At 63.5% G+C, this 372,508-nt stretch carries 408 protein-coding genes, 3 tRNA genes, 1 other RNA gene and 2 pseudogenes (1 of these 414 only partly in view); 211 read left to right on the top strand and 203 right to left on the bottom strand.

Going from position 1 to position 372,508, the window contains the following annotated elements; genetic code table 11:
• The first annotated feature begins 223 nt into the window (after nt 1–223).
• From KRZ98_RS11745 to KRZ98_RS11735, 3 genes are read left to right on the top strand one after another with little or no spacing between them, the layout of a single operon-like run.
• Entirely contained in the window at nt 224–1,321 is a 1,098-nt protein-coding gene (locus KRZ98_RS11745; RefSeq protein ID WP_254798248.1) for an endonuclease/exonuclease/phosphatase family protein, read from the top strand.
• The gene (locus tag KRZ98_RS11740) at nt 1,321–2,493 is read left to right on the top strand and encodes a TonB-dependent receptor (RefSeq protein WP_217673671.1); all 1,173 of its coding nucleotides are present in this window, start codon (nt 1,321–1,323) and stop codon (nt 2,491–2,493) included. Before KRZ98_RS11745 ends, KRZ98_RS11740 begins: the two co-directional genes overlap by 1 nt.
• 15 nt (nt 2,494–2,508) lie before the next feature.
• Nucleotides 2,509–4,002 carry a hypothetical protein gene (locus tag KRZ98_RS11735; RefSeq protein WP_217673670.1) on the top strand — a complete coding sequence of 498 codons (1,494 nt, stop codon included), beginning with the start codon at nt 2,509–2,511 and terminating at the stop codon, nt 4,000–4,002.
• Here KRZ98_RS11735 and KRZ98_RS11730 read toward each other — a convergent pair.
• Nucleotides 4,003–4,239 (bottom strand): annotated as a pseudogene (locus KRZ98_RS11730) (Ca2+-dependent phosphoinositide-specific phospholipase C); the annotation flags it as partial.
• A gap of 42 nt (nt 4,240–4,281) precedes the next feature.
• On the opposite strand from KRZ98_RS11730, the gene KRZ98_RS24550 reads away from it, so the two are divergent.
• A complete protein-coding gene (locus KRZ98_RS24550) occupies nt 4,282–4,419 on the top strand; it encodes an outer membrane beta-barrel protein (RefSeq protein WP_217673721.1) in 138 nt (45 codons plus the stop codon).
• A gap of 115 nt (nt 4,420–4,534) precedes the next feature.
• On the opposite strand, the gene KRZ98_RS11720 is transcribed toward KRZ98_RS24550, so the two are convergent.
• A complete protein-coding gene (locus KRZ98_RS11720) occupies nt 4,535–5,944 on the bottom strand; it encodes a short-chain fatty acyl-CoA regulator family protein (RefSeq protein ID WP_217673669.1) in 1,410 nt (469 codons plus the stop codon).
• Between the two features lie 141 nt (nt 5,945–6,085).
• Here KRZ98_RS11720 and KRZ98_RS11715 point away from each other — a divergent pair, with 141 nt between their 5' ends.
• Nucleotides 6,086–6,280 (top strand): hypothetical protein, encoded by a 195-nt coding sequence (locus tag KRZ98_RS11715; RefSeq protein ID WP_217673668.1) that lies wholly within the window; start codon nt 6,086–6,088, stop codon nt 6,278–6,280.
• A gap of 204 nt (nt 6,281–6,484) precedes the next feature.
• Here KRZ98_RS11715 and KRZ98_RS11710 read toward each other — a convergent pair whose 3' ends face one another.
• The 4 genes from KRZ98_RS11710 to KRZ98_RS11695 all read right to left on the bottom strand — a co-directional run bounded on the left by KRZ98_RS11710 (nt 6,485) and on the right by KRZ98_RS11695 (nt 11,969).
• Nucleotides 6,485–7,483 carry an inorganic phosphate transporter gene (locus KRZ98_RS11710; RefSeq protein WP_217673667.1) on the bottom strand — a complete coding sequence of 333 codons (999 nt, stop codon included), beginning with the start codon at nt 7,481–7,483 and terminating at the stop codon, nt 6,485–6,487.
• A gap of 21 nt (nt 7,484–7,504) precedes the next feature.
• A complete protein-coding gene (locus tag KRZ98_RS11705) occupies nt 7,505–8,620 on the bottom strand; it encodes a DUF47 family protein (protein ID WP_217673666.1) in 1,116 nt (371 codons plus the stop codon).
• Between the two features lie 99 nt (nt 8,621–8,719).
• Nucleotides 8,720–10,831 (bottom strand): TonB-dependent receptor, encoded by a 2,112-nt coding sequence (locus KRZ98_RS11700; protein WP_217673665.1) that lies wholly within the window; start codon nt 10,829–10,831, stop codon nt 8,720–8,722.
• A gap of 235 nt (nt 10,832–11,066) precedes the next feature.
• Complete coding sequence (locus KRZ98_RS11695; RefSeq protein WP_217673720.1) at nt 11,067–11,969, bottom strand: LysR family transcriptional regulator; 903 nt, start codon at nt 11,967–11,969, stop codon at nt 11,067–11,069.
• A gap of 110 nt (nt 11,970–12,079) precedes the next feature.
• On the opposite strand from KRZ98_RS11695, the gene KRZ98_RS11690 reads away from it, so the two are divergent.
• Nucleotides 12,080–12,153, top strand: a tRNA-Gly gene (locus KRZ98_RS11690).
• 119 nt (nt 12,154–12,272) lie between these two features.
• Here the strand turns inward: KRZ98_RS11690 and KRZ98_RS11685 are convergent.
• From KRZ98_RS11685 to KRZ98_RS11675, 3 genes are all read right to left on the bottom strand, one after another.
• A complete protein-coding gene (locus KRZ98_RS11685) occupies nt 12,273–13,955 on the bottom strand; it encodes a flotillin family protein (RefSeq protein ID WP_217673664.1) in 1,683 nt (560 codons plus the stop codon).
• A 25-nt stretch (nt 13,956–13,980) separates the two neighbouring features.
• Complete coding sequence (locus tag KRZ98_RS11680; protein WP_217673663.1) at nt 13,981–14,583, bottom strand: OB-fold-containig protein; 603 nt, start codon at nt 14,581–14,583, stop codon at nt 13,981–13,983.
• 98 nt (nt 14,584–14,681) lie between these two features.
• Entirely contained in the window at nt 14,682–15,671 is a 990-nt protein-coding gene (locus KRZ98_RS11675) for a LacI family DNA-binding transcriptional regulator (protein ID WP_217673662.1), read from the bottom strand.
• A 96-nt stretch (nt 15,672–15,767) separates the two neighbouring features.
• Between KRZ98_RS11675 and KRZ98_RS11670 the strand changes: the two genes are divergently transcribed.
• The 7 genes from KRZ98_RS11670 (at nt 15,768) to KRZ98_RS11640 (ending at nt 22,254) form a co-directional block, all read left to right on the top strand.
• Entirely contained in the window at nt 15,768–15,959 is a 192-nt protein-coding gene (locus tag KRZ98_RS11670; protein WP_217673661.1) for a DUF4169 family protein, read from the top strand.
• A gap of 144 nt (nt 15,960–16,103) precedes the next feature.
• Nucleotides 16,104–17,042: a hypothetical protein gene (locus KRZ98_RS11665; RefSeq protein ID WP_254798247.1), complete on the top strand. Its 939-nt coding sequence runs from the start codon at nt 16,104–16,106 to the stop codon at nt 17,040–17,042.
• Nucleotides 17,043–17,184: 142 nt separating this feature from the next.
• Nucleotides 17,185–18,402, top strand: coding sequence for an argininosuccinate synthase (locus tag KRZ98_RS11660; protein ID WP_217673660.1), 1,218 nt, complete (start codon nt 17,185–17,187; stop codon nt 18,400–18,402).
• Nucleotides 18,403–18,481: 79 nt separating this feature from the next.
• Nucleotides 18,482–19,135 carry a methyl-accepting chemotaxis protein gene (locus tag KRZ98_RS24400; protein WP_302849101.1) on the top strand — a complete coding sequence of 218 codons (654 nt, stop codon included), beginning with the start codon at nt 18,482–18,484 and terminating at the stop codon, nt 19,133–19,135.
• A gap of 250 nt (nt 19,136–19,385) precedes the next feature.
• Nucleotides 19,386–20,042 (top strand): EF-hand domain-containing protein, encoded by a 657-nt coding sequence (locus KRZ98_RS11650; RefSeq protein ID WP_217673717.1) that lies wholly within the window; start codon nt 19,386–19,388, stop codon nt 20,040–20,042.
• A gap of 134 nt (nt 20,043–20,176) precedes the next feature.
• On the top strand, nt 20,177–20,896 hold the full coding sequence (locus KRZ98_RS11645; RefSeq protein WP_217673659.1) for a response regulator: 720 nt from the start codon (nt 20,177–20,179) through the stop codon (nt 20,894–20,896).
• Nucleotides 20,893–22,254: an ATP-binding protein gene (locus KRZ98_RS11640; protein ID WP_254798246.1), complete on the top strand. Its 1,362-nt coding sequence runs from the start codon at nt 20,893–20,895 to the stop codon at nt 22,252–22,254. Before KRZ98_RS11645 ends, KRZ98_RS11640 begins: the two co-directional genes overlap by 4 nt.
• A 36-nt stretch (nt 22,255–22,290) precedes the next feature.
• Here KRZ98_RS11640 and KRZ98_RS11635 read toward each other — a convergent pair whose 3' ends face one another.
• The 5 genes from KRZ98_RS11635 to pyrE all read right to left on the bottom strand — a co-directional run bounded on the left by KRZ98_RS11635 (nt 22,291) and on the right by pyrE (nt 26,204).
• Nucleotides 22,291–23,373: an AI-2E family transporter gene (locus tag KRZ98_RS11635; protein WP_217673658.1), complete on the bottom strand. Its 1,083-nt coding sequence runs from the start codon at nt 23,371–23,373 to the stop codon at nt 22,291–22,293.
• Nucleotides 23,374–23,396: 23 nt separating this feature from the next.
• Nucleotides 23,397–24,284: a signal peptidase I gene (gene lepB, locus KRZ98_RS11630; RefSeq protein ID WP_217673715.1), complete on the bottom strand. Its 888-nt coding sequence runs from the start codon at nt 24,282–24,284 to the stop codon at nt 23,397–23,399.
• Between the two features lie 35 nt (nt 24,285–24,319).
• On the bottom strand, nt 24,320–24,721 hold the full coding sequence (gene acpS, locus KRZ98_RS11625; protein ID WP_217673657.1) for a holo-ACP synthase: 402 nt from the start codon (nt 24,719–24,721) through the stop codon (nt 24,320–24,322).
• Between the two features lie 160 nt (nt 24,722–24,881).
• The gene (locus KRZ98_RS11620; RefSeq protein ID WP_217673656.1) at nt 24,882–25,619 is read right to left on the bottom strand and encodes a pyridoxine 5'-phosphate synthase; all 738 of its coding nucleotides are present in this window, start codon (nt 25,617–25,619) and stop codon (nt 24,882–24,884) included.
• A 3-nt stretch (nt 25,620–25,622) separates the two neighbouring features.
• Nucleotides 25,623–26,204, bottom strand: coding sequence for an orotate phosphoribosyltransferase (gene pyrE, locus KRZ98_RS11615; protein WP_217673655.1), 582 nt, complete (start codon nt 26,202–26,204; stop codon nt 25,623–25,625).
• A 283-nt stretch (nt 26,205–26,487) separates the two neighbouring features.
• Here pyrE and coxB point away from each other — a divergent pair, with 283 nt between their 5' ends.
• From coxB to KRZ98_RS11565, 10 genes are all read left to right on the top strand, one after another.
• Entirely contained in the window at nt 26,488–27,495 is a 1,008-nt protein-coding gene (gene coxB / locus KRZ98_RS11610; RefSeq protein ID WP_217673654.1) for a cytochrome c oxidase subunit II, read from the top strand.
• An 18-nt stretch (nt 27,496–27,513) separates the two neighbouring features.
• Nucleotides 27,514–29,208 (top strand): cytochrome c oxidase subunit I, encoded by a 1,695-nt coding sequence (gene ctaD / locus KRZ98_RS11605; protein WP_217673653.1) that lies wholly within the window; start codon nt 27,514–27,516, stop codon nt 29,206–29,208.
• 89 nt (nt 29,209–29,297) lie between these two features.
• Nucleotides 29,298–30,206 (top strand): heme o synthase, encoded by a 909-nt coding sequence (locus KRZ98_RS11600; protein WP_254798245.1) that lies wholly within the window; start codon nt 29,298–29,300, stop codon nt 30,204–30,206.
• Entirely contained in the window at nt 30,203–30,340 is a 138-nt protein-coding gene (locus tag KRZ98_RS11595) for a hypothetical protein (protein WP_182913925.1), read from the top strand. The genes KRZ98_RS11600 and KRZ98_RS11595 overlap by 4 nt, the downstream gene beginning before the upstream one ends.
• On the top strand, nt 30,340–30,915 hold the full coding sequence (locus KRZ98_RS11590) for a cytochrome c oxidase assembly protein (RefSeq protein WP_217673652.1): 576 nt from the start codon (nt 30,340–30,342) through the stop codon (nt 30,913–30,915). Before KRZ98_RS11595 ends, KRZ98_RS11590 begins: the two co-directional genes overlap by 1 nt.
• A gap of 44 nt (nt 30,916–30,959) precedes the next feature.
• Nucleotides 30,960–31,790, top strand: coding sequence for a cytochrome c oxidase subunit 3 (locus KRZ98_RS11585; RefSeq protein ID WP_119746104.1), 831 nt, complete (start codon nt 30,960–30,962; stop codon nt 31,788–31,790).
• An 87-nt stretch (nt 31,791–31,877) separates the two neighbouring features.
• Entirely contained in the window at nt 31,878–32,276 is a 399-nt protein-coding gene (locus KRZ98_RS11580; protein WP_217673713.1) for a DUF983 domain-containing protein, read from the top strand.
• A complete protein-coding gene (locus tag KRZ98_RS11575; RefSeq protein ID WP_217673651.1) occupies nt 32,273–32,908 on the top strand; it encodes an SURF1 family protein in 636 nt (211 codons plus the stop codon). Before KRZ98_RS11580 ends, KRZ98_RS11575 begins: the two co-directional genes overlap by 4 nt.
• Before the next feature lie 44 nt (nt 32,909–32,952).
• The gene (gene thrC, locus KRZ98_RS11570) at nt 32,953–34,353 is read left to right on the top strand and encodes a threonine synthase (protein WP_217673650.1); all 1,401 of its coding nucleotides are present in this window, start codon (nt 32,953–32,955) and stop codon (nt 34,351–34,353) included.
• A gap of 111 nt (nt 34,354–34,464) precedes the next feature.
• Nucleotides 34,465–35,334 carry a class I SAM-dependent methyltransferase gene (locus KRZ98_RS11565; RefSeq protein ID WP_217673649.1) on the top strand — a complete coding sequence of 290 codons (870 nt, stop codon included), beginning with the start codon at nt 34,465–34,467 and terminating at the stop codon, nt 35,332–35,334.
• A 2-nt stretch (nt 35,335–35,336) separates the two neighbouring features.
• On the opposite strand, the gene KRZ98_RS11560 is transcribed toward KRZ98_RS11565, so the two are convergent.
• Both KRZ98_RS11560 and KRZ98_RS11555 read right to left on the bottom strand, forming a co-directional pair.
• Entirely contained in the window at nt 35,337–36,062 is a 726-nt protein-coding gene (locus KRZ98_RS11560) for a glutaminyl-peptide cyclotransferase (protein WP_368389808.1), read from the bottom strand.
• A 95-nt stretch (nt 36,063–36,157) separates the two neighbouring features.
• The gene (locus KRZ98_RS11555; RefSeq protein ID WP_217673647.1) at nt 36,158–36,898 is read right to left on the bottom strand and encodes a folate-binding protein YgfZ; all 741 of its coding nucleotides are present in this window, start codon (nt 36,896–36,898) and stop codon (nt 36,158–36,160) included.
• Between the two features lie 149 nt (nt 36,899–37,047).
• Between KRZ98_RS11555 and KRZ98_RS11550 the strand changes: the two genes are divergently transcribed.
• Nucleotides 37,048–38,379 (top strand): dihydroorotase, encoded by a 1,332-nt coding sequence (locus KRZ98_RS11550; RefSeq protein ID WP_217673646.1) that lies wholly within the window; start codon nt 37,048–37,050, stop codon nt 38,377–38,379.
• A gap of 88 nt (nt 38,380–38,467) precedes the next feature.
• Here KRZ98_RS11550 and rarD read toward each other — a convergent pair whose 3' ends face one another.
• Nucleotides 38,468–39,334 (bottom strand): EamA family transporter RarD, encoded by an 867-nt coding sequence (gene rarD / locus KRZ98_RS11545; RefSeq protein WP_368389811.1) that lies wholly within the window; start codon nt 39,332–39,334, stop codon nt 38,468–38,470.
• Nucleotides 39,335–39,366: 32 nt separating this feature from the next.
• Nucleotides 39,367–39,588 carry a hypothetical protein gene (locus KRZ98_RS11540; protein WP_119746088.1) on the bottom strand — a complete coding sequence of 74 codons (222 nt, stop codon included), beginning with the start codon at nt 39,586–39,588 and terminating at the stop codon, nt 39,367–39,369.
• Nucleotides 39,589–39,747: 159 nt separating this feature from the next.
• Between KRZ98_RS11540 and KRZ98_RS11535 the strand changes: the two genes are divergently transcribed.
• From KRZ98_RS11535 to KRZ98_RS11505, 7 genes are all read left to right on the top strand, one after another.
• On the top strand, nt 39,748–40,491 hold the full coding sequence (locus KRZ98_RS11535) for a hypothetical protein (RefSeq protein WP_217673645.1): 744 nt from the start codon (nt 39,748–39,750) through the stop codon (nt 40,489–40,491).
• Nucleotides 40,492–40,615: 124 nt separating this feature from the next.
• Nucleotides 40,616–41,002: a fluoride efflux transporter CrcB gene (crcB, locus tag KRZ98_RS11530; protein ID WP_217673644.1), complete on the top strand. Its 387-nt coding sequence runs from the start codon at nt 40,616–40,618 to the stop codon at nt 41,000–41,002.
• Nucleotides 40,999–42,426, top strand: coding sequence for an RluA family pseudouridine synthase (locus tag KRZ98_RS11525; RefSeq protein WP_217673643.1), 1,428 nt, complete (start codon nt 40,999–41,001; stop codon nt 42,424–42,426). Before crcB ends, KRZ98_RS11525 begins: the two co-directional genes overlap by 4 nt.
• 11 nt (nt 42,427–42,437) lie before the next feature.
• Nucleotides 42,438–43,097: an HAD-IA family hydrolase gene (locus tag KRZ98_RS11520; RefSeq protein ID WP_217673642.1), complete on the top strand. Its 660-nt coding sequence runs from the start codon at nt 42,438–42,440 to the stop codon at nt 43,095–43,097.
• The gene (locus KRZ98_RS11515) at nt 43,094–43,348 is read left to right on the top strand and encodes a hypothetical protein (protein ID WP_217673641.1); all 255 of its coding nucleotides are present in this window, start codon (nt 43,094–43,096) and stop codon (nt 43,346–43,348) included. The genes KRZ98_RS11520 and KRZ98_RS11515 overlap by 4 nt, the downstream gene beginning before the upstream one ends.
• On the top strand, nt 43,345–44,040 hold the full coding sequence (locus tag KRZ98_RS11510; protein WP_217673640.1) for an ATP12 family chaperone protein: 696 nt from the start codon (nt 43,345–43,347) through the stop codon (nt 44,038–44,040). Before KRZ98_RS11515 ends, KRZ98_RS11510 begins: the two co-directional genes overlap by 4 nt.
• Before the next feature lie 104 nt (nt 44,041–44,144).
• On the top strand, nt 44,145–44,849 hold the full coding sequence (locus KRZ98_RS11505; RefSeq protein ID WP_217673711.1) for a hypothetical protein: 705 nt from the start codon (nt 44,145–44,147) through the stop codon (nt 44,847–44,849).
• Nucleotides 44,850–44,984: 135 nt separating this feature from the next.
• Here the strand turns inward: KRZ98_RS11505 and KRZ98_RS11500 are convergent, their stop codons facing one another.
• Genes KRZ98_RS11500 through KRZ98_RS11490 form a run of 3 tightly spaced genes read right to left on the bottom strand, consistent with a single transcriptional unit; the run spans nt 44,985 to nt 47,505 of the window.
• Complete coding sequence (locus tag KRZ98_RS11500; protein ID WP_217673639.1) at nt 44,985–45,662, bottom strand: murein L,D-transpeptidase catalytic domain family protein; 678 nt, start codon at nt 45,660–45,662, stop codon at nt 44,985–44,987.
• A gap of 52 nt (nt 45,663–45,714) precedes the next feature.
• On the bottom strand, nt 45,715–46,026 hold the full coding sequence (locus KRZ98_RS11495; protein WP_217673638.1) for a hypothetical protein: 312 nt from the start codon (nt 46,024–46,026) through the stop codon (nt 45,715–45,717).
• A gap of 6 nt (nt 46,027–46,032) precedes the next feature.
• The gene (locus KRZ98_RS11490; protein WP_254798244.1) at nt 46,033–47,505 is read right to left on the bottom strand and encodes a L,D-transpeptidase family protein; all 1,473 of its coding nucleotides are present in this window, start codon (nt 47,503–47,505) and stop codon (nt 46,033–46,035) included.
• Nucleotides 47,506–47,561: 56 nt separating this feature from the next.
• Between KRZ98_RS11490 and KRZ98_RS11485 the strand changes: the two genes are divergently transcribed.
• On the top strand, nt 47,562–48,461 hold the full coding sequence (locus tag KRZ98_RS11485; protein ID WP_217673637.1) for a histone deacetylase: 900 nt from the start codon (nt 47,562–47,564) through the stop codon (nt 48,459–48,461).
• On the opposite strand, the gene KRZ98_RS11480 is transcribed toward KRZ98_RS11485, so the two are convergent.
• The 6 genes from KRZ98_RS11480 to hisB form a co-directional block, all read right to left on the bottom strand.
• Nucleotides 48,458–49,024 carry a hypothetical protein gene (locus KRZ98_RS11480; RefSeq protein WP_217673636.1) on the bottom strand — a complete coding sequence of 189 codons (567 nt, stop codon included), beginning with the start codon at nt 49,022–49,024 and terminating at the stop codon, nt 48,458–48,460. The genes KRZ98_RS11485 and KRZ98_RS11480 overlap by 4 nt on opposite strands.
• 71 nt (nt 49,025–49,095) lie before the next feature.
• Nucleotides 49,096–49,416, bottom strand: a complete 321-nt coding sequence (locus KRZ98_RS11475; RefSeq protein ID WP_217673635.1) for a phosphoribosyl-ATP diphosphatase — start codon at nt 49,414–49,416, stop codon at nt 49,096–49,098.
• A gap of 8 nt (nt 49,417–49,424) precedes the next feature.
• Nucleotides 49,425–50,204, bottom strand: a complete 780-nt coding sequence (gene hisF / locus KRZ98_RS11470; RefSeq protein ID WP_217673634.1) for an imidazole glycerol phosphate synthase subunit HisF — start codon at nt 50,202–50,204, stop codon at nt 49,425–49,427.
• A gap of 4 nt (nt 50,205–50,208) precedes the next feature.
• Nucleotides 50,209–50,946, bottom strand: a complete 738-nt coding sequence (gene hisA / locus KRZ98_RS11465) for a 1-(5-phosphoribosyl)-5-[(5-phosphoribosylamino)methylideneamino]imidazole-4-carboxamide isomerase (RefSeq protein WP_217673633.1) — start codon at nt 50,944–50,946, stop codon at nt 50,209–50,211.
• Complete coding sequence (gene hisH / locus KRZ98_RS11460) at nt 50,943–51,563, bottom strand: imidazole glycerol phosphate synthase subunit HisH (protein ID WP_217673632.1); 621 nt, start codon at nt 51,561–51,563, stop codon at nt 50,943–50,945. The genes hisA and hisH overlap by 4 nt, the downstream gene beginning before the upstream one ends.
• Nucleotides 51,560–52,147 (bottom strand): imidazoleglycerol-phosphate dehydratase HisB, encoded by a 588-nt coding sequence (gene hisB, locus KRZ98_RS11455; RefSeq protein ID WP_217673709.1) that lies wholly within the window; start codon nt 52,145–52,147, stop codon nt 51,560–51,562. The genes hisH and hisB overlap by 4 nt, the downstream gene beginning before the upstream one ends.
• A gap of 98 nt (nt 52,148–52,245) precedes the next feature.
• Here hisB and KRZ98_RS11450 point away from each other — a divergent pair, with 98 nt between their 5' ends.
• Entirely contained in the window at nt 52,246–52,722 is a 477-nt protein-coding gene (locus tag KRZ98_RS11450) for an SspB family protein (RefSeq protein ID WP_119745137.1), read from the top strand.
• A gap of 219 nt (nt 52,723–52,941) precedes the next feature.
• Nucleotides 52,942–53,508: a hypothetical protein gene (locus tag KRZ98_RS11445; protein ID WP_217673631.1), complete on the top strand. Its 567-nt coding sequence runs from the start codon at nt 52,942–52,944 to the stop codon at nt 53,506–53,508.
• 53 nt (nt 53,509–53,561) lie between these two features.
• Here KRZ98_RS11445 and KRZ98_RS24070 read toward each other — a convergent pair whose 3' ends face one another.
• Together KRZ98_RS24070 and KRZ98_RS11435 are read right to left on the bottom strand one after the other, a co-directional pair.
• Entirely contained in the window at nt 53,562–53,801 is a 240-nt protein-coding gene (locus KRZ98_RS24070) for a type II toxin-antitoxin system RelE/ParE family toxin (protein WP_368389810.1), read from the bottom strand.
• A 56-nt stretch (nt 53,802–53,857) separates the two neighbouring features.
• On the bottom strand, nt 53,858–54,118 hold the full coding sequence (locus KRZ98_RS11435) for a CopG family ribbon-helix-helix protein (RefSeq protein WP_217673630.1): 261 nt from the start codon (nt 54,116–54,118) through the stop codon (nt 53,858–53,860).
• Between the two features lie 260 nt (nt 54,119–54,378).
• Here KRZ98_RS11435 and fumC point away from each other — a divergent pair, with 260 nt between their 5' ends.
• Together fumC and KRZ98_RS11425 are read left to right on the top strand one after the other, a co-directional pair.
• The gene (fumC, locus tag KRZ98_RS11430; RefSeq protein WP_217673629.1) at nt 54,379–55,764 is read left to right on the top strand and encodes a class II fumarate hydratase; all 1,386 of its coding nucleotides are present in this window, start codon (nt 54,379–54,381) and stop codon (nt 55,762–55,764) included.
• Between the two features lie 49 nt (nt 55,765–55,813).
• Nucleotides 55,814–56,158, top strand: coding sequence for a hypothetical protein (locus KRZ98_RS11425; protein WP_217673628.1), 345 nt, complete (start codon nt 55,814–55,816; stop codon nt 56,156–56,158).
• Here the strand turns inward: KRZ98_RS11425 and KRZ98_RS11420 are convergent.
• Nucleotides 56,155–56,724, bottom strand: a complete 570-nt coding sequence (locus tag KRZ98_RS11420) for a DUF2585 domain-containing protein (RefSeq protein WP_254798243.1) — start codon at nt 56,722–56,724, stop codon at nt 56,155–56,157. The genes KRZ98_RS11425 and KRZ98_RS11420 overlap by 4 nt on opposite strands.
• A gap of 51 nt (nt 56,725–56,775) precedes the next feature.
• On the opposite strand from KRZ98_RS11420, the gene gmk reads away from it, so the two are divergent.
• On the top strand, nt 56,776–57,441 hold the full coding sequence (gene gmk, locus KRZ98_RS11415; protein WP_217673627.1) for a guanylate kinase: 666 nt from the start codon (nt 56,776–56,778) through the stop codon (nt 57,439–57,441).
• A 6-nt stretch (nt 57,442–57,447) separates the two neighbouring features.
• Here the strand turns inward: gmk and KRZ98_RS11410 are convergent, their stop codons facing one another.
• Together KRZ98_RS11410 and lgt are read right to left on the bottom strand one after the other, a co-directional pair.
• Nucleotides 57,448–58,512, bottom strand: a complete 1,065-nt coding sequence (locus KRZ98_RS11410; RefSeq protein ID WP_217673626.1) for an SAM-dependent methyltransferase — start codon at nt 58,510–58,512, stop codon at nt 57,448–57,450.
• Nucleotides 58,502–59,368, bottom strand: a complete 867-nt coding sequence (gene lgt, locus KRZ98_RS11405; RefSeq protein WP_217673625.1) for a prolipoprotein diacylglyceryl transferase — start codon at nt 59,366–59,368, stop codon at nt 58,502–58,504. The genes KRZ98_RS11410 and lgt overlap by 11 nt, the downstream gene beginning before the upstream one ends.
• A 214-nt stretch (nt 59,369–59,582) precedes the next feature.
• Here lgt and KRZ98_RS11400 point away from each other — a divergent pair, with 214 nt between their 5' ends.
• Genes KRZ98_RS11400 through KRZ98_RS11385 form a run of 4 tightly spaced genes read left to right on the top strand, consistent with a single transcriptional unit; the run spans nt 59,583 to nt 63,345 of the window.
• The gene (locus KRZ98_RS11400; protein ID WP_217673624.1) at nt 59,583–60,704 is read left to right on the top strand and encodes a Ppx/GppA phosphatase family protein; all 1,122 of its coding nucleotides are present in this window, start codon (nt 59,583–59,585) and stop codon (nt 60,702–60,704) included.
• Nucleotides 60,705–60,714: 10 nt separating this feature from the next.
• Nucleotides 60,715–61,419, top strand: coding sequence for an RlmE family RNA methyltransferase (locus KRZ98_RS11395; protein ID WP_217673623.1), 705 nt, complete (start codon nt 60,715–60,717; stop codon nt 61,417–61,419).
• Between the two features lie 41 nt (nt 61,420–61,460).
• Nucleotides 61,461–62,969, top strand: coding sequence for a YifB family Mg chelatase-like AAA ATPase (locus KRZ98_RS11390; protein ID WP_217673622.1), 1,509 nt, complete (start codon nt 61,461–61,463; stop codon nt 62,967–62,969).
• A gap of 7 nt (nt 62,970–62,976) precedes the next feature.
• Nucleotides 62,977–63,345 (top strand): YkvA family protein, encoded by a 369-nt coding sequence (locus KRZ98_RS11385; RefSeq protein ID WP_217673621.1) that lies wholly within the window; start codon nt 62,977–62,979, stop codon nt 63,343–63,345.
• A 205-nt stretch (nt 63,346–63,550) separates the two neighbouring features.
• On the opposite strand, the gene KRZ98_RS11380 is transcribed toward KRZ98_RS11385, so the two are convergent.
• The 3 genes from KRZ98_RS11380 to KRZ98_RS11370 all read right to left on the bottom strand — a co-directional run bounded on the left by KRZ98_RS11380 (nt 63,551) and on the right by KRZ98_RS11370 (nt 67,547).
• A complete protein-coding gene (locus KRZ98_RS11380) occupies nt 63,551–63,931 on the bottom strand; it encodes a polymer-forming cytoskeletal protein (RefSeq protein WP_217673620.1) in 381 nt (126 codons plus the stop codon).
• Nucleotides 63,912–65,048 (bottom strand): M23 family metallopeptidase, encoded by a 1,137-nt coding sequence (locus KRZ98_RS11375; protein WP_254798242.1) that lies wholly within the window; start codon nt 65,046–65,048, stop codon nt 63,912–63,914. The genes KRZ98_RS11380 and KRZ98_RS11375 overlap by 20 nt, the downstream gene beginning before the upstream one ends.
• A 210-nt stretch (nt 65,049–65,258) precedes the next feature.
• Complete coding sequence (locus KRZ98_RS11370; protein WP_217673618.1) at nt 65,259–67,547, bottom strand: EAL domain-containing protein; 2,289 nt, start codon at nt 67,545–67,547, stop codon at nt 65,259–65,261.
• Nucleotides 67,548–67,914: 367 nt separating this feature from the next.
• Between KRZ98_RS11370 and rpsL the strand changes: the two genes are divergently transcribed.
• The 29 genes from rpsL to KRZ98_RS11225 all read left to right on the top strand — a co-directional run bounded on the left by rpsL (nt 67,915) and on the right by KRZ98_RS11225 (nt 86,550).
• The gene (gene rpsL, locus KRZ98_RS11365; RefSeq protein WP_026002556.1) at nt 67,915–68,286 is read left to right on the top strand and encodes a 30S ribosomal protein S12; all 372 of its coding nucleotides are present in this window, start codon (nt 67,915–67,917) and stop codon (nt 68,284–68,286) included.
• 14 nt (nt 68,287–68,300) lie between these two features.
• Nucleotides 68,301–68,771 (top strand): 30S ribosomal protein S7, encoded by a 471-nt coding sequence (gene rpsG, locus KRZ98_RS11360; RefSeq protein ID WP_066606496.1) that lies wholly within the window; start codon nt 68,301–68,303, stop codon nt 68,769–68,771.
• Nucleotides 68,772–68,931: 160 nt separating this feature from the next.
• A complete protein-coding gene (fusA, locus tag KRZ98_RS11355; protein WP_217673617.1) occupies nt 68,932–71,004 on the top strand; it encodes an elongation factor G in 2,073 nt (690 codons plus the stop codon).
• A gap of 131 nt (nt 71,005–71,135) precedes the next feature.
• Nucleotides 71,136–72,326, top strand: coding sequence for an elongation factor Tu (gene tuf, locus KRZ98_RS11350; RefSeq protein ID WP_217673616.1), 1,191 nt, complete (start codon nt 71,136–71,138; stop codon nt 72,324–72,326).
• 139 nt (nt 72,327–72,465) lie between these two features.
• Entirely contained in the window at nt 72,466–72,774 is a 309-nt protein-coding gene (rpsJ, locus tag KRZ98_RS11345) for a 30S ribosomal protein S10 (protein WP_006960299.1), read from the top strand.
• A 292-nt stretch (nt 72,775–73,066) separates the two neighbouring features.
• Nucleotides 73,067–73,819 carry a 50S ribosomal protein L3 gene (gene rplC / locus KRZ98_RS11340; RefSeq protein WP_217673615.1) on the top strand — a complete coding sequence of 251 codons (753 nt, stop codon included), beginning with the start codon at nt 73,067–73,069 and terminating at the stop codon, nt 73,817–73,819.
• Between the two features lie 3 nt (nt 73,820–73,822).
• The gene (gene rplD / locus KRZ98_RS11335; RefSeq protein ID WP_119745096.1) at nt 73,823–74,446 is read left to right on the top strand and encodes a 50S ribosomal protein L4; all 624 of its coding nucleotides are present in this window, start codon (nt 73,823–73,825) and stop codon (nt 74,444–74,446) included.
• Complete coding sequence (locus tag KRZ98_RS11330) at nt 74,439–74,753, top strand: 50S ribosomal protein L23 (protein ID WP_006960305.1); 315 nt, start codon at nt 74,439–74,441, stop codon at nt 74,751–74,753. The genes rplD and KRZ98_RS11330 overlap by 8 nt, the downstream gene beginning before the upstream one ends.
• A gap of 10 nt (nt 74,754–74,763) precedes the next feature.
• Nucleotides 74,764–75,600 carry a 50S ribosomal protein L2 gene (rplB, locus tag KRZ98_RS11325; RefSeq protein WP_119745094.1) on the top strand — a complete coding sequence of 279 codons (837 nt, stop codon included), beginning with the start codon at nt 74,764–74,766 and terminating at the stop codon, nt 75,598–75,600.
• 5 nt (nt 75,601–75,605) lie between these two features.
• On the top strand, nt 75,606–75,881 hold the full coding sequence (gene rpsS / locus KRZ98_RS11320; RefSeq protein WP_017184033.1) for a 30S ribosomal protein S19: 276 nt from the start codon (nt 75,606–75,608) through the stop codon (nt 75,879–75,881).
• Nucleotides 75,881–76,267: a 50S ribosomal protein L22 gene (rplV, locus tag KRZ98_RS11315; protein ID WP_006960310.1), complete on the top strand. Its 387-nt coding sequence runs from the start codon at nt 75,881–75,883 to the stop codon at nt 76,265–76,267. The genes rpsS and rplV overlap by 1 nt, the downstream gene beginning before the upstream one ends.
• Before the next feature lie 4 nt (nt 76,268–76,271).
• The gene (rpsC, locus tag KRZ98_RS11310) at nt 76,272–76,967 is read left to right on the top strand and encodes a 30S ribosomal protein S3 (RefSeq protein ID WP_006960312.1); all 696 of its coding nucleotides are present in this window, start codon (nt 76,272–76,274) and stop codon (nt 76,965–76,967) included.
• A gap of 21 nt (nt 76,968–76,988) precedes the next feature.
• Nucleotides 76,989–77,420, top strand: a complete 432-nt coding sequence (gene rplP / locus KRZ98_RS11305; RefSeq protein WP_006960313.1) for a 50S ribosomal protein L16 — start codon at nt 76,989–76,991, stop codon at nt 77,418–77,420.
• A gap of 4 nt (nt 77,421–77,424) precedes the next feature.
• Nucleotides 77,425–77,628, top strand: a complete 204-nt coding sequence (gene rpmC / locus KRZ98_RS11300) for a 50S ribosomal protein L29 (RefSeq protein ID WP_006960315.1) — start codon at nt 77,425–77,427, stop codon at nt 77,626–77,628.
• Between the two features lie 12 nt (nt 77,629–77,640).
• Entirely contained in the window at nt 77,641–77,904 is a 264-nt protein-coding gene (gene rpsQ, locus KRZ98_RS11295) for a 30S ribosomal protein S17 (RefSeq protein ID WP_006960320.1), read from the top strand.
• A gap of 164 nt (nt 77,905–78,068) precedes the next feature.
• Nucleotides 78,069–78,437, top strand: coding sequence for a 50S ribosomal protein L14 (gene rplN, locus KRZ98_RS11290; RefSeq protein ID WP_006960322.1), 369 nt, complete (start codon nt 78,069–78,071; stop codon nt 78,435–78,437).
• Nucleotides 78,437–78,748, top strand: a complete 312-nt coding sequence (rplX, locus tag KRZ98_RS11285; protein WP_119745092.1) for a 50S ribosomal protein L24 — start codon at nt 78,437–78,439, stop codon at nt 78,746–78,748. Before rplN ends, rplX begins: the two co-directional genes overlap by 1 nt.
• Entirely contained in the window at nt 78,748–79,323 is a 576-nt protein-coding gene (gene rplE, locus KRZ98_RS11280; protein WP_119745091.1) for a 50S ribosomal protein L5, read from the top strand. The genes rplX and rplE overlap by 1 nt, the downstream gene beginning before the upstream one ends.
• Nucleotides 79,324–79,387: 64 nt before the next feature.
• Complete coding sequence (gene rpsN, locus KRZ98_RS11275; RefSeq protein ID WP_119745090.1) at nt 79,388–79,693, top strand: 30S ribosomal protein S14; 306 nt, start codon at nt 79,388–79,390, stop codon at nt 79,691–79,693.
• A gap of 12 nt (nt 79,694–79,705) precedes the next feature.
• Nucleotides 79,706–80,101 carry a 30S ribosomal protein S8 gene (rpsH, locus tag KRZ98_RS11270; RefSeq protein WP_006960330.1) on the top strand — a complete coding sequence of 132 codons (396 nt, stop codon included), beginning with the start codon at nt 79,706–79,708 and terminating at the stop codon, nt 80,099–80,101.
• Complete coding sequence (rplF, locus tag KRZ98_RS11265) at nt 80,101–80,634, top strand: 50S ribosomal protein L6 (protein ID WP_119745089.1); 534 nt, start codon at nt 80,101–80,103, stop codon at nt 80,632–80,634. Before rpsH ends, rplF begins: the two co-directional genes overlap by 1 nt.
• Nucleotide 80,635: 1 nt before the next feature.
• Nucleotides 80,636–80,989, top strand: a complete 354-nt coding sequence (gene rplR, locus KRZ98_RS11260) for a 50S ribosomal protein L18 (protein ID WP_119745088.1) — start codon at nt 80,636–80,638, stop codon at nt 80,987–80,989.
• 2 nt (nt 80,990–80,991) lie between these two features.
• The gene (gene rpsE, locus KRZ98_RS11255) at nt 80,992–81,720 is read left to right on the top strand and encodes a 30S ribosomal protein S5 (protein WP_217673614.1); all 729 of its coding nucleotides are present in this window, start codon (nt 80,992–80,994) and stop codon (nt 81,718–81,720) included.
• 5 nt (nt 81,721–81,725) lie between these two features.
• A complete protein-coding gene (rpmD, locus tag KRZ98_RS11250; protein ID WP_119745086.1) occupies nt 81,726–81,905 on the top strand; it encodes a 50S ribosomal protein L30 in 180 nt (59 codons plus the stop codon).
• A 135-nt stretch (nt 81,906–82,040) separates the two neighbouring features.
• Entirely contained in the window at nt 82,041–82,574 is a 534-nt protein-coding gene (gene rplO, locus KRZ98_RS11245) for a 50S ribosomal protein L15 (protein WP_119745085.1), read from the top strand.
• Nucleotides 82,575–82,769: 195 nt separating this feature from the next.
• The gene (gene secY, locus KRZ98_RS11240) at nt 82,770–84,134 is read left to right on the top strand and encodes a preprotein translocase subunit SecY (RefSeq protein ID WP_017184043.1); all 1,365 of its coding nucleotides are present in this window, start codon (nt 82,770–82,772) and stop codon (nt 84,132–84,134) included.
• Nucleotides 84,135–84,180: 46 nt separating this feature from the next.
• Nucleotides 84,181–84,837, top strand: coding sequence for an adenylate kinase (locus tag KRZ98_RS11235; protein WP_217673613.1), 657 nt, complete (start codon nt 84,181–84,183; stop codon nt 84,835–84,837).
• A gap of 37 nt (nt 84,838–84,874) precedes the next feature.
• Nucleotides 84,875–85,408, top strand: coding sequence for an ATPase (locus tag KRZ98_RS11230; protein ID WP_217673707.1), 534 nt, complete (start codon nt 84,875–84,877; stop codon nt 85,406–85,408).
• A gap of 110 nt (nt 85,409–85,518) precedes the next feature.
• On the top strand, nt 85,519–86,550 hold the full coding sequence (locus tag KRZ98_RS11225) for an acyltransferase (protein ID WP_217673612.1): 1,032 nt from the start codon (nt 85,519–85,521) through the stop codon (nt 86,548–86,550).
• Nucleotides 86,551–86,592: 42 nt separating this feature from the next.
• Here the strand turns inward: KRZ98_RS11225 and KRZ98_RS11220 are convergent, their stop codons facing one another.
• Nucleotides 86,593–87,363, bottom strand: coding sequence for a CsgG/HfaB family protein (locus KRZ98_RS11220; RefSeq protein ID WP_217673611.1), 771 nt, complete (start codon nt 87,361–87,363; stop codon nt 86,593–86,595).
• A 182-nt stretch (nt 87,364–87,545) separates the two neighbouring features.
• Here KRZ98_RS11220 and lepA point away from each other — a divergent pair, with 182 nt between their 5' ends.
• The 6 genes from lepA (at nt 87,546) to KRZ98_RS11190 (ending at nt 91,112) form a co-directional block, all read left to right on the top strand.
• The gene (lepA, locus tag KRZ98_RS11215) at nt 87,546–89,354 is read left to right on the top strand and encodes a translation elongation factor 4 (RefSeq protein ID WP_217673610.1); all 1,809 of its coding nucleotides are present in this window, start codon (nt 87,546–87,548) and stop codon (nt 89,352–89,354) included.
• Between the two features lie 50 nt (nt 89,355–89,404).
• Nucleotides 89,405–89,587 (top strand): stability determinant, encoded by a 183-nt coding sequence (locus KRZ98_RS11210; protein WP_217673609.1) that lies wholly within the window; start codon nt 89,405–89,407, stop codon nt 89,585–89,587.
• Complete coding sequence (locus tag KRZ98_RS11205) at nt 89,587–89,859, top strand: type II toxin-antitoxin system RelE/ParE family toxin (RefSeq protein ID WP_217673706.1); 273 nt, start codon at nt 89,587–89,589, stop codon at nt 89,857–89,859. Before KRZ98_RS11210 ends, KRZ98_RS11205 begins: the two co-directional genes overlap by 1 nt.
• Nucleotides 89,856–90,332 carry a hypothetical protein gene (locus tag KRZ98_RS11200; protein WP_368389807.1) on the top strand — a complete coding sequence of 159 codons (477 nt, stop codon included), beginning with the start codon at nt 89,856–89,858 and terminating at the stop codon, nt 90,330–90,332. Before KRZ98_RS11205 ends, KRZ98_RS11200 begins: the two co-directional genes overlap by 4 nt.
• Nucleotides 90,333–90,508: 176 nt before the next feature.
• Nucleotides 90,509–90,793 carry a hypothetical protein gene (locus KRZ98_RS11195; RefSeq protein ID WP_217673608.1) on the top strand — a complete coding sequence of 95 codons (285 nt, stop codon included), beginning with the start codon at nt 90,509–90,511 and terminating at the stop codon, nt 90,791–90,793.
• Nucleotides 90,783–91,112 carry a hypothetical protein gene (locus tag KRZ98_RS11190; RefSeq protein ID WP_217673607.1) on the top strand — a complete coding sequence of 110 codons (330 nt, stop codon included), beginning with the start codon at nt 90,783–90,785 and terminating at the stop codon, nt 91,110–91,112. The genes KRZ98_RS11195 and KRZ98_RS11190 overlap by 11 nt, the downstream gene beginning before the upstream one ends.
• 834 nt (nt 91,113–91,946) lie before the next feature.
• Here KRZ98_RS11190 and KRZ98_RS11185 read toward each other — a convergent pair.
• The 3 genes from KRZ98_RS11185 to KRZ98_RS11175 all read right to left on the bottom strand — a co-directional run bounded on the left by KRZ98_RS11185 (nt 91,947) and on the right by KRZ98_RS11175 (nt 94,071).
• Nucleotides 91,947–92,345, bottom strand: a complete 399-nt coding sequence (locus KRZ98_RS11185) for a VOC family protein (protein ID WP_217673606.1) — start codon at nt 92,343–92,345, stop codon at nt 91,947–91,949.
• A 270-nt stretch (nt 92,346–92,615) separates the two neighbouring features.
• Nucleotides 92,616–93,341 carry a hypothetical protein gene (locus tag KRZ98_RS11180; protein WP_217673605.1) on the bottom strand — a complete coding sequence of 242 codons (726 nt, stop codon included), beginning with the start codon at nt 93,339–93,341 and terminating at the stop codon, nt 92,616–92,618.
• Between the two features lie 175 nt (nt 93,342–93,516).
• Nucleotides 93,517–94,071: a nuclease gene (locus KRZ98_RS11175; protein WP_217673604.1), complete on the bottom strand. Its 555-nt coding sequence runs from the start codon at nt 94,069–94,071 to the stop codon at nt 93,517–93,519.
• Nucleotides 94,072–94,215: 144 nt separating this feature from the next.
• On the opposite strand from KRZ98_RS11175, the gene KRZ98_RS11170 reads away from it, so the two are divergent.
• The 5 genes from KRZ98_RS11170 (at nt 94,216) to KRZ98_RS11150 (ending at nt 97,520) form a co-directional block, all read left to right on the top strand.
• On the top strand, nt 94,216–94,602 hold the full coding sequence (locus KRZ98_RS11170) for a PH domain-containing protein (RefSeq protein ID WP_217673603.1): 387 nt from the start codon (nt 94,216–94,218) through the stop codon (nt 94,600–94,602).
• Nucleotides 94,603–94,764: 162 nt separating this feature from the next.
• On the top strand, nt 94,765–95,448 hold the full coding sequence (locus KRZ98_RS11165; RefSeq protein WP_217673602.1) for a hypothetical protein: 684 nt from the start codon (nt 94,765–94,767) through the stop codon (nt 95,446–95,448).
• Nucleotides 95,449–95,488: 40 nt separating this feature from the next.
• Nucleotides 95,489–96,625 carry a cupin domain-containing protein gene (locus KRZ98_RS11160; RefSeq protein WP_217673601.1) on the top strand — a complete coding sequence of 379 codons (1,137 nt, stop codon included), beginning with the start codon at nt 95,489–95,491 and terminating at the stop codon, nt 96,623–96,625.
• Between the two features lie 3 nt (nt 96,626–96,628).
• Entirely contained in the window at nt 96,629–97,171 is a 543-nt protein-coding gene (locus KRZ98_RS11155; RefSeq protein WP_217673600.1) for an rRNA large subunit pseudouridine synthase E, read from the top strand.
• 76 nt (nt 97,172–97,247) lie between these two features.
• Nucleotides 97,248–97,520 carry a hypothetical protein gene (locus KRZ98_RS11150; protein WP_217673599.1) on the top strand — a complete coding sequence of 91 codons (273 nt, stop codon included), beginning with the start codon at nt 97,248–97,250 and terminating at the stop codon, nt 97,518–97,520.
• Nucleotides 97,521–97,585: 65 nt separating this feature from the next.
• Here KRZ98_RS11150 and KRZ98_RS11145 read toward each other — a convergent pair whose 3' ends face one another.
• The 6 genes from KRZ98_RS11145 to KRZ98_RS11120 form a co-directional block, all read right to left on the bottom strand.
• Nucleotides 97,586–97,915, bottom strand: coding sequence for a hypothetical protein (locus KRZ98_RS11145; protein ID WP_217673598.1), 330 nt, complete (start codon nt 97,913–97,915; stop codon nt 97,586–97,588).
• Between the two features lie 311 nt (nt 97,916–98,226).
• On the bottom strand, nt 98,227–99,597 hold the full coding sequence (locus tag KRZ98_RS11140) for a class II 3-deoxy-7-phosphoheptulonate synthase (RefSeq protein WP_217673597.1): 1,371 nt from the start codon (nt 99,595–99,597) through the stop codon (nt 98,227–98,229).
• A 128-nt stretch (nt 99,598–99,725) separates the two neighbouring features.
• Entirely contained in the window at nt 99,726–100,082 is a 357-nt protein-coding gene (locus KRZ98_RS11135; protein ID WP_217673596.1) for a Rap1a/Tai family immunity protein, read from the bottom strand.
• A 107-nt stretch (nt 100,083–100,189) separates the two neighbouring features.
• Nucleotides 100,190–101,413: a YceI family protein gene (locus KRZ98_RS11130; protein ID WP_217673595.1), complete on the bottom strand. Its 1,224-nt coding sequence runs from the start codon at nt 101,411–101,413 to the stop codon at nt 100,190–100,192.
• Between the two features lie 85 nt (nt 101,414–101,498).
• Nucleotides 101,499–102,842: an alkaline phosphatase family protein gene (locus tag KRZ98_RS11125; protein ID WP_217673594.1), complete on the bottom strand. Its 1,344-nt coding sequence runs from the start codon at nt 102,840–102,842 to the stop codon at nt 101,499–101,501.
• 101 nt (nt 102,843–102,943) lie between these two features.
• Entirely contained in the window at nt 102,944–105,250 is a 2,307-nt protein-coding gene (locus KRZ98_RS11120) for a TonB-dependent receptor (protein WP_217673593.1), read from the bottom strand.
• A 240-nt stretch (nt 105,251–105,490) separates the two neighbouring features.
• Between KRZ98_RS11120 and KRZ98_RS11115 the strand changes: the two genes are divergently transcribed.
• Nucleotides 105,491–105,928, top strand: a complete 438-nt coding sequence (locus KRZ98_RS11115; RefSeq protein ID WP_119749153.1) for a thioesterase family protein — start codon at nt 105,491–105,493, stop codon at nt 105,926–105,928.
• A 220-nt stretch (nt 105,929–106,148) separates the two neighbouring features.
• Here KRZ98_RS11115 and KRZ98_RS11110 read toward each other — a convergent pair whose 3' ends face one another.
• The gene (locus KRZ98_RS11110) at nt 106,149–106,532 is read right to left on the bottom strand and encodes a DUF983 domain-containing protein (RefSeq protein WP_217673592.1); all 384 of its coding nucleotides are present in this window, start codon (nt 106,530–106,532) and stop codon (nt 106,149–106,151) included.
• A 94-nt stretch (nt 106,533–106,626) separates the two neighbouring features.
• Here KRZ98_RS11110 and pabB point away from each other — a divergent pair, with 94 nt between their 5' ends.
• From pabB to KRZ98_RS11085, 7 genes are all read left to right on the top strand, one after another.
• A complete protein-coding gene (pabB, locus tag KRZ98_RS24065; protein ID WP_254798241.1) occupies nt 106,627–107,802 on the top strand; it encodes an aminodeoxychorismate synthase component I in 1,176 nt (391 codons plus the stop codon).
• A 33-nt stretch (nt 107,803–107,835) separates the two neighbouring features.
• On the top strand, nt 107,836–108,459 hold the full coding sequence (locus tag KRZ98_RS24060) for an aminotransferase class IV (protein WP_254798240.1): 624 nt from the start codon (nt 107,836–107,838) through the stop codon (nt 108,457–108,459).
• A gap of 126 nt (nt 108,460–108,585) precedes the next feature.
• Nucleotides 108,586–109,788, top strand: coding sequence for a pyridoxal phosphate-dependent aminotransferase (locus tag KRZ98_RS11100; protein WP_217673591.1), 1,203 nt, complete (start codon nt 108,586–108,588; stop codon nt 109,786–109,788).
• A gap of 325 nt (nt 109,789–110,113) precedes the next feature.
• A complete protein-coding gene (locus tag KRZ98_RS11095) occupies nt 110,114–110,266 on the top strand; it encodes a hypothetical protein (protein ID WP_217673590.1) in 153 nt (50 codons plus the stop codon).
• Nucleotides 110,253–110,924: a peptide-methionine (S)-S-oxide reductase MsrA gene (msrA, locus tag KRZ98_RS11090; RefSeq protein WP_217673589.1), complete on the top strand. Its 672-nt coding sequence runs from the start codon at nt 110,253–110,255 to the stop codon at nt 110,922–110,924. The genes KRZ98_RS11095 and msrA overlap by 14 nt, the downstream gene beginning before the upstream one ends.
• A 212-nt stretch (nt 110,925–111,136) precedes the next feature.
• On the top strand, nt 111,137–111,763 hold the full coding sequence (locus KRZ98_RS24055; protein WP_368389806.1) for a DUF3857 domain-containing protein: 627 nt from the start codon (nt 111,137–111,139) through the stop codon (nt 111,761–111,763).
• A 44-nt stretch (nt 111,764–111,807) separates the two neighbouring features.
• On the top strand, nt 111,808–113,829 hold the full coding sequence (locus KRZ98_RS11085; RefSeq protein WP_254798239.1) for a transglutaminase: 2,022 nt from the start codon (nt 111,808–111,810) through the stop codon (nt 113,827–113,829).
• Nucleotides 113,830–113,921: 92 nt separating this feature from the next.
• Here KRZ98_RS11085 and infC read toward each other — a convergent pair whose 3' ends face one another.
• Entirely contained in the window at nt 113,922–114,455 is a 534-nt protein-coding gene (gene infC, locus KRZ98_RS11080) for a translation initiation factor IF-3 (RefSeq protein ID WP_006955743.1), read from the bottom strand.
• A 129-nt stretch (nt 114,456–114,584) separates the two neighbouring features.
• Nucleotides 114,585–116,573, bottom strand: a complete 1,989-nt coding sequence (gene thrS, locus KRZ98_RS11075; RefSeq protein WP_217673588.1) for a threonine--tRNA ligase — start codon at nt 116,571–116,573, stop codon at nt 114,585–114,587.
• Between the two features lie 166 nt (nt 116,574–116,739).
• Between thrS and KRZ98_RS11070 the strand changes: the two genes are divergently transcribed.
• Genes KRZ98_RS11070 through KRZ98_RS11060 form a run of 3 tightly spaced genes read left to right on the top strand, consistent with a single transcriptional unit; the run spans nt 116,740 to nt 119,403 of the window.
• The gene (locus tag KRZ98_RS11070) at nt 116,740–117,177 is read left to right on the top strand and encodes a biopolymer transporter ExbD (RefSeq protein ID WP_254798238.1); all 438 of its coding nucleotides are present in this window, start codon (nt 116,740–116,742) and stop codon (nt 117,175–117,177) included.
• 58 nt (nt 117,178–117,235) lie between these two features.
• Entirely contained in the window at nt 117,236–118,321 is a 1,086-nt protein-coding gene (locus KRZ98_RS11065; protein ID WP_217673587.1) for a YjgN family protein, read from the top strand.
• A gap of 5 nt (nt 118,322–118,326) precedes the next feature.
• Complete coding sequence (locus KRZ98_RS11060) at nt 118,327–119,403, top strand: M48 family metallopeptidase (RefSeq protein ID WP_217673586.1); 1,077 nt, start codon at nt 118,327–118,329, stop codon at nt 119,401–119,403.
• Between the two features lie 3 nt (nt 119,404–119,406).
• Here KRZ98_RS11060 and KRZ98_RS11055 read toward each other — a convergent pair whose 3' ends face one another.
• The 10 genes from KRZ98_RS11055 to KRZ98_RS11010 form a co-directional block, all read right to left on the bottom strand.
• Complete coding sequence (locus tag KRZ98_RS11055; RefSeq protein WP_217673585.1) at nt 119,407–119,772, bottom strand: DsrE family protein; 366 nt, start codon at nt 119,770–119,772, stop codon at nt 119,407–119,409.
• A complete protein-coding gene (locus KRZ98_RS11050; RefSeq protein WP_217673584.1) occupies nt 119,760–120,527 on the bottom strand; it encodes a HesA/MoeB/ThiF family protein in 768 nt (255 codons plus the stop codon). The genes KRZ98_RS11055 and KRZ98_RS11050 overlap by 13 nt, the downstream gene beginning before the upstream one ends.
• Nucleotides 120,524–121,003 (bottom strand): hypothetical protein, encoded by a 480-nt coding sequence (locus KRZ98_RS11045; RefSeq protein ID WP_217673583.1) that lies wholly within the window; start codon nt 121,001–121,003, stop codon nt 120,524–120,526. The genes KRZ98_RS11050 and KRZ98_RS11045 overlap by 4 nt, the downstream gene beginning before the upstream one ends.
• Nucleotides 121,004–121,009: 6 nt before the next feature.
• Entirely contained in the window at nt 121,010–121,465 is a 456-nt protein-coding gene (gene dut / locus KRZ98_RS11040; protein WP_217673582.1) for a dUTP diphosphatase, read from the bottom strand.
• A complete protein-coding gene (locus KRZ98_RS11035) occupies nt 121,440–122,744 on the bottom strand; it encodes a phosphopantothenate--cysteine ligase family flavoprotein (protein ID WP_217673581.1) in 1,305 nt (434 codons plus the stop codon). Before KRZ98_RS11035 ends, dut begins: the two co-directional genes overlap by 26 nt.
• Nucleotides 122,741–123,088: a HepT-like ribonuclease domain-containing protein gene (locus tag KRZ98_RS11030; protein WP_217673580.1), complete on the bottom strand. Its 348-nt coding sequence runs from the start codon at nt 123,086–123,088 to the stop codon at nt 122,741–122,743. The genes KRZ98_RS11035 and KRZ98_RS11030 overlap by 4 nt, the downstream gene beginning before the upstream one ends.
• A 2-nt stretch (nt 123,089–123,090) precedes the next feature.
• Entirely contained in the window at nt 123,091–123,387 is a 297-nt protein-coding gene (locus KRZ98_RS11025) for a nucleotidyltransferase family protein (RefSeq protein WP_217673579.1), read from the bottom strand.
• Nucleotides 123,388–123,452: 65 nt separating this feature from the next.
• Nucleotides 123,453–123,827: a hypothetical protein gene (locus tag KRZ98_RS11020; RefSeq protein WP_217673578.1), complete on the bottom strand. Its 375-nt coding sequence runs from the start codon at nt 123,825–123,827 to the stop codon at nt 123,453–123,455.
• Nucleotides 123,828–123,883: 56 nt separating this feature from the next.
• Nucleotides 123,884–125,416, bottom strand: coding sequence for a 2-polyprenylphenol 6-hydroxylase (ubiB, locus tag KRZ98_RS11015; RefSeq protein WP_217673577.1), 1,533 nt, complete (start codon nt 125,414–125,416; stop codon nt 123,884–123,886).
• Between the two features lie 126 nt (nt 125,417–125,542).
• Entirely contained in the window at nt 125,543–126,274 is a 732-nt protein-coding gene (locus KRZ98_RS11010) for a class I SAM-dependent methyltransferase (protein WP_217673576.1), read from the bottom strand.
• An 82-nt stretch (nt 126,275–126,356) separates the two neighbouring features.
• On the opposite strand from KRZ98_RS11010, the gene mutM reads away from it, so the two are divergent.
• From mutM to KRZ98_RS10990, 4 genes are all read left to right on the top strand, one after another.
• Entirely contained in the window at nt 126,357–127,169 is an 813-nt protein-coding gene (gene mutM, locus KRZ98_RS11005; RefSeq protein WP_217673575.1) for a bifunctional DNA-formamidopyrimidine glycosylase/DNA-(apurinic or apyrimidinic site) lyase, read from the top strand.
• Nucleotides 127,170–127,287: 118 nt separating this feature from the next.
• Nucleotides 127,288–127,551, top strand: a complete 264-nt coding sequence (rpsT, locus tag KRZ98_RS11000) for a 30S ribosomal protein S20 (protein WP_006955720.1) — start codon at nt 127,288–127,290, stop codon at nt 127,549–127,551.
• Nucleotides 127,552–127,983: 432 nt separating this feature from the next.
• On the top strand, nt 127,984–129,384 hold the full coding sequence (gene dnaA / locus KRZ98_RS10995) for a chromosomal replication initiator protein DnaA (RefSeq protein ID WP_217673574.1): 1,401 nt from the start codon (nt 127,984–127,986) through the stop codon (nt 129,382–129,384).
• A gap of 45 nt (nt 129,385–129,429) precedes the next feature.
• Nucleotides 129,430–130,011, top strand: a complete 582-nt coding sequence (locus KRZ98_RS10990; RefSeq protein ID WP_217673573.1) for a peptidylprolyl isomerase — start codon at nt 129,430–129,432, stop codon at nt 130,009–130,011.
• 5 nt (nt 130,012–130,016) lie between these two features.
• On the opposite strand, the gene KRZ98_RS10985 is transcribed toward KRZ98_RS10990, so the two are convergent.
• The 6 genes from KRZ98_RS10985 to secB all read right to left on the bottom strand — a co-directional run bounded on the left by KRZ98_RS10985 (nt 130,017) and on the right by secB (nt 135,840).
• Nucleotides 130,017–130,172, bottom strand: a complete 156-nt coding sequence (locus tag KRZ98_RS10985; RefSeq protein ID WP_217673572.1) for a hypothetical protein — start codon at nt 130,170–130,172, stop codon at nt 130,017–130,019.
• Nucleotides 130,169–131,404 carry a dicarboxylate/amino acid:cation symporter gene (locus KRZ98_RS10980; RefSeq protein WP_217673571.1) on the bottom strand — a complete coding sequence of 412 codons (1,236 nt, stop codon included), beginning with the start codon at nt 131,402–131,404 and terminating at the stop codon, nt 130,169–130,171. Before KRZ98_RS10980 ends, KRZ98_RS10985 begins: the two co-directional genes overlap by 4 nt.
• 367 nt (nt 131,405–131,771) lie before the next feature.
• Entirely contained in the window at nt 131,772–132,434 is a 663-nt protein-coding gene (locus tag KRZ98_RS10975; protein WP_217673570.1) for a DUF4136 domain-containing protein, read from the bottom strand.
• A 154-nt stretch (nt 132,435–132,588) separates the two neighbouring features.
• Nucleotides 132,589–133,593, bottom strand: coding sequence for a tryptophan--tRNA ligase (gene trpS / locus KRZ98_RS10970; protein ID WP_217673569.1), 1,005 nt, complete (start codon nt 133,591–133,593; stop codon nt 132,589–132,591).
• Nucleotides 133,594–133,600: 7 nt separating this feature from the next.
• Nucleotides 133,601–135,187, bottom strand: a complete 1,587-nt coding sequence (gene murJ, locus KRZ98_RS10965; RefSeq protein WP_217673568.1) for a murein biosynthesis integral membrane protein MurJ — start codon at nt 135,185–135,187, stop codon at nt 133,601–133,603.
• Between the two features lie 146 nt (nt 135,188–135,333).
• Nucleotides 135,334–135,840, bottom strand: coding sequence for a protein-export chaperone SecB (gene secB / locus KRZ98_RS10960; protein ID WP_217673567.1), 507 nt, complete (start codon nt 135,838–135,840; stop codon nt 135,334–135,336).
• A 183-nt stretch (nt 135,841–136,023) separates the two neighbouring features.
• Here secB and KRZ98_RS10955 point away from each other — a divergent pair, with 183 nt between their 5' ends.
• The 4 genes from KRZ98_RS10955 (at nt 136,024) to KRZ98_RS10940 (ending at nt 140,260) form a co-directional block, all read left to right on the top strand.
• Nucleotides 136,024–136,677: a Tim44/TimA family putative adaptor protein gene (locus tag KRZ98_RS10955; RefSeq protein WP_119747716.1), complete on the top strand. Its 654-nt coding sequence runs from the start codon at nt 136,024–136,026 to the stop codon at nt 136,675–136,677.
• A gap of 7 nt (nt 136,678–136,684) precedes the next feature.
• Nucleotides 136,685–137,938 (top strand): murein transglycosylase A, encoded by a 1,254-nt coding sequence (locus KRZ98_RS10950; RefSeq protein WP_217673566.1) that lies wholly within the window; start codon nt 136,685–136,687, stop codon nt 137,936–137,938.
• 11 nt (nt 137,939–137,949) lie between these two features.
• Nucleotides 137,950–138,483 (top strand): Smr/MutS family protein, encoded by a 534-nt coding sequence (locus KRZ98_RS10945; RefSeq protein ID WP_217673565.1) that lies wholly within the window; start codon nt 137,950–137,952, stop codon nt 138,481–138,483.
• 91 nt (nt 138,484–138,574) lie between these two features.
• Nucleotides 138,575–140,260 carry a bifunctional diguanylate cyclase/phosphodiesterase gene (locus KRZ98_RS10940; protein ID WP_217673564.1) on the top strand — a complete coding sequence of 562 codons (1,686 nt, stop codon included), beginning with the start codon at nt 138,575–138,577 and terminating at the stop codon, nt 140,258–140,260.
• A gap of 127 nt (nt 140,261–140,387) precedes the next feature.
• Here the strand turns inward: KRZ98_RS10940 and dapE are convergent, their stop codons facing one another.
• Nucleotides 140,388–141,539, bottom strand: coding sequence for a succinyl-diaminopimelate desuccinylase (gene dapE / locus KRZ98_RS10935; RefSeq protein ID WP_217673563.1), 1,152 nt, complete (start codon nt 141,537–141,539; stop codon nt 140,388–140,390).
• A 53-nt stretch (nt 141,540–141,592) separates the two neighbouring features.
• On the opposite strand from dapE, the gene KRZ98_RS10930 reads away from it, so the two are divergent.
• Nucleotides 141,593–142,036: a cupin domain-containing protein gene (locus tag KRZ98_RS10930; protein WP_217673562.1), complete on the top strand. Its 444-nt coding sequence runs from the start codon at nt 141,593–141,595 to the stop codon at nt 142,034–142,036.
• A 26-nt stretch (nt 142,037–142,062) separates the two neighbouring features.
• A complete protein-coding gene (locus tag KRZ98_RS10925; protein ID WP_217673703.1) occupies nt 142,063–143,070 on the top strand; it encodes an LD-carboxypeptidase in 1,008 nt (335 codons plus the stop codon).
• 130 nt (nt 143,071–143,200) lie between these two features.
• Here KRZ98_RS10925 and KRZ98_RS10920 read toward each other — a convergent pair whose 3' ends face one another.
• Complete coding sequence (locus KRZ98_RS10920; protein WP_217673561.1) at nt 143,201–144,289, bottom strand: helix-turn-helix transcriptional regulator; 1,089 nt, start codon at nt 144,287–144,289, stop codon at nt 143,201–143,203.
• Between the two features lie 87 nt (nt 144,290–144,376).
• On the opposite strand from KRZ98_RS10920, the gene cysD reads away from it, so the two are divergent.
• The 3 genes from cysD to KRZ98_RS10905 are packed head-to-tail and all read left to right on the top strand — an operon-like array spanning nt 144,377 to nt 147,956.
• Nucleotides 144,377–145,288 carry a sulfate adenylyltransferase subunit CysD gene (cysD, locus tag KRZ98_RS10915; protein ID WP_217673560.1) on the top strand — a complete coding sequence of 304 codons (912 nt, stop codon included), beginning with the start codon at nt 144,377–144,379 and terminating at the stop codon, nt 145,286–145,288.
• A complete protein-coding gene (gene cysN, locus KRZ98_RS10910) occupies nt 145,288–147,204 on the top strand; it encodes a sulfate adenylyltransferase subunit CysN (RefSeq protein ID WP_217673558.1) in 1,917 nt (638 codons plus the stop codon). Before cysD ends, cysN begins: the two co-directional genes overlap by 1 nt.
• The gene (locus tag KRZ98_RS10905) at nt 147,201–147,956 is read left to right on the top strand and encodes a 3'(2'),5'-bisphosphate nucleotidase CysQ (protein ID WP_217673557.1); all 756 of its coding nucleotides are present in this window, start codon (nt 147,201–147,203) and stop codon (nt 147,954–147,956) included. The genes cysN and KRZ98_RS10905 overlap by 4 nt, the downstream gene beginning before the upstream one ends.
• A 191-nt stretch (nt 147,957–148,147) precedes the next feature.
• Here the strand turns inward: KRZ98_RS10905 and KRZ98_RS10900 are convergent, their stop codons facing one another.
• Nucleotides 148,148–149,359, bottom strand: a complete 1,212-nt coding sequence (locus KRZ98_RS10900; RefSeq protein ID WP_217673556.1) for a dipeptidase — start codon at nt 149,357–149,359, stop codon at nt 148,148–148,150.
• A gap of 47 nt (nt 149,360–149,406) precedes the next feature.
• Nucleotides 149,407–150,504: a TrkA family potassium uptake protein gene (locus tag KRZ98_RS10895; RefSeq protein ID WP_217673555.1), complete on the bottom strand. Its 1,098-nt coding sequence runs from the start codon at nt 150,502–150,504 to the stop codon at nt 149,407–149,409.
• Nucleotides 150,505–150,607: 103 nt separating this feature from the next.
• Here KRZ98_RS10895 and aat point away from each other — a divergent pair, with 103 nt between their 5' ends.
• The gene (gene aat / locus KRZ98_RS24050) at nt 150,608–151,357 is read left to right on the top strand and encodes a leucyl/phenylalanyl-tRNA--protein transferase (protein ID WP_217673554.1); all 750 of its coding nucleotides are present in this window, start codon (nt 150,608–150,610) and stop codon (nt 151,355–151,357) included.
• Between the two features lie 35 nt (nt 151,358–151,392).
• Here the strand turns inward: aat and KRZ98_RS24545 are convergent.
• The 4 genes and pseudogenes from KRZ98_RS24545 to KRZ98_RS10870 all read right to left on the bottom strand — a co-directional run.
• Nucleotides 151,393–151,563, bottom strand: a pseudogene (locus KRZ98_RS24545) (DUF2155 domain-containing protein); the annotation flags it as partial.
• A gap of 233 nt (nt 151,564–151,796) precedes the next feature.
• Nucleotides 151,797–152,195, bottom strand: coding sequence for an NADH:ubiquinone oxidoreductase subunit NDUFA12 (locus KRZ98_RS10880; protein WP_119747744.1), 399 nt, complete (start codon nt 152,193–152,195; stop codon nt 151,797–151,799).
• A 51-nt stretch (nt 152,196–152,246) separates the two neighbouring features.
• Nucleotides 152,247–152,777 carry a DUF192 domain-containing protein gene (locus tag KRZ98_RS10875; protein WP_217673553.1) on the bottom strand — a complete coding sequence of 177 codons (531 nt, stop codon included), beginning with the start codon at nt 152,775–152,777 and terminating at the stop codon, nt 152,247–152,249.
• A gap of 47 nt (nt 152,778–152,824) precedes the next feature.
• The gene (locus KRZ98_RS10870) at nt 152,825–153,349 is read right to left on the bottom strand and encodes a regulatory protein RecX (RefSeq protein WP_217673552.1); all 525 of its coding nucleotides are present in this window, start codon (nt 153,347–153,349) and stop codon (nt 152,825–152,827) included.
• 149 nt (nt 153,350–153,498) lie between these two features.
• Between KRZ98_RS10870 and KRZ98_RS10865 the strand changes: the two genes are divergently transcribed.
• Entirely contained in the window at nt 153,499–155,259 is a 1,761-nt protein-coding gene (locus KRZ98_RS10865; RefSeq protein ID WP_217673551.1) for a fatty acyl-AMP ligase, read from the top strand.
• Between the two features lie 128 nt (nt 155,260–155,387).
• On the top strand, nt 155,388–157,685 hold the full coding sequence (locus KRZ98_RS10860; protein ID WP_217673702.1) for a bifunctional diguanylate cyclase/phosphodiesterase: 2,298 nt from the start codon (nt 155,388–155,390) through the stop codon (nt 157,683–157,685).
• Nucleotides 157,686–157,806: 121 nt separating this feature from the next.
• On the opposite strand, the gene KRZ98_RS10855 is transcribed toward KRZ98_RS10860, so the two are convergent.
• The 5 genes from KRZ98_RS10855 to aroQ form a co-directional block, all read right to left on the bottom strand.
• Nucleotides 157,807–158,556: a ParA family protein gene (locus KRZ98_RS10855; protein WP_119747754.1), complete on the bottom strand. Its 750-nt coding sequence runs from the start codon at nt 158,554–158,556 to the stop codon at nt 157,807–157,809.
• A gap of 70 nt (nt 158,557–158,626) precedes the next feature.
• Complete coding sequence (gene arsC / locus KRZ98_RS10850) at nt 158,627–158,971, bottom strand: arsenate reductase (glutaredoxin) (RefSeq protein ID WP_217673550.1); 345 nt, start codon at nt 158,969–158,971, stop codon at nt 158,627–158,629.
• Nucleotides 158,968–160,320, bottom strand: coding sequence for an acetyl-CoA carboxylase biotin carboxylase subunit (gene accC / locus KRZ98_RS10845; RefSeq protein WP_217673549.1), 1,353 nt, complete (start codon nt 160,318–160,320; stop codon nt 158,968–158,970). Before accC ends, arsC begins: the two co-directional genes overlap by 4 nt.
• A 13-nt stretch (nt 160,321–160,333) precedes the next feature.
• Nucleotides 160,334–160,810, bottom strand: coding sequence for an acetyl-CoA carboxylase biotin carboxyl carrier protein (gene accB, locus KRZ98_RS10840; RefSeq protein ID WP_217673548.1), 477 nt, complete (start codon nt 160,808–160,810; stop codon nt 160,334–160,336).
• A 107-nt stretch (nt 160,811–160,917) separates the two neighbouring features.
• Nucleotides 160,918–161,358 carry a type II 3-dehydroquinate dehydratase gene (aroQ, locus tag KRZ98_RS10835; RefSeq protein WP_217673547.1) on the bottom strand — a complete coding sequence of 147 codons (441 nt, stop codon included), beginning with the start codon at nt 161,356–161,358 and terminating at the stop codon, nt 160,918–160,920.
• Between the two features lie 123 nt (nt 161,359–161,481).
• On the opposite strand from aroQ, the gene thiS reads away from it, so the two are divergent.
• The 7 genes from thiS to KRZ98_RS10800 all read left to right on the top strand — a co-directional run bounded on the left by thiS (nt 161,482) and on the right by KRZ98_RS10800 (nt 168,665).
• Entirely contained in the window at nt 161,482–162,483 is a 1,002-nt protein-coding gene (thiS, locus tag KRZ98_RS10830; protein ID WP_217673546.1) for a sulfur carrier protein ThiS, read from the top strand.
• Between the two features lie 177 nt (nt 162,484–162,660).
• On the top strand, nt 162,661–163,371 hold the full coding sequence (locus tag KRZ98_RS10825; RefSeq protein ID WP_217673545.1) for a CoA transferase subunit A: 711 nt from the start codon (nt 162,661–162,663) through the stop codon (nt 163,369–163,371).
• Entirely contained in the window at nt 163,371–164,030 is a 660-nt protein-coding gene (locus KRZ98_RS10820) for a CoA transferase subunit B (RefSeq protein ID WP_302849099.1), read from the top strand. Before KRZ98_RS10825 ends, KRZ98_RS10820 begins: the two co-directional genes overlap by 1 nt.
• Before the next feature lie 7 nt (nt 164,031–164,037).
• On the top strand, nt 164,038–164,478 hold the full coding sequence (locus KRZ98_RS10815; protein WP_217673544.1) for an HIT family protein: 441 nt from the start codon (nt 164,038–164,040) through the stop codon (nt 164,476–164,478).
• A 54-nt stretch (nt 164,479–164,532) separates the two neighbouring features.
• On the top strand, nt 164,533–165,828 hold the full coding sequence (locus KRZ98_RS10810) for a glycosyltransferase family 1 protein (RefSeq protein ID WP_217673543.1): 1,296 nt from the start codon (nt 164,533–164,535) through the stop codon (nt 165,826–165,828).
• A 37-nt stretch (nt 165,829–165,865) separates the two neighbouring features.
• Nucleotides 165,866–167,392, top strand: coding sequence for a beta-3-deoxy-D-manno-oct-2-ulosonic acid transferase (locus KRZ98_RS10805; protein WP_217673542.1), 1,527 nt, complete (start codon nt 165,866–165,868; stop codon nt 167,390–167,392).
• Nucleotides 167,385–168,665, top strand: a complete 1,281-nt coding sequence (locus tag KRZ98_RS10800) for a capsule biosynthesis protein (RefSeq protein ID WP_217673541.1) — start codon at nt 167,385–167,387, stop codon at nt 168,663–168,665. Before KRZ98_RS10805 ends, KRZ98_RS10800 begins: the two co-directional genes overlap by 8 nt.
• 2 nt (nt 168,666–168,667) lie before the next feature.
• On the opposite strand, the gene modA is transcribed toward KRZ98_RS10800, so the two are convergent.
• Nucleotides 168,668–169,435, bottom strand: a complete 768-nt coding sequence (modA, locus tag KRZ98_RS10795; RefSeq protein WP_217673540.1) for a molybdate ABC transporter substrate-binding protein — start codon at nt 169,433–169,435, stop codon at nt 168,668–168,670.
• A 107-nt stretch (nt 169,436–169,542) separates the two neighbouring features.
• Between modA and KRZ98_RS10790 the strand changes: the two genes are divergently transcribed.
• Nucleotides 169,543–171,159, top strand: a complete 1,617-nt coding sequence (locus KRZ98_RS10790) for a molybdopterin-dependent oxidoreductase (protein ID WP_217673539.1) — start codon at nt 169,543–169,545, stop codon at nt 171,157–171,159.
• Nucleotides 171,160–171,263: 104 nt separating this feature from the next.
• On the opposite strand, the gene KRZ98_RS10785 is transcribed toward KRZ98_RS10790, so the two are convergent.
• Together KRZ98_RS10785 and KRZ98_RS10780 are read right to left on the bottom strand one after the other, a co-directional pair.
• Entirely contained in the window at nt 171,264–172,439 is a 1,176-nt protein-coding gene (locus tag KRZ98_RS10785; protein WP_217673538.1) for a glycosyltransferase, read from the bottom strand.
• Nucleotides 172,440–172,497: 58 nt separating this feature from the next.
• The gene (locus KRZ98_RS10780; protein WP_217673537.1) at nt 172,498–173,061 is read right to left on the bottom strand and encodes a helix-turn-helix domain-containing protein; all 564 of its coding nucleotides are present in this window, start codon (nt 173,059–173,061) and stop codon (nt 172,498–172,500) included.
• Between the two features lie 103 nt (nt 173,062–173,164).
• Between KRZ98_RS10780 and KRZ98_RS10775 the strand changes: the two genes are divergently transcribed.
• Nucleotides 173,165–173,623: a DUF6456 domain-containing protein gene (locus tag KRZ98_RS10775; RefSeq protein ID WP_217673536.1), complete on the top strand. Its 459-nt coding sequence runs from the start codon at nt 173,165–173,167 to the stop codon at nt 173,621–173,623.
• A 4-nt stretch (nt 173,624–173,627) separates the two neighbouring features.
• On the opposite strand, the gene KRZ98_RS10770 is transcribed toward KRZ98_RS10775, so the two are convergent.
• Genes KRZ98_RS10770 through KRZ98_RS10755 form a run of 4 tightly spaced genes read right to left on the bottom strand, consistent with a single transcriptional unit; the run spans nt 173,628 to nt 176,227 of the window.
• Nucleotides 173,628–174,158 (bottom strand): NUDIX hydrolase, encoded by a 531-nt coding sequence (locus KRZ98_RS10770; protein ID WP_217673535.1) that lies wholly within the window; start codon nt 174,156–174,158, stop codon nt 173,628–173,630.
• Nucleotides 174,155–174,832 (bottom strand): TPM domain-containing protein, encoded by a 678-nt coding sequence (locus KRZ98_RS10765; protein ID WP_217673534.1) that lies wholly within the window; start codon nt 174,830–174,832, stop codon nt 174,155–174,157. The genes KRZ98_RS10770 and KRZ98_RS10765 overlap by 4 nt, the downstream gene beginning before the upstream one ends.
• Nucleotides 174,832–175,620 carry a TPM domain-containing protein gene (locus tag KRZ98_RS10760; RefSeq protein WP_217673533.1) on the bottom strand — a complete coding sequence of 263 codons (789 nt, stop codon included), beginning with the start codon at nt 175,618–175,620 and terminating at the stop codon, nt 174,832–174,834. Before KRZ98_RS10760 ends, KRZ98_RS10765 begins: the two co-directional genes overlap by 1 nt.
• Nucleotides 175,621–175,624: 4 nt before the next feature.
• Complete coding sequence (locus KRZ98_RS10755) at nt 175,625–176,227, bottom strand: LemA family protein (protein ID WP_119747792.1); 603 nt, start codon at nt 176,225–176,227, stop codon at nt 175,625–175,627.
• Nucleotides 176,228–176,328: 101 nt separating this feature from the next.
• On the opposite strand from KRZ98_RS10755, the gene mscL reads away from it, so the two are divergent.
• The 13 genes from mscL to KRZ98_RS10690 all read left to right on the top strand — a co-directional run bounded on the left by mscL (nt 176,329) and on the right by KRZ98_RS10690 (nt 186,817).
• The gene (gene mscL, locus KRZ98_RS10750; RefSeq protein ID WP_217673532.1) at nt 176,329–176,766 is read left to right on the top strand and encodes a large conductance mechanosensitive channel protein MscL; all 438 of its coding nucleotides are present in this window, start codon (nt 176,329–176,331) and stop codon (nt 176,764–176,766) included.
• Nucleotides 176,767–176,910: 144 nt separating this feature from the next.
• Entirely contained in the window at nt 176,911–177,180 is a 270-nt protein-coding gene (locus KRZ98_RS10745) for a hypothetical protein (RefSeq protein ID WP_217673531.1), read from the top strand.
• Between the two features lie 130 nt (nt 177,181–177,310).
• Nucleotides 177,311–179,713 (top strand): chemotaxis protein CheA, encoded by a 2,403-nt coding sequence (locus tag KRZ98_RS10740; protein ID WP_217673530.1) that lies wholly within the window; start codon nt 177,311–177,313, stop codon nt 179,711–179,713.
• Between the two features lie 4 nt (nt 179,714–179,717).
• Nucleotides 179,718–180,155, top strand: a complete 438-nt coding sequence (locus KRZ98_RS10735) for a chemotaxis protein CheW (RefSeq protein ID WP_217673529.1) — start codon at nt 179,718–179,720, stop codon at nt 180,153–180,155.
• 115 nt (nt 180,156–180,270) lie between these two features.
• A complete protein-coding gene (locus KRZ98_RS10730) occupies nt 180,271–180,636 on the top strand; it encodes a response regulator (RefSeq protein WP_006958812.1) in 366 nt (121 codons plus the stop codon).
• Nucleotides 180,637–180,708: 72 nt separating this feature from the next.
• Nucleotides 180,709–181,791 (top strand): chemotaxis protein CheB, encoded by a 1,083-nt coding sequence (locus tag KRZ98_RS10725; protein ID WP_217673700.1) that lies wholly within the window; start codon nt 180,709–180,711, stop codon nt 181,789–181,791.
• A complete protein-coding gene (locus tag KRZ98_RS10720) occupies nt 181,791–182,669 on the top strand; it encodes a protein-glutamate O-methyltransferase CheR (protein WP_217673528.1) in 879 nt (292 codons plus the stop codon). Before KRZ98_RS10725 ends, KRZ98_RS10720 begins: the two co-directional genes overlap by 1 nt.
• 99 nt (nt 182,670–182,768) lie before the next feature.
• Nucleotides 182,769–183,467 carry an N-acetylmuramoyl-L-alanine amidase gene (locus KRZ98_RS10715; protein ID WP_217673699.1) on the top strand — a complete coding sequence of 233 codons (699 nt, stop codon included), beginning with the start codon at nt 182,769–182,771 and terminating at the stop codon, nt 183,465–183,467.
• A gap of 41 nt (nt 183,468–183,508) precedes the next feature.
• Nucleotides 183,509–183,899: RNase P RNA component class A (gene rnpB, locus KRZ98_RS10710), an RNA gene on the top strand.
• 179 nt (nt 183,900–184,078) lie between these two features.
• Nucleotides 184,079–184,627 carry a J domain-containing protein gene (locus KRZ98_RS10705; protein ID WP_119747805.1) on the top strand — a complete coding sequence of 183 codons (549 nt, stop codon included), beginning with the start codon at nt 184,079–184,081 and terminating at the stop codon, nt 184,625–184,627.
• Nucleotides 184,600–184,938, top strand: a complete 339-nt coding sequence (locus KRZ98_RS10700; protein ID WP_217673527.1) for a (2Fe-2S) ferredoxin domain-containing protein — start codon at nt 184,600–184,602, stop codon at nt 184,936–184,938. The genes KRZ98_RS10705 and KRZ98_RS10700 overlap by 28 nt, the downstream gene beginning before the upstream one ends.
• A 65-nt stretch (nt 184,939–185,003) precedes the next feature.
• Entirely contained in the window at nt 185,004–185,285 is a 282-nt protein-coding gene (locus KRZ98_RS10695) for a hypothetical protein (RefSeq protein WP_217673526.1), read from the top strand.
• Nucleotides 185,285–186,817 carry a methyl-accepting chemotaxis protein gene (locus KRZ98_RS10690; protein WP_217673698.1) on the top strand — a complete coding sequence of 511 codons (1,533 nt, stop codon included), beginning with the start codon at nt 185,285–185,287 and terminating at the stop codon, nt 186,815–186,817. The genes KRZ98_RS10695 and KRZ98_RS10690 overlap by 1 nt, the downstream gene beginning before the upstream one ends.
• 5 nt (nt 186,818–186,822) lie before the next feature.
• On the opposite strand, the gene KRZ98_RS10685 is transcribed toward KRZ98_RS10690, so the two are convergent.
• Nucleotides 186,823–187,251, bottom strand: coding sequence for a hemerythrin domain-containing protein (locus KRZ98_RS10685; protein WP_254798234.1), 429 nt, complete (start codon nt 187,249–187,251; stop codon nt 186,823–186,825).
• Nucleotides 187,252–187,392: 141 nt separating this feature from the next.
• Nucleotides 187,393–188,007 carry a superoxide dismutase gene (locus KRZ98_RS10680; protein ID WP_217673524.1) on the bottom strand — a complete coding sequence of 205 codons (615 nt, stop codon included), beginning with the start codon at nt 188,005–188,007 and terminating at the stop codon, nt 187,393–187,395.
• Between the two features lie 212 nt (nt 188,008–188,219).
• Here KRZ98_RS10680 and KRZ98_RS10675 point away from each other — a divergent pair, with 212 nt between their 5' ends.
• Nucleotides 188,220–188,783: a urate hydroxylase PuuD gene (locus KRZ98_RS10675; protein ID WP_217673523.1), complete on the top strand. Its 564-nt coding sequence runs from the start codon at nt 188,220–188,222 to the stop codon at nt 188,781–188,783.
• A gap of 40 nt (nt 188,784–188,823) precedes the next feature.
• Here the strand turns inward: KRZ98_RS10675 and ispZ are convergent, their stop codons facing one another.
• From ispZ to KRZ98_RS10645, 6 genes are all read right to left on the bottom strand, one after another.
• Nucleotides 188,824–189,450, bottom strand: coding sequence for a septation protein IspZ (gene ispZ / locus KRZ98_RS10670; protein ID WP_217673522.1), 627 nt, complete (start codon nt 189,448–189,450; stop codon nt 188,824–188,826).
• A 104-nt stretch (nt 189,451–189,554) separates the two neighbouring features.
• A complete protein-coding gene (ftsY, locus tag KRZ98_RS10665; RefSeq protein ID WP_217673521.1) occupies nt 189,555–190,493 on the bottom strand; it encodes a signal recognition particle-docking protein FtsY in 939 nt (312 codons plus the stop codon).
• Nucleotides 190,483–191,733 carry a tRNA (N(6)-L-threonylcarbamoyladenosine(37)-C(2))-methylthiotransferase MtaB gene (gene mtaB, locus KRZ98_RS10660; protein WP_217673520.1) on the bottom strand — a complete coding sequence of 417 codons (1,251 nt, stop codon included), beginning with the start codon at nt 191,731–191,733 and terminating at the stop codon, nt 190,483–190,485. Before mtaB ends, ftsY begins: the two co-directional genes overlap by 11 nt.
• Complete coding sequence (gene dapF / locus KRZ98_RS10655; protein ID WP_217673519.1) at nt 191,733–192,533, bottom strand: diaminopimelate epimerase; 801 nt, start codon at nt 192,531–192,533, stop codon at nt 191,733–191,735. Before dapF ends, mtaB begins: the two co-directional genes overlap by 1 nt.
• A gap of 57 nt (nt 192,534–192,590) precedes the next feature.
• Nucleotides 192,591–193,217, bottom strand: coding sequence for an energy transducer TonB (locus tag KRZ98_RS10650; protein WP_217673518.1), 627 nt, complete (start codon nt 193,215–193,217; stop codon nt 192,591–192,593).
• 12 nt (nt 193,218–193,229) lie between these two features.
• Complete coding sequence (locus KRZ98_RS10645; RefSeq protein ID WP_217673517.1) at nt 193,230–194,624, bottom strand: amino acid permease; 1,395 nt, start codon at nt 194,622–194,624, stop codon at nt 193,230–193,232.
• Between the two features lie 147 nt (nt 194,625–194,771).
• Between KRZ98_RS10645 and KRZ98_RS10640 the strand changes: the two genes are divergently transcribed.
• The 11 genes from KRZ98_RS10640 (at nt 194,772) to KRZ98_RS10590 (ending at nt 203,931) form a co-directional block, all read left to right on the top strand.
• Entirely contained in the window at nt 194,772–195,503 is a 732-nt protein-coding gene (locus KRZ98_RS10640; protein ID WP_217673516.1) for a hypothetical protein, read from the top strand.
• A 209-nt stretch (nt 195,504–195,712) separates the two neighbouring features.
• Nucleotides 195,713–197,197 (top strand): signal recognition particle protein, encoded by a 1,485-nt coding sequence (gene ffh, locus KRZ98_RS10635; RefSeq protein WP_217673696.1) that lies wholly within the window; start codon nt 195,713–195,715, stop codon nt 197,195–197,197.
• A 41-nt stretch (nt 197,198–197,238) separates the two neighbouring features.
• Entirely contained in the window at nt 197,239–197,694 is a 456-nt protein-coding gene (gene rpsP, locus KRZ98_RS10630) for a 30S ribosomal protein S16 (RefSeq protein ID WP_217673515.1), read from the top strand.
• 5 nt (nt 197,695–197,699) lie between these two features.
• Complete coding sequence (rimM, locus tag KRZ98_RS10625) at nt 197,700–198,194, top strand: ribosome maturation factor RimM (protein ID WP_217673514.1); 495 nt, start codon at nt 197,700–197,702, stop codon at nt 198,192–198,194.
• A gap of 31 nt (nt 198,195–198,225) precedes the next feature.
• Nucleotides 198,226–198,498, top strand: coding sequence for an antitoxin (locus tag KRZ98_RS10620; RefSeq protein WP_217673513.1), 273 nt, complete (start codon nt 198,226–198,228; stop codon nt 198,496–198,498).
• Nucleotides 198,499–198,507: 9 nt separating this feature from the next.
• Entirely contained in the window at nt 198,508–198,894 is a 387-nt protein-coding gene (locus KRZ98_RS10615; protein WP_217673511.1) for a type II toxin-antitoxin system VapC family toxin, read from the top strand.
• A gap of 57 nt (nt 198,895–198,951) precedes the next feature.
• Nucleotides 198,952–199,224 carry a hypothetical protein gene (locus tag KRZ98_RS10610; protein WP_217673510.1) on the top strand — a complete coding sequence of 91 codons (273 nt, stop codon included), beginning with the start codon at nt 198,952–198,954 and terminating at the stop codon, nt 199,222–199,224.
• The gene (gene trmD, locus KRZ98_RS10605; RefSeq protein WP_217673509.1) at nt 199,221–199,958 is read left to right on the top strand and encodes a tRNA (guanosine(37)-N1)-methyltransferase TrmD; all 738 of its coding nucleotides are present in this window, start codon (nt 199,221–199,223) and stop codon (nt 199,956–199,958) included. The genes KRZ98_RS10610 and trmD overlap by 4 nt, the downstream gene beginning before the upstream one ends.
• Before the next feature lie 6 nt (nt 199,959–199,964).
• Complete coding sequence (rplS, locus tag KRZ98_RS10600) at nt 199,965–200,333, top strand: 50S ribosomal protein L19 (RefSeq protein ID WP_217673508.1); 369 nt, start codon at nt 199,965–199,967, stop codon at nt 200,331–200,333.
• A 333-nt stretch (nt 200,334–200,666) separates the two neighbouring features.
• Nucleotides 200,667–203,339: a TonB-dependent siderophore receptor gene (locus KRZ98_RS10595; protein WP_217673507.1), complete on the top strand. Its 2,673-nt coding sequence runs from the start codon at nt 200,667–200,669 to the stop codon at nt 203,337–203,339.
• 67 nt (nt 203,340–203,406) lie between these two features.
• Entirely contained in the window at nt 203,407–203,931 is a 525-nt protein-coding gene (locus KRZ98_RS10590; RefSeq protein ID WP_217673506.1) for a GNAT family N-acetyltransferase, read from the top strand.
• A 12-nt stretch (nt 203,932–203,943) separates the two neighbouring features.
• Here KRZ98_RS10590 and KRZ98_RS10585 read toward each other — a convergent pair whose 3' ends face one another.
• The 3 genes from KRZ98_RS10585 to KRZ98_RS10575 form a co-directional block, all read right to left on the bottom strand.
• Nucleotides 203,944–204,402, bottom strand: a complete 459-nt coding sequence (locus KRZ98_RS10585) for a DUF4402 domain-containing protein (protein ID WP_254798233.1) — start codon at nt 204,400–204,402, stop codon at nt 203,944–203,946.
• Between the two features lie 81 nt (nt 204,403–204,483).
• Entirely contained in the window at nt 204,484–205,764 is a 1,281-nt protein-coding gene (locus KRZ98_RS10580; RefSeq protein WP_217673504.1) for an MFS transporter, read from the bottom strand.
• Nucleotides 205,765–205,787: 23 nt separating this feature from the next.
• The gene (locus tag KRZ98_RS10575) at nt 205,788–206,585 is read right to left on the bottom strand and encodes an RNA methyltransferase (protein WP_217673503.1); all 798 of its coding nucleotides are present in this window, start codon (nt 206,583–206,585) and stop codon (nt 205,788–205,790) included.
• Nucleotides 206,586–206,712: 127 nt separating this feature from the next.
• On the opposite strand from KRZ98_RS10575, the gene KRZ98_RS10570 reads away from it, so the two are divergent.
• Entirely contained in the window at nt 206,713–207,792 is a 1,080-nt protein-coding gene (locus tag KRZ98_RS10570) for an AI-2E family transporter (RefSeq protein WP_217673502.1), read from the top strand.
• 116 nt (nt 207,793–207,908) lie between these two features.
• On the opposite strand, the gene KRZ98_RS10565 is transcribed toward KRZ98_RS10570, so the two are convergent.
• The 4 genes from KRZ98_RS10565 to KRZ98_RS10550 are packed head-to-tail and all read right to left on the bottom strand — an operon-like array spanning nt 207,909 to nt 209,986.
• Complete coding sequence (locus KRZ98_RS10565; protein ID WP_217673501.1) at nt 207,909–208,181, bottom strand: HPr family phosphocarrier protein; 273 nt, start codon at nt 208,179–208,181, stop codon at nt 207,909–207,911.
• Nucleotides 208,178–208,582 (bottom strand): PTS sugar transporter subunit IIA, encoded by a 405-nt coding sequence (locus KRZ98_RS10560; protein ID WP_119747856.1) that lies wholly within the window; start codon nt 208,580–208,582, stop codon nt 208,178–208,180. Before KRZ98_RS10560 ends, KRZ98_RS10565 begins: the two co-directional genes overlap by 4 nt.
• A 22-nt stretch (nt 208,583–208,604) precedes the next feature.
• The gene (rapZ, locus tag KRZ98_RS10555) at nt 208,605–209,543 is read right to left on the bottom strand and encodes an RNase adapter RapZ (protein ID WP_217673500.1); all 939 of its coding nucleotides are present in this window, start codon (nt 209,541–209,543) and stop codon (nt 208,605–208,607) included.
• A complete protein-coding gene (locus KRZ98_RS10550; protein ID WP_217673499.1) occupies nt 209,540–209,986 on the bottom strand; it encodes an HPr kinase/phosphorylase in 447 nt (148 codons plus the stop codon). Before KRZ98_RS10550 ends, rapZ begins: the two co-directional genes overlap by 4 nt.
• Before the next feature lie 294 nt (nt 209,987–210,280).
• On the opposite strand from KRZ98_RS10550, the gene KRZ98_RS10545 reads away from it, so the two are divergent.
• Nucleotides 210,281–210,619 (top strand): hypothetical protein, encoded by a 339-nt coding sequence (locus tag KRZ98_RS10545; RefSeq protein WP_217673498.1) that lies wholly within the window; start codon nt 210,281–210,283, stop codon nt 210,617–210,619.
• A gap of 251 nt (nt 210,620–210,870) precedes the next feature.
• On the opposite strand, the gene rplL is transcribed toward KRZ98_RS10545, so the two are convergent.
• The 3 genes from rplL to KRZ98_RS10530 form a co-directional block, all read right to left on the bottom strand.
• Complete coding sequence (gene rplL / locus KRZ98_RS10540) at nt 210,871–211,242, bottom strand: 50S ribosomal protein L7/L12 (RefSeq protein WP_006956160.1); 372 nt, start codon at nt 211,240–211,242, stop codon at nt 210,871–210,873.
• Between the two features lie 72 nt (nt 211,243–211,314).
• Nucleotides 211,315–211,830, bottom strand: coding sequence for a 50S ribosomal protein L10 (gene rplJ, locus KRZ98_RS10535; protein ID WP_006956162.1), 516 nt, complete (start codon nt 211,828–211,830; stop codon nt 211,315–211,317).
• Nucleotides 211,831–212,235: 405 nt separating this feature from the next.
• Nucleotides 212,236–214,341 (bottom strand): bifunctional (p)ppGpp synthetase/guanosine-3',5'-bis(diphosphate) 3'-pyrophosphohydrolase, encoded by a 2,106-nt coding sequence (locus KRZ98_RS10530; protein ID WP_217673497.1) that lies wholly within the window; start codon nt 214,339–214,341, stop codon nt 212,236–212,238.
• 111 nt (nt 214,342–214,452) lie between these two features.
• Here KRZ98_RS10530 and KRZ98_RS10525 point away from each other — a divergent pair, with 111 nt between their 5' ends.
• From KRZ98_RS10525 to KRZ98_RS10515, 3 genes are all read left to right on the top strand, one after another.
• Entirely contained in the window at nt 214,453–214,935 is a 483-nt protein-coding gene (locus tag KRZ98_RS10525; RefSeq protein ID WP_217673695.1) for a helix-turn-helix domain-containing protein, read from the top strand.
• A 70-nt stretch (nt 214,936–215,005) separates the two neighbouring features.
• Nucleotides 215,006–216,112 carry a sensor histidine kinase gene (locus KRZ98_RS10520; protein WP_217673496.1) on the top strand — a complete coding sequence of 369 codons (1,107 nt, stop codon included), beginning with the start codon at nt 215,006–215,008 and terminating at the stop codon, nt 216,110–216,112.
• On the top strand, nt 216,109–216,912 hold the full coding sequence (locus KRZ98_RS10515; RefSeq protein ID WP_006956171.1) for a LytTR family DNA-binding domain-containing protein: 804 nt from the start codon (nt 216,109–216,111) through the stop codon (nt 216,910–216,912). The genes KRZ98_RS10520 and KRZ98_RS10515 overlap by 4 nt, the downstream gene beginning before the upstream one ends.
• 155 nt (nt 216,913–217,067) lie before the next feature.
• Here KRZ98_RS10515 and KRZ98_RS10510 read toward each other — a convergent pair whose 3' ends face one another.
• Nucleotides 217,068–217,484, bottom strand: a complete 417-nt coding sequence (locus KRZ98_RS10510; RefSeq protein WP_217673495.1) for a GtrA family protein — start codon at nt 217,482–217,484, stop codon at nt 217,068–217,070.
• Nucleotides 217,485–217,526: 42 nt separating this feature from the next.
• Between KRZ98_RS10510 and KRZ98_RS10505 the strand changes: the two genes are divergently transcribed.
• Nucleotides 217,527–219,425: a hypothetical protein gene (locus KRZ98_RS10505; protein ID WP_217673494.1), complete on the top strand. Its 1,899-nt coding sequence runs from the start codon at nt 217,527–217,529 to the stop codon at nt 219,423–219,425.
• Here the strand turns inward: KRZ98_RS10505 and KRZ98_RS10500 are convergent.
• Nucleotides 219,387–219,845 (bottom strand): nucleoside deaminase, encoded by a 459-nt coding sequence (locus KRZ98_RS10500; protein WP_217673694.1) that lies wholly within the window; start codon nt 219,843–219,845, stop codon nt 219,387–219,389. The genes KRZ98_RS10505 and KRZ98_RS10500 overlap by 39 nt on opposite strands.
• Nucleotides 219,846–219,987: 142 nt before the next feature.
• A complete protein-coding gene (locus KRZ98_RS10495) occupies nt 219,988–220,209 on the bottom strand; it encodes a hypothetical protein (RefSeq protein WP_217673493.1) in 222 nt (73 codons plus the stop codon).
• Nucleotides 220,210–220,352: 143 nt separating this feature from the next.
• Between KRZ98_RS10495 and rpmB the strand changes: the two genes are divergently transcribed.
• Nucleotides 220,353–220,646 (top strand): 50S ribosomal protein L28, encoded by a 294-nt coding sequence (gene rpmB / locus KRZ98_RS10490; protein WP_119747881.1) that lies wholly within the window; start codon nt 220,353–220,355, stop codon nt 220,644–220,646.
• Nucleotides 220,647–220,763: 117 nt separating this feature from the next.
• Here the strand turns inward: rpmB and KRZ98_RS10485 are convergent, their stop codons facing one another.
• Nucleotides 220,764–221,747: an esterase-like activity of phytase family protein gene (locus KRZ98_RS10485; RefSeq protein WP_217673492.1), complete on the bottom strand. Its 984-nt coding sequence runs from the start codon at nt 221,745–221,747 to the stop codon at nt 220,764–220,766.
• 322 nt (nt 221,748–222,069) lie between these two features.
• On the opposite strand from KRZ98_RS10485, the gene KRZ98_RS10480 reads away from it, so the two are divergent.
• Nucleotides 222,070–222,501: a glycine zipper 2TM domain-containing protein gene (locus tag KRZ98_RS10480; protein ID WP_217673491.1), complete on the top strand. Its 432-nt coding sequence runs from the start codon at nt 222,070–222,072 to the stop codon at nt 222,499–222,501.
• A 61-nt stretch (nt 222,502–222,562) separates the two neighbouring features.
• Here the strand turns inward: KRZ98_RS10480 and KRZ98_RS10475 are convergent, their stop codons facing one another.
• Nucleotides 222,563–222,805, bottom strand: coding sequence for a hypothetical protein (locus KRZ98_RS10475; protein WP_217673490.1), 243 nt, complete (start codon nt 222,803–222,805; stop codon nt 222,563–222,565).
• A 78-nt stretch (nt 222,806–222,883) separates the two neighbouring features.
• The gene (locus tag KRZ98_RS24540; protein ID WP_037491279.1) at nt 222,884–223,099 is read right to left on the bottom strand and encodes a hypothetical protein; all 216 of its coding nucleotides are present in this window, start codon (nt 223,097–223,099) and stop codon (nt 222,884–222,886) included.
• Nucleotides 223,100–223,315: 216 nt separating this feature from the next.
• Between KRZ98_RS24540 and KRZ98_RS10465 the strand changes: the two genes are divergently transcribed.
• The 4 genes from KRZ98_RS10465 to metH all read left to right on the top strand — a co-directional run bounded on the left by KRZ98_RS10465 (nt 223,316) and on the right by metH (nt 228,955).
• A complete protein-coding gene (locus KRZ98_RS10465) occupies nt 223,316–224,287 on the top strand; it encodes a metalloregulator ArsR/SmtB family transcription factor (RefSeq protein ID WP_217673489.1) in 972 nt (323 codons plus the stop codon).
• Nucleotides 224,284–225,195, top strand: coding sequence for a methylenetetrahydrofolate reductase (gene metF, locus KRZ98_RS10460; RefSeq protein WP_217673488.1), 912 nt, complete (start codon nt 224,284–224,286; stop codon nt 225,193–225,195). Before KRZ98_RS10465 ends, metF begins: the two co-directional genes overlap by 4 nt.
• Entirely contained in the window at nt 225,192–226,238 is a 1,047-nt protein-coding gene (locus KRZ98_RS10455) for a homocysteine S-methyltransferase family protein (RefSeq protein ID WP_217673487.1), read from the top strand. The genes metF and KRZ98_RS10455 overlap by 4 nt, the downstream gene beginning before the upstream one ends.
• Before the next feature lie 116 nt (nt 226,239–226,354).
• Nucleotides 226,355–228,955 carry a methionine synthase gene (metH, locus tag KRZ98_RS10450; RefSeq protein WP_217673486.1) on the top strand — a complete coding sequence of 867 codons (2,601 nt, stop codon included), beginning with the start codon at nt 226,355–226,357 and terminating at the stop codon, nt 228,953–228,955.
• A 64-nt stretch (nt 228,956–229,019) separates the two neighbouring features.
• On the opposite strand, the gene KRZ98_RS10445 is transcribed toward metH, so the two are convergent.
• The 4 genes from KRZ98_RS10445 to KRZ98_RS10430 all read right to left on the bottom strand — a co-directional run bounded on the left by KRZ98_RS10445 (nt 229,020) and on the right by KRZ98_RS10430 (nt 233,555).
• Nucleotides 229,020–229,586 (bottom strand): RloB domain-containing protein, encoded by a 567-nt coding sequence (locus tag KRZ98_RS10445; RefSeq protein ID WP_217673485.1) that lies wholly within the window; start codon nt 229,584–229,586, stop codon nt 229,020–229,022.
• Entirely contained in the window at nt 229,583–230,812 is a 1,230-nt protein-coding gene (locus KRZ98_RS10440; protein WP_217673484.1) for an ATP/GTP-binding protein, read from the bottom strand. The genes KRZ98_RS10445 and KRZ98_RS10440 overlap by 4 nt, the downstream gene beginning before the upstream one ends.
• A gap of 282 nt (nt 230,813–231,094) precedes the next feature.
• Nucleotides 231,095–232,261 (bottom strand): pyridoxal phosphate-dependent aminotransferase, encoded by a 1,167-nt coding sequence (locus KRZ98_RS10435; protein ID WP_217673693.1) that lies wholly within the window; start codon nt 232,259–232,261, stop codon nt 231,095–231,097.
• Between the two features lie 136 nt (nt 232,262–232,397).
• Nucleotides 232,398–233,555, bottom strand: a complete 1,158-nt coding sequence (locus tag KRZ98_RS10430; protein ID WP_217673483.1) for a pyridoxal phosphate-dependent aminotransferase — start codon at nt 233,553–233,555, stop codon at nt 232,398–232,400.
• A 141-nt stretch (nt 233,556–233,696) separates the two neighbouring features.
• On the opposite strand from KRZ98_RS10430, the gene ptsP reads away from it, so the two are divergent.
• From ptsP to KRZ98_RS10385, 9 genes are all read left to right on the top strand, one after another.
• Nucleotides 233,697–235,970: a phosphoenolpyruvate--protein phosphotransferase gene (gene ptsP, locus KRZ98_RS10425; RefSeq protein WP_217673482.1), complete on the top strand. Its 2,274-nt coding sequence runs from the start codon at nt 233,697–233,699 to the stop codon at nt 235,968–235,970.
• A gap of 84 nt (nt 235,971–236,054) precedes the next feature.
• Nucleotides 236,055–237,023, top strand: coding sequence for a helix-turn-helix domain-containing protein (locus KRZ98_RS10420; RefSeq protein ID WP_217673481.1), 969 nt, complete (start codon nt 236,055–236,057; stop codon nt 237,021–237,023).
• A gap of 66 nt (nt 237,024–237,089) precedes the next feature.
• Nucleotides 237,090–238,025 (top strand): hypothetical protein, encoded by a 936-nt coding sequence (locus KRZ98_RS10415; RefSeq protein WP_217673480.1) that lies wholly within the window; start codon nt 237,090–237,092, stop codon nt 238,023–238,025.
• A complete protein-coding gene (gene tilS, locus KRZ98_RS10410) occupies nt 238,016–238,996 on the top strand; it encodes a tRNA lysidine(34) synthetase TilS (RefSeq protein ID WP_217673479.1) in 981 nt (326 codons plus the stop codon). Before KRZ98_RS10415 ends, tilS begins: the two co-directional genes overlap by 10 nt.
• Nucleotides 238,997–239,090: 94 nt before the next feature.
• Nucleotides 239,091–239,282 carry a hypothetical protein gene (locus KRZ98_RS10405; RefSeq protein ID WP_217673478.1) on the top strand — a complete coding sequence of 64 codons (192 nt, stop codon included), beginning with the start codon at nt 239,091–239,093 and terminating at the stop codon, nt 239,280–239,282.
• 77 nt (nt 239,283–239,359) lie between these two features.
• Complete coding sequence (gene ftsH, locus KRZ98_RS10400) at nt 239,360–241,309, top strand: ATP-dependent zinc metalloprotease FtsH (RefSeq protein WP_119747404.1); 1,950 nt, start codon at nt 239,360–239,362, stop codon at nt 241,307–241,309.
• A 180-nt stretch (nt 241,310–241,489) separates the two neighbouring features.
• Nucleotides 241,490–242,947, top strand: a complete 1,458-nt coding sequence (gene guaB, locus KRZ98_RS10395; RefSeq protein ID WP_217673477.1) for an IMP dehydrogenase — start codon at nt 241,490–241,492, stop codon at nt 242,945–242,947.
• A 105-nt stretch (nt 242,948–243,052) separates the two neighbouring features.
• Nucleotides 243,053–244,228, top strand: coding sequence for an RsmB/NOP family class I SAM-dependent RNA methyltransferase (locus KRZ98_RS10390; protein ID WP_217673476.1), 1,176 nt, complete (start codon nt 243,053–243,055; stop codon nt 244,226–244,228).
• Between the two features lie 91 nt (nt 244,229–244,319).
• Nucleotides 244,320–244,841, top strand: coding sequence for a hypothetical protein (locus KRZ98_RS10385; RefSeq protein WP_217673475.1), 522 nt, complete (start codon nt 244,320–244,322; stop codon nt 244,839–244,841).
• 357 nt (nt 244,842–245,198) lie between these two features.
• On the opposite strand, the gene rsmA is transcribed toward KRZ98_RS10385, so the two are convergent.
• The 4 genes from rsmA to lptD all read right to left on the bottom strand — a co-directional run bounded on the left by rsmA (nt 245,199) and on the right by lptD (nt 250,767).
• Entirely contained in the window at nt 245,199–246,038 is an 840-nt protein-coding gene (gene rsmA, locus KRZ98_RS10380) for a 16S rRNA (adenine(1518)-N(6)/adenine(1519)-N(6))-dimethyltransferase RsmA (protein ID WP_217673474.1), read from the bottom strand.
• Nucleotides 246,028–247,068, bottom strand: a complete 1,041-nt coding sequence (gene pdxA / locus KRZ98_RS10375) for a 4-hydroxythreonine-4-phosphate dehydrogenase PdxA (protein ID WP_217673692.1) — start codon at nt 247,066–247,068, stop codon at nt 246,028–246,030. The genes rsmA and pdxA overlap by 11 nt, the downstream gene beginning before the upstream one ends.
• Nucleotides 247,046–248,431, bottom strand: coding sequence for a peptidylprolyl isomerase (locus KRZ98_RS10370; RefSeq protein ID WP_217673473.1), 1,386 nt, complete (start codon nt 248,429–248,431; stop codon nt 247,046–247,048). The genes pdxA and KRZ98_RS10370 overlap by 23 nt, the downstream gene beginning before the upstream one ends.
• Nucleotides 248,432–248,517: 86 nt before the next feature.
• Nucleotides 248,518–250,767, bottom strand: a complete 2,250-nt coding sequence (lptD, locus tag KRZ98_RS10365; protein WP_217673472.1) for an LPS-assembly protein LptD — start codon at nt 250,765–250,767, stop codon at nt 248,518–248,520.
• Between the two features lie 196 nt (nt 250,768–250,963).
• On the opposite strand from lptD, the gene KRZ98_RS10360 reads away from it, so the two are divergent.
• From KRZ98_RS10360 to ndk, 3 genes are all read left to right on the top strand, one after another.
• Entirely contained in the window at nt 250,964–252,409 is a 1,446-nt protein-coding gene (locus tag KRZ98_RS10360) for a leucyl aminopeptidase (RefSeq protein ID WP_217673691.1), read from the top strand.
• 109 nt (nt 252,410–252,518) lie between these two features.
• Complete coding sequence (locus tag KRZ98_RS10355) at nt 252,519–252,956, top strand: DNA polymerase III subunit chi (protein WP_217673471.1); 438 nt, start codon at nt 252,519–252,521, stop codon at nt 252,954–252,956.
• Between the two features lie 89 nt (nt 252,957–253,045).
• On the top strand, nt 253,046–253,468 hold the full coding sequence (gene ndk, locus KRZ98_RS10350) for a nucleoside-diphosphate kinase (RefSeq protein WP_006953431.1): 423 nt from the start codon (nt 253,046–253,048) through the stop codon (nt 253,466–253,468).
• Between the two features lie 63 nt (nt 253,469–253,531).
• On the opposite strand, the gene KRZ98_RS10345 is transcribed toward ndk, so the two are convergent.
• Together KRZ98_RS10345 and KRZ98_RS10340 are read right to left on the bottom strand one after the other, a co-directional pair.
• Nucleotides 253,532–254,206 (bottom strand): glutathione S-transferase family protein, encoded by a 675-nt coding sequence (locus KRZ98_RS10345; RefSeq protein WP_217673470.1) that lies wholly within the window; start codon nt 254,204–254,206, stop codon nt 253,532–253,534.
• A gap of 67 nt (nt 254,207–254,273) precedes the next feature.
• A tRNA-Cys gene (locus KRZ98_RS10340) sits at nt 254,274–254,347 on the bottom strand.
• A gap of 199 nt (nt 254,348–254,546) precedes the next feature.
• Between KRZ98_RS10340 and KRZ98_RS10335 the strand changes: the two genes are divergently transcribed.
• The 6 genes from KRZ98_RS10335 to KRZ98_RS10310 all read left to right on the top strand — a co-directional run bounded on the left by KRZ98_RS10335 (nt 254,547) and on the right by KRZ98_RS10310 (nt 263,004).
• Nucleotides 254,547–255,179, top strand: a complete 633-nt coding sequence (locus tag KRZ98_RS10335; RefSeq protein ID WP_217673469.1) for a protein-L-isoaspartate O-methyltransferase — start codon at nt 254,547–254,549, stop codon at nt 255,177–255,179.
• Between the two features lie 91 nt (nt 255,180–255,270).
• On the top strand, nt 255,271–256,665 hold the full coding sequence (locus KRZ98_RS10330; RefSeq protein ID WP_217673690.1) for a TolC family outer membrane protein: 1,395 nt from the start codon (nt 255,271–255,273) through the stop codon (nt 256,663–256,665).
• Between the two features lie 37 nt (nt 256,666–256,702).
• On the top strand, nt 256,703–257,209 hold the full coding sequence (locus KRZ98_RS10325; protein ID WP_217673468.1) for a DUF2497 domain-containing protein: 507 nt from the start codon (nt 256,703–256,705) through the stop codon (nt 257,207–257,209).
• A gap of 108 nt (nt 257,210–257,317) precedes the next feature.
• Nucleotides 257,318–258,457: an adenosine deaminase gene (gene add, locus KRZ98_RS10320; RefSeq protein WP_254798231.1), complete on the top strand. Its 1,140-nt coding sequence runs from the start codon at nt 257,318–257,320 to the stop codon at nt 258,455–258,457.
• Between the two features lie 45 nt (nt 258,458–258,502).
• Complete coding sequence (locus KRZ98_RS10315; RefSeq protein WP_217673467.1) at nt 258,503–261,490, top strand: valine--tRNA ligase; 2,988 nt, start codon at nt 258,503–258,505, stop codon at nt 261,488–261,490.
• Between the two features lie 62 nt (nt 261,491–261,552).
• Nucleotides 261,553–263,004, top strand: coding sequence for an MATE family efflux transporter (locus KRZ98_RS10310; RefSeq protein ID WP_217673466.1), 1,452 nt, complete (start codon nt 261,553–261,555; stop codon nt 263,002–263,004).
• A 71-nt stretch (nt 263,005–263,075) separates the two neighbouring features.
• On the opposite strand, the gene KRZ98_RS10305 is transcribed toward KRZ98_RS10310, so the two are convergent.
• Nucleotides 263,076–264,731 carry an ATP-binding protein gene (locus tag KRZ98_RS10305; protein WP_217673465.1) on the bottom strand — a complete coding sequence of 552 codons (1,656 nt, stop codon included), beginning with the start codon at nt 264,729–264,731 and terminating at the stop codon, nt 263,076–263,078.
• 195 nt (nt 264,732–264,926) lie between these two features.
• On the opposite strand from KRZ98_RS10305, the gene KRZ98_RS10300 reads away from it, so the two are divergent.
• A complete protein-coding gene (locus KRZ98_RS10300) occupies nt 264,927–266,018 on the top strand; it encodes an acyltransferase (protein WP_217673464.1) in 1,092 nt (363 codons plus the stop codon).
• Here the strand turns inward: KRZ98_RS10300 and KRZ98_RS10295 are convergent.
• The 11 genes from KRZ98_RS10295 to KRZ98_RS10245 all read right to left on the bottom strand — a co-directional run bounded on the left by KRZ98_RS10295 (nt 265,996) and on the right by KRZ98_RS10245 (nt 276,504).
• Nucleotides 265,996–267,000 (bottom strand): LLM class flavin-dependent oxidoreductase, encoded by a 1,005-nt coding sequence (locus KRZ98_RS10295; protein ID WP_217673463.1) that lies wholly within the window; start codon nt 266,998–267,000, stop codon nt 265,996–265,998. The two genes, KRZ98_RS10300 and KRZ98_RS10295, sit on opposite strands and share 23 nt — an antisense overlap.
• A gap of 46 nt (nt 267,001–267,046) precedes the next feature.
• Nucleotides 267,047–267,487, bottom strand: a complete 441-nt coding sequence (locus KRZ98_RS10290) for an Hpt domain-containing protein (protein WP_217673462.1) — start codon at nt 267,485–267,487, stop codon at nt 267,047–267,049.
• 90 nt (nt 267,488–267,577) lie between these two features.
• Nucleotides 267,578–267,793: a sulfurtransferase TusA family protein gene (locus tag KRZ98_RS10285; RefSeq protein ID WP_217673461.1), complete on the bottom strand. Its 216-nt coding sequence runs from the start codon at nt 267,791–267,793 to the stop codon at nt 267,578–267,580.
• A 5-nt stretch (nt 267,794–267,798) separates the two neighbouring features.
• A complete protein-coding gene (gene der, locus KRZ98_RS10280; protein ID WP_217673460.1) occupies nt 267,799–269,163 on the bottom strand; it encodes a ribosome biogenesis GTPase Der in 1,365 nt (454 codons plus the stop codon).
• A 129-nt stretch (nt 269,164–269,292) separates the two neighbouring features.
• Nucleotides 269,293–270,642, bottom strand: a complete 1,350-nt coding sequence (locus KRZ98_RS10275; protein ID WP_217673688.1) for a PQQ-binding-like beta-propeller repeat protein — start codon at nt 270,640–270,642, stop codon at nt 269,293–269,295.
• Between the two features lie 14 nt (nt 270,643–270,656).
• Nucleotides 270,657–271,355, bottom strand: a complete 699-nt coding sequence (locus KRZ98_RS10270; protein WP_217673687.1) for a tetratricopeptide repeat protein — start codon at nt 271,353–271,355, stop codon at nt 270,657–270,659.
• 76 nt (nt 271,356–271,431) lie between these two features.
• Nucleotides 271,432–272,304: a 3-methyl-2-oxobutanoate hydroxymethyltransferase gene (gene panB / locus KRZ98_RS10265; protein ID WP_217673459.1), complete on the bottom strand. Its 873-nt coding sequence runs from the start codon at nt 272,302–272,304 to the stop codon at nt 271,432–271,434.
• A 98-nt stretch (nt 272,305–272,402) separates the two neighbouring features.
• Nucleotides 272,403–274,862, bottom strand: coding sequence for a TonB-dependent receptor (locus tag KRZ98_RS10260; RefSeq protein WP_217673458.1), 2,460 nt, complete (start codon nt 274,860–274,862; stop codon nt 272,403–272,405).
• A gap of 162 nt (nt 274,863–275,024) precedes the next feature.
• Nucleotides 275,025–275,213 (bottom strand): YezD family protein, encoded by a 189-nt coding sequence (locus tag KRZ98_RS10255; RefSeq protein ID WP_217673457.1) that lies wholly within the window; start codon nt 275,211–275,213, stop codon nt 275,025–275,027.
• Between the two features lie 102 nt (nt 275,214–275,315).
• Nucleotides 275,316–275,984: an alpha/beta hydrolase gene (locus KRZ98_RS10250; RefSeq protein ID WP_217673456.1), complete on the bottom strand. Its 669-nt coding sequence runs from the start codon at nt 275,982–275,984 to the stop codon at nt 275,316–275,318.
• A 154-nt stretch (nt 275,985–276,138) separates the two neighbouring features.
• On the bottom strand, nt 276,139–276,504 hold the full coding sequence (locus KRZ98_RS10245; protein WP_217673455.1) for a PRC-barrel domain-containing protein: 366 nt from the start codon (nt 276,502–276,504) through the stop codon (nt 276,139–276,141).
• An 88-nt stretch (nt 276,505–276,592) separates the two neighbouring features.
• On the opposite strand from KRZ98_RS10245, the gene KRZ98_RS10240 reads away from it, so the two are divergent.
• Entirely contained in the window at nt 276,593–277,024 is a 432-nt protein-coding gene (locus tag KRZ98_RS10240; protein ID WP_217673454.1) for an OsmC family protein, read from the top strand.
• On the opposite strand, the gene KRZ98_RS10235 is transcribed toward KRZ98_RS10240, so the two are convergent.
• The 4 genes from KRZ98_RS10235 to KRZ98_RS10220 all read right to left on the bottom strand — a co-directional run bounded on the left by KRZ98_RS10235 (nt 276,996) and on the right by KRZ98_RS10220 (nt 281,979).
• The gene (locus KRZ98_RS10235; protein ID WP_368389809.1) at nt 276,996–277,874 is read right to left on the bottom strand and encodes a DMT family transporter; all 879 of its coding nucleotides are present in this window, start codon (nt 277,872–277,874) and stop codon (nt 276,996–276,998) included. The two genes, KRZ98_RS10240 and KRZ98_RS10235, sit on opposite strands and share 29 nt — an antisense overlap.
• 97 nt (nt 277,875–277,971) lie before the next feature.
• Nucleotides 277,972–278,790, bottom strand: coding sequence for a class I SAM-dependent methyltransferase (locus KRZ98_RS10230; protein WP_217673452.1), 819 nt, complete (start codon nt 278,788–278,790; stop codon nt 277,972–277,974).
• 97 nt (nt 278,791–278,887) lie between these two features.
• Nucleotides 278,888–280,417 carry a CpaF family protein gene (locus tag KRZ98_RS10225; RefSeq protein ID WP_217673451.1) on the bottom strand — a complete coding sequence of 510 codons (1,530 nt, stop codon included), beginning with the start codon at nt 280,415–280,417 and terminating at the stop codon, nt 278,888–278,890.
• Nucleotides 280,414–281,979: an integral membrane-like protein gene (locus KRZ98_RS10220; RefSeq protein ID WP_217673450.1), complete on the bottom strand. Its 1,566-nt coding sequence runs from the start codon at nt 281,977–281,979 to the stop codon at nt 280,414–280,416. The genes KRZ98_RS10225 and KRZ98_RS10220 overlap by 4 nt, the downstream gene beginning before the upstream one ends.
• 117 nt (nt 281,980–282,096) lie before the next feature.
• Here KRZ98_RS10220 and KRZ98_RS10215 point away from each other — a divergent pair, with 117 nt between their 5' ends.
• Together KRZ98_RS10215 and KRZ98_RS10210 are read left to right on the top strand one after the other, a co-directional pair.
• Nucleotides 282,097–283,107: a glycosyltransferase family 2 protein gene (locus KRZ98_RS10215; protein WP_217673686.1), complete on the top strand. Its 1,011-nt coding sequence runs from the start codon at nt 282,097–282,099 to the stop codon at nt 283,105–283,107.
• On the top strand, nt 283,080–283,805 hold the full coding sequence (locus KRZ98_RS10210; protein ID WP_217673449.1) for a bifunctional 2-polyprenyl-6-hydroxyphenol methylase/3-demethylubiquinol 3-O-methyltransferase UbiG: 726 nt from the start codon (nt 283,080–283,082) through the stop codon (nt 283,803–283,805). The genes KRZ98_RS10215 and KRZ98_RS10210 overlap by 28 nt, the downstream gene beginning before the upstream one ends.
• Here KRZ98_RS10210 and KRZ98_RS10205 read toward each other — a convergent pair.
• Nucleotides 283,797–285,290, bottom strand: a complete 1,494-nt coding sequence (locus tag KRZ98_RS10205; RefSeq protein WP_217673448.1) for a hypothetical protein — start codon at nt 285,288–285,290, stop codon at nt 283,797–283,799. The two genes, KRZ98_RS10210 and KRZ98_RS10205, sit on opposite strands and share 9 nt — an antisense overlap.
• Before the next feature lie 118 nt (nt 285,291–285,408).
• Between KRZ98_RS10205 and KRZ98_RS10200 the strand changes: the two genes are divergently transcribed.
• Nucleotides 285,409–285,762, top strand: a complete 354-nt coding sequence (locus tag KRZ98_RS10200; RefSeq protein ID WP_217673447.1) for a YciI family protein — start codon at nt 285,409–285,411, stop codon at nt 285,760–285,762.
• A 78-nt stretch (nt 285,763–285,840) separates the two neighbouring features.
• Here the strand turns inward: KRZ98_RS10200 and KRZ98_RS10195 are convergent, their stop codons facing one another.
• From KRZ98_RS10195 to KRZ98_RS10170, 6 genes are all read right to left on the bottom strand, one after another.
• On the bottom strand, nt 285,841–286,095 hold the full coding sequence (locus tag KRZ98_RS10195) for an ATP synthase F1 subunit epsilon (RefSeq protein WP_217673446.1): 255 nt from the start codon (nt 286,093–286,095) through the stop codon (nt 285,841–285,843).
• Between the two features lie 113 nt (nt 286,096–286,208).
• Nucleotides 286,209–287,654, bottom strand: a complete 1,446-nt coding sequence (gene atpD, locus KRZ98_RS10190) for a F0F1 ATP synthase subunit beta (protein ID WP_217673445.1) — start codon at nt 287,652–287,654, stop codon at nt 286,209–286,211.
• 24 nt (nt 287,655–287,678) lie between these two features.
• Nucleotides 287,679–288,563 (bottom strand): F0F1 ATP synthase subunit gamma, encoded by an 885-nt coding sequence (locus tag KRZ98_RS10185; RefSeq protein WP_119747281.1) that lies wholly within the window; start codon nt 288,561–288,563, stop codon nt 287,679–287,681.
• 73 nt (nt 288,564–288,636) lie between these two features.
• Nucleotides 288,637–290,166: a F0F1 ATP synthase subunit alpha gene (gene atpA, locus KRZ98_RS10180; RefSeq protein WP_217673444.1), complete on the bottom strand. Its 1,530-nt coding sequence runs from the start codon at nt 290,164–290,166 to the stop codon at nt 288,637–288,639.
• Between the two features lie 2 nt (nt 290,167–290,168).
• Nucleotides 290,169–290,723, bottom strand: coding sequence for a F0F1 ATP synthase subunit delta (locus KRZ98_RS10175; protein WP_217673685.1), 555 nt, complete (start codon nt 290,721–290,723; stop codon nt 290,169–290,171).
• 182 nt (nt 290,724–290,905) lie between these two features.
• A complete protein-coding gene (locus tag KRZ98_RS10170) occupies nt 290,906–292,453 on the bottom strand; it encodes a S1C family serine protease (protein WP_217673443.1) in 1,548 nt (515 codons plus the stop codon).
• Between the two features lie 115 nt (nt 292,454–292,568).
• Here KRZ98_RS10170 and ada point away from each other — a divergent pair, with 115 nt between their 5' ends.
• The 5 genes from ada to KRZ98_RS10145 all read left to right on the top strand — a co-directional run bounded on the left by ada (nt 292,569) and on the right by KRZ98_RS10145 (nt 297,668).
• Nucleotides 292,569–293,654: a bifunctional DNA-binding transcriptional regulator/O6-methylguanine-DNA methyltransferase Ada gene (gene ada, locus KRZ98_RS10165; RefSeq protein WP_217673442.1), complete on the top strand. Its 1,086-nt coding sequence runs from the start codon at nt 292,569–292,571 to the stop codon at nt 293,652–293,654.
• Nucleotides 293,655–293,780: 126 nt separating this feature from the next.
• A complete protein-coding gene (locus tag KRZ98_RS10160) occupies nt 293,781–294,314 on the top strand; it encodes a YfiR family protein (protein ID WP_254798227.1) in 534 nt (177 codons plus the stop codon).
• A 4-nt stretch (nt 294,315–294,318) separates the two neighbouring features.
• Complete coding sequence (locus KRZ98_RS10155) at nt 294,319–295,542, top strand: diguanylate cyclase (protein WP_217673441.1); 1,224 nt, start codon at nt 294,319–294,321, stop codon at nt 295,540–295,542.
• 12 nt (nt 295,543–295,554) lie between these two features.
• Nucleotides 295,555–296,049: an OmpA family protein gene (locus KRZ98_RS10150; protein ID WP_217673440.1), complete on the top strand. Its 495-nt coding sequence runs from the start codon at nt 295,555–295,557 to the stop codon at nt 296,047–296,049.
• 92 nt (nt 296,050–296,141) lie between these two features.
• The gene (locus tag KRZ98_RS10145; RefSeq protein ID WP_217673439.1) at nt 296,142–297,668 is read left to right on the top strand and encodes a DUF1570 domain-containing protein; all 1,527 of its coding nucleotides are present in this window, start codon (nt 296,142–296,144) and stop codon (nt 297,666–297,668) included.
• Here the strand turns inward: KRZ98_RS10145 and KRZ98_RS10140 are convergent.
• From KRZ98_RS10140 to KRZ98_RS10130, 3 genes are read right to left on the bottom strand one after another with little or no spacing between them, the layout of a single operon-like run.
• Nucleotides 297,580–297,801 (bottom strand): DUF1289 domain-containing protein, encoded by a 222-nt coding sequence (locus KRZ98_RS10140; protein WP_217673438.1) that lies wholly within the window; start codon nt 297,799–297,801, stop codon nt 297,580–297,582. The genes KRZ98_RS10145 and KRZ98_RS10140 overlap by 89 nt on opposite strands.
• Nucleotides 297,801–299,969 (bottom strand): primosomal protein N', encoded by a 2,169-nt coding sequence (locus KRZ98_RS10135; protein ID WP_217673437.1) that lies wholly within the window; start codon nt 299,967–299,969, stop codon nt 297,801–297,803. Before KRZ98_RS10135 ends, KRZ98_RS10140 begins: the two co-directional genes overlap by 1 nt.
• A 45-nt stretch (nt 299,970–300,014) precedes the next feature.
• Nucleotides 300,015–300,677, bottom strand: a complete 663-nt coding sequence (locus KRZ98_RS10130; RefSeq protein ID WP_217673436.1) for a DUF2490 domain-containing protein — start codon at nt 300,675–300,677, stop codon at nt 300,015–300,017.
• A 132-nt stretch (nt 300,678–300,809) separates the two neighbouring features.
• Here KRZ98_RS10130 and fsa point away from each other — a divergent pair, with 132 nt between their 5' ends.
• Nucleotides 300,810–301,463 carry a fructose-6-phosphate aldolase gene (fsa, locus tag KRZ98_RS10125; protein WP_217673435.1) on the top strand — a complete coding sequence of 218 codons (654 nt, stop codon included), beginning with the start codon at nt 300,810–300,812 and terminating at the stop codon, nt 301,461–301,463.
• Nucleotides 301,464–301,930: 467 nt separating this feature from the next.
• Here fsa and KRZ98_RS10120 read toward each other — a convergent pair whose 3' ends face one another.
• Nucleotides 301,931–302,632 carry a hypothetical protein gene (locus KRZ98_RS10120; protein ID WP_217673434.1) on the bottom strand — a complete coding sequence of 234 codons (702 nt, stop codon included), beginning with the start codon at nt 302,630–302,632 and terminating at the stop codon, nt 301,931–301,933.
• 198 nt (nt 302,633–302,830) lie between these two features.
• Between KRZ98_RS10120 and KRZ98_RS10115 the strand changes: the two genes are divergently transcribed.
• A complete protein-coding gene (locus tag KRZ98_RS10115) occupies nt 302,831–303,016 on the top strand; it encodes a hypothetical protein (RefSeq protein ID WP_217673433.1) in 186 nt (61 codons plus the stop codon).
• Here the strand turns inward: KRZ98_RS10115 and KRZ98_RS10110 are convergent, their stop codons facing one another.
• Nucleotides 303,017–303,667 carry an SOS response-associated peptidase gene (locus tag KRZ98_RS10110; protein ID WP_217673432.1) on the bottom strand — a complete coding sequence of 217 codons (651 nt, stop codon included), beginning with the start codon at nt 303,665–303,667 and terminating at the stop codon, nt 303,017–303,019. It lies immediately after the preceding gene.
• Nucleotides 303,668–303,796: 129 nt separating this feature from the next.
• Between KRZ98_RS10110 and KRZ98_RS10105 the strand changes: the two genes are divergently transcribed.
• The gene (locus KRZ98_RS10105) at nt 303,797–303,991 is read left to right on the top strand and encodes a hypothetical protein (RefSeq protein WP_217673431.1); all 195 of its coding nucleotides are present in this window, start codon (nt 303,797–303,799) and stop codon (nt 303,989–303,991) included.
• Between the two features lie 375 nt (nt 303,992–304,366).
• Here KRZ98_RS10105 and KRZ98_RS10100 read toward each other — a convergent pair whose 3' ends face one another.
• The 42 genes from KRZ98_RS10100 to KRZ98_RS09895 form a co-directional block, all read right to left on the bottom strand.
• Nucleotides 304,367–305,065 carry a right-handed parallel beta-helix repeat-containing protein gene (locus KRZ98_RS10100; RefSeq protein ID WP_217673430.1) on the bottom strand — a complete coding sequence of 233 codons (699 nt, stop codon included), beginning with the start codon at nt 305,063–305,065 and terminating at the stop codon, nt 304,367–304,369.
• The gene (locus tag KRZ98_RS10095; RefSeq protein WP_217673429.1) at nt 305,062–307,107 is read right to left on the bottom strand and encodes a hypothetical protein; all 2,046 of its coding nucleotides are present in this window, start codon (nt 307,105–307,107) and stop codon (nt 305,062–305,064) included. Before KRZ98_RS10095 ends, KRZ98_RS10100 begins: the two co-directional genes overlap by 4 nt.
• Nucleotides 307,107–307,430, bottom strand: a complete 324-nt coding sequence (locus KRZ98_RS10090; protein ID WP_217673428.1) for a hypothetical protein — start codon at nt 307,428–307,430, stop codon at nt 307,107–307,109. The genes KRZ98_RS10095 and KRZ98_RS10090 overlap by 1 nt, the downstream gene beginning before the upstream one ends.
• A gap of 31 nt (nt 307,431–307,461) precedes the next feature.
• Nucleotides 307,462–307,710, bottom strand: coding sequence for a hypothetical protein (locus KRZ98_RS10085; RefSeq protein ID WP_217673427.1), 249 nt, complete (start codon nt 307,708–307,710; stop codon nt 307,462–307,464).
• A complete protein-coding gene (locus KRZ98_RS10080) occupies nt 307,710–307,895 on the bottom strand; it encodes a hypothetical protein (RefSeq protein ID WP_217673426.1) in 186 nt (61 codons plus the stop codon). The genes KRZ98_RS10085 and KRZ98_RS10080 overlap by 1 nt, the downstream gene beginning before the upstream one ends.
• Nucleotides 307,892–308,575, bottom strand: coding sequence for an N-acetylmuramidase family protein (locus KRZ98_RS10075; RefSeq protein WP_217673425.1), 684 nt, complete (start codon nt 308,573–308,575; stop codon nt 307,892–307,894). Before KRZ98_RS10075 ends, KRZ98_RS10080 begins: the two co-directional genes overlap by 4 nt.
• Before the next feature lie 62 nt (nt 308,576–308,637).
• The gene (locus KRZ98_RS10070; protein ID WP_217673424.1) at nt 308,638–309,045 is read right to left on the bottom strand and encodes a hypothetical protein; all 408 of its coding nucleotides are present in this window, start codon (nt 309,043–309,045) and stop codon (nt 308,638–308,640) included.
• A 142-nt stretch (nt 309,046–309,187) separates the two neighbouring features.
• A complete protein-coding gene (locus tag KRZ98_RS10065) occupies nt 309,188–309,958 on the bottom strand; it encodes a hypothetical protein (RefSeq protein ID WP_217673423.1) in 771 nt (256 codons plus the stop codon).
• 11 nt (nt 309,959–309,969) lie between these two features.
• Complete coding sequence (locus KRZ98_RS10060) at nt 309,970–312,402, bottom strand: SGNH/GDSL hydrolase family protein (protein WP_217673422.1); 2,433 nt, start codon at nt 312,400–312,402, stop codon at nt 309,970–309,972.
• 24 nt (nt 312,403–312,426) lie between these two features.
• Nucleotides 312,427–312,927 carry a hypothetical protein gene (locus KRZ98_RS10055; protein WP_217673421.1) on the bottom strand — a complete coding sequence of 167 codons (501 nt, stop codon included), beginning with the start codon at nt 312,925–312,927 and terminating at the stop codon, nt 312,427–312,429.
• Complete coding sequence (locus tag KRZ98_RS10050) at nt 312,927–315,278, bottom strand: phage tail protein (protein WP_217673420.1); 2,352 nt, start codon at nt 315,276–315,278, stop codon at nt 312,927–312,929. Before KRZ98_RS10050 ends, KRZ98_RS10055 begins: the two co-directional genes overlap by 1 nt.
• Nucleotides 315,271–315,681 (bottom strand): hypothetical protein, encoded by a 411-nt coding sequence (locus tag KRZ98_RS10045; protein ID WP_217673419.1) that lies wholly within the window; start codon nt 315,679–315,681, stop codon nt 315,271–315,273. Before KRZ98_RS10045 ends, KRZ98_RS10050 begins: the two co-directional genes overlap by 8 nt.
• Before the next feature lies 1 nt (nt 315,682).
• A complete protein-coding gene (locus KRZ98_RS10040) occupies nt 315,683–316,306 on the bottom strand; it encodes a hypothetical protein (protein ID WP_217673418.1) in 624 nt (207 codons plus the stop codon).
• Nucleotides 316,307–316,316: 10 nt separating this feature from the next.
• Nucleotides 316,317–316,790 (bottom strand): hypothetical protein, encoded by a 474-nt coding sequence (locus tag KRZ98_RS10035; RefSeq protein WP_217673417.1) that lies wholly within the window; start codon nt 316,788–316,790, stop codon nt 316,317–316,319.
• Nucleotides 316,790–317,386, bottom strand: coding sequence for a hypothetical protein (locus KRZ98_RS10030; RefSeq protein WP_217673416.1), 597 nt, complete (start codon nt 317,384–317,386; stop codon nt 316,790–316,792). Before KRZ98_RS10030 ends, KRZ98_RS10035 begins: the two co-directional genes overlap by 1 nt.
• Nucleotides 317,383–319,812 (bottom strand): hypothetical protein, encoded by a 2,430-nt coding sequence (locus tag KRZ98_RS10025; protein ID WP_217673415.1) that lies wholly within the window; start codon nt 319,810–319,812, stop codon nt 317,383–317,385. The genes KRZ98_RS10030 and KRZ98_RS10025 overlap by 4 nt, the downstream gene beginning before the upstream one ends.
• Entirely contained in the window at nt 319,799–319,954 is a 156-nt protein-coding gene (locus KRZ98_RS10020) for a hypothetical protein (protein ID WP_217673414.1), read from the bottom strand. Before KRZ98_RS10020 ends, KRZ98_RS10025 begins: the two co-directional genes overlap by 14 nt.
• 65 nt (nt 319,955–320,019) lie before the next feature.
• Nucleotides 320,020–320,574, bottom strand: coding sequence for a hypothetical protein (locus KRZ98_RS10015; protein WP_217673413.1), 555 nt, complete (start codon nt 320,572–320,574; stop codon nt 320,020–320,022).
• A complete protein-coding gene (locus KRZ98_RS10010; protein ID WP_217673412.1) occupies nt 320,574–320,915 on the bottom strand; it encodes a hypothetical protein in 342 nt (113 codons plus the stop codon). The genes KRZ98_RS10015 and KRZ98_RS10010 overlap by 1 nt, the downstream gene beginning before the upstream one ends.
• Before the next feature lie 11 nt (nt 320,916–320,926).
• The gene (locus KRZ98_RS10005; RefSeq protein WP_217673411.1) at nt 320,927–321,865 is read right to left on the bottom strand and encodes a phage tail tube protein; all 939 of its coding nucleotides are present in this window, start codon (nt 321,863–321,865) and stop codon (nt 320,927–320,929) included.
• A 14-nt stretch (nt 321,866–321,879) separates the two neighbouring features.
• Nucleotides 321,880–322,317 carry a hypothetical protein gene (locus KRZ98_RS10000; protein WP_217673410.1) on the bottom strand — a complete coding sequence of 146 codons (438 nt, stop codon included), beginning with the start codon at nt 322,315–322,317 and terminating at the stop codon, nt 321,880–321,882.
• Nucleotide 322,318: 1 nt separating this feature from the next.
• Nucleotides 322,319–322,999 carry a DUF6441 family protein gene (locus KRZ98_RS09995; RefSeq protein WP_217673409.1) on the bottom strand — a complete coding sequence of 227 codons (681 nt, stop codon included), beginning with the start codon at nt 322,997–322,999 and terminating at the stop codon, nt 322,319–322,321.
• The gene (locus tag KRZ98_RS09990) at nt 322,996–323,367 is read right to left on the bottom strand and encodes a hypothetical protein (RefSeq protein ID WP_217673408.1); all 372 of its coding nucleotides are present in this window, start codon (nt 323,365–323,367) and stop codon (nt 322,996–322,998) included. The genes KRZ98_RS09995 and KRZ98_RS09990 overlap by 4 nt, the downstream gene beginning before the upstream one ends.
• Nucleotides 323,368–323,385: 18 nt before the next feature.
• A complete protein-coding gene (locus KRZ98_RS09985; RefSeq protein ID WP_217673407.1) occupies nt 323,386–323,712 on the bottom strand; it encodes a DUF2190 family protein in 327 nt (108 codons plus the stop codon).
• Between the two features lie 36 nt (nt 323,713–323,748).
• Nucleotides 323,749–324,198, bottom strand: coding sequence for a hypothetical protein (locus tag KRZ98_RS09980; RefSeq protein ID WP_217673406.1), 450 nt, complete (start codon nt 324,196–324,198; stop codon nt 323,749–323,751).
• A gap of 72 nt (nt 324,199–324,270) precedes the next feature.
• Nucleotides 324,271–326,214 (bottom strand): prohead protease/major capsid protein fusion protein, encoded by a 1,944-nt coding sequence (locus KRZ98_RS09975; protein ID WP_217673405.1) that lies wholly within the window; start codon nt 326,212–326,214, stop codon nt 324,271–324,273.
• A complete protein-coding gene (locus KRZ98_RS09970; protein ID WP_217673404.1) occupies nt 326,132–327,634 on the bottom strand; it encodes a phage portal protein in 1,503 nt (500 codons plus the stop codon). Before KRZ98_RS09970 ends, KRZ98_RS09975 begins: the two co-directional genes overlap by 83 nt.
• Nucleotides 327,631–327,843, bottom strand: a complete 213-nt coding sequence (locus tag KRZ98_RS09965; RefSeq protein ID WP_217673403.1) for a hypothetical protein — start codon at nt 327,841–327,843, stop codon at nt 327,631–327,633. The genes KRZ98_RS09970 and KRZ98_RS09965 overlap by 4 nt, the downstream gene beginning before the upstream one ends.
• The gene (locus KRZ98_RS09960) at nt 327,844–329,967 is read right to left on the bottom strand and encodes a terminase gpA endonuclease subunit (protein ID WP_302849098.1); all 2,124 of its coding nucleotides are present in this window, start codon (nt 329,965–329,967) and stop codon (nt 327,844–327,846) included. It abuts the gene before it with no gap.
• Nucleotides 329,906–330,499 (bottom strand): hypothetical protein, encoded by a 594-nt coding sequence (locus KRZ98_RS09955; protein WP_217673401.1) that lies wholly within the window; start codon nt 330,497–330,499, stop codon nt 329,906–329,908. Before KRZ98_RS09955 ends, KRZ98_RS09960 begins: the two co-directional genes overlap by 62 nt.
• Nucleotides 330,500–330,838: 339 nt before the next feature.
• The gene (locus tag KRZ98_RS09950) at nt 330,839–331,282 is read right to left on the bottom strand and encodes a hypothetical protein (RefSeq protein WP_217673400.1); all 444 of its coding nucleotides are present in this window, start codon (nt 331,280–331,282) and stop codon (nt 330,839–330,841) included.
• A gap of 256 nt (nt 331,283–331,538) precedes the next feature.
• Nucleotides 331,539–334,778: a DNA primase gene (gene dnaG, locus KRZ98_RS09945; RefSeq protein ID WP_217673399.1), complete on the bottom strand. Its 3,240-nt coding sequence runs from the start codon at nt 334,776–334,778 to the stop codon at nt 331,539–331,541.
• A gap of 54 nt (nt 334,779–334,832) precedes the next feature.
• Nucleotides 334,833–335,486, bottom strand: a complete 654-nt coding sequence (locus KRZ98_RS09940) for a hypothetical protein (RefSeq protein ID WP_217673398.1) — start codon at nt 335,484–335,486, stop codon at nt 334,833–334,835.
• Nucleotides 335,483–335,788, bottom strand: coding sequence for a hypothetical protein (locus tag KRZ98_RS09935; RefSeq protein ID WP_217673397.1), 306 nt, complete (start codon nt 335,786–335,788; stop codon nt 335,483–335,485). Before KRZ98_RS09935 ends, KRZ98_RS09940 begins: the two co-directional genes overlap by 4 nt.
• 4 nt (nt 335,789–335,792) lie before the next feature.
• Nucleotides 335,793–336,926: a DNA polymerase III subunit beta gene (gene dnaN, locus KRZ98_RS09930; protein ID WP_217673396.1), complete on the bottom strand. Its 1,134-nt coding sequence runs from the start codon at nt 336,924–336,926 to the stop codon at nt 335,793–335,795.
• Nucleotides 336,923–337,426, bottom strand: a complete 504-nt coding sequence (locus KRZ98_RS09925; protein WP_217673395.1) for a hypothetical protein — start codon at nt 337,424–337,426, stop codon at nt 336,923–336,925. The genes dnaN and KRZ98_RS09925 overlap by 4 nt, the downstream gene beginning before the upstream one ends.
• A complete protein-coding gene (locus KRZ98_RS09920; RefSeq protein WP_217673394.1) occupies nt 337,419–338,240 on the bottom strand; it encodes a DUF6551 family protein in 822 nt (273 codons plus the stop codon). The genes KRZ98_RS09925 and KRZ98_RS09920 overlap by 8 nt, the downstream gene beginning before the upstream one ends.
• Complete coding sequence (locus KRZ98_RS09915; RefSeq protein ID WP_217673393.1) at nt 338,237–340,156, bottom strand: ParB/RepB/Spo0J family partition protein; 1,920 nt, start codon at nt 340,154–340,156, stop codon at nt 338,237–338,239. The genes KRZ98_RS09920 and KRZ98_RS09915 overlap by 4 nt, the downstream gene beginning before the upstream one ends.
• Nucleotides 340,157–340,190: 34 nt before the next feature.
• Nucleotides 340,191–340,442, bottom strand: a complete 252-nt coding sequence (locus KRZ98_RS09910; protein WP_095687070.1) for a hypothetical protein — start codon at nt 340,440–340,442, stop codon at nt 340,191–340,193.
• On the bottom strand, nt 340,439–340,969 hold the full coding sequence (locus KRZ98_RS09905) for a winged helix-turn-helix domain-containing protein (RefSeq protein WP_217673392.1): 531 nt from the start codon (nt 340,967–340,969) through the stop codon (nt 340,439–340,441). The genes KRZ98_RS09910 and KRZ98_RS09905 overlap by 4 nt, the downstream gene beginning before the upstream one ends.
• A gap of 5 nt (nt 340,970–340,974) precedes the next feature.
• On the bottom strand, nt 340,975–341,466 hold the full coding sequence (locus KRZ98_RS09900; protein ID WP_217673391.1) for a hypothetical protein: 492 nt from the start codon (nt 341,464–341,466) through the stop codon (nt 340,975–340,977).
• A gap of 1 nt (nt 341,467) precedes the next feature.
• Entirely contained in the window at nt 341,468–341,755 is a 288-nt protein-coding gene (locus KRZ98_RS09895; protein WP_217673390.1) for a carph-isopro domain-containing protein, read from the bottom strand.
• Here KRZ98_RS09895 and KRZ98_RS09890 point away from each other — a divergent pair.
• The 10 genes from KRZ98_RS09890 (at nt 341,737) to KRZ98_RS09845 (ending at nt 347,389) form a co-directional block, all read left to right on the top strand.
• Nucleotides 341,737–342,531 carry a LexA family transcriptional regulator gene (locus tag KRZ98_RS09890; RefSeq protein WP_217673389.1) on the top strand — a complete coding sequence of 265 codons (795 nt, stop codon included), beginning with the start codon at nt 341,737–341,739 and terminating at the stop codon, nt 342,529–342,531. The two genes, KRZ98_RS09895 and KRZ98_RS09890, sit on opposite strands and share 19 nt — an antisense overlap.
• A gap of 66 nt (nt 342,532–342,597) precedes the next feature.
• Nucleotides 342,598–343,074: a hypothetical protein gene (locus tag KRZ98_RS09885; protein WP_217673388.1), complete on the top strand. Its 477-nt coding sequence runs from the start codon at nt 342,598–342,600 to the stop codon at nt 343,072–343,074.
• Nucleotides 343,075–343,076: 2 nt separating this feature from the next.
• Nucleotides 343,077–343,229, top strand: coding sequence for a hypothetical protein (locus KRZ98_RS09880; protein ID WP_217673387.1), 153 nt, complete (start codon nt 343,077–343,079; stop codon nt 343,227–343,229).
• Nucleotides 343,226–343,705: a hypothetical protein gene (locus KRZ98_RS09875; RefSeq protein ID WP_217673386.1), complete on the top strand. Its 480-nt coding sequence runs from the start codon at nt 343,226–343,228 to the stop codon at nt 343,703–343,705. Before KRZ98_RS09880 ends, KRZ98_RS09875 begins: the two co-directional genes overlap by 4 nt.
• Complete coding sequence (locus KRZ98_RS09870; protein ID WP_217673385.1) at nt 343,702–344,820, top strand: phage Gp37/Gp68 family protein; 1,119 nt, start codon at nt 343,702–343,704, stop codon at nt 344,818–344,820. Before KRZ98_RS09875 ends, KRZ98_RS09870 begins: the two co-directional genes overlap by 4 nt.
• Nucleotides 344,817–345,185 carry a hypothetical protein gene (locus tag KRZ98_RS09865; protein WP_217673384.1) on the top strand — a complete coding sequence of 123 codons (369 nt, stop codon included), beginning with the start codon at nt 344,817–344,819 and terminating at the stop codon, nt 345,183–345,185. Before KRZ98_RS09870 ends, KRZ98_RS09865 begins: the two co-directional genes overlap by 4 nt.
• Complete coding sequence (locus KRZ98_RS09860; RefSeq protein WP_217673383.1) at nt 345,182–345,544, top strand: hypothetical protein; 363 nt, start codon at nt 345,182–345,184, stop codon at nt 345,542–345,544. The genes KRZ98_RS09865 and KRZ98_RS09860 overlap by 4 nt, the downstream gene beginning before the upstream one ends.
• Nucleotides 345,545–345,555: 11 nt before the next feature.
• Entirely contained in the window at nt 345,556–346,131 is a 576-nt protein-coding gene (locus KRZ98_RS09855) for a DUF1643 domain-containing protein (protein ID WP_217673382.1), read from the top strand.
• Entirely contained in the window at nt 346,128–346,313 is a 186-nt protein-coding gene (locus KRZ98_RS09850; protein ID WP_217673381.1) for a hypothetical protein, read from the top strand. The genes KRZ98_RS09855 and KRZ98_RS09850 overlap by 4 nt, the downstream gene beginning before the upstream one ends.
• On the top strand, nt 346,310–347,389 hold the full coding sequence (locus tag KRZ98_RS09845) for a tyrosine-type recombinase/integrase (protein WP_217673380.1): 1,080 nt from the start codon (nt 346,310–346,312) through the stop codon (nt 347,387–347,389). Before KRZ98_RS09850 ends, KRZ98_RS09845 begins: the two co-directional genes overlap by 4 nt.
• A 66-nt stretch (nt 347,390–347,455) precedes the next feature.
• Here the strand turns inward: KRZ98_RS09845 and KRZ98_RS09840 are convergent.
• Nucleotides 347,456–347,532, bottom strand: a tRNA-Arg gene (locus tag KRZ98_RS09840).
• A gap of 68 nt (nt 347,533–347,600) precedes the next feature.
• Between KRZ98_RS09840 and KRZ98_RS09835 the strand changes: the two genes are divergently transcribed.
• Together KRZ98_RS09835 and KRZ98_RS09830 are read left to right on the top strand one after the other, a co-directional pair.
• Nucleotides 347,601–348,320, top strand: a complete 720-nt coding sequence (locus tag KRZ98_RS09835; RefSeq protein ID WP_217673379.1) for a queuosine precursor transporter — start codon at nt 347,601–347,603, stop codon at nt 348,318–348,320.
• A gap of 64 nt (nt 348,321–348,384) precedes the next feature.
• Nucleotides 348,385–349,308: a GGDEF domain-containing protein gene (locus tag KRZ98_RS09830; protein ID WP_217673378.1), complete on the top strand. Its 924-nt coding sequence runs from the start codon at nt 348,385–348,387 to the stop codon at nt 349,306–349,308.
• On the opposite strand, the gene truA is transcribed toward KRZ98_RS09830, so the two are convergent.
• Together truA and fmt are read right to left on the bottom strand one after the other, a co-directional pair.
• Nucleotides 349,305–350,048, bottom strand: a complete 744-nt coding sequence (gene truA, locus KRZ98_RS09825) for a tRNA pseudouridine(38-40) synthase TruA (RefSeq protein WP_217673377.1) — start codon at nt 350,046–350,048, stop codon at nt 349,305–349,307. The two genes, KRZ98_RS09830 and truA, sit on opposite strands and share 4 nt — an antisense overlap.
• Nucleotides 350,049–350,100: 52 nt before the next feature.
• Nucleotides 350,101–351,009 (bottom strand): methionyl-tRNA formyltransferase, encoded by a 909-nt coding sequence (gene fmt, locus KRZ98_RS09820; RefSeq protein ID WP_217673376.1) that lies wholly within the window; start codon nt 351,007–351,009, stop codon nt 350,101–350,103.
• Nucleotides 351,010–351,062: 53 nt separating this feature from the next.
• Here fmt and recR point away from each other — a divergent pair, with 53 nt between their 5' ends.
• The 3 genes from recR to def all read left to right on the top strand — a co-directional run bounded on the left by recR (nt 351,063) and on the right by def (nt 352,785).
• On the top strand, nt 351,063–351,659 hold the full coding sequence (gene recR, locus KRZ98_RS09815) for a recombination mediator RecR (RefSeq protein WP_217673375.1): 597 nt from the start codon (nt 351,063–351,065) through the stop codon (nt 351,657–351,659).
• Between the two features lie 84 nt (nt 351,660–351,743).
• The gene (locus KRZ98_RS09810) at nt 351,744–352,202 is read left to right on the top strand and encodes a VOC family protein (protein ID WP_217673374.1); all 459 of its coding nucleotides are present in this window, start codon (nt 351,744–351,746) and stop codon (nt 352,200–352,202) included.
• 52 nt (nt 352,203–352,254) lie between these two features.
• Complete coding sequence (gene def, locus KRZ98_RS09805) at nt 352,255–352,785, top strand: peptide deformylase (protein ID WP_217673373.1); 531 nt, start codon at nt 352,255–352,257, stop codon at nt 352,783–352,785.
• Nucleotides 352,786–352,889: 104 nt separating this feature from the next.
• On the opposite strand, the gene phoB is transcribed toward def, so the two are convergent.
• From phoB to KRZ98_RS09770, 7 genes are all read right to left on the bottom strand, one after another.
• On the bottom strand, nt 352,890–353,591 hold the full coding sequence (phoB, locus tag KRZ98_RS09800) for a phosphate regulon transcriptional regulator PhoB (protein WP_026149749.1): 702 nt from the start codon (nt 353,589–353,591) through the stop codon (nt 352,890–352,892).
• A gap of 5 nt (nt 353,592–353,596) precedes the next feature.
• Nucleotides 353,597–354,289: a phosphate signaling complex protein PhoU gene (gene phoU, locus KRZ98_RS09795; RefSeq protein WP_217673372.1), complete on the bottom strand. Its 693-nt coding sequence runs from the start codon at nt 354,287–354,289 to the stop codon at nt 353,597–353,599.
• A 17-nt stretch (nt 354,290–354,306) separates the two neighbouring features.
• Nucleotides 354,307–355,095, bottom strand: a complete 789-nt coding sequence (pstB, locus tag KRZ98_RS09790; RefSeq protein WP_217673371.1) for a phosphate ABC transporter ATP-binding protein PstB — start codon at nt 355,093–355,095, stop codon at nt 354,307–354,309.
• Between the two features lie 8 nt (nt 355,096–355,103).
• Entirely contained in the window at nt 355,104–356,348 is a 1,245-nt protein-coding gene (gene pstA / locus KRZ98_RS09785; protein ID WP_217673370.1) for a phosphate ABC transporter permease PstA, read from the bottom strand.
• Nucleotides 356,345–357,739, bottom strand: coding sequence for a phosphate ABC transporter permease subunit PstC (gene pstC / locus KRZ98_RS09780; protein ID WP_217673369.1), 1,395 nt, complete (start codon nt 357,737–357,739; stop codon nt 356,345–356,347). The genes pstA and pstC overlap by 4 nt, the downstream gene beginning before the upstream one ends.
• Nucleotides 357,740–357,747: 8 nt before the next feature.
• Complete coding sequence (locus KRZ98_RS09775; RefSeq protein ID WP_217673683.1) at nt 357,748–358,815, bottom strand: substrate-binding domain-containing protein; 1,068 nt, start codon at nt 358,813–358,815, stop codon at nt 357,748–357,750.
• Nucleotides 358,816–358,900: 85 nt separating this feature from the next.
• Entirely contained in the window at nt 358,901–360,175 is a 1,275-nt protein-coding gene (locus KRZ98_RS09770) for a cell wall metabolism sensor histidine kinase WalK (RefSeq protein WP_217673368.1), read from the bottom strand.
• Nucleotides 360,176–360,273: 98 nt separating this feature from the next.
• Here KRZ98_RS09770 and KRZ98_RS09765 point away from each other — a divergent pair, with 98 nt between their 5' ends.
• The 4 genes from KRZ98_RS09765 to KRZ98_RS09750 all read left to right on the top strand — a co-directional run bounded on the left by KRZ98_RS09765 (nt 360,274) and on the right by KRZ98_RS09750 (nt 363,066).
• Entirely contained in the window at nt 360,274–360,714 is a 441-nt protein-coding gene (locus KRZ98_RS09765; RefSeq protein WP_217673367.1) for a hypothetical protein, read from the top strand.
• A gap of 218 nt (nt 360,715–360,932) precedes the next feature.
• Nucleotides 360,933–361,220 (top strand): HPr-rel-A system PqqD family peptide chaperone, encoded by a 288-nt coding sequence (locus KRZ98_RS09760; protein WP_217673366.1) that lies wholly within the window; start codon nt 360,933–360,935, stop codon nt 361,218–361,220.
• Complete coding sequence (locus KRZ98_RS09755; RefSeq protein WP_217673365.1) at nt 361,217–362,080, top strand: HprK-related kinase A; 864 nt, start codon at nt 361,217–361,219, stop codon at nt 362,078–362,080. The genes KRZ98_RS09760 and KRZ98_RS09755 overlap by 4 nt, the downstream gene beginning before the upstream one ends.
• Nucleotides 362,077–363,066 carry a nucleotidyltransferase family protein gene (locus KRZ98_RS09750; RefSeq protein ID WP_217673364.1) on the top strand — a complete coding sequence of 330 codons (990 nt, stop codon included), beginning with the start codon at nt 362,077–362,079 and terminating at the stop codon, nt 363,064–363,066. Before KRZ98_RS09755 ends, KRZ98_RS09750 begins: the two co-directional genes overlap by 4 nt.
• Before the next feature lie 5 nt (nt 363,067–363,071).
• On the opposite strand, the gene KRZ98_RS09745 is transcribed toward KRZ98_RS09750, so the two are convergent.
• Entirely contained in the window at nt 363,072–364,433 is a 1,362-nt protein-coding gene (locus KRZ98_RS09745; RefSeq protein ID WP_217673363.1) for an amidohydrolase, read from the bottom strand.
• Nucleotides 364,434–364,692: 259 nt separating this feature from the next.
• Between KRZ98_RS09745 and KRZ98_RS09740 the strand changes: the two genes are divergently transcribed.
• The 3 genes from KRZ98_RS09740 to KRZ98_RS09735 are packed head-to-tail and all read left to right on the top strand — an operon-like array spanning nt 364,693 to nt 365,386.
• On the top strand, nt 364,693–364,962 hold the full coding sequence (locus tag KRZ98_RS09740) for a hypothetical protein (protein ID WP_254798226.1): 270 nt from the start codon (nt 364,693–364,695) through the stop codon (nt 364,960–364,962).
• 12 nt (nt 364,963–364,974) lie between these two features.
• Complete coding sequence (locus KRZ98_RS24395) at nt 364,975–365,103, top strand: hypothetical protein (RefSeq protein ID WP_275402215.1); 129 nt, start codon at nt 364,975–364,977, stop codon at nt 365,101–365,103.
• A 4-nt stretch (nt 365,104–365,107) separates the two neighbouring features.
• Nucleotides 365,108–365,386 carry a hypothetical protein gene (locus KRZ98_RS09735; protein ID WP_217673362.1) on the top strand — a complete coding sequence of 93 codons (279 nt, stop codon included), beginning with the start codon at nt 365,108–365,110 and terminating at the stop codon, nt 365,384–365,386.
• 249 nt (nt 365,387–365,635) lie between these two features.
• Here the strand turns inward: KRZ98_RS09735 and KRZ98_RS09730 are convergent, their stop codons facing one another.
• Nucleotides 365,636–366,427, bottom strand: coding sequence for a 3-hydroxybutyrate dehydrogenase (locus KRZ98_RS09730; RefSeq protein ID WP_217673361.1), 792 nt, complete (start codon nt 366,425–366,427; stop codon nt 365,636–365,638).
• Nucleotides 366,424–367,599, bottom strand: a complete 1,176-nt coding sequence (locus KRZ98_RS09725; RefSeq protein WP_217673360.1) for a DUF3734 domain-containing protein — start codon at nt 367,597–367,599, stop codon at nt 366,424–366,426. Before KRZ98_RS09725 ends, KRZ98_RS09730 begins: the two co-directional genes overlap by 4 nt.
• A gap of 146 nt (nt 367,600–367,745) precedes the next feature.
• On the opposite strand from KRZ98_RS09725, the gene KRZ98_RS09720 reads away from it, so the two are divergent.
• A complete protein-coding gene (locus KRZ98_RS09720) occupies nt 367,746–368,624 on the top strand; it encodes a neutral zinc metallopeptidase (RefSeq protein WP_217673359.1) in 879 nt (292 codons plus the stop codon).
• Between the two features lie 3 nt (nt 368,625–368,627).
• Here the strand turns inward: KRZ98_RS09720 and KRZ98_RS09715 are convergent, their stop codons facing one another.
• Both KRZ98_RS09715 and KRZ98_RS09710 read right to left on the bottom strand, forming a co-directional pair.
• A complete protein-coding gene (locus KRZ98_RS09715; RefSeq protein ID WP_217673358.1) occupies nt 368,628–368,963 on the bottom strand; it encodes a hypothetical protein in 336 nt (111 codons plus the stop codon).
• A 73-nt stretch (nt 368,964–369,036) separates the two neighbouring features.
• A complete protein-coding gene (locus KRZ98_RS09710) occupies nt 369,037–369,243 on the bottom strand; it encodes a hypothetical protein (protein ID WP_217673357.1) in 207 nt (68 codons plus the stop codon).
• A gap of 97 nt (nt 369,244–369,340) precedes the next feature.
• Here KRZ98_RS09710 and KRZ98_RS09705 point away from each other — a divergent pair, with 97 nt between their 5' ends.
• The 3 genes in view from KRZ98_RS09705 to KRZ98_RS09695 are tightly spaced (each overlapping or abutting the next) and all read left to right on the top strand, a layout consistent with a single transcriptional unit that may run on beyond the window.
• Entirely contained in the window at nt 369,341–372,031 is a 2,691-nt protein-coding gene (locus KRZ98_RS09705; RefSeq protein ID WP_217673356.1) for a bifunctional [glutamine synthetase] adenylyltransferase/[glutamine synthetase]-adenylyl-L-tyrosine phosphorylase, read from the top strand.
• Entirely contained in the window at nt 372,031–372,492 is a 462-nt protein-coding gene (bcp, locus tag KRZ98_RS09700; RefSeq protein ID WP_217673682.1) for a thioredoxin-dependent thiol peroxidase, read from the top strand. The genes KRZ98_RS09705 and bcp overlap by 1 nt, the downstream gene beginning before the upstream one ends.
• On the top strand, nt 372,489–372,508 hold the 5' portion of the coding sequence (locus tag KRZ98_RS09695) for a ferritin-like domain-containing protein (protein ID WP_217673355.1). The gene runs 781 nt beyond the window's last position; the window shows 20 of its 801 coding nt (coding positions 1–20); the start codon lies at nt 372,489–372,491; the stop codon falls past the right edge of the window. The genes bcp and KRZ98_RS09695 overlap by 4 nt, the downstream gene beginning before the upstream one ends.

The raw sequence follows: 372,508 nt of genomic DNA, 5'->3' as shown, positions 1-372,508 counted from the left end.
GCCGGCTCAGCCGCTGCCGACACGCGCACGATGGACGCGCATTTCGCTGATCTCTTCACCCTCTATGAAGGGACCAGACGGAGCCTTCCGCTCGCTGCATGACAATTACTGGTCGGATCAGTGACGCGGTCCGCCTTCGAACTTTCATCATATTGCAGTGCGGAAGAAACGCGGACGACTCATTGGCAGGCTATGACCACGCCAGCCATTGGGGGGCATCATCATGTACAAGACTATGCGGGCCATGCTGTTTGCAGGGCTGGTCAGTTTCGTCGCGACCGGATCGACCAGCAGCAGCCTACCATATCGTCTCGATATGGCGCAGCTATTGCCGGACGGTGGCAATACGACACTTTCCATGATGACCTATAATATCAAGGGTTTGCCCTGGCCGATAGCTTTTGATCGGGATGCCGCGCTGGCGCGGATCGGCGGGCGTCTGCGCGCCATGCGGCAACGGGGGCAGCAGCCCCATATCCTGTTGTTGCAGGAAGCGTTCACGCCGCAAGCGGCAGAGATTGCGCGCACATCCGGCTATCGGCACATGACGTTCGGACCGGATCGGCTGATGCGCTCGCCGATCGCGCCTGCGACGGAGGATCGGGCCTTTCTTGCCGATGCCCGGTGGGATCGTGGCGAGGCGATGGGGAAACAGACCGACAGCGGCCTCATCATCCTGTCCGATTATCCCATCATGCGCGTTCAGCGCCTCGCCTTCCCCGATTTCGCCTGCGCCGGGTTCGATTGCCTCGCCAACAAAGGCGTGGTGATCGCCGACATACAGGTGCCTGGCGAAGAGAAGCCCGTCGCCATCGTCAATATCCACCTCAACGCGCGCAAGGCGTCCGGCGTTTCCGTGGCGCGATCGCTGGCGGCCTATGCGCGGCAGGTCGATCTGACCGCCCGCTTCATCGCCGGTGCCGTCCCGCGCGACCGCACATTGATGATTGGCGGCGACATGAATATTGGCGGCAACAGCGATCGTACGCGCATCTTCTTCGACAGCTTTTCCCGCTATGGCCTGTCCTTCGTGGCCGCGTCGCAGGGCGGCGCGCAGATCGCCCTGCAACAGGCTGCGATCCCCGTTCCGCAGGCGCGCGATGACCTGATCCACGCCACTCAGCGCCGCAAGGACTGGATCTTCGCGCGCGCCGGTCTGGGTACCGCGCTTGTCGTTAAGGGTGCGCATGTGCCGTTCGGGTCTGAGCCTGACGGTCAGCCGCTCTCTGATCATTTCGGCTATGTCATCGCCTATGACAGCCAGCGCCCGCAACTGGCGCTGGCCGATGCCAGCCCTGCGCAGAAAAGCGAGTATCGCTGATGCGCGGCCTGTATCTGCTCGGCCTGATCGCGCTGGCGCTCCAGGGCGGCACCGCATCGGCACAGGACATATTCGTCGACCAAAGCATCAGCTTCACGCTGAAGCCTGCGATCCGGCGATCGCCCCTGCTGGAGGCGCGCAGGACCAGCCCGGATTATGGCTGGATCGGCGCGATCCGCCCGCTGCCCGGTGATGAGCCAGACCATGTCGTGGCCCTGCGCCTCCAGCGCCAGAGCCGCCGGCTCATCGGGGCGCAGGCGGATATTCTACCCGCTATGGGTGCATCACGCTACGACCACCGCCCGCGCAGCCGCACGCGGATGTTATCGGTCGAGGATCATTTCACTCTTTCCGATCAGGTCGCGATGACGCTGGGCTTTGCCGGGCTGAAAGTCAGCAATCGCAATGCCAATGTGACGATCGGCAGTGATGATGATCGGCTGCGCGCGCGCGACTGGTTCCTGCCCAAAGCCGTCGTCCACTACCGTCCCACATCTGCAATCACGCTGTCGATGGACTATGAAGAGTCCATGCGCGCCTATGGCGATACCGGCTTTACCGGCCCGCTTGGCCTTTCGCGCCCCGATTTCGAGGCTTTGCGTCGCTCCCTCCGCCCCGAAAAAAGCCGGGTCGCGTCGATCGGCGGCCAATGGTCGGGCGGGGACATGATCGTGACGACCAGCCTCTATCGCGCCGACATCCGCAACGGCCTGTCCTTTGCCGACCGCGCCTATCTGCCCACCAATATCGGGTCCGCCCGGCTGTTGGGCGTGAAGATGATGGCCCGGCACCAGCTGACCCCGCATCTCGACTGGTCCGTTCGCTATCAGCAGGCAGCGGTGGACACCATGACCGGGCGATCCGTGCAAGAACGGGAAATGGCCCTTGCAGCCGCATGGACCAGCGGGGCGTGGCGTGTCGCGGCACAGGGATCTCGCACCGGCCGCGCGGCGCTGGCCGCTCTTGGCACCCAGCAATCGCCTCTGCGCGCCGAAGGCAGCATCGAATATACGCCCGTGCAACAGGGTCGCCAACGATTGCGCCTTGCCGCCCGCTTCATCAATCCCAGCCGCCTGGTCAGCATCGGCCTCTCCGGTCCGACGGCCATGGGTAGCCTCCACTCCGTCGATCAGACCCGCGCCGTCATGTTCAGCGCCGACATGGGCTGGTAAGCAACCAGCCCTGTGATGACCAAGGCTGTCCGCGCTTCCCCGCTGTGCATTTTCCTGCTGTTGCTTGCCGTTCTGCTGGGCATTGCGGCGCTCCGGCCGATCGACCACGATGAAGGGCAATATGTCGCCGCGGTAGCATTGATGCGATCGGGCCTGCCCTATCGCGATTTCGCCTATCTCCAGACGCCATTGCAACCCCTGCTCTTCGCGCCGCTGGCCCGGCTGTGCGAGGGCTGGCTGTTCCTTGCCCTGCGCGCCGTCAATGCCCTATGTGCAGCGGGGGCGGCGGCGCTGTTATATCGGGCCGTTTGCAGCGTGGGAGGGACTCCGCGCAGCGCCGGGATTGTAGCCATGGCGCTCGTCACCAGCCATGCTTTCCTGTTTGCGGCCACGGTCGCGCGGAACGATGCCCTGCCTTTGCTCCTGCACATGGCCGGTCTCGCGCTGCTCATCGACGCGCTCGGCACGGCACGCCGCCCGCCATTCTTCATGCTCGCCGGGCTTCTACTGGGCGCGGCGGCTTCGGCCAAGATCAGCTATGGCCTGCCCGCCGCCTCCATCGGCCTGTTCGCGCTGGTCAATATTCGACGGCTCGGCCCGATGAGCGTCCTCGCACTGGCGGCGGGCGGGATCGCGGGTGGATTGCCGACCCTGATCCTGTGGGCCATCGCGCCGGATGCGGCCTGGTTCGGCATCATCGACTATAGCCTGAAGGCGCCGCTGGAATGGCAGATGCTGAACCAGCGCGCCTATATGGTGGAAGCCCCGCTCAGCGCCTTGCGGCTGCTGCGTTTTCTGGCGCAGGGATCGGCGCTGCTTGCGCTTGTCGCGATGGGAGTGGCCATCCTGCGTCGATCCGTCAAATCCTCGATAACGACAGGTCTGCTCGACTATGTGATCGTTGCTGGGTTGATTGCGGCATGGCTGCCCCGACCCATTTATGCGCAATATCTGGTACCGCTGCTGCCTGCCTTGTTCCTGCGTTTCGGATTGATGCTGGATGCGCCCTTCTGGCACCGCCCCGCAGCGATCAAGGTCTTGGCGCTGTGCATGATGGCAGGGGCGGCGGACACGCTGATCCGTATCACACCGAACATCGCCAGCGGCCACAGCCCGATCCTGTCGGCGACGCGCGATGCTCATGCGATCGGGCAAAGCGTGCGCGCCTCCGCCATTGCAGATCCAATCGTCAGTCTCGCACCGGAGCGGGTGGTGGACAGCGGCATTCCACTCGATCCACGCTTTGCCGCCGGTCCCTTCCTGTTCCGGACGCGCGACCTTCTCACCCGGGCGGAACAGCACGCATTCCATGTGCTGAATGGCGCAAGCGTTGCAGAGGGACTGACCCGGTACCCGCCCGCCGCGATCGTAACGGGGCTGGAAAGCGCGCCTTCTCCAGCCAGTCCGCAGGGTCTCGACTCATCCCTAATTGCCTGGGCCGTCGCCCATGGCTATCGCCCTACATCACCGCCTTTGGGTGAGGGAACGCTGTATCTCAGGCAGGAATGATTATCGGGGGCAGCGGCGCACAACGCTGTTGCGGCGCCAAGCTCCTGAAAAAGGGGCAAGGTGGTAGCCATTGCCGTAGATATTCGGCGCGGTGAGATAGTCGGTCGATATAATCTGTGCGCCGCTCGCAAGCGCCGCGTCGCGACGGTCGTTTGTGCCTTGTCGCGCATCGACGGTGTCGATGTCCGCGCGGGTGCTGACCAGATACCCCTTGCGTACGGCATCGCGGATTTCCGATATGTCCGGTGTCAACGCGAAGCCGGCAATCGCGATGGCTAGCTGATCGGCGGCGGCGTCGAGCGCCAGCTCACAAGCAATGTCTCGACGCGCCTGGAATATCGCCATTTCGACCTCAGCGAGGGCGACGGCAACTTTGATCGTCACCGTGTTCTGGCGGGTCTATCCTACAGGTTCTGATGTTTCGCAGTGGGCGGAGGATATCTCCGCCCCTTTCCGACCAGCGGGGAAAACGTCCGCTATTTCCAATTTCGCACCAAAAGCTGACGGTCCCAAATCGGCCCCAAATCCCCCCTCACACCCGCCTAAACGGAAACGGCGCGCTCGTCCGCTCATACCCATGCAAATCCAGCGCCCGCGTCACCGGGGGCAGCGCGCGGTCGGGGCAGGCGCGGCGTTCGCATAGGTGGCAGGTGGGGCCGACTTCGACCGCGTCGTCCTTGTCCGGGTCGATGCCGTCGGCATGGACGATCCGCCCGGCATGTTTCGCCTCGCACCCCAGCGCGATTACCGCGCGGCCGCGTGCGCCCGGTGGCTGGGGCAGCGCCATGGCCAACGTGACGAAGCGGCGCTCGTCCAGCGTCTCGATCAACTGCACATTCACCTGATCGACCGCGCCTGCGCCATGCGCGTCCCAGCGCGGGCAGGTGCTGCCATAGCGGGCGAAGGGCCAGGCTTCGCCATCGAAGCGCTTGGATATGATGCCCGCCCGGTCCATCCTGACCATGAAGAAGGGGATGCCGCGCGCGCCGGTGCGGTTGAGGCTGGTCAGGCGGTGGGCCAGCTGTTCGCTCGACACGCCGAACCGGTCGCGCAGCACGGGCAGGTCGTGGCGGCATTGCTCCGCCGCCTGGCGGATGCGGTCATAGGGCATGATCAGCGCGGCGGCGGCATAGTTGGTGAGCGCAATGGTGGCGAGGCGGCGGCTATCCTCGTCCGGCGGAGCGGCGCGGGCGACCTGCGCGGCTATCGCGTCGGCCAGTTTCTGCGCGCACAGATGATAGGCGATGGCGAACAGCCGCCCGGACGCGGCCAGCCGCTCGCTCAGCATCAGCCGCCGCCGGTGCATGTCATAATGGCGCAACGTGCCCGCCAGCACATCGGCGCGGACGACTTGGACGGCCATGCCGTGCCGGTCCTTCAACCGCGCGCGCAGGTCCGCCTGCAACAGGGCAGGATCATCATTCAACTGCGCCGCGATGGCTTCGGCCCCGGCGTCAATCTCGGCAAAATGATTGCCCGCCCGCGCGATCGTCTCGCGCAGCCAGTCGATCGGTGCGACCAGCGGGGCGGGGCCGCGTTCGCCCGCCGCTGCTTCACCGGGCAGGCGGCGCAGATCGCTCAGCGCACGATAGAATCGGGCGATGGCTTCGCTGACGCCGGGATAATTTTCCGACACTTCCAGCACTTCGTCGCGGGCAATGCCGATGTCGCGAACCAGCGCGTCGGACAATATTTCGCTCAGTTCGCCCGATCCGCCGTCGGCCGCGCGCGCGGTAAAGTCGCGAATGTCGATGTCATAAATATTGGCTAGCCGCAGCAGCATCTGCGCGCTCAGGGGGCGCTGGTTGCGCTCCAGATGGTTGAGATAGCTGGGCGAAACGCCCAGTTCCTCGGCCATGCGGGTCTGGTTCAGTCCCAGTTCGCGGCGCAAAACGCGCAGCTTGGGGCCAAGGTAAAGTTTGCGGTCGATTGCGTCTGCCATACAGTCATGATGTCATAGAATGACAATATGACCAAATCTTATCGTGACACGTGGCCACTCATCGCCCTTCCGCATCGCGCCAATATGTCTAACTCACTGTCCATCGCCGCACGGACGGCTTGCAGACATAAGGACAGGATCATGACGACGGACACGATGGAAAATAGGACTGAAACCGGCGGCCACCCCCAGCCCGCCCGTTCGCGCGCGGTTTTCTCGCCGGAAGATTTCGGCCTGATCCGCACCGCGATCGTCCACTATCTGCGCGAGATTCAGGACCAGCCGGAATCGGTCAAATACGCCAATCTCTACCACCGGCTCGGCCGGGTTGCGTAAAGGCCATCCTCCCCCAAAAGGGGAGGACTATCGCCTATGGAGCCGTCCCCTCTTTCACCGTCACCCTGAACTTTTTTCAGGGTCCATTTCTCCAGATCAAGCAATTGTTTGTGACGAGAAATGGATGCTGAAATAAATTCAGCATGACGTTGGAGGGATCGCGGCACGTCCTGTGCGACTGCCCTCCCCAAAATGGGAGGATGATCAGAAGAACTTCGTGACCCAATAAAAGCCCGCACCGATCAGCGCGGCGGCGGGCAGGGTCACGACCCACGCGACGATGATGCGTGACGCGATGTTCCAGCGCACCGCCGACAGCCGCCGCGACGCACCCACGCCGACGATCGCGCCGGTGATGGTGTGGGTGGTGGACACCGGAATCCCCAGATGGGTCGCCATGAACAGGGTGATCGCGCCCCCGGTTTCCGCGCAGAAACCCTGCGCCGGGCTGAGCCGCGTGATCTTCGACCCCATGGTGTGGACGATCTTCCATCCGCCAAACAGCGTGCCAAAGCCCATCGCCGCCTGACAGCTGATCACAACCCAGAAGGGCACATGAAATTCGCCCTGCAACATACCCTGCGAATAGAGCAGCACGGCGATGATCCCCATCGTCTTTTGCGCGTCATTGCCGCCATGACCCAGCGAATAGAGCGAGGCGGAGACGAGCTGGAGCTTGCGGAACACCCCGTCCGCGCCATGGGGCGTGAAGCGGCGGAATATCCAGCTGATGATCAGCACCAGCAACAATGCCAGCAGCAGGCCGATGGCCGGCGACAGGACGATCGCCGCGCTGGTCTTGAACACGCCGGTCCAGATCACTGCAGGCAGCCCCGCCTTGGCCGTTCCCGCGCCCAGCAGCCCGCCGATCAGCGCATGGCTGGAGGAGGAGGGGATGCCCAGCGCCCAGGTGATGAGGTTCCAGGAAATCGCCCCCATCAGCGCGCCGAAAATCACCTGCGGATCGATGATCGCGGCATCGACAATCCCCTTGCCCACCGTGGTCGCGACATGCAGCCCAAAGAAGAGGAAGGCGATGAAGTTGAAGAAGGCGGCCCAGGCGACCGCATATTGAGGCTTGAGAACGCGGGTCGACACGATGGTCGCGATCGAGTTGGCGGCGTCATGCAGGCCATTGAGAAAGTCAAAGGCAAGCGCGACGCCGATCAGCGCGACCAGCAGCGGGAAGGCAATGGGGTCCATGGACTCTATCCGGCGGGATCGTCAGGCGTGGTCGATGACCAGGCCGGAAATCTGGTTGGCGACATCCTCGAACCGGTCGGTGACCTTTTCCAGGTGGGAATAAATTTCCCGCCCGACGACGAAATCCATCGGATTGCCCTCGCGCGCGGCGGCATAGAGCGTCTTGAGGCCCGCTTCGTGCAATATGTCGGCATGGCCTTCCAGCGTCACCAGACGTTCGGTCAGGTCGTGCAGCCGCGTGGCGTTCAGGTTGAGCGAACGCAGCAACGGCATCGCTTCGGCCGCCAGCCGCGCACATTCGACGATCAGCGCGCTCATATCCTGCATCTGCGGCGGAAATGTCTTGACCTCATAGAGGGCGATCGCCTTGGCTGTCTGGTTCATCTGGTCGATCGCGTCGTCCATCACGCCGATCAGCCCGGTGATGGCGCTGCGGTCGAACGGGGTGACGAAGATGCGCCGGACGTCCTGCAACACGTCGCGGATGATGTCGTCCGCTTCATGTTCCCGGTCGGAAATTTCCTTGATATGGACCATCATGTCCGGCCCGCCCTTGAGCAGCCGGGCCAGTGCATCGGCGCCGGCGACCAAGGTTGCCGCATGATTTTCGAATTGCTCGAAAAAGCGGCCCTGCTTGGGCATCAACGCATGAAACCAGGCGAGCATTCCAGTCCTTTCGCTTTGCTTGTCCTTGAACCAAAGCAGCATCCGCACGAACCGGCCCGGATCGCGGGGCGGTTTGCGAAAGGCGGCGATGATTGCCTGAAGATCGGGTTCGGCGACCGCGCGTGCGGCTTCTGCCACGGGGAACCAGCGCAGTTCGCGCTGCCCCTGTTCGGGCCATTGCGACAATTGGCCTGTGACGGCAAGGGGGAACACCTCGACGCTTGCCTCCCGCGCGGCACCGTTGCGCTTGCGCTTGTCATAGCTGTAGCGGCCAAGCGAGGCGGGGCAGGCGATGCCATGAATACCCGCTTCCTCAAAGGCTTCCAGTTCAGCCGCGCGATGGCCGGCCAGCCCCTTGATCCGGTTGCCCTTGGGAATGACCCATCGCCGCGTGTCACGCGACGTGATCAGCAATATCTGCATCGATCCGTCGGCATGGGTCGCATAAGGGAGGGCAGCAATCTGGCGCATTAGTCGCGCCTTGTAACGAAATTGTCACAATGCGCAATCGACCCCGTCGCACCAGAGTTTGTCTCGAAATGCGCTAAAGGCGCATTTCTGGACGAAGCGTCAGATGGACAGGCGTGCGGTGATGCGGATGTCGCGCCCGGCCAGCGGGGCGTAATCCTTCAGGAAACTGGCGTGGCGGCGGGCCTCCACGTCGAAGATATTATTGGCCGACAGCATGATGGTGGTGCGGTCATTGCCCTTGATCGGCTTCCACGCCAGCGATGCGTTGACCAGGGTGAAGCCGCCCGTTTCCGTCTCTGTCGCGGCGATCCGGTCCTGCGCGAAGCTATGTTCCACCTCGCCGCGCAGGCTGAGGCGATCGCCCTGCGCTTCCAGCCCGCCCAGCAGGCGCATCGGCGGGATGCGCGGGGCCGGGCCGGAATCGGTCACGGTCGCGCGGACATAATCGGCAACGCCATCGAAATTGATGGCGTAGCTGCCGACTTGCGCCAACTTGACCGTGGCTTCGGCTTCAAAGCCCAGATAGCGGGCCTTGGCCTGATTATATTGGAAGCAGGGGAATTCCAGATCCTCCCCGCCATTCACCGCCATGCAGGCGTCATCGGCGACCTGCACGTCATAAATATAGCCGTCGAACCAGTTATGATAGGCGGACAGGGCGAGGGTATAGCCCGGCCCCTGACCGCGCAGCGTGGCTTCGACGCCCCAGCTTTTTTCCTTGCTGAAATCGGGGTTGCCCAGCTCGAACGCCTGCGTGCCCGCATGATTGCCGCGCGCGAACAATTCCTCGGCCGATGGCGCGCGTTCGGTACGGGACAGGTTCAGCCCCGCGCGCCAGCCCGGCACGATCTCCCGGCTTGCGCCGATCGAGCCGGAGATGGAGTCGAACCGGCGATCATAGGCCGGGTTGAACAAAGTCGCGTCCGCATCCGCGCTGACATCGGTATGTTCATAGCGCCCGCCCACCTCGACGCGGGTTTGGCCCAGGTCGATCGACTGGAGGGTGAAGAGGCCCAATTGGGTGGTTTCGTTGCGGGGCAGGAATTTTTCTTCCCCCTCGACATGGAATTTGCGGGTGAAGAATTGCCCGCCGATCGCGCCGTCCCATCCGCCGCGATTGGCCTGGATCAGTTCCAGCCGTGATTCCATCGACTGGTTGTAGAATGTGGTGCCGACCTCGCCCGTATCCTCGATTTCCTGATGCTGATAATCGGCAAAACCCGCACGGAAGCGGATGGATTCCAGAAAGCCGCCATTGACCGGCACTTCGGCGCGCATGTCGGCCCGATCCTGCTTCATATGCAGCCGCACCTTCTCCGCCTCGCCGCCCGGCTCCACCGCATAGCGCACCGGCACGCCATAGAGATTGTCGCTATGGGTGACCGAAAAGCCCAGATTACCGCCATCGGTGATCAAAGCCGCGCCGCCCGACACTTCCCATGTTTCCGCCGCACTGTTGGGCAACTTACCACGCAGCGTGGCCAGGCTGGCAATGTCAGCGTCTCCGCTGGCCGCCGCCTGCGCGCGCAGGGCCGGGGTCAATATATAGCTGCCCGTGTCCAGATCGCCCGACTTGGAATAGCTGCCGTCAAAGTGAAACACGAGCTTGTCGCCCAGCGGCACTTCGACCTCGCCCGATCCGGTACGCTCGTTCGCGGCGCTGCCATAGGTGGTGATGGCGTCGATATGGACCGGTTCGTCCGGCACCCGGCGCGGGATGCGGCTGTCGATGACATTGACGACGCCGCCAATGGCCGACGATCCGTAGAGCAAGGCGGCGGGACCACGTAGCACCTCGATCCGGTCGGCGGTCAGCGGGTTGATGGCGACGGCATGGTCGACCGATGTGTTGGACACGTCGAAACTGCCGATCCCGTCGGTCAGGATGCGCACCCGCTCTCCTTGAAAACCGCGCAGGATCGGGCGCGAGGCATTGGGACCGAAGGACGTCGCCGACACGCCCGGCTGCCGCGCCAGCGTCTCGCCGATGGTCGACCGCATGTTGCGGGTCAGTTCCTCGCCGGTGACGACCGACGTGCCGGACAGGATGTCGCCCTGCCGCCGGGGGATGATGGCGGTGACGATGATGTCGGCGCGATTGTCATGATAGGCCTGATCGGCTGCTGCGTCGGGGGTCTGCGCAAGGGCCGGGAGGGCGAGGCACAGCGCAGGCAGGGCGCAGCCGGCGCGCAGGAGCGGGGAAAGGAGCATGAAGCGGCATCATCCTTGGAACGGGGAAGGTCGATGTGACCCTGTATCCAGAATGAGATATCATATCAAGTTCGGTTCATCGTCTTTTTGCTGCGGTGCGTCAGGCAGGAGGCGGGGCTTTGCCACCATCCCGCATCCGTTCGCCCTGAGCCTGTCGAAGGGCTGTTCTTCTTCGCAAAGAAGGACGGGGCTTCGACAAGCTCAGCCTGAACGGAGAAGGGATAAGCGTGGAGGCCTAAAGAAACAGAAATTCCGCCAGCGCCTCGACCGCCGGGGTTTCCGCCGCGCGCGGTCCCAGCGCCTGGCGCACCTCGATCGCGGGCAATTGCGTGTCGAGCGGCAGGCGGCCGATCCCGTCCATCCGCCCCAGATCGCGCGCCAGTGCGCCAAAGGCGGCAAAAATGCCCTTGCCCGCGCGCAGCGCCGTCATTACCGCGAACATATCGTCGCTTTCCAGCACCGGCGCGCCAAGCTGCACCCGCCCGCGCGCCAGCGCATCCTCGACGATATGGCGCATCGGATTATGCCGCTCCAGCGCCAGCATCGGCGTAACCGCCAGATCGTCGCGCGACACGCTGTCGGCCTGCGCCAGCGGATGGGCGGCACCGACATAGAGGCTGAGCGGCTCCGACCAGCCATAGCGGGAGGCGAAACCGGCCGGCTCCTCCAGCGCATAGAAATAGGCGATGTCCGCGCGCCCCTCGCGCAGCGCGGCGGCTGCGTCGGTTACCGACTGGACCTGCAAGTCCAGCGTAATCGCAATATCCTCATTCGCAGCCTCGAACGCCGACAGCGCTTCCTGAAAATGGCCGAAGATCGGGGCGGGTGCCGCGAGCATGATCGTCTGGCGCGGCGGAGCGGGCGGCACTTGGGCGGGCGCAGCCGTCTCGTCCCAATCCTCCGGCGCGTCCTGCGACAATAAAGTCATCGCCTGCGCCGTCTTGCGCCCGGCAGGGGTCAGGCGGACGGTGCCGCTCATATCCTCGAACAGGCGATAGCCCAGCCGCATCTCCAGCGACCCGATGTCGCGGGCGATATCGTCAGCCGTAACGCCCAGCATGTCGGCGCAGCGGGCAACGCTGCCCGCCGCCACCATCTGCGCGAAAATGTCCAGTTGGCGCAGGGAAGGGCTTTGCATCCCCGCCTGATAGAGGAAATGCTGCGCCGGGTTAAGGGCGATCTTGGCGCAATTGCGCATTGCGATATTGACGAAGACCCCAGGATGATGGCAGGGCGCTTCCCGGCCGGGCGGGTATAGCTCAATGGTAGAGCACTAGCCTTCCAAGCTTGTGATGCGGGTTCGATCCCCGCTACCCGCTCCAGCCCTTCTATCACCTTAAATCATGGCTTCATGTCGCGATCCGTGCCAGCCCAGACTTAGCGGGATCGGGGATGACGCTGGTGGCGGACGGGGACATGGCCGAGCATGATTTCACCCTGACTATTCGCTCTTGTCTGGCGCACGCGTCGTCGGTTGAGGCGGCGCACCGGCCAACATGCCGTTCAGGCTGCCACCAGTCATACCCAGTTCAGCCATAAGTGCGTCGATCAGCGGGCCGCCCACGCGGTAGCGCATGGCTGCCGCCACGGCCGCATCGGCAAGGTTGCCATCGCCGACGGCCGCATCCGCGCCGCCATTGTCGCCATGAAGGCCACGCGCATCGACGATGGAAATCTTGTCGATCTGCTCCATCGGTTTCGATGCGGCGGCGATGATCGCAGGCAGTGCCTCAAGCATCGCCTTGCGCACCAGTAGAGCGGTCTGGGTGTCATTGAGGATGTTGGTTGCTTCGTTCAGGGCTGTCTGTCCTGCAGCATCGACTTTGAATGCCGCAGCGCGGCCTTCCGCACGGACCTTTTCTGCGTCAGCTTCTGCGGTTGCCTCCGTTCGCATCGCTGCAGCCCGTGCTTCGGCAGCTTCCTTGTCAGCGCTGGCTGCAACCGTAATCTGGACGGCTTCCTCTTGCGCGCGCTGGGTTGCAGCAATGACTGCGACATTTTTGGTACGATTGGCAATTTCCATCGCCTTCGCCGTCAGCACGCTTTCCTCGGCACGGGCGGCCAGCGCACGGGCTTCGTTGGCCGCAGCCGTTGCAGTCGATTCCTCTTCGGATTTCTGCGCGGTCTGAACGGCCGTCGTGATCCGCGCGAGTTCGATATTGCGATCCCGTTCGATGGCCGCTGTTTGCACCGCGCCATCACGGGAAATAGTGGCGGTCTGGATGACCTTGTCTGCTTCTGTCTGCGCGACGGTTTTAGCCTGCTCGGCGTTGATACGCGCAATTTCTGCCAACCGTGTTTGTTCAGCTTCCGCTGTCGCAATGGCAGTCGCCTGCTCGGCCCGGCGAGCGGCCAATGTCTGTTCCTGCGTCAGGCGGGCTTGCTCGGCCTCCTGTGCGATTTCCAGCGACTGGTTGTTGGCATCCAGATTGCGCTGTTCGATTTCGACGCGATTAGTCGCGACAATGTCGTTGCGGATTTTCTTCCGTTCCTCGATCGTGCGGGTCAACACCGTCAGACCTTCGGCATCGAACGCATTATTTTCGTTGAAATGCTCAAAGGCTGTCTGGTCGAAATGCGTAATGCTGACCGATTCCAGCTGAAACCCGTTCATGTCCAGATCGGTCATCAGCGCTTCCTGCACCTTCTGGATGAAATCCGCGCGATTGGCATGGAGATGTTCCATCGTCATGGTCGCCGCTACCGAGCGCAGCGCTGAAACGAGCTTGCCATCCAGCAGGGACTTCACGGCTTCGGGGCTGTTGACCGCTTCGCCCAACGTCTGCGCCGCCGCCGCGATGGATTGGGCGTCCGGCTTCACCTTGATATGGAACAGGCCGACGACATCGACGCGCAATTTGTCCAGCGTGATCAGCGCATCCTTGTTGAGGCGCGATACTTCCAGCTTCACGGTCGTCAAGCGCACCTGCATCAGTTCGTGCAGGACCGGGATCACCATGATCCCCCCGTTCAGAACAACCTTTTCCCCGCCAAAGCCGGTTCGGATAAGCGCGACATCCTTGGTCGCCCGCCGGTAAAGGCGGGTAAGGATGATCCCGATAACGACCAGCGCGAGAAGAATGACACCCGCATAAATCAGGATATTGAGTAGGGATGCAGGCAACTATTCCTCCTATGAGAAGCGGGCATTAAAGCGGCCGGAGGTTCGTATCGATATCCGGCTGAATGAAGAAGGTCGGGCCAGCCCTGCGAACGAGCAAAGCGCTTTCACCCTGGGCGATGATGTCATTGTCGTGATGGGGCTCCACCATGACGTAATGGGCTTGGCCATGCTGATCGACCACCTTCGCGCGCGCAGGGTGTCCGCGTCGTGATGCGCCTTCGAGCACCGTGGCACGGCGCATTATCAAATCATCCGAACTGATGACCGTGCTTTCATATTCGGGCATCAGTCTGGCCAGCCCGGACGAAATATAGGCGTTCGAAATTCCACCAATAATCAGACTAAGGCCGCCAGCGATCGACCAGTGCAGGGGCGTTCCGGTGACCGCCGTAGCCGTCTGCTGAATAGCAAAGCCGATCAGCGTGAAACAGCCAAGGAAGGCGGTAAGCCAAATCAGGACCGGCAATCCGGTCTTAAGGCCCAACCAACTGAGAAGGCCGTCGCCTCCAGCATCGATATCAAGATGGCCAATGCCAAGGCCGATTGCCTCGATGGTGCCGATGCCCAGCATGACGATTAAAGCTATCGAAAAAATCGCATATTCAGGGGATGAGAGTAGCGTCAGCATGGCTGATCGATAGCATCAACGATTTACAGAATATAGCATAACCGGCTTGAGATTGTCGCTTTGCAATGCTGGTTATTGACGACTGTTTATATGCCGGTTCAGCCCGGCCCTGGCCCGCAGCTGCCCCGTTCCACCAGCGTGAACAGGAATTCCGGCGCGTCGAGCGGGCCGTTGGCGAGCGCGTCAATGACCGATCGGCCCATTTCCTCCAGCGGCTGGCGCACTGTGGTGAGCGGTGGCCAGCTGGTCAGGCTGGCGGGGGTGTCGTCGAAGCCGACTACCGACAGATCCTCCGGCACGCGCAGGCCGATGCGGTGGGCCAGGGTCAGGACGCCCAGCGCCATGTCGTCATTGGTCGCAAAGATGGCGGTTGGCGGCTGGAGCAGCGCCAGCAGCGCTTCGCCCGCCGCGATGCCCGATGTGAAATCGAACCCGCCCGGCACGAACAGCGCATCGTCGATAGGCAGGCCTGCGGCGGTCAGGCCGTCGCGAAATCCCTCGACCCGGCGCAGTGCCGAGCGGTGCGAGCGCGGTGGGGCGATGACGCCGATCCGGCGGTGGCCATGCGCGATCAGATGGTCGGCGACCATCCGTCCGGCGGCCCGTTCGGGGGTGTGGATGTTGAAACTGGCCGCCACCACTGACCCGGCGATCCGCGCGCAGGGCAGGCGCAGTTCCGCGAGGCGCGCCAGCAGTCCTTCGTCATCCGACAAGGGTGGCACCAGCAGCACGCCGTCGGGCCGCAGCGCCGCGACCAGCCGGTCCAGCACGTCGAACCGCTCATCGCCGCCGGGCGAGATTGGTTCCACCACCAGATGATAGCCCAGTTCCCGGCAGCGCGCCGCCGCGCCCGTCTGGATGCCGCTGATATAGCCGGGCGCGGGATTGCTATAGAGATAGGCGATCATGAAGGACCGCCCCCCGGCCAGCCGCCGCGCCGACTGGTTGGGGCGATAGCCCAGCTGATCGATCGCCGCCTGCACCCGCGTGCGCAGGTCGGGGCTGACATTGGGGGCGCTGTTGACGACGCGCGACACTGTCTTGATCGATACCTGGGCAAGGGCGGCGACGTCATGGATGCTGGTCATTAGAGTGTCATGGAAGCGAGAGGCCGCGCTTGGCAAGCCATGATCGCCGCCCCTATGATGCGATATGCGGCGCAATGGGGAAGGAACAGCCGGGACATGAGCAATGTCATCAATCTGCGCCAGGCGCGCAAGGCGAAATCGCGGGACGACAAGGCGCGCGCGGCGGACGGCAATCGTGCGAAATTCGGCCGGACGAAGGCGGAGCGGATTGCGGACGAAAAGGATCAGGCACGGCAGGACGCTTTGCTGGACGGCGCCTATCGTGAAGGACGCGGGTTAGACGACTAAAAGTATTATTTTGTAAATCTACCGTTCATGTGAAGATGAACCGTTGTTCAGGCCAATCATTCTGCCGCTGATCCGCCACCATCCGTCCTGAAAGCGAGAGTCGGTTTGCGGTCAATCGAAGATGTCGTGGGTTCATCTTTCGCTATGACTGAACACACTCGCTCAATTCGCCCCGCCAGGGCCGCGATCGCCGCTGTTCTGGCCCTCAGTGCAACCCCTTTGCTGGCGCAGGAACTCGCGCCGCCGCCGGTCGCCCCAACGGTAGCGGCACCCGCCGCACCGCCGGAGGCTGTGACAGCGCCAATCACTGCGACCCCCGCGACGCCCACTTTCGCGACCAGCGCGCCGGTGGTGCAAGCCACGCCCTCGGTCGAGGAACGTCGCGCCGCAGCGATTGCATCCGCCGAAGCCGAGGCCGCCGCCAAGCTTGCGCCAGCGCCGCGCCGCGCCGCATCGCGCCCCGTGGAACGGGCCGCTGCGCCAGTTGTGCCGGTCGCCGTCGCACAATCGGCTCCCGCAGTGACGCCACCTGCTGCAACCCCCGCACCGGTCGCCCCTGTGATCGTGCCGGAACCGGTTGCCGCAACGCCAGCCGCGCCGGTAGTGAAACAGCAGGCCGCGCGCACCGACAATGCGCTGCTCTTCGCCATGGGCGGCGCAGCGTTGCTGCTCGCAGGCCTGGGTGGTGCCGCGCTGATGCGTCGTCGTCGCCCGATCGAAACGGTCGAGGAGGAGCAATTGGTCGCGCCGGTCGCCGAACCAATGCCGGTCAACCCCGCTCCGGCACCCGTCGCGCCGCGCGCCATCTATACGCCCGCCGCACCGGTGACGGACGAACAGCGCACGATCGCCGCCATGGTCGCCGCGCCGCCCAGCCCGGAAAACCCTTTCCTCACTCACGCCAAGAGGGTGCGCCGGGCCAAGTTCCTGCTGACCGAGCGTCAGGCGGTCGCCGCGCCGCCAGCGCCCCAGCAGGCTCAGCCGGTCTCCGCGCCCACCCCGGCGATCGACCGCAGCCAGACCGTCTATCGCTTTGGCAATGATGGCGTGCGGACCGGGGTTCTGAAACCGCGCACCCACTAATCAATCCTGACGACAGGATGAGAGGGACCGGAAGCACAGCGCTTCCGGTCCCTTTTCGCCTGTCCGGTTGCACTTTTGCACACTGGCTGATACGCGCCGCGCGCATCATCCGCGCCATCACTGCACAGAAGAGTCGCTAGCCATGTCAGACAAGATCAACCGCATCGTCCTTGCCTTTTCCGGTGGCCTCGACACCAGCGTGATCCTGAAATGGCTGCAGCAGACTTACCAGTGCGAAGTCGTCACCTTCACCGCCGATCTGGGGCAGGGCGAGGAACTGGAACCCGCACGGGCCAAGGCGCGGCTGATGGGTGTCAAGGAAGAACATATCTTCATCGACGACCTGCGCGAGGAATTCGTGCGCGACTATGTGTTCCCGATGATGCGCAGCAATGCGCTCTATGAAGGCCTCTATCTGCTCGGCACGTCGATCGCCCGGCCGCTGATCGCCAAGCGCCAGATCGAGATCGCCAAGATGGTGGGCGCTGACGCGGTCAGCCACGGCGCGACCGGCAAGGGTAATGATCAGGTCCGTTTCGAGCTGGGCTATTATGCCCTGTCGCCCGACATCAAGGTGATAGCGCCGTGGCGCGAATGGGATCTGACCAGCCGCACACGGCTGATCGAATTTGCCGAACAGAATCAGATTCCGATCGCCAAGGACAAGCGTGGCGAAAGCCCCTTTTCGACCGACGCGAACATGCTGCACACCTCGTCCGAAGGCAAAGTGCTGGAAGATCCGTGGGATGAAGTCCCCGACTATGTCTATTCGCGCACGGTCAACCCGGAGGACGCGCCCGACGCGCCCGAATATATTACGATCGATTTCGAGCGTGGCGATGGCGTGGCGATCAATGGCGTGGGCATGTCGCCTGCGACCCTGCTGGAAACGCTCAACGAATATGGCCGCAAGCATGGTATCGGCCGTCTCGACCTGGTGGAAAACCGCTTCGTCGGCATGAAATCGCGCGGCATGTATGAAACGCCGGGCGGCACCATCTATCACCTCGCCCATCGCGGTATCGAGCAGGTGACGCTGGATCGCGGTGCTGCGCATCTGAAGGACGAACTGGCCCCGCGCTATGCCGAACTCATCTATAACGGCTTCTGGTTCTCGCCAGAGCGCGAGATGTTGCAGGCGGCGATCGACCATAGCCAGGAAAAGGTCACCGGCACCGTCCGGCTGAAGCTCTACAAGGGCGGCGTCTATGTCGTGGGTCGCAAGTCGCCTTATTCGCTCTACAGCGAAAAGGTCGTGACGTTCGAGGATGATGCGGGCGCATACGACCAGCGCGACGCGGCGGGCTTCATCAAGCTCAACGCGCTGCGCCTGCGGCTGCTGGGTCGGCGGGATCGCTGACCAGCCGCGCTCGGCCTGCCGCATGGTTAGGTAAGCGTTAACCGATTATCGCCGATGCCTCCATTTCGGAGGCATCGGCATGTACGGCATAGAGTTGGAGACATCGTCAATCTGTCGCGCGATCGAACGCTCGACGGCGATCGTCAGCTTCGACATGAACTGCCGCGTCATTGGCGCCAACGATAATTTCCTAGCGCTGTTCGGCTATGCTTTCGCGGACATCGAATTGCGCCCGCACAGCCTGTTCTGCGAACCGGGCTTGGCTGGCACGGCGGACTATGCGGCTTTCTGGGACCGGTTGCGCGCGGGGCAGTTCGACACCGGCGTCTATCGACGGCAGGACCGGCATGGCCGCCTGATCTGGATCAGGGGCAGCTATAATCCGATCTTCGACGATGATGGCGTACAGATCGGCATCATCAAATTCGCCACCGACATCAGTGCCGAACAGGAAGCCATTGCGGCGCGCGAGGATGCCGAACAGCGCCTCAGTCGGCAGGAGCGTGACCGCCGTGCCAGCATCGAAAGGGTGCTGGGCGAAGTCAGCGGAATAGTCGATGCGATTGACGGCATTGCCCGCCAGACCAACCTGCTGGCGCTCAATGCATCGATCGAGGCGGCGCGCGCAGGGGAAGCCGGGCGCGGCTTTTCCGTCGTCGCAGCGGAGGTGAAGAAGCTCGCGCTCGACACGCAAAACGCCACGCGGGACGCGTGCGCCGTGATTTCCGGCTGAGTTTCTATGGGGGAATGTGCCTTCGCACATTCATTCCGCACCGGCCCACACCCCCACCCGACCTCCCATTCAGGATACACTCTGTGGGAGGCCGGGTGGGGTGTGGGCTGGTGCGGCAACGCCAATGCGCCGTTACAAATTGCGACAGTTTGTCTGTTGCGCTGACATAGTTGCGGGACAAGTCTTGCCCATAAGCGATGTCAAGGACGGCGACATGCCGTTCATGACAGTCATTTGGAAGGTACAGGACATGCTCGGTAAATTTTTTGGCACCGTCGCGCTGGGTTCGCTGTTCGTCGGCGGCCTTGCTGCCTCGCATCTCGCTTTTGCCCAGCCGGGCGGTGAAGGGCCGGGCCGGGGTGGTCGCGGCGGCATGATGGCCATGGCGGACACCAACAAGGATGGCGCGATCAGCAAGGCGGAACTGACCGCAGGGCTGGAAGCGCGCTTTGCCAGGATGGACGTCGACAAGGACGGCAAGCTGACCCAGGCCGATCGCGACGCGAAGCGCGCCCAGCGGCTCGACATGCGCTTTGCCGCGCTGGACACAGACAAGAATGGCCAGGTCAGCAAGGCGGAATTTACCGCCGCGCATGAAGCCCGCGCCGACAAGCGCGCCGAGCGCCGTGCCGAAGCCGGCAAGCCCGGTGGCCCTGAAGGGCGCAAATGGGCCGGTCGTGGCCATCATCGCGGTCCCGGCCAAGGTGGTATGATGGGTGCGCGCGGTGACGCCAACAAGGACGGCACCGTCACCAAGGCCGAGTTCATGGCCGGGCCGATCGCGATGTTCGACAAGGCCGACACCAACAAGGATGGCAAGGTGACCGCCGATGAAATGAAGGCAGGCCGCGAAGCGATGCGCGGCGCGTGGAAGGACCGCAAGGCACCCCCGCCGCCCGCAGGCTAAATACCCCCTTCGCGGTCAGGCCCGGCATTCCCACTGATGTCCCTGAACCGGACCGCGAGAACTGGAAGGGCGAAGGCGTGCCCCCTTGCGCCTTCGCCCTTCCAACCTTGGTTCAGCCATGACAGACAGGCAGCATGAGCGAAAAACCCCATCTCCTGCTCGTCGATGACGAGCGTTCGATCCGCGAGCCGCTGGCGCAATATCTGTCCCGCAACGGCTTTCGCGTCACTGCCGTCGACAGTGCGGCGGAAGCGCGGATACGCCTGAACGCCAATGCCATCGACCTGGTGATCCTGGACATCATGATGCCCGGCGAGGACGGCCTGTCGCTCTGCCGCCATATCCGTGAAACCAGCGAAATCCCTGTCATCTTGCTCACTGCCCGCACCGAGGAGACCGACCGCATCGTCGGGCTGGAGATGGGCGCTGACGATTATGTCCTCAAACCCTTTTCGCCCCGCGAACTGGTCGCCCGGATCAAGGTGATCTTCCGCCGCGTCGCCACCGGCGGCCAGCGCGTTACCGCGCCCGATGGCGCCAATTACAGCTTTGCCGGATGGCTGCTCAAGACGCAGGAGCGCACGCTGGTGGATAGCGAGGGCGTGTCGCTGCCGCTATCGACCGCCGAATATAATCTGATGCTGGCCTTCGCCACCCGCCCCAACAGCGTGCTGAGCCGCGACCAGTTGCTCGACATCACCCAGGGACGCGAAGCCAATGCGTTCGACCGGGCGATCGACAACCAGATCAGCCGCCTGCGCAAGAAGATCGAGCCGGACCCCAAAAACCCGACCTTGATCAAGACCGTCTGGGGCGGCGGCTACACATTGTCGGCGGAAGTCCGCAAATTATGACAGGACGGCTGGGAATAGGGCGGCTGCGCCTATGGCCGCAAAGTCTGGTCGGGCAGATCATCCTGCTCGTCGCGCTGGCGCTGTTCGTGGCGCAGGCGATCAATTTCGCGCTGCTCTATCGCGAACGGAGCCAGGTGGAACTGACGGGTCAGACCGCTCCCGCCGTCTATCGCGTCATCGATGCGCTCGACAACCGGCCCGACCGCCCGGTCCCGCCACGGATGCGCGCCCGCTTCGTGCAGGGCACCCCGACGCTGAAAGGACAGGCGCGCCCCGATATCGAAAGGCGCGCGATGGCGATGTTCGACGATATTGGCCTCAACATATTGAGCGTCCGCGTGGTGCAGGATGACAGCATCATGCCCATGCGCCGCTGGGAGCGCATCCGCATCCGCGCCAATGGCGAGCGCCCGCACGACCATCGTGTCGGTAGGCTGACGCTGGCGGCGGAATATGAAACGGGCAAATGGGTGGTGGTGCAGGCCCGCACCGGCGACCGGCCGCAGCGCTTTGGCGGCTGGCTGATCGGTCAGACGCTCATCCTCTACGTCATCGTCCTGCTGCCCCTGCTCTGGGTCGGAAGTCGCCTCGCGCGACCGCTCAAGCAGCTCACCGGCTCCGCCCAGCAATTTGCCCGCACCGGCTCTGCCGACGCGGTTGATGAGCGCGGCCCCGGCGACGTGCGCGACCTCACCATGGCCTTCAACGCCATGCGGTCGCGCATCATCGCCATGCTGGATGAGAAAGACCGGATGCTGGGCGCGATCGGCCATGACCTGCGCACACCGCTCGCGTCCCTCCGGGTCCGGGCCGAATCGGTCGAGGATGATGGTGAACGGGCGCGCATGTCCGAAACCATCGATGAAATGAACCGGATGCTGGAGGATATCCTATCGCTCGCCCGCGCCGGACGCAGCACCGAAGCGGCGCAGAAGGTTGATCTCGCTTCTCTGGCCGACGCGGTGGTGGAGGATTTCATCGAACTGGGATCACCGGTCGACATGACCGACTGCGACCGCGCGGTCGCCTTCGTCCGTCCCCAGCAAATCCGCCGCGCGCTGCGCAACCTCATCGAAAACGCTATCGTCTATGGCGATCGCGCCCATGTGTCGGTCAACCGCGAAGGCCATATGATCCGCATCGTGGTTGCCGATGAAGGGCCGGGCATTGCCGAGGAGCGGATGGACGAAATGCTCGAACCCTTCACCCGGCTGGAAGGCTCGCGCAACCGGGAGACCGGCGGGGCCGGGCTGGGGCTGGCGCTGGTGCGCGCGATCATGGCCGAACATCAGGGCGCATTGCGGCTGGCCAATCGACCGGGCGGCGGACTGGAAGCGAGTTTGGTGCTGCCGGGCTGAGTGGACGGGGTAATTCATGCCGACTGCGGCAGAATCTTAAACCCCCAGCCGCTCCGCCACCCGCGCCGCGCGCTTTTCCTCCAGCCGCTTGGACCGCTCCTCCAGATAGACTTTGATCATCGCGACGATCGGGTCGGCCAGGAACAGTCCCATGATGCCGAACAGTGCGCCGAACAGGATTTGCGCCGCCAGCACCAGCGCGGGGGCCAGATCCGTGGCCTTCTTCGCCACCATCGGCACGATCAGATAGCCATCGACAATCTGCACCGCCAGATAGACGCCAAAGGCATAGAGGCCGGTGTCGGTGCCGCCCGAAAAGCCGACCAGGATGATCAGCACGCCCGAAATGATCGACCCGATATTGGGCAGAAAGGCGAACAGGCCGGTCAATATTCCGAGCAACCCCGCCATCGGCACGCCCCCAGCCCAGAGCAGCAGCCAGGTGCCGACCCCTTCGACGGCCATGCCGATCAGCCGCCCGGCCATCAGCCGCCGCAGCGTCCATCCCATCTTGTCGGCGATGGCGTAGAAATGGCTGCGCTTTTCCATCGGCAGCATCCAGGCGACGCCGCGTTCATAGAGTTTGGGATCGACCGCGATGAAGATCGCCAGCACCAGCATCATCACCCCGCTGGTGACCGCGCCGACAGCCGTGCCGACCGCTGCGGTCACCCGTCCCATCGAACTCATTGCCTGACTGGCGAGGCTTTTCAGATCCTCCGGCGTGGTGGACACGCCCATCTGCTGCATCCAGCCGCCCACCCGCGCAACCTGCGTTTCCACGATCGTCCGCATCGCTTGCGCCTGTTCCATCAGGCTCGATCCGGTAAGGTAGAAGGTCCACACCATGAAGGCGACGGCGCTCAGCAGCACGATCGTCAGTCGCCAGCCCCGCGCGATCGGCAGCACGCGCTTTAACAGCCGCGCCCCGCCATCCATCATCGTCGCCAGCACCAGCGCGCCCAGCACCAGCAGGATCGGCTGCGCCAGTAACGCGATCAGCCCGATGACGATGGCCAGCGCAAACCACACGCCTGCGCGCTGCAACTCCTGGGCCACCAGCGGGCTGCGCACTTCGCTGGGACCGGGTTCCTCGACATGATGCTGCGTGTCGCTCAAACCCGATACCCCTTATGTCATGACTATTTCGGGTCGGTAACGCTCGCTGACCGCAGGCTGTTCCCGGCCCGCCCGCTGCGCAGCGACCGAACCCAGCTCAGCGGATTCCATGTCGTGTCGCCATCCAGGCTGAAGGTGATGAATTCGGCCCGCCCGCCAATCGCCTCCCATGGCACTGGTCCGCCCAGCCCATTTTCCTCCAGCGGCGCGCGGCTGTCGGCGCTATTGTCGCGATTGTCGCCCATCAGGAACACATGATTGGCAGGCACCCTGACCGGCCCATACCAGTCGAGCGCGCTCGGCCCCATGTCGATCGTCAGGTACGTCTTGCCATTGGGCAGGATTTCCTGCCGCACCGGCAATTCGCAATAGTCCTTGCCGTCCACGCCGCTGACCCGTGCGCCGGGGAATTGCATCGGCGAACAGGGCGCGTTGGCATCAACGGCCAGACGCAGCGGCTTCAATGCCTTCTGCTTTACCGCCACGCCATTCAGCACCACCTGACCGCCGCGCACTTCGATAATGTCGCCGGGCAGGCCGATCACCCGCTTGATATAATCCTCGCGCCGGTTCTGCGGCGACACGATGACGATATCGCCGCGTTCGGGCAGCCGCCCGAACAGCCGCCCTTTCAGAAAGGGCAGGGGATGGAAGCTGGGCGAGACATAGGACCAGCCATAGGGGAATTTGCTGACCACCAGCCGGTCACCGGTCAGCAGCACCGGCATCATCGATTCGGAGGGGATATAGAAAGGCTTGGCGACGAAACTGTGGAAGGCCAGCACCGCCAGGATCAGCAGCGACAGGCTTTTGACTTCCTGCCACCAGTTGACCCACGGCGCAGGCGCTTTGGTTTCTGGTGCGGGGGTTTCCGGTGCAGGCGTCTCGTCGCTCAGGTCGGCTGCGGTCATTTGGGTCTGCTCGCTGGGGTCGGGGGGCAGGGCGCTCACAGCGGCACCGCCTCTATGATGACGAAGGCCTGCGCCCATGGATGATCGTCGGTGAGCGTCAGATGAATGACCGGCTTGTGGCCTGCAGGCACCATCGTTTCCAGCCGCGCCAGCGCCCCGCCGGTGAGCGCCAGCGTCGGCGCGCCCGACGGCGCATTGACGACGCCGATATCCTTCATGAACACGCCGCGTTTGAACCCGGTCCCGACCGCCTTGGAAAAAGCCTCCTTGGCGGCGAACCGCTTGGCCAGCGTCCCCGCCTTGGTGAAGGGGCGGCGATTGGCCTTGGCCTGCTCGACATCTGTGAACACACGGCTCTCAAACCGCGCGCCAAAGCGATCGAGCGAATTCTGGATACGCTCGATATTGCACAGGTCGGAGCCGAGTCCGATGATCACCTTGAAAGCCCCTCCCCTTCAGGTTCAAACGAGTCACGTGCCTCGTTTGAAGGGTTGGGGTGGGAGCGTGCCGCAGACGCGGTGCCAAGACGATGGCCCCCACCCCCGTCCCCTCCCCTGAAGGGGAGGGGTGAAGAATCGTCGCGATCGATATCTTGACTCACCGCGCCAGATCCATTTGCCGCCGCATCTCTCTGATACTGCCCTCCAGCCCGCCGAAGATCGCCTCGCCGATCAGGAAATGGCCGATATTGAGTTCGGCGACCTGCGGGATGGCGGCGATCGGCGCGACATTGTCGAAGGTCAGACCGTGCCCGGCATGAGGCTCGATCCCGTTCTTGGCTGCCAGCGCGGCGGCATCGGCCAGCTTGCGCAGTTCCGCCGCGCGCGCTTCGCCGTGCATGTGGGCATAGGCGCCGGTGTGAAATTCCACCACCGGCGCGCCCAGCCGGATCGCCGCGTCGATCTGGCGCGCGTCCGCCTCGATGAAGAGGCTCACCCGGATGCCCGCGTCACCCAGCGCCTTCACGATGGGCTGAAGCGATTCAAACTGTCCCGCCGCGTCCAGCCCACCCTCGGTCGTGCGCTCCTCGCGCTTTTCCGGCACGATGCAGGCGGCGTGCGGCTTGTAGCGCAGCGCAATGTCCAGCATCTCCGCCGTCGCCGCCATCTCCAGATTGAGCGGCACGTTCAGCGCCGCCATCAGGGTCGCGACATCCTCGTCGCGAATATGCCGCCGGTCCTCGCGCAGATGCGCGGTGATCCCGTCCGCCCCCGCTTTTACCGCCAGCAACGCCGCCTTCACCGGATCGGGATGATCCCCGCCGCGCGCATTGCGGATGGTCGCCACATGGTCGATATTGACGCCCAGGCGCAGCGGTGCGGGGGAGTGGGGCATCGGCTATATCTTCCGGCTGCCCGGCTTGATCGCCGGGATCGCCGCCAGCTCAGGCGGCACCGCATCGGCTTCATAGACCGGGAAATTGATCGACACGAGCGGATAGAAGGGGACGCCCAGCTCCACCTCGCCCGCCGACCGATCCACCAGGGCGGCTTCGGCGATGACGATGCCGCCTTCTGCCGTCACCGCCTCGATCGCCTGGCGCGACGACAGGCCCGTGGTCACGACATCCTCGACCATGAGCACTTTCTGTCCGGGCGATATGGCAAAGCCCCGGCGCAGCTCGAACGCCCCTTCGGGCCGTTCCAGAAACACAGCATCCTTGCCCAGCGCGCGGCCGACTTCATGCCCGACGATCAGCCCGCCCATGGCTGGCGAAACCACCAGGTCGATCTCCTGCCGCAATTCGCGCGGCAGTTTCTGCACCATCGCGCGGGCGAGTGTCCCGGCGCGCTCGGCATTCATCAGCACGCGGGCGCATTGCAGATAATTGGCGCTGCGGCGACCCGACGACAATATGAAATGTCCTTCCAGCAATGCCCCTGCTGCCCGGAATTCCGCCAAAACCTCTTCGTCGCTCATGCCGTTCATCTATCCTGTCGCGGGCCATGCGGGCGCTCTGCCCCCCATCATATCCCTGTAAACATGACGCACGCGACGCGCCATGATCGCGCCCCTGTGCGCGCCGCTGCGAAATAGGGGGCCAAAGGGGACGTTGCAACAGCGAAGAAAATCTGGTCATGGAAGCTTGAGGCATGAAAAAACCATGCCTATAAGCCGCGGCAGAACCGACCGGGCGGGGGCGATGCGCAGACGCGCGTCTTCGTTGCAGCGGCGCCAAGGGGTTACGGGGTAAGAATACGCTATGAACAAGGTGAAATCGCTCGTTCTCGCCGGATTGCTGGCCTTCGCGCCATCGATCGCGATGAACGGTCAGGCGCTGGCGCAGGATAATGTCGCCGCCGCCGCGCCAGCTGCGGACAATGCCGCTGCTCCGGCTGATTCGGCCGCCAACGCTGCCGCACCGGCTGCCGAGGCCGCGCCTGTGGCCAAGGTCGCCGCGCCGCCGCGCATGAAGCCGACCGAAGGCATTGGTATGCCAAAGCCGGGCGAAGTCACGCTGCAGGAGCAGTTCACCTCCACCGGCCACACCGCCCGCTGGCTGCATGACAAGATGCTGCTGCCGCTGATCTTCGCGATTTCCATCCTCGTCCTTGCCCTGATGCTCTATGCCATGTGGCGCTTCCGGGCGAGCGCGAACCCGATCCCGTCCAAGACGTCGCACAACACTTTCATCGAAGTGGTGTGGACGGTGCTGCCGGTGCTGATCCTGCTGGTCGTCGCGGTGCCATCGATCGGCCTGCTGGCCGACCAGTATAAGCCCGCGCCCAAGGATGCGCTGACCGTCAAGGTCACCGGCTACCAATGGTATTGGGGCTATGAATATCCCGACGCGGGCATCCCCGAATTCGTGTCGAACATGCTGACCGAGGAACAGGCCAAGGCCAGCGGCGAACCGCATCAGCTGGCCGCCGACAACCGTCTGATCCTGCCCGCCGGTCGCCCGATCAAGCTGATCATCACCGCCGCCGACGTCATCCACAGCTTCGCGGTGCCTTCGCTCTGGGTTAAGATGGACGCCGTTCCCGGTCGCCTGAATGAAAAGAGCTTCACCATCGAAAAGCCGGGCGTCTATTACGGCCAGTGTTCGGAACTGTGCGGCGCGCGCCACGGCTTCATGCCGATCGCGATCGAGGCACTGCCGCCTGCGCAGTTCGACCAGTGGGTACTCTCGCAGGGCGGCAAGCCCGCTGGCGCGGCACCCGCCGTTGCCGCCGCCGCCGCCGCGCCCGCCGCTGACGCCAAGCTTTGATGTAAGGGCAGAACCGCCATGACCACCATTACCGCAGATCATCATGGCGACCATGCCCATGATCATCACGACGCCGATCACAAGCCAGCCTTCTTCCAGCGCTGGTTCATGTCCACCAACCATAAGGACATCGGCACCCTCTACCTGATCTTCGCGATTTTCGCGGGCGTCGTGGGCGGGGCGATTTCCGGCCTGATGCGCGTCGAACTGGCGCAGCCGGGCATCCAGTATCTTCAGGGCTGGGCCAATATCCAGCATTCGCTGCTGGGCGCTGAGCCTGCCAGCCTCGACCAGGCCTATCACCTCTGGAATGCGCTGATCACCGCGCACGGCCTGATCATGGTGTTCTTCATGGTGATGCCCGCCATCATCGGCGGCTTTGGCAACTGGTTCGTGCCGATCATGATCGGCGCGCCGGACATGGCCTTCCCGCGCATGAACAATATCAGCTTCTGGCTGCTCATCCCCGCCTTCGCGCTGCTGCTCGGCTCGGCCTTCGTGCCCGGCGGCACCGGCTATGGCGCTGGCACCGGCTGGACCGTCTATGCTCCGCTCTCGACCAGCGGCTCTGCTGGCCCGGCGGTCGACATGGCGATCCTGTCGCTGCACATTGCGGGCGCAGGCTCGATCCTGGGTGCGGTCAACTTCATCACCACCATCCTCAACATGCGCGCGCCGGGCATGACCCTGCACAAGATGCCGCTGTTCGTCTGGTCGGTGCTGGTCACTGCATTCCTGCTGCTGCTCGCCCTCCCGGTCCTGGCCGCTGCCATCACCATGCTGCTGACCGACCGCAACTTCGGCACCACCTTCTATGATGCAGCCGGTGGCGGCGATCCTGAACTCTACCAGCATCTCTTCTGGTTCTTCGGTCACCCCGAAGTCTATATCATGATCCTGCCCGGCTTCGGCATCGTCAGCCAGATCATCTCGACCTTCTCGAAAAAGCCCGTGTTCGGCTATCTCGGCATGGCCTATGCCATGGTCGCGATCGGCGTCGTCGGCTTCGTCGTCTGGGCGCATCATATGTTCACCACCGGCATGTCCGTTAACGTGAAGATGTATTTCACCGCCGCCACCATGGTCATCGCGGTGCCGACCGGCATCAAGATCTTCTCGTGGATCGCGACCATCTGGGGTGGCTCGATCAGCTACAAGACCCCGATGGTCTGGGCGCTGGGCTTCATCTTCCTGTTCACCGTGGGCGGCGTCACCGGCGTCGTGCTGGCCAATGGCGGCGTCGACGACGTGCTGCACGACACTTATTATGTCGTGGCGCACTTCCACTACGTCCTCTCGCTGGGTGCGGTGTTCTCGCTGTTCGCGGGCTTCTATTACTGGTTCCCGAAAATGTCGGGGCGCATGTATAATGAATTTCTCGGCCAGCTGCATTTCTGGGTGTTCTTCGTCGGCGTGAACCTGCTGTTCTTCCCGATGCATTTCCTGGGCCTGTCGGGTATGCCGCGTCGTTACCCCGACTATCCTGCCGCCTTTGAAAAGTGGAACCAGGTTGCGACCCACGGCTATGAAATCATGGCTGTCGGCATGCTGATCTTCTTCATCAACGTGTTCTGGTCGCTGGCGGCTGGCAAGAAGGCCGCTGGCAATCCCTGGGGCGAAGGCGCGACCACGCTGGAATGGACCCTGTCCAGCCCGCCGCCCTTTCACCAGTTCGAAACCCTGCCCGTGATCGACGATGCCGCGCATCACTGATTGTCGGACATACTGACATGATCGAGGGGGCGGGTGCCAAGCCCGCCCCCTCATGCTATATGCCCCCAATGCGTGGGGCTGGAACCGATATGACGACCGCTATGCTGACCACCGCTCCGATCACGGCCCACTGGCGCGACTTCCTCGCGCTGACCAAGCCGCGCGTCATGACTTTGGTGGTGTTTACCGGCCTGTGCGGTCTGCTGGCGGCACCCGGCCATATCCATCCGGTGCTGGCCTTCACCGCCATCCTGTGTATTGCGCTGGGCGCAGGCGCAGCCGCTACGCTCAACCAATGGTATGAGGCGGATATCGACGCGAAGATGAAGCGCACCGCCAATCGCCCTCTGCCCGCCGGGCGCATGGACCGCACATCGGCGCTACATTTTGGCGTTGGCCTGTCCTTCTTCTCGGTCATATTGATGGGCATGGCGACCAACTGGCTGGCGGCGATCGTGCTTGCCGTGTCGATCCTCTTCTACGTGTTCGTATATACCATCTGGCTCAAGCCCCGCACGGCGCAGAATATCGTCATTGGCGGCGCGGCCGGTGCCTTTCCACCCGTGATCGGCTGGGCGGCAGTGACCGGGGATGTAACGGCCCTGCCGGTTGCGCTGTTCATGCTGATTTTCTTCTGGACGCCACCCCATTTCTGGGCGCTCGCCCTGTTCGTCAAAACCGATTATGCGGCGGCGGGCATACCGATGCTGCCGGTCGTCTCAGGTGAAGTCGCGACCCGTCGCCAGATCTGGTTCTACACCGCGATCATGGCGGTTGCGGCAATGGCCCCGGTGCTGCTGCGCCTCACTGGCCTGCTCTACGGCACCGTGGCGCTGCTGGGCACATTGCTGTTCGCCGTCTTTGCCTTCCAGGTCTATCGCCGTCGCGAAAGTGATCCCGCGCGGATGGGACCGGAACGGCGTCTGTTCAAATATTCGATCCTCTATCTTTTCCTCCTCTTTGGAGCAGTGGTCGTCGACCGCTGGCTACTCGCATGACCCCAGACGAAGAAAAGCTGATCCGCGCCCGGCAAAAGTCGCGCGCGCTGGTGACGGGCCTCATTCTGGCGGCGCTGGTGATCCTGTTCTACGCCATCACCCTGGCCAAGATCGGCGGGAGCAGCGCGATCTGATGGCGACGCTGCCGCCTTCCCCATTCGACCGCGACCGGCGCAATCGCCGGACGATGATCGCCATGGCGGGCGTCGGCCTGTCGATGCTGGCGCTCGGCTTTGCGTCGGTCCCGCTCTACCGCATCTTTTGCGAACAGACCGGCTTTGGCGGCACGACGATGCGCGCGGACGCCAATGTGCAGGTGCGCGAAGCGGCGGGCCACACCATGTCGATCCGCTTCGATTCCAATGTCCAGCCGGGGATGCCCTGGCAATTCTACCCCGAACATCGCACCGATACGGTGACCGTGGGCAGCAAGGACATGGCGATCTTCATCGCGAAGAATATGTCGGACAAGCCGGTCACCGGCACCGCCAGCTTCAACGTGACCCCGTCGCAGGCCGGGGCCTATTTCACCAAGATTCAATGTTTCTGCTTCACCCAGCAGACCTTGCAACCGGGGCAGGAGGTGCGGATGCCCGTCCTCTATTTCGTCGATCCCAAGATCCTCAATGACCCGGATAACAAGGATACGCAGCAAATTACCCTCAGCTATACCTTCTACCCTGTTGAGCAGGACAAGAAGCCAAGCTAAGGCACGAGTTAAGAACACGGACAAGCGAACAGGGAAGAGCAGTCATGGCAGGCGCCAAGAATCACGATTATCATATTCTCCCGCCCAGCATCTGGCCCTTGTTTGGCGCCATGTCGGCGCTGGTCATGGCCTTTGGCGGGATCATGTGGATGCACCCCGACGCGCTGCCCGCTGGCGGCGGCTGGGTGTTCCTGCTCGGCCTGGCCGGCGTATTGTTCACCTTCTACAGCTGGTGGGCCAATGTCGTGGCGGAAGCCCATGCGGGCGATCACACCCCCGTGGTCCAGCTGCACCTGCGCTACGGCATGATCCTGTTCATCGCATCGGAAGTGATGTTCTTCGTCGGCTGGTTCTGGGCCTTTTTCGACTTCTCGCTGTTCCCCAGCGCGCTGCCCCCGATCGACGGCCTGTTCCCGTCGAAGGGCGTGGAAGTCATGAACGCCTTTGAGCTGCCACTGCTCAACACGCTGATCCTGCTCTGCTCCGGCACCACCGTCACCTGGGCGCACCATGCGCTGATCCACGGTGACCGGGACGGCCTGATCAAGGGTCTGTGGTGCACCATCATCCTGGGCGCGATCTTCTCCTGCGTGCAGGCTTATGAATATGCCCATGCCCCGTTCGATTTCGGCGGCAACCCCTATAGCTCGGCCTTCTACATGGCGACCGGCTTCCACGGTTTCCACGTTCTGGTCGGCACGATCTTCCTGATCGTCAATCTGGTCCGCGCCTATAAGGGCCACTTCACCCCGCGCCAGCATTTCGGCTTTGAAGCCGCTGCCTGGTACTGGCATTTCGTCGACGTGGTGTGGCTGTTCCTCTTCGTCGCCATCTATGTCTGGGGTGGCTGGGGCGCGCCGATCCACGGCGGCTGATCACTCCGCGATCGCTGACAATATGAATAACGGCCGGGCTTGTCCCCGGCCGTTTTCTTTTGGGCCGCCGCCCGCTATGCCAGCCCGATGATAACGCCAGTCGAACCCGTCCGCCCCGCAGCGCCGCTTCTGCTCGATGCCGCGCGGGGTGCTTGCCCCAAATGCGGCGCGGCGACCATGTTCGACGGCCCGGTCCGATTCGCACCCAGTTGCCGTGCTTGCGGTCTTGACTATGTCCAGTTCAATGTCGGCGACGGTCCCGCCGCCTTCCTGACGCTGATTGTCGGCACGCTGATGGTCGTGCTGGCGCTGGCGCTGGAACTCAATCTCCACCCGCCGCTCTGGGTGCATATCCTGCTCTGGACCCCGCTCACCACCATCGCCGTGGTCGCCAGCCTGCGCGTCGCCAAGGGCGCGCTGCTGACACTGGAATATCGCAACCGCGCCCGCGAAGGCCGCATCGCCAGCAAAGGCCCCGACGCATGAGCAAGCTGCGCATCCCTATCATCCCGACCATCATCGTTATGGCCGCGGTGCTGGTCATGATCGGCCTTGGCATCTGGCAGTTCCAGCGCCGTGCAGAAAAGGCGCAGGCGCTGCAGCTGGCCGCCAGCAACCCGGCCCGTCCCCCGGTCGCCTTCCCGCAATTGTCGCCGGTGTCGCCCGAAATCCTCTTCCGCCCGTCCTCGGTCCAATGTCTGCGCGTTATCGGCTGGCAGGTCGAGGCAGGCCGCGCCGCCGATGGCTCGACCGGCTATCGCCACATCGCCCAATGCGCCACCGGAGCGGAGGGACCGGGCGCTCTGGTAGCCCTTGGCGTGACGGAACGCCCCGATGCCAAGGTCGCCTGGACCGGCGGGCAGGTGGCAGGCTGGATCAGCGAGGAACCCGACCACCGCGCGCTGCTGACCCGCATCGGCGGCAAGGCCATGCCGCTCCGCCCCATGCTGATCGCGCGCACGGCACCTGCGGGCCTCAAACCCTCGGCCCCGCCCAGCGCCGCCGACGTCCCCAACAACCATCTGGCCTATGCGGTGCAGTGGTTCTTCTTCGCCGCCGTCGCGTCTATCATCTATATTCTCGCCCTGCGCCGCCGCAACGCGCCCAAATCGCCCTAAAAGCTTGCCGATAGGCGCGCGCATCGCTACCGCGCTTCCCCATCATGCAATATGTCAGCACCAGGGGTAGCGCACCGGCGCTCGGTTTTGAGGATGTCACGCTGGCGGGCCTTGCGTCCGATGGCGGGCTATATGTGCCGGAAAGCTGGCCGTCCTTCTCTCCCGACGACATTCGCGCCCTGTCGGGTCTCTCCTATGTCGAAACCGCCGTCCGGGTCATGGCGCCGTTCGTTGCCGGATCGCTCGATGAGGCGGAACTGCGCGAATTATGCCAGGCCGCCTATGGTCGGTTCAGCCATCAGGCGGTTGTGCCGCTGGTTCAGCTCGACCATCGCAACTGGCTGCTCGAACTCTTCCATGGCCCAACGCTGGCCTTCAAGGACGTCGCGCTTCAATTGCTCGGCCAATTGTTCGAGCGTTTCCTGTCGCGGCGCGACGATCATCTGACCATCGTAGGCGCGACGTCGGGCGACACCGGTTCTGCCGCGATCGACGCGGTGGCGGGGCGTGAGAAGATCGACATCTTCATGCTCCATCCCGAAGGCCGCGTGTCCGACGTGCAGCGGCGGCAGATGACCACCGTGCGCGCGCCCAACGTCCATAATATCGCGATCGAGGGTAGCTTCGACGACGCGCAGGCGATGGTGAAGCGGATGTTCAACGACGCCGATTTCAAGCGTCGCTTTAACCTGTCTGCCGTGAACAGCATCAACTGGGCGCGGCTGATGGCGCAGGTCGTCTATTATTTCTACGCCGCCGTGCGCCTGGGCGCGCCCGAACGCCCGGTCGCCTTCTCGGTCCCGACCGGCAATTTCGGCGATGTGTTCGCCGGCTATGTCGCTGCGAAAATGGGCCTGCCGGTCGCGAAACTGATCGTCGCCACCAACGTCAACGATATCCTCCATCGCGCGCTGTCGCAGGGCGACTATAGCCAGGGCCAGGTCGTGGCGACCGCGACCCCCAGCATGGACATTCAGGTCAGCTCCAATTTTGAGCGGCTGCTGTTCGACGCGGGCGGGCGCGACGGGCTGGCGCTGGCCGCGCAGATGGGCGGCTTTGAAGCGACCCGCGCGATGCGCCTGACCAATGCGCAGCAGGAGGGTGCGGCAGCGTTGTTCACGTCCGCCCGGATCGACGCCGACGGTATGACCATGGCGATGCGCTGGGCCTATGACGCGGCGGGGCAGATTATCGACCCGCACAGCGCCATCGGTCTGGCCGCGGCGCAGGCGACCGATCTCGATCCGTCGATCCCCGTCGTCACGCTCGCGACCGCCCACGCCGCCAAGTTCCGCGACGCGGTCGAGCGCGCCACCGGTACTCGCCCGCCGCTCCCCGCCCGCGTCGGCGACCTGTTCGCGCGGGAGGAACATTATGTGAAGCTGCCCGGCACGTTCGAGGCGGTGACCGCCTATGTCGCCGAACGCGCGACCCCGCGCGCCTAGATATTGTCCGTTCGCCCTGAGCCTGTCGAAGGGCTCGGCCGAACGTAGTGAGGCCTTCGCTGTCGCTCAGGCGGGGGCCTCGACTTCGCTCAGCCCGAACGGAGAGTTGCTATGATCCTTCAAACCCTCATCGGCGAACCATGGGCCGACTATGGCCTGATCGATTCGGGCCATGGCCGCAAGCTGGAGCGCTATGGCCGCTTCCGCTTCATCCGCCCCGAACCGCAGGCGATGTGGGCACCCGCGACCGAAAACTGGAAGGCGGACGGCGAATTCGTGCCCGGCTCGGACGAGGAGGGCGGGGGCCGCTGGTTCTACGAAAAGCCGGTGCCTGCCGAGGGCTGGCCGCTGAAGTGGAAGGAAGTGACCTTCCAGTCGAACTGCACCCCCTTCCGCCATCTGGGCTTCTTCCCGGACATGGCCCCGGTGTGGGACTGGATGCGGGACCGCACCGCCGACAAGCCCGACGCCGAAGTCATGAACCTGTTTGGCTATACCGGCGTCGGCACGCTCGCCATGTCGGCCAGCGGCGCGCGCATGGTCCATGTAGACGCCTCGAAAAAGTCAGTCGCGCAGGCCCGCGCCAATGCCGATCTGTCAGGCATGGCGGATCGCCCCGTGCGCTGGATCGTCGAGGACGCCGCCAAATTCGTCGCGCGCGAAGTCCGGCGCAACCGCCGCTATGATGGCATATTGCTCGACCCGCCCAAATATGGCCGCGGCCCCGACGGCGAAGTCTGGCGGCTGGAGGAAGATCTCCCCGCGCTCATCGCCAATTGTCGCCAGCTGCTCGACGCCGACAGCCGCTTCCTGTTCCTGACCGTCTATGCCGTCCGCATGTCGGCGCTGGCGATCGGTGAATTGCTGCGACAGGCCTTTGCCGACCTGCCCGGCGAGGTGGAAGTGGGCGAACTGGCCGTGCGCGAAGAAGCGCGCGGGCTGCTGCTCCCCACCGCCATCTGGGCACGCTGGAAGCGGTAAGCCTACTTCCCGACCTTGATCTCAAACAGCTTCGGCCAATATTTGCCGGTGATGAAAACCCGGTCCTTCGCCGCGTCATAGGCAATGCCGTTCGCCACCGCCTCACTGTCGCGCACGCCCGCTACCTTCACCAGCGGCGCGACATCGATCCAGTCGATCACCGCACCGGTCGCGGGATCGATCCGCGCAATCTTGGTTTCATACCAGATATTCGCCCAAATCTCGCCGCGCACATATTCCAGCTCATTGAGCCGCTCGACCGCGCGCCCGTTCCACGTCACGGTGATGCGGCGCTGCTCGGCCAGGCTTTTGGGATCAAGGAAGCGCAATTGCGCGCTGCCGTCGCTCTGGATGATATGCCGCCCGTCCTGCGTCAGCCCCCAGCCTTCGCCCGTATAGCGAAAATCCCCGACCGGCGCGAAATCGGCCAGTTTCCAGACGAAACCCTGACCATGGCGCCAGGTCAGGCTGATCAGCCGGTCGCCCCAATTGACGATACCCTCGCCAAAATAGCGCGGCTCCAGCACACGCCGCCGGATCACCTTGCCATCCTTCAGCCGCACCTTGCGAATATCAGACCGCCCCTCCAGCCCGGTGCTTTCATAGAGCGCGCCGTCATGAAAAAAGAGCCCCTCGGTAAAGGCGGCGGGGTCATGCGGGTAGGTTTTAACCAGCGTCCAAGGCGTGTCGGCGAGGGCCGGGGTGGCGAAGAGGGCAAGGAGCAGCACCACTGCCCTCCGTTCGTTTCGAGCGAAGTCGAGAAACCATAGCGCGACGTTTCTCGACTTCGCTCGAAACGAACGGATGAGGGGAGATAGCCCGCTCATTCCGCCGCGGCCTGATCCGCAACCGCCGTCGCCAGCCAGTCGGGCAGGGTAACGGGATCGAGCGTTTCCACCCGCCGCAACTCGATCGACAATCCCATGTCCGGCAAAGCCGCCCGCTGCCTTTTCTCGTCGGCTTGGCGGAGCGGCACCGCGACGAGCCGCCGGTTCACCTTGGCGCGATAATGCATCCGCGCGGTATTTTCCTGCCCGACATAGCAGCCCTTGTCATAATCGACCCCGTTCAGCTCCCCGGCATTGGTTTCCAGCCACAGCGTCTGGTCCTGCCCCAGCTCAGCCGCGCCCTCGAACACGCCTTGGCTTAGCCGGTGCGCGCGAAACGCCGCCGCTGCGTCGCCATCCCCCGGCGCATCAATCCAGCGATGTCCCAGCGCAGGCAATCGCGGATCGCGCGGCCTGTCCGCTGCCTCCAGCGCCCAATGCACCGCCAGCGACTCATCGCGAGCAATCACGACCTTCCGCCGCAACCGATAGAGCGTCAGCCGCTTTGCCAGCGCATCCGCCTGCGCCGCCTCACAGTCGATCAGCACGTCATCGCCATCGGCCCACAACATCACGTCGAACAGCGCCTTGCCCTGCGCCGTCAGCAGCGCGGTCCAGCGCGGCGCGCCTGGCACCAGCGTCAAAACGTCGCGCGTCAGCAAGCCTTGCAGGAAGGGGCGCGCCTCCTCCCCTGAAATTCTCAGGATCGCGCGGTCGGTGAGGGTGGTGTCGGTCATCGGCTTTAGGTAGGACAGATGCACCCAATTACCAACCCGTTCGGGCTGAGCGAAGTCGAAGCCCTTGCCTGAACATCGTGAAGGCCTCACTGCGTTCGGCATGGCCCTTCGACTTCGCTCAGGGCGAACGGTTTTTCACGGAGCGCACCATGTCCGAAACTTTCGACCTGATCCTGAAGAACGGCACCATCCACACGCCGGGCGGCGCGGAGCGGGCCGATGTCGGCGTGCGCGGCGGCAGGATCGTCGCGATCGGCATGGGCCTTGGCGACGCGGGCGAGTTGATCGACTGCACCGGCCTTGATGTCCTGCCCGGCTGCATCGACAGTCAGGTTCATTTCCGCGAGCCGGGGCTGGAGCATAAGGAAGATCTCGAATCGGGCAGCCGCGCCGCGGTGCTGGGCGGCATCACTGCCGTGTTTGAAATGCCCAACACCAATCCCAACACCGACACGGCCGAGCGGGTGCATGACAAGCTGAAGCGCGCCCACCACCGCATGTGGTGCGACCATGCCTTCTATGTCGGCGCGACGGCGGACAATGCCGAACATCTGCGCGATCTGGAACGCATCCCCGGCACCGCAGGGGTCAAGATTTTCATGGGAGCCTCCACCGGCAGCCTGCTGGTCGATGATGACAATGCGCTGGCCCGCGTGCTGGCCAGCGGCACCCGCCGCGTCGCCATCCATGCCGAGGATGAGACGCGGATGAACGCTCGTAAGGGCCATGCGCTGGCGGGCGACCCGTCCTCGCACCCGGTCTGGCGCGACGATGAGAGCGCGATGATCGCGACCAAGCGCATCATCGGGCTGGCCCGCGCCGCGCGCCGTCGCATCCACATATTGCACATCACCACGCCCGCCGAACTCGCCTATATCGGCCAGAACAAGGATATCGCGACCTGCGAGGTGACGCCTCAGCATCTGACGCTTGCCGGGGAGGAGGCCTATCCGCGCCTTGGCACTTACGCCCAGATGAACCCGCCGATCCGCAGCGGCGCGCACCGCGACGGGCTGTGGCACTGGCTCAACCAGGGCGTGCCTGATGTCCTGGGCAGCGATCACGCCCCCCACACGATCGAGGAAAAGGCCAAACCCTATCCCACCAGTCCCAGCGGGATGCCCGGCGTCCAGACGCTCGTGCCGTTGCTGCTCAATCATGTGGCGGAGGGGCGGCTGACGCTGCGCCGCTTCATCGAACTGACATCCTCCGGCCCGCAACGTGTGTTCGGGCTGGTCGGCAAGGGCCGGATCGCGCTTGGCTATGACGCCGACTTCACCGTGGTGGACCTGAAAAAGCGCTGGACCGTGGGCAGCGACTGGCTTGCCTCCCGCTGCAACTGGTCCCCGTTCGAGGGGATGGAGCTGACCGGCAAGGCGATCGGCACCATCATCCGCGGCCATCGCGTGATGTGGGAAGATGCGCTGGCCAACGAAGCTGTGGGCGAAGCGGTGCGCTTCGAGGCGACCGAGTTTTCCTGACACCCACCTCCGTTCGTTTCGAGCGTGTCGAGAAACGCGAACACTGCGCCAACGTTTCTCGACTTCGCTCGAAACGAACGGGGATAAATTAAACCGTCGCCGCCCGGTTCCGCCGGGCCATGCGCACGCCGTCGGTCGCAAACAGGATCAGCGCGATCCAGATTAGGCCAAAGCTCAGCATCTGGCCCTGGCTCAATGTCTCGCCGAACAGCACGACGCCGCAGAAAAATTGCAGCATCGGGGCCAGATATTGCAAGATTCCCAGTGTCGCCATGGGCAGCCGTTGCGCCGCCATGGCGAACAGCACCAGCGGCACCGTCGTCAATGCGCCGGAAATCACCAGCAGCGCGGTCGTCCCGGCATCCTGTCCGAAACTCACCCCGCCATGGCCCGCTTCCCAGATCAGGTAAGCAATGGCTGGCAGCGTCAGCAGCAGCGTTTCGACGCCAAGGCCCGTCATCGGCGCGACTGGCGTGATTTTGCGCAACAGGCCATAGAAAGCAAAGCTGATCGCCAGTGTCAGGCTGATCCACAACGTCGTCAGCGCCGCCGCCGCCAGGATCGCAACACCCACTGCCGCCACGCCGATCGCCAGCATTTGCGACCGCCGCAGTTTCTCCTTCAACACCAGCACGCCCAGCGCGACATTGACCAGCGGGTTGAGGAAATAGCCCAGGCTCGTTGCGACGACATGCCCGTCATTGACCGCCCAGACATAGGTCAGCCAGTTGATCGCGATCATCAGCGCCGAAGCGGCCAGCGGCACGATCAGCCGCCGTTCGCGCAATGCCGATATGAGCGGGGCCAGCCCCCGCCGCGCCACCAGCAGTATGAGGATCAGCAGCAGCGACCACAGCACCCGCTGGGTGACGATCTCGATCGGATCGACATGATGGACCAGCCGAAAGAAGATTGGCAGCAGCCCCCAGGCGGTATAGGCGACGATCGCAGCGATCAGGCCATTGCGCGTATAATTATGCGTCGGGTTCAGAAAATCCCCCCGCCCAGGAACAGCCGCAAAGCGCCAAAGGCCGCGACGATCAGGCAGAAATTGCGCCCGCCATTGCGCGAAGAGATCATGCCGATCACCGCGCCGAACAGCGCCATGGGCACCAGCAGCCAGTTCAGTGCGCCCAGCAACGGAATGAAGGCTGGGATCATCAGGACCAGGGTGACAAGGCCGATAAAGCCGGATAATATATTTAGCATCCAGCTTTAATGGCCGTTCCGCCGGGTGGCCACAAGGCAAACAGGCAGGCCAGTAAGCAGAAACTGGCCCGATGATGCGGAATTTTCCCGCGATTCACCAAAACTCCTAACGAAAAATTAACCCGCACTCTTCATGCATTGTTTACGAAGGAGTGCAGCATGGCGTTTTTCAGGTCCGTTTCCATCATCACGCTGACGCTGGCGCTCGCCGCCTGTGGCAAGGGGAACAAGGATGCCAGCCTCGCCGCGCTCGATGCGCAACTCACCAACAATGCGGTAGATCCGGCGCCGAAAGGCGCGCTGGCCGACCCGATCATCGTCGATCCCCAGCTGGTCGGCCAGTCCAACCGCAACGCCGTGCGCCCAGCCGATCGCCCCGCCAATGGTGCGGTGCCGTTGCTTGGTGGCGACGCGGGTAAGGCGCAGGCCGCCGCGCTGCAACAGGCAGGCGGCAAGCTGCTCACCGCGCCCGCACCCAGCGCGGGCGAGGCCATGGCATCGACCGTCACCCTGGGCGCAGTTGCCCGCGAACAGGCGTCGCGCAACGGCGGCAACGCCAATTGCAGCAAGCAGCTCGCTTACGGCATGGAATGGGCGCAGCGCCTGCCCGATCCCTTCACCCTCTATCCCGGTGCGCAGCTGACCGAAGCGGCGGGCGCGGAACGCAATGGATGCACCCTGCGCGCCGCCAGTTTCGTGACACCCGCGCCGCGGCAGGGTGTGATGGACTATTATTACACCCTCGCCCGCCGCGCCGGTTATGACGGCGAACATAAGATATTGGGCGGCGATCATGTGCTGGGCGGCACGCGCAAGGCCGATGGCAGCGCCTATTTCATCCTCTTCACCGACGCAGCCGGCGGCAAGACCAGCGTCGACATCATCGCCGACAACGGCAAATAAGCCCCAAATCCTCCCTGCGCCGCAGGCGTGGGGAAGGGGACCGCGCCCGCAGGGCGTGCTGGAGGGGCAATGGCGCGCAGATGCGACCTTTCCCCTTTGACGCAATCGCTGTAGGGGCAGCGGCATGACCAATATTTTCCTTGTTATGGGCGGTGGCGCGGTGGGCGCTGCGCTGCGCTACCAGCTGGGCCGTTTCCTGGGCGCGATGACGCCGGGCGCGACCTGGCCGTGGGGCACGTTCGCGGCCAATCTGATCGGCGGTTTCGCCATGGGCCTGCTGGCTGGCTGGCTGGCGCGCGGCAGCCTGACTTCGGGCGAACCGATGCGGCTGCTGCTGGGTGTCGGCGTGCTGGGCGGCTTCACCACCTTCTCCGCCTTCAGCCTGGAAACATTGCTGATGATCGAGCGCGGTCAGTTCATTGTCGCGCTCGCTTATGCGCTGGCGTCGGTGATCGGCGCCGTCGTGGCGCTGGCGCTGGGCCTGTCGCTGATGCGGAGTGTCGTGGCATGAAGGGTCGTCCTCCCGGCAAGAGCGACGCCCCGCGCGGTCGCAAACCCGCTGCGCCCGGCAAAGCCGCCGCTGGCAAAGCAGCGCCCGGCAAAGCCTTCGGCAAGCCCGCTGCCGGTAAACTAGCCCCCGGCAAACCGTCCGGCGCGCCCGGCCGCGCCCGTGGCGGCGCAAAGGCCGCGACCGCGCGCAAGGGGGAGGGCGGCAAGCCCGCCTTCAAGCCGCCCTTCAAGTCCGGCCCGAAAAAGCCCGCCGCCAAGCTCGCAGTCGCCAAGGCCGCACCCGTGGTGCAGGCCGCCGCGCCCAAGCCATCGGCAGCCAAGGGCGTCTCGCTCGACGTGCGCCAATATCGGGTCCAGCCCGACGATGACGGCATCCGCCTCGACCGCTGGTTCCAGCGGCATCTGCCCGATGTCGGCTTCAACATCGTGTCGCGCTGGTCGCGGACCGGCCAGTTGCGCATCGACGGCGCACGCGCCGCGCCGGGCGATCGCATCGCCGAGGGGCAGATGATCCGCGTCCCCCCCGCCGAAGCCAAGGCCGCGCCCTCCGAACGCCCCGCCAAGCGCGCGATGGTCATCGACCTGACCCCGGACGAGATCGCCTATGTGCAGGAGATGGTGATCCACCGCGACGCGCAGGCGATCGTCATCAACAAGCCGCCCGGCCTTGCCACGCAGGGCGGGACCAAGACGGACGAGCATGTCGACAAATTGCTCGATGGCCTCATCTTCAACGCCGAATCGCGGCCCAAGCTGGTTCACCGGCTGGACAAGGATACGTCGGGCGCGCTGCTGCTGGCCCGCTCCAGCCGCGCCGCCGCCCATTTTGCCAAGGCTTTCTCCAGCCGCACCGCGCGCAAAGTCTATTGGGCGCTGGTCATCGGCGTGCCTGCCATCGCAGACGGCATGATCGAACTGCCGCTGGCCAAGCAACCCGGCACCGGCGGCGAAAAAATGCATGTCGATGAAGCCGAAGGCTTGCCCGCGCGCACCCGCTATCGCGTCATCGAACGGGCGGGCAACCGCGCCGCCTGGGTCGAGCTGCAACCCTATACCGGCCGCACCCACCAGCTGCGCGTCCATCTCGCCGCGATCGGCCACCCGATCGTCGGCGACGGCAAATATGGCGGCAAGGACAGTTTCCTGACCGGCACGATCAGCCGCAAGATGCACCTCCACGCCCGCCGCATCCGGGTCGATCACCCCGATGGTGGCCGGGTGGACGTGATGGCGGATCTGCCCGCCCATTTCGCCTCCAGCCTCGCCGATCTCGGCTTTGACCTGAGCCTCGGCGACATGCCGCTGGACGATGAGATCGACCGCAGCCCCACGCGCGAGGATGAAAAAAAGTTCGCGCGCCAGCACGCCAAGCAGGTGCGCAAGGACCGCAAGGGCGAGCGGCGCTCACGCGGCGGGGGCGAATAGGGACAGCGTCGATGCCCAACCCCCTGGTCGTGTTCGATTGCGACGGCACGCTGGTCGATAGCCAGCATAATATCTGCGCCGCCATGGCCCGCGCGTTCGAGGACGCGAAGCTTGCCGCGCCGGATCGCCTCGCCATCCTCTCGGTTGTCGGCCTCTCGCTGCCTCACGCCATGGCCCGGCTGCTGCCCGATGCGGAGGCGGATTTCCATGATCATCTCTCGGAGCGCTATAAGCTTGCGTTTCAGGCGATGCGGCGCGAAAATGCCGTGTCCGAACCGCTCTATCCCGGAATTGCCGATCTGGTGCATGATCTGGATCGGGCGGGCTGGCTGCTGGGCGTCGCCACCGGCAAGTCGGATCGCGGCCTGGCGCTGTGCCTTACCCATCATGGCCTGATCGACCGCTTCGTCACGCTCCAGACCGCCGATCGCCACCCGTCCAAGCCGCACCCCTCCATGCTGCTGACCGCGATGGCCGAAGCCGGGGCCGCGCCCGACACTACCGTCATGATCGGCGACACCAGCTTCGACATCGACATGGGCATGGCCGCAGGCGTCCGCAGCATCGGTGTCGCCTGGGGCTATCATGCGCCGGACGAGCTGATCGCGGCGGGCGCGCAAGCCGTGGCCATGGACAGCGCGCAATTGCGCGGCCATATCGGCGCGCCATGACCGACTTTCCGCCTCCACCCCCCGTTGATCCCGAAAAGATCGCCCGCCAGCGCCATTTCGCCATCGGCCTGTTCCGCCTGTCGGGTGCGTTCATCGTCATGTTCGGCTTCCTCGCCATCATGCAGCGCTTCACCTGGGTGCAGGGGGACAAGGCCAAGGCGTTCGGCGCGATCATGGTCGTCGTCGGCCTGTTCCAGTTCATGATCGTGCCCCGCCTGATGCTGGCCCTGTTCAAGCGCACCAAGCCATGAAGCGCTTTTACAAGGACGTCGCCGTCGTTCCCGCTGACGAGGGCTTTGCCATCCAGCTCGACACCCGCCCGGTTCGCACCCCCGCCCGCGCGCTGCTGGCGCTGCCCACGCCCGCACTGGCCGACGCGGTGGCTGCCGAATGGCGCGCGCAGGGGGAGAGCGTCGATCCCGCCACCATGCCGCTCACCGGCCTTGCCAATGCCGCGATCGACCATATCGTCCCCAACCATGCCAGCTTTGCCGCCGGCATCGCCCGCTATGGCGAGAGCGACTTGCTTTGCTACCGCGCCGAAGCGCCGCAAACTCTGGTGGAGCGGCAGGCGGCAGCATGGGATCCGCTGCTCGACTGGGCGCGGGCGCGCTATGACATCGCCTTCGTCGTGACCCAGGGCATCTGGCCGGTCGACCAGCCTGCACAGACGCTCACCCGGCTCGGCGCGGCGGTCGCGGCCTTCGATCCCTTCCTGCTCGCTGGCCTCTCCACGCTGGTGAACCTCAGCGGATCGCTGATCTGCGGCCTCGCCATTGTCGATGGCGGCCATGATCTGGGCGCCATCTGGCAGGCCGCAGAAATCGACGAGGCGTGGCAGATCGAACAATGGGGCGAGGATGCGCAGGCCGCCGCCCGCAACGCCCGGCGCGCCGCCGATTTTGCCATAGCTGGAGCGTTTTGCGCGATGAGCCGCCCCTGACCATCTGGGAACCGGCCTGCGCCTTCGTTCATTGTCTTTGGGAACTGCTGACCGCAACGACCAAGGAGACCCTGACATTGGCCAAGACCGCCCTGATCGCTTTGATGAGCCTGTCCGCACCGCTGGCACTTGCCACCCCCGCGCTGGCGCAGGACACCCCCGCAGCCCAGGCCGCTCCCGCCGCCGCGCAGATGACCCCGGCGCAGATCGCTGCCTTCAACAGCGCAGTGACCCAGTTTACCGCCGGACAAGCCGCCCAGCAGGCCGGCGACAATGCCGGGGCCGTCGCCAAATATGACGCCGCGCTCCCCGCCATCCGCACCGCGGTAGAGGTGGACCCGTCGAAGATCGACAATGTCAATTTCCTCGCTAACGCGCTCTATGCCGATGCCGCTGCCTATGGCGCGCTGGGCCAGATGGACAAGGTGATCGCACTGTACGGCGAATCGGTGCCGCACTGGCGCAAGGTGGTGGAAGCCAAGCCCACTGATGCCGCCAGCCGCAACATATTGGCGGGCATCCTGATCCAGATGGGCAACCAGAAACTCGCCGCGCAGGATAAGGTCGGCTCCGCCCCGCTCTATACCGAAGCGCTGGGTCTGGCCCGCAAGTCGGCATCCGAAAATGCGGCGGACAAGGTGACGAAGAACATCCTCCTCTCCGCCCTTATTGGCGCAAGCCAGACCAGCACCGATACGGCGCTCCAGGCCGAAGCAGTGGCTCTGAGCAAGACGATGCTGGCCGACGGCTCGGTCGACGCGACCAACAAGCCTGCGGCTGAAGCGCTGACTGGTGCTAAGGCGGGGTAATATGTTTGTCGGGAGCGGGTGGCGCATCGCCCCTGTCTCCCGTCATGCCAGCGAAAGCTGGCATCCCGCTTTTCTTCGCAATCCTGCGCCGGAAGAAAAGAGATCCCAGCTTTCGCTGGGATGACGCTGGAAAAGCTAACTCGCAACCCCGATCTTGTCCGCATAGAGCAACCGCCCGCTGCCCAGCAGCCCCAGCAATTGCGGCAGCATGTGCGGCGCGACCGCGAAGCAGCCTTCGCTGCGCCCGCATTTGCCCCAGGTGGCGATATGGTCCTCGCCCACATAGTCCGCGCCATGGACAACGATGGCGCGCGGTTCGGCATTGTTGTTCTGCGGGTCCAGCCCAATGAGCCGCATCGCCCGGCCATGCTGGCCGATATATTGCTCGCCGGTCTTGAACGCGCCCGAACTGCTGGCCAGCGAATTGGGTTCGTTGGAAAAACTGTGGAGCCAGCCGCTATGCGCCGGGTCCGACCCCCGGCCATGGGCGACCAGATAGCTGCTGCTCTGCCCCCCGATCAGATCGACGATGTGGAAGCGCAAATCCTTGGACGGCGCATTGAAATCGGCGATCGCCACCCGGTCGCGCAGGGTGAAGGCGTCGCCATGCCGGTCAAGCGCGGCCTTGGCGCGTTCCAGCAGCGACGCATAGGGCTTGGCCGCCACCGGCTGCACAACCGGCGTCGCTGGCACAGGCGCGGAGGCAGGCAAAGGCGATGCCACCACTGGCACGGCCGCCCGGCCGATGCTGTCGGATAGAAACGAAAAGGCGAGTCCGCTTGCAGCGAACTTCGTGAAATTGCGGCGATCCATGAAGCCAATATAGCAAAGTCGCAGCCCCGCTCCAAGAGCGGGGCGATGCGCCTTATGGGGCGGAACCGCTCGCTTCGTCCACGGGCTGGCTCTCTTCGCCTTCCTGGGGCAGGCGTGCGGTCATGCCGGTGGCGTCGGCATCATCCTGAATTTGCTGCTGTTCCGACACGGACGGAGGCGGCGCGGCCGGAGTCGCGACGGCATTGTTGGACGGCGGCGGCAGCACCGCGTCCGGCTCCTCGATGATGACATTTTCGACCGGCGGCTCGACCAGATTATTGGTCGCGGTCGGCTCTTCTTCCTTCTTGCCGCAGGCGGACAGGGCAAGGGCACCGGCAAGGGCGAACAGGGCAATTTTGCGCATGGGTGGTCAGTCCTTCGATGCGATCGTGGGGGAGGGGAGGGCGGTGGGATCGGCCCGGCGGCTCGACGCCTCGATCTTGTCGGCCAGCAACTTGTCCCAGCCATAGGGGTCGGCGCGGAAACTCATCGTTCCGTTGCTGCTGGCAAAGGCGGTCCAGTAGAGCAGATAGACCGCCACTTCCTGCGGCAGGGACACGCGCTGGGTCTTGCCCGCGTCGATCAGCGTCTGGATCTGCCCGTTCAGTTCCGGGTCGCTCGCCACCATCAGCTCGGCCAGCGACACCGGCTTTTCCAGCCGGATACAGCCATGGCTGGCCAGCCGGTCATAGCTCGCAAATTTGCCGCGCGACGGGGTGTCGTGCAGATAGACGGCGAACGGATTGGCGAAGTCGAACTTCAACCGCCCCAGCGCGCTGTTCGGGCCGGCGGGCTGGACGATCCGTTCGCCGCCTTCGGGCGTCTTGATGATCTTGTAGCCCTGCCTTGCCAGCGCCGCGCGACCCTTCGGGAACAGCTCCCGATTGGCGATCGACATCGGCACGTTCCATGGCGGATTGACCACGATCGAATGGATGTTCGACGTCAGCATCGGCGTCGCATTTTGCGGGCTGCCGGTAACCGCGCGCATCGACGTGACCGGCTGGTCGCCCTGGAACACGGTCAGCACGGCGGCGGCGATGTTCACCTGCACCCGGTTGACCGGCAGGCGGCGCGGCATCCAGCGCCACCGCTCCATATTGGCCATGATCGCGGCGATCCGGTCATCCACGCTGACATTGAGCGCCGCCAGCGTTCGTGCATCGAGCAGACCCGTGGGATTAAGCCCATAGCGCCGCTGCGCCCGTTGCAGCACGTCGGTCAGATTTTCGGTCGGCGTGACGCTCTTGTCCTCCAGCGCGATGCGCGCGCGCACCACCATCGGCGCGGATGTCGCGGTCAGCACTGGCCAGCCGCCTTTGTCGCGGATCGCCTCATAGGTGGCCAGCCCCTTGCGCAGCCCGTCATAGCCCGCATAGGGCGGCGTCAGCGCGTTTGCCCATTGCGCCAGCCGATCCTCGGCCACCGCCTTGGCCAGCCCTGGGCGCGGATCGAACCGTTCGGGGCGCAACGCCCATATCTCCAGGAAATCGGCGGTATCGACCCGCCCGGTGGACAGCGCCTTGGCCCGGTCCAGCACCGCATTGACCAGCGCTTCGCCGGTCAGGCTGGCGGTCGCCTTGCTGCGCGCCATCAGCCCCTGTTCCGCGCCACCACGCAGCCAGCCATTCGCCCACGCCTCCTGCGCCGCCGAAAGCGGCGGGATGGGCGCTGGCAATGGTGCGGGCGGCACCGGTTGCACCATGGCCGGGGGCAGCGTCGGCGCGGTGGCCGGGGGTTGCGTTACCGGCGTCTGGGCGTAAGCGGGCAGGGTGCTGGCATTAAGGACACTGGCGCTCAGCAGGGCCAGCATCGAAAAACGGATCATGTCGGGACGGTTCATGCTGGACCAGATAGCGCAAAGCGGCCACCGTTCAAATCACGATAGCGGAAAAGATCATGCTGCACGTCGTTCACCATCCTGCCTATGTCTCTCCCGCAACACCCGGCAGCCGCTTTCGTTTCGACAAATATGGTCTGGTGATGGAGGCGCTGCGCGAAATAGCGCCGCCCATGACGCTCCACACCCCCGATCCGATGCCGCGCGCCTGGATAGAGGCGGTGCATGATCCCGACTATGTGGAGGAGGTGCTGACCCTTACCGTCCCGCCGCCCAAGGAACGGCGCATCGGCTTTCCGGTGACGGAGCGGGTGATGCGTCGCTCCCTGCTGTCGCCCGGCGGCACATGGGCGGCGGCGCAGCTGGCGCGCATCCATGGCTTTGCCGCCAATGCCGCAGGCGGCAGCCACCATGCGCTGGCCGATAGCGGGGCGGGCTATTGCGTGTTCAACGACCTGGCCATCGCCGCCAACCGGCTGATCGCGGAGGGGGAGGCGGACCGTATCCTGATCCTCGACCTCGACGTGCATCAGGGCGATGGCACGGCGTCGCTGCTGGCGGGCCGGTCGGACATCTTCACCTTGTCGATCCACGCGGAAAAAAATTTCCCGGTGCGAAAAGCGCGATCGACCCTCGACATCGGCCTGCCCGACGGGGTGGAGGACGCCGCCTATCTCGCCATCCTCTACGACACGCTGCCGCCCGTGCTGGACGATTTTGCGCCCGACCTCATCCTTTATCAGGCCGGGGTCGATCCCCATGGCGACGACCGGTTGGGGCGGCTGGCCCTGACCGACGCGGGCCTCGATGCGCGCGACCGCTATGTCATGCGCCAGGCGAGGGTGCGGGCCATCCCCGTCGCCAGCACGATGGGCGGCGGCTATGGCGAGGACCGCATGGCCGTCGCCCACCGCCACGCCGCCTGCATGATCCGCATGGCGCAGGAAGCGGCGGCTTAATGCACCGTCCCGACCGCGGGTTTCGCCCCGTCCATCAGCTTGGCCGCGATCAGCCCTGCCACCGCCAGCGCGACGAAATCGCTGAACCCCAGATAGAGAATATAGCCCCAGGGCGCATGGTTGAACACGGATTGCCCGACATGCATCCACAATACCCCCGCCAGCGCGAAGATCAGGCTGACCCGCGCCCGCTCTGCAAATCCGGTGGTGACGAACCGCAGCGCCAGCGCGATCAGCACGCCCACCACCAGCGCCAGGATCAGCCCGCCGATCAGGCTGGCGCTGTCCATCACCGGAAAGCCGCTGCTATTGTAGAAAATCTGCGCGACCGGACCCTTGCCATATAGGATGGTGCCTTCGGCCGTCGCCGGATCGGGGATGGTATAGACGCCGGTGCCGGTCGTGTTGAGCGCCTGCGCCAGCGCCGCCTGCAAATTGGCGCTCGCCTGCCCCTCGGCGCGGCTCATCGCCAGCGCGCTCAGCGGCGTGCCCCAGAAGATGAAGCCTGTGATAAACATCGCAAAGCCGCCCAGCAGGCCGCCGATTACCGTCCGTATCATCATGCTCTCCACTCCCTGTCCCGCCCATGAGGCTAGGCCAGAACGCAGCGGGCGCAATATCTATCCGATGATAATCAGTCCGCGGGGCGCGATGCCTTCTCGGCAATGCCCGACACGCCCTCGCGCCGCTCCAGCTCGTCGCAAACATCGTCGATCGAAATGTCGAGGTCGGCGAGCAGCAGCAGCAGGTGGAACAGCAGGTCCGCGCTTTCGCCAACCACGCCCGCCCGGTCGTCCGCCATCGCGGCGATCACCGTCTCGACGGCTTCCTCGCCCACTTTCTGCGCAATCTTAGCCCGTCCCCGCGCCGTCAGCTTGGCGACATAGGAGGTGGACGGATCAGTCGAGCGCCGCTGGCGGATCGTCTGTTCCAGATGGTGCAGGGTTTCGCGCATGTCCGTCCTCACGCCTCGGCCAGATTGGTGCCACGCACCGGCACGCCCGCCGCCGCCAGCGCGCGATGCGCCTCAGCGATCGTATGCTGCCCGAAATGGAAGATCGACGCCGCCAGCACCGCGCTGGCATGGCCGATCGTCACGCCCTCGACCAGATGGTCCAGCGTCCCCACGCCGCCGCTGGCGATGACCGGGATCGATACCGCGTCCGCAATCGCCCGCGTCAGCGCCAGATCATAGCCCGCCTTGGTTCCGTCGCCATCCATCGACGTCACCAGCAATTCGCCCGCGCCCAGTTCCGCCAGCCGCAGCGCATGGTCCAGCGCGTCGATCCCGGTGGGTTTGCGCCCGCCATGGGTGAAGATTTCCCAACGCCCCTCGCCGACCCGCCGCGCATCAACGGAACCCACGATGCACTGGCTGCCAAAGCGATCAGCAATATCGGCGACTAGTTCGGGCCGCGCCACCGCCGCGCTGTTCACCGCCACCTTGTCCGCGCCTGCCAGCAGCAGCGCGCGCGCATCCTCCGGCGTCCGCACCCCGCCACCCACCGTCACCGGCATGAAGCAGACCTCGGCCGTACGCCGCACCACGTCCAGGATCGTGCCGCGCGCCTCATGCGTCGCGGTAATGTCCAGAAAACACAGCTCGTCCGCGCCCGCCGCATCATACAGCTTAGCCTGCTCGACCGGATCGCCCGCATCGCGCAGATCGACGAAATTCACGCCCTTGACCACGCGCCCATTGGCCACGTCCAGACAGGGAATGACGCGGGTACGGACGGTCATGGCGTCACGCCGCCGCCTGCGCCACGGCCAGCGCGACTTTCAGGTCCAGCCGCCCGTCATAGAGCGCCCGCCCGGTAATCACGCCCTCAATCCCATCGTCGGCGTGCAGGCTCAGCACGCGAATGTCGGCAATCCCCGCCACGCCGCCGCTGGCGATCACCGGAATGTCGGTCGCCCGCGCCAGATCGACCGTCGCCTCGACATTGCAACCTTTCAGCATCCCGTCGCGGCCCACATCGGTGAAGAGCAGGCTGGCGACGCCCGCATCCTCGAACCGCCGCGCCAGGTCGATCACCGGCATGTCGGATTTCTCCGCCCAGCCGTCGGTCGCGACAAAGCCGTCGCGCGCATCGACCGCCACGACGATCCCGCCGGGAAAATCGCGCGCCGCCAGCTTGACGAAGGCCGGGTCTTTCAGCGCCGCCGTGCCGATGACGATGCGCGATACGCCCAGGTCGAACCAGCGTTCCACCGACTCCCGGTTGCGGATGCCGCCGCCCAGCTGGACATGGCCCGGAAAGGTCTCGACAATCCGCTCGACCGCCGCGGCATTGACCGCATGGCCGGCAAAACTGCCGTCCAGATCGACGACATGCAGATGCTGCGCGCCCGCCTGCGCGAACAAGGCCGCCTGCGCCGCCGGATCGTCGCCATAGACGGTCGCGCGGTCCATATCCCCCTCGGCCAGGCGCACGACCTGCCCGTTTTTCAGATCGATGGCGGGAAAGACGATGAGGCTCAAGGGCGCCACTCCAGAAAGCGCGACAGGAAGGAAAGGCCATAGCTCTGGCTCTTTTCCGGGTGAAACTGGCAACCGATGATCGTGTCGCGCGCCACCGCCGCGACCAGCGGGCCGCCATGGTCGGTCACGGCCGCGACATGCGCCGGATCGGTCGCCTCGAAATGATAGCTGTGCAGGAAATAGGCCTCGCCCGGCTCCAGCAGAGGCGGCGCGCCATTCAGCACGACATCGTTCCACCCCATATGCGGCACCTTGATGCTGGCGTCGCCCGGCTGCATCAACCGCACCGTGCCGGGAACCCAGCCCAGCCCCTCATGCCGCCCGAATTCCTCGCCAGCCTCGGCCAGCAACTGCATCCCCACGCATACGCCGAGAAACGGCACGCCGCGCCTATGGACGGCCTCGCCCATCGCCTCGACCATGCCGGGGATTGCGACCAGCGCATCGCGGCACGCCCGGAACGCGCCTACGCCCGGCAACACGATCCGGTCGGCCCGTGCCACCACATCGGCGTCAGCGGTGATGACGACATCGTCCGCCCCCGCCTTGCGCAGGGCATTATAGACCGAATGCAGATTCCCCGCGCCATAGTCGATCAGCGCGATCGGCGAATTCACAACATCCCCTTGGTCGACGGGATCGCGTCGGCCTTGCGCGGGTCGATCTCCACCGCCTGCCGCAACGCGCGGGCCAGCCCCTTGAACGCGCTTTCGACGATATGGTGATTATTGCTGCCATAGAGAAATTCGATGTGCAGCGTGATGCCGGCGGCCTGCGCGAAGCTGTGGAAGAAATGCTCCACCATCTCCGCGTCCCATTCGCCGATCTTCTCGACCGTGAAGGGCAATTTGCACACCAGCCAGGGCCGCCCGGAAATGTCGAGCGCCACCCGCGTCAGCGTCTCGTCCATCGGCGAATAGACCGATCCGTAGCGCGAAATGCCCCGCTTGTCGCCCAGCGCCTTGGCCACTGCCTCGCCGATGGCGATTGCGGTATCCTCGGTCGTGTGATGCTGGTCGATATGCAGGTCGCCCACGGTCTTGACTGTCATGTCGATCAGCGAGTGCCGCGACAATTGCTCGATCATATGGTCGAGGAAGCCGATGCCCGTCGACACCGTATAAAGACCCGTGCCGTCAAGGTTGACGGTTACGTCGATCTGGGTTTCCGCCGTGTTGCGGTGAATCTCGGCCGTGCGCATGGTGGCCCTATAGCGCGTGGCGCGCGTCATGCAATCTGGACCTGCAATCTGAGGCGCGGGGGTTGACCCCCTGTTTCGCGCCGTTAGGACATTGGCCCATGAGCGATGACCTGCCCGACAGCCTGATTCCCTATGACGAAATCGTGCAGGAAGCCCTGCGCGCCGTCGTCGGCCGCGTGCTGGGAGAGGTGCAGGCCAGCGGCGGCCTGCCCGGCAGCCACCATTTCTACATCACCTTCAAGACCCAAGCCCCCGGCGTCGATATCCCCAAGCGACTGATCGAGCGCTTCCCGGACGAAATGACTATCGTCCTCCAGAATAAATATTGGGACCTGAAAGTCAGCGACCATCATTTCGAAGTCAGCCTGACCTTCAACCAGGTCGCCGCCCACCTCAACATCCCCTTCGCCGCCATCACCGCCTTCGTGGACCCCGCCGTCAACTTCGCGCTGCAATTCCAGGTCGCGGGCGACGCCCTGCCCGAACCCCATGATGAGGCCGAAAATGACGGCCCGCAGGTCGTGGCAGAAGATGGCTCCAACGTGGTAACGGTGGACTTCGGCAAGAAGAAGTAGGCGCGAGCGGCGGTTAGGCCGCGCCTATTCGCACGACCGTCCCCCCCCTTTCGTCATCCCGGACTTGATCCGGGATCCAGAGCGGCGCTTACGACCCTGGATCCTGACGTTTTGTCAGGATGATGGCTTGTCATTTGGCGGGTGACGACCTCCCGGCCGTTCGCAATGCCGTGAACATTCTCAGTTGCAGACACTCGTTAAGCGAGGCAGCATCCCAACATGAAAAGGATTGGGTCGGTCGCAGTGCTATTTCTCTTGCTGATAGGCTGTGGAGATCAAAAGGCTTTGCAGGGGGGCAAGAACGAAACAGCGGAGATCATCTCGGCGGTTCTCGCCAAACAGCCCGACCTTGTCGCACAGCGGAAAGCGTTTCTTATGGAGCATCCGCAGGAAAGAAGTTCCCTAGAGGGAATGATTGACAGCCGCCTATGTGTTGCACCGGAAACGGCTGGGTTGGATGATGAGTTTGACAAAGCGCTTGTTGGCAGGCGTGGTGCCACACCAGAAGGACTTAGCGTATTTAGCCATCGCTGGGTCGCGTCAGATCGACGTTTCGCGATCAACGATATAGTCAAACTTCCTAAACATTTGCGTTGGAAGAGTGCATTCTCGTTCTGTCCTAACGGCACACTTTATCTTGGTAACCCAGCAATCAGGGCGGGCCGCGCCCATATACTCATCGAGAATAAATGCTCAGGCCATTGCAGTTGGGGCGGACGAGCTATTTTGCAGCGCAACAAGGGTCGGTGGCGTGTCGAGGAAGAAATAGTCTGGTGGCAAGCGTAAGCTATCCATCGTCGAAAACCGACAGTCGCCTTCCCACCCAACTCAGCCAGAAACTATCCCGGCCAAACATCATCCTGCCAGTCACGCGACGTATGGATGACGCGCAAAATCGTCACCACCCCATCATCCTCGCTCAGCATATAGGCAATGACATAGGGCAGGCGCGCGACGGATTTCTCGTAAGTGCCTGCGACGCGCCCCATATGGCCAGTCGCAAATGCGCTCAGGCCGTCGCCGACCTCTCGAATCCGCTTGGCAACTATGCGCGCGGCGGCGGGATTGTCCCTCGCAATGTGGACGGCCTGCTATTCAAGATCGGCCAGCGCGTCATTCGACCAGAATACACGCTTCATGCGGGATCAGGACTGGCCGCCGCGATCGCAGCGTCAATCCGCGCCATCGCCTCGTCATGCGGGGTGACCCGACCGGCCTTCATGTCGGCCAGACCGCGCTGGATGCCCTCGATGATCTGCAATTCCCGGTTCACATAGGCTTCGACAGCTTCCGCTGCGAGATAGGAGCGGGTGCGGCGCGTATCCTGCGCCAACCGGCCGAGCTTTTCCTTGAGCGCGGGGGTCACCCGGATCGTCATCGTCGTGCTGGCGCTCATGGACCGTCATTTCGTAACCTGTACACCTTGTAACACAGGCGCACACCTCGCCGCCATCCTGCAATTCCCACTGTCCTACATCGCTGCCCAGCGCTAACTCTCCATATGCGACATGGGCGAACTTAACGAAGTTTCACACTCTATCCCCTCCAACCAACCCGCCCCTGTCACCGCTCTACCTGTAACCCCTTGGATTTCCTTCCCCTCACCTTAAATCAGCATCAGATTTGCGAATGACTCTTAACTGAAAGGCGTCTCCAATGCCCGCAACCCGCACCGAAAGTGACAGTATCGGCGCCATAGAGGTGCCAGCAGACGCCTATTGGGGCGCGCAGACGCAGCGGAGCATCGAGAATTTCCCGTTCGACCCGGTCGAGCGGATGCCGATCGGCATCGTCCATGCGCTGGCCATCGTGAAGCAGGCCGCCGCGCGGGTGAACCGCGATCACGGGCTGGACGCAACCCAGGCCGACGCGATCGAAACCGCAGCCGCCGCCGTGGCTGCGGGAAGCCATGACGACCAGTTCCCCCTCGTCATCTGGCAGACGGGCAGCGGCACCCAGACCAATATGAACGTCAATGAAGTGATCGCCAGCATCGCCAATGAAGCGCTCACCGGCACGCGCGGCGGCAAGCATCCGGTGCATCCCAATGACGGTGTGAATTTGGGCCAATCGTCCAACGACAGCTTCCCCACCGCGCTCCATATCGCGGCGGCTCTGGCGGTTACCAAAGCCCTGTTTCCCGCGCTCGACCGGCTCCATGCCGCGCTCGATGCCAAGGCGAAGGCGTGGAACCATATCGTCAAGATTGGCCGCACCCATTTGCAGGATGCGACCCCGCTGACGCTGGGGCAGGAATTTTCCGGCTATGCCCATCAGGTCTATCGCAGCCGCAAGCGGATCGAGCCTGCCGTCGTGCACGGCATGATGGCGATGGCGCAGGGTGGCACGGCGGTCGGCACGGGTCTCAATGCGCCCAAAGGCTTCGACGTCGCGATCGCGGCGGAAATCGCCACCATCACTGGCCTGCCGTTCCGCACCGCCGACAACAAGTTCGAGGCGCTGGCGTCCAACGATCCGCTGGTCCATCTCTCCTCCACCCTCGCCACGCTGGCCGTCGCGCTCACCAAGATCGCCAATGACATCCGCCTGCTCGGCTCCGGCCCGCGCTCCGGCCTCGGTGAGCTGGACCTGCCCGCCAACGAACCGGGCAGCTCGATCATGCCGGGCAAGGTCAACCCGACCCAGTGCGAAATGCTGACCATGGTCGCGGCGCAGGTCATCGGCAATCATCAGGCGGTGACCGTCGGCGGGATGCAGGGCCATCTGGAACTTAATGTGTTCAAGCCGATGATCGGCGCGGCGGTGCTGCGCTCGATCCATCTGCTGAGCGTCGGCATGGACAGTTTTGCCGGACGCTGTGTCGAGGGGCTGGAGGCCAATGAGCCGCGTATTACCGAACTTGTCGATCGCTCGCTGATGCTGGTCACCGCACTGGCCCCGGCGATCGGCTATGACAATGCCGCCGCCATCGCCAAGCACGCACACAAGACCGGCCAGACGCTGAAAGCCGCGGGCCTCGAACTGGGGCTGGTGGATGCGGCGACCTTCGACGCGCTGGTGCGGCCGGAAAATATGACATGATCCACATCAGCATGGCGGAACCGCGCGCCGTTCGATACATTAACCCAGTATGAAAAAGCCCTTCGCCCCCAAAGCCCCGCTCGTCACCGTCACCGCGCCCAAAAAGGCCAGCCTGTTGCGCAAGGCAGCGCGCGTTGGTGCGACCGTCGTGGCCGCCCGCGTCGCGGCGGACACGGGCAAGAAGGGCGTCGTCGGCCTGATCGCAGGCATGGGCGTCAAGCGCCTGATCATGCGTTTCCCCGCTGGCGCGCTCTTCGTGACGGGCGCCTATATGGCGGGCAAAATGTATGAGGCCAAGCGCGAGGTCGACCGCAAGCGCGCGATCAAGGCCTTGCCTGATTTGAGCAAGGAACCTGTCCCGATCGACGCCGCGCGCAAGGCCCGCAAACTCTAAAGCGCGGCCTGCCAGTCGCGAATGGCGTCCACAGGAAAGGTCAGCATCAGCACATTGAGCGTCAGATTGTCCCTGATGACCGCCAGCGCCAGCAACTCGAACCCGACGGCGACCGCCACTGACAGCCAGACCGGCGCGCGCGACGCGAACAGGAAGCCCAGCGCCATCATGCCAATATCGCTCATCGAATTAAGGACCGAGTCGCCACTATAGCCCAGCGCGATCGTCGCGGTTCGATAGCGATCAATGATGATCGGTGAATTCTCCGATATCTCCCAAGCCGATTCCACCGCCACAGCCAGCGCCAGCCGCACCCCGACCGGACGGCGTCGCAGCAGCCACAGGGTAGCGGGGTAAAAGAGCAGCCCATGGATGACATGGCTCAGACTATACCAGTCCGCGACATGCTGGCTGTTGCCGCTGTCGAGCGCCCCATGCCACAGCTCGACCCGGCCACAGGTGCAGATGGGCGGTCGGTCTATCAGCAGCAGGACGATGCAGGTCAGCAGCGCGATCAGCCCCGCGGCGATCAGACCCCGGCGATGGACCATCTGCCTGTGCCGCATCCCCACATTTCCCCCTCTTGCAAAAGCCCGCTTCAAGCGGCACTAGCGGCCATGGCCGACACTATCCCGATCGAGACGCCCGACTTCAAGCGACGCGGCGTCCTCTTCGTTCTCTCCTCGCCGTCTGGCGCAGGAAAGTCCACCATCGCGCGCAAGCTGCTCGCGGCCGAGCCGGATATGTCCATGTCAGTGTCGGCGACCACCCGACCGATGCGGCCGGGCGAAGTCGACGGCAAGGATTATCATTTCGTCGATCTGCCGGAATTTCGCCGCATGACCGCCGACCAGGAATTTCTGGAATGGGCTCATGTATTCGGCCAGCGCTACGGCACCCCGCGCGCACCGGTGGAAGCGATGCTCAAGAGCGGGCAGGACGTCTTGTTCGATATCGACTGGCAGGGCGCGCAGCAATTGCACCAGATTGCCGGGGGCGATGTGGTGCGGGTGTTCATCCTGCCGCCGTCGATGGAAGAACTGGAACGCCGCCTGCGTGGTCGCGCGACCGATAGCGACGAAGTCATTGATGGCCGCATGGCCCGGGCCGCTGGCGAGATCGCGCATTGGGACGGCTATGATTATGTGCTGTGCAATGTCGATGCCGACGATTGTTTCAGCCGGGTGCAGACCATCCTTCACGCCGAACGGATGAAACGCAGCCGCCAGACTGGTCTTATCGGTTTCATCCGCAAACTGGGTCGCTATCACCAGGAAGATTGAGGGCGATCAGTCGCCAAAGCCTGCCGGATCGGCCCAGTCGGGATGGACCCAGGCCATCGCCTTGAACAGGCTGCCCATGGCGTGGGCATCGGTCAGCCGGGCGCGGGTAGCCTCCACTTCGGCGGCGCGGGCCGGGCTGGTGCGGGCCAGCTGATCGGCGCGGGCGTCGATGCCCAGTTCGCGCAGATACGCCCCCTGATCGACCGGCCCCGACACACGCAGCCCCGCCTGTCGCGCCATATTGCCGATCATGGTGAAATCGACATGAGTAGTCAGATCGACTTCGCCCGGATCGGCAAAGGGGTCTGCAAAGGTATGGGCCTTGACCGCTTGCAGCGTGTCGCCCAGCAGCGGCCCGGCATAGCCATAGTCGATTATGATCGCCGCGCCGCCCTGTTTGGCGATCCGCTGCGCCAGTGCATAGGCGATGCCCGCACCCACGATCGGCGTCTCGATGATCGCCCCGTCCTGCGCTTGCGTGGCGATGGGCGGCAGGCCCGATTCGATGCGGCGATAGCCGGGAACGGCCATGAAGCGCCCTTCCTGTTCCCGCCGGATGACGACCCGTTCACGCCATTCCTCGCCAACGCGGATGCACTGGCGCACCGGCAGCGCGTCGAAAAATTCATTGGCGACGATCAGCAACGGTCCTTCATCGGGCAGGCTGTCGATATTGTCATGATGGGTGACATGAGGGAGCAGCGCACGCTGCCGTTCGCGCAGCGTGGGGCTGGTCTCGACAAAATGCACGCGCGGCGCGAGCGCGGCGCTTTCCATCGCGCGCAGCGCGTCAGCCGCCAGCGTCCCGCGTCCCGGCCCCAGTTCCGCATAAAGCGGCCCCCGCCTCCGGCCCGACCGCATCCAAATGTCCGCCAGGCACAGCCCCACCAGTTCGCCGAACATCTGGCTGATTTCCGGCGCGGTGGTAAAGTCGCCACCCGCGCCCAGCGGGTCGCGGGTGGCGTAATAATGCTGGTTTGCCTCAGCCATATAATGGGCAACCGAGATCGGCCCACCCGCCGCGATCTGGCGCGAGAGCCGTTCGGCGAGGCTCAGCGGTTCAGCTGACACTCGCGCTTCCGGCGATCGGTTCCACCCGCACGCGACGCCCCTTCGACGTTGCGATCAGGTAGAGGCCGCCCAGGATCATCGGCACGCACAGCCATTGGCCCATATGCAGGCCGGTGCGGGCGGCGAACTCCATCAGTTGCGCGTCCGCCTCTCGCACATATTCTACGCCGAAGCGAAACACGCCATAGCCCAGCAGGAAGAGACCCACGAGCATACCCGGCTGATAACGGGCGCGGGTGCGCCAGAAGGCGAAGGCCAGGATGGCGAACAGAAAGATCCCTTCCAGCGCGGCTTCATAGAGTTGGCTGGGATGCCGCGCGAACGGGCCACCGGTCGGGAAGATGATGCCCCACGGCACATCGGTTTCCTTGCCCCACAATTCGCCATTCACGAAATTGGCGAGGCGACCGAAGAACAGGCCGAAGGGGACGGTGCAGGCGACATAATCATGGATGCGCAGCCAGCTGAGCTTCTCCTTGCGCGCCATATAGAGGATGCCGAGCGACACGCCCGCTGCGCCGCCATGGAAGGACATGCCGCCATTCCACAGCTTGAAGATATCTAGCGGACTGTTCAATATTTCGGGCTGGTAGAAGATGACATAGGCCAGCCGCCCGCCGATGATGATGCCGAGCGTCGCATAGAAGATCATGTCGTCGGCATGGCGGCGACCCATCGGTGATCCGGGTTGGGCGATCAGCTTGAGCAGATACCAGTAGCCGATCAATATGCCGGCCAGATAGGCGAGGCTGTACCATTTCAGCGTGAAGAAGCCGAGGTCGAGCGCCACCGGGCCGACGCCCAGATCGTCAAAACGGATCGCACCCGAAGCGGCAGCGGCAAGGTCCAGGATCAAATCGGCTTCCTCTTGGCAATAGGAGTGTGGCCATAGAACAGGCGGGCGAGAAGATGAAGGGGAGGGGCCAGGAAAAAGGTCGCTCCGCAGCGCGGCTCCCGATTTGGATCGTCGGTCGGGGCGCGCGCCTTGCGCATTGGCGCTTATCTGCTTAAGCAGGTTCCCAAGTTCCGGTCCCGCTTTGGGGCTGGCGATATGTGAAGCGAGTTACGGCATGGTGCAGCAGAGCCGCCCATCGCCGCAGAGTTCCGGCCCGGCCGGCCGTTATGCGGGCAAGCGCGCCCCTTCCGGTCCGGGCGATGGGAGCAAGGCTGCGGCCATTCCTCCCCCGTCGACGCAGCGGGGCATTGCGCCTTATGGCGCGCGCGAACGGCGATCCTATGCCGCGATCGACCTTGGCACCAATAATTGTCGCCTGCTGATCGCCAAGCCGTCGGCTGACGGCTTCATAGTGGTCGATGCCTTTTCGCGGATCGTACGGCTGGGCGAGGGGCTGGCATCGACCGGCCGGATCAGTGATGCGGCGATCGACCGGGCGATCGCGGCTCTGTCCGTCTGCGCCGACAAGCTGCGCCGCCGCCATGTCACGCTGGCGCGGTCGGTCGCGACCGAAGCCTGTCGTCGCGCCACCAACGGCGCGGAATTCATCCAGCGCGTCTATCGCGAAACCGGCATCGCGCTCGACATTATCAGTGCGGAGGAAGAAGCGCGGCTGGCGGTGCTGGGTTGTCACGCTTTGCTGGAACCGGGCAACGGACCGGCTTTGATCTTCGATATTGGTGGTGGATCGACCGAACTGGTACTGGTCGATTCAAAGGGGTCATCGGGCGCTCCGCGCATCGTCGACTGGGTGAGCGCGCCCTGGGGCGTCGTGTCGCTGACCGAGAGCGAGGCATTCGAGCATGACGATGCCGATGCGCGACTGGCCGCCTATGACCGGATGCGCGCACGGGTCAGCGAAGCCTTCTCGCCACTCGCCCGCCGCCTGCCGCAGGGCGCGCAGGATATACGACTGCTGGGTACGTCGGGCACGGTGACGACGCTCGCCAGCCTGCACCTCAACCTGCCACGGTATGACCGGCAGGCGATTGACGGGCTGATCGTGCCATGCGCATCCATGCGGTCCATTTCGGAGCGGCTGTCGGCCATGGCGCTGGGCGAACGGCAGAAACTGCCCTGCATCGGCACGGAACGGGCTGACTTGGTGGTGGCGGGCTGCGCGATACTGGAATCGATCCTCGACATCTGGCCGGCGGAGCGACTGGGTGTTGCGGACCGCGGCATTCGCGAGGGCATATTGCGTGGTCTGATGGACCGCGACGGGAGAATGATGTGAGAGGCGCCATATGAGAGGATCTGGTGCTGGCAGGGTGCGGGTCAAGAGCGCGAAGGGCCGCACGGCGCAGTCGGTACGCTGGCTCGAACGCCATCTGAACGACCCCTATGTCCATAAGGCCAAGGCCGAAGGCTGGCGCAGCCGCGCCGCATTCAAGCTGATCGAGCTGGACGAGAAATTCCATTTCGTGAAGGGGTCGCGCGCGGTTGTCGATCTGGGTGTCGCGCCGGGTGGCTGGTCGCAGGTGGTGCGCAAGCTGGCACCCAAAGCGGCAGTGGTCGGCATCGATCTGTTGCCGGTCGATCCGATCGGCGGCGTTACCCTGTTCGAAATGGACTTCATGGATGACAAGGCACCGCAGCTGCTGCGCGATGCGCTGGGCGACGCGCCGGATCTGGTGATTTCCGACATGGCGGCCAACACGGTCGGCCATGCCCAGACCGACCATCTGCGTACCATGGGTCTGGTCGAAGCGGCGGCCTGGTTCGCCGTCGAAAATCTGCGCAAGGGCGGCACCTTCGTTGCCAAGGTTTTTGCGGGCGGGACCGACGGCGAATTACTGGTCCTGCTCAAAAAGAATTTCACGACGATCAAACATGCCAAACCTCCCGCCAGCCGCAAGGGCAGCGTGGAATGGTATGTTGTGGCGCAGGGGTTCAAGGGGCGACCCGATGAACCGACGCGGGACCGGACGGGCGCGCCGATCGACAAATAAAGCCGGATGGCTGACGCATAGCGGGAAGAAGCGGGGGTCACTTGGTCGCAACGGTATCGACGGTCGCTTATTTGGGTCTGGAGGCGCGAGGCGTCGAGGTGCAGTGCCAACTGGTCCCCGGCCTGCCCAATTTCATCGTCGTCGGCCTGCCGGACAAGGCGGTGGCCGAAAGCCGTGAGCGGGTGCGCAACGCGATCGCCGCCATCGGCCTGTCGCTGCCGCCCAAGCGTATCACGGTCAATTTATCGCCTGCTGATCTGCCCAAGGAAGGGTCGCATTATGACCTGCCGATCGCGCTCGCGTTGTTGGGCGCGATGGGGGTGATCGATGCCGAGACGCTGTCGGGCTATGTCGTCGTCGGCGAACTGGGGCTGGACGGGCGCACAGCGCCGTCGCCCGGCGTGTTGCTGGCCGCGCTTCACGCGAGCGAGCAGGATATGGGGCTGGTCTGCCCGGTCGCGCAGGGGGCCGAAGCCGCCTGGGCGGGGCAGGTGGAGGTGGTCGCCGCGCCCGATCTGCTCAGCCTCCTCAACCACTTCAAAGGGACGTCGGCTCTCTCGCCGCCGCAACCGGGCGCGGTTGAAGCGCCCGTGCGCACCGCCGACCTGAAACAGGTCAAGGGGCAGGAGACCGCCAAGCGCGCGATCGAGATTGCGGCGGCGGGCGGGCATAATCTGCTGATGGTCGGGCCGCCGGGTGCTGGCAAGTCACTGATGGCGAGTTGTGTTCCGGGCATATTGCCCGAACTGACGCCCGGCGAAGCGCTGGAAACATCGATGGTGGCGAGCGTCGCCGGGACGCTGGAGGGTGGATGCATCAGCCGCGCCCGGCCCTTCCGCAACCCCCATCACAGCGCGTCGATGGCGGCTTTGGTCGGCGGCGGGTTGCGGGTGCGGCCGGGCGAGGTCAGCATGGCGCATCTGGGCGTGCTTTTTCTAGACGAACTGCCGGAGTTTCAGCGTGCCGTGCTGGATTCGCTGCGCCAGCCGCTGGAGACGGGCGAGGTGACGGTCGCCCGCGCCAATGCTCATGTCACCTTCCCGGCGCGGGTGCAGTTGATTGCCGCGATGAATCCCTGCCGCTGCGGGCATCTGGGCGATCCGGCGCTGGCTTGCTCACGCGCGCCGCGCTGTGCGGCGGACTATCAGGCGAAGGTGTCCGGGCCGCTGCTCGACCGGATTGACCTGCATGTCGAGGTGCAGGCGGTGACCGCCGCCGATCTGGTGCTGCCACCGCCCGCCGAAGGATCATCCGAGGTTGCCGCTCGCGTCGCGGCGGCCCGCGCGGTCCAGACGGCGCGCTATGCCGACAGCAAAGTGCGCACCAATGCTGAAGTCGATGGCGAAGCGCTGGAGGACGTCGCCGGACCCGACGAGGCGGGCCGACAATTGCTGGCGCAGGCCGCCGCCGCAATGAAGCTGTCAGCGCGCGGCTATACCCGCGTGCTGCGGGTCGCCCGGACGATTGCCGATCTGGCCGGGGCGGAGAAGGTCGGGCGCGTCCATATCGCCGAAGCGCTCAGCTATCGCCGTCGCGCGCCAGTGAATTGAGGCCAGGATGCTGGCCGCGCTCAAAGCCTGGGCAAAGCGGCTGAAACGCGAGGTCGTGGCGCTTTGGATCGCGGCGCGCAGTGCCGACACACCATGGTTCGCGCGTCTGATCGCGCTGCTGGTGGCCGCTTATGCGCTCAGTCCGATCGATCTGATTCCCGATTTCATACCGGTGCTGGGTCTGCTCGATGATCTGCTGATCGTGCCGCTGGGCATTATGCTGGCGGTGCGGTCCATCCCGCCTTTGCTGATGGCGCGCTATCGGGCAGAGGCGGCGGAGAGCGCGGAGCGGCCATCCAGCCGTGCCGGGGTCATTATCGTGCTGGTGCTGTGGGCGGTCGGACTGGGTGCCTGCCTTTATTGGCTGACAGGCTGACCGGTCAGGGAATCGGCTGAATGCTGATCAGCGTGAACAGACCGATGGCGATGCCGCCGATCGCGAAACCGATCAGGAAACGGCGTATGTCTGGCCAATAATCGGGCGTGTCCATGCTGTCGTCTCCCCATATCGGTGACGGGGGACGGGTATCGTGGCTGCGCGGCCGCATCCAGTGACAAATGTGGTTAGGAGAGGCGGCCGGTCAGGCCGCGCCGTCACCAGCGATCAGCTTGAGTTCCGGGGCCGCGCCATGGTCCTTATGCGCGAAATGCCCTTCGATGCGGCTGCCCGGTTCGATCGTGATCCGTTCATAGCGCACGTCGCCGGTAATCCGCGCGGTGCTTTCGACCACCAGTTCCTGCGCGGTGATCGACCCGTCGACCAGTCCCGCAAGGCGCGCGCTCTGCGCGGTGACATGGCCGACGATCCGGCTGTCTGGTCCCTGCACGAGCGCGGCGCAGCTGATGTCGCCCTCAACCGCGCCATCGACATGCAGGTCGACCGATGCGGTCAGGTTGCCGCTGATCGTTACGTCGCTGCCGATCAGCGAGAAGGGGGTATTTTTAGCCCCGGTTGCCGACATCGGCGAAACGCGCTTTGGCGATTTGCTGGACTTGGAGAACATCTTGGCGGGCCTCCAGAAAACGGCGCGGGTTGATGGCCTGGCCGTTCAGCCGGACCTCGAAATGCAGATGGGTGCCGGTCGAACGGCCGGTCGATCCCATGCGACCGATGGTATCGCCCCGCGCGACCGTCTGGCCGACGCGGCTGGCAAAACCGGAGAGGTGTGCGTAGCGGGTCATCAGACCATTGCCATGTTCCACCTCGACGACATTGCCATAGCCCTGGCGCTGGCCGACAAAGCTGATCTTGCCACCGGCGGCGGCGTTGATCGGCTGCCCAAAGCGGCCGGGAAAGTCGATTCCGGCATGGAAGGCGGCATGGCCGTTAAAGGGATCGCGGCGATAGCCATAGGAACTGGTTTGCATCGGCGCCGTGGTCGGCTGGCCTGAGGGAATCGCGAGCAGGCTGCGTTCCAGCAATTCCATCCGGTTGAGCGCGCTTGCCAGCTCTTCAAGCTCACCGGTCATCGCGCCCTTGTCGCCCTTCCACGGGACGAAGGGACCACCCTGGGCGCGGGCGGCGCTGCGGGTCAGGCTGTCGGGGTTCAGGCCAAAGCTGCGGATCGCGGCAGCGGCCTTGTCGGCGCGCCGTTCGACCGCGCCAGTCAGCATCATCGCGAACTGGCGCTGCCGCTGGGCGAGGCGGACGAGCGGCGCGGCTTCGGGGGCCATGCTGATCTTGGCGGTCAGCTTGCCCTTCTCGCCATTCTTGGCCGGGCCGACCAGATCGGCCCCCGCCGCGTTGCCATCCTCTGCACCGAAATGCGTCTTGTACAGGTCGTCCATGAAATCCTGGCGCGCTTCCAGATCATGCGCCAGATCCTCGACCGATTTGCGATAGTCAGCGACTTTGTTCGCTGTGCTGGCGACGGCCTTGCCCTGCTGCGCAAGAAACGCGCGTTCCTGTGCGACCGAGGCATTGTTGGCCAGCATCGAGATGGTTGCGCCGCCCCAGCCAATCAGCGCGGTAGAGACGATGGCGATAGCGGTCAGTTGCGCCCGGCGGGAGACGCGCAGGAACTTCACCTGCCCCCCGGAGCGGAGGAAAATCTCCCGCTCAGGGCAAAGCGCGCTCAACCGCGCGCGGAGAGCGGATGCCCCCGTCTTGGCTTTTTGCGACAATTGCGACCCCACACTCTTATTCGAGTCGAGCCGTTAGCAAAGCATTGCCGAACAGGCGAATCCGTCGTTGCGGAGTCGTGACGAGTCGAAGCGTCAGCGCGGTGAAATGAACGGTTGCGTCATTTGTTCCAGCCAGATGGTAGTTTTTAACCGCACTGTTTCAATCTATTTTCGGGCAGGGCGGGCAAGTCCCTGTTTCGCCAGCAGCTCCGTTATGGCGGTGGATGGCATGGCCGCGCCGAAATGATAGCCTTGACCATAATGGCATCCGCCCGCGCGCAGATAGTCGACCTGGTGGCTGTTCTCCACCCCCTCCGCCACCGTGCGAATGCCAAGGCTATAGGCCAGGTTCAGCACCGTGCGCACGATCGCGGCGTCGTCCGGGTCGGTCTCCAGATCGCGCACGAAGCGCTGGTCGATCTTGATGATGTCGATCGGAAATTGCTTGAGGTGGGACAGGGAAGCGTAGCCAGTCCCGAAATCATCAAGGGCAATAGAGACTCCAGCCTCGCTCAGCCGGTTCAGCACCTGTCCGACATGGTCAGCATTGCGGCCCAGAAAGACCGATTCGGTAACTTCCAGCTCGACTATCGCCGGGGGCAGGCCGGCTTGCGCCAGTCGCTCCAGCAAATGATCGACGAAATTGTCATTATTCAGGTCCGCGCCTGACACGTTGAGGGCCACATGGCCGATCGACAGCCCGGCGTCGCGCCAGCGGACGCAGTCGGCAATGACACCCTCTATCATCCGGCCGGTGATGGCAGGCCCCAGTTCGGGATGTTCGAAGGCTGCGGCAATGTCGGCTGGCATGATGACCTTGCCATTATCGGTCGGGCAGCGGAACAAAGCCTCGAACCCAACAATCGCGCCGGTATCGAGCGCAATCTTGGGTTGATACCAGGGACAGGGGCGTTCCTGCGCCAGAATATGGCGGGCCCGATCAAGCATGGCAGCTTCCCGATCCCAGCTTTCCAGCAGGTCAGGCCCAAATATTATGGCACGGCCCCGGCCATTATTCTTGGCATGATAGAGGGCGATGTCGGCATGTTTGACGAGGGCCGTTACATCCTCGCCATGGTCGGGGAACAGCGTAACGCCGATGCTGACGCGGCATTCGATAGGGCGACCACGATAGTCGAGCGGGGCGTGCAGATGATCGGCAATGCGTGCCAGGATGGGCTGCAGCGCATCAGCGTCGGGCAGGCGGGTCAGCAGCACGGCAAATTCATCGCCGCCCATCCGCGCAACCAGATCGCCCGGTCGCAGGGCGTGACGTAACCGTCCGGCAACCGCGCACAACAGCGCGTCGCCTGCATCATGCCCGGCAGTATCGTTGACCCGCTTGAATTCGTCCAGGTCAATGAGCAGCACGGCCAGTTGTGCCCGGTCTTTCGATGCAGTTGTTGCTTGCGTGACGGCAGCCATGAAATGCGCGCGATTGGCAAGGCCCGTCAGCGCGTCCGTCATGGCCAGGCGTTCCAGATGCCGTTCGGTCTCCTTGCGTTCGGTAATGTCGACCACGCTGGTCATGAAGCAAGGTTCACTGTCGATCACGATCGGGCGGGCGGACAGGAGGGCATGGCGCAGGGCTCCGTCGGCGCGGCGCAGGCGACATTCGAAATTGTCGACCGCCTCGCCGCGCTGGAGCATCGCGAACAGTTCGTCGCGTACCGGCAGATCGACATATGTTTGTTCGACATTGTCGAGCCGGACGTCCTGCCCCACCGCATAGGCATTAATCGCTGCACGGTTGAGCCGCAGGACGCTGCCATCATAGCGGGTGACCAGCAATGGGAGCGGCACCGCCATGAACATATGTTCCAGCGTGTCGCGGCTGTTCGCCAATGCCGTCTGCGCTGCCTGCGCGAACTGCCCGGCGGTCCATTCCTGCCGCTGAAGCCGGTTGTTCCGGGCGATCGCGATCCACATGCCGCAATGGAGCATCAGCATGGCCAGGATCATGCCGGGCATGGTGGAGGAAAGCGGGGCGGGGGAAAGATAGCCGATCAGCAGGACGATGCAGCAGCCCAGCCCGCCGCCCACATTGCCGCGAAAACTGGTGGGAACGACCAGATAGAATACCAGCGGCAGCATGACGAGGACGAAGATGGCGATGTCACTGCGCGAACTGACGAGGAAGGCCACGCCGATGGCGGTCACCACCTGCCAGGCGAAGCAGATGCGCTCGACCGACGGAAAGCTGGTCATCCGGCGGCAGAGCGACAGGCAGATGATGGACCAGACAATCACCGTCAGCCGTGCCGGCACCGCCACCCAGAAATGCGACGTCCCGGCAAAGCGCCAGTCGCTCAACAGGAAGAGCGTGTTGAGAATCGCGGAGAGGATGAACAGGATGCGGGCATGGCGTCGCGATTCGGGCAGGCGTTCGGCCTGGAACGCCGCTTCTCGTTCGGCTAGGCGAAATTCGCCACTGATGGTCGAAAGCCCGTTCACGCCCTGTCCAGTTGACGCACCCCGTCGGTGCCAGGCGCAAAATAGGGCAGGCAGGGTTAGTAATTCCCTAACCAGCCTCCATCGGCCCCGCCCGGTCAGCGGCATGGCCAGCCTGTCGGCGATTGGCTTGACCCTTTGCCCCGGCATCGCTATAGGCCCGCCTGCCCAGCGGTCTGCCGCGTAGAGACTCGTCTCCTCGCATCATCCCACGCGGGCAATACAGAGCTGAACATTACCGGATGCTCTTGCGGCTCCAGGGGGGTATTGCACCCGCCGGGGCCTTTGCTGTTTGGAAGTCACATGCTTCCCTGCTGCAAGGAACGCGAGCGGCACTGCGGTAAAGTAACTGAAAAAGGTGAAGGGCTTCATGCCAACAATCAACCAGCTGGTCCGCAAGGGCCGCGAACCGCAGAAGGCCAAGTCGAAGGTCCCTGCCATGGATGCGAACCCGCAAAAGCGAGGCGTTTGCACCCGCGTCTATACCACGACCCCGAAAAAGCCGAACTCGGCGCTCCGCAAGGTGGCCAAGGTTCGCTTGGTCAACCAGCGCGAAGTCATCACCTATATTCCTGGTGAAGGCCACAACCTGCAGGAACATAGCGTCGTGCTGATCCGTGGCGGTCGTGTGCGAGATCTTCCGGGCGTGCGTTACCACGTTCTTCGCGGCGTTCTGGATACCCAGGGCGTCAAGGATCGCAAGCAGAGCCGTTCGAAATACGGCGCCAAGCGTCCTAAGTAAGGGGAGAACAAACTATGTCACGTCGTCGTCGCCCCGAAAAGCGCATCATCCTGCCCGATCCCAAATATGGCGATCAGGTTCTGTCGAAGTTCATGAACTCCATCATGCAGGACGGCAAGAAAGCCGTTGCTGAATCGATCGTTTATGGCGCCCTGGAAACCGTCGAGGCTCGCGCCAAGAAGGATCCGATCGGCATGTTCCATGACGCGCTCAACAACATCAAGCCGGGCATCGAAGTCCGCAGCCGCCGCGTTGGCGGTGCGACCTATCAGGTTCCCGTCGAAGTGCGTCCTGAGCGTTCGCAGGCTTTGGCCATCCGCTGGCTGATCACCGCTGCGCGCAACCGCAGCGAGACCACCATGGCCGCCCGCCTGTCGGGTGAGTTGATGGATGCAGCCAACAACCGTGGTAATGCGGTCAAGAAGCGCGAAGACACGCACCGCATGGCGGAAGCGAACCGCGCCTTCTCGCACTATCGCTGGTAAAAAGATTGGCGGGGCGGCGGTCGATCGACAGTTGCCCCGTTTATCGCTCTTAAAAATCCATCCGTTCGTCGTGGGCCTACCCATGGCGGACGGATTGGTTTAGGGGCCACGCAAGAACACGAATCCCCAACCGCCGGTGCGCCGGCAACGGAGAAGCATCATGGCCCGCAGCCATCCGCTCAAACTGTATCGCAATATCGGCATCATGGCCCATATCGACGCCGGCAAGACGACGACGACCGAGCGTATTCTTTATTATACCGGCAAGTCCTACAAGATCGGCGAAGTCCATGACGGCGCCGCCACGATGGACTGGATGGAGCAGGAGCAGGAGCGCGGGATCACGATCACCTCGGCTGCGACGACCTGTTTCTGGAACGGCCACCGCATCAACATTATCGACACCCCCGGCCACGTCGACTTCACGATTGAAGTCGAGCGTTCGCTGCGCGTGCTCGACGGTGCGGTTGCCTGCTTCGACGGCGTTGCCGGTGTTGAGCCGCAGTCCGAAACCGTGTGGCGTCAGGCGGACAAATATAAAGTCCCGCGCATGTGCTTCATCAACAAGCTCGATCGCACCGGTGCCGACTTCTATTATTGCGTGCAGTCGATCATCGATCGTCTGGGTGCGCGTCCCGCCGTGCTGTATCTCCCGATCGGCACGGAAAGCGATTTCAAGGGTCTGGTCGACCTGGTCGAAAACCGCGCGATCATCTGGAAGGACGAGTCGCTTGGTGCCGAATTCTTCTTCGAAGAAATCCCCGCCGACATGGCAGACAAGGCTGCGAAATATCGCAGCGACCTGATCGAACTGGCCGTCGAGCAGGACGATGCCGCGATGGAAGCCTATCTTGACGGCACCGAGCCTGACACGGCGACGCTCAAGGCGCTGATCCGCAAGGGCGCGCTCAACCAGTCGTTCGTCCCGGTGGTTTGCGGTTCGGCGTTCAAGAACAAGGGCGTTCAGCCCCTGCTCGACGCCGTCGTCGACTATATGCCCAGCCCGCTCGACATTGAGGACGTGCAGGGCGTCAAGATGGACAGCAACGAGCCGGACAGCCGTCCCGCGACCGACGACGCGCCGTTCAGCGCGCTGGCGTTCAAGGTGATGAACGATCCGTTCGTGGGCTCGCTCACCTTCATCCGCATCTATTCGGGTACGCTCGTCAAGGGAACCTACCTGAACTCGGTGAAGGACAAGAAGGAAAAGGTCGGGCGTATGCTCGAAATGCACGCCAACGAACGTAAGGACGTTGACGAGGCATTTGCCGGCGACATCATCGCGCTGGCCGGCATGAAGGAAACCACCACCGGCGACACGCTGTGCGCCGAGCGTCAGCCGATCGTGCTGGAGCGGATGGAATTCCCTGAGCCGGTTATCGAATTGTCGGTGGAACCCAAGACCAAGGCGGACCAGGAAAAGATGGGCATCGCGCTCAATCGCCTGTCGGCCGAAGATCCCAGCTTCCGCGTGTCGACCGATCACGAATCGGGCCAGACCATCATCAAGGGCATGGGCGAGCTTCACCTGGAAATCCTTGTCGATCGTATGCGTCGCGAGTTCAAGGTCGAGGCCAATGTCGGTGCGCCGCAGGTGGCCTATCGCGAATATCTCGCGAAGAAGGTCGACATCGACTATACCCACAAGAAGCAGTCGGGTGGTTCGGGTCAGTTCGGCCGCATCAAGGCGACCGTCATTCCTGGCGAGCGTGGTTCGGGCTATCAGTTCTTTGACGAGATCAAGGGCGGCAATATTCCCAAGGAATATATCCCCTCGGTCGAAAAGGGCTTCCGTGAGACGGCGCTGACCGGTCAGCTGATCGGCTTCCCGATCATCGACTTCGAAGTCCATCTGTATGACGGCGCCTATCATGACGTCGACTCGTCGGCTCTGGCGTTCGAAATCTGTGCCCGCGGCGCGATGCGCGAGGCGGCCCAGAAGTCGGGCATCAAGCTGCTCGAACCGATCATGAAGGTCGAAGTCGTGACCCCGGAAGACTATCTGGGTGACGTCATCGGCGACATGAACAGCCGTCGTGGCCAGATCCAGGGCACTGACAGCCGCGGCAACGCACAGACCGTCGATGCCATGGTCCCGCTGGCCAACATGTTCGGTTATGTGAATACGCTGCGTTCCTTCACCCAGGGTCGGGCCAGCTATTCCATGTCGTTCTCGCACTATGATGAAGTGCCGCAGAATGTCGCTGACGAGGTGAAGGCCAAGATGGCCTGAAAATCCTGATCCGCCCCGTGCGAACGGGGCGGTTAGGGCTTTCATTATGCGAATTTGCTGCTATGGACGCGCCTTCGCAAGGCGCGGCCGAGCGGTCAAACCCATCGGATTTGATTAGAAGGTAGGATAAAATGGCGAAAGCTAAGTTTGAGCGGACGAAGCCGCATTGCAACATCGGCACCATCGGTCACGTCGACCATGGCAAGACCTCGCTGACCGCAGCGATCACGAAGGTGCTGGCCGAAACCGGCGGCGCGACCTTCACGTCGTATGACAATATCGACAAGGCGCCTGAAGAGCGTGAGCGCGGCATCACCATTTCGACTGCCCACGTCGAATATGAAACCGAGCAGCGCCACTATGCGCACGTCGATTGCCCAGGTCACGCTGACTATGTGAAGAACATGATCACCGGTGCCGCCCAGATGGACGGCGCGATCCTGGTCGTGTCCGCCACCGACGGCCCGATGCCGCAGACCCGCGAGCACATCCTGCTCGCCCGTCAGGTCGGCGTGCCGCAGATGGTCGTGTTCATGAACAAGGTTGACCTGGTCGACGATCCAGAAATTCTGGAACTGGTCGAGCTGGAAATCCGCGAGCTGCTGTCGTCCTATGACTTTGACGGCGACAACATCCCCATCATTCCGGGTTCGGCTGTTTGCGCCCTTAACGGCACCAACAACGAAATCGGCCATGACGCCGTTCTGAAGCTGATGCAGTCGGTCGACAGCTGGATCCCGCAGCCCGACCGTCCGGTCGACAAGCCCTTCCTGATGCCGATCGAAGACGTGTTCTCGATCTCGGGTCGTGGTACGGTTGTGACCGGCCGCGTCGAAACCGGCATCGTCAAGGTTGGTGAAGAAGTCGAGATCGTCGGCCTCAAGGACACCCGCAAGACCGTCGTCACCGGCGTTGAAATGTTCCGCAAGCTGCTCGATCAGGGTGAAGCTGGCGACAATATCGGCGCGCTGGTTCGTGGCGTTGGCCGTGAAGACGTCGAGCGTGGCCAGGTTCTCTGCAAGCCCGGCTCGATCAAGCCGCACACCGAGTTCGAATCGGAAGTTTATGTTCTGTCGAAGGAAGAGGGTGGCCGTCACACGCCGTTCTTCGCCAACTACCGTCCGCAGTTCTACTTCCGCACCACCGACGTGACCGGCGAAGTCGTGCTGCCTGAAGGTACCGAGATGGTCATGCCCGGCGACAACGTGAAGCTCGGCGTCAAGCTCATCGCACCGATCGCGATGGAGCAGGGCCTGCGCTTCTCGATCCGCGAAGGCGGCCGCACCGTCGGTTCGGGGGTTGTTTCGGCAGTCACCAAGTAATATAGGCAGCGAGCCGCGCGGGTCACCTGATTCGCGCGGCTCGGATTTTAACCGCCTCGGACCGATCCTCGCCGGCTTTGCGCTAGAGGGTCTAAACGGGGCGGTTTGTTTTTTGGCTCTTTCGCATCGGTAGTAGGACATGGACAGCAACATCCGCATTCGCCTCAAGGCGTTCGATCATCGCGTGCTCGATCAGGCGACCGGCGACATCGCCGACACCGCCCGCCGCACCGGCGCCCTCATTCGCGGCCCCATTCCTTTGCCGACGCGCATCGAAAAGTTCACGGTCAACCGTGGCCCTCACGTCGACAAGAAGTCGCGCGAACAGTTCGAAGTCCGCACTTACAAGCGTATGCTTGACATTGTGCAGCCGACGCCGCAGACGGTCGACGCGCTGATGAAGCTGGACCTGGCTGCCGGCGTGAACGTCGAGATCAAGCTGGCCTAAAGCCAGCAAGTCCCTGCTGACCGAAAGGTGAGCAGGGTATCGGGCATTCCGCCCCCTCTTTCTTTTGGGGAAGGGTGGAAGCTCAAACGACACAAGGGATACCGCGCGGCTCATGCCGTGGCCCTGGTCCCCCGTCGCTGTTCCCGAATAGGGGGTGGCATCCAACCCAGACGGGGTGATCTACAAGCAAAGGGTTGGCCGCGAAGGAGAAATCCTGAGCGGTTTTTTCGTTGGATACGCCCGCTGGAGTCGTTTTTGAGACTTGGGCGGGCCTCTATTGGGAGTATGGATCATGCGCACTGGCGTGATCGCGAAGAAAGTCGGGATGACCCGCCTGTTCCAAGAGGACGGGCGTCACGTTCCGGTTACGGTTCTGGCCCTTGAAGGCAACCAGGTCGTGGCTCGGAAGGATGTGGACAGCGACGGCTATGTAGCCGTGCAGCTGGGTGCCGGCACCGCGAAAGTTAAGAATGTCGCCAAGCCGCAGCGCGGTCACTTCGCCAAGGCGGAAGTGGAGCCTAAGGCACGTCTGGTCGAATTCCGTGTCGCCGAGGATGCGCTCCTCGATGTCGGCGCAGAAATCGCCGCTGACCATTTCATCGCCGGCCAGCTGGTCGACGTGGCGGGTCACACCCAGGGTAAGGGCTTTGCCGGCGCTATGAAGCGTTGGGGCTTCGGCGGTATGCGCGCCACCCACGGCGTGTCGATCAGCCATCGTGCCCATGGTTCGACGGGTAACCGCCAGGATCCGGGGCGCGTCTTCAAGAACAAGAAGATGGCCGGTCACATGGGCGATCGTGAACGCACCCAGCAGAATCTGGAAATCGTGCGCACCGACGTCGAGCGTGGCCTGATTTTCGTCAAGGGCAGCGTTCCAGGCGCCAAGGGCACCTGGCTCACCGTCAAGGACGCGGTCAAGGTTGCTCGTCCGGCGGATGCACCCTATCCCGCTAGCCTGAAAAAGGCTGACAACAGCAATGACGCTGCGAACACCCCGGCTGAAGAAGCCGTGGCGACCGACGTCACCGAAGGCCAGGAGGGCTAAACCATGAAGGTCAAGGTACAGACCCTCGACGCAGCAGAAGCTGGCGATCTGGAGCTGAACGATGCCGTTTTCGGTATTGAGCCCCGCGCCGACATCCTTCATCGCGTCGTCACCTGGCAGCTCGAAAAGCGTCGCGGCACCGCTCGCGGCACCCGTGAGCGTAGCGATGTTGCCCGCACCGGCAAGAAGTTTGGCCGCCAGAAGGGCGGCGGCACCGCCCGTCACGGCGATCGCCGCGCGCCGGTGTTCATCGGCGGTGGTAAGGCCCACGGTGCCCGCGTCCGTGACTTCAACCCTTCGCTGAACAAGAAGGTTCGCGCGCTGGGCCTGAAGATGGCGCTGTCGTCGAAGGTCAAGGCCGGAACGCTGACGATCATCGACAGCCTGGATGTTGCCGAAGGCAAGACCAAGGCGCTGGTCGCCAGCCTTGCCAAGCTGAACCTCACCAAGGTGCTGTTCATCGACGGTGACGCTGTGAACATCAGCTTTGCCAAGGCATCGGCCAACATCATCGGCGTGGACTTGCTTCCTGCCGTCGGCGCCAATGTCTACGACATATTGAAAGCCGACTCGCTGGTGCTTACGCGCGCTGCGGTCGAAAAGCTGGAGGCCCGTTTCAATGGCTAAAAAGCAAGCCGGAACCGTCGACAACCGTCATTATGACGTCGTCGTCGCGCCGCACATCACCGAGAAGTCGACGCTCCTGAGCGAAAACAACGCCGTGGTTTTCAAGGTCGCCAACACCGCGACCAAGCCGGAAATCAAGGCCGCTGTCGAAGCACTGTTCGGCGTGACCGTCAAAGCGGTCAACACGCTGGTGCAGAAGGGCAAGACCAAGCGCTGGAAGGGCAAGCCCTACAAGCGTTCGGACGTCAAGAAGGCGATCGTGACGCTGGCCGAAGGCCAGTCCATCGACGTCACCACCGGTATCTGAGGCGCGGACCATGGCACTCAAGCACTATAACCCGACCAGCCCCGCCCAGCGCGGCCTGATCCTGGTCGACAAGTCGAGCCTGCACAAAGGGAAGCCCGTCAAGGCGCTGACCGAAGGCAAGCGCAAGACCGGTGGCCGCAACAACAAGGGTCATGTGACCTCGCGCGGTATCGGCGGCGGTCACAAGCAGCGCTATCGTATCATCGATTTCAAGCGCCGCTTGTGGGATGTCGAAGGTACGGTCGAGCGTCTGGAATATGACCCCAACCGCACCGCCTTCATCGCGCTGGTCAACTATCCCGACGGCACCCAGGCCTATATCCTGGCGCCGCAGCGTCTGGCGCCCGGTGATAAGGTCATCGCGGCGAAAAAGACCGACGTGAAGCCGGGCAACGCGATGGAACTGGGTCAGATGCCGGTTGGCACGATCATCCACAACATCGAAATGAAGCCAGGCAAGGGCGGTCAGCTCTGCCGTTCGGCAGGCACCTACGCCCAGCTCGTCGGTCGTGACCGCGGCATGGTCATGGTTCGCCTGTCGTCGGGTGAACAGCGCTACATTCGTTCCGACTGCATGGGTACCATCGGTGCCGTCAGCAACCCGGACAATGGCAATACCAACCTCGCCAAGGCAGGCCGCAACCGTTGGAAGGGCATTCGTCCTCTGACCCGCGGTGTTGCCAAGAACCCGGTCGATCACCCGCATGGTGGTGGTGAAGGCCGGACCTCTGGCGGCCGTCATCCGGTCACGCCCTGGGGCAAGCCGACCAAGGGTGCCCGCACCCGCCACAACAAGGCGACGGATAAGATGATTATCCGTAGCCGCCACGCGAAGAAGAAGAGGTAAGCGAGATGGCTCGTTCCGTCTGGAAAGGTCCGTTCGTGGACCTCAGCCTTCTGAAGAAGGCGGAAGCCGCGCAGGACGCGGGTGGCCGTGCGCCGATCAAGACCTGGTCGCGTCGTTCCACCATCCTGCCGCAGTTCGTTGGTCTGACGTTCAACGTCTATAACGGCCGCAAGCATGTTCCGGTCTCCGTGAATGAGGAAATGGTGGGTCACAAGCTGGGCGAATTCGCCCCGACCCGCTTCTTCCCCGGCCACGCCGCCGACAAGAAGGGCAAGCGCTAATGAGCAAGGAAAAAGCTCCGCGTCGCGTCGCCGACAATGAAGCGCTGGCCGTTGGCACGCAGATCCGTGGTTCGGCCCAGAAGCTGAACCTGGTCGCCACTCTCATCCGCGGCCGCAAGGTCGAGGACGCGCTGAACATCCTCGCCTTCTCCAAGAAGGCGATGGCGGTCGACGTGCGCAAGGTGCTGGCTTCGGCCATCGCCAACGCCGAAAACAATCACAATCTGGACGTCGACGCACTGGTCGTCGCGGAAGCATCGGTAGGCAAGGCGTTCACGCTCAAGCGCTTCCATGCCCGTGGCCGCGGCAAGTCGACCCGGATCCTCAAGCCTTACAGCCGCGTGCGTATCGTCGTGCGTGAAGCTGGCGAAGAAGCGGAGGCGTAAGCACATGGGTCACAAGAGCAATCCGATCGGTCTGCGTCTCCAGATCAACCGTACCTGGGACAGCCGCTGGTTCGCCGAAGGTGCCGACTATGGTCGTCTCCTGCTGGAAGATCTCAAGATCCGCCAGTTCATCTTCAAGAATATGCCGCAGGCCGCGATCTCAAAGGTCGTGATCGAGCGTCCCGCCAAGCTGTGCCGCGTGTCGATCTATGCCGCCCGTCCGGGTGTCATCATCGGCAAGAAGGGTGCGGACATTGAGAAGCTTCGCAAGAAGCTGGGTGCGCTGACCTCGTCCGACGTGTCGCTGAACATCGTCGAAATCCGCAAGCCGGAAGTCGACAGCCGTCTCGTCGCGCAGGGCATTGCCGACCAGCTGGAGCGTCGCGTGGCATTCCGCCGGGCGATGAAGCGTGCGGTTCAGTCGGCGCTGCGTCTGGGCGCCGAAGGCATCAAGATCACCTGTGGCGGTCGTCTGGGCGGCGCGGAAATCGCGCGCGTAGAATGGTATCGCGAAGGCCGCGTTCCGCTGCACACGCTGCGTGCGAACGTCGACTATGCCGAAGCCACCGCGCATACCGCCTATGGCGTGTGCGGGATCAAGGTGTGGATCTTCAAGGGCGAGATTCTCGGCCATGATCCGTTCGCGACCGACCGGCTCATGCTGGAGGCTCAGACCTCCGGCGTGCGTCCGGCGCGCTGATTTTGAATAGGGTATAGCGTCATGCTGCAACCGAAGAAAATGAAGTTCCGCAAGACCTTCAAGGGCCGGATCAAGGGCGATGCGAAGGGCGGCACTGCGCTGAACTTCGGCGCCTATGGCCTCAAGGCCATGGAGCCGGAACGGATCACCGCGCGCCAGATCGAAGCGGCCCGCCGTGCGATCACCCGCCATATCCGCCGCCAAGGCCGTCTGTGGATCCGCGTGTTCCCCGACGTTCCGGTGACGAAGAAGCCGGCCGAAGTCCGTCAGGGCAAGGGCAAGGGTTCGGTCGAATATTGGGCGGCCCGCGTCGCCCCCGGCCGCATTCTGTTCGAGCTGGACGGCGTTCCCGGCCCGCTCGCAGCCGAGGCTTTCTCGCGTGCCGCGATGAAGCTGCCGATCAAGACGAAGGTTGTCGCTCGCCTCGGCGACACCTCGCATCTGGAGGGCTAAGGTCATGGCGAAAGTTGCTGATCTCAAGACCAAGACGGACGACGAGCTGTCGACCGAACTGAACAACCTGAAGCGTGAGCAGTTCAACCTGCGTTTCCAGGCGGCCACCAACCAGCTGGAAAAGCCCAGCCGGGTCAAGGAAGTCCGCCGGTCGATCGCGCAGATCAAGACCCTGCAGACGGAGCGTAACAGCTCCGCTGCCAAGTAAAGGAACCACACGATGCCCAAGCGCGTGCTGACGGGAACTGTGGTTTCCGACAAGACCGACAAGACGGTGGTCGTTCGCGTGGAGCGCAAGGTAAAGCACGCGCTCTACGGCAAGATCATTCGTCGTTCGAAGAAATATCATGCCCATGACGAGGGCAATGTCTACAAGGAAGGCGAGACGGTCCGCATTGAGGAAACCGCCCCGATTTCCAAGCTCAAGACCTGGAAGGTCATCGAGCGCGTGGACACCCACAAGTCGCCGGAAACGGCGGCCTGAGGGATAGGTCACCGACTCTTTGAGTCTAATTGCGACGCGGGGCTGGCCTTTTCATTCAGAAGGGGTTACAGGCCCGCGCTTCGCGTATGACTCCAAGGGTCCAGACACGAAATTCGGAACCGCCGGAATTTTTCCGGTAGGCCAAATAAGAAGGAACCGGATCCATGATCCAGATGCAATCCAATCTTGACGTCGCGGACAACAGCGGCGCCAAGCGCGTCCAGTGCATCAAGGTGCTGGGCGGGTCGAAGCGGCGCTTCGCCGGCGTTGGCGACATCATCGTCGTCTCCGTCAAGGAAGCGGCTCCGCGCGGCAAGGTCAAGAAGGGCGACGTTCACCGCGCCGTCATCGTGCGTACCGCCAAGGACATTCGTCGGGCCGATGGTTCGGTGATCCGTTTCGACGGTAATGCCGCTGTGCTGATCAACAAGAACGAGGAGCCGATTGGCACCCGTATCTTTGGCCCCGTGGTTCGTGAACTGCGTGCCAAGAAGCACATGAAGATCATCAGCCTAGCCCCTGAGGTGCTGTAATGAGCGCTGCTAAGATCAAGAAGGGCGACAAGATTGTCGTCCTGGCTGGCAAGGACAAGGGCCGTACCGGCGCTGTCCTGCAGGTGATGCCCAAGGACGACAAGGTTCTTGTCGAAGGCATCAACGTGCATGTGAAGCATCGCAAGCCCGACCAGTCGAACCCGCAGGGCGGCATCGAGCGCAAGCCTGCGCCGCTCCACATCTCGAACGTGGCGGTCGCCGACAAGGACGGCAAGCCGACCCGCGTTCGTTTCGAGGAGCGCGACGGCAAGAAGGTTCGCGTCGCCGTCAAGTCCGGTGAGGTGCTGTAATGGCCGACATGTATATCCCGCGCTCCAAAGCGCTCTATGACGCCGAGATCATCAAGGCGATGACCGACAAGTTCGGTTACAAGAACGTCATGGAAATCCCCCGGATCGAAAAGATCACGCTCAACATGGGCGTGGGCGAAGCGACCCAGGACAAGAAGAAGGTCACCCAGGCCGCCGAGGAAATGGAACTGATCGCTGGTCAGAAGCCGGTCATCACCAAGGCGAAGAAGTCGATCGCGCAGTTCAAGCTGCGTGAGGGGATGCCGATCGGTGCCAAGGTCACGCTGCGCCGCGAGCGCATGTATGAATTTCTGGATCGCCTGATCAACATCGCGCTCCCCCGCGTGCGCGACTTCCGTGGTCTGAACCCCAAGAGCTTTGATGGCCGTGGCAACTATGCCTTCGGCATCAAGGAACAGATCATCTTCCCGGAGATCAGCTATGACCGCGTCGACAAGGTGCGCGGCATGGACATCATCGTGACCACCACCGCGAAGACGGACGACGAGGCGCGCGAGCTGCTGCGCCTGTTCGGTTTCCCCTTCCCGCAGGAAGAAGAGAAGCAGGCGGCTTAAAGTCCTTAGGGATTTTGGCCCGGCTTCTCTCCCAACGCATTAGCTAAGGAAGAGAACTTAAGTCATGGCGAAACTGAGTTCGATCAACAAGAATGAACGTCGCAAGAAGCTGGTGAAGAAATATGCCGGCCGTTATGCGAAGCTCAAGACGATCGCAAATGATACCAATGCTGACGACGGTGATCGTTTGATCGCCCGTCTGAAGATGGCGGAAATTCCCCGCAACGGTAACCCCACTCGCGTGCGTAATCGCTGCGAGCTGACCGGTCGCCCGCGCGCTTATTACCGCAAATTCCGGCTCTGCCGTATTCAGCTGCGTGATCTGGCCAACAAGGGCCTGATCCCCGGCGTCACCAAGTCGAGCTGGTAAGGATATCATCTCATGGCATTGACCGATCCCCTGGGTGATATGCTCACCCGCATCCGCAACGGGCAGCAGGCGAAGAAGGACAGCGTTATGTCCCCCGCGTCCAAGCTGCGCGCCCGCGTTCTCGACGTGCTTCAGCGCGAAGGCTATATCCGTGGTTATTCCGAGGAAGCGCTTGGCGCCCACCCCGGCCTGCGCATCGAGCTGAAATATTTTGAAGGCCAGCCGGCCATCAAGCATGTCGCTCGCGTGTCAAAGCCTGGCCGCCGCGTCTATTCCGGTTCCAAGGAACTGCCGGTAGTCCGCAACGGCTTGGGCATCACCATTGTCTCGACGCCCAAGGGTGTTCTGTCCGACGCGGAAGCGCGCGAACAGAATGTCGGCGGCGAAGTGCTGGCGGAGGTGTTCTAATGAGCCGCATCGGTAAAAAACCGGTCGCGATCCCCAATGGGGTGACCGCGACCATCGAGGGCGGGCAGCTCTCGGTGAAGGGCCCCAAGGGCACCCTCGCCATGCCGCTGCGCGACGAGATCAGCTACACGTTGGAAAATGACGGCATTTCGGTGCAGCCAGCCAACAAGACCAAAGCGGCGCGCGCCTTTTGGGGTATGCAGCGCACGCTGGTTCAGAACCTCATCACCGGTGTGACCGAAGGCTTCACCAAGAAGCTGCTGATCACCGGCGTCGGCTACCGCGCCAACTCGCAGGGCAAGAACCTGAAGTTGCAGCTGGGCTACAGCCACGACGTCGATTACGCGATCCCCGAAGGGATTGAGATCAAGACCCCGGATAACACCACGGTCGAGATCATCGGTATCGACAAGCAGAAGGTCGGACAGGTTGCGGCCGAGATCCGTCGCTGGCGTAAGCCCGAACCCTATAAGGGCAAGGGCATCAAGTACGACGGCGAATTCATCTTCCGCAAGGAAGGGAAGAAGAAGTAAGATGGCAAAGCTTTCCCTCTTCGAGCGGCGTCGTCGCCGCGTTCGCACCGCCCTCAAGGCCGTGTCGGGCAATCGCCCGCGTCTGAGCGTTCATCGTTCGGGTCGTCACATCTACGCCCAGGTCATTGATGACGCCGCCGGCACCACCGTCGCCGCCGCCTCGACCCTGGACAAGGATGTGCGTGGCAAGACCGGCGCGACCGCTGATGCGGCTGCCGATGTCGGCAAGCGCGTGGCGGAAGCCGCGACCAAGGCCGGCGTTACCCGCGTCGTGTTCGACCGCGGCGGTTTCCTTTTCCATGGCCGCGTCAAGGCGCTGGCCGATGCGGCCCGTGAAGCCGGGCTGGAGTTCTGAGCATGGCAGACGAAAACACCATTGAAGTCGCTGCGCCCGTCGACGGTGCAGACGCTGCACCGACCGAAGGTCGCGGTCCTGGCCGCGGTGCCCGTGGCAACCGTGGCGGCGGCGATCGCAACCGTGGCGGCGGCGATCGCGGCGGCCGTGGCCGTCGTGACGATCGTCGTGGCGGCAACCGCGACGAAGATCAGGGTGAAGAACTGATCGAGAAGCTGGTTCACATCAACCGCGTCAGCAAGACCGTCAAGGGCGGTAAGCGCTTCGGTTTCGCGGCTCTGGTCGTCGTTGGCGACGGCAAGGGTCGTGCGGGCTTTGGCCATGGCAAGGCGCGCGAAGTGCCTGAAGCGATCAGCAAGGCGACTGCCGCTGCCAAGAAGGCAATGGTTCGCGTCCCTCTGAAGGAAGGCCGTACGCTGCATCATGATGGCCTGGGCCATTTCGGTGCTGGCAAGGTGACGGTCCGTTCGGCACCTGCCGGTACGGGCATCATCGCCGGTGGTCCGATGCGCGCCGTGTTCGAAAGCCTGGGCGTTGCGGACGTCGTGACCAAGTCCAACGGCACGTCGAACCCCTATAACATGATCCGGGCGACCTTTGCGGCGCTGGGCGAGCAGACCAGCCCCAAGTCGGTGGCGCAGCGTCGCGGCAAGAAGGTCGCCGACCTGCTTCGTCGCGGTGGTGCCTCGGTCGAGTTGGCCGCTGCCGACGCCGAAGCGATTGCGGAGTAAGCGATATGGCCAAGATCAAGATCAAGCAGATCGGTTCACCGATCCGCCGTCCCGCCGACCAGAAGAAGATTCTGATCGGCCTGGGCCTGGGCAAGATGAACCGCGTGGTGGAACTGGAAGACACGGCGGAAGTCCGCGGTGCCATCCGTAAGCTGCCGCACATGGTGCAGGTGGTCGAGGGCTAAGGCCCTTTGATCCGACGAAATGAAGCGGGAGAGGGGAAAACCCCTCTTTCGTTTTTCTAGGGTTGGGCTATCGGCCCGGCCTCTTTAGTTCCCCGCTTGGGGATGGCGCGAACATAGCGAAAGCGAGTGCAAGACATGAAACTCAATGACATCCGTGACAATGATGGCGCCCGCAAGGGCCGTATGCGCGTTGGACGCGGCATCGGTTCGGGCAAGGGCAAGACCGCCGGTCGCGGCCAGAAGGGCGCCAAGGCGCGTTCGGGCGTCGCCATCAACGGGTTCGAGGGTGGCCAGATGCCGCTCCACATGCGGATCCCGAAGCGCGGCTTCAACAACATCTTCGCCAGCGATTTTGCGATCGTGAACCTGGGCGCGGTGCAGAAGGCGATCGACGCCGGCAAGCTGGACGCCAACGCGACCATCGACCATGCAGCGCTCAAGGCCGCCTCGCTTGCCCGTGGTGGCAAGGATGGCGTCCGTCTGCTCGCCAAGGGTGAACTGACTGCCAAGGTCAGCTTCCTGGTCTCCGGTGCGTCGAAGGGCGCGCTGGAAGCGGTCGAAAAGGCCGGTGGCAAGGTTGAAGTGATCGAAGTCGTTGCGGCCGCCGACAAGGCGAAGGCCAAGAAGGGCACGGCACTTGCCGCTGCCAAGGCTGCCCGGAAGGCCTAATCCGCCGTCCCAGACTTGCATGTATAGCCCCGCTGCCCGATATGGGTTGGCGGGGCTATGCGTATCTGGGGGGAGGCTTTTGTCGCTTGCGCGGCAACTCCCCGTTCGACACGGCTAACCCGTCCCGCTAAGGGATGAGCGATTCCGCTCCGGGGCCATGGCGCTCCGGCACGCATGATTTGAAGGGCAGCCACCATGGCATCGAGAGCCGACCAGCTCGCATCCAATCTCAGCCTCGCGAAATTCAGCCAGGCGACCGACCTCAAGAAGCGCCTGTGGTTTACGCTGGGCGCGCTGATCGTGTTCCGTTTCCTCAGCTTCGTGCCGCTGCCCGGTGTCGATCCGACGGCCCTGTCGCAGCTCTACAGCCAGACGCAGGGCGGCATCCTCGACATCTTCAACACCTTCTCCGGTGGCAGCCTGTCGCGCATGAGCCTGATTGCGCTCGGCGTCATGCCCTATATCACCGCCTCGATCGTGGTGCAGTTGGGCGCGTCGCTGTCGCCCAAGCTGGCAGCGATCAAGAAGGAAGGCGAGAGCGGGCGCAAGAAGCTCAACCAATATACCCGCTATGGCACGGTAGGTCTGACCGCGGTTCAGGGCTATTTCATTGCCGTCGGGCTTGAAGGCTTTGGCGCGCAATCGGGCGTGGCTGCTGTCATCGAACCGGGCATGTTGTTCCGCCTGACCGCCGTGGTCTCGCTGATCGGCGGCACCATGTTCCTGATGTGGCTGGGTGAACAGATCACCTCACGCGGCATCGGCAATGGCGTGTCGCTCATCATCATGGCGGGCATCGTCGCCCAGCTGCCGGTGACGCTCAGCAACCTTTTCAAGTCGGGCAGTGAAGGCACGATCTCCGGCCTGCTGATCTTCCTGATCATGGTGATGGCCGTCGGCCTGGTCCTTTTGATCTGCTTCATGGAGCGCGCCCAGCGCCGGGTGCTTATCCAATATCCCAAGCGCCAGACTCGCCAGGGCCTGATGCAGGCGGACCGCAGCCATTTGCCGCTCAAGGTCAACACCGCTGGCGTCATCCCGCCAATCTTCGCCAGTTCGCTGCTGCTGATGCCGCTCACCATCTCGCAATTCGCGGGTCAGACCGTGGCGGGTGAGAGCAGGCTGGGCGATTTCGTGCTGACGCTGAACCAGTATCTGTCGCACGGCAGCCCGGTCTATATGGCGTTGTACGGCCTTGGCATTGTGTTCTTCTGCTTCTTCTACACCGCCGTGGTGTTCAACCCGGAAGAAACGGCTGACAATCTCAAGCGCAATGGCGGCTTCATTCCCGGCATCCGTCCGGGCAAGAATACCGAAAATTACCTGGATTATGTGCTGACGCGCATCACGGTGATTGGCGCGGCTTATCTGGCCTTCATCTGCCTGGTGCCGGAGTTCGCCATCGCACGGGCGGGAATTCCATTCTACCTTGGTGGGACTAGCTTGTTGATCGTCGTCAATGTTACGGTCGATACGGTGACCCAGATTCAAAGCCATCTGCTCGCCCATCAATATGGGGATCTGATCAAGAAGGCGAAGCTGAAAGGCCGTATGCGCTGATCGGCGCATAATGGCCAAGGGCGCACAACAGGGGAGAATGCGCGCGATGAACATCATATTGCTTGGCCCTCCGGGTGCTGGCAAGGGGACGCAGGCCAGCCGTCTGGTCGAAAGCCGGGGCATGGTCCAGCTGTCCACCGGCGACATGCTGCGCGCCGCGGTGAAGGCGGGTACGCCCGTCGGTTTGCAGGCTAAGGCTTTGATGGAATCTGGCGCTCTGGTGCCTGACGAAGTCGTATCCGGCATCATTGGCGAGGCGCTCGATGCGCTCGCTCCCGACACCGGGGTCATCTTCGACGGCTATCCGCGGACCGAGGCGCAGGCCCATTCGCTTGACGCCATATTGGAGCAGCGCAGCCGTTCGCTCGACCATGTCGTCGAACTGGAAGTGAATGAAGACGCGCTGGTTGAACGCATCACTGGCCGCTTCACCTGCGCCAGCTGCGGCGAAGGCTATCACGACACGTTCAAGACGCCCAAGGTCGAAGGCGTCTGCGACAAGTGTGGCGGCGGCGAATTCAAGCGTCGTCCCGACGACAATGAGGAAACGGTGCGCACCCGCATGGCCGAATATCGCGCCAAGACCGCACCGATCCTGCCGATCTACGAAGCCCGCGGCATCGTGTCGCGCGTTGACGGCATGGCGGACATGGACGATGTCAGCGTCGCGATCGCCGCCATCTTGGACGGCGGCGTCGCCTGAGCTAGACTGCCCCCGCACGCAATAGGGGGAGAGCATGATGCGCATAATCGGACTATTGGCATGGGCTGGTGCGGCGATGGCCGCGCCAGCCCATTCTGCTGTAACGGCGACCAGCGATATCGGCTTTGCGACGCAAAGCAGCGTCGAGATCGCGGCGGAGGCTGGCGCGGTCTATGCCTTGTTGGCGGCGCCCGGTCGCTGGTGGAATGATAGTCACACCTATAGCGGCGATTCGGCCAATATGACTCTCGACCCGCGTGCTGGCGGCTGTTTTTGCGAAACACTCCCCGATCCATCCGGTAAAGCCGGCAGTATCGAACATGGCCGCGTCATCTACGCGGTCCGCGGCAAACAGTTGCGCCTCTCAGCCGCGCTGGGGCCGCTCCAGAGCGAAGGCGTCGTTGGCACGCTCGACTTTACGATCCAGCCAAAGGGCAAGGGGGTTCAAGTCATCATGACCTATATGGTTGGGGGCTATTTGCGCAGTGGTCCAGCCGCGATGGCGCCGATCGTCGATCAGGTGCTGAACGAACAGTTGCAGGGCCTGAAACGGGCTGCCGAGGCGCATTGATGGCCTGACTGATGCGATCTGGCAAACTATCGGCAACAAAAGAGGGTTAAGGCACGATAGTTAACCACGATGTTAACTGATTTATTGCTGTCGTGTTGCTATAGCGCAGCATGGCCGGATCGCTTCCCTCCCGCACTCGCCTGACCGAGCTGGACGCCTTGCGCGGCATCGGGGCGCTGTGCGTGCTGATCTTCCATTATTCCACCCGCTTCCACGAGCTGTTTCCGCAGGCCAGCCATGTCCCTTTCAGCTTCCCCGGCGGCAATTATCGCGTGCTGCTGTTCTTCACCATTTCGGGCTTTGCCATTTTCTTCACGCTCGACCGCATCGGATCGGTCGCGGACTTCATCGTCAACCGCTTTGCACGCCTCTATCCCGCTTATATCGTCGCGATGCTGCTGACGCTGGGTATCGAATATCTGGCCCATGCAACCCAGTTGCTGGTTGGCCCTGTCGCCATCCTTGCCAACTTTACCATGTTGCAGGGCTTTGCCTTCATGCCCGAAGTCGACGGCGCCTATTGGACGCTGACGGTGGAGATCGGCTTCTATGTCTGCATGATCGCGCTGTGGCGCTTTGCGGGCCTCAAGCGGCTTGAACCGGTGCTGGCGGCATGGCTGGCGGTGCGCTGGCTCTATTTCGCTTGGCCCGACATGCCTGAACGCATCATCATGCTGCTGGTGCTGCGCTATCTGCCCTTCTTTGTCATCGGGATGCTGTCCTATCGCGTCTGGGCCGGGCGGCGCAGTTGGCGACAGCAGGCACCCTATATGCTGCTGGCGCTGGCATCGGTGGCGACGATCGAGACGTGGGACGTGACCATCGTCGCCTGCGTCCTGATCGCGGCCTTCGCGGCGCTGATTGCGGGACGGTTGCATTTCCTCAGCCTGCGCCCGCTCGTCTGGATGGGCGGGATCAGCTATTCCTTCTACCTCGTCCACCAGCATGTCGGCTTCATTGTCATGCTGGAGGTTGCCAAGGCGGGCTATAGCCCCTGGATCGGCTTCTTCGCCGCCTTCGCCGTGGCGCTGCTGCTGGGGACAGCGATCAACCGCGCGGTCGAACGACCTGCGGGGGAAGCAATATTGCGCTGGTGGAAACGCCGACGCGAACGGGCAGCGGTCGCCATCGTCCCGGCATGAAAAAGGGCGCAGCCAGATAGTCCGGCCGCGCCCCTACAGATCTTATTTGGCGACGGGCGCTGCCGCTGCCGCATTTTCAGGCAGGCCGCCCATCTGCGTCACCATCTTGGTATAGGCGTCCAGATAAGCGAGCACGATCACCTGACCGATGTCGGTATTCTGGTAACCGCCGCCGCCAACTGCAGCCAGACCGCCCATCCAGCCCAGGCCGCCACCGCCGCCAAAGCTCAGGTCTGACTTGCGGAAATAGCCTTCCGCCATCACTTCCTCTTCGGTCGTGCGGGCGTTGACCACCGACAGCATGACATTAGCTTCGCTTTTCTTCACCGAGATGCCGCCGAGCAGCGCGCCGCCGATCCGGCCGCCCAGCATCCCGCCCAGCATCCCGCCAAAGGCATTGCCGCCGCTATTCTTGTTGGTGGTCACAATGTCAGGCTGGATGAAATAGTCCGCAGCCTTGACCTGACCCTTGCCCAGATTGCTGCCCGACTGCAATTCGCCCGAATCCGCCATGGCGCGTTCGAGATTGCGGCTGGCCATTGATCGGCCGCGATTGACGATGCCGAAACAGCCCGATTGCTGGACGAACAGCTTGATGATCGCTTCGGGGCTGCCCAGATTGAGTTCGCGCCACCACTGATTGTCCGGCTCGACGATCGCGACGGTGCCCAGGCGCTTGGTGCAGCGGGGGATTTCCATCTGCTTTTTAGTCTGGGCCTGACGACCGGACGATCCCTTGTCGGCGGCCATGGCTTGCGGCGCGGCCAGCGCCAGACAGAGCGCCGCTGCTGTCACCCTCTTAAATACACGCATTTTCAAGAACCCCGTTTGTTGCTTGATCTGAATTTGTGCGCGCCCGATATTTTGCCTGAGCATATCATAGCAGTGTTACGCTTCCAAGCGGAGCGGGGCCGAGTGACGGCCATTGTCATCTTATCGGACGGGGCTTTCGCGATCCTGCTGACAGGGCCGATGACACCTGCTATCGGCGCGCAATGACTGAGCTTAGCCACATCCGTAACTTTTCGATCATCGCCCATATCGACCATGGCAAGTCCACGCTGGCGGACCGGCTGATCCAGCGGACCGGCGGCCTGTCCGACCGCGAGATGAGCGCCCAAGTCCTTGATAATATGGACATTGAGAAGGAACGCGGGATCACCATCAAGGCGCAGACGGTGCGCCTGGACTATGTCGCGAAAGACGGCCAGACTTATGAGCTGAACCTGATGGACACGCCGGGGCATGTCGACTTCGCCTATGAAGTCAGCCGCTCCCTGGCCGCGTGCGAAGGCGCGCTGCTGGTCGTGGACGCGGCGCAGGGGGTGGAAGCGCAGACGCTGGCCAATGTTTACCAGTCGATCGAGCATGATCATGAGATCGTGCCGGTGCTCAACAAGATCGATCTGCCCGCTGCGGAACCGGAAAAGGTGCGCAAGGAAATCGAGGATGTCATCGGCCTCGACGCATCCGAAGCGGTGCTGGCCAGCGCCAAATCGGGCATCGGCATCGACGAGATACTCGAAGCCATCGTCAAGAAAATCCCGCCGCCCAAGGGCGACCGCAACGCCCCGCTGGAGGCGATGCTGGTGGACAGCTGGTATGACCCCTATCTGGGCGTCGTCATTCTGGTCCGCGTCGTCAATGGCGTGATCAAGAAGGGGCAGGCGATCAAGTTCATGATCGGCGGCACCGAACATCTGATCGACCGTGTCGGCTGTATGCGGCCCAAGATCGAACAGCTGCCCGAACTGGCGGCGGGCGAGATCGGCTTCATCACCGCGCAGATCAAGGAAATCGCGCAGACCCGCGTGGGCGACACCATCACCACGGTGAAGAATGGCGCGACGGCGCCGCTGCCGGGCTTCAAGGAAGTGCAGCCAGTGGTGTTTTGCGGCCTGTTCCCGGTCGACGCCAATGATTTCGACAAGTTGCGCGATTCCATCAGCAAGCTGCGCCTGAACGATGCCAGCTTCAGTTTCGAGATGGAGAGCAGCGCGGCGCTGGGCTTCGGCTTCCGCTGCGGGTTCCTCGGCCTCCTCCATCTGGAGATTATTCAGGAGCGGCTGACGCGCGAATATGACCTGGACCTCATCACCACCGCGCCGTCGGTGGTGTACAAGATCCAGCTGACCTATGGCGCGGGCGAGATCGAGCTGCACAATCCCGCCGACATGCCCGACCCGACCAAGATCGACGAGATTGAGGAGCCGTGGATCGAGGCGATCATCTATTGCCCCGACGAATATCTCGGCTCCATCCTGAAACTCTGCCAGGACCGGCGCGGCATCCAGAAGAACCTGACCTATGTCGGCGGTCGCGCGCAGGTGACCTATGAACTGCCGCTCAACGAAGTGGTGTTCGATTTCTACGACCGGTTGAAGAGCATCAGCCGGGGCTATGCCAGCTTCGACTATCACCAGATCGGTTATCGCGAGGGTGACCTGGTCAAGATGAGCATCATGGTCAATTCAGAGCCGGTCGATGCGCTGAGCATGATCGTCCATCGCGGCACCGCGGAATCGCGCGGGCGCGGCATGTGCGAGCGCCTCAAAGACCTGATCCCCCGCCATCTGTTCAAAATCCCGATCCAGGCGGCAATCGGCGGCAAGGTGATCGCCCGCGAAACCATCGCGGCGATGCGCAAGGACGTGACCGCCAAATGCTATGGCGGCGATATCAGCCGCAAGAAGAAGCTGCTCGACAAGCAGAAGGAAGGCAAGAAGCGGATGCGGGAATATGGATCAGTCCAGATTCCGCAGGAGGCGTTTATTGCGGCGTTGCGGATGGGCGACGAGAACTGATCGATCCGCAGGGCGCTTGCACGAGCCGGGATTTCGCCTATTCTGGCCGGGTGAACGAGCATACGCCTTTAACGTCCGAGTTTGAGACGCCGGAACAGGCCATCGCCTGGGAAGCGTGGCTGAACGCGAAGGTTGCAGCGTCGCTGGCCGACACGCGCGCCCCCGTGGCGCATGACGAGGCGATGGCGCGGGCGCGGGGGATCATCCGGTCAAAGGCGCGCGACCGCGCGTGATGCGTCTGTTATGGCGCGCCAGCGCGCTCGACGACCTGGAGGCCGCGATCAGCTATATTGCGGAACGCAACCCGGCGGCAGCGATCCGGCTACAGGACGCGATCGAAGCCTGTGCCGAACGCCTCGCCGAGCATCCTTTTCCATATCGGACCGGGCGGGTGGCTGGCACGCGCGAAGCGGTGGTGCATCCCAATTATATCCTGATGTACCGGGTGACGAGTGACGCGGTGGAAATCGTCAACCTTGTCCATGCGCGGCGGGAATATCCGTGATCGATCCCCACGCCGCCCTGACCGGCCAACTGGACCGGATCGAGCGGGCGGCGGCGTTTCTGGCCAATGGCATGTCGCTGGGCCAGTGCCCCGATGCGGCCATGCAGCGGCGTGGCGCGATGCCCGCCCGGCTGATCGGCAATGGCCTGCGCGAACTGGACCTGTTCCTGACCGACATGATTGTCGAGGCGCAGCGGATCGACCGGCTGGGGGCGGAAGCTGGCGCTGACCCCGGCGTGCATCCGGGGCGGCGGATATTCAGCGCGGCGGAAGCCTGGCGGCGGGCTGGCAAGCAATTGGGGCTGGCGGGCATTGAGCGCGGGCGGCTGCGCATGATGCGCGCGGCGCAGAACCGGCATTGCTATGGCGGCCTGCGCGACGGTGACGGCGGCGCAGCGATGCAGGCCGCCTGCGCCGACTATGCGCGGCTGGCGGGAGATGTGCTGGCTGCGGTGCGGGGGAAGATGGGGTAGGGGCGAGGGTGCGCCACTTTTCGCCGTCCGGCACCTCGCTTCCGACTCCAGGAAGCAGTCATTCGTTCAGGTTTCCGCTGCCCATCTGGTGACAAAAAGCTGCCGGTCGGTCGTCGACCACTTGCCGCCGTCAGAAGCCGCCGCTAGCCTCTTCATAAGCGGACGGAGATGGCTGGGTGCATTTGATTGATTTGCTGAAAAACACGCAGCAATGGAGTGACGACGACGGCACGATTTATGCTGCCAAGCCTTGGGGGTGTTTTGCAGACGCTATCGTTATCAACCCCGCGCCAGACGCGACCGATGACATCGAACGATCAGGGATAGTTTACAGCTATTTTCTCGAAACGTTTATCGCGCGTGATCTCTTGGAAGATTTCGCAGGGTTAGCAGAGGGCGACGAAGCTGTGGAGCGCGTTAGATGCGAACGCCTTATCAGGTATGCCATCGATGACGCATAACGATCGCGACAATGAGACATGGCTGCTCGATGCAACCGACGAACTCATGAGCGCAAAGGCGGAGATCGGCTTCGCGGCTATGACCTCGATCCAGCGCGTCATCTATTGCTTGTGGATTGCCGATTACGGAATGCGAAATGCAGGCGATTTAAGCACGGCGATTGATCTGTTTGCATCGTTTATGAGTGACGGTCACGTCGCTGCTGAGGAAGCTGGCCTGCCTCTTTCGGCACACATGTTTTCGCTTCCTATCGCGGATTTGGAAGCGAGATACCTTGGCCTGTTCGACAGCATCGCTAACGAGATCAGGGCCGTGTAGGTTTAGCAGAAGGCGATCATATGTCTGCTCTGGCCGATTATTGGCCAAAAGCCGCCCTTCCGCTTACCACCCATCCCGGCGATTTGGCTGGGTCAAAGGCGTAGCGAGCCGCGTCGGTGCTGCCGGTCCGGTCTATATCCGAATGAAATCGAACGCGAGAACGGCGCTGGAGGGTGGTTAGGCGACCGACCGCTTTCGGCGATTATCAGGGGTTAGCGGACTTCAGTTCCGCGAGGCGCAATTGTGTCGCGCGGATCATAGGCTTACCTGTCGCTCCGTTGGGAATAACATCTCCCGATAGGAAAACTCTTTGGCTCACAAAACCGAGATTATCCGCAGGCGCTGAATGCACAATGCGGTCGTAGGCTCGATCTACCGCGTCGTTAGCCGCCGCAAAGCCCACGCCGGGGCAGCTATGACCCGACACAGATGCTCCACACTCGATACATTCACTGCCAGAATAGGCGGAAAGAATGGCCGTGCCTTCAACCTTGTCACCGACAGAAACGGACCAGCATTGCTCGGCAGCTATATCGACCGGCTTAGGGGCACAGGATGCCAGCACAACAGCGCTTATCAAAATGGAGGGCGATGACCGCATTCGGGCATCGTCACAGAACGCCTTATTGTCTGCAAGTGGTCGACGGATGACCGGCAGCTATTTTCGCCCACGATCGTGTCGCCTGCCCTAAAGAGGACCGGCGGCTATCCCCTCTTACCCGCCGGTAAGGCGACATTCCGAAATCGGCCCAAAACGGAACGGGAAAAGAGCAACCAGTTGCCCACCAAAGCATTGGCGGGCAGCTGACTCAGTCTAAACGATGCAAAGCCCCGTTACTTGGGGAAGTGGATGCCGCATAGCTTGTTTCCATCTGGATCGCGGAAGTACGCGAGTACGATCGTACCCATAGACGCTGTTTCGCGAGGACCGGGCGCTACCTCGATCGACGTGCCACCATTGGCGACTGCAACATCATGAAACTCCTCCACCTGCTCTGGCGAATCGCAAGAAAAAGCGATGGTGCTGCCGTTCGCGACAGTCGCCGGTTCGTCATTGATCGGCTGGGTGACAATGAAATTGGCTCCATTCCCACTGTTGTAGATCAGGCGCGTGTGGCCACTGTCGGCGACGTTGATCGTCGCTTCCCCAATTCCGAGGGTGCCAAGCACCGTGTCATAGAAGCGCTTCGCCCGGTCGATGTCGTTCGACCCCACCATCGTGTGAAAAAGCATACATCTTCTCCTACTTGGGCCACGCCATGATTGAACACTGCCCGTGCTGGCCTTAGCAGGATCGAACGCGCGGTCACGCCTGGATCGTTGGGCTGGCGTTGGCATGCTTGAATCAATGGAGAAAGAAGTCGCACCTTGGTCGATGGGCGACAGCTAGCTATTTCTGCCAACGATCGTGTCGCCTGCCCAAGAGAGGACCGGCGGCAATCCCCTTTTACTGATCGGTAGCAGACATTCCGAAATCGGCCAATTCCCGCCCCACATCCAATCTCAAAACGTCCGCGCCTGTGGCCCATCGCGACGGTCGTGCGCGTCCGTGTCCGGGCTTGGCAGAGCGATGCCTTGCGTCGCGGCGCGCCAGCGGTCGAAGGCTTCGCGCTCGTCACCCTCTATGGTGATGCGGCCGCGCGGGTTGCGGCGGTTGGCTTCTTCCTTGGCTTCCTCTTCGGCGCGCATCTTTACGACCTCCTTCAGTGCCGCCTTGACCCTCAGATCAACCGGACCGCCGGTGCGCATTTCCTCGCGCTTCCATTCCAGCTTGAGCGCTTCGATATCGACCGGGCGGGATGCGCCGCGGATCGCGCCTTCGGGGTAGCGGTCATGGGCGCGGTTGCGCAGCAGGAACATGAGCAGCCGGTCGTTAAAGACGCGGCGGGTGCCGACCAGCTTGCCATAGCTATAGACCGGCACTTCGATGCCGTTGATCGCGCGTTCGAGCGCGATATCCTCCAGCCGCTGCACCCCCTGATCCAGCGCGGCGAGCCAGGCGGCGGCGAAGCTGGCGGCCCCCTTTTGCCGTCGCAGCTGATAGGCGCCATCGGTCGACATGCCGACGCGCTGGGCGGCGTGCTTGACCGATCCGGTTTCCGCCAGCGCGGCGATGAAGGCGCGCTGACGCTCCGGCGTCCAGCCATCATGGCGATAGCGGCGGGGGATGGGGGTGAAGTCCAGATGGACAGGCTGCGCCATGGTGCGCGGAAGGGATCGGCTGGTCATGGCGGGTCATATAACCTATATGGTTATATGTAGGACAGTATTTTCTGGCGTATCCGCACCGGCCCTCACCCCCACCCGACCTCCCATTCAGGATACACTCTGTGGGCGGTCGGGTGGGGGTGAGGGCCGGTGCGGCAACCGAAATGCGCTCTTCCGCGCATTTCGAGACAGATGCTCAGCCTTCCTCGCCCGCGCACCAGTCGATCGGCTTGGGCGACCAGGGCCGGGCATGGCCCTTGAGGATCATCAATTGGCCGATCGACACGCCGTCGCGCACCAGCAGTCTGGCCGACGGGTCGGGATCTATCGGATCAGGCTGGGCGTCGAACGTGCCGCCGTTGATCATCGCGGCCAGCGCGGTGCGGCCCTGCTGCGCCAGTTCCGCTTCGGCCGGGCATCGGGCATCGGCCAGGCTGGGGACGGCGATGTCGGCCAGATGATAGCGTTGGCTCTTATAGGCATAGCTGTCCGCCGAGAGGATGCACGCCTCGCCGGTCAGGTCGTCGCAACTTTCGAACGGTTCGGAAATGGTGATCGAGCCAGCGACTTTGGCATCATCGGGGGTGTGCCATATATCCTTGAGCAGCAATATGGCACCGACCGCGATCAGCAGCGTGAGCAGGATGATGCCCGCCGGCAGGATGTGGTTGCGGCCGTCCTGCGTATCATGCAGCCAGGCACCCGAAGCATTGGGTGCGCGATCGCCCAGGTCGTAGAGATTATGTGCCATGATCGGTTTTCCACTATTCTGTTCATAGGTACCCATGTTTCGCAAATATTTCGTTAACCACATTGGCGCAGGTCGGGGGATCGGCGGCTTGACGATGGCGCGGGGGCATGGTCAAACCGGCGCGTTCCCGACGCAGGAGGCGGCATGAGCGAGGGCTGGTTATATGATGAGCATCCCGCGATGTTCCGGGCGCATCCCGTGCTGTTCACGCTGTTGCTGGTGTCGGTGGTCGGCATCCTGGCGATCGCGGTGTGGTGGGTGATGCACAAGGGCGAGCGGCTGGCGCTGAGCGAGCGTGAGGTGCTGATGGAGCGGGGGCTGCTGGCCAAGCAGCGGACGGAGGTCGCGCTGTCGAGCATTCGCAGCGTGCGGATCACGCAAAGCCTGGGCCAGCGCATCTTCGACGTCGGTCATGTCGAGCTGTTCAGCGCGGGCGATGTCGCCGAAATCGCGATCAAGAATATGCCGCGACCCGGCCGCATCCGCGCCATTGCCGCCGCGCGCAACCTGGATCTGTTGCCGCAGAGATAGGTTGCTGCACGCTACCCCTTGACTTTGACGCATATATTTCAACGATAGCAGATTGAGGGACCGGCAGAGTTCCCAGCCGCAGAGGACGCCAGAAACAGCAACGCCGGGCCGCATGATGTGGCGCGGCGCGGACAAGGGGTCGTCTGCATGGGCTTGCGAGTGATGCCGTCATTGACGGAACTGACGGCCGAGCAGCGCGCGGACATAAGGCAGGCCTGCGGCTTTGCCTGTGTGCGGTGCGGGGTGACCATCTATCGCTATCTGGGCCTGCCCGACAGCAATGGCGCGACTTTGCTGTGCCCGACCTGCCACGGGCTGGTGGAGGAAGGGCGGCTGACCGCGACGCAGGTGCAGAGTTTCCACGCCAATCCCGTCGTGCGCCAGCGCCATTTCGCGCGCGACCGGCTGCCCTTTTCCGCCGAGCTGCCGCAGCTGATCGTCGGCGGATCGCGGTTGCTGCGCGACACGCCGATCCCGATCACGCTGGACGGCGAGCCGATCCTGATCTTTGCCCCCCCTCGCCGCACCAATGGCGCGACGCGGATCAGCGTGCGGCTGGGCGCGCCCGATGGCGAGCCGGTGCAGGTGATCGACGGCAATGAATGGCTGCCCACCAATGGCAGCTGGCACTTCCTGCTGCGCGGCGACCGCTATTCGATGATGGCATCGCGGGGCGATGGCCTGGCCGTGCTGCGCATCGTCGCGCGCAACCGGATCGCGGTGGAACATCTGCGCACGACGATCCGGGGACGACGGCTGGAAGTGACGCCCGACTGGCTGGAGATTGACGGCAAACGCTATGTCGACCGCATCAGCAGCGGGACGCTGATCGGGCTGGAGATGTAGGGGTTTTGACAGCGGGGGCGGATAGGGGCAAGGGCTGGTGATGCAGCTTTCCCATTTCGATCCCGCCCTGTTCCTGCGCGACTATTGGCAGAAGAAGCCGCTGCTCATCCGCAACCCTTGGGGGGAGTGGCGCAATCCGCTGGAGCCGGATGAGCTGGCGGGGCTGGCGTGTGAGGAGGGCGTGGAATCGCGGCTCATCACGCTGGGCGATGATCGGCTGGCGATGGAGAGCGGGCCGTTGCCCGAAACCCGCTTTGGCCAGCTGGGCGGGCGGCCCTGGACATTGCTGGTGCAGGCGGTGGACCATCATGTGCCGCAGGTCGCGGCGTTGATCGACCCGTTTCGCTTCGTCCCCAACTGGCGGATCGACGATGTCATGGTCAGCTACGCCACCGATGGCGGCGGGGTGGGCGCGCATTTCGACCAATATGACGTGTTTCTGGTGCAGGGGCTGGGCCGCCGCCGCTGGCAGGTGGGCGGCCTGTGCGATTCCAGAACGCCGCTTTTGCCGCATGACGATCTGCGGCTGATCGCCGATTTCGTACCGGAACAGGAATGGATATTGGAGCCGGGCGACATTCTTTATGTGCCGCCGCGCGTCGCGCATCATGGCGTGGCGGTGGGGGATGATTGCATGACCTATTCGGTCGGCTTCCGCGCGCCGTCGCGCGCCGAGCTGGTCGAACATTGGTCCGAGACGCTGGTGGACGCGATGCCGGACGAGGATCGCTATGCCGACCCCGATCTGGCGCGGCAGGCCAATCCGGGCGAAATCGCGCCTGCCGCGATCGACCGGCTGCACGGGCTGGTGACGGCCGCGCTGGCCGATCGCGACGCCTTTGCCCGCTGGTTCGGCCAGTATAGCAGCAGCCCCAAATATCCCGATACCGACTGGCGACCCGAAGAGCCGATGGAAGCGGGCGATGTCGCGGCGATGCTGGCGCAGGGCGCGGCGCTGTGCCGCAATCCCGCGAGCCGCTTTTCCTTCGTGCGGCAGGGGGCGGGTCTGCTGCTGTTCGTCGATGGCGAATGTTTCGATTGTGCGGGCGACGTGGCGGCGCTGGCCGAAACGCTCTGCGCGCAGGATCATGTGAGCGTTGATCCGTCCGATGCCGGGCTGACGTTGCTCACTGCGCTGGTCAACCAGGGCAGCCTGGCATTTGAGGAAGAATTTTAGGCCATGACGCTGATATTGTTCAACAAGCCCTTCAACGTCCTGTGCCAGTTCACCCCCGAAGCCAATGGCCCGGAGCGGCAGACGCTCAAGGATTTTGTCGATGTGCCGGGCGTCTATCCCGCCGGGCGGCTGGACACGGACAGCGAAGGGCTGTTGCTGCTGACCGATGATGGCCGCTTGCAGGCGCGGATCGCCGACCCGCGCTTCAAAATGCCCAAAACCTATCTGGCGCAAGTGGAGGGCGAACCGGACGAGGCAGCGCTCGACGCGCTGCGGCGCGGGGTGACCTTGAAAGACGGGCGGACCTTGCCCGCCGAGGTCGAACGGATCGACGACCCGGCGCTCTGGCCCCGCGATCCCCCGGTGCGCTTCCGCAAGACCGTGGCCGACTGCTGGATCAGCCTGACGATAAGGGAGGGCAAGAACCGGCAGGTGCGGCGCATGACGGCAGCGGTCGGGCATCCGACGCTCAGGCTGGTGCGCTGGGCGATTGGCGAATGGACGCTGGAAGGGGTGCAGGCGGGGGAATGGTGCGAGGTTGGGTGAGGGGGCCGCAAACGACCAGAAGTTGCCCTGAGACGCGCCAATTGCGTTGGCTAGAAGCGGACGCTAACCAGATATCATGACCGCTCAGCGTTTCACGATCATGTGCGAATTTGATGGCGGAACATTTCTGTCGCAGGTTCATGCTACCGACGAAGAGCAAGCGCTCATTGCGTGGAGTGAGGTGCTTCGGCGCGAGAAGCCGATGGGGGGAGATTCCCTTTTAATCGCCTACGAGGCAGCCGCACGAAAGGATGACCTTACGGCTGTCGAAAGTCTCTCCGGGGTATGGTGTTGGAGTGGAATGGTCGAAAGCCGCTTGATCCTGACGCACATGGTGCGCTCAGCATAACTCGGCTGGTGTCGACCAGAAACGGTCACTCATTGAAACAGGCTTAATCTCCAGTAGCAGACAAGTCAGGCCTGATTATGTTTGCTGTTCACGGCGTTTTGTATCCGATTGAACACCCTGCCAGTCGCAAGGAAATTGATTAGCGCGAACTGCCCGACCATGAACCGAACGACGGATAAGAAATGCGTGCCATCTCCATGCTTCAAGCGAATGACGCGGCCGATCTTGTGGAGGCGGATCAGTTCGACATCCTCAACATCGTGGAATGCAATGTGATAAGAATTGCCGCCTGATTTAATGGCAATGGCCTTGTTGTCGATTTCCAGAACGCCCTTTGCCACTTTCGTAGCTAGGCCAAGTTCAGCGCCGTGGTAATAGAATATCCGATAGCTCATATATTGCCTATATCGGTGATGCCGACCTTGCGATGCTAGCCCATAAGCGGACCGTCGCAAATGCACCCAATTCAGCCAGAAACGATCGTCCGTGAAAAATAGTGGATTTCTGTAGCGCGCATCCCCCCTCCCGCAGGCGGGAGGGAGTTAGGGGGTGGGCTTGCGCGAGGTTGCGTTGGCCCACCCCGCTGCGACTAAGGCGCTGCGCGCCCAAGTCTCGCTGCCCAGCGGCGGGTGAACAGTCCCCCGGACTGTTCAGGTCATGCCGGGGGCATGACCGACCCGACGCTCGCTTGCGGGAGGGGCGTAAATCACGCCGCGGCGCGGCGTTCTTTCAGTTCTTCGTTCAGCATTTCGGCCAGCAGGAAGGCCATTTCCAGGCTTTGCGCCGCGTTCAGGCGCGGGTCGCAATGGGTGTGGTAGCGGTCGGCGAGGCCTTCGTCGGTGATGGCGATGGCGCCGCCGGTGCATTCGGTGACGTTCTGGCCGGTCATTTCGGCGTGGATGCCGCCGCCAAAGCTGCCTTCGGCGCGGTGGACGGCGAAGAAGCCGCGCACTTCGGCCAGGATGCGCTCGAACGGCCGCGTCTTGTAGCCATTGGCCGCCTTGACGACATTGCCGTGCATCGGGTCGCAGGACCAGACCACCGGATGGCCTTCGCGCATGACGGCGCGGACCAGCTTGGGCAGGCCCGCCTCGATCTTGTCATGGCCATAGCGGGTGATGAGCGTGATGCGCCCGGCTTCGCGCGACGGGTTGAGCAGGTCGAGCAGGCGGATGAGCGCGTCCGGCTCCAGGCTGGGGCCGCACTTCATGCCGATCGGATTGCCGATGCCGCGCAGATATTCGACATGGGCCGACCCTTCGAAACGGGTGCGGTCGCCGATCCACAGCATATGGGCGGACGTGTCATACCAGTCGCCGGTCAGGCTGTCCTGCCGGGTCAGCGCCTGTTCGAACGGCAGCAGCAGCGCTTCATGGCTGGTGTAGAAGCTGGTCCCGCCAAGCTGCGGCACGGTTTCCGCCGACAGGCCGCAGGCGCGCATGAAGTCGAGCGCCTGGCCGATCTGGTCGGCCATCTGTTCGAACTTTGCCGCCCACGGACTACGCCCCATGAAATCGAGCATCCAGCCATGGACGCGATCCAGGCTGGCATAGCCGCCGGTCGAGAAGGCGCGCAGCAGGTTGAGCGTCGCCGCCGACTGGTTATAGGCCTGCACCATGCGCTGCGGGTCCGGCTCGCGCCCTTCCGCGGTGAAGGCGATGTCGTTGACATTGTCGCCGCGATAGCTGGGCAGCTCGACCCCGCCGATGACTTCGGTATCGGCCGAGCGGGGCTTGGCGAACTGGCCCGCCATGCGGCCGACCTTCACCACCGGCAGCTTCGAGGCGAAGGTCAGCACGACCGCCATCTGGAGCAGCACGCGGAAGGTGTCGCGGATATTGTTCGGGTGGAACTCGGCAAAGCTTTCGGCGCAATCGCCGCCCTGCAACAGGAAGGCTTCGCCGGCCGCGACCCTGGCCAGGTCCGTTTTCAGGTTGCGCGCCTCGCCTGCAAAGACGAGCGGCGGAAACTGGCCGAGCTGGGCCTCCACGGCGGCCAGCGCCTGCGTGTCCCTGTAAGCGGGCATCTGAATGCCCTTGTGCGCGCGCCAGCTATCCGGCGTCCATTTCGCCGCCACGACGAGTCTCCTAAAATGAACCAAAAAAACAGGGGCCGCACCTACGCCGCCGCGCCGTTCAAGGCAAGTTTATAGCAGTCTTGCGTGGCCCATGCGCAATGATCCTTTCGATCAGACTGATCGAGCGGCTATTTCTGGCATGGATAGCGGTCGTTAAGCGCCACGCTGACCAGCACGGAGGCGGGGCCGCGCCGCTGGTCGGGCCAGCGTTCGAGATAGGCGACGACGGTGCGGCGGGCGTCGTCCGCGCTCATCTTGTCCGGCCAGCAGATCGGGCGACCCCGGCCGATGAAGCTGTCCTTGCGAATGCCATCGACCACGCCGACGATATAGGCGGTGCAGGCCAGCGCATATTCGGGCGCCTTGTTGCGGCATTTGGCGAGGAGCGATGTGCCGCTTTCGAACATGAAGGCGCTACCGCTGGTGGGCGCTGCGGAGACGGGAGTTGCCGCCGCTGCGACGAGGGCGATCAATAACAGGCGCATGAAGGGCGGACACTTTCTGTCAGTCAAAGCGGCTGGGCTTGGTGCGATAGTGCCGCCAGCGTCCGCGCCTGTCCAACCCGGACGACTGATGCCCGGAACGCTCCGCCTCAATCCTTCTGTCTGGCCGTGAAGGCGAAGGTCAGCGCCACCTGCGGGGCCAGCCCGCCGCTGCTCTCGCCATTGCCGACGCCAAAGGCGGCGCGGGCGATGGTGGCAGCGCCGCTGACCTTGCGGGTCGCGCCGTCGCCCGACAGGGTGAAGCGGATCGTCTGGGGCTTCGCGACGCCTTTGAGGCTGAGCGTGCCGGTGGCGCGATAGGCGTTCGCGCCCGTTTTTTCCGCGCCCTTCGCGGTGAAGGTTGCGGTAGGGTGGCTGGCGACGGCGAAAAATTCGTCGCCGGGCAGCATCCCGTCCTGATAAGCATCGCCGACGCTGGCGCTGGCCATGTCGATCGTCACCTTGATGTCGGCGCTTTCGGGATGGTCCGGGTCCATGACGATCGCGGCGGTCCATTTGGCAAAGCTGCCGCTGATCGTCTGGCCATCATTGCCGACGGAAAAGCCGATTTTGCCGCCAGGTTGCACGGTCCAGGCAGGCGGCGGTCCGACGGGTTCTTCCGGGGCGGCGTCGGTGGCGTTGGCGGCGGCGTTGTCTGGTGCAGGCTCCACGACATTTGCGGGTTCGGCGATATTTTCCGGCGTTTCGGGGGCCTCGACCGCGGCGGCGGCCTTTGGCGCGGGGGCGGGCAGGATCGCCTTGCCGACGACCAGACCCAGCAGGATCAGCGCGGGCAGGGCGATCAGCAGCGCGGTCGAACGGCCCGGTATCATCCGCCAGATCAGCCCGTCGCGCATCAGAAAATGGTGGCGCAGCGCGCCTGCGACATGGAGCAGGAACAGCGCGATGCCGAGCCAGGCGATCAGGCCATGGCTGCCCTCTGCCAGTTCATGCGCGCTGGCGGGCAGCGGCAGATGGGGCAGGGGCAGGACGCCGAACAGCAGGGTCGGCACCTTGACCTTGGCGGTCGATACCAGCGCCCAGCCGGTCAGGGGCGCGCCCAGCATGAAGGCGTAGAGTCCGACATGCACGCCCGACGCCAGCGCGCCCTGCCAGCCGCCCTCCAGTTTGGCCGGGCGCGGTTTCCAGTAGCGCACGACGATCCGCAGCAGGGTCAGCGCAAGAATCGTGATGCCGACCGACTTGTGCCACTGATAGAGGGCAAAGCCCCGCGCACCCAGATCTTCCAGCGCCCAGCCGACGCTGATCTGGAAGGCGAGCAGGGCGGCGATCGCCCAGTGCAGGATGATGGCGACAAGGCTGTAGCGTTGCATGAAAACCCCGGCAGGATGGACTGGCGCGGAAGCTATGCCGCGCGCGGGGCGAAGTCCATCGCCCTGCCGGGAAACGCAGCGTTGCCTATGGCTGGAGGGGAAGCGCTTCGGCGTCCGCGTCGGGCAGGGATGCGCCCATGACCTTGGCCAGCGTCGGCGCGATGGCGCGCATGTCGATCAGGCCCAGATCCTTGTCCCGCGCAACGCCTTTTCCCATGACCATGAAGGTCGCGCGCAGATTGGCGGGACCGGGGAAATAGCCGTGCATCCCCTTGACCGGGCTGCGGGCCACCACCGGCGCGGTGGGCCCGCGATAGATGTCGGTGACATAGCCGGGGGTGAGGTTGATGTAATAGGTCGCCTGCGGATTGCCGCCCATCGCGGCGATCTGCGCCTTGTCAGCGATCCTGACGATGCCGTTGGCCGGATTGGCGGCGAGCGTGTCGAGTAGCGCCTTCACCCGCACCGCCAGCGCCGCGTCGTCAGGCCGGGCGAGCATGATCGCGGTCGATCCGCCCGATATCCAGGGCATGGCCAGCCAGGAGGCGACCTTGCCGTCCTTGTCGAGCGTGATCAGGCCCGCGTCGATGAAGGGGCGGTAGAGGTTGATTGCTGTTTGGGTCGCTTCAAAACCATGGTCGCTGACCAGCGCGATGACGGCGTCGGGATGGGCCTGCATTTCCGCGGCCACCAGATCACCGACGATCGCGTCGATCTTTTCCAGCACCGCCCTGGCGGCTGGGGTGTCCGGTCCCATGGCATGTTGCTCATGGTCGAGCGCGGTGAGGTAAACGGTCAGGAATTGCGGCTTGTGCGCGGCGATCAGCGCGGTGGCGAAACGGCCGCGCAGCTGGTCGCCGGGCAGGCTTTCGTCAATGCCCATGGCGTAGGGCGCGCCGACTTTCGCCTCCAGTTCGGCTTTCAGGCCCGGCGTCGCCAGCGCATCGATTAGCTTGGCGTCGTCGGCATGACCCGTGCGCCAAATTTGCGGCAGGTTCCAGGTCACGCCCTTCGCCGCGACGCTGACCGGCCAGTGGATATTGCCGGTGGACAGGCCCGCCCTGGTCGCGGCCTCCCACAGGGTCGGCACCTTGATGTCCTGCGCATACCAGTACCAGCCGCCCTGATTGATGCCGGTGGGATCGAAGCTGTTATTGGCGACGATGCCGTGCCTGGCCGGGGTTACGCCAGTCATCAGCGTCGTGTGGCTGGGATAGGTCAGTGTCGGCAACACGCCGGTGACGCCCGATGCGTGCGCGCCCTGCGTCACGAAGCGGCGCAGATTGGGGAGGGAAAGGCCGCGCTTGTCCGCATCCAGCACGTCGCCGGGCCGGAGCCCGTCGATCGAGATGAGGAGGACGGGGTTCGCCAGCGCCGTTGCCGGGATGCAAGCGGCGAGGACGGTGGCGAGGAGCGCGGTCTTTTTCATGATGATTGTCCCAACTGCCGTTCGCTTCGAGCGTGTCGAGAAGCGGATGACGCTGTGCGCGCCGTTTCTCGACTTCGCTCGAAACGAACGGAGCTTGTTGTTTAGAACCCGGCCTTCAGCGTGGCGAAGAACTGTTGCGGGGCGCCGACCAGCAGGGTCTGGGCGTCGCCGCTATTGCCAAAGCCGCCCGACCCGATCGTGCCGACATAGCGTTTGTCGAGCAGGTTGGTGGCGTTGAACTGGACTTCGAGCTTGTCGGTGAAGCGATAGCCGAGCGAGGCGTCGACGATCAGGCGACCGGGGACCGAAGCGTCGTTGGTGTAGCTGTAGTAGCGGCGCGACATATAGTTGAGGCCGACGCGGAAGAAGCGCTGGCCATCGTCATAGTTGAACTCGCCGCGCGCCATATGCTTGGGGCTGTCCACCACGGTCTTGTCCTTGATCGCCGCAACCAGCACGCCGTTGCCGTCCACGACATCGTCGCGATAGGTCGCGTCGGTGTAGCTGTAGCTGGCATAGAGGCCAAAGCCGCCGCCCAGCTTCAGGTCGCCCGCGGCCTCGACGCCGATGGCGCGGACGCCGCCGACATTCTGGAGCGCCGACGGGTTGCCCTGGATCGCCGATCCGACCTGCACCGCGAGCAGGCGGTTGCGGAAGTTGACCAGATAAGCGCCCAGCGTGCCGTTGAAGATGGTCGTGTTGTAACGCAGGCCCAGTTCATAGGTGTCGGAGGCTTCGGGCTTCAGATCATCCTTGATCGCGTCGAAACCAGCCTGGTTGGTCGAGAAGGGGCCGGTCGTGGTGGCGCTGGCAAAGGCGCGGGTCGACTGGCTGAAACCGCCAAAGACTTCTGCTTCTGGGGTGACCTTCACGACGAAACCGGCGGTGGGCTGGAACCAGTCCTGCGCCTTGATCTTGCCCTGCGGGAAGCTGGCCTGCACGACGGCCTCTGCCTTGTTGGTGACCGAAAAGCCCTTCCACCCCAGGTTGATCGTCACCATGCCAAGGTCGATCTTGTCCTGCACATGATATTGGAACGTGTCGGTGGTGAAGTCGAACTCCCACTGCGTCGCGAAGGGGTTCTTCGGATAGTCGCGGAACGACAGGCCGGGTTCCGTGCGGCTGGCAAAGGCGTAGAAGCGGCGGGCCTGGTTGAACTTGTTATTTTCATACCATGCGCCGACGTTCAGGGTCTGGCGGCCGATCGTGAAATCGACGCTGCCGAAGCCGCCGATCCGGTCCATTTCATATTCGGTGGTGCGCACCGACATGGGGACGCCATTGGGGCTGGGGACATAGGGGGTCGCCCACAGGCCCATGCCGCTGTTGTTGTGGTAATAGCCCTTGAGGTTCAGCTTGGCTTGTCCGCCCAGCGGGGTCGTGAAGCCGATCGCGCCCAGCCAGTCCTTGCGGAGGCCCGATGCGTCATAATAGGCGTCGTCGGCGCTGGTGACATTGCCGGGGTAGGTCTGGCCGGTGGCGACGCTCGCGCCGCTATAGTCGAAACGGCCATCGGGGAAGGGCGATCCGCCGCTGTTGCTGATCCGGTCCACGTCGTTCAGGCGGGCGGCATAGTCGATCGCACGGGCATAGTCGGGATAGGTGTTGTCCCAGTCCCAGCCGAGCCGATTGATCATGCCCATCGACATGTCCTGATAATCCTGCTCACGGCGGTCCGAATAGCTCAGCCAGCCGTCAATCTGGGCCTCGCCTACCGGCACGATCACCTTGGCATTGCCCATATGCTGGTCCTGCGTGCCCTGGCCCTTATATTTGTCGGTCGATCCATAGCCGTAGGAGACATAGCCGCGCACGCCATCCCTGGTGCCCAGATTGAGGCGGGCGAAGGCGCGGATCGTTTCGTTGCTGCCATAGGTCAGGCCACCCAGCGTGCCCAGTTCGCCGGTCGGGTCGGCCGAGAAGGTCTCGACCGTGCCGCCCAGATTGCCGGTCGCCTGCGTGCCGAGCGAACCGGCACCCTGCGACACGCGCACGCTGCCGATATTTTCGCTGCTGATGGCGCGGGTGATGTGCAGGCCATTATGGTTGCCATAGCTCATGTCGCCCAGCGGGATGCCATCGAAGGTGAAGCCCAGCTGGTTCTGGTTGAAGCTGCGGATGGTAACGCGCTGCGACCATTCATAATTGCCGAACGGGTCGGCCGACTGGAAATTGACGCTGGGCAGCTTTTCGATGGCTTTGAGCGGATTGGTGCCGGGCGTAAGCACGACAATCTCACGCGCCTGAACTTCCTGCACCTGGCGGGTTTCGCCGCGACCAAAGACGATGATCGTCGCATCGTCCGGCGCTGCCTCTGCGGCGGGCGTGACGGGCGCAGCAGTCTGGGCGAAGGCGGGCGTAGCGGCCAGCATGGTGGAGGCGAGCAGCAGGGCAGTGGCAGGACGCATGAAATTTCCCCTTGGATGACCGTGATCGGCTTGGTCCGGGGCCGTAGGCGCGGGATGTTGCACCGCAATGAGAGGAGCTTGACGGATTGGCGTCGTCTGCGTGACACTCTTGTGATGCGCGCGGATCTTGCGCTAGATTGTGTCATAAAGGTCGCAGTCGCGCCATTTTCGCGGGCGCGATTGCATCACTCGTCAGCATGGCTATGGCATTGCCATCCCTATCTTATTGGAAAGCAGGACATGGCCAAACCCGAATCCTGGCGTTTCAGTCCCGAAGCCTATCGCTTCGTTACCAGCATCGACACCCGCTTTCAGGATCTCGATACGATGGGCCACATCAATAATGTGGCGATTTCCGGTATCTTCGAGACCGCGCGTATCCGCTTTCACCATCATATGGGCCGCCATCCGCAGGAACAGGGCGTGCGCTGGCTGGTGGCGAATGTGAACCTCAACTTCATCGAGGAATCGCACTTCCCCTATCCGTTCGACGTCCATTGCGCGATCGGCCATATCGGCCGGACCAGCTGGACGATCAGCTCGGCGGGGTTCCAGAAAGGCGTCTGCGTCGCCACCTGCGACACCACCGTCGTCACCCATGGCGCCGAAGGCCGCCGCGAGATTGACGAGACGCTGCGCGAGGCGATGGAACTGAATTTCATCCGCCAGCCGGGGTGATTGGGGACATAGTGAAAGGTCATTTCACTTCGTCATGCTGAATTTATTTAGCTGCGCTGGCCTTCGGCTCAGCATCCATTTCTCGTTACGAACCACCGCTTGATCCGGCGAAATGGACCCTGAAACAAGTTGAGGGTGACGAGTGAGGTGAGTCAGCTCCCTAGGCGACTTACCCGCCTTAAAGGGCGGGCTTGTCAGGTCATGATCCTCAACTTCAGCATTACCCAAACCCGTGCATCCGCCGCGACCATTGGAAGGCGATGACTGCGCCCTTGACCGGCTGGATCATCGCGACCGCCAGCAGCAGCGCCAGGCTCGGCCAGATCGCGGCCTGCCAACCCAGCGGAATGTCGAGTGCGCTGTTCACCTCGATCATAAGCGGCACTAATATATGGCCCAGCAACAGGATGACGATATAGGAGGGGAAGTCGTCGGCCTGATGCGCGTCCCAGCGCTGGCCGCAATGGGCGCAGGCGGTCGTCGGCTTGAGGAAGCGGGCGAACATCCGTCCCTCGCCACAGGCCGGGCAGCGCCCGCGCAGCGCCAGGCCGATGGCGGCGCCAAGCGGACGATCGGGGGCGGCTTTGGGGGTCTGGTCGGGCATAGGCGTTTAGGTAGGGGCTGCGCCACGGCCAGGCAACACAGCATATTCCCTTACTGGCCCTTTCGCCCGCGCAAAAGCCTGTTAATAAGCCGCCATGCGTCTCCCCGGTCCGTCCGAAGTCTTTGCCCTGTTCGACGATGCGCGCTTGCGTGGCGCTGCCCCGGCGCGGCTCTATCGCGATCCGGTTGGCATCATCGCGGCGCATAGCATGGACGAGGTCCAGCCCGCGCTCGACCGGCTGGCCGACGCGCGCGAGAGCGGGCTGCATGTCGCAGGCTATATGGCCTATGAGGCCGGCCTTGCGCTGGAGGAGCGGCTCGCGCCGATCGCCCGCCGTCGTCAGGCGGACAGCAAAGCCGGGCCGCTGCTGTGGTTCGGCCTGTTTGAAGGGGTGCGGCTGATCGCGCCGGGGACGCTGCCCGACCTGCTGCCCGATCCGGCCGGTGCCAGCGTGACGCCACCCCGCCCGCTGATCGACGAGGCCGAGTATCGCGCGGCGTTCGACGCGGTGCAGGACTATATCCGCGCGGGCGACATTTATCAGGCGAACCTGACCTTCCCCTGCGAAACGAGCGTCATCGGTGATCCGATGGCGCTCTATGCCGCGATCCGCCCCCGCGCGGCGGCGGGCTATGGCGGAGTCATCCGCACTGGCGGGCAGGCGTTGCTGTCCTTTTCGCCCGAACTCTTCTTCACGTTGGTGCGCGGCCAGCTGACCGCGCGGCCGATGAAGGGCACCGCAACCCGCCATGCCGACCCGCAACAGGACGCGGCGCTGGCCCAATGGCTGCAAAGCGACGCCAAGCAGCGCGCGGAAAATCTGATGATCGTCGACCTGTTGCGCAACGACCTGTCGCGCGTGTCGCGCGCGGGCAGCGTGACCGTGCCGGACCTGTTCAAGGTGGAGACCTATCCGACCGTCCACCAGCTGGTGTCGACCGTGCGCGCGCGCATCCTGCCCGGCCTGTCGCCGGTCGATGTGCTGCGCGTGCTGTTCCCGTGCGGTTCGATCACCGGCGCCCCAAAAGTGCGGGCGATGGAGATACTCGACGCGCTCGAACCCCATGCGCGCGGCGTCTATACAGGCTCCATGGGCTGGATCGACCCGGATGGCGACGCCGCGTTCAACGTCGCGATCCGCACGCTGACCATCGATGAAGGCGCGGGCGTCGGACGGTTGGGGCTTGGCTCTGGTCTGGTGGTGGATTCGGACGCCGCTTCGGAATGGGCGGAATGTCTGGCCAAGGGGCGGTTTCTTGCTGGCGCTTGACATATTTGCCGCCAACGGCTTGGAATAAGGGCAATGTCACTGGCCGATGGACGCTATGATCTGCTCGAAACCATGGCCTTCGATCCGCTCGAAGGCATCAGGTTGCTGGAGCTGCACCTCACAAGGTTGAAGGCGAGCGCCGATGCGCTTGGCTTTGCCTTCGATCGCCACGGCGTGCGCAACGAATTGCAGGCCGCGACCTTCCGCCTGCGCGACCATAGCCGGGTGCGGCTGATGGTGTCGCGCGGTGGGGCGGTGGCGATCGAGGTGCGCGATGCGGTTGCCTGGCCCGCCGCGATCGTCCCGGTCAAGGTGGTGCCGCGCCATGCGCCTGCCGACGACCTGCGGCTGCTGCACAAAACGACCGACCGGTCGCTCTATCGCGATGCGCTGGCGCGTGGCGGCACCTATGAAGTCGCGCTGATCGACGCGCAGGGCTATCTGACCGAAGGCTGCTATTCCTCGATCTTTGTCGAGCGCGGCGACAAATTGCTCACCCCGCCACTGTCGCGCGGCCTGTTGCCGGGCATTTTGCGCCAAAGCCTGATCGACATGGGGGAGGCGGTCGAGGCCGATCTGCGCCCGCATGATCTGGACAATGGTTTCTTCATCGGCAACGCCGCGCGCGGCATGGTCGCGGCGACTCTGGCCCATTAGCCACATCATTCTGCCGTAAATCCATTAAGCCTGAACTGGCCGGTTGCCCCTGCGTCTGTTGCGCACTAAGGACCGCCGCGTCCGCTTTGCTTGCGGATACGGGGATTCTTTCGAAAGATAATTACCATGAGCCAGACTTCCGCCGCCCTTGGTCGTATCCAGCCTTCCGCCACGCTCGCCATGAGCGCGCGGGTGAATGCGCTCAAGGCGCAGGGCGTGGACGTGATTGGCCTGTCGGCGGGCGAGCCGGACTTCGACACGCCCGATTTCGTCAAGGAAGCGGGCATTGCCGCCATTCGCAACAATCTGACCCGCTATACCGACGTGGACGGCACTGCCGACGTCAAGGAAGCGGTGATGTTCAAATTCCAGCGCGACAATGGCCTGGCCTACAAGCGCAGCCAGATCACGGTGAACTCCGGCGGCAAGCACACCCTGTTCAACGCGCTGGTCGCGACCGTGGACGCGGGCGATGAGGTCATCATCCCCGCGCCTTACTGGGTCAGCTATCCCGACATCGTGAACTTTGCCGGCGGCACCCCGGTGTTCATCGAGGGGCCGGCGAGCCAGGGCTACAAGATCACCGCCGCCCAGCTCGACGCCGCGATCACCCCGCGCACCAAATGGGTGATGCTGAACTCGCCGTCCAACCCCAGTGGCGCGGCCTATTCGGCGGCGGAACTGAAGGAACTGGCGCACGTGCTGCTGCGCCATCCCCATGTCCTCATCATGACCGACGATATGTATGAGCATGTCTGGTATGCGACCACCCCCTTCGCCACCATCGCGCAGGTCTGCCCGGAACTCTATGACCGCACCTTGACGGTCAATGGCTGCTCCAAGGCTTTCTCCATGACCGGCTGGCGCATCGGTTTTGCCGGCGGTCCCGAATGGATCATCAAGGCGATGGGCAAGCTGCAATCGCAGTCGACCAGCAACCCCTGCTCGATCAGCCAAGCCGCCGCCGTCGCCGCGCTCACCGGGCCGCAGGATTTTCTGGAGGATCGCAACGCCGCCTTCAAGAAGCGCCGCGACATGGTCGTCGCGATGCTGAACGACGCGCCGGGCCTCGATTGCCCGACGCCCGAAGGCGCTTTCTATGTCTATCCCGACGCCAGCGGCGTGATCGGCAAGGTGACGCCCAAGGGGGTGACGATCGACAGCGACGAAACGCTGATCGGCTATTTCCTGGACGAGGCCAAGGTCGCCGCAGTCCACGGCGCCGCCTTCGGCCTCTCGCCTGCCTTCCGCATCAGCTATGCGACGTCGGAAGAGGTGCTGAAAAAGGCCTGCACCCGCATCCAGGAAGCCTGCGCCGCGCTGAAATAACAGTCCTCCCCAAGCTTGCTTGAGGAGGGGGACCGCTGGCGAAGCCAGTGGTGGAGGGGTGGGGCGTCCAGACGCCAACGCCCCCATTCCCACACAAACAGAAACGGTCCTTTTCCACCCGCGCCGTCTTGCAGGCAGCGCGGAACGCTCTATATGCACGTTGCATAGTGAAACTGATTTAAGGCGACGCCCCGTTCGTCGTTCTGTTCCTTGGCTTGGTCGAAAGCCGCACCCGTGCGGCGCGATGTTCAGCAAGGGGCAAGACAGCAGGGTGTAACCGATCGGCCTGAACCGCCGAAACCAAAGAATAAGAAAGGCACAGGCCATGTTGACGTTTTTGAAATCCGAATTGTTCCTGCGCTTTCTGGGCGGGTTTGCGATCGGTGCCGTCGGCATGGTACTGCTCCAGCCCGATGAACAGCCGATCCTCAGCTCCCCCGCGATCGCCGCGACCAGCACCAATCATGCGGCGCTCTGACGGCATCAGCCTCGCCATTTTCGCGGCGCTCGCCGTCGCGTCCCCGGCGCGCGCCGAGCGCCCGGTCCTGGCCCCTGTCGCCACCATTGACGCCGCGCCCACCCGCAAGCTGGAAACCGCCGTGTTCGCGGGCGGCTGCTATTGGGGCGTGGAGGGCGTCTTTTCCCATGTGAAGGGCGTCCATCTGGTCAAGTCCGGCTTTGCCGGTGGCCCGGCCAACCGCCGCGTCGATTATGAGATGGTCAGCGGCGGCGGCACCGGCTTTGCCGAAGCCGTCCGCGTCACCTATGATCCCAAACAGGTCAGCTACGCCACGCTGCTGCGCATCTTCTTCTCGGTCATCGCCGATCCCACAACGCTCAACTATCAGGGGCCAGACCATGGCACCCAATATCGCAGCGCGCTCTTCCCGCTGAACGCCGAGCAGGGCAAGGCAGCGACCGCCTATCTGGCGCAGCTCAGCAAGGCGGGCCTGTGGCGCGACCCGGTGGTGACCAAGGTGGAGCGCTTCACCGGTTTTCAGGACGCTGACGCCTATCATCAGGACTTCATGACGAAGAACCCGCGCCATCCCTACATATTGCGCTGGGACGCCCCCAAGCTGGCGGCGTTCAAGGCGATGTTTCCGGCGCTGTATCGGGATCGGCCATCGGCTTGAATCACAACCTGGCTGTTGCGCCTTCCGCGCCAGTTCGACAGCCCCTCGACATTTGACTCAACCGCTATAGGGTTTGAGCATTAGTCGGCTGTACGTCGGGGGAAAGATTGCGTTCGTATATTTCAGCGGGTTTGACCGCATGTGCCATTATCGCGCCTTCCAGCGCCCATGCCGGTGACACGCCCTTATATCAGCCCGCTGCGGCGTGGGTCGTGCCGGCAAAAGTGCCTATTTCGTCCGGCGCAACGCCGCTGGCCAAGCTGGACATCCAGCACCGCATCGAAAATGGCCTGCTGTCCACCTATGTCGATCAGGCGACGCGGATCACATCGGCTGAGATTTTGTCGCAGGCCGCGACCCTCGTTGTCCCATGGGCACCTGACAAGGGTGACCTGATTGTCCACGAACTGTCGATCCTGCGCGATGGTACGACGATTGACCTGCTCGCCAAAGGACAGAAGTTCACGATATTGCGGCGCGAACAGACGCTGGAACAGCGGGAGTTGACGGGAATATTGTCAGCTACGCTGGCCGTCGAAGGATTGCAGGTCGGCGATCTTCTTCAAATGCGTCTGACCATTACCGCGAAGGATAGTGCGCTGGCCGGGCGCGTCCAAGACGTGGTGCCATTGCTGGCATTGCCCGCGCGCGTGGATTACGCCCATGTGCGCTTTTCGTGGCCGACCAAGGAGCAGATGCGATGGCATTTGCTGGCGGAAGGAGCCAAGCCGCAACCCGTGCGGAAGGGTAATTATACCGAAATCGCCATGGCACTGCCGCTGCCAAGCAAGCAGAAATGCCGCAAGATGCTCCGTCGCGCTATCAGCACCCGCCCTTGATGGAATTAACGAATTTCGCTGATTGGGCTGACGTTTCCAAGGTCATGGCGCCACTTTATGCGACGCAGGGCATGATCGATCCCGGTAGCGCACTCGCGCTGGAAGTAGCCGCGATCGAGAAGGCGTCGAACACGCCGCTGGGCCGTGCGCAGCTTGCCCTTGAACTGGTGCAGGACAAAATCCGCTATCTGGCAGTTGGCATGGATGGCGGCAATTACCTGCCGCAAAAACCCGCGAAAACGTGGGAAGTGCGCTATGGTGATTGCAAGGCCAAGTCGCTGCTGCTGCTGGCATTGTTACATGCCATGAAAATCGACGCCGAACCGGTTTTGGCAAATGTCGGTATGGGTGATTTTGTCGTGGATCGGTTACCCAGCGCGGCGGCATTCAACCATATTCTGGTGCGAACCACAATTGATGGCGAGACATTCTGGATGGATGGAACCGGCAGCGGATCGCGCATGGCAGACATTCGGGATACGCCACCATTCTACCATGTCTTGCCGGTCAGGGCCGATGGTGCAGCATTGGTTAGGATCGAGACCCATGCAAATGCGCGACCGATGCTGGACCTGTCGGTCGATGCTGATGAAAGCACCAGCGTCGATTTGCCCAGCCCCTTCCAGGCGACTGCCATCTTGCATGGGCCAGCGGCGGCGCAGATCATTCTGGCCAAGAACCAGTTGGGAGAAAAAGAACAGCGAGAAGCGGTCCAAAGCCTTTTTCAGACTTGGTTGGGCCAAGGACAATATGCTGATGCCGCCATCATCCCGGACAGCAAGACAGGTGATGTGACGATCAGGGTGCGGGGCGTCACGACGACGCCTTGGGTCACCGAAGATCGGCGTCGCAAGCGGTTTGTAACGCGGGCGGTCAATGCGGTCAGCTTTGCGCCAGATCGCAGCAAGCCGAATTGGTCCGCCATTCCGGTGGCGGTCCGCCCGCCGTCTGGTATGCGCGATCGACTGCGCCTGAAGCTTCCAGTCAACGGGCAGGGATTTTCGATCGACGGGACGCCCGACATGAAGGAGCGTATCGCCGGATTTGACATTGCGCGCACTACGAAGCTGGAAGGTGGCATCGTCACGCTGGACGAGCGTATAGATTCACTGGGTGGGGAAGTTCCCGCCGCCCGTATTCCCGCAGAGCGCGATGCCGTCGCGACGGCGCAGGCACGCGCGCCACGCCTTGTAGCGCCCGCTGATACTCGTCGGCGGTGGGACATCGCTGTAGCTGATATGCGTAGTTCGAGCCAGATCGGTGCGATCAGGGCGATCTTCGACAAGGTCATTACCGACGATCCCGATGAGGTGAGCGGTTATGTGAGCCGCGCGGCCTTCCTGGAAGGCGTTGGGGACCGACGGGCCGCCTTTGCCGACAGAACGCGCGCGGTAGAGATCGCACCTTCGGTTGAAACCTATATGGCGCGGTCGAACGCGGCCTATCAACTGGGTGACATCAAGGCGGCACTAGCTGATGGAGAATCGGCGCGCGCCCTTGATCCGTCGTCGGCATGGGCCACTGGTCGGGTTGCTTTCATGAAGGCAGAGCAGGGCAATCTGGCTGAAGGCGTGTCTTTGTTGGACGAGCGTATCGCACTAGGTGGCGAGATGCGCCCGGCTTATCTCAACAGCAAAGCTGAATTGCTGGCCGAATATGGCAAGGTGGAGGACGCCTTGGCCATTTTTGATGAACTAATTATCCAAAAGCCCGGCTCGCCGTCGCTCATGAACCAGCGTTGCTGGGCCAAAGGCACACGATCGGTCATGCTGGACAGTGCGGTCAAGGACTGTACGACCGCCATTGAATTGAGCAACGATACGAGCGCTGCGCTCGATAGTCGTGCAATGGTCTGGTATCGGCTGGAGCGATATGATCAGGCGTTGGCAGATCTTGATGCCGTACTCGCCGCTAATCCAGGACAAAGCGACAGTCGTTTCCTGCGCGCGGTCGTTTTGAAGGCATTGCACCGGGATGCTGATGCCGCCGTCGATAGTGCCATCGCCCGTCGGCTAGATCCGAGTGTCGACCGGCGCTATGCGAGATTTGGGATCAAGCTGCTCTGATCCTGTAGAAAAGTACGCCACGTCGCGACGCAAAAAGGGGCGGAGTCTGGTAAAAGACTCCGCCCCTTTTGGTACATGAGCAGAACAAAATTTTACTTCGGGGCCAGCACCATCAGCATCTGGCGGCCTTCCATGCGGGGATAGGCTTCGACCTTGGCGACTTCGGCGACATTTTCCGCGACGCGCTGGAGCAGGGCCATGCCGAGTTGCTGGTGGCTGAGTTCGCGGCCACGGAAGCGCAGGGTGATCTTCACCTTGTCGCCGTCGCCGATGAAATCATGCACCTTCTTCATCTTCGTATCATAGTCATGATCGTCGATGTTCGGACGCATCTTGATCTCTTTGAGTTCCTGCGTCTTTTGCGTCTTGCGGGCGATATTCGCCTTTTTCTGGGCTTCGTACTTATATTTGCCGATGTCCAGAAACTTGCAGACCGGCGGGTCAGCCGTGGGCGATACTTCGACCAGGTCCAGGCCGACATCGGCCGCCTGTTCGATCGCTTCCTGCGTAAACATCACACCCAGATTCTCGCCTTCCCCGTCAATCACGCGGACTTTGGGGACCGTGATGAATTCATTGTAGCGAGGGCCGGATTTCGGCGGCGGCGCCAGCGGGCGGCGCATCATTGGGGGACGTATAGCAGTATCTCCTATGGTCGTTGCAAAAACGAGTGGCTCTTAGCGGCTTTTTGGCAAAGCGCAAAGGGGTCCGTGATCCTCAGTCAAGGAATCACGAACCCTGTGGCATTGCAGCCGCTACAGCATATCGGGCGCGCGGGCTTCATTTGCAAGGCGGGAAATCGCTTCGTCGAGCGAAAGGAAGCTCTGCCCGTCGCTGCCCAGCACGCGCAGCGCGACCTTGCCTTCCTCCGCCTCCCGCCGGCCCACGACCAGCAGGTTGGGGACTTTGGCGAGACTATGTTCGCGCACCTTGTAATTGATCTTCTCGTTGCGCAGGTCCGCTTCGGCGCGGATGCCCGCGGCGCGCAGCTTCGCCAGCACCTCGCCCGCATAGTCGTCCGCGTCCGACACGATGGTCGCGACCACCGCCTGCACCGGGGCCAGCCAGGCCGGAAAGCGCCCGGCATAATGTTCGATCAGGATGCCGATGAAGCGTTCATAGCTGCCGAAAATGGCGCGGTGGAGCATGACGGGGCGATGCCGTTCGCCATCTTCGCCGACATAGCTGGCGTCGAGTCGTTCGGGCAGGACGCGGTCCGACTGGATCGTGCCGACCTGCCATGTCCGGCCGATCGCGTCAGTGAGATGCCATTCCAGCTTGGGCGCGTAGAAAGCGCCTTCGCCCGGCAGTTCTTCCCAGCCAAATTCCGGCGTGTTGAGACCCGCGGCGGCAACGGCGGCGCGCAGTTCATTCTCCGCCTTGTCCCACATCTCCTCGCTGCCGAAGCGCTTTTCGGGGCGCAGGGCCAGCTTGATCGAGTAGGTAAAACCGAAATCCTTGTAGATTCGGTCGGCCAGCGCGCAGAAGGCGCGGACTTCCTCGACAATCTGATCCTCGCGGCAGAAGATATGCGCGTCGTCCTGCGTGAATTGCCGCACCCGCATCAGGCCGTGCAGCGCGCCATGCGGCTCGTTGCGGTGGCAGCAGCCATTTTCGTAGAAGCGCAGCGGCAGGTCGCGATAGCTTTTGATCCCCTGACGGAAGATCAGCACATGCGCCGGGCAGTTCATGGGCTTCAATGCCATCCAGTCGGCATCGTCCGACACCAGCGGGCCTTCATCGTCGACGTTAGGCACTTCGTCGGGGATGACGAACATGTTTTCGCGATATTTGCCCCAATGGCCCGACGTTTCCCACTGGCGCGCGTCCATCACCTGCGGCGTCTTGACCTCGCGATAGCCCGCATCGTCGATGGCGCGGCGCATATAGGCCTCCAGCTGACGCCAGATCAGATAGCCCTTGGGATGCCAGAACACGCTGCCATGCGCTTCCTGTTGCAGGTGGAACAGGTCCATCTCTGCGCCCAGCTTGCGATGGTCGCGCTTGGCCGCTTCTTCCAGGCGCGTCAGATGTTCGGCCAGTTGCTTCTTGTTGAGCCAGCCGGTGCCGTAGATGCGGGACAGCATCGCATTGTTCTGATCGCCGCGCCAATAAGCGCCCGACACCCGCGTCAGCTTGAAGGCCGACGGATCGAGCCGCCCGGTCGAGGCCAAATGCGGGCCACGGCACATGTCATACCAGCCGTCACCGCTATGATAGACGGTCAGTTCCTCGCCCTGGGGCAGTTCGGCGGCCCACTGCGCCTTGAACGTTTCGCCCGCCGCCTGCCATTGCGCAATCAGCGTGTCGCGGGCGATGACTTCGCGGCGCAGCGGCTTGTCGGCGGCGATGATCTCCCGCATCTTCGCCTCGATCGCGGGCAGATCCTCGTCGGTGAAGGGGCCGCGTTCGGGGTTGGGCGCGAAATCATAATAGAAGCCGTCGTCGGTGGACGGGCCGAAGGTGATCTGCGTGCCGGGGAACAGGGTCTGCACCGCTTCGGCAAGGATATGCGCGAAATCATGCCGCGCCAGTTCCAGCGCGTCGGCCTCATCCTTCGCCGTCACCAGCGCCAGCGTCGCGTCCTGCTCCAGCGGGCGGTTGATATCGCGCAACTCGCCATCGACCCGCGCCGCAATCGCCGCCTTGGCCAGCCCCGGCCCGATCGCCGCTGCAATATCCGCCGGGGTAGTGCCGGGCGCGACTTCGCGCACGTTACCGTCGGGCAGAGTGATTTTGAGCATGGCGGACACAGGATTTCCTTGAAAGGCTAAGCGGAGAGCGGCCGCAAATGCCGCGCCTTCCCCATAAATGGGCCGCCCTGCCTGTCAATAGAAGGGGACTTGCCGACAAACAGGAAAAGGCGCATCAGATATGTTCTAACATAACATTTTATCGCAGGAGGGTTTCATGGTTTCACGCCTGTCATCACCCGTTATCCCGTCGGGCGACATGCCGATGGGAGAGATGAACACGACGCCGCTGATCGACGTCATGCTGGTGCTGCTCATCATGTTCATCATCACCATCCCGATCCAGACGCACAGTGTTGGCATCGACCTGCCCCAGACCCCGGTGACGCCGCAGCAGCCGATGCCCGATCCGGTCAAGAACAAGGTCGGCGTCGATGCCGATGGCGTGATCCGCTGGAACGGTGCGGCGGTCGACCGGCTGACGCTGCGCCAATATCTCGCCGCGTCGCTGCGGATGCCGGTCGAACCGGAATTGCAGTTCCAGCCTGATGCCGCCGCCCGCTATCTGGCGGTCGATGAAGTGCTGGCCGACATCAGGCGATCGGGCGTGACCAAATTGGGGTTTGTGGGTAACGAACGCTATCGCGACTTCTGACTTGACCCTCCGCTTTCGTCCATGTCTTGTGGCCTCCGGGGTATATTTGGGGGCATAGATGACGGACGATGTGGACGCGCAAGCCAGTTTCGCGTTCGAAGGCAGTTGGCGCAGTTATGCGCCGATTGCTTTTACCAACCTGTTCCTGACGATCGTGACGCTGGGCGTCTATCGCTTCTGGGCGACGGCGCGGACCCGGCGCTATTTGTGGGCGAATACGCGCTTCATTGACGATTGGTTGGAGTGGACAGGGACGGGCAAGGAACTGTTCTTTGGCTTCCTGATGGTGGTGTTGCTGATCGGCCTGCCCTTTCTGTTCCTTCAGTTCGGCGCGCAGGCGTTGCTGCTGCAAGGACACACGGCTTTGGCCGGCATCCTCACGATGGTCGCGGGCTTCACGATCTTCTACTTTACCGGCGTCGCCCGCTTCCGCGCGCTGCGGTACCGTCTGAGCCGGACCTGGTGGCACGGCATCAGAGGCGGCAGCGACGATCGGGGTTTTGGCTATGGCCTGCAATATATGTGGCGCACGCTGGTCGCCTATCTGCCGTTCGGCTTGCTGATCCCCTGGTCGATGATGTCCTTGTGGAATCGCCGCATGAACCGGATGAGCTTCGGGTCGGAGCCTTTCGTTGCCCACGGCCGCGCCCGGCCGCTCATGAAGCGCTTTTTGCTCTTCTATCTGGCACCGATCCTGTTCGTGCTGCTGGCCGTGGCGACGGCCGGAACCTTTGGCGGATATCTGGGCGGTGTCTGGGTGACGTCCAACTTCCCGCCGATCCTGCGCATCATTGCCTTTCTGGTCATCTCCGTTGGTGTTTATGTTTTGCTTGGTTTGATCGCGCTGGCGTATTACGCCGCCTTCCTGCGCGAGGCGATCGACAATCTCACGCTGGGCGGCCTGCAATTCTCGTTCGAGGCGAGCACCGACGATTGGCTTGCGCTATTCTTCGTGGACGTCGCGCTGGTGGTGGGCACGTTGGGGATCGGGGCGATCTTTCTGGAATATCGCCATTGGAAATTCTTCATCACCCACATGGGCGCGGCTGGCGAAGTCTATACCGATCAGCTGACGCAGTCGCAGACCAGGACCGATCGTCATGGCGAAGGCCTGCTTGATGCCTTCGACGTAGGAGCGTTCTGATCGCCATGTCCGATTTTCGGCTGTGGCACTATGATGGCGTGACGGCCATCCGGCGCGACGTGCTGCTCCAACCCGACGTGACAGGCTTTTACTTGCAGGAGGCGGATAGCGGCTGGACCGGCACGTTGGTCGATTGGGCCGACCTGACCGTCATCGGTGCGGAGAAAGGACGGTCGGCCTACGGCCATCGCGCCTTGCCTGGCTGGCGCATGGGTTTTGCCGGTCAGGCACCGGCTGAGATTGCCGCGCATCTGCCCAGAGTCGAACGCTATGGTCGATGGATCGACCGTTTCGGATTCTGGCCGGCGGCTGGCGTCTTTACGGTCATTGCAGCGCTCGTGGTCTGGGGTGCGGCGGAGGCACCCGCTGTTATCGCGCCGCTGATCCCGCAAAGCTGGGAAAACCGGATGGGCGACGCGATGGTTGGCGATTTTGGCGGGCGCTTTTGCCACACACAGGCGGGTGACGCGGCGTTGCGGGCGCTGGTGGCGCGGGTCGATCCCCAGGGGGAAGCGCGCGACATCGCCATCGCCAACATTCCGCTGGTCAATGCGGTCACCCTGCCGGGCGGGCGGATCATCCTGTTTGACGGACTGGTGCAACAGGCCGGGTCGCCCGACGAGGTGGCTGGCATCCTTGGCCATGAACTGGGCCATGTCCGGCATCGTGACACGGTGGCGGGACTCGTGCGGCAATTGGGGCTGAGTGTCGTGCTGGGCGGCTTTGGTGGGAGCAGTGGGGGCTATCTCAACAGCGTGCTGGCGCTCAGCTATGGCCGCAATGCCGAGGCTGCGGCGGACGGGGTTGCGATCGACCAGATGCGGCGGGCGGCCATTTCCCCGGCGCGCACGGCGGATTTCTTCATGCGCATGGGCGGGAAGCGTGAAACGACACGCGAGGGGCAGGCCATGACCTGGCTATCCTCGCACCCACTGTCGAGCGAACGGCGCAAGCGTTTTGCCGCAGCCGTCGAGCCGGGCGCGCGCTATCGCCCGGCGCTCGATGCGGCGCAGTGGCGCGCGCTGCGGGCGTCCTGCGCAGCCGATCCCGATGTCGCCAAGGCCTGGGGCCGTGACTTCTGATCGTTAGCCGAACAGCAGCCGCGCATCATCGCCGGTCGCCTGCATGAACGCCACAGGTCCGCCGACATCAACGCCCGGCGGCAGCGCATCCGCCGACATAGCGCACAGCGCCAGCCCGCTCTGACAGGCGTTGATGGTGACGCCCAGCGCCTGTGCTTCGGTCAGCAGGGTGGCGAGGTCAGGCAAGCCCGCCGCACGGTGCGCCGCGTCCTCTGGCGCGGTGACCGGAGGGCGGAGCAGGGCGACGGCATCGAGTTGCAGGAACAGCGCCGCTGCGCCACCCAGCGCCGCCTGCGCACTAGCCAGCACCAGCGCGCCACGCAGCCTTTCAGCGTCAGCGGCGGTGACGATAATCCTTAAGGGACGCATAGTTGCACGGCGCAGGCCGGGCAGGCGGCGTCTTTGGGGACGTCGAGCGTGCGGAACCGCATGGACAGAAGATCGGCGATCAGCAGCCGCCCGGCCATGTCCGCGCCGAAAGGCACGAGGGCGCGGATCACCTCCAGCGCGGCCAGACTGCCCATCGCGCCGGTGAGTGCGCCGATAACGCCGGTTTCGGCGCAATTGCGTTCCGGCGCATCTTCGGGCGCACCCACCAGGCAGCGATAACAGGGCTTGTCCGCTTCCCAGCCGCGATAGGTGGCGATCTGTCCCTCAAACGGGCCGACCGCCGCCGAGACGAGCGGAATGCGCAACCGTTGCGCCGCGCCGGCGACCGCCAGCCGGGTCGTGAAACTGTCGCTGCCGTCCAGCACTACGTCCGCATCGCGCAGCATCAGCGCGGCATTGTCCGCGTCGATCCGCGCGTTGATCGGGATCAGCTTGACGTCCGGGTTCAGCCGCGCGACCGCCGCCATCGCGACTTCCGCCTTGGGCCCGCCGACGTCCGCCGTGCCGAACAAGACCTGCCGTTGCAGGTTGGACAGCGCGACCGCGTCATCGTCGATCACCCGGATGGTGCCGACGCCAGCGGCAGCGAGATAGAGGATCGCCGGGCTGCCAATGCCGCCCGCGCCGATCACCGCGACATCGGCGGACAAGAGCCGCGCCTGTCCCGCGCCGCCAATTTCCTTCAGCACGATATGGCGGGCATAGCGCTCCAACTGATCGTCGCTCAGCGTCATGGCGCGTCGGACCAGAGGAAGCGGACCTGCGAGCGCATCCAGACCGGGCCAGTCGGGCGATTGTCATCGGCGGTCTGGCGCGCCGTGCCAATGGTGCGCCCGTCCACCATGACGGGCTTCACCACGGCCTGACCATTATTGCGGAAAGAATTGCCCAGCGTGCCGAGGATGCGACGACTGACGAACTTCTCCACGTCCGGGCAATTGGCGTTGACTGGCGCGATCTTCAGCGGCTTGCCGTCCTCCGTCAACAGGAACAGGACGTCGATCTCCAGCAGGTTTGATCCTTCATAGGGTACTGCGCCACGACATTTACCGCGCCGATACAGCTTCGCGACATCTTCCGACCAGCGCGGCGAAATCTTGCGCCCCAGCCAGCCTTCGATGACCGGAACGCCGGACAGATCCTGCGGCATGGGCGGCAGGGCGTCGGCCACCGGGGTCGCAGCCAGCATCAGCGAAAGCAGCATCGTCATCGCGTGTCACACTCCTGTCGAACCAAAGCCGCCCTGTCCCCGCGCGGTGTCGTCCAGCATATCGACCTCTGTGAAGCTGGCAAGCTGCACCGGCGCGACGACCAGCTGGGCGATACGGTCGCCGCGCTGGATCGGGAAGGGGGCGTCGCCCAGGTTGATGAGGATGATCTTCAATTCGCCGCGATAATCGGCGTCGATCGTGCCGGGGGTGTTTGGCAGGCTGATGCCATGTTTGAGCGCAAGGCCGGAGCGGGGGCGCACCTGCACCTCATAGCCTTCGGGAATCGCCATCGCAAAGCCGGTGGCGACGGCATGACGCCCGCCCGGTGGCAGGACCAGTTCCTCTGCCGACACGACATCCATGCCCGCCGCATGGGCGGTGGCATAGGCAGGGATGGGCAGGCCTGCGCCATGGGGCAGGCGCTTCAATTGAATATCAATCGGGGCGAGCGGAGAGGGCATCAGCGACCTTTGCGATAAGTTTGTCTGCGACTTGGCCCTTGGGTAGGACAGGCCAGGTTTCGATGCCGGACGCGGTGACGATCTGCACGGCATTGGCGTCGCCGCCCATCACATCGCCCGATACATCATTGGCGACGATCCAGTCCGCCCCCTTGCGCGCCAGCTTGGCCTGCGCGTGACCGGCGATATTCTGGGTTTCGGCGGCAAAGCCGATCAGCAGGGCGGGGCGCCGGGCGTGATGGCCGAGCGTGGCGAGAATGTCCGGATTTTCGACCAGCGTGAGCGGGGCGGGTTGGCCGGAACCGTCTTTCTTGAGCTTTTGGTCGGCGGCATCGGCGGTGCGCCAGTCGGCCACGGCGGCGACCATGATCGCGGCGTCGGCGGGCAGCGCGCTTTCGACCGCGCCCAGCATGTCGCGCGCGGTCTGCACGTCGATGCGGGTGACGCCTTCGGGCGTTGGCAGATGCACGGGGCCAGCCACCAAAGTCACGCGCGCACCGGCCCGCGCGGCGGCGGCGGCGATGGCGAAACCCTGCTTGCCCGACGACCGATTGGCGATGTAGCGCACCGGGTCGATCGGCTCATGGGTGGGGCCGGCGGTGATGAGGATATGCTTGCCGCGCAAGCTAACCCCGTTCGGTTCGAGCTTGTCGAGAACTGTGTGGCATGTTCTCGACAAGCTCGAACCGAACGGGGGTAGAGAGAAATCCGGCTGGCCCGCCAGCGGGTCGCTCCCCTTGGGCAAGGCGAGCAACCGCTCCACTTCCGCTACGATGGCCTCCGGTTCCGGCAATCGCCCGGTGCCATATTCGCCGCACGCCATCTCGCCATCGTCGGGCGTCATGATATGGACGCCATCAGCATGGAGCCGCTCCAGATTGCGCTGGGTCGCCCTGTGATGCCACATCCGCACATTCATCGCAGGCACCGCCAGCACCGGCTTGTCGGTCGCCAGCAGCAATGTGGTGGCCAGATCGTCGGCAATGCCGTTCGCCATCTTGGCCAATATGTTGGCCGTCGCGGGGGCAACCACGACCAGGTCGGCCTGACGGCTCAGTTGAATATGGCCGATTTCCTGCTCGTCCTTCAGGTTGAACATGTCGGTAAAGACCGGATTTTCGGTCAGGACACCAAGGCTGAGCGGCGTCACAAATTGCTGCGCGGACTGCGTCAGCACCGCCCGCACGGTCATACCGCGCTTGCGCAGCAGGCGGACGAGTTCGAGCGCCTTATACGCCGCGATACCGCCGGAGATGATAAGGAGGATGCGGGGGGTCATTGAGTAAGATTATCCAGTTCGGCACGGCACAACGCATGGAGCGCATCCAGCTTGGTCGTTGCCGTGTCCCATATGCGCCAAGGTATGATCGCGGGATAGTCGTGGCTGATGACATTACGCATCTGGTAGATGGCAGCCCATGGAAGGGCCGGGTGCCGCGCCTTGATATCAGCCGACAATTTGTGGGCTGCCTCGCCGATGTGCAGCAGGCGAAAGGATGTCAGGTCGATTTCGTCCTGATCGCGCAAAAATGCCTCTTCCGTCACTGTCGTCAGCCGACGGCGGACATGGTCGATCAGTTCGACGATCAACTCCAGTCGATCAATGTCGCGATTGACCGCCACGCTCAGAAGATAGCAACCATGTCCGATTCCGCCGCTGCGCGGATTCGGGGTCTCATGGCCACACGTTCGACAAGATCGACCGGACTCTGCATGAAGTCTGCGATCCGTAGCTGCACGCCGATAAATTCGAGCAGGCCCATGCGACTGTTGCTGTCAATCTCGCACATCAGATCAACGTCCGAATCTGCGCGCGCATCGCCCCGCGCTACCGATCCGAACAGCGCCAGTGACGTGATCCCCGCAGCACGCAGTTCCGCCTCATGCGGCTTGATCCGGGCAATTGCTTCTTCGCGGGTCATGGCCTCAAGATAGGATAAAGGGCGGGATCACGCCAGCCCGGCCGTTATTGAACGATCGCACCGGATCAAGAACCAATTTCGAGGATCAATTTTCGTGAAAGCATCATAACCAGAACACCACTGACTATAGCTGTGATATCGAGATAGGGGCCAATCGGGGCCAAGCCAAAGCCGTTCATTTCCCAACGCATGATTTGAGCTATGACCCCGCCAATTGCAGTGCCAACGGTGATCCAGAACAAGAGCAAAAATATGCGGCGAAGCGCCATAGCGATGCTGGCGACAAGTATGAGGGTTATTGCTGCGGCACTCGACCACGGCAGAATGAATGGGGCGAACAGGGAATAGAAGAATATCCGGAGCAAGGCGAAAACGGCTGGGCCTACGCCGATCGTCCGAAAATCGGCAAGTATCGTACCGCCGATGAACAACAGGCCCATTATAGGAAAGCTGGCCAAAGCGGCCAGAAACGAAGGCAGAAAAACGGACCGTGCGGTCACCCCAATAATGCCATCACGCCAGCCCCCGCCGCCGCGGCCAACACCGCCACAACCACATAACGCCAGCCCCCGCCGACACGGATCAGCTTGACCTCACTCAGCGGCGGCGGCGGTGGCGCACCGCCCTTCTCCGGGAAGGCGTCCTCGATCCGGCGGACCAGCCCCGGCAGGCGTTGCAGTGTGCGCCAATTTTCAATCAGCGTGTCGGCCGCCTTGGCTTCCGGTCCCAGTTCGTCGCGCAGCCAGCCCTTCACATAGGGGCCGCTGGTTTCCCACAGGTTGATGTCGGGGTCGAGCGAGGTCGCCACGCCCTCCACCATCACCATCGTCTTTTGCAGCAGCAGCAGATGCGGCTGGGTCTGCATGTCGAAATCGCGGGTGATGGCGAACAGCCCATCCAGCATCCCGCCGACCGACAATTCGCGCACCGGCTTGCCGCGCATCGGTTCGCCCACGGCGCGGAGCGCGGTCGCGAATTCGGCGACATTATGGTGGGCGGGCACATATTGCGCCTCGAAGTGAATCTCCGCCACGCGCTTATAGTTGCCAGTGATCAGGCCGTACAGAATCTCCGCCAGCCACATGCGCGCGCGCCGGTCGATCCGCCCCATGATGCCGAAATCGATCGCGACGATATCGCCATCGGGGCAGACGAACAAATTGCCCTGATGCATATCGGCATGAAAGAAACCCTCGGCGATCGCCTGGCGCAGGAAGGCGTTGACTAGGCGCGCGGCAAGCGCTGGCAGATCATGCCCCGCCGCGATCAGCGCTTCGCGGTCGCTGATCTTGATGCCGTCGATCCAGGCCATCGTCATGACCTTGCCGGTCGTGCGGTCCCAATCGATGGCGGGGACGCGATAGCCCGGTTCCGCGACCATCGCTTCGGCCAGTTCGGAGGCGGAGGCCGCCTCGCGCCGCAAATCCAGCTCGCGCGCGGTCCAGCGCTTCATGTTGGCGATGACCAGGCGCGGGCGCAGCCGGGCGATTTCGCCGCCCAGTTGCTCGACATGGGCGGCGGCCCATTCATAGGTCGCGATGTCGCGATTGAACTGCTCGGTCACGCCGGGGCGGATCACCTTGACCGCGACATCGCGCCCGTCGGTGGTGAGTGCGCGATGGACCTGCGCGATCGACGCCGCGCCAACCGGCACTTCGTCAAACCGGACGTAGATCTGCTCCAGCGGCTTGCCGAAACTGGCCTCTATCTCCGCGCGGATCGTGGCGAAGGGGACAGGCGGCAGGGCATCCTGCAAGCGCAGCAGGTCGAGCGCGGCGGCGTCGCCCACCAGATCGGGCCGGGTCGCCAGCGTCTGGCCCAGCTTGATCGCGGCCGGGCCGATCGACTGGAAGGCATCGGCATAGCGGGGCTGCTTGGGAACCCGCGCGCCGAATCGCGCCAGCCGCACGAGCCGCCGCACCGGCGCAGGCGTCATCGGATCACGCTCGATCCCGCGCAACGCACCATGGCGCGCCAGCGTGCGGCCCCATTTGAGGAGCCGCCAGATATGGGTGATGTGCGCGGTCATATTATTTCCTCCCCTCCTCTTTAGGGGAGGGGCCGGGGGTGGGGGCGTGCCGGATGGCGCAGCGTGTGGGGATGGCCCCCACCCCAACCCCTCCCCTGAAGGGGAGGGGCTTTGTCGGCGCGGCCATCAAATCTTCCAGCCCGAATGGATCGCCACCAGCCCGCCCAATATCGGTTCGACCTTCGTGTTCACGAATCCGGCGTCGCGGATCATGCCCTCGAATTTGGGCATGGGCGGGAAGCGGCGGATCGATTCGATCAGATAGCGGTAGCTGTCGGCATCATTGGCGAACAGCTTCCCCAGTTGCGGGACGAGTCTGTGCGAATAGACATCATAGACATCCGAAAAGCCCGGCCAGGTCGTGGTCGAAAATTCCAGGCAGAAGAAGCGCCCGCCAAACTTCAGCACCCGTTGCGCTTCCGCCAATGCCTTGTCGATATGGGTGACGTTGCGGATGCCAAAGGCGATCGTATAGGCGTCGAAGCTGCGGTCGGAAAAGCTCAGCTCTTCGGCATTTTGTTCGGACCAGAGCAGGCCTTCCAGCCCCTTCTTCTTCGCCCGCTCCATGCCCACGCCCAGCATTTCGGGGTTGATGTCCGACACGGTGACATGCGCACCATATTTGTGCATCCGGAAGGCGATGTCGCCGGTGCCGCCCGCCATGTCCAGAATCGCTTCGCCGGACCGCGGTTTTACGCGGGCAACGAACTGGTCCTTCCATAGCCTGTGCGCGCCCATCGACATGGCGTCGTTCATCAGGTCATATTTGGCCGCGACGTTGGAAAAGACCTCACGGACCATGCCCTGTTTTTCGGCGGCATCGACGTCCCGATAGCCAAAGGATGCTGTTTCGCTCATGGGATGATCCTCTAGACAGAGATTGCGCGTCGTTCCAGCCAAGAAGCTGGGAATTGGCAACGGCTTTGCCTAGATGGTCCTTATGCCAGAACTTCCCGAAGTCGAAACCACCGTGGCGGGGCTGCGATCCGTGCTGGAGGGCGCGGTGCTTGCCCGTGTCGAGCCGCGCCGCGCGGACCTGCGCTTTCCGATCCCTGTGGACCTGCGCCAGCGGCTGACGGGGGCGACCGTGACCGCGCTGACCCGGCGCGCCAAATATGGGCTGATCGCCACCGACCGGGGCGACATGATGATATTTCATTTAGGGATGTCGGGGCGCTGGCGGGTGGACCCGACCGAAATCGGCACCCACGACCATCTGATTCTGGAAACCGGGGCAGGGCGGTTGCTGGCGCTCAACGATCCGCGCCGCTTCGGTTCGGTCGATCTGGTGCGCAGCGATGCGTGGGAAGCCTATAGCCCCTTCACCCGAATGGGACCGGAGCCGCTCGGCCCGGATTTCGACGCGGCGGCATTGGCGCGCGCGCTGGCGGGCAAGGCGACGTCGATCAAGGCGGCGCTGCTCGATCAGCGAATCGTCGCGGGGCTGGGCAATATCTATGTGTGCGAAGCGCTCAACATGGCGGGCATCGCCCCCACCCGCGCGGCGGGCAAGATCAGCCGCCCGCGCCTGACTTTGCTGGTCGATGCGATTCGGGAAGTGCTGGCCGCCGCCATCGTTGCGGGCGGATCGACGCTGCGCGATTATGCGAGGCCGGACGGGGAACTGGGCTATTTTTCCAAACAATGGCGTGTCTATGGCCGCGAAGGCGAGATATGCCCGTGCGGCGGCACGGTGCAGCGCCGGGTGGATGGCGGCCGATCGACCTTTTTCTGCCCGAAATGCCAGAATTAGGATACTGCCCACCGGTTGACGACCGGAATGAACCGCTGTAAGGCGCGCACCTTCACGAGGCGGGTTGGCGAGTCCGACTGGTCTCTTTTCATATATTGACGAGAACCGAGGACTCTAAATGGCCAATACGCCGCAAGCCAAGAAGCGCATCCGCCGCAATGAACGTCGCGCTGCCATCAATGGCGCCCGCATCAGCCGGATTCGCACCCTGGTGAAGAAGGTGGAAGCCGCGCTTGCCACCGGTGACAAGGAAGCGGCCGCTACCGCGCTGCAGACCGTGCAGCCTGAGCTGGCGCGCGGTGTTGCCCGTGGCGTGCTGCACAAGAATACCGCTGCGCGCAAGTTTGGCCGCCTGACCAAGGCTGTCAGCGCGCTCGCCTGAACCCTTCCGGGTCAGTATCGGCACAGACAAGGCCCGCCCCGATCGCCGGGGCGGGCTTTTTGTCGTCCCGTCGGCACCAGTCACAGGCCAGTCATATTGCAGACACGCGCATTTCCCGCGATTCGACGCATTGCAGCATGACAAGGCGGTTATAAATTACTGGAAAACAATGATAATTTCATTGTCCTTCATTTTCCGTGGGTTTGCCGAGTCAACGGCTTTATTTCATTTTTTTGAATGCCCGCGCCCTTGATCCAACCCTGCACCCCTGTCTATTTTTGAAATCCGGCCGCCATCGAATCACCTTTGGGCGGTCGTCATGTGACTGGTTGACGCATCATACTCGGTAAAGCGGGGGCTTTTCCGATCGGGTGTCGTGCGTATTTTTTCCTGCCCATAACCGGGGGGCAGCGGGTAGGGTCGGCGAAGTCTATGAAGGATCATGCGTTAGTGACAGCTTGGCAGGACGGAGAGGGGAGCCAGGCTGATTCCAGCCTAGAGGCCGCCTGGGCCGCTATCCGCGCCGGGCTGCGCCGCGACATTGGCGCGCGCATGTTCGACCAGTGGCTTAAGCCCGTACGGCTGGGCGACTACTGCCCCGAATCGCAGACGCTTGACCTGCTCGTCGCCACCGATTTCAGCGCCAATTTCGTGTCCGGCCAATTTGGCGACCGGCTGCGCATGGCGTGGCGCGCGGCCAATGTCGGCGTGCGCGAAGTGCGTCTGCATCGCGCGGCCGATGCGACCGGACCACGCCTGCTCGAAGTCGTCCATGTCGAACCGGTCGCCGCGCCCGCGCCGCAACCGGTCGCCTCCAATTTCCAGCCGCGCCATGGCTTTGCCGATTTTGTCACCGGTGACAGCAACCGGCTGGCCTGCTCGGCAGCGCTGGCGATGGCGGGGGAGGCGGAACCCCGGTTCAGCCCGCTGTTCATTCATGGTGGCACTGGCCAGGGCAAGACCCACCTGCTCCATGCCATTGCCCGCGCCTTTTCCGACCATTCGCCTGCAGCGCCGGTTCTCTACATGTCGGCCGAACGCTTCATGATGGAATTTGTGAACGCGATGCGCGCCAATGAGACGATGGCGTTCAAGGCGCGGTTGCGCGCCGCCCGGCTGCTGCTGATCGACGACATCCAGTTCATCGCGGGCAAGGGATCGACGCAGGAGGAATTTCTCCACACGATCAACGACCTGATCGATTCGGGCGCGCGCATCGTCGTGACCGCCGATCGTCCGCCCCAGCGGCTCGAATCGATCGACGCGCGCATCCTGTCGCGCCTTGCGGGCGGGCTGGTCGCCGACATATTGCCGGCCGATCTCGATCTGCGTCTCGCCATATTGGAAGCCAAGCGCGCGGTGGCGGGCGATCCGCCGGTGCCCGACGCGGTCATCGATTTCCTCGCCCGCTCGATTCGCTCCAACGTCCGTGAGCTTGAAGGGGCGTTCAACAAGCTGGTCGCCTATGGCCAGCTGACCGGCCGCGCGATCGACCTGGATTTTGCGCAGGGGATGCTGGCCGACGCGGTGCGCGCCAATGCCCGGCGCATCACCGTGGATGAAATCCAGAAGGTGTGCGCCGCCCATTACAAGATCGACGCGTCGGAAATGCGATCCAAGCGCCGCGCCCGCGCCGTCGCCCGCCCGCGTCAGGTCGCCATGTATCTGGCCAAGAAGATGACACCGCGCTCCCTGCCCGAAATCGGCCGCATCTTTGGCGGACGCGATCATAGCACGGTTATCCACGCCGTCCGCACGATCGAGGGGCTGCGCGAGAGCAACCCGGAGATCGACGCCGACGTGCGCGCGCTGCTGCGCCAGCTGGAGGGGTGATCAAACCCTCTGGCGTCCGGGATTGGAGCAGTTAGGCTGGCGACCATGATTCGCGCCCTCTTCCTTCTGTTCGCCCTCCTCCTGCCTTTGCCAGCCATGGCGCAGGGCGATGTGCGCGTCGCGATCGACACCAGCGCCGGGCGAATCATCGTGGCGGTCCATGCCGACAAGGCACCGGTGACCGCCGCCAATTTCCTCGCTTATGTCGACGGCAAGCGGCTGGACGGCACCAGCTTCTATCGCGGCGTCGGCGGGGCAGACTATGGCTTTGTCCAGGGCGGGGCGCAAAATGATCCCGAACGGCTGTTGCCGCCGATCAAGCATGAACCCACGACGCAGACCGGCCTGACCCATGACGACGGTGCGCTGTCGATGGCCCGCTATGCGCCGGGCAGCGCGACCGCCGACTTCTTCATCGTGCTGGGCAAGATGCCCGCCATGGACGCGCACCCGGATGCGGCGGGCGACAATCAGGGCTTTGCCGTGTTCGCCCATGTGGTCGAGGGGCTGGACGTGGTGAAAGCCATCCTGACCGCGCCCAAATCCGCAACGGCGGGCGAGGGGGTGATGAAGGGCCAGATGCTCGAAGCCCCGGTGAAGATCCTCACGGCGCGGCGAGTGCCGTAAGGCGTTCAGTCGACGAACGCCACATATAGCAGGAGTGCGCCGAAGCCGAGAAAAGGGATGAGGATCACCATCCAGTAGCAGCCCCATCCGCCAGTCCTACGCGCCAGTCCGGCAAGGCCTTCCCATAGAGCCGCTATGTCGGTGCCATCGATACCGCTCATGGCACGTCAGCCTGCATAGTTTGATCCACGATCCGCGCCACCGCCATATCCGCCGTCACATTGCCGACGGTGCGGAAAATATCGGGCACCGTTTCCACCGCCAGCAGCAGCGGCAGCGCCTCGACCGGCACGCCCATCGCCAGGCAAATGGGGCCGGTGGTGGTGAAGAAGGTGATCTGGCTGGGCAGGCCGACCGCCGCCAAGCTGACGATCGCCGCGACCAACACGCCCATTACCAACTGCGCCGGCCCCAGCGCCACGCCGTTCATCGCCGCCACATAGAGGGCGACGCCCAGATTGGCGGGCGGGCTGGTGATGCGGAACAGCGAGATGGCGAGCGGCAGGACGATCGAGCGGCTGGTCTCGCGCACCGCCAGCGGCCCGTCACTCGCCTGGATCATTGCGGGTAGCGAGGCTATCGAGCTTTGGGTCGAAAAGGCGATGGCCTGCGCGGGCAGGACGGCGCGGGCGAATCGACCCGGCGCGATCCGGCCCAGCAGCACCGCCAGCGGATAGACCAGCAGCGTGACGATAACGCAGATCAGCACGATGAAGCCAATATAATGGAGCAGCGCGCCTGCGGTTGCGAGGCCGGACCGTGCGCCCGCGACCAGCGCCAGCGCGAACACGCCGATCGGGGCCAGCCATAACACCCAGCCGACCACGACCAGCAGCGCATCGGCCAGCGCCTCGAACAGGCCGGTCAGTTGCGCACGGCGGGCGTCGGCAATGCGGGTGACGGCAAAGCCGAAGATCAATGCGAACAGCACCACCGCGACCACTTGTCCATCAGCAGCCGAGCGGATCGGATTGGTCGGGATGAAGCCCAGCAACCATTGCGCCGACGGGCGCACGTCCGGCACCTCCGATATGCCCTCCGCCCCGGTCAGCGCCCCGACCGCGCCGGGCGGCACGGGCCAGAGATGCAGCATTAGTGGCCCGACCAGCGCGGCGACCGTGGCCGACGCGGTGAGCAATATTGCGAACAACGCGATCGCCCGCCCGGCCATGCCACTGGTCCGCGCGGTCGTGGCAGCCTGTGCAATGCCCGTCACCAGCAGCGCGAAGATCAGCGGGATGAGCGGCATTTGCAGGCCATTGAGCCAGGCCGACCCCAGCGGCTGCGCTAGCGCGACCATGTCGCTCTCCCAAGCCCCACCCCATTCGGTCAGCGCAATGCCGCAACTCAAGCCCAGCAGCAGCGCGATCAGGATTCGGACGGTTAAGGACATAGGCTTAGCTTCCCCCAACGCAACGATGCGCGGAGACAGGCTAACGGCTGTTGCGGCCAAGAGGACAGGAAAAAATGCGCACCCGCGCCTTGTCCCCACGGGGAGAAGGATACGGAGCCTTACCGAGCATAGTGAGGTTAGGCGCAGTTGGATGAGGGGGTTCGGCGCTGGCGTGGCGCGTTTCTTCGATGGCAGCACACCCTCTCCCAGCTGCGACTAGGCAGCAAGCTGCCAAGTCTGCGCATCCCTCTCCCTCAAGGGAGAGGGGGCACGCTCCCCCCCCCCCCGAAAAGAAGGCCCGGCGATCACGCGAGATCGCCGGGCCAATCGGGTCAGGCTGGGAGCCGCCCCGTAACTTGTGCCTGCCTCAGCCCTTTTTTTCGGGCGGCAAAGTGATCTTCACATCCTCGCCATTCTGGCCGGGGAAGTTGGTGAACATCGCGTCGATCAGATTGGGGACCAGATAGGTCAGCTTATTCGACAGCGACCGCGCGCTTGCCTTGCCCTCGAACAGGCGGCGATTGTCGGCGGCGCGATCGATCTTCATGCTGAGGTCGCTGGTATAGACGGTGTAGCTCGACACATCGTTGAAGCCGCCACCGCCGAACAGCCAGGGATCATAAAAGCCATAGCCCCAAGGACGGCCCCAGCGGCCGCGCATTCCCCAGCCGCCGCCATACAGGAACGGGTCGGCACCCCAGCCGCCGCCAAAGCCGGTCGAGCGTATCTTCTCCCGGCCATTATCGACGTCATAGGCGACACGGACGATCAGGTCAGCGCTGGCCGGATCGCTGGCTGCGACATAGCCGGTCTGGCTCAGCCGCTGGCCAACCAATGCGGCATAATGGGAAAATTCAAGGCCGCCGGCCAGTTGCGGATTATCCGCGACGATCGTGAAGCTCTGGCCCGCAGGCGCGGGGAGCTGCTGGAAGCGCGCCACATCAGCCTTGAACGGGGTGGCGCAGCCAGAAAGCGCCGCCAGCGCCAGAGCGGGGGCCGCGAACATGCCGAACTTCTTGAAACGGGTCATTTTTCTGCGTCCTGTACCAGGCATGGAGCCTCATGAACTATGTGCGCCGTGCGATAGCAAAACGCAACTGAACATCATTTGAACGCACGAAGTAACCGAACGGGCGCAAAGCATGTTCTGTCAGGTCAGGGACGTTGCCGACCGGTCAAACCCGTCAGCGCATCAGCCCCATCGCATCATAGGCCGCACGCAGCGTCGGTTCTGCTGCCGTCGCCGCCTTGGCCGCGCCCTTGTCCAGGATCGCGTCGAGCGCCGCGTCCTCGGTGCGCAGCTCCAGAAAGCGCTGGCGAATCGGGCGCAGCGTTTCGACCAGCACTTCGCCCAGCACCGGTTTGAACGCGCCAAAGCCCTTGCCGGCAAATTCAGCGCAGACCGCGTCGGTGGTACGGCCGGTCATCGTCGCCAATATGCCGACCAAATTGCCTGCTTCGGGACGGCCCGCGAGCCCTTCGGCGGTCTCCGGTAGCATGTCCTGATCGCTCTTGGCCTTTTTCACCTTGGCCATGATCGCATCGTCATCGTCGGTCAGGTTGATGCGGCTGAGGTCCGATGGATCGGACTTGGACATTTTCGCCGTCCCGTCGCGCAGCGACATGATGCGCGCGCTTTCCTTGGGGATGATCGGCGCGGGCAGGGTGAAAACGTCTGCGCTGAAATCGGTGTTGAATTTGGTCGCGATGTCGCGGCACAGTTCCAGATGCTGCTTCTGGTCCTCGCCCACCGGCACATGGGTCGCCTGATAGAGGAGTATGTCGGCGGCTTGCAGCACGGGATAGACGAACAGGCCGACCGACGCGCCTTCGCGATCCTTGCCCGCCTTGTCCTTGAACTGGGTCATGCGGTTGAGCCAGCCGATCCGCGCGGTGCCGTTCAATAACCAGCACAGCTCCGCATGGGCGGGGACGCGGGCTTGGTTGAACAGGACCGACCGGTCGGGATCGATCCCGGCCGCGACCAGCGCGGCGGCCATGTCGCGCACGTTGCGGATACGCTGTTCGCGCCCTTCATGCACCGTGATCGAGTGCATGTCGGCGAGGAAGAAGAAGCACTGGCTCTCCGCATCCATTTCATCCTGCATCTTCACCCAGTTGCGGATCGCGCCCAGATAATTGCCAAGGTGCAGATTGCCGGTGGGCTGGATGCCGGAAAGGACGCGCATGGGTCGATTAACTCGCTTTGGGCGCACGGCGCAGGGCGCCACGCAATTCGGTGATACTATAGGCCCGGACGATCAGGGCCGCCGCCCCATAGACCAGACCGCCAATCCCACACAACAGGCCAAGCGCGACGATGCGCTGGATCAGGCTGCCCGCCATATATGGATCGACCAGCGGATTGAGCAGCAGCAGCGCCCCGCCCATGATCGCACTGGCGGCAATGATGCGCAGCGCCTTTCCACGGAACCGCGCGTCCATCCGCAACTGGTCGCGGCGATGGAGCAGCCAGTAGAGGATCAGCACATTGACCCAAGCGGCGATCGCGGTGGAGATCGCCACGCCGACATGACCGAACGGCCAGATGAGAGTGAGATTGCCGACCAGATTGAACAGCATGGAGAATACGGCGATCCGCACGGGCGTTTTCGTGTCCTGCCGCGCATAGAAGCCGGGTGTCAGCACCTTGATCAGGACATAGGCGGGGACGCCCAAGGCAAAGGCGGCAAGCGCACCTGCTGCGCCGATCGTGTCGGTCGCGGTGAAGGCACCATGCTGGAGCAGCCCGCGAATGAGCGGTGTTGCCGACAGGCATAGCGCGACGGCAGCGGGCAGGGCTAGGAACAGCGCGAGTTCCATTGCCCGATTCTGGGTATGGCTGGCGGCCTGTTCATTGCCCGACCCGATCTGGCGCGAGAGGGCAGGCAGGATGGCAGTGCCAACGCCGATGCCGATCAGGCCTAGTGGCAACTGGTTGAGGCGATCGGCATAATAAAGATAGCTGACCGCTCCTTGCGGCAGGAAGCGGGCGGCAAGGCTGGTGGAGATCAGGAGGTTGAACTGGATCGCGCCTGCGCCCAGCGCCGCCGGGCCGATCAGCGACAGCAACCGGCGCACCTGCGGCGAAAGGCGCGGTCGCTGGAGCCGCAGCACCACGCCAGCGCGGCGGCAGGCCCAGATCAGCCACAATAGTTGCAACAGCCCGGAGACGGTGACCGCAATCGCCTGCGTATGCGCGGTCTCGACCGGGGTAGCGCCGCGAAAAAACAGCACCGCGCCGATCATGCACAGGTTCAGCAGCACGGGCGCGGCGGCATTCACCCAGAAACGGTCGAGCGAATTCAATATGCCACCCAGCAGCGAGACGAGACTGATCAGCGCCAGATAGGGAAAGGTGATGCGGGTCAGCGTGACGGCCAGATCGAACTTGGCCGGGCCACCATCGGGGAAGCCCCCGGTCATCGCCCAGACCACCGGCGCGGCCAGCGCCATCATGAGCAGCGAAAAAAGGACCAGCACCGGGAACAGGATCGACAAGATCTGCCCGGCAAAGGAGACCGCGACCGCCTTGCCACTGCCCGGTGCGTCCTTGTCCCCTTCCGCCATCGTCCGGTTGAACATCGGCACGAACACGGCGGCAAAAGCGCCCTCGGCAAAGAGGGCGCGGAACAGGTTGGGCAGGCGCCAGGCGATCAGGAAGGCATCGGACGCCAGCCCCGCGCCCAGAAAGCGCGCCACCAGCATGTCGCGCACCATCCCCAAAATCCGGCTGACCAGCGTCAGTCCGCCAATGGTGGAGGTGGCTCTCAGCAGGCCCATAGCCGCCCTCTCACGATATAAACCCCGTTCGTCCTAAGTAGCCGCTGAGCTTGTCGAAGCGGCCTATCGACGGATGGTGCGGATGCTTCGATATGGGCCTTCGACAAGCTCAGTCCCTACTCAGCACGAACGGTTGAAAATGGATGTCAGGCGTGACCGGCAGGCTCGCCCGCGGTCGTTTCCATCTGCTGCGCCTGCTGCAAATACAGAGCGCCAAAATCGATCGGGTCGAGCAGCAGCGGCGGGAAGCCGCCGTCGCGGATCGCGTCGGCCAGCACGCGGCGGGCGAAGGGGAAGATGAGGCGCGGGGCTTCGGCCAGCATGAAGGGCTGAACCTGATCCTCCGGCACGTTACGCATCCCGAACAGGGCGGCATAGAGCAGCTCGACGGCAAAGGCGGTGCCCTGTGGCGCGACAGCCTTCACTTCGATCTTCAGCGAGACTTCCAGCACTTCTTCGCCGACCTTGTCGGCACCGATGTTGAACTGGACGTCGATCTGCGGCTGGTCGGGCCACTGGTAGCAGGCCGGTGCGTTCGGGTTTTCGAACGACAGGTCCTTCACATATTGGCTGATCAGCGCGATCTGCGGCGCGGTGTCGGCGCCATTGACTTGGGTGTTCACGGTGTAGTTGGTGTCGACTTCGTCGGCCATCGTCTGTCCTGGCTTTCCCTGTTGTCCGGCGGGCGGCAAGCCCCCCTTTGCGATGACCCGCGCGCTTAGCAGGGGCGGAAGGGCAGGGCAATGCCACGCCGTGCAACCGGCCTATTTGAAGTTGCGTGCAAACATGCCTATGTTGGTCGGAACATTGTCCCCACACAAAGGGTATAGCCTTCCGTGTATGTGATTGTCATCCTCGCCATGATCGCCGGTTTTCTGGCGCTGCGGCTCTATTCCGTTCTCGGCAAGCGTACCGGGCACGAACAGGAGCCTGCGCTGCGCCCGGCTGAGGACCGCGCCAAGGTGACGGTCCTGCAACCGCGCCCCGCCACTGAAATGGCGGGCGATTCGGTGCGTCTGGCCGATGGACTGATCGCACCCGGCGCTGAAATGGGTGTCCGCGCGCTGATCGCCGCCGACCGCAGCTTCGACGTGCCACAATTCGTCGACGGCGCAAAGAGCGCCTATCGCATGGTGCTGGAAGCCTTTTGGCGCGGCGACCGCGATGAACTGGCCTGGCTGTGTGACGAGGATGTGCGCGCATCGTTTGAAGAGGCGATTGCCGCCCGTGAGGCGGAGGGGCACGTCCTCGATAACCGGCTGGTCCGAATCGAAAAGGCCCAGATTGTCGAAGCGTCCGTCGATGGCCGTATCGCCCAGGTCGCGCTGCGGTTTGAGGCCGACATCGCCGCCGTCACCCGCGACAAGGACGGCAATGTCGTCGCCGGGTCGATGACCGACGCGGTCGGCACCAACGATATCTGGACCTTCACCCGCGACATTCGCAGCGCCGATCCCAACTGGAAGCTTAGCGAAACCGACGAAGCGTGATCGCGGCATGAGTTTTCGGCATTCGGCGGGCGCGCTGATCGCAGCGCTGGCGCTGTCCGCTTGCGCAGGCGGGATGATCCCGCCCTCGGCGAGTGGCCCTGCCACACCGTCGCGTCCCGTGCCATCGGGCGAGGCGACCCGCCCGACTCCTGCAACCCCGCGCCCGACCCTGCCGGTCGAAGTTCCTGCTGATCCGGCGCTGGACAGCAGCACGGCAGCGGGCCTTGGCGTGACGCGCGGCCCCGATATCGCCAGCCTGATCCCGTCGGGCGAACGGTCGCGGCTGGCCCTCGAAGCCTTCCGCATATCCTGCCCCACGCTGATGCGTCGCACCGACCAGAGTGGCCTGACCAAGGGGTCCGACTGGAACAATGCCTGCGCGGCAGCGTCCAGTTGGCCTGAAGCCAGTGCAAGCGAGTTTTTCTCCCGCTATTTTGAAGCGGTGCAGGTTGGCACAGGCGCGGCCTTCGTCACCGGCTATTATGAACCGGAAATCGCCGGATCGCGCACCCGCCAGCCCGGCTATGAAGTGCCAATCTATCGCCGCCCCGGCGACCTGATCGACGTCGATCTCGGCCAGTTCAGCGAAAGCCTCAAAGGCCGCACGATCCGTGGCAAAGTGTCCGGCACCAAATTCATCCCCTATGACGAACGCGCCCAGATCGTGGCAGGCGCATTGGCCGGGCGCGGGCTGGAACTCGCCTGGGCCGCTGATCCGGTCGAATTTTTCTTCCTCCAGGTGCAGGGCAGCGGGCGGCTCAACCTGCCCGACGGCAGCGTCATGCGGATCGGCTATGACGGGCAGAATGGCCGCGACTATAGCGGCATCGGCAAGCTGATGAAGGATCGCGGTCTGATCCAGGCCGGGTCGATGCAGGATATCATGGCTTATCTGCGCGCCAACCCGGTCGAGGGCGCGGGAATCATGAACGAAAATAAGAGCTTCGTATTCTTCCGCGAATTGACCGGCGCCGGGCCGATCGGCGCGCTGGGGGTACCGGTGACGGCGGAGGGAACGGTCGCGGCCGACCCCAAATTCGTGCCGCTGGGCGCGCCGGTGCTGCTCTCGCTCGACCGCGCCGAACCCAATGGCGTGTGGATCGCGCAGGATACGGGCGGCGCGATCAAGGGCGCCAATCGCTTCGACAGTTTCTGGGGCGCGGGCACGCGGGCGCGGGGCATTGCCGGCGGCATGTCGGCACGCGGCAGCGCGCTGGTGTTGCTGCCGATCGGCTCGGCGGCGCGCCTCGTCCGACCCTGACCGGCCGTTCGATGGCGCGGCGGCACCTGTCCCCCGATGAAGCCGCGCTCTGGACTGCGCTAACCCGATCGGTCCGGCCGATCCGCCCGCATGGCCGGGTCATGCCCGCGCTCCCGACCCAGCCGGTGGCTGTCGCCGTCAAAACAGGGTTAACGCCGCCCCCACGCTCGACACAGGCTCCCGTGCCGGTTCGCACCCCCGCAGCAGTGCTGGATAGCGGCTGGGAAAAGCGGATTCGCGGTGGCACGATCAGCCCGGACATGAGCATCGACCTGCACGGTCACAGCCTGTCGGCGGCGCATGTGCGGCTCAATCAGGCGATCGCGTCGGGGCTGGCGCGGGACGCCCGCGTCCTCCTCGTCGTCACCGGCAAGCCGCCCAAAAACGCGGCGGACGGGGCATCGCGACGCGGCGCGATCCGCGCGGAAATCGGCCATTGGCTGGAAACCAGCCCCTATGCCGACCGCATCGCCAGCGTCCGCGTCGCCCATCCGCGCCATGGCGGCGATGGCGCGCTTTATCTGGTTTTGCGTCGCAAAAAATAACGGCTTTCGCTGATCTTTTCTTAACCACTGTCCTTCATATCCGGCGGATCATGATCCTCTTTCGGGGTCGCTTGCGGGGGTAAGGAGGCAGATGCACGGCGTTACGTTGAAAAGCCGCGCTGCTGCCTTTGCCTGCGCCGCAGGGGCGCTGGTGTTCATTCTGTCGCTGGTGCTGGGTTACACGCCGGGCGCGCAGGACGACATCGTCCAGATTGGCCGCGCGCTGATCATCGCGATTCTTTGCGGCACGATGAGCTGGGCGTCCGCCAGCCGCACCATTGCCACGACTGCCACCGCGATCGACGCCGCCACCGAGCGCCTGCTTGCCGCCGCCCATGGCGATCTCCAGTCGCGCGTGCCACGCGAAATCGGGCTGGAACTGCCCGATCTGTCGGTCGCGCTCGAAAGCCTGTTCAGCCAGGTCCGCACCAATCTCGACCATGTCCAGGCGCTTGCCCTGTTCGATCAGGTGACGGGGCTTGCCAACCGCACCAGTTTCTGCCGCCAGGTCGAACGCCAGCTTGCCGAGCGCGAGGAGGGGGGCATGGCCGCCCTGTTCTTCATCGATCTCGACGGGTTCAAAAGCGTCAACGACACGCTGGGCCATGCCGCTGGCGACCAGTTGCTCGCGCGCGTTGCGGGCCGCCTGCGCGAAGTGGTGATGGCGCAGATCGGCGCGGGGATGGGCGACGCGGTCATCGGTCGCCTCGCCGGTGACGAATTCACGATGTTCTTCCCTACCTTGTCGGGCCACAACGCCGCCGCGCGGATCGCCCGCGCCATCCAGTTCGCGCTGAGCGAACGGTTCGACCTTGGCAGCCAGCATGTTGATCTCGGCGCATCCATCGGCATCGCCTGCTATCCCGACCATGGCGACACGCTGTCTACCCTGCTGCGCGCCGCCGACATCGCCATGTATCATGCCAAGCATGAGGGGCGTGGCCGTGCGGAAATGTATAGCGATGCGCTGGCGCTGGAGGCATCCGATCGCGCCGATCTGGAGCGCGACCTGCTGCTGGCGCTGGAACGCGACGAATTTCTGCTGGAGTTCCAGCCGCAGATCGACGTCCTGACCGATCGCGCCGTCACTGCCGAAGCCTTGGTGCGCTGGGCGCATCCCGAACGCAATATCGTCATGCCCGGCGCCTTCGTGCCGGTGGCGGAGGAAAGCGGCGCGATCGTCGCGTTGGGCGACTGGGTGATGAACCGGGTGTGCGAAACCGCTGCCCGCTGGTCCCGCGCAGGCATCCATCAGCGGATCGCCGTCAATATCTCGACCCGCGAACTGGGGCAGGCCGATTTCTTTCTGCGCCTGCGCCACGCCATCGCCACGCATCATGTGCCAGATGGGATGCTGGAGCTGGAAATCACCGAATCGCTGGCGATGGAGATGGAACTGCGCGTGCTGGACCAGCTCGCCGCACTGCGCCGCGATGGCGTGCGCATCGCCATTGACGATTTCGGCACCGGCTATTCCAATCTGTCGCGGCTGAAGGAATTGCCGGTCGACCGGGTCAAGATCGACCGCAGCCTGGTCCGCGACATCGCAACATCCGCCGAAGCGCGCACCATCTGCTCCGCCGTCGTCGGCCTCATCCAGGGGCTGGGGATGGAAGTGGTTGTCGAAGGCATTGAGAACCAGGCGCAAATGGACATGCTGCGCGTCATCGGCTGCACCCTGTTTCAGGGCTATCATCTGGCGATGCCGACGGGCGAAGAGGATTATCTGAGCCGTTATACGGCGCAGCCTGCTGCGCTGGAGCGTGGGGCAGGTTAACGAGCAGGATGGTTTTGGGTTGCAGCGCCCAGCCTCCGTTCGTTTCGAGCGAAGTCGAGAAACCGTGCGCTACAGTTTCTCGACTTCGCTCAAAGCGAACGGGAGTAGAGTCATGGCGCGTTGAGCCTCAGCCCTCAACCCTTCCCAACGCCCGTTCCACGATCAGCCGGTAAATCTCCACCAGATCGCGCAGATCCTGCACCGCCACGGCCTCGTCCAGCTTGTGCATGGTCGCGTTGTTCAGGCCGAATTCCACGACCGGGCACAGGCGCGAGAGGAAGCGGGCGTCGGACGTGCCGCCGGTGGTGGACAATTCCGCGTCCACGCCAGTCACCTGTCGAATCGCGTCCGACACCAAGCTGGACAATGTGCCGGGCGCAGTCAGGAAGGGTTCGCCGCTGATCTTGGCCATCACCGTGCCGCCTTCGGTCGCCGCGATCGCGCTGATGCGTTCGACCAGCGCCGCACCGCTATGCTGGTCGTTGAAGCGGATCGAGATGCGCGCGCTGGCTGCCCCCGGAATGACATTGGTGGTCGGGTTGCCGACCTCCATGTCGGTTATCTCGATATTGCTGGGCTGGAACCAGTCGGTCCCCTCGTCCAGCATCAGCGCGTCGATGGCCGCGAGGATGCGGACAAGGCGAGGCACGGGATTGTCGGCCAGATGCGGATAGGCGACATGGCCCTGCGTGCCTGCGACGTTGATCCACATATTGACCGACCCGCGCCGCCCAATCTTCACTACATCGCCCAGCCGCGCCGACGATGTCGGTTCGCCGACGACGCACAGGTCCGGGCGCAATTCGCGCGCCGCCATCCGTTCCATCAGCGCCAGCGTGCCATAGACGGCTGGCCCTTCCTCGTCCCCGGTGATGATCAGGCTGATCGTGCCGGGCAGATCGTCGGGCAGGGTGGCCAGCGCCGCTACGAAGGCGGCGATCGATCCCTTCATGTCCACCGCGCCGCGCCCGTAGAGCAGGTCGCCGCGAATTTCCGGCACGAAAGGATCGCTGGTCCAGCCGGGACCGGGCGGCACCACGTCCAGATGCCCGGCAAAGGCGAAATGCGGCCCCGCGCCGGTAGTGCGCCAGGCCAGCAGATTTTCGACCGGCCCGTCAGGCGCTTCGCCCGCGATGAAACGGTCCACGCTAAAGCCCAGGGGCAGCAGCATATCCTCCAGCGCGGCAAACACCGCGCCGGTCGCGGGGGTTACGGATGGGCAGGCGAGCAGGCGCTGCGCGAGCGCCACCACATCATCATTGGCTCTGGTCATGGTCATGCCCCGGCGTTAGCGAATGGAGGACCGCTTGGCCAGCAGCAGGAGGACAGGTCATGCCCCGGATCGCGCTAGAGCATATCGTGCAGACCAACAGCACCGGCTATCCCGCCCCCCATGACGCGGCCGTGGCGGAGCGATGGGTGCGGCGACTGGGACCACCCCACGGCCTGACCGATTTTGGCGTCAGCCATGTCGTGCTGAAACCCGGCGGCGCATCCGCCCAGCGGCACTGGCATGAGGATGAGGATGAGTTTGTCGTCATGCTGGCGGGGGAGGCGGTGCTGGTCGAGGATGACGCTCGCACGCTCATGCGTGCGGGCGATATGGCGGCCTTTCCCAAGGGTGAAGCGAACGGCCATCATCTGCTGAACGAAAGCGATGGCGATTGCGTGTTTCTGGCCTTTGGTCGTCCGCCAACGGGGGATTGCCATTATCCCGACATAGACCTGTTGTGGACGGCTGGCGGCTATCGGCGCAAGGACAGGAGCAGCTTTTGACGATTGCCATGGATCGCCGCGCATTGATGGCCGGGATGGGCGCATTGCTGGTCGCGGCCAAGGCACCCCCGGTTGCGCCCTTGAAGCTCGTAAAGCCGCCGCGTCTGCGTCCCGGTGACACGGTCGGGCTGATCGAACCGGCTGGTTTTACCGACGACGGATTCGATCTGGACCTGGTGCGCGAAACCATGCTCGCCATGGGGCTGAAGCCCAAGGACGCCCCCCATCTTGCGCAGCGCCATGGCTATCTGGCGGGCAAGGATGCGGACCGGGCATCCGACATCAACGCGATGTATGCCGATCCGGCGGTGAAGGCCGTGTTCGCGGTGCGTGGCGGCTGGGGCTGCGCGCGGCTTTTGCCCTATCTCCATTTCGCTACGATCCGGGCGAACCCCAAGCTGTTGGTCGGCTTTTCCGATATTACTGCGCTGCATCTGGCCTTCGCGGCGAAGGCGGGCTTCACCACCATCCATGGTCCCAATGCCGCGAGCAGCTGGGGCCAGCTGTCCTGGGATGCATTCCGCGCCGTTGCGTTCGAGGGGGAAACCCCGACCTTCGCCAATCCGCCGGGTATGGAGGACAGGCTGGTCCAGCGCACGGGCCGCATCCGCACCTTCCGCCCCGGCGTAGCGCGCGGGCGGCTGCTCGGCGGCAACCTCACCGTGCTGGCGGCGCTGATGGGGACGGGCTGGCTACCCGACTTTACCGGCGCGATCCTGTTCATCGAGGATATTGACGAAGCCCCCTATCGCATCGACCGGATGCTGACCCAGCTGGCGCTGGGCGGCGTGTTGGGGAAGCTGGCGGGTGTGGTGTTCGGCCAGTGCAGCGGCTGCACCGCCGCTGGTCCCTCCTATGGCGGCTTCACTTTGTCCGAAGTGCTGCAACAGCATCTGGAACCGCTGGGCGTCCCGGCCTTTCAGGGTGCGCTGTTTGGCCATGTGGCGAACCAGTATAGCCTGCCGGTGGGCGTGCGGGCGGAGATTGATGCGGGCGCGGGGACGATCCGGTTGCTGGAGGCGGGGGTCGCCTGAGTCATGATCGTTGGAGGGTGGAAGCCCCGTCACCGTTCGTTTCGAGCGAAGTCGAGAAACGTCGCGTGCAGGTTTCTCGACTTCGCTCGAAACGAACGGATCATGGTGTAGTCATCGGGCTTTACTCATCTCACGCAATCGCCAGCACGCTGGTCAGCACGATCCGCACCAGTTCCGCCTGACCCCGCGCACCCGTTTTGGCATAGATTTTCTTGCTGTAATTGCGCGCGGTTTCCACCGTGATGCCCAAGTTCGCGGCGGCCTCGCTGATCGGGATGCCCTGCGCGATCGCCCAGGCGAGTCGCGCTTCGCTGGGCAACAGGCCGAACAGTTCGACCAATTGCTCGCACCGGTCCGCCTGTGACCAGCGGTCGCCGCTCAAATAGGCGATCGCCACCGGGGTCGATCCCGCCGACACCGACCGCCCCCGGATCGGCGCGACCAATATGTCCATCCATGGATCACGGCTGAGGTTAATGGCGCGCGGGCGGCTGTCGGGATCGTCGGCCATGTGCCGCACCAGCGCGGTCAGTTCCCGGTCGATCAGCGGCGATGCCGGGGTCAGCCGGTCGTAGCGCCCGCGCCGCAGCACGCTGGTGCGCTGGAACAGCTGTTCGACATGGGCGGTCATGTCGATGATGCGGCAGCGCGCGTCGAGCGTCAGCCAGCCGAAATTGAGCCGCCCGAACGCTTCGGACGTCAGCGTCGATCGCAATTTCTCCCGCTCCAGCGCGACGAAGGCGCGGAGAGCGATGCGCAGATGCGGGGCCAGCGCGGTCAGAAGTGCGCTGACCGCCGGCCCGATGGACCGCCCGCCCGCGCAGGCCAGCCAGCCATCCACTCCGCTGGGTTCCGTGACGCGGATGGAGCGCATGTCGCTGATCCCCTGCGGCACCAGCAATTCGCTGTTGAAGGCGCGGTGGACCGGATTGCTCTCTTCCAGCAGTTCGGCGAGGGCATAGACCCGCCCGTCGCGCATATGGCGGTAGGGGAAAGGGGCGCGCCCATATTTTTCGACGAATAAACTGTGCAAATGGGTCGGTGGCGTCGGGCCGGCGTGCAACTCGACGATCGCATCCTCATCGACCGGGCGGAAAACCAGCGTGGTATAGACCGCGTCAGTGCGCAGCCGCAGCTTTTCCAGGAAGTCCTGCCACAGCGGTTGCTGGAACATCCCTTCATGCAGGGCCGCCAATAATCCGCCATCATCCAGCCGCATGAATGATGCTCATACATCCTCCCATATGGGAGGTCCAGTATATTGGCTTTGCTGCCATAAGAGACGTACAAACAAGCTGAGGACCGCATGGCAGACGCAAAAACCCTGACCCATCTGGAGCGACTCGAAGCCGAGAGCATCCACATCCTGCGGGAAGTGGTGTCGGAGGCAGAAAAGCCGGTGATGCTCTATTCCGTCGGCAAGGATTCAGCCGTGATGCTGCATCTGGCGCGCAAGGCCTTCTATCCTTCGCCGCCGCCCTTCCCGCTGCTGCATGTCGACACGACCTGGAAATTCCAGGAAATGTACAAGCTGCGCGACCGGATGGCGCAGGAAAGCGGCATGGAATTGCTGGTCTATCAGAATCAGGAAGCCAAGGACCGGGGCATCAACCCGTTCGACCATGGCGCGCTGCACACCGACATGTGGAAAACCGAAGGGCTGAAGCAGGCGCTCAACCTTTACGGCTTCGACGCAGCCTTTGGCGGCGCGCGCCGCGACGAGGAAAAGAGCCGCGCCAAGGAGCGCATCTTCTCCTTCCGCACCGCCTCCCACGGCTGGGACCCCAAGAACCAGCGCCCGGAACTGTGGAACCTCTACAACGCCCGCAAAGCCAAGGGCGAGAGCATCCGCATATTTCCCATCTCCAACTGGACCGAGTTGGACATCTGGCAATATATCCATCTGAACGACATCCCGATCGTCCCGCTCTATTTTTCTGCCAAGCGCCCGACGGTGGAGCGTGACGGCATGTTGCTGATGGTCGATGACGACCGCTTCCCCCTCGAACCGGGCGAAGTGCCGGTCGAACGCTCGATCCGCTTCCGCACTTTGGGCTGCTATCCGCTCACCGGCGCGGTGGAGAGCGAGGCTGCCACCTTGCCTGAAGTGATCCAGGAAATGCTGCTGACCACCACGTCGGAGCGGCAGGGCCGCGCGATCGACAAGGATGCCGGCGGCGCTGGCATGGAGAAGAAGAAGCAGGAGGGGTATTTCTGATGTCGGACATCATCACCAACGATTCAGTCTATCAGACCGATTCCCTCATTGCCGAGGATATCGACGCCTATCTGGACGTGCATCAGCACAAGACGATGCTGCGCTTCATCACCTGCGGGTCGGTGGACGACGGCAAGTCGACGCTGATCGGCCGCCTGCTCTATGACAGCAAGATGATCTTCGAGGATCAGCTCGAAGCCTTGCAGGCCGACTCTAAGCGCGTCGGCACGCAGGGTCAGGAGATTGACTTCGCGCTCCTCGTCGATGGCCTTGCCGCCGAGCGGGAACAGGGCATCACGATCGACGTCGCTTATCGCTTCTTCGCCACCGAAAAGCGCAAGTTCATCGTCGCCGACACGCCCGGCCACGAACAATATACCCGCAACATGGTAACCGGCGCGTCCACCGCGGATCTGGCCGTCATCCTGATTGACGCGCGCAAGGGCATCCTGACGCAAACCCGTCGTCACTCCTATCTTGCCCATCTGATCGGCATCCGCAACATCGTGCTGGCCGTCAACAAGATGGATCTGGTCGGCTATGATCAGGCGATCTTCGACAAGATCGTCGCGGACTATACCGAGTTCGCCGCCAGCATCGGCATCGCTGCCTTCACACCGATGCCGATTTCCGGGTTCAAGGGCGACAATATCACCGGCCCGTCGGAAAACACGCCCTGGTACGCCGGCCCGGCGCTGATCGAGCATCTCGAAACGGTCGAGGTCAACAGCGCGGTCGATGCCGACAAGCCCTTCCGTATGCCGGTGCAGTGGGTCAACCGCCCGAACCTCGATTTCCGCGGCTTTTCCGGCCTGATCGCCACCGGCACGGTCAAGCCCGGCGACGCCATCCGGGTCCTGCCATCGGGCAAGACCTCCACCATCAGCCGCATCGTCACGATGGATGGCGACCTGGATCAGGCGGTCGCTGGCCAGTCGGTTACGCTCTGTTTTGCCGATGAAATCGACTGTTCGCGGGGCGATGTCATCGCCCTTGCCGACAATCCGCCCCAGGCCGCCGACCAGTTCGAGGCGACCATCGTGTGGATGGCGGATGAGGAGATGCTGCCGAGCCGGTCCTACTGGCTCAAGATCGGCACGCAGATGGTCACCGCGACCATCCAGCAGCCCAAATATCAGGTCAACGTCAACACGATGGAGCATCTGGCGGCCAAGACGCTAGATCTCAACGCCATCGGCGTCGCCAACCTGTCCACCGACAAGCAGATCGTGTTCGAACCCTATGCCCAGAACCGGACGCTGGGCGGCTTCATCCTGATCGACAAGATCAGTAACGCCACGGTCGCGGCGGGGATGCTGCACTTCTCGCTCCGCCGGGCGCAGAATGTCCATTGGCAGGCCACCGACGTCAGCCGCGATTTCCATGCGGGTCTCAAGAACCAGAAGCCAGCCGTGCTGTGGTTCACCGGGCTGTCGGGTGCGGGCAAATCGACCATCGCCAATCTGGTCGAGAAGAAGCTGGCGCGGATGAACCGTCACACCTTCCTGCTCGACGGCGACAATGTCCGCCATGGCCTGAACAAGGATCTGGGCTTTACCGATGCCGACCGGGTGGAAAATATCCGCCGGGTGGGCGAAGTCGCCAAGCTGATGACTGATGCGGGGCTGATCGTCATCACCGCCTTCATCTCGCCCTTCCGTTCGGAACGCGACATGGTGCGGCAGATGATGCAGCCGGGCGAGTTTATCGAGGTGCATATCGACACGCCGCTTGCCGATGCCGAGGCGCGCGACGTCAAGGGACTCTACAAGAAGGCACGGTCGGGGCAGCTCAAAAACTTCACCGGCATCGACAGCCCCTATGAAGCCCCGCTCGACCCGGAAATCCGCGTCGATACCGTGGCGATGAGTGCCGATGAAGCCGCCGACGCCATCGTCGCGAGGTTGATCCCATGAGCGGCGGCATGACCGACGCCGCGCTGGCGGCCCATTTGGCAGAGGTTGCGGGAAAAATCCTGCTCGACGTTCGGGAATCAGGGCTGTTCAGTCCCAAGGCGCTGGGTAAGGCGGGCGACCAGACCGCCAACCAGTTCCTGTGCCACGCCCTGCGCGAGGTGCGGCCGGAGGACGGCCTCCTGTCCGAAGAGGAAAAGGACAATGAGGATCGGCTCAGCCAGTCGCGGGTCTGGATCGTCGATCCGGTCGACGGCACCCGCGAATATGGCGAAGCGCGCGCCGACTGGGCGGTGCATGTCGGCCTGGCGATCGACGGGCAGGCGGCGATTGGCGCGGTGGCGCTGCCGGGGCTGGATGGCGGCGTCGTCATCCGCACCGACCAGCCGCGCGTCGTGCCACCCGCACCCGATCAGCTGCGCATGGTCGTCAGCCGCACCCGCCCCGCCGCCGAAGCGGTGGCAGTGGCTGAGAAACTGGGCGCGGAACTGGTGCCTATGGGCAGCGCCGGGGCGAAGGCCATGGCGATCATCCTGGGGCAGGCGGATATCTACCTCCATTCGGGCGGCCAATATGAATGGGACAGCATGGCCCCCGCCGCCGTTGCCTTGGCCCACGGCCTGCACGCCAGCCGCATCGACGGCAGCCCGCTGATCTACAACCAGCGCGACGTCTATATGCCTGACCTGCTGATCTGCCGTAAGGAGCACGCGGAACAGGTCTTGGCTCTGGTGGCGGAGGTGCAGGCGGCATAACCCTTCTCCCTTGGGGGAGAAGGACACGAAGCCTTACCCGGTAGCGGGTTAGGCGAAGTTGGAAGAGGGGGTTCGACGCGGAGCGTGCGCGCTCCTCTGACGCCGCTACACCCTCTCCCAGCTGCGACTAGGGCTGCAAGCAGCCAAGTCTCCGCAACCCTCTCCCTCAAGGGAGAGGGTTAGGGGGCATATTATCCGGCCACCTTTTCCGCCGCCGCCATCACCCGCAGCACATTGCCGCCGACCAGCTTGGCGACATCGGCGTCGCTCCACCCGCGCCGCATCAGCTCCGCCAGCAACGCCGGGTAAGTCTCCACCCCGCTCAACCCTTCGGGCAGATCGCCCACCCCGTCGAAATCGCTGCCGATGCCGACATGGTCATGACCAGATAGCTTGACGATATGCTCGATATGGTCGGCCACCTGTCCGATCGTCGCAACCGGCTCCGGGTGCGCCGCCTCCCACGCCGCCAGCGCCTTTGCCGCACCGTCCGGGTTGCCGATATACAGCCCGCCCAAGGGCGGCGCATTATAGCGGGCGATCTCCGCGCTGCGGTCCGCGCCCCAGACGCGGCGGGCTTCGGACACATATTGGGCGGCGAAATTGACCATCACCACGCCGCCATTGGCCGCCACCTGTTTCAGCACCGCGTCCGGCACATTGCGCGGCGTGTCGCACAGCGCACGGGCGTTGGAGTGGGAGAAGATCACCGGTGCCTTCGTCACCCGCAGCGCGTCCAGCATCGTCGCCTCGCTGACATGGCTCAGGTCCACCAGCATCCCCAGCCGGTTGAGTTCGCGCACCACATCCTCACCGAACGGGGTCAGCCCATCATGCTTGGGATTGTCGGTCGCACTGTCGGCCCAGTCGATCGTGCGGCTGTGGGTCAGCGTCAGATAGGCCGCGCCCAGTTGCCGGTAAGCGCGCAGGACGGCGAGGCTGCCGTCGATCTGTCCGCCACCCTCGACCCCGATCAGCGACCCGATCCGCCCGGCCTTGTGCGCCGCGCGCAGCTGCGCCGCCGTCGTCACCAGCGTAAAATCGCTGGGATAGCGTTCGGCCAGATGATGCACCATGCCGATCTGGTCCAGCGTATCTTTCACCTGCTGCACCTGCGGCAGGTCCGCCGACACCCAGACCGACCAGAACTGCCCGCCGACGCCACCCGCCTTCAACCGCTTGATATCGGTATGATATTGCTTGGGGTCCAGCTGGGTCAGGTCCATCGTCCAGCGCGCATCCTTCGCTTTCTCCGCCAGCGCTTCGGGCCAGTCATTATGGCCGTCGATCAGCGGCGTGGCTTTCAGCACCTTGGCGATCCGCGCAGCATAGGGATCGGGCGCGGCCTGGGCGGGCAGGGCGGCGAACAGCAGCGGCAACACCGCGAGACTAAGGCTTTTCATGGGGCGAGAGGGTAGGCGCGCGCGCCCCCAAGTCAATCGCCCGCGCGTCAGCCGAAGAAGGTGCGCCCGGTGCGCTGGCGCTGCGCCGGGGCGGTGAAGATCGCGCCCGCCGACACGCGGCTGCCGCGCACCACTAGCAGCACCTGATCCTGCGCTTCCAGCCTCACTTCCTCGCCGGGATGCTGGATGCTCTTGCCATTGGCATGGTCGATCTGGACGACGAAGAAAGCGCCCCGGCCACGCCGCTCGGCCTCTCCCACGGTCACGCCGGTCATTGCGCCCTTGTCGGGCACGACCACCATTTCCAGTTCCAGCCCGAATTCGTGCAGACCGCGCTTCATCTGGCCCATCTCGGCGGAATTGGCGACGAACCCGGCGGTCGAGGGATAGAGGATCATTTCGGCTATCCGCTCCGCGCCGATATGGGTGGGCAGCACCACCTTGTCCGCGCCCGCGTGCAGCAGCTTGCTTTCCGTGGTCGGTGCCTCGCCGCGCGCGATGATCTCCAGGCCCGGATTCATGTTGCGGGCCGACAGGGTGATGAACACATTGGCGGCATCGTCGGGCAGGACCGTCGCCAATATTTTCGCCCGGTCGATGCGGACGGTGCGCAGCGCGCTTTCCTCGGTCGCCTCGCCGCGATGGCACAGATAGCCCAGCGCCTGCGCCTCGGCTATCTTGCCGCCGTCGCGTTCCAATATGACAAAGGGCGTGCCCGCCGCGTGCAACTCCTTGGCGAGTTGCACGCCGATCCGGCCAAAGCCGCAAATCACCACATGGCCGCTCAGCCGTTCGATCAAAGTCTGCATACGATCCAGTCCCAGCAATCGGCGCAATTGAATGGCCGCGAACATCTGCACCAGCGCGCCGGTCAGCACGATCATGCCGGTGCAGCCAAGCACCATCGTGGCGATTGTGACGGCGCGCAAATAGGGCGTGGCGATGGGCCGGACTTCGCCATAACCCACTGAGAATATGGTTAAAGTGACCATATAGGCAGCATCCGCGACTGGCCATCCCGCCGCGACATAGGCCGACACCGCCGCGACAAAGACTATGCCGACAAAGATCAGCGTCCCCACCAGCAGCCGCGCCGGTGAGGCAAAGAGGCTGGCTGTGTCGCTGCCCGTCCGGTCCTGTACCATCGTCCCTGCTTCCCCCCGAAGCCTGCAATGTGGTGGCGCTTTTGCGCGATCCTGTCGAGTCCGGTGATGACCGGCAGGATGCTTCGCGCTAGAGCGGAATGTGATGACGATCGACCCGCTGCTCCTGCTGCAAGCCTATGCCATCGGCGTGTTTCCCATGTCCGACGATCGGGAGGCGGAGGAGGTCTATTGGGTCGAACCCAAGCGCCGGGCGATCCTGCCGCTCAACGGCTTCCATATGTCGCACTCACTGTCGAGAACGCTGCGTCGCGACCGTTTTCGGGTGACCGCCAACCGCGATTTCGCCGGGATCGTGGCGCTCTGTGCGCAGGCGGCGCCGGATCGGCCATCGACCTGGATCAACGGCCCGATCGAACACTCCTACCGCCAGTTGCACGCCGATGGCTTCGCCCATTCGATAGAGGTGTGGGAAGGGCAGGAACTGGTCGGCGGCCTCTATGGCGTGTCGTTGGGCCGCGCCTTCTTTGGCGAATCCATGGTGTCGCGGCGCACCGACGCGTCGAAGGTTGCGCTGGCCTGGCTGGTGGCGCGGCTGCGCTTTGGCGGCTTCACCCTGCTCGACTGTCAGTTCATGACCGACCATCTCCACTCGCTCGGCGCGGTGGAGATCGCCCAGCGCGACTATCTTCAGTTGCTGGGCGCAGCGGTCGAAGGTGTGCCGCTGGGGGCAGGGGCGGGCGTGCTGTCGGCAGGCGCTGGCGTCGCGGCGGAACTGGCATTCGCACCGCTGGCAGGGGAGGCGGCGACCGGTTCGCCCTTGCCGCCGATCTTCACCGAATCGGGGCCGCTTTCGGGCCATGCCATCGCGCAGCTTCTGACCCACACGTCATAGACCGGGTGCTGCACGACATTGCGGTCGGGCCGTTCGCGGAACAGCCAGCCGGAAAAATTGCGCCGCCATTTGCCGTCCGCGCTGCTGCGCACGTCCAGCTGCACGAAGGCGCCGGTTTCCTGTACATTTTCCCATGGCGCGCTGGTTTCGCAGGCTTGCAGGCGCACGATCGCGTCGCCCACGCGCATCGCTTCGCCCGGCTTCATCGTCAGGTCGCGGGTCAGGCCGTTGCGCTTGTTGAGCAGGCCGATCACTGCCGTGCGCTCTGCCATCGGCGTACCAGGCAGGGTGGCGGCATTGCCCGAACGGATCGGCGTCCCGTGCACCCGGACCGGGCCGGTCTGGTTGGCGGCAGGCACGTCATTGTCGCCACAGGCGGTCAGCGCCAGCAGCGGCGCGCCAAGCAGGATCGGCAGGCAAGCCCCCGCCGGACGGCGGATCATGATGCGTCGGGGCTCCAAGCCTCATAATCGCCGGTCGCCTTCTGGCGCAGGCCGCCCTTTTCCATCGCGCCGGACGGGCGATAGGCAAGCGCGGTGCCGGTGGCGTTGGGGGTGAATTCCCGTTCCCAGATGCGCGGCGGCGGCAGGAAGCTTTCGGGCGTCCCTTCGATCGAATGATGCAGCCAGCCATGCCATTCGGCCGGCACTCGGCTGGCGTCGTTCGCGCCATTATAGATCACCCAGCGGCGCGGCACGCCATGCACGTCGCTGCCACCTTCATAATAGACATTGCCCTGGATATCCTCGCCGATCTTCTGGCCCTTGCGAGCGGTGAACAGCGAGGTGCCGATGGTCGCGCCATCCCACCAGGTGAAGATCTTGCCGAGAATTCCCATGGCCCACGCGCTTAGCCGCTGCGACGGGGGATTGGCAAGGTGGATATGGCGCTACGAGACGGGAGTGGGGCAGAAATTGAGGTCGGTCTTGACCTTTTCCGTCGGCACGGCGCAACCGCCCCACTGCACGAGGTCGCCCTCTTTGATCCCCAGTTCCGCCGCGCGCCCACCGCGCAGCTCCAGCACGGCGGCGACGGGAACGCCTGCTGACACCGGTTCGCGCGAATAAGGGACGGTGTTGGCACCAATGAAGGCGATCGTCCCGTCAGTGCGGATGAAGAGCATGTCGAGCGGGATCAGCGTATTCTTCATCCAGAAACTCGCGGTGCGCGGCGGATCCATCGGGAAGAGCATTCCGCCATTATCCGCCAGTGATTTGCGGAACATGAGGCCCGCTTCCTGCTGCTGCGGCGTTGCGGCAACCTCCACCGTGAAGCGCTGCACATCCTTTTCGGTCTGGATCACCAAAGGCAGCAGCGCGACGGGTGCCTGCGCTACGGTAGCGCTGTTGTTGGTGGCTTGCGGGTCGGCCGAACAGGCGGCGAGCAACGCCAAGGCGATCAGGGCAGGAAAGCGCATCATCCCGCCTGCCTAATGCGATTCGTGGATCATGGGGAGGGGATTAACCCTCATTCCTCTGCCTCCGGCACTTCGCCCGGCGCGGCATCGACCCAGCGTCTCGCGATGGCATAGCTATGGCCGGCGCGCAGGAAGGCGGCGATGGCTTTTTCCCGCTGCTTTGGGTCGGGCATCGTGCTGGCATAGGGACCGACCCGTTTGCGCCGGGCATAGCGTTCCGCCGCGATCCAGGTTTCTGCGTCCACCTGCGCGTCCGCATCCGTCCGGTCGGCCGGGGCAATGCCCGCCGCGCGCAGGCTTTCGTCGATCCGACGCGCGCCATAGCCCCGGCGGCCCAGCGCCGCGCTCTTCATCACTGCATATTGGCTGTCATCGACATAGCTGAGCGCCGCCAGCCGTTCGACCAGAGCGGGCAGGTCCGCGGGCTGTTCTCCGCCCCAGCCGCGTTCCTTGACCTTGCGTTGCAGATAGGCGAGCAACTTGCCCCGGCTGGTCGCGAACCGGCTCACATAACGTAGCGCGGCTTCGCGCAGGCTGTCCTCGTCAAGCGGTGGGCGGGGGCGTTTGCTGGTCATGTTGGACCATCATGCGCCAGCCGCCATGTTTATGCCACAGTCGGGCCGGAATTTCACCGTGCCTTATGCGCTACAAGGGCGGACTGGAATGGAATATCCGGTGCATGTCGCGGTCAAAGATGATAGCGGCCGCGCCGATCACATAATTTATGACATTGGGTGAAACCAATATGACGGGTTCGCAAGAGATGATGGCACCGACGCCGACCACTGATGATCTGCCGCGCCGCTTCTCGGACTTCGAGACGCTGGGCGAGGCGCTCGACTATGCGGCGCAGGGCGTTCGCGGCCTCAATTTCCACGATGCCCGTGGCAATCTGGCGCGGCCCTATCCGTTCAGCGAGCTGCGCAGCGACGCTCTTCGTTGCGCCCATCGCCTGATCGCTCACGGCGTCAAGCCGCAGGACCGGGTCGCACTGGTCGCCGAAACCGGCGTCGATTTCGCCCAGCTCTTCTTCGGCATCATCTATGCGGGCGCCTGGCCGGTGCCACTGCCGCTGCCGACAAGCTTTGGCGGCAAGGAAAGCTATATCGACCAGCTCAACGTCCAGCTTTCCAGCTGTGACCCGATGCTGTTCCTGTTTCCACAGGAACTGGCCGAGATGGCGGGCGAATCCGGTCGCCAGAAGAATGTCGAGAGCATCGCGTTCGAGGATTTTATCGCCCGCGACGTGATCCCCGCCGATCTGCCGCAGGCGCAGACGCAGGATATCGCCTATCTGCAATATAGCAGCGGATCGACCCGCTTCCCCCATGGCGTTGCGGTGACGCATCATGCGCTTCTCAGCAATCTGGCGGCGCACAGCCATGGCATGGAAGTGCAGGACAGCGACCGCTGCATCAGCTGGCTGCCTTGGTATCACGACATGGGGTTGGTCGGCTGCTTCCTGTCGGTCGTCGCTAATCAGGTGTCGACCGATTATATGAAAACCGAGGATTTCGCTCGCCGTCCGCTGGCCTGGCTCGACCTGATCAGCCGGAACGAAGGCACGTCGATCAGCTACTCGCCGACCTTCGGCTACGATATTTGCGCCCGTCGCATGTCCAGCCAGACCAAGGCGCAGGACCGGTTCGACCTGTCGCGGTGGAGACTGGCGGGCAATGGCGCGGACATGATTCGCCCTGACGTGATGCAGAGCTTCGTCGATGCCTTTGCCGACGCCGGTTTCTCGCCCAACGCCTTCCTGCCCAGCTATGGCCTGGCCGAGGCGACTTTGGCCGTCACCATCATGCCGCCGGGCGAGGGGATCATCGTCGAACTGGTCGAGGAAACCGACCTGTCGGGTGGCGACGCGACCGAAGGCCGTCCGCAGCGCTTCCGCTCCATCGTCAATTGCGGCAAGCCCGCGCGCGGCATGACCGTGGAAATCCGTGACGAGGATGGTGGCCCGCTGAACGAGCGCCAGATCGGCAAGGTCTGGACCACGGGCCCATCGCTGATGGTCGGCTATTTCCGGGACCAGACTGCGACCGACGCCTGCATGGCGGACGGTTGGCTCGATACGGGCGATATGGGGTATCTGAGCGACGGCTATCTCTACATTGTCGGCCGCGCCAAGGACATGATCATCATCAACGGCAAGAATCACTGGCCGCAGGATATTGAATGGGCCGTGGAGCAGCTGCCCGGCTTCAAGCAGGGCGATATTGCCGCCTTCGCCATCACCACGCCTGGCGGGGAAGAAGCGCCCGCCGTGCTGGTCCATTGCCGCACGTCCGACAATGACGAACGCTCCCGCCTGCGCGACCAGATTCGTGAGCGGGTGCGCGCGATCACCGGCATGAACTGCGTCGTCGAACTGGTGCCGCCGCGCACCCTGCCACGCACCAGCTCCGGCAAATTGAGCCGGTCCAAGGCGCGCAACCTGTATCTGACCGGCGAAATCAGACCCTACGACATAGCAGCGTGACAGGCTGACCGCTTCATGGTCGTGGGGCTTACCAAATCATAACCCATGGCTGCTATTGCGGGACCGTGGGTAGCAAGCAGGATCATATCGCCGAACCGGACCGTCAGGCGCGTGCATCGCTGCGCGCGATGATGGGCCTTTGCTGTGTAAGTGGCGACGCGGGAACGCGGGTGCTGGAATCGCAGCTGCGCACCGCGGACAGCGTGGCCCTGCTGCGGCAGGTCATGAACCTGTGTGCCCTGCTGTTCATCTGGCAGGTTTTTGTCCATTGCTGTTCGCCGACCATGCTGGGGCTGTGGAGCGTCGCGCTGATCGGTTGCACCCTGGTCGCTGTCGTAATCGACCGTGACCGCCGTAAAGCCAATAATATCGGCCTCACGGCCCGCGATCTGCGCCGACACGGCTTTGGCGCGCTGTTGCAGGGCATCGTATGGGCGGCCTGCATGGTCCTTGTTTCGCGATCGGGTGAAACGGAGGAGTTGGTTGCGCTCTGGACGGTGATCAGCTGCATCATGGTGTGCGGCGCCATCAGCTATGCCGCGACGCCGCTGTCCGCTACGGCCTTCCTCTTGCCCTGCATCGCGGGGTTGTTCACCATGTTCCATGACGGTGGCCAGTTACCGTTGCGCGCGCTGGCGACCAGCTATGCGCTGTCGCTACTGGTCGGCTGCGTCATCTATGCCCGCACCTTCGCACGCCAGCAAAGCACCACGGTGCAGCTGGAGGAAAAGAGCGAAGTCGTCAGCCTGCTGCTGCGCGAATATGAGGGCGGTGGGGCCGACTGGTTGTGGCAGACCGATCCGCTGCGCCGGATCAGCAGCGTTTCTGCGCGCTTTGCCGAAACCATGGGGTTGGAGCCTGCCCAGTTGGAAGGGGAGCCTCTGGTCCAGATATTGGCCGGAAGCGGTTGGGAAAACGGCCGTTTCGCTGCCGGGCTGCACAGTCTGGCCGACCATCTCAAGCGGCGCGAAAGTTTCAGCAATCTGGTCCTTCCGGTCGAGGTGCAGGGCCAGACCCGCTGGTGGGAATTGTCCGCTTCGCCACGCCATGATGAAAACGGCATATTTCTGGGCTTCCGCGGCGTGGCGTCGGACGTCACGACGCAGCGCGAATCGGCAGACAAGATCGCCATGCTGGCGCGCTTCGATCCGCTGACGGGCCTGCCTAACCGCAGCCATTTGCGTGAAGTGCTGGATCAGGCGATGGCAGCGACGCAGGGGCGAGCGTCGGGCTGCGGCTTCCTGATGATCGACCTCGATCGGTTCAAGGCGATCAACGACACGTTGGGGCATCAGACCGGCGACAAGCTGCTCAGCCAGGTCGCGCGCCGTCTGCGGCAAATTTGTTCAGGCCCGGAATTTTGCGGGCGCATCGGCGGTGACGAATTTGGGGTCGTCATTCCCACCGTCGCTGACAGCCATCGGATCGAACAGCTCTCCTCTGCGATCATCGGCGCGCTGTCCGCCCCCTATCAGGTCGATCAGCATATGCTCTATGTCGGGGCATCGGTCGGCTCGGCGATCTCGCCCATGGACGGGCGCGAATCGGAATCTCTGATCCGCAGTGCGGACCTAGCGCTCTATCGTGCCAAGGGAGATGGTGGCGGGCTGCATTGCGCCTATGAACCGCAACTCCATGCCAAGGCGGAAGAAAGGCGGCTGCTCGAACTGGCGCTGCGAGAGGCGCTGGCCAAAGACCAGCTTCATGTCCTCTACCAGCCGGTGGTCGATGCGATCAGTGGCGCAGTGTTGGGTTTTGAGGCGCTGGTGCGCTGGACCCACCCGGAAATGGGGCCGATTTCCCCGGTCAAATTCGTGCCGGTTGCCGAAGAAGCGCGCCTGATCGCACCGATCGGCGAATGGGTGCTGCGCACCGCCTGCATGGAAGCGATGCGCTGGCCCGATGATGTGCGGATTGCGGTCAACGTGTCGGCCGAACAATTGACCCATCCGAGCTTCGTATCGGCGGTCATATCGGCCTTGGCGCAAAGCGGGCTGGAGGCGCGGCGGCTGGAGCTGGAAGTCACCGAAAGCGTGTTCATGAACGAGGATGCGGGCGCGCTACGGGTCTTGGACCAGTTGCTTGGCCTTGGCATCCAGCTGTCCCTCGATGATTTCGGCACCGGCTATTCCTCGCTCGGCTATCTCAGCCGCACCCGTTTCAACACGATCAAGATCGACCGCAGCTTCGTGGTCGGCGCGTCGAAAAATACGCCCGAAAGCCTGGCGATCATCCGCGCCGTCGTGACGCTGGCCGACAGTCTAGGCATGGCGACCACCGCCGAAGGGGTGGAGACCGAGGTCGAATTGGAGATGGTGCGCCAACTGGGTTGCACGAAGGTCCAGGGCTATTATTTCGGCCGCCCCATGGCCGCGCAGGACGCAATTGGCCTGTTCCCGCCGCAGCAGGAAAGAGCGCGGGCCTAGAGTCGTATGGCTTCAGGTTGAAATCCCAACATCCGTTCGTTTCGAGCGAAGTCGAGAAACGGTCGCGCGCGGTTTCTCGACTTCGCTCGAAACGAACGGGTCAAGGTAAAGTCATCGCACTCTAGTTACCTAGCAACTGTCGTTCCACCATGGTCCACAGCGCGGCAAAATCCTTGGCTGGCGGCGATGCCGGGGCAAAGGCGCCCAGCGGCTTGCGACGCACCGTCATCTGCTCGATCGTGCTGGCCATCGGGATGGCGGGCCAGCCGGGCTGTTCGTCCAGCGCCTTGCGATGCAACGTCCGGCGGCGATCGACCATCGAATAGACCGGCAGGATCGGCGCATGGCTGCCGCCGCGCTGCACCAGATAGCGTGCGACTTCGCCCATTGCTCGCTGCGACAGGGGAGACGGAATGACCGGAATGACAATCAGGTCGGCGGCGCGCAGCACCTGCTCGCTGGTTTCGGTGAGGCCCGGCGGGCAATCCAGGATGATGCGGTCATAATCCTTGCCCAGGCTCTCGATCAGCTTGGACAGCCGCTTCTTCTTGTCCATCTCGCGGAACAGATGGTCCAGGCTGCGCAGCGATGTGTCCGCGGCGATCAGGTCCAGCCCCGGCACGGTCGACGGCTGGATCAGCTTGCGGACCTCGACATCCTTGCTGAAGATCGCTTGCGCCGCGTCGCGGCTCTTACTGTCGGTGGAAATCAGCCAGCTTGATGCCGCCTGCGGGTCCAGATCCCACAACAATGTTCGCCGCTTCGATATGCTCGCCGACGCCCAGGCGAGGTTGATCGCGAAGGTGGTTTTACCGACCCCGCCCTTGAGGCTGTAAACGGCGATGGTCGCCAATGCCGGTTCCTTTGCCATGGGGTGAAGGCTACGGCTTCCTCCCGCCAAAGCAAGCCCTCAATCATGGCAATGTTACGCTGTGGTGACGTTACAGGACGTCACGCGCCTTTTCCGGCGGTCGGGCGATCACCGCGCCCTTGTCCGTGATGACGATAGCGCGCTCGATCATGATCGGATGCGCCGCCATGGCATCTAGGATGGCGGCGTCGTCGCTGGTGTCGAGGGCGATTTCCTTCACCACGCTCTCGCCCTTGCGTAGCGCGTCGCGAGGCGTCAGCCCGGCCTTGGCCAGCACTGCCGCGATTTCAGCGCGGCTTGGCGGCGTCTTGAGATATTCCACCACCGTCACGTCGATGCCCGGCGTCTTCTCCAGGATCGCCAGCGCCGCGCGCGACTTGGAACAGCGGGGATTATGCCAGATGGTGGCGTTCACCCCTGACCATCCCGCGCCAGCCACTCTTCCAGCCATTTGATGCTATAGTCGCCGTTCAGGAATTCCGGGTCTTCCAGCAGCGCCTGATGCAGGGGGATCGTGGTTTTCATTCCCTCGATCACATATTCCTGCAGGGCGCGTTTCAGGCGCATGATGCAGCCTTCGCGGGTGCGGCCATAGACGATCAGCTTGCCGATCATGCTGTCATAATAGGGTGGCACCTTATAGCCCTGATACAGGCCGCTATCGACGCGGACATGCATCCCGCCGGGGACATGATAGCGGGTCACGGTGCCGGGCGAAGGCGCGAAGGTCCGGGGATCTTCGGCGTTGATGCGGCATTCGATGGCGTGGCCGGTAAAGCGAAGATCTTCCTGCGCCACTGACAGCGGCTTGCCCTCGGCGATGCGGATCTGTTCGCGGACCAGATCGACCCCGGTGATCATTTCGGTCACCGGATGTTCGACCTGAAGCCGGGTGTTCATCTCGATGAAGTAGAATTCGCCATCTTCCCAGAGGAATTCGATCGTACCCGCGCCGCGATAGCCCATGTCGGCCATAGCTTTGGCGCAGATACCGCCGATCCGGTCACGGTCGGCGTGGCTCAGGATCGGGGAGGGGGCTTCTTCCAGCACCTTCTGGTGGCGGCGCTGGAGTGAACAGTCGCGTTCGCCCAGATGGATGGCATTGCCATTGCCATCGCCAAAGACCTGAATTTCGATATGGCGCGGATTGCCCAGATATTTTTCGAGATAGACGGTCGCGTCGCCAAAAGCCGCCTTCGCCTCCGACCCGGCCTGCTGCATCAGCGTTTCCAGATCATCGGGCGAGGTGCAGACCTTCATGCCGCGCCCGCCGCCGCCAGACGCGGCCTTGATAATGACCGGATAACCGGCCTTTTCCGCTATCGCCTTGGCTTCCTCCAGATCGCTTATCGCGCCGTCGGAACCGGGAACGAGCGGGAGGCCCAGCGCGCCAGCTGTCCGCTTGGCCTCGATCTTGTCGCCCATGGTGCGGATATGTTCGGGCTTGGGGCCGACGAAGGCGATGCCATGGGCTTCGACGATTTCGGCGAATTTGGCGTTTTCGCTTAAGAAGCCATAGCCCGGATGGATCGCGTCGGCACCGCTGATTTCGGCGGCAGAGATGATCGCCGCGACATTCAGATAGCTGTCCTTGGCGGCAGGCGGCCCGATACAGATCGCCTCGTCAGCCAGCCGCACATGCATGGCGTCGGCGTCGGCGGTGGAATGGACCGCGACCGTCTTGATGCCCATTTCATGGCAGGCGCGGTGGATGCGCAGCGCGATTTCGCCGCGGTTGGCGATCAGCAGCTTTTCAATGGCCATGGGTGTCGCGGCCTTATTCAATGACGATCAGGGGCTGGTCGAACTCGACCGGCTGGCCATTATCGACCAGCACCGCCTTGACCGTGCCGGACGTTGGCGCGGCAATCGCGTTCATGACCTTCATCGCCTCGATGATCAGGACCGTCTCGCCAGCGGCGACCTGCGCGCCGATACGGGCGAAGGGGGCTGCGCCCGGCTCGGCCGACAGATAGGCGGTGCCGACGATCGGCGAACGGACCATCGTGCCCGAAGGCGCTGCCGGTTCGGCGGCGGGCGCGGCCACTGGGACAGCAGCCGGGGCGGTGGGGGCAGGGGCGTAGGATGGCGCATAGACGGGCGCGCCGCCGCCAGCCTTGCGGGCGACGCGGATCTTGCGATCGCCATCCTCGACCTCGATCTCGGTCAGGTGGGTATCGTCGAGCAGTGCGGCCAGTTCGCGCACCAGCGCGACATCCACCTGCATTGCGCCCTTTTCCTGCTTGTCGTTCATGGTTGACCCTTGTTTCGCATCTAGACGTGATAATTGCGGCCAGCGCCTATGCCGATTTGCGCCAAAGCGCAACTTTGTAGCGTTCGCCCGAAGCAGGGCAATGGCCGCTAGAGTTCGAGCGCGGCTTCCAGCGCCAGCATATAGGACATCGGCCCAAAGCCGGCGATCGTCCCCTTGGCGGCCATGCCGACATAGCTTTTGTGACGAAATGGCTCGCGTTTGTGGGGGTTGGACAGATGGACCTCTATCACCGGCACGCTAATGCCCTTGATCGCGTCGTGCAGCGCGACCGACGTATGGGTCAGCCCGCCGGGGTTCAGGATGACGGCATGGGCACCATCCTGATTGGCCTCCTGCAACCAGTCGATCAGATAGCCTTCATGGTTGGACTGGCGAAAATCGATCGCGACATGGGCGCGTGTCGCCGCATCCTCCATTCGCTCGGCAATGTCGTCCAGCGTGTCATAGCCATATATTTCCGGCTCGCGCGTTCCCAGCATGTTGAGGTTGGGGCCATTGAGCACATAGATTTTGCGCGTATCCGCCACGGCGTTCCCCTTGGTTGTTGCGAGCAGGGGACAAGCGCCCCTATATGCGGCGACGATCTTTAGCCTTTCGTGTCGCGCCAAGTCGAGACACGTTTCCATCTTGCATGAACGGGACCGCATATCGTGAGCGTCGACGGCACCATATCCATCCACATCAATGGCGAACATCGCCGCGTGCGCGACGGGCTGACACTGGCCCAATTGGCCAGCGAACTGGGCTTCGTGCCGGAAAAGGTGGCGGTGGAGCTCAATCTGGAGGTCGTGCCGCGATCGACATTGGCGCAGGTCATGGTCGAGGATGGCGACGAGCTGGAAATCGTGCATTTTGTCGGTGGTGGCGATGTTGCATCGCTTGCCGACGATAGCTGGTCCGTCGCGGATCAGACTTTCCGCTCGCGCCTGATCGTCGGCACCGGCAAATATAAGAGTTTCGAGCAGAATGCGGCGGCGGTCGCGGCGTCGGGGGCGGAGATCGTCACCGTCGCGGTGCGCCGCGTCAATGTGTCGGACCCCAAGGCACCGATGCTGACCGACTATATCGACCCCAAGGTCATCACCTATCTGCCCAATACGGCGGGTTGCTTCACCGGCGAGGATGCGATCCGCACGCTGCGGCTGGCGCGCGAGGCGGGCGGTTGGGAATTGGTGAAGCTGGAAGTGCTGGGGGAGGCGCGGACACTCTATCCCGACATGGTCGAAACGCTGCGTGCGACCGAGATATTGGCCAAGGAAGGCTTCAAGCCGATGGTTTATTGCGTCGATGATCCGATCGCTGCCAAGCGGTTGGAGGATGTCGGCGCGGTGGCGATCATGCCGCTGGGCGCGCCGATCGGGTCGGGGCTGGGCATTCAGAACCGCGTCACCATCCGCCTGATCGTGGAAGGCACCAAATTGCCGGTGCTGGTCGATGCCGGTGTCGGCACCGCGTCCGAAGCGGCACAGGCGATGGAACTGGGCTGCACCGGCGTGTTGATGAACACCGCGATCGCCGAAGCGAAAGACCCGGTGCTGATGGCTGCCGCGATGAAGGCGGGCGTGGAGGCGGGCCGCATGGCCTATCGCGCGGGGCGTATGGGCAAGCGCCTGTATGCCGATCCGTCCAGCCCCTTGGCAGGGTTGATCTGATACTGCTTAACTTACCCCCGTTCGCTTCGAGCGAAGTCGAGAAGCCGATAGCATAGTGTCCATGTTTCTCGACTTCGCTCGAAACGAACGGAGGGTGGCTTTTCGCCGATGCAGCAAATTGACCATTGCCTATCTTGTCGCCTATGGGCTGGGGCAAGTTGAGGAGGAGAACAAGCGATGGTGAACAAGCTCTACCCCGATGCAGCGTCCGCGCTGGAGGGACTCCTCTTTGACGGTATGCATTTGTGCGCGGGTGGCTTTGGCCTGTGCGGCATTCCCGAACGACTGATCGATGCGATCCGCGATTCGGGCGTCAAGGATCTGACCATCGCGTCCAACAATGCCGGTATCGACGGCGAGGGGCTGGGCAAGCTGCTGCGCACCCGGCAGGTCAGGAAAATGATCTCCTCCTATGTCGGCGAGAATAAGGAATTTGAACGCCAATATTTGGCCGGTGAGCTGGAAGTCGAGTTTTGTCCTCAAGGCACGCTGGCCGAACGCTGCCGCGCTGGCGGGGCGGGCATTCCCGGCTTCTATACCAAGACCGGCGTTGGCACGGCTGTGGCTGAGGGCAAGGAAGTCAAGAATTTCGACGGGCAGGACTATATTCTCGAACGCGGCATCTTCGCCGACGTGGCCGTCATCAAGGGCTGGAAAGCCGACGAGAGCGGCAACCTGATCTTCCGCAAGACCGCGCGCAACTTCAACCAGCCCATGGCGACCGCTGCGAAAATCTGCGTCGCCGAAGTCGAGGAAGTGGTGCCGACCGGCAGCCTGGACCCGGACGCGATCCACCTGCCCGGCATTTACGTCAAGCGCATGATCATTGGCGCCCCCTATGACAAGAAGATCGAGTTCCGCACCGTTCGTCAGAAGGAAGCCGCATAATGACGTCGCATGATGGCATCGCCAAGGGCTGGACCCGTGATGAAATGGCTGCGCGTGCGGCCAAGGAACTGAAAGACGGTTTCTACGTCAATCTGGGCATCGGCATTCCGACTTTGGTTGCGAACCACATTCCGGCTGGCGTGGAAGTGACGCTTCAGTCGGAAAATGGCATGCTCGGCATCGGACCCTTTCCCTATGAGGGGGAAGAGGACGCAGACCTGATCAACGCTGGCAAGCAGACGATCAGCGAATTGCCGCAGACCGCTTATTTCAGCTCGGCCGACAGTTTTGCGATGATCCGCGGCGGGCATATCGACCTCACCGTCCTCGGCGCGATGGAGATTGCCGAAAATGGCGACATCGCCAACTGGATGATCCCCGGCAAGATGATCAAGGGCATGGGCGGCGCGATGGATCTGGTCGCGGGCGTGAAGAAGATCATCGTCGTGATGGAGCATACGTCCAAGAACGGCGATCCCAAATTCATCCCGGCCTGTACCCTGCCGCTGACCGGCAAGAATGTGGTCGACATGATCATCACCGACCTGTGCGTGTTCCAGCGTCCCGACCATGACAGCCCGTTCACGCTGGTCGAAATGGCGCCTGGCGTCACGGCGGAAGAAGTCGCCGCCAAGACCACCGCTCATTATCTGGTCTGATAGCGTCATGAGCCTCGACGGTGTCTATGATGAGGGCAATGTCTTTGCCCTCATCCTTGCGGGAAAGATCCCTTCGGTCACCCTGTACGAGGACGCCGATACGCTCTGCTTCCTGGATATCCAGCCCCAGTCCAAGGGTCATGCGCTGGTCATTTCCAAATGGTCGAAGGCGCGCAACATATTGGAGATAGAGGAGGATGCGCTGGCGCAGGTGATGGCGACGACCCGCAAGGTCGCGACTGCCATCCGCGCCGCGCTCAACCCCGACGGCCTGCATATCGCCCAGTTTAACGGCGCGGCGGCAGGGCAGACCGTGTTTCACCTCCACGTCCATATCGTGCCGCGCTGGGTGGGGCAGGCGCCCGGCTTCGCCGCGCACGGGCAGGGCGGGTTCGCGGACGCCGATGCGCTCAAAGCGCTGGCGCAAGAGATTCGCGCGCACCTCTGATGCGCCCTCATCCTATTATGGCGCGCGCGCCCTTTTTTGCCGGCGGACGCTGATATGGGCTTACGCCCCTTCAATGTGCCCGGCGCTCGGCTGGCGCTCCGCACCAAGCGGGCCAGCCCGCTGTTTCAGGGCAAACGGGGTGAGAGCGAGGTCATTCTCGACCTGTCGCGCCTGCTGTCGCGTTCCTTCCACCCCGCGCCGACCGGCATCGACCGGGTCGAATATGTCTATGCCCGTGAATTGCTGGAGCGGATTCCCGACCGGCTGTCCTTTGCTGCTGTCCACCCGGCTGGCGGCTATTATGGCCGGCTCGATAGTGCGGCGGTGCGGCAGTTTTTGGCGTTCACGGCGGCCAAATGGCGCAATGCCGGGGTGGCCGACGCGCGGGAGAGCCGCGCGGCGACGGTGCGGCACATGTTCGCGCTGCGTCCCCGCCCGGTGCCACGCGCGACAGGGCCGCGCCTCTATTTGCAAGTGTCGCCGCACCATCTGGACGATGCCGATCAGGTCGGAGCAATTCTGCGTGCCGAGGGCGCGAAATTCGTGACGCTGGTGCATGACGTGATCCCGCTCAGCCACCCCGAATATGCCCGGCCGCAGGGCGCGGACGAACATCGGCGGCGGGTGCGAACGATCGACCGCTTCGCCAGCGGCATCATCGGCAACAGCCAGGCGACGATCGATGCGCTGGAACCGCACATGGCGAACGGCCTGGCGGGGCGTGCGGTCCGCGTCGCCCATTTCGGCGCGGATGCCCCCGACATATTTGGCGGTCGGGATGAGGTGCTGCCTGATCGCCCCTATTTCGTCTATATTTCGACCATCGAACCGCGCAAAAATCACCTGCTGCTGCTCACGATCTGGCGGCGGCTGGCCGAACAATTGGGCGATGCAGCCCCGGTGCTGGTGCTGATCGGCAGGCGCGGCTGGGAAAATGAGAATGTCGTCGATCTGCTCGATCGTGCCGAAGCGTTGCGCGGCCATGTGATCGAAGCGGGCGAAGTGTCCGACACGCGGATGCAGGCACTGGTCGCCAATGCGCGCGCCATGCTGATGCCCTCCTTTGCCGAAGGCTTCGGGATGCCGGTGGTCGAGGCGCTGGCCGCAGGGGTGCCAGTGATATGCAGCGACATCATGGCCCATCGCGAAGTGGGCGGAGACGCGCCCGATTATCTCGATCCGCTCGACGGGCTGGGCTGGATGAAGGCGATTTGCAACTATAGCCAGCCGGATTCGCTTGATCGCGCGGCCCAACTTGCCCGGCTCTCGGTCTGGCGCGCGCCCACCTGGCGCGACTATTTCGACATCGTGACCGATCTGCTGGAAGATGTGACAAGCTCTGTTTCTTGACCTTGCATCGGCCCAAGCCCATGAACTGACTGCCACCATGATGTCCACGCCCTTCCTGCGGTCCCCGCCCTTTCCCGGAATCGACACGTCTCTCGCCGCTGTCAGCCTGTTGCGCGACGCGGGCGAGGTGGGTGCGCCGGTTGACGACGCGGTGCTGGACGCGATCGTTGCGGCGCGGGTTGGTGGCACATTCTGGGGCGCGGGGCCGGATGCGTTGGGCCAATCCCATGGAGGCGAGTGCGATCCCTGGGCGCTGGTTGCGCAGGCGCAGTCGATCCAGGCCCAGGCCGATGACGAACTGGCGTTGATCGCTGGCCTGCTGGGCGTTGCGGTTATCGGTCCCGATGGCGCGGTCATCGACCCTGATCAGCTGCGCGCTACCCTCAAGGCGCGAATCTCTGCTGCTCGCTATCGCGACTGTTTCACAGGCCAGCCGGTGGATGCCATGCAGGCGGTAGCTCAGCTTGCCGACTGGCGACGGCATCTTGATGGCAATCGCGGCATCGTCGCGGCCAGCGGCATGGCCTTCTGGAAGCGCGACGCGATCCGTCATTTTTTGTGGGACGGCATTGCTTCGCCGCCCTTCCTGTCCGCCGAGCGGGGTCTGCGCCGCGCCCGGCGGGACAAGGGCGCGCTGGCGGTCTGGCCATCGCGCGTTCCTGTCACCCTGCCGCAGGATGCCGCCGATCAGGGCGTGGCGCTGGCGCGGGTCGAGGATGGTTTTTTGCGATCGCGCGGACTGGGGGCGGGGCTGCACCCGCCCGGCTCCGTCGTGGTCGATCGGACCGGCATCTATTATAATGCGCGCGCTGCCAACGACCTGGAAACGCTGCTGGCGACGCATGACTTTCCGCCCGCGCTGGTCGATCGCGCCCGCCGCCTGCGCGAACGTGTCTGCGCGACCGGCGTAACCAAATATGGGCCGGAAGCGGGGCGGATGATCGACCTGCCAGCGGGCAGGCGCACGGTATTGGCGATCGGCCAGGTGGATGACGACCTGTCGGTGCGGATGGGCGGAGCTGGGGTCGATGGCAATCTTGATTTTCTGATGCGGGTACGCCGGACCGAACCGGACGCCTGGATTATCTATCGGCCCCATCCCGACGTGCAGGCGGGGCATCGCAAGGGGCATTTACCTGACGCTGTCGTCCTCAGCCATGCGGATGCGATCGACACGGGCGCGCCTTTGATGGAGCTGGTGCAGGCAATTGATGAGCTGCATGTCCTCTCCTCCCTGACCGGTTTCGAAGCGCTGATGCGCGGCCGTTCCGTAACGGTACACGGTATGCCCTTCTATGCCGGGTGGGGGCTGACGCGCGATCTGGCCAAGCCCAGTGCGCGGCGCGGGCGTCAACTCAGCGTGGATCAGCTTGTCGCGGCCGCTCTCATTCTCTATCCTCGCTATCTAGATCCGGTAACGCGGTTGCCGTGCGGTCCCGAAATCATGGTGGATCGCATGGCGGATGGATCGACGCCGCCGATGACATGGCTCATCGCGTTGCGGGCGCTACAGGGGAAGTTTCGACGTTTTATGACCTTGTCCGCTGAGTTTCTACATGGCTAACCGCCCATCCAAGACATTTCTGTTCCTGCAAGGACCGCATGGTCCTTATTTCGCGATGCTGGCCAATGCTTTGCGGGCGCGGGGCCATGCTGCGTTGCGAATCAACATCAATGGCGGCGACAAGGTCGACTGGCCCGGCGATGCGACCGACTATCGCGGCACATTCCGCAACTGGCCGCTCTTCTTCGACGATTTCGTCGTGACCCATGGCGTCACCGACCTGATCCTGTACGGCGATTGCCGTCCCTATCATGCCAGCGCGCATGGCATGGCGCGCTTGCGCGACCTGCGTGTCCATGTTGTGGAGGAGGGGTATATCCGCCCCGATTTTCTGACGCTTCAGGCCGATGGCGTGAACGGCAATTCCACGCTGCCGCTCGACCCCCAATGGTATCGCGACCAGGCGCGCGGCCTGCCCCCGCTGGACGAGAATCAACCGACGATCCCGTCCAATTTCAGCACCCGCGCCCGCAACACCATGCGCACTGGCCTTGCCGCTGCGGTGTTGCGGCCACTGTTCCCTTTCTACCGTACCCACCGGCCACACAGTTTCCTGATGGAATCGCTGTCCTGGGGGCGGAAATTGTTGATGCGCCGCCGCGATATGCAGCAGTCAGCGCAAGCATGGGCGAAGGTCGAAGGGAAGCGCTATTTCACCCTGCCGTTGCAGCTCAATTCCGATTATCAGCTGCGCATCCACTCGCCCTTTGGTGACATGCGTGCGGCGTTGCGCTTCGTCATCAAAAGTTTTGCCCATCACGCCCCTGCCGACGTGTTGCTGGTCATCAAGCAACATCCGCTCGATTCCGGCCTGGTCGCCTGGGATCGGCTGATCCGGCGTCTGGCGACCGATTATGGCGTCGCGGATCGCGTTCATTATCTGTCAGACTGGGACATTGCCGAGGTCGTTGAAAAGGCGGTGGGCGTGGTCACGGTCAACAGCACGGTCGGCACGCTGGCGCTTAATAGCGGCAAGCCGGTCGTGGTCCTTGGTCATGCGGTGTACAAGGTGCCCGGCATGGTCAGTGTGAAGGGGCTGGACGCTTTTTGGACTGATCCCTCCCCACCCGATATGGCGCTCTATTCGGCCTTCCGGCAGGTATTGGCCGATCGCTGCCTGATTCGCGGTGGTCTGTTGAGTGACGAAGGCTTGCAGATGCTGGTCGATAATGCGGCGGATCGGCTGGCGCCGGTGAGGCGGTCAACCCGCGGCCATCTGAAACTGGTCACGCCCAAGGTCAGCGATTTCATCGCGTCAAATACGGCGTCCTGATTTCAGGGGGCAGTAAAGCCGTAGCGGGTGAAGATCGCTTTGCCGGCTGACGAAAGCAGGAAGCGGCGAAATGCTTCTGCTTCCTTGTGGCGGCTACCGGTCAGGCGCGCGATCGGGTAGCGGATCGGCGGATGGCTGCGCGCCGGGAAAGCGCCGACGATCGCAACGCCGCTGGCGACCCGCGCGTCGGTGGCATAGACGATCCCCAGCGGCACCTCACCCCGTTCGACCAGCGCGAGCGCCGCGCGGACATTGTCGCCGCGCGCGATCCTGCCAGCGACGCTGGGCCATACGCCAAGGCTAGTGAGCGCCGCCTTGCCATATTTGCCCGCCGGCACGCTGTCGGGGTCTGCCATGGCCAGCCGCCCGTTGCCCAGCGCCCGCGCGATCGGCATGGCGCGACCGATCCGCAGGCGCACCGGCCTGGCCTTCGGCGTCACCAGCACCAGCCGGTTGCCGACCATATTGGTGCGGGTGCCGCGCACGACAAACCCGGACTGCTCGACATCGCGCATCCAGTCCTCGTCCGCCGACAGGAAGAGATCGGCGGGCGCACCCGCCCGGATCTGCCGCGCCAGCGCGGAGGAACCGGCGAAGGACAGGACGGGGCGGGCATGGCCTTGCCTGGTCCATGCATCGGCGGCGGCGGTCATCGCCTCCTGCATACTCGCTGCCGCCAGCACCAGCGGGCCACGATCATCCGGGGCGGCCTGAGCAGTCGGGGCCAGAAGCAGGAACAGCGTGATGGCGCAGAGGAAGCGTTGGATCATGCCGTCTGTCTGCCTTCGCCCTGTTGGCGATGCAAGCGTCGCACCATGCTTTTGTCGCGCGGATCAATCGGCTAGAGGAGATCGCATGATCAGGAACCCGCGCTGACATGGCGATCGTCAGAAGCCAGTGCGGCCAGTGTGGCGTCGGCTGCGGTATCCGCGCGATCACCGACACCGACCGCCGCGTCATCATAGACGGCGACCGGCTGCACCCGGCGAATGGCGGAATGCTGTGCGATCGGGGGCAGGCGCTGGGCGATGCCGCGATGACGCTGGAAGGGCGGCTGCTCCAGCCTTTGGTCGATGGGCGACAGGTTGGCTGGGAGCGGGCGATTGCGCAGGTTGCGCGGCGGCTGACGGCCATCTTGACCCGCCATGGTCCTGGCAGCTTGGCGCTGCATGTCGGCGGGAGCCTGCTGACCGAAGATTATTATGTCGCCAACAAGCTGATGAAGGGCTTTCTCGGGTCGGCCCATATCCATACGCCTTGGCGCGACGGAAGCAGCGCGGCGCAACGCAGGGCGTTCGGCGAGGATGTGATGCCAGCCGCTTACGAGGATATTGATCGCGCGGCGACGATCCTGCTGGTGGGCGACGGCATCATGGTGCATCCGGTTTTGCTGGAAAGGGTGCAGGCTGCGCGGCAGGCGGGTGTGCGGCTGGTCCTGCTGGCAGGCGAGGGGGCGGCGATCGAGGCGGACCTGCGTTTGAACGTGAAGCCCGGCAGTGCCGTGCGGTTGTTGGCGGGGGCGCTGTTGCATGGTCATGACAAGGGACAGCATGACCGGGATTTTCTGGCGCGGAGCGTCGTTGTGCCGGACGGCTTCTGGGACGGGTTGCGACCGGGGCATGATATCTGGTCGATCGCCCGCTCGACAGGGCTGACGCCGGCGGCGATCCGGGCCTTTTACGAGGAATGGGCGGCGACCGAGCGGGTCGTCACGCTGTTCGGTGGCAGCCAATCTTCCGATCTGGCCGCTGCGGTCATCAACCTTCATCTCGCCAGCGGACGGATAGGGCGACCCGGCGCGACGCCCTTTGCCATGGCTGGCGCGGCCAATGGCATGGGTGCGCGCGAAACCGGCTGCGTGGTGGACAGTCTGGCCGCACATCGCGATTTCACGCCCGATGCTCGCGCCAGCATCGCCCGCTTCTGGGGTGCGCGACTGCTGGCGGACGGGCCGGGGGTGGAGGGGGAAGCGCTGCTGCAGGCGATGCGCAACGGGCGGGTCAGGGCGTTGTGGAGCATCGGCGCGGACCCGGCGGCGGAGGCGTGGTTGGGCGAGGCGAGGAAGCTCGCCCCGCTGGCGATCCGGTCGACCGACATGCTGGCGGAGCAGGGCGATGGCTGGTCGGTCCTGCTGCCCTCTGCCGCCTGGGTCGAAAAGGACGGGACGCTGACGGGCATGGACCGGCTGATCAGTCGTCAGCGGCGGCTGTTCCCCTTGGCCGGAGAGGCGCGACCGGACTGGTGGATGCTGACCAAAGTGGCGCAGGCGATGGGGTGGAGCGACGCCTTCCATTATGAGCGGCCCGCCGACATTTATCGCGAACATGCGCGGCTGACCGCCTACGGCAATGAGGGCGAGCGGTTGCTCAACCTGCGGCGGCACGCGCCGATTTCCAACCCGGCCTATGACGAGTTGACGCCGTGGCGCTGGGGCGAGGTGCCGTTCGATGGCGGGCATTTCCCGACGCCGGACGGACGGGCGAGATTCGCTTAACTTCGCACTTTTCCCGGCAAATGCGACATTTTGTTACGCAATTCTGATCCTATCGGAATGCCGACATGCGATCTTATCGCGTTGGGCCGATGTAGGACAGCCTGTCAGCGGGGCGTTGCTGCGATGTCCTGAAGATGGGCGAGCAGGGCGTCGCCATTGGCCGCCCAGGTGAAGCGCAGCGCGGTGGCGCGCACGGCTTCGCGGTCGGGCGGATTGTCCAATATCGCACGGATGGCGGTGGCGATGGCTTCGGGATCACGATCGACAATCTGCCCCGCTTCCGGCCGGTCGAGCAATTCGCGTGCGCCGCCGACATCGCTGATGACGATCGGGGTGCCGCAAGCCAGCGCCTCGACCCAGGCATTGGCCAGCCCTTCGGAGGCCGACGGCAGCGCCATCACATCGGCAGCGGCGAAGATGCGTGGCAACTTATGGTGCGGAACGGAGCCGAGAAAGCCGAGCCGCCGGTCGACACCCAGCTCCTGCGCCAGATTTTCAAGCGTTCGCCGATATTGCCCCTGTCCGGCCAGCAACAACGTGACGTCGGGAAGCAAAGGCAAGGCGCGGACGAGCAAATCCTGTCCTTTGCGCGGGATCAAGGCACCCACGCACAGCACGACCGGCCCGTTAAAATCGAGCGCGGCCTTGGCCTCCGCCCGGTCGGCAATTTCGAACGTGTCGAGATCGACCCCGGTATAATGGACCCGAATTTTGTCCTGATCCATGCCCATGCGGACCATGGAGCGGCGCATGGCGTCCGATACGGCGAGCAGGCCCGTTGCGCCGTCGCCAGCCCTCCGCACCAGTTTGCGGGTGCCGCGCTGGCTGCCCCAATGGTGGATGTCCGCGCCGCGCGCCTTGGCCGAATAGGGGATGCCGAGCGCGCGCGACAGGCGCTGCGCCACCGGGCCGTCGGGGAAGAAGAAGCTGGCGTCGATCACGTCGAACGGCTTTTCCGCGTGCAGCCGCTTGATAAGCGGCAGGATGGCGCGGGTCATGGTCCACACATTGGTCCGTCCGCCAAATTTGGGGATGATCGGGAAGGTGGGGCGATAGACGGTCAGCTCCCGCCATTTCTCGCGGCGCGGCAGCGCGTGCAGCGGGGCGTAGCGCGGGGCGAGCGAAAGCGGCCATGGCGGCAGGCCGACCGGGGCGATGACGGTCACGTTGGCTTCCGGGCGGCTCGCCAGTTCGCGCGCCTGCCGTTCCACGAACACGCCGAAGGTCGGACGGCTGATATCGGGAAAGAGGGTCGATAGCATGAGGACGTTGAGCGTCATGATCTCTCTTTCGCGCAGGAGCCTTTGCTATTGGGTTAAGATGCCACCAACCTTTTTGCTAGAGCCGTCGGACGAGCTGTTCCGCGACTGCGGCCCATGGCGGGTCGGTCAGCACCAGCTGGCGCGCGCCGGAACCCAGTGGCAGCAGCTGCAAACGGTCGCCTTCCCGCCCGATCAGTCTCCCAAACAGGAATCGGCCCGCCGGGCGGGGCAAGAGAATGTCGCGGTTGAGCGCGCTGGCGAAATCCTCCGGCGCGATGCGACGGCACCAGATGGCGTCGCCGCTGCGATAGTCGCCGATGCTGGCGCTCACATGGACGCCGACCATGCCATCGGCAGCAACGGGGGAGGGGAAGGCGAGTGGCCGGGTCGGTGCGCGCGCGCCGTCCGGCCCCAGCAGCGCGGCGACCGGCACCTCGCTCTGCCCCGGCATGGCGACCAGTTCGGCGCTGGTGACGCCGAGCGCCAGCGCGATGCGGTTGAGCCATTTGATCGACACGGTGCGGGTGCCGGTTTCCAGACGGCCGATCGTCTGGGCGGTCGTCGGCGGATCGCACAGCGCGCCGACCTGTTCCAGCGTCAGCCCCTTTACCTTGCGGACTTCGCGGATGCGGGTGATCATATCTGCCTCGCTGAATAACCTATTTGGTTTTCTCTTTCCTACAAACTATCCGCCATGGCAAGGCTGATTTCCCGATTCCCCATCGTCAAAAGGAGAAGGCAGCATGACCGCCACCCATATCGAACAGAGGATCGAGGACCCCCATGGCCTCCATCAAACGGTGCTGGTGAATATCGGCGAATCGCCGCTCGCCTGGCTCCATGCGCGCGGGCACTTAAGCGAGCGACATTATGTCGCGGGCGACCGGCTGCGCACCGACTGGGAGAAAGCGGGGCTGGGCGCGCGGGTCACGATGCGTTGGGATGCGGCGCCGCGCGCGAGTGGGCGGGCCATGCCGGGGCGGCAGCCGGATCCAACGCTGCTGCAATTGTCGGCGCGCGAACGCTTCGACGGGGCGATCCGCGCGGCGGGGCCGGGGCTGGCGGATATATTGTGGCGCGTGGTGTGCGCGGGCGAAGGGCTGGTCGCGGCGGAGCGGGCGCTGGGCTGGCCGAGCCGCGCGGGCAAGCTGGTGCTGACACTGGCGCTCGATCGGGTGGCGGGCTGGTATCGGGTCGCGTGACCCGTCAGCTGATTATGCCTGCACCCAGCAGCAAGAGCAGCTTGACGTCGATGGCATAGCCTTCTTCGCGCCAGGCGGTGACCTGGCGTCCCAGCCCGGCAAGCGGCACGCGGTGGACGTGGATATCCTCGCCATCCACGCCGCCGCCGTCGCCGGTTTTTTGCAGATCATGGGCGCGGAACAGGGTGAAGCTTTCCGCGACCATACCGGGCGAGCTGAAAAATTCACCCAGCGATTCGAGGCGGGCGGCGCGATAGCCGGTTTCTTCCTCCAGCTCGCGGCTGGCGGCGATGGTGGCGTCCTCGTCCGCGTCATGATCGCCGACCAGCCCTGCCGGCAATTCGATACAGCGTTTGCCCAGCGGCACGCGATATTGGTCGACCAGCAGCACATGCCCGTCATCGATTGCCAGAATGACGGCCGCCCTGATGCCCCGCGCGCGGCCGACATATTCCCACTTGCCGCGCCGTTTCGCGGTGATGAAGCGTCCCGCCCACATCACTTCTTCGGGGGCAGACGCATCCGGGTCGCTCATAATTCGATCAGCCTGTCGGGAAGTTCGTTGATGTCGTCATCGGCGCGGGGGAAATGGGTGGCCAGTACCAGCCCGACCTGCCGCACGGCCTGCGCCAGCCCTTCGCCCGCGCGACCGTCGCGGATCGCATCGATCAGCGCCGCCATTGCCGCGCCCCATTCTTCGGGTGCGACCTTGCCATTGATCGCGGCGTCGGCGACGATTTCGGCGCGATGCTCGTCGAGCGAGATGTAGATCAGCACGCCGGTGCGGCCATGGGTGCGCGCTTCGGCAGCGGTGCGAAACAGCAGGATCGCGCGCCGCCGCACCCGCCGCGCCCGTGTCGCGCGCGGGGTCATCCACATCCGCAGCGCCGGGATGGCGAGCAGATAGCGCACGACCAGGAATTTCAGGATCAGCAGGCCGAGCAGCCCGGTCAGCAATTTCCAGTCGGCCAGCTCATGCTCCCAGTCGCGCAGCAGGGCGGACAGGACATGGCGCAGATGCTCTGGAAAGGCCGCTGCCACGGACAGGGTGATGAACACTGCGGCGATCGCCCAGTGCAGCCCGACATCATGATAGGCGTCCGACCGGCGCGTTACGATCGTGACAATCTCGCCCGATGTCTGCGCCTCCGCCTCCGCCACGGCGGCAGACACAAGGGCATGGTCGGCTGCTGAAAGATGAAGCTGCATCACCAGTCCCCCGACGCGCCGCCGCCGCCGAAGCTGCCGCCGCCACCCGAAAATCCACCACCGCCGCCGCCAAAGCCGCCGCCACCCCAGCCGCCGCCACCGCCCCAGTCGGAATCGCCCGGTCCCCACAGGATGATCGGCATGCCAGAACCGCTGCGATAGCGTTTGCCCGTGCCGCGCCGGCGCGATGCCAGCGCGATGAAGGCAACGATCATGATGATGACCCAGATCATCGCCATGCCACTGACATGGCCGCCCGATCCCTTGCGCGCCGCTGCCTGCGCCGCCGCGGCGCGCGCCTTGGCCTCCTCGGGCGGCAGGGTCATGATCGCGCCGATCTCTCCCACGCCAGCATCGATCCCGCCGGGCATGTCGCCCGCCTTGAAGCGCGGGGCGATGGCGTCGCGGATGATCTGGGACGACTGGGCATCGGTCAGCAGGCCTTCCATGCCATAGCCGACCTCGATCCGTATCTTGCGCTCATTGGGCGCGACGATCAGCAGTGCGCCGTCATTCTTCGCCTTGTCGCCAATCCCCCATTCGCGCCCCAGCCGATAGCCATAATCGGCTATGTCATAGCCCTGAAGATCGGGGATGGTCGCGACCACCAGCTGCCGACCGCTCTGCGTTTCCAGTGCAGCCAGCTTGTCGGTCAGCGCCTGTTCCTGCGCCGGGGACAGCAGGGCGGCATCGTCCACTACCCGGCCGGTCAGCTTGGGGAAAGACTGGGCCTGCGCTGCCGGCGCAAAGGCCAGCAGCGCGAGGAGGATCAGCAGGCGGCGGATCACGCTATCAATTGCCGAAATCGACCTTCGGCGCTTCTTCCGCGCCGGGCGTCGTCGCCTGGAACGGGGTCATGGGCTTGGCGCCGTGGATGATCTTGGCGCCGATCGCGTCGGGGAAGGTGCGGATGCGGGTGTTATAGGCGCGCACGGCTTCATTATAGTCGCGGATGGCGACGGCGATGCGGTTTTCCGTGCCTTCCAGCTGCGATTGCAGGTTGAGGAAGTTGGCGTTGGTCTTGAGGTCTGGATAGGCCTCTACCGAGGCGAGCAGGCGGCCAAGCCCCTGGCTCAGCTGCGCTTGCGCGGCCTGGAACTGGGCGACCTTGGCCGGGTCGGACAGATCTTCGGCATTGACCTGCACCGACGTTGCCTTGGCGCGGGCTTCGGTGACGCGGACCAGCGTGTCCTGCTCCTGCTTGCCAGCCGCCTTCACCGTGGCGACAAGGTTGCCGACCAGATTGGAGCGGCGCTGATATTGTGCCTGGACGTCGGCCCATTTGGCCTTGGCCTCTTCCTCGGCCGTGGGGACGCTGTTGATGCCGCAGGCGGACAGGGCGAAAACCCCCAGCAGCGGCAGCAGGAAAGGGGCAAAGCGGCGCAGGAGCGTCATGGAAGATCCTCAAGCTATTATCTGCGCCCTGAAATAGGCGGTTGCCCTGTTTCGCGCAACGGGCCATCCAGTGATTATCTTTGTAAGGGAGAGCGGCGGACATGGGACTGATCAGCGAATTCAAGACCTTCATCAATCGTGGCAATGTGATCGACCTGGCGGTCGGCGTCATCATCGGCGGGGCGTTCGCCACCATCACAAAGTCGCTGACCGATGATCTAATCATGCCGGTGGTGGGCTATATTTTCGGCGGGGCGGATTTTTCGGGCTATTTTATCCGGCTGGGCGACCTGCCCGCCGACTATAAGGGCAATCCGCAAAGCTATGCCGACCTGAAGGCCGCAGGCGTCGCCATGTTCGGTTGGGGCCAGTTTCTGACGGTCATGGTCAATTTCGTCATATTGGCGTTCATCATTTTCCTGCTGGTCAAGGCGGTCAACCGGCTGACGGTCAAGCCGGAGCCGGAGGTTGCTGCGCCCGCCGCGACGCCGGAGGACATCATCCTGCTGCGCGAAATTCGCGATTCACTGCAAAAATAAGGCGCTATGCGACGAACGGAGCGGTTGGCGGGAACCATCGGCGGCGCGACCGGTTGATCGCGGTCAGGGTAGGGAGCGGCTGAGGCCGTTTCCGCCCGTTGAACAATGCAGTCTGCCCCAGGGGGCGCAACAGGAGAAAACGCCGTGAAAACTTTCGTCAAAATCCTTGGCCTTGCCAGCCTTGTCGCCCTCGCCGCGTGCGATTCGGCCAAGGAAAATCAGGTCGAGAATGCGTACGAAAACAAGGCGGATGCGATCGACAATCAGGCTGACAATATGGAAGCCATGGCAGATAATCTGACCGGCAGCGCCGAAAATGCGGCTGAAAACGCCGCCGACACGCTGGAAAACAAGGCTGAAGCCACGCGTGAAGCAGGCGACAAGGCCGAGGACGCGGTCGAAAAGCAGCAGTAAGCACTTTTCGCCAATCGATATGAAAGGGGCGGCGCGAGTGGATCGCGGTGCCCCTTTTGTTTGCGCTTTAACCCGCTCTTAACCACGTCCCGCCATGGTGCCGTTTGCGCGCATCCGTGGGACCATGGGCATGGACGAACTGTTACAAGAATTCATTTCCGAGACCCAGGAAACGCTGGAGGCGCTGGCAGGCGAAGTCGTCGCCTGGGAAGCCGACCCGTCGGACCGGGACCGGCTCGATGCGATCTTCCGCTTTTTCCATACGGTGAAGGGCAGCTGCGGCTTCCTGAACCTGCCACGGTTCGAGCGGCTGAGCCATGCAGCCGAGGATGTGCTGTCCGACATTCGCGCGGGCAAGCGCGTCGCTGATCCATCGACGGTCAGCGCGGTGCTGGGCCTGATGGACCGGATCGGCGAACTGGCCGAGGCGGTGGCAATGGGCGCAGCTTTGCCCAATGAGAATGACGAATTTCTGATCGCCGCGCTGACCACCCCATCCGACCCATCGCTGACAGTGGAGGTAGAGCATGGCGATGCCGCGGCCCCCGTCGCGGTAGCGCGGCAGGGCAGCCAATCTGGTCCCCGCACCATTCGCCTGCCGCTCAGCCTGATCGACCAGTTGATGAACGGCGTGTCGGACATGGTGCTGGCCCGCAACGAATTGTCGCGCAAGCTGCGCGAACGCTCGGTCGACACTGAGCTGGACACAGTGTTCGAGCGGTTGTCGACCTGCGTCGCGGACATGCGCGACGTGATCAGCAAGACACGGATGCAGCGGGTCGAACGACTGTTTGCCGCGATCCCGCGCATGGTGCGCGATCTGGGCCGGGATCTGGGCAAGCGGATCGACCTGACCCTGGAAGGCGGTGACGTCGAGATGGACCGCGAGATGGTAGAGATGGTCGTCGACCCGCTCACCCATATCGTGCGCAACAGCATCGACCATGGCATCGAAACCCCGGAAAAGCGCCGGGCGGCGGGCAAGCCGGAGACGGGCCAGTTGCGTCTGGAAGCTCGCCAGTCGGGCAACCAGATCGTTATCGTCGTCACCGACGATGGCGCAGGCATCGACACGGCGCGGCTGGTCGAAAAGGCGATTGCCGCTGGCCGCCTGACCCCGGAAGCCGCCGCCCGCATGAGCGAGGCGGACAGGCTGGAGCTGATTTTCCAGGCCGGTCTGTCCACCGCCAATCAGGTGACGGCGATTTCCGGACGCGGCGTCGGCATGGACGTGGTGCGCGCCAATGTGGAGCGGATCGGCGGGCTGATCGCGCTGGACAATCATCCGGGGCGCGGCCTGTGCATCACTTTGCGGGTGCCGCTGACGCTGACCATCATTCCCGGCCTGATCATCCGCGCGGGTGGCCTGCACTTTGCGATCCCGCGCGCGGCGGTGGTCGAGATTCTGCACGACAATAATGACACGCTCCAGATCAGCGAAGTTGGCGGGGCGAAGATCGCGACGATCCGTGGCCTGCGCCATTCGATGATCGACCTGGAAGATGTGCTGGGCATGGACAAGCCGGTCGAAACCGGGCCGCGGGCCATCATGGTGGTGCGTTCGGCGACCGGCGTACCCTTTGCCATGGGGGTGTCGGCGGTCGACAATCATGAAGAACTGGTGATCCGTCCCGCTTCGCCGCTGGTGATGGCGTCAGGCGTCTATGCAGGCATGACCCTGCCCGACAATGGCAAGCCGATGCTGCTGCTCGATGCGGCGGGCATCGCCAGCGCGGCCAGGCTGCCGACGATGATCGACGACCGCGCCGCGCGGCAATCGGAGCAGGAGGCCGATGCGCAAAGCGGGGTCGAGATGGTCGCGGCGCTGCGGTTCGAGGAATGTTCGGGCGAACGCCGCCTGTTGCAACTTTCGCTGATCGAGCGGGTCGAGGATATTGATGCGTCGCTGTTCGGCCGGTCGGGCGGCAACGCCTTCGTCCGGCTCGACGGACGGCTGGTGCCGGTGGCCAATGGCCTGACCGATTTCGGGCGTGACAAGATTTCCGCGCTGCGCCTGCGCGATGGTTCGGTGGAAGCCTGCTATCCGGTCGCGGCGGTGCTGGACATCGTCCAGATGCCGATGGTGCCGGACATGGTGGCGATGCATGGCCATGTCAGCGGCGTCGCGGTGATCGACGGCGAGCATCTGGAAGTGATCAATCCCTTTGCGCTGTTTGCCAGCCTGCCCGATGGCGGCATTGTCGAACGGGCGCGGGGGCGCTGCCTGCTGGCCGACAGCGACGATGGCTGGACCCGCGACATATTGGCGCCGCTGCTGCGGCAGGCGGGGCAAGAGGTGGTGATGGGTCTGCCCGATGATGCAGCGGTCGATCCGCGTGACGTGCTGCTGTTGACCGGCCATGACGCCGCGCAGACAGCGGGCGTCATGGCCGGGATGATCGGATGCCGCATCGTCCATCTGCGCGCCTCGCCGCGCGCGGCGGGACCGCAGGACAGCAGCATCTATCGTTATGATCAGGACGCGCTGATGGCGGCGATCGCCGGAGGCCAGATGGCCGGAGGAGTGGGGTAAGGCCATGGACAGACTCTATCTTTTCGCCACGCTGGCAGGTACGCGCATCGCGGTCGAGACGGGCGAGGTCGAGGCCGTCGTCCGCCTGACCGACGTGTCGCCCGTGCCGGGCATGGGCGCGCATGTTGCCGGGCTTTCCGCTTTGCGCAGCCGGGTACTGACCATCATCGACGTCGCTGCGCTGATCCATGGCGTCGCCAGTCCGCGGGTGGAGCGGGGGCTGGCCATCATCGCCGACATTAGCGGCCACAGCTATGGCCTGATGGTCGATGGCGTCACCGACATTTGCCGTGTGCCCGAAGGCGAACTGCCCCTGCGCGGCCAGATCGGCCCGGCCTGGGCACCCTATGCCCGCGCGATCGTGGAGCATGATGGGCATCCCTGGCTGCTGGTCTCGCTCGCTGCCTTCATCGAGGGCGGCGCGCTGGCGCAGGCGGCGTAAAAGGCTGGCAGGCCAAATTTGCGACCAACCGAAAAATCATCCTTCTCCTGTTTACCAATTGATTGGCTTTGCCGGTTAAACCGTCAGCCGGGACGATAAACCAAAGGGACGCCTCATGAAGAATTGCCTGGTCGTTGACGACTCAAAGGTCATCCGCAAGGTGGCGCGCCATATCCTTGAATCGCTGGACCTGACGGTCAGCGAAGCGGTGGACGGTCAGGACGCGCTGACCCAGTGCGAAGCATCCGCGCCAGATGTCGTCCTGCTCGACTGGAACATGCCGGTGATGAGCGGGATGGAGTTTCTTCAGGCGCTGTCGAGCGCGAAGATGACGGCACGGCCCAAGATCATCTTCTGCACCACTGAAAATGGCATTGGCCATATCAAGGCGGCGGTCGAGGCCGGGGCCGACGAATATGTGATGAAGCCGTTTGATCGGGAAACGCTGGAAAGCAAGCTGGTCATCGTCGGGGTTATCTAGCGGGCGGGACGCAGTCCTCATCCTTGGGAGAATTTCGACCTTTTCTTCGTCCTTCGTGCAGAAAGTCCCGTGATGACCTTCATCGCGCCGATCATGACCAGTCACAGGAGCGAACCCAAGTCGGTTCGCACGCTGGTCGTTGACGATTCGGTTGTCGTCCGCACCGTTATCGAACGTATCCTCAATGCCGACCCGGCCTATGCCGTGGTCCACAAGACGAACAGTGCCGAACAAGCGCTGGGCTATCTGGCGGGGCATGATGTTGATCTGGTGCTGCTCGACATCGAATTGCCGGGGCAGAGCGGGCTGGCGGCGTTGCCTGCCATCCTGCACGCAAACCCCGACGTCAAGGTCGCGATCCTGTCCGGCAAGTGCGAGGAGGGCAGCGCGGCAGCCATCGAGGCACTGGCGCTGGGCGCCAGCGACATATTGTCGAAGCCGGGCAGCGGCAGTTTTGGCGAGCATTTTCCCCAGACGCTGATCGAGCGTTTGAACCGCCTGTTCACCGATCGTCCCGCCCCATCGCCGCCGCAGCGCCCGCTCGCGCCCCCTGTCGTCCAGCCTGCCGCGCAGCCGCTTGCCTGCCTTGGTATCGGTGCGTCAACGGGCGGCATCCATGCGCTGAGCCAGTTGTTTGAAGGGCTGGCCGCGCCGCTGGGCGTGCCGGTGCTGCTGACCCAGCATCTGCCCGCCAGCTTCACCGTCTATTTCGCGCAGCAACTGGCGCGCATGACCAGCCTGCGGGTCAAGGTCGCCGAGACTGGCGATCTGTTGATGGCCGACACCGTCTATGTCGCCCCCGGCGACGCCAATCTGCAACTGCGCCGTGGCCTGCATGGCCGGGTGACGATAACGCTGAACCCGGAGCGTACGCCTGCCGGCAACCTGCCCGGTGTCGATCCGATGTTTGCCAGCATGGCGGACGTCTATGGCGCGGGCGCTGTGGGTATCGTCCTGACCGGTATGGGCCGCGATGGCACGGTCGGTGCGCGGGACATTGTCGCAGCGGGCGGCTGGATCGTCGCGCAGGATGAAGCCAGCAGCGTGGTGTGGGGGATGCCCGGATCGGTCGCGGGGGCAGGCCTGACCTGCGCGGTGATGGAACCGCTAGCTATTATGGACTTCGTGTTCCGGCGCGGAAAGGTGCTTGTTTGATGGTCATGCCCCCTTCGCCTGCATCGACATTACAGGGCGCGGCGCGCGTGCTGTCCGGGCTGCTGGAAGCGCGCACCGGGCAAGTCCTGTCGGAAGGCCGGGCGTGGCGGATGGAAACCGCGCTGCGACCCGTGCTGCGCGATCATGGCCTGACCGACATGGACGAACTGGCCGCCAAGCTGCTGCGCAAGGGGGACGCGCGGCTGGAGCAGGAAGTCGTCGATGCGCTGCTCAACAATGAAAGCAGCTTCTTTCGCGACCTCCAGATTTTCGACATGATCCACCGGCAGATATTGCCTGCTATCCACGCTGAAAAGACCGACCGGACGCTGCGCATCTGGAGCGCGGGCTGTTCGACCGGACAGGAAGCCTATTCGCTCGCGATCCGTCTGCGCAATGACGCCGCGCGCTGGAGCGGATGGCGGATCGAGATATTGGCGACCGACATTTCGACCGCGGCGATCGACCAGGCGCGATCGGGCATATTTTCGCAAATGGATGTGCAGCGCGGGCTGGCGGTCGGCGACCTGCTCAAATGGTTCGAGCCGTCGGGCGAGGACTGGCGCGCCAGTCCCGAATTGCGGCGCATGATCGATTTCCGCCACGACAATCTGTTCGATGCCAAGGCACCGACCGGTGCCTATGACCTGCTGCTGTGCCGCAACGTCCTGCTCTATTTCAGTCCGGAACGGCGGCAGGCGGTGCTGTCCCTGCTCGCCCGGCACAGCCATGCCGGGTCGATATTGTTGCTGGGCGCCGGGGAAACGGTGATCGGGCAGGGTGATGATTTTACCGCCCATCCCGAATTTCGCGGCGGCTATGCGCGGCAGGCCGCATTGCCCGAAGGCGCGATCGGACGGGTGCGGCGCGCCGGATGAGTCGCCGACCCGGCGCTTAACCATGCTTGATTGCCGCGCCTGCCTGCGCCATTGTCATGTCCAGGCTGCGCGACTGCACGGCCGGGCCGAAAGGGCATGATGAACGAGCTGCCGATGATCGAAACGCCGTCGCCCAATTTCGACGAGCGCAGCCTGCCGGTCTCGATGCTGGTGTTGCATTATACCGGGATGCCGGACGCGGCGAGTGCGATCAATTGGCTGGCCAACCCGGAATCCAAAGTCTCAGCCCATTATGTCGTGACCGAGGATGGCCAGATCATCCGCATGGTCGATGAAGCCAAGCGCGCCTGGCACGCGGGGCGATCCCACTGGCGCGGGGTGGATGACATCAACAGCGCCAGCATCGGCATTGAGATTGTCAATCCGGGGCATGAATGGGGCTATCGGCCCTTTCCGCAAACCCAGATGAGCGCGCTGATCCCGCTGGTGCATGACATCGTCCAGCGGCATCGCATCACGCGCGGCAATATCGTCGGCCACAGCGACATCGCGCCCGCGCGCAAGCAGGATCCGGGTGAATTGTTCCCCTGGGGACAGCTGGCGCGGTTGCGGCTGGCCTTGCCGCGCCCGACCAAGAATCTGATGGACCCGCACTGGACCGACGGCGGCTTCATGCTGGCGCTCGAACGGTTCGGCTATGATATTGCCGATCCGCAGGCGGCCGTCGTGGCGTTCCAGCGGCGCTTTCGCCCCGAACTGATCGACGGGGTGATTTGCGGCGAATGTCGCGCCATACTGCTGGCTTTGCTGCTGCCCAAGCCAATGGGCGATGAATAAGGGCGTGACGGAAGGCCAGAAGCTGGCTAGGGACCGTTCCGCCAGAGGGCCGGGCGGCCGCGGCGTGGCGGGTAACTTCCACGGCGAGGAAAGTCCGGGCTCCACGAAATGACGGTGCCGGTTAACGACCGGCTGGAGTGATCCAAGGGACAGTGCAACAGAAAGCAGGTCGCTAAGGTTTCGGCCCAGTGACATTGAAAGGGTGCGGTAAGAGCGCACCGCGTCTGCGGCAACGCAAGGCGGCATGGTAAACCCCACCGGGAGCAAGACCGAATAGGGGCGGCGCGCAGCTTCATGCTGCTAGGTCTGTTTCGACCGAGACCGTCCGGGTTGGTTGCTTGAGGAACGGAGCAATCCGTTCCCTAGAGGAATGGTCGCCTATCCCTGCGAAAGCGGGGTGGACAGAACCCGGCTTACAGGCCCTCTGGCATCTATTTGAGATATTTTCCGCACCGGCCCGCTCCCCCACCCGGCCGCCCATTCAGGATATTCTGTGGGTGGCCGGGTGGGGGAGCGGGCCGGTGCGGGCTTCAAAATGCGCTCTTTCGCGCATTTTCAAAATATGGCGCGATGGGGTGGCTTTCCACCCGCACCTTCCCTAATTCGGACTTATGGCACGAAATAGCCGATCGAATGACTGGGGCTTTCCCCGCTGGCGTGCCTATGGTGCATCGCGTGAGGCGCAGCGCGTGCGGATGTGCGACCGCTTTGGCTGCGACAAGCCGGGCGACTGCCCCGCGCCCAAATCCCCCAACAGCCCGGAACGCTGGTATTTCTGCCCCGATCATGCGGGCGAATATAACCGTAACTGGGACTATTTTCAGGGACTGGACCAGGAAGAACGCGAACAGCGCGAGCGGGATGAGCGGCGCGATGCGGGCGGTTATCAGGGCAGCGCCTATCATAGCTGGGGCGGGCCGGGCGATGGCAGTCGGTCGCGTGACGAACTTCATGCGCTGAAAGCACTGGACCTGGAGGATGATGCCGATTTCGAGGCGGTGAAGAAAAGCTGGCGCACGCTGGCCAAGGAATATCATCCCGACGTCAAGCCGGGCGACGCGCAGGCCGCCGCCCGTTTCCAGACGATCCAGGCCGCCTATGAAGTGCTGCGCGCCGCCGAGGAGCGGCGGACGTGGAAGCCGCGTGGGGCAGTGGATTGAAGTCGCTGGTTCGATCCAACTGGCAAAATACCGTGCTGGTCTGCCGCAAATGCGAAAAGAAGCTGGACGGCGGCTTTGGTCCCGATGGCGACACGCGGCTGGCCAAGGCGCTGAAGCGGCATTTGTCGCTGAAAAAGGGGCGCAAGGCGGCGGCGGGTATTGTCGAGGTCAGTTGCCTGGGCGTCTGTCCCAAGGGCGCGGTGACGGTGGTGAACGGCGCGGCCAGTCGGGAATGGCTGCTGGTGCAACCGGGCGCTGATCTGGACGAGTTGGCTCGGACGCTGGGGCTTGCGCCGACCGATCATCGTTAAAGCAATCCTTACCAATTCCAGCCTAATCGGTTGGAATGAGATATTTCCTTTCTGTGCAACGCGTTATGCCGATAGTAGGTCAATGCAGCCTGATCCTGCTTGGCCTGATTGTGCTGACCCTGTCGCCGCCCGTCAGCGGGCGGATGCTGCTGGTGCCGTTGACCGCGCAGGCCCGCACGGTGCTGGCGCCTGCCGCCATCGCCCATGGCGCGCGACTGGTTGCGGCGGGACCATGGGCAGGATCGCTGCTGATTGAGGGACGGCGTGATCGGCTGGCGCTGCCGATGCTGGGTCATGGCGTGATCGCGGTCGCGACGAACCGCACCGGTTGCGGAGGCGCCGCGTGATGCAGGCCGAATCGAGCCTTGGGCGCTTGCGCCTACAGGGGTTGCGTGTCCTGCTTTTTGCCAGCTGGCTGTGGACGATCGCGCTGGGTTCGATGTCCCTGCTGTTGGGGGTAGAGCGCGGCGGGCAGGCGATGGCGCTGTCTGTGCTGGTCAATGCCCTGCCGACGATCATGGTCCTGCGTAATCGGCGCGATGTCGAGACGCGGCTGGCGATGGGGACGCTGGCGGCGGTGCAGCCGGCCATCGGCCTCTATCTGCTGTCGGGCCATGTCTGGCAGATGGACGGACATATGTTCTTCTTCGTGGCGCTGGCCGGGCTGGTGCTGCTCTATGACTGGCGCCCGATCGTGCTGGGGGCGGTGCTGACGGCGGCGCACCATCTCCTGCTCAACAGCCTGCTGCCAGCCTGGGTTTTTCCGGGCAGCGGCGATCTGGAGCGGGTCGCGATCCATGCGGTTGCGGTGCTGCTGCTGACTGCCGTGCTGTGCTATCTCACCATCCGGTTGCGCGCCTTGCTGCTGGCACTGGATGGCCAGATCGCGCAATCTGCGCAGCTGGCGGACGCGGCGGAAAGCGGGCGCAATTCGGCGGAGGCAGCGATGGCCGCCAGCCGGGACGCGGATTTGCGCGAAGCGGCGCTGCGCCACGCACAGGAACAGGACAAGGCGCGCATGGCGACCGATCGGCGCGCGGCGACTCTGGCATTGGTGCAGGATTTCCGCAGGTCCGTGTTCGGCATTGTCGAGGCGGTCGGTGCCGCGACCCATGATCTGGAAGAATCGGCGCGATTGCTGAACGGTCTGGCGCGAGACGCCAGCACCGGCACGCATGAAACGGCAGCGGCCGCCGAACAGTCGTCCGCCAGTGCCGCACTGCTCGCGCGACGGATCGAGACATTGTCTGCGTCGATTACCGCCATTGCGTCCGCCGCGCAGCAGCAGGCGGTGCTGGGCGGAGAGGCGCAGCGCGTGTCGACCGCCGGGCATGAGGCTGTGCGTGATCTGGAGGAACGGACGGCGTCGATCACCAGCTTTGCAGGCTCCATCACTGGCATTGCCGCACGGACCAACCTGCTGGCGCTTAATGCCACGATCGAGGCGGCCCGTGCGGGCGAGGTCGGCCGCGGCTTTGCCGTCGTGGCAGGCGAGGTCAAGCAATTGGCCAGCCAGACGGCCAGCGCAACCGGCGAAATCGAATCGCTGGCCTGGTCCGCCCGCGAGGGCGCAGGGATAGCGCAGGGCGCCCTTTCGAATGTGGCGGGCGCGGTCGAACAGCTGGCAGAGGCCGCCGATGCGATCCAGCGCGCCGTCGCCGATCAGCGCGACGCGACGAGCGCGATCGAGCAGGCTGCCCGCGATACGGCGCGCGACGCCACGATCATGACGCGGCAGATGGAGGGGGTGGCTGACGTCGCCCGTGACACCGAAAGCCTGTCTGGTCGGGTGTCGAGCGCAGCGACCGGCCTGTCGCGCACGGCGCAGGAGTTGCAGCGGGCGACCGACATGTTCGTGGCGCAGCTGGAAGCTGCCTGATCGGCTCAGCCAGCGCGGGCGATCCGTGGCGCGCTATCGTCAACCTTGTCGGCGAGAGGATAGAGGGTGCGGTTTTCGCGATCGACCCGTTCGCTCAGCGCCCGGATGATGGCCTGTGTCTCGACGCAGAAATCGGCCCATTCGCGCGCGACGCGATCGTCGCTCCACGCGATCATGTAGTGGGCAAAGCTTTCGGCAAGCGCGCCGGTTTCGGTGTGGAGCGTGGCGGCGGTGGTGCGGGTGCGCTCATCAGTGGCGCGTTGCATCGCGGGATAGAGGATGCGGTCCTCCAGCGCGAGATGGGCCATCAACTGGCGCGCAAGCTGCCAGCGTATGGCGCCCACGCTGCGCGGGTTGGCGCGGTCAGCCGTCGCTTGCGCCAGTCTGTGCGCCGTGTGGCTGATCTCGTCATGCTGCCGGCGCAATTCGGCCATGTCCATCGCTTCGCCCTTCCGTCCCCACGGAAAGCCGAACATGGGTGCAGCGACTTAATAAAGCGTTGCGGTAGGTATAATTACGGTCGTAAATACACCTATGGCCCGGCACCATGACGATGCAGGGCCATAGGTGTCGGATCAGCCCGGCTGGTCGGCGCGGCTGACGCCTTCGCCGTCGAGGTTCAGCGCAACGAAATCCCAGTCGATCGCTTCCTTCAGCAGCTTTTCGGCATAGGCCGGGCGCAGGTTGCGATAATCGATATAATAGGCATGTTCCCACACATCGAGGATCAGCAGAGGCGCATGGCCTTCATGCGCGACCGGCGTGTCGGCGTCATGATAGGAGGTGACTTCCAGCTTGCCGTCCTTGAGCACCAGTGCGGCCCAGCCGCTGGCGAAATGGCCGACGGCTTCGGCTTTAAGCTTTTCAACCAAGGCATCGACCGACCCGAAGGCTTCGTTGATCAGGTCGAGCAGCTTGCCCGATGGAGCCTTCTTTTCCGGCGACAGGCACAGCCAGTAGAAGCTGTGGTTCCAGATCTGGCCGACCTGGTTGAACAGACCGCCCTTGGACGATTTGATGAGGTCAACCAGCGACTTGCCCTGGAGGGCGGCGTCGGCGGCGACCAGTTCATTGGCCTTCACGACATAGGCATTGTGATGTTTGCCATGGTGATAGTCGAAGGTTTCAGCCGACAAAACGTCGCCAAAGGCATCCTTGGCATAGGGCAGGGCGGGCAGGGTGAAGGCCATGAAATACTCCTCGGTTCATGGATGGGATTGGCCACATAACGAAGCTGCGGCCTTAAGGCTCCGTGCCCGTAGCAGGCTTATTGCGCTGCGGAAAACAGGATATTTTCACTCTAAACTGAGGAAATATCCATGTGACATATCCGTAACGATGACATAGACTTTCCGGTCAGGCCGCCCGACACATGCGGCGGCCGGAAAATGGGGGTAGGGTCATGGCGAAGTTTTTCGGCAATCTGCATCTCGTTCTGGCGGCGGGGCTCGTCCTTGCGCTGCTGGTCATTCTCGCGGTCCCCGCGAACACGATACCAGAGCAGGCGATCTTGCGCTGGCTCCATCTGTTTTTCGGCATCACCTGGATCGGCCTGCTCTATTATTTCAACTTCGTGCAGATCCCGACCATGCCCAAAGTGCCCGCCGAACTGAAACCGGGCGTTTCCAAGTTTATTGCGCCGTCGGCTTTGTTCTTCTTCCGCTGGTCCGCCGCGCTGACCGTTCTGACCGGTGTGGTCATCGCCTGGCGCAGCTTCTATCTGGTCGAGGCGCTGACGTTCAAGCCGGGTTTCGTGCTGATCGGCATCGGCATGTGGCTGGCGCTGATCATGGCGTTCAATGTGTGGTTCGTGATCTGGCCGAACCAGAAAAAGGCGCTGGGGCTGGTCCCTGCCGAAGATGCGGTGAAGGCGAAGGCAGCGACCACCGCGATGATCTTTTCGCGCACCAACACCTTGCTGTCGCTGGCGATGCTCTATTGCATGATCAACTTCAACGGTGGTTGATGGAATGATGGCTGCCGGGGTTGCGGCCCCGGCAGGTCCGTTATCCCTGCGGCGGCGATGTGCCGCCAATCTCGTCGCTGTCGAGCTTGTCGCCCAGGTTCAGGCCGTGGCGCATCAGCATCGGGATATTCGCGGCGGCAAAGACCACCGACACGATGGTCACGCCCCACACCTTGACCGCCAGCCAGCTGTCGAAGCTCATCGTGCGGCGCATCACTTCATTGGCGATCGCCATGGCGACGAAGAAGATCGCCCAGTTGCGCGACAGCTTGCGCCAGCCGGTTTCGGACAGGCCATCATAGGCGGCCTGAAGCAGATATTTCAGCAGCGGCTTGCCGCGCAGCAGCCCGCCAAACAGCATCAGCGCGAAGAAGCTGTAGATGATGGTGGGCTTGATCTGGATGAAGCTCTGGTCGTGGAAATAGATGGTGAGGCCACCGAAAAACAGCACCAGCGCGGCGGACAGCCAGAGCATGGGCGACACTTTGCCCAGCTTCCATTTCGACACGATCACCGCGACGACGATGGCCGCCATGAAGGCGCCGGTGCCGACGATCATCCCTAGGAATTTATAGCCCAGGAAGAATACCAGCAGAGGTCCGAAATCGAGCGCCAGGCTGAGCGTTCCTGAGTGGGCGGGGCTTACGGCGTGTTTGGTGTCAGCCATGGCTGTTTTTCCTATCGTCATCCTGACGAAAGTCAGGATCCAGGGCGTCGAAGCGCTGCGTGGGGGACTCTGGATGCCGGATCAAGTCCGGCATGACGGCGATTTCACCGCGCATAGGCGGTCCCGGCGATGGCCCGCGCCATGTCGCCCGGATCGAAGGGGCGCAGATCCTCGATCTTTTCGCCTACGCCAATGGCATGGATCGGCAGGCGATATTTCTCCGCCGCCGCGACCAGCACGCCGCCGCGCGCGGTGCCGTCCAGCTTGGTCATGACGAGGCCCGTGACATGGGCGACTTCCTTGAAAACCTCGATCTGGCTCAACGCATTCTGTCCCGTGGTGGCATCCAGCACCAGCACAACGTCGTGGGGCGACGCCGGGTTCAATCGGCCAAGAATGCGGCGGATCTTGGCCAGCTCGTCCATCAGCTCGCTCTTGTTCTGGAGGCGGCCTGCGGTGTCGACGATCAGCACGTCGATGCCGGTGGCGGTGGCCTGCTTGACCGCGTCGAACACGATACCCGCTGCGTCGCCGCCTTCCTTGCCCGCGACGATGGGGATGCCAAGGCGGTCGGCCCAGACCTTGAGCTGGCCGATGGCTGCCGCGCGGAACGTGTCGCCCGCCGCCAGCATCACGCCATAATCCTGCTCCAGGAAATTATGCGCCAGCTTGGCGATGGTGGTAGTCTTGCCGGACCCGTTGACGCCGATGACGAGGATGACCTGCGGGCGCGGGAAAGCCTCGATCTCCAGCGGGCGGGCGACCGGGGCCAGCACCTTCTCGATTTCCTCCGCGATGATTTCGCGCAGATATTCCTCGGTCAGTTCCTTGTTGAACCGCCCTTCGGCCAGCCGTTCGCGCACCCGCCCTGCCATGGCCGGGCCAAGATCGGACACGATCAGCGCTTCCTCAATTTCGTCCAGCGTCTGGTTGTCGAGCGCGGCCTTGCCGAACAGGCCGGTCAAATTTTCGCCAAGCTTGTCGGATGTGCGCCGAAGCCCGCCGAACAGGCGATCGCGCCAGGAAGTGCCACTATCTGTCATGGCTGGCCTCTTGCGCGATCAGCGCGCCATTCTCAAGGCCGCTGATCGTTGCGCGGACGATAGAGGATGGCGTCTGCGGGGTAGCAAATCGCACCGGGGCGAAATTTTCGGCATGGCCCGACAGCCCGCTGCGCTCGACCAGCACTGACTGGCGGGTGCCGACAAGGCTCTCCAGCCAGTCGGCGCGCTGCGTTTCGCAGGCGGCGCGCAGCCGGGCGGCACGCGCCTTGATGGTCGCGCGGTCCACTTGCGGCATCCGTGCGGCGGGCGTGCCGGTGCGCGGAGAATAGGGGAAGATATGGCCGTGGACGATGCGGCAGTCGGCGACCAGCGCCAGGCTGCGCGCGAACATCGCCTCATCCTCGGTCGGGAAACCGGCGATGATGTCCGCGCCGATGCTGATGTCCGGGCGCGCGGCGATCAGTCGATCGACGATGCGGACGGCGTCGGCGCGGCTGTGGCGGCGCTTCATGCGTTTGAGGACCATGTCATCGCCCGCCTGTAACGACAAATGCAGATGCGGCATCATCCGGGGTTCATAGGCGATCAGGTCGAACAACCGATCGTCAATCTCCACGCTGTCGATGGAGGAGAGGCGCAGGCGGGGTAGGTCCGGCACGCCGTTCAGGATGCGCTCCACCAGCAGGCCGAGCGACGGGCTGCCGGGCAGATCGGGGCCGTAGCTGGTGACGTCCACGCCGGTCAGCACGATTTCCTTGTAACCCGCCGCGACCAGTTCCTTCGCTTTGTCGATCACCGCCCCGGCGGGAACGGAGCGGCTGTTCCCCCGGCCATAGGGGATGATGCAGAAGGTGCAGCGATGGTCGCAGCCATTTTGCACCTCCAGGAAAGCGCGGGCATGATCGGCAAAGGCGCTGGCCATATGCGGCGCGGTGTCACGCACGGTCATGATGTCGGCGACGCGGACTTTCTCCGCCTTGGGCGCGAAGGAGGCCGCTTCCATTTTCTCCCGGTTGCCGATGACCGTATCGACTTCGGGCATGGCGGAGAAGGTCTCCGGCTCGGTCTGCGCGGCGCAGCCGGTCACCATGATGCGCGCGTCGGGCCGGTCGCGGCGGGCGCGGCGGATCGCCTGCCTGGTCTGGCGCACGGCTTCGGCGGTGACGGCGCAGCTGTTGACGACGATCAGGTCGTCCTGCCCGCCCGCCATTTCACGGATCGCCTCGCTCTCCGCAATGTTGAGGCGGCAGCCCAGCGTGATGATGTCCGGGCCGCTCATTAGAAGCGCGACCAGTCGGCCTCGCCATCGAACACATGGGTGGCGGGGCCGGTCATGCGGATCGTGCCGCCGGGTGCCCAGTCGATGACGAGATCGCCGCCGGGCAGGCTGACGGTCACGGGGCCGCTGACCAGTTTGCGACGGATGGCGGCGACGGCGGTGGCGCAGGCGCCGGTGCCGCAGGCGCGGGTGAGGCCAGCGCCGCGTTCCCACACGATCAGGCGGAGATGATTGTCGCCCACGACCTGCGCGAAGTTGACATTGACGCGGGCGGGGAAAAGCGGGTCCGTCTCTATGATCGGGCCAAGCCGGGCGGTGTCCACCGCATCCAGATCTTCGACGAAGAAGATGACATGCGGGTTGCCGACATTGACGGCGGCGGGCGGGGGCAAATCCTCCCAACTGGCGCTCATGGTCAGCGTGTCCATGGCGTAGGCCAAGGGAATCGCGTCCCAATCGAAGCGCGGCGCGCCCATATCGACACTCGCGCCGCCATCGACCGCCTTGGCGTCCAGCAGCCCCGCCCGCGTGCGGATCAGCACGTCGCGGCCCACGAACAACGGCACGCAGCGTGTGGCATTGCCGCACGCCTCCACTTCGCTGCCATCGGCGTTGAATATCTGCATCGACACGTCGGCGTCGGGCGCATTGCCGATCAGGATCAACTGGTCGCAGCCGATCCCGGCGTGACGATCGGCAATGGCGCGGGCACGGCCTTCCGTCATCTCGACCGCGCGCGCGCGCGCGTCGATCACGACAAAATCATTGCCCAGGCCATGCATTTTGGAAAAGCGTCCCATGATGGGGGCGCATGTAATGCGGGGGAAGGGAAAAGGCCAGAGCGTCGGAAAAACTGCTTATCCAGCGGCAGCTTTGAACAATATATGTAAAGAGCGGATGACCGATATCGGCTGGTCGGCAGCGTCCTTCGTTATCGACACATAACCTGCCTTGGCCTGAGCGCAGGCGACCGCACCCAGTTGTTGGGAAACAGCGGTTTGGGGTTGATGTTCGCAATATGCGACGCGCCCGGACGTGTCCATTCGCACAATCACCACAACACGCTGCTGCTGTAATCCATTAGGGAGCTTCGCGACTTGAAGCTCAAAATCGGTGTCGTCCAGTTCCGGTTTAGGCGCTAGACTACGATTGGGTCGATCCATATGACGCCAGTTAATACTCCCTTTGTAGGTGTCATAAACTGGTTGACCATTTTCATCGGCGGCAGGCTTGAATGATGCTCGGACAGACAGCAGCACGCAGGTTCTTTTGTCGAGTTCTGGAACATCACTTGACTGCGTTACAAAACAACTAGCCACTTTGCCCTGTGGTGAAACTAGGACGAGAAAAGAGGTAGTCCCTCTTTTCGTCAGTCGGATGGCTTCGGGAGGGTAGTCCAGATCGCTAGCCCAAGTGCCGGGGTATGAAGCGGGCGACGCTCGCAACAATGCGGTAGTAGCCAGTGCACCAAGAATAATGCTCAAGTTAAATCCCCCTCACGCCGCCGTCGCCCGCTTCTGCCCATGGAGAAAATACACGACCAGCCCTACGGCGTTCCATCCCAGGCAGGCCAATATCGTCTGCATCGGCAGGCTGATGAACAGATAGGCGCAGCCGCCCATCGCGCCGAGGCCCACGAACCAGGCGGCGGGCGTGCGGAAGGGGCGACGCATGTCGGGGAGGCGACGGCGCAAGACGAGGAGGCACAGGCCCACCGAGGTGAAGGCGATCAGCGTGCCAGCGTTCGCCAGCGCGGCAATCTCGTCGATCGGCAGCAGCCCCGCAATGATCGCGACCAATATGGCGGTGACCAAGGTGATCCGGGCGGGCGTGCCGCGCCTGGAGATTTTCGCGAGGCTCTGGGGCAGGAAACCGTCGCGCGCCATGACCAGGAAGATGCGGCTCTGGCCATAGAGGAAGCCCAGCAGCACGGTGGGCAGGGCGATGACGGCGGCAATGGCCACGATCCGTGCCACACTGCCCTGGCCCATTTCGCGCAAGATGAGGGCCAGCGGCTCCGGGCTGTCGGCAAAGCGGGTGAAGGGCATCGCGCCGATCGCGGCGGCGGCGACAAGCACATAGATCAGCGTGCAAACGACCAGCGATCCGACGATGCCGATGGCCAGATCGCGCTCCGGGTTCTTGGCTTCTTCCGCCGCGGTTGAGATGGCGTCGAAGCCGTAAAAGGCGAAGAAGATGATGGCGGCGGCCGCCATGACGCCGCGCTCGACCCCGTCGGCACCCATATGTTTGGCAAAGCCGAACGGCATGAACGGCTCCAGATTCTGCACGTCGAAGGCGGGCAGGGCGACCCAGACGAACAGGCTCAACGTCGCGATCTTGATGAGGACGAGCAGCGTGTTGAGCCTCGCGCTTTCATGGGTGCCGAGCATCAGCAGGCCAGCGACCACGGCGATGATGAAGATGGCAGGCAGGTTGATGAGGCCGCCCAGTTCCGGCCCCTGCGTCAGCGTTTCGGGAAAGCCGATCGCGGTGAGCAGGGGCGCGGCATAGCCCGACCAGCCGACCGCGACGGTCGATACGACAAGGCTATATTCCAGGATCAGGCTCCACCCCACGATCCAGGCAATGCCTTCGCCCAGCACGACATAGCTATAGCTATAGGCGCTGCCGGCCGCAGGCATCATGGTCGACAGTTCGGCATAGGCAAGCGCGGCGCAGGCGCATATCGCGCCCGCTATGGCGAAGGAGAGGAGGACGGCAGGACCGGCCCTGTCCGCGCCGACGCCGATCAGCGTCAGGATGCCCGTGCCGACGATAGCGCCCACCCCCAGCGCCAGCAGATGCGGCCAGGACAGGGTGCGCGCCATGCGATGCTGGTCACCGCTCGGGCTCATCGCCTCCATCGGCTTGCGGCGTGTCCAGCTCATGATGTTCGGCCCCTCATTCTTTCTGTGTTGCCCGATTGCTGACCCAAAGCGACGGCCCGCGCAAGGGCTGTGCTGGCGCGCGACGACTTCTTGCAAGACAGGGCGATGGGACAGGTGTAAAATTGCAAAAATGGGGGAATAGCGGCAATGGATGGACGGGGGCGTATCGCGGCCGGATCGCATGGGGTGGCGCGCGATCATGGTTTCTATGTCTGGATGGCGCTTGCGATCGCGGTGACCGTGATCGGCGGCTTCGGCTCCTTCGCCCTGCGTGGGCAGGTGGACATCGCGCGCGTGCCCTATTGGGTGCATGTCCATGGCGCGGTGTTCATGGCGTGGACGCTGATCTTCGTTGCGCAGGCCGTGCTGGTGCAGCGCGGGTGGCGCGCCTTGCACCGGCGCCTTGGCTGGATCGCAGCCGGGCTGGCGGTGGTGATGGTGCCGCTGGCGCTGGGGACGGCGGCGATGTCGGTGCGGATGGGCCGGGTGCCGCCCTTCTTCCCCGACACGATCTTCGTGGCGCTGAATCTGCTGGAAGTGTCCGCCTTTGGCGGGCTGCTGATCGCGGCGATCCGCCTGCGCCGCCGGACCGACTGGCACAAGCGGCTGATGCTGTGCGCGATGGTGGCGATGATCGGCCCGGCCTTCGGACGCATATTGCCGATGCCGCTGCTGGGTCCTTGGGGTGGACTGGCGGTGATGAGCGGGCAGTTGTTGTTCGTGCTGGTCGCCATGGTTCATGACCTGCGCAGCCGGGGCAGGGTGCATGCCGCCTGCTGGATCGGCGCGGCAGTGATCGCTATCGAGGGGCTGGCCGTCCCGATCCTGGCCGCGACGCCGCCCGTCATCGCGCTGACGGCCGCGCTTGCACGGTCATAGTTGCATCACGGGCTTGGCTGGGCTAAGGGCGCGTCTGCAATCGGGCGGTTTGCCGTCCGGTCCCTGACATATCCATTGAGCGCGCGTCCGGCAAACGGGTCAGCATCAGGCGCTTTGTATGGACGCTGGTTGGCGAGGTTTCGCCCACCGGCGATTTTGTCGTTTGACGGGAATGCAAGGATTTTCAGGCCCTTGGGCCAATTGAGGTGATGATGTTCGATTCGCTGAGCGATCGTCTGGGTGGGGTATTCGACAAGCTGCGTGGGCGTGGTGCGCTCACGGAGGACGATGTCCGCGCCGCGATGCGCGAGGTGCGAATCGCGCTGCTCGAAGCCGATGTCGCCCTGCCTGTCGTGCGCCAGTTCGTCGATCAGGCGACCGAGCGCGCGGTGGGCAGCGACGTTTTGCGATCGGTCACGCCGGGGCAGATGGTCGTCAAGATCGTCTCCGACACGCTCACCGAAACGCTGGGGTCCGACACGTCGGACCTGATGATCGATGTGACCCCGCCCGCCGTCATCATGATGGTCGGGCTTCAGGGGTCGGGCAAGACGACCACGACCGCCAAGATCGCCAAGCGGCTGAAGGAAAAAGACCGCAAGAAGGTGCTGATGGCGTCGCTCGACGTCCAGCGCCCCGCCGCGCAGGAACAGCTGGCCGTGCTCGGCACCCAGTGCGATGTCGCCACCCTGCCGATCATCGCCGGGCAACAGCCGGTCGATATCGCCCGCCGCGCGCTCCAGTCGGCCAAGCTCCAGGGCTTTGACGTGGTGATGCTCGACACCGCCGGGCGTCTGCATGTCGATCAGGCACTGATGGACGAGATGAAGGCGGTGGCCGATGTCGCCACGCCTGCCGAAATCCTGCTGGTCGTTGACTCGCTGACCGGCCAGGACGCCGTCAATGTGGCGCAGAGCTTCACGGCGCAGGTGCCGCTGACCGGCGTGGTGCTGACCCGCATGGATGGCGATGCGCGCGGTGGCGCGGCGCTCTCGATGCGCGCGGTCACGGGCCGCCCGATCAAGTTCGCGGGCACCGGCGAGAAGCTCGACGCGATCGAGGTGTTCCATCCGCAGCGCGTGGCGCAGCGCATCCTAGGCATGGGCGACGTCGTGTCGCTGGTCGAGCGCGCTGCCGAGAGCATCGATGCGGATGAAGCCGACAAGCTGGCCAAGAAAATGGCCAAGGGTCAGTTCGACATGAACGACCTGCGCGCGCAGCTGAACCAGATGCGCCGCATGGGCGGGCTGGGTGCGCTGGCGGGGATGATCCCTGGCCTGAAAAAAGCGCAGGCGGCGATGGCCAATAGCGGCGCGAACGACAAGACGCTGATCCATCTCGACGCGATGATCGGATCGATGACGCCCAAGGAGCGGGAACGCCCGGCGCTCATCAACGCCAAGCGCAAGATCCGCATCGCCAAAGGCTCCGGCACCACGGTGCAGGAAGTCAACCGGCTCCTGAAAATGCATCAGGAAATGGAAGGCGCGATGAAGAAGATCCGCAAGATGGGTGGCCTCAAAGGGCTGGCCAAGATGTTCACTGGCGGTGGCATGGGCGGATTGGGTGGAGCGGGCGGTCCCGATGGCGGGGCCGGTGGCCCGCCTGACCTGTCGGGTCTGGGTGGCCTTGGCGGACTGGGCGGTAACATGCCCAAGCTGCCGCCCGGCTTTCAGAATTTTATGAAGAAATAAGCAATTTTTCGATTTCAGTTTACGTCAGAAAGGTAAGTTCCATGGCAACGTCCATTCGTCTCTCGCGCGGTGGTTCCAAGAAGCGCCCCTATTATCGCATCGTCGTGGCCGACAGCCGCGCGCCGCGTGATGGCAAGTTCATCGAGCGCATCGGCAGCTACAACCCCGTCCTGCCCAAGGGCGACGAAAAGCGCGTCGTTCTGGACGTCGAGCGCGCCAAGCATTGGGTTGCCGCCGGTGCCCAGCCGACCGACCGCGTTGCCCGTTTCCTCGACGCCGCTGGCGTGAAGGAGCGGATCGTGCGCAACAACCCGAACAAGGGTGTGCCGGGCCAGAAGGCCAAGGATCGCGCCGAAGATCGTGCGACCAAGCTGGCCGAGGCCGAAGAAGCCCGCATCGCCGCGGAGGAAGCCGCCAAGGCTCCTGTCGAAGCGCCTGCCGCTGCCGTTGAAGAAGCACCCGCTGAAGAAGCGGCTGCCGAACAGGCCGAGGGCTGATCCTCTTGACCGACAAGCCCGTCACTCTCGCCGCAATCATCGGTGCGCATGGGGTGGCGGGCGAAGTTCGCCTGAAACTGTTTGGCGAAGGGGTCGAAAGCCTCAAAGTTCATGGCAGTTTCGATGCGGGCGGGCGCAGGCTGACATTGAAGTCGCTGCGCCCCGGTTCCAACGGTGCGGTCGCGCGCTTCGCCGAAATCGGCGATCGCAGCGCGGCCGAAGCCATGCGCGGCACGGCGCTCACCGTCCCGCGTTCCGCCCTGCCGCCGCTGGGCGAGGGCGAATATTATCATGCCGATGTCATTGGCCTGCTTTGCCTGTCGAGCGACGGCGAAACGCTGGGCGAGATCATCGCGATCGAGAATTTCGGCGCTGGCGACATTATCGAGGTCCAGCGGCCGCCGGTGGACGGCAAACCCGGCAAACGCTTCATGGCACCCATGCACGCGGTCACGCTGGACGCGGAGCGGGCGGTGATTGACGCGGCGTTCGTGGAATAGTATATACTTATTGTATATACGGAGGTCCGCGATGGGCGAAGAGTATAAGGCTAAGATTTTCAAATCCGGCAATTCAGTCGCTTTGCGACTGCCCAAGGCGCTTGGCCTGTCCGAAGGCGAGGAAGTCGTGCTTGTTCCCCATGCTGACGGCAGTTTCTCTTTCTGGAAAGAGGAAGATACGCGCGGCATGTTTATGAGCCTCTACGGCAGCATGTCGCACGGCTTCATGCAGGATGGTCGCGGCGATATCGATCAGGATGAGCGGGATTGGGGATCGGCTGGCGACCGGCCCGCAGCCGCCTGAGCCGGACAAATGTATCTGCTCGACACCAATGTCTGTATCGACTTTCTGCTGGGGCGTAGTCCATTGCTCGCAAAGCGGGTCGGACGGGCGTTCGGTACGTTAGCGCTGTCTGCGATCACCGTGGCGGAACTGCGCGTTGGCAGCCGGACGTCCAGCGACCCGCAAGGCGATGCGCGGCGTATCGATAGCTTTGTCGCGGCCCTGCCGGTCATCGCATTCGATGAGGCGGCGGCCACGACCTATGCGCAGGTGGTCCGCACCATCGGCGTTCGGCGCAAGAGTTTCGATCGGCTGATCGGGGCGCAGGCAGTGGCATCGCAACGCATATTGGTGACCCGCAATGAGGCCGACTTCGCCGACATCCCCGGCCTTAGGATCGAGGACTGGACGCGCTGACGTTTTCCGGTTGGCCGGGAACTGGACGCTGCCGCCCCCATCGCCTAAGCGGCAATCATGGCTCAGATCCTTACCGCTCTCTATCTCCTCGCGATGCTGGCCGCTGGCTGGCGGTTGTTCGGCCTTGGCTGGTCGCGCGGCGTCAAGCTGGCGGCGGCGGTTGGGCTGGTTTGTCCGGTGCCGTTGCTGGTGCTGCTGCCGGGCCTGATCCACCCTGAGCGGCCCTTTGCCGACCTGCTGCGCGCCATAGGGCTGGTGTTGCTTGCCTGTGGCGCGCTGTGCCTGGCGGGCGGTGTCTCGGCGGCCTGGCTGCGCGCGCGGCGGCGATGAGCTTTGCCGCGCAGATAGTGACGCTCTACCCGGAGATGTTTCCGGGGCCGCTGGGCGTATCGCTGGCGGGGCGCGCGCTGGCGGAGGGGCGCTGGTCCTGCGCGCCCATCCAGTTGCGCGATTTCGCCACCGACAAGCACCGCACCGTGGACGATACGCCGGCAGGCGGCGGCGCGGGCATGGTGTTGCGGGCCGACATATTGGCGCGGGCGGTCGATCATGCGCTGGAACAGCGGCCAGACCTGCCCGTCATCGCCATGACTCCGCGTGGCGCGCCGATCACCCAAGCCCGCATCCGCGCACTGGCGGACGGTCCTGGCGCAACGATATTATGTGGACGATTCGAGGGGTTTGACGAGCGGATTTTCGACGCCCGGCCGATCGAGCAGGTCAGCATGGGCGACATCATCCTGTCGGGCGGGGAAATGGGCGCTTTGATGCTGCTGGACGCTTGCGTCCGGTTGCTTCCCGGTGTAATGGGCGCGGCTTCCAGCGGGGTGGAGGAGTCCTTTGAAACGGGGCTGCTCGAATATCCGCACTATACCCGACCGGTTGAATGGGAGGGGCGCACGATCCCGCAAGTGTTGCGATCGGGGGATCATGCGAAGATCGCTGCCTGGCGGAAAAGCCAAGCAGAGGTCGATACACGGTCACGGCGGCCGGACCTTTGGGAACGTCACATCGGCGTTCGGGTCCAGTCGCCCTCTGGCGCGCAACGCGACTTGAAGGACTGACGTTTCATGAACATCCTCCAGCAGATCGAGGCGGAAAGCATTGCCGCCCTCGCCAAGGACATTCCCGATTTCCGCCCCGGCGACACGCTGCGCGTCGGCGTGAAGGTGGTGGAAGGCGAACGCAGCCGCGTCCAGAATTACGAAGGCGTGTGCATCGCGCGTTCGAACAAGGGCATGGGCAGCAACTTCACCGTCCGCAAGATTTCGTTCGGCGAAGGCGTGGAGCGCGTATTCCCGCTCTATTCGCCCAACCTCGATTCGATCGTCGTCGTCCGCCGTGGCGTCGTGCGTCGTGCGAAGCTCTATTATCTGCGCGGCCGCACCGGCAAGCGCGCGCGCATCGCCGAACGCCGCGACGTGCGCACCGAGGGTTGATCGCAAAAATCAATTCTTGACAGTTGCAAAAAAGAAACAGGCGGTGGTCCCACGGACTGCCGCCTTTTTCTATATGTTACAAATATTTGGCTGGAAAAATGGTAGCGCTCACTCCTGCGTTTGCGAACAGATTCGCACGACTGTAAAAAAGGGCCATTCCGCCCATAGCGGATTTATGCCAGCCTAACGTTTCCATATGTTGCTGAACAATGTTGCACTGAAACCTAGGGTTTCGGGCAGGGAGACCTGTAACCTGGTTCGGCCAAGAAAAGGCAGAAGCGGAAGGGATGTCGAAAAGGCCTCTGTAAAAGAGACACCAGGGGGCTTTTTTTGATGAAATATCGGGGACTGATTTCGCGCAGCGCCATTGCCGTTGCGCTTCTCTATTCAATGCCTGCGCTGGCGCAGGACGCGACGCCGCAAGCTGCCGCGGACGCGCCGGGCCAAACTATCATCGTTACCGGAACGCGCCGCACCGATCGCACGGTCGCAGAATCGCCGACGCCGATCGACGTCTATTCCGGCGTCGAACTGCAAAAGCAGGGTACGGCGGACATGAACCAGGTCATCCAGAATCTGGTCCCCTCTTTCTCGGTAGCGCGCTACGCCATTGGCGACGGTTCCTCTTTCGTGCGTCCGCCCAACCTGCGCGGCCTGGCGCCTGACCAGACGCTGGTGCTGATCAACGGCAAGCGGATGCATCGTTCCGCACTGGTCCAGATTGGCGCCAATGCGCAGTCGGCCGGCGCCCATTCGGCCGACTTGGCGCAGGTGCCCGCCATTGCGATCCGCGCGGTCGAAGTGCTGCGCGACGGCGCATCGGCGCAATATGGTTCCGACGCAATCGCCGGGGTCATCAACATGACCCTGCGCGACGATACCGACGGTTTTTCCGGCTATGCCCGTTACGGCCAATATTATCGCGGCGATGGTGAAGATTATCAGCTTGCGCTAAATGGCGGGTTCAAGCTGGGCGACAGCGGCTTCATCAACATCAGCGGCGAATATGTGAATGCGGGCAAGACCAGCCGCGGCGTGACCCGTGCGGGCGCGCATCTGCTGGCGCAGGAGCAGCCGACCATCGGCGTGCCCAAGCTGGCGCAGCGCTACGGCAATCCGGCGATGGAATCCTACCGCTTCTTCGTCAATGGCGGCTTTGATCTGGGCGAAAGCTCCATCTACTTCTTCGGCAATTATGGCCACAGCTTCCAGGAAGAAAGCTTCAACTATCGCCAGTCGGTCAATACGTCGGGCGTGGATATTGAAGGCAACAGCTTTGGCAAGAACGGCATTTTCAACGACTATTTCACGGATTTCGACAATACGTTGCCGGGTATCCAGTCGGGCGCTGCGGGTGGCAATGTCTATGCACCCAACAACTATGAAGTCACCACGCGTGATTATACCAAGGTCGCAACCTGTTCCGACCCGTTGGTTCAGAACTGGAGCTGCGTCTATCCCGGCGGCTTCACGCCGATTTTCTTCGGCAAGATCGACGATATTTCCGGCACTGTGGGCTATAAGGGCACATTCGGTTTCGGCCTGAATTATGACATTTCGGGCAGCTACGGCCAGTCGACCCTGCGCTACACGATGAACGGCACGATGAACCCGTCTTTGGGCATCACGTCACCGACGGAATTTTACCTCGGCAAGCTGGAACAGCGTGAAACCCTGTTCAACGCGGACTTCAGCTATCCCTGGGAAGTCGGTTTCGCCAGCCCGGTCACGATCGCCTTTGGCGGCCAATATTTCCGCGAAGCCTATGAATTGGGTCTGGGCGACCAGCCATCCTGGGCGATCGGCCAATATACCGGCAATCTGGTTTTCCATCAGGACGGCACCCCGGTCCTGAATGCGGACGGCACCCAATTGTCGGTCGCGTTGCCAGTCGGGGCCAATGGCTTCCCCGGTTACGGCCCGGCGATTGCGGGCGAAAGCGACCGCAATTCCAAGGGGCTGTACATCGATATTGAAGGCGATATCACCGAACAGCTCTCCTTCGGTATTGCGGGCCGTTACGAACATCTGTCGGACTTTGGCAATTCGACCACCGGCAAATTCTCGGCCCGCTATGCCGTGGTGCCGGACGTCGTGGCGCTGCGCGGCACGGTGGCGACCGGCTTCCGTGCGCCGACGCCAGGGCAGGTCAACAGCAGCAGCATCGCGACCGGCTTCAACCCCGGCAATCCCAATGCGATCGAATCGATGACGCTGCCGGTCACCAGCCCGGTTGCCGCCTTCCTGGGCGCGACGCCACTGAAACCCGAAGAGTCGGTCAGCTTCTCGCTGGGCACCGTGTTCACGCCTGCACCCGGCTTCACCCTGTCGGTCGACTATTACAACATCAAGGTGAAGGACCGGATCGGTACGTCCGGCACATTTGAAATCGCCGATGCGCAGCGGCCGACGCTCCAGTCGCTGGGCCTTGCCAACTATGCGACCGTCAATGAAGTGCAGTTCCTGACCAACGCCTTTGATACCCGCACCCAAGGTGTCGATGTCGTCGGCAGCTATCGCTTCGCGACCGACAGCATGGGTACATTCAACACCACGCTGGCGTTCAACTATAACAAGACCAAGGTCATCGCGCGCGATCCGGCAATCGTATCCGACGTCCGTGTCGCCCAGCTGGAAAAGACCCTGCCCAAGACGCGCGTGATCCTGACCGAAAACTGGAACAGCGGTCCTTTCTCCGTGCTGGCGCGCATGAACTGGTACGGCAAATATACCCAGACGGATGACGGCCCGGTCTCGCAGACCTTCGGCAGCGAATTCGTGTTCGACTTCGAAACCAGCTATGAAGTGAACGACAATTTCACGCTGAGCGTTGGCGTGCAAAACTTGTTCAGCAACTATCCTGACAAATATTCGAACACCAAGGGGACGTTGGGTCCGGTCTATGCCTCGACCGGGGGACGCTTCACCGGTGACATTTACCCCGACGTATCGCCTTTCGGCTTCAACGGAGGCTTCTGGTACGGCAAGGTCGGCTTCAAATTCTGATCCGATCCTGACAGGTGAAGGCCGGTCCCTTGCGGGGCCGGCCTTTGCCGTTGCAAAAGATGCCTTGATGACGCGCACCCTGACCCATCGCCCCGCCACCTTGGCCGACGAACCCATGCTTGCTGCGCTGATGCGGCAGGCGATTGACCAGTTGCAATCACCCTTCCTGACGCCCGATCAGGTGCGGGCCAGCCATGCCTTCATGGGGCTGGACAGCCGCCTGATCGCCGATGGCACCTATTTCGTGGTGGAGGAGGGCGACGCGATTGCGGGCTGTGGCGGCTGGAGCCGGCGGGCGACCGCCTATGGTGGCAATCACAGTGCCGGGCGCGATGACCGGCTGCTCGATCCGGCGACGGAGGCGGCGAAGGTTCGCGCGATGTACACGCACCCCGACCATGTCCGCAAAGGCGTGGGCACGTTGGTCCTGTCCCTGTGTCAGGCGGCGGCGCGGGCGGAGGGCTTTGCCGCGCTGGAATTGTCCGCCACTCTGGCGGGCGCGCCGCTCTACCGCAGCTTCGGCTTTGTCGATGTGCGTCCGTTCGAAGATAGCGGCGTGCCGATGATCCTGATGCGCAAGGCATTGGACTGACCGACGGCGACCTCAGTGATATTGCACCAGCACATTGAAACTGCCGCGATAGGTGCCAACCGCCTGGTTGGCGCGGACCTGCAACGTGCCGAAAATCTGGAACACCGCTTCGCCCCCGTTCAGGCGGATGAAGGAATGGGACCGGCTGAGGCTGGCCGCTATCCGGTTGCCCGCTGCATTGGTCAGGTCCACTGACGACCGGTCGAGATCAATTTCTACCCGCTCGTTTGGCCGCCCGGAGATGGTAAAGGAGGCCGCGCTGGCGCTGCCCATGCAGACCAGCCCGCTGCTGCACGTACGGCTATTGTCGGCGCGCACCCGCACGACGCCCGGCTGGGCAGGCACCGCCAATTGGCCGAAATTGAGATCGCTGGTCTTGGTGACGCGCAGGCCGCTCAATATGGTCGCGCTGGACCCGCCGGTCGCTGGCGCAGCCTTTGCCATCGGCGCGGTGGCCAATGTCAGTATCATGCTGGCAGCAAGGGCAAGGCGTCGGATCGTCACCCGACCGGCTTTGCCACGACATGGTAAAGCCGGGATTAACGCTGTTTGTCAGCGATCCGGCAAGCTGTGCTGGCGGCTGGTCCACCATAGCCCGCCAAGGCTGATGAGCGCCGCCAGCGACATATAGAGGCCGACCAGCCCGACACCCTGCGCGCCGATCAGCCAGGTGGCAACGATCGGGGCCAGCGCGCCGCCGATGATGCCGCCCAGATTGAAGGCGAAGGATGCGCCGGTATAGCGCAGCTGGATCGGAAAGAGGGCGGGCAGATAGGCACCGAGCGGTCCGTAGATGAAGCCCATCATGAAGAGCGCAAGGCTGAGCGCCACGAAGATCGGCAGCAGCGCCCCGGTGCCGATCATCGGGCCAAAGACAAGTCCCATCACGACCGTGCCGACGCAGCCCCAGGCAAGCGCAGTGGTGGGGCTGGTGCGGTCGGCCCACCAGCCGGCCAGGATGATGCTGGCCGCCATGAACAGGATCGCGCCCAATTGTATGGCGAGGAAGATTTCCCGGTCGATTTTCAGCGCGGTGGTGCCGTAGCCCAGCGCAAAGGCGGTGGCGATATAATAGACCGCAAAGCAGGCCGCGCAGGCGAAGGTGCCGGCGATCGCCGCGCCCAGATGCGAGGATAGCAGGGTGGCGAGCGGCACAGCGGGCGGCGGCGTTTCTTTCTGCGCAGCGGCAAATTCGGGGGTCTCGGTGAGTTTGAGGCGGACCCACAGCCCTAATATCACCAGCACGGCGCTGCCCAGGAAGGGGAGCCGCCAGCCCCAGGCAAGAAAATCCTTTTCGGTCAGCAACGCGCCCAGTATCAGGAACAGGCCGTTGGCGGCGATGAAGCCGACGGGTGCGCCCAGTTGCGGGAACATGCCAAAGCGCGCGCGCCAACCCGGCGGGGCATTCTCAACCGCCAGCAACGCCGCGCCGCCCCATTCGCCGCCCAGCCCGAAACCCTGGCCAAAGCGCAGCACGCACAGGATCAGAGGCGCCCAGTAACCGATCATCGCATAGGTCGGCAGGAAACCGATCAGCAGGGTGCAGCCACCCATCAGCATCAGCGACGCGACCAATGTCGCCTTGCGCCCAACGCGGTCGCCATAATGGCCGAACACCGCAGCGCCAACAGGCCGCGCGAAGAAGGCGAGGGCCAGGCTGCCATAGGAGGCCATCAGTTGCGCAGTGGGCGAGGAGGAGGGGAAGAAGAGCGAGGGGAAGATCAGGCTGGCAGCGGTGGCGTAGATATAGAAGTCGTAAAACTCCACTGCCGTGCCGACCAGGCTGGCGGTCAGCACGCGCTTGTGCCGCCACATTTCGCCGATGCCGCTCATTTGCGCCCCCGCACCCGCCATCCTTACGCCCTCCGTTTCTGGTTCAGCAGTTCATAGGCCATCACGGCGCAGGCCACCGCCGCGTTCAGGCTGTCGGCCTTGCCCCGCATCGGCATCTTGACCAGCAGGTCGCATTCCGCCTCGTACGATTCCGGCAGTCCCTGCGCTTCATTTCCGACCAGCAAGAAGGACGGGCTTTGGTAGCGTGGCTCCTGATAATCGTGGGTGGCCTTCAGGCTGGTGCCGATCAGTTCGCCCGGCCCCTGCCGCAGCCAGTGCATGAACTCGCCCCAGCGCGCCTGGGTGATCGACTGGGTGAACAGCGCACCCATCGACGCGCGTACCGATTCGACCGAGAATGGGTCGACGCAATCGTCGATCAGGATCAGCCCGCCAGCCCCCACCGCGTCGCCGGTGCGCAATATCGTGCCCAGATTGCCCGGATCGCGCAGCGATTGCGCGACGATCCAGATGTCCGCCGTGTTGCGGTCCAGCTTTTCCAGCGGGGTCAGCCGGTCGCGATAGACGCCGACCACGGCCTGCGCATTATCCTTGCCGCTGATCTTGGACAATATGTCGGCGGATGTTTCGATCACGTCGCCGCCCGCCGCCTCCATCGCCGCGATCAGGTCGATCGCCAGCGGGTGGGTGGACCCGGCATGGAACAGCATTTCGGGCAGCACGCCTTCCTCGCGCGCTTCGGTCAGGATGCGCAGGCCCTCGGCCAGAAACAGCCCCTCGGCCTTGCGATATTTCTTTTCGCGCAGGGATCGGACGCGCTTCACCAGCGGGTTGGAAAATCCGGTGATTTCGCGTGCCACGTTGCGTCTGTTCCTGATCGGCGGATGAAGCGGCTTCTCTACCGGTGGATTGCATAAAAGGACAGGGGCAAGGGCCGCTTCGGTTCAGTGATGGATTTGCCGCCGTTTTTTTGCGAAGGGACAGGGCATGAACCCAGACGCCCCTGCGCCCACCCGTATCGAGGATGGCTTTTTCCTAGCCCTTGTGCTGATCGTGTCCATCGCCTTCGCGCTGGTGGTCGAACCCTTTTTCGCGGCGATATTGTGGGGGGTGATTGCGGCGATCCTGTTCGCGCCGGTCAACAAGCGGCTGCTGGCGGCCATGCCGACCCACCGCAACAGCGCAGCGTTGATCACCCTGCTGCTGATCATCGGCATCGTCATCGTGCCGGCCATCGTGCTGGCCATGGCGCTGTTGCAGGAAGCGGCCTATTTTTACGGCAAGATCCAGTCGGGCGAGATCGACTTTGCCCGGCTGTTCGCGCAGGTGCAGGCCAGTCTGCCGGGCTGGGCGACCCGCTGGCTGCGCGACTGGGGATTGACCAATTTCGACGCGGCGCAGGCGATGCTGACGCGCGGCATCACCAGCAGTTTCCGCACGCTGGCGACCCAGGCGCTGGTGATCGGCCAGAGCGCTTTCGGTTTCCTGATGGCACTGGGCGTCATGCTCTATCTCGCCTTCTTCCTGCTGCGCGATGGCGAGGATCTGGGTCGCCGCGTGGTCGATGCGGCGCCGTTGCGCGCCAGCCAGCGGCAGGCGCTGATCCACCAGTTCGTCGTCGTCATCCGCGCCACGATCAAAGGAAGCATCGTTGTCGCCATCGTTCAGGGGCTGATCGGCGGCATCGTGTTCGGGATGCTGGGGATAGAGGGCGCATTGTTGTGGGGCGTGTTGATGGGCGCCTTCTCGCTGCTGCCCGCGATCGGCACCGGCCTCATCTGGGTGCCGGTCGCCCTGTTCCTGTTCGCCACCGGGGCGATCTGGCAGGGCGTCGTGCTGGTGCTGTGCGGGGTGCTGGTGATCGGCATGGTCGACAATGTGCTGCGCCCGGTACTGGTCGGCCGCGACACGCGCATTCCCGACTATGTCGTGCTGATTTCGACGCTGGGCGGGATCGAGATGTTCGGCTTCAACGGCATCGTCATCGGTCCGGTCATCGCCGCGCTGTTCATCGCGACGTGGAACATCTTTACACGGATGCGGGGTGTGGGTGACGTGGGGCAATAGGGCGGCAGGTTACATCCGTTCGGGCTGAGCTTGTCGAAGCCATCCACTGAGCGGAGCGAAGTGCCTCCCTGCGGTCGGCTGAGCCCTTCGACTTCGCTCAGGGCGAACGGATATTTTTACTCTTCCCCGAACTTGTCCTCGACCAGACCCACCAGCTTCCCCAGCGAATCGACCGCTTCCGGGCCGGTCGCCTTGATGGTGATGCTGTCGCCCATCGCCGCGCCCAGCATCATCAGGCCCATGATCGACGTGCCGGTCACGTCGCTGCCATCTTTGCTGACGATGATGTCGGCGGGCAGGCCGCTGGCCAGGGTCACGAACTTGGCACTGGCGCGGGCGTGGAGGCCGCGCTTGTTGCTGATAAGGACTAACTGGCTGACTTCATTCATGTGGTGCTGCCCAACAGTTCCGACGCGACGCTGATATATTTCTGTCCCGCCTCTCGCGCGGCGGCGACGGCGGCTTTCACGTCCATCACCTTGCGCGCGCTTTCCAGCCGGATCAGCATGGGCAGGTTGATGCCCGCGATCACTTCGATCTCGCCTGCCTTGAGCAGCGAAATCGCCAGATTGGAAGGGGTGCCGCCGAACAGGTCGGTCAGCAATATGACGCCGCTGCCGTCATTGACGCGGGCAACCGCGGTCGCGATGTCGGCGCGGCGCAATTCCATGTCATCCTCCGGCCCGATGCAGATCGTTTCGATCTGCTGCTGCGGGCCGACGACATGTTCCATCGCGACGACAAATTCGGTCGCAAGCGACCCATGGGTGACGAGTACGAGTCCGATCATGTGCTTTTGCGGCCCACCTGCTTCATGATATTGCTTTCGGGCCTCCCGGTGGGCGCTTCTCCAGACTATCCTGTGGCGCCGATTCCATATTGCGGTGCGAGACCGTGGGCGAAAAGCCCGCATCTTGCAAGTATCTGGCGACACGTTCGGCCACATGGACCGACCGATGCCGTCCCCCGGTGCAGCCGAACGCCACCGTAATATAGGCTTTCCCCGCTTCCGCGTAGCGCGGCAGGACGATTTTGAGCAGTTCCTCGATCTTGCCGACCGCCTCCTCATAGGCCGGATCGGCGACGATATAGGCCGCGACGTCCGCATCCTGCCCCGTTTTGGCCCGCAGCGCCTCGTCCCAATGCGGGTTGCGCAGGAATCGCATGTCGAACATCAGGTCGGCGTTGCGCGGCATCCCGCGCGAAAAGCCGAAGGACAATATGGTCAGCACCGGGTCCGACAGCCGCTCGCGCGAAAACCGGTCGCGAATTGCCTGCTGCAGCGCGTTGCTGGAGAAGCTGGTTGTGTCGATCACCTGTGTGGCCCAACGGCGCAGCGGCTCTGTCAGTTCGCGTTCGCGCGCAATTCCGTCGGCCGCCGGGCGATCGAGCGCCAGCGGGTGCCGCCGCCGCGTCTCGGCAAAGCGGCGTTCCAGTTCGGTGCCGGAGCAATCGAGGAACAGGGTTTCGACATCATGGCCATGCTTGTCGCGCAGCGCCTTGATCCGCTGGACGATGGCGTTGGCGTCGAACCCGCGGGTGCGCGCGTCGATGCCCAGCGCCAGCGGCCGGTCGTCCGCGCCCGCATGTCCAGCGGGCAGGGGGGTGTCGAGCAGCCGGTCGAGCAGCACCAGCGGCAGATTGTCCACCACCTCCCATCCCATATCCTCCAGCGTTTTCAGCGCCGTGGTCTTGCCCGCGCCCGACAGGCCGGACAGGAGGAGGATGGACTTGGGGTGGGATTGGGTCATGGCGTGCCTGATCCCTGACCTAGCGTCCGCAGCGCCAATTCGACCTTGATCGGGGCGGAGACCTCCAGCGGCGCGATCTTGACCACCCGCACGTCCATCCCCGCCACCGAGCGCATCAGCGGCTCCAGCGGCATCCGATCCACCTTGTCGAACAGATCAACCAGCAGCGCGACCGGCACATCAGCGACATGGGGCATCGCCACGATGCCAAGCCCGCGCACCTCCATCTTGCCGACGATCGTCACGGGCGCGGTGGCGACCAGTTGGCCGTCCACCCGCTTGACCAGCGTATAATCGTCGCTGATCAGCACCGCCCCTCGGTCGATCAGCCGCAGCGCGAGGTCGGACTTCCCGATCCCGCTCACCCCGCATAACAAAATCGCGCGGCCACCAATGGCCACGCTGGTCGCATGAAGCGTCTCGGATGAAAGGGCGCGCGGCATATCTGTTCCGCTTGTAGAACAGACTGGGGGAAAGTGGGAACGGGTTTTTGGGGCGGCGGCGTGCCAGTGTGGGGCGGCGAGGGGGCCGGTCGTGCAGGGGCTTCGCCATTGCGGCGCAGGGCGGGATCCAGGGTAGTGTGCGTGACACTGGATGTTGACTTTAGTTACGCTGCCCTTCGGGTCGTCAGCATGACGGGAAGGGGTGGAAAGCGGTCGTTTCTGGTGTAGCCTTACCGTATGCGATCCCACTTTGAATTTCGTTCACCTGACCTGCTAACCCGCAACGACGAAGCCGTGCCATATGGCAAGCCAGTTGCCGAAATGCTCGCGACGCAGCTTCCGGCATATGGCTATGAAGTCGAACGTATCGTGCAGGACGATTGGGGCTGGCTCGTTCGCTTAGTCAATCCATCTTTCCCGCTGTGGATCGGTTGTGGCCACTACGAAGAGTACCCCGATGGCCACCTCTGTTTCATCGAGCCTTCACGGCCATACGTTCGACGTTGGTTGAAGCGGGTTCCCACCGCTGAGATTGTCGAGCGGCTGGCAACCGCGCTTGAAAAAATCGTCCGCGATAGCGGGCAGGCAACCGATCTTCATTGGTGGACCGACACCGAAGCAGGTACGGGCTGACGTCCGCTGGTGGTCGGCTTCCTGCCATTCACCACCGCCGTCATCCTGACGGAAGTCAGGATCTATTGGCTCTACCTATGCGTCCAATCACGGCCGTTGCGTGAATGGATCCCGGATCAAGTCCGGGATGACGGGGGAGTGCGGACGCGACGCTCCAACACAGAAAAAGGGCGGCACCTTTCGGCACCGCCCCATTATCCGCCAGCCATAAAGCCAGCCCGTTCAGCTCCGTATGAAACGAAGCATCCCGATTACTTGAGTTCGACGGTCGCGCCGGCTTCTTCAAGCTGCTTCTTGACCTTCTCGGCCTCTTCCTTGTTCACGCCTTCCTTGATCGCCTTGGGCGCCGACTCAACCAGGGTCTTGGCTTCGGTCAGGCCCAGACCGGTGATGGCGCGGACTTCCTTGATGACGTTGATCTTCTTGCCACCGTCGCCGGTCAGGATCACGTCGAATTCGGTCTGCTCTTCAGCAGCCGGAGCAGCGGCAGCGGCCGGGCCGGCGACGGCGACGGCGGCAGCGGCGCTAACGCCCCACTTTTCTTCCAGCGCCTTCGACAGGTCGGCGGCTTCGAGGACGGTCAGGGCCGAAAGCTGTTCGACCAGTGCGTTGATGTCTGCCATGATATTTTTCCTTCTGAACGGGGTGAACCCCGCAATATGTTGAAACGATTACAGGAAGCTGGTTGCAACCGATCAGGCCGCTTCCTTCTCCGCATAGGCGTTGAAGACACGAGCGAGCTGCGAAGCCGGCGTCTGGATGACGGTAGCGAGCTTGGTTGCCGGCGCCTGGATGAGGCCGATAATCTTTGCACGCAGTTCGTCCAGCGAGGGCATCGATGCGAGCGCCTTGACGCCCTCTGCATCGAGCAGCACACCGCCCATTGCGCCGCCAACGATCTCAAGTTTGTCGTTGGTCTTGGCGAAATCGATCACCACTTTGGCGGCGGCAACCGGATCGGCCGAGGTGGCCAGCGCAACCGGGCCGGTCAGCATGGAGCTGATCGTTTCGTATTGCGTGTCCTTCAGCGCGATCTTGGCGAGCTTGTTCTTCGTAACCTTGTAGGACGCGCCCGCTTCGCGCATCTTCTGCCGCAGGACCGTCGACTGTGCGACGGTCATGCCCAGGTTGCGTGTGACCACGACAACACCCAGGTCGGCAAAAGTAGCGTTCAGCGTGGTGACGACCTCAGATTTCTGATTACGATCCATGCCATTCTCCACTTCATGTCCACCGGAAAGCCCGATGAACGGCAAAAACCCGCGTGCAAGCACACGGGATGTTAGTCCGAAGGGGAGAGATCGACTGGCCGTTCGTCCGTTTAAAGGAAGGCGGCAGACCCGAAACAGGCCGATATGCCCTGTCCGGTAAAGAACTTTTCCCCGTCTAGGCTGGAGATTAAGAGGGGCACATTCCCCTCACCAACTGTCTCGGACGGTGAACCCACAGGGGGTTCGCTGCGGGGCCATTAGCGGGGAAGGGGCGCGATGTCACGCGGAAATTCCTTACGCCGTTCGCCCTGAGCGAAGTCGAAGGGTTCCGCCGAGCGAAGCGAGGTGCCTTCGCCTCCGCTCAGGTGAAGGCTTCGACTTCGCTCAGCCCGAACGGATGATGCCTTAAACCCTGTCCGCCTGCACCACTGTGTCGAGCGCGCGCAGGGCGGACAATATCCGCATCAGATGCTGGGCGTCGGCGACTTCCAGGTCGATGATGTCGGTGTGGAACGGGCCTTCGCGGTTGACCAGTTGCAGGTTGAGGATGTTCGCCTTGGTCGCGCCGAACACGTTGGTGACCGCCGCCAGCGCGCCCGGCTGGTTCTTGACGATGACCTGCAATCGCGCGGTGCCGCCCTTGGACTTGCTGTCCCAGGACAGGTCGACCCAGTCGTCATCCTGCCCCGCCTCCAGCGTGCGGCAGTCGATGGTGTGAACCTCGATCGGGCCGCCGGTGCGGCGGATGCCGACGATGCGGTCGCCCGGCACCGGGTGGCAGCAATCGGACAGGCTGTAGGCGATCCCCGGCGTCAGCCCGCGGATCGAGATGGGCGCGTGCTGGCGCGGATGGGCTTCCTCCATGCCGGTGCCGGTGGTGGAACCGGGGACCAGCGCTTCCATGACTTCCGAATCGAGCAGGCGATGGGTGGCGATCGCGACCATCAGCGCGGCGCGATCGTCCAGCTTCAGCCGCTTGAGCGCGGCCTTGAGAGCCTTGTCGCCCAATTCGCTTGCCAAATCATGGGAGAAGCGGCCGACAATCTCCTCATAGAGTTTCTCGCCCAGCGCGACTTCCTCGCCGCGCTGCTTCTGCCGGATATAGCGGCGGATCGCCGCGCGCGCCTTGCCAGTGATGGCGAAGGTCAGCCAGCCGGGCTGCGGTTCCTGCCCAGCGGATTTGAGGATTTCGACCTGATCGCCATTTTCCAGAGACGTGCGCAGCGGCACGACCCGGCCGTTGACCTTCGCGCCGACCGTCTGGTTGCCGAGCGAGGTATGCACCGCATAGGCGAAATCGACCGGGGTCGATCCCTTCGGCAGCTGGTGCAGCTCCCCCTTGGGGGAGAAGGCGAAGATGCGGTCCTGATACATCGCCATGCGCGTATGTTCGAGCAGCTCGTCCGCGTCCTGACTCTGTTCCAATATCTCGACCAGATCGCGCAGCCATGCCGCATTCTGGTCGGTCGCATCGCCCTTTTGCTTGTAGGCCCAGTGCGCCGCCAGCCCCAGTTCGGCGTCGTTGTGCATGTCGCGGCTGCGCAACTGCACCTCGATCCGGGCATTGTCCTGATGGATGACGGTGGTGTGGAGCGAGCGGTAACCGTTGCGCTTGGGGGTGGAAATATAATCCTTGAACCGGCCCGGCACCATCTTGAACGTCTGGTGGATGACGCCCAGCGCGCGGTAACAGTCCGCCGCGGTCTCGGTAATCACGCGGAAGGCCATCACGTCGGTCAGCTGTTCAAAGCTGATATGACGCTCCTGCATCTTCTTCCATATCGAGAAGGGATGTTTTTCGCGCCCCGATACGGTGACCGGGATGTTCGATCCGCCCAGCAGCAATTGCAGTTCCGCGCCGATCCGGTCAACCTTGTCATGGCCGCCTTCCTTCAGCTGCTCCAGCCGCTTGGTGATGCTGGCATAGGCTTCCGGCTCGATCTCGCGAAAGGCCAGCAGCTGCATTTCGCGCATGAAATCATACATGCCAATCCGCTCGGCGAGCGGCGCATAGATATCCATCGTCTCCTTGGCGATGCGGCGGCGCTTGTCGGGATTTTTGATGAAGTGCAGCGTGCGCATATTGTGCAGCCGGTCGGCAAGCTTGACCAGCAGCACGCGAATATCGTCCGACATGGCGAGCAGGAACTTGCGCAGATTTTCCGCCGCCCGCTCATTTTCGGACATGGCTTCGATCTTCGACAGCTTGGTCACGCCATCGACCATGCGCGCGACGTCGGGGCCGAACGCGGCCTCTATCTCCTCATAGGTGACCAGCGTGTCCTCGATCGTGTCGTGCAACAGCGCGGTCACGATCGTCTGGTCGTCCAGCCCGAAATCGGTGAGGATGCCCGCCACCTCGATCGGGTGGCTGAAATAGGGGTCGCCGCTGGCGCGCTTCTGGCTGCCATGCTTCTGGACCGAAAAGACATAGGCGCGGTTGATCATCGCTTCATCCGCGTTGGGATCATAGCGTTTGACGCGCTCGACAAGTTCATACTGGCGTAACATCGTTTCCCGATTGTGTGGGAAGTGCCTTGCGGCGCAACAAAAAAATCCCATTCGCCCTAAATACACAGCGCTTTTGCAAGTCTGGCCGCTTTGGGCTATCTAGTCATGATCATGAAACATAATCTGGCCCAGGATCTCGAACAATGTGCGCTTCCCGCCGCGCTGGAGGCGATGGGGGAGCGATGGTCCTTCCTCATCCTGCGTGGCGCCCTGTCGGGAATCCGCCATTTTGAGGAGTTTCAGTCGACGCTGGGCATCGCCCGCAACATATTGGCGAACCGTCTCTCCCGACTGGTCGAAAATGGCATCATGCTGCGGCAGCCGATGCAGTGCGACAAGCGCAAGGTGGAATATCGCCTGACCGAAAAGGGACAGGAACTGGCCCCCGTCATGATCGCGCTGCGCCAGTGGGGCGAAAAATGGGGCTGCGGCACCGTGTCCTGCCAGGTGCTGGCCGACCGGCGCGATGGCTTGCCGATCCGCAGGGTCACGATACAGGCGCATGATGGTCGCGTGCTGGAACTGAGCGATCTGGTGTGGCTGTGCCCGGATGAAGTCACGCCGATGGCGGAGGAACCCGCTGCCGCCGCCTGACGGGCGGGCGCAGCAGGGGATAAGCCGCGGCGGCTTCACCCGTCGGCTCAAATCGCCTAGGCTGCCCGTAATGTCTGTTCATCCCTTTCAGCCCCAGCCCTTTTTCGCGGACAAGAATCGCGCTTTCTGGAACCTGCAATCGCTGGGCTGGGCTGGCGCGTTCCTGCTGCGCGGATCGTCCACCATCGCCAATGGCCAGCCGCTTTCCAGCCTGGTTCCGGTGCTGATATCGACCGTTACCGGCTATTCGGTGACGCTGCTGATCGCGGTGATGTTCCGCTTCCTGCTCCGGCAAAAGCCGATCATCACCTGGGGCGTGTCGATCCTGACGGTTGTGGTCGCGGCGGGACTGGTCGCCTTTATCGACGCCTGGGTATTTTCCACCCAGAATAAGGGTAGCGAAACGGCCGGGCTGCAACTGTTTCTGGGCGCGTTCTACCTGTCGATGACGCTGCTGGGCGCATGGTCCGCCCTCTATTACGCCATCAACTTCTATCTGACGGTGGAGGAGCAGGCGGATCAGCTGCTCCATCTGGAAAATCAGGCGTCGAGCGCGCAGCTGGCGATGCTGCGCTATCAACTCAACCCGCATTTCCTGTTCAATACATTGAACTCCATCTCGACGCTGGTGCTGCTCAAGCAGACCGACCGGGCGAACGCCATGCTGTCGCGCCTGTCCTCCTTCCTGCGCTACACCCTCATCAACGAACCGACCGCGCAGGTGACGATCGAGCAGGAGATAGAGACGCTCAAACTCTATCTGGAGATTGAGAAGATGCGGTTCGAGGACCGGCTGCGGCCAGTATTCACCATCGACCCGGCGGTCGGGCAGGCGCGGCTGCCATCGCTGCTGCTCCAGCCGCTGGTCGAAAATGCGATCAAATATGCCGTCACGCCCAAGGAGGAAGGCGCGGAAATATCGGTCAGCGCGCAGCCTGCCGGTGAAAATGTGCGGATCGTCGTATCCGACAGTGGGCCGGGATTGAATGAAGGCGGAATGAAGCCACACATTCCCGTCAGCGAAGGGACGGGCGTTGGCCTGCCGAATATCCGCGACCGGCTCATTCAGGCCTTCGGGGAACGACAGAGCTTTGAAACACGTTCAAGTCCCAGCGGTTTTTCGGTGATCATCGAAATTCCGCTCAATTTGGAAGATTCATCGAAAGTGGCCGCATGACGATCAGAACAATCCTCGTCGACGACGAAAGCCTGGCGACCCAAGGGCTTATGCTCCGTCTGGAAGCGCATGAGGATGTCGAAATTATCGAAACCTGCAACAATGGGCGCGAAGCGATCCGCGCCATCAAGACGCATAAGCCCGACCTTGTGTTCCTCGACATCCAGATGCCGGGCTTTGACGGTTTTTCCGTCGTGCAGGGGATCATGGAAGTGGAGCCGCCGCTCTTTATCTTCGTCACCGCTTACATGGATCACGCGATTCGCGCGTTTGAGGCGCAGGCGGTCGATTATCTGCTGAAGCCCGTGGAAGAGGGCCGTCTGGCCGACGCGCTCGACCGGGTCCGCTTGCGGCTGTCGGACAAGCGGCAGGTGCAGGAAGCGGAGAAATTGCGCGAGGTGCTGGCTGAGGTTGCGCCCCAAGCGATGAGCGATTTCAACGCGGCCGACGAGGAAGGCCCGGCCTCAAATCGCTTCGAGAAGCTTATCAACATCAAGGATCGCGGCCAGATTTTCCGCGTTGATGTCGATTCGATCGAGCGGATCGACGCGGCAGGCGACTATATGTGCATCTACACCGCCGACAACTCATTGATCCTGCGCGAAACGATGAAGGATCTGGAAAAGCGCCTGGACCCTCGCAATTTCCAGCGCGTCCATCGCTCCACCATAGTCAATTTGAGCCAGGTCAAGCAGGTCAAACCCCACACCAACGGCGAATGTTTCCTGGTGCTGGAATCGGGCGCACAGGTGAAGGTCAGCCGCTCCTACCGCGATGTGGTGGCGCGGTTCGTTCACTGATTTCTACGCCGTTTGAAATTGCGGCAACGTTCAAAGTCCGTTCGGGCTGAGCTTGTCGAAGCCTTGTCCTTCTCTTCAAGAAGTGCAGCCCTTCGACAGGCTCAGGGCGAACGGTGGAGGGGTTGTGCAATTCAGGCGATCCCCCGCACAATACGCTATCGAAACACCCATTGCCGGTTCAGCCCGAACATCACCGCGGGCGTCACGAAGATCATCGCCGGGATCGGCGACCATTCGGGCCAGTCCATGCGGGTCACGCATAGCCACACCCACAAGGCGTTGAGCGCATAGCTGACCAGCGACACCGTGACGAAGCGGAAGCCCCGCGCCGCCGCCTTGTCGCGGGTGCCGTGGCCGCGAAAGGTAAAGGCGCTGTGGCTGACATAGCCGATCACCACCGCCGCGCCATAGCCGATCAGATTGGCCAGTTGCGGATGCAGCCCGGCCAGCGCCGCAAGGCTCCAGTAGATGCTTGCCTGACACGCCGTCACGAACAGGCCGGTCACGCCATAGCGGACGATTTGCCAGAAGAGCGCGCGATGTTGCGGTGAAAGTCGGTAGATGATGGCCATGGTCCCCGTTGCGCTTTGCCACGGCTCGTTTAGGGGGCGAGGATGAGCTTGAAAAGCGCCGATGCCCTGCGCGCGCGGGTGACCCATATCCTTCCCCCCTTGCTGGCGTGGAGCGCGCGGCACTGGAAGTGGCTGACCTTCCTCATATGGATCGTCATTGCGGTCGCAATGGTCACTACTCGCTGGCCCGCGATCCACTGGCTGGTGCTGAGCGATACGGACGACAATATCCGCTATGTGCAGGTGAAGGACTGGCTGGCGGGCCAAGGCTGGTATGATTTGCGCCAGTATCGGCTCGATCCGCCAGGCGGCGCGAATATCCATTGGTCGCGGCTGGTCGATATCCCGATCGCCGGGCTGATCCTCTTCTTCCGCGCCTTTGTCGATCAGGGTCTGGCCGACCGCCTCGCCTGCGGCATCGCGCCGCTGATCCCGCTCTTGCTGCTGATGCTCAGCCTTGGCTTTATCGGGCGACGGCTGGCCGGGCCGCACGGCTGGTTGCTGGCGGCGCTCGCCCCGCTCGCCGCGCAGATGGGGCTGGGCATGTATGCGCCGATGCGGATCGACCATCATGGCTGGCAACTGGCGCTGGCGGTGACGATGCTGGCTGGGGTCATCGACACCAACCGGCTGCGCGGTGGGGTGATGGCCGGAGTCAGCAGCGCGCTGTCGATCGCGATCGGCATGGAGATGATCGTCTATCTGGCCGCGGGCGGCGGGCTGATCGCGCTGCGTTGGGTGTTTCGCGAAGGGGCGGAGCGGCGGATGCTGCCCTATGCGCTGAGTTTGGGTGGCGCGACATCGCTCTGCTACCTGCTGTTCGCCAGCTATGCCAATCGCGAAATGGTCTGCGATGCCATCTCGCCGATCTGGGTGGCGGTGTTCGGCGCGGCGTCGGCGGGGATGGTGCTGCTCTCGCTCGCGCCTTTACGCGGCTGGGCGGTGCGGCTGGCGGCAGGGATGGTCGTCGGCGGCGCGGTTGCGGCCTTCTTCTGGCTGAACTGGCCGCAATGCCTCAGCCCCTATCAGATTTCGCCCGAACTGGAGCGGCTCTGGCTCGCCAATATTCGTGAGGCGAAGCCGATCACCGCGCAGGCGCAAAGCCTGGTCGTGCCGCTGCTGGCGATTCCGGTGGCGGGGCTGATCGGCCTGATCTGGGCCTTGTGGGATGCGCGGCGCGACGCCGAGCGGCTCTGGGCCTGGGCGACCGTGGGCCTCATGATGCTCTTTTCCACCGCCCTGCTGTTCTGGCAGCTGCGCGCGGGGCCAGCGGCGCAGTTGCTGGCGATCCCGCCCGCTGCCTGGGCCGCGCACCGGCTGATCGGCGCGATCTTTACCGGCACGCGCCGGGTGCGAATCGCAGCCGGGGCAGGGGTGGCGCTGCTCGCTGCCATCGCCTTTGTCTATCCGCTCTATCCGCAGGCGGTGAAGCTGTATCAGGACGCCACGGGTACGAAGCCCAAGCCCTGGCGCCCCTCCGCGATCGCCCGCAATGATGCGATCAAGAAGGCCAATGGCCGGTGCCGCACGCTGCCCGCGCTCGAAGTGCTGGATCAGCTGCCCCCCGCCACCATCTTCACCATGGTCGATCTCGGCCCGCGCCTCATCGCCACCACCCATCATAGCGCGCTGGCCGGTCCCTATCATCGCAACGGCGCGACGATCCTGGACATCCACCATGCCTATGACGGCCCGGCCGATGCCTTCCGCGGAATCGCGGCGCGGCATCATGCCACCTATTTGCTGGTCTGCCCCAATTTCCCCGAAGGCACGATCTACCAGTCACGCAGCCCGCGCGGCTTCTATGCGGACCTGATGCGGGGGATGATACCGAACTGGCTGGTGCCGGTGACGCTGAATAGCGGCATGACTTTGCCCTATCAGCTCTATCGCATCGATTATTCAGCGCCGGGCGGCAAAAAAATCCCGCAGCAACGCTGAGGCTTCGGCTTCGGCGAGGCCGCCATAGACTTCCGGCCGGTGCAGGCATTGCGGCTGGGCGAAGAGGCGCGGTCCCTGTTCGATAGCTCCGCCCTTGGGATCGCCCACGCCATAATAGAGCCGCGCGATCCGGGCGTGAGAAATGGCGCCTGCGCACATCGGGCAGGGCTCCAGCGTCACCCACAGGTCGCAGCCGGTCAGGCGAAAGTCATTGAGATGGATCGCCGCCGCACGCATCGCGACGATTTCGGCATGGGCGGTGGGATCATGGTCGCGGCGGTTGCGATTCTCGCCCTCGCCGATGATGACGCCATCTCTGGTCACCACCGCGCCGATCGGCACCTCGCCCGCCGCCTCGGCAGCGCGGGCAAGGCTCAGCGCACGGCGCATGGGGTCGGGCAAGGGAAAGGGCGAGGGCATCATACGCCCCCGGATACTATGCGTTGCAGAACCGCACCAGCCCGCTCCCCCACCCGGCCTCCCAATCCAGGATACACTGTGGGAGGCCGGGCGGGGGAGCGGGCTGGTGCGGCCAAATGTGCGGCACGCACATTTCAAACAATCAGGGCTTCTTAACGTCGACCGTCGGCACTTCGACGGTTTCGTTGCGGGTGCCAACCTCGACCTTGGCGACATTCGCTTCATATTTGGGGAGAGCGCCTTGTTTGACCGCGATTTCGGGCAGGCGTCCGTCCTGCGTTTTCTGCAGGTCGATGAAGCCGGTGGCGATGCCGCCAGCCAGCACGAGCAAGATGATGATCAACAGCCCACCAATGAATCGCATTTCAACCTCCCATATGTTACGGGGCCACAACGCTTCGCCGTGCAAAAGGGTTGCGACCGGCCGTGCGGCGGGTTGACGGCCAGCGGGAATCCCGTTATCGGCGCGGCTTTCCGAACGAACCCGAACTACAAGGTTTATTGATTATGTCGCGCATTTGCGAGCTGACCGGCAAGGGTCGCCAGGTGGGTCACAATGTTTCCCACGCCAATAACAAGACCAAACGGGTGTTCCTGCCCAACCTTCAGAATGTTTCGCTGATCTCCGAAACGCTGGAAGCCAGCTTCAAACTGCGCGTATCGACCCATGGTCTGCGTTCGGTCGAACATAATGGCGGTCTGGACAATTGGCTGGTCAAGACCAGCGACGACAAGCTGTCGCTCAAGGCCCGTCGCCTGAAGCGCGACATCGTCAAGAAGCAGGCTGCCGCAGCCGCCTGATTTTCTCGATTCGTTTCGGCATAAGAAGCGGCCCCGCAACGGGCCGCTTTTTTGCGTGTGAATAGGGTGCAGGATGGCCGACCCGCAAGCCGCGCTTCGGTTGGGACGAGTGAGGGATCAATCCAGCCCGAATTTCAGTAGCAGGGTGCGCTGGAAAAACTCGTGATTATCGTCGGACACCACCCACAGGATCGTCCGTCCACCTTCCCGGCTCACCGCTATCCCCTCGAAATTATCGGCCAGTATCGGCGGGGCGAGGCGGGCGAGGGTGCGGGCCTTCAGCTCCATGCCCGGTTCCAGCCGTTCGGGCAGATCGACGATCGCGATCGTGGCGGTGAACAATTCCTGCAACGTCAGGCGGCGGTTGAGGACCAGCAAGTGCCGGGCATCGAGCGCCACCGCATCGGTCGGACGATAGCCCTGCGGCGGGCTATAGCGCAGATGGATCGGGTCGGCGGTATCGCGCTCGGCCGGGTCGCCCGTAAACAGCAGCATGTCATGCCGGCCATCGGGCGTCATCCCCATCTCGCCAATCGCCACGAAGCGGCCATCGGGCAGCCGGGCGAGCGATTCGATCGATCCGGTCGGGGGCCATGCCATGATCTGCGGCCACGTCCGGCACGCCTCCACCCGCGCAAAACCGGGCGCATAGCGGCAGATCGCCTGTTGCAACTCGAACCCCACCCAATAGCGGTCGCTCACCGGATCATGGGTCAGCGATTCTGAATCCCACGCCCACCAGGGACGATCGCGGTCCTGCGACCGGATGGGCAGGGGGGCGATGAAGGGGCGACGGCGCGCCTCTCCCGGTCCGACATGCAGCCCCATCAATATGCCGGAATCGCTCAGCGCCAGCACATCGCCCGGTGGTGATACGATGAGCGCCGATATGCCGCCGAACCCCGGATTGGCGCTGCGCAATTCCCAGCCACCCAGATAGTCGAGCGCGCCCACCCGCCGCAGCGCTGGATCGCTCGCGCTGAGTGGCAGCGCCCGTGCAGTGACCAGCAAAGCGCCGGGCTGCACCGCGTCGGGCTTGCTGTTGTGCGGGGCCGGCAACAGCAGGATGGCCAGCGTCAGGACGATCAGGATTCGCGTCATCCCCTTCGCCATAGAATAATATCAGGCAGGACGCAGCAAGGCGTTGTTAGCTTGGAAATGCGCCTTTGGCGCCTCCGCACCGGCCCTCACCCCCACCCGACCGCCCATTCAGGATACACTCTGTGGGCGGTCGGGTGGGGGTGAGGGCCGGTGCGGCAACCGAAATGCGCGCTTTCGCGCATTTCAAGACAGACTCTTAACAACGGCTGTCAGCCCCATTCAGGGTCGGCTCAAGGCGAATCACCCATAAGACGTTCATCACTGGCGAAACCCGTCCCTGGGAAGCGCCGACGAAAAGACGAATTTTGGAAGGAGCAACGCCATGAAGATGAAGTTTCTGATCAATATGGGAGCCGCTCTGGCGATGGGCGCTGCTTCCCTGGCTGTAACCGCAACCCCGGCCATGGCCCGCGACGGCTATTATCGCGGTTATGAGCGTGGCGATTATTATGGCGACCGTGGCTATCGCGGATATCGGGGTGACCGTGGCTATCGCGGCGACGGCGGCTATTATCGCGGCAATGACCGCTATTATCGCAGCAATGCCTATCGCGGCGGTTATCGCGGTGGCTATCGTTGCCGGGACAATGGCACGGGCGGCACCATCATCGGCGCGATCGCCGGTGGCCTGCTGGGCAATGAAGTCGGCAAGGGTTCGGGCCGCTATGGCCGTCGCGGCGACGGCACGACCGGCGCGATCATCGGCGCAGGCGTAGGCGCTCTGGCCGGCCGGGCGATCGACCGCAACTGCTAATCCAATCCCCGTACTGAGCAAAAAAAGAAAAGGCCGTCTCGTCCGAGGCGGCCTTTTTGCGTCAGGGTTTGGGATCAGGCTGCGCTGCAACCCTACCACGATCGGCACCCGCTGCCGCGCTGGCAGCGGGATTGAGGCCCACCTCGCCGCTCTGCGCTGCGCCGGCGCGCGCGTCGAGCATGGCGGCTGCATCATTGAGCGCGCTGGCTTCACTGGCGCTGACCCCGCCGACGCCATCGGGCGATCCCGAACCGCAGGCGGTCATTGGCAGCAGCGCGGCGGCGATGAAGATGGTGCGGATCATCGGTCAGTCCCCAATGGAAAAGGGGCCGCCCCGTTTCCGGCGCGACCCCTTCCCGAATTCTGAAAAGTCCGTCTGGACTTACATCGCGTTCGCGACGTTGTTGGTCGCGTTCGACGCAGCGTTCGCGGCGTTGTCGGCAGCGTTCAGCGCGGCGTTCATGGCGTTGTCGGCAGCGTTCGATGCGTTCTCAGCCGAGTTGGCGGCGTTGTTGGCGGCGTTTTCCGTGCCACCCGAACAGGCGGCCAGGCCGAGCGAAGCGGCGAGAACGAGCGAAAGAGCGATAGACTTGGTCATGGGCAGAAACCCCTCTCTGAGAATAAAAACGGTGCAGACCACTCTCGGAGAAAAGCTCACCCCCCATTGCGCCTGCGCGTTGATTCGTAATGCTTTGGTTGATGCAAGGCAATCCCATTCCTGCAATCCGGGCGGGAAACGGGTGTGCTTTTGTTCGCAGTTGCGGAAAAACTGCGGCCATTGACGCATATAAAGATTTCTTTATATGATGCGACCATGCACACGGCACTCGATATTTTCCGGGCACTTGGCGACCCGACGCGGCTGCGCATCATCCACCTGCTGCGGGCGATGGAGCTGGCCGTGGGGGAGATCGCGCAGGTCGTGGGGCAAAGCCAGCCGCGCGTGTCGCGCCATGTGCGCATCCTGGCTGAAGCGGGCCTTGTCGAGCGACGCAAGGAAGGCAATTGGGTATTCCTGCGGCTGGGCAAGGGCGATGATGTCGCCCCGTTCGTGGCGCTGTTTGACCTCCTGACCCCGTCGGACAGCGAAATATTGTGGCAAGCGGCCGATCTGGCGCGGCTGGCGGCAGTACGGGCGGACCGGGCGCGGGCGGCGGAGGGCTATTTTGCCGACCATGCCGAGGAATGGGACGCGATCCGATCGCTCCATGTGGCGGAGGCGGATGTCGAGGCGGCGATGACCGCGCTGCTGGGGCGCGAACCGATCGGCCACCTGCTCGACATCGGCACCGGCACCGGGCGGATGATCGAACTGTTCGGCGGCGCGGCGCAGGCAGTGACGGCGATCGACCGCAGCCCGGATATGTTGCGGCTGGCGCGGGCCAAGCTGCCCGAAGATGCAGGCGACAAATATGCGCTGCTGCTGGGCGATTTTGGCGCTTTGCCGCTGGAGCCGGGCAGCGTCGATACTGTCCTGCTGCATCAGGTGCTGCATTATGCGCAGGTGCCGGAGCAGGTGATCGGAGAGGCGGCGCGCGTCACGGCGATCGACGGCCGGGTGTTGATCGCGGATTTCGCGCCGCACGAGCGGGAGGAATTGCGCGTGCGCGATCAACATGCGCGGCTGGGCTTTTCCGACGAGCAGATAGAGGGCTGGTTCGCCGCGGCGGGCCTGCAACTGGAACGGGTGGACACTTTGCCCGGCCATGAATTGACGGTGCAACTGTGGCTGGGGCGACGCAAGCAAACGCCTGTCCAGCAGCAAGAAGGACGGATTTCCGCATGACTTTGAACGATCCTGTCGCCCCGCTTTATGCGGACCTTGCGGGCGACTGCCATGTCAGCTTTGAATTCTTCCCGCCCAAGACGGAGAAGATGGAAGCCCAGCTCTGGTCGGCAATCGAGACGCTGACGCCGCTCCAGCCCAAATTCGTGTCCGTGACTTATGGCGCGGGCGGTTCGACCCGCGAGCGCACCCATAATACGGTGGCGCGGATCGCGCGGGAAACGCCGCTGGCGGCTGCGGCACACCTGACCTGTGTTGGGGCGAGCAAGGCAGAGATTGGCGAAATCGCCGACGCTTATTGGGAAGCGGGCGTGCGCCATATCGTTGCGCTGCGCGGCGATCCGCCGGAAGCGGGCGGCACGTTCGAGCCGCACCCGGACGGGTATAAGGGTGCGGCCGAACTGGTCGAAGGACTGATGCAGCGTCATCCGTTCGAAATTTCCGTGTCGGCCTATCCCGAAGTCCATCCCGAAGCCGCCAGTGCGCAGAGCGACCTTGATAATTTGAAGCGCAAGCTGGACGCCGGTGCGACCCGCGCCATCACGCAATTCTTCTTTACCCCCGACGCCTATTTCCGCTTCCTCGACAAGACATTGGCGGCGGGCATCACGGCGGATATCGTGCCGGGCATCATGCCGGTCAGCAATTTCGCCGCGACGCAGCGTATGGCGGCGATGTGCAATACGCAGGTGCCCAGCTGGATGGGCCGCCTGTTTGAAGGGCTGGACGATCATCCCGCCTCCCGCCAGCTGGTGTCGGCGACGATCGCGGCGGAATTGTGCCGCAGCCTCTATGGCGGCGGCGTGCGCGACTTTCATTTCTACACGCTCAACCGCGCGGAACTCAGTTTTGCGATCTGCCATTTGCTGGGCTTGCGGGCGAACATATCATTGGAGACAGCAGCATGAGCGCTGAACAGACATTGCGCGCGCTGGCCGCAGACAAGATTCTGATCTTCGACGGCGGCTATGGCACGTCGATCCAGAAGCATGGCCTGACCGAAGCGGATTATCGCGGTGATCTCGATTTGCCCAAGGACCAGAAGGGCAATAACGACCTGCTCTGCCTGACCCGGCCCGACATCGTGGAAGGCATCCACAGCGCCTATCTGGAAGCGGGCGCCGACATGATCGAGACCAACACGTTCAGTTCGACCAAGATCGCGATGGCCGATTATGGCTGCGAACATCTGGTGTGGGACATCAATATCGCAGCGGCCAAGCTGGCGCGCAGCGCGTGCGAGAAGGCGACGGCAAAGGACGGCAAGCCGCGCTTCGTCTGCGGTTCGATCGGCCCGACCAACAAGACGCTCTCCATCTCCCCCGACGTCAACGACCCCGCCTTTCGCGAGGTCGATTATGATACGCTCAAAGCCGACTATCGCGAGCAGTGCGAGGCGCTGATCGCGGGCGGGGTCGATTTCCTGCTGGTCGAAACCTGCTTCGATACGCTGAACGCCAAGGCAGCGGGTATGGCCGCGCGCGAGGCGGAGGAAGCGGCGGGCCGCTCCGTGCCGCTGATGCTCAGCTTCACCATCACCGACATGTCGGGTCGGAATCTCTCGGGCCACACGATCAACGCCTTCTGGTATTCGCTGCGCCATCTGAAGCCGCTGACCATCGGCGTGAACTGCGCGTTCGGCGCGGATTTGCTGCGGCCGTATCTGGCCGAGCTGTCCAAGAACGCCGATACGCTGATCCTGGCCTATCCCAATGCGGGGCTGCCCAATGAACTGGGCCAATATGACGAACTGCCCGCCACCACAGCGCGACTGATCCGCGAATGGGTGGACGAAGGGCTGGTCAACATGGTCGGCGGCTGTTGCGGCACGACGCCCGCGCATATCGGCGCGGTGGCGAAGGCGCTCGACGGGCATAAGCCGCGTGTGGTGCCGGAGCTGCCGGTCGTCACGCGGTTGGCGGGCCTGGAGCCGATGCATATCGCTGCCTAGTCATGTTCCCCCTCCCGCTTGCGGGAGGGGGTTAGGGGGTGGGCCGATCTTGGCACTGCCCCCAGAAATCCCCACCCCCAGCCCCTCCCGCAAGCGGGAGGGGAGCAGGTAATAAAATGACCACCAAATCCACCGCCACCTTCGTCAATATCGGTGAACGCACCAACGTCACCGGATCGGCCAAGTTCAAGAAGCTGATCATGGCGGGCGATTATGCCACCGCCATCGACATCGCGCGTGAGCAGGTGGAAAATGGGGCGCAGATCGTCGACGTCAACATGGACGAGGGGCTGCTCGACGCAGTCGAGGCGATGACGACCTTCCTGAAACTCATGACGTCGGAACCGGACATCAGCCGCGTCCCCGTCATGATCGACAGCTCCAAATGGGAGGTCATCGAAGCCGGTCTCAAATGCGTATCCGGCAAGCCGATCGTCAATTCGATCAGCATGAAGGAGGGCGAGGAGGCCTTCCTGTTCCATGCCCGCAAATGCATGGCCTATGGCGCCGCTGCAGTCATCATGGCGTTCGATGAAACGGGGCAGGCGGACACGAAAGAGCGCAAGGTCGAGATTTGCGAGCGCGCCTACAAGCTGCTGATGACCATCGGTTTCCCGCCGGAGGACATCATCTTCGATCCCAATATCTTCGCGGTCGCGACGGGGATTGAGGAGCATAACAACTACGGCGTCGACTTCATCGAGGCGTGCAAGGAGATCAAGGCCCGCTGCCCCCACGTCCACATCTCCGGCGGCCTGTCGAACCTCAGCTTCTCCTTCCGCGGCAACGAGCCCGTCCGCCGCGCGATGCACAGCGTATTCCTCTACCACGCCATCCCCGCCGGGCTGGACATGGCGATCGTCAACGCTGGCCAGCTCGACGTCTATGACACGATCGACCCCGAACTGCGCACCGCCTGCGAGGATGTCGTCCTCAACCGCGATCCTGAAGCGGGCGACCGCCTGGTCACGCTGGCGGAAAAATATCGCGGCACGGACGCGGTGGCGGACAAGGCCGCCGAAGCCTGGCGCAGCTGGCCGGTCGCCAAGCGGCTGGAACATGCGCTGGTCAAGGGCATCGACATGTATGTGGTCGATGATACCGAGGAAGCCCGCCTGACCGCCGACAAGCCGATCCATGTGATCGAAGGCCCGCTGATGGACGGCATGAACGTCGTTGGCGACCTGTTCGGCGCGGGCAAGATGTTCCTGCCCCAGGTCGTCAAATCCGCCCGCGTCATGAAGAAAGCGGTCGCGCACCTGCTGCCCTTTATCGAGGCGGCCAAGGAACCGGGCGCCAAGGGCAAGGGCAAGATCATCATGGCCACGGTCAAGGGCGACGTCCATGACATTGGCAAGAATATCGTCGGCGTCGTCCTCCAGTGCAACGGCTTTGAAGTGGTCGACATGGGGGTGATGGTCCCCTGGCATGACATCATCAAGGCCGCGAACTATCATGACGCCGACATGATCGGCCTGTCGGGCCTTATCACCCCCTCGCTGGACGAGATGGTGACGGTCGCCACCGAAATGCAGCGCGCGGGCATGACCATGCCGGTGCTGATCGGCGGCGCGACCACCTCCAAAGTCCATACCGCGCTGCGCATCGACCCTTCCTATACCGGCCCGGTCGTCCATGTACTCGACGCCAGCCGCGCGGTCGGCGTGGCGACGGCGCTCGTGTCCGAAACCCAGCGCGACGATTTCGTCCAGAAAACCAAGGATGATTATGAGCATGTCCGCGTCGCCCGCGCGAACAAGGGACAGAGCGCGCTCGTGCCGCTGGAAGACGCCCGCGCCAATGCGTTCGAGATTGACGAGAGCCTGAAAGCCCCGCGCCCGCGCCTGCCCGGCGTCCATCGCTTCCCCGACTGGGATCTGAAGGATCTGATCCAATATATCGACTGGACGCCTTTCTTCCGCGCCTGGGAACTGGCGGGCAATTATCCGGCGATCCTGACCGATCCGGTGGTGGGCGAAAGCGCCTCCAGCCTGTTTGCGGACGCGCAGGCGATGCTGGACCGGATCGTTAAAGAAAAATGGCTGGTCGCGCGCGGCGTCGCGGGCCTGTGGCCCTGCCGCCGCGAAGGCGACGACATCATCGTCCATGTCGAGGATGAGAAGCACTATACCCTGCCGATGCTGCGCCAGCAGATCCAGAAGCGCGAAGGCCGCGCGAACATGTGCCTCGCCGACTTCATCAGCCATGACGGCGACTGGATGGGTGGCTTTGCCGTCGGGATGCACGGCATCGAACCGCATCTGGCCCGGTTCAAGGCCGCGATCGATGACTATTCGGACATTCTTCTGAAAGCCTTGGCAGATCGCCTGGCCGAAGCCTTCGCCGAACGCCTCCACCATTATGTCCGCACCGCGCTCTGGGGCTATGCGGAAGGAGAGCAGCTGACCAACGAAGCCCTGATCAAGGAACAATATCGCGGCATCCGCCCGGCCCCGGGCTACCCCGCCTGCCCGGAACATAGCCTGAAACCGATCCTGTTCGAGATGCTGGACGCCCACCACGCGACCGGCATTACCCTGACCGAAAGCTTCGCGATGCTGCCCACCGCCGCCGTCAGCGGCTTCTATTTTGGTCATGCCCAGGCCGAATATTTCGGCGTAGCGCGGGTCGGGCGCGACCAGCTGGAGGATTATGCGGTGCGGCGGAGGATCGATATCGATACGGCGGAGCGGTATCTAAGGCCGAATTTGGATTGAGGGGGGGTGGGGCATGTGCGAATATGGGATGGACGTTGGCCCCGCGAGTAATGCTGGCCGGTCTCTAGAGAACGCCGATGCAGTGGAGCAAGGCTTTTAGCTCGGCCTCGACATCTGCTGCCCTTAGAACAGCATCCCGATCAATTCGGCGGGCGAGATTGGCTCGTGTCATTCCCTTTCTATATTCTGGCCATTCTCTTTCGAGCGCCCTCAATGCGCCCGGTGTGTCGGGCGGCCGGTTGGCGGCTTTGCCTTCCAGATGGCGCAGCAACACTGCCTCAAAGCAGGGCCGTTGCCAGACAATCATGATCTCGTTGTCGGCGGCAAGTCTGAGCGCTCGCTCGGCTCGTTGCGGATCACGTTCGGCCTGATCAAAATCCAAGAGAGCGAAGCGTTCTGCTGGTGCGCTACGTTTCTTCTGGAGCTGCTTCAGGCGCAGCGCTGCCATCTCAATGCGTGACAGCGGATCGCCGGTTCCTGGCCCCAATTCGTCAATATGCAGGTGGACAGGCAAGTTGGCATCACGGATCAGGTCTTGTAGAAAGCCGGCATAACCGACTTCTGAAACTCCCTCACACCCGATGTAAATCGGACGGCGAAGCGCTATATACGGTGGACGACGACGGCTCATCCGAAGTGTGGGACCCCGCCATATGCACCGCTTAGATATTTGCGGTAGTGGTTCTCGTCTCGGCGCACCTTGACATCCATGAGGCTGTAAAAGTGGCTGCGCCCTTGCCGGTCCTTCTCACAGATCACGATTTCCTCCTTGTTGAGGTCATCAAGTAGTGAGGCGGAATGGCAAGAGAGCCAAAGCTGCGCATCGAAGTTGTTGCGCCCTGATGTCGCGTAAAACCAACGTACCAGCTCCGGCAGCATGATCGGGTGAATAGCCGAGTCCATTTCGTCGATTGCGGCGATGCCGCCAGTATCGAGTGCGCTCATGATGAAGGGGAACATTTTGATGAAGGCCCGCGTGCCATGACTTTCCATCCACCACTGCATTTCGACCTCAAGCCCCGCGTGTTTGAACAGCAGCATGGGTCCGTTGTCTGTTGCTTGAAAGCGCACGCCTTCCACGCCAACGTCGATGCGACTCAGCTCGTCCTTGAGTCTGGAGACGACGGTCGGTTTGTTCTTCAGATAGTCGATGACGTCGCCGTCTGCGAACGAGTGTACAGGCTCAATCTGAAAATAAACTTTGCGCGCCATGTCCACAAGAAGCTGCGCGGTCGGATGTTGAAACTTCGCGAAAGACGACAACACTGTGTGATTACCAGCAAGTGTTTTTACTAGGTGTTGAAAGCCCGACAGGCTGAATGTCTTGGAGTCCTTTACCTTACCCTCGGCGTCGCGTTCATAGACGCGCTGCCATTTTCCTTGGCCGTTCGGCTTCTGACGCAGCGCCTCGGACGCGATTCGCACTGCAAGCCCTTCTTTGAGTTCAATTTCTAGCTCGTAGCGGTAAGTACCTTGCTCGACTTTTTCGCCGTTAAGCGCACGCTGAAAGACGTCTGGCGTCAGATTCATTAAGCCGCCCAGCTCGATCGCGAACCGGATAGGACGATTGGCAGAACCCAGGTCATTGAAACGCTCGATGCCGACAAAGCCGGGGGCCGTGCGCGCTACGCTGTCGCGGATCATAGTTACGACGAATTCGAGCGCGCGCAGCATCGTCGTTTTGCCAGAGGCATTCGCGCCATAGAGGGCAATGACCTTCGGCGCGCGCACATCCGCACCCTCGAAAATCGGGGCGTAGCGGCCTTCGGGGTCAGGGACCTTCCCATCCACTGACAGGTCAAGCATCTGCCGGTCGCGGATAGAGAAGAAATTTTCGACTTCTAGCTTGTAAAGCATGGTATCCCTCGTTTGGGATTATAATGACACATTTAACGATATTTCGTCAATAATCGAATTATAGAGTGACTATTTTTGCTGGTAGGCATGGCCTGCTTCAGTGCTTCCGGGATCGGAAATGGGTCCGCAAAATGACAAACATGGCGCATCCAACACACCATAAGCCTTCGAAAATTGGAAAGTCTCTGGTTCATACTCATCAATTGACCAGTTCTCCCCCCACCAAAAAGGGCGCCCGGTTGCCCGGACGCCCTTCTTCGTTTCGTAAGGAAAGGGGATGCCTTACGCTTTATAGACCTTGTCGACCGCCGCGCGGAATTTGGCCATGTCGTCGGCGGAGCCTACGGTGACGCGGGATACGGTGGGCCAGATCGCCCAGCTGCGGCCGATCTGCACCTTTTCCGGGGTCGCCAGCAGCGCGGCCTGCATGTCCTTGGCGGGCTTTTTCCAGTTCACCATGAACATATTGGCCTGGCTGCCGGGGTGGACCTCGATGCCTTTCTTGGTGAGCCAGGCGATGGTTTCCTCGCGATTGGCGATCATCTCGTTACGGCGCGCCTTGATGAGGGCGGCTTCGGTATAGACCGCATTGCCGCAATGCATCGCGGTGATGGCGAGACCGCCCGCCGCCGGGCCGAACAGCATGATGCGTTTCTGCACTTCGGGATCGGCGAAGGTCAGGCCCAGGCGCACGCCGGCCATGCCGAACAGCTTGGAGAAGGTCCGCATGACGATGATGTCCTTGCGGGTGCCGATCAGCGTCGCGGCGCTGGGGCTTTCCGAAAAGTGGAGATAGGCTTCGTCCACCAGCAACATGGAATCGGCGGGCTTGTTGTCGAGCAGCCACTGGATGTCGGCCAGCGGCGTGATCGTGCCGGTCGGGTTGTTGGGCGTGCAGATATAATAGAGGCCCGCATTGGGATTGGCGGCCAGCATTGCCTTTACGTCATGGCCCTTGCCGATGGCCTGGGGTGCCTTGGCGATGGGGGCCTTCATATAGTCGGCGGTGCGCCAGGCGGATTCGAAGGTCGGGTCGGCGGTGACCAGACCCTTGGTCGGCGAGCAATAGGCCGCCACGATGCTGACCAGCGGGCCGCCCGAACCGGGCCAGGGCATGACATGGCTTTCGGGGATACCCTCGACCGTGGCGACAGTCTTGACCAGGTCGCCGCGATAATTGTCGGGATCATACCAGTTGCCAAAGGATGCAGCTTCGGCGGCGGCGGCGACGCCGGACGGGAAGGGGCCGGTCCAGCATTCGTTCGCGCCGATCCGCACCGCGCCCTTGATGCCGCGCCCGGCCTGCTGCTGCGCCATCGCAGCATTGCCCAGCAACGTGCTGGCGGCAACGCCAGCGCCGAGCAGCGCGGCCACTTCGGCCAGCTGGCGGCGCGAATAGCCGCGTTCGATCAGATCGTCTCTGGCTTCCTTGTCGAGCATCATGGTCATGTCGTTACGTCCCTTTGTCCAGCCATCCGGGCGTTCGTTCCGGGGGTTCATGGGGATAAACGAAGCGGCGGCGCATTTCCGCAATGCGCCGCCGCCAGAGTTTGTAAAATTTATGGTGGTGAAGAGGGGCGTGACGTTACGCTTTCCACACCTTGTCGACTGCCGCGCAGAAAGCGTCCATTTCCGCCGCCGACCCCACCGACACGCGCGAGACATTGGGCCAGATCGGCCAGCTGCGGCCAATCTGCACATTTTCCGCCAGCAGCGCGTCGGCCATGGGCTTGGCGGGCTTGCCCCAATCGATCATGAACATATTGGCGTGGCTGCCGGGGATGACCTTGATCTTCTTCTTGGTCAGGAAGGCGATCGCCTTGTCGCGATTGGCGTTCATCTCCGCGCGGCGCGCCTTGATGAGGTCAGCCTGCGCGACCGACACCGTGCCGCACGCCACGGCGGTCATCGGCAGCATGCCGGTCACCTGCCCGCCATCATAACGCATCATCTTTTCCATCAGCGCGGGCGCGCCAAAGGTCAGGCCCAGCCGCATCCCGGCCATGCCGAACAGCTTCGAGAAGGTGCGCAGCACGATCACATCATCGCGGGTCGCGGCCATGCTGGCGGCGGTGCCGGTCTCGGTCCAGTGGATATAGGCCTCGTCCACTACCAGTATCGCGTCCTTGGGCTTGTTGTCCGCCAGCCACTGGATGTCCGCGATCGGCGTTACCGTGCCGGTCGGGTTGTTGGGGGAACAGACATAATAAAGCCCGGCATTGGGATCAGCCGCCAGCATCGCCTTGACGTCATGGGCATAATCCTTGGTCAGCGGCACTTTGGTCACTTTCGCGCCCAGCCAGTCGCCGGTCCGCCAGATTGCCTCATAGGTCGGGTCGGCCGTCACGATGCCGCGCGTGGGCGAGGCAAAGGCGATCGCGACGCGGCTTAGCGGATCGGACGATCCGGGCCAGGCGACGATACGATCGGCGGGAACCCCCTCGACAGCTGCCACGGCATCAAATAATTTCTGATGCTCATTGTCGGGCTCATACCGATTGCCCTCGGTCACCAGCTTGAACGCGGCTTCGGCCGCGACCGGGAAAGGGCCGGTCCAGCATTCATTCGCGCCGATTCGGACAGCGCCAGCGACCGGCTTGGCCGCCTGCTGCGCCACGGCGCTGGTCGCACGGATCGCCGCGGCGCCAGCGCCCAGCAGCGCGGTCGCCTTGGCCAGTTGCCGCCGCGAATAACCCCGGTCCAGAAGATCGCGTTCAAACGCCGTTTCACCTGATGTCGCCATGGTCCCATTCTCCCTGAAAGCCGATTTTGCATTCTTAGACGATTGTACAGAATGTTTCCGCCATGCAAATGACCTCTGCTAACTATCGCGCTGCATGAATCGCCTTGGAAAGCAGGCCGCCGATCTGATAGCGCTGACGCCATGCCCAGCACACCCGCCGCCGCCGCTCGCCAGATCCTCACCCGCCTTCAGGAAGTGATGGCGTCGCGCACCAGCGCGCAGGCCAAATTGAACAAGGTGGTGGAGATTATCGGCCAGTCGCTGTCGAGCGAGGTTTGCTCCATCTACCTGGTGCGCGAAGGCGTGCTGGAACTGTTCGCGACGCGCGGCCTCAAGCAGGAGGCGGTCCATGTCACCCGCATGGCGATGGGGGAGGGGCTGGTCGGCCTGATCGCCACCAATGTCGAAACGCTGAACCTGGACGAGGCCGCGTCACACCCGGACTATAGCTATCGCCCCGAAACCGGGGAGGAGCTGTTCCACAGCTTTGCCGGCGTGCCGATCGTGCGGCGCGAACGGGCGATCGGCGTGCTGTGCGTGCAACATGCCGAACCGCGCAAATATGAAGAAGTGGAGATAGAGGCGCTCCAGACCGTCGCGATGGTGATGGCGGAACTGATCGCGAACGCGGAACTGGCCGATGACGGGCCAAGCGACCAGCGCGTCACCGATACCGGCACGACGATGCTGCACGGGCTGCAACTGGTGATGGGCATGGCGCGCGGCCATGCGGTATTCCACCAGCCGCGCGTCCATATCGAACATACGGTCGCGGAAGATACCGAGGCCGAGCGGCAGCGGGTCATTTCCGCCTTCGCCAAGATGCGCGAACAGATTGACCGGATGACCGGCGCTGCTGAATTCGGGATGGAGGGTGAGCATCAGGAGGTTTTGGAAACCTACAAGATGTTCGCCTATGACGAAGGCTGGACCCGCCGGATCAATGAAGCGATCGACAGCGGCCTGACCGCCGAGGCGGCCATCGAGCGGGTGCAGCAACGCACCCGGATGCGGATGCGCCAGATTGACGATCCGCTGCTGTCGGACCGGATGCACGATCTGGAGGATCTGGCCAACCGTCTGCTGCGGATCGTGTCGGGGCAGCTGGGTACGGCGGCGCAGATGGGCCTGCGGCAGGACGCGATCCTGATCGCGCGCAATCTGGGTCCGGCCGAACTGCTGGAATATGATCGCCGCCGGTTGAAGGGCGTGATCCTGGAGGAAGGATCGCTGACCGCCCATGTCACCATCGTCGCGCGCGCCATGGGCGTGCCGGTGCTGGGCCGCGTGCGCGACATCCGCCATCTGGTGAATGAGGGCGACCTCATCCTGATGGACGTCAATGCCAATGCGCTGCTGGTCCGTCCGACGGCGGACATGGACGAGGCGTTCGACAATAAGCTGCATGTGACGCAAAAGCGCCGCGCCGAATTTGCCGCCATGCGCGACCTTCCATCGGTCACCGCCGACGGGCAGCGGGTGGAGCTGATGGTCAATGCGGGCCTGCGCGAGGACGCGCAGGCGCTCGACATGGTGGGGGCGGACGGCATCGGCCTGTTCCGCACGGAATTCCAGTTTCTGGTGTCGGCCACCCTGCCGCAGCGCGAAAAGCAGCAGCGGCTCTACAAGGATGTGCTGGACGCAGCGGGCGATCGCCCGGTGATCTTCCGCACCGTCGATATCGGCGGCGACAAGGCGCTGCCCTATATGCAGCGTGAAGATGAGGAGCTGGAGGATAATCCGGCGATGGGCTGGCGCGCGCTGCGGCTGGCGCTCGACCGCGACGGGCTGATGAAGGCGCAGGCGCGCGCCCTGCTGGAGGCGGCGGCGGGCAAGGTGCTCCATGTCATGTTCCCGATGGTGTCGGAACCCTGGGAATATGAGGAGGCGCGTGCGCTGGTCGAACATCAGCGTTTATGGTTGCAGGAACGCAGGAAGAAGCTGCCGATCGCGGTCAAATATGGTGCGATGCTGGAGGTGCCTGCGCTGGCCGAGGTTCTGGACATATTGCTGCCCCGGCTCGATTTCCTGTCGATCGGCACCAATGACCTGACACAGTTTCTGTTTGCAGCCGACCGCGCCCATCCGCGCCTGGCCGAACGCTATGACTGGCTCAGCATCGCGATACTGCGCTTCCTCGACCGGGTGGTGCGGACCTGCAAGGACTATCAGGTTCCGGTCGGTGTCTGCGGCGAAATGGGCGGGCGCACGCTCGAAGCCATGGCGCTGGTGGGCCTGGGTATTCGCCGCCTGTCGATCACCCCCGCCTCGGTCGGGCCGGTCAAGGCGATGATCCGCGCGATCGATGCCGCCGAGTTGCAGGCGCTGATGCGCGAATTGCTGGACGGCGGCGCGCGCGACATCCGGGCGCGGCTGACCCAGTGGGCGGTCGAAAGGAACATCGAACTGGGGTGAGGTGAGCCGCTAGGGCGCGGCGCGCCGTTGACAATCCCCGTCCCACAGTGAGACAAGACCGACCATCGAAGGTCGCGGAGCAGCATGGCAGACGAAACAGAATTGGACACCGGTGCGGACCGCGCACCGGAAATGCAGCCCGACACCCCCGGCGCGAAATTGCGTGCTGCGCGGGAGACGTTGGGCCTGTCGCTGGCGGAGGTCGCCACCCGCACGCGCATCGCGCTGCGGCAGCTCGAAGCGGTCGAGCGCGACGATTATGCCGCCCTGCCTGGCATCCCCTATGCCGTCGGTTTCGCGCGCGCCTATGCCCGCGCGGTCGATCTGGACGAGGTGGCGATTGCCGCCGAAGTGCGTCAGGCGGTGCATAGCAGCGACATGGGCGCCAATCGCTACGAAGCGTTCGAGCCGGTCGATCCCGCGCGCGTGCCGTCGCGCACGCTGGCCTGGACCGCGGCCATCATCGTCCTTGTCCTGATCGCGGGTTATACGCTCTGGCGCTCGCAATCGCTGACGCCGCCGACCGGCGAGGAAATCGCCCAGGAACAGGCAAAGGCCAAAGCCCCCGCCGCCGCCAGCGCCGCGCGGGTCGCGCCTGCCGCACAGCCGGTCGTCTTTACCGCCATCGACGACGTCTGGCTGCGCATCTATGATGAAGCGGGCGAACGGCTGAAGGACGGCTTGCTCAAAAAGGGCGAGGCTTTCACCCTGCCAGCGGGCGCGCGTAACCCGATGATCCTGACCGGGCGGCCGCAATCGCTGAGCGTCACCGTCGGGGGCAAGGTCGTTGCGCCGCTGGGCGCGCCGGATCGGACGATTGCCGATGTGCCGGTCAGTGCCGAAGCGCTGCTGGCGCGTGGCACAGCCGCTGCCGCGCCCGCCGCTGCTGCTTCGTCTGCAACGCCGTCGTCCCGTCCTGCGCAGCGCCGGGCGACCCCGCGTCAAACCGCGTCACCGTCGGCTGGCGACGTGGCACCCGCCGCAGCGCCTGCGTCCGCTCCGCCCGCACCGGCACCGGCACCGGCTGCATCGGGCGATGGCACGGGCGGCTGAACGTCACGCTTTACCGCGCGAAATAACGCCTTATGGTTAAGGCGATAGAGTTAGTCGGGGAATATCATGCGTCACGCCTTTTTCGCGACCTCCTGCCTGGCATGGAGCGCGCCACTGCTGCTGGCGATCGCGCCATCCGCCATCGCGCAAACCGCGCCGGTCGAGGTGCGGGTCGACCGGCTGGAAAAGGAAATGAAGGCGGTCCAGCGCAAAGTGTTTCCGGCAGGCGCGCCTATCGAAGCGCAGATTGTCCGTCCCGCTGCCCCGACGCTCGCGCCTGGATCGCCATCCTCTTCGCCCATTTCGGACCTGACCGCGCGCGTCGGCGCGCTGGAATCGCAGCTGGCGTCAATCACTGGCCAGGTCGAGGAAAACAGCTTCAAGCTCAAGCAGCTGGAAGAGGCTTTCACCAAATATAAGGCCGAGATCGAAGGCCGCCTGCTCCAGCCCGAAACTCCGCCCGAAGTAAAGCCGACGGCGGCTGCGCCTGTTGCGGCCGACCCGGCGCCGGTCGCGGCCAAGCCAGCTGCACCCAAGGCCGCGCCCGCAACACCGGCCGCCAGCGAAGCCCGTAAAGCGGCGATCGCCGCGATCGAGCGGCCTGATACCGGCGACGCGCCGATGGATTCCTACAGCTATGGTTATCGTCTGTGGGACGCAAAATTTTATCCCGAAGCGCAGGCGCAGCTGAAGGCCACCGTCGACAAATATGGCGACGCATCCGTTGTCAGCCGTGCGCAAAACCTGCTTGGCCGTGCCTATCTGGACGACGGCAAGCCTGCTCTTGCCTCGGTCGCTTTCTATGAAAATTACCAGAAGCGCCCACGCGGCGACCGCGCGCCTGACAGCCTGGCCTATCTGGGCGAAGCGCTGATCCAGCTCAAAAAGCCTGCCGACGCCTGCAAAGTCTATGCAGAGCTGGAGCAGGTCTATGGAACGAGCCTGTCCGTTAGCCTGCGTGGCATGATGGACAAGGGCCGCGCCAGGGCGAAGTGCAGCTGACGAGTGACCGCGCTGGCCTGCAAGCCCGGCTGATCGCGGTGACCCACGCGCTGGTCAGCGATGACCCGGCGGCGCGCTTTGGCGTTGCGGTGTCGGGCGGGCCGGACAGCATGGCGCTGCTCTATCTGGCGGCTCGTGCCTTTGCCGGGCGGATCGAGGCGATTACGATCGACCATGGCCTGCGCCCGGTTTCCGCCGACGAAGCGGCCATGGTCGCGCACTGGTGCGCGGGGCAGGGCATCGCTCACCGTGTCGCGACGCCCGATACACCGCCCGTTGGCAACATTCAGGCCTGGGCGCGCACGCAGCGTTATGCGCTGATCGAACAATGGCGGCTGGCGCAGGGCATCGACTGGATCATGACGGCCCATCATGCCGACGATCAGCTTGAAACCCTGCTGATGCGGCTCAACCGAGGGTCGGGGGTTGGTGGTCTGGCCGGGGTGCGCGGGCGATCCGGCACCGTCATCCGCCCGCTGCTGGGGGTACGCAAGGCCGTGTTGCAGCAACTGGTGGATCGTGAAGCGCTGCCGCATGTCCATGATCCTTCCAATGCCGACCCACGGTTCGACCGAGCGGCCTTGCGTGCTGCGCTGGCAGGCGCGGACTGGCTGAACCCGGAAGCCGCAGCCCGCAGCGCAGCGGCGCTGGCGGAGGCGGAGGCTGCGCTGGACTGGAGCGTTGTTGAATTGGCGGCGCGTCATGTCGAGCGGGACGGCGCGCAGTGGCGGCTCGATCGCACTGACCTGCCGCGCGAATATCTGCGCCGTCTGATCCTCCACATGCTGCACGCCGCTGCGCCCGATGCGGCCATCCCGCGGGGCGATGCGCTGGATCGCGCGATCGGCGCGGCGCAGGTTGGCGGACAAGCGAATCTGGGGGACTGGCTGCTGCGGGGCGGGTCGGTCTGGACGTTACGCCCCGCGCCGCCACGCGCCGATTCCCAAAAAGTTCCGCAACCCGACGCATGAACCCAACGGCCTGCCGTTTTTGTGCGCCGCAACAGTCTTTCCTTAATGCCTCCCATGCGTCATTCTGGCCGGAGATAAGCGGAGATTTGCAGCAATGATGGAATTTGCGGCCCTGACCTATGGCCTGTTGGCCAGTGTCATTCTTTCGGCAGCGCAACGTAATCATAAGCTGGCCCGTCCTCACCCGCCGCTGCTGCTCTACCTGGGCTATCTTCTGTGCGGCCTTTCTGCGGGGCTGGCGCTGGGGTTGGCCTATCTTGTCATTGTCCAACTCACCGTCGGTTAATCCTTGCCATATAGGGTCAGGCCCAAGCTTGCGCTTTGGCCGACGCGCCCTATCTTGGCGGGTGAAAGAGAGTGATGATGAACGACGAGAAAGACCCGCAGGGCAATCCCTGGATCAAGAGCGCGATGATTTGGGCAGGGGTGATTGTCGCCCTGTTGCTGTTCGTGTCCATGTTCGACAGCCGTTCCGCCTCCACTGCCGGGACAGGGATCGCTTATTCCGAATTCCGCTCGAAAGTGCAGGAAGGGCAGGTCAAGGACGTCGCCATCGCGCCCAACAAGATTTCGGGCACGCTGGCCAGCGGCCAGAAGTTCAACACCATTCCTGTCAGCGATCCGGGCCTCACGACCCTGCTTGACGACAATGGAGTCAAATATTCGGGGCAAGCCGAAGAACAGCCCAGCTTCTGGATGATCCTCATCTACCAGTCGCTTCCCTTCCTGCTGATCCTTGGCATCGCCTTCTTCGTGTTGCGCCAGATGCAAAAGGGCGGCGGCGCGGGCGGCGCGATGGGCTTTGGCAAGTCGAAGGCCAAGCTGCTGACCGAAAAGCATGGCAAGGTCACGTTCGATGACGTCGCGGGCATCGACGAGGCGCGCGAGGAATTGCAGGAGATTGTCGAGTTCCTCAAGAACCCGACCAAATTCGCTCGTCTGGGCGGCAAGATCCCCAAGGGCGCGCTGCTGGTCGGGTCGCCCGGCACCGGCAAGACGCTGCTGGCCCGCGCGATCGCAGGCGAGGCAGGAGTGCCTTTCTTCACCATTTCCGGCTCCGACTTTGTCGAAATGTTTGTGGGTGTCGGCGCGAGCCGTGTCCGTGACATGTTCGAGCAGGCGAAGAAGAATGCGCCCTGCATCGTGTTCATCGATGAAATCGACGCGGTCGGTCGCCATCGTGGCGCGGGCCTTGGCAATGGCAATGACGAGCGCGAGCAGACGCTGAACCAGTTGCTGGTCGAGATGGACGGTTTTGAAGCCAATGAAGGCATCATCATCGTTGCGGCCACCAACCGTCCCGACGTGCTGGACCCTGCGCTGCTGCGTCCGGGCCGCTTCGACCGTCAGGTCGTCGTGCCGCGTCCCGACATTGAAGGCCGCGAGAAGATTCTGGCCGTCCATATGAAGAAGGTGCCGCTGGCCCCTGACGTCGAACCGCGGACCATCGCGCGCGGCACGCCCGGTTTCTCCGGCGCGGACTTGGCCAATCTGGTCAACGAAGCGGCGCTGATGGCGGCGCGACGCGGCAAGCGGCTGGTTGCGATGGACGAGTTTGAAGCGGCCAAGGACAAGGTGATGATGGGCGCGGAACGTCGCTCCATGGTCATGACCGACGATGAAAAGAAGATGACCGCCTATCACGAAGCTGGCCATGCCATCGTCTCGGTGCATGAGGCGGCGTCCGACCCGATCCACAAGGCAACCATCATCCCGCGCGGTCGCGCTCTGGGCATGGTCATGCGCCTGCCCGAACGCGACAGCTATTCCTACCATCGTGACAAGATGCACGCGAACATGGCGGTCGCCATGGGTGGCCGCGTCGCCGAAGAGATTATCTTCGGCTATGACAAGGTGTCGAGCGGCGCTTCGGGTGACATTCAATATGCTACCAAGCTGGCGCGCGACATGGTCACCCAATGGGGCATGTCCGACAAGCTGGGGCCGCTGCAATATGAAGAGCAGCAGGGCGAGACCTTCCTTGGCTATTCGCAGAGCGCCCGTGTCCATATGTCGGACGAGACCGCCAAGCTGATCGACAAGGAAATTCGCGGGCTGGTGGAGCAGGGCTATAACCGGGCCAAGGAATTGCTGACCGGTCATGAGGACCAGCTGCACCTGCTGGCCAACGCGATGCTGGAATATGAAACGCTGAGCGGTGACGAGATCAAGGCGCTGCTGGAAAAGGGTGAGATCACCCGCGACGATGGCACGACGATCAAGCCGTCGGTCATTCCCGCAGCCGGTTCCTCCATTCCCCGCGCGGGCAAGCGCAAGGGACCGTTCGGCAACCCGTCGCCCGCCGGAGCCTGATCCGCCAAGACATCTAGAGGGCGCGCGACCGCAAGGTTGCGCGCCCTTTTTCATGCCCCTGCCACCAGCGCAATAAAATGCCCCAAAGGGACTGGCCGTCCGCGCCCATAGTGGTTACATGGGCCGCCACAAATCCCCCGGAACCAACCAGAGGTTCCGCATCAGAAAGTGGCATTTTCCATGGATATCCGCCTCGGCCTCACCTTTGACGACGTGCTGTTGCAGCCCGGCGAATCCGACGTGCTGCCCAGTCAGGCGGACACGTCCACCTATGTGACGCGCGAGATAAAGCTGAACATTCCGATCCTGTCGTCAGCGATGGATACGGTGACGGAGGCCGACATGGCGATCGTCATGGCGCAGCTGGGCGGCATCGGTGTGCTGCACCGGAACATGACGGTGGAGGAACAGGCCGACGCGGTACGCGCGGTCAAGCGGTTCGAGAGCGGCATGGTCGTCAACCCCATCACTATCCTGCCCAGCGCAACGCTGGCCGACGCGCAGATGCTGATGCAGCGGCACAAGATCAGCGGCATTCCCGTGGTGGAAGAATCGGGCAAGCTGGTCGGCATATTGACCCACCGGGATACCCGCTTTGCCGAAAACCCCGCTCAGCCGGTCAGCGAGCTGATGACCAAGGATAATCTGGCCGTCGTCCCCGCTGGCGTCAGCCAGGATGAGGCCAAGCGGTTGCTGCACCAGCGCCGGATCGAAAAGCTGCTGGTGGTGGACGATGCTTATCGCTGCGTCGGCCTGATCACCGTCAAGGATATGGAAAAGGCGGTCACCTATCCGCAAGCGACCAAGGACGGCACCGGCCGGCTGCGCGTCGCGGCGGCGACGACGGTGGGCGACAAGGGGCTGGAGCGCAGCGAGGCGCTGATCGACGCGGAGTGCGACCTGATCGTCATCGACACCGCCCATGGCCATAGCAAACAGGTTTCCGCCGCAGTCGAAGCGGTCAAGCGCCTGTCCAACCATGTTCAGGTGGTTGCCGGCAACGTCGCCACCGCCGAAGCGACCCGTGCGCTGATCGGCGCGGGCGCGGATTGCGTGAAGGTTGGCATCGGGCCGGGATCGATCTGCACCACCCGCGTGGTGGCAGGCGTGGGCGTGCCGCAGCTGACCGCGATCATGGATTCCGCCGAAGCCGCCGCCAAGCTGGGTGTGCCGGTGATTGCCGATGGCGGCCTGCGCACGAGCGGTGACGTGGCCAAGGCGCTGGCGGCGGGCGCTGGCTGCGTCATGGTCGGATCGCTGCTGGCCGGGACCGCCGAAGCGCCGGGCGAAACCTTCCTCTATCAGGGGCGCGCCTATAAAAGCTATCGCGGCATGGGCAGCGTCGGCGCGATGGCGCGCGGCAGCGCCGACCGCTATTTCCAGGCGGACATCAAGGACCAGATGAAGCTGGTCCCCGAAGGCATTGAGGGGCAGGTGCCGTTCAAGGGACCGGCCAAGGATGTGATCCACCAGCTGGTCGGCGGCGTGAAGGCCGCGATGGGCTATACCGGCAGCCGCACCATCCCCGACCTGCAGGAGCGCGCCCGCTTCGTGCAGATCACCAATGCCGGGCTGTCCGAAAGCCATGTCCATGACGTCACCATCACGCGGGAAGCCCCCAATTATCCGACGCGCTGATGATATTCCCCTTCCGCTTGCGGGAGGGGTTAGGGGAGGGCGTGTGCTGATCGTCGATTACTGCGACATGCCCTCCCCCAACCCCTCCCTGAAGGGAGCGGAGTCATGACCCCCGCCGCCCGCCTTCAGGCTGCGATCGAACTGCTCGACGCCATCATCGCGTCGGCGCGGGACGGTGGGCCTGCCGCCGACACGCTGATCGCGCGCTATTTCAAGGAACGGCGCTATGCCGGGTCGCGGGACCGGCGGGCGGTGCGTGACCATGTCTATGACGCTATCCGGCGCGCGGGCGAGCGGCCTGATACCGGGCGCGAAGCGATGATCGGGCTGGCGCAGGAACGGCCGGATCTGGCTGCGCTGTTCGACGGATCGGTCCATGCGCCAATGCCGATCGAGCCGGGCGAGGTCGGGGCCAGCGCCGGGGCGGTGCCAGCCTGGCTCGCGCCGCTGCTGGCTGCGCCGGTCGAGCAGGACGCGCTGCTGGGCCGCGCGCCGGTCGATCTGCGGGTCAACCGGCTGAAGGCCACGCCTGCCGCCGTCGCGCCGCACCTGCCCGACGCGCAGCCGATCGCCGGATTGCCTGATGGCCTGCGCCTGCCCGAAGGCTTCCCGGTCGAACAGGCCGATCCGTGGAAAAAGGGGCTGGTCGAGGTGCAGGATGGCGGGAGCCAGATGATTGCACTCGCCTGCGCCGTCGCGCCCGGCATGACCGTGGTCGATATGTGCGCCGGGGCGGGCGGCAAGACGCTGGCGCTGGCCGCTGCGATGGCGGGGCAGGGAACGCTGATTGCTGCTGATACGATCCGCGCGCGACTGGCGCGGCTCAGTCCGCGGGCCGAGCGGGCGGGGGCGACCTTCATCGAAACGCTGCTGATCGATCAGGGGCATGAGGGGCGGGGGCTGGACAGTCTGAAGGCGGAGGCCGATGTCGTGCTGGTCGACGCGCCCTGTTCAGGCACCGGCACCTGGCGGCGTAACCCGGAGGCGCGCTGGCGGCTGACGCAGGCGCGGCTCGATCGGCTGGTCGCGGAACAGGCGCGTATTCTGGATTTTGCCGCGCCCTTGCTGGCCCCCGGCGGGGCGCTGGTCTATGCTACCTGCGCGCTGACAGATAAGGAGGGACGCGATCAGGTGGACGGCTTTCTGACCCGGCATGACGGATGGACGGCGGAGGCGCTGGATATGCCGCTGGGCCGCGCCCATGGCGCAGGATGGCTGCTGACGCCGGGCCATGATGGCACCGACGGTTTCTTCTTTGCGCGGCTGCGCCGGTCGGCATGAAAGCAGCGGCGTGAAACAGGCCATGGACAAGCGCCCGCAAAATGGCGACACTTGGACCACATCAACGCCTGAAACATGGCTGGAGACACTCATGCGTTTTACCCCCGCCTCCATCGCGCTCGCCGCCGTCCTGACCACCGTGTCCAGCGTCGGCCTGACCCAGCGTCCCGACGCGCAGATCGAGCCGCGCTCGATCGAATGGCAGAAAGCCGGTGCCGCTGCCTTTGCGGCGGGCAATCTGAACGGCGCGACCGATGCGTTGGAAAGCGCGCTGGCGGTCGATCCGCGCAACCGGGCTGCCTATGTCGATCTGGCTGAGGTCGCCCGCGCACAGGGGTTGCAAGGCAAGGCGATCCGGCTTTACAAGGAAGCGCTGCTGCTTGATCCGACCGACGTGACCGCGCTGGCGGGGCAGGGGGAAGCAATGGTGGAAAAGGGCGCGCTGGCCAAGGCCAAGGAGGTGCTGGCCAAGGCGCAGAGCCTGTGCAAGGCCGACTGCGCGCCCGTTGGCAAGCTGGCCGCCGCGATCCAGAAAGGGCCGCCCACCGTGGCGCTGACCGCCAAGGAAGCCGTCCCGACCGCGCCCAAGACGGTGCCGACCGAGACGCCGTAAAATAGGATTGGCGGCGCTTAACTTCGCACATTTCCCGGCAAATGCGACATTTTATTATCGGGTTTCGATAGATTGTTACGCGGGTCGTTTTGGGTGTCGACGGTGAGAAAGAGCCTGCGCGCGCAATGTAACATGGCTGGCGGCGTGTAGGACAGCGGTCCTCCCGTGCGTCTGGTGGGTGGTGACCTTGTCCAGATCCGTTCGTCCTGAGTAGCCATTGAGCGAAGTCGAAATGGCGTATCGAAGGATGCGTATGGGCGCGATGCTTCGATACGGGATTTCGACAAGCTCAGTCCCTACTCAGCACGAACGGATGTTATGTAAGCGAAAGTCAACCGCCTAGGTCGCAGTGCAAGCCTACCGCCCCAACACCCGCGCCACCGCGACAAATTCTTCGACGCTGACGGTTTCGGCGCGGCGTTGCGGGTCGATGCCGAGTTCGGCCAGTGCGTCGAGCGCGCCGGGCAGGCCTTTCAGACTTTGCCGCAGCATCTTGCGGCGCTGGCCGAAGGCGGCGGCGGTCAGGCGTTCGAGATGTTTGAGTTGCACGCCGTCCGGTGCGGCCTTGGGCGTCAGGTGGACGACGGCGGACATGACCTTGGGCGGCGGGGTGAAGGCGCTGCGGTGGACCTTCATCGCGATGCGCGCGTCGCTGCGCCACTGGGACAGGATGGCGAGGCGGCCATAATGGTCGGTGCCGGGCTGGGCGACGATGCGTTCGGCGACTTCCATCTGGAACATCAGCGTCAGGGTGGACCACCAAGGTAGCGGCGACCAGTCGGCCGACAGCCAGCCGATCAGTAGCGCGGTGCCGACATTATAAGGCAGGTTGGCGATGATATGCGCGCCATCGCCCGCTTCGGCGCGGGCGTCGATTTCCATTGCGTCACCCGACAGGATGCGCAACTGGCCCGGAAAGGCGGCGTCCAGTTCAGCCAGCGCCGGCAGGCAGCGACGGTCACGCTCGACTGCGACCAATTTCGCGCCAGCGCGCAGGATGGCGCGGGTCAGGCCGCCGGGACCGGGGCCGACCTCGAACGCGGGCTGGCCGTCGATTATGCCCGGAACGGCGGCGATCCGGTCGAGCAATTGTTCGTCAAGCAGGAAATTCTGCCCCAGCGCTTTGCTGGCCTGAAGCCCGTGCATGGCGATCACCTCCCGCAGTGGCGGGAGCTTCACCTTGGCCTCAGCAGACATAGGCGGCACGCGCGCGGGCGGCGTCGGCGGCCATGCGAAGCGCAGCGATCATCGCGCCGGGATTGGCGCTGTCGGTGCCTGCAATGCCAAACGCGGTGCCATGGTCGGGCGACGTGCGGATGATCGGCAGGCCCAGCGTGATATTGACGCCATCGTCGAAATTCAGCGTCTTGATCGGGATCAGCGCCTGATCATGATACATGCACAATGCCGCATCATAGGCTTCGCGGGCGCGGGTGTGGAACATGCCATCAGCCGCCAGCGGCCCGACAATGTCATAGCCTTCGTCGCGCAGCGATTCGACCGCCGGGCGGATGATGTCGATTTCCTCACGCCCCAGCGCGCCGCCTTCGCCCGCATGGGGGTTCAGCCCCGCGACGGCCAGGCGGGGGCGGGCCATGCCGAAATTCTTTTGCAATCCCTTGGCCGTGGTGATCGCGCGGGCGCGGATCAGGTCGATGGTCAGCGCGGACGGCACTTCGCTCAATGGAATATGGATCGTGACCGGCACCACCTTGAGCGATGGCCCGGCCAGCATCATCACGGCATTGTGCGGCGATACGCCACAGCGTTCGGCGACAAATTCGGTCTGGCCGGGATGGGTGAAGCCCACGCCATACAGCTGTTCCTTGCCCACCGGCGCAGTGACGATGCCCGCTGCGGACCCCGACCGGGCGAGGCCGACCGAGGCTTCGAGCGATTCGAAAGCGGTGCGCGCACCATCGACGCTGGGGGTGCCGGGAATGATCTCGCCCGCCTGTCCGACCTGAAGGCAGGGCAGGGCCAAGCCGAAGGCGGCGGCGGCCTCCTCCGGCGCGCTGATCATGGCGATCGGGCCGAGCCAGACTGCGCGCAGGGCCGCGACGTCGCCTACCGCAAAGAAGGGCGGCAGGCCACGCGCGTCGCGCATCACCCAGCTTTTGGCGACGATTTCCGGCCCGATCCCGGCGGGATCGCCAAGCGAGACCGCAAAGGGCAGCGGCGGCTGGCCGACCGGGGGGGCGGCGTCAGTTATATTCGATGATCGCATCACGACGCAGATCGCGCAGATAGATGCGCGCACGCTTGTTGACCCGTTCTTCTTCCAGCTGCGCCATAATCTGTTCGGGATTGGGCGCATTGGCCGACGCCGGATCATCACGGCCACAGACGATCAACACGCGCACGCCGTCGGTGATGGAGCCGAAGGGGGGTGTGGCCTCGCCGACCTGGAGGTTGAGCAGGATTTCCTGCAACTGGGGCGGCAGGTCGCGCAGTTTCACATTGTCATTGTCGACCACGTCCGCGCCGATCTTTGCGCCAACCTCATTGGCCTGACCGCAGCCCTTGATCTCCTTGATCGCGGCGGCAAAGCTTGCGGCCTTGGCGCTCGCCTGCTCCTTGGTTGTGCCTTGCGGGAACAGAACCGACAGCTGTTTCAGGCTGAGCAGCGAATCGCGCGGATCGGCGGTCAGCACCTTGCGCTTGTCCATCACGTAGATCAGCGACACGCCGCCTGCGACCTCGATCGGCCCGGCAATCTGGCCGACCTGCATGTCGGCGGCGGCGGTGGCGAGTTCAGGCGGCAACTGGGCCGGGCGCACCCAGCCCAGATCGCCACCGACCGCGGCGGTCGATGCTTCGGAAAATTGCCGGGCATAGGCGGCAAAGCTGCCGCCCTGCTGGATCTGCTGGATGATGTTGCGGGCGTTGGCGAGGATCTGTTCGCGATTTTCCGGGGTCGCCGACAGATAGATTTCGCCGATGCGGAATTCGTCGCTGCCCTTGGCCGCGTTCAGCCGATCGACCACCGACTTAACCTCGTCCTCGGACACGTTGACGAAGGGCTGGATGTTGCGCCGTTGCAGGCGGCTCCAGGCCAGTTCGCCCTCGATCTGGCGCTTGATGCTGGCGGCCGAGCTGCCCTGGCTGCGCAGATAGGCATCGAACTGGGTTGGCGACTGGCGGAAATTGGCTGCGACCCGCTCATAGCTTTGCTGGATTTCAGCCGGATCGACCTTGATGTCGTTGGCGGCTGCTTCCTGAATCTGGAGCGTTTCGTCGATCAGGTTGCGCAGCACCTGCACCCGCAGACGCTCTTTTTCTTCCGCTTCCACCTTTCCGCCATTGGCGGTGATGATCAGCGCGAGGCGCTGGTCGATGTCGGTGCCGGTGATGATGCGGCCGTTGACGATGGCGGTTGCCTTGCGGACATTGGGGTCGCTCTTGCCAAAGACGGTGACGTCCCTGGGCAGGTTGAGCTGCTGGCTGGCGACGTCGCCGCCATCATCGACCGTTTGCGCGGAAACGCCCTGCACGCCGACGCCAAGCAGCGCTGAGGACAGGAACAGGGTGCGCAAGGCCGAACGAACGACCGGAAACATGCGGGTGGGCGTGGAAACGACAGGCAGCATCGTCGGCAAATATCTCCAATACGGTCCGGCACGAATGCGCCAGTCCGCCTGAACCAGCCCTGACAGGGTAGCGGGAAGGGTGATCCTTATATGCCAATATTGCGGAAAGCTAGCCGAAGCTGGAAAGCATTGCCCTTTCGCGCGTCACCATTGGCCTGATAGTCGCGCCGCCAGGTGAGGCCGAGCGTCAGACAATCATCCTCATAGGCGATGCCCAGGCGATGGCGGACGGGTTCATAACCGTCGGCAATGCTGAGCGGATCTTCCTTCCCATCGGTCAGATCTATGACGGTAGAGCCGAACACTGACCAGAAGCGCGCGAACTGGATACGCCCGCCCAGCCGCAATTCCTCGCGGTCCTGCAAATCCTCCAGCGCGGCCAGTGCATCGCGGTTGAGCCGCAGATAGCCGACCATGGCATAGGTATTCTTGCTGCCTACGGTCGCGTCCAGCTCATTGCGGCGGACGGCCAGATGATCCTTGTCCAGCCGGAACCGGTGGGTGAAGCTGATGAAATCCTTGTAGCGCACGGTCGTGCGGCCAACGATGTCGGACGTGCGATCCGACAGGCCGGTGCCGTCGGGCAGGATGCTGGTGCGACTGCTGAGACGATAGCTTTGCCCGACGATGGTCTGGAGCGAGAAGTCGGGCAGGGAAAGGCTATATTCGATGCCGTAGGTGATACGTGTCGAATCCTCGAACCGGTCATAGCCCGCAAAGCGGTTGAGCGCGAAAAGATTGCTGTCCTCCAGATCGACGGCGCGGGCATCCTCATTGGGGAGCGACAGGTTGGCGAGTTTCGGCGCGGCGACGATCTGGACGCGCGGGGCGATCCGCTGCATCCCGCCAAAGGCTTCGCCGATGAAGGGCCAGCGCATGTCCACTGCGGCGGCGGCGATGCCGCGCGCCTGCCAGCCCGGATCGCCCGCATAGCTGGCGGTCGTTGTCAGCGCATTGTCGCTGCTGTGGTAGGCGTCGCCGCGCAGATAGCCGGTAAAGGTCACTTCCTGCCCCATGCCGGTCAGCGTGCGCAGATTCCATTCGGCAGCGGCAAAGGCGCGTTGCGTGTCCTGGCCATGGGTGCGGGTGATGGCCAGCGTATTGGCCTGCAATTGCAGCACGCCGCCCAGCAGCGGGTCTTTCAAGCGCAGGCGATAGTCGATGACCGGCAGCGCGATCGGCGTCTGCCCCTGCGAATCGCCTGCGCGCAGCGTTTGCACCGCCCAGCCGCGTAGCGAGAAATAGCTGTTCTGGCCGATTCGCTGTGCGCCCAGCGTCGAGCGCAGACGGTCGTCGCGGCTGATGTCGTAGCGGCGCAGGAATGTGCGATCGCTGGCGAAGCGGATCGATCCATCGACGCTCCATTCCGGCGTCAGCTGCAATCCGCCGCTGGCGTCGAGATAGAAGCGCGGATCCTTTTCGGATGCGGCAGGCGTCGTACCGCTGGTGTCGCCGGTGGCGACGCGGCTGCCATAGGTGGCATAGCCGGTGATCTGATATGCACCGCGATCATAGAGATGGCGGAAGCCCGCCTCCAGCATGGGCAGGCTGTTGCTATAGACATGCGGCGTGACCGTCAGGTCGCGATTGGGCGCCAGCTTGAAATAATAGGGCACGGCCACTTCAAAGCCGTTGTTCCGGTCATAACGCAGATTGGGCACCAGCAGGCCGCTGCCGCCGCCTTCACCCACCGGATGGGACAGGCCGGGCAGCGGGATGAGCGGCAGGCCGAACAGTTCGATATTGGCGTTGGTGTAGGTGACCCGCTCGCGCGTCGGGTCATAGACGACCTTGACCGCGTTGATCTGCCAGGTTGGTTCCTTTGGGCAGCCGTCACTATCCTCCACCGCGCAGCCGGTATAGGCGGCGCGGTTGAGCGTGTAGATGCCGTTGGTGCGGGTGCCGGTCGCTGCCGCCAGCCGACCGCCCGACTGGAGGACCAGCAGCATATTGTCGACCACGCCGTCTTTGAGCGTATCGGTGACGTCGAACCGGTCGCCATAGGCGATATTGCCGTCAGGATCGGTGACCGAGACATTGCCGATCGCCTCCACCTTGCCACTGGTGCGGTTCCACACGACCTTGTCGGCGCGCAGGCGATTGCCGTCGCGTAGCAACTGAACCGCGCCGCTGGCGGTGACGATTTCACTATTGCTGTCATATTGCAGCGCGTCGGCGGAAAAGCCGATCTGGTCGTCGCTCGCCGGAACGGGAGCGTCGGGCGCGCTGATCGGCACCTGTGGTTCGTTGAGTTGCTGTGCCATTGCCGGGGCGGTGATCGACAGGCACGACAAAGCGCAGCCGATCAGCAGGGCAGGGCGCAAAGACAGGGACATAGGGGAGATAGCCAAAAGGTCAGGCCTCATGAAGGGGCGGTATCAGCGCCTGCCTATCGCATTGCTTGGCGCGCGCCGCAATCGCTGCGCTACGCTCTTTTCCGGCAAAATCGGTCGAACGCCTTTGCCAGACGGGACAAGCCGCACTATTTGGCAAGGATTACGTCCCAAAGCCCGAACAAGAAAAGGTCCCTTGATGGATATCGCGATCAGCCCGACCCGTCCCGATGCCGACACTCTGGTCCTGGCCCTGCCCAAGGGCGCGCCGGACAGCCTGCCGGTCGCCGCATCCGCGACGCTGGTGGCGGGCGCTGCGGCGGCGCGCTTTACAGGCGAAGCGGGCGCGACGTTCGAGAGCTTCGCGGATGAGGGCGGCAAGGTGCTGCGCATCGTCCTGCTGGGCACCGGCACGGGCAGCGACGCGGACCTGGAGCGCGCCGGTGGCGCATTGACCGCACGGCTGCTGACCAGCGGCGCGACCCATGCGGCGGTCGAGTTTGTCGGTGGCGCGAGTGGCGAGGGTGCGGCGCGGCTGGCGCTCGGCGCATTGCTGCGCGGTTGGCGGATCGACACCTACCGCACCCGGCAGCCGGAAAAGGCCAAGCCGACGCTGGCGACGGTGACGATCGTTTCGGCGGACGCTGGCGCGGCATGGGATCGGCACGCAGCGGTCGCGGCGGGCGTGGCCCTGACCCGCGAACTCGTGTCGGAACCGGCCAACATCATCTACCCCGAAAGCTTCGTCGCGCGCTGCCAGCATCTGGCTGAGCTGGGCGTCAAGATCACGGTGCTGGATCGCCCGGCGATGGAAGCACTGGGCATGGGCGCGCTGCTCGGCGTGGCGCAGGGGTCGGTGCGCGACGCGCGGATGCTGGCGCTGGAATGGGATGGCACGAATGGCGCGGCTGAAAAGCCGCTCGTGTTCGTCGGCAAGGGCGTGACCTTCGACACGGGCGGCATATCCATCAAGCCCGCCGCTGGCATGGAGGACATGAAGTGGGACATGGGCGGCGCGGGCGCGGTCGCAGGCGCGATCAAGGCGCTGGCCGGGCGCAAGGCCAAGGCGCATGTTGTGGGCATTTGCGGGCTGGTCGAAAATATGCCCGACGGCAATGCCCAGCGTCCCGGCGACATTGTGACGTCCATGTCCGGCCAGACGATCGAGGTGATTAACACCGACGCCGAAGGGCGTCTGGTGCTGTGCGATGCGCTGACCTGGGCGCAGAAAACTTACGCGCCCGATACGGTGGTTGATCTGGCGACGCTGACTGGCGCAATTCTGGTGTCGCTGGGCGATCAATATGCCGGGCTTTTCTCCAACGACGATGGCCTGTCGGACGATCTGACCGCCGCGGGCAAGGCGGCTGGCGAACCGCTTTGGCGCTTCCCGCTGTCCGACGCCTATAACAAGCTGATCGACAGCCCGATTGCCGACATGAAGAATATCGGTGGCCGTTATGCCGGGTCGATCACCGCCGCCCAGTTCATCAAGCGCTTCATCGACGATGGCGTCAAATGGGCGCATCTCGACATTGCCGGGATGGTGTGGGCCGACAAGCCCGGCGCAACCTTCGACAAGGGCGCGACCGGCTATGGCGTGCGTTTGCTCGACCAGTTTGTTGCGGACAAGTTCGAGCAGTAAGATGCTCCCACGCCCGTTCGGGCTGAGCCTGTCGAAGCCTTGTCCTTCTACGCAAAGAAGAACAGCCCTTCGACAAGCTCAGGGCGAACGGGGTTAGGATTTTAAGGCCATGCAGGTCGACTTCTATCAGCTGAGCCGCGATCCCGTCGATCAGGTGCTGCCCGCCATTGCGGCGCGCATCCTGGCGATGGGCGCGCGCCTGCTGGTGGTGGCGGACGAGCCGGACCGGCTGGAGCGGATTTCCGCCGGGCTGTGGAATGGCCCGCCCGACAGCTTCCTGGCCCATGGCCGCGCGGGCGAGGCCGGGGAGGGGCATCAGCCGATCCTGCTGGGCGCGTCCTGCGATGCGGCCAATGGTGCGCGCCATGTCGCGCTGGCCGACGGACTGTGGCGCGACGAGGCGCTCGATTTCGATCGGGTATTCCACTTCTTCGACGATAGCACGATCGAGGCGGCGCGGGCGAGTTGGCGGGCATTGGCCAAGCAGGACGGGATCGAATCCCGCTACTTCAAGCAAGACGGCCGCAAGTGGCTGCAAATGGCATAGAAGGGGCGAAGGCGAAGCCCCTTGCGGCCCGGCCCGGCCCCGTCTAAAGGCGCGCCCAGCATTTCCAACCATTCGGAGTATCGAGGGCCATGGCCGTCACGCGCACTTTTTCGATCATCAAGCCCGACGCGACCCGTCGCAACCTGACCGGCGCCGTCACCAAGATGCTGGAGGAAGCCGGTCTGCGCGTCGTCGCATCGAAGCGCATCCGCATGAGCCGCGAACAGGCAGAAGGCTTTTATGGCGTCCACAAGGAACGCCCTTTCTTCGCTGACCTTGTCGCCTTCATGATTTCCGGCCCGGTCGTCGTCCAGGTGCTGGAAGGCGAGAATGCCGTGCAGCGCAACCGCGACATCATGGGCGCGACCAACCCCGCCAATGCCGACGCCGGTACGATCCGCAAGGAACTGGCCGAATCGATCGAAGCCAATTCGGTCCATGGTTCGGACAGCGAAGAAAATGCCGCGACCGAAATCGCCTTCTTCTTCAAGCCGGAAGAAATCGTCGGCTGATCCACGCTGCGGCGTGACAATGAATTAGGGCCGGGGAGCGCGTGCTTCCCGGCCCTTTTTTAATCACACCGCCTGCGGCGGCACCTCGAACCGGTCGATCACCCAATCTTCGGCCTGCGCGCCGCCGATCCATTCCTGCATCCACGGGTGCGCGATGATGGCGTGCATATAGGCTTCGGCAAAACGGGCCACGGGCAGTTGATAGGTGATAAGGCGCGTCACCACCGGCGCGAACATGACGTCGGCCGCGCCGAACGGGCCGAACAGGAAATCGCCGTCGCCGCCATGGCGAGCGCGGGCCTGCGCCCATAGCTGCATCAGGCGCGCCAGATCCTGCTTGACCGCTTCGGACGGAGGCACCGCATCGTAAATCTGGCGGATATTCATGCTATGCTCGCGGCGCAGGGCGGCGAAGCTGGAATGCATTTCCGCAGCCATCGACCGGGCCATGGCGCGCGCGGCGGGATCGGCTGGCCAGAATTTCTCATTCCCGGTCTTTTCATTGAGATATTCAACGATCGCCAGACTGTCCCACACGACAATATCGTCGCCATCCCACAGGATCGGCACCTTGCCGGAGGACGGCGCAAACTCGTCGCCCTCGCGCCGCTTTTCCCATGCCTCGTCATAGAGGGGGACGACCGCCTCTTCGAAGGGCAGGCCGGACAGCTTGCACGCCAGCCAGCCGCGCAGCGACCAGCTCGAATAGGCTTTATTCCCGATAAACAGCTTCATCATGCCGCTGCTTTAGCCGCAGCAGCGCGCATAAGTCGAGAGCGGGAAACCAGCGACGGAACTGAGAATGTGGAGGCCCGAGCCGGAATCGAACCGGCGTGCAAGGATTTGCAGTCCTCTGCGTAACCACTCCGCCATCGGGCCATCCGTCGCGGTGGACGCCGCAAATGTGCGGCTTTGGTTGCAAAGTCAAGCGGCGGATCGGGCGCAGGCGTCAAGATTCTGGTCACCTGCCATGCAAAGCCGCTTGGCGTGGCCTGCGCGCTGATTTAGAGGTCCGTTGATCCCCTTGCTGTATTGCATTGCCAATACAGTTGTGCCAAGTCCAGTCGACCAAGCGAGAATGATCGTGACCGAGCAGAATTTTTCTTCGATGCGGACCGCCATGGTCGAAAGCCAGTTGCGCACCAGCGACGTGGATGATCCGCGCGTGATCGCCGCGATGGCCAGCGTGCCGCGTGAGGATTATGTCCCGGCCGAACGCCGCGCCATGACCTATATCGATCGCCCGATCCCGCTGAGCGGTGGCCGCGCGCTCAACCCGCCTTTGGTGATCGGTCGCCTGCTGACCGAGGCGAAGGTTGCGCCGGGTGACAGGGTGCTGCTGATCGGCGCGGCGACTGGCTATAGCGCCGCGCTGCTGACCGCGCTGGGCGCGCAGGTGACGGCGGTCGAGGAAGAGGGCGGGTCGGACATTGCGGGCGCGACCGTGGTGCGCGGGCCGCTGAACGCCGGGGCGGCTTCTGGTTCGCCCTATGATCTTTTGTTCATCGACGGCGCGGTGGCGGAAGTGCCTGCCGCGCTCGTTGGGCAGCTTGTCGACGGGGCGCGGGTCGTAACCGGTGTGGTCGAGCGCGGCGTCACGCGGCTGGCCAGTGGCCGGGTCGTTGCGGGCGTGCTAGGTCTGTCCAGCGTTGCGGATATAGAGATGGTGGTGCTGCCGGGCTTTGCTGCGCCGGAGCGATTCGTTTTTTGAGACGGGGATCATGACAGCAAAGCGACCTAATTTCCGGCGGACCACCGCTACAGCCTTGCTGTTGCTATCCTCTTGCCTGGCCGGTCCGGCCATGGCCGAAACGCTGCAAGGCGCGCTGGCGAAGGCCTATGCGTCCAACCCGACGCTGACCGGCGCGCGCGCAGGGCAGCGGGCGACCGATGAAAATGTGCCGATCCAGAAGGCGGGCGGGCGTCCCGCGGCGGATGTGAGCGCCAGCTTTTCGGAGAGCATCCTCAAGCCAACGATCAGTTTTACGTCGCCCCAGCGCACCGTGAATGCCCAGGCGCAATTGAGCGTACCCATCTATTCGGGCGGTGCCGTCCGCAATGGGGTGAAGGCCGCCAAGGTCCGGGTCGAGGCGGGGCAGGCCAATCTGCGCGGCACCGAAGCCAGTATTTTTTCGCAGGTTGTCGCCGCCTATATGGATGTGATCCGCGACAGCGCGATCGTCTCGCTCAATCAGGCCAATGTGAAGGTGCTGGAGGTCAATCTCCAGGCGACCAACGACCGGTTCGAGGTGGGTGACCTGACCCGCACCGACGTGGCGCAGTCGCAATCGCGGCTGGCGCTGGCGCAGGCCGATTTGCAAACGGTGCAGTCGAACCTGATCACCAGCCGCGAAAATTATATCGCGCTGGTGGGCGAAGCGCCCGACATGCTGGAGCCGCCGCCGGTTCTGCCGGGGCTGCCCGCCACGCCCGACTTGGCGGTGCAGGTCGCGCTGGTCGACAATCCCGACATTGCGGCAGCCAAGAAAGTGCGGGAGGCGGCCAGCTATGATGTGCGGGTGGCCAAGTCGGCCAATCTGCCTACCCTCTCCGGCTTTACCCAGGCGGGCTATACCAATTATCTCAATACGCTCGACAATGGCACGGCCGGGGGCGGATCGCAGATCAACAAACAGGCGCAGGCCGGCGTCCAGCTGAGCATCCCCCTGTATCAGGGTGGCCGCCCCGCCGCGCAGGTGCGCCAGCGCCAGGCGCAGGAATCGCAGGCGATCGAGCAGGAAATCCAGGTCGAACGCGGGGTCATTGCCCAGGCGCGCGCCGCCTATGCCAGTTGGCAGGCCTCGCTCAAGGCTATCGAGTCGAACCAGAAGGCGGTCGAGGCGGCCAGCCTGTCGCTGGAAGGCGTGCGGGCCGAAAATTCGGTCGGCAGCCGCACCATTCTCGACATCCTCAATGCCGAGCAGGAAGCGCTCAACGCCCGCGTCCAGCTGGTGTCGGCGCGGCGCAACGCCTATGTCGCGGGCTTCAGCCTGCTGGCGGCAATGGGCCATGCCGAAGCAGACGATCTGGGGCTGGCCAGTGGCACGCTTTACGATCCGATGGTCAATTATGACCGGGTGAAGGGCAAATGGTTCGACTGGGACTATGGTGCAGCGCCCATGCCGGTTGCCACGCGCACCGTTGACACGCTGCCACAAAACGCCAATGTGAGTCCTGAAACGGCACAACAGCCATAAGCGGCTGCAATTGCGGGGCCGATAGTCAGGGGACGGCATGGGCGACATGACAAAGGAACCCTCGATGGAAGAGATACTCTCGTCCATCAAGCGGATCATCGCCGAGGAAGGCGAGGAAGCGGTGCAGGCTGCGCCGCGCCGCGGCCGGGCCGATCCCGCGCCCAAGTCCATGATTGAGCCGGGCGAACCGGCGCCTGCACCCTTCGTCCCGCTGGTCGACGAAGTGCTGGAACTGACCGATGAGGTCGTGGTGGAGGATGTGATGCCCGCTCCCAAAGCTGCCGCCAAGGCGACGCCGGTGGCCAAGCCTGCCGCCGCAGCAGACGAATCGATTCTGTCGGTCGAAAGCGAAGTCGCGGCACGCCACTCGCTATCCGCTCTCTCCTCCATGCTGGTCGCCGCCCCTGATGGCGCGGACAATACGCTCGACGGGCTGGTCCGATCGATGCTGAAACCCATGCTCAAGGAATGGCTCGACGCCCGCCTGCCCGCATTGGTCGAGGATATGGTGGCCAAGGAAATCGCGCGCATAACCGCGCGCTGAGCCGCACCCCCTCCCGCTCCATTTTTTGATACGGGGCGTGGACTATAACATGATGGACATGCGCCGCCCGATCCCCGGATAGACAGACGGGTTTTCAGGGGATTGGTGATGATGTTGAGCAGACGCGGTCTGGTTCGTGGCGTTGTGGGCGCATCGCTCGCTGCGATGACGCCCTCCCTCCCGGTGTGGAGCGCGCTGGCCCAGCAGGCGGGCAATGCCGCCGACATGGCCCGCTTCATCGCCGCGCTGCCCAAGGCGGAATATCATGTCCATCTGGAAGGCACGTTGGAAGCGGAAATGAAATTCGCGCTGGCGAAGCGCAACGGCCTGGACCTGCCCTTTGCCGATGTCGCCGCGATGAAGGCCAGCTATATCTATCATGACCTGCCGAGCTTTCTGGCCATCTATTATGACGGCATGAAGGTATTGCGCACGGAGCAGGATTTTCACGATCTGGCCTATGCCTATCTAGCCAAGGCCGCGTCGCAGAATATCCTCTATGCCGAGATGTTCTTCGACCCGCAGGAGCATCTGAAGCGCGGCGTGCCGATGGCGGCGGTGATTGGCGGCATCACCAGCGCGCGGGTGGCGGCTGCGGCGCAACTGGGGATCGGATCGCAGCTCATCCTCTGCTTCGTGCGCGATCTGTCGGCGGAATCGGCGATGGCGGCGCTCGATGCGGCGCTGCCGTTCCGCGATCAGCTGGTCGCGGTCGGGCTGGATTCGGACGAGAAGGATCATCCGCCGATCAAATTCGCCGCCCATTTCGCCAAGGCGCGGGCGGCGGGCCTGAAGGTCACGGCGCATTGCGACCTTAACCAGAAGGATATTTTGGCGCATATCCGCCAAGCGATTGTCGATATCCGTGTCGACCGGATCGACCATGGTGGCAACATATTGGAATCGCCGGAGTTGATGGCGATGGCCAAGGCCCGGAACCTCACTTTCACCGTCTGCCCCAGCTTTTCTGGCACGGTGCGGGGGGATCAGCCGCCGGTCGATGTGGTGCGCGGGATGCTGGACGCGGGTCTCAACGTCACCATCAATTCGGATGACCCTGCCTATATGGGCAGCGAATATCTCAATGAAGTGCTGGTGAAGGCGCAGGCGCGCAGTGCGCTGACCAAGGCGGAACTGGTGCGGTTGCAGCGCAACGCCTTCAACGCGGGGTGGATGAGCGAGACGCAGCGTGCCGCCTGCCACGCGAAGCTGGACGCCTTTACCGGGGCCCAGGGCGTGGCGGGCTGATAGTTTCGCTGGAATGGAAGGGGAAGGGCCATTAAGGGCGCTTCCATGACCGATCTGCCCAAGACATTCGACCCCGCCGATATCGAAGCCCGCTGGTACGCGCATTGGGAGGCGAACGGCCTGTTTCGCCCCGAACGGCCGGACGCGCAGCCCTATACCATCGTCAATCCGCCGCCCAATGTGACGGGCAGCCTGCATATCGGCCATGCGCTCGACAATACGTTGCAGGACATCATGATCCGCTACGAACGGTTGCGCGGCAAGGATGCGTTGTGGGTCGTCGGCACCGACCATGCGGGCATCGCGACCCAGATGGTGGTCGAGCGGCAGATGAATGCCAAGGGCGAGAAGCGCACCGACTATAGCCGCGACGAATTTGTCGCCAAGGTTTGGGAATGGAAGCAGGAGAGCGGCGGCACGATCACTGGCCAGCTGCGGCGGCTGGGCTGTTCGATGGACTGGAGCCGCGAACAATTCACCATGGACCCGCATTTCAGCAAGGCCGTGGTCAAGGTGTTTGTGGAACTGCACCAGCGCGGCCTGCTCTATCGCGACAAAAGGCTGGTCAATTGGGACCCGCATTTCCGCTCCGCCATTTCCGATCTGGAGGTTGAGACGAAGGAGACGCAGGGCGGTTTCTGGCGGTTCAGATATCCGCTGGCCGATGGTGTTCGCCTCGCGGACGGGGCGGATCATATCGTGGTCGCGACGACCCGGCCCGAAACGATGCTGGCCGACATGGCGGTCGCGGTCCATCCCGACGATCCGCGCTATCGCAGCGTTATCGGCAAGGATATTCTCCAGCCGATTACCGGGCGGCGCTTGCGGATCGTGGGCGACGATTATGCCGACCCGGAACTGGGGTCCGGCGCGGTCAAGATCACGCCGGGGCATGACTTCAACGATTTCGAGGTCGGCAAGCGCGCGGGCATCGCGGCGGGCGCGATGCTCAATATGTTCGATGCGGATGCCAATGTCGTGCAGACCGCGGACGGTCTTGTGCCGGAGGCGCATCTGGGCCTGCACCGCTTCAAGCGCGACGGCGTGGATGGCGCGCGTGAGGCTGTGGTCGCGGAGATGAAGGCGCTGGGCTTCCTCGTGCCGCATGTCACCAAGAATAAGGAAGGGGAAGAGGTCGTTGCCGACTTCGAGCCGCGCGTCATCCAGACGCCGTTCGGCGACCGGTCCGGCGTGGTGATCGAACCCTGGCTGACCGACCAATGGTATGTCGACGCCGCCAAGCTGGCCGTCGCGCCGATGCAGGCGGTGCGCGACGGGAGGATCGAGATCGTCCCCAAGACATGGGAAAAGACCTTCTTCAACTGGATGGAGAATATCCAGCCCTGGTGCGTGTCACGGCAGTTGTGGTGGGGGCATCGGATTCCGGCTTGGTTTGGGCCAAGAAAAACTGAACTAGGACTGGAAATAGTTCACCAAGAAATCTTCGGCGTCGAAAAGCCTCACTTTGTAGCTGAAGATGAGCAGCTTGCTGTGAAAAATGCGGCAGATTTCTATGGTGTAGATCCATCGAGGATCGTGGTCGTGGCTGATTCCAATGAAGCCGCCGGGTTTCCACCTCGAACGGAGACGCCTGCTTATCTCGTCTCTGAAGGCATTAGCGAGCTTGGTCCGATTCCCATTTATCGAGACGCCGACGTTCTCGACACCTGGTTCTCCTCGGCGCTGTGGCCGTTCGGGACGCTCGGCTGGCCGGATGGCGCAACAGAAAAGCCCCTCCCCTTCAGGGGAGGGGTTGGGGTGGGGCCTGTCGCCGATGGGCAGCCTATCGGGCAAAGCCCCACCCCCAGCCCCTCCCCTGAAGGGGAGGGGAGCAACTCGCTGGTGTCCCGCCACTACCCCAATGACCTGCTCATTTCCGGCTTCGACATCCTGTTCTTCTGGGACGCGCGGATGGCGATGCAGGGGATGGAATTTATGGGCGATGTGCCGTGGCGCAAACTCTATCTCCACGGCCTGGTCCGCGCGGCGGACGGGCAAAAAATGTCCAAGTCCAAGGGTAATGTGGTCGATCCGCTGGGCCTGATCGACAAGTTCGGGGCTGATGCGCTGCGTTTCTTCATGAGTGCGATGGAGAGCCAGGGCCGCGACGTGAAGATGGATGAGAAGCGGGTCGAGGGCTATCGCAACTTTGCGACCAAGCTGTGGAACGCCGCGCGCTTCCTCCAGTCGAACGGCGTCACCGCATCGACCAGCATCGACGCGCCTGCCGCTACGGCGCCGGTCAACCGCTGGATCATCGCCGAGACGGTGGCCACCGTGCAGGCGATCGACACAGCGCTGGCCGACCTGCGTTTCGATGCGGCGGCCAATGCCATCTATCATTTCGTCTGGGACCAGTTTTGCGACTGGTATATCGAGCTGACCAAGGGCGCGATGGACGATGAGACGCGCGCCGTTGCGGGTTGGGCGTTCGACCAGATTTTGGTGATGCTCCACCCGTTCATGCCCTTCATCACCGAAGAGTTGTGGCACCTGACCGGCGATCGCGCCAACGCGCTGATCGTCGCGCAATGGCCCAAGGCGCTCGCGGCGGTCGATACGGACGCGCAGGCGGAGATTGACTGGCTGATCCGGCTGGTCAGCGCGATCCGCACCGGGCGCACCGAACTCAATGTGCCGCCGGGCGCAAAGCTGCCGATGGTGGTGCGCGACGGATCGGAGGAGACGCATCGCCGCCTCGACCGGCAGGGCGCTGCGCTGGCGCGGCTGGGGCGGATCGAGAGCCTGACGTTCAGTGAGCCACCCGAAGGCGGCGCGGCGCAGATCGTGGTGGATGAGGCGACCTTCATCCTGCCGCTGGAAGGCGTGATCGACATTGCTGCGGAGAAGGCCCGTCTCGCCAAGGCGTTGGCTGCGGCGGAGAAGGAGCGGGATGGTCTGGGCGGGCGACTGTCCAACCCCAGTTTCGTCGAAAAGGCCAAGCCCGAAGCCGTTGCCAAGGCGCGCGAGGATCATGCCGAAAAAACCGCCGAGGCGGAAAGGCTCAAAGCGGCGCTGGACCGGCTGGGGTGAAGCTATAAGGACTATGTGTTCCCGCCTGCGCGGGAACACCGGCACGAGGGGAGAGGCGGCAAGTGGCAGCAAGCACAGCAGGCGGAAAAGACCTGACGCAGGGGCCGATCGCGTCCACGCTGCTGCTGTTCGCCATTCCCACGCTGGCGTCGAATATCCTCCAGTCCCTCAATGGCTCGATCAACGCGATCTGGGTGGGGCGGTTTCTGGGGCCGCAGGCGCTGGCGGCGACCGCCAATGCCAATATCATCATGTTCCTCATGTTTTCGGTCGTGTTCGGCTTTGGCATGGCGTCGACCGTCATGATCGGCCAGTCGATGGGACGGCGCGATATCGACGCGGCGCGGCGGGCTTTCGGGTCGGCGGTCGGTTTCTGCATGGCGATGGCGGTCGTGGTTTCGACGGCTGGCTGGCTGGGCGCGCCAGCGCTGCTGCGGATGCTGGCGACCCCGGCGGAAGCCTATGACATGGCGCTGGTCTATCTGCGCGTCATCTTCGTTGCGATGCCCGCCAGCCTGTTGTCGGTGATGATCATGATGGGTCTGCGCGGGGTGGGGGACGCGCGCACGCCGCTCATCTTCATGATCGTCAGCGTGGCCTTGGACCTGATCCTCAATCCCGTGCTGATCCTGGGGCTGGGGCCGTTTCCCGCCATGGGTATCGCCGGATCGGCTACCGCGACGGCGGTAGCGGGCTTTGTCAGCCTGATCGGCATCATCGTTTACACCTATGCCAAGGATCTGCCGCTGCGATTGCGCGGGCCGGAGCTCGCCTATCTGCGCCCCGCGGCCGACCAGATGGGGGTGCTGCTGGGCAAGGGGCTGCCGATGGGCCTCCAGATGATCGTCATGTCCGCGTCGGGGCTGGTGATGATCGGCCTGGTCAATCGCGAAGGGCTGCTGGTGACGGCAGCCTATGGCGCGTCGCAGCAGCTATGGACCTATCTTCAGATGCCCGCCATGGCGATGGGCGCGGCGGTCAGCGCGATGGCCGCGCAGAATGTCGGCGCGGGCCGGTGGGACCGGATCAGCCGGATCACCGGGGTCGGCATCAGCTATCAGCTGCTGATCACCGGCACGATGGTTGCGGTGATGCTGGCGTTTCACGAGCCGTTGCTGGGGCTGTTCCTGGGCGATAATGGCGCGGTGATCGCCGAAGCGTGGCACATGCAGTTGCGGGTCAGCTGGAGCTTCATCGCCTTTGGCTGCACCATGATCCTGTTTGGGGTGATGCGCGCCAATGGCGTGGTGGTGAAGCCGCTGATCATCCTGATCTTCACTTTGTTCGTGGTGCGGATCGGCTTTTATTATGTCGCCTATCCACTGATCGGGCCGGACGCGCTGTGGTTCAGCTTCCCGGCCGGGTCGTTCGTGTCGCTGCTGCTGGCCTTCCTCGTCTATGCCCATGGCGGCTGGCGCAAGGCCAAGCTGTTGGTGCCGGTGCATGAGGAAGAATGTCGCGAGGCGGTGAACAGCGAGGCGGAGCCAGCCGGACGGATCGCGCCGACGGGGTGAAAGATCGAAGTCCTGCATTGCATTTCAAGAAGGGCAACCCTTCGACAGGCTCAGGGCGAACGGATGTATTTTTACCGCCCCTGATTGCGCCAGCGGGTGATGGTGCGGTCGAGGATGGCGTCCTCTCCGCCCGACTGCCGCCATAGTTCGGTGAAGCTGGGGTCGCCCGATGCGGGGCGGCGATGTTCTTCCAGATTGTCGAGCGCGACGCGGATCGGCACCGCGACGCCTTCGCCGCAGATGATCGCCTCCCGATTGCGCAGCGCGGGAATGGAATCGAGGAAACCGCGCGCGCCTTCGGGCATGGCGGCTTTCACAAAGGCCTGGTCGCGGTCGTTATTCAGGCGCATCGAAATGATGGTGCCGCACTGCGACAGCACGCCTTCGGCCAGATCGGACGGGCGCTGGGTGATGAGGCCCAGCGAAACGCCATATTTACGGCCTTCCTTGGCGATCCGCTCCAATATCTTGCGCACCGCCTGACCAGCACCGGTGGTGCTGCTGGGGATGTAGCGATGGGCTTCTTCACAGACCAGCAGGATCGGCCGCTGCGGTTCGTCGCGCGCCCAGATGGCATAGTCAAACACCAACCTCGACAATACCGACACGACGGTTGAGGTGATGTCGGACGGCATGGCCGACACGTCGATGATGGAGATCGGCTTGCCGTCCGATGGCAGGCGGAAAATCTTGGCGATGAAGGCCTGCATCGTGTCGGCGACCAACATGCCGGAGAACATGAAGCTGTAGCGCGGGTCCGCCTTGATCTCGTCAATCTTGGTCTTGAGCCGCATATAGGGCAGCGAATTGGTGCCCTTGTCGAGCTTGCCCATCTCATTCTGGAGGATGGAGGTGAGGTCCGACAGCAGATAGGGGATCGGCGAATCGACGGTCAGGCGACCAATCTGTTCAGCCAGCCGATTCTTGGACCGCGCGGCGAGCAGGCATTTGGCGAGAATGTCGCAATCGACGGTGCGCTCGGAACCGGACGAGGTGACGAACACCTCGCAATGTTCCTCAAAATTCATCAGCCAATAGGGCAGGGCCAGATTGTTGATGTCGAATACCGCGCCATTGGTGGCGAAGGCCGCGCCATATTCGCCATGCGGGTCGATCATGACGATATGCCCCTGCGGCGACAGGTCGCAGATACGGTGCAGGATGAGGGCCGCGCTGGTCGATTTGCCGGTGCCGGTGGAGCCGAGCAGCGCAAAATGCTTGCCCAGCATCGAATCGACATAGAGGGCGGCGCGGGTATCGTTGGTGGGATAGACAGTACCGATTTCGACATTGGGGCGGTCGTCGGCGGCATAGATTTGCTGCATGTCGCTGCCCGACACGGGGAAGATATCGGTTCCCGGCGTGGGATAGCGGGTCACGCCGCGGCGGAAGCGATAGATGCGGCCGGTCAGTTGCTCCTCGTCGCCCTCGCCCAGAAAGTCGATGTCGGCGATGATGCTCTTGCTGGCCTGATCCAGCGTCATCGCGCGCACGCTGGCGACCAGCCAGCATTGGCCGACGCGCATCTTCACCTGGCTGCCCACCTGTCCCGCCATTGCGGTGCAGGGATCGGGATCCTGTCCCAGCACGGCGAGGCGCGTGGCGTCGATCATCACCTTGGAACTGGAGCCGGCAATCTGGAACACCATACCCATGGCCTGCCCCAGTGCGGGGTCCGCTGACGATGCAGCATTGGCAAATTGATGTGCGCCCGGCATCTGGGTCATGAGCCTTTGTCGTCCCTTCGACCGGAGCGGCTTCCGGCAAACTCGGACTGATCTAGGCGATAGAGGTAAAGATTGGCTTATAGCCGTACAGGGTTAATGCGCGGTAGGCACAGGTCCGAAACGGATCGACATGATACGGGGCGGAACAGCGGGCCAGTTGGCGCATTATTGCCGCGTAACAGTCAGGATCTTTGCTTGTCCGAAACGATAGTGGCCGATGAAGCGCGTCGCTCCGACGCGATCGCCATAGCCCGTGTCATCTGTATCCTTGGCGTTGTCTATGTCCATGCCTGGACCGGGCAGAATGGCGAGGCGCTCGACGCGCTGCGCGGCACGGCGCAGGATAATCTGCGCTGGGCATTGATGGAGATATTCGGGCGCAGCGCCGTACCGCTGCTGGGGCTGATTTCGGGCTGGCTGGTCGCAGGGTCGCAGAGCGCGCGGCACTGGCGGGGCCATGTCCGGCGCAAGGCGCGGACGATAGCGCTGCCGATGATCCTGTGGAACGGGCTGGCGATCCTGCTGGTGTCGGGCGCTGCCTATTTCGGGTCGCTAAGCGCGCCGGTGCCGACGTCGCCCTGGTGGGTGGTGGAGGAACTGCTGATCGTCAGCCGCAATCCCGACATCAATGTCCAGATGCCGTTTTTGCGCGACCTGTTCCTGTGCATGGTTGGCGCACCGCTGCTGGTGCGAGCGCCGGGATGGATATTGTGGCTGGTGATCATGGCGGCGGTGGCGGCGCATGTTGCGGGGCTGGGGCCGCCGGTGCTGATGCGGGCGTCGATCCTGTGCTTCTTCACGCTCGGCATCCTTGCCCGGCGCGGCGAGTGGGAGCGGCGGGCGATTGCGGCGCCGCTGGTGGCGGCAGTGCTACCCTTTGCGCTGATGATCAGCGTCCAGCTTTATGTGATGGTCGGGCTGGCGGAGTTGCCGCCCGTGCCGCTGCGCAATGCGATCGATCTGGCGGTGCGGATCGCGGCAGCGCTCGCCTTCTGGCGGCTGGCCTGGGCACTGGCGGGGAGCGGTGTGCGTGGCCTATTGCTGCGGATTGAGCCGTTCGCCTTCTTCCTCTTCTGCGCGCACCTGATCCTGATCTGGCTGTTCGGCCCGTTGCTGGGCCAGATGTTCGGGCCGCTCGGATCGCCGCTCTATCCGCTCTATCTGGTGATCCAGCCGCTGCTGGTGCTGGGTGCCGTGATGCTGATCGCTACGGCGCTGCGCCGGATCGTGCCCGGCGCGGCCACTATGCTGAGCGGCGGACGGATCAGGCCGGTTCGTGAGCGGTAAGCGCCTGCGCTGCAGCCATGGCGATGGTGAAGCTGTGCTTGCGCGCAGCCACATCGTAAATCTGTCCGGTGAGGATCAGTTCATCGACCTGGGTCCGGCGCAGAAAAGCCGCCAGATCGCGCTCGACATCGGCCTGGGTGCCGATGCTGGAGACGCTCAGCACGTCGGACAGCATCGCCTGCGCCTGGGGCGGCAGGCTGTCATAATAGCCTTCCACCGGCGGCTGGAGCTTGCCCGGCTGGCCGGTGCGCAGGCGTACGAACGCTTGCTGCATCGAACTGGCGAGGAGTTGGGCCTCATCTGCGCTATCGGCGGCAAAGACATTATAGCCCGCCATCACATAGGGATATTTGAGCTGCGCCGACGGGCGGAAGTCGCGGCGGTAGATGGCGATCGCCTCGTCCAGCGCGCCGGGTGCAAAATGAGAGGCGAAGGCGTAGGGCAGGCCGAGCGCGGCGGCGAGCTGCGCGCCGTAGAGGCTGGACCCCAAAATCCATAGCGGCACCTCCTCGCCCGCGCCGGGTGTCGCCTGAATGCCCAGTCGATCGTCGCCCGCGAAATAGGCCTGTAACTCCATGACGTCGCGCGGGAACTGATCCGCGCCGCCTGTCAGATTGCGGCGGATCGCCTGTGCCACCCGTTGGTCGGAACCGGGCGCGCGGCCCAGCCCCAGATCGATCCGGCCGGGGAACAGGGCGGCGAGGGTGCCAAATTGTTCGGCGATCAACAGCGGTGCATGGTTGGGCAGCATGATGCCGCCTGCGCCGATGCGGATGGTGGAGGTCGCATGGCCGATATGGGCAAGCACGACCGATGTGGCGGCAGACGCGATGCCCGCCATACCATGATGTTCGGCGACCCAGTAGCGATGATAGCCCAGCGTTTCGGCATGGGCCGCAAGATCGGCGGCATCGGCCAGTGCGGTGGCGACGCTGTCGCCTTCGCGAACGGGGACGAGGTCGAGCGTGGAAAAGCGTGTCATGCCCGCCATATGGGGGCAGGTTGGGTTTTATTTCAATACGGAAAAATCAGACCGCGCGGCCAAAGCCCTGTCCCGGGGTGTCCGCGCGACGGCCAAATGTCACCGGACGACGCGCCACCAGTGGGTTGGCGTCGCGGTCCAGCAGCGCCATCGTCTCGGAAAAACAGGGGCGCAGCGCCACGACGGTTTCGATCAATTCGTCCGGGCTTTCCCGCGTTTCCACGCAGCGGCGGGCGACCATCTCGATTTCTTCGGCCATGGCGCTCAGCCGATAGGCGCCAAATTGCGCCGATTCGCCCTTGAGCGTATGGGCGGGCGTCACCAGCGCGGCGGCATTGCGGGCGCGAAAGGCATCCTCGACAGCGCCGATGGATTTGGCGCCATCTTCACGGAAATAGCCAAGGATGCGCAGAAATGCCGTACCCAGTTCACCGCGGGTCCGTGCAAAATCGCTCCAATTGACGAGGTCGGCTTCTTGATGAGGCACCCGTGCCACTCCTTGCTCTAACAACAAGAAAATAGGCGGTGCATGTAAACAGAGCGTTAAAGCGTCGCGAATGGCAATGGATTGTTCGCTTCAATCTGGTGCAATGTGAGCCAGCGCATAACGATGCGTGCCGAGGATCGCAAAGGACCAGCCATGCTGCCGGGCGAGCGCTTCCAGTTCGCGCCCGGCAATCGGGTCGTCCGCTTCGATCATAATGGCGTGCGTATCGCGCATGGCCCGTGCCGCGCGCAGGGCTGGCCAGGGACATTTCATGCCGCGCGCATGGACGATGACCGGATCGGCCATCGCGCCTATTTGCCGAACGGGTTTTTGGCGCTGCGGAGCGTCAATCGCACCGGCACCGCGCCAAAGCCCAGTTCCTTGCGGATGCCATTGACCAGATAGCGGCGATAGCTTTCGGGCAGATCGTCAAGCCGCGTGCCGAACAGGATGAAGCCGGGGGGGCGGGTCTTGGCCTGGGTGATGTAACGCAGCTTGATCCGCTTGCCGCCGGGTGCTGGCGGGGGATTGGCCTCCAGCGCGCTTTCAAACCAGCGGTTGAGGACGCCGGTGGACACGCGCTTCGACCAGGTGGTGCGGGTTTCGAAGGCGACGCGGATCAGGTCGTCCAATCCCTTGCCGGTCGCGGCCGACACGGTCATGATCGGCACGCCGCGCACTTGCGCGAGGCCGTCGAACAGCGCCTGCTTGATGCCCTGATAGAGGGCCGAACCATGTTCGACCGTATCCCATTTGTTGAGCGCGACGACGAGCGCGCGCCCTTCCTCCAGCACCTTGTCGGCGATGCGCAGATCCTGCGCCTCCAGCCCGCGGGTCGAATCGAGCAGCAGCACGACGACTTCGGCGAAGTTCACAGCGTTCAGGCCATCGGTGACGGCCAGCTTTTCCAGCTTGTCCTGCACCTTGGCATGTTTGCGCATCCCGGCGGTGTCGATCAGGCGGACGGGACGTTCGACGCCTTCGTCGCTGACCCACATCCAGTCGACGGCAATGCTGTCGCGGGTGATGCCCGCTTCCGGGCCGGTCAGCAGGCGATTTTCACCCAGCAGCCGGTTGATCAGCGTGGATTTGCCCGCATTGGGACGACCGACGATGGCGAGCTTGAGCGGCGCGCTCTCGTCATCCTCGTAAAATGTCTTGTCCTCGGTTTCAAATTCCTCCCGCTCCAGATGCGGGAGCAGCGCCTGAAACAGGTCGGCAAGCCCCTGGCCATGTTCGGCGGAGAAGGGGATGGGTTCACCCAGGCCCAGGCTGAAAGATTCCATCACGCCATCATCAGCAGCCTTGCCCTCCGCCTTGTTGGCGACCAGCACGACGGGCACGTCATTGGCGCGCAGCCAGCGGGCGATTTCCTCGTCCAGCGGGGTGATGCCCGCGCGCGCGTCGATCATGAAGAGCGCAAGGTCGCAATTTTCGACCGCCGCCTCGGTCTGCATCCGCATCCGGCCGGGCAGGCTGTTGGCGTCCTCATCCTCATAACCGGCTGTATCGACGATGATGAAGTCCAGGCCGAGCAGATGCGCCTCGCCCTCCCGCCGGTCGCGGGTGACGCCGGGCTGGTCGTCGACCAGCGCCAGCTTCTTGCCGACCAGGCGGTTGAAGAGGGTGGACTTGCCCACATTGGGCCGCCCGACAATGGCTACTGTGGGCAGCATGGAGGCCCGTTTCCTTCTGACAAATTCAAAATCGACAAACGCCGCGCTCCCGCGAAGGCGGGAGCCCAGTCCGTATCGGGGAACTGGACTCCCGCCTTCGCGGGAGCGGGCTTAGCATGTTTGTTGCTCTTAGCGGAGTGCCGTCAATTTTCCATCATCGGCAAGCACATAAAGCATATTGTTGGCGACGATGGGCGAGAGCGACATGGAGCGATCCATGTCCACTTGCGCCTGCACGCTGCCATTGGTGGGATCGACATAGACCATCTGGCCGCGCGTGGACACGACGATCAGGCGATTGCCCGCCAGAACAGGGCCGGTCCAGCGGATCGCCTTGTCCTTCTTCTTTTCCTTCTGCCAGCGGCGCAGTTGGCTGACCCAGCGGATCTTGCCGGTGGCGCGCGCGACGCAGAGCAGGCGGGCATCGCTGGTGACGACGAACACCCATTCGCCGACCACCGACGGGGTGGAAATGCCCGCAATATTGATTTCCCACAGGCGCTGCCCGCTGGTCAGTTCATAGGAGGCCATGCGGCCGCCCTGACCGATCGCGAACACCCGGCCCCGGTCGATCACCGGATCGGCATCAATGTCGGTCAGCGTCGCCACGGCGGTCGAAATGCTGGTGCGCGAGAGCGCGTCGCCCCACAGGGTGCGGCCATTTTCATAGCGATAGGCGGTCAGTTCGCCGGAGCTGTAGCCTGCGATCACGGTCCCCTGCGCGGCGGCGGGGGCGGCAACACCGAACACGCCGGTCACCTGCAACGTGCCGCTGTCGGTCCACTGGGTTTCGCCATCGGACTGGTTCAGCGCGAAAATCTGATTGTCCTGGCCCATCACATAGACATGGCCATTTTCCAGCGTCGGCGCGCCGCGCAGCGGCCCGGCCAGATGCTTCTTCCAGATGATGGCCCCGTCGGTGGTATTGAGCGCGAATACATCGCCAAGGCCAGTGCTGGCGAACACCCGGTCGCCCAATACGCTGACGCCGCCGCCGAAGAGCGAACGGCCATTGCCCTTGCCCTCGGCAGGCAGGCTGGTCTGCCACAATTTGCCGCCAGTGGCCGCGTCGAACGCGATGACATGCGCGCCTGCGTCGGTCACGAACAGCTTGCCGCCCGACACGACCGGCGATGCGGCCAGGCGCGCCTGCGGCGAGCTGCCCTCGATCGAGGCGCTCCATACCTGCGTTGGTGATCCGCCCAGTGAGACATTGCCCATCGCCTTGGACGGGTCGCCGCCCGGCTGCGCCCATTGTTCGTTGACATAGGGGGCGGGCAGGCTGACCGGCACGTCGGCCAGCGCGGGTTCAACCTCGACACCCTGTTCATTGTTCAGGATGGACACGCGGTTACCCAGTACCGGGGTCTTGGGACCACCCTTCTTGCCGCCAACAATGCCGCAGCCGGCCAGCAGCGCGATCATCAGGGTGAGCGTCACGGCGCGGCCAATGGGCGCTTTATTCTTCATGCTGTCCATTCCCATGCGCTCATTCATCCCTGTGCCGGATCAGCGGGCAATTCGACCGCATCGATCCCCAATAGTCCTGCCATCTGTCGCGCGCGTGAACGGATCGACTGGGGCACATTGGCATCCTTGGCGATTCCGGCGAAAAGCGGCCCGGCGAGGTCATTCTTGCCCATCTTCATGTAAGCGATGGCGACCAGCTCGCCCGCGCTGCCGAACCAGGGCGCACCCTCGATCGCCAGCGGTTTCAGGCGATCGACGATCTGCTGCGGCTTTAGCGTTTCAAATTCCAGTGCGGTCTGGCGGATCAGCGCCAGATCACGATAGGGCTGGTCCAGCCCGGTATCGGCAACCATCGCGCCATAGAGGGCGATTGCCCCCTTGGCGTCGCCCTTGCGCGAAGCGGTGCCGGCCTGCACCAGCAAAGCCGACGCGCGATAGCCTGGCTGGTTGGCCTTGGTCAGAGCGTCCAGCTGCTTGGCGTCGGGCGTGCCGCCGCCGGTGGCGGTCGCCAGCACGGCGTCCATCTGTTCCGACACGGCTTCCGATTGGGTCTTGCTGTGATGTTGCCAGTAGAGCCAGCCGCCAAAGGCCGCCAAGCCGACGACGACCGCAACCAATATCCAGCGCCCATAGCGCTGCCACACCGTCAAAAGCTGGTCCTGACGGACCGCTTCATCGACTTCACGCATGAAGGCTTCGCTATTTTGCGGCGTCAGGGCCACGATATTCTCCGGGACATGGATCAGAAACAGATGGGCAGAAGGCGCGATCAATAGCGGCGCTTATGCCACAGGCAAATCACTTTTTCGGGCGATAGACCTGTTCTTCCGTCGGAAAGCTGCGCGCCCGCACATCGGCGGCGTAACGCTCTGCTGCACTGGCAATGGTTTGCGCGATATTGTCGAAGCGTTTGACGAAGCGCGGCACCCGTTCGAACATGCCCAGCATATCTTCGGTCACCAGCACCTGCCCGTCGCAATGCGCCGATGCGCCAATGCCGATCACCGGCACATCGACGCTGTCGGTGATAGCGACGGCAAGCTCCTCCATCACGCCTTCCAGCACCATGGCAAAGGCGCCCGCCTGCGCCACGGCACGGGCGTCGGCCATGATCTTGGCATGTTCTTCCTGGCTCTTGCCGCGCGCGCCATAGCCGCCCAGCGCATTGACCGCCTGCGGGGTCAGGCCGACATGGGCCATGACCGGGATGCCGCGCTGGCTGAGGAACGCGATGGTTTCCGCCATGACCTGCCCACCTTCCAGCTTGACCGCCGCCGCGCCGGTTTCCGCCATGATGCGGCTGGCGCTGGCGAAGGCCTGTTGCGGGGAGGATTCATAGCTGCCGAACGGCATGTCGACGATCACGACGCTATGATAGCTGCCGCGCACGACCGCCGCGCCATGAGCGCACATCATGTCGAGCGTGACGGCGAGGGTGGAAGGCAGGCCATAAATCACCTGCCCCAGCGAATCGCCGACCAGCAGCATGTCGCAATGCGGATCGAGCAATTGCGCCTGCCGAGCGGTGTAGGCCGTCAGCATCACCAGCGGCTCTTCGGTTGTCCCCTCAAACTTGCGCCGCTGGATGGCAGGCACGGTCAGGCGCTTCATCGGCGCAGGGGTGGGATTGGCGCGGCTGGTCGATGTGTCGAGCGTGAAGGTCGTGGACATGGGCAGGCTCTAGCCCAGCCGGTCCCGCGGCGCAAATGGCCAGCAATGGGCGGAGTGGCATGGTCGTGCCGCTCCGCCCACCGGCGGGGTGAGAGGGATCAGAAGCTGAACTTGATCGTGCCGCCCCAGGTTTGCGGATCGCCGGGCTGGCCGGCGATCAGGCCGGTGTTGCCGGGCGCGACCTGGAGGGTTTCGATATAATCGACGTCGAGCGCGTTGCGGACCCAGCCGAATACGTCGAACCCTTCGCCCCGGAAACCGGCGCGGAAGTTGGTCAGCGCATAGCCCTTCACATTGGTGTAGATCGAGGGTGAGGCGTTGCTGTTCCAGTGCGAACGGTAATTGCCGTCCACGCCGAAATAGACTTGACCCTCTTTCGCCAGCAGCGTCACCGGCTGGTTGATCTCCGCACCATAAGAGAAGGCCCATTTGGATACGCCCGGCAGATCGGCACCGGAAATGTCGCACTGGCGCGGGCTGAGCGCACCCGGCACGCCCGGCTGCGAATAGTCGGGCGTCGCATTGGCCGCCTGGAACGTGCCGCCCGACAGTTCGGGCGGGCAGGGCGCGTCCACGAATTTCTTATATTTGGCGTCGGTATAGGCGCCATTGGCATAGGCGGTGAAGCGGTCGCTGGCGACGATCTTGAAATCCGCCTCGATACCCTGCGACTGGACCTTGCCCGCATTGGCCAGATAGCCGCGCACCGTACCGAACTGGCCGCCATTCACCGTTGCCTGGAAATTCTTGATGTCGGTGCGGAAGGCGGTGAGGTTGAAGGTCGCGCGGCGATCGAAGAACTGGGTCTTGAGGCCGATTTCATAATGGTTGACCGATTCCGGCTTCACCGTGCTGGCGTCATAATTGACCGTATTGTCGGCGTTGAGCGGCAGGCCGTTCTGGTTGATCCCCAGCGTCTTGAAACTTTTGGCATAGGTCGCATAGGCCAGCACATCGCGGGCGATCTTGTAATTGATGTTTAAGTCGTAGGTGAAATTCCATGCGCTGTCGGAGGGGGCGCTGACCTGTGGCTGATAGACGCCGCATTGCTGGGTGGTTCCCTTGATGGTCCCCGGTTCAGCGACGGTGGTGCAACTGATGGCCTGACCCGGGGCGTTGGTGACGACGCGCTGATAGAAGCCAGACTTCTTGTCATAGTTAAGGCGCAGGCCCGGCTGGATCGTCAGCGCGTCCGTCACTTTCCAGCTTAGCTGACCGAATAGAGCGGCACTGTCGGCCTTCAGATATTGGGTGTTGCTGGCGGTCAGGCCTGCCAGCGTAGCTGGGATATTGGCGGGATTGGCCGGATCGGTCGATGGTGCCAGGCTCCATTTCGCAGCGGCGTTGCCCTGCTGTTCTGTGCCCTGCGTGTCGATCCGCTGCTTGAAACCAAACAGGCCGAGGACGAAATCGACATCCTGGCTTTCGTAATTATAGCGGAATTCCTGGCTATACTGGTCCTGCTGTGAGGGGTTCTGCGATTTCGACACGATCGACAGGCCGGTAAAGTCGCGGTCATTTTCCGGCATCCAGTCCCAGAAGCGCCAGGCGGTGACGGAAGTCAGGGTGCCGGGGCCGACATCCCATTTGATCTTCGCCGACACGCCGCCAATCTTGTTGCCAGCGTTCAGGTTGCTGTCCAGATCAGTCAGCCGGTCATAGGGATTGCGGCTGGGGACGACATAATTTTGCGCGGCGGCCAGTGCGTCATATTGGCGGTTGAGCGGACGCTGGGTGCGACCGACGCGCACGAAGGTGGTGCCGCAGCATTCGGGGTCTTGCTTGCTGTAATCGCCCGACAGGGTGATGCTGAAATCCTCGCTGGGCTTGAACAGCAACTGGCCGCGAAGGCCCAGATTGTCCTGTTCGTTGATCCAGCGCTGGCTTGTCACATTGTAGAGCGTGCCGCGACGGCTGGTCGATGCCATGGCAATGCGCACGGCGACCGTGTCGGACAGAGGACCAGAAACGGCGGCCTTTGCCTGTTTGAGGTTGAGGTTGCCGACGGTCAGTTCGGCGCGGCCCTCAAAATTAAAGGTCGGCTGGTTGGTCGTGATGTTGATCGCGCCTGCCGTGGTGTTCTTGCCATAGAGCGTGCCCTGTGGCCCGCGCAGCACTTCGACCTGCGCGACGTCGAGGAAGTCGAAGGTCGCAGCGGCAACGCGGCTGTTATAGACGTCGTCGACATAGATGCCGACGCCCTGTTCAAAGCCGTCGCTGGTCAGGCCGAACGGCACGCCAAGGCCACGAATGTTGACCGACGTGTTGCGCGGGTTGGTGGTATAAACCTGCAGCGTCGGCGCGAGCTGTTGCAGCTTGACGATGTTGAAATTGCCGGTCGCCTCGATGCTGTCGCCACGGACCACGGAAATGGCCAGTGGCACTTCCTGCGCGGTTTCCTGACGGCGGCGGGCGGTCACGACGATGACGTCGCTGCGCGGGTTCTGCGTTTCGGCGGCCGGGTCGACCGGTTGTGGCGTGGCGTCCTGCGCAAAGGCAGCAGGCGTGATGAAGGAAGCGCTTGCCACGCTGGCAAGCAACAGAAAACGCGCAATCATATTGGTCCCCTTTTTCCGGCGGTCCGGTGTTTAGTCGATCGCGGCGTTTCCGGTGGTCCGGTCAAAGCCTGTATTTTCAGGATGATGCTCAATAGTGCGGCTCACCCCCTTGCCGCATGGGTCATGATGACCCGGTAGCCCCGTTTTACTCGCCCTCCGCTGTCAGCTGGTCAGGCGCGTCTTTTCAGTCACATCGATCTGGACCACGCGGGCGTCATGGACGGTCAGCGTGATCGATCCGAATTTCAGGCCCGCTAACACGCCTCGCACCTTGTCGATGCTGATCGTGATGTCGGACCGTTGTGCGTCGGTGCGACCGATGCGCAAGTCAGTTGGTCTTGTGTCAGTCATGCGTACCTCTTTCCGCACATTATCTCAACTAGATTGATAGACAAAAAAGTAAATATAAGGGGCGCTCAAGTTTCTCTTGTCGCGCCCCTTGGGGTTCAATGATCACAAATGGGCGCGAAGGCCCGCAGAGGTCAGCGTTTGCCGCGCCAGCGGAATGGCGGGACGGGACTGGCGCATGGCGGACGCCTGTTCCTGGGCATTGTCGATCAGCCGTTCGAGCAGCCCCTGTCCAAAACTCCATTCGCCAAGGCCCGAATCGGCGTTGATGTGGCCGACATGGCCCGCATCGACAAATTCGCTGCCCCAATATTTGCCGACGCTGTGGGCGCGCTCGAAGAAGATATAAGGGTCGTCCCGGCTGGCCACCAGGATGGACGGGAAGGGCAGCGGCGCGCGCGGAGTGGGGCCAAAGCCACCGATCGTTTCTGGCGTTTCCATCCGGTCGCAATCGGGCGGCGCAACAAGCAGTGCGCCGGTCACGGGCCAGCCATAGGCCTGGCTCTGCAACGCACCCCACCAGGCGACAGCCATGCAGCCCAGGCTGTGCGCCGCCAGGATGACGGGCCCGTTGGCAGCGCGGATCGCTGCATCCAGCCGCGTGACCCAAGCATTGCGGTTGGGGCTGGCCCAGCTGCCCAGATCAACCCGCTCGCAATCGCCGCGTGTATCCTCCCACAGGCTTTGCCAGTGGCCCGGCCCGCTATTGTTCAGGCCAGGGATGGTCAGCACGACCGGCTGGCGCGTGTCACCCGAAAATCCGAATCGCTCCATGGTCTGATCCTCATCCTGTCTATCCAGGACATGAGGATAATTCTATTTTTATGGTAGACAATGGGCAAGCGACAAAATGTGTCGAAATCTGGGCGACCGGAAAGCGCAGGCGGGCAGGCGGCTTTGCCACCACCGCCCGTCCACCAGACAGCCCCTACCAGGGGTAGATCAGACCATAATATTGATAGACGTTGCGGCCATAGCCATCGTCATAATCGGGGCGTTCGTCGGCCATGTGGCGCGGCGCTTCTTCCAGCAGCTTGCGGTCCAGGTCGACTACATAGCCGCCCTGCTGCTTGTCGTAATTCAGCATCGACCAGGGCAGGGGATAATGGTCATGCCCCATGCCCAGAAAGCCGCCAAAGGACAGCACTGCATAACGGACCTGCCCCGTAACCTTGTCGACCATGAAGTTGGAGATTTTGCCAAGCTTTTCGCCCTGCCGATTATAGACAGCAGTGCCCTCTACCCGATCGGATGCGATTAGCTGGCCGTGATTTTCAAGTGTCGTGTTAGACATTGTCACTCTCCTGCACAAGAAGGATCATAAGGATGCAACCACGGGGATGCCCGCGGGTTCCTTGTCGGCAAGAGCAGGAGATAGAGTCATGAAGATCAATCGTAGCGGATCAGCGGTGTGGAGCGGCGGGCTGAAAGACGGCAAGGGCGCGATATCGACCCAGAGCGGCGCGCTGGACGCCTATCCCTATGGATTTGCGACACGTTTTGAAGGCGTGCCGGGCAGCAACCCCGAAGAACTGATCGCCGCGGCCCACGCCTCGTGCTTCACCATGGCGCTGTCGCTGATCCTGGGTGAAGCCGGGCTGACAGCCACCAAAATGGACACAAAGGCGGTCGTCACGCTGGAAAAGCTGGACGATGGTTTTGCCGTCACCGCCAGCCATCTGACGCTCAAGGCCAGCATCCCCGACGTGGATGACGCGACATTTCAGGATCTGGCCGGCAAGGCCAAGGCCAATTGCCCGATTTCCAAATTGCTCAAGGCCGACATCAGTCTGGATGCAGAACTGTTGTCCTAACCCGCGCCGCCTTGCCGCGGACATGTTCGCGCCAGGCAATATAGAGACCGCTGGCGATGATCAGGCTTGCCCCGATCCAGGTCGTCGCCAGCGGCCATGGCTCGCCGATCGCAAGGCCCAGCAGCGTCGTCCAGATGATCGCGCTATAGTCCATTGGCAGCACCACCGACACCGGCCCCCAGCGCAGCGCGGCGGTCAGGCAAAGCTGGGCGATGCCGCCGAACAGGCCGATCAGCAGCAATAGCCCCCATGTGACCGGATCATGCATCTGCGCGAAGAAGGGCATGGCGATGCCCAGCGGGATCATCGACAGCGTGGTGAACCAGAACACCACCACGCCTGCGCTTTCGGTCCGGCCCAGTTCGCGCAGCACCAGGCTGACGCTGGCCGTCACGAAGGCGGCGGCGATGGCGACTGCGACCCCCTGTAGCGGGAAATGGCCGGCATCGGGCCGGATCATCACCAGCACCCCGACAAAGCCGATCAGCACGGCGGCCCAGCGATGGACGCCCGTCGCCTCCCGCAGGATCAGCGCCGACAGGATCGTGCCGAAGATCGGCATGGTAAAGCCGATCGTTGCGGCTTCCGCGGGCAATAGCAGGATATAGGACAGGAAATTGAGCAACATGCCGCTCAGCCCCAGCATCATGCGGCTGGCATGGACGCGGATGCGGTTGGTGCGCACGGTGCGGAGGCCATCGGCCATTGCCACCCAGCCGAACACGAAGGGCAGGGCGAGCGCCTGGCGATAGAAAAGCGATTCGACGACATGGACGCCCCGCCCATCGACCACCCGCACGGTCACGAACATGATCGACAGGCAGATGACGGCGGTCAGCCGCAGCCCGATGGCAAAAAGGGGCCGATGTGGTCGGGGTTGGGGCGGAGACGGCGTCACGGCCCCGCCTTAACCCGGTTGCGCCGTGGCGCAACCGGGTTGGGTCTATTTACAGCGGCTTGATGAATTTGAGCGTCATGCGGTCGCTTTCGCCGATCGCCAGATATTTGTCCCGATCGACATCCTTGTTGGTCAGCACAGGGGGCAGGGTCCATACGCCCTTGGCCCAATCCGCCGTATCCTTGGGATTGGCGTTGACTTCCGACGCGCCGACATAGGTGAAACCGGCGGCCTCAGCGATGCGGCGGATGGTCGAGACTTTGAGATAGCCGCTGGTCTTTTCCAGCGCGCTGTCGCGCCCTTCGGGCAGGCGATGATCAACCACGCCCAGCGTACCGCCGGGCTTGAGCATCGCAAAGAAGGCGGCGAAGGTCGCAGCTTCGTTCCCCGCCATTACCATATTATGGACATTGCGGAAGGTCAGCACCGTGTCCACGCTGTTGGCGGGGATCGTCGCGGTCGCTTCGGGATAGGCGACCACCATCACCTTGTCATAGACGGCAGGCTTGGCGGCCAGGAATGTCTTGTAGCCGTCGAGATAGCGGCCAGTGGGTTGCAGCGCGTAGAATTTGCCCTGATCGCGCAGCAACGGCGCCAATATTTCGGTGTACCAGCCACCGCTGGGGGAATATTCCACCACAGTCTGGGTCGGTGTCACGCCGAAAAAGGCCAATGTTTCAGCCGGGTGGCGATATTTGTCGCGCAGGACATTGGTTGGCGTGCGGCTGGGCGCGGCGACGGCGGCGGCAATCGGGTCTGCCGCCTTGTGCGCGGCATGATCGCCATGGCCGACATGTTGGGCCAGCAGGGGCAAAGCGGGCAGGCCAAGGCCGGTCAGCAGCAGTCCGGCACGGGCGAGACGGTTCATCGGCAGTCCTCTCTTGATAGGTCAGGAGAGGGGTGTGCCGGTCGTAGCGAGTGGAAGCAAGGGGGCTGGAGGGGAAATCCCTTCCAGCCATGATTCCTTACAGGCAGGCTTCCAAGAAAGGCTGGTCGAAGCCGAACATGCGCGCCTTGTCCAGCGTGTAGGGACGCAGGCCCATCGACCGATATTCGCCGACGATTTTGCCGCTGTCGTCCTCGTCATGATATTCGAATTTGAACAATTCCTGGGTGACGATGACGTCGCCTTCCATGCCAATCACCTCGGTCACGTTGGTGATGCGGCGCGAACCGTCGCGCAGACGCTTGACCTGGATGATCAGATCCACCGAGTCGGCGATCTGCTTGGAAATAGCTTCCTTGGGGATTTTAATGTCCCCCATCAGGATCATATTTTCCATACGGCCCAGGCACTCACGGGGTGAGTTGGCGTGGAGCGTACACATGGAGCCGTCATGGCCCGTGTTCATCGCGGCGAGCAGATCGAAACATTCCGCGCCACGAATTTCGCCCAAGATGATCCGGTCCGGGCGCATACGCAGGGCGTTCTTGACCAGATCGCCGATGGTGATGGCGCCATTGCCCTCCAGATTGGCCGGGCGGGTTTCCAGAGGCAGCCAGTGTGGCTGTTGCAACCGCAATTCGGCGGCGTCCTCGATCGTCAGCACGCGCTCACCCGGATCGATCATCTTCGACAGGGCATTGAGCATCGTCGTCTTGCCCGAACCGGTGCCGCCCGAAATGACGATGTTGAAGCGGCAGGCGCCGGCGATCTTGAGTGCGGTCGCCATCTTGGGGCTCATCGCGCCCCATTGCGACAGCATGTCTATGGTGATCGGCTTGGCCGAAAACTTACGAATCGAGATGGCGGTGCCGCGCAGGGACAGCGGCGGCACGATGACGTTAACGCGGCTGCCGTCGGGCAGGCGGGCGTCGGCCAGCGGGGTGGTCTGGTCGACGCGGCGGCCGACCTTGCTGACGATCCGCTGCGCGATCTGGAACAGATGCTCCTCGTCCCGAAACTTGATCGGGGCAATTATCAGCTTGCCCTTCTTTTCGATATAGGTCTGGTCCGGGCCGTTGACCATGATGTCGGTCACGTCCGGGTCGGACAGCAATTCCTCAAGCGGCCCCAGGCCCAGCAGTTCATCGACCAGCACCTTTTCCAGCGCGAACTGTTCGCGCCGGTTGAGGGTCAGCTTCAACTCCGCCAGCACTTCCATGATGATCGGGCGAAATTCCTCTGCCAGCTCATCCTTGGTCAGGGTGGCGGCAGCTTCAGGATCGACGCGCTCCAACAGGCGGGGCAGCACCTGTTCCTTGATCTTGTGAACGCTAGCTTCAAAGCCCTGCGGCCCGGCGTCAGCCACATGTTCATGATTGGCGCGGTCGGACAGGCGCTGGATGGCATCGGCATTGCGCTGCATCTGGCTGGTCGGCGCGGTGAGCGGATCGAAGCTGGTTTCGCCGGGCAAGGCGGCAATATCGAGCGGGGGGAACTGGTCACCGCCGCGCGGTTCGTCCTTGGGCGCGCCGCCGCCCTGCATCGGCCGGGCGACGCCAAAGCCGGGCTTGATGCCAGCAGGTCCATTTTTCCGTCCAAAGGCGCTCATAGGTCTCCGCCAGTAATTCGCGATCGAAGCCGCCCGAAAGAAGGCCGATCAGATAGGGCTTGGGAAGGTGAATAAGATGGAAACTTTGACAAATGGCTAATGCGGCGGCGAAGGATCAGCAGCGCCAGCCCCAGCAGCGCGATCAGGCTGATCGCCGCGCCGACTTTTTCCTGCCACAGCCGTACCCGTTTGATACTGTAGGTGCCGGGCCGGGCATCGAAGCGGATCAGCGGGCCGTGGCTTGCCACCGCCTGCCCATTGCGTGTCACCTGCCAGATCGGGAAGGCGGCATGGCCGATCGTCACGGGGCCGGGGCGGGTGACGGTGATGTCGTCGCCGCGCTGGAGGCTGGCATAGCGGCCAAGGTCAGTCCAGCGATCGACCCGATCGACCAGCGAAGCGTCAAATCCTGCGGGCAGATATTCCGGCGCGTCGGGCTGGTGCCGATCGATCCGGGCATAATCGACCGGCATGTGCAGCAGGGCGCTGGCGATCAGGCCGGTGAGCAGTAGCGGGAAGGCCAGCACCACGCTAGCGCCGATCGCGATGATGCGGCGGGGCGGGCAGGTGGCAATCGCGGTGATGGCGGCAAATTCGGTGATGGCGAGGATACGCCAGGGAAATTGCACCTTGTCGAGCAGGTCGATGCTCCACAATGACGGGATCAGATTGACCGCCGCCAATGCCGTGCCGACCGTGATCGCGGTCCATAGCGACCGTGCGCGCCAGGCGAGCAGGACGAGGCCCAGCGCGATACAGGGGAAGAGTTCGACATCCTCGCGCCAGATTGACCAGCCGCTCGCTTGATATTTGCCGCTCCACAGCAAAGCCGTGGACATATGAGACTGGAGCGTGGCGGCGGGCAGCAGATAGAAAGCGGCGAGCGCAAAGGCCATCACCCCGGCGACAAGACCCGGCAGCAATGTCGTGCGATCCTGCACGATCCGCTGGAGCATTAGCGGGGCGATCAGGAACAGGCCGGTCAGTGTCGCCAGCGGCAAATGGGTCATGATCAGCGCAGCATAGGCGCTGGCAAGGAGGGCCACCCCGCGCCGCGACGGCAGCCAGTGGATGCCCAGTGCGATCAATGGCAACCAGACGAACCCGGCAAATTCCGCCAGCGCGCCACGCACATAGAGGTCGAACAGATGATAGGGCGCGATCATGTAAAGCGCCGCGCCCAAGAGCGGCCTCGTTCCGCGCGCAGCCAGCCACGCATATATGGCCAGTCCCGACGCGATCATCAGCAGCAGGCCAGCGCCGGTGATCGCCTGCCCCACGGTGAGGCCGATGGCGTTCAGCCCGCCCGACAGCCAATAGGCCAGAGGCGGGTAGAAATAGAAGGTGGGGCTGCCCAGCCCCTCGAAACTGCGCGGTAGCCAGCGTTCATAGAGATGCCCCGCCGCCATCTGCTCGCCGAAATGGCGGGTCCACATATGATTATAGAGATGGCTGTGCGTCGCGCCCGGTCCCCATAGCAGGGCAGGCAGCATCAGCACACACCCCAGCAGGGTCAGCGTCCAGAGCGGATGACGGCTGGCAAGGGAGGCGATGGCGCGCATGGGCCGGTGATGGCGCAATATGGTAAATGAAGCGTAAGGATGTCGGCGCGCCCTTACCTTCCATTAACCATTATGGCCGATAGCAGAGGCAGCTTTTCCGTGAGGATCATCGCGCCCATGCGCACCCTGTCGATCGTCATCCCTGTCTATAACGAACAGGACAGCCTGTCGCTGTTTCTGGAGGCGGCGCGTCCGGCGGTGGGGCGTGCGCTGGCGCTGATCGGCGCGGATGCGCGGGCCGAATATCTGTTCGTCAATGACGGTAGCAGCGACCGGACCGGCGACATATTGGGCATATTGGCGCGGCTCAATCCCGATGTGCGTTGCATCACCCTGTCGCGCAATTTCGGCAAGGAAGCGGCGCTTGCCGCCGGGATCGACCATGCCAGCGGCGATGCGGTGATCCCGATCGACGTCGATCTGCAAGACCCGCCAGAGGTAATCGTGGATATGGTCCGCCACTGGCGGGCTGGGGCGCAGGTGATCAACGCCCGCCGCACCGATCGGTCCACGGATGGCTGGTTCAAGCGGACGAGCGCGCGGGGATTTTACCGCCTGCTCAACCGCCTGTCCGATTATCCCATCCCCGAAAATGTCGGCGATTTCCGCCTGCTCGACCGGCAGGCCGTGGACGTCATCAAGCAACTGGGCGAACAGGCACGGTTCAACAAGGGGTTGTTCAGCTGGATCGGCTTTCGCGTCGCCACGGTCGATTATGCCCGTGCCGCGCGCGGGACGGGGACGACCAAATGGCGGCTGGGCAAGCTCTGGTCGCTGGCGATTGACGGCATCACCGCATCGACCACCATGCCATTGCGCATCTGGTCCTATATTGGCGGCGGCATCGCCTGCCTGGCCTTTGCCTATGCCGCCTTTCTGGTCGCGCATACGATCATCACCGGGGTCGATACGCCCGGCTATGCCTCCATCATGGTCGCGGTGCTGGGCCTGGGTGGCCTTAATTTGCTCAGTCTTGGCATCATCGGCGAATATCTCGGCCGGGTCGCGCGCGAAGTGCGGCAGCGGCCGCTCTATGTGGTTGCGGATCAGTCGACCGCGGTGGTGGCCCCGGTCGCCACGCCAATCAGGGAAGAGGACCAATGGACCGATCAGCCTATGCGAGCCTGAGCGCGCAGGAGGGGAGCCATTGGTGGTTCGTCGCCCGTCGCGCCATATTGGACGCGTTGATCCGCACCCGGATCGCGCCGCGCGCCGACGCGCGCATATTGGAGGCGGGCTGCGGCACCGGCGGCAATCTGGCGATGCTGGCGCGCCATGGCAGCGTCGATGCGCTGGAATATGATGATGACGCGCGCCGCCATGCGAATGAACGGGGGATCGCGCGGATCGAGCCGGGAATGCTTCCGGGCCGGATCGGCTTTGATGGCGCGCGCTATGACCTGATCGCCCTGCTCGATGTGCTGGAGCATGTGGAGGAGGATCGCGCCTCGCTTGCCGCTTTGCGCGCGCGACTGGCGGAGGGGGGCAGGATCTTGCTCACCGTTCCGGCAGTGCCCTGGCTCTGGTCCGACCATGACGTGCTGCACCATCATAAGCGCCGCTATACGCTGGCCGGGCTGCGCGCGGTGGCGCAGGAGGCGGGACTGAAGGTCGAGGCGATCGGCTATTTCAACAGCCTGCTCTTTCCCCTTGCGGTCGCGACCCGCACCGCGCACCGGCTGTTGGGTCGCAAGGGCGGGCTGGACGCGCAGCCATCGCCACCGGTCAATGGCATGTTGCGACGGATCTTCGGCTGGGAACAGCATCTGCTTGGCCGCGTGCGCTTCCCGATCGGCCTGTCGCTCTACGCGATCTTGTCAGCCTGACGGTTCGTCGGGATGGTGCCATGGCCCGTCCCAGCAGCGGGCGGGTTCGATGGCATTGACCGGCGCGGGATTGGCGGGCCGCACCAGCGTCGGCATCTTGCCCAATGGCGCGACATAGGAGTCGATCGGAAAATCGCCAAAACTCTGATGCCATGCCTTGAACAGGCTGCATCGGACCTGCGGCGCGGCGGGATGCGCCAGCGCCCGGCGGATTTCCACAATGCCAGTGACGGACCCGATCGCCAGCAGCACGACCAGCGGCACGCGCGCGCGTTGTGTGCCTAGAAGGGCATCGGCGACCATGACGGCCAGTATCGTCAATGCGCAGATCGACCCGCGCATCATGAAATCGGTGGACGCGCCAATCTGGACGAAGGGGATGGCGATCAGCCACAATGTCAGCAGCGCCAGCGTATCGCGGCCAAAGCGCAGACGATGGACCAGAAGTGCCAGCGGCGCGACATAGACCAGCACTTCCAGCAGCTCGAACAGGCCCCATTGCAGCGGCGACAGCGCCATCAGCCGCACGCCGACCCCATCACCCGCCGCGCTCAGATAGAGCAGGCCGGGGAGGCAGAGCAGGGTGGTGAGCGCGGGGAGGACGATGTCAGCGGGGCGGATGGCGCGCGCGCGCAAACTGCGGACGCCCGCGAGCGCCGCGAATGGCATTGCGCCCATCAGCCCCAGCGGCGACCAGAGCGCGGTCAAAGGCAGCAGCGTCAGATAGACGCCTAGCGGCAGCTTCTCCGCCCGCCACAGCAGGAAGCCGAGCGCGCCGATCCAGCCCGCCAGTGCATGTTGCGGCACCCAGAAGGCGAGCGTGATGGTCGATGAATATTGGAGATAGGCCCAGTTTTCGAGATGATCCGACAGCCCGCCGCGAAACAGGATGCGACCCAGCGCGTCGAGGCCGCTGAACCCGATGACGACGACCAACGCGATCAGCCTGGCGCGGCGCGTCGCAAACAGGGTGGACCCCAGCGCCAGCAACGTGCCGAGCAGCAGGCTGTTCTGGACCAGCAGCGCGATGTCGGCGGCGCGTCCGCCCAGCGCCTTGGCCGCCAGTGCAGGCATCAGGAACATGCCGATCGGGGCGCGCAACACGTCCGCTTTGCCGCGCGCGGTATAGACGAAGGGCCAGGGATTGACGCTCATGTCGCGCAGCACCGCAAACCGCACCTGCCAGTCGATATTGGCGTAGAAGAAACGGCCCTCTCCCCCCAGCATCAGCAAGATGGTCGCAACCCCGATGCAGAAGATCCATGTCGCAGGCGTCGGCCCGGCAAAGCTGTGCGCCAACCGGACGACGGCGACACAGAGCGTCGCTACCAGCAGCGCGCCCAACCCATAGGCCCAGAGCGGCATGACATCCAGAAAGCGCCACAATAGCAGCTGGTCGACGCCCAGCCAGCCGACCAGCAGGGCGATCAGCCAGCCGCCGGGCAAAGGGCGCTGGACGGCACGGGCAGGGGACGGGACGGTCATCGGCCCTGTTCATGGCAAGGCTGGGGAGGCGCGGCAATCGGCGATTGATGATGCGTAATAATTGTTGCGGCCTGTCCGCCGATTGCGGAGACTGTCATAAGCGATCGGGAGGCAAATAATGCGTGTGATGGTGCTGGTGAAGGCGACGCCGGAGAGCGAAACCGGCCTGTTCCCCGAACCCTGGACGAGCGAGATGATGGCGGCGATGGGTCGCTATAATGACGCCTTGCGCGACGCTGGCATATTGGTTGCTGCTGATGGCCTGACGCCCACGTCGCAGGGCAAGCGCATCGCATTCGACGGCGCGGATCGTACGGTGATCGACGGGCCGTTCACGCCCAGCCGTGATCAGGTGGCCGGTTTCTGGCTCTGGAATGTCGCGGACATGGACGAAGCGGTTGCCTGGGCCAAACGCTGCCCCAATCCGATGCCCGGACCCAGCGAGATTGAAATCCGGCCCTTTTACGAGTGACCGCCCAACAAAAAGGGGCGCTGTCGAGCGCCCCTCTGGATGACCGCGCCACGTCGGCCCGGTTGTCAGGTGCCGTGATCAGCCGACTTTTTCGGCCAGGACCGTCAGACCCTTTTCATTGACCTCGGCAAAGCCACCCTCGACCGGGATGATTTCCGGCGTGGACCCTGCGGTCGCATAGATCTGGATGCTGCCGTCGCGCACGGTCGACATGAAGGGCGCATGACCCTCCAGCACGCCGAAGTCGCCATCGGTGCCGGGCACCACGACCTGATAGACATCCTCCGACCGGAAGAGCTTTTCGGGGGTCACGAGTTCAAAATGCAGTGCCATTTTTCTTACTCCCCCCTCCCTTTAGGGAGGGGTCGGGGGAGGGGATGTTGGTCAGGGATCGCCCATGACAGGCCCTCCCCTGCCCCTCCCGCAAGCGGGAGGGGAATTTGGATTTACGCCGCTTCGGCAGCTAGCTTCTTGGCCTTTTCGATGGCCTCGTCGATGCCGCCGACCATGTAGAAGGCGTTTTCGGGCAGATGGTCATATTCGCCATCGACCACCGCCTTGAACGACTTGACCGTGTCCTCGACCGCCACGAACTTGCCGCTGATGCCGGTAAAGACTTCCGCGACGTGGAAGGGCTGCGACAGGAACTTCTGGATCTTGCGCGCGCGGGCGACGGTCAGCTTATCTTCTTCTGACAGCTCGTCCATGCCCAGAATGGCGATGATGTCCTGCAGCGACTTGTACTTCTGCAGGATCGACTGGACCGCGCGGGCGGTGTCATAATGTTCCTGGCCCACGGTGCGCGGCTCGAGCACGCGGCTGGTGGAGTCCAGCGGATCGACCGCCGGGTAGATGCCCAGTTCCGAAATGGCGCGGTTGAGAACGGTCGTCGCATCAAGATGCGCGAACGAGGTTGCCGGTGCCGGATCGGTAAGATCGTCCGCGGGAACATAGACGGCCTGCACCGAGGTGATCGACCCCTTGTTGGTGGAGGTGATACGTTCCTGCAGCGCGCCCATGTCGGTCGACAGGGTCGGCTGATAGCCCACGGCTGAAGGAATACGGCCGAGCAGAGCGGACACTTCCGCGCCTGCCTGGGTGAAGCGGAAGATGTTGTCGACGAAGAACAGCACGTCCTGATTTTCGACGTCGCGGAAATATTCCGCGATGGTCAGACCCGACAGGGCGACGCGGGCGCGCGCGCCCGGCGGCTCGTTCATCTGGCCGTAAACGAGCGCAACCTTGGAGCCTTCGGAGATGGCGTTGCCATCAGCATCCTTGGCGATGACGCCTGCGTCGAGGAATTCATGGTAGAGATCGTTACCCTCACGGGTCCGCTCACCCACGCCTGCAAACACCGACGTGCCGCCATGGCCCTTGGCGATGTTGTTGATCAGTTCCTGAATGAGAACCGTCTTGCCGACGCCCGCGCCGCCGAACAGGCCAATCTTGCCGCCCTTGGCGTAAGGGGCGAGAAGGTCGATGACCTTGATGCCGGTGACCAGGATCGAGCTTTCGGTCGACTGGTCGACAAATTCGGGTGCCTTGGCATGGATCGGCGAACGCATTTCGGTCGCGACCGGGCCGCGCTCGTCAATGGGTTCGCCAACGACGTTGAGGATGCGGCCGAGCGTGGCGGGGCCGACGGGGACGCTGATCTGCGCGCCGGTGTCGGTTACTTCCTGGCCACGCGTCAGACCTTCGGTCGAATCCATCGCGATGGTGCGGACGGTGTTTTCACCCAGATGCTGGGCGACTTCCAGCACCAGGCGCTGGCCGTTATTGCTGGTTTCGAGCGCCGAAAGGATCGACGGGAGCGCATCAGGGAAGGTCACGTCGACGACAGCGCCGATGACCTGCGAAATGCGGCCTACATTGTTGGTGGTTGCCATGACTGCTTCCTTGCGTGCGTGTGCTTAGAGGGCTTCAGCGCCCGAAATGATTTCAACGAGTTCGGTGGTGATCGCGGCCTGGCGGCTGCGGTTATACTGGATCGTCAGCTTGTTGATCAGGTCGCCTGCGTTGCGCGTGGCATTGTCCATCGCGGTCATCGAAGCGCCCTGTTCGGATGCGTTATTTTCCAGCAGCGCCTTGAACAGCTGGATCGCGACGTTGCGCGGCAGCAGGTCGTCCAGGATCGCTTCCTCGCTCGGTTCATATTCGACCGTCGCGGCGATGGCGTTGCGGTCGGCGTCGGCGGGGATCTTGACGGGAATGATCTGCTGTTCGGTCGGGATCTGCGCCAGCGCCGACTTGAAGCGCGAGTAGAAGAGATGCGCGACGTCGAACTTGCCGTTCAGATACATGTCGGTCAGCTCGCCAGCGATGGCGTGTGCCTGATCGTAACCAGGCTGCTTCGCGCCGGTCGTGTCATATTGGGCGACGATCTGGCCGGGATACATGCGGTTGATCACCGGACGGCCCTTGCGACCGATCAGATAGAATTTGACCGTCTTGCCCTGTTCGATCAGCTCGTCCGCCTTGGCGCGCGCGGCCTTGACGATGTTGGCGTTGAACGCGCCAGCCAGGCCACGGTCGGAGTTGGCAACGACCAGCAGATGCACGTCATCTTTGCCCGTGCCAGCCAGCAGCGGCGACGCGCCTTCGCCCGAACCGCCCGCAATCTTCGAGGCGAGCGAGGCGACGACGGCTTCCAGACGGCTGCTATAGGGGCGCGCGGCCTCCGCTGCGGCCTGCGCCTTGCGCAGCTTCGCGGCGGCGACCATCTGCTTCGCCTTGGTGATCTTCTGGGTCGATTTGACCGACCCGATGCGGATCTTCAGTTCTTTGAGGCTAGCCATCTCAATCCCGAATTCAGTGTAGGGAGGCCGCCGGTCACCCGGCGGCCTTCATCAAATCACTTAGGCGCCAGACTTAAGCAAAAGTCTTGCCGAAGCTGTCGAGCGCGGCCTTCAGCTTGCCCTTGGCGTCGTCGCCCAGATCCTTGGTGTCGCGGATCGTGGTCAGCACATCGGCATGATCGTGGCGCAAATAGGCCAGCATCAGCTCTTCGTAACGGGTCACGTCCTTGACAGCGACGCTGTCGAGATAGCCGTTGGTGCCAGCGAAGATCGACGCGGTCTGCTCTTCGAAGGGCAGGGGCGAGAATTGCGCCTGCTTGAGCAGCTCGGTCAGGCGCGCACCACGGTTCAGCAGCTTCTGGGTCGAAGCGTCAAGATCAGACCCGAACTGGGCGAAGGCCGCCATTTCGCGATACTGGGCCAGCTCCAGCTTGATCGAGCCGGACACCTTCTTCATCGCCTTGGTCTGCGCAGCGGAACCGACGCGCGACACCGAGAGGCCGACGTTAATGGCGGGACGGATGCCCTGGTAGAAGAGGTTGGTTTCCAGGAAGATCTGACCGTCGGTGATCGAGATCACGTTGGTCGGGATGTAGGCCGACACGTCGCCCGCCTGGGTTTCGATGATCGGCAGCGCGGTCAGCGAACCCGAGCCATTGTCGCTGTTCATCTTGGCCGCGCGCTCCAGCAGGCGGCTGTGCAGATAGAACACGTCGCCCGGATAGGCTTCACGGCCCGGAGGACGACGCAGCAGCAGCGACATCTGGCGATAGGCGACGGCCTGCTTGGAGAGATCGTCATAGACGATGACCGCGTGCATACCATTGTCGCGGAAATATTCGCCCATGGTCACGCCGGTGTAGGGCGCGAGATACTGGAGCGGGGCTGGTTCCGAAGCGGTCGCGGCGACGACGATGGAATATTCCATCGCGCCATTTTCTTCGAGCTGCTTGACGATCTGCGCGACGGTCGAGCGCTTCTGGCCGATCGCGACATAGATGCAATAGAGCTTCTTGCTCTCGTCATCGCCAGCGTTCGCGGCCTTCTGGTTGATGAACGTATCGATCGCGACGGCGGTCTTGCCGGTCTGGCGATCGCCGATGATCAGTTCGCGCTGGCCACGGCCGACGGGGACGAGCGTGTCGATGGCCTTCAGGCCCGTCTGCACAGGCTCATGGACCGAGGTGCGCGGGATGATGCCGGGCGCCTTGCGCTCGACGCGCATACGCTGGTCGGACACGATCGGACCCTTGCCGTCGATGGGATTGCCAAGGCCATCCACGACGCGACCCAGCAGACCCTTGCCGACGGGAACGTCGACGATGGTGCCGGTGCGCTTGACGGTGTCGCCTTCCTTGATCTCGCTGTCCGAGCCAAAGATCACGACGCCGACATTGTCGGCTTCCAGGTTCAGGGCCATGCCCTGAATTCCGTTGGAAAACTCGACCATTTCGCCCGCCTGGACGTTGTCGAGGCCATGGACGCGGGCGATGCCGTCACCTACGGTCAGCACGGAACCGACTTCGCTAACCTGCGCTTCGGTGCCGAAATTGGCGATCTGGTCCTTGATGACCTTCGAAATTTCTGCGGCGTTGATATCCATGTTCAGCCTTTCATCGCCATGGCGAGACTATTCAAACGGGTACGAATGGAGCTGTCGATCATCTGGCTGCCGATCTTGACGACCAGCCCGCCCAGGATCGCGGGGTCAACCTTGGCATCGACGGCAACGTCGCGGCCGACACGGGCGCGCAGGCTTTTGCCCAGCGCCGTGATCTGCGTCTTGGTCAGCGGATGCGCGCTGGTGACTTCGGCGCGGGCCTCGCCCTTGTGATTCGACAGCAGGGTTTCATAGGCGCGGATGACTGCGGGAAGCTGGTCAAGCCGGCGGTTCCCGGCAAGCACGCCCAGAAATTTCGTGGTCAGGGGATCGATCCCCATGGAGGAAGCGACCGCACCGATCGTCTTGCCAGACGCATCGCGGCTGAGCACCGGGCTGTTGATAAGCGCTTTGAAATCAGGCGATTGGGCAATCGCCGCCTTCAACGCGGCCAGGCTTTCCGCCACGGTGTCAAGCGATTGGCCGTCGCGTGCCAGATCGAACAGCGCAACCGCGTAGCGGCCGCTGAGGCTGGCCTGTATCCCGCCGGTAGTCTCCACGCGCTTACCGTCCTCCATATGATGTGCCGGTCATGCAAAGAGGGGGGAGCAGTTACGCCCGTCCCCCTTGTTGTGGGGCCGGTTAGCAGCGCGATTATGACTATGCAAGTCATGCTGCGCGATTCCGTCAATAGTGCGAAATCACCGGCATTTGACTGAGTTTTTCTGTGAGCGCGAATCGACTATTGCGCAGGATCAACCGGAGCAAGCCGGCCTTTCTGGCAATGATACACAATCCGCTCATTGGGCTGGGCCGGGACCAAGGCCGCCATTTGCGATTGCAGCGCGGCGATCCGGGCCAGCGCCTCCGGGTCGCTGCCACAGGCGGGAATCGGTTTGTCGCCCACCAACGCCCGCGCCTTGGCCATCGTATCCCCATCGGGCAGCCAGCGATCGACGCGCAGCACGCCATTGACCGGATCGAAGCGGCTTGAGGCCAGATAATTTCCCTCCGCCGGGATGGTGACGCGCTGCCATTCGGTGCCGCTGGCGACATATTGGGTGTCGCCATTGACGCAGCCGCCTTCGGCCCAGTTAAAGCCGATATCATTGGGTTGCGATATGGTCAGACGGCTGCGGGCCAGGTCGACCTTGCAGATATTGTCGCCCGCCCAGGCGAAGGCGGCATTGCTGACGACGCCCCCGTCCTGCGCCACGGCGACCTTCTCGTCGATGCTGGCGAAGCTGGGTTTGAAGAAGAATAGCCCCAGCGCGCCGAACAGCAGCAATCCGCCGATAGCAATCGCCCAGGTTGCGTGCTTCTCCCGCTTCTGGCTGTAGAACAGCCCGCCAGCGCCCAGGCCCAGCACGGCCAGCGCCAGCAGCATAGCGGCCCCGGCCATGGCGTTTTCGCGCGCGGAAATGACCTCCCGCTCGGCAGTATCGCGGGCGCGATCCATCGCCTGTTGGCGTGCGCTGTCGCTGGCGCGCAGCTTCTGCTCGCTCATCGCCGATTCGCGCTGGAGGATGGTGGCTTCGGCCGAATCGGCGTCGGCAAAGGAGCGGCACGGCACGACGGTGTGGAGCGACGACACGCCTGCCTGCCGCAGGAAGGAGGCGATTTCGCGCCAGGATACGGCAAAGCCGAATTCCGCGTCGCTGCCGTCGGATAACGACCCGAAACTGTTGACCCCCAGCACCCGGCCGCAATCATCGACCAGCGGCCCACCACTGTTTCCGGCAGCAAGCGGGGCGGTGTGCAGCAGCGTGTCGAAGCTGCGGCTCGCCCGACCCGCCGACACATTGCCGCTGGTTTTCACTGTCGCCACCGGCTCGACCATCTGTTTGAGGCCCAGCCCCTGCGCCCGATCGACCGTGCCGGGATAGCCGATCGCGGTGACATGCTGGCCATCGGTCACGGCACCGGCATAGAAAGTGCTGACCGGCAGGCTGCCCTGTTCCAGTTGGATCAGCGCCAGATCGTTGCCCGGTGAAAAGGCGATGATCCGCCCGCCATAGGTCTTGGCCCCTTCGGACGGGATGACGCCGATGACGAGATTTTTCTCCTCACGCGCCAGTTCCACGACATGGGCGTTGGTCAATATCTTGTCCGGCGCAACCGCCAGCCCGCTGCCATGGCCGACAAAATAGGCCTCGCTGCCATCGGTCGCGACCAGCACGACACGCACCACGCCGCGCGCGGCAGCGGCGATGTCCTGCTGCTCGGCATGGGAGGCGACCGGCGCGGCAAGGGCGAGCGCGAAGAGGATGAAGCGGAAAAGAGCGATCATATGGGGCGCATACATATGCGAAGGCGGGCGCTGCGCAATCGGGAAAAGTGCGTGGTTTTTTTGAGCGCAAGGCGCGGGAAGCATGGCCAGCGGTTTCGCTTTATCCCATAACGCCATGAACCAGATGACCCGCCTGTCCGCCGCCTCGATCGCTCCGGCGCCCCTGATGCCCGATCCCGACCAGTGCTGGGCGGCGGTGTTGCGCCGCGACCGGGCGATGGACGGGCGGTTCGTGGGCTGCGTTGCTACCACCGGCATCTATTGCAAGCCCAGTTGCGCGGCGCGCCATCCGAAGCGTGAGCATATGAACTTCCTGCCTGATCCCGCCGCCGCGCGCGCGGCAGGTTTTCGCGCCTGCCTGCGCTGCCGCCCGGACGAAATAGGGCGGGATCAGCGTGCAGTGGCGGACGCGATCGCCCTGATCGAAGCGGCGGAGGACACGCCCCGGCTCGACGCGATTGCCGCGCATGTCGGCTACGCCCCGCATCATTTCCATCGCCTGTTCAAGCGTGAGACGGGCCAGACCCCGGCAGGCTATGCGCGGACGCTGCGGGCCGACCGGCTGAAGGCGGCGCTCGATGCGGGCAGCAGCGTGACGGCGGCCATATATGAGGCCGGCTATGCCGCGCCCAGCCGCGCCTATGCCGATGCAGCGTCCCATCTGGGGATGACGCCCAGCGCCTGGCAGGCGGGCGGACGCGGCGTCACCATCCGCTGGCGCAGGATCGACAGCAGCCTTGGTCCGATGCTCGTCGCTGCCACGGACAAGGGGCTGTGCCGCATCAGCTTTGACGAGGGCGAGGCGGCATTGCGCGCGCGTTTCCCCAATGCCGACCTGCAATCCGCCGACGCCGCGCTTGACCGGCTCGCCGCTGCGGTCGTGGCGCTGGTCGATGATCCGAGCAGAGCGCCGGACCTGCCCGTGGATATCGGCGGCACCGCCTTCCAGCAGGCGGTCTGGTCCGCGTTGCGCGCCATTCCCGCCGGGCAGACGCGCAGCTATGGCCAAATCGCCGCCGCTATCGGTCGCCCCGGCGCAGTGCGCGCAGCCGGCACCGCCTGCGGCGACAATGCACTCGCGGTCCTCATCCCCTGCCACCGCGTCCTGCGCAGCGACGGCACGGCGGGCGGCTATGCCTGGGGCGTGGAGCGGAAGCAGGCGTTGCTGGCGCGGGAGCGTGACGTTTCGGCCACGGATTGATCGAATATCCACCAATATCGGAACGATAACGTCACAAGCGCTTGACTCCGTGACTATTTGGTCGATTTTTACGGCTGATTAACTAAGCATCGGGCCGCATCACGGCTCGCTGGGTTGGGGCGGGGATTGCGACTTCTGCTGTTTTGGCTTTTGCTGCTGGCACCGATCGCGGCGATGGCAGCGCCGGTGTTCCAGCCAGCCATGATGCCGCTGGGGTCGGGTTCTGATCGCATGGCCGCGGGTGCGGCGCGGATGACCGACGCGATACTGGAATTTACCCGCTGGCCTGTTGAAAAAACGCTGGTGCATCTGTGCGTTGTTGGCGTGGCCGATCATGCCGGCCAACTGGACGAGATCAGCCTGTCCAACGGCGCGCGCGTGCAGGTGAGCCGCTTGCCTGATCCGGCCGCAGCGACGCAGTGCGACGCTCTCTATATCGGTCGGATGGCGGCGCTCGACAATCGGCGGCTTTTGACAGCGGTGCGGGGCGCGGCGGTGGTGACGATCGCGGAGGCCGATGCCGATTGCCGCAGCGGTGCGATGTTCTGCCTGCTCTTCACGCCGCAAGCGCTCAATTTCCAGCTCAATATCGATGCCGTGTCACGATCGTCCGTACGGATAGATCCCCGCGTATTGCGCCTGTCGAAAGGGGGCTATTGAGGCCATGACCCGTCCGGCTGCCCCACTCATGCCAACCCTGCGTCATATATTGGCGCGGGTTCACACACGTCTCATCCTGTTTGCCGTGCTGATGGCGGGCGTGACCCTGATCGCAGCGGGCGTCCTGATCATGCGCGATTATGCCGAACGCAATCTGGCGCTGGTAGCCCGCACTGCCAGCTACACGATTGAGCCTGCGCTTTTGTTCGATGACATGGCGGCGGCGCAGGACGGCATCGCGATGGTTGCCAATGGCCAGGGTGTGCGCCTGGTCGAGGTACGCGACAATCAGGGACGGTTGATGACGCGCTGGATCAGGCCCGACGCTGGGGCAATGGCGCGCCTGGAGGCGACGGCAGAGAAATTGCTCTGGCCATCGCCCGTGACGGAGCCAGTCCGCCATGGCCGAGACATTATCGCCCGGCTGACCGTCCATGGCGATGCCGGTGCGATCGGTCGCTATTTGCTGTCGGGCGTCGTTATCGCACTGGCCTGCCTGGGCCTGACCGTCATCGCCACGCAGATATTGGCGCGTCGGCTGCAAAAGGATGTGACCGGGCCGCTGGCGCAGATCGCCGATGTTGCCCATGCCGTGCGCGTGGACAGGCGCTTTGACATGCGCGTGCCGGGTGCAGACATCGCCGAAGTCGATCAACTGGCGCGTGATTTCAATGCATTGCTGGACGAATTGCAGCAATGGCACGCAGGCCTTCTGTCCGAAAACCGTCAGCTGGAGCATCAGGCGACGCGCGATCCGCTCACCGGTCTTGGTAATCGCGCCATGTTCGAGCGCCAGTTGGCGGCATCGGTCGAAGCGGCGGAACAGACCGGTCAAGGCTTTGCGATCATCTACGCCGACGTAAACCGCTTCAAACAGGTCAATGACGGCCATGGCCATGATGCGGGCGACGTAATGCTGATCGTCATCGCCGCGCGGCTGCGCGCCGCCCTGCGCAATGGCGACCTGGCTTTCCGGTTGGGCGGAGACGAATTTGCGCTGATCCTGGCATCGGACACGACCCGCGAGGTGGTGGAGGCACTTGCCGCGCGGATCGACACTGGCATGGAGCAGCCGATCATGCTGCCCAGTGGCCAGAGCATCCAGTCGTCGCTCAGCCTTGGCTGGGCGCTATATCCGCAGGACAGCGCCGACCCGCGCGATCTGCTGCGTCACGCCGACGCGGCCATGTACGCGGCCAAGGGACGCCGCCACGCAACCACTGATTGACGGATATTCGTTATGCGCCCAATTCTCTCCCTGCTGATCGCAACTCTGGCCCTGACCGGGTGTCAGACTGTTCCTGATCGCGGTGGCTTTACCCCGCGCCAGCAGGCGACGCTCCGGCAAAACGGGTTTGAACCGGTCGGCGATGGCTGGCAGTTCGGCATGGCCGACCGGCTGCTGTTCGCTACCGATGAAAGCGTGCTGATTCCGGCCCAGCATGTCGTGATCGGGCGTATGGCCCAGACGCTGGTGGCCGTCGACATTCGCGGCGCGCGGGTGGAAGGTCACACCGATTCAACCGGATCTGCCAGCTATAATGATGCGCTGTCGCTGAAACGCGCGCAGGCGGTCGCCGACGCGCTGCACAGCGGAGGCATGGCGCAGGGCGCTCTCCGGGTGGTGGGCATGGGCGCGCGCATACCGGTGGACAGCAACCGCTCTGTCGATGGCCGCCGCGAAAATCGCCGCGTGGTGGTGATCGTGTCACCGGCCGATGCGATCCGCCCCTGATCGACCCTATCGGAACAGGTCGAGATGGAATTTCCTTTCCATTCATGCCCTTCTCCGCCATTCTTAAACCGGGGATATTGCAAGGGAGCGGGATGATGCGGGCAACGGCAAAGGCCATTCTGGCCATGATGCTGACCTGGACGGCGCTGCCCGGCACGGCACAGGCAGCGTGGTGGCAGGCAAAAAGCCGCCACTTTACCGTTTACAGCGAGGGCAATGACGAAAAGCTGCGCGGCTTTGCCGAACGGCTGGAGAAGTTCGATTTTCTGCTACGACGGCTGTACAATGTGACCGATCCTGAACAGGGCAGCCCGGTGTTGGTCTATCTCCTGTCGAACGACCGGAAGGTGCAAAAGCTCGCTGGCAATCCGAATATTGGCGGCTTTTACACTACGTCCGACCGCACCGCCTTTGCTGTGCTGGCGCGCGGTGACAAGACCGGCAAATTTGATTTCGGCGCGGAGGAAATCCTCTTCCACGAATATACCCACCATTTCATGCTGCACCATTTCCCGGCAGCCTATCCCGCCTGGTATGTCGAGGGATTTGCCGAGTTTTTCTCGGTCGTGAAATTCCCTAAAAGTGGCGCGATCGAGTTTGGCCATGTGCCAATGGCTCGGTTGCCCGGACTGGTGCTGGGCCAGCCCTATCCGGTCAAATATCTGTTTGCCCGTGACACGGGTGATCTCAGCCGGCGTGACGGTGACCGTTATTATGGCACCGCCTGGCTGCTCACCCACTTTTATCAATATAACAAGACGGAACGCCGCAAGGAAATCGCCAGCTATTTGGAGGATTTGGTGCGAGGCGTGCCGGACCGGTCGCCTGACAGCTATTTTGAGGGCGGGCTTGACGGTCTGGAAAAGGATCTCAAAGCCTATATGCGCCACCGCCTGTCGGCGTCATCGCTCAAATCGAACGAGATGAAGATTGGCGAGATCGTCGTCAGCCCGGTGGATGCCGCGCAAGGCGCGCTGGTCGAGGATGAGTTGCGGCTCATCTATCACCCGAAGGCCGATGAACTCCCCGCCATCGTCACGGCCATCCGCGTGACTGCCAGCAAATTTCCCGATTCCGCCTATGCCGCCGCGCTGTTGGCGGAAGCGGAATGGGCGGCGGAACAGAAGGACGCAGCGCTGGCCGATGCCGACCGGGCGATCGCGCTCGACGCCACATTGTCGCGCGCTCATGCGGTCCGTGCGCAAGTCCTGCTAGAGCGTGCGCATGACAGCGACAAGGCGGAGGATTGGAAGGCGGCGCTGACCGCCATCGTCCGCGCCAACCGCGCCGATACGGAAGACCCGGTGCCGCTGGCGCTCTTCTACCGCTATCATGCGATGCGCGGGGGGAAGATGCCCGACCTTGGCTATGATGGCCTGTACAAGGCCTTCACCCTGTTGCCGCAAAGCTCGGGCTATCGCTTCAATTTCGTCCACGCGATGGCGGCGCGGGGCGACTATGCCACCGCCTCGCTGCTGCTCGATCCCATCGCCTATTCGCCCCACGCATCGGACATGCGTGAGGCGGCGATCAGGTTGAAGGCGGAGCTGGACGCCCAGGCAGCGGAGAAGTCGGGGGAGAAGGCGAAGAAACCGGGAAATCCCGCACCCGCGCCATGACGGCGGCGCGCGCTTCGTCGCCCATGCTGCGCCAATGGACGATCTCGTCGATCGTGCGCCCGCACCCGACGCAGATACGTGCTGCGTCCAGCGCACAGAGGTTACGGCAAGGGCTGGCAACTGGCGTATCCATCACATGAAACTATAGGGATCGACATCCACCGCCACGCGGGTGCTGGATTTCCACACGATATTGCCCAGCCATTCGCGGATCGCCGCCTGTATGTCGATCTGCCGCTTGGCGTGGATCAGCAGCCGGTGGCGATGGCGCCCGCGCAGGACGGAGAGCGGCGCAGGGGCAGGGCCATAGACCCGCATCCCTTCGATCAGCGGGGCCGACTTGCCGATCAGCCGCGCGACCTGCGCTGCCTCATCGGCATCCTCGCTCGAAATGATGATCGCGGCGAAACGGCCAAAGGGCGGTGCGTTGGCGCGGCGTCTATTCTCCGTCTCAACCGCATAGAATCGCTCGGTATCGCCCTCGATCAGCGTCTTGATCACTTCGCCTTCGGGCATCCGCGTCTGGATGAATACCCGTCCCGGCTTCTGCCCGCGTCCCGCTCGTCCGGCCACCTGCATGATCTGCTGGAAGGTCCGCTCCGACGCGCGCAGATCGCCGCCCTCCAGCCCCAGATCGGCGTCGATCACCCCCACCAATGTCAGGTTGGGGAAATGATAGCCCTTGGTGACGAGTTGCGTGCCGACGATGATATCGACATCGCCCGCCTCCACGGACTTCACAAAATCAGCGACCCTGGCGGGCGAAAACAAAGTGTCGGACGTGACGATGGCGGTGCGCGCCTGTGGCCATAGCGCCTTCACCTCATCGGCGATCCGTTCCACCCCCGGCCCGCAGGCGACCAGGCTATCTTCCTCCTTACACTCCGGGCAGAAGCGCGGCGCGGGGACGACATGGCCGCAATGGTGGCAGGCCAGCCTGTGGGTCAGCCGATGCTCGACCATCCAGGCGGTGCAATTGGGGCATTGGAACCGATAGCCGCAATGGCGGCACAGCGTCAGCGGCGCATAGCCGCGCCGGTTGAGGAAGAGCAGGCTCTGCTCGCCCTTAGCCATCACCTCGTCGATCGCCTTGACCAAAGGCGGCGCGATCCAGCGGCCGCGTTCGGGCGGATCAGTCAGCAGGTTGATGCCTTCGATCGCGGGCATCTCCGCCCCGCCATAGCGTGAGGGCAGTTTGATCTCGCGATAGCGGCCGAGTTCGACCTGATGGCGCGTTTCGATCGCCGGAGTGGCCGACGCCAGGATGACCGGGAATTTTTCGATCAGGCCACGCATCACTGCCACGTCGCGGGCGTGATAATGGACGCCATCCTCCTGCTTGAAGCTCGCCTCATGCGCCTCATCAACGACGATCAGGCCGAGCTTCGGATAGGGGAGGAATAGCGCCGACCGCGCGCCGACCACCACCTGTGCCTGTCCGCTGGCAATCGCCCGCCACGCCCGCCGCCGCTCGGTCTGGCGCAGGCCGCTATGCCAGTTGACCGGGATCGTGCCGAACCGTGCCTCGAACCGCTCCAGAAACGGCTCGGTCAGCGCGATTTCGGGCAGCAGCACCAGCACTTGGGCGTCGGCGCGGATGGCGGCGGCGATCGCCTCAAAATAGACCTCGGTCTTGCCCGATCCGGTCACGCCATCGAGCAGGAAGGGCGCAAAATCATGCGCGCGCACGGCGTCCGCCATCGTCGTTGCCGCGTCCGCCTGCGCTGCCGACAAGGCGGGCGGGGCATGGTCCGGGTCGGGCGCGGGGAAGGGGGTGTCCACGCTCACTTCAATGGCGTCGAATATATCCTGCTTGATGAGGCCGCGAATCACCGCGTCGCTCACGCCGCCGATCAGCGCCAGTTCGCGAATCAGCCCCTGCCGCTCCCCGATCCGCTCCAGCGCCTGCGCGCGCTGGTCGGTCATGCGATCGGGCTGGCGGCCATTGGCCTTATATTCGATGACGGTGCGCGTCCCCTCCAGCGCCGCCATCGACGCCAGCGCCATCCGCAGCACGGCGGCAGGGGGCGACAGATAATAGTCCGCCGTCCATTCGATCAGCCGCCGCAGCGTTTCGGGCAAGGGCGGGGCATCCACCACTTCGATCAGGTTGCGCAGCCGATTGTCGCCCACGCTGTCCACATCGGGGAAACTATCTTCCTCCCACACCACGCCGACCAGCTGGCGGGGTCCAAGCGGCGCAACGACGATGCTGCCGGGCTTGACACTCATCCCGTGCGGTACGCGATAGTCGAGCGGCCCCAGGGCAGCGTTGAGCAGGAGGACACGGGCGCGGGACATGCCCCGTCCTTAGCGCCTGGCGCCCGGCAGGCAAATGCCGCCTGCCTACATTCGCACGCTTAGCGTCAGCCATGGGATGTGCGCGACGACATCGGGCCGACCGTCGCGGAAATTCTGCTGCCGCATATAGAGCAATTGCGCGTCCACATGATCGCTGATCGGATGGCGCAGGCCGATCTGGTGCCGCATTGTCGCAAGCCCGGTCTTGTCGCTGGGCCGTGCGCGGTTGAGGTGAAAGAATATTTCTGTCGCGGCGATCGCGGTCCATTTTTTCGCCCGGTCCAGCGGCACACTGGCCTGCACACGCTGGCGCAGCCGCCAACTGGCGGCGTCGGCATTGTCGAAGAAACGCTGCTCCATCCGGGTGCGGGCCAGCCACATGCCTTTGCTCAGCGTTACCTGCTGATGGAAGCGTAATTCCTGATCGACCTCGCTCTTCAGATAGGCGAAGCCGCCGCCCACCTGCACCAGCGGGGTCAGGCGATGGTCGATCGCGATCCGCGCCAGAAACTGCTCACCCCCACTGCCCGCGTCGGATCGGGCGCGCTGGCTGGAATCGATCGTCACCAGATCGGCCTTGCTGGCCCGGATCGTCGCCGTTTCCGTGATCCACATTTGCGATTCCTGGGTCGCGGCGATGGCGGGCGATGCGATCGCCATGGCCGGCAGGACGCCTGCGAGCAGGCAGAAGTGCAATAAGCGGAGCATGTCTGGTCCTTTGGAAGGGTGCCCGCGCTGTAACCGTCCTGATCCAGCGATACAATCACCCGATCCGACATGGCCAATCCCCCCGCCAGCCGCTAAAGGAACCGGATTCGCCTATCCCCGGAGCCGCATCCCATGAAATTCTTTGTCGATACCGCCGACACTGCCGAAATCCGCGACCTCGCCGCCACCGGCCTGCTCGACGGCGTCACCACCAACCCGTCGCTGATCCACAAGTCGGGCCGCAAGTTCCTGGAAGTGGTCGGGGAAATATGCGAGCTGGTCGATGGTCCCGTCTCCGCCGAAGTCGTCGCGCTCGATCATGAGACGATGATGAAGGAAGCAGCCGTCCTGCGGAAGATCGCGCCCAATGTCTGCATCAAGGTGCCGCTGACGATCGACGGCCTCAAGACCTGCAAGGCGCTGACCGATGATGGCTGCCAAGTGAACGTCACGCTGTGCTTCTCGGCCAATCAGGCGCTGCTTGCGGCCAAGGCCGGCGCCAGCTTCATTTCGCCCTTCGTCGGCCGTCATGACGATAATGGCTTTGACGGCATGGCCCTCATTCAGGACATCCGCCTGATCTACGACAATTACGGTTTCGACACCGAAATTCTGGTCGCTTCGGTCCGCCACCCCATCCATGTGCTGGAAAGCGCGCGGATCGGCGCCGACGTCATGACCGCGCCGCCCGCCGTCATCAAGGCGCTGTTCAACCATGTCCTGACCGACAAGGGTATTGCAGGCTTTCTGGCCGACTGGGAAAAGACCGGTCAGACGATCCTCTGATCCATGGTCGCCGGGCGCGTGGAACCACGCGCCCGGCCCCTGACCTCGATCAATGGTGAATGGTGACCCCGGCGTGACCGCCTGAATTTCATGATTTCAGAAAGTTACGTTGGACAACCATCCGCAAAATATAGGACCCAACCACGCAGAACTCCGTGGTCATGGATAACCTTTCTTTGGCATTTTAGGCCGTTGTCACCTAACCCACAAAACAAGCTTGGGAGGCGTGTGAAGTCGCGGATTTTCGCCGTTTTTCCATTTTGTGCGTTAGTATATTCCGAGATCATATCGCAAACAATCAGAAAACATTTGACGGCTTTACCGCACGGTTATCGTAGGCTTAAGCGCTGACCCGATCGCCAGCGCTTGATCGGGTAGCGGGGATCAGTCGATAGCATACATGCTGGCGAAGTCCCGACGCTGATCAATCCCTTCCAGTGGATTTTCATCACTTGAAGCTGGCGTCGTCACCCCTGCAAAAACATCTGGACCAAGGACAGAAATAGCGCACCCACACCTGCCAAATTGCCAGCCAGTGAAATAAGATCTTTAATCACTTTTTCCGGTGGCTCGGGTGCTTCGGCTAGCACCTTTATGGCAGTAATGATGGCCATCGCCTGCTGCTTTTCACTATTGCTCCCACGATCGAGCGCTTCCACCTGTCGCTCAATTGATGTCAGCTCCATTTGTAATTTTGCGAGCCGCTCCCCTTCCAAAACTGCTGGCTTTGGGACGCCTGTCCATGACGAGCTATCGATGGGAGAAATTTCTGACGAAGCATTTTCATCTAAGCCAGGCATAGCCCGAAGCTCTGCCGGCATGGTCGAAAGTGGTTCACTTTCAGATCCCTCCAGCGTTGCAGCCCGACGCATTGCAGGTTCAAATGATAAAACAACAAAGCGCTCTACGCTTAAATTAGGTTGCATTTCTGCATCTCGCAGCCAGTCCGAAAGTGCGCCCAATGATCTGTAGTTGCGTACGAACTCGGGGACTACGTCTGAATATTCGCTATTGGAAATCAGACCTTTACGGAGGACATCGTAAGTGTCACGGCGAGGCTGCGTAACCTCCCCCTCTATCGCTGAATTTATTGTGTCTCGAAGTGATGTTATTGCTTCTACATCGGATTGATTGTGAGTCCATTTGACTGTTGGTAATGCAATTGCCAATGCCGCCCCCGCGCTTCAGTGAAGGGCGAACGTATAATGGCTGGCACAACATCTCAACAAGCCTTCCAAGCTCTGTACAATCCAGCATTTCTGCCGCTCCAGCTGTAAAACGGCTCAAATTGCGGACCTTTCTTTTCAGATGCTTGCGACCAGTCGGTAAAACGTGCGTTGCAGGCTGATCGAAGAGGGAGCGTGAATATGATCACCGAATTCAATCTGCTCGACGGCAACCCGGTCATGATCAATATGGACCAGGTCGACTATTTTCAGCCGGCAGACGACAACACGCTGATCGTGTTCGCCGACGGTCGATCGCTGACGGTTATGGATAGCTACGACGCCGTCGCCGAAATTCTAAACCCGGAACGTCAGGCCGGGGACTGATCACAATAACTGCGGCGGAGTCGGCAGCTCATCTTTCTTGCGAAACCATGGCGCATCCGTCGCATCGACGTCCAGACGCTCCGCCGGATAGGGCCGATCGAACTGATATAGATCCTCCAGCGGCGCGGTGAGCCATGTGTTCCAGTCCTGCGGATCGAGGATCACCGGCGACCGGTCGTGGATGTCCGCCAGCTCCGGCGCATTGTCAGTCATCACGCCGGTATAGACCGCGCCCCATTCGTCGCTCTGCGTCCACAGCCCCGCCCAGGCAAAGATCGGCTGATCTTTCACGCTCAGCCATGTTTCGGTCATGTGGCCCTTTTCGCCCACGGCCTCCGCGAACCGTACCGTAGGGATCAGGCAGCGCTGGCGCGGTTCAGCGGCCCAGCGCTTCCAGAATGATCCCAGCTTGTCGAAGCGCGCATTATTGACCGGCTTGGGCTTGAGCGGCCGACCGCTCTTGCCGCGAAGTGAGACCGGGAAACCCCATGTCATCTGCTCCAGTACCAAGCCGTCGCCATCCCTGCGCACGACGCTGCCCGGTGATTTGGGATGCACCTGCAACGGCCCCTCATTGAATCGCGCGCCGATCCGCGCGCCGAATAGGTTCAGCACCTTTTGCGTGTCGCCGCGCTCTGCCCGATTGCACATAGGGAGGAAGGTGGTTTGCGACGGACCGCCTGTCAACGCGCTTGACCCGACTCGCGCCTATGTTCTCATTACGTTCTTATGGAACAAGTCGATCAATCACGCCTCGCCCTTTGGCGAAGGAACCATCGTATGGCTTTCGCGACAGAATTTGAAAGCCGTGGCACCCTTTGGTGTTGCTGGATCACAGCGGTGCAACAAGGCAGCCTGTTAGGCCAAGGCAGCTCAATCCAGGTATATGGCAAGCAAGCCGCGTTCGACAAAGCACTGGCCGATCTTGCCGCCGCGCTGCGTCGAAAGGGTTATGAAATGAAGGGGCAGGAATGAAAGGCCGCAGGCTTTTTGCGGTCATCCATAGACCTCGACCAGCCGCGCCATCTGCCCCTTGGCGCGCTTGGCAGTCGCCATCCGGTTATCGCGCAGCAGCTGCGCCACGTCGGCGTCCGCGCCCTTGGCCAGCGCGATCGGGTTGCCGGTGACCGATATTTCATTATTGGCGATTGTGATCCGCTCCGCGCTGCGATCAGTCCATGGCGCCTGCCAGCGCGGCGCGGTTTTCTCACCATAGTGGATGCCATCGACGCAATCGCGGATATCATTCGCCCTGATCTCGATATCCTGCGCGCCGCCCTTGCATGTGATCGCGCAGGTCGCGCCGGAAAACTTGGATCGCCGGATACTCCCGCGCCCGCTTGGTCGTTGTCAGCGCTTATCGCTGACCAGAGCACCGCTTTTAGCCGACGATGCGAACCTATTGCTACCGATCCGAACGTTTGGCCCGCAGTCTCTGGTGATCTTGATAGGCGCATCGCCACAGATGCCGCGATTATTCGCAATAACGATATCGTCGGCGGAGTGTTGCGCCCCTGGTCGCCGCTCCGAACTTTCTGGACCGCCGATCACGATTGCGGAGCGGCTGTCGCACGTAATATGATTATCCGTGATGCGGACTTTGCTGCTGCCCAGCTTAACCAGCACGCCAGCTTCGGCGCGCGGTGCGTCGATACTGTTGCCTGCGATCCTGACGCCGAGACTACTACCCACGTCTATCCCTTGATCGCTCCCGGCAGAAACCATGTTTTCAACGATCGCGATGCGTTCGCACATCGCTAGCTTTATGCCATCCTGCGCCGGTGTGTGCGTCTCGCTACCTTCGATCTCGCAATCGGTGCACTTGTAGAGGAAGATCCCGTCGCGCCCACCCCATGTCGCAGCCTTGACGGTCACATACTGACAATCGATCAGGGTCAGTGCTGCTTCTTCGGCGCTGTCTGCAACAATGCGCACGAAGGTCAGTACGATGGGCGCGTTGGCGGTCCCTTTGACGCCACGAACCAACATGTTAGTCTGCGTCAAAGGGACAGATTGCGAGCCAGTGAACATCATGGAAACGCGGGTCATGTGTTGCCACCGCCATCCGTGACCGAGCCAACGATACGCGTGTCGCACGCAACATGCGTGTTGGCGTAGGATATGGTTCCCGCGCCGTTGTTAATGCCCGTTGCAAAGCCAGTGATGTCACACTCGTCGATTGCTACGCTGCCATTCGGGGCGTTCGAATAAGACCGGACACCCGCGCTTCCGGTGTTGCTGCCGGATATGTCAAACTCGACACTGGTAATCGTGATGTTCGCGCCTTGATTGGCGCAGCCGTCGGGATATGCAGTACCACCCGCGAGAAGCAGGACGCGGCCATTGCTGAATGCATGGGTGCCGCTGGATGCGCCGTTCGATGCCACGCCAATAGGTCGGTTGTAACCGATGGCGAGAAACGTGTCTGTCGTGCCGTTAATGTCTCGCACGTCGCCAAAGCCGGATTTGTTGCCCATAACGGCGACACAGCGCGCGCGGGTTTTCGTGCCGCCGTGGTTAGAATAACAGTCAGAATTGGAGCCGCCGCCCGTGAGATTGCCATAACCGGCCCAACCCGCGAAGCACTCGGTATCGAACTTGTCGGTCGCCGCGCTGCCGCCTATACCGTCGCTGTCTACATAGCGTACGTCCACGCCTTCGATGGTGCCAGCGGAACAGTCAACGCCGGTCCCCGATCCATACCAAATCCGACCGCCTTTGACCTTGGCTCCTGCTGCCGCGACAAGGAAGATGGACGTGGCGAAGAGATTTGCCGCCGTTGCGCCGCGCTTTGGAACGCGGAACCGACCTTGTGGTGATCCGCTCGCGAGCTTCACGTAGTAGTTTCCGCCGCTATAGCCGTAGCTACCCACTGCCGGGTTCGCAGGGGACGCTGCATCGTACCGCCATGCCTGCCCTGCCGGATTGGCCAGAACAGCCGCCTCGACCGAAGCGATGCTTGCGGCCCACCCCGAAGTGGAGAGGTCCGGGCTTGCCGCTGGATGTGATGCGGCAGTATCGTATACGCAGCCGTACTCAGTGGTGCTGCTGGCGTTGTTGTAAGGCGGATTCCCGGCGTGGCTCCACAACCCGCCGCCTTCGTCGAACCAATCGGTCCACAGGTGCGACATTGTGACAAGCGCTTGCTCACCGGTCCCAAATTGCGTGCAGTCAACGGTGAGTCCCGCAACCGTAATCGACGCTTGGCCGTCAAGGTTGAACTCATCGCCTCGCTTGGGGCAGAGAACGTCGCCGCTGCGAAAATTAGTGTAAGACGATAGCTTGCCCAGCGTCGCCCAAGGGGTGACCGCATTAAAGCCGACTGCGCTGTCCGAGCCGGAATTGCTGACGTAAAAGTGATTGCCGACCCAATCCGCCATATAAGCAAAGAGGTCCGCGCGCTCCTGCGCCGTCAGTGCCCGGTCATAGCCGCGAACGACGCCAAGCCAGCCGTTCGGACCAGTTGTGGTCCTGCCGAACTGATCGAAGGTGAAGCCGCCTGAGAACAGCCCCGCCGCAGTTGCCGCGCCCGGAACCTCATTGACGAATGCCTGCGCCGAGCCGTCCGCATTGATCTGGAGGCGCAGCACGTCGATGCGGCCGATCGGCAAATAACCGACAGGAAACGGAACAGTCGTCGCCGCGCCGCCATTTGAGCGGACGGTGAAGCCGTCGCGGGCATTGGTCAGCCCTATATACTGCGAAGTTGCCGCTGCCTGCGCCCATAGTCGCACATTGGTTGCGGACGTATCGCGCGCACCCAGCGCAAAGACGAACTCGCAGGCTGTAGAGGCCGGAATGGTCCAACTGGTAAACGTGCCGATCTGCGATGATGCCGCCGTGAATTCCAGCATCTGCTGACCAGCGGGGCCGTAGCCTGGGCGAACCGCTGGGAAGTTGGCGAGAGTGAGAGCGTGGGCGCTTTCATCCAACGCTGGCGCGGTTGCGGTAGTCGCCTCAGTGAAGTCGAACGCGCGCGCTGGAGCGAGGGTGGCGGGGTCGAAGGGTGGCGCAGGCGCACCGCCCGCCGCACCCAAAACGCCCATGGTGCCGAGCGTGAGCGCGCTGACATCGCCCAGGCAACCGAGCATCAGACGGCATCCTTGATGGCGACTTTCTCGCCCACCGCCGTGACCGCAAAGGACCGCGGCTGATTGGCCAGCACAAGGTGCCCGGTGTCGGACGCGGCAGTGGGATCAGTTCCGAATTTGACCCAAACGTCGCCCTTTGACGCGATCGTCCAGAAGCGTGCCTTAAGCAAAACCGGACCATCCGCCACGATCGACGATTGCGCACTGGTGCCGGAACTTGTGATCGTGTCCGCCGCGCCTTCGACGCTGTCGGGGATCGGCATGGTCACGCCGGTATCGGCACGCGCCTGCACATTGCAGAGCGTGATATGGACTAGGGCCATCAATATGTCCTTTCAGGGGAAGGGAGGGACGTTAGCGCACGTCCATCGGGCAGACACGGTCCACGACGCGCTCGGCGAGCGCCAGGGCGGCCTTGGCGTTCGGGCAGTTGGCGTAGGGACGGACGGTAGCGCAGCCGCTCAGCAGCAGCACCAGGGGGAGCAGGCGGATCACCAGTCCACCCCCCGACGGATCGCGCGAATGACGAAGGGCGCAGCCCCCCGCGATGATCACCAGCGGAAAGCTGACAAACCCGGCGATGAATATCCCGATGCTGGCCATCACTTCTGCGCCAGCCTGCGGGTGCTGATCTGCCCCCACACCAGCGGCACCACGACCAGCGCAACCGCGCCCAGCATTTCGACCGTATCTGCGCCCAGCCAGCCCTTGCCGATGGCATAGCCGCCCACGATCAGCACGACCTGGCGCACCCCGGCCGCGATTTGTGTGGCAGTCACGTCGTTCATTTCATCCTCCGTGCAAAGGCCGCAGCCAGTTTCTCGTCATATTTATTTTCGCGGTAAGCGGTGCCGTTGTAGCCCCGCGCGAAGGCCGCCCAGTCGCCGCGCCGCAGCGCCCCTGTCAGCCCGCGCCCCTCGATAAGGCGCACGAAGGCGTCGAGCTGGTCGCCCTCCGTCTGCGCCTGCCGCCAGGCGAACGACCATGGGTCAGGCGCGCCGCACACCGCGTAATTCTCGCCCAATATCTGGAACGCGCCGTAGCTGGCCGACATGAAGCCGGCATCGACGTCCAGGGCCACGGCGCCTAGCAGCTGCTCCCACCGACCGCCCTGCGATCGGGGATAGAGCGCACGGTTCCATTTCCGCGACGACAGGGCAGGGTGGCTACGGTCGAAACGATGGCCCGTCGATTTGCTGAACCGGTGCGCCTCGAACAGGATCGTCGGTCGCCCCGTGATAAAGGCGTCACCGGACGATTCAACGTCATAGACAGCCCAGACTTTGGCTTCTTCCACCCGCAGGGTCGATGCTGCCAACGCAATGTCTCGCGCATCCACCGGATAGTCGGGGCCAGCAGTCAGGCAGGCCAAAATCGCGGCCTTGCTTTGCGGCCCGATACGGCCGTCCAGCAGTCCATGATAATAGCCCAGCGCCGTCAAGCGCTTCTGCAACTCCAGTTGATCCATGCTGCTTGTCCCATGAAAAAGGGCGCTCGAAAGCGCCCCGCATTGTCAAAATGTCGTGCAATTCAGTCCGGCTTGATATCTGTGCCGATGCGCTGCGCGCTGATCCTGGTTTGCACTGCGTTGCGCAGATCGCCCCGGCTTTCCACTACATCCGCCGCGACGTCGCGCAGCGTGGCGGCTTCGACCCGCGCGAGGAACCGTTCGGTCAGCAACTTGATCAGCCTGTCGGCGCCGACTGTGCAGAAAGCGGTCATCAGGGCCGCTGCCTCATTCCTGACCCCCGCCTGTGTCACCAATGAAAAGGCGATCAGCGCCACCATCGGCAGCAGTAGCAGGTCGGCCAGCACAAGCCGCACCTTCACCTGCACACCCCTTTTGATGAGCAGCGCATATTTGGCCAGAAAGCCGAACGACAGGCCAATCCAGACCCAGCCATATTTTGCGAAAAGCGCCTCGAACCCTGAACCCATCGGCCCCTCTCTGCATAAATTTCCCATCCGGGCCTCCCGTTCGGGCCTAAAACATTCCGGCAGTCGGCAAGCGTCGATCAGAAAACATGCTCACCCCCTGTCAGGCGGGGATCAGGCCCCGCCTGACAGGCATCACGCGGCCTCACAAAATGCCGAATTCAGCCAGGCAGGCCTGCGCCCATGTCCAGAACGCCGCCTTTTCGGCTTCCGACAGATCACGGCTCCAGCGCGCCGCGATGGCCATGTCGCCGGTGCCTTGGAATGGTGTCACCGGTGCCGAACCGATCGTCCAGGGCAGACCGCTACCGACGCGGCTATAGCCGGCCGCAAGACTCTGTGTTGCGGACAGGTTCCCGCGCAATTCGCTGATCAGCGGATCATCCTCCGCCGATCCGTCCGCGCCGGTTCCCGATGTGGAACCAAAGATGGCGCGGAATTGTCCTTGAGGAACAGATACAGCCGGGTTGCGGGACACGCCCGTCCCGTTCGTGTAGCGCACCGTGAAGGTCGCGGAATCGTCGGCATTGGTGAAGATCGATGCGCCGGTTGTGTCCGCGCTGGCAGTCGAGAAGCTTCCACCGAAGAAAAAGCGGTGCGCGTTGTCGGCCTGCGTGTCGGTGTCGCGGGCAATGAACCCCAGCGTAACAGCGCCGCCCGTGTCGTTCACCGGTTCGCGCAAATAGTTGACCGACGATTTGAGCGAGAGATAGCCATCATGCGCCACCGGCGTGCCGACGATCGCCACATCAGGCTTGCCGCGCGCGTAATTGCGCTCGGCATAGTCCAGACCCCAGCCGAGCATCAGCAGGGTTTCAAGTCCATCGCCCAGCGTGGCGGGCATGATGAGTTCCGCGCAATCAGGGAGGAACAGGGCGGCACCAGAGACGATTTCGAGACCGGGATTAGTGGGCATGGTCTATCCTTTCAAAAGAAGTTGGCGATGGCCGCGGCGAGCGGCTCGGAATGTTGGTCACGTCCGCCATTGAGAGGGTGGACCGGTTCGGTCAGCTCGTATGGCGCAAAGCCGGTTGCGGCATCGACCGCGCCAAGGGTCTGGAGCCATCCAGCCTCTTGCGATTGATGCGCCCACGCCGAGCAGAGCCGGATATTTGTGTCGCCACCTGCCACGCGCGCGCGCACGAATTGCTCGACAGCGGCAAGGATATTGGCCCAGCGCGACCAGTAGAGATCGCCATAGGGGCCACGCGGCATGGTCGTTGCCCAGATCAGGATTTTAGCGGTCGGCGCGACACGGCGGATTTCGTCAACCAGATAGCCGTAGCCGCTGGCAACCTGCGTCAATGCGGTTGCTTCATCCTCCTCCAGCATGTCGTTCATGCCAAGATTGAGGACGAACAGGCCAGGCGTGGCGAGACTGAAGCGGGACAAATAATGGCCAAGGTCGAAGCGGTAATTGGTGCCGCCTACCGTGACGATCGGCGCGGCAGAACCTGCGCCAGTGTCAGGGTTGAGGAAGGGATTGGCGAGGCGCTTGTTCGCCTTGCTCAGGGCAAGATATGCCGCCTCCGCACCCGGCGCGACAACGCTGGTCCAATCGGCATCCTGTTTGGTGCCAAGGAAGTCGGAAAGCGCCCAACCTTCACGCCCCTCGCCGAGCGGGCCTGTGGCATCGTTGCTGTCAGACGTGCCTGCGCCATTGATCGTGCCAATCCAGTTCGGCGCATATCCCCACCCGGCCAGCAGCGCATTGCACTTTTGCGCGGTCTGCCGATTCGTGATGCTGTCGCCCAGGAACAGGCCATTGATGGCGGGCAACCCTGCGACAGGAACCGACTTTACGCGCGCGGTCAGTATGCGGGAGATACCGCTGCCGCTGTCCTTGCGACGAATGGCCAGCGTCGTCTGACCGCTCAGTCGCGCGGGGTCCAGCAGGATCGTGCCGTCCGAAGCGGTGACAGAATAGGCGCCGCTCAGATTTGCGATCGTGACGATTGCTGGCGCATCATCGCGGCGGACCTTGAACAGTGACCCGACATGCAGCGCCAGCCTGCGGTCGGATACAAGCGCGAGATCGCCGCCAATGAGGGGCGCGATATCCGGCGCGTCCGGGGCAGCTATCGCTGTCGCCGAGGAATAGATGACGCAGCCAAGCGGGTTGATCACACGGAATGCTGCGTCCGTGATCTCGCGAAACTGCCAGTCGGCAATCTGTGCGCCTTCACCGGATTTGGCTTTGAAAGCCACCCCGCCGCCGCGCTTCAGGATCTTGACACCGTCGCCATAGCCGCGCCAGCGCGCGCCGCCGGGCATCAAAGCGCCCTGATCATCGAACAGGAAGCGGACGCAGCCGAGCGGACTGAGCGAGGATTGCGCCGGCGCGTCGGGGTGAACGATCTTGCCAAGGGGCGGCGCATTCAGCGCCACACCGGGCAGGGACAGCCCATTGCCATAAAGCAGTGCGAACACAGCGCCCACTGCCGTGGCGAAGCGATGCATCGGCAAATCACGATCGCCCGCGCCGTCTGTGCGAAGCAATGCCGCACTGGCCACCAGCGCCGCATCAACGGATGCTTTGCTGGGATAGGAGCCGATTTCCACCGCCGATCCGGCCTGATTGACGTAGGACGTCGCATAGACATTGCCGGCACCGAAAACCGTGAACGCTTCACCATCTGCGGTGGCGGCCAAACCTTCGGCGATCGTCGCATAGGGGCCAGCTATCACCGCCTGGAGCGCGGCCATCTCTGCACGGTCTGCATCGCCGCTGGCGCTTTCGGCGCTCAGCTGCGCGCTCTCGCTCTTCTCGATCGCCACGTTGCGCGCCGCCTCCGCCGCGTCGGCGAACGGCCGTGCGCCTTCGGCCCCTGCCTGAAGATAGCGCTCGTCCATCTTCTCGGTGGTTGGCTCGTCGATCAGGCCCGCGTCATACAGACGGCGTTCCGCGCCGAATCCGGGACGACCGCGCTCGACGACCAGCTTGCGCTGCGCCGCTACCGTCACGCTCAACATTGGCAGGTCCATATATTGCGGGACGACATCGCCAGGGATGTCCGACCCCGGCTGCACCGCCACCCGCTCGGTCAACCGGCTTGCCGTCGCCCCACCCGTCAGTTCCATGAAATCATAGGACAGAGACCGGGTGAGGCCCGCCGCATAGATCAGGCTGGCCTGTTCGGCCGTCCCCAGCGCCACCGCAGTGACTGCCAGCCCGTCCAGTTCCGCGTCGATCGTCAGAAATGGCACTGTCTGGTCGGTATAGCGGATCGCGAGCGCAAACAGGCGACCGGTCAGGTCCTGCAATGCGTCCGCTTCATCGACATAGCCGACCTGCAACGCAAAGGGTTCGCCGGCGCGCACGATCAGCGCACCGGCGGGGGAAAGGCCCGCCAGGGTCATCAGATTCACCTCAATGAAAGAAGTCTAGGTCCAGTCTGTCGCCGCAAAGGCGGCCTGCTTTGCCGTCACCGTTGCCGCCGCGCGGATCGCCCGCTTGGCCTTTGTGGCGACCGCTTCAACCGCGGCGATCCGAATGCGGGAGGTCGCCATTCCTGCCTCGAAGCGGGCAATGACAACCGCCAGCGTGTCGCCGGTCGCCGTCGCTTCGGCCATGGCGAACGGATATCGCGCCGTCTTTTGCGGCATCGTCAGCGCCGTGAGCAGGGTGCCGACGATATTGCGATAGTCATAAACTTCCGACGCCTTCTGGGCATAGGCGTAGGACTGGCCCACGCCCTGCGTCATCACCGCTGACCGCAACGCCTCCCGCCTACGATCGACCTCGGCCAGAAGCCCGGCCTCCACCGCAACCAGATCGCTTGCCTCGTAATAGTCTGCCGGCAGAACTTCGATGTCGCCGGGCGCATAGCCTTGTGGAAAGACCAGCGATCCGTCCGCCTTCAGGCGGTGGGTCGGGCGTCCCATCAACTCCACCCGACCGTCATCGCGCCATCCAGCGCCACCAGCGTGCCGGTCCCGGATGACCGCCGGGTGAGCAGCTGGAACTCCCAGTCCGCAGCCGACGATGGCCCGGCGATCGACGCGGACAAAGTGAGGCTGGAAGGCTCGCCGACCGTCGCGCCATAGGGATCGCTTTCCTCGGCCGCCATGTCGGTCCACGAACCGCTGCCCGGCGTCGTGCGATACTGGATCTTGCCCGCCAGCGCGCCGGTGCCGCTGCTTGCCCCATAATTGAGATTCACATCGACCTGGATCGTCCCATCCGGCCCGACATTCAGGGTCAGCGGCCCGCCACTGACCGCGCCATAGGAACCGCTGCTGTTGACAGACAGCGTCGAATCGGTCGCGCTGTTGACCGAACCGCCATCGCGCACCTTGGTCAGATTGACGCTCGCAACGGACACCACCGTGCCGTCATGGCTGATTGTCACCTGCGCAGACGCGCGATCGGCCGACATGGCGTCGATCGTCAGCACCCGGTCATTGGCGCCGCCCAGCGCCGCCACGCAGTTCGTCGTCGTCAGGCTGAAGGTCGTCAGCGCATCCTCGCTGATATCTTCGGACCCCTGATACACATAATAGGCCGCACTGAGCGGGAACTGCCCCGTCTTGGGTGTGCCGGCATAGGTGCAACTGATCGCCCGCACCCAGCTGGACGGCGCAACCGAAAAACCGTCTGCGCCGCGGACGATCTCCGTCGCGATATCGTCGCGATCCTCGCCCGTGGTCAGCGCCGGGGTCGGTGGCGCGGTGCCGGTGCGACCCAGCGCGAAATCATGCTTGCCTTCGCTTTCCGACATGAAGGTGAAGGTGACGACCATTCGCGCCGGATCGATCTGCCGCTTCAGGATGATGGCGTCGATGCCGCCCAGTCCATGGTCCGGCAGATCCAGTGTCAGCATGTCACCCGGCCCGAAATGGCGCATGTGGGGTTTGCAGGGGACGACGATCGGCGCAAGCTCGCGGCCGTTCAGCAATTTATACGCAGCGATCTGCGCCGCCTGGTTCTTCTGCTGGATCAGGTCATATTGCTGCTCTTCGATCTTTTCCTCGCCATCTTCGGTCAGATAGCTGGCAATGCTGACAAGGTCCGATTGAACATATTCCCACTTGTTCGCCTCCGACCGATATTTCGGGCGAATGCCGTTCAAGCGGGCAGCCCATGTCTGCTGTGCGGTGGCGTCGACATCCTCATCGGCCAGATCGTCGGCAGTTAACGTATGGAGGGAGAGGCGGGGCGCATTGAAGCGCAGCCCCAACTTGCCGCCGCGCCACATCGGCTCCGCCGCGCCCGCCTCCAGGATGCGCTTCAGATTGGCCCATCGATCGCCCGGTTCATAGACGACGCCGCCGACCTTCCACCCGTTCGCGTCGCAGATGTTCGACAGGGTAACGAAATCCTGTACGATGATGCCGTCGGGCGGAAGCCCGACGCCGAAAACCTTCTCATATTTGGCATCCGGATCATCCTCATCTCTTGCCCATGAACCCAGCGCATATTTGAGGCTTTGCAAGCCAGGGCATTCAGACCACTCCCATGTCAGTTTAGCTGCATCGAACGCCGCCGTATCACCCGGATCGGCCCAGTGGTGCGATCCTACCCCACCCGGATAGGTGTCATCTTTGCGCGGATCATAGCATTTGACGCCCCTGCACACAGCGCCCTGGATCGGCACACCGCTGGCATATCGCTTGGCATCCTTGTCGAATTTCAGGTTCCAGAGCACCGCCGCCTTGCCTGACAGCTTATGCGCGCTGGTCCAGTTGGGCATCCCGGCCCAGAACGGGGTCAGCGCAGTTTCGCTGGCCAGACCCAGCCGAAAATCGCGATAAAGGTAGCTGGCATAATAGCCGGTCGCCGCCGTTCCGCTGAAACTGACCGGCTGAAAATCGAGATACAGCCCTTCAAATTCTTCGATGGGACCGGCGACCGAATAGACCAGCACCATGCCCCGATAGGGGTTCTTCACCTTCTTGAGTGTCGGGCCATAGCCGACATCGTGCCGCAAAACCCCGCCGCTATAGGTTCGCCCAATGATACAGGGCGACACCGGCTCCGCTGCGATGATGACCTGGTTGATGGTCCCGCGCGCCGGCGGCTTCTTGGCCGTCAGTTGCGCGCCGATCGAGGCGAGGGTTGACGCCACCGATGCGACAGTCGCGACCGTGGCGAGTGTCGCAGCAGAGATGCCCGCCAGAGTGGCCGTCCCTGCCATGCCAGCAGGCGCGAGTGCCGCTAGTGCGGCACCGCCGGTTGCCGCGACCAGCGCTACAGCGCCCGCTATGACCGCGACAGTGCGAAGGGTCTTAGACACGCCACGCTCCGATCACATGATCGAGGGACAGGACAAGCTGCGGTTTGACCCCGCTTGGATCATCCTGATGCCAACCTACCAGCTTGCCGACCGTGTCGCTGATGCAGATCGAATCGAACAGGTCGTCGCCGGGCAACAGCGCCAGGTCGCCGACCCACATCTGGGCGGGGCTGATGCGCGGCAACAGACTGTCGAACAGCGCGGCGATGTCGACAAACCCGGCCTTCGACAGCGCCGTGCGCGCGCCAAGCGCCGAACGGAAATCAGGGATCGATGGAGGACGATGACCCATGTTGCGCATCTGCGTCCGTGCCATATGGATGCAGGTCGCGCGCCCGCGCCAGCTGAAGGGGCGCGCATATTTGCTCAGCGTTTTGCGGGTCGCCTCTACGCGGCGTGTCATTTCAGGCAAGTTGCGTCCTCACCATGTTAGCGTAGTTGGACCAGCCAGCGCTGGGATAGACAACCGATGCCGCGCCATTGGAGCCGGGCTGGGCCTCGGTGCCCCACGCGACGGCGGACGTCAGCCCGGTCGCATTGTCCTCGCCCAGCTCGCCGGGAAAGACGGACTTGTGGAAGGCCGACGACAGGCTGTTGCCGTCGTTCGAATTAAAGAAGCGCTCACCGCGCGGAACGAAAGTCATCGGCAGTTCGCGCTTGCGCAGACCAGTAACCAGTCTGACCTGATCCATCTGGCCATCAAACTGCTGGTCGGGCGTGCCGATGATCTGGCCGGTCAAATCGTCCAGCTCCGCGATCCACAGCCGCAGCCGCGACCCCTGCATCCCCGGCGCGGCCAGATCGACGGCGGCGGCGGTGCTGGCGGGCAGGAAGGTCAGGGAAAAAGCCGGGACTTCGTCGCCGACCCCTTCTTCAAATGCCTCCATCGACCCGATGATGCCAAAGGTCGGATCGCGCGCGATGAACTTTTCCGACGCCCATGGCACCCAGCCGCCATCGCATAGGCGGATCGTCCGCCCGTCCCGCAGTTCCAGCTTCAGGAGGCCGCTCAGCCGCACATGCCGCATGGATGGGCGCCTACTTCGGTGCCACGCCGCTCAGGGCGAAGCCGCAGCCCGCGATGAACGCTGCCAATGCCAATATGGCGCACAGGATCGCCGCTATTTGCGCGATGGACCCTGATTTGTACGAAGGGATGGGGTCATGGCTTGCGGCCTTATCGGCCATCTCATCCTGGGCGTTCCAGGCGAGATACTGCGCCATTATATAAAAGCGGTCCTGAGAGAGGTGCGCGCCGAGATAGGCGCAAATATTAAAGACCAGACCTGCAGCGAAGAAGCCAAAGGCCCACCAGAGTGTCGCAAGATCGAACGTCACGGCACTGGACGAAGCCACGAAGCTGAACAAGGCCACTAGCGCGCCCCCGTTGATCAGGGTGAGCGCCTGTAAACCGCTTTGCGCGAAGCCGATCGAATAGCTCAGCCGCGCCGTCGCCTCCGCGTTCTGGGATGCGAATTCTCGCTCAATGTGCATTCTATCCGGCTTTTCCATCAGGCCATTTCCTCGATCGTGAACTGTATGCCGGTCACCCGGTTGCCGCGTGACAGCTGCCAGCTCTGCTCATTGCCCGCGATGTCGCCCTCGATCATGGGCTGGTCCAGATGCACCGCCGCGCCATCGGCGAACGGGATGCGCAGATGTTCGCCCAAAGTGATCGTCACCTTGCCGTCGCCCGCCACGATGCCGCCGACAAACACATTGTGCAGATAATGCTGGCCGGTCGAATCCTCGATCGACATCCAGAACCCCTTGGCCAGATCATAGCCGGGCGTCAGGCCGCGCAGCGACAGGACGCGCCCCGCCTGGTCCGCACCATCGATCACGGGTGTGCCCGAACCGCTCTGATCGACGCCCTGCAAAGGGTAGGCCGTGCGCAGCCCTTCCTGCTTGCCGCGCACCAGATCGGCAATCAGCGCGGATCGTTGGGCAGCAGTCCCTATCCCGATGCTGATCGCGGCGCGATAATGACCGCCGGGTCGGTCAATACGGACGCCCACCGCATTCGTCGCGCCGCGCACCGTCCCGCCGACATCGACGAAGGCGGGCGTGACCGATGCGGGCAGGTCGCTGGCGGACAGTTCGATCATGCAAGCCTCCGGCTGTTGCGCCTGGACACTGCCTGTTGCGCGCCGTTGCTGGCACCCGACGCGATGATGGGGGCAGCCGCGCTGACAACCTGAGCGCTGACGCCGGTGCTGATACGGCTGATCTCGACATCGAACAGGTCGCCCTTGATGACGCGGATCTGCAAGCCGTTGTCATTGCTGGCCATGGCCCGGCGCGTGTCGCTGGCCGTCATCACCTGCGCGCCGCGCGGCATGTTCACGATTTCCGGCCCGTTTTCGCCGACCAGCATGGCCCCGGCAGGGGTGTACATGTTGCCGATTGCCGATCCGCCATTTTTCGCCCGCCCGCCACCAAGCAGCCCGAACAGGCTGCCGATCGTGGGCAGGTTGCCGCCGCTGATTTGATTCTGGATCGGGTTGATGACCGCCAGTTTCCACATGGCTGACACCACATCGTTGATGGCGCTCATCGCCACATTCTTCCAGCTGCTCCAGTTGCTGGGATTCAGCACCGTATCGACGACATTGGACCCGATGTCCCGCATCGCCATCAACCGCCCGTTGCTGTCATCCAGAGCATTGGTGAAGGCGATCTGCGCGGCCTTCGCCTTCACCAGCACGTCGACCTGTTCAGCGGTCAGGTCGCGGCCCTCCCGCTCCAGGTCCAGCTGATAGCGCCGCACTTCCACGGCCGCCTCGATCTCCCGGCGGCTCTTGCCTCGCATTTCCCATTCAAGATTGAGCAGCACGGTCCCGGCGCTGATATCGTCATTGGCGGTCTTGAAGAATTTTTGCCGGTCCGCCAGTTTTTCGCCCTGAGCGTTCAAAGCGTCGCGTGAGCCGCCGCCAACATTCTGACTGTTGAGCCAGCCAAACCGCTCTTTTTCCAGAGCCAGTATTTTGCGGAGAGCCGCTTCACGCTCCCGCTCAGCTTCGCGCTCTTCTTTTCGCGCCGCTACGGCGCCTGCACGGCTCGCTTTGCCACTGTCCCTGGCGGAATTCAGGCTTCGCTCGGCCGAAGCTAGTCCCTCCAGAAGGACTTTCTGGGCCGACGCATCCTTGTTGCTAGCCTCATAGGCCGCCCGCATCTCACGGACCGTGATAGTATATTGCGCCTGAGCGCGGTCCGCCGCCGACGTCGCGCCAGCCAGTTTTGCGCGGGCTTCGATCATGCTGGTGTCGGTTTTGAGCAAGGCTGCCGTATCGCCATTCAGCGCTCGTAGTTCTTTTGCAAGATCCTTGTTTTCACGCGCCGCCACGACCGCCTGTCCGCCAATGCCGGTTATCTCCAGCGCCAGACCCTTCAGGTCTGGCCGACTGGTGCGCGCCAGATTAGCAATGCTGGTGGAAAGCTTATCGATATCGCCTCCAGAGGCACGGAGGGCGCTTTGCACATCAGTGTCCAGGACACGCTGCACATTGGCGACGTCCGGGTCCCACGACTGGGGGTTGCCGGCGACATCGCGGCGCGCATTCCCGGCGATAGAAAAGACCTTGTTCCGGCTTTCCGTAATCGCCTTTTCATTGGCCGCTACCTGCGCCTGGCGGGTCAGGATCGCGTTCAGAACGAGGGTCCGGTTCTGTTCCTTCAGCGCACCCGTGGTGGTGTCGATGAAATTGGCGATGTCGGACTGGCGGTCGCCAAAGGCTTTTGCAGATGACTCCGCCTTCTTGGCGGCCTCATCATTGCTAAGATAGTGCCCAGCCAGCGTGGCGAGCACGATGCCCGCCGTTGTGAGTGCCATGCCCCATGGTCCGCCCAGCCAGCCGATGAAACCCTTGCTTTCGCCCGCCATCAACTGAATGGACTGAATAACCTGCCCGGCCTGACTGGTGAATATCTGCATGACCGGAGCCTGCATACTCCACATCGTGACCATATCGTTAAGCTGATAGGACATCTGCTGCGCGCCGGCGCGCATCGCGCCGGTTGAGGTGATGACGCGCCCGTGGTGCCCGCTGACCTCGTTAAGCAGTCCCTGCTCAATACGCAGCTTACCACAATATTCATCGAGTGTGATGGCGCCCGCCGCCACCAACGTGCGTGCCTGCGCGATTTCATTGTTGAAGCGCTGCTGCGCCACCCAGGTCGGATCGATCTGCGCACGCAATGCCGCCGCGCCGGCCGTCAGCCGTTCCTGCTCAGCGAACAATTCGCGAAAGGCGGCGGCCGACGCGCGGGCAGACCCTTCCTGCAAACTGGATCCGGTCCCGACCGCATCGTTGATCCGCATCTGCACCGCCGTCTGCGGCATGATCGCGGCTATCTTTTGCGCAGCGGCAGCCCTCCGCCGATCGGCAGATTCAAAGTCGGTGGCAGCCTTGTCATAGGCCCGGACAGCCCGGTTTGCGGACGCTTCCCAAGCTTCGCCCACTTCGCGCGCATCGCGCTTCACATCTTCCTTGCCCTCCGTCCCGAGACGGATGGCGACTTTAGGCGCTGTCATTGTCCGGTCTATCCTCGGTCATTTGGTCGAGCAGGATGCGCTCGATCGGCGGCAGAACCTGCGCGAGCAGGGGCATGTCGGCATGTTGGGCTGCCCCCATCGCCAGGACGGCCCCGAAATCGAGGCCATAGGGTGGGCCCATGCCAGCGCGAAGCTGGCGGCCGCAGCCCGATATCACGTCCCAGACGGAGACCGCGGCGTCGGTTCTCAGTTCGTTTTCGCGATAGGGGCAGCTTTTTTGACGGCCTTTTTCCGGGTCCGCTTCACATCGGCCCTGCCGCTGCGCCTGGCAGACCGATTGGCAATATCCACTTCCTGCGTCGCCCCCGCTGAAATGCCATTCGGCAAGGGCGATGATCCGTTTTTTTCCAGTTCCTTCATGACGAACGGGCGGACATAGGCTTCGTCGAGTCGCTCGAAGCGGATCGGGTCGGCCAGGAATATAGCGAGGCGTTCGGGCGTCACCGTGACCGGATTGCCATCGCTGTCGCCCACACCGCGCCAGTCGTCGATGCCCGCTATCAGCAGGCTTTCGGACAATATGTCGCCTGCCTGCTCGATCAGGTCTGTCGGCAGGGGCGCATCGTCATCGTCGGGCAGGGCGCTGCCGATCGCGGCGGCGGCGGCCCGACGGGCGTTGCGCAGCGCGACACGCCCGATCGGGACAAAGCGCACCTCGACCGCAGGCAGGTCGCCAGCCGCCGCCTGATCTGTAAACCACCACGGCTCCAGCGCTTGCTTTTCCGCGTCAAGGTTCAGCATCAGAAACTGTCTTTCTGATTGCCGGTCGCCCATTCGATCCGGATGGGGCGTTCTTCCTCGATCGTCTGGAAGTGGTCGCCATCACGCACGAGTGCGCCGCCTTCGACGGCGAAGCGCAAGAGCTTGCCGGTTTCAGCGTCGGCCTCGATCACCTTTTCGATGCGCTTGCCGGTCTCGACATCAATGACGCGCACCTTCCCGCAGACAGATGGCGGTGTGACCCCGATCTTCACATAGGAGGGCGGCGCTTCCTCCGCGACGTCGGGCGCTTCGACCACAAGTGGCGCGGCAATATCGGCCAGCACCGCGTCAGATGGCGGGGCAGATTTGGCTTTAGTCATGACAGCGCTCCTTAATAGCTGGACTGGCTGTTGATCAGGGTGGCGGTCACCTTGTGCGCACCGACCAGCGCGGCCGCCTGGCAATTGAACTCTGCCATGATGCCACCCGGCCCGTTGATGATCCGCTTGGTGCGCGGCAAAAAGACGCGAGGCAGGGCAAACTTGAGGCTGGCCGGGCCTTTTACCCATCCGATCTCATCGAGATTGACGGGAACCCCGCTGGTGGCCAGCGCCAATAGATCGACGCTATCAAAGCGGGCGGTGAAACGCAGGCTCGCCTGCACCACCCCCGGCACGACCCCGCCAATACGTCCATCGGACTTGATGACCTCGACCTTATCCAGACTGTTGGAGACAGAAAGGTCGGCCGAGACGACATTACCCAGTGCGGTGCCATCGCGCTTGATGACGCCGGTCGCCTGGGCGAATCTTGAACCCAGCAAGCCAGCGATCGTCCCGGCGACCGACGTCGAAACAGGCGCGGTTTCACCCTGGGCGATAAGCGACATTGTGGCGTTCAGCATGCCCGACCGCGACATGGCAATGCGCATCTGATTACACACCGCCCCGTAATTCACGGAAAAGGACGGGACTTCCGGGCTGCCGATTTCCAACGATCGGCTTGGCAGAACGGCCGCACCGGACTGGAAAACATGGGTGAATGTGCCACTGCCGGTCGTCGCCGGCGCGCCGAACATGCCTTTGAGCCAGAAGCCGAAGGCGTCGGTATCGACAGGTACGACAATATCGCCGTCGTTGGTGGCGACGTCATAGGTTGGATCAAGGCCTTCCCGACCATAGCCGAGCAGATCATCTTCGATCAGGGGGCGTTCCTCGCCCATGGAATGACTGACGAACGGTATCTTCTTGAAGCCGCTGGCGGGTGTGATGCCATAAGTCGCTTCCTCGACCGCGTGCAGCACAGCATTGATGCCCATGCCAAAGCCCATGGCAAACTCCTGTGTTAAAGTGGATTTTCCGTCGAATAGGTGGCGACGATGTCGAACATCCCGCCTTTTTGCGTCTGCCCGCCGGCGACATTGATGTTCACCAGATCCAGCGCGGTGACATCGATATAATTGACCAGGCCGCCCAGAAAGCGGTCCGCCTTGATTGGGGTCGCGATCATGGTCGCCATCCTGTCCAGCACCAGCCGCAGCGGCTCGGACGACGTATAGGCAGCGATCTCCACCGGGATGCGGTGCGTGTAATGATAGGTCGGCGGCGACAGGTCGATATCCGGCTCGGCCAGCTCGCCGTCACGCAGCCATACCGTGCCGCGCGGATCTATGCGCCGAGGCCGATCGCCACCATCATCGTCGAGCGAGATGATGAGATAGTCGGGAACCGCCAGGCGGATCAGATTGGAGACCGCCTGATCCACCTCAAAGCTCTTCGCCATATCAGCCCCACTTGGCCGCGATGCGCCGCGCGACATTGGCGGCGCGCTTTTGTGCCGGCCCGTCCAGATCGAACAGCCGTGGCATCCGCACGCCGCGCACCAGATTGAACATCAGCACCGCCTTCTGCTTGCGCGGTGCCATGCCACGCCGCCCCTGCGTCCTGCCCGGCGTCGCGCGGCGATAGCCCCCGGACAGTCCCGAAACGACGTCGATGAAAGCCGATCCCTTGCTACCCTCGATCACGACCTGAAGCTCCGCATTGAAATGCATTTCGACCTCTTCGGGCGACATCCGCGTTCCATTGGAGCGCTTGACCGATGAAGCATATGTGCCGCCGCGACGTCGGGCGGGAACGTTGCGGGTCGGTATCCACAGCCACTTCGCGCCGTTGACCGGGCGAATATGTGCGCCCCGCGCAAACGCGTCGATGATGGCTGGCGCATTCGACCAGATATAGCCCGCCGGGTTGAGGGACCGACCACCCTTCGGATAGACTTCCGCGCGCCATGTGTTGGCGAGGCGATTGCCCATGCCCGCGTCACGAACCTGTTGGCGGTAATCCATGGTGAGATCACGCGTCTCTTCGCGCATGATCTGGGTGACATCATCGGCGATCTCGCCCTCGATGACGTCAAGCATCTTGGTGAGCGAACCGGGCCGATATTCAGCGCTGATCCTCAACGGGACGCGTCAATCGGCTCTGCGCCGATTGTCCATGTCAAATTCTCGGTATCTCCCACGGGTTCCCCGGTCAAAACCAGTTCCTCCACCGGCGTGAAGATATCATCTTCTCCGATCTGCCCGACGATGATCGTATCGCCTTCGCGCAGGTCCGGCAGCTGGGATTTGCGGACTTCAATAAGGTGCGTGCCCGTGATGATGGGCGCATCGCCGAGCCGCATCATCTGGTCGTTGCGCGACCTGATGATGCGGACACCAGATGTCTGCACCCCGAAAATGGAGGTGTGTTCCGCCACTTCGGAGCCAGGAGCCGTAAATATGGCGTCCAGCGCCGAAGCGAACGGATCGGGCATCTGGATGGATGTCATGGCTTTTAGCCCCAAGCGTCAGATCGTCGGGATCAGCTTCACGGCGACGGAAGCGACGTTCGACGCTGCCGCCGCCTGAAAGATACCGATCTTGGTGTTGCCGCTTGCGACGTTGGTGACCACCTTCGCGGTATTGTCCCAATAGGCGATCGTTTTGCGGACGACGGTAACCGCCGCTTTGGGCAGCGTGAACATGCCCCTCGTAACGCCCACCACAGGCGCGCCTAGCGCGGCATCGGTGGACGCGACGGCGAATTCCGCGCCGTCGAGGAAACCAGCGCCCGAGGCAACGGCATAGGGTGCGATGCAGTCGACATTGACGCCGGCCTGAATATAGTTCTTCATGGTCTTTGCCTTTCGATTGGGAAGGGAGGAGAGGCCTTAGTTGGCCGCTGCCTTTACGGCTTCAGCGACGCGCTGTTCAAAGGCGGCATCCTGCTCCGCCGTCTGCGCCTCCAGTGCTTCGGCCAGCTGGCGTTCGCCGTCCTCAAGGATTCGGGTCATTTCGGCTTCAAGTGCCGCGTCGCCCTCCGCCTTCTGCCGACTGAACGCGTCGGCGAGCTGCTTGTCATAGTCGGCGCGCAGGTCGCGCAGCTTGGCCTTGACCGCCTTGTCGACGGCCCGGTCGAACGCTTTGCCTGCAAAGGCTTCATCGTCCGCAGGCTCTTCCGCTGGATTGTCGATCTCCGCGTCGAGCACATTTTCTTCCAGCACGTCGCCGTTATCGACCAGATGCTTTGCCAGGGCATTGGTCACGGTCTGCGGGCCATCGTTCGGCCCCTTGGGAAGGCCGTTGATCATGGCCGTCCGCTCAAGTGCTACGATCTTCATGGGATTCTACCTTTCCGGAAGCGACAAGGGCGGCCAAAGCCGCCCTGTCGAAATGCTGTGATGATGCGCAGATCAGGCGCCGGGGTTCATATATGCGCCGCGATAGTCGATCGCCTTGGCATTGAAGTCGGTGCGCCCCTTATATTCGACGCCATCGACTTCGAAGCCTACGCGGGTCTCGGTGTAAACGCCCCGCTGGCCCTTCAGATAGGCGTGCTGCACCACCGGTGCGCGGGATGGCTCGGCGAAGAGCATCCAGCGATTGTCGGTGATGCGCGGTTCTACGACCAACGTCAGCTTGTTCGCGAACAGGTTGACGTTGCCACTGGTAGTAGCGGCGACAGCAGTCAGCACGCCTTCTGCTTCCGTCTCCTTGTCGGGACCTACGACAAGATATTTCGGCACCAGGTTGATGACGGTAACGCCATCGCGATCCTTCTGCTTGCGCATCGCGGCGCGTGCTACGCCAAGGCTGCCGGTCGTGATGGCCGCGCCTGCGCCGGCAAGGTTGCCATGTTGCGAAGAAAACAACGCATAGCCGTCTGACAGGATCGGATTGCCAATGATATTGGCCCACGCGGCATTCGCTTCATGCAGCGCTGCGCCAGTACCGAGCTTGGAAGAGATATCGCTGAACAGCCCCAGCTGGTCATTGATGATCAACTGCCTCGAAAGCGAATAGATCTTGCCAGCGGTCCACAACTTGTAGCTGTCGCCGATGTCCTGGAAAGAACCGTAGGTATATTCCCCATTCTCTGCGACGATCTGGAATTCGGCAGCGCCGACCAGGCCAACGATCGGCGTAGGCCGGAAGTCATTGGCGCTGGTTTCCTTGGACAACAGCTTCCAGTTTTCGGTAGCCGCCTCATATTCCGTCATGATGACCAGATTGCCCGCCTGCTGCAGAGCGATGGCAAAGTCGCTGGTCGTCATCGCGCCATGGCGGAAGCCAAGTGCTTCCTGGCACAGCTGATAGGGCGACATTGTGGCGGTGCGGACGCCCGATCGCTCCAGATACTGGCGGGCGATTTCCAGCGTACCCATGTGACCGAACAGTTCACCGCCGTCGGCGGGCGTTTCGAAGCTGTTGGCCATGCGCACCACGAACGCACCACGCATCGCATTGCGGTACTTGTCCTGCTCGTCCGCGCTGATGGTGATAGTTCCGGTGATTTGGGGCTGGGCGCGATCGGCTACATAGGCGTCGGTGATGGCGTCGGTCAGCTGCTCTTCCGTCATCGGGGTTTCGGCGTGCCGCGACAGGATCGCGGTGCGCTGCTCCGGGCTAAGGCTAGAGCGGCCGAACAGGTCCATCATGCGCTTCAGCGTGACTTCGCCGGCGCGCACGTCGGATTCGGGAATGGTCACGGGCGCGGGTGCGGGCGCCGGCGCCGGGGCGATCGGTTCGGGCATATCAACTTCCTCGATTGTCGCGGGCGCACCGCGAATGATGCAGGGATGGCCGCCCTGCTCGGCTTTCCGGGCGCGCACCTGCGCGCCGGCATCGAAGGGCACCGCCACCATGGAAAGCTCGATCGGCTCCCAATCGGTCGCAAGCATGTGGGGCTTTTCGCCCTGCTTTTCGGTACGCAGATAGGTGTGGACCATGTATCCGACGCTGACGCTGCGGATATGGCCGTCGATGATCTTCTGATTCGTGTCAGCCACGTCTGGCGTTTTTGCGAGGCGGACCCGCGCGACGCCCTGACCCTCGCCGATCTTGACTGATCCGGGAACCACGGATCCCAGCACGCTCCGCAGCGTATAGTCGTTATGGCTGTCCAGCAGGCACGCGCCATTGTTCAGTCGGTCAAGGCGGACGGCAGAGCGATCGAGGCTCAACTCCTCGATATAATATTCGCCGTCCCACCAGTCGAAGCGGAGGCCGGCGGCTCCCGTGGTCCAGCAGATTTCTATGCTGTTGTCCGCTTCATCATACGACGACGGTTGAGTCGCCGCCGCCCGATACATCATTGGCGCTACCGTCTGCGCCGGATTGACCTGTGTCTGTGGCATTTTTCGCTCCTGGCGTTTTGGGGTCACCCATGAAGGCGATGAGGCGCTTGGCGTTCGCATCGCGGTCGGCGGCGATCTCATCCATCAGTTCATCATGATCGTTGCCGCGTTCCGCGATCAGGTTGCGGCGGCTTTCGATGCCGGCCTGCATTTCCAGCAGCGCGGCCTTTGCGTCCCCGGCGCGATCGATCGTTTTCACGCGCGGCGGCGTGTGCTTGAACTCCGCGCGCAGGTCGCGCGGCCCGATCCGGCCCGTCGCATAGGCCGCTTCAAGCCACCAATTGACGACGCGGACACAGAATTGCGGGATGATCGTCAGCCACTGGATGCGACCCATGCCGGTCTCGAACTCGTTTGATCCGGCCTTGAAGCTGGAAAAATTGACGTTCGACAGGTCGCCGGTCATGCCTTCATAGGTGACTTCCCCGCCGGCAGCGACGCGCAGGCTTCCCCAGCGCATGAAGTCGGAGAAACCCCCCGCCGCTTTTGGTTCGCCGAATGTCACCGTCTGCCCCTGATCAAGGTAGCTGATCATTCCCGGATAGAGGGATTCGAAGGGCTGGCCGGATCGGCCGTCTACATCCCCGTCGCGGTCGCCCACAGCCACATTTTCCGCATCCGGCGATGTTTCGACGAATGCCGCAAAGCAGCTTTCCAGCTTCTTGCGAACGCCCTCCGCCTCCAGATAGTCGTCAACATCGTCCAGCCCTTCGATAACGGACTCGAAGTGGCTGCGCCCGCGCCACTGGCCCGGATCTTCCCGTCGGAACAGGTGGATTACGTCGGCCGCCGGAATGCGGTCGCTTCCCGACTTGAACATGGGATCCAGGGAACTGCGAAAATGATAGAAGGCAGGCTTGCCTTCCTCGCCCCATTCGATCCCGTCGCGGACGTTCGTGCCGGCGACCGTGCCGTCAAGCTGTTCGACCTTCAGCACCTGAAGACGCAGCGGATGCCCGGCCCCCGCTACCAGCCTGCGGACGATGAACACTTCGCCGTCCTGCAACATGGTCCAGGTCACCAGTTCCTGGAGCCCGTAAAGGTCTTGCACGCCATCATGATCAGCGTTCGCGATCCATTCGCGCCAGGCGCTTTGCAGCTTCTTCGACCCCTTGGGGGTGGCCGTAATGCCGTAGGCAACCAGATTGTTCAGCAGGTTGGCCTTCATCTTCCGCGCGAACGGGTTCAGGCGAAAGATGCGGCGCAGCCTCTGTCGGTCGACGATCGACATGACCCCGGTCGCCGTCTGGACGGTGCGTGCGTTCGGATCATTGATCGACCAGCTGTCGCCGCGCCGCTTCTGTTTCCGTGTCTGGACCGACCGCACCTGCTCCGCACGCGCCAGCTGCGTCCGCTGGACGCTCCGTTGCAGCGCCCGCGATGGCGATACGAACGCGATGGCGCGGTCGATGATGTTCACCGGCGCGGCATCCTGCCGATGGTAAAGCCTTTCTTCGGCAACGCGCGGCTTTCGTCGGCCGTGATTTCCGCCTTCATTTCGGCGCGCAGCCGGCGCAATTCGTCCAGGCTGTGTTTTTCGCTGCTGCGGCCGTCAGAAAAAGTTACCTTCTTCGTTGGATCCAGCAACACCTGATCGATCTTGTCCAGATCGGCACGGGTGAAGGCCATCTATCGTCTCCGTTGTAACCAATCAGATCGCCGGGCTGGCAACCAATCGCGTTTCGCTACCGGCAGCGCTGCCCTCCCGGCAGGGCGTGCAGCGCCCTCGTGAGGGGGAACCGTTGCCTGCACTTTTGCCGATTGCGGCTTGTTCACCGCTGCATCATTTGCTGGTGGCGGGGGAAGAAGGCCCACGTCATCGGTAGGCCAGATGATGCGGTAATTCTTCGGCACCCACCGCATGTCGGTGCGTGACTGGGCAAAGGGCGGCTTCAGGATCGCCGCTTCGCCATAGACAAGAATATCCAGCGTCTCATTTCGTGGCCGCAGCTTGACCCATTTGCCCTTCTTCAGCTCTTCCGCCGTCAATTCATCGACATGGTCATCGTCCAGATTCTCGGGCAGATGGATATAGCCCGGCCCTGGCACGTCACGGCGCAGCTTTGCGTCGATCATATTCTTGATCTTATGGACATTGGGTATCCACAAACGCGCACTACCGCGGCGCGCACCGCCCTTTGCCTTCTGGTCGGCAAACTCGCCGGGTGGCATCAACTTGCCCTTCGGGTTCGACCCGCCCTTGACCAGCGTAATGCGCGATGCATGAACCCCCAGCGCCCGCGCTGCATTATAGAACCATTTAGCTCCAGCCGTGGCCTGGTCGCCTTTCTGGTCGCTGCCGCCCGTGTCGATCGTGACCGACAGTATGGGTGCATAGCCGACCGGCTTGCCGTCTGCGCCCATTTCCGCGAGGGGATATTTGCGGTCGAACAGCGGCAGCAGTACCTTCCAATGCTCGTGATGGATGAAGGGCGACACCTGGGTCAGCCCATCGTCCAGCACGTCGATCGCAAATCGGTCGATCAGCCAGCGTTCGCCATCTTTGCCATAACCGACCGCGCCACCCTCGAACCGGTCATGTTGAACGTCGATGACGATATTGACGACCATGGGGCCGCGCGGCACCGTGCCTAGCTTCCAACCCGCCCGCCGCCGATTCTTCAGCACGTCGACCGCGATCGGCTTTTCGCCGCTGGCCTGAGACCGGTAATTCTTGCCCGCCTTGGTATTGATGAACGTCCGCAGGTCGCTTTCATCCTGCCGCGTCTCCCAGGCAATCTGGGCCGCGCGCCAGATCCGCGCCAGGCGGGGCCAGCTGGTCAGAGCCATCAGCCCATCGACCCGGAACGTCCGCCTCCTTTTGCTGGCCGCCGGATTGGCAGCGACGAAACCCCTGTTCGGCAGGTCGATCAGGCTGTCGAGTACCGAGCGCCTGTCCTGCGGCGTCAGCACACAACCGTTGCCGGTCCCGCAAAGGACATGCGCAGTACGTTCGGCGTCATCGGCGGTGCCGGTGCGATCAAACTGCAAATCGCGCAATATGTCGATTTCCCAGCGTTCGCCGCAGGACGGGCAGACAGGATGGATGCGTTCATCCGTACCTTCCGCCACGAACGCCTCGACGCCGCCACCATCTTCCCGCGCCGGGGACGATGATATGAACTTCTTTTCGCGGCCTTCATGCGATGTGCCGCGCCCTTCCAGCAGGCCGATCCCCGATCCCTGACCGCCTTTATCCTTCGACGATCCGATATCTTCATCATACTGGTCGTAATCGTCCAGCCAGCCATAGCGCACAGGACGCTGGGTGAACTGCGCTGGCACTGGCCACACCGACGCTAGCGACATGCCCCGGAACAGTTTCAGGTGGATGGCATTGGCATCAGGCGACGGCATCAGCTTCTGTTTGACCGCCGGCGTTTCGTCGATCAGCGGATTGAGCCGCGTCTTGGAAAATATCCCGGCCATCGCCTGGTCGGGCTGGCAGACCAGCGAATCGGACGGGTCCGTGTCGATGATCCAACCCATCCAGGCCAGTCCGATTTCCGTGCCGCCGCACTGCGATGGCTTGATCATGCCCACTTCCGCGACTTCCGCGTCGGATAGGCAATCCATGATTTCCGGCTGCCATGGCAGCGTCGTCGGATCGTAACCGCGATGTACGATCGCCCAGCAACTGACAGTCGTTTTCAGTTTCGGGCGGACGTTATGCGCCTGTCGGCGCAGTATATCACCGCCCGTCGTTGGGGGCGGGAGCCTCCAGCGCGGCGGCGGGATCGTCGCGCCGGTCAACAATATCCTTACCCCAATTCTCCATCTGATCGGCAAACCAGTTCTGGTCCGCAGCGCGCAACGCCTCGATCGCCACCAGTTGCTCGCGGGTCAGGTCGATCTTCTTGGCAAGTCGCGCGCTGAAAGTTGCCGCCCGTTGGGCATAGCGCGCCAATATGTCGCCCACCGCACCATCGACCGACACCACCGGCACCAGTTCCTTGCGCAGATGTGCCAGCTTCATCGCTGAAATCTCTTCATCGACCAGCGCCTTGCGGTCCGCGATCGACAATGTCGGCCCTGCCGGTGCGACAAGACCCAGCTCCAGGGCCAGCTGGCCCAGCGCTTCGGACTTCTGTCGCTCGACTTCCGCCTTATCGCCCTCTTTCGCCTTCCACGCCGCGATCGCGCCGGGAATGTCGATTTCATAGGCGTCGCCGTTCGACCCGCGCTTTTTCAGCCAGTCGCAATCGGGCTGTTCCTTCAGCCACTTCCGCAAGGTCGGCTCAGACGCCAGCCCCGTGGCGGCAAGGTCGGCAAGGTTACCTAGCATGGCGCACGACCGAAACCGAAAGAACAAGAGTAACCGATTGAAAAATATGGCGCGCTGTCAAACACAACCACTTCGTCCCCCGTACTTGTCTCTGGGCCAGGAAGGACCCAAAGGGGGAGGGGGTGCCATCCGCCCGCCACGTCGGTGCATGCCCGCCCCTCCAAAACGGCAGTACCCCGCAGGGCAAGGGCCATGCGGGGTGCTGCAAGGTCAGGAGAGGTCGTCGCGCTTGCCCCGAACATAGGTCCGTCACCAGCGTAGTTCCCAACTAGCCGATTTTGCCGAAAAGGCGAACAAACTATATTTCGTGATGGCAACATTCTACCCCTTGTGCCGTGTCTATACGCGCGTTTCTGCGGCGTTCAGCGATGCACAAATGCAGGTCACTGCGCGCCCGTAGCGCATCCGCAAGCCATCAGCGCCGCGCGCCATGCCCATGGGCCGCAGCAGCGCCCGCCACGGCACCACCTTGCGGCCCGCTGCCAGCGCCGTGACGGCCAGCACCACCAGCCTGCGGTCCCGCTCGGGTGCCAGCGCCAGCCATCCCGACGCCTCTTCCATCCGCGCCATCTGCTCCCGCGACAGAGGGATGCGCGGCACCGGCTTATCCTCATGCGCGGCCCAGTCCCACCAGTCCCGCACGATCAGGTGCCACGGCCCATCGCTGGCAAAGCCCCACGTCCCGCTTTCCGTCCGCCACTGGAACTGCATCGCCTCGACCAGACGCGCCTCGACATCGGCAAAGCTCCAGAAAATCGACCCTTCCGCCACCGGAACCATCATGTTCAACCCTTCCGACCTATAAATCACTGATTTAACTATCTATTTTCTTCTATTTGGAAGCTTTGGAAGGATTGGAAGGATATATGTATATTTTCATCGCGCCTGCGCATGTGCGCGCACGCATGTGTGACGACAACATAGCGAAAACCCTTCCAACCCTTCCAAAGGCGCAGAAATCCGCGCTTTCTCCCTTCCGATGAAGCTTCCACCACCCTTCCAGACCGGAAGCATTTTGAACCTAGCGCACCGCCGCCGATCAGAAGTCGGGCACATAGTCGTCGCCAATGCCGGGCGGCGGCTCCCCATCATCCGCCATGCCCAGCACAGCGTCAGGCCGCGCACCCATCTCCGACCGCACCTTTCCATGCTCATCGACAAAGTCGGCCACCTCGCGGACCAGGCGCATACCCAGCCACTGCATCCCGTCGCTCTGCTTCTTGCTGAACCCCTTGTCGGCCATCGCCTTGCTGAAGCCCTTCTGGCTCCACTCCCGTTCGCCCGCCGCCTTGCACCACGCCACGAACACGTCGTAGAGCCGCGACGACTGGATGCGCCCTTGCGGGTCCGCCTCGGTGCACAGGCGCAGGAAGCGGCCGAGCGGGTCGCTGCTGTCGCGATATTCGGCCGTGGCCTCCCGCACCGCATCCGGCTCGATCAGCCCATGGTCCAGCCAGTCGATCATGCCAGCGACGATATGGTTCAGCACGCCGGCAGCTTCCGCCCGCAGCTTGGCGGGCAACTCTTCGTCCCGATCGGCATCGGCGACATGGGCGTTCCACGGCACCAGCTTCATGCGCCGCCATATGCCTTCGTCGGTGCCGGGAATGTCCGGCTTGTAATTGCCGCCGATCGTCAGCTTGAACAGCGGCATCAGGTCGAAGAATCCACGATGCAGCGCGCGCACCGCCATCGGCTCCCCGCCTGTCGCGGCCTTGATCAGCGCTTCATTCAGCTTCGCCCCGCGTTCCGGTTCCGACGCGCGCAACATCCGCACACCGCCAAGGCGCGCCAGATCCGGCGAAGCCTGCTCCCCGCGCTTCTTGATGCCCTGGTCCAGGAACGTCTCGATGCCGATCGTGCCGCTATAATCGCCCACGACATGCGCCCACAGGTCGATCGTGGTGGACTTGCCATTCGCGCCCAGCCCATACCAAAAATGCAGCTTTTGCTCCGATATGTCGCCACTGGCGCTATAGCCCGCCCATTGGTGCAGGTATCGCCGCATGGCCGGGTCAGGCTGCGCCCAGGCCAGAAAGCCGTCATAGATGGGCGACTGCGCCGTCGCGTCATAGTCCACCGGTGCCAGTTTGGTGTTCAGATCCTCGCGCCGGTGCGGCTCCAGCGCCACGGTCGCGCCATTCTTCTTGTCGCGCACGAAGCGCAACGTGCCGTTCAGCACGTTGATCGCCAGCGGATCGCGGTCGAAATCCTCGATAGGCGCGGTAACCCATCGCTTGGCGAGGCCCGCGATGCAGCCGAGCTTGCCCGACGCCTCCGACGCGCGGCCCCATTTGGCAATCTGTTCGGACAGGATTACCGGCCCGCTGCTCTTCAGCTCGATCACGCGGTCCATCGCCGATGCCCGCTCCCCGGTCTCGCGATGCAGCTGCCAGCGGAGCACCAGCACCAGCGGCGGCTTGCCCTCCAGCGGCAAATCCTCATCCGGCTCGACAAAGCCCGACGCCGCGACGAACGCGCTTTCCCGCTGGATCGCCCGCACCGTGTCGAACACGGCGGCCTGCACTTCCGCCGGCAGCGTATCCTTGTCCTGGTCCAGCACCTTCCAGCGCCGCCCGTCCCACCCCAGCCAGCCCTTGGCCGTGGTGAAGCGGAACGCCCCGCCATAGCGCGCATGGAACCGCTCGGCATTGCCCAGGTCGGTGCGCTGGAATCCGGCACACCGCATGTCCAGCAGCATCGGCGCGACATCGAAGCCGCGCGCCACGCCCGCGTCGAAACTCTTGTCCAGAGCGTCAGGGTTGATACCCTCGACATCGGCCGACACTTGGCCGATCGCGTCGTCTGCCACGTCCCGGTCCAGCAGCCCAGCACCGACGCGCCGCCCCATGCCCCAGGCGAACAGGCCCACCGTCTCGGCATCCCGTCCGGGCTTGTCGATCGCCGCCGCAATCGCGCCGGGAAGCCGCGCCAGAGCCGACGCGCGCAGCCTTTCCTGCACCGCCGCCGTCTGGTCGCAGAAGAGCGCTTCCACGCTTCCAACCGGAAGCTTTTGATCCTCCACCACCCACAGGGGTGCGGGGGGGAATTCTTCGTCGAACAGCCGACGCCAATAGGCCAGATATTGCGCCCGCGTCTCTTCGTGCAGCACTGTGGCGGCCAGCCCGGCCAGATCCGCCCAGATCGCGGCCCTGCCTTCCGGCGTGGCGCGGTCACCGGCGGCCAGTACCCCGGACCAGATATAGCTGGACAGCGACAGCGCCGCCTCGACCAGTTCGTCGATCGCCGCGCGACCGCACGCCCGCACCAGATCGTCCGGGTCGGAACCCTCCGGAAGCATCGCGATTTTCAGCGACCGCCCCGGCCCGATCAGCGGCAGCGCGCGCACACAGGCCCGCTCGGCCGCTTTGCGCCCTGCCGCGTCCCCGTCCAGCAGCAGCACCGGGCAATGATGCACGCGCCAGGCGCGCTCCAGCTGCTCAGGCGTAATCGCGGTCCCCATGGGCGCGACCGCTTCGCTGATGCCCGCCTGGTCCAGCGCAATGACGTCGAAATAGCCCTCGACCAGGAACAGCCGTTTGGCCGCGCGTGACGCCGGTGCCGCGCGATGCAGGTTGAACAGCACCCGGCCCTTGTCGAAATGGTCGGACTGCGCGCTGTTCAGATATTTGGGGATATTCTCCCCGATCGCGCGCCCGCCAAAGCCGATCGGCCGCCCCCGTCCGTCATGGATCGGCACCATGATGCGGTTGCGGAACTGGTCGCGCCGGCCATCATCCCCTTCGACGATCAGCCCCGCGGCGATCAGCTGGTCGACCGCAAGGCCGATCGCGGCGATTGATCCGCGCGCCGGGGCGTAGCCGATGCCGAAGCGCGCGATCGCCGCATCATCGACGCCGCGCGCCGCCAGCGCTTCCATGATCGCCCCGGCAGGCTCCAGCGACCGCGCGAAATAGTCCGCCGCCTCGCCCAGCACATCGCTGACATGCGCCGCCCGCCGCGCCCGTGCCGCCTGCTCTGGCGACTGTGCCGGCATGTCCAGCCCGGCGGCCTGCGCCAGTTGCTTGACCGCATCCATGAAATCCATGCCGTCATGGATCGTCAGCCAGCTGATCGCGTCGCCATGCGCGCCACAGCCGAAACAATGATAGAATAACTTGTCGTCATTGACCGTGAAACTGGGCGTTTTCTCGCTGTGGAACGGGCAGCAGCCCTTATGCTCCTTGCCCTTCTGCTCCAGCTTGACGGTTTTGCCGATCAGCGCCGACAGCGTCGTGCGGGCGCGGATTTCGTCCAGGAACGCAGTTGATAGAGACACGAAAACCCACCCCGAAAATCAGGCAAAAAACAACAACGATGCGGTGATGCTGGCCTACTGGTCTGCGTCGCCGAGAAGATCCGGCGCACGAAAGGGCGTCAGTATGTCGTACAGGCACGGCCCGGCGCTGGTGGCGTCCCACACGCACCAGATCACCTCCATCGTTGGCGCGCCGCCATCCAGGAAATCGGGCCGCCAATTGAGCGCATGGATGCGCGATGGCGGTCGCCAGCGCCAAAGGCCGGTACGCTTTTCCGCGTGCCAGAATGTCGATTTGAGCAGCAGCGCGACATAGCGACAGTCCAGATCGCCCAGCAGGTGCCGGATCATCTCGCCCGCCAGCGTAAAGGGCGGATTGGTGACCGCCACCGGCGACAGCGCGCGGCGGCACGTCAGCAGATTCTGTTGGGTCACCCGGTGCGCCGGATCGGCGACCAGGTCGGTGGCGATCGTCATGAAGCCCGCCGCCTCCAGCTCCACCGCAATCGCGCCGCCGCGCCCGCACGGTTCCCAGACCGGATGCTCCAGATCGACCGCGTCGCGCAGCGCCCGCCGTTCCGCCGCGATCAGCGCGCGCGTGACCGTGGGCGGCGTGGGATAATAGTCATTGCCCTGCCGCTCGACCTTGCCGGCACCGCCGGTCATCATCCGGCCCAGCCCCTTGGGCGACGCCGCCGCGATTGGCGGTTCGGGAAACAGGCCGGTCATTGAAGCGACCCTATGGGCTTCGCCATATTGTCGATGGCGCGGGCGATCAGTTGAAAATAGGCGGCGCGAAAACCGGCCACCGCAGCTGCATCCTGAATTTCGCAACTGATCATGTTGAACATGCCAGCTGAAACCGCAGCCGCAGCCGCCAGCGCCAGTTCATTGGACGCATCAATTCTATCAAGAGCCGGGACGAATTCCACACCTGAGCGCAGAACTGCATTGCGCAAAATGGCCGGACAGGATCGATATGCTTCCGATGCCTTGTCGATAATTTCCTGAATTTGGCGTGCCTGTTCCATCGCCCTAAACCCGCATCGGCATAAGCACATACAGCCGCGCGGCATCATCGCTCTGCTGCCACAGCGACGGCGCGGCGGCGTCCGCCAGCAACACCCGCGCCCGCGTGCCTTCCGCGTCCGTGCCTTTCAGATGCGCCAGCACGTCCAGCAGGAACCGCCCGTTAAACCCGATCGTCAGCGGCGTGCCGTCATAGTCGCAAATCACATCCTCGCTGGCCGTACCATTTTCCGGGCTGACCACGCGCAGCGTCACTGTCTCCGACGTGAAATCCATCGCGATCAGCCGCGTCTTGTCGCTGCTGATCGTCAGCACCCGCTCGACTGCCTCCGCCAGCGCCGCCGGGTCGAACCACGCCGCCATCGTATTGGCTGCCGGAATGACCCGCGTATAATCGGGGAAGGTACCGTCGATCGTCTTGCCGGTCAGCACGCACGCGCCGATGGCAAAGCGGAACTTGCCCTTGCTGACCGCCACATCCACGGTGCCAGCGCCTTCGGCATCGATCAGCGCATCGAGCGCGGCCACCGCTTTGCGCGGCAGGATGATGCCGGGCATCGCCTCTGCCCCGTCGGGCACATCGCCATGGAAGCGCGCCAACCGGCTGCCATCGGTCGCGGCGGCAAACTGACATTCTGACCCACCGGGCACATGCCAGTAAATGCCATTCAGATAATAGCGCGTCTCTTCGGTCGATATCGCAAAGCGCACGCTGTCGATCATCGCCGTCAGACCGCTGCCCGGCTGCTCCCACTGCGCATCCCAGTCGCCCAGCGCGATCACCGGGAAGTCATCGGTTGGCAGCGTCGGCAGTTTGAACCGCGCCCGCCCGCACCGGATGCTGATGGCGTTCTTGTCATCCCGGTCGATCGTCGCGACCCCATCGGCCGACAGCTTGCCCGCGATCGACTTGATCAGGTCCGCCGCCACGCAAAAGGCCTCTGCGCTGTTTGCCCCCGCATCCTCCAGCGCGATCGTCTGTTCCACCATCAGGTCCAGGTCGGTCGCGGTCAGCATCATCTGCCCCGGCGTCGTGCGGATCAGCACATTGGTCAGGATCGGCACCGTCGCTCTTTTCTCGACCACCGTCCCGATCGCCGCCAGCGCCCCCCGCAGCGCCTTCACATTCACCTGGATCATGCCGCAGCCCCTCCATCCAATGCACTGTCCAGCAGCGCGATCATCGCCACGATGGGCCGTTGCCCGCTGCGCTCGGCATGGCGGCACAGCCGGTCCCATGTCGTCGCCCACCGGTCCCGCACGATGCCCGCCGCCAGCAGCGGCGCGCCATCCAGCGCCTTTTCCTGCAATTGCGACCCTATCGACGGCTTGCCGATCGGACGGTTCAAGCCGGTGACACGCGCCGCTTGCCGATTGGCACCCGCCGCCAGCGCCTCTGCCGCAACCTGTTCGGCCAGATCGGGCACCGGGTCAGGCACCGCATCCACCGGCCACATGCTACGCGCCAGCGCCAGGTCATAGGGATGCATTTTGCCCTCGCGGCGCAGCTGCACGACCGCAGCGGCAAAGCAGCCGACCGACACCCCGGCAACCCGGCGCAGGTCCGGCATCGTCCATCCGCCGACTGGCGCAGGCAGGTCGCGCAATGCCGCGACGATCGCCTCCATCGCCTCATCCATGGCGATGTTCCTCCCCGCCCATCGCTTCGGCAATGGCCCGGCCGATCGCCAACACCGCCGCGTCCCGCATGTTCAGATTGGGCTGCTCAGCCTTGGCTCGGTTGATGGCGTCGCGCCATTCGCTCTGGTCGCAACTACCCAGCACCATGCCGATCAGGTCGCCCTGCGCGACCCCATGCACTGATACGCCCGCCGCGATGCCCGGAAAGATCGTCCCGAAATAGCGCAGCACCTGTCCGTGAAAGGCCACCGACGCCGCCAACAGGCTGGTGCGCAATATTTTCTCGCCATATTGGCGCACGCAATATTCCAGCCCGCCGATATTGCTGACCTGACCCGGCTTCCAGCTGTCTGGATTGGTGGTGGTCGCGACCGACAGGCCTGCCTGCGTCAGCGCCCCATGGATCACGGTCGCCTCGGTCTCCCCGGCGGCCAGCGCCGCCTTGAACAGCTCCAGCTTGCTCAATGGGCGGCGTTGCTGGTTGAGCGCGACAAACGCCGCCGCCTCATCATCGGCGCTGCGCGATGCCACCACGACACAGGGCAGGTCGAATATATCGCCCCGCAACCGCGCCGCCGCCAGACGGTGCTGGCCATCGATTACATAGAGCGCGCCATCGTCCCGCTTGGCGACATTGAGCGGTTGGCACAGTCCCCAATCCCATGCCCGCGCGATCCGCTTGACCAGCGACTGACTCGGCCCGCTGTCGATCGAGCGCTGATAACTGTCGTCGATCATCAGGTCGCCCAGCGGGCGAAACTCCAGACTCGGCCGTCGCCCCGCCTGCGGCTGCATCTTGGCCACGCCGCTCACGCCGCTTCCTCCACGCTGTCGTCGGCCCAGCCGACATGATCGACATCGTCCGCCTCCGTCGGTGCGATCGCCGCGCGATACTCCTCAATCGTGACATAGAAATCACCGATAACTGCCATGGTGTCGGCGATTTCGTCGATGCCCTCCAGGCCTTGGCCGTCGTCGGCGTGTTCGTCATCCTCCGGCAGGTCGAAATAGTCGCCGCTTGCCCAAAGGAACCACGGACTGGGTGCATCCTCTACATAGCCCGCAGCCATGATCACGGCAGGCAGCGCGGGAAGCGCGCGAATTGCAGCGAGCTTGTCGGCGAACTCTTGCGCCTTGGCGTCTGCTTCAGCTTGCTTGGCCGCATCCTTTGCAGCGCGAGCCAAAACGACAGCATCACGCTCTTCTATGGCGCGGGCGCGGCCTGCCTCCATATTGGCTTTAATCTCTTCGTCGGTGACGAACACGCGCAGATCGAATGCCGTCATGCGCGGTGCGTTATAGGGATCGCCAGGGCGGCGCTCGTTGGTGCGCAGCCAATATTCGCCGTAAAAGACCTTGCCTTCGAACGGCGTGCCCTTGAAACTCGGCCCGGCCAGGCGCGCGGCCCATAGCTTGGCGTCACGCTGCAAATCCTGCTCGGCCTGCTGCTCCAGGGTCAGTTGCTGCCCGCCATAATGGGTCGCTTCTTTGGGCGGCAGTACTTGCTTCACCATGTCGCGCGGGACGAAGAAGCGCTCGCGATCGTAGCCCGCGACATATTCCAGTGCCGAACCGTCATCATCGTCGGCAATGGGCTTCTCGCGCACGATCCCGACGACGATATGGATCAATGCCTCCAGATGCCGCGCACGCTTCCAGCATTCCTTAATATCAACATGCCGGTTGAGCGTACTGCTCCAACCGCCAACGATTTCAGCAAAGCCGTGGGGCGCGGTCGGCTTGCCGCCGCCCAGGATCAGTTCGGGAGCCAAGACGAACCCGGCGACAGAAGGATAATCGCGCTGCGCAACGGGCAGCACACGCTGGTCGCCTTGGAAACTCAGGCAGCGCGTAGCGATTTCGCGGGCAAGATGCCCCTTGTCCAGCCGTCGACCTGTCCCCTCGTCATCATCCTTGGCGAATAGATCCTCGACATACCCACCGCCCTCGGCCTCATACGTTGCGCGATCGATGAACTGGAAGATGGCGCTATCTTCAGTCAATTGCTTCGAACCAAGCGATGCCCGCAGCGTCCAGATGCTATCGCGATTATAGGACGGCCCCCGCTGCATTGCGCGGAAGACGTCATGTTGAAGCTGTTGATCGGTCGTCCTCGCATATTCGGTAGCAAATTCGATGCTGATTTTGCCGTCCCGCAACGCGCCAAGTACATCGGGGTGCAGGGTCGCAAAACGTAGCCGCTGCTTTACATAGCGCTCGGTGAAGCCAAACCGCTTGGCTAAATCTGCGGGCGACATGGTGCCGGGTTTCATCAATTCCTGAAACGCGGTGAATTCGTCCGCCGGGTTCATGTCGCGCCGGGCCAAATTCTCCGATAGCGATAGTTCGATCGCTTCCTCCTTTGGCCTGATTAGCACAGGCACGGGAAAGTCGTCGCCGATCGCGCCGCGCTCACGTAGCAGTTGCAGCGCCTGGAGGCGGCGACCGCCACCCACAATGAAAATCGCGGACGTTGTCGGCACTCGCTTGTTCCAGACGTACCCGATCAGCGACTGCAACAGCCCGTGCGCGGCGATGTCGTCGGCCAGGCTCTCGACATCGGCAGCGATATCGGTCTGCCGCACATTCTCCGGCGCGCGGCGGAGGCGGGAATAGGCGATTGGGTTGATTGCACTGGGCGCGACCGAGGTGATGGTCTGAGTTTGAATGTCAGTTTCCGGCGCAACCGGCGCCGCTTTCTTCCTAACCCGCTTGGTAGCTGTGGTCATGGGACGTCCTTCTCTCTGATGCACCGATATCGGCTTATGATTGGGGGTGCGCGGGGGTGGCAGTAGTCGCGAAAGCCACCCCCGCTATGCCGCCGCCCTGCGAGAGGGGGAGCCGAACGGCGGCAATCTGCAATTCCGTTTCCCGGTCGATCGCGTCGGCCCAATTTTCGGCGACATCGACGTCCAGGCCATACATGTCGGCCAGTGTGGCCAGCATCGCGCGACCGACATTGGCATAGCGCGCGGCGAACTGGCGGCGGGTGATTTCCATGTCGACAAAGCTCACAGCATCGCCCTCCGCGTCTTTTTGCCGGTGGCGACGATCGTCACGATCCGCCGTTCGCACGGTCCCGGTTCCTCCACGATGATCATCCCGTCGCGCACCAGCCGCCGCATCCGATAGGACGCCGCCACCGACCCGGTCAGCCCGACCCGCACCGCAATCTCCGCATTGGTAGGGCAGGGCGCATCGCGATTGGCCGCCTGCACCAACAGCCGCAGCACCGCCCTGGTCGTGCGCTTGGCGTCCCCGGATGCGGGCTGGCACTGGCCGTGCCGAAACTGACCCGAATTGCGTCGCTGCCGCGCACGGATCTGCGATGGTCGCGGATCGGCCAGCCGCTGCGCGATGAAACGGAACCCGCCCCCCGACTCTGCCGCCACCCGCCGCGCCGTCAGCGTGACGACGCCGCTCTCGCACAGCGCCCGCGCCGCCGCGCCGATGCTCTCATCGGGCCGCACCCCGGTGCAATAGACGACATCCTCCCCCGCCTGCGCCCGTTCCGCCCAATCGCTCAGCTGCTGTGGCTTCATCTCTCTCACCCCTCCGCCACGGCACGAAGCTGCGCCAGCAACTGCACGGCAATCGCCACCAGTTGCTCTGCATCATCGATTAAATCATGCTGGCGAATATCCCCGGCACACACGCGCTGGTCGTCGGCCAAAGCGGTGCAGATTTTCGATGTGATCTGCCCGGCCTCGGTCGAAATCGCCCCGACATGGTTCAGCCAGTTGGCCGTATCGGTATCGACATGCGGCAGCTGAAACAGCTCAAAACCCTGCATCCGCGCCAGCGTGCGCGTGATATGCGGCCATCCTGGCTGCCCCGTCGCCATTTTCTCCAGTTCCGGGACCAGCCGCAGCGGGATGAACTCTGCTGCATCCTCATTGCACCAGGCCATCAGCGTGGACCGGCTACGCCCCAGCATATGGCTGACATAGACCTGCTTGCCCGCCGCATGGACCGCATCGCCGGTCGCCTCGCTGATGGCGATGTCGGTTGGTTTCAGATTTTCTGCCCCCCGCGCCATGTCAGAGCGCCTGCCCGACATTTTGGACTGAAGTGTCGGATGACGCGGGGGTGGCGGAGGCGGTATCTGCCGAGGCATGAACCACATGCTCGACAAAATCATCGACGGTCAGTGCAAACCCACGCACCGCAGCGGCAGCGATAATCTTCTGCCAATAACGTGGGGGAATACTTCCTCGATAGCGCCATTGACTGACCGTCACAGACCGTTCGGCAATGTCACGAGCCATCGCAGCAGCATTGCCAGACCATGGACGATAGATCGCGTCGAATGATGTTTGTTCAATCATGGCGACATAATACGGAATGTATTTTTTCCGTCAATACCACACGTATGATTTCATGCGATACGCATGATTTCATGAGTTCACGCAAGGAAATCGCCGCCAGCCGGCTGCGCCAAGCACGATCCGAGGCGGGTTATGAAAGCGCGCGCGCTGCCGCAGAGGCATTCGGCTTCACGACATCCACCCTCACGAGCCACGAGAATGGCACTCGCGAGTTCGATGTGGAGACAGCGATCCGGTACGGGAAAGCCTTCAAAGTCAACCCCGGCTCCCTGCTCGCCCTAGATCATGTTGAGGCGAAGACCATGCGAAACGTCCTAAGCACCACAACAATTCCTTATCTCGGCAAGGTCGCCGCCGGACTGTGGCTTGACTCTACCTTTGGCGAGGCTCAACCCCCCGAATATGTGACAATCGATCGGTTTGCAGGCGACGTGGACGGAGAACTATTTGCGGTCACTCCAGAGGGACCCAGCATGAATTTGACCATACCAGCGCACTCGACGCTCATCTGTCGCCGCGTTGCGTATGGTCTCGACGGCGCGGTTCCCGGGGATCTCGTTGTGGTGGAGCGGCTAAATCACGACCTGCGCGAAATGACCTGCAAACGTCTTGCTATGGACGGCGACGAATACGTCCTGTTGAGCGAGTCGGACCGTCCAGAGTTTAAAGAACCGATTCGCCTTGGTCGTCCAGACGAAGCCCTCCACGTTGATGACGAGATAACCGTTATCGGTGTGGTCTTGAGGGCCATCCAGGACCTGCGCCGACGGATATAATTCGTAACGTATTGACAGACTCAATACAAAACGTATTTTACCTCCTGTCACCAACGGGAGGCCATCATGCTTCGTCAAGTCGAAACCCCATTTCCTTTTCCCGGTAGCATCGCGCTGTTTATGGGCCTGCGCTGGCGCGTGCATCAGCATGTCGGCAGCCAGGCGGTCATCACCCGCGAAGGCATCGCCGCCAGCCTGACCCGCCGCGCGCCGATCGACGATCTGGTCGATCCTGCAAAGGCCGACGCCAACGCGCTGATCGCCCTGACCGACGTCAGCGAAGCGACTGCCCGCATCGCCCTCTACACCGCCGCCCTGCTGCGCGATACGAATGAAGTCGCCCTCCACGATCTGGGCGGGCGGCTTCACACCGCCGCGCAGGAAGGCCGCATTCCCCGCTACCAGGACAACAGCCACTTGGTCCGCATCATGCGCCGCCTGGGCTGGCGCAAGGATGGCTACACCGGCGACGGCATGGCCCGCTCCCCCCTCTACCGCCGCGTCAGCACCCAGGACGCCACCAGCGCCGCCCAGGCCGCCTGACCATGGCCTTTGAACGGCCCGCCGCGCCCAGATTCCACCCCGCCGCCCCGTTCGCCATCGGAATTGTGGCGGCGGCGCTCTGGATCATCCTCTTCCCCGCGCTGGCATGGCTTTTGCCGATGGCCGACGCCCTGATCGACTGGATTTTCGCATGACCATCACTGTGATCCACGGCCCCATGCGCAGCGGCAAGACTTTCCACAGGGATGCCTTCGCCGCGCATTATCGCTGCACCCGTATCGTCGACGACTGGTTGCCGCAGCGCCCGTTCCGTCAGGCCATGCCCGATGATGACAGCCTGGTGCTGACCACGGCCAGCACCGCCGAAATTGAGAAGGCAATGAAGCGCACCCCGACGCGCGACGCTGTCCGCATTGTCGATATCTATACCGCTCGCCTCGCTATCGGCCTCCCCGAATTTGCGCCACCGATCGACGTAGATCCGGAAGCGAGGCGTATCACGCCCGAAGATGTGCAGACGGTCGAGAGCCGATGGGCGCTGGCGCAGGCCATTGCCGAAGAGACCCGCGCGCCCGCCGAAGCGGGAGAAGGCCTCTTTCCCCTCATCCACATTCTGGCGCAGCTGCTGGCCGAAGAACTGCGCATCCGGATCGTCGGGACACCGGAATGAGCGACGGCACCCACATCGAATGGACCGATGCGACCGTAAACGCCATCAACGGCTGCACCGTCCTGTCCCCCGGCTGCACCAACTGCTATGCCATGCGGCTTGCCGGCACGCGCCTGCGCGACCATCCGTCCCGCGTCGGGCTGACCAGCGACAGCAAGGCAGGGCCGGTCTGGAACGGCACCGTGCGCCTGAACGAATCCGCGCTGCTCCAGCCGCTCCGCTGGAAGCGCCCGCGCCGGATCTTCTGGAACGCCCATGGTGACATCTTCCACCCGTCAGTCACCGATGCCTGGATCGATCGCTGCTTCGCCGTCATGGCGCTGACCCCGCATCATATCCATCAGGTGCTGACCAAGCGTTCGGACAGGATGCGCACCTATCTATCCAGCGGTGCGGCCAACAGGCGAATCGCACGGGTCATCATCGACTGGCTGGTCGATGGAACCATCACGAAGGGCTTGCGGCACTGTGCAACCTGGCCCGTCAGGTCGATTGGCGACATAGACGATCCGACCGACATCACCGTGGACCTGCCGCTGCCCAACGTCTGGCTTGGCGTATCTGTCGAAGATCAGATCCGCGCCGATGAACGCATCCCCGACCTCCTCGCCACACCGGCCGCCGTCCGCTGGCTGTCCTGCGAACCGCTGTTGGGGCTGATCGATTTCGCGGAGGTACCGGCTGAGCGGGGAAGCCGCAGTCGTCCCATTTTCGGGCCGCTTTCCGGCTATTGTCTGCGTCATTACCCTCGCAGTCGTTGCGGGTGCGCAAAGCAGCAGCCAGCGATCGATTGGGTGGTGGTTGGCGGCGAAAGCGGTCCCGGCGCGCGACCGATGCACCCGGATTGGGCGCGCGACCTGCGCGACCAGTGCGCCGCTGCCCAAGTTCCCTTTTTCTTCAAGCAATGGGGCGACTGGACGCCAGGCGAGAACGTGCAGCGACAGTCCGGTTGGGTGAACGGCGCGCACTGGTTCGATAACAGATGGCTGTTTGAGGAGCAAAATCTGTCTGCAACAGACGGTCACATCGATGATGAGCCAGACCTTTACCGCGTCGGTAAGCGCACTGCCGGTCGCCTGCTCGACGGCGTCCAGCATGATGGGATGCCGGGATGAACGCCGATCCCGCCCTGCTGTTCGCCACCGCGCGCGCAGAACGCGCCCGCCGCAAGGCGGCGTGGCAAGCAGCGGGGCAGGGGCTGTCCGATCGGGCGGCATGGGACGATGTCGTCTGGTCGAACATAGAACAGCGCACCGGACTCGCGGCGGCAGACCCGGCCTGCCGCCAGCGCCAGCCACAATCCTGGTATCCCCCGGCCATAATCATGATGGCGCGCAGCGCATGGGCGACCGCGGTCAAGGCAGAAACCAGCCTGGACGCTACCGACCCCGCCAACGCCGCCAAGATCACCGCCCTCTGGACCCTCTTTCGCTGGCTGAAGCCCGCAGGCTGGTCCCCCTATTTCGAGGCAAAGGCATGACCAACCAACCGACGGATTCTATCGTGTCGCAGCGGGCGAGGGAGTTCGCGCTGTCAATTCCGGGCGTGTCGTCTGGCTACACCAAAGGTCGCGGTTACAGCGACGGGTTCTGGATAGCGCGCGGAGATTATGACGATCACCCTATAGTCGATGCCGCGATCCGCTTCGAAGCCGAGATAGAAGCCGCCACGATCAAGCGGTGCGCGGGGGTGGCTGAGGCGAGAAAGGACGAATGGGCGGCGGCCATTGCTGGCGGCCTTAAGCGCGTGGACGTTACTAAACAATATGCTGCCGGTGCCATGACCGAGGCCGAACTACTGGCTCTCACCCTCCGCAACCTGAAGGGATCAGCTGCATGACGAGGGAGGCTTTGACCGCACTGCTTCCCATCGACCTATTCGGTCACGAAACCGTGCGCCGGGACGCGATATTTGTGAGCGGTGATCGGATCGAACTCAGCCGTCGCTGGGGTCCGGGGCCGATCGCCTGCGTCATCGGTTGCAACCCTTCGGATGCCGATGCTCTGAAAGACGATCCGACCTCGCTGTGGTGGAATGCTTGGTTCGAGCTTTTCGGCTTCGGGGGTTATCGTGCAGTCAACCTTTACCCCTTCTGCACGTCAAGCCCGGTCGAATGCCGCAAGCGGGCAGACTGGCATAAGACGGATGACTGGTTCTCGCGCGACCAGATGATCATGACCAACCTCCCGCACGTCGCAAAGGTGGCAAAGGAAGCGGCGCAGGTATTCGTCTGCTGGGGCAACATCGCGTGGGACGACATGTGGATCGACCATGTCATCGAGGCGATACAGGGCGACGAAGAGCCGTGGCCCGACCTGTGGTGCTGGGGAAAGACCAAGAGCGGTGCCCCAACGCACCCGATGGCGCGCGGCAAGCATCGTATCCCCCGCGATCAAAAGCCCATTCTATGGAGGGCCGCCGGATGACTGCGCCAGCCCGCATCAAACAGCAGGACATGACCCGCATCCTGCGCGGCGCAAAGAAGGCGGGCTTTTCGCGCGTGCGGATCGGTATTGACCCGCACGGCAATATCGTGGTCGAAGCCAGTGATGAAGTCGCCGAACCGGTACGACTCAATCCGCTGGATCGGCTGCTGGGGACTCGATGAAAACTCGCTATCCCAATGTCACGGTTAATCCCGATCGCCATGGAAAGCTGCGCGCGCGCTGGCGCAAAGGCGGACGGGAAGTCTGGCTCAGGACGTTGCCCGACCAGCCGGGATTCGAGGCGGAACTGAAAGCGGTCACCGCCGGCGCGGCCGTCACTGTCGAACGCCACACACCGCGCAGCGTCAACGATCTGGTCACCCGCTATTATCTCTGCGCCGATTTCCGGGCGAAGGGCGGCGATGACGATCGCGCGCGCAGGCGTGGCCTGATCGAAAGCTTTCGCGCCGATTTCGGCAACGACATGGTCGCTGACTTCACCTTCGAGCATATCGAGGCGATCCTGCTGCTCCGCACCGAAAAGCGCCGCAATGACAAGGGCCGCATGGTTGGCGGACAGGTTGCCGCCACCAACCTGCGCAAGCAGCTGCGCCGCCTGTTCGCCTATGCCAAAAAACTGCAATGGATCGCCACCAACCCGGTTGATGAGGCGGACACCGTCGGGAAGCGCCGCCTGGAAGGCTTCCACCCATGGACAGAGGCTGAGGTCGCCCAGTACCAGGCGAAGCATCCGATCGGCACACGCGCCAGGCTGGCGTTGGAAATCTTCCTGTGGACCGGCCAGCGGCGAGGCGACGGTCGCTTGTTCGGCCCGAAGCATATCGTGCGCGGCAAGATCAATTTCACAGCGGCAAAGAATGGCGCCGACCTGTGGCTGCCCATGGCCCCGGACCTGAAGCGCGCGATCGATGCGATGCCCAGCGTCGGCATCAATACCTACCTGATCAACGAACACGGCCGCCCGTACAGCAAGGGCGGCATAGGCAACAAGATGCGCGAATGGTGCGACGAAGCGGGCCTGCCGCAATGCACCGCCCACGGCCTGCGAAAAACAATCGGCCGCCGCATGGCCGAAACGGGCGCCAGCCAGCAGGGCATGAAGGCCGTGGGCGGGTGGAAAAAGGATGAAGAGGTCGCGATTTATTCCGCCAGCGCCGAACAGGAAGGCTTGGCCGACGTCGCCATGGCAGGCCTGATCACCCGCTTTTCAACCGACGAAGCTCCCAAAAATGGGTAACCCCCCAACCCCAAAAATGGGTAACCTTGGCTAAAACCAAGCAATTCCGCCATTTTCTGGCGGGGATGGTGACCCCGGCGTGACTCGAACACGCAACATCCCGCTTAGAAGGCGGGTGCTCTATCCAGTTGAGCTACGGGGCCTTGGGCTGGCTCGATAGCGGCGGCGGGGTCGGCTTGCAATCGCTGGTCTGTGCGATATGCACGTTGCCATGATCGACGGGGCGGTTCAAAAAATCGATGCAGCTGTGCTGGCTGGCCGCCCGCTGCGCTATTTCGACTTCGTCATGGCGGCCTTCGTCGTCATTCTGCTGCTCTCCAACCTGATCGGCGCGGCCAAGCTGTCGACGCTGGGCGGCGTCACCTTTGGCGCAGGCATCCTCTTCTTCCCGCTGGGCTATGTCATCGGCGACGTGCTGACCGAAGTCTATGGCTATGCCCGCGCGCGCCGCTGCGTCTGGGCCGGTTTCGTCGCGATGCTGTTCATGGCGCTGATGAGCTGGGTCGTGGTCGCATTGCCACCCGCGGCGGGATGGCCGGGGCAGGCGGCCTATGAAGCGGTATTCGGCAGCACCTGGCGCATCGTCTTTGCCTCGCTCGTCGCCTTCTGGGCCGGGGAATTTGCCAACAGCTTCGTCCTCGCCCGCATGAAAGTGCTGACGCACGGCAAGCATCTGTGGATGCGCACGATCGGGTCGACCGTCGTGGGGCAGGGGGTGGACAGCCTGCTTTTCTACCCGCTCGCTTTCTATGGAGAGTGGAGCAATGCGCAGGTGTTGACCGTCATGGTAACCAACTGGGGCATGAAGGTTGGCTGGGAAGCGCTGCTGACGCCGGTGACCTATGGCGTGGTCAACATGCTCAAACGGCGCGAGGGGCTGGACGTTTACGACCAGGGCACCGATTTCACCCCCTTCCGCGCCCGGCTCTGACTTTTTGTCCGTTTGTGTGATGGGGTAAAGTCCCTGTTTACCCCCGCTGCCGCATGGAGGCGGGATGAGCAGGCAGTCGCACCGGCAATTCCATGAAACGAACCTGAAGAAGGACGGGCAGGACGCGCCCGTCGAAGCGACAGCGCTGCGCCGGTTCGAGGCGACCTTTCTCCACGCGCCGGTTGGCATCGCCCATGTCGGGTTGGATGGCGGCTTCCTGCTGGTCAATCCGCGCTTCTGCGAGATTAGCGGCCATGATGCCGACACGCTGATTCGCACCGGGTTCCAGCAGATCACCCATCCCGACGATCTGGATACCGACCAGCTGTTGCTCGCGCGCCTGAATGCCGGGGACTTTCCGCGCTACACGCTGGAAAAACGCTATATACGCGCTGACGGCACGATCATCTGGATCAACCTGACCGTCGCGATGGTGCGCGATGCGGCGGGCCAGCCCGAATTTTACGTCGCGGTGATCGAGGATCTGTCCGAATTGCGTCAGGCAAGTTTCGAGGCGATGCATGATCCGCTGACCGGGCTGCTCAACCGGCGCGGTCTGGCCGTGCGCGCCAATGCCATATTGGCCGACGCCGCGCGCGTTGGCACGCCGGTCAGCCTGTTGTTCCTTGATCTCGACGGCTTCAAGCTGCTCAACGACAGCCGGGGCCATGCGGCGGGCGACGCCTGTCTGGTGGCGGTGGCAGCGCTGCTGTCGCGTCATGCAGGGACCAGCGACGCGGTTGCGCGCGTGGGGGGCGATGAATTTCTGATGCTGATCCCCACGCTGGACACAGGTTCCGCCGCAGAACGGGGCGAAACGATCCGCCTCGCGCTGGGCGCGCAGAGCATCGGCGTCAGCGGATCGTTCGGGCTGGTGACGGCCAGCGGCACGACCGAACTCGGCCGGCTGATCGACAGCGCCGATGGCGCGATGCTGGCCGCCAAGCGCGCGGGCAAGAACCAGTTGCGGGTCGCGACCCTCCACTAAGCCGGATAATCGGCGCGCACGAAATAGAGGCCATCGGGCGGCGCGTTCAGCCCCAGCGCCGCGCGATCCGCCGCCGCCAGTGCCGCGCGCAGATCTTCCGCCGACCATCGCCCCATCCCCACATAGACCAGACAGCCGACCATCGATCGCACCTGGTGATGCAGGAAGGACCGCGCGGCGGCATGGATCGCAATGCGGTCCCCCTCCCGCTCCACCGCCAGCCGGTCGAGCGTCTTGACCGGACTGGCCGACTGGCAATGGGCCGACCGGAAGGTGGTGAAATCATGCAGCCCCACGAGCGCCTGCGCCGCCTCATGCATCGCGCCTGCATCGAGCGGCTGTTTCACCTGCCAGGCCAGCCCGCCCTCGAAGGTCAGCGCCGCGCGGCGATTGACGATGCGATAGACATAGGATCGGCCCATGCAGGAAAAACGCGCGTGCCAGTCGTCCGCGACCTCTTCGCACGCCAATATCGCCACAGGCTGCCGTCCCAGCCGCGCGTTGATCGCCTCCATCAGGCGGAACGGCGTGATCGCCTTGGCCACATCGGCATGGGCGCGCATCGCCAGCCCATGCACGCCCGCATCGGTGCGCCCGGCGGCATGGACCGCGACCCGTTCGCCGGTGACGCCATGGATCGCATCCTCGATCGCCTGCTGTACGCTCGGCCCATGCGCCTGTCGCTGCCACCCCATAAAGGGCCGTCCGTCAAATTCGACGGTGAAGGCAAAACGGGTCATCGCTTAAGGCCGTTCGTTTCGACCATAGGCGAGACACTCGACGCGCGCTGTCTCACCCATCCACCCGGCTCCCCGCCGGCATATCGAAGCCGCGTAGCATCTCGTCGGGTGGCATCGCCGCCTTGCCTGCGCGCTGGATCAGTGTCGGGCGGATCGCGCCATGGCCACAGCCGATCAGCAGCGCGTCGTCCAGCATTTCGCCAGGCGCGCCGTCCTCATGCTCGATCTGCGCCGCCAATATGCGGAACCGCTCGCCGCCATATTCGAAAAAGGCGCCGGGAAAGGGATTGAAGCCGCGCACCTGCCGCTCGACCTGGATCGCGGGGCGGGTGAAGTCGATCCGCGCTTCGGCCTTGGCGATCTTGGCGGCATAGATCACGCCCGCTTCGGGCTGCGCCATCGGCGGATGGAGCGCGACGTCGTCCAGCACCTCGACCATCAGCGCCGCGCCAGCCTGCGCCAGCTCCGCCGTCAGCGCGCCTGCCGTCTTGCCCTCTATCTTGGTCACATATTTGGCCCGCATCGGCCCGGTGTCGAGGCCCGCTTCCATGTCCATGATCGTGACGCCGGTGACATTGTCGCCCGACAATATCGCCCGCTGGATCGGTGCCGCCCCGCGCCAGCGTGGCAGCAACGACGCATGGATATTCATGCAGCCATGGCGCGGCGCATCCAGCACGGCGCGCGGCAGGATCAAGCCATAGGCCGCGACCACCGCGACATCGGCGTCGAGCGCCGCGAAATCCGCCTGCACCGCCTCGTCTTTCAGCGACTCCGGCACCCGAACATCGATCCCCATCGCCTCAGCCCGCTGATGCACCGGGGAGGGGGTCAGGCTCTTGCCGCGCCCGGCCGGACGGGGCGGCTGGCTGTAAACCGCAACGATCTCATGCCCGGCCTTGGCCAGCGCGTCGAGCGCGGGAACCGCGAAATCGGGAGTGCCCATATAGATGATACGCATGGTGCAACCTCAAAGCCCTTGTCGGGACGGGTTGCAAGTCCTTATCTCACTACATGGCATCCACTGAAATCGAAGCGCTGACGCAAGCCCTGTCCCGTCTGCCTGGTCTTGGCCCGCGTTCGGCGCGGCGCGCGGTGCTGCACCTCATCAAGAAACGCGAAGCCGCGATGGCCCCGTTGCTGCGCGCGCTGGAGGCGGTGAACGAACGGCTCGTCACCTGCCACGTCTGCGGCAATGTCGATACGGTCGATCCCTGCGGCATTTGCACCGACACCCGCCGCGATCCCCGCGCGCTGTGCGTCGTGGAGGATGTCGCGGATTTGTGGGCACTCGACAAGTCCCGTCTCTTTCCGGGCCGCTTCCATGTGCTGGGCGGGCGTCTCTCCGCACTGGAGGGTATCCGACCGGAAGATCTGACGATCGACGCGCTGGTCGCCCGGCTGGAACAGGGCGGGGTCGATGAAGTGGTGCTGGCGATGAACGCCACGCTGGAGGGCCAGACCACCGCCCATTATCTCGCCGAACGGCTCGAACGCTTCCCGATCCGCCTGACCCAGCTGGCCCATGGCGTCCCGGTCGGCGGCGAGCTGGACTATCTGGACGAAGGCACATTGGCGCAGGCGCTGCGGGCAAGAAGACCGGTGGGGTAGGGGCGCACCCTGCCAAAGCTGTTAGCTGACCCCGCTGCATCCCTCCGCTAGACCGGGCCAGATAACCCACCGGAAGGATGCCCGATGATCGACCTTAGCCGCACCCATCACACGGGCATTGCCGTTCCGGACATCGACCGGGCGGTGGCGGATTATAGCGCGGCGCTGGGGCTGACATTCGCGCCGATCCGCGATTTCGATCCGCTCCCCTTCTGGACCCCGGAGGAAGGCGCGCGGGAAATCAGCGTGCGCGCCACTTACTCGCTGGGCGGGCCGATCCATCTGGAACTGGTGCAGGGCAATAGCAGCTTTTACGATACCGCAAGGCCCGCAGGCGCGCGCCATATCGGTGTGTGGGTGGATGATCTGCCCGCCGAAGCGGACCGGCTGGTCGCGGCGGGCTGGACGCCGCGCGCCGCCAACCTGCCGCCGGAACAGGGCTATGGCGCGATCGCCTATCTCACCTCGCCAGATGGCGGCTTGCTGGTCGAGCTGATTTCGACCATATTGAAACCCGCGATCGACGAATGGCTGGGTGAATAGCGCGATGCAGCGCATCGCTTGAAATTCTGCGTCTTTCCGCTATTTTAGAGCCATGGCCATTCTTCCTATCCTTGAGGCGCCGGACCCGCGCCTGCGCACCATTTCGACCCCCGTGGAGTCGATCGACGCCGATCTGCAACGGCTGATCGACGATATGTTCGAGACGATGTACGACGCGCCCGGCATTGGCCTGGCCGCGATCCAGGTCGGCGTGCCAAAGCGGGTGCTGGTGATGGACCTGCAAGAACCAGAATCCGACGCGGAGGATGCCCCCCCGGTCAAGAAGCCGATGGTGTTCATCAACCCGGAAATCCTGCGGGAATCAGAGGATCTGTCAGTCTATAATGAAGGCTGCCTGTCCGTCCCCGACCAATATGCCGAGGTGGAGCGCCCCGCGACGATCCGCGCCAGCTGGATGGACAGAGACGGCCGCATCCATGAAGAACAGCTTGAAGGGCTGCTCGCCACCTGCCTCCAGCATGAAATGGACCATCTGGAAGGCGTTCTCTTCATCGACCATCTGTCGCGCATGAAGCGCGACATGCTGATGAAGAAACTGACCAAGGCCCGCCGCGCCGCCTGACTTGCGCCCGTCATCCCGGCGAAAGCCGGGATCTCACTCCTTCTGGCGCGACGCTGGAAAGAAAAGGGAGATGCCAGCCTTCGCTGGCATGACAGGTAATTGCCTCAGCTCACGCCATCGGTATCCAGCGCATAGCCCGCTGATCGCACGGTGCGGATGATGTCCTGAAACTGGCCGTCGCCGTTGATCGCCTTGCGCAGGCGGCGGATATGGACGTCGACGGTGCGCAGTTCGATGTCGCTGTCCTGTCCCCACACGCTGTCGAGCAGCCGCTCGCGCGAGAATACCCAGCCGGGATGCTCCAGAAAATGGCGCAGCAGGCGGAATTCGGTGGGACCAAGCGGGATCACCTGCCCGCCGCGCCGCACCTTGTGCCCCACTGTGTCCATCTCGACGTCGGCAAAGGTCAGTGTCTCACCCGCCAGCGCCGGGCGCACGCGCCGCAGCACCGCCCCGACCCGCGCCACCAGTTCGCGCGGAGAGAAAGGCTTGGTCACATAATCGTCCGCGCCTGTCTCCAGCCCGCGCACCCGATCTTCTTCTTCCCCGCGCGCGGTCAGCATGATGATCGGCACATTGGCGGTGCCATTGGCGCGGCGCAGGCGGCGGCACACCTCAATCCCCGACAGGCTTTCCACCATCCAGTCGAGCAGCACGATGTCAGGCACATTTTCCTGCGCCATCAGCAAGGCTTCCTCGCCATCGACGGTATGGGCGACGTCGAAATCCTCGCGCTTGAAATGCCAGATCAGCAGTTCGGCGAGTGCCGCGTCATCCTCGACCAGCAGCATTTTTGCACGGGCCATGATCTTTATTCCTCCGCCGCCGCGCCGCCGCGGTCGCGGTCGGGCAGGGTCTGGCCCGTGGCCGCATAATAGACCATCTCCGCGACATTGGTCGCATGGTCGCCGATCCGCTCGATATTCTTGGCGATGAACAGCAGATGCGCACATTCGCTGATCGTCTTGGGATTTTCGACCATATAGGTCACCAGCGTACGGAACACGCTGTTGTAGAAATCGTCGACCACCGTGTCGCGCTCGACCACTGCGATAGCCAGGTCGGCGTCGCGCGCGGCAAAGGCGTTGAGCGCGTCATGCACCATTTCGCTCGCCACCTGTCCCATGGACGGCAGCAGCGACACCGGTTCCAGCGTGCGCTGGTTGACCATGATCAGCGGCACGCGCTTGGCGATATTCTTGGCATAGTCGCCGATGCGCTCGACCACGCCGACGATCTTGAGCGCGGCGATCACGTCGCGCAGATCGTTGGCCATCGGCGCGCGGAGCGCAATCACCTGGATGACCAGCTTCTCGACTTCCGCCTCGATCGCGTCGATGCGCTTGTCGTCGGCCACCACCTGCGCCGCCAGCACCAGGTCCTGCCGTTGCAGCGCGATCATCGCGCTTTCGATCGCGGCTTCGGCGCGTCCGCCCATTTCCGCGATCAGGCCGCGCAGCCTGTCGATATCCTCGTCGAACGCCTTGATCGTATGTTCAGCCATATTCGTCTCTCCCGCGATCAGCCGTAGCGACCGGTGATATAATCCTTGGTCCGCTCCTGCGTCGGGTTCGTAAATATGTCGCTCGTCACGCCATATTCGACCAGATCGCCGAGGTGGAAGAAGGCGGTCCGTTGCGACACGCGCGCGGCCTGCTGCATATTGTGGGTCACGATGACGATCGCATAGCGGCCGCGCAGCTCGTGGATCAGCTCCTCGATCTTCGCCGTCGCAATCGGGTCCAGCGCGGAACAGGGCTCGTCCATCAGGATGACTTCCGGCTCCACCGCGATGGCGCGGCCAATGCACAGGCGCTGCTGCTGCCCGCCCGACAGGGCGGTGCCGCTGTCATGCAGCCGGTCCTTCACTTCTTCCCACAGGCCAGCGCGGCGCAGCGATTTTTCAACGACCACGTCCAGGTCCGCCTTGGCATGGGCCAGCCCATGGATGCGCGGCCCATAGGCGATATTTTCGTAGATCGACTTGGGGAAGGGGTTGGGCTTCTGGAACACCATGCCGACCCGCGCGCGCAGCTGCACCACGTCCATCGACGGGGAATAAATATCCTCGCCATCCAGCATGATCATGCCTTCCACCCGCGCGCTGGCGACGGTGTCGTTCATGCGGTTCAAAGTCCGCAGGAAGGTCGACTTGCCGCAGCCCGACGGGCCGATGAAGGCGGTGACATGGTCCATGTCGACGTCGATCGACACGCCCTTGATCGCCTGCTTCGCGCCGTAGAATACCTTGACGTCGCGGGCCGACATTTTGGGGTTGGCAATGGCCAGAGGATTTGTTGCTTCGGTCATGGGTGCGTTTACCACCGTGTTTCAAACTTGTTGCGCAGATAGATGGCCAGACCATTCATCGCGAGGAGGAAGGCCAGCAGCACGATGATGGCGGCCGACGTCTTTTCGACAAAGCCCCTGGAGACTTCATCGGACCACAGGAAAATCTGCACCGGCAACACTGTCGCCGGATCGCTGATCCCGCCCGGCGGCGTCGCGATGAAGGCGCGCATCCCGATCATCAGCAGCGGCGCGGTTTCGCCCAGCGCGCGCGCCATGCCGATGATCGTGCCGGTGAGGATGCCGGGCAGGGCGAGCGGCAGCACATGGTGGAACACCACCTGCACCGGCGATGCGCCGATGCCGAGCGCGGCGTCGCGGATGCTGGGCGGCACCGACTTGATCGCGTTGCGCCCGGCAATGACGATGACCGGCATCGTCATCAGCGCCAGTGTCATGCCGCCGATCAGCGCCGCCGATCGCGGCAGATGCAGGAAGTTCAGGAAGATCGACAGGCCCAGCAGGCCGAAGATGATCGAGGGGACAGCGGCCAGATTGTTGATCGACACTTCGATAATGTCGGTCCACCACGCCTTGGGCGCATATTCCTCCAGATAAAGGGCCGTCGCCACACCGATAGGGAAGCTGAGCGCCAGCGTCACCAGCATCGTCAGCAACGATCCCTTGAACGCGCCCCATATGCCGACCTGAGTGGGGTCAGTGCCATCGCTTGCCGTCAGGAAGCTCCAGTTGAAGCCGGTCGTCAGCAGGCCTGCCTTGCGCAGCCGTTCGACCGCGGCTTCGGCTTCCGGCGCGCCTTCATGCTTGGCGGCGAGGTCGATGGTGGTGGACGCCGGGACGCGGATCGTCACCGTCCGCCCCAATATGGCGGGATCGGCCTTGATCGCATCGCGGATGCTGATCCAGGCGGTCGATGACAGCAAGGCGTCGGCATCCGCACCCAGTGCTTGTCTTGCCACCTGCCCCGTCACCATCGGCAGGTTGGCATTGGCCAGCGCCGCGTCGGTGATGTTGGCCGGATCGAGCAGCAGAGGGGATGCCGGGAAATTGATCTGGAGCGCAATCTCGGTCCGGGTGAAGCCGCGCAGCCCGTTGCCCATCATTGTGAACAGCAGGAAGGCCAGGAAAGCGGCAGACAGCGCCACGGCAAACAGCCCGGCGAATTTAAACCGCCGCTCGGCCGCATAGCGCCGCGCAATCCGCTTGCGCATTTCGTCCGACTTCCAGTCGGTGGGGTTGCGAGTGGGTGTCATTCGTAAGCCTCGCGATATTTCTTCACGACCCGCAGGGCCACGATGTTGAGCAGCAACGTGACGACGAACAGCACCAGTCCCAGCGCAAAGGCCGCCAGCGTCTTGGCGCTGTCAAATTCCTGGTCGCCGGTCAGCAGCTGGACGATCTGCGTCGTCACCGTGGTCACGCTGGCAAAGGGGTTGAGCGTCAGATTGGCGGCAAGACCAGCGGCCATCACCACGATCATCGTCTCGCCGATGGCGCGGCTGACCGCCAGCAACACGCCGCCGACCACGCCGGGCAGGGCAGCGGGGATCAAGACCTTGCGGATCGTCTCGCTGGTGGTCGCGCCCATCGCCAGGCTGCCGTCGCGCATGGATTGCGGCACGGCGGCGATGCTGTCGTCGGCCATGGAGGAGACGAAGGGAATGATCATCACGCCCATCACCAGACCCGCCGCCAGCGCGCTTTCCGACGAAGCGCCATGGATGCCGATCATCACCGCGAAGTCGCGCAGTGCCGGGGCAATGGTGAGCGCCGCGAAATAGCCATAGACGACCGTCGGCACACCCGCGAGCATCTCCAGCGTCGGCTTCATCCACTTACGCACGACCGGTTGGGCATATTGGGTGAGGTAGATGGCGCTCATCAGGCCCAGCGGGATCGCGACGACCATGGCGATGATCGCGCCGATGAAGATGGTGCCCCAGAAAAGCGGCACCGCGCCGAAGGCATCCTGATTGCCATAGCCCATCGCGGCTGACTGCGGTGACCATTTGGTGCCGAACAGGAAATCCAGTGGGTTGACCATGGAGAAGAAGCGGAAACTTTCCCACAGCAGGGAGGCAACGATCCCCACCGTGGTCACGATCGCCAGCAGCGACGCGATCAGCAGCGTCGCCATCACCAGCCGCTCGACCCGTGTGCGTGCCCGGAAATCGGGGCGGACGCGGGTGAAGGCATAAGCGCCGCCGGCAAAGGCCAGCACGATCGCCAGCACTGCGCCGGCGACGCCATATTTGTTGATCGCAGCGCGATAGGGTTCGACCAGTCCCTGCGCCAGCGGGTTGAACGCCCCGGCCTGCGCGCCCGTCGCGATCGACCGCGCCTCGCCCAATATGGCGGAGCGCGAGAAATCATCCATAGGCAGGCTCTGCGCCGCCGGATCGGCCAGCACCGCCTGCGTTACCAGACCAGGCACGATATTGGCCCAGACCGCCAGGAACAGCACAGCTGGCGCGATCGTCCACAGCGCCACATACCAGCCATGATAGCCCGGCAGCGAGTGGACGGCATCACGCCGCCCGGTCGCCCGTGCCACGGTCTGCAAGCGCAGCGCGCGGGCGCGGGCGCTGACCCAGGCGATAGCGCCCAGGCCAGCGAGCAGCAGGAAAAGTGCGGGACCGGTCATTATGGCCCTTACTTCAGCTTGGAGCCATCAAGAACGGTCAGCGCCTTGACCGTTTCGGCGCTGGCCTTGCGCACATCTTCGGGTGCCGCGACCATGCCGCGCTTGGTCAGCGCGCCGTCGGGCGACCAGTTGGCGGCAAAGGCGTTCAGATAGCCCTGAAGCCCCGGAATGGCGGCGATGTGCGCCTTCTTCACGTATATGTAGAGCGGACGCGCGCCGGGATATTGGCCGGTAGATACGGTCTCATAGGTCGCCTCGACGCCGTTGATGGGCACGTCCTTGAGCGTATCCTTATTCTCTTCCAGGAAGCTGTAGCCGAACACGCCGACCGCATTGGGGTTTGCGCCCAGCTTCTGCACGATCAGATTGTCATTCTCGCCCGAATCGACATATTTGCCGTCCTCGCGAACGCGGGTGCAGGTCGCCTTATATTCGTCCTCGTTCTTGTCCTTCAATTCCTTCATCGCCGGATCGGACTGGCAGCCCTTTTCCAGAATCAGCTCAGCCAGCGAATCGCGCGTGCCGCTGGTCGAAGGCGGGCCAAAGACGGAAATCGCGATGGCGGGCAGGGAGGGATCGACATCCTTCCACGTCTCCGCCTTGTTCGGACCCTTGCCATAGGGATTGGCGGCCAGCGCCTCATAGACGATCTTGGGAGTCAGCTTGTAGCCGGGGCCGTTCTTGGCTTCGGCAAAGGCCAGGCCGTCGACGCCGACCTGCACTTCGATGATGTCCTTGACGCCATTGGCTGCGCACATATCAAATTCGGACTTCTTCATCCGGCGCGATGCGTTGGCGATGTCGGGATGCTGCGCACCAACGCCCGCACAAAACAGCTTCATGCCGCCGCCCGTGCCGGTCGATTCGATGATCGGCGATTTCATGCCGGGATTGCCCTGCACGAACAGTTCGGCAACCGCCGTGGCGAAGGGATAGACGGTGGACGAACCGACCGCGCGAATCTGGTCGCGGGTCTGGCCAGCGCCGCCACCGCTTTGGTCGCCACAGGCGGAAAGGGAAATGACGCTCAATGCCGTCGCGGCGAACAAGGTGAATTTATTCACGGAAACCTCCATCATGAAAGGCCGCGATTCGCTGTTCGCTGCCCCCTTTGACCGGCGCTATAGGGCCGCTCCATCGCGGCATTGTGACATTCAGGTTTCAGTTTGATGACATAGTGCCGGGCGATGATGACAAGGCCGGACTCTCTGCGTCATGCATCAGGGGCAGCAGCACGGTTACGGTCGTTCCCTTGCCCAGTACGCTCGCGACATCAAGCCGTCCACGATGCCGCTCGACAATATGTTTGACGATCGCCAGCCCCAAACCCGTCCCGCCCATCGCCCGGCTGCGCCCCGAATCGACGCGATAGAATCGTTCGGTCAGGCGCGGCAGATGATCCGGGCCAATCCCTTCGCCTTCGTCGGCGACGGACAGACGGCACATGCGGCTGCCCCCCTCGCTCAGCGTCACCCGGATCGGCGTGCCGGGACGGCCATATTTCACCGAATTGCCGATCAGATTGTGCAGCAGTTGCGACAACTGCGCCCGGTCGCCCTGCACCGCCTGCCGCCCCGGCGAAACCTCCATCTCCACTTCGCGGCCCCGTTCGCCATGGCTGGAGCGGAACACATTGACCGCTTCGGCGACCAGTTCGCCCAGATCGACTGATGCGTCCGGCGCGCGATATTTTTCCGCCTCGATCCGCGAAAGGGAGATGAGATCATCGACCAGCCGCTGCATCCGCCGCGCTTCGCCGTCCATGATTTTCAGGAAGCGCTGCCGCGTCTCGTCATCCTTGCCGAGTTCCGGGTCGGCCAGCGTCTCTATAAAGCCCAATATCCCGGCCAGCGGCGTGCGCAATTCGTGGCTGGCATTGGCGACGAAATCGACCCGCATCCGCTCGGCGGCATGGGTGCCGCTATGGTCGACTAGATGCACCAGGCGGCGCATGTCGGCCACTGCACCCACCGGCGCGACCCGCATCTGCCAGCGCTGCTCGCGCGTTCCCAGCCCCACAAGCTCGATCATGAACGGTTCGGCCAGCGGGGCCAGGCTCGCCAGCCGTTCGGCAGCCGCCGGGTGGCGGATGGCGATGCGCGCATCGTCCCCTTCGATATGCGCGCCCAGCAGGCGCTGCGCCGCCCGGTTGGCGCGCGCAATCCGCCCGCGCTCCACCAGCATCAGCGGATCGGAAATCCCCTCCAGCAGGCTGGCGAAATCGGGATGGTCGATCAGGTCCGGCTCATCCATCGCCACGTCCGGCACGTCGGGCGGTGGCGTCCCGGCATCCGCCGTGATGGCCAGGACGATCACCCCGGCCAACACTGGCAGCGCGATGGCAAAGGGGGATGCGCCCATCATCAAGGCAGCGCCCGTGCTGAGCAAGAGGACGGCGAAGGACGCGATGATCTGGGAAAGACTGAGTCGATTCATGGTTACCGCACTGGATTTGTCGCGTATTTGCTGCGATGTCAGGCCCAATAGCGTGCAATCATGACGCTTTGGCAAGCCCGATAGCGGATCAGGATCAGATGAGCGAGCCGATGACCGGACAGGATGATGACCAGCAGCCCGAAACGGCTGTGCAGGCCGATACGCCCGATCTGGCCGTGCCGTCGCGTCGCCAGCTGCTGATGGGCGGCGCAGCGGCGGCCTCCGCGATCGTGTCGATCCGCCCTGCACTGGCCAATACCGCTGCCTCGGTCCTCAACTGCACGATTCCCGTGCCGGACGCCAGCCGTGCGGGCAATCTGATCGCCCCCAATGGCCAGCTGGTTCCCGCCGGGACGCCCGGCGCTTTCCCCGGCACTGGCCGCCCATTTACCGGCGAACAGGTCAAGCAGGCGCTGCGTGGCCGCCCGCTGCCCGGCACCAGCTATCAGCAAAATCAGGCCTATCTCAACTATATTCGCCGCCTCCAGTCAGGCACCAGCGGCTTCACCTGCTACGCCTCGCTCCAGATGCCGCGTTAGGCACTTGGCTACCCCTCTGCGTTAGGAGAGGGATTGTATATGTGAGGCCAACATCTCCTTCATCGTCACCCTGAACTTGTTTCAGGGTCCATTTCGCCAGATCAAACAGTTGTTTTGGGATGAGAAATAGATGCTGAAACAAGTTCAGCATGACGGATGTGGGATGGCACCATATGCGATAGCGCCGGAGCAGGGCGTAGCTTATGGGATGGCAGAGAGTGGCAGCAACGAAACTCTATCGGCGGGAAGGAGTGGACGCGGTGGCCGCCTGCGCGCTCGACGATATCGTTCTGCTCTATCATCCCCGGTCGGGCCAGACCCATATGGTGATCAGCCCGGTCCCCGAAATTCTGGATGAACTGGCCGACGGCGCCCCCGCCAGCGTGGCGCAGATTCACGACCGGCTGGCGCGCAGCTTCGACCTTGGCCCGGCGGACGACGCCATGCGCGAAATCGCCGTCCATCTCGACGCGTTGGTCGCGCTCGGTCTGGTGCGCCCGGCATGAGGCATCAGCTGACTCTGCGCATCGGCCCTGCGACCTTCCGCATCGGCTCCGCCTGGCCCGCGCCGATCGCGCAACTGACCAGCCTTTACGCCACCTATCCGCAACCCGCCGATGCGATCGCCGACTTCACCGTCCGGCTCCAGCCGACCAGCCTTGTGCGTCGCTTCATCCACCCGTCCATCTTCATCACTGGCGACCATGGCCTGGCCGACGCCGCGCCGATGAGCCTGTCCCACGGCCTGCTGGCGGCGGAGATGGGCATGAACCTGCAAATGGCGCTGGGCTGGCGGCGGCATTTGCTGCTCCATGCCTCCAGCGTGGAGAAGGATGGCCGCGTGCTGGTGATGACCGGCGAGTCCGGCTCCGGCAAATCGACCTTGGCTGCCCTACTGGGTGAGCGCGGCTGGCGCTTCATGGGCGATGAATTTGCGCTGCTCGACCTCGAAAGCGGCGCGATCCTGCCCTTTCCCCGCCTCGTCAGTCTCAAGAATCGCGCCATCGGCGTGGTGGCGGGCGAAGTCGGGGCGGCCCGCATGGGACCACTGCTCGCCGCCACGGCCAAGGGCGACATTCGCCATATGGTCCCCCGCGCCGATGCGGTCGCGCATATGGGGCAGGGGGCGATGCCCGCTTTGCTACTCTTCCCCCGCTTCGGCCACGCCGCCGATATGCGAGCCGTTGGTCAGGCGGAAATCTTCATGCGCCTGACCCAAGCCTCGACCAATTATGTCGCGCTGGGCGAACCGGCTTTCACCGCACTGACCCGCTTCGTGCGCGATGTTCCTGCCCGCGCGATCGACTTCCCGACCGGCGAGGAGGCGATCGCCATGGTCGAACGGCTGTGGGAGGAAATGGCGTGAGCGCCGCGCTGTTGGTGCGGACGCTGCGCGATCCCGCGTCCGTTGCCGCACTGGATGCGTCAGGCTGGAACAGCCTGATCGCCGCCGCCCGTGCCGAACGGCTGATCGGCACGCTGGCCTTTCGCCTGGCCGACGTCACGGTGCCACCAGCGGTCATGCCGATCCTGTCCGACGCGCGGGCCGACGCCGCCCGCGAAGCGCGCCAAGCCTTGTGGGAAGCCGACCGCGCGGCGCAGGCGCTTGGGCCGCTTGGCGTCCGCGTCGTGCTGCTCAAAGGCACCGCCTATGCCGCCGCTGGGCTGAAGGCCAGGCAGGGCCGTTTCATCGGCGATCTCGACATCCTCGTCCCGGTGGAGGCGATGGCGGCGGTCGAACAGGCGCTGATCGTAGCAGGCTGGGAATGGGTGAAGGATGATCCCTATGACGACGCCTATTATCGCCAGTGGATGCACGAACTCCCGCCGATGATCCACGCCACGCGCGACCGGATGATCGACGTGCATCACACGATATTGCCGCTGACCGCGCGCCAGACCCCGGATGCTGCCGCGATGATCGCCGATGCCATGCCTTTGGGTGACGGTTTGTACGTCCTCTCGCCCGAAGATCGCGTCGTCCACGCCGTCGCCCATATGCTGGCTGATGGCGATTTGCAGGGCGGCCTGCGCAACCTGTGGGACATCCATCATCTGCTGGCCGACACTGAGCCGAACATATTGGAAGCCCGCGCCGCCCGGCATGGCTTGGGTTTCCATGTCCGGCAGGCGCAACGCCTCGCCGCCGCACTCTACGGCTCCGGCGCGCGCCTGACGCTATGGGATCGCCTGATCCGCGCCCGCCTGCTGGCCCGCAACGGCTGGGGCCGCGAAACCCGCAAGGCGCTGGTATTCGCCTTCTTCCTGCGCTCCCACTGGCTGCGGATGCCCCCGCTTATGCTGGCCCGGCACTTATGGACCAAATGGCGCAAGGGGCATCGGCCGCAATAGGCAGCCTACTCCTTCTTCAATATATCCAGCGCGAGCACCGTCATCGCTTCGCTGGCGGATGCGATCAGCCGGTCGGCTTGTGGCGCCCAGAAAGGGCTGTGGAGCGAGGGGAGGGTCACCTGTCCCGCCTGCGCCGCCGCCATCTTGTCGGCAGGCACGCCGCCGACCCAGAAGATGAAACTGTTGATGCTCTTGTCCGCGCGATAGAAGCGGCCGAAATCCTCGCCGCCCATCACCGCCGGGGTCTTGACCACCTGGTCTTGCGGGAAATGCTCTTTCAGCACGCCTGCCATCTGTTCGGCAAATTCGGGTGGATTATAGGTGGAGGGCGTAAATTCGTCCTTCACCGTCACCACCGGCATCCGGTCGTCCGGCACCCCTGCCGCAATCGCCTCGCCGCGCGAAATCCGCTTGATTCCCTCGATCAGCTTGGCCCGCGTCTCGTCCGAATAGCTGCGGATCGTCAGCAGCAATTTCGCTTCGTCGGGGATGATATTATGCTTGGCCCCGCCCTGGAAACTGCCCACCGTCACGACCGCCGGGTCGGACGGTTCCTGCTCCCGGCTGACCAAGGTCTGGAGCGCCCCCACGATCCGCGATCCCAGCACGATCGGGTCCTTGGTCGTTTGCGGATAGGCGCCATGGCCGCCGACGCCCCGCACCAAAATATCAACGCTGTCGACATTGGCCAGCGCATAGCCCGGCGTATAGCCGATCTTGCCCGCCTCCAGATTGGCCGCGTCATGAAAAGCGATGGCGTGGGTCGGCTTGGGGAAGCGGGTATAAAGCCCATCCTCCAGCATCAGCCGCGCGCCGCGTCCGACCTCTTCGGCGGGCTGGAGGATCATCACCAGCGTGCCTTTCCACTCATCCTTGGCCGCCGCCAGCAGCTTCGCGGTTTCGATGAAGGCGGTCATGTGCGTGTCATGGCCGCATGCGTGCATTACGCCGGTCTCGACGCCTTCGGGGGTCTTGGTCCGCACCTTCGATGCGAAGGGTAGGCCGGTCTGCTCCACCACCGGCAGGCCGTCCATATCGGCGCGGATCAGCAGCACCGGGCCGGACCCGTTCTTCATCACCGCGACGACGCCGGTGCCGCCGACCTTTTCGGTTACGTCAAATTTCATCGCTTTCAGGCGTTTGGCGAGCTTGGCGGCGGTGTTCACCTCCTGCTCCGACAGTTCGGGATTGGCGTGAAGATCGCGATAGAGCGTCATCAGCCCGTCCATATCCTTCGCGATCGTCGCGCCGATCGCGCTTTGCGGCGGCGCAGCCGGTGCGGGGGCTGGAGTCGTCGGTTCGGTCTGGGCGGTAGCGATGGACGACAGGCTGGCGGCGGCCAATATGGCCGTGAGCGCATGGCGCATGATGAAGTCTCCCTTGGTTGCCCGCAGCATAAGGGGATTTTACGAGCGTTAAAGGGGGCTGCGGGCCGGATCATGAAAAAGCGCCCGCCCTTGTAAAGTCGTGCCATCCAACCTATTTCACAAGTGAAAGGAACGATCCGCCGCACTGAGCGGCCCCATGATCGTCCGCCCCCTTGCGACATGACTGACCCGCGCGCGTGTGACGAAGCGCGCCCTGTCGCCCTGCTATCCCGATTTCCTCGTGCAAAGGAGCCTGCTCATGGCCCAGACATCCGCCTTCTGCCTTGCCCAGCAGTCGATCCATCACGCCCGTTCCTTGTCCGAAACTCTGCCCAACGCCCGCCGCGTCGCGGTTGCCGCCGCCAATGCCTGGGGCCGCGAAGCAAAGCTCGCCGCCAGCGCCGAACGCCGCCGCGCGACCCGCACGGTGGAGACGGAGGATGAAGCGATCGCCGCCGAATTTCGTGCCGAGGATGATGCCGAAGCGGCGTTGAACGCAGCGCAACAGCCGTTCACGTCCGCAAACTGAAAGACCCAGACCATGGCCAAAAGTCAGAAGAAATCGAGCCGCGAAACGCGCAAGCCCAAGGCGGAAAAGCCGCCCAAGGCCAATGCGTCCAACCCGTCGACCAAGCCCGGCCCGGTCGGCATCGTGACGCTGAAAAGCTGACAAGATGACGACCGACACCCCTGTTCAGCCAGCGCCAGCCACCAACCGCACATCGCCGGGCCGCCGCTTCGTTCCGCATAATGCGGTGCGCCTGTCCCCGGCGGAAGCCGAACGGCAGGGCCGCGTCACCCGCATCGCGATCGAGAAACTGGGCGCGCCTGCCGCGATCCTGTTCCTCAACAGCCAGCATGACGGCCTGCCCGATCGCCCCCTGCCGCTGGCGACGGCGAGCGAGGATGGCCTGCAATCGGTCCTGCGCCTGCTGGAGCCGAAGGCGACTTAGAGCGCGATGGCTTTAGCTTGCATAACGTCCGTTCGTGCTGAGTAGGGACTGAGCGAAGTCTAAGTTGAACAGGTCGGATCGTCCCCCGGACGATCCTGAACCATCCGGGGGATGGTTCACCTGTTCAAGTATCGAAGCATCGCGTCCATACGCATCCTTCGATACGCCGCTTCGACAAGCTCAGCGGCTACTCAGGACGAACGGATCAGGTGTAACCATCGGGCGCTAAATATCAGTCACGTCGGCGCGTCACTGCGCCGTCCACCCCCCGTCGATGCTCATATTCGCGCCGGTGATGTTGGCGGCGGCGTCGCTGCACAGGAACATCGCCATGGCCGCGACCTGTTCGACCGTCACGAACTGCTTGGTCGGCTGGCCCGCCAGCAGCACGTCGTTCATCACCTGCTCGCGCGTCATGCCCCGCGCCTTCATCGTGTCGGGAATCTGGTTTTCAACGAGTGGCGTCCAGACATAGCCAGGCGATATGCAGTTGGCTGTGATACCGAAGGTCGCGACTTCCAGCGCCACCGTCTTGGTGAAACCGGCCAGGCCATGTTTGGCGGTCACATAGGCGCTCTTGAACGGGGATGCGGTCAGCGAATGGGCGCTGGCGGTCTGGATGATCCGGCCCCATTTCTTGCCCTTCATATAGGGCACCGCCAGCCGCGTCGTGTGGAATGCGCTGGTGAGGTTTAGCGCGATTATCAGGTTCCATTTGTCGACCGGAAAATCCTCCACCGGGGCGACATGCTGCATCCCGGCATTGTTGATGAGGATATCAACCCCGCCAAAGGCCGTCGCCGCCTCCGCCATCATTGCCTCGATCTGGTCCTGCTTGGTCAGGTCGTGGCCGCTGTAGAGCGCCTTCGCCCCGCTCAGCGCCTCCAGCCCCAACCGCTCCTGCTCGATCGCATCCTTGTCGCCAAATCCATTGATGACGACATTCGCGCCTTCGCCCGCCAGCGCCTTGGCATAGGCCAGGCCAATGCCGGAGGTCGAACCGGTGATCAGGGCCGTCTTGCCCGCAAAAGCCTTGCTCATGCCTTTTTCTCCTTGAGATGATCGGGCGCGTCCAGGTCGAAGGTCGCGCTCTTGCCGTCCAATATGTTGCGGGCGATCAGGTCGCCCTTGTGCATCACTTCCTCCACTGCGTCGCGGCCCTGGCTCCAATGGTCCAGCATCGTGGCGCGGGAAAATTCAAAATCCTTCGCGCCGCTTTCCCAGTTGCGGCTGCGATAGATCAGGTGAACGATGTTGATCGAACCGCCGTCGAGAATGTCGCGCAGCTTCTGCGCCTCCGGTTCGTTGCGCAATTCGGGCGGCAGCTTGTCGAGCAGCGCGCAGATCGCCCCATGTTCGCGGCGCAGGCGCAGATATTGGTCCGTCACCTGCCGGGTGCGGCTGCTATACTGAATATCTTTCGCGCGCGAATAGACGTCGGTCATCTGGCGCGGCATCGGCCCTTCGGCGGGGAAGAGGTCGACCTGGAACACCAGCATATCTTCGGTCTGATGGTCCAGCACATGGGCAAGCGGGGTGTTGGACACGATCCCGCCATCCCAATACCAGCGCCCGTCAATCTCGACCGGCGGCAGGCCGGGCGGCAGCGCGCCCGATGCCATGATGTGGCGCGCGTCGATCCGGGTGTTGCCGCCGGGGCCGCGCGTATCCCAATAGGCGAAATTGCCGGTCTCCACATCGACCGCGCCGACCGACAGCCGCACCGGCCCGTCGTTCAGCAGATCCCAGTCGATACAGGCGTCCAGCGTGTCTTTCAGCGGCGCGCTGTCATAGAAACTGATCGCGCCCGCCGATCCTTCGGGCATCATCGTGGCGGGCCACAGGCGCGGGCGGAACATGCCAGGCACGCCGAAGGTCGCGACCGTGCCGGCAGCGGCTAGATGGGCGATCTCGCGAATATGGTCTATGTCGGGCAGCAGGATATTGGGCATCCCGCCCGACACGGTGTACCAGAATTTCTTGAGGCGGCTGATCCGCCGGTGCGGCGGGTTGCCCGCGATGATCGCGGCATTGATCGCGCCGATCGAAATGCCCGCAACCCAGCTGACATCGACCCCCAGTTCGTCCAGCCGCTCATAGACGCCCGACTGGAAGGAACCCAGCGCACCGCCCCCCTGAAGCAGCAGCGCCACTTCGCGGGGCAGGGGCAAAGGCGTGCGGGCGCGGCGGAGGGGCTTGGGCTGAATATCCATGATGCGGTGCAATATAGTCTTTGCCGACCGCAATCCAACTTTATGTCGCCAGATAAAATTTGCTTTGTCCGCAACCCTCTGCCCATCCCGGCGGTTTGCAGCATTCCGTGAATCGGGTAGGCAGAAGCCTAAACAGGGAGGGCGTCATGCGTCTCGACGACGAACAGGAAAGCAGCCATTTCGAGGTGCAGGACGGCCGGGGTGGCGGCGGTGGCGGCTTTGGCGGCGGGCTGGGGATGCTCCTGCCGCTGATCGGCAGCAGGTTCGGCTGCGGCGGCATTGTCGTGGCGCTGATCATCATGGTGGTGATGGGCATCAATCCGCTCAGCCTGATCGGCGGGGGTGGCGGCGGGGGCCAGCCCGTCCAGACCGAACGGCCCGCCACGACCGAGCTGACCGACATTCAGCGCACCTCCTTGAAGGTACTGGGATCGACCGAGCGTCGCTGGGACGAGATATTCAAGGCGTCAGGCGAACAATATCCCCCGCCGACGCTGGTATTCTACAGCCAGAATGGCCAGTCGGGCTGCGGCGCGGCGCAGGCGGCGATGGGACCATTCTACTGCCCCGCCGACCAGCGCATCTATATCGACACCGATTTCTTCAATGAAATGGAAACCCGCTTCAACGCGCCGGGCGACTTCCCGATCGGCTATATCATCGCCCATGAAGTGGGCCATCATATCCAGACGGTCACCGGGCAGGCGGACCGGATTCGCAAGGCGCAGCAAAGCGCGTCGGAAGCCGACGGCAATGCGCTTCAGGTGCAGATGGAATTGCAGGCCGACTGCTATGCCGGAGTCTGGGCAGCGCGCGATACCAATTTGATGGAAGCGGGCGATCTGGAAGAAGGGATGCGCGCGGCTGAGGCGATTGGCGACGATACGCTGCAAAAGGCCGCCGGTCGCCGGCCGGTGCCTGAAAGTTTCACCCATGGCAGCAGCGCGCAGCGCATGGCTTGGCTGCGCAAGGGGCTATCGACCGGCGATCCGGCCCAGTGCGACACGTTCAAGGGGTCGGTCTGACGCTTATTCCGCGTCGGGTGATCCGGGCGGCGCTGCGTCCGGGGTCACCATCTGGTCGGTTTCGACCGCCGGCTCGACCGTCGTTTCGGGTAGGCCAGCGCCGGGGGCCAGCATCGGCTGACCCGCTTGCGCCATCGGCTGACCGAAACCGGGCGCGCTCGCGTCTGCCGATGGCGGGGCGACGGGAGGTGCCATAGGAACGGAGACCGGGGGCGGGGCGTCAGCGATATTACCCTGCACAGGCGCAGATTCCGGCGGTTTGGGCATAATATTGTCCACCGCCAGCACGATCAGCGGTGCGACGACCAGCGTACAGATAGCGAAATTGCGATATATCATGGCTTGAACTTCTTGCTGGCCGACGTCTTGGCCAGCAATAGTCAGAATGGGTAAACAAAAAGCTGCGCGCTGATCAGCCCTTTACTTGCCCGAACTTGTCCAGCCGGGCCAGCAGCGCGGTCATGTCGTCAGGCAATGCGTCACGCGGTGGCGCATAGGTGGAACGCAGCGCATTGCCCACGCCCTCATAGGGCAGGGGGAGCGCGACGGTCACAATCCGCCCGTCGTCGCCTTGGCGACCCGGTGCCGATCGGCCGGAAGATTTGCGCTGCATTTCCATGTCGGTAAGAACGGACGGCGCACACAAAAGTTTCTGGCGTTCGTCGCAAGCCCAAGCGATAGCGCCCCAAAGCACGCCCGCCGCAGGGGGAGAGACGATGGTGACGGACTGGCCCGAAACGCAGGCACGGATACGCGGCCATTCGCCCTTCCTGACACGCGCGCTGGATCGCTATCCAGAAGTTGCGGAGGCGCTGGCGACCGGTGATATGGACGCGGCGCTGGCCGTCGCGCAGGCGTTGGGCAGGCCGGAGGATGGCGTCGCCCGGTCGCTGCGGCGGCGGCGTACGGGGATCGCGCTGGTAACAGCGGCGGCTGACCTGTCGGGGGCCTGGGGGCTGGACCGGGTGACGCGCACCCTGTCCGACTTCGCCGATAGCGCGGTGGAGGAGGCGCTGGCCGCCGCCATGGCCGAACGCTATCCCGATGCCGAGCATAAGGGTTTTGTCGTGCTGGCTTTGGGCAAGCATGGCAGCCGCGAACTCAATTATTCGTCGGATATCGACCCGATCCTGCTCTATGACCCCGCAACCCTGCCGCATGGGCCGCGCGAAGATCCCGCCGATGCGGCGGTTCGAATCGGGCGGCGGATGAGCGAATTGCTGACCGCCCGTGATGCTGACGGCTATGTGTTCCGCGTCGATCTGCGCCTGCGCCCCTCGCCCGAAGCCACGCCGATTGCGCTGCCGGTGGAGGCGGCGATCGGCTATTATGAATCGACCGCGCTGGGCTGGGAGCAGGCCGCCTTCATCCGATCGCGCGCGGCGGCGGGCGACATCGCGCTGGGCGATTATTTCCTGCGCCAGATCCGCCCGTTCGTGTGGCGGCGGCATCTTGATTTCAGCGCGATCGACGCGATCGTCGATATCAGCCGCCGGATTCGCGACCATTATGCGCAGGGGCAGGCGTTCGGGCCGGGCTATGATCTGAAGCGCGGGCGCGGCGGCATTCGCGAGGTCGAATTTTTCGCGCAGGTGCATCAGCTCATCCATGGCGGGCGCGATCCGGCGCTGCGATCGGGCAATACGCGTCAGGCGCTGGCCGCGCTGGCGCAGGCGGGCGTGATCGAGCCTGACGTCGCGACCCAGCTGGACGAAGCTTATGTCCTGTTCCGCACGATCGAACATCGGCTCCAGATGGTCGAGGATTTGCAGACCCATGAACTGCCCAAATCGGCAGCCGCCATGGATAATGTCGCGCGGCTCCACGGTCTGGCCGATGGCGACGCTTTGCTCGACCTGCTGCGGCCCCAGGTCGAATGGGTCGGGCGCAATTATGACCGGCTCAGCCCGGAAAAGGACGATGCTTCGCTGTCGCAGGATGAGGCGCTGCTGGCGGCGCAACTGGCCGATATGGGCTTTGCCGATCCGCAAACCGCACTGGCGCGGATCGCCCACTGGCGTGGCGGAAAGGTGCGCGCGCTGCGCAGTGGCCTGTCGCGTGAGGCGCTGGAAAGCCTGCTCCCAGGCCTGATGCGCGCGCTGGCGACCGCGCCCGATCCGTCGCGCGCGCTCAACCGGCTGGACGACATGATCGGGCGGCTGCCGAGCGCGATCAACTTCTTCAAGCTGCTGGCCGCGCGTCCCGCTTTGGTCGCGCTGCTGGCGGAGATATTGAGCCATGCGCCGACGCTGGCCGATGCACTGGCGCGGCGGGCCGAGCTGCTCGACGGGCTGATCGACGCCACCGCCTTCGACCCGCCGCCGCCGGTCGATGTGCTGGCGGCGCAGCTGGCGGCGCTGGAGTCGGGCGAGGATTATCAGGCCTTGCTCGACCGGGTGCGTCAGAGGGTTGGCGATCGCCGCTTTGCGCTGGGCGCGCAGATCATCCGGGGCGGCGATCCGCTGGAGGCAGGGCGCGGCTATGGCCGGGTCGCGGAAGCGGCGATCGAGGCGCTGGCGGCCCGGACAGTGGCCGAGTTTGAGGCAGCGCATGGCAAGGTGGCGGGTGGTGAGATCGTCATCCTCGCTCTGGGGCGGCTGGGCGGCGGGGTGCTGACCCATGCGTCGGATCTGGACGTCATCTTCCTGTTCACCGGCGATTTCCGGGCCGAATCCGATGGACCCAAGCCGCTGGGCGCGACCCAATATTTCAACCGGCTGGCGCAGCGGATCGTCAACGCGTTGTCAGTGCATACCGCGTCCGGCCCGCTTTATGAGGTCGATACGCGGCTGCGACCGTCCGGCGCGCAGGGTTTGCTGGCGGTCAGTTTCGACAGCTTCGCCAAATATCAACGGGAGGAGGCCTGGGCGTGGGAGCATCTGGCGCTGACGCGGGCGCGGCCGATATTCGGATCGGCTGAGGCGCGCACGGCGCTGGCCGCGATTCTGGCCGAAACGCTGGAAAAAGATCGAAATATCAATGATATGACGCGCGAAGCAGTCAAGATGCGGGGTGACATCGCCACCCACAAGCCGCCCGCCAGCGATCTGGACGTCAAGCTGGTGCCGGGCGGTCTGGTCGACCTCGAATTCCTGATCCATATCACCCAATTCCGCTACGGCATGGCCTTTGATCCCGACCTGGGCAAGGCGCTGGCGACGCTGGTCGCGGCGGGCCATCTGCCCGCTGAGCTAATCACCGCCCACGACCTCATCACACGCTATCTGATTGTGTCCAGGTTAGTGTCGCCTTCGTCCACAGAGCCGCCCGAAGCGACCCGTCCGCTGGTTGCGCGGGCTTGCGGGGCTGACCATTGGGACAGTCTGCTTGAAAGCTATGCCAAGGCGCGGCAAAGCATAGGCCAAGCCTGGGCCGCGCTTGCCGCGCCCTATCAGGAGGACAGATGATGCTGGTACAAGGCGACAGCGCACCCGACGTCGCGCTCAAGGATAGTGATGGCGCGGACTTCACCTTGGCCGGCTATCGCGGCAAGCCGGTGGTCGTCTATTTCTACCCCAAGGCGGATACGCCCGGCTGCACCAGTGAGGCGAAGGACTTTACCGAACTGGCCGGCGACTTTGCCGCGATCGGCGTGCCGGTCGTCGGCGTGTCGAAGGACAAGCCAGCCAAGCTCAAGAAATTCGCCGACAAATATGGCCTGACCGTCACGCTGGCGTCGGACGAGCCGGGCGACGCCTGCGGTGCGTTCGGCACCTGGGTCGAAAAGTCGCTCTATGGCCGCAAATATATGGGGATCGAGCGGGCAACCTTCCTGATCGACGCGGACGGCGCCATCGCACGGGTCTGGCCCAAGGTGAAGGTCAAGGGTCATGCCGCCGAGGTGCTGGAGGCGGCGAGGGCGCTTTGATCCTGCCCGATAGCCT

The sequence above is a fragment of the Sphingobium sp. AS12 genome (assembly GCF_019097845.1).
In the GTDB taxonomy this organism is placed as follows: domain Bacteria; phylum Pseudomonadota; class Alphaproteobacteria; order Sphingomonadales; family Sphingomonadaceae; genus Sphingobium.
The sequence above is the reverse complement of the archived record's forward strand: the minus strand, read 5'-3'. Positions and strand labels throughout refer to the sequence as shown.

Coding starts and splice junctions, on each gene's coding strand:
- KRZ98_RS11745 (WP_254798248.1), top strand. CDS start 224: ATGTACAAGACTATGCGGGCCATGCTGTTTGCAGGGCTGGTCAGTTTC.
- KRZ98_RS11740 (WP_217673671.1), top strand. CDS start 1,321: ATGCGCGGCCTGTATCTGCTCGGCCTGATCGCGCTGGCGCTCCAGGGC.
- KRZ98_RS11735 (WP_217673670.1), top strand. CDS start 2,509: ATGACCAAGGCTGTCCGCGCTTCCCCGCTGTGCATTTTCCTGCTGTTG.
- KRZ98_RS11720 (WP_217673669.1), bottom strand. CDS start 5,944: ATGGCAGACGCAATCGACCGCAAACTTTACCTTGGCCCCAAGCTGCGC.
- KRZ98_RS11715 (WP_217673668.1), top strand. CDS start 6,086: ATGACGACGGACACGATGGAAAATAGGACTGAAACCGGCGGCCACCCC.
- KRZ98_RS11710 (WP_217673667.1), bottom strand. CDS start 7,483: ATGGACCCCATTGCCTTCCCGCTGCTGGTCGCGCTGATCGGCGTCGCG.
- KRZ98_RS11705 (WP_217673666.1), bottom strand. CDS start 8,620: ATGCGCCAGATTGCTGCCCTCCCTTATGCGACCCATGCCGACGGATCG.
- KRZ98_RS11700 (WP_217673665.1), bottom strand. CDS start 10,831: ATGCTCCTTTCCCCGCTCCTGCGCGCCGGCTGCGCCCTGCCTGCGCTG.
- KRZ98_RS11695 (WP_217673720.1), bottom strand. CDS start 11,969: ATGCAAAGCCCTTCCCTGCGCCAACTGGACATTTTCGCGCAGATGGTG.
- KRZ98_RS11680 (WP_217673663.1), bottom strand. CDS start 14,583: ATGCTGACGCTACTCTCATCCCCTGAATATGCGATTTTTTCGATAGCT.
- KRZ98_RS11675 (WP_217673662.1), bottom strand. CDS start 15,671: ATGACCAGCATCCATGACGTCGCCGCCCTTGCCCAGGTATCGATCAAG.
- KRZ98_RS11670 (WP_217673661.1), top strand. CDS start 15,768: ATGAGCAATGTCATCAATCTGCGCCAGGCGCGCAAGGCGAAATCGCGG.
- KRZ98_RS11665 (WP_254798247.1), top strand. CDS start 16,104: ATGACTGAACACACTCGCTCAATTCGCCCCGCCAGGGCCGCGATCGCC.
- KRZ98_RS11660 (WP_217673660.1), top strand. CDS start 17,185: ATGTCAGACAAGATCAACCGCATCGTCCTTGCCTTTTCCGGTGGCCTC.
- KRZ98_RS24400 (WP_302849101.1), top strand. CDS start 18,482: ATGTACGGCATAGAGTTGGAGACATCGTCAATCTGTCGCGCGATCGAA.
- KRZ98_RS11650 (WP_217673717.1), top strand. CDS start 19,386: ATGCTCGGTAAATTTTTTGGCACCGTCGCGCTGGGTTCGCTGTTCGTC.
- KRZ98_RS11645 (WP_217673659.1), top strand. CDS start 20,177: ATGAGCGAAAAACCCCATCTCCTGCTCGTCGATGACGAGCGTTCGATC.
- KRZ98_RS11640 (WP_254798246.1), top strand. CDS start 20,893: ATGACAGGACGGCTGGGAATAGGGCGGCTGCGCCTATGGCCGCAAAGT.
- lepB (WP_217673715.1), bottom strand. CDS start 24,284: ATGACCGCAGCCGACCTGAGCGACGAGACGCCTGCACCGGAAACCCCC.
- KRZ98_RS11620 (WP_217673656.1), bottom strand. CDS start 25,619: ATGCCCCACTCCCCCGCACCGCTGCGCCTGGGCGTCAATATCGACCAT.
- pyrE (WP_217673655.1), bottom strand. CDS start 26,204: ATGAGCGACGAAGAGGTTTTGGCGGAATTCCGGGCAGCAGGGGCATTG.
- coxB (WP_217673654.1), top strand. CDS start 26,488: ATGAACAAGGTGAAATCGCTCGTTCTCGCCGGATTGCTGGCCTTCGCG.
- ctaD (WP_217673653.1), top strand. CDS start 27,514: ATGACCACCATTACCGCAGATCATCATGGCGACCATGCCCATGATCAT.
- KRZ98_RS11600 (WP_254798245.1), top strand. CDS start 29,298: ATGACGACCGCTATGCTGACCACCGCTCCGATCACGGCCCACTGGCGC.
- KRZ98_RS11595 (WP_182913925.1), top strand. CDS start 30,203: ATGACCCCAGACGAAGAAAAGCTGATCCGCGCCCGGCAAAAGTCGCGC.
- KRZ98_RS11590 (WP_217673652.1), top strand. CDS start 30,340: ATGGCGACGCTGCCGCCTTCCCCATTCGACCGCGACCGGCGCAATCGC.
- KRZ98_RS11585 (WP_119746104.1), top strand. CDS start 30,960: ATGGCAGGCGCCAAGAATCACGATTATCATATTCTCCCGCCCAGCATC.
- KRZ98_RS11580 (WP_217673713.1), top strand. CDS start 31,878: ATGATAACGCCAGTCGAACCCGTCCGCCCCGCAGCGCCGCTTCTGCTC.
- KRZ98_RS11575 (WP_217673651.1), top strand. CDS start 32,273: ATGAGCAAGCTGCGCATCCCTATCATCCCGACCATCATCGTTATGGCC.
- thrC (WP_217673650.1), top strand. CDS start 32,953: ATGCAATATGTCAGCACCAGGGGTAGCGCACCGGCGCTCGGTTTTGAG.
- KRZ98_RS11565 (WP_217673649.1), top strand. CDS start 34,465: ATGATCCTTCAAACCCTCATCGGCGAACCATGGGCCGACTATGGCCTG.
- KRZ98_RS11555 (WP_217673647.1), bottom strand. CDS start 36,898: ATGACCGACACCACCCTCACCGACCGCGCGATCCTGAGAATTTCAGGG.
- KRZ98_RS11550 (WP_217673646.1), top strand. CDS start 37,048: ATGTCCGAAACTTTCGACCTGATCCTGAAGAACGGCACCATCCACACG.
- KRZ98_RS11540 (WP_119746088.1), bottom strand. CDS start 39,588: ATGCTAAATATATTATCCGGCTTTATCGGCCTTGTCACCCTGGTCCTG.
- KRZ98_RS11535 (WP_217673645.1), top strand. CDS start 39,748: ATGGCGTTTTTCAGGTCCGTTTCCATCATCACGCTGACGCTGGCGCTC.
- crcB (WP_217673644.1), top strand. CDS start 40,616: ATGACCAATATTTTCCTTGTTATGGGCGGTGGCGCGGTGGGCGCTGCG.
- KRZ98_RS11525 (WP_217673643.1), top strand. CDS start 40,999: ATGAAGGGTCGTCCTCCCGGCAAGAGCGACGCCCCGCGCGGTCGCAAA.
- KRZ98_RS11520 (WP_217673642.1), top strand. CDS start 42,438: ATGCCCAACCCCCTGGTCGTGTTCGATTGCGACGGCACGCTGGTCGAT.
- KRZ98_RS11515 (WP_217673641.1), top strand. CDS start 43,094: ATGACCGACTTTCCGCCTCCACCCCCCGTTGATCCCGAAAAGATCGCC.
- KRZ98_RS11510 (WP_217673640.1), top strand. CDS start 43,345: ATGAAGCGCTTTTACAAGGACGTCGCCGTCGTTCCCGCTGACGAGGGC.
- KRZ98_RS11505 (WP_217673711.1), top strand. CDS start 44,145: ATGAGCCTGTCCGCACCGCTGGCACTTGCCACCCCCGCGCTGGCGCAG.
- KRZ98_RS11500 (WP_217673639.1), bottom strand. CDS start 45,662: ATGGATCGCCGCAATTTCACGAAGTTCGCTGCAAGCGGACTCGCCTTT.
- KRZ98_RS11495 (WP_217673638.1), bottom strand. CDS start 46,026: ATGCGCAAAATTGCCCTGTTCGCCCTTGCCGGTGCCCTTGCCCTGTCC.
- KRZ98_RS11490 (WP_254798244.1), bottom strand. CDS start 47,505: ATGAACCGTCCCGACATGATCCGTTTTTCGATGCTGGCCCTGCTGAGC.
- KRZ98_RS11485 (WP_217673637.1), top strand. CDS start 47,562: ATGCTGCACGTCGTTCACCATCCTGCCTATGTCTCTCCCGCAACACCC.
- KRZ98_RS11480 (WP_217673636.1), bottom strand. CDS start 49,024: ATGATGATACGGACGGTAATCGGCGGCCTGCTGGGCGGCTTTGCGATG.
- KRZ98_RS11475 (WP_217673635.1), bottom strand. CDS start 49,416: ATGCGCGAAACCCTGCACCATCTGGAACAGACGATCCGCCAGCGGCGC.
- hisF (WP_217673634.1), bottom strand. CDS start 50,204: ATGACCGTCCGTACCCGCGTCATTCCCTGTCTGGACGTGGCCAATGGG.
- hisB (WP_217673709.1), bottom strand. CDS start 52,147: ATGCGCACGGCCGAGATTCACCGCAACACGGCGGAAACCCAGATCGAC.
- KRZ98_RS11450 (WP_119745137.1), top strand. CDS start 52,246: ATGAGCGATGACCTGCCCGACAGCCTGATTCCCTATGACGAAATCGTG.
- KRZ98_RS11445 (WP_217673631.1), top strand. CDS start 52,942: ATGAAAAGGATTGGGTCGGTCGCAGTGCTATTTCTCTTGCTGATAGGC.
- KRZ98_RS11435 (WP_217673630.1), bottom strand. CDS start 54,118: ATGAGCGCCAGCACGACGATGACGATCCGGGTGACCCCCGCGCTCAAG.
- fumC (WP_217673629.1), top strand. CDS start 54,379: ATGCCCGCAACCCGCACCGAAAGTGACAGTATCGGCGCCATAGAGGTG.
- KRZ98_RS11425 (WP_217673628.1), top strand. CDS start 55,814: ATGAAAAAGCCCTTCGCCCCCAAAGCCCCGCTCGTCACCGTCACCGCG.
- KRZ98_RS11420 (WP_254798243.1), bottom strand. CDS start 56,724: ATGCGGCACAGGCAGATGGTCCATCGCCGGGGTCTGATCGCCGCGGGG.
- gmk (WP_217673627.1), top strand. CDS start 56,776: ATGGCCGACACTATCCCGATCGAGACGCCCGACTTCAAGCGACGCGGC.
- KRZ98_RS11400 (WP_217673624.1), top strand. CDS start 59,583: ATGGTGCAGCAGAGCCGCCCATCGCCGCAGAGTTCCGGCCCGGCCGGC.
- KRZ98_RS11395 (WP_217673623.1), top strand. CDS start 60,715: ATGAGAGGATCTGGTGCTGGCAGGGTGCGGGTCAAGAGCGCGAAGGGC.
- KRZ98_RS11385 (WP_217673621.1), top strand. CDS start 62,977: ATGCTGGCCGCGCTCAAAGCCTGGGCAAAGCGGCTGAAACGCGAGGTC.
- KRZ98_RS11380 (WP_217673620.1), bottom strand. CDS start 63,931: ATGTCGGCAACCGGGGCTAAAAATACCCCCTTCTCGCTGATCGGCAGC.
- rpsL (WP_026002556.1), top strand. CDS start 67,915: ATGCCAACAATCAACCAGCTGGTCCGCAAGGGCCGCGAACCGCAGAAG.
- rpsG (WP_066606496.1), top strand. CDS start 68,301: ATGTCACGTCGTCGTCGCCCCGAAAAGCGCATCATCCTGCCCGATCCC.
- fusA (WP_217673617.1), top strand. CDS start 68,932: ATGGCCCGCAGCCATCCGCTCAAACTGTATCGCAATATCGGCATCATG.
- tuf (WP_217673616.1), top strand. CDS start 71,136: ATGGCGAAAGCTAAGTTTGAGCGGACGAAGCCGCATTGCAACATCGGC.
- rpsJ (WP_006960299.1), top strand. CDS start 72,466: ATGGACAGCAACATCCGCATTCGCCTCAAGGCGTTCGATCATCGCGTG.
- rplC (WP_217673615.1), top strand. CDS start 73,067: ATGCGCACTGGCGTGATCGCGAAGAAAGTCGGGATGACCCGCCTGTTC.
- rplD (WP_119745096.1), top strand. CDS start 73,823: ATGAAGGTCAAGGTACAGACCCTCGACGCAGCAGAAGCTGGCGATCTG.
- KRZ98_RS11330 (WP_006960305.1), top strand. CDS start 74,439: ATGGCTAAAAAGCAAGCCGGAACCGTCGACAACCGTCATTATGACGTC.
- rplB (WP_119745094.1), top strand. CDS start 74,764: ATGGCACTCAAGCACTATAACCCGACCAGCCCCGCCCAGCGCGGCCTG.
- rpsS (WP_017184033.1), top strand. CDS start 75,606: ATGGCTCGTTCCGTCTGGAAAGGTCCGTTCGTGGACCTCAGCCTTCTG.
- rplV (WP_006960310.1), top strand. CDS start 75,881: ATGAGCAAGGAAAAAGCTCCGCGTCGCGTCGCCGACAATGAAGCGCTG.
- rpsC (WP_006960312.1), top strand. CDS start 76,272: ATGGGTCACAAGAGCAATCCGATCGGTCTGCGTCTCCAGATCAACCGT.
- rplP (WP_006960313.1), top strand. CDS start 76,989: ATGCTGCAACCGAAGAAAATGAAGTTCCGCAAGACCTTCAAGGGCCGG.
- rpmC (WP_006960315.1), top strand. CDS start 77,425: ATGGCGAAAGTTGCTGATCTCAAGACCAAGACGGACGACGAGCTGTCG.
- rpsQ (WP_006960320.1), top strand. CDS start 77,641: ATGCCCAAGCGCGTGCTGACGGGAACTGTGGTTTCCGACAAGACCGAC.
- rplN (WP_006960322.1), top strand. CDS start 78,069: ATGATCCAGATGCAATCCAATCTTGACGTCGCGGACAACAGCGGCGCC.
- rplX (WP_119745092.1), top strand. CDS start 78,437: ATGAGCGCTGCTAAGATCAAGAAGGGCGACAAGATTGTCGTCCTGGCT.
- rplE (WP_119745091.1), top strand. CDS start 78,748: ATGGCCGACATGTATATCCCGCGCTCCAAAGCGCTCTATGACGCCGAG.
- rpsN (WP_119745090.1), top strand. CDS start 79,388: ATGGCGAAACTGAGTTCGATCAACAAGAATGAACGTCGCAAGAAGCTG.
- rpsH (WP_006960330.1), top strand. CDS start 79,706: ATGGCATTGACCGATCCCCTGGGTGATATGCTCACCCGCATCCGCAAC.
- rplF (WP_119745089.1), top strand. CDS start 80,101: ATGAGCCGCATCGGTAAAAAACCGGTCGCGATCCCCAATGGGGTGACC.
- rplR (WP_119745088.1), top strand. CDS start 80,636: ATGGCAAAGCTTTCCCTCTTCGAGCGGCGTCGTCGCCGCGTTCGCACC.
- rpsE (WP_217673614.1), top strand. CDS start 80,992: ATGGCAGACGAAAACACCATTGAAGTCGCTGCGCCCGTCGACGGTGCA.
- rpmD (WP_119745086.1), top strand. CDS start 81,726: ATGGCCAAGATCAAGATCAAGCAGATCGGTTCACCGATCCGCCGTCCC.
- rplO (WP_119745085.1), top strand. CDS start 82,041: ATGAAACTCAATGACATCCGTGACAATGATGGCGCCCGCAAGGGCCGT.
- secY (WP_017184043.1), top strand. CDS start 82,770: ATGGCATCGAGAGCCGACCAGCTCGCATCCAATCTCAGCCTCGCGAAA.
- KRZ98_RS11235 (WP_217673613.1), top strand. CDS start 84,181: ATGAACATCATATTGCTTGGCCCTCCGGGTGCTGGCAAGGGGACGCAG.
- KRZ98_RS11230 (WP_217673707.1), top strand. CDS start 84,875: ATGCGCATAATCGGACTATTGGCATGGGCTGGTGCGGCGATGGCCGCG.
- KRZ98_RS11225 (WP_217673612.1), top strand. CDS start 85,519: ATGGCCGGATCGCTTCCCTCCCGCACTCGCCTGACCGAGCTGGACGCC.
- KRZ98_RS11220 (WP_217673611.1), bottom strand. CDS start 87,363: ATGCGTGTATTTAAGAGGGTGACAGCAGCGGCGCTCTGTCTGGCGCTG.
- lepA (WP_217673610.1), top strand. CDS start 87,546: ATGACTGAGCTTAGCCACATCCGTAACTTTTCGATCATCGCCCATATC.
- KRZ98_RS11205 (WP_217673706.1), top strand. CDS start 89,587: ATGCGTCTGTTATGGCGCGCCAGCGCGCTCGACGACCTGGAGGCCGCG.
- KRZ98_RS11190 (WP_217673607.1), top strand. CDS start 90,783: ATGACGCATAACGATCGCGACAATGAGACATGGCTGCTCGATGCAACC.
- KRZ98_RS11185 (WP_217673606.1), bottom strand. CDS start 92,345: ATGCTTTTTCACACGATGGTGGGGTCGAACGACATCGACCGGGCGAAG.
- KRZ98_RS11180 (WP_217673605.1), bottom strand. CDS start 93,341: ATGACCAGCCGATCCCTTCCGCGCACCATGGCGCAGCCTGTCCATCTG.
- KRZ98_RS11175 (WP_217673604.1), bottom strand. CDS start 94,071: ATGGCACATAATCTCTACGACCTGGGCGATCGCGCACCCAATGCTTCG.
- KRZ98_RS11170 (WP_217673603.1), top strand. CDS start 94,216: ATGAGCGAGGGCTGGTTATATGATGAGCATCCCGCGATGTTCCGGGCG.
- KRZ98_RS11165 (WP_217673602.1), top strand. CDS start 94,765: ATGCCGTCATTGACGGAACTGACGGCCGAGCAGCGCGCGGACATAAGG.
- KRZ98_RS11160 (WP_217673601.1), top strand. CDS start 95,489: ATGCAGCTTTCCCATTTCGATCCCGCCCTGTTCCTGCGCGACTATTGG.
- KRZ98_RS11155 (WP_217673600.1), top strand. CDS start 96,629: ATGACGCTGATATTGTTCAACAAGCCCTTCAACGTCCTGTGCCAGTTC.
- KRZ98_RS11150 (WP_217673599.1), top strand. CDS start 97,248: ATGACCGCTCAGCGTTTCACGATCATGTGCGAATTTGATGGCGGAACA.
- KRZ98_RS11145 (WP_217673598.1), bottom strand. CDS start 97,915: ATGAGCTATCGGATATTCTATTACCACGGCGCTGAACTTGGCCTAGCT.
- KRZ98_RS11135 (WP_217673596.1), bottom strand. CDS start 100,082: ATGCGCCTGTTATTGATCGCCCTCGTCGCAGCGGCGGCAACTCCCGTC.
- KRZ98_RS11130 (WP_217673595.1), bottom strand. CDS start 101,413: ATGCAACGCTACAGCCTTGTCGCCATCATCCTGCACTGGGCGATCGCC.
- KRZ98_RS11125 (WP_217673594.1), bottom strand. CDS start 102,842: ATGAAAAAGACCGCGCTCCTCGCCACCGTCCTCGCCGCTTGCATCCCG.
- KRZ98_RS11120 (WP_217673593.1), bottom strand. CDS start 105,250: ATGCGTCCTGCCACTGCCCTGCTGCTCGCCTCCACCATGCTGGCCGCT.
- KRZ98_RS11115 (WP_119749153.1), top strand. CDS start 105,491: ATGGCCAAACCCGAATCCTGGCGTTTCAGTCCCGAAGCCTATCGCTTC.
- KRZ98_RS11110 (WP_217673592.1), bottom strand. CDS start 106,532: ATGCCCGACCAGACCCCCAAAGCCGCCCCCGATCGTCCGCTTGGCGCC.
- pabB (WP_254798241.1), top strand. CDS start 106,627: ATGCGTCTCCCCGGTCCGTCCGAAGTCTTTGCCCTGTTCGACGATGCG.
- KRZ98_RS24060 (WP_254798240.1), top strand. CDS start 107,836: ATGTCACTGGCCGATGGACGCTATGATCTGCTCGAAACCATGGCCTTC.
- KRZ98_RS11100 (WP_217673591.1), top strand. CDS start 108,586: ATGAGCCAGACTTCCGCCGCCCTTGGTCGTATCCAGCCTTCCGCCACG.
- KRZ98_RS11095 (WP_217673590.1), top strand. CDS start 110,114: ATGTTGACGTTTTTGAAATCCGAATTGTTCCTGCGCTTTCTGGGCGGG.
- msrA (WP_217673589.1), top strand. CDS start 110,253: ATGCGGCGCTCTGACGGCATCAGCCTCGCCATTTTCGCGGCGCTCGCC.
- KRZ98_RS11085 (WP_254798239.1), top strand. CDS start 111,808: ATGGCGCCACTTTATGCGACGCAGGGCATGATCGATCCCGGTAGCGCA.
- infC (WP_006955743.1), bottom strand. CDS start 114,455: ATGATGCGCCGCCCGCTGGCGCCGCCGCCGAAATCCGGCCCTCGCTAC.
- thrS (WP_217673588.1), bottom strand. CDS start 116,573: ATGCTCAAAATCACTCTGCCCGACGGTAACGTGCGCGAAGTCGCGCCC.
- KRZ98_RS11070 (WP_254798238.1), top strand. CDS start 116,740: ATGGTTTCACGCCTGTCATCACCCGTTATCCCGTCGGGCGACATGCCG.
- KRZ98_RS11065 (WP_217673587.1), top strand. CDS start 117,236: ATGACGGACGATGTGGACGCGCAAGCCAGTTTCGCGTTCGAAGGCAGT.
- KRZ98_RS11060 (WP_217673586.1), top strand. CDS start 118,327: ATGTCCGATTTTCGGCTGTGGCACTATGATGGCGTGACGGCCATCCGG.
- KRZ98_RS11055 (WP_217673585.1), bottom strand. CDS start 119,772: ATGCGTCCCTTAAGGATTATCGTCACCGCCGCTGACGCTGAAAGGCTG.
- KRZ98_RS11050 (WP_217673584.1), bottom strand. CDS start 120,527: ATGACGCTGAGCGACGATCAGTTGGAGCGCTATGCCCGCCATATCGTG.
- KRZ98_RS11045 (WP_217673583.1), bottom strand. CDS start 121,003: ATGACGATGCTGCTTTCGCTGATGCTGGCTGCGACCCCGGTGGCCGAC.
- dut (WP_217673582.1), bottom strand. CDS start 121,465: ATGCCCTCTCCGCTCGCCCCGATTGATATTCAATTGAAGCGCCTGCCC.
- KRZ98_RS11035 (WP_217673581.1), bottom strand. CDS start 122,744: ATGACCCCCCGCATCCTCCTTATCATCTCCGGCGGTATCGCGGCGTAT.
- KRZ98_RS11025 (WP_217673579.1), bottom strand. CDS start 123,387: ATGACCCGCGAAGAAGCAATTGCCCGGATCAAGCCGCATGAGGCGGAA.
- KRZ98_RS11020 (WP_217673578.1), bottom strand. CDS start 123,827: ATGGGCCTGTTGTTCATCGGCGGTACGATACTTGCCGATTTTCGGACG.
- ubiB (WP_217673577.1), bottom strand. CDS start 125,416: ATGACCGCGCACATCACCCATATCTGGCGGCTCCTCAAATGGGGCCGC.
- KRZ98_RS11010 (WP_217673576.1), bottom strand. CDS start 126,274: ATGAGCGAAACAGCATCCTTTGGCTATCGGGACGTCGATGCCGCCGAA.
- mutM (WP_217673575.1), top strand. CDS start 126,357: ATGCCAGAACTTCCCGAAGTCGAAACCACCGTGGCGGGGCTGCGATCC.
- rpsT (WP_006955720.1), top strand. CDS start 127,288: ATGGCCAATACGCCGCAAGCCAAGAAGCGCATCCGCCGCAATGAACGT.
- dnaA (WP_217673574.1), top strand. CDS start 127,984: ATGAAGGATCATGCGTTAGTGACAGCTTGGCAGGACGGAGAGGGGAGC.
- KRZ98_RS10990 (WP_217673573.1), top strand. CDS start 129,430: ATGATTCGCGCCCTCTTCCTTCTGTTCGCCCTCCTCCTGCCTTTGCCA.
- KRZ98_RS10985 (WP_217673572.1), bottom strand. CDS start 130,172: ATGAGCGGTATCGATGGCACCGACATAGCGGCTCTATGGGAAGGCCTT.
- KRZ98_RS10980 (WP_217673571.1), bottom strand. CDS start 131,404: ATGTCCTTAACCGTCCGAATCCTGATCGCGCTGCTGCTGGGCTTGAGT.
- KRZ98_RS10975 (WP_217673570.1), bottom strand. CDS start 132,434: ATGACCCGTTTCAAGAAGTTCGGCATGTTCGCGGCCCCCGCTCTGGCG.
- trpS (WP_217673569.1), bottom strand. CDS start 133,593: ATGCGCGTCCTTTCCGGCATCCAGCCCACCGGCAATCTGCACCTTGGC.
- murJ (WP_217673568.1), bottom strand. CDS start 135,187: ATGGGCCTGCTGAGAGCCACCTCCACCATTGGCGGACTGACGCTGGTC.
- secB (WP_217673567.1), bottom strand. CDS start 135,840: ATGGCCGACGAAGTCGACACCAACTACACCGTGAACACCCAAGTCAAT.
- KRZ98_RS10950 (WP_217673566.1), top strand. CDS start 136,685: ATGAGTTTTCGGCATTCGGCGGGCGCGCTGATCGCAGCGCTGGCGCTG.
- KRZ98_RS10945 (WP_217673565.1), top strand. CDS start 137,950: ATGGCGCGGCGGCACCTGTCCCCCGATGAAGCCGCGCTCTGGACTGCG.
- KRZ98_RS10940 (WP_217673564.1), top strand. CDS start 138,575: ATGCACGGCGTTACGTTGAAAAGCCGCGCTGCTGCCTTTGCCTGCGCC.
- dapE (WP_217673563.1), bottom strand. CDS start 141,539: ATGACCATGACCAGAGCCAATGATGATGTGGTGGCGCTCGCGCAGCGC.
- KRZ98_RS10930 (WP_217673562.1), top strand. CDS start 141,593: ATGCCCCGGATCGCGCTAGAGCATATCGTGCAGACCAACAGCACCGGC.
- KRZ98_RS10925 (WP_217673703.1), top strand. CDS start 142,063: ATGGCCGGGATGGGCGCATTGCTGGTCGCGGCCAAGGCACCCCCGGTT.
- KRZ98_RS10920 (WP_217673561.1), bottom strand. CDS start 144,289: ATGCGGCTGGATGATGGCGGATTATTGGCGGCCCTGCATGAAGGGATG.
- cysD (WP_217673560.1), top strand. CDS start 144,377: ATGGCAGACGCAAAAACCCTGACCCATCTGGAGCGACTCGAAGCCGAG.
- cysN (WP_217673558.1), top strand. CDS start 145,288: ATGTCGGACATCATCACCAACGATTCAGTCTATCAGACCGATTCCCTC.
- KRZ98_RS10905 (WP_217673557.1), top strand. CDS start 147,201: ATGAGCGGCGGCATGACCGACGCCGCGCTGGCGGCCCATTTGGCAGAG.
- KRZ98_RS10900 (WP_217673556.1), bottom strand. CDS start 149,359: ATGAAAAGCCTTAGTCTCGCGGTGTTGCCGCTGCTGTTCGCCGCCCTG.
- KRZ98_RS10895 (WP_217673555.1), bottom strand. CDS start 150,504: ATGGTACAGGACCGGACGGGCAGCGACACAGCCAGCCTCTTTGCCTCA.
- aat (WP_217673554.1), top strand. CDS start 150,608: ATGACGATCGACCCGCTGCTCCTGCTGCAAGCCTATGCCATCGGCGTG.
- KRZ98_RS10880 (WP_119747744.1), bottom strand. CDS start 152,195: ATGGGAATTCTCGGCAAGATCTTCACCTGGTGGGATGGCGCGACCATC.
- KRZ98_RS10875 (WP_217673553.1), bottom strand. CDS start 152,777: ATGATGCGCTTTCCTGCCCTGATCGCCTTGGCGTTGCTCGCCGCCTGT.
- KRZ98_RS10870 (WP_217673552.1), bottom strand. CDS start 153,349: ATGACCAGCAAACGCCCCCGCCCACCGCTTGACGAGGACAGCCTGCGC.
- KRZ98_RS10865 (WP_217673551.1), top strand. CDS start 153,499: ATGACATTGGGTGAAACCAATATGACGGGTTCGCAAGAGATGATGGCA.
- KRZ98_RS10860 (WP_217673702.1), top strand. CDS start 155,388: ATGATGGGCCTTTGCTGTGTAAGTGGCGACGCGGGAACGCGGGTGCTG.
- KRZ98_RS10855 (WP_119747754.1), bottom strand. CDS start 158,556: ATGGCAAAGGAACCGGCATTGGCGACCATCGCCGTTTACAGCCTCAAG.
- accC (WP_217673549.1), bottom strand. CDS start 160,320: ATGGCCATTGAAAAGCTGCTGATCGCCAACCGCGGCGAAATCGCGCTG.
- accB (WP_217673548.1), bottom strand. CDS start 160,810: ATGAACGACAAGCAGGAAAAGGGCGCAATGCAGGTGGATGTCGCGCTG.
- KRZ98_RS10825 (WP_217673545.1), top strand. CDS start 162,661: ATGGTGAACAAGCTCTACCCCGATGCAGCGTCCGCGCTGGAGGGACTC.
- KRZ98_RS10820 (WP_302849099.1), top strand. CDS start 163,371: ATGACGTCGCATGATGGCATCGCCAAGGGCTGGACCCGTGATGAAATG.
- KRZ98_RS10815 (WP_217673544.1), top strand. CDS start 164,038: ATGAGCCTCGACGGTGTCTATGATGAGGGCAATGTCTTTGCCCTCATC.
- KRZ98_RS10810 (WP_217673543.1), top strand. CDS start 164,533: ATGGGCTTACGCCCCTTCAATGTGCCCGGCGCTCGGCTGGCGCTCCGC.
- KRZ98_RS10805 (WP_217673542.1), top strand. CDS start 165,866: ATGATGTCCACGCCCTTCCTGCGGTCCCCGCCCTTTCCCGGAATCGAC.
- KRZ98_RS10800 (WP_217673541.1), top strand. CDS start 167,385: ATGGCTAACCGCCCATCCAAGACATTTCTGTTCCTGCAAGGACCGCAT.
- modA (WP_217673540.1), bottom strand. CDS start 169,435: ATGATCCAACGCTTCCTCTGCGCCATCACGCTGTTCCTGCTTCTGGCC.
- KRZ98_RS10790 (WP_217673539.1), top strand. CDS start 169,543: ATGGCGATCGTCAGAAGCCAGTGCGGCCAGTGTGGCGTCGGCTGCGGT.
- KRZ98_RS10785 (WP_217673538.1), bottom strand. CDS start 172,439: ATGACGCTCAACGTCCTCATGCTATCGACCCTCTTTCCCGATATCAGC.
- KRZ98_RS10780 (WP_217673537.1), bottom strand. CDS start 173,061: ATGATCACCCGCATCCGCGAAGTCCGCAAGGTAAAGGGGCTGACGCTG.
- KRZ98_RS10775 (WP_217673536.1), top strand. CDS start 173,165: ATGACCGCCACCCATATCGAACAGAGGATCGAGGACCCCCATGGCCTC.
- KRZ98_RS10770 (WP_217673535.1), bottom strand. CDS start 174,158: ATGAGCGACCCGGATGCGTCTGCCCCCGAAGAAGTGATGTGGGCGGGA.
- KRZ98_RS10765 (WP_217673534.1), bottom strand. CDS start 174,832: ATGCAGCTTCATCTTTCAGCAGCCGACCATGCCCTTGTGTCTGCCGCC.
- KRZ98_RS10755 (WP_119747792.1), bottom strand. CDS start 176,227: ATGACGCTCCTGCGCCGCTTTGCCCCTTTCCTGCTGCCGCTGCTGGGG.
- mscL (WP_217673532.1), top strand. CDS start 176,329: ATGGGACTGATCAGCGAATTCAAGACCTTCATCAATCGTGGCAATGTG.
- KRZ98_RS10740 (WP_217673530.1), top strand. CDS start 177,311: ATGGACGAACTGTTACAAGAATTCATTTCCGAGACCCAGGAAACGCTG.
- KRZ98_RS10735 (WP_217673529.1), top strand. CDS start 179,718: ATGGACAGACTCTATCTTTTCGCCACGCTGGCAGGTACGCGCATCGCG.
- KRZ98_RS10730 (WP_006958812.1), top strand. CDS start 180,271: ATGAAGAATTGCCTGGTCGTTGACGACTCAAAGGTCATCCGCAAGGTG.
- KRZ98_RS10725 (WP_217673700.1), top strand. CDS start 180,709: ATGACCTTCATCGCGCCGATCATGACCAGTCACAGGAGCGAACCCAAG.
- KRZ98_RS10720 (WP_217673528.1), top strand. CDS start 181,791: ATGGTCATGCCCCCTTCGCCTGCATCGACATTACAGGGCGCGGCGCGC.
- KRZ98_RS10715 (WP_217673699.1), top strand. CDS start 182,769: ATGAACGAGCTGCCGATGATCGAAACGCCGTCGCCCAATTTCGACGAG.
- KRZ98_RS10705 (WP_119747805.1), top strand. CDS start 184,079: ATGGCACGAAATAGCCGATCGAATGACTGGGGCTTTCCCCGCTGGCGT.
- KRZ98_RS10695 (WP_217673526.1), top strand. CDS start 185,004: ATGCCGATAGTAGGTCAATGCAGCCTGATCCTGCTTGGCCTGATTGTG.
- KRZ98_RS10690 (WP_217673698.1), top strand. CDS start 185,285: ATGCAGGCCGAATCGAGCCTTGGGCGCTTGCGCCTACAGGGGTTGCGT.
- KRZ98_RS10685 (WP_254798234.1), bottom strand. CDS start 187,251: ATGGCCGAATTGCGCCGGCAGCATGACGAGATCAGCCACACGGCGCAC.
- KRZ98_RS10680 (WP_217673524.1), bottom strand. CDS start 188,007: ATGGCCTTCACCCTGCCCGCCCTGCCCTATGCCAAGGATGCCTTTGGC.
- KRZ98_RS10675 (WP_217673523.1), top strand. CDS start 188,220: ATGGCGAAGTTTTTCGGCAATCTGCATCTCGTTCTGGCGGCGGGGCTC.
- ispZ (WP_217673522.1), bottom strand. CDS start 189,450: ATGGCTGACACCAAACACGCCGTAAGCCCCGCCCACTCAGGAACGCTC.
- ftsY (WP_217673521.1), bottom strand. CDS start 190,493: ATGACAGATAGTGGCACTTCCTGGCGCGATCGCCTGTTCGGCGGGCTT.
- mtaB (WP_217673520.1), bottom strand. CDS start 191,733: ATGAGCGGCCCGGACATCATCACGCTGGGCTGCCGCCTCAACATTGCG.
- dapF (WP_217673519.1), bottom strand. CDS start 192,533: ATGGGACGCTTTTCCAAAATGCATGGCCTGGGCAATGATTTTGTCGTG.
- KRZ98_RS10645 (WP_217673517.1), bottom strand. CDS start 194,624: ATGAGCTGGACACGCCGCAAGCCGATGGAGGCGATGAGCCCGAGCGGT.
- KRZ98_RS10640 (WP_217673516.1), top strand. CDS start 194,772: ATGGATGGACGGGGGCGTATCGCGGCCGGATCGCATGGGGTGGCGCGC.
- ffh (WP_217673696.1), top strand. CDS start 195,713: ATGATGTTCGATTCGCTGAGCGATCGTCTGGGTGGGGTATTCGACAAG.
- rpsP (WP_217673515.1), top strand. CDS start 197,239: ATGGCAACGTCCATTCGTCTCTCGCGCGGTGGTTCCAAGAAGCGCCCC.
- KRZ98_RS10620 (WP_217673513.1), top strand. CDS start 198,226: ATGGGCGAAGAGTATAAGGCTAAGATTTTCAAATCCGGCAATTCAGTC.
- KRZ98_RS10615 (WP_217673511.1), top strand. CDS start 198,508: ATGTATCTGCTCGACACCAATGTCTGTATCGACTTTCTGCTGGGGCGT.
- KRZ98_RS10610 (WP_217673510.1), top strand. CDS start 198,952: ATGGCTCAGATCCTTACCGCTCTCTATCTCCTCGCGATGCTGGCCGCT.
- trmD (WP_217673509.1), top strand. CDS start 199,221: ATGAGCTTTGCCGCGCAGATAGTGACGCTCTACCCGGAGATGTTTCCG.
- rplS (WP_217673508.1), top strand. CDS start 199,965: ATGAACATCCTCCAGCAGATCGAGGCGGAAAGCATTGCCGCCCTCGCC.
- KRZ98_RS10595 (WP_217673507.1), top strand. CDS start 200,667: ATGAAATATCGGGGACTGATTTCGCGCAGCGCCATTGCCGTTGCGCTT.
- KRZ98_RS10590 (WP_217673506.1), top strand. CDS start 203,407: ATGACGCGCACCCTGACCCATCGCCCCGCCACCTTGGCCGACGAACCC.
- KRZ98_RS10585 (WP_254798233.1), bottom strand. CDS start 204,402: ATGATACTGACATTGGCCACCGCGCCGATGGCAAAGGCTGCGCCAGCG.
- KRZ98_RS10580 (WP_217673504.1), bottom strand. CDS start 205,764: ATGAGCGGCATCGGCGAAATGTGGCGGCACAAGCGCGTGCTGACCGCC.
- KRZ98_RS10570 (WP_217673502.1), top strand. CDS start 206,713: ATGAACCCAGACGCCCCTGCGCCCACCCGTATCGAGGATGGCTTTTTC.
- KRZ98_RS10565 (WP_217673501.1), bottom strand. CDS start 208,181: ATGAATGAAGTCAGCCAGTTAGTCCTTATCAGCAACAAGCGCGGCCTC.
- KRZ98_RS10560 (WP_119747856.1), bottom strand. CDS start 208,582: ATGATCGGACTCGTACTCGTCACCCATGGGTCGCTTGCGACCGAATTT.
- rapZ (WP_217673500.1), bottom strand. CDS start 209,543: ATGACCCAATCCCACCCCAAGTCCATCCTCCTCCTGTCCGGCCTGTCG.
- KRZ98_RS10550 (WP_217673499.1), bottom strand. CDS start 209,986: ATGCCGCGCGCCCTTTCATCCGAGACGCTTCATGCGACCAGCGTGGCC.
- rplL (WP_006956160.1), bottom strand. CDS start 211,242: ATGGCAGACATCAACGCACTGGTCGAACAGCTTTCGGCCCTGACCGTC.
- rplJ (WP_006956162.1), bottom strand. CDS start 211,830: ATGGATCGTAATCAGAAATCTGAGGTCGTCACCACGCTGAACGCTACT.
- KRZ98_RS10530 (WP_217673497.1), bottom strand. CDS start 214,341: ATGTTACGCCAGTATGAACTTGTCGAGCGCGTCAAACGCTATGATCCC.
- KRZ98_RS10525 (WP_217673695.1), top strand. CDS start 214,453: ATGAAACATAATCTGGCCCAGGATCTCGAACAATGTGCGCTTCCCGCC.
- KRZ98_RS10520 (WP_217673496.1), top strand. CDS start 215,006: ATGTCTGTTCATCCCTTTCAGCCCCAGCCCTTTTTCGCGGACAAGAAT.
- KRZ98_RS10515 (WP_006956171.1), top strand. CDS start 216,109: ATGACGATCAGAACAATCCTCGTCGACGACGAAAGCCTGGCGACCCAA.
- KRZ98_RS10510 (WP_217673495.1), bottom strand. CDS start 217,484: ATGGCCATCATCTACCGACTTTCACCGCAACATCGCGCGCTCTTCTGG.
- KRZ98_RS10505 (WP_217673494.1), top strand. CDS start 217,527: ATGAGCTTGAAAAGCGCCGATGCCCTGCGCGCGCGGGTGACCCATATC.
- KRZ98_RS10500 (WP_217673694.1), bottom strand. CDS start 219,845: ATGCCCTCGCCCTTTCCCTTGCCCGACCCCATGCGCCGTGCGCTGAGC.
- KRZ98_RS10495 (WP_217673493.1), bottom strand. CDS start 220,209: ATGCGATTCATTGGTGGGCTGTTGATCATCATCTTGCTCGTGCTGGCT.
- rpmB (WP_119747881.1), top strand. CDS start 220,353: ATGTCGCGCATTTGCGAGCTGACCGGCAAGGGTCGCCAGGTGGGTCAC.
- KRZ98_RS10485 (WP_217673492.1), bottom strand. CDS start 221,747: ATGACGCGAATCCTGATCGTCCTGACGCTGGCCATCCTGCTGTTGCCG.
- KRZ98_RS10480 (WP_217673491.1), top strand. CDS start 222,070: ATGAAGATGAAGTTTCTGATCAATATGGGAGCCGCTCTGGCGATGGGC.
- KRZ98_RS10475 (WP_217673490.1), bottom strand. CDS start 222,805: ATGATCCGCACCATCTTCATCGCCGCCGCGCTGCTGCCAATGACCGCC.
- KRZ98_RS24540 (WP_037491279.1), bottom strand. CDS start 223,099: ATGACCAAGTCTATCGCTCTTTCGCTCGTTCTCGCCGCTTCGCTCGGC.
- KRZ98_RS10465 (WP_217673489.1), top strand. CDS start 223,316: ATGCACACGGCACTCGATATTTTCCGGGCACTTGGCGACCCGACGCGG.
- metF (WP_217673488.1), top strand. CDS start 224,284: ATGACTTTGAACGATCCTGTCGCCCCGCTTTATGCGGACCTTGCGGGC.
- KRZ98_RS10455 (WP_217673487.1), top strand. CDS start 225,192: ATGAGCGCTGAACAGACATTGCGCGCGCTGGCCGCAGACAAGATTCTG.
- metH (WP_217673486.1), top strand. CDS start 226,355: ATGACCACCAAATCCACCGCCACCTTCGTCAATATCGGTGAACGCACC.
- KRZ98_RS10445 (WP_217673485.1), bottom strand. CDS start 229,586: ATGAGCCGTCGTCGTCCACCGTATATAGCGCTTCGCCGTCCGATTTAC.
- KRZ98_RS10440 (WP_217673484.1), bottom strand. CDS start 230,812: ATGCTTTACAAGCTAGAAGTCGAAAATTTCTTCTCTATCCGCGACCGG.
- KRZ98_RS10435 (WP_217673693.1), bottom strand. CDS start 232,261: ATGACCATGATGCTCGACAAGGAAGCCAGAGACGATCTGATCGAACGC.
- KRZ98_RS10430 (WP_217673483.1), bottom strand. CDS start 233,555: ATGGCGACATCAGGTGAAACGGCGTTTGAACGCGATCTTCTGGACCGG.
- ptsP (WP_217673482.1), top strand. CDS start 233,697: ATGCCCAGCACACCCGCCGCCGCCGCTCGCCAGATCCTCACCCGCCTT.
- KRZ98_RS10420 (WP_217673481.1), top strand. CDS start 236,055: ATGGCAGACGAAACAGAATTGGACACCGGTGCGGACCGCGCACCGGAA.
- KRZ98_RS10415 (WP_217673480.1), top strand. CDS start 237,090: ATGCGTCACGCCTTTTTCGCGACCTCCTGCCTGGCATGGAGCGCGCCA.
- KRZ98_RS10405 (WP_217673478.1), top strand. CDS start 239,091: ATGATGGAATTTGCGGCCCTGACCTATGGCCTGTTGGCCAGTGTCATT.
- ftsH (WP_119747404.1), top strand. CDS start 239,360: ATGAACGACGAGAAAGACCCGCAGGGCAATCCCTGGATCAAGAGCGCG.
- guaB (WP_217673477.1), top strand. CDS start 241,490: ATGGATATCCGCCTCGGCCTCACCTTTGACGACGTGCTGTTGCAGCCC.
- KRZ98_RS10390 (WP_217673476.1), top strand. CDS start 243,053: ATGACCCCCGCCGCCCGCCTTCAGGCTGCGATCGAACTGCTCGACGCC.
- KRZ98_RS10385 (WP_217673475.1), top strand. CDS start 244,320: ATGCGTTTTACCCCCGCCTCCATCGCGCTCGCCGCCGTCCTGACCACC.
- rsmA (WP_217673474.1), bottom strand. CDS start 246,038: ATGTCTGCTGAGGCCAAGGTGAAGCTCCCGCCACTGCGGGAGGTGATC.
- pdxA (WP_217673692.1), bottom strand. CDS start 247,068: ATGCGATCATCGAATATAACTGACGCCGCCCCCCCGGTCGGCCAGCCG.
- KRZ98_RS10370 (WP_217673473.1), bottom strand. CDS start 248,431: ATGCTGCCTGTCGTTTCCACGCCCACCCGCATGTTTCCGGTCGTTCGT.
- lptD (WP_217673472.1), bottom strand. CDS start 250,767: ATGTCCCTGTCTTTGCGCCCTGCCCTGCTGATCGGCTGCGCTTTGTCG.
- KRZ98_RS10360 (WP_217673691.1), top strand. CDS start 250,964: ATGGATATCGCGATCAGCCCGACCCGTCCCGATGCCGACACTCTGGTC.
- KRZ98_RS10355 (WP_217673471.1), top strand. CDS start 252,519: ATGCAGGTCGACTTCTATCAGCTGAGCCGCGATCCCGTCGATCAGGTG.
- ndk (WP_006953431.1), top strand. CDS start 253,046: ATGGCCGTCACGCGCACTTTTTCGATCATCAAGCCCGACGCGACCCGT.
- KRZ98_RS10345 (WP_217673470.1), bottom strand. CDS start 254,206: ATGATGAAGCTGTTTATCGGGAATAAAGCCTATTCGAGCTGGTCGCTG.
- KRZ98_RS10335 (WP_217673469.1), top strand. CDS start 254,547: ATGATCGTGACCGAGCAGAATTTTTCTTCGATGCGGACCGCCATGGTC.
- KRZ98_RS10330 (WP_217673690.1), top strand. CDS start 255,271: ATGGCCGAAACGCTGCAAGGCGCGCTGGCGAAGGCCTATGCGTCCAAC.
- KRZ98_RS10325 (WP_217673468.1), top strand. CDS start 256,703: ATGGGCGACATGACAAAGGAACCCTCGATGGAAGAGATACTCTCGTCC.
- add (WP_254798231.1), top strand. CDS start 257,318: ATGATGTTGAGCAGACGCGGTCTGGTTCGTGGCGTTGTGGGCGCATCG.
- KRZ98_RS10315 (WP_217673467.1), top strand. CDS start 258,503: ATGACCGATCTGCCCAAGACATTCGACCCCGCCGATATCGAAGCCCGC.
- KRZ98_RS10305 (WP_217673465.1), bottom strand. CDS start 264,731: ATGACCCAGATGCCGGGCGCACATCAATTTGCCAATGCTGCATCGTCA.
- KRZ98_RS10295 (WP_217673463.1), bottom strand. CDS start 267,000: ATGACACGCTTTTCCACGCTCGACCTCGTCCCCGTTCGCGAAGGCGAC.
- KRZ98_RS10285 (WP_217673461.1), bottom strand. CDS start 267,793: ATGGCCGATCCGGTCATCGTCCATGCGCGCGGCATGAAATGTCCCTGG.
- der (WP_217673460.1), bottom strand. CDS start 269,163: ATGCTGCCCACAGTAGCCATTGTCGGGCGGCCCAATGTGGGCAAGTCC.
- KRZ98_RS10275 (WP_217673688.1), bottom strand. CDS start 270,642: ATGGACAGCATGAAGAATAAAGCGCCCATTGGCCGCGCCGTGACGCTC.
- panB (WP_217673459.1), bottom strand. CDS start 272,304: ATGTCCACGACCTTCACGCTCGACACATCGACCAGCCGCGCCAATCCC.
- KRZ98_RS10260 (WP_217673458.1), bottom strand. CDS start 274,862: ATGATTGCGCGTTTTCTGTTGCTTGCCAGCGTGGCAAGCGCTTCCTTC.
- KRZ98_RS10255 (WP_217673457.1), bottom strand. CDS start 275,213: ATGACTGACACAAGACCAACTGACTTGCGCATCGGTCGCACCGACGCA.
- KRZ98_RS10250 (WP_217673456.1), bottom strand. CDS start 275,984: ATGGAGCGATTCGGATTTTCGGGTGACACGCGCCAGCCGGTCGTGCTG.
- KRZ98_RS10245 (WP_217673455.1), bottom strand. CDS start 276,504: ATGTCTAACACGACACTTGAAAATCACGGCCAGCTAATCGCATCCGAT.
- KRZ98_RS10240 (WP_217673454.1), top strand. CDS start 276,593: ATGAAGATCAATCGTAGCGGATCAGCGGTGTGGAGCGGCGGGCTGAAA.
- KRZ98_RS10230 (WP_217673452.1), bottom strand. CDS start 278,790: ATGAACCGTCTCGCCCGTGCCGGACTGCTGCTGACCGGCCTTGGCCTG.
- KRZ98_RS10225 (WP_217673451.1), bottom strand. CDS start 280,417: ATGAGCGCCTTTGGACGGAAAAATGGACCTGCTGGCATCAAGCCCGGC.
- KRZ98_RS10220 (WP_217673450.1), bottom strand. CDS start 281,979: ATGCGCGCCATCGCCTCCCTTGCCAGCCGTCATCCGCTCTGGACGCTG.
- KRZ98_RS10215 (WP_217673686.1), top strand. CDS start 282,097: ATGCGCACCCTGTCGATCGTCATCCCTGTCTATAACGAACAGGACAGC.
- KRZ98_RS10210 (WP_217673449.1), top strand. CDS start 283,080: ATGGACCGATCAGCCTATGCGAGCCTGAGCGCGCAGGAGGGGAGCCAT.
- KRZ98_RS10205 (WP_217673448.1), bottom strand. CDS start 285,290: ATGACCGTCCCGTCCCCTGCCCGTGCCGTCCAGCGCCCTTTGCCCGGC.
- KRZ98_RS10200 (WP_217673447.1), top strand. CDS start 285,409: ATGCGTGTGATGGTGCTGGTGAAGGCGACGCCGGAGAGCGAAACCGGC.
- KRZ98_RS10195 (WP_217673446.1), bottom strand. CDS start 286,095: ATGGCACTGCATTTTGAACTCGTGACCCCCGAAAAGCTCTTCCGGTCG.
- atpD (WP_217673445.1), bottom strand. CDS start 287,654: ATGGCAACCACCAACAATGTAGGCCGCATTTCGCAGGTCATCGGCGCT.
- KRZ98_RS10185 (WP_119747281.1), bottom strand. CDS start 288,563: ATGGCTAGCCTCAAAGAACTGAAGATCCGCATCGGGTCGGTCAAATCG.
- atpA (WP_217673444.1), bottom strand. CDS start 290,166: ATGGATATCAACGCCGCAGAAATTTCGAAGGTCATCAAGGACCAGATC.
- KRZ98_RS10170 (WP_217673443.1), bottom strand. CDS start 292,453: ATGATCGCTCTTTTCCGCTTCATCCTCTTCGCGCTCGCCCTTGCCGCG.
- ada (WP_217673442.1), top strand. CDS start 292,569: ATGAACCAGATGACCCGCCTGTCCGCCGCCTCGATCGCTCCGGCGCCC.
- KRZ98_RS10155 (WP_217673441.1), top strand. CDS start 294,319: ATGACCCGTCCGGCTGCCCCACTCATGCCAACCCTGCGTCATATATTG.
- KRZ98_RS10150 (WP_217673440.1), top strand. CDS start 295,555: ATGCGCCCAATTCTCTCCCTGCTGATCGCAACTCTGGCCCTGACCGGG.
- KRZ98_RS10145 (WP_217673439.1), top strand. CDS start 296,142: ATGATGCGGGCAACGGCAAAGGCCATTCTGGCCATGATGCTGACCTGG.
- KRZ98_RS10140 (WP_217673438.1), bottom strand. CDS start 297,801: ATGGATACGCCAGTTGCCAGCCCTTGCCGTAACCTCTGTGCGCTGGAC.
- KRZ98_RS10135 (WP_217673437.1), bottom strand. CDS start 299,969: ATGTCCCGCGCCCGTGTCCTCCTGCTCAACGCTGCCCTGGGGCCGCTC.
- KRZ98_RS10130 (WP_217673436.1), bottom strand. CDS start 300,677: ATGCTCCGCTTATTGCACTTCTGCCTGCTCGCAGGCGTCCTGCCGGCC.
- fsa (WP_217673435.1), top strand. CDS start 300,810: ATGAAATTCTTTGTCGATACCGCCGACACTGCCGAAATCCGCGACCTC.
- KRZ98_RS10115 (WP_217673433.1), top strand. CDS start 302,831: ATGATCACCGAATTCAATCTGCTCGACGGCAACCCGGTCATGATCAAT.
- KRZ98_RS10110 (WP_217673432.1), bottom strand. CDS start 303,667: ATGTGCAATCGGGCAGAGCGCGGCGACACGCAAAAGGTGCTGAACCTA.
- KRZ98_RS10105 (WP_217673431.1), top strand. CDS start 303,797: ATGGCTTTCGCGACAGAATTTGAAAGCCGTGGCACCCTTTGGTGTTGC.
- KRZ98_RS10100 (WP_217673430.1), bottom strand. CDS start 305,065: ATGACCCGCGTTTCCATGATGTTCACTGGCTCGCAATCTGTCCCTTTG.
- KRZ98_RS10095 (WP_217673429.1), bottom strand. CDS start 307,107: ATGCTCGGTTGCCTGGGCGATGTCAGCGCGCTCACGCTCGGCACCATG.
- KRZ98_RS10090 (WP_217673428.1), bottom strand. CDS start 307,430: ATGGCCCTAGTCCATATCACGCTCTGCAATGTGCAGGCGCGTGCCGAT.
- KRZ98_RS10085 (WP_217673427.1), bottom strand. CDS start 307,710: ATGGCCAGCATCGGGATATTCATCGCCGGGTTTGTCAGCTTTCCGCTG.
- KRZ98_RS10080 (WP_217673426.1), bottom strand. CDS start 307,895: ATGAACGACGTGACTGCCACACAAATCGCGGCCGGGGTGCGCCAGGTC.
- KRZ98_RS10075 (WP_217673425.1), bottom strand. CDS start 308,575: ATGGATCAACTGGAGTTGCAGAAGCGCTTGACGGCGCTGGGCTATTAT.
- KRZ98_RS10070 (WP_217673424.1), bottom strand. CDS start 309,045: ATGGGTTCAGGGTTCGAGGCGCTTTTCGCAAAATATGGCTGGGTCTGG.
- KRZ98_RS10065 (WP_217673423.1), bottom strand. CDS start 309,958: ATGCCCACTAATCCCGGTCTCGAAATCGTCTCTGGTGCCGCCCTGTTC.
- KRZ98_RS10060 (WP_217673422.1), bottom strand. CDS start 312,402: ATGACCCTGGCGGGCCTTTCCCCCGCCGGTGCGCTGATCGTGCGCGCC.
- KRZ98_RS10055 (WP_217673421.1), bottom strand. CDS start 312,927: ATGGGACGCCCGACCCACCGCCTGAAGGCGGACGGATCGCTGGTCTTT.
- KRZ98_RS10045 (WP_217673419.1), bottom strand. CDS start 315,681: ATGACACGCCGCGTAGAGGCGACCCGCAAAACGCTGAGCAAATATGCG.
- KRZ98_RS10040 (WP_217673418.1), bottom strand. CDS start 316,306: ATGCGGCATGTGCGGCTGAGCGGCCTCCTGAAGCTGGAACTGCGGGAC.
- KRZ98_RS10035 (WP_217673417.1), bottom strand. CDS start 316,790: ATGGAAAAGCCGGATAGAATGCACATTGAGCGAGAATTCGCATCCCAG.
- KRZ98_RS10030 (WP_217673416.1), bottom strand. CDS start 317,386: ATGATCGAACTGTCCGCCAGCGACCTGCCCGCATCGGTCACGCCCGCC.
- KRZ98_RS10025 (WP_217673415.1), bottom strand. CDS start 319,812: ATGACAGCGCCTAAAGTCGCCATCCGTCTCGGGACGGAGGGCAAGGAA.
- KRZ98_RS10020 (WP_217673414.1), bottom strand. CDS start 319,954: ATGGGCCCACCCTATGGCCTCGATTTCGGGGCCGTCCTGGCGATGGGG.
- KRZ98_RS10015 (WP_217673413.1), bottom strand. CDS start 320,574: ATGCTGAACCTTGACGCGGAAAAGCAAGCGCTGGAGCCGTGGTGGTTT.
- KRZ98_RS10010 (WP_217673412.1), bottom strand. CDS start 320,915: ATGACTAAAGCCAAATCTGCCCCGCCATCTGACGCGGTGCTGGCCGAT.
- KRZ98_RS10005 (WP_217673411.1), bottom strand. CDS start 321,865: ATGGGCTTTGGCATGGGCATCAATGCTGTGCTGCACGCGGTCGAGGAA.
- KRZ98_RS10000 (WP_217673410.1), bottom strand. CDS start 322,317: ATGGCGAAGAGCTTTGAGGTGGATCAGGCGGTCTCCAATCTGATCCGC.
- KRZ98_RS09990 (WP_217673408.1), bottom strand. CDS start 323,367: ATGACATCCATCCAGATGCCCGATCCGTTCGCTTCGGCGCTGGACGCC.
- KRZ98_RS09985 (WP_217673407.1), bottom strand. CDS start 323,712: ATGAAGAACTATATTCAGGCCGGCGTCAATGTCGACTGCATCGCACCC.
- KRZ98_RS09980 (WP_217673406.1), bottom strand. CDS start 324,198: ATGAAGATCGTAGCACTTGAGCGGACGGCCATGATCAACGGCCTTCCC.
- KRZ98_RS09975 (WP_217673405.1), bottom strand. CDS start 326,214: ATGCCACAGACACAGGTCAATCCGGCGCAGACGGTAGCGCCAATGATG.
- KRZ98_RS09965 (WP_217673403.1), bottom strand. CDS start 327,843: ATGGCCTTCACCCGTGCCGATCTGGACAAGATCGATCAGGTGTTGCTG.
- KRZ98_RS09955 (WP_217673401.1), bottom strand. CDS start 330,499: ATGCTAGGTAACCTTGCCGACCTTGCCGCCACGGGGCTGGCGTCTGAG.
- KRZ98_RS09950 (WP_217673400.1), bottom strand. CDS start 331,282: ATGATGGTTCCGGTGGCGGAAGGGTCGATTTTCTGGAGCTTTGCCGAT.
- KRZ98_RS09940 (WP_217673398.1), bottom strand. CDS start 335,486: ATGACCGGCCTGTTTCCCGAACCGCCAATCGCGGCGGCGTCGCCCAAG.
- KRZ98_RS09935 (WP_217673397.1), bottom strand. CDS start 335,788: ATGGAACAGGCACGCCAAATTCAGGAAATTATCGACAAGGCATCGGAA.
- dnaN (WP_217673396.1), bottom strand. CDS start 336,926: ATGATCCAGGTGAATGTGAAGGCGCTGCGGGGGGCGCTGGCGGCGATC.
- KRZ98_RS09925 (WP_217673395.1), bottom strand. CDS start 337,426: ATGGATGAGGCGATGGAGGCGATCGTCGCGGCATTGCGCGACCTGCCT.
- KRZ98_RS09915 (WP_217673393.1), bottom strand. CDS start 340,156: ATGACCACAGCTACCAAGCGGGTTAGGAAGAAAGCGGCGCCGGTTGCG.
- KRZ98_RS09905 (WP_217673392.1), bottom strand. CDS start 340,969: ATGAAGCCACAGCAGCTGAGCGATTGGGCGGAACGGGCGCAGGCGGGG.
- KRZ98_RS09900 (WP_217673391.1), bottom strand. CDS start 341,466: ATGGCGCGGGGGGCAGAAAATCTGAAACCAACCGACATCGCCATCAGC.
- KRZ98_RS09890 (WP_217673389.1), top strand. CDS start 341,737: ATGATGTTTGTTCAATCATGGCGACATAATACGGAATGTATTTTTTCC.
- KRZ98_RS09895 (WP_217673390.1), bottom strand. CDS start 341,755: ATGATTGAACAAACATCATTCGACGCGATCTATCGTCCATGGTCTGGC.
- KRZ98_RS09885 (WP_217673388.1), top strand. CDS start 342,598: ATGCTTCGTCAAGTCGAAACCCCATTTCCTTTTCCCGGTAGCATCGCG.
- KRZ98_RS09880 (WP_217673387.1), top strand. CDS start 343,077: ATGGCCTTTGAACGGCCCGCCGCGCCCAGATTCCACCCCGCCGCCCCG.
- KRZ98_RS09875 (WP_217673386.1), top strand. CDS start 343,226: ATGACCATCACTGTGATCCACGGCCCCATGCGCAGCGGCAAGACTTTC.
- KRZ98_RS09870 (WP_217673385.1), top strand. CDS start 343,702: ATGAGCGACGGCACCCACATCGAATGGACCGATGCGACCGTAAACGCC.
- KRZ98_RS09865 (WP_217673384.1), top strand. CDS start 344,817: ATGAACGCCGATCCCGCCCTGCTGTTCGCCACCGCGCGCGCAGAACGC.
- KRZ98_RS09860 (WP_217673383.1), top strand. CDS start 345,182: ATGACCAACCAACCGACGGATTCTATCGTGTCGCAGCGGGCGAGGGAG.
- KRZ98_RS09850 (WP_217673381.1), top strand. CDS start 346,128: ATGACTGCGCCAGCCCGCATCAAACAGCAGGACATGACCCGCATCCTG.
- KRZ98_RS09845 (WP_217673380.1), top strand. CDS start 346,310: ATGAAAACTCGCTATCCCAATGTCACGGTTAATCCCGATCGCCATGGA.
- KRZ98_RS09835 (WP_217673379.1), top strand. CDS start 347,601: ATGATCGACGGGGCGGTTCAAAAAATCGATGCAGCTGTGCTGGCTGGC.
- KRZ98_RS09830 (WP_217673378.1), top strand. CDS start 348,385: ATGAGCAGGCAGTCGCACCGGCAATTCCATGAAACGAACCTGAAGAAG.
- truA (WP_217673377.1), bottom strand. CDS start 350,048: ATGACCCGTTTTGCCTTCACCGTCGAATTTGACGGACGGCCCTTTATG.
- fmt (WP_217673376.1), bottom strand. CDS start 351,009: ATGCGTATCATCTATATGGGCACTCCCGATTTCGCGGTTCCCGCGCTC.
- recR (WP_217673375.1), top strand. CDS start 351,063: ATGGCATCCACTGAAATCGAAGCGCTGACGCAAGCCCTGTCCCGTCTG.
- KRZ98_RS09810 (WP_217673374.1), top strand. CDS start 351,744: ATGATCGACCTTAGCCGCACCCATCACACGGGCATTGCCGTTCCGGAC.
- def (WP_217673373.1), top strand. CDS start 352,255: ATGGCCATTCTTCCTATCCTTGAGGCGCCGGACCCGCGCCTGCGCACC.
- phoB (WP_026149749.1), bottom strand. CDS start 353,591: ATGGCCCGTGCAAAAATGCTGCTGGTCGAGGATGACGCGGCACTCGCC.
- phoU (WP_217673372.1), bottom strand. CDS start 354,289: ATGGCTGAACATACGATCAAGGCGTTCGACGAGGATATCGACAGGCTG.
- pstB (WP_217673371.1), bottom strand. CDS start 355,095: ATGACCGAAGCAACAAATCCTCTGGCCATTGCCAACCCCAAAATGTCG.
- pstA (WP_217673370.1), bottom strand. CDS start 356,348: ATGACACCCACTCGCAACCCCACCGACTGGAAGTCGGACGAAATGCGC.
- pstC (WP_217673369.1), bottom strand. CDS start 357,739: ATGACCGGTCCCGCACTTTTCCTGCTGCTCGCTGGCCTGGGCGCTATC.
- KRZ98_RS09775 (WP_217673683.1), bottom strand. CDS start 358,815: ATGGAGGTTTCCGTGAATAAATTCACCTTGTTCGCCGCGACGGCATTG.
- KRZ98_RS09770 (WP_217673368.1), bottom strand. CDS start 360,175: ATGAATCGACTCAGTCTTTCCCAGATCATCGCGTCCTTCGCCGTCCTC.
- KRZ98_RS09765 (WP_217673367.1), top strand. CDS start 360,274: ATGAGCGAGCCGATGACCGGACAGGATGATGACCAGCAGCCCGAAACG.
- KRZ98_RS09755 (WP_217673365.1), top strand. CDS start 361,217: ATGAGGCATCAGCTGACTCTGCGCATCGGCCCTGCGACCTTCCGCATC.
- KRZ98_RS09745 (WP_217673363.1), bottom strand. CDS start 364,433: ATGCGCCATGCGCTCACGGCCATATTGGCCGCCGCCAGCCTGTCGTCC.
- KRZ98_RS09740 (WP_254798226.1), top strand. CDS start 364,693: ATGGCCCAGACATCCGCCTTCTGCCTTGCCCAGCAGTCGATCCATCAC.
- KRZ98_RS24395 (WP_275402215.1), top strand. CDS start 364,975: ATGGCCAAAAGTCAGAAGAAATCGAGCCGCGAAACGCGCAAGCCCAAG.
- KRZ98_RS09735 (WP_217673362.1), top strand. CDS start 365,108: ATGACGACCGACACCCCTGTTCAGCCAGCGCCAGCCACCAACCGCACA.
- KRZ98_RS09730 (WP_217673361.1), bottom strand. CDS start 366,427: ATGAGCAAGGCTTTTGCGGGCAAGACGGCCCTGATCACCGGTTCGACC.
- KRZ98_RS09725 (WP_217673360.1), bottom strand. CDS start 367,599: ATGGATATTCAGCCCAAGCCCCTCCGCCGCGCCCGCACGCCTTTGCCC.
- KRZ98_RS09720 (WP_217673359.1), top strand. CDS start 367,746: ATGCGTCTCGACGACGAACAGGAAAGCAGCCATTTCGAGGTGCAGGAC.
- KRZ98_RS09715 (WP_217673358.1), bottom strand. CDS start 368,963: ATGATATATCGCAATTTCGCTATCTGTACGCTGGTCGTCGCACCGCTG.
- KRZ98_RS09710 (WP_217673357.1), bottom strand. CDS start 369,243: ATGGAAATGCAGCGCAAATCTTCCGGCCGATCGGCACCGGGTCGCCAA.
- KRZ98_RS09705 (WP_217673356.1), top strand. CDS start 369,341: ATGGTGACGGACTGGCCCGAAACGCAGGCACGGATACGCGGCCATTCG.
- bcp (WP_217673682.1), top strand. CDS start 372,031: ATGCTGGTACAAGGCGACAGCGCACCCGACGTCGCGCTCAAGGATAGT.